Origin of the sequence: Shewanella psychromarinicola (assembly GCF_003855155.1) — a bacterium.
Taxonomy (GTDB): domain Bacteria; phylum Pseudomonadota; class Gammaproteobacteria; order Enterobacterales; family Shewanellaceae; genus Shewanella; species Shewanella psychromarinicola.
The window spans coordinates 922,741-1,384,113 of the sequence record NZ_CP034073.1; the positions used below are offsets into that span (position 1 = coordinate 922,741).

Consider the following 461,373-nt stretch of genomic DNA (forward strand, 5'->3'; position numbering starts at 1 on the left):
GATCGTGGAGAAGGCGGATTTGGTCACTCAGGAACCAAATAATCTTTTCTAGTCGTCACTGAGCCAAGGAACAGATAATGGCTGAAAGCCCTAAAATGAATCGTCGTGAGCATATTTTACAATGCTTAGCAAAAATGCTCGAAAGCAGCCCAGGCCAACGTATTACCACAGCTAAACTTGCTGCCGAAGTCGGTGTATCAGAAGCGGCACTGTATCGTCATTTCCCCAGTAAAGCGCGAATGTTCGAAGGCTTAATCGAGTTTATTGAAGACGCTATTTTGTCACGCCTCAATATCATCATGGACGAAGAAAAAGACACCATGGCCCGCTGCCAATTGGTACTGCAGCTGTTATTGGTGTTTTCTGAACGTAATCCTGGTATTTCACGCGTATTAAATGGCGATGCTCTGCTGGGTGAAAACGAACGTTTACGTAGCCGAATCGATGTGCTATTTGCCAAAATTGAAACCCAAATAAAACAAATTCTGCGCGAAAAAACTTTACGCGAAGGCGTAGGCTTTAACCTCGACGAAGCCGTTCTCGCCAACCTATTACTGGCCTTTGTAGAAGGGCGTATTTCACAGTTTGTTCGCAGCGAATTTAAACAAAAACCAACGCTCCACTTTGATGAGCAATGGACCTTTATTCAGCAGCAATTATTAAGAAGTTAATATCGCATAGATAAAGGATCTAGTTCGGTCCTTTTTCGGCCAATGCTACTGACTCTTCCTTTACCCTTAAACCGTATCAAATCGAATATTTATACCACATAAAAACAAAGTAAGAACGAAGTAAGATCGAATGATTAAACAAGGATGTCTCATGATTTTCACCAAATACCTAACCATTATGTTACTTGTCTGTGGTGGCCTATTCACCCATGCATTTGCTGCAGAAAGTCTTTCCACTGCACAGCTATTTAGCCGAGGGGCTGAATTTAGCAATGTAAAAATATCTCCAACAGGCGAATATATTAGTGCAATAACCAAGCACAATGGCAAAGACAAACTACTGATATTAAATGCTAAAACAAAACAAATACATCACGCGATATTTTTCCCTAGCAATGCCCAAGTGGGTGATTACGCTTGGGTAAATAATGAACGAATCGTCTTGCAAAAAGAATACTTAAAAGGTTGGAGTGACGTACCGCTGTATTATGGTGAGCTAATGGCTGTTAATGCCGATGGATCAAGAGCAACTTACCTTTTTGGTTTTAATAGCGGCGAGCAACAAACTGGCTCACATCTGAAAAAAAATACCCCGATAAGAGCAACTGCTTTTATTTTAGATCCCCTCCCCGATGACGACCGCTATATGCTCGTCAATGCAATCCCATGGAATGAGTCTAATTCTTTAAACTATGAATTATCACAAACTGTATACCGTGTAAATTTATACAAAGGGTTCCGCAGAAAAGTCACCACTTCGCCTATAGGTTACTCTCGATTTTTAACCGATCATGATGGTGAAGTACGCTTTGTTGTAGGCGAAGATGAAAACAACATAACAAAAGTATTTTATCGTCAAGACCGCGAATGGCTTAACACCGATAAGCTCAAACTCAATTTAGATGATTTCTACCCAATATCTTTTGCCGAAAATAAAAACAGTATTTATGCAGCTGCTCGGGTAAAAGGCGAAACCTTAGGGATTTATGAAATCAATCTAGAAACAGGTGAAAAAACACAAATTATTAAAGATGACAAAAGTGATCCCAGTAATTACTGGATAAACCAAACGACCAAAAAACTCTATGCAGTTGAATTTGAAAATGGTTATCCGTCTTACGCTTTCGTCAATCCAGAAGACAGTCATTCAAAATTGCTAAAACAGTTGCTCGCATCATTACCTGGCCATCAAGTTCGTATCGTTAGCGAAACTCGTCATTCAGAAAAACTCATCGTGGTGGCATTTAACGATCGGAATCCTGGTGATTATTATATATTTGATACCGAGGCGCTCACACTCCAACACTTAGCCTCTGCCAAGAAATGGCTCGACCCAGCGCGAATGTCAGAAGTGAAGCCAATTAGTTTTACCAGCCGAGACGGTAAAATAATTAACGGTTATTTAACATTACCTTATGGTAAAGAAGCGACAAACCTCCCTCTTGTGGTCAACCCCCATGGTGGTCCGCATGGAATAAGAGATGAATGGGGATTTAATACTCAAAACCAAATGCTAGCAAATCAAGGGATGGCGGTATTACAAGTCAATTTCCGTGGTTCAGGTGGTTTTGGACAAAATTTTGAACAAGCTGGATTCCAAAAATGGGGTTCAGAAGTACAATATGACATTCTCGACGCCACTCATTACGTCATTGAGCAAGGTTATGTAGATAAAAACCGTATCTGTATTTCTGGTGGTAGTTTTGGGGGTTATAGTGCATTGCAAAGCGCAATACTTGAACCAGATCTGTTCAAATGCGCTATCGGTTTTGCAGGGATTTATAATTTAGAGTTAATGTTCGATGAAGGAGATATTGCAAGTAGTGCTTCGGGAACTAGTTACCTTAAAAATGTTTTAGGTCAAAATAGTGAAGTACTAAGAGCGATGTCTCCCTCAGAGAATGTAGATAAGCTTAAAGCAAACTTGCTTCTAGTACATGGCGGTGACGATGAACGAGCGCCCATTGAACAGCTAGAATCATTAGAAAAAGCCCTTAAAGCACGTGATTATCCCTATGAAAAACTGGTGATGGATGATGAAGGCCATGGTTTCTACAATGATGACAATCGTGCCCAATATTATGAAAAAATGCTTCTATTCCTTAAAAAGAACCTAAACATTAAATCGTAATGAGCTAATAAATATTATTTCAACAAGCCGAGACTCAGTTAACGGGGGGGTCGGCTTTTTTGTGCCTGTTTTATGACTTTCAAGCAAATTCTACTGCGCAAAGAGGCCAATAAAATGGGTATTAACATAAATTAAAAGTCGTAATATACGTTCATATTCTACCTCATTTCAATGAATAAATAGTGAGTACGTATTGCTCTGATCACTTGAATTAAATACAATACCGTTACACTTTTAACATTTATTACACGGATTGTAGTCATGCTGCGTATTTTATATCTCACTTGCTGTTTGCTTATTCTTTTTACCTCTCACACTTTTGCTAGTCCTCAGATCAAAAATTTTAGTGCTGATTCCGAATTCTCTGAAGTCAAAATATCACCCGATGGTAAACACCTTGGCGTTATTTTAATTGAAGCTGAAAAGCGCACCCTATTAATCCTAAACCTTGAAACCATGAAGCCGACTAATGCAGTCAAATTTAGTGGTGATGAAGAAGTTGGTAGTTACTATTGGGTGAATAATGAGCGGATTGTATTACAAAAACTCTATAAGCACGCACAACGTGAGGTTTCTGATTATTACGGGGAGTTACTGGCGGTAAATTATGACGGCAGCAAATCTAAGTACCTGTTCGGTTATAATGGCGGTTCCTCAACTGGCACAAGCATTTCCAGTAATGAAACTATCCGAGCAAGCGCATTTGTCTTAGACACGTTAAAAGATGATGATAAATATATCTATGTTATGGCATATCCTTGGAATGGCCTTAACTATTCTTACACCCTTGTATACCGCGTCAATGTCTATTCCGGTAAACGCAAACGCCTTACCACGTCACCTATCGCCAATGCAGGTTTCCTGGTTGATAATAAAGAAGACGTTCGCTTTAGCTTTGCACGAGATAACAAAAACGATGATCAGCTCTTCTACTATGAAAATGGTGAATGGGTTGATGCTGAAAGAATTAAAGGCGGACTAACGGATTTCTACCCTATTTCGTTCACCGAAGACAACAAATCAATTTATGCTATTGCACATGGTGAAGGCGCTACTCAGGCGATTTATGAAGTAGAACTTGCAACGGCGAAACATAAAAAAATCATCCAACATGATGTTGTTGACCCATTTATAACTTGGATTAGCGAACAAACAAACTCACTCTACGCGGTAGAGTTTGAAAACGGTTACCCAGAATACCAATTTGTCGATACCGAAAGTGCTAAAGCCAAAGCATTGCAGCAGCTTATGGCAGCAATTCCTGATCATCGTATTCGTATCGTAAGCGAAACCATCGACGGTAACACACTCATCGTTGCGGCAATGAATGATAAAAATTCGGGTGACTACTATCTGTTTGATCGTAAAAAACTCAAACTCAAATTCCTGTTTGCTGGAAATGCAGCACTTGACCCAAGCGAGATGTCCGAAGTACGCCCCATCAGTTTCACAAATCGTGACGGTGTAACGATCCATGGTTATTTAACCCTTCCAAGTGGCATTAAAGATCATAAAAATATGCCACTTGTAGTTAACCCTCATGGTGGCCCGCACGGTCCACGCGACTTATGGGTATTTAATCCAGAAAATCAATTACTCGCACAAAATGGAATAGCGGTATTACAAGTTAACTTCCGAGGTTCAGGTGGATACGGTAAAGCGTTTGAGGAGTCAGGCTACCTCGCATGGGGAAGTAAAATTCAATATGACATTATCGACGCAACTCAATATGTTATTGACCAAGGTTATGTAGATAAAGATAGAGTGTGTATTTCTGGTGGTAGTTTTGGCGGATATTCAGCACTAATGAGCCCGATGTTAGCACCCGATATGTTCAAATGCGCCATTGGTGTTGCCGGAGTATACGACTTAGAACAAATGTATAACACAGGCGATATTCCAGACTCTTATGGTGGGGAAGCATTTTTAAAAGAAGTGCTAGGGACAAATACCCAACAACTACAGACAATGTCGCCAACCCACAATGTCAGCAAGCTCAAGGCCAAAGTGTTATTAATTCATGGTGAAGAAGATGAACGTGCACCCATAGAGCAATTTGAAGCAATGGAAAAAGCCTTAAATCAAGCCAATTACCCATTCCAAAAAGAAATCTGGGAAAAAGAAGGTCATGGCTTCTACAATGCCGAAAATCGCGCTAAATATTATGAAATAATGCTTAAATTCATCAAAGAGAATCTAAACGTTAAATAGTCATAGCCAAAGCGTTTACACCTCAAAAAGCCGATACCCGACTATAAGGGTCGGCTTTTTTATCGTCTACAGTGTTAATTTGCAACGAATCACGTTATTCTCCATTCCCCTTATGGCATAAGCGTCCTAAGGCTTTTTAAGATATACTTATCGCAGTATGACAGGGTTGTTGGAGGATATATGGCACTAAGTGAAGCCGCAATAAAAGTACAAGCCGCGCTGAAAGATCGTGGGCTAGAAACACCTATGTTGCCAAAAACCTCGACGCCAGAACAACGTAAGGTAAAAATTGAGCATCATATGAGAGAGATCCTGACATTAATGTCATTGGATTTATCAGATGACAGCTTAGTCGATACCCCTCGGCGTATTGCAAAAATGTATGTCGATGAAATATTCTCAGGCCTAGATTATGAAAACTTCCCCAAGATCACTGTTATCGAAAACAAAATGGGTGTCGATGAAATGGTGCGTGTGCAAGACATCAGTCTGACCAGTACCTGCGAGCATCACCTAGTGACCATTGATGGATTAGCCACAGTAGCCTACTTACCCCGCAGCAAAATTATTGGCTTATCGAAAATTAATCGTATCGTACGATTTTTTTCCCAACGCCCACAAGTGCAAGAGCGCTTAACCCAGCAAGTGTTAGTGGCACTGCAAACCCTACTTGAAACCAAAGACGTGGCGGTAAAAATGGATGCAGTACATTACTGCGTTAAATCACGTGGCGTGATGGATTCAACCAGCTCAACGACCACCACGGCATTGGGAGGCGTGTTTAAATCAAACCCTGCGACACGTGCCGAGTTTTTACATCTGGTAAAATAGGCTATGACTCAGTGTTATTGCCAATAAAAAAACGCAGCCGACTAACGCAGCCATCTAAGGCTGCGTTGTTGTTTAGGATGATTAATAGAAAAGATTAACAGAAAAGATTAAATCCCGTATTGCTCACGATAAGCGCTAACGGATGCTAACTCAGCTTCCATGCCCGGCTTTTCAGACAAGTAACAGATTAAATCAGCCAGCTTAATAATCGACACAATTTGGCAGCCAAAGTCGCGCTCAACTTCTTGGATCGCCGACAACTCACCCTGGCCTTTTTCTTGACGATCTAATGCAATCAATACACCGGCAAGCTGGGCATTATGGGCATTAATAATCTCCATCGACTCACGAATAGCGGTACCTGCAGTGATCACATCATCCACCAGCATCACTTTGCCTTTGAGCTCGCTGCCCACCAAACTGCCACCTTCGCCGTGGGTTTTGGCTTCTTTGCGGTTGAAGCAATAGGGAATGTCCACATCGTGATGATCGCACAAGGCAACGGCGGTGGTGGTCGCAATCGGAATACCTTTGTACGCAGGGCCAAATAACAAATCGAACTCAATACCCGAGTCCATTAACGCCGCGGCATAAAAACGGCCTAAACGTGCCAAGTCTTTACCCGTATTAAACAGTCCAGCATTAAAGAAGTACGGGCTAGTACGGCCAGATTTAAGGGTAAACTCACCAAAACGTAACACTTGGCGGGCTAAAGCAAACTCAATAAATTCGCGTTGATAGGCTTTCACGGTTAGTCCTCTATGATCAATTTTCAGGCTAAAAAAAGGACCGTAATCGGTCCTCATTTTTCAACTGCATATTAACTTAATGCGGCTTTTTGCACATCGACAATTTCGCGAATACTGTTTTTAGCTAACACTAACAACTCAAGCAACTCTTCATGGCTGAATGGCTCGCCTTCTGCAGTACCTTGAATTTCAATAATTTTACCGGTTTCGGTCATCACTACGTTCATATCAGTTTCTGCAGCGCTGTCTTCAATGTATTCTAAATCACTGATCGTTTCGCCTTTATAAATACCCACGCTCACAGCGGCAATTAAAAACTTAAGCGGGTTAGCTTTAATAATACCTTTGCCACGCGCCCAGTTAAGCGCATCAACCAATGCCACACACGCACCCGTAATGGCAGCAGTACGCGTACCACCATCAGCTTGAATAACATCACAATCGATAACGATGGTGTTTTCACCCAATAATTTCATATCAACCGCAGCACGTAATGCGCGGCCGATTAAACGTTGGATCTCTTGAGTACGGCCAGATTGCTTACCACGAGCGGCTTCACGGTCCATACGGCTATGAGTTGAACGCGGTAACATACCGTATTCAGCTGTTACCCAACCTTGACCCTGACCTTTAAGAAAACGCGGCACGCCTTCGGTAAAGCTGGCGGTACATAACACTTTTGTGTCGCCAAATTCGACTAAAACAGAGCCTTCAGCATGTGCAGTAAAAGAACGCGTAATAGTGATCGGGCGAGTTTGAGCAGGTGTACGGTTACTTGGGCGCATGAAAAGTCCTGTAGTCGATTTTAGATCATATTTGAGGGCGTATTATAGAGCTTCATGCCGTTAGATACTATGCCAAGCCAAAATCTATCGACTAATCCTTTAACCTAGTCACCTAAAACGGCTATAATAAACTCACATTCGCGTAATAATATAACAGGACATTTCATGATCCAAAGCATGACAGCCTACGCTCGTATCGAGCACAAAGCACAATGGGGTACCGCCTCATGGGAAATCCGCTCAGTCAACCAGCGCTACTTAGAAACCTACCTGCGCCTACCTGAGCAGTTTCGCAGCTTTGAACCTGTCTTACGCGATCGTCTACGTAAACGCCTCAACCGCGGCAAAGTAGAAGTTAATTTACGTTATGAACTCGTCGACAGCAGCAATAATGAATTGCAACTTAATCAAGACTTAGCCAAGCAATTGCTTAACGCTGCCAATTGGTTAAAACAAGAAGCCGGACAAGGCGAACTTAGCCTAACTGATGTGTTGCGTTGGCCTGGGGTTCTCTCCGCTGCTGAGCAAGATATGGACAGCATGGGTGCCGAGTTAATGACCGCGTTTGACAGCGCTGTCGATCAATTTATCGAAGCCCGCGGCCGCGAAGGCGAAGCCATTAAAGACATGCTACTGACCCGCTTAGACGGCGTAATGAAGCAAGTGACGATTGTGCGTGAACACATGCCAACCGTGATGCAGTACCAACGCGAAAAACTCACTAATCGCTTAGCAGACATCGTCGGCGAATTAGACTCTACCCGTGTAGAACAGGAAATGGTGTTATTGGCGCAAAAACAAGATGTCGCCGAAGAAATGGACCGTCTTGAAGCTCACGTCACCGAAGCCCGCCGTATCCTCAAAAAAGGTGGCAGCGAAGGCCGTCGTTTAGATTTTATGATGCAAGAGTTTAATCGCGAATCAAATACCTTAGCCTCAAAATCAATCAGCGCAGAAATCACTTCTGCCGCAGTAGAGTTAAAAGTATTGATTGAGCAAATGCGCGAGCAGATCCAAAACGTCGAATAAGCTTTCACCCTGCTCCCAAACGCTAAAAAATCCGTAATGACTTCTGTTATTAGGGATTTTTTGCTTTTACCGTTTGGTGTGTGACGGTTTGCTATTGAGTGAAAAAGGGAGACTAAAGTAGTGACTAAATTGATTAGTTACCACTTTTAAAAAACGCTAGTTCCCCATTTGAACTTAAGCTAATAAATATCAATGCCTATTATGTATAAATGTGCTAGAGCCCAAAGCACATCAGGCATTGAGCATTATAGTTAGGCCAATTCGCCCCATTTATTAGACAAGAAGATCGCCATCAACTACCCTCATATATGCCATTAAAGTAAACAGTATCTCGTTAAGCGCTGCTATTAATGGCAATGAAAAGATAACAAAGCAGGGGGCCGGAAAATGAAAAATATTTTTGTTTTTGCTGCGGACGAATTCAACCTTTCCCTAATGCGTTCGCTCGATTCTGCCCATGAATATTGTTTTCATGAGCTTTATCAATATTCAGAGGTAAAAACAGGAAAAGAATTTCCGGTCAAAACCTTGTATGAAGGCGCTCTAGCGCGACTCAAAAGCTATCCTGGCTCCGTAGATGCCATTGTCGGCTATTTGGATTTTCCCGTTAGCACCATGCTCCCTCTATTGTGTCAATCTTTAGGCTTGCCCTCTCCCAGCTTTGAAGCCGTACTCAAATGCGAGCATAAATACTGGAGCCGGTTGGAGCAGCGCCGCGTGATCCCAGAATATATCCCCGATTTTTGCGTAGTGGATCCTTTTAAAGAAGATTATAAGCAGCAAATCACCCTCGATTACCCTTTCTGGCTTAAGCCGGTAAAAGCAGTTTTATCACACCTCGGGTTTATGGTGCGCAATGGAAGTGAACTCGACATGGCGATTACGGAGATCCGCAAAAAAATCTACTGCTTTGCCAAACCCTTCAACTACTTACTCCAATTTGCCGACCTGCCAGATGAAATTGCCGCTATTGATGGCTATCACTGCATCGCCGAAGGCATCATATCCGATGGCCAGCAATGCACCCTTGAAGGCTATGTTTTTGATGGCAAACTGTGTGTCTATGGGGCCGTTGACTCAATACGTGAAGGTGAGCATGATTCCAGCTTTTCTCGCTATCAGTATCCATCATCGATCCCACAGCCTGTTCAAGACAAAATGATCGCCGTCACCGAGCGCTTCCTTACCGCTATCGATTTTGATAATGGCCCATTTAATATCGAGTATTACTGGGACAAGGAGAGTGACCATATCTGGTTGCTGGAGATCAATACTCGTATTTCCAAGTCCCATTCGCCATTATTCCGCAACGTCGATGGCATGTCACATCACCAGGTCATGCTGGCTTTGGCCTTAGGAAAACAGCCTGTCTTTCCCTATCGTAAAGGCTTATATCAATATTCGGCCAAGTTTATGTGGCGCACACATGCAGATGCAATGGTTAACAAGGTACCCACAGAGCAAGAAGTACAGGCAATTACCCAGCGCATTGCGGGTACTGATATCGAGCTGCATGTCTGCAAGGGAATGCGTTTGTCTGAGCTTAATTATCAAGACAGTTACAGCTACGAGTTAGCGACCGTGTTTATCGGCGCTGATAGCGAGCAAGAACTGTTGCACAAATACCGTGATGTGCAACAAGCGTTACCGCTGGAACTTGTGCCACTGCTTTAAATGATCTGCATGATAACCATAAGGAGGAAATATGACGGTTGCCAAGCACTGCGCCTACAAAATCCGCCATATCGAACATTGCTGGATCCCGATGGCCGACGGCATTCGTCTTTCTGCCCGCATCTGGATGCCAGAAGGTGCTGAAACAGAGCCAGTGCCAGCTATTTTCGAGTTTATTCCTTATCGTAAACGTGATGGCGTCAGATTGCGCGACGAAACAATGCATCCATATTTTGCCGGACACGGCTATGCCTGTATCCGTGTGGATATCCGTGGAAGCGGCGACTCAGAAGGTGTGCTGACGGACGAATATCTGCAGCAAGAACTCGACGATGGAGTCACAGTTATTGAGTGGCTAGATAAACAACCATGGTGCGACGGTAATATTGGCATGTATGGGATCTCATGGGGGGGATTCAACGGCCTGCAAATTGCGGCAATGCAACTGCCGCAACTTAAGGCTATCGTTAGCGTGTGCTCTACCGATGATCGCTATGCCGATGATGTGCACTATATGGGAGGTTGCCTGCTCGGTGATAATCTTTCTTGGGCCTCGACGATGTTTGCCTACAACTCCTTACCGCCGGATCCGCAAATTGTCGGTAGCAAGTGGCGCGACATGTGGTTTGAACGCCTTAAAGGCAGTGGCTTATGGCTCAATACCTGGCTTAATCATCAACACCGTGACGAGTACTGGCAGCATGGCTCGATTTGCGAAGATTTTTCTAAAGTGCAGATCCCGGTCATGGCAGTCAGCGGCTGGGCCGATGGCTACAGTAATGCGGTTTTTCGCCTGCTCACCAACTTGCCCGGCCCGAGGCAAGGATTGATTGGCCCCTGGAGTCATAAATATCCGCATATTGGCGTGCCCGGCCCGGCGATCGGTTTTTTGCAGGAGTGCCTACGCTGGTGGGATAAATGGTTGAAGGGGATTGAGACCGGCATTATGGACGAGCCTATGCTGCGGGCATGGATGCTTGACAGTATGCCTCCGTCAACGTCTTACCATCAACGCTACGGCCGCTGGGTTAGTGAACCATCTTGGCCGACACCCAATATTGGCACGCTTGTCTTCAAGCTTGATCGATATCGTCTAGTAGACGAATTCGCAGACGTTGCAGAGGAAGAGCTGTGTTTGCAATCACCCTTGAGTAACGGTCTGTTTGCCGGTAAATGGTGTTCATATAGCACCACGCCGGATCTCCCCCATGATCAGCGTGAAGAAGAAGGTGGCGCGTTAGTTTTCACAAGTCAGCCTTTGGACACTGCACTTGAGATCATGGGGGCTGCGGTGATTGAGTTAGAATTATCGGCCAGCAAGCCAGTGGCAATGATCGCTGTGCGTCTATCGGATGTGCATCCTGATAACAAGAGCTCAAGGGTAACATACGGCCTGCTGAACCTGACCCATAGGGATAGCCATACTAATCCGACACCGCTGCAACCAGACAAGCGCTATCGGGTAAAAGTTCAGCTTAACGGTACCGCGCAGACCTTTCCCAAGGGCCACCGGATTAGGATTGCCATTTCGTCCTCTTATTTCCCGCTGGCCTGGCCTTCACCTGAGTCGACGCGGATCAAAATTTACACTGGTTGTAGCCGAGTGATATTGCCGAGTCGAAATCCTCGTCATCAAGAGACGATCTCTTTCCTTGCGCCTGAGGCTTCCACCAGCGGTGCCAAGCAGCAACTTATTGAGGGACATCATAACTGGCGAGTGATCCGCGAACTGGACAAGGATTTGTCTACTTTGGAAGTCATTAACGACAATGGTACTTATCACCTCGAAGATATCGACCTGATTGTAAATCGCGAGGCCAATGAGTGGTACACCTATCAGAGTGATGACTTCCAGTCTGCACAGGGCAAGACTCTCTGGCGATGGGGATTTAAGCGAGGAGACTGGGCAGTACAGACCGTCACCCGCACCTTACTGCACTGCGATGAGTTTTATTTTTATCTGGATGCTGAGTTAGACGCTTATGAAGGAGACAAGCGAGTTTATTCGCAAAACTGGAATCTTCGTATTAATCGTAACTTGGTTTGATGTTAAGGTTGAGGATAAGGTTGAGGCCGGTATTATGTATCGCCTCAATTGATCCTAGTATTATCCACAATCATGCTGCCACTTCACAGTGTCCATTACCCAGTACCCAGAACGATTTGTTAAGGGCATTAAGGACGAAACTCAAGATGAAACAAACTTAGCCTTTTATGGCTTAATGAATCTGTACACCAATATATGGTCGACTGCGAGGGAATGAATAATGAGAGGGAATACCAGATTAAGCCTGTTTAAAAATGGTAAAACGGACTAAGAAATGATTATCTATCCACGCCAACATCAACCAGCCTTATCATCAACAGCTTGTGTACTCTGCGGTAAATTTCAGTCTACAATGCAATGCATCACTTGCGCATCCATACGCATTAGCACTTACAGCAAAGGCGTTTAATGACAAACCCTTACTCCGCTAAACAGTGGTTACAACTCAATATGCAGCAACAAGGGTTATTACAACCCGCCACCTCGTTAAGCGCATTACTGCAGCAAATAAGCTATGTGCAAATCGACTCGATTAATGTGGTCGAACGCGCACATCATCATGTATTGCACAGTCGTCTGCCCGATTATTCGACCTCCATGCTTGACCGGGCAATGAGCGATAAAACCGTGTTTGAATATTGGTCCCATGCGGCGGCTTATCTGCCTATCGATGATTACCGTTTTAGCTTGTACCGTAAGCAGCATTTACAACAAGGTGGCACACATTGGTTTGAACCCGAACATAAAGTCATGCGCGAAGTTAAAGCCCGCATTAGCAGCGAGGGTCCATTAAAATCCAGTCAGTTTACCCATAGATCAGATACCCCCAATGGCACTTGGTGGGATTGGAAACCGGCAAAAAAAGCCCTTGAGCAATTGTTTATGCAAGGCGAGTTAATGGTTGCTAGGCGCGACAAGTTTCAAAAGGTGTATGACTTAACCGAGCGAGTACTCCCCAAGCATATCGACACCACAGTGCCTAGCGATACTAAATTTGCCCAACATTTGATCCACCGTTATTTATCTGCCCACGGCTTTGGTAATTTGCAGCAAATACAATATTTACGCAAAGGCCTTAAACCGCTACTCAGTAAAACATTGGCGCAACTGTGCGAGCAAGGTGATATCGCCAGCTTTACTGAATCCAGCGCCACCACACAACCAGTTTACTTTTACCAACCCACGCAGGCATTACCAACAACAATGCCCAATAAAGTCTGGTTACTTAATCCGTTTGATAATTTAGTCATCCAACGTCAAAAACTTAAACAATGGTTTGGGTTTAACTATCAAATCGAAGTGTATGTGCCTGAAGCAAAACGCCAATTTGGCTATTATTCACTGCCCATTTTATGGCGCGACCGCTTTGTTGGCCGTGTCGATGTCAAAGCCGACCGTAAAAATCAGTGCTTGTTACTGCAACGAATCAGCTTTGAAGCAGATGCTTTTGATGATCACTCTACAGATATAAGTATGAGTGACACTACCGATAGAGAGGCGTTTATAGCCGCGTTTGTCGATGCCATTGAACACTATGCAACATTCAACAACTGCCAGCGCTGGCAACTGGTGCAATGTAACGACGCAGCCATTCGTTATTTATTGGTTAAAGCCAGTAAGCATAGGCCGTGATTGTTAGATAAAAACGGCTTGTGTGACTTATCAATCGTAATGAATCGTTGTTCAGTATTTAGCTTGTTTAACAAAAAACCTCCACTCTTACTGTAGATTTTAATTCAATCTACACGTTCCACATTGCCGTTAGATAGTGACTGTCGAATAACGATTACCGATTAAATGCACTGCTCAAGACCTACGCGGATCGAGTACAAATAAAAGTACCCTAAGGTTTGTCATATCGTTCACATTTATAACCTTTGCAATAACATACAACTCAATTACTTGAATTAAATCACTAACGGAAAAATACATTGTGATATACCTTCTCAAGGCTAACTAATGCCTAAATCCATTGGGAGAGAACACAATGTTTTATATACACATGCTGCTGTTATTGGCGGTGATATTTGTTGGTATACGCCACGGCGGTATTGCCTTTGGTTTACTCGGTGGATTAGGCGTTTCGGTACTCGCTTTTGTCTTTGGCATTGCGCCAGGCACACCTCCGGTCAGCGTAATGTTAATTATTCTGGCGGTTGTAGCTGCCTCGGCGACATTAGAAGCCACCGGCGGTTTAAAGCTGTTGGTAACGTTTGCGGAAAAGCTGTTACGTAAACATCCTGAACATATCGTTTTTTTAGGCCCACTTTGTACTTATTCTTTAACAGTACTGGTTGGCACAGGCCATTCCGTTTATCCCCTTCTTCCTGTTATTTACGATGTGTCATACAAGAAAGGTATTCGACCTGAACGTCCATTAGCCATGGCAACCGTAGCTTCACAAATGGGCATTACTGCTAGCCCAATTGCAGCTGCAGCGGCTGTGGTGCTTGCCACTGCCGTTGATAATAATCTTGATATTAACTTAATTGATGTACTGATGGTGACCATTCCAGCGACCTTAACGGGTTTGCTATTGGCGTGTACTTGGAGTTTAAAGCGCGGTAAAGATTTAGATAAAGACGAACAGTTTCAGGCGCGCCTGACTGATGAAGAATTTCGTGAAGCATTAACCGATCCAACTACTGACGCAGAACAAACCCCACAAGCTAAGTCGACGGCAAAGAAAGGCTTAATCGTGTTCTTACTCGGTATTCTTGCCGTTATCATGGTGGCGATGTTTAGCAAGCAAGTACTACCAGATGGCGTAAAAATGTCGGTAGCCATTCAGTTTATGATGCTGTCTGTCGGTGGCTTAATATTACTGGCCACTAATATATCACCGAAAAAAATTGTCACCAGTAACGTGTTTACCGCCGGTATGACTGCAGTGATTATTATCTTCGGTATAGCCTGGATGAGTGACACCATCATCGAACACCATAAAACCTTTTTGGTGAGCGCGGTAAGCGACATTGTCAGTGTTTATCCATGGACATTTGCTATCGCGATGTTTGTGTCATCGATATTCTTAAAAAGTCAGGCCGCAGTATTAACCATTATGTTGCCATTAGGGTTTTCACTCGGCATCCCAGCACCGGTATTAATCGGGGTACTGCCAGCTTGTTATGCCTACTTCTTCTTTCCATTCTACCCAAGCGATTTAGCGGCCATTAGTTTTGATAGAACCGGCACCACTCACATTGGTAAATACGTACTCAACCATAGCTTTATTATTCCTGGGTTTATCGGAGTAGGTAGTGCAACGGTTGTTGGTTACTTCCTATCGATGGCAATTAACTAGCCTCTGCTTTGGTTTTGGTTTTGGCGAAAGTGATTCACTAGCATCAATAAAAATGGCAGCCAACATGGCTGCCATTTTTATTTTTAACCATTGCGAACCTAAACCCTCTAAGATCTAAAAAGCTAATATTATATAATGAGTTATCGACAGGTTTATTCGGTAATCCGCCCACCACATAGTCCTCTGCAACACGCCGTAAACCCATCCATGGGGGTTTGACGAAAACATCCTGTTTTCAACAGCTGAAGAGGACGATATGGTTAGCTTATCCTACGGCTAATTTCGCAGTTTCATGCCACATAGCATCTGGCATAGGAGTCATTAATTTCCAGGTTATATTCATTGGCTGTGCCCCAGCGCGTTCCCTGTAAATCACTTCTCCAAAATTGACAAAGCCCATGGTTCGGCCGTTTTCATCTTTCGCTTGCTCTCGCACAAACAGAATCAATTTACGGCCCATCTTTTGATGCTCAATATAGCCCAAACCTCTTCCATATTCTGGTCTTGCACTATTTTGAGATTGCCAATGAAATAGCGACTCGTTAATCGCATAATCATGATACATAGTCGTGGGAGAAAACTGCTTTACTGACTTTTTCAAGGTCACAAACAGCAATTCAACATTAAGCTCCTTAAGAACTAAAACGCCTTCACGGGCGGTGGATTTTCTATCAAAGGAGCTGGCTCCACTGGCTGCGAGTATTTGTTCTCTGGTATATCTTGAATGCACTTTTAAGACATCTAATGTGGGGATATGCATTTCAAGTTCATGATGATGGATACGATCGATAAGTAACGCTATGACATCTAGAAGTTCTGCTTGTAATTGAGTATGCCTCAACGCAGCTAAACTTTGCTTAAGGTTTGTAAAACCTAGCTCGGCTCCTGACTTATCCCAAAAATTATAATGGCACATTAATGCAAACTTGCACTGTGTGGCATCGTTATCATCAAAACTGAAATTATCGATAATTAACTGCTTTAAAAACTGTAAGTATGAGATAGAACTGCACGTGAGCAGATGATAATTTATTGCGCGATAGCAGGCTTTGGCAAGATGAAGAGCTAAATTAGGTTCGTTAATTTGATTTTTATTCGTACTCTCAACGAGTTCTAACCAACTCATTTTTAGCTTATAAATATCTTCTAAATTAACGTGCGGATTAAAATTTAAAAAATTCGTCAATGTTAACGTCAATGTACTCTGGTGCTCGAAATTATTAATGAGCTGTCGCAACCTGCTAGCATTCATAGTTGCACGACTAATATTTCGCAAAATCATTGCCTGAGTCTGCTCTTCTAGCTCAATACGACAGCCTAATGGCAAATGAGGAAAATCATTAGTTATCTCATCTTTAATCGATTGATTCGTTTTGCCAACCAGCGCTCTAAACTTTTGTGAAAAATCATATTCATCACGAGAGTTGCCCACAAAGTCCAATACCGTACAGCACTGTTTATCATCAGTTAACCGCAACCCACGCCCTAGCTGCTGTAAAAAGATGGTTAAGCTTTCGGTTGGACGTAAAAACAATAATGTATCAACTTCTGGAATATCGACACCTTCATTAAAAATATCGACTACACACAAAATTTGTATATTACTGCTGATTAAACTCTGGCGTTTTTGCTGTCGTTCATGACTATTATCACTGGTGAGTACATCTGCACTAATACCGGCTAGGTTAAACTTACTCGCCATGTATTCGGCATGCTGCTTACTGACACAAAATGCTAAGGCTCTTATCTGACGAACATCAGTGACAGTGTCATTAAGGCTTCTAATAATGCGCGTGACTCGTTGTTCATTATGAGTATATAAATGACTTAACTCTGCTATGTCATATCGCCCTTGATGCCATTTTATTTGGCGAAGGTCAGTATCATCATCAATAGCAAAATACTGAAAAGGACATAAATAGCGCTGATTGATTGCTTCGGGCAAACGAATTTCTGCAGCGATTACCCCACAAAAATCATTAAGGATATTTTGTCCATCATGCCGCTCCGGCGTGGCGGTTAACCCTAGCAAGATATGCGGAGAGAAATGTTCTAGCAATCCTCGATAACTACTGGCTGCAATATGGTGCACTTCATCTATCACAATATAATCATAAAAATCAGCTGTGAGCGGTAAGCTTGATAATTGCAAATTTAAGCTTTGTATCGAAGCAAACAAATGCCGGTAGCTATTAGGCTTATGCTCAGCAACCCACAACTCACCAAACTGATTATTCTTCAATACACCACGATACGCAGACAAAGCTTGCTTAATAATTTCTTGTCGATGAGCCACGAATAAGAAATTAGCTTCTGGATGCTGTTTATAAAAACGTGCAAAATCAAAGGCAGAAATAAGCGTTTTACCAGTGCCCGTTGCCGCAACTACTAGATTTTTATACCGCTGATGAATACTACGCTCAACATTTAACTGCTCAAGAATTTCTCGCTGATGTGCAAAGGGTTTTATATCAAAATGAAAGGTGCTGCTTTCGCTATAACTACCTTTAGCCTCTCGCAATGCTTCATGAAGTTTATTTTTAGATTCAATATCACCATCAAATAATTCAAATTCACTCGACTGCCAATATGATTCAAAAGTATTGAGTGACTTATCAATAATGTGAGGAATTTCTTGCGTAGTTATTTTTAAATTCCATTCCAGACCACTCGTGAGCGCTGAATACGATAAATTTGAAGATCCAATATAACCAGTATGAAAGCCGCTGTTACGAATAAATAAGTATGATTTAGCGTGGAGCCGTTCACGCTGAGTGTTATAACTTAGTTTAACTTGAGTATTAGGTAAGCCAGCCAAAAACTCTACTGCCTTAGCATCCGTAGCGCCCATGTAGGAGGTAGTAATAACTCTTAGTTCTTTTCCGCTTCGCGTAAACTCTTCTAGCTCATTTTTAAAAATACGAATGCCGGCCCATTTTATAAATGATACGAGCCAGTAGATTTTATCTGATGAACGGATCTCCCGCTTAAGTTCTGTTTCAAGTGAAATGCCCGCGTTACTGCCACAAAAGAGCTCACTTTGACTTAATCCAGTCAACGGGTAGATTGCTTTCGTAAACTCAGGAAAATCAGTCGATATTGGATTTTGCTTATCAAACAATGCCGTCAAAATACGACCTTTACTATCGAGTAAGTTTTCAGATATCAACTGATCATCACGAACATGCTCTTTTAGCCAAAGAACCAATTTGTTTGCAAGACCAATTTGTTCCGTTAATTGGTCATCGCCTTTTGGAACGGCTTCTATCGCATACTCAATAATGTTTGTTAAAAATCTCGATAACCATACACTGGCTTCAGCACTCTCAAGCGGTCTTTCACCTAAATAGAAAACATCACGATCTATACTTTTATCTATCAGCTGAGTAATGAGCTTTTCATAAATACCAACTTGTTCCATGTCTGATAGGCCTTTAAAAAGTAAAGAGGATAAAAATATACCATAACAACATTGTTGTATGAGCAATTGAAATAATAATATTTATCAATAGAATACAGAAGCTCATACCATTAATCACAACGCCAACACATACCTCGTGCTTCTGCCACCAGCACCAGTTTTGACCAAACATTGCTGTTCAACAAGCAAGGCCAAATAACGGGTGGCGGTGGCTCGGCTGACTTTAGCCACTTTTTGATACTGGCTACTGCTGATCCCATCACTAAAGTCACCCTCTAGCAGCCGGTTTAGCACCTTAACTTGTTCTATTGTTAACGCTGGGGTGAGTAAGCGTCGATTGACACGAAGCCAGAATTGGGTTTTCGCGATGGTTTGTTCAATGTTATCGAGTGTGTGTTGAACAGCATCATTTAAGGTGTCTAAAAACCATAATAGCCAAGGTGTAATATAGAGGGGGCCCTGTTGGGTAGACTCTAGTATCGCGTAATAAGCTTTACGTCGCTCAAGTATGCTGACTGACATAGCGTAAAAATGAATAGAACGATATTTTCCTCAAAAGCTTATCAAACATTAAAGGCTTCTTGCTTCATGGTTTGCTCTGCCCGACTGATCCCTAAACGCTGGGCAACTTGCTGCCACTGCTTCACTGCATTTAAAACCTCATCGTAAATTTGTGTTGCTTCGATTTGAGTTAGCCTAAAAAAATCGATTACATCAAATGCAAGCTGATAGTCCAACGCATTGTCTGATTCTGTAATGTTCAGGTGAAGTCCTTGTTTACCCACTATGGGGTTTAAATCGTAAGCGGGTGATAGCTTCCACCCCTTGCCTGTTAATAGAAAACCATGATTGCGAAGGTGATCGTCTGTATTAGACACTGCAATATTAAACACTATCCGTCGCCATAATTGGGCAAGATCGGCTTTCGTTTGTGATCCCTGGTTAGAAAGAAACTCGGCTATTTCAAGATAACTGGCACCGTGCGAATGCTCACCATCATAATACTGAAGTTGAGTCATTGCTGATGAAAAATGCAGACGTTTACTACCAATCCGATCAAAACGTTTGGTCAAAAAGGTATGGTGCTGCGTCGAAAATTTTCGGATCTCACTAGGACACATTTCAACGCCGGCCGCTAACGCAAGTTCGTAGCACACCATCTCCCATGCGCCTACATCACAGGTATCATTTAAATTTGGAAATTTGGCAATCCACAGGTGATTTCTCTCGTCAGTGACGCAGGCCTTTGGCCTTGCTCCACCCAAAGAAGAGCCCGGAGAAATAAGCATTTTCAGCCAGTGATAATATTCGTCACTTTCTATATTATCGTCTTTTTCGATTTGAATGGCGGCATGCTCTAACTCACGTAATGATGCCATTGGTGGCGCGGTAAAATCGGTGTTGTTATCCAAAAAATTATGGGAGCCTGATTTTTTAAAGCGAATACCACCCATTCGGTAGGAGTCATGCACACCGAGTAAATAATCCAGTTCAGTTAAACGATTGCTCGGTCTAATACGTTTACGACATTCAATAGCCGCTCTCCGCTGCATAAGAATACGACCCCAGCGATCTGGGGCTGAATCTACAAAGGCGCGAAAGTTTTTATCGGCGTCATCATTGTATAACTCACCTGAATGCAGAGTAAGCAAGGGGTCAATTTGCAAACAGTATGGTGATGTTAAAAAGGCTTTATCGTAGGCAAAGCTAAAGACACCGCCTCGGCTTGAATCACTATATGCCAGCTGACCAATTAATATCGGCTTCTCGATTGGATACCAATCAGCATATACTTCTACCAATTCTCGGCTCATGCTGAACCTTCCAGTAGTTTAATGTTTTGCAGCTTAATGCCTAATTCGTCATGCGCAGCCAGTTCAGAAAAATTGTTTTCCATGCCCAGCACAGCCATAATTTTCAAATAGGTTCCTATAGCCACGCCCGGATCACCATCAAACACTTTGTTCACGGTTTTATGGTCAAACCCGGTTCGCTCGCAGAGCGTTTTTTTTGTCAATCCACGTCTCTTCATCGCTAGCAGCAAATCCTCACCAAAAAGAGTGAGAATTTTGCGCTGCTTTGGAAACAGCACACTATGTAAGTCTCGCCTTGCCATACAACCACCTAGAATAGGACTATATTCCCATTTTTAAACATATAGTGGGAATATAGTCCTACATTTAATAATTAGCAAATCGAAGATCGAAAAATAGGACTCTATTCCTATTTTTAATAGAATAATGGGAACATAGTCCAACTCGCTATGTTGAGGTATACGCTAACGGATCATTGTTTGGCTTCAGGTTCTATCGTCACATAAGACTCGATACTATAGAGTCTATTTTCAGCAAAAATAAGAATTTCGGATACTATAATATCAATTAGCTTAAGATTTCCCTTTCACTCAGAGTTAAGCTGTGAACCAGATAACTTGAGCCGATGATTCAAACTCTGCTCAATAATCCCTTTAAAATCGACTATTCCCTCCCCTAACAGCAGCACACTTTTCAGACTTTTTCAGGAAGAACAACACTATTCCCCAATGCCAACAACTAAAATGTAGTCAATGCCAAAGACTAGTGGTGGGCAAACAGATTTTTATAGTTACTTCTTCGTTAACTGAGTAGGTATGGCGATTTAAGCAAATAGCAAGTTATTCGCCTCACCAAATGAGGCGAATAGGATAGCTAATTGCCTCATGATTCTCATTAGCCAGCTCAATAACACCTTGGCTGGCATTTCGGTATAATCGATTACTGTCTCTATAACCTTCAATTTCTATAACCCAATGCGACTGTAATTAATGACATCCAAGCCGACTGAAGTATCAACATCACCACAAGCCGCTATGCCTAAACCGACTTTGGCAAATAAGCTGCCCCATAAAGTGTTTATTATCGGCTTGCCGCGAACGGGTACTACCAGCGTGAGTGTAGCCTTGCTTGAGCAAGGGTTAACCGTTGCCCACCAAGCCTTTACTAAGCAGGCGTTTATGTTGGCCGATGCGGTATCGGATGCGCCGTGCTTTAGTGATTATCAGCAGCTTGATGTGTTATTCCCCAAGGCAAAGTTTGTCTATTTAGATAGGCCGGTAGATAAGTGGCTGCCGTCGATGCAAATGTTACTCAGCAGAATGTTAGTGCATTTAGATAAACACAATGGCCGCTTTCATCCGCTGATGAAGCGCAGTTTTAACCATTGCTTTGATATATGGCAGGTTGAAGATGTGTTTGATGACAAGCATTTAACGGCCTGTTATCAACGCCACCAGCAACAAGTGTTCAGTTATTTTGCTGGTCGCGATGACTTTTTATCCATTGATATTAGTGTTGCAGGCAGCTTTGCCGCGCTATTGCAGTTTATCGGCTTGCCTCAGCCAAATGAGGTTGAATTTCCGCTACTTCAATTTCCACAACTGAATTTTCCGCAGCTAAATATGGGCCGTAATGTGGCCAGCTGGGATGAATATAAACACCCCAACAAGATTAGCGCCAATGCCTCAGGGCCCGATAAACGCAAGTTTTTTGATTACCAACTGTAACGATCTCAATTTGGAATGAGCGAGTGAATGCAGCACTCGTCGCGCGACAACCGCGGCTTGATAACCGTTGATATGTCACATTGAAGTTACTTATCTTTATCGCGCTTTTTCTTAGCGACGGTTAACCAATCTAAACTGACACCCGATATGGCATTAAAACCACGGATCCGGAAAATAAGTGTCAGTAATTGCGGCCTTGGGCGCGCTTTGGGTTCAACTAAGCGCGGAATAAACCACAATGCCACCAGCGATCGCATGGTGGTCGATACCATAAACACCAAAAATATTGGGTTGGATAACCAAGCGTTTAAACCTGTCCAGATTAAAAACGCTGCTGCATACGAGGCAATTATTCCTCCCACCATCGCGCCAACAAACACAAAACTCGCACTCAATGCAGCCTGTAATGCGGCATAAATAGCAAAGTCACTGCGAAAGGGTCGAATATCGTAAAGGTAATTGGCGGTACTTAAGGTAAAGCCGCTCCAACCAAAACCGGCAAAAGCTTGAATGGCGAGAATGTATAAATAATTATCTGAGAATAACCATAATAATGGCAAACTTGGAATTAAACAGCTGGTGATGATCATCACTAACCTATTACCGTATAGATCGCTAAATCGGCCCCAAAATCGCAAAGTAATAAACTGAGTAACAATAGAAGCCACGCTAGAAAGGACAAATTCAAAATAGCTAAAATGCAGATTTTCAAGCATGTATACCGCAAAAAATGGTGCCGAAATGGCGACCATGCACTGCATACTAGCAACAAATAAGCTGTAATGGCGGAAGGTTTTATCTTTCCAAGCTTCGCGGAAATTACCAAATGTTTGTTTAAACACCCCAGGTGCTTTCGCCACTCTCGGTTCAGGGTCGTGCATTTGCAACGTAAGCGGTCAATTAAGCGGTGGAGCCCGATATCATCAAGCTTTTAGATCGGCATGCCAAGGTAATAAATCACTTAAATCAGCAAATTTATCCCGTTGTGGCAGTTCCGTGAAAAGTTTTTGGAAGTAAAAGTACGGGTTAATATCGTTGGCACGGCAAGTCATCACCAAGCTATAAAGTGCAGCACTGGCTTTTGCACCATTTACCGATTGGCAGAACATCCAGTTTTTCCGCCCCGTCGTAAACGGCCTGATATCGCGTTCAGTGACATTATTATCAATGCCTAATTCACCTGATTCAAGGTAACGTCTCAGTTTTTCCCACTGATTCAATGTGTACTTGATTGCTACCCCAATTTTACTTTTGGGTAGGACTGTTTTCTCGCTTTTTTCTAACCATTCATGCAACGATGTTAAGATTGGCTCAGCCTTTTCCTGCCGGAGTGATTTTCGCTTATCGGGCGGTAATGTTTTTGCCCGCTTTTCTATTGCATACAGTTTTTGAATATAATTGATACCGACTGTTGCTTTGCCGGTTTTCTTCGGTTGCACCGCTAAGGCATCGTGGAATTTGCGTCTGGCGTGTGCCCAGCACCCGACTGGCATTATTCCTTCTATATTGTCGTAAACACTGTAACCATCACATTGTAAATATCCGGCATAATCTGCTAGAAATGCTTCTGGGCAACTGCGTGCACGACTCGGTTGATAATCATAAATAACAACAGGGTTATCGCTAAATTCATTGCTGCGATAGACCCACATATAGGATTTAGTTGCTGCTTTTCTATCTGGTTCATCCAATACTTGCACCGTTGTTTCATCTGCGCACAGCGTTGATTGAGCGAGTAGATTAGCTTTCATCGCAGCAATTAACGGCCTAACTAATTCGGCACTGGCTATGCACCAATTGGCCAGTGTAGCGCGGCTAATATTTAAACCGCCACGGGCAAATATGTCGGTTAACCGATAAAGCGGTAGGGCATCACAGTATTTGGCGGTCACCACAGCCGCAAGCGCTTCAGGGCTGGCGATACTCTGGGGGATCGGCTGTGCAGGCTTAGGCGCGGTAATGACAGAGGTACTGGTTGATGTTGTTTCACATTCACGGCAAGCATACTTGGTTTGCCTGTGCTTAATGACGCTGATCTTCTCTGGAATAATGTTGACTTGTTCGCTTTCTTGCACACCGCATTCACGCATCACATGACCACAGCAATCGCACATAGGGCTGTCAAGAGTATAAGATCTTTCTTCACGTTCAAGGTGCTCAGGTAATCGTTTTCGACCCGTTTTACCTTGTTGTTTATTTTCATTTTTATTTGTGGATTGATCCTGCTCAGCTTCATTGAATGTGCCTTTCGGCATTTTCTCACTGCGTTGACCAAACTGCTTATTGCGGTTGAGTTGCAATTGTTCCAAAGCGATATTAAGGCGGTTTTCCAAGTCTTTATTTTTAGCATTGAGCACCTGATTTTCATGCTGCAACATTGCCAGCATTTTTTTTAGTTGTTCAATATTATCAGGCTGTTCAGTTGTCATTAATTAGCGTTCAAGACCAATAGATAGCGCTAGTTTGCCTGCTGTATTTGATCATGCAACCGCTATTTAGCGATCCAGTGATGATCACCTCACTGTCAGGCCATTTAAGGGTTTATGCCCATGGGATACTTCTAACGATAAGCCTGATAGTAACCAATTTAGCTGATGCTGGTTGATTGTCAGCGCGTCTTGTTCGTCGTTAGCGCCAGGCCACTTAAAGCGACCTTTTTCTAGCCGCCGATAGTAAAGCCAAAAACCATTAGTATCCCAAAATAAAATCTTAATTTTGTCCCGGTGGCGATTACAAAAAATAAACCAGGCTTGATTCAACGGATCCATTTCCAATACATCACTGACGATTAAAGATAAGCCATCAATGGCTTTACGCATGTCGGTATGGCCGGTAACAAGATAGATCTGCTTATGTGGTGTCATGCTGATAGCACGCGTAAAAATTGTTGTAATTTGCTTGGCGCTAATGAGGCTGGAAAAGAAAACAGATAGCCGTTGGGCAATGCCAGCGTGAGTGGCTGGTCAGGTTTAATTTCAGGAAAAATCAGCGGCACCACTTTTTGCTTAGTTGATGACGAATGCGGGTTAAGTTTTTTAGTCCACGCATAAAATGTAGATAGGGTTAAGTCATTGGTTTTACAAAATTCAGCTTTGGTTAATTTACTTTCAGTTTGCTGCTGAAAAATGCGTTGCCAGTATTGTATTTTATCGTTTTTTGACATGATTGTTTTCCTAGATTTAGTTAGGAAATAATCATGTCACATTTGAAGGTTATTGGTATGTGCGGTTAATTGAGCGCTTACTTTGCAACAATAACCAAGCCGATACAAACCGGCCCATTGCCGCAATCGAAAACAGTAAACTAAAACCCAACCACGCCATTTGCACTGAGTCGGTTAGCGTTAATATGCCACCGCCGACAAAGAACACACTCAGCGAGGCCATCATGGTTAAACGGGTGCGTGAAGCAAAAAAGGCGCCACGACGACGCTGCGGTACTATCATGCCCATCCATGCACGCCAATGTGGCTGAATGAGATTGATAAACCCTTGATATAGCGCCGCCAAACCAATAAATATCCACACAGCATTATCTGGCCTAAACGCCGCTAGCGCGCCCATTGCCAATACAACAACAGCCTGCAATACCGCACATGCAACAATGAACTGCCGACGGCTAAAATGACTCGCCAACCAAACAGATAACAGTTGTGCCATAGCACCAAACAGCTGAGGTAAGCCTGTTACCCAGCCCATCTGACCAAGGCTTGCTCCTAAAAAGATCGCATAGGCATTAAAAAAATTATCACTGGTGGCGGTCATGGTAGACGACGCCACCGCCTCTTGTTGGCTACGTCGCAGGGTACATCTAAGCCACGACAGTCTATCGCGACTGCGTGAACAAAGATTATTGATGTCTGATGAATGCGCTGCAGCCATAAAATATTTTAATGCATGTTTTTGATAAATTATTGATTAAAATTATGACTGATAAATGTTTAGCTCACAATCTATAACGATTACATAATCACCTATTGTTATTGTAAGATTAAGTAACCACCTTAATGTGGTAATTATTACGATTAACAAGCTATAACCTAATGGCTTAGCCAACAATAAGTGATATCGAAATGAATAATCACCTTGACTAAAATGAAACAAAAAAACTACATTAGTAAAACAAGATGAGTGCTATGGAAAGTGCTTCACCAACTAACATAATATTGTTAAGGCCTATTCACATAGGCAATGTTGGCCCTTCTGCTTTCTGCAACCCATTGGTAAAACTCAATCTAGGTAAATACGTCGCACGCTTTGTCTTTTAGAGTGTGTTTATTCATGTTGTCACCTTAATATAAAAGTAAAAAAATATGAAATTACCCTTAATTATCAGTTGTTTTGTTTTAGTAGGATGCCAGTCGACGCCTTACGCCATGATTGATGGTAGTCAAAGTAAGATATCAGATGCTGACAATTATAATGTTGAGATTATCGCCATTGATGGTGCTTTTCAAAGCGGTAAGCTGACAAAAAATATTAAACCGGGATATCACACTGTACACCTAAGCACCACAGGACCACTACGCAGCAAAAAAGCCTCTTCGACATTAGTTTATCCGCTATTAGCCAAAGAGTGCATGCGTTACGTCGTATCCGCACAGCATGGACCTAGCAATAAAGATGACTGGGAAATAAAAGTATTAGATGAAAGGCTTATTCCGGCGTGCACGCCGTCTCCAGCAGAACCTGAAGTCGCGGTGGTGATCCCTGATTACGCTAAACCACCTAGTGAAGTAAACTGCTTAATGCCTAGCCAATTGAATAATCACACAACACCTGTTGTGCTGTTTCATTCTGTTGCTGCTTGTATACAATCACAAGACTATAACGCGGCAATTAACGGCTATTTTTTAGCCGGCGCATATGTGTATTTTGATACTCTACGGGTCACCCACAAGCCATCACACGCAGTGGTAGAGTTAATTAAAAAAAACTCTATTTGGAAGCTATCAGCTCTTGAACAACAACATTTTGAGCAAAAGCTTGCGGAGTTTCTTGCGTCAGAACAAAAAAAAACAGCTTGTGAATGGGTCGCCACGGTGGCTGAACCAGATTACTCACCTGATTATATGCTACAACATTTACCCAAAGCAGGTGCCACTTCAAATAGCGCAACAGATCTATCGGTAGACATAAAAGCCACCTTATTTAACGCAACACTAAAAGACTATCTTGGGTGCCCGTCACCAAAAGCATAATGCTGTTGTAACGTGGTCAATGGTAAAAAGCTCTGGCGACATTAACCGACAGGGCTTTTTTACTGCAGTGATTTTGGTTAAATCAAAACGACACAATAAAAATAAACTAGGCCGTACGGCCTTCATCCGCATCAAAGCGCCTACCCATAACGATATGATCTACATGATGCAATAACTTAACTGGCGTTTTGTCATTTAACTATTTGTCAGCATTTTTTGTTGTTTGGCTCGCCATTCGCCAGCAGTCAGGCCAACATAACGTTTAAAGGCTTTTTGAAAGGCCGATTCTGAACTATAACCCACGTGCTCAGCAACGCACACAATACTCATGCCATCAGATAATAGCTTTGAAGCCAGTTGCATTCTCCAGCGATTGATATATTGCATCGGTGGTTGTCCAACATAATGATTAAATCGCTCCGCCAGTGATGAGCGGGACATGCCACACTCAATAGCGAGTATTGCTAGGTTCCATTTTTTAAACGGCTCTTGATGGATCAATATCAGCGCCCGGCTTATGTGCTCATCTTTCATGGCCGCGAGCCAACTTTGGCCCTGCGTGTCCGCAAGATTTTCCATGTGTTGCCTTAAGGCCTGAGTAAAAATTAATTCACTTAACTTAGTGACAATATTGCGCGCCCCCTCACTGGACTTGCGCATTTCACTTAAGGTAGAAACGAGTAATTACTTCATCACCCCCTCACTACCCACATGCTCTTTGACCACCAGCATGTCTGGTAAGGTCTTTAACAGCGGATTTAAGGGCTGGGCATTAAAACCGATATAGCCGCAAATAAGTTTTGAGCGCTCACCTTCTTCACCAATTTTTACTAATGTAAACGGTTGTTTTTTTGCAGCAGTTTGTTGATAAAAACGGGCATCCGCTGCTATTCCCTGCCAATTATTGATGTTGGATGTCAAGGAATGGCTTGAACCCTTAGGAAACATAACGACGTCGCCAGATTCAAGTCTTGATGGTGCCATCAGCTTATTGTCAGATTTTACCCAGCCGTTGCCGTCCAACATAATATGAAAAGGAATAACATGTTCTACTTCGGTCAACATAAAAGAACCAATTAAATTCATCGTTGGATTAACTAATACCCATGGCTCTGCCGCTTCCACTTCAAAATAGAGCGCACCTTTTATATGTATGGTATCGAGTACTTTTGACAATATATCCATATCAATCATCCTTTAATTTATGCAAAAGCTAGCTTTGCACAATTCTTGTTTGTTCAATTTGGTTTTATTGAGAGCTTCATTACTCAATTTTTTTACTCGCGTTCAAAGTTTAGGTTAATAAATGGACGATTGGACATTAATTAAAGCGCAATGGCTATTCACTATTCGCGGTATACCACCCAAGATAAACTATGCTTTTTACATGGCGGGCAGATAACCGTGCTCACTGCTGATTATCAAAGCCTTGCCCCGTAAAAATCAGTATTCAAGGTCAATTCAATAAAATTCAATGACCTACTGGATTGGGTGGTTTTGATCTCGGCATCATTATGCAATGACTGGGTAAACACTGATGTTTATAGCTTATTCAAAACCTCGAATATAGAACGATAATCTTGAAGTAGAGCAGTAATGGATAGGAGTAATAAGCATATGAATACAATACGTTTTAAAAAAATGGATGGCACGGCTGTAGCCTTAAAGAAAAGCGACATTAACAGCTCTCTATCGGGAGAGATCATCATGCCTGACTCAGAAAAATATGATGACGCCCGCGCCCTATGGAATGGCATGATAGATAAAAAACCGAGTTTATTTGTTCGCGTTAGCGATGAACAAGCGGTAGTCAAAGCTGTCAATTTCGCCCGTACCCATGGCATTTTGTTAGCGATAAAATCGGGCGGCCATAATATCGCCGGTAAGGCATTAGCGGACGGTGGACTGGTAATTGATTTTCAAGCGATGACAGATGTTATCGTTAACCAACAACAGCAAACCGTCAAAGTCAGTCCCGGCGCAACCTTAGCGGATGTAGACAAGGCGACGCAACAATATGGTCTGCTGGTGCCAACTGGGATCAATTCAACCACGGGGATTGCGGGGTTGACCCTAGGTGGTGGTTTTGGCTGGACAACCCGAAAATTTGGTTTAACCATCGATAGTCTGCGCTCGGCTAAGCTGGTTATCGCAACAGGCGAACTACTCGAGGTTAATGCTAATCAACATGCCGATCTCTTTTGGGCAATACGGGGTGGTAGCAGTAATTTTGGTGTGGTCACTGAATTTGAATTTAATTTGCATCTAGCTGGCCCAGAGGTATTAGCCGGCATGGTAGTGCACCCCTTTAATGATGTGAAAAACGTGCTGCAACAGTATCAAGCCGCCATCGATAAGGCTCCTGAAGAACTCAGTTGTTGGGTGGTGATGCGCAAAGCACCACCTTTACCGTTTTTACCGGAAGAGTGGCATGGTAAAGAAGTGGTAGTATTGGCTATGTGTTATGTGGGCGATATTGCCCAAGGTCAGGCTGCCACAGCAGAAATTAGAAAAATTGGCCAACCCATTGCCGACGTGGTGGGGCCGATGCCGTTTGTTGATTGGCAAGCCGCATTTGATCCCTTGTTAGCCGAAGGCGCCAGAAATTATTGGAAAAGTCTTGATATGGCGCAGCTCAACACTGAAACCGTGACCGAAATAGCACACGCCATCCAAACCTTACCCAGCGATGAGTGTGAAATTTTTATTGCTCACCTTGGCGGGGCGATGACAAAGGTGGCGCCGCACGCAACGCCCTGGCTCAATCGTAATGCACACTTCACCATGAATATTCACACCCGCTGGCAACATGCACAAGACGACGATCTTTGTCGACAATGGGCGCGGCAGTTACATGCAAAGTTAACTCAATATTCAATGGGCAGTATTTACGTGAATTTTATCCCAGAAGGCGATGACAACAGTATTGGCGAAGCCTATGGCTCGAACTTTGCTCGGCTCAAAAGCATAAAACAGCAATTCGACCCCGCCAATCTATTTAGGATTAATCAAAATATTGTCCCCTAAATATAGCCCCCTAAATATTATCCCCAAATATAGTCCCCTAAATTAGCAAGCAATAGCGTCAGCCGAACAAGATTTTCGGCTTACGCTAATTAAGCTTTCAAAGGGGGGCGTTGATGAATAAAAGCAAGGTCAACGGCATTAGCACGACAAAGTGTGTTAACTAACCTGTTGGTAAAATAGATTTTTTATCAGCTTAATCGACAAAGCGTCGCTGGGTCGTTCACATCTAGGCCGAGGCGGATTAAACAATCGTTTCTACGTGCCAGAACGCCTTGTCCAACCTTGTTTAACAAAAAGGTCAGTTTAAGGGGGTGCGACGACACGTTACCACCAATGTAGCGCCTAAATGGTGAATTGAATCCACCATCTTATTTTGTAGGTCATTGATTATCCGAGCAGGATAATCCGCCCAAAAATCAGCTAACAAAAAGACACTAAGCCCTCGATAACAAACTCCTCAGGCAGCTTTTGTAATTGTTTTAACAATAAAGGGTTACCCAGTAAATAGGCCAATTCTTGACGCGTAAAAAGGTTGGCAATGTTGTGTTGGCATTGTGCCTCTTGCACTTTAACGCGAGTAATCGCTTCGAGCGACTCAACCGCAGAACCTGGTAAGCGATGAGGTTTTTTATCAATAATGGCTAAATGAAGCTCCATTAACTCTGGGTCTTGCAGCAGTGTTGATAAGGTCCACGGCTGAGCAATGGCGTTAATATAATCTTCACGGCGAGATAACGAGTCTAGGCTGAGCTTTGGCGCACACATTTCTTCCGGTGTGGCCAAAATTTGCAGACGCTTGACCCACAACCCCAAACGCTCTGATCCTGTCATGCCAGAAAGCGGCACCGCCAGCCACAAACCAATTAATGCCGGGCTCATCCACGCCAGTAAGGTAAGTGAATCCAGCACCGCAGCGTAACCTAATAGCGCACCAACCAACATGTGCCAACGATGGCGGTAAATCAGGGTTAACCAGGGTAAGCTGCCGTCGTCACGTCGTTGTGGCGACCAACCGCTATCGCGTCCTGCTAAAATCGATAGTACTGCACCGCAATGGATTAGCATCATGATTGGCGCAATGAGTGCCGACAAAATCACCTCAACTACCACGCTAATCATGGCTTTGCCTCTGCCACCTAATTGCTTACTCATGGTGCTATTTTTCAGTAATAACACCACCCCAAGAATTTTGGGGCCGAACAATATCCCCATGGTGATATAGAACAACCGCAAGGCACGATCTGAGTCCATCACTGGCCAGGTCGGAAACAATGAGAATTGATCGGTGAAATATTCTGGGCGAATAAAATGTGCCTGTAACGCCAGCATTAATCCAGACAAGATCAGCATTAACCAAAACGGTGATGACAAATAGGCCATAATTCCGGTGAGTAAATGTAAGCGACTAACCCAATGCAACCCTTTAGTAAACAACACTCGAGTGTGCTGTAAATTACCTTGGCACCAACGTCGATCGCGCACGGCTAAATCGACAATGGACGGCGGGCATTCTTCATAAGAGCCTGGCAGGTCTGCGGCAATTACCACACTCCAACCCGCACGGCGGATCAAGGCCGCTTCAACAAAGTCGTGGCTCATAATATGGCCACCAAAAGGCGGTTTACCTGCAAGATTGGGCAAGCCTGCGGCGCTCATAAATGCCTGAGTACGAATGATGGCATTATGACCCCAAAAGTTACCCTCTTTGTGCGCCCACCAAGATAGCCCCGTACCAATAACAGGACCATAAATTCGCGCAGCAAATTGCTGTAACCGCGCCATTAAGGTATTGCCATTGATTAAATACGGAATGGTTTGGATAAGTCCGGCGTCTGGATCGGCCTGCATGCGCTGAGCAAGGCTAACGATAGTATGGGTTTCCATTAAACTATCTGCGTCTAGCACCAAAAGGTGATCGTATCTGGCGCCCCAACGTTTACAAAAGTCGGCCACGTTACCGGCTTTACGGGCATCATTTTTACGACGACGTCGGTAATAAACCCGCGCATCTTTGCTCACTTGATGACGCAAAATCAAAAAAGCCTGCTCTTCAGCCAACGCAATATCGGGATCGGTAGTGTCACTTAATATAAACCAGTCAAAAGCATGTGCTTCGCCCGACGCCGCCAGCGCCATGGCCATCACTTCAACTGCGGCAAAAACACGATCGGGTGATTCGTTATAAGTCGGCATTAATATCGCGGTTCGGGTATGCAGCGCTACGGTTGCCGTAGGTACAGATGAGGTGCTTTTCAATAGAATAACAAAGCCTGCTATGCCACCACTAAATGCCAACGCTATCCAACAAAAGTTAACCGCAAACAAGACTAAAACGATGTATTCAAGCGGCGTAATACCGCCGACATTAAATACCGACACCATTTCATAAATCGCCATCACCGAGATAATAAAAGCACTCCCAACCACCCAAAATCGACGTAAGCCGTCAGACTTTACCTCATTGGCAATGGTGCTTTTACGCGGCATGCCTTCAGACAGCACGCGTAAACTCTGCGGCGCCATTGGGCTTGGTCGCTCTAGTGGCATCACTGCGCCGCCGACCAAGTTGATTTCGGTGTCGCTTATCCTAGTGTCGCTTATCCTAGTGTCGCGGGTAATAGTGTCGCGAGTAATAGATTCAGTCTGCATCATGTTTGCTATGACCGAGTCCAACGGTAAAGCCAGGTTTCGACTTCGCGTGGGCCAGTAAACTTAAGCTCAGCACGCAGCTCAATCAATTCCGCATCTTGTGGGTCCATTTCAAATGCCAAACGATAACCATTGTTTTTTGGCTGACGAGACACGACTACATTGGTGATAACGCCCGCTGAACTTTGGACTTTCACAACGGGCATTTCATCGTTATTGCCGGCTTTAACTTGATAGTCGACAACAAACAAGCGCCTTGGCGTGGCTTTAGCAATATCAGCTCGGCCGCTAGCAGTGCGCGCAACAATAACAGTGCCATCATCTACTTCGGGCTCATCACCCCAAATTAAACGATAGGTAAAATGAAACTCGCTGCCTGCGGCGATAGGTTGTTTGGGTTTCCAATAACTGACGATATTGTCATGAATTTCAGAATCAGTCGGTATTTCGGTCAACACCACCTCACCTGCACCCCAATTTCCGACCGGTTCAACCCATAAACTTGGGCGACGTTCATAGTGAGCTTCGAGGTCTTGATAAGCTTCAAAACTGCGTTCGCGTTGAATTAAGCCAAAACCTTGAGGCGAGTTATCCATAAAGGCACTCACCTGTAATTGCTTTGGGTTAGCCAATGGCCGCCATAAGCGTTCGCCACGACCGTTTAATATTAATAGCGCATCGGAGTCGTGCACTTCAGGCCGAAAATCATCGGTGTTTTGACGACCATTCATCGAGTGTAAAAACATACTCGTGCTAGGAGCCAAGCCCACTTTGACTAACTCTTTGCGCGGAAATAAGGTCGCTTCCACATCGATATGAGTATTATCGCCAGGCCTAACAGAGAATCGATACGCCCCAGCAACGCTAGGACTGTCTAGCAATGCATGCACCACGATTAAATTGCTGTCACTGTTTGGGCGTTCAACCCAAAAGGCGCGAAATATCGGAAATTCTTCGCCTTCAGGCTCTGCGGTATTTAACGCTAAGCCCCTTGAAGACAAGCCGTAATCGCTACCTTTACCCAAGGCACGGAAATAACTCGCCCCTTGGAATACCATTAATTCATCAAAATACGCTGGGTTATTCAGCGGGTAATGAATGCGTAAACCTGAATAGCCAATATCTTGTGTCGGTAACTTTTGGCTAAGCACATCGCCAGCAGTAAAAAATCCCGAATTATAGGCCAAATGGGTGGCTTGATTGCCTTCGACCAAGGCAATTTCAATTAAATCTTGGAAATAGAAACCACGATGAAATAGCTGCATTTGATAAGGCAAGCCTTCGGCTTTCCAAATGGAGGCTTCTGGCTTAAAGCGAATATCGCGATATTCATCATAAGAGATTTTGGCCAAACCAGGCGGTAATGGATCATTAAGAACCCCATACGGTTTTTGGGCTAGTCGGCGGGCTATTTTAACCACGGAATCAGGATCAAAATTGGCCGTTTTCGCAAAACGTACTTTAGTTGGCACTTCTTCGGTATTTTGCGCTTTAAGCGGTAATTTTTCATCTGCGTAAGTCTGCAGCGGTATGGTCACACTCGGTGGGACAGTGATAGGCGTGTTTGATTCTTGTGCAGTAAGGTTAAAACAAAGTCCTGCGGCAATGGCTAACGACAAGCTCGTCAGCCCTTTTTTTAGCGTTTTAGATGAAACAAATATGCGAAAATTCAGTAAGCTAACCATAGATAGGCAACCCAAAATAAACAGCGTTAACGTGCATTTTTTAACGCGGTAATTGCTGCAAAATATCTTTGGATACAACCCCACATTAGATTGCGCGAAAGATATCAGAATGGCAAAAAATTGCACAGGCATTTATAGATAAAGCCGACTAACGGTAATAACATTTTAATCTATTGATATAGCCAAATATCACACTTGCTTGCATGAAAAATTAACATAATAATTTTTATATGGTTAAAGCAATCCTAATGTCATCAATCCCAACTACAATTAAATCTATACGACAGATTAATTATTGTTTCTATTACTCATTTTTATGCTGTTCTAGTGTCTGAGTGACAGTGTCTCTCTAATGATTATTGATATTAATCATTAGAATTTATAGTTTTATAACAACAAGGTAATAGGTTAGGGAGCCAAAATGATTTCAGCGTTATCAGCTAGGTTCAACATCTTATGCTTAAGTGCATTATTGACGTTGATAATATCTTGTAACGCTATGACTGAAACACTGGAACTCTCCACTCTTGAATGGCCACCATTCACAGGATCACAATTAATTGATGCTGGAATTACCAGTCAAATAGTTGAACAAGCATTAAGCTATGAAGGGCATAAGCTTAACGTCACGGTTTTACCCTGGAATCGTGCCATACGAATGGTGAAGATAGGCAAGATTGTTGGTTATTTCCCTGAATATATGATGACTTCAAATGATTTTCTATTTTCTAATTCTTTAGGAATGAGTCCGATAGGCTTACTTGAACGTAAAGCAAAGCCTATCATTTGGAGTAAAGAGAGTGACTTAAACCAATATGTATTAGGGGTTGTTAATGGCTTTGTGAATACGGTAAAAATCGATAAAATGATACTTGATGGAAGTCAGAAATATGAAACAGCCAACAATGAGAGACAAAACATATTGAAATTGGCAGCTGGACGTATTGATACCATAGTGATTGACGTCAATGTCTACCAGTATTTGAAGTCAGATCCACAAGTAGCAAAAATTACCTCCCTTGTGCAAATGAACAAAAAAGTTCTAAAACAGAAGAGTTTACACATTGCATTTGGTAATAATCCGCAGGGGGAAAAGTGGCTAGCGATTATTAATAGAGGCCTATCAAAATTTGATGTCCAAGCCACTCTGGATGCTTCAATACAGAAGACAATTCAGCCGTAATGGGGATAGGGTATTAGGTAAAGGCTCCCTAATATGTTGTCAACGCAAGCTAGTTGATGTGGAACCACTGTGCTATATGGAGTGTCTATGCATGGCCATGTTGCTTCATCTCGGGCCACTGGGCCGAAAACCAAACTGGGCAAACCTATCGGCTAATGTTGAAATTCGCTTAAGCTAGGCGCTATTGAGGCAATTCTTGCCCTTATTATATTACCGCCAAAAAAATAACCTTAATCGTTAATCGTGAGTTAGGTGACCGCAAAGCATCACCATGAGAAATAACACCATTAAGAGGGCGACGCCAATAACTGAAATCGCCCCAATAAATGCTTAAATTAATGCTTAAATAAATGCTTAAACAATCAAATCCTTCATTAAACCTTCCAACACATCCGCCTGACGGCTCAAACGCTCGATTTCTGAAGCCGTGGTAGTCACTAAGTCCATCACTTGAATAGAGCTACTTCTGACAGAGTCGACATCACTGGCAATATTATCGGCCACAGCACCTTGCTCTTCAGCCGCGGCGGCAATTTCTAAACTTCTATCGGAGATATGCTGATTTTGCTCGGCAATCTCACTAATACTTTGGCTGGCATAAGTCATCAACTGTTCGCTTGATCCCGCTTCGGTGACTGTTTTCGCCATCACGCTCATCACACTTTGGCTATTGGTCTGCAGGGTTTCAATGATTTTTTGGATCTCAACTGTCGCCGTTTGAGTTCTACCCGCTAAGGTTTTCACTTCACTGGCAACCACTGAGAATCCGCGGCCATGTTCGCCTGCTCGAGCAGCTTCAATTGCAGCATTAAGGGCCAGCAAGTTAGTTTGGTCAGAGATGGCATTAATCGTTGCAATCACATCACCAATTTTAGTCGCACTGGTATCGAGTTCAGCAACGGCAACAGAGGCACCACGAACTTCGCCAGCCAAATGATTAATCTCTACTAATGTTTTTTGGATCTGAGCTTGTCCTTGCGTGGTTTTTTCTGTTGCACGCGATATTTGCGTCGACGATTCTTGGGCGTGACTGGCAACCTCTCTGATCGAGACCGCCATTTCTTCAGTGGCACTGGCTAGCGAATCAATGCGGTCTTGCTGCACGCTGGCCAACTGGGTATTTTCATCACTACGAACACGTAACTGGGCACTAATTTGTTGAATAAGCGCAACCGCTTCTTGAGTGGTTTTCACCAACAGATGCTCTCGCTCTGAAACCCGATCAACGGTTCTGGCGATCAAATTGAATTCATTTCGTGATGGCGCATAACCAATACGAGCAGCAAGATCGCCCTCGGCTAACTTTCTCAATGCTTCATAAATATGAAATAGGCCGCCGCCAATAAACGTCTTAATATAGTGGGAGCAAACAAGCATCAACAATAAACTAAGGCATATAGCAATGATGTGCCACAGGCCTAATCCAGTCAAAAAGCTGTTGCTACCAACATAACTGAGTGAATAATCCTGACCTGACACCTGAGCTGAAATATCAGTATTACGGTCAATTTTGATCGCGGAATGTTGCAGTACTGGCGCCAATTCGGCTGCGGATAATTGAGTAGCAGATGCCAATTTGGCAATCACATCGACTTGTTTTTGCGCCTCCACAGTACGCTGCGAAGATGCGGCGTCAGTCAAACTCACGCCAATAACCACAATAGCAAACAATGCAGTGAAGAAAAGAACAAGAAAATTTTCCTGTAGTTTTACGTTGATCAGATATTTATCTACCCAACGGAATGCAACCTCTTTCACGATGATATCTCCAACAAAAAAATGAAACAGTGACTACCGAGTGTGGCTTACAAGGTTCCTTCAGCCAGTATTATTGATATACAAAACACTCAACTCGATGAATGTTATAAACAATATATGACTATCGCTATCAGATAATTCTAAATAACTAAAGTGATGCCTAGATCACAAAGAATGTTACTCATGACACTTATGGCAACTGAATAATCACAAACTGATAACCTTAGCCAAAGGGGCGTTGTGGTATAAAGAATCGTAAGTATGTCCCGAAATATTGCCTCAGCAAGCTACGCCCGCAATAAACGAGCCCAACAAGAAATGACTTAGCGGATCCCGTCCTTGCAAGATTAGAGATAACGTTATCATTATCCCGAGCTTAGGTGAGTATCATTAGTAAGCATTTAACCCGTTCATATATTTCATCGGTGATGTTTTCATGACTTTTTTAAACATGGTAATAAACGCACTTACCGACTCATAGCCTAATAACTCAGAAACCTGTTGCACACTTTGGTTGTCTGAGAGCGCTTGCAGCGAAGTAATAATATGCAGCTGCGTTCGCCATTTCCCAAATGTCATCCCGGTTTCTTTTGTAATCAGTCGCGCCAATGTGCGCTCTGTTAATGCAAATTGTTCGGCCCATTGCGGCAGTGTTTTTCTCTCGCCAGGCTGACTTATCAATTGTTGGCTCATCGCCTGAATGACCCTATTTTTAGAGAGTACAAAATCTAAATGCTGAATAGGCATCTCAGTAAGTTGCTCAAATAATACCTGCGCAAGCCGGGCGGTTTTGCTGTGTGAACCGTAATGCTGATTGCTCCCAGCAAGCGCAAACATCAGCTCTTTAACTAAGGGCGTAATCGCCAAGGTGCAGGTATTTTGTGGCATACCGGGCATATTGCCATCAATAAATAAGTGGCATAACTCAGCGTTATCTGACGCGCGGTTACTATGAACTTTATTTGCTGGGATCCAAATAGCACTATGGGTTGGCACCATCCACATTTTTGCCGATACCTCACAGGTGACATAACCATGCAAAGCTAAAATTAGCTGCCCTTTGGGATGAGTGTGTAAAGGAATTTCATGGCTAGCACAAGCCTGCTCTATTTTGGCTATAATGGGTTGGTCCATATATTCAAAATTTTTGATTTCATCCCAGCCAATGGTTTCAAACATAGTTTTGTCAGTTTTTAGTTATTTAATGTCACTATTTCTAAATTATATCGCCCGCAAAATCTTTATACTAGCGGCCATTATTTTGCTACAAAAACAAAAGCACCTTATGACGGCACTTACGTTAACTCAAAAACCGCAATCTCGCTTCTCAGGCATATTGCTGGTGATAGGTATTTTGCTTATTGCGGCTAATTTACGCGCCCCTTTTACCGGTATTGCGCCAGTGCTGGAGCAAATTATTAGTCACTTTGGCCTAACCGATCCTCAAGCAGGTTACTTAACCACATTACCGTTAATTGCCTTTGCTGTTATTTCACCCATGGCGGCTTTTTTTGCTCGAAAACAAGGCTTAGAGCATGCCTTGTTTGCCGCGTTAATCCTGATATTGTTAGGCATTGCGACTCGTTTTATCAATTCATCAACCATGCTATTTATCGGTACCGCCATTATTGGCGTAGGCATTGCGATTGCTAACGTATTATTACCAAGCCTCATTAAACGTGATTTTGCCACTAAAGTGGCACTCATGACCTCGGCCTACGTGCTGACGATGGGGGTAACATCAGGTGGTTTTTCTGCGTTGGTATTCCCGCTTAGTCAACTAAACGGTTTGGGCTGGCAACTGGCACTTGGCTCGGCAGGCATCATCACGGTTGCCAGCTTAATTGTGTGGACAGCACAACTGGGCAAACACACTAAACCGACCTATTGCGCACACCAATCGGCACCATCAAAAAGTGTATGGCGTTATTTATTAGCCTGGCAAATTAGTTTGTTATTAGGCCTAAACTCATTTCTGAATTACATCATCATTACTTGGTTGCCAAGCATATTGACCGATACCGGCCACTCGGCCGTTGAAGCGGGGGCGTATCATGGCGCTTTTCAAATAGCGACAGCATTACCTGGCTTAGTATTAATACCACTGCTGGCGAAGTTAAAAGATCAAAGCGCGCTGAGCTTTATTCTGGCACTACTGAGCGCCGGCAGCGCACTTGGGCTGCTGTATATGCCTCACTTTGCCTTTGTATGGACGCTAATGCTGGGCTTTTGCTCTGGGGCGTGTTTTATTTTGGGGCTGTCGTTTATTAGTTTACGCACCGATGACCCGCATCAAGCTGCGTCACTTTCTGGTATGTCGCAAAGTGTCGGTTATTTACTGGCGGCAGTTGGTCCCATGGTGGCAGGCGCGCTGCACACTTCAACAGGCAATTGGGATGCGCCATTATGGTTATGTGCTATTGCAGCTGTGTTGTGTGCGTTATGCGGTTTCGCTGGCGGCAGAAATACCACCTTACATAAGTCGGCTAGCTAAAAAACCACAAATCGGCTACTTCGAAATCGTGATAGCCGATTTGCTATTGGAAAACATTAAAGACTTCGGTTGAGATATTTAAGCGCTTTTTCATTACCTAATTCAGCACTTTGCTTTATCCATTTATCACCTTCAACTTGATCTTGGTTGCCAATCAATCGCTTTCCCAAAGCATATTGAGCATCGTTCTGTTCAAGCTCAGCGGCTTTAGTTAACCAACTCAAACCGAGCTTTTCGTTAACCGCTACCCCTTCGCCATTCAAATAAATTTCACTAAGATTCACCATGGCAATTATTCCACCCCAGTCTATAGAGGCTTCATAGAGTGAAATTGCTTTGTGTATATCTTGTGGCACACCCGTTCCTAAGCGATACATTTCGCCCAGGTTATTAGCAGCAGTGAGCTGCTTATTGGCGATTGCCCTTTCAAAGTGCAACTTAGCTTTTTGATAATCTTGTTCAACTACATCGCCGAAAAAGTATAGATTACCAATAAGCGCATCTGCATCGGCCTTTTCTATTCGTGCATATTCACGGTAAAGCTCAAACCCCTTATCGAGGTCTTTGGCTACACCCTCACCTTTTAGATATAACTTGGCTAGCCTAATACATGAATAAGAACTTGAAAGACTTTGTTGATACCAGTTAATGGCCTTTTGAATATTATGATGTTCTGGACTTGCAGTTTCATATATCCAACCAAGATTCGAACCAGTCTGTTGACGCCCTAGCTCATATGCTTTTTCAAAGTAAATAATGGCTTTGTCAAAATCATGAGTAACCTCGGAACTTTGCGAATAAATAACCCCATTATAATAAGCTGAGTTAGCACTATGGTTAACTGAATCCAATAGATATGATAGCGCTAACTTATCATTCTTCTCAGTCCCTTTACCTAAATGATAACTAATACCCAGATGCTTATAAGCGGCTTTAAAGCCTAAATCTGCAGCTTTCTTAAGGTAATAAAATGATTGTTTATCATCTTGTTGCACACCATTGCCGAAACGATACATTACACCTAAGTTTGTGAGTGCATTTGGATTACCTAATGAAGCTGCTTTATAAAAAAGCGGTACCGCAGTTGATAAATCTTTCTCTACTTTTTCACCGTTTAAATAGAGTGCTGCAATATTATTTAACGCGAGCGCATTACCTTGATCGGCAGCCATCTTATAGAGTTGTAAAGCTGTTTGAATGTTTTGGGAAACATACTCACCATTTTCATAAAACATACCCAAATTGACTTGCGAGTCTGCGTCACCAAGCTCTGCGGCTTTATGATAAAGCTCTACAGCAGCTAATTTATCCTCACCAACATTCCAGCCAAAATCATATGTTTTAGCAAGATAACCAACAGCAAAAGGATAATTATGCTCTACAGCAATGGCTAAATATTCATGTCCAAGTTGGATGTTTTTGTCAGCTCCAGCCCCATTAATATACATGAGAGCAAGGTTATACTGCGCAATTGCTGAATCACTATCAGCCGCCAATTTGTACCATCTAAAAGCTTGCTGTTGATCATTTTGTTCAAAGTCATAAAGATAAGCTAGCCCCAAATAACAAGGTACTTGTTCTGACTCCGCCCCCATAAGGAAGTTAGCCTCGGCTTTGTGTAAATCTTGATAACTTGGTTCATCTAGATACAGGTACCCTAACTCGCAATTTGCCATGGCAAACTTTTGATTAAGTGCTTTTTGATAATAGAAAATTGCTTTATCAAGATCTTTTTCTACAAATTCACCTTCACGATAAAAAGAAGCCAAATTAACAAAGGATTGAGGGTCATTTTGTTTCGCGGCTTTATTATACCAATGGAATGCAAGAGCATTATCTTCTTTAACCCCTAAAGCACCTAGGTCATAAATCAACCCCAATTCACCCTGAGCTCTAGCATTACCGTCATTTGCTGCTTGCTGATAGAGTGTTAATGCTTTCTCTGGCTGATTGTTCTTATAATACGACTCTGCTAAACGTAATTTATCATCACTGCTATGAAGATTCGTATCCGTTTTGGTTTTGTCATTATTGCTAGATGTCGATGAACAAGCAGCTAAAAGTCCAGCGATCAGAGTGATAAGAAGAAGGTGATACATGTTATTCCTTTAACGATAATTTAGCATTTCAACATCATGACTAGTGAGCCCACAATAATAAATATCACTCAGGTTACTGTTTGGTTTTTATTATAAAAACATTTAATATCATGAAGTTATTAAACTTCCATTTATTCCGCACAACAAAGTTCTACATAAGCGTCATGCTCTATATATGGGTTCAGCGACACAAGTGGCACACTAACTTCTGCCTTCAAAATAGAAGCTATTTCATCGCAGCGCGAACATACACGTCAAAACGATTTTTCTTACTTGCGATGATCATGCTGGGTTTTACCCCATCAAGATCGCCGGCGTAATCTGGACGCTTTACTACGACTCTTTTTGTGGCTAAGGCGATTGCGGGGGCTAATAGTCCATCAGCATCGAGGTCTGCGCCGACTAAGGTTTGGAACACGCGCATCTCTTTTTTAACCAGAGCTGATTTTTCGCGGTGTGGGTACATCGGGTCGAGGTAAACCACATCAATTTCGCTGACGTTAGTGCTAGTGCTAGTTTTCACTACATCGGCTAATGCATTAATACTTGAACCGTGAAATAAGCTCATCCGCTCGCGCATCCACTGACCGATTTCGGCATCTTCATAGGCTCGGCGTAAACCGTCTTCTAACAAGGCTGCGACCACGGGATTACGTTCAACCATAATGACCTTACAACCTAGGCTGGCCAGTACAAATGCATCACGGCCTAAGCCAGCAGTGCCATCGACAACGGTCGGCGTGACGCCTTGCTTTAGTCCGACCGCTTTGGCAATTGATTGGCCTCGACCGCCACCAAACTTGCGGCGATGCGCCACTGCACCAGAGACAAAATCGACACTAATGCCGTCAAGCTTAGGCTCATCACGCTTATGCAAACTTAAGCAATTTTGCTCAAAACGCAATTCAAAAGCAGCGTTGTTGTCCCACACCAAGTGCCAGCGCTGGGCGATATCGACTAATGAAGGATACTGCTGATTAAAGAAGATAGGTGTCTGCAACAAGATGATTACCATGCCAATGTAAGAAACTACGCCATTATGCCAAAAGCCATCACCAGTGAACACCTATACCTCGCGCGCTAGACCACTTATAATGTCACTATTACACAGTTTTACTGTCTCATTTAGTTAATGGAAACGCCCATGCTCAGTTATCGTCACGGTTATCATGCAGGCAATTATGCCGATGTACTTAAGCACGCAATGCTTATTCAAGTATTAAAAGCGATGCAGAAAAAAGATAAACCTTATGTGTATATCGATACTCATGCAGGCGCAGGCGCGTACTCGCTAACCGATGAGTTTGCCCAAAAGACCGGTGAATACTTAGAGGGTGTTGCCAAATTATGGGACCACGCTAATTTACCCAGCGCATTAGCCGATTATGTTGAATCGGTACGACACTTTAACGCTGAATTTGATGGCGAGTTAACGGTTTACCCTGGCTCACCGGCCATTGTCGATGTTGAACTTCGCCCGCAAGACCGTATGGTGTTGCACGAACTGCACATTACTGATCATGAATTACTTGAAAATTATTTTATTAAAGACAAGCAAGTCAAAGTCATTAAAGGCGATGGTTTGCAGGGATTAATTGCCGCGGTACCGCCATTAGAGCGCCGCGGAGTAATATTAATTGACCCTAGCTATGAAATGAAAACTGACTATCAAGATGTTGCAGAAACCCTCATTAAAGCCCATAAGCGTTTTGCGACTGGGACATTTATTTTATGGTATCCGGTAGTGAAACGTGAGCAAACTGAGGCGATGTTAACCCTGCTCAAAAATAGCGGCATTAAGAAACAACTGCGTATTGAGCAAGCGATTAATGCCGACAGTGATGAGTTTGGCATGACGGCTGCTGGTTTATGGGTGATTAATCCTCCTTGGCAAATGGATGTATTGGCTAAAGAAGCACTGGATTATTTAGCGCCTTTATTAGGCCATGCCGACGGAAAAACGACGGTAAAGTGGGAAGTGGGCGAATAATTATTATACCCATTCTATTCATTCTGCTGTACGGTTTTATTAATGAGTACTGATATATAAAAATGCCCAAACAGCAGCAACTGTTTGGGCATTTTTGATGATTATCTTTAATATACATTACGGGTTTTTATTTAAAAAATGCCCCTGCAGCGCCTGGAAATACCACGGGGCTGACATTACCATTGGCAGCGACACTCGCGACGCCAAATAGATAGTTGTCGATAACCATATTATCTAAGGTGAACTGATCCACTTTGCCGACATAGCGACTATGAGTCCATTGTGGCACTGTCGTTAATCGCCAATAAATGCGATAGCCGACAATGGTTTTATCGTCACTCTTTGCCCAGCTTAACGTAGTGCTCGGTGACACTTGCCCTGCAATGGTAACCTTGGTTGGCGGCGCGGGCGCCCACGCCATTGAGGCTAAACTAAGGGCATTTAATGTGGTGAGCTTAGCAGTAAAATCAAAATCTACCCCGTCAATCACATCACCATACGCAATGCCGTTTTCAACACGAATATCTTGATGTTGGCGATTATAGTTCTCGTTGGTTTCCATGATACGAACGGCAGGTAAACCGGCCTGATTAAACGGTAAATGATGACCACCACGGCCAAAGCGGTCGAGGCGATACACTAGCATCACCTCCAAATTAGTCATGTATTGGTCAGCTAATGACTTAATTTTACGGGCTAGATTACGTGACGCGGAATCATTCTCGCCGCCGCTAAAATAACGCTGTTTGGCTTCTTCTGCGGTTTCGGTAAAACGTACCCCTTCAGAAAACACCCGTACACTACTATTATTAATCACCCCATTAATGCCAGAGATATTGCCAATCATGTCGTTGTTTAATACTGCTTGCACTTGCCAATTTTGCGCTTTGGCATAGTCAGCTAAAATATTACCGCCATACAAGCCTTGCTCTTCGCCCGACAACGCCGCATACACAATCGTGCCGTTAAATTGATATTTTGACAATACTCTGGCAGCTTCTAGCGCTCCAGCAACACCCGATGCATTATCGTTTGCTCCAGGAGAAACCGACGTCGCATCCAATACATCACTGACACGCGAATCAATGTCACCGCTCATCATCACTACGCGCTTAGGGTCGGTTTTACCGCGTTGAATGGCGATAACGTTAACCACTTCCGTTGGGTTCGCGATTCGCTTGCCTTGAACTGTGTCACCCACAGTAATAACCTCTAAACAACCGCCGCACTCTGTTGATATCCGCTTAAATTCTGCTTCAATCCAACGCCTTGCCGCGCCAATACCTTGTTTGTCCGATGCAGTATCTGACAAGGTATGGCGGGTACCAAAACTGACTAAAGTGCGAAGATCTTGTTCAATTCGTTTGGCTTGTGGTGCGCTAGCAATGTCGTATAAACGCATATCTTCTTGTGATGGGGCGACTAGCGATGATTTGTCTGCAGCAAATGCGGGTAACGCCGCAGCCCCTAATACCAATAGCCCAGTAATACTGGCCATACAATAACCGTTAGTACGACTCATTTTAACGCGCTTAGGTTGAACGTTTTCAATTAGTTGATTCATCAATAAATACCTTAAATTAACTGGATAATGCTTTTTGGTAACGTTTTAATAAGATTTTTACCCGCATCACATAAGCTTGTGTTTCAGGATAGGGCGGTATACCGCTGTATTGCATCACAGTAGTCGGACCGGCATTGTATGCCGCACAAGCTAAGTCGATGTCGCCGTCAAACTGACTTAATAACTGGGCAAGATAACGGCTACCACCGCGAATATTTTGTTGCGCATTAAAAGGATCATCCACCCCCATGTCCTTGGCAGTCCCTGGCATTAATTGCATCAGGCCTTTGGCGCCAGCTTTTGATAGCGCTCGCATTTTAAATGCCGACTCTGCATGGATAACGGCGCGGATTAATGCCGGGTCTAACTGATATTGGCGCGCAGCCAACGCAACGTCGGTAGTAAAAGGTGAGGTAAATAGTGGGATCTTATACCAGTCGATAACCGAATCGACTCGACACGCAAAGCATTCATACAGTAAAACTTGGAAGTCTTGATGTGATGGTTGCTGATCACTAAATACCATCACGCCGTTGGTTTGCTTGTATTGATATACTTTACGTTTTTCAACGCCAAAATCACTGACAATACCATTTTCGGAGTAAAGGGCCTTCACCCTAGGCTTACTTGGAACCCCGCTCGGTTGCGTTAACGGATAATCATTGGTCAGGGTGCGTTGTTGCGGTGTTTCGCCGACAAAGCCGGCGTCCAATAACCATTGATCATTCGCAGGCTGATCATTCACCGATGTAGTTTTACCTTGATTCATCACATTATTCACTTCGAGAGTCGGCGCGATGAGATTTTCAGTAGTAGTACGTTGAGATGGTTGTAACGATAACTGTTTTTTTACTGTGGTTTGCTCAGGAATAAACGTAGCGTTGATTTGCGGTTTTACAACCTCTTCTACGGCAGGATGAACCACTTGTTTGGCTTGTACATGCACTTGTACACAAGCACAAGACAACAGCATACCGATACCCAATAGCGTCTGCTGATTACGCCATATCATTGGGCTAATCATGCACTTGATCAAATATCGGCATCGGCGCGATACGAGCCAATTTAGCCACAGCAGCACCTGGGAAAATTTTAACACCACTGTTCAACTCATCGACAGCTTTACGATAAAAATCTTCTGCGTGAACAAAATCGAGTTCTAATTGTAAATATTCGGCAAGCTTGTCTTCACTCAACTTGTCTTTATTCACCGTAGCTAATAACGCCTCTAAACCTTGATCAATTTGTTGCCAAGCAGCAATCGATACTGACAAAGAGCCGCCCGTCACGTTTGACGCTTCAATGGGTTGTCCCCAATCATGCTGAGGTTGCAGTTGTTTTAGTTGCTGTAATTGGGCTTGCTGATCATCCGTTAAGGGATGGTAAGACGGTCTGGCCTGACACAGCTCAGTAAACAGCGTCAATCGCATATCAATTCTTGAGTCGATCACTTTCAGTGCTTCAATGGCTGAAGTGCGTTTTTTAAGTAAACTGGCATACCAAAGATAGGCCAAAATAGTGGCTAAAGTAAGGCTAAGTAACAGCGCCTGCATGATGACATCCTTTATTCTTGTTATTAGCTATCATAATCATAATTTAATCAAAAGTTCATCTTTATCGGCGCAACCTTAGCGAAAAAACAACCACTAAAGTCTAAACCCTGTGCCTGTAGATGTTAATAAACTGTTTTGATTAAGATCTTAACTATAACACAAGTATCCGCACTGGCACGGTCAAATATTCTACAGTTGATTTTTTAATGTTTAGCCTTATCAACCACCTAAATCAATGTTGATAAGGGCGTTTTTTAAACACTCTTACAGTTTTCTATCGAATAATAATAAGAATATCGTTAAATAATGCTGACTTAACACCCTTTAAGCAATTTATTAATGACGATACCGACATCTACACAATAGACACAAAAAAGCCCAGCAGAACTGGGCTTTTAAACTTAACGATTTAAAAAATTAAATATCTTTTCTATCGTTATCGACTTTCTCATCTTCTTCTGCAGTGGGCTTTTCACGCTTACTGAAAAGGCGCTCAACCACCACAAAGAATAGCGGCACAAAGAAAATACCTAAGAATGTCGATGATATCATACCGCCTAATACCGCAGTACCAATGGCATTTTGACTACCAGAACCCACTCCAGAACTAATGGCTAATGGCAGTACACCTAGACCAAATGCTAATGAAGTCATCAGAATTGGACGTAAACGCACTCGCACCGCATGCAAGGTGGCCTCGATTAATCCCGACCCTTTTTCGTAGTATTCCTTAGCAAACTCGACAATTAAGATGGCGTTTTTAGTCGCTAGGCCCACCGTAGTTAACAAGCCGACTTGGAAAAACACGTCATTAGGTAAACCGCGAGCACTCATTGCCAATAGCGCACCGATAACCCCAACGGGAACCACTAAAATAACTGACAATGGTACCGACCAGCTTTCATACAGCGCCGCGAGTACCAAGAACACGATTAACACCGACAAAGCATATAAGCTCGGTGCTTGGTTACCCGATAGACGTTCTTCGTACGATAAGCCATTCCACTCTAAGCCATAACCAGGCGGTAGTTTCTTGGCCATCTCTTCTAACGCATCCATTGCAGCACCGGTACTATAGCCTGGTACTGTTGAGCCCTGAATATTAATTGCAGGTACACCGTTAAAGCGTTGTAATTGCGGCGAACCGAACTCCCAAGTACCTGATGCAAATGCCGAAAACGGTACCATTTCGCCAAGGTTGTTACGCACATACCAAGAGTCTAAGTCGCCAGGCTGCATACGGTATTTAGCCTCACCTTGAACATAAACTTTTTTCACTCGGCCACGGTCAATAAAGTCATTTACATATGACCCACCCCATGCCGTTCCTAAGACACTGTTGACGCTGTTGATATCAATGTCTAACGCACGCAATTTAGCGTGATCGACATTAATTTTGTATATCGGCGCATCTTCTTGACCATTTGGACGCACCCCAACAAGGTTAGCGTTTTGTGAGGCCATGCCTAATAATTGATTACGCGCCTCAATTAACTTGCTATGCCCTTGACCGTTTAAGTCTTTCAGATAGACGTCAAAACCATTTGCAGTACCCAGTTCAATCACTGATGGTGGCACAAAGGCAAATACTAACGCCTCTTTGATTTGCGAAAAACGGCCCATGGCTCGACCCGCCAACGATTTCACATCTTCACCCGGCGCCTCACGTGTAGACCAATCTTTTAAGCCCACAAACGCAAGACCCATATTTTGCCCAGAACCGGCAAAACTAAAGCCTGCAACGGTAAACACTGAATTTACAATGTCTTTTTCTTCAGTAAGGTAATAATCAGAGACCTCTTTTAAGACCTTAACCGTGCTTTCTTGAGTTGAATTGGTTGGCAAAATTGCTTGAGTGAACAAGATGCCTTGGTCTTCATCAGGTAAGAATGCGGTTGGCATGCGTAAGAAAATCCAACCCACAGCGATAACCAAACCAACGTAAATCAACATGACTCGAAAAGAGCGTTTAAGAATACTGCCCACACTCGATTCATAACGCGATGTCATTGCATCAAACTTGCTATTAAACCAACCGAAGAAACCTGTATCGGCATAGGTATGGCCTTTTTTAATCGGCTTTAGCATGGTGGCGCATAATGCCGGTGTCAGCACAATCGCCACAAATACCGATAAGGCCATCGCCGATACAATAGTGATCGAGAACTGACGATAAATAACTCCAGTGGAACCAGACATAAAGGCCATTGGGACAAACACCGCCGACAAGGTCAAACCGATCCCGACTAAGGCACTGGTGATTTGGTCCATTGACTTGCGGGTGGCTTCAAGCGGGCTTAAGCCCTCTTCAGACATGATCCGCTCAACGTTCTCAACCACCACAATCGCGTCATCCACCAGCAAACCAATGGCCAAGACCATGGCAAACATGGTTAAGGTATTGATGGTAAAACCTGATGCAGATAACACAGCAAACGTTCCTAACAGCACCACCGGAACAGCAATAGTTGGAATAAGTGTGGCTCTAAAATTTTGCAAGAACAGATACATAATCAAGAACACCAACACAATGGCTTCTATCAGTGTCTCTACAACCCCTTCAATGGATTGCTCTATGAATGGCGTGGTGTCATAGGGATAAACAACTTCAAGCCCTTGAGGGAAAAACTCTTTCATCTCATTGACTTTAGTCTTAATACCTTCCGCCGTATCTAACGCATTCGCACCCGTGGCTAACTTAAACGCTAAACCTGAGGCAGGCTTACCATTATAGTATGAGTCAACCGCGTAGCTTTCTGCGCCTAATTCGACTCTGGCGACATCGCCTAAATAAACATTGGCACCTGATGAGTCAGATTTAACAATAATTTGCTTAAATTGCTCTGGGGTTTGTAATCGACTCTGCGCTGATACGGTCGCGTTAAGTTCTTGACCTGCAACCGAGGGAGCACCACCTAATTGACCTGCTGATATTTGTGCGTTTTGCTCACGTACCGCTGCAATAACATCAATACTGGTTAATTTGTATTGGGTTAACTTAAGCGGGTCTAACCAAATACGCATAGCATATTGCGCACCAAAAAGGGTGATCTCACCAACCCCAGGTACACGACTCATTGGATCTTGAACATTGGCAGCAACATAATCAGAAATATCGCTTTTGCCCATTGAACCATCAGCAGACACAAAACCGAGTACCATTAAAAAGCCCGAACTGGACTTGTTAACTTGTACACCTTGTTGCTGAACTTCAGTAGGTAACAAGGGGGTAGCCGCTTGCAGCTTATTCTGAACTTGCACTTGAGCAATATCAGGATCGGCCTCAGCGTTGAATGTTAACGTAATCTTGGTATTACCAAAACTGTCACTGGTTGAAGAGATATAGCGTAAGTGATCAAGTCCCGTCATGCGCTGCTCAATCACCTGAGTAACTGTGTCTTCCATGGTTTTAGCCGAAGCTCCAGGATAGAAAGCACTGATCACCACAGTTGGTGGTGCAATGCTCGGATACTGTGCAATGGGCAAGCCTCTAATGGCTAGTACACCCGCGAGCATAATCAATAATGCAATCACCCATGCAAAGATAGGGCGATCAATAAAAAAGCGAGCCATAATTATTCCCTATTTCTGTGGTTGGTCAGCCGTTAAAACCTGTGGTGAAACCGGTACACCAGGGCGGATTTTTTGTAATCCTTCAACAATTAATTTATCACCAGCAGATAAGCCATCAACAATACGCCATTGATGGTCAATCACTTCGGCTGTTTTTACTACACGCATTTCGACATTGTTGTCTTGATTGACAATCATTGCGACGGCTTCACCTTTGGAATTACGCGTAATCGCACGTTGCGGCACTAAAATCGCTTGTGGATCTTGGCCAGCATTTAATAGCGCACGAACAAACATTCCAGGTAACAATATGCCGTCAGGGTTAGGGAACTCTGCACGTAAGGTTACCGAACCGGTAGTTTCATTAACATTGACTTCAGCAAATTGAAGTATGCCCTCTTGTTCGTAGGTCCTGCCGTCTTCAAGCACCAAGGTCACTTCGGCATTGTTACTTTTCAGTAACTCACCAGAACGTAAGTTCGCTTTTAAACGCAGTAGTTGTGCGCTCGACTGAACGATATCGACATTAATCGGGTCAAGCTGTTGAATAGTCGCTAGCGTGGCACTTTGATTGGCGGTAACTAACGCGCCAGCGGTCACAGCTGATTTACCAATACGACCTGAAATAGGCGCTTTCACTTCAGTATATTCAAGGTTAATTGTCGCTGTATTAATGGCGGCTTTAGCAACCGTTACTGAAGCTTGCGCTTCTTTATATGCCGCTTCTGCTTCATCAAAGTCTTGCTTACTAATGGCATTGGTTTTCACTAACTCGGCATAACGCGCGGCTTTCGCTTTTGCTGAGACTAACCCTGCATTTGCACTCGCAAGAGCAGCTTCTGCACTGACAAGAGCTGCACTATAAGTGGCTGAATCAATTTGATACAGTGATTGACCTTGCTCAACTTCGGTCCCTTCTGTAAAAGCTCGTTTGGTTATAATACCAGAGACTTGTGGACGCACTTCGGCTTCTAAAAATGCTCGACTGCGCCCGGGTAGTTCAACTTGAATCGATTGCGAAATCGCTTCAACGGTCATCACGCCAACAGGTGTAGGGGGCCGCGGTTGTTGTGATTGGGCATTTTCATCCCCTTGACCACAAGCGGTAATCCATAATGCTGCAGAAATAACTGCGGCGACTTTCAATGCTTTGTGCATGAGTGCTCCTACTCCAATATATTTTCAATATGTCACCCTCAATGTTGAGCAGCCCATTTGAAAGTAGCTAATATTAAACTGTTAAATTTTCTGTGTACTTTATCGCATAGGTGTAAAAACCAAACAACTCAGCTCATGCGAATAAATTGTAAATAAATAATAAGCTTACGTTCTCTATCACTAAATGTTGATTTATTGTAAACGTAGGGCGGGTAATCAAACAAACTCGACCTATTGATTCATGAAATACACCATTAGATAACATCTTGGTAAAATTAATTTGTCGTTTAACAATGCTTATCGATATGCACTGTTAATAGATTAACTTAGTTGTTATTCATGACAAGCTTATTTACTTCATCCGCCTTTTGTGGCTCAAGCATAATAGTACGCCACCACAACTCGTCAGCGTGTGGATTTGCCAACATCACCGCCTGCCCAAACTTAGGGATCAGCAAAGTAACGTCATTGTGTTTAGCCAATTGACTAATGCGTTCAAAAGGTTCAAACCAATCATGCAGGGCTAAATCAAAGGTGCCATTGTGTACTGGCATCATCGCCTTTGCGCGAACATCAAGATGTGCTTGTAAGCTTTGTTCTGGCAACATATGGATCTCACTCCACAATTCATTATAGGCACCGGTTTCAATCATGCTGAGGTCAAACGGTCCATAACGCTCACCAATTTGTTTGAATCCATTAAAATAGCCACTGTCACCGCTGAAAAATACTTTGTGCTGTAGCCCTTGGATCACCCAACTTGCCCATAGGGTTTGATTGCGATCAAGTAGGCCACGGCCAGAAAAATGCTGTGCCGGGGTGGCGGTAATGGTCAGCCCATTTAATTCAACCGACTGCCACCATTCCAGTTCGGTCACTTGAATAGGATCGATTCCCCAAGCCGTTAAGTACTCACCCACGTTAAGTGGGGTAACAAAATGCTGCACTTTAGTCGCCAATTGTTCAATCGCGGCCTTATCAAGATGATCATAATGATCGTGGCTAATAATAACGGTTTTAATCGCCGGTAAATCGGCAATACTAATGGGTGATTGATGGAAACGCTTTGGTCCAGCCCATTGCACTGGAGATGCTCGCTCGCTAAACACCGGGTCAATCAGCAAGTATTCGCCATCGATACGCATTAATAACGTTGAATGGCCTAAACGATATACGGCATCTTCTGTCGATTGCGCCAATATCTCTGGGGTTAATTCGGCTAATGGAATCGCATCTTGGGGAATGGGCGCTTGGCGCGTTGCCGACCAATACGCTTTGGCGATAGGCCATAAACTGCTAAAACCGGCTTGGTAGACTTTTTCGGTATTGCTGAAAATTTGCGTTTTATGTCCACGAGATGTAGACCAACATTTACTGAGCCAAATAATAGCAATCAATACACCAAGCACTAATAAAAGACTGATTAATATTTTCATCTATCGCTTCCAAAAGTAAACTACACGGTGTAGTTTAATAATGAATTGCTAAAAAGTAAACTGCTCAGTGTAAAATATTACAATAAGATGGCTTAGATGAAACCAATGAAACCAGAAAAGCAAACATGCAGCCAAATAAAACGCGCCGCGATTATTGAAGCCGCCAGAACAACCTTTAAAGAATTAGGGGTTGCAGCAACCAGCATGGATAAATTAGCCGAAGTGGCTAGTGTGTCGAAGCGAACAGTGTATAACCACTTTGCCACCAAAGAAGCCTTAGTGATGACCTTGATGACAGACTTATGGCAACAAGCGTTATCGCAGCCATCTGTCGTGTATAACTCACATCAACCTTTGGCTGAACAACTGCAGCAGCTGGTGCGTTTTGATATGGACTACATTCAATCAGAAGAGCACATTGAAGTGTCGCGAATGGTGATTGGCCATCTCTTTTATACCACTGAGATGCAGCAAGAATTGCAAAAAATCATCAAAGAAGAAACGGCTATTTTACGTTGGATAAAAGCGGCAACGCTGGATGGACGCTTAACGGTGACCAATGTTGAACAAGCCCAAACAGAAGTACAAAGCTTGATTAAAGGCCAATGTTTTTGGCCATTAATATTTAGAGTTGAATCGCCATTAAACGATCAGCAAAAAGATGACATTGCGACTGAAATCGCTAAAATGTTTTTATGTCGCTATCAAGTATAACGACATAAAATACCCCATTAAACTCGATTATCGCCCACGCCTAACGAAATAACCCGACTGATATGCGCTAAGCTCAATCCTGACTCTTGTTGCCATTGATTAAACGCCGCTTGAGTTTGGCGCAACGCGGTTTGCGATGTAAAACCTGCATCAACCACGTTATGGCCAGTTAAATACGCCTGTACATCTTGGGTGAGTAAAAAAGTATCTTTGCCCATGGTACGCAGAAAATAAGGCCCAGTATTGCCGCCTAAACGGGTGCCGCGCTTTTTGAGTGTTCGCCATAAACCGGTAATATCATCAGTTGGCCACTGGGCGATAAACGCTGCAAAACTTCCGTATTCAGCACTGATGGCTTGTACCATATAAGCGTTATCAACAATCGCTTGAGTTTTCTTTTGGTGCCTAATCAATGCAGGATCGCTAGCGCGTTGTTGAATTTGATCAGGTGATAGCATTAGCACCTTCATCGGTTCAAAGTCAAAAAAGGCTTTTTCGTAAGCGGGCCATTTATTGACCACCACTCGCCACACAAAGCCACTTTGAAACACTTGTTTGCTGAGAGCAGACAATAGAGTGGCATCTGAATAATCGCCAATATCATCGGCCGTTAAAGTGTGTGGTAATAATGACTTTACCGCTTCTGGGCCGCCTTTTCGTTCGCAAGCGCGCACCCACATATCGTTGAACTTTTCTAATGTCGCCACACTTCATCCTCACTACCGTATTTATTACACGCCAAAATGCATTACACGCCAATATTCATTCACGTCAACACCGGTCACTGATACGTGACTACCTATAATCCAGTTTACTTTGAAGTGTATTTCAATTCTCGGCGATTAAATATTACGTTGTTTTTTAAGCTGTAAAAACTGTTTCCATTTAATCACTTCTGCTGGCATTTCAGGCGCATCATTGGTGTAGCCTGCTGCGGTAATTAAGGTTTCAATGGGGACTTGCTTGCCTCGACACATAAACACTCCACGTACATGGGCAATGCAATGCAGGCCACGGTCGGTGAGTATGCGATGCTCAATATAAAAGTACTTTTCGTCCCAACCGACAATTTTAGTTTCGATGGTAAACTTTTCAAACGGTTTGATATCGCGGATATAAGTAAACTCTGCGGCATTGACGATGGGAAACCATTTATTTTTTATAAACGGCTTCATCAAACCTATTTCGGCAATCAAATAGGTTCGTGCTAAATCAAAAAAAGCAGGATAGCGAGAGTTAGTTAAATGCAAATTGATGTCGCAATCTAACGGCAAAACACGATAATTAATCCGGCTAGAATCTATAAAACCTATTTTTTTACAATGACCTATTCGCCATAAAAACAACCAAATAAAACGAAAATACAGGTTCATGAACAGTTTACTCCTAATGTAAGCGCAACAGGCTAACAAAGGTCATACCAGTGAGCAAGCTTGTCCACCTGATTAGACTAATAATACTCCCATGCAGCACTTAACATGATTGAGCAATAGTATTGTTCTATTCTCATAAAACAGTTATTAGCAACGCTTTATTACATTAATGCGACCGATCCCCCTTTTCATCTTAATCTGAACTGATTACCATAGCGACGCGTACTTTGGTGAGCAACACTTTGAGCTCCCATCCCTTAACGCACACTTATTGTTTTTAATTCTCAGGGCGGGGTGCGATTCCCCACCGGCGGTATACTTGAAAAAGTGAGCCCGCGAGCGCTCGATTCGTCGAGGTCAGCAGATCTGGTTACTTAGGCCATTACTCTTAAATTAGTCATGCCTAACAGTCCAGAGCCGACGGTTATAGTCCGGATGAGAGAGAATAAAGATACATCATAAGCCTCGGCTTTTAGGTGCAATTTGTTTTGGATTTATATCCCTCTTTATAAGCCCTGATTCTGGTCATTTTAGGAGTACAACCATGAATCAGTTATCACTACTTGCCGAATTTGGCGAACCAATCATGCGTGTCGAAAACGCATTAGCTGCACTAAGAGAAGGTCGAGGCGTATTGCTTCTAGACGATGAAGACCGCGAAAATGAAGGCGACGTTATTTATTCAGTCGAACATTTAACCACACCTCAAATGGCGTTAATGATCCGCGAATGCAGCGGCATTGTGTGTTTATGCTTAACTGACGCTCACGCTAACAAGCTTGAATTGCCACCGATGGTTATTAATAACAACAGCGCCAATCAAACCGCATTTACCATCTCCATTGAAGCAAAGCTTGGTGTCACCACGGGTGTATCGGCTCAAGACCGCGTGACCACCATTAAAACCGCGGCAAACCGCAATGCCAAAGCATCTGACTTAGCCCATCCAGGACATGTGTTCCCATTACGCGCTCGCGCTGGCGGCGTAATGACTCGCCGCGGCCATACCGAAGGTACAGTCGACTTAATGCAAATGGCCGGATTAATGCCTGCCGGGGTGTTATGTGAACTGACCAACGAAGATGGCACCATGGCTAAAGCACCTGAAATTGTCGCTTTTGGCCGTAAGCACAATATGCCAGTACTGACCATTGAAGACATGGTGATGTACCGCAACCAGTACGATTTAAAGCTGGCGTAATATGTTACCAAGACGTCATTCATAACCAGACATTTATCTGCTGTGAATGAATATGGAATAACACGATTAAGAGGTGCAAAGCACCTCTTTTTTTATGTTTGAAATCATGGCATTTATAGAAAATAAAGCAATATGGGTTAATTCTTGTGTGATTCGCTATTTGCCATCCATGACCGCGCTGCCGTTTCCCCTTCACTTTCCATAAGTCACCGCCGCACCACCTCAAATTTTAACTCAACGAGTATGCTTAGGGCATGCAACGCTTTACATTGCAGATTTAAAAAAGCAGGATAAATAATCTCAATCGTTTTCCTCACCGATCCCTTTGAGAATTAGCCAATATGAAATAAAGGACGCTAATGAGTAAATGGAATACGACCAGCACACTATCTCTTTACTTAACGCTAATTTGCTCCAGTGCAGTAGCCAGTTTTCTGAAATATTCTTTGGAAGATAGCTTCACTGGTTTATCGGACTTACCGGGTATTGTTGATATCGGTATTTATGCCGCCCTAATGACAGCGCTTTATTATTTTTTTGCTCAACTTTTTAACTGGTTGTACTCTGAAGTACAGAAAAATGACGACGGAAATTCAACTGAGGATAATAAATTGGGCAGGTAACAATGAATAATTTTACCAAAAATATCACCCCTTACGTGCAAGAGCAGTTATCTAAAGCAGATCAATCCGACCGTTTAGGCGATGTTGCAGATTCATTTGTTTACCTTGAGAATGCCCACGTGCTTGGGCAAGAATCAACCTATTGGCATATAAAAGTGCATTATTTAATGCTGCGTTGGGCGATAAAACAGCGTGATATTAACGAAGCCATCGGCCAAATTATTCGGATCATTGGGGCGGCTTTATTAACTGCAATAAAAGGCGTACCAATGGGGAATACTGGCGGTAGTAATGTTAGCCCTGTAAAAGTTATGCCCATTAAGCCAGAGCATGCCGAAATCATAGCGAAAGTAAAAAAAACGATATCTCACTAGCTAGAAAGATTAACAGATGCCCTAGTTTAATCATCCTGTATAACGACCTAAAGAATGATAAATCCATCACTAGGTATACAAAGACAGTTTTCAACTTTAAACATGATATATGGGGGTTCACATGAAACGAGTCACAGGTATCGGCGGCATATTTTTTAAAGCAAAAGATGCACCTGCATTGCAGGCTTGGTACAAGCGTCATCTCGGCATTGACGTTCAAGAATGGGGCGGCACTGCTTTTTCTTGGACCGACTCAAATGACAAGCCCGTAGGTGGAACCACTATCTGGGCCGTGAGTTCAGAGAAAAGCTACCAATTTGCCCCAAGCCAAGCCCCATTTATGATCAACTACCGCGTTGAAGACCTTCACGCTGTCGTCGCAGCCCTCAAAGCAGAAGGCTGTAATGTCCTCGATAAAATAGATGAATCTGAATACGGCAAATTCGCGTGGGTAATCGATCCAGAAGGGAACAAAGTCGAGTTGTGGCAACCACCTTGGGGTCAGTAGCTGCACTTTTAACATCCATGTGAAATTAACTTGGATACAAACTAAATCACAATGCAGTAATAAACGTCTGATACTGACTCATGGTATTGGCATCGTCTAACATGCCTTGATGGCCAACGTTGGGCACCATAATTAACTGCTTATTGGCTGACTGACTAGCTACAAACAGTTTTTCAGACAGTTCAGGCGGGACTTCTTCATCATCTTCTGCCGCAATCACCAATAATGGCCCTTGATAATATTGCGCTACCACTTGCTTATTATCTGTTTTACGAAAATCATCAGGCATTTCCAAACTCATAAACGGTGCCATATACCAAGGTGTTTTTTCATCAACCCAGTCGTCGGCATTAGTTGCTGAACCGTGTAAAACCAGCGCATCTATTTTATTATTTTTTGCTAAATCAGCGGCAATAAAACTGCCTAGTGAGTAACCGTGCAATATCACTTTTTCAGGCTGATATTGCTGATGTAAATAATCCAGTTGTTGCTGTGCATCTGCAATAATATTGTTAATGCTTGGTTGGCCTTCACTTGCCCCTAATCCACGGCGATCCATCACTAAAATGTCGGTATTGAGCGTTGATAATGTGCTAAGTACCGACAGGCCATGTGGTTCGATTTTCATACCGTTGCCTTGATAAAAGACCAAGGTTGTAAGGCTATTGGGGTTATCGATATAAAAACCATTTAACTTAACGTGATCACTTGCCTCTAAGCTGAGTTGGGTAATCAAATGATTAGGCATCGCCTGCTGTAATTGTTGAGTAAACTCAGCGGTAAAGGCTGCGGGGACTTCATCGCTGGCAATAAAGGTGCTTTCACTTAGGCGCATAGTACAGGCTGAAGTCATTAGTATTGTGGTGCCTATCATTGCACCTGTAGTGATTTTTTTTAGCAAACCTTGCATGTCATCTTCCTTAATTTATTCATCGTCCTTGTGGACTAAAATGTCACCTGGCGAGCATTGTAAATGCCGACAAATAGCGTCTAGAGTCGAAAATCGAATGGCTTTTGCGCGGCCACTTCTAAGCACTGACAAATTTTGAGGGGTTATACCTATCAATTCTGCCAATTCAGTGGACTTCATTTTTCGCCTTGCCAACATCACATCCAGCTCAATAATTATGGCCATTAAATTGTCAACTCCACCTCTTCTTGAAGCTCAGTTGCATGCTTCATTACCCATGCCACACAGTAAAAAATCATTCCGAAAAGTGCATACTTTAACTCTTGGCTGCCAAGGCTAAAATAAACAGGTACCGCACTTGATGTACCGCTAAAGTGCAATGTAAATGCGATGATCATCGGGTAAAAAAGGCTGAGTAAAATCCAGACTAAAAATACCAAGGCAATACGGCTCAAGCAGCGGAAGTTACTTGGGGTAAACACATGACCTTGCTGATACAGCCCAAAAAGTTGGTAGAGAAAATAGTAAATAAACAGGTAAGGTAGAATTTCAACACTGCCCAGAATGATCCCCGGATGAAATCCCGCATCATAAAGGCTTTGAGCGAGTGCTTGCCAAGGTGTACCAAAGTCGACCGCTAGATAACTACTAAACCAACCCCACCAGTCAATCGTTAACACATACTCGCCCGCTTGGAATTTTCCGAACACCATAGTGCCGCTATAACTAGTGACTTGTAATAAAGCTAAAAATACAATCAGCAATTTAATCCATTTACTTAACGAGACAATTCTATCCATGATTATTCTAAGCTGGTTAATGTTAAAGCAAAGTTAACACACAAACCCTTTACCAGCAATAAATTATCGATAAACGATACTTTTTGACTATTAATATCTATTGGGCACAGCCAAATCATTTGTTTGAATCACCATTAAAGGCTATCGTATTAAATGACGAAAGTGCCTATATGGTTGATTAAAAATGAGTGACATAATTTCGTTGATAATATTCAAAAGTCTCTATCAGATAGCCTTGTTTCACATCAGCAGCACATAAGAGTAAAGTCAGCAAATCGCTATAATAAAAGCTTTTTAACAGATAGATAATTAGTGACGCAAGGGGCCATTATGAACATGAAAGCGTTCTCGACGTTAGTCGGATTATCAGCTTATACACTGCGTTATTATGAGAAAGTCGGTTTACTCAACAATATTCAGCGCAATAGCAGTGGCCATCGAGCCTATACAAGCAAAGACTTGGAATGGGTTAATTTTGTCAAACGCCTCAAAGATACCGGTATGCCTTTAGCCGAAATCCAACAATACGCCCTATTACGAGAGTTAGGTTCAAGTACAGTGTTAGACCGCCAACAACTACTTGAGCGTCACAAAGACCAGTTGCAAGCTCACATTGAACGACAGAAAAATCATTTACTGGCGCTAGAAAGCAAAATTAGTTTGTATAAAGCCAATAAAGTCAGTTGACTTAGAGTTAACTCTAACTTGTAAGGTGTGACTTCTACTTATCGATAGGAGTACATCAATGCCAAACTCAAGATTCACTTTAGGCTTGGAGCAGTTGTCAAAAATTGACGGCGAAGCGGGTCACAATGTAATCGAAAGCCTGCAAGATATTTGTCCTGACTTAGCCCGCTTTACTATTGAATATCCATTTGGCGATATCTATAGCCGACAAGCATTAGATGTAAAGTCACGAGAAATAGCCACCGTTGCCGCGCTAACCGCCTTGGGTAATTGTAGGCCTCAGCTCAAGGTTCATTTGAATGCGGCTTTGAATGTTGGATGCAGCGAAGATGAAGTAAAAGAAGTACTGTTACAAATGTCAGTTTATGCAGGCTTCCCGGCGGCGTTAAATGGTATGTTTGCGTTTAAAGAAGTCCTTCAAGAGCGACAGGCATAACAAATGACAAATAAGGCTTAACAGGCAACGAATATCGCTCTACATTATTTGAGTATATAAGTCTTAAAAATAAGTAAAAAAAAGCATAAACCGAGGTTTATGCTTTTAACGTTTTAACGATGTTTATTCGCAGGTTTACACCGCAATACCGCTGTGGCGCAATAACGCATCGGTATTGGGTTCACGGCCCATAAAGCGTTTAAACAACTCCATAGGCTCTTCGCTGCCGCCCATTTCAAGAATATTGTTTAAGAAGCTCTTACCCGTTTCGGAGTTGAAAATACCCTCGACTTCAAAACGCGAGAACGCATCGGCCGATAACACTTCTGCCCATTTATAGCTGTAATAACCTGCGGCATAACCACCGGCAAAAATATGCGCAAAACCATGTTGAAAACGATTAAAGCTTGGCGGGGTTAATACCGCAATTTGGCTACGTACTTCATCTAAAATACCTTGAATGTCGACGCCTTTAGCTGGGTCAAATTCATGGTGCATTCTAAAATCGAACAATGAAAGCTCAAGCTGACGCACCATCATCATGCCTGAATGGAAGTTTTTGGCGGCTAACATTTTATCAAGTAGCACTTTAGGTAATGGCTCGCCTGTTTCATAGTGGCCAGATATTTCCGCTAACGCTTCTTCTTGCCAGCACCAGTTTTCCATAAATTGACTTGGTAGCTCTACTGCATCCCAAGGCACACCATTAATACCCGACACGCCGCCCACATCGACTTTGGTTAGCATGTGGTGAATGCCATGGCCAAACTCATGGAACAAGGTGGTGACTTCGTCATGGGTAAAGAGTGCTGGTTTGCCATCAACAGGGCCGTTAAAGTTACAGGTTAAATACGCCACTGGCTTTTGCAGACCAGTGCTCGTCACACGGCGACCACGACAATCGTCCATCCATGCACCGCCACGCTTACCGCTGCGAGCATATAAATCTAAATAAAAGCTACCACGATGTGTTTTTTGATCGTCAAAAATATCAAAGAAACGCACATCTTTATGCCAAGTATCTACGCCTTTTTGTTCACTGATGGATAAGCCAAATAAGCGGTTTACCGTGTAAAATAAGCCTGACAAGACTTTGTCTTCAGGAAAGTACGGACGCAATATCTCTTGCGACACTTCATATTTGTACTGCTGCAGTTTTTCAGCGTAAAAGCTTAAGTCCCATGACGCCATTTCGGTCACCTGGTAATGCTCTTTAGCAAAGGCACGCAGTTCGGCTAATTCAGTTGCCGCTTGGTCTTTAGAACGCTCACCTAACTCGTTTAAAAAGCCTAATACTTGCGCTGGGTTTTCTGCCATTTTGGTGGCTAACGATTTATCTGCGTAGCTGGCAAAACCGAGTAAATTAGCTAACTCGTGACGCAGTGCCACAATTTCATTCATGTTATTGGTGTTATCAAACTCACCGGCATTTGGGCCTTGATCAGACGCGCGAGTGACAAATGCACGATAACACTCTTCGCGTAACTCACGGTTTTCGCTGTAGGTCATTACAGGCAAGTAAGACGGAAAATCGAGGGTAAATAACCAGCCCTTCTGCTCTTTGGCGTCGGCCATTGCTTTGGCGGCGGCGATGGCTGACTCAGGTAAACCCGCTAAGTCCGCTTCGTCGGTGATAAGCTTAGTCCACGCTTCTGTTGCGTCTAGCAGTTGGTTAGAAAAGTTGCTTGTGAGTTCCGATAAGCGTTTAACAATTTCGCCATAGCGTGCTTTTTGGCTGTCATCTAAGCCAATACCTGATAATTCAAAGTCAAGTAAGCTTTGTTCGATCAGCATTTTTTGCGCTTGAGTTAACTGGGCAAAATCTGCCGATTCATGGATCGATTTATACGCCTCGTACAAGCCCTGATGCTGACCCACATAAGTGCCATAATCAGACAAAAGCGGTAAACAAGCATCGTGAGCATCGCGTAATTCATCACTACTGATCACCGAGTTCATGTGTGACACCGGCGACCAAACTTTACTTAATTCATCATCGACTTCTTCAAGAGGCTCAATCAGATTATCCCAAGTGTATTGGCTATTTTTTGCTAATAGTACTTCAATGGTCTCACGACATTTGGCAATGCCTTGCTCAACCGCAGGCTGAATGTGTTCAGGTTTGATTTTTGAAAATTCTGGTAATTCTGCGCTACTTAGCAATGGATTGCTCATAAAGATTCCTCGAGATATTTCGCGTGAGTATTTAGCTCGTAAGTATCCCAATTATATTGGGCTTATTTATTCATTTTTCAAGTTTGATGCTGATTAAATCAAGCCTAATCATATTTTTCACCACAAACATCTCCCAATCAGCGACCACAAACCATCCAAAACCTGCTTGAATTTGCTTATCCCTAGGCCACCTCGACATGCAGGATCCAACATGTCGAGAAGTGACAGAGTTCAAGGTCGTTATACTATTTTCTGTTTTATAACCCACAAACATGTTGCTTCTCGCCTTGTCCTTCGGGATCGCCCAAACGCGCATGTTGAAGTGGCTTGGTATATAAGCATCGAAACACACAGCGCCACTCTCCTAGCTAATTTGCGTTAGCCGTAAAGTGATTCGGGTCCCAAATTAACGAGACACGGCGCTTACAAAACAAATATTGACAGCTAGATCCCAAACGAGACTGATTATCATTTCATTTTTACTTGAATGGGCTACCATTCGCTTTATCGACAAACCTTGCCATTAATTAACATGAACGCAATAAACATGACCTTTACTTTTTGCCTGTTAAACCGCAACCATATTGGGCGCGTCGTTTTACTGCCAATGGCTGCCATGATGTGCTTACTGACATCCACGTCAGCATTCGCAATAGTTCAATATCAACCGACTGTCGGGCTTGATGTTGCTTGGGACAATCACTACATCACTGAAGGTCGTAACAATTTGGACCAAGGCGGTATTGCATGGGCAGTTGTCAATGTTGAACAAAATGACCTTGCCGTTTATGCTATAGTAGGCCGAGCAGACCAAGTCGATTATGTGGAATGGAACCTAGGGCTAGAATATACCTTGCATCTAGCCAATGATATTGATGCAACAGTCGGCTACCAGCACTTAGCATTTTATGGCGATGAGCCTTGTTCTGATAATGAGTTTTTCGGTGCGTTAACCATTAATGGCCTAACCTGGTTGGTGCCAGCCATCAACTATACCTATGCAACCGAAGCCGGCGGTTATTTTGTTGAACTGAGCATACATAGCCCATGGGAAATTAATCAATACCTCACTTTGACACCGTACATAGTGCAAGGATTTGATTTTCAATACAGCAGCGAGCAACACAAGGGGGCTAACCATTTCCAATTTGGCCTAGAAGCCGAACATCAACTCAATGATTCAATGGCACTGTCGGCACACATTAGCCACAGCATTGCCCAAGAAGACATTAAGCAACAAGCCCAGGTCGACGAGATTCAAGGCAGCTTAAATCAAACCTATGCAGGGGTACATTTCAACCTACGTTTTTAGAATATATGAACTGGCATTTTAGCATTCCAAGACTAGACTAAGGAGGCAACTGGAAATCTCTTTTACTCAAGCAAGGAAGCTTATGTTAACTCGACTTACTTATATCCTATGTAGCTTATTCGCTGTTCTGATGATGCTATTATCTAGGCCATTACTTGCCAGCGAGCTCACCAAACTGATTATCAAAGAGCCCGATAAACGCCCCCCATTAACCAATGACAATGCCAACTCGCTCCCGTCGCAATACGCGACCGATCATCAAGGTAATGTGATTATTATCCCCACAGAACAACGCTCAGCATTAGAATATCGAGCCGACGATATTTACCTTAAACCGAGTCAGAAAAAACCAACTAATACACAAACCAACACGCGCTCATCAATAACGGCCAGTTCTGGGGTAAACAGTACAACAATCGCTAATGATCCAAGTTGTCGCTGGCTCAATAACCGCATAAAACACCTACAGAAAAAACAACGTCAAACCCAAAACAGTCAATTTAGTCATTATCAAGATGAAATTGATATTAGGGAAAGCGAATGGACCTGCCTTAAGTGTGCAACCAGCGGCCCTAATAACGTTGACCGTGGTGAATGCCAATATAAACGCTAACAATGCATTGGTTTAACGACTAGATTGCAAACACAATCCCCCCTACAATGGATGCATTAACCGTAGTGGAGATCATCATGGCTCAACATTTTGACTATATCGCGCTTGGCGCAGGCAGTGGCGGCATCGCCTCAGCAAACCGTGCCGGAATGCGTGGCGCAAAAGTACTCATTATTGAAGCAAAACAAGTTGGCGGCACCTGCGTGAATGTGGGTTGTGTTCCCAAAAAAGTCATGTGGTATGGCGCTCATGTCGCAGAAGCGCTGAACCTATACGCCAAAGACTATGGCTTTGATGTCACTATCAATAAATTCGACTGGAGCACTTTAGTTGATAATCGTGAAGCGTACATTAGCCGTATTCATGACGCTTATGGCCGTGGATTTGCGAGCAATAAAGTGACCTTCTTAAATGGCTATGGCCGCTTTATCAATAACAACACCATTGAAGTCGATGGCGAGCACTACACCGCCGACCATATTGTGGTTGCCACTGGCGGAGCACCCACCATTCCTGATATTCCGGGCGCCGAATACGGTATAGACTCCGACGGTTTCTTCGCCTTACGCGAGCAACCTAAACGCGTTGCCGTTATTGGCGCAGGTTATATTGCCGTTGAAGTTGCTGGTGTATTGCATGCGCTAGGCAGCGAAACGCATTTATTAGTGCGTAAGCATGCCCCATTGCGTAATTTCGATCCGATATTAACTGACGCATTAGTTGAAGCAATGGCAACTGATGGCCCAACGCTGCACACTCACAGCGTACCCAAATCGGTCACCAAAAATACCGATGATAGCCTGACCTTAGCGTTAGAAAATGGTCAAAGCTTAACGGTTGATTGCCTCATTTGGGCTATTGGCCGTTCACCGTCAACAGGCCATATCGGCTTAGAAAATACCGATGTACAGTTAGATGCAAAAGGCTACGTGATTACTGATGAGCAACAAAATACCACCGCCAAAGGTATTTATTGTGTTGGCGACATTATGGCGGGCGGCGTTGAATTAACTCCCGTTGCGATTAAAGCGGGTCGTTTATTGTCAGAGCGTTTATTTGGTAACATGCCAGACGCTAAAATGGATTACAGTTTAATTCCAACCGTGGTATTTAGTCATCCTCCAATCGGTACTATGGGCTTAACGGAACCAGAAGCTGCCGAAAAATATGGCCAAGACAAGATTAAGGTGTACGCCTCAACGTTCACCTCTATGTACTCTGCAGTAACCGCGCATCGCCAAGCCTGTAAAATGAAGCTAGTCTGTGCCGGTGATAATGAAGTGGTTGTGGGTATTCACGGTATCGGCTTTGGTATGGATGAAATACTCCAAGGTTTTGGCGTAGCAATGAAAATGGGCGCCACCAAAGCAGATTTTGATGCCGTGGTTGCGATACATCCAACGGGTGCTGAAGAGTTTGTTACACTGAAATGATGGACTAGAAAAGTCACTACCACATGTTTAAAAATCTAGAAATTCGAGGTTCTGGCGTTTAAAACTTAATGAGGTAAGCACTGAATACTGAATATAAAAACTGTGAGTAGCTTGATAAGCCTTCACGGTTTTTTTATGCCTGCTTATCCGCGAGCCATTGCAAGAACACCTTAATTGACGGCATGCGCTTATGTGAATGGCCCATAAGTTGAGTCATGGCATAGCTATATTGATAATACATTTCAGCATCATTGGGATGTTTTTGTGCATCGTCACTGTTGATCATCGCGCCGCGTAAATAGTCACAAAGCAACTCGCCACGATTGAATCCGCCCACTTCACCAATTTCTGTCAGGGTTTGTGTATTCCATTGTGCATACTGATTAAGCACTCTATCGAAACGCTCGCGGTAATAGTCGCTGGCTTGTATTAATATTGACTCATTAGGGATAACTCTGGCAATTACGAATGATTGCTCTGATAAAATGCGGTACAAACGTTGGCAATGATGAAAAATAAACCGTAAATAGGGGTCACTATATTGCAGCGTGTCTTGTTCGGCTTGGTTTACCCAATGACGATAATCTGCACTGGCTACGGCCACAATCAAATCGGCCTCAGAGGTAAAATGATTATAAATGGTGCCTTTGGAGATCTGGCTAGCTTGGACTAAATGCGAGCGACACAAATCAAAGGTTTTACGGCCTTTTAAACAGCGTTGTGACACTTCGATCAGATAGTTGCCGCGTTCTTCCCAGCTACTCATTTTAGACTCCACCATACTTGGGTTAAATAAACCGTCATCATCTCACACTTACAGTATAGCAAGCTTTATCGATACCCCAGATTGAGTAATACTGATACCACTATGAACTTATCCAATAGCCCATGTTAAAAATAGAATTGCTTGAAAGTTTTATCGCTATTGCTGAATGTGGCAACTTGTCAAAAGCAGCAGATAAAATTTGCCGAACCCAATCAACACTGAGCTTACAAGTTAAGAAACTTGAAGAGAGTGTCGGCCAATCTTTGCTGATAAGGGACAACAAAGGTGTCACCTTGACTGAGTCAGGTGAAACCCTACTTAACTACGCCTATAAAATGATGCTACTTAACTCACAAGCACTTGATGAGTTAAAAGATTGTCAAAATCGCGAAGTGATCCGTCTTGGTGTACCCACAGATTTTATAAAGTGTTATTTAAGCAGTTGCTTATTAGAGTTTATTCGCGAGTTTACCAATATAGAATTAGTTATCGATACCGATGTGAGTGGCAATTTATATAAACGACTTCATCAAGGTGAGTTTGACGTGATCGTTGCCACTCACTGGCAACTGCCCATAAACGGCGAACTGCTATTTACACGTCGCTTTCATTGGGCTGCTGCAGCTAACGGTAACGCCCATAAAAGCAAAACAATTCCAGTTGGCTTATACCCAGAAAACTGCCCAATTCGAGCACAGGTATTTGCTAATCATCAATTGTCTATGCGTCCTATTAAGGTGTTATTGTCGACGCCATCACCACAAGCATTATGCATGGCAGTTGAGAATGACATAGTGATTGCGCCAGTAGCCGAATTTAGAATTAACGATCAAATGCAGATTTTAGATCCTGTTGTGCATGGCTTACCACCATTGCCGGTGTTTAACGAGTCGCTTTACCTCAATCCAGAGACCCAAACAGATGCGACGCTGCAACTCATTAATTTAATAAAAGCCAATGTTGAACACAAAGGCTATCAACTCGACTAGCCCCCATCATCTCGCCACAAATCGTTGTCGTTAACCCCATCTCTTAAGTCGAGTTGGGGTTATCTAGCGATTAAAAATAGTAACCAAAGTTGATATTGATGCGGTGATCCCAGCTGTCACCGATTTCAGGTAAGCCAATATGACCATTATCTTGGGTTGAGGCATACATGTTTTTACCCATAATAAAATCGACCATGGTATAAATTGGGCCTGAAGCCAGCGCAACACCAGTGACATTTTGGTAACTGTTATCATAGTCATCATTGTCAACATCTGGAGTCACTACACCAAAGTCATTATAAAGCTTAACACTGCCCCAGCTGGTGGCGATCGTTTTAGCTATGTTTATGCTATACGCTTGCGCTTTAGAAGCAATTTCGTACTGCCAATCATAAGCTGATACGGCAATCTTGTTACTGTCTAACGCATCTGCAGCATCATACTCATACTGCATCGCCTGCAACTGCAGCGCCCAACCATTGTAACTACTGTCAAGATGCAAGGCGACGGCATATCTGTCACCATTATTGCCAGTATTACTATTATAAATTTGTCCAACCTCGACCGAAGCACCGACCACGGTTTTACCGCCTTCATACTCCATCGCGTAGGTTTGACGTAAGTTTAATTGATTGGTTTCTTCGTTATAATATTCAGTGCCACTTACCTGCCCTGAATATAAATCGGTTGAATAACGTTCGTTGCGACTGGCACCGTATTCAGCATTTTTATAAAACGCAAACTCAGTCCCCCAACCGTCATTTGAATAAACTGTTTTAATACCTGTATCATAATCATCTTCAAAGCCTAAATAATACGGTACGCCGAACCAGAAACTATTTGAAATAAACCCAGGGTTACCAAATGGCACTTGATTTATACCAACTTGAACTTGCACTTCTGGTGAGTAATCATAAAAAACATAACCATACCGTAATGCTTCCCAACCATCATAAAATCGATATTCAGATGATAAACCCCAATCATCTAATTTACCGTTAAATTTAACTGATGCCATTTCAAAGGTCAAATCACCTGCTTTATCTTTAGACGTTTCGCTATATTCTTTATATGAATAATTAGCTCTTAATGTACCTGTTACATTAATTCCATCGTCAACATCTTGTGCAGTAGAATAAAAAGACACCATGCACAGTGACACTAATGAAGATAATAAAGACAACTTAAATAATTTCATTTTATGTTATTTCCCAATTTTTATATTTTTTAAGATGGTGATTACCATTTTAATTTGGTTAAGTCACACTGAATAACTTCATCACTATGAGCTGGTGTGCCTGGATTTTTAGCTGACTCACAAAGCAGTGTTGTGCCATAGTCATTACGTTTGTCATTAGCATTACTTCTTGCCCAAACAGACACAATGGCACGCTCTTCTGGTTTAGCTTCACAGCTGCCATCAACTTCAAAGGCATGGATAGTATTTTGATGAAAGTACATAAGAGGATCGTGTTCTGCACTACTGGATAACCACTGACTTTGGGCATTAAATTGACCCGCATCAAATTGTACGGTTCTAACGTTACTGTCTTCACGCACTGTGGTGACAAGCTTAGAGTCTTCACGCACTGCAAAGGTCGTAAATTCATTCGCACAAGCAGGAACTCGCATGTTGTAATAAATTTCAGATATTGCATGGTTATGGTATGGATATAGGGTATCGACCGACTGAACTGTCATACCAACTTCGGCACCCACTTTTTGTTTATTGATCTCATCTATGCGTAACAATCCCCAATGACCAAAGATTTCGGCATAGGCATAGCCACCACGGATATTATTGAAATTTTTATCATTGCGTTTGCTTTCTTGTGCATACATAGGGAACCAACCGGCGGCAGCCCATAAGTTAGGCAATGCATTGGCACTGATATCGGTAGGAAAAGCTGAAGGCATTTTGACTTCGTCGCCCATCACCATTTTGGCAAAGTTTTTGGTAAACTCTTTACCCATTTTACGGACATCTTTGTTGGTCACTTTGTTATCAAAAAAGCTGTTAAATGATTCGCGTTTAAGCCATTTCGCAACCGGAGAGTTTTGCTCTAATTCGCCACCAGGACTGTATATCCAATTGACATCTTCGCGGGCGCCAAAACACTTTTTCGCTTTATTTGGATTATTGATAACTTGATAAATATTTTTAACCATTAACTTCATGTCTCTTCGATCCATGATGCACATGTTCTTACCGCCTTCGGTAGAATCATACATCGCTTCATCGGAGTTTAAGCATGGACCATTTTCACTATTGGTTAATGCTACCGCATAAGACTCTAAATATTGCAGTGTTTCATTCCATAATATATCGACATACTTTTGATCATCTTCATTATACTGTGACTCTTCACCTAAACAGGTAAACTCAGCATTATTGATATCGTTTTGGTCTAAAAAACTAGGTAACTCACTTGCCATAGCAGAACTAGACAACAGCATCATCACTAACAACGTATTATATTTCATAACATCCCTCTTTCATTATTATTAAGCGCGGGAAGATATTACACTTGGAATTAATTCCAAACACTTGCACTCAAGAGGTTTGTAATAAAAAACATTATTACAAACAGATAATAGATAATAGATAACAATATAGAAGCAGTACATTAATTTATAAAAACTAATAACTAAAAATCTAATAACTAAGAAACTAATATCTAAAAATCTAATATCTAATAAGCTAATAACTAGAAATCTAATAAGCCAATTAGTTAATAAGTTAATAAATAAGAAGAGTCCGAATTCAGATAATAACTGCGACACTCATAGACTAGGTTCGAAGAAGCCAACTGCTGAAAGTGGTAGGCTTTATCTCGCCAAAGAAAAAAAGTATCACTATGAGTTATCAGCAGTTGACTGAGGGTAGAAGATATCAGTCCTTTTAGACCGAGGCATTTCAATTGCCTTGATTGCAAAAACCATCAATTGTCATCGCGCTACTGCCTATCGAGAACTAAAGCGTTGTAATGGCCAGTTGGGTTATTGTCCTGACCATGCTCAAGCCAATGCCTGTGATATGCGACATCATTCAGCCAAATATACGATACCCGAGACAAGGGTAAGCACTGTCCGTTTCCTATTAAAACATGACTGGGGTCCAGAGCAGATTTCACAAGTGTGGTCTGGAATGGACCAAGCCGTCAGTCATGAATGGATTTATCGGTTTGTGGCAAGGAATTAGCATCAAGGTGGCAAGCTATACCGTCATCTACGTCAAGGGTATAAACGCTATCGCAGAGGCAAAAAAGAGAAGGCTCCAGCGATTAAAAATGGCATGTCTATCGAATCTGTCGATACCCGCGACCGTTTCGGTGATTGGGAAATCGATACCGTATTAGGCAAGCATGGCACAGGTTCAATAGTGACGATACTGGAGCGGAAAATCCGTTTTTACTTGATAAAGAAAGTGGCCTCAAAATCTGCTGAGGATGTGACTAAAGCCACGATTGAATTATTCGTGCCGTACAAGCAGCATGTGCGCACAATAACAGCCGATAATGGTCGCGAGTTTGCTCATCACCAAGCCATTGCCAAAGCGTTAGCCGCAGAGTTTTATTTCGCTCACCCATACAGCTCTTGGGAGCGTGGCGCCAATGAGAACGCCAATGGCCGGTTAAGAAATATGTAAAAAAAGGGATCGACTTGAGGACAGTAAGCGATGACATCATCTTGTTTGCGCAGAACAGGATTAACCATCGGCCCAAGAAATGTTTGAAGTTTAAGCCGTCAGCGGTTGTTTTTAAACAATTAGCGGCTTAATTTGCCGAGTGTCGCACTTCGGAGTTGAATTCGGGACTAATAAACTAATAAATAAGAAGGGTAATTCTATTAATCATTAAAAATATAAAAGCCACATATTAATTACTTAATATGTGGCTTATTAAACTAATATGAATTTAAATTAGTTTATCCTTTATGCTTGTCAAACTTGAAAGTATGACAGTTGCTGCATAATGGTTCTTTAGGTGTATGTTCACCATGGCACTCTTGGCAAGGTACTTCTTTACCATAGTGAAGATTGTTATGTGGGTTTTGCCACTTGTCTTCTTCACTTCTAGCCGTCTGCTTTGCTAAGTCATCAACATCATGACACTGCAAACAGGATTCATCAGATGGGAACTGCTTTATGCCATTGTCATGACAAGTTTTACAGTCATTACCGATTACGTCTTTGTGGTAGTCACGGATCTCTGCTGACTGTACTGATAAACTGGTTAGCCCAAGTAGTACCAGCCCAAGTATAATATTAAAGTTTTTCATTAATGATTCCTCTTGTTCACGGGTCTAGTTAAACTTTCATAAGACTTCTAGCGGCCGTCATGCCCATCACCATACATTCTGGGATAGAACAACTACCTAAACGGCTAACGCCATGAATACCACCGCAAACTTCACCCGCGGCATAAAGACCCGGAATAGACTTACCAGTAAAGCTATCTGCCACTTCGGCTTTAGTATTTACTTTTACACCACCTTGACAGTAATGTACTTTTGGCCATAAACGCACGACAGTAAAGGGTGCTTCAATATATTTGCCAGCCGCCTTAGTCATGTTTTTACCAAACTGCTTATCTTCGCCAGTTTTAACATAGCCGTTGTATTCAGCAATTTGTGCTTTTAAGCCAGCTAAAGGCACACCAAAGTGTGTTGCTAACTCTTCAACTGAATCAAACTTCCAACCGACATTGTATTTAATAACTTTTTCGGTATTTGGATGTGCTTTAGAATCTTTAAAACTGGTGATCAAAAGCGGTGGTACAGGATTGCCTTTTTCATCACGATTTTCTAATTCAGCATCGGCACGTGTTTTACGATCCGCAATTTCATTCATGAAACGCTTACCGGTTGTACGGCTAACCGCCATTGAATGAGGCAAGTTGAAGATAGAATAGTTAGACACATAACCAAAGCCACCTTCATCAGGTGAAGCCCAAGGGCCTGATTGGATATAAGCCAAATGCGTAGGGATAGCACCCAAACGGAACATTTCATACATGCCCTCGCCTGTTGCACCTGGTGCATTAGTACAACCAACGTCTGCCGTTAAGGTTGGATCTTGCGCCATACGTAAATCTACGTTTTGCGCAAAGCCACCAGTGGCCATAATCACACCACGTTTGGCGCGAATATTGAGAACTTTACCTGGTTGGTCTTCACCAAAGTGGTAATTGGTACGCATCTTAACACCAACAACTTCGCCTTTAGCACCGACGAGGAACCCTTCAAATTTTGAACGGTTGTGGGTATTAACCCCAATGCGTTTACATTCTTTAAACAATGGCTGGGTGATACCTGCTCCACAACTCACCGTAGTTTGGTAAGTACGTGCAACCGAATGACCGCCTAATTGTTGTAAGTACGGGTGGAATTCAGAACCTGCGTCTAACGTCATTTGCAACGCTTCAACCGCATGAGATGCAACATGACGTAATAAACCCTCATCAGCAACACCACGACCCGAGGCTAGTTGGTCATTGACCATTCTATCCACCGAATCTTTAACACCTTCTGTCTTTTGCATCGGTGTTCCAGGCGCGGCAAAAAGCCCACCATTAATAGCTGAGTTTCCGCCAAAATATGACATCTTCTCAAACATATGAATGTCTTTTGCACCTTTTCTAGTGGCTTCGATTGCGGCAGCTAAGCCCGCAAATCCAGAACCAATAATGACAATCTCAACTTCTTTGTCCCATTTTACACCATCAGCTTTCTCAGACACTGCCATTGCTGGTGCTACCATCGCTGCACCAGCAGCAATACCTAGACCTGCAATAAACTTACGGCGCCCTAATAGATCTATATTGCTCATAGGTTATCACCCCTTTTTGTAATTGACGGTTTATCATATCCTTGGAATTGATTCCAAAACGGGAACTATTGTTAATGTTTGGTGAAAAAAACTGCGGATGTGAACTAATCAATTGTAGGTAGGGCTTTTAGTAACATTTGTAACGGCACATAGATTTTGGACTGCAATCCAAACTGTGAAATCATCTTACTATCAGATTTTTAACACATTAACCTATAACATTATCGACTGAGGATAACCTTAACCTAAGTAACACTTTAGGACTATGTCGAGTGCTTATTCTATTGGCTTCAGAGAGGCGCTATCAACATATTGAGTCAAAACATGACGGTTTATCAAACGGTTTCCGCTTTATTAAAAGCCATCACCACAGCCTATCACGTAAGTCAAAATGGCCTTACACGGTATGCTACTGTTTAAGATTAGCCATCGTCGCCAGCGGATCCAATCAATCACCGCGGACTTTGCGTTACGGTGCTGTTTGCTCATTTAGGCCATTAAGATATAAATAACCTCATTCCAACATAATAAACGTTTATCAAATAGGACAAGTATTCTGCTTTGGGTCAATTTATCCCATCCCCAAAACCGAGTTGAGATTAAATAAATAACGCCTTTTTCGCCGCATCAACTTGTGCTGATGCGGCTTTAAAAAGACTATTTACCCCTGATTTCCCTCGCATAAATTACGCCCAGCGGCATAACAACTTGGCTGACGAGGACATACTGCGCCACGCGAGCAAATTAACTGCGCATCTTTTTTTATCCCGCGCTCAATCCAGTTAATATTGAGGATTTTAGCCACACTGTTGAGATCTTTTTGGATGTGTTTGGGGATAATGATTGAACCACCGCCCGCGGCACAAGCTTGTTTAAGATCGTAAGCAATCGACTGCGCATCTTTTCCTTGCGCCTCAATGGCTGGGTTTAAATCTATTCCAGCACATAGAACATGCGGATTACCCGCAGAGTCGTCGACCTTAATCGATTCACAGCAATAAATCCGCGGTTCATTGCCGACATTTAAAATCGATATTTGCGCAGAGGTGCCTTCTACCGGTTCGTTGATCATTCTAAACACAGCCCAATGCTGGCAAGGGTCTTCAACCAAGCGCATGTTACCCCAAGGCAGAGGGATACCATTACCGCGGTAAACCGCTTTTAACTTACCCGGCGCATAGGCATCAAAATAATGCCAATGTGGATAAGGTGACACCACCGTCATACGACGCATGGCGACAGAAGCGGATACCTGCAATTGTTTATGTACGCTAATCTCATAGCCATGACGGTCGAGTAACTGCCGATATGGCACTTTAGGACACAATAAGGCGCCGGCAAAAAAGCTTGATTCAAAATCGCGCCACGCATGCAAAATATCTTGTGCATTCAGAGTATTAGATTGTGGTATAAGCGCATCATCAAAGTCATCACGGCGACCCGACATCATCACACTCTTTAAGCCATCTTTATTGTGTAACACACAATGACCTATGTGCACCGCCAAATCATACTTCAACCTACTGGGTCTATTTTTCAGAATATTACTGATATAAATGGTACCGGGCGGTTCAAAAAATGACGTCACCAACTGCTTAGAACTTATGCCCATTTCGTTGATGACTTCTTTAGGAACACGGTCAATCCATTTAATTTTTAAGCCCATGCCTTTAGCAATATCAATAATATCTTCGGTGGCCAGCGGCATACGCTTTAAGCCGACTTCTTCGGCGGCGCGCTCTAAATCAGGGAAATGATTTTGATGATGTTCTTGGTGGGCGCGAATAAGCAAATGGGCAAATTGACGGCCACTGGTGCCGGTTTGCGACAACATTTCAGGGATAGCAATTTGTAAGATGTCATTAGAAAACAAAAAGCTTGGCTCAAGTGGCATACCACTGACTCCGCCTTTACTACCCTTTTCGGGGGTAATCGCTTCATCTTCTGGTACGTCATCAAGAAACCAGCCCACATCTTTCTGGAAAACAACCGCTATTACCGCCAGCATATCCGCGCTTGGTACCCGCTTCCCGCGCTCGATCATTGACAAATATGACACTGATGGCGAATTACTTGAGTCAACACGCACACAACGAGCAGACAAGTCTTCCATGGTTAAGTTGTTGCGCTTACGCAAGTTTCTTATCTTGGTGCCCAAAAAATGGGTCTTTCGCATTAAGCTTTTATCATTTCTCATTTTGTATAATTCACACTGTAAAATTTTTATTGTGAAATTGTTTGTAAAAATAGCATAGACTAAAAATCAAGCTGCTAACAGAGCTTAATGATAAACAATAATTAGAAAGGTTTTCTGACCTACAACAATACGAAGAGGAATAAGGCGATGAATATGTCTACTCAAGCAAGCAATACAGCCACCCAAAACCTTAACCGCTTCATTGGTGAGCAATTTGTGGCAACGACCAATCAACAGGATCGCAGCACAAACGCAAAAGACTTTTTGGATACACATTGTCCATTAGCCAATGGCTCACACCAAGACGTCAGCAGCTATGTTGTTTATTACAATCACTTATTGGCGTTTTTAAAAGATGGTTCACAGTGTGGTTTACAAAATCCATGTCAATTTGTTGCCTTGACGGGCCACAAAAGTGACCCCACCTCTGTGGTATTAAAAAATAACGATACCCATGTTGAGATTTGTTTCGACCGCCAAGGAAAAATGGGCACCACAGACCAAGCCAATATCGAAGATATTCAGGTTGCCATTCCAATTAAGAATTTGCCAACGCCATACAAGCAATGGATTAGCTTAATCCACACAGGCTGTCAGCCTACTGAAGGTAGCTGTAAGGTATTTACTGCTAAAGATGGTAGCGACTACGCACTACATCAGCGTTAATGGCTTATTGCGATAACACTGCGACCATTTAGCAAAAAAGGCTTGTCCCATTAATAATGCGACAAGCCTTTTTGTTGGGTAACCATTTTGCTGCGTAGCATCCCATAATGTCGGCACGCCTTTATGCCGTCATACTGAGATTATGGCCAAAAGAATCGTGATGCTTGCGAGATCTGGTTAGCAGGTTCCGTTGGCGTTGGATTTTCCAAGCTTTGAATTTGGGTCACCTTAAATTGCAGCGTTTGTTGGGTGCTATCACTCGCTCGGTTACTTAAGCGGCCACTGACGGTCAACGGATAATTTAGTTGTTCTGCCGATTTTATCACAATCAAGCTGTCGGTGATTATTTGCAATGCTTGCCCTTGTGGATCCTTGCTGCTGATACTAATTTGATAGAAAGCCATTTGTTGAGTTTTATTGCGAATTTTAAGTTGATAGCTATTTTCAACCTTATCGACACCCACTTGACGATACAAGGTTTGACGGTCACGGATCACATTGAGCTCAATATCCTTTAAATTGCTTAAATCGCCAATAATCAGTGCAACCATGATCAATAATGCACTGGCGTAACCCAGAGATTTTAGCGATAACAGGCTGGCTTTGGGTTGTCCTTTTAAGGCATTTTCGCTGGTAAAGCTTATTAAATTGGGTGCATAGCCAAACTTTTCCATGGTCTGATTACAGGCATCAACACAGGCACCGCAGTTAATACATTCGTATTGTAAGCCGTTACGAATATCAATCCCAGTTGGGCAGACATCAACACACAAATTACAGTCTACACAGTCACCTAGCTCAGTTTTTTGTGAACGTTTACGGGGTCCACGAGACTCGCCTCGCTGCGCATCATAGCTCACCGTTTTAGTATTGGCGTCAAACATCACCGCTTGAAAACGCGAGTAAGGACAACAATGTAAACACATCATTTCACGCATCCAGCCGGCATTTACATAAGTGCATATGGCAAAAAACCACACCCAGGTGCCAGTCCAAAAACCACTACTCATGCTAAAAATATCAACATACAACTCGCGTGCAGGCATAAAGTATCCGATAAACCCGCAGCCAGTTAGCAAGGCGAACACTATCCACACCCCATGCTTCGTCACTCGTTTACGCACTTTACTTAATGACCATGGGGCTTTATCTAACGCCTCACGATGATGGTGATTGCCCTCTATTTTGGCTTCAACCCACATGTAAATAAAGGTCCACGCGGTTTGCGGGCACAAAAAGCCACACCACACTCGGCCCCAGTAAACCGTGACAAAAAATAATGCAAAAGCAGCGGCCATAAAAAACCACGCTAATACGGTAAAATCTTGTGGCCATAGGGTGATATTGAAGAAAAAGAATTGCTGTTCGGTGACATCAAACAGAATGGCTTGTCGGCCTTGGTAGTTGATAAATGGGATCAGGAAAAAAATCGCAATCAGTAAAGTATTGCTGTGCTGACGCAGCCGTTGAAATACGCCCTTCTGTTCTCGAACCTGAATTTTTGTCGACGGCGTAGCAATTTGCACCACTGGGATCCGCTGTGAAACGGCAGCGTTATCAACTGGCACTGTCGCTGCCGGAGTTTGAGATGATGATTTGGGCATAAATGTATTCCTATAACACAATCTTGCCCTGTTATAGCAAAGATTAAGCCAACTTAAACATTGATATAATCACTTGATTTTAAACAATTAAAATAAAAAATTATAAAATAATGTCACGACATATCACTTTTTACGTGATATATCGTGACCCAGTAAAACCAATGATAAAAATTAGCGCGTAATGGCTAACTTTTTCATCCGAGATCGTAAGGTACTCGCCGGCATATCTAGCATTGCAGCAGCGCCATACGGACCAGAAATACGCCAATGGCTAGCATTTAAAACCGCAATAATATGCGCAGCTTCGGCTTGTGCCATGGTTAACGTGCTGGTAGCTAATGGAGTGGCAACCACTAAAGGTAAAGTATTAAACAGTAAATGGCCGCTTTGCGACAAAATCATTTCTCGCTCAATCAGGTTTTGCAACTCTCGCACGTTACCAGGCCAAGCATATTGTTGTAAATTCTTCAGCCCTTTGGCGCTCACTTTAGTGATTTTTTTACCGAGTTTTTTACTCATTGATTCGACTAAATCACTGACCAATGGTGGAATATCTTCGCGGCGTTCTCGTAAAGGAGGCACGGTAATTGGAAATACGTTCAAGCGGTAATATAAGTCCATGCGAAACAAGCCTTGCTCTACTCGCGCGGCTAAATCGTGATGAGTAGCAGCAACTAAGCGAATATTGACCTTAATGGTTTCACTACTGCCAACGCGCTCGAAGCTTTGCTCTTGGATCACCCGCAACAATTTAGATTGTGCCGATAAACTCAGCTCGGCAATTTCATCTAAAAACAAGGTGCCATTATGGGCTAATTCAAATCGACCTTTGCGACGCGCTGTGGCGCCAGTAAATGCGCCTTTTTCATGACCAAACAACTCACTTTCTAGCAATGCCGTCGAAAATGCGGCGCAGTTTACACTTACCATAGGTTGGTCTTTGCGATGGCTTAATCGGTGTAAGTTACGCGCAACTAGCTCTTTGCCAGTGCCGTTTTCACCACAGATTAAGACCGTACTGTCGGTATTAGCGACCAAGTGGATCTGTTGCATGAGCTGATTGATAGGTTGGCTGTTACCCGATATTCCTGACGCGCCTTGCTGGCCTTGTAGCTCAGTGAGTAAGTATTGATTTTCTGATGCTAACCGTTCTGACAAGGCCTGCACTTGTGCCAAGGCTTGTCTTAACGATTGCTCGGTATGTTTTTGCATACTCACATCACGAAATATCGCAATAACACCGACGAGTTGTTGCTGATCATATACTGGGGTTGAGCTGTAATACACCGGAAAGCTGCTGCCATCTTTACGCCAAAATACATCTTCGTTCACTTGCCGAGGGATGGCATCATGTAAGGTACGATAAATGGGGCAGTCATGTTGAGGATAATGACTACCATCGGCATGACTATGATGATGGCAGTCGTGAATATTTCTGCCAATTAATTCGGCACTTTTCCAGCCCGTCATTTGCTCTGCTGCGGGATTAATAAATACTGCATTACCCGCTAAATCAAAACCATATACGCCCTCTGTCATGGCATTAAGCAACAGAGTATTTTCAGGAAGAAAATGCTCGGAGCCACTATACTCAGTGGTTGTAGAGTCAGTCATAGTCAATCTTAAGGTTACTAATGCATGGACTCATTATAACCATCGTAAAATATAAGTCGCGAAATATCGCGGCTTATATTCCCATAACAATAATCACTTGTTATCGTGATATCCATGACTCATCCAGATAATAACAATCTCATTTTTTAACAAAAATCCTTCACCACCAGTAAAGTAATGAGCTGATTTAAGCACTTTTTACGTTAACGTCGTACTTAATAACATTGTAACTTGACGTCGTATCTCAACGTCGTCAGCTCACAAGCCTAGCAGCCTCTGTCGTTAATACTAATTAGTGATGATCTGTGACTTTTGCGTTTGTGTCATATCGATCATCATCTGGCTGGCGATTGAAAAAATACAGTAACCTAAAAAATAATAGAAACCGATTTCAAACTGGGACTGAGTCTTGAGCGTGTCACCCATGCCGGCTGACGCATTACCTGCCATGTAAGCCACAATAATGGCTACGACAAATACATCGGCCATAGACCACTTGCCGATAACACTTATCATTGTTCGAAGCCGTTGTTTTATTGAAGGTGCCACTGGCAGCAGTAAAATTAGCATGGTGATTAACTTAATGGTAGGGATCACAATACTGAATAACCCGACTAATATGGCAACGACAAAGTTATGTGATTGATATAGTGCCGTAATGATATCGATGATACTGCGGCTATTACGAAAGACCTCTACCTCACCTTGAAGCGTATCCAACCCAAACAGACTCGCAGCGACATCTAAGATCCCGCGGGTATTAGCACGAGAATCTTCTGTTAGATCTTGGGTTAACATATCTTTGCCCGTATCGACTAACTGTGATTTTTCAATAGTGCCCGTCATCGTTAGCATGGGCTCTGTCACTCCTGGGATCAGCAGGATTAACGATATGAGTACTAAACTGATGGATAGATACACTTTCATGGATACCTCGAGTGATAATTTTTGATAGCGATGAGCCAGCATAGTGAAACAAATTGTCGTATTTTGCCGTGAAGATGATAACGTGTTTGCGATCTTTGTAGGTTATGATGCCGTATTGGTCATGTTATTAACCATTACGACACTCTTAATAATGAGACAAATACATGCAAATGATCCAATTTACGACATGTTTGCTCTGGTTAAGTTATGTTTTTTCAGCCCCCCTCACTGCGGCGACCTTAACGGTCAATGTTAACGATACTCAAGGCAATAGGCTCAGCGATAGCGTGATAGAGCTGATCCCCACCACGCCTCCTGAAGCAAGAGTATCGACCTTAGCACATTATGAAATGCGTCAACAAAATAGAATATTCTCCCCTTTTGTCTTGGCTGTGCCACAAGGAGCAAAAGTTGATTTTGCTAATTTAGATCGCACTCGGCACCATGTTTACTCATTTTCTGACGCTAAACAATTTGAACTAAAATTGTCTGCTGGCGCTACCGAGGATCCTATCGTCTTTAATAACGCGGGATTAGTTGCCATCGGCTGTAATATCCATGACGATATGCAGGCATTTATTTACGTCTCAAAAAGTGCTTATTTCTCGGTAAGTAATGAAGCGGGTCAAATGCAGTTAACTGATTTACCTACCGGTGAATATCAAGTCAATATCTGGCATCCTTGGCAAGTTAACATTCAGCAACCGACTTCACTCACCCTTAATGATGGTGACCATAAATTAACAATTCGCATCAATATTGACCACCAAGATAAACCATCGTCGCCACCTAGCGGCTTTGTTACTGACCATTATCCAAGCGATACCACGGGACAACATGCCAACTAGTTTTCGCAACCGACTAATTATTGCCTTCCTGTTTATTTTAACCCTAACGCAGTTAACCACTGCAGTGTTTGTGTTAAGTGCAACTCAACGTGATTATCGTCAGCAACAAACTCAAAATCTTAAGATTGGATCAAATGTTTTTGTTGATATGCTGTCTAACCGGAGCGAGCAGCTTAACCAAAGTTTGTCACTGCTCAGTGCTGATTTTGATTTTAAACGCGCGGTAGCCACTGGTGAGCAAGACACAATATCTTCCGTTTTATCTAACCATGGCAGACGCATTAATGCCGACGCAGCTATTTTGCTATCGCCGCAGGGAAAATTACTGTCATCAAGCTTGCAAGGTCTGACTAAATTTAATGTCGATGAGCTATTTGCATTAACCAAAAACCGCTCAACGACTTTCGACATTGTTAATTATGACCACAGCAGCTACCAATTTGTATTGCAGCCAGTCAAAGCGCCGACATTAATCGCTTGGGTTGGCATGGGTTTTTCGATGGATAAAAACCTCGCTGACCAAGCCAAAGCCATTACTGGAATTGATAGCAGTTTTATCAACCAGTCAGCCGGCAGAATTAACATCGTCTCGACCCTACCTGAAGCTCAGCAACAAGATGTTTTAACGCGTATTAGCCAGCTTGCAAAAACGGTTGATGAGGTCAGTGATGACATATTATCAGGCTACCTATCCACCACCATTGCGTTAGATAACAATAGCGGTCATCAATTAGCGCTGTTACATCTGTCAAATGCTAAGTGGCAGCAAAATTACGATGCCCTGCGTAATAACATGCTAATCGTGTTTGCGATAACCTGTTTATTGGCGTTTATGATTGCAGCTTGGTTTGCTGGAGGGTTAACTAAACCTATTTATGCGTTAGTTAATTTTGCCAGAAAAGTCGGTCAAGGCGAGGATCCCCGGCCCATTGAAGTTGCCCCGGCTGAATTACAAGTGTTAGCCAACACCTTATCGATAATGCGTAAAAATATTGAGTCGCGCGAAAACGATTTAGTTTATCAATCACAGCACGATAATCTCACCGGTTTATATAATCGCGTGGCCGCTAAACAACAACTCAGCCTACTGCTCAGTAAAATGCATGGCAGTTTAGTCATGATAGACATTAAAAACTTTCGTCACTTAAACAACATCATTGGGTTCGCTAATGCCGACGATCTGCTGGTGTTGTTTGCCAGTCGCTTAGAAAGCTTATCCCCTAACGCTCAGTTAATATCGCGCTTAGATGGCGACTCTTTTTTGTTGCTATTCCAACCGAGTATTCCTCTTGAAAAGCTTGATAACTATTTACGTCAATTAACCAACCCGTTTGCGATTCAGGGGTCAAAAATAAGTGTCAATGTGCGGGTAGGGATTGTTGATTTATCCAGTGACTATGACAGTAATGATATTGATACTTTAATTCGCCATGCCGAAATTGCATTAAACCAAGCTCGAGTTGAATCACTAGGCATTGCAACATATCAACAAGGTGAGGATGAACGCTATCTGCGTGAGTTAATGATCATCCGTGATTTACCGATTGCATTAACCCAAGGACAACTGCATTTGGTTTTTCAACCTAAAGTGGATATTCAGACCAATCATTGCCATAGTGCGGAAACCCTGATCCGCTGGCATCACCCTGAATTGGGATTTATCCCGCCTGATGAGTTCATTCGCTTAGCCGAAAATTCAGGTAATATCTCGATGATCAGCGACTGGGTGCTAACGACCACCATTAAACAGCTAGCCCTATGGCAGCAACAAGGTATTTCACTCACGGTGGCGATTAATTTATCAGCCCACGATCTCACTAATCCTCAGCTACCACTAGACATTGAACAGTTACTTATAAGCAATAACTTACCCATTACCGCCCTGTCGATAGAGATAACTGAAGGCGCTGTGATGAAAGATGCACAAACGGTGATTGCCGTTCTACAGCAATTTAGAAATATCGGTTTGGCGATTGCCATCGACGACTTTGGCACTGGACACTCTTCATTAGCCTACTTAAAGTTACTCCCCGTTAATGAAGTAAAAATCGATCGCAGTTTTATCAAAGATATTCATACTGATGCAACGGACTTAATGATTGTCGACACCAGCATTAGACTGATTAAGGGACTTAATTTATCCGTCGTAGCTGAAGGCGTTGAATCTGTAGAAGGGATCAATATTCTGCGCGAACTTAATTGCGATATAATTCAAGGTTATGTGTATTCTAAGCCGCTAAAAGCAGATGATTTTATTGTGTGGTTCCAACAGTTTAATCAATCCAATATTCACCATCCCAGTAAGGATACGCTGCGCTAATGTACCAATTAATATGCATTGTGTTATCGGTGCTATTAAGCCTCATAGCCACTTCTGCTTAAGCTGACACGAGCAAAATAATCGCTACTGGCGGCGCGACAACCATTGAAGGTAGTGCTGGGGTGAATAGTTCCTTGGGCAGTCATTAATGGCTATGCAAGCTCGGAAGAATTTTAATTGAAGCACTCAAACAACAGCATATCCCTTTAGCCACACGTCATGGGTTACTTGCTAAGTTAGCACCAATGTATCAACAGATTATCGATCATTAATCGTGTCTAACACCGTTTGATATAACATAGTTGGAGTATGCTGACTTTTACCTATTTACCCCATCCCTTAAACTGAGTGAGGCTTATATTGATTAGTAAAATGGGCTAGGATCAACATCGAGCATACTTGGCGATACACCTCGCTCAATATGTAATTCCGATTTAAATAGGTCAACCATGGTCACGTCGGTATAGCGCTTATACTTAATTGAATAAAAACACTTCACGATAGGATGCAACGCATCACGTCCCTTTGAGTCCCATACAATTCCAATACGGTGATCCGATAACTGAACTAATGAACCAACAGGATAAATACCCACGCAACGAATAAACTCATATACGAGCTTTTGATCAAGATGAAATGGCGTCAGGCTGATCATAATTTTAAATGCCGCCGCTGGGCTCATGGCCTCTTTGTAACAGCGAGTCGCAGTTAACGCATCAAAAATATCAACAATACAACTCATGCGTCCATGTTGAGGAAGTTGCTCGTCCTTAAGACCATTAGGATAGCCACGACCATCGAGTTTTTCATGGTGCATTAAGCACACATCTTTGCTGACCTGTGATAGTCCTTTTGTTTCATTCATGATTTCAATTGCATAGAATTGATGCAATTTAATGTGCTCAAATTCTTCCGGGGTTAACTTACCAGGCTTGTGCAATATTTCGTTATCGACTTTAATTTTGCCAATATCATGTAAAATACCGCCCACCGCCATTTGCTTGAGCAGTTCACGATCAAGGTTAAGGTGTTTGCCGAAGGTCACCAGTAAAAAGGCCACATTAATAGAATGTTCAAATAAATAAGCATCTTTGGTGCGCAAAGCAGAAATACATTTAAAGGCATCTGCATCCCCCATAACCGACTCAATCATTTTATCGGCGACAGCTTCAAATTCACCCACTTCGATGGCTTTACCACCGAAGGTTTCAGACATCACCTTTTTAATTAATCCTTTTGCTTCAGCAAGTAGCTTTTTAGCCTGCGCTTGCTGACCATCTCGAGTTGCCGTCGCTTTACGCATCAATGGACGAATAGCTGAACTCGATCGATTGGATTTTTTTAACCCGCAGGTATCAGATGATCGCTCAATATCCACCCACACAAACGCAATACTATTTTTTTTCAGTTTTAAAATTGCATCACGATGTTTGATTTGTCCGGGGTTACTAATAGCTACTTTGCTATACTGATGATCTATCGCCGAAACAAACATGCCTAAAGCAAGTTTATCGATAGGGATTTTGATGACATTGCTTGATTCAACAGAATCATTCATTGTGCAAATTACTCCGGGAGGGAAAACTAAAAAGACGGCATCTTGATCACCTGACTACTGTTAGTATTTTGAACTATTTTACTGCATTCGCCTATTCATTTTGTGCCACTATTATCATTTCGTCACATAATTTATTATCAAACCTTTACACATCACTCAATGAATAGATGATTGTTTTATAGACATAATAATAAAAAGGGCACTTATGTCAGCGAGGATATATCTAAAGAGATAAGCGCTACATAAAGTAAAGCCAGAGTATCTTATCAACGGAATAAGCCACTAATATGTCATTATCGGCGGTTATTGATATTATATTAGCAATTAAGATCACACGATTTAACCTTGCTAATTGACACTATTTCATCACTTTATTACCGTATAGTCTGTTGCTGTTATACGTGAGGTATTTCTTTTTGGGCCACTTCTTTTCATCACAATTCAGTGAACTGATCACTAAGCTGAAACAGCTTAGTAAAGTGCCTGCTCGCGAATCCATAATTCAACTTTCGGTAGAAGCCCCTGCATTGCCTTTATTGTCTTGGTTAGCAGCACAAAACCAATACCCCAAAATATATTGGCATGGCAGAGATAGAGACGAAGATATCGCCGCTATTGGATCATGTAAAAGTTTCTTTTTTAAAGACCAAGTTGACGATAATGACCTGGCAAAAATTTATCAACAACAGCGTAATAAAACCAGCCAACAAGACATTCGTTATTATGGCGGCCTGGCTTTTGACCGCACAGTAGAATGCTGGCCAGAATTTGGTCGCGCACACTTTATTTTACCGCGTATTGAGTTGCGCCGAAATAGTCGTACTCTCAAGATCCTCGTTAACCTAAACTTTGATGGCGTTGATCCCGACCAAGAAATTCAAGCGGCTATCGATGCCATTGAACGAGTACAAAAACCACAGCCTTTATCTCCACCCAATAAAATGAGCTTAATGGGTCGCAGTGATTTACCCAATTTTGAACGCTGGAAAGAGTTAGTAGAGCAAGTCACTCAGGCTAATTTTAATCGCTCAACGCCTAAAGTGGTACTCTCTCGTCATACCCAAATTGATGTGAACGACGATATCGATCCTTGGACAGTACTGGCTTGCTGGCAAGGTCGCAATCCCAACAGTTTTCAATTTGGATTCCAATTTAGCCCTGAGCGCGCGTTTATTTCCTGTTCACCAGAACGCTTGTATTTACGTCGCCAACAAGAATTGTTTACCGAAGCGCTTGCGGGTACCACGGTACGGGGACTCAATCCTGAAGAAGATAATTCTCTGGCACAAGCATTATTAGATGACTCTAAAAACAGTCATGAAAATCAGCTTGTTAGAAAGCACATCGTTGATGCGCTCACCCCATTAAGTCAGTATATAGGTGCCGACGAGAAGCCTAAAATTTTTAAACTGGATCATATTCAACATTTACATCGCTCGATCAGGGCACAGCTAAGGCCTGGGGTAAACGATTTTGAATTACTGCGCGCGTTACATCCCACTCCTGCTGTCGGCGGCTTACCACGCAATGCCGCATTGAACTTTATTCGTCAAAGAGAAGGTTATGCTAGAGGCTGGTATGCTGGGGCTTGTGGCTATTTAAATCACCATGAATCAGAATTTTCAGTTGCGATTAGAAGTGCACTCATCGAGCCTAGAAGGATCAATTTATTTGCCGGAGCAGGCATAGTCGCCGGCTCAGATCCTGAGGCGGAATGGCAAGAACTGGAAAATAAATTAGCCACTGTACTGTCTATTTTGATCGACTTTTAATATCCCTCAGCTTACTGATGCTTATCTCATTAACCGCAACTTGGGTTTATAGATGAGATAAGTAAGCTAACATTAAAATATGTCACCTCTTTAAGTCACATTTGACATGTGTTTTGCTAATAAGGCGCCTTCACCAGTTAATAGCGGTGTTAATAGCAGTGTTAATAGCGGTATTAATAGCTGCGTCATTAGCCGGTCTGTTGCAAGTCAATTCCACATCGTTAGCAGAACAAAGAGCTTGTTGGTAAGCGCTTATGATCTCGAGTTGAGGTGACTTAACCTCGACGATATCTTTCGCTTGTGCAAAGCCCATGCTATTATCCTGCCCCCGTGGCTGCTAACACTTATGTATTGCCTTGAAAAGGGTGGACTAACAGGTGAATTTAACGCCAGCACTGCCAATAAACTAAAATAATAATATTCTCTATAACAGACATTAGCTTATCTGTTTAACGGTGGCTAAATAGCCTCGTTAGCACAGGCCAAGACTGTTAACCAAATTAATAGCGGGTTCCCTCACCCCGCGCTAACCCAATTAAAAAGGCCACAATATGTTGACGTTAACCCAGGCGAAATATCGCCGAGCACTGATGTTATTAGTCAGTTTTCACATCTTAATTATTTGCGCAAGTAACTACCTCGTTCAACTGCCATTTCAGCTATTTAGCTACCACACCACTTGGGGTGCGTTTAGCTTTCCATTTGTATACTTAGCAACCGACTTAACCGTTAGAATTTTTGGTCAGCGAGCCGCAAGAGGCATTATCGTCAAAGCCATGATACCGGCACTCGTGGTGTCGTATTTAGTGGGAGTATTGTTTCATCAAGGCCAATTACAATCATTTTCGGCTTTAGCAGAATGGAATAATTTCGTGTTTCGTATCGCTTTTGCCAGCTTTGTGGCTTACTTAATTGGCCAGTTAATGGACATCACAGTATTTGCTAAATTACGTCAAGCCAAAGCGTGGTGGGTCGCACCAGCGGCATCGACGCTAATCGGTAATTTAGTGGATACCTTAGTGTTCTTTAGCATAGCGTTTTATGCCTCGAATGATCCCTTTATGGCAACTCATTGGCCAGAAATTGCCACTGTCGACTACGTCTTTAAGCTTATAGTGAGCCTAGGTTTGTTTTTACCGGCATATGGCGTGTTATTAAAAGTACTGCAAGACAAGATTTTACTTAATGCAGCCACCAATAATGACAATGTTGTTATCCAAGTATCCAAATAATCATCATGACTCTTTAATGATGGCGAGATGAGTACAAGCAACTGTCGGCTTCAATAGCTGGGCCGGCGGTGTGCTTTACTCATTCAACGTTTACCACACTTGCGACAGATGCAATGACGCCGATTGTTATCTGGACTCCCCGTCAAAGAATACCTTAGGTTATCTGAAGCCGATTGACACTCATATTCGCCCTACACCTCAGGAATGAGCTAGTGCTAGTTAGGTTAATGATAAGAGTAAACCACAAAAGTCCACATTCTCTTTGAAGCGAGAACAACCTTTAAGGCCATAATAACCGCGTGAAAGACTCTCATTCTATAGCGCACATCTAAATATCTACCAATATGAAAGTGATATATAAAATAATTACCCTAATAATCATAGGCTAAAGAGAACTTTTTCGTTTATTGAATATAAAGAGTAGATTAATCATGATAAGCACTTGCAAATACAAATGAGAATGATTACTATTAATGCGCGTTCCAAAACTCGGTTAATCATTAAAGACTTCATCACCTTTAATTGGTTTTCAGAGTTCGCAAGCACGACATTGCTCACACACTCTTTGTGGCCGGGTTAATCACCCGGCTTTTTTTTGGCTGATTTTAGGTTAGCTATTGAATCCATCACCAAAATGCAAGCCTTCATATGGCCCAAGCTGTTGATAATCTTTAGCATTATGATAAAGCCCAATGGTAAATATAGTCCCTTTTCCTACCGTCGAATTGACTTCGATCGTACCACCAAGCCGTTTAATAATGCCATAACTCAGAGAAAGACCTAAACCGGTACCATCTTTACGCGTGGTATAAAATGGATCAAAGATACGACTCAAATCTTCTTTAGTAATACCTATCCCTTCATCTTCCACTTCAATTTTTACGCCTATAGGTTTGCCCTCTTCCAACCAGTCGTATGTTCGTAGCCAAATCCGGCCTTTATTTTCAATAGCATGAGCAGCATTAACCATTAAGTTAATGAGAACTTGTAATAGTTGAGGTCGATTGACTTCAACCGATCCCGTCGCGGTGAATTCCTTGATAAGCGTCACTTCTTGTTGCTCAATAGAATGGCGTGCTAATAACAGCATTTCTTCAACTATTTGCGTCACCGGTTGTAACGTAATAGGTGCATTGAACTCACCAGGACGACTGTATTGCAACAGGCTTCGGATAATCGTAGTGATCCGACCCACTTGTTGGATCACCAACTCGATTTCTTCTTCTACCACAGTCGCATTGTCACCAAGCTCAGCTTTTAATAACTCCATGTTGCCCAAGATAACCGCAGTAGGATTGTTGATTTCGTGGGCAATACCGGCAATCAGTTCTCCTAATGCGGTGAGTTTTTCGTTAGTGACGAGTTGTTGTCTGGTCGCATGCAATAATGCGACATTACGTTCAAGTTCCTCGGTTTTATCTTGCAAACTGCGGGTACGCTGTTCCACTTTAATCTCAAGTTGCTCTGCAGCAGCTTGAATTTGGGCATTACGCCGCTGCAACTGATCAAGCATGCTGTCAAATTGCTCCGCTAAATGAGCCAGCTCATTCTCGCCATTTATGTCTAATTTACCAATTCTGACATTTCGCCCTGACTGAACGGCAGTAACAACTTGATGAATATGTTCAATCGGTTGCAATAAGCTATTCGCGCCTCGGTACACTAAAAAACCTGAGATCAATAACACCAGAACTAAAATGGTACCTAATTCAATAATATTGAGTAAATAATTATGTAAAAATGGCGATTCAGAAAATCCAGCATAAACCATCCCAATCCTTTGGCCGCGAACATCTCGTAAAGGTAGGTAACCCGAGATATACCAATCATTAAATACAAAGGCTCGATTTATCCACGTTTGCCCTTCAATCAATACTTGTTGATATACCTCATCAGAAACGAGTGTTCCTAGCGCTCTATTGGGTTTTTGATTTTCTTTCGGAAACAGCTCCATTGGCACATTGGTGCTAATGCGAATATTATCTAAAAAAAGGGTTACGGTACCAATTGAGCGTTCGGGTAAGGTCCCTTTGGCGTAGACTAAATCACGGATATGATCGACGATAATAGTATTATGATTAAACAGCATACCGCCGTCCAAATACCAAAATACATTTCCAGACTGGTCAGCTATGGGTAATAAGGTTCGGCTTAATAAGCCGCGTGTTTCAATACTTTTTTTAGGTTGCTTGGCATGCGAGGTCGGGATCAGCGTAATTTGAGCCTGCGTTGCTAAACTTGAATTAATTCTTTGGAGACGTTTGGCAGGCAAGACCATCAAACCCGACAACACCTTCTGTTCGGTTTGGTGTAACATCAAACGTAAGTCTGGGTCGGCGGCGGCATCTGCAACACTAATTAAGCGTAAGAAATCTAATCCTAATGTTTGCTGTTGCTGTGCTAATAGCATATTTAATGCACTAATTGCATTGGGATTAGGTTGTTGCTCACTGTGTTTTAGTAACCTAAATGCATGTTGAAAATCCCATGATTCACTTATCGAATCTAATTGTTCTTGTTGCCTTTCCTGCATTTGCATTAAGGTACTATTGGCCACAACCAAGTCAGCGTTCACTTTCATGAACAATTGCTTGCCTGTATATATTACATTCCAATAAATCGTAATAAACACCAAACTAACCAAGGTTAATAAAATAGGCAGTGATGTCAAAAACAAGATCCGATAACGTACTTTAGCTTGCATTTGCTGCCAACTAAGACCGAAAACTCGTGTAAAAATACCAGTAGAATGCACCACGTTTATTCTTCCTCAAGACCTTCGTTTTCGTGACTAAACCAATCTTTAAATTTTCGATCTAAGGTTTTTCGAGACACACCTAAATCCCGCGCCGCGGCAGACTTATTACCATTATGGCTATCAACCACTTTGGTGACATGTTGTTTTTCAACTTCTTTTAACGGCCAATTTAGCGGGTAACCCATAGCATCATTAACCACAACGGACACAGGTTTTTTCCAATATTCAGCAGGTGGTTTTCCTAATAAAATACAACGCTCAATCATATTACGCAGTTCACGAATGTTACCAGGCCAATCATGTTGCTGGAGTACTTGTAGATCTTCATGGCTCCATATGACATCTTTAATCCCTAATTCTTGTGATAATTGTAGGGTAAAAAAGTGAGTAAGCTCAACGACATCTTCTGGCCTTGATCGCAAAGAAGGAATAACCATATTTAATACATTCAAGCGATAAAATAGATCACGTCTGAAACGGCCAGCTTCAACTTCATCGATCAATAAGCGGTTAGTGGCGGCAATGACGCGTACATTAATATCGATTTCTTTTTCACTTCCCACAGGACGGATGGCTCGCTGTTCAAGCACCCTCAGTAAGGCAGTTTGCATATTCATCGGCATTTCGCCTATTTCATCCAAGAATATCGTGCCACCTGAGGCATAGCTAAATAACCCTTCACGATTGCCTTTGGCCCCGGTAAACGCTCCCGCAGTATGACCGAACAGTTCACTGGCCAATAATTCAGGGGCTATTGCACCACAGTTTACCGGGACAAATGCACCACTTCGGCCACTAAGTTGATGCAATTGTCTGGCCACCAGCTCTTTGCCTGTGCCAGATTCGCCTTCAATTAATACTACGGCGTTAGTCGGAGCAATACGTTCAATAACTTCTTTGACATCGCGAATGGCTTCACTGTTGCCAATAATGGTGGATGATTGTCCGTGCGACAATTCGCGCCTTAACATAAAATTTTCGCGCTTAAGCAAGCGTTTTTCTATACAACGATCGACGGCGGTTATCATTTGCTCTAAGTGAAAAGGCTTCATAATAAAGTCAGATGCACCAGCACGTAATGCTTTGATTGCCACATCCATATCGGCGTAACCGGTCATAAAAATAATATCTGATTGGCGCTCGGGATCATTGAGAGCTTCATGCCATTCAATACCAGAGCGATCGGGCAATCGAATATCAACAATCAGTAAATCGAAATGGCCGTGACTGCGTAGCTCTTCTGCTTGGGCTATTGTGGAGGCGGTTTCAACCAGCGCAAACTTCTTTGACAAGGCTTTCATCAAAAAACTACGCATACCAGGCTCATCATCAACGATAAGTACTGACATTGTGGTCTTGCTTACTGGGGACATATGCTCATCGGGACTCATAAATGGACTCTTATTTGGACATTTTGACGCGCTTTGCCAATACTGTAGCACTGAATGCAAATGACTTGGTCACTATGAACCATAGAAAAGTGATCATGGGACAATTTGTCTATCATAAATAATTAAAGCTTGGGAGCAAGTTCACAGTTTCAGTTTTATGCGTGAACTCTATTTGCATTAACACTGCTTGGCATCTAACTTGCTTATTGCATTGGTAATTAAGCAAAATGGCTTAATATTTTGTACATTGATTCACGATGGACATCACGACTATTAATATATCAAGGAGCGGCAATGTTAAAACTCAAAGCAAGCGCTAGTATTCTGTTAGCGGCATCAGTACTCAGCGGAGCAATGTTCAGTCCTACGGCACTCGCAAATGACGTGATCAAATTAGCGACCACGACCAGTACTGAAAACTCAGGATTACTCGGCGCCTTGTTACCTAAATTTGAAGCTGAATCGGGCTACAGTGTGCAGGTGATTGCAACGGGTACGGGTAAAGCGTTGAAGCTGGCAACTCAGGGAGATGTTGATGTAGTGATGACTCATGCCCCTGCGGCCGAAGCAAAATTTGTCGCTGACGGTTACGGTATTGAGCCTCGCGGGATCATGGAAAATGATTTCGTTGTATTAGGACCGCTAGATGATCCTGCTGCAATAAAGTCGAGCAAAAACGTGACTGAAGCATTCAGCAAAATCGCTCATAAGCCAAGTACATTTGTATCCCGTGGTGATAACTCTGGCACTAACATGAAAGAATTAATCATTTGGAAAAATGCGGGCGTTAAACCTGAATTTAACGGCTATACTTCTGTTGGCCAAGGTATGGGTAAAACCTTATTAATGGCCAATGAATTACAAGCTTATACGTTAGCAGATCGCGGTACGTATATTGCTTATAAAGCTAAACTCGATCTTAATATTAGCTTTGAAGGCGGCGCAGAATTGGCTAACCCTTACCAAATCATGTTGATCAATCCAGCAAAATACCCAGATTTAAATCATAAAGGTGCAAGAGCATTAAGCGATTGGTTTATCAGTCCTGCTACGCAAACATTGATTAATAATTATAAAGTCCAAGGAGAGCAATTGTTTAAGGCAACTTATAAAAAATGAGTGACGGCTGGTTAGTCCTATTGCAGCAAGCATTTAGCTTGCTGCTCTCTTTTGACCCTCATGTGTGGGCAATTATTAACATCTCATTTTCGGTGTCTTTTGCCGCATTGTTGATCACCATTATTCCGTCGATGATGCTAGGCTTTATCCTTGCATTTAGCCATTTTAGAGGCCGTTGGATCGTGACAAACCTGGTGCAAACATTGCAGTCGATTCCTACTGTGGTCATCGGTTTGCTCGTGTATTTATTGTTGACTCGTAATGGTGTTTTGGGTGATTTAAAGTGGCTATTTACTCAAAAAGGGATGATTTTAGGCCAAATGCTCATTTGTGCTCCGGTATTAATCGCATTGTCCCAGGCCGCTTTTGCAAGTGTGGATCGTAGAGCTTGGGAAACCTCTCGCACATTAGGTGCTTCATGGTTACGTGCGATTTGGACCTTGTGTCGAGAACTGCGAGGACCGCTATTGTTAGCCATTATTGCTGCGTTTAGCCGCATTTTGACCGAAGTGGGTTGCTCGATGATGGTGGGTGGCAATATTATGAATGTTACTCGTAATATTCCCACCGCAATTGCGCTTGAAACAAGCAAAGGTGATTTTGCCCAAGCTATCGCGCTAGGATTGGTGTTATTAATATTAGCCTTAGTGCTAAACTTCATTTTAGGTTCATTGCGAGGCAAGGCCCTCCCAAGGAGTCACTAAGATGACATTATCTCATCATTCAGACACACCATTGGTCAGTATTCATGCGACAAATCTACTGATAACATTTAATCAGCAGTTATTGTTTAGCGCAGACAATTTGCATTTTAGTCAGGGGGATGTCATCTATCTGCAAGGTGATAATGGTTCCGGTAAATCAACCTTAATGAAGCTCCTCGCGGGGTTAATTAAACCAAGTCAAGGCCAGATAACTAGCCAAGGATTTGCTCCTCAAGCATGGTGGAGATCGGCATCAATGCTGGGTAAAGCGGTCTATTTGCATCAACATCCTTATCTCTTTGAAGGCTCAGTAAGATACAACTTAACCTACGCCTTAGATCAGCGGGCTTTAGCACCGGAACAACGAAAAAAGCGCATCCAACAAGCCATTCATATGGCTCAATTAACCGATTTACTCGATCATGATGCGAGTGATCTATCGGGTGGAGAGCGTCAACGTCTTGCTATTGCAAGAGCTTGGATAGCACAACCTAAACTATTAATGCTTGATGAACCTATTTCAAATATGGACAAGCACTCACAGCGTTTGGTCCTCGCAATGATTAATCAATTAAAACAAGACGGTACGGGACTGATAATCAGCAGTCATCAAACCTGTGGCCTGACCGCGTTGTGCCAACAACATTGGCATATAAAACAACGCACTATTCATACCAGTATTCATGTACCCCAATCAGACGATTTACATGATACCCACACTACGGAATTACATTATGGCACCTCAAATTGATGCGGTGATTTTAGCCGGCGGCATGGCTAGACGTATGGGAGGCAATGACAAAGGCTTAGTGGATCTCAATGGCCAAGCCATGATTTGTCATACTATTGATAAGCTAACGACTCAAGTTAACCAAATTCTGATTAACGCAAATAGAAACCAAGCTCAATATGAGCAATGGGGCTACACCGTCTTTAGCGACCAAGACAGTGGTTATTTAGGGCCTCTAGCCGGAATGGTCACCGCCTTAAAAAAGACTCAAGCCGATTATCTTCTTGTTGTCCCTTGTGACTGTCCTATGTTGCCGACTGACTTAGCCGCAAGGTTGTTGACGGCTTTAGAGCAACAGCAGGCTGACCTTGCTGTGGCCAGTGATGGAGAGTATGAACAACCCGTAGTATTACTATTAAAACCTCATCTAGTGACATCAATGCAGGCTTTCTTGGATGCGGGAGAGCGCAAAATTGATTTATGGTACAACCAACATAAAGTGGCAGTAGAAAGTTTTGCCGACCAACCCAATGCATTCGTTAACATCAATACACCAGAACAAAAACACCAGTTAGCAAAGCAAATTGCCAAGTAATTCAGTAGAGGTACTTCATGACAGCACTATTTACCAATCCATTGCCGATCCCCGTTTTAGGCTTCTGTGCATACAGTGGCACCGGCAAAACCACCTTACTGAAACAACTTATTCCGTTATTGAATCAACGCGGTATACGTTTAGCGGTTATCAAGCATGCACACCATAATTTTGATGTCGATATTCCCGGTAAAGACAGTTTCGAGATGCGTAAAGCTGGGGCAAGGCAAGTATTAGTGGCTTCTCATGTGCGCTGGGCGTTAATGACTGAAGATCTTGTCGATGACGATCCACAATTGCAACATTTACTCAGCCAAATTGATGCGGATAAAGTCGATATTGTCTTGGTAGAAGGGTTTAAAAAACTGGCGTTGCCTAAAATAGAATTGCACCGCGCGGCACACCATAAACCTTTGATTCATATTCATGATGACAATATCGTTGCTATCGCGTGCTGTGATGATACGACAGTGGATGATTCTTTAACTCGCTTAGACTTAAACAATGTTGCGCAAATTGCTGACTTTGTACAACATTACCAACAGGCATGGCAACCTACCGCGGTAAAATTACCAATCGATTTCACTGAAACACTGCAAACTGCAGCATCTGATGCGCAAAGTGGCCTTACGGTATCCCAAGGTATTGCTGAAGTATTAGCACAAATCACGCCGCTTGAACGCATCGAGTCGCTTAACCTGATTGATATCGACAATAGAGTATTGGCGCATGACATTATCTCTAGCGTGAATGTGCCGCAACAAACAAATTCAGCAATGGATGGTTATGCGTTCGCATTGAACGATCTAGCAACATCAGCAACGCTTAAGGTTGTCGGTGAAGTGCTCGCGGGTCATCATTACCCTGATATATTGCGCCCCGGTGAAGCGGTGCGCATTATGACTGGCGCGACCGTTCCTCAAGGAGCGGATACGATTCAGGCACGTGAATTGGTCTCGGAACACGATAGTATTATCACCATCCTTGAATCTGAACAGGTGGTAAAAGGTCAACATGTTCGTTTAGCCGGAGAAGATATCGCTAAAGGTGACGTTGCGTTAGCGGCAGGCTCACGTTTAAGTGCGGCAGAACTAGGTTTACTGGCCTCGCTTGGCTTTAACCAATTACCACTGTTTCAACGTCCGGTTGTCGCGGTATTCTCAACCGGTGATGAAGTCAGCCAACCAGGACAAGCACTCAAACCAAACTGTATCTATGACTCAAATCGCTACACGATAATATCGATGGCTAAAAAGCTCGGTTGTCAGGTTATCGATTTAGGTATTATTGAAGATAATGAACAAATACTCACCGCCACGTTGCGCAGTGCAGCGGAACAAGCCGATGTGGTGATTAGCTCTGGAGGCGTGTCAGTGGGCAATGCCGATTACATTAAAACGGCACTCGCCAATGTTGGCAACACCCAATTTTGGCGAATTAATATGCGTCCAGGCCGCCCACTCGCAGTAGGGAACATTGATCGAAGCTTGTTTTTCGGCTTACCGGGTAATCCCGTTGCCGTTATGGTGGCCTTTTTACAGTTTGTGCAACCTGCTATCCGTAAATTGGCAGGTGAGTCTCACTGGCAGCCACAATTTATTCCAGCGATAGCGCAGCATCCATTACGAAGTAAAACTGGCCGCACTGAGTTTTTACGCGGTATTTATACTATTGGGTCAGATGGCAAAATCCATGTCAGTACCACTGGCGCACAAGGCTCAGGAATGCTCAGTTCAATGGTCAGTGCCAATTGCCTTATTGTCATTGACGATGACACCGCCACCATACCTGCGGGTGAATCGGTGTTTATTCAGCCATTTGCTGATTTACTGTAAATGATAACGCTCACCGCGATAGTCGTTGTATTCATCACTACGGCTACCGCGAGGCTGGTAAGGGCAAGCTAAACCAAAAAATATCATCATTTTAAGCTAAAACCTTAACCTCTTTCGTACTATGTCCGAGAGGTTAATGCCTACGCGTAAATCGCCGCTTCAATTCACACCAAGTGACTGATGAGCCGATTGTTTTTTACTTAGCGAGTGATACACTCAAATTATAACTAACCTCAACTCAGGTTAAGAGATGGGATAAGTAAGCCAAAATCATAATATTTGGTCTATTTCATATCAAACTGGTGACTTTTTTTGTTAATAAGGCCCATTGATCCGTCAACAGCTAGCCTGTTGCAAGTCAATGCAACAATGTTAGCGGGACAAATAACTGTTTATATCCCGACCTGAGGTTAACCATCAAACATGCACCATGTCGCTTTGAGACAAACAAAATGAATCGAGTAAGGGTAATGTATGGCGCTATCTCGTAAAAGTTGGAACTACATCATCATGGGGGCCAGCATATTTATGATTGCGGTGTTGTCTTTTATCAATGACAAAACCGCCAATGTTCCCAATGATACAGTGCCTTTATTTGATCCCCAGCTCCACCTAAAACAATTACAACTTGATGGTATTTGGTTAAGCCAACAAGACGGCCTGTGGCAGTGTCATTCGCAGGTGCTCAATTGTCAGCAATGGGCACAGTCGTGGCAAAATATTAGTGTCTCTCCATTAACGGATCCGCCGGAACATAGCCTTAAAGAGCAAAAATTATCTATTGCTATCGATAATATGCAAACGGCACAGCTATGGCGCTACTTTCCAAATGAAGGCTTGTTGCAATCATCCAAACAGAATTGGTATCAAGTGCCACCGAGTTTGCGCGTCGAGTTACAACCTATTCTCGCGATTCCTTCTCAATCAAAATAATGAGTCATTATGCCCGAATTACCAGAAGTTGAAGTGACCCGACAAGGGATCAGTCCATACCTTATCGAACAAACGGTGAGTGAATTGATTGTGCGTAATGCCTCGCTACGTTGGCCTGTACCTGCCGTTGCGCAAAACATTGTTGGCCAACGCATTAATAATGTTCGCCGCCGCGCCAAATACTTATTAATTGATACCGATGCAGGCATGACCATAGTGCATTTAGGCATGTCAGGCAGTTTACGTATTTTGCCACGCAATACCCCAGTCGAAAAACATGACCATATTGATTTAGTACTCGAAAACGGCCGCATGTTGCGCTTTAATGACCCCCGCCGCTTTGGTGCATGGTTATGGTACGAATTGCCCGAAGAAGCTCACCCACTGCTATCAAAACTCGGCCCAGAACCACTGAGTCAGCACTTTACGCCAACACAATTGCAAGCGGCATTAAGCGCTAAGAAAAAAGCGATCAAACTGTGCTTAATGGATAACCACATCGTGGTGGGTGTGGGTAATATTTATGCTAACGAAGCGCTCTTTGCGGCAGGAATACACCCACAGGCAGCCGCTGGCAGTATTGATTTAGAACGGTTAACGATCCTAGTAAATGAAGTAAAGCAAATTTTGGCTCACGCTATTGAGCAAGGTGGGACAACCTTAAAAGATTTTACCAATGCCGATGGCAAGCCAGGTTATTTTGCCCAAAAGCTACATGTTTATGGTCGCGGTAGAGAAACCTGTACCGCCTGTGGCAATTTATTAACTGAGATAAAATTGGGCCAACGTACTACGGTATTTTGCGGTCTGTGCCAGCAACGATAGTCCCATAAGTAATACCATTTTGATTAGCAAATAAAAAAGGGAGCCATTGGCTCCCTTATATCATCAACCTCAACTCGGCTAATCAACAATAACGCTTAAAATTTATATTCGTAAGTCGAAAAAGCTGTGCCTTGAGTATCATCGTCTTGGACGTCAAATTCAGAATTAGCCACACTACCACCTAAGGTCAACATGCCATTAAACATCGGCAAACGATATGATAGCTCCAGCATCATGATATCTTCTTTTAAGGGTTGCGGCGCCCACACACCACCGCGATTAGCACCATCTTTATTCAGTTGAGCATAACGGAGTATCGAGGTAAAACCATGGCTATTATCGAACTGACCAATTAACCCTAATGCATAAACATTGGCATCACTGTCATAGGTACTGCCAAAAGCGCGGCCATAATATCGCGAGCCACTTTGATAAGTGGAGTGTTCATAAAAACAGTTAAACTGGTCTTTATCTTCACCGCAATACACCATGGTATCGGTGTACTCGACAAATAATTTATATTGTTGTTTGGCAATATTAAAGCGCGTGTCCGCACCGACCATTTTGCCGCAGTCAACAATTTGCCATGGATCGCCTTTTGAATCTTCACAGGTGCGTTCTAGATACAAGCCCACAGGCACATTAAACCATGTATCAGCATATCTAACATCGAAGCCCGCCATCTGATTGCCATAGTTTGAACAGCCTACTTCATCAACATTATCTGCTCGACAGTCTCGCTGACCAGTAATTGATTTAATGGCGGTATTAAAGCTACATTCTTGACCTTCACCACAAAACTGTGTGGTCCAAGATAAACCAATTTCTAACTGCTTAAATGGCTTAATGGCACCACGAAGATTCCATAATAGGGTATGCGGAGCATAACGATCTTCTTCGGTCACACTCACGCCACCGGTTAAGCTCCAATCGCCTATCCATGACAGCCAAGGTGTTTCAAATGCTTGTGAATTATTACGACTGACCATTAAAGACGGCATTGGCCGGGCATTGTTTGATTTATGAAGTGAGGAGTCAAATCCAGGTCCCCACCACTGGCCAACACTGCCGGCAGTCACAATCCAATTACCTAGCACCACCGCAATATAAGAATCATCTAAACGGATTTCTTCGTCGTCTGCAGGGTTATAATTAGCAGATGCTGAAATTTTATACGAAAATCGCTCACCAGTGTATTCATGTGAGCCTTGTAACTGGCCCTTTTCACGATAATCAGAGCCAAAATGCTGAAAACGCGCCGCATCTGTTGCCGCGGCCACTTTTATACTGGTGTTACCACGATTGCCAACGGCATTTTGGTAGTAAAAATTAACCCGAGCAAATGCATCCACCAAATCAGGCGTTAATAACGCCGGTTCAGCTTGAGCTAGATCAGCCCCTATACCAGACCACATCAATGGAAACGTATTAATTGGCGCACTAATCACTCCAGCATCCGCTAAAGCTTGAATATCTGCACGTAAATAGATGTCAGAGGTATCGACCCATGGTGCCGCTTGAGCACTGCTATAGGTCATCATAGCGCTTAACCCTATTGCAGCGACCACATTAGTTAACCGACTAAATCCTTGTATCATAATATTACATCGCCCTTATTATCAGCTTGATTTTGCGCTACTTTTTGCTTTAATGCAGCGGCGATCTGTGGATGAACAAATTGACTCACATCGCCGCCGTGTAATGCCACTTCTTTCACTAGCGTAGAAGAAATAAATGAATTTTCTTCCGCGGGTGTCAAAAATACACTTTCAAGATCAGGGCTTAAACGACGATTCATGTTTGCTAACTGAAACTCATATTCAAAATCGGATACTGCACGCAGTCCACGAATTAACACACTCGCTCGCTGTTCTTTGGCAAAATCAACCAACAACCCCGTAAAACCGACAACCTCAACATTGTCTAAATGTGCTGTCACCAAATTAACTTGGGCGACACGCTCTTGAAGAGAGAAACGAGGTTGCTTAGAAGGATTTGATGCTATACCAATAATCACGTGCTTGAATAAGCGTGCTGCACGTTCGATTAAATCGGCATGACCATTGGTTACAGGGTCAAAGGTTCCTGGGTAAACCGCTCTTCTGTGCATAATATCGCCTTTACCTTACCGTTATAATCGCTAGTTTATCTACTTTCATCGCCAGGATAAATCACCATCACGTTCACGTATTGGCAAATGTCACATGACTAAATTACTGTCTTTTTGTTCTGGGAAGTGGTGGCAATTGTTTTTTATGCTTCGATAATTTCAGCTCGTATTTCACTTTTTGCCAAATACGCAGCAAATGGTGACGCTCAGCGTTATTGCGTTTCCCGTGGCGACTGATATCACTTTCGAAATCGGTACCGATCACAGGGAAAGGTCTGACAACAAAGCAACGCAAGTGTTTTTCGTACCAATACTGAATATCGATATCAACTGGGCGAGCAATAGGGTATGTCGTTGCCAATAATTTTTGTGCTCCGGCCAATGACACACACTGACCGCGAGTAGAAGCCGGCAACTTTAAGCACGTAGACAGACTAAAACGATCATCAAGCGCTATCGATTTTACAATGCCTTTCTGTTTACGCCCATGACACAGTTTGATGTAATCCCAGTCAGTAGAAAGATTATCAATATGCTGCATAACCGTCATTAATCCGGGATCTAAGACAGAATCATCCTCAAGAATTAATGCGTAATCTAACTGCTGTTCAACAATCATTTGCCAGCATTGGACATGGCTAAGATAACAGCCAATCTCACCCAAATTAAGCATTTTGTCGTACTTTTGGAGGTTTGTTTGCGGATCGTATACTTTAGCAATATCGACATCGCGTAACTCTTTACCGTATACGGCAGAAATACGCTGGTACTGGATACCTAACTGTTTGAGCTGTTCATCCATGAACGTAAACCGTTCAGTACTGCTATCTAAATTAATTAAAAAAACTTTAAATTTCATAATATTACTAACCCAAAAACAATTTTAATCTTGTTGAACTACTGATATTTAAGCCTAAAATATTCAGTAATAACAACAAACTGCTGAATAAAATGGTAGATGCTACAGTTAGGTTACTTTGCCTAGTGACATTTTATTTAATCCATTGAATAAATTGAAGAAAAACCTTTATCAAGTCAGTAGTTATTTTACGTCCTTTCACTCACGTGCATTTCACCATTATGACAGTGAGAGATTTGAGAGTATATCACTAATAATCGGGCTTTAGCTTGTTGTTAAAAAATTCCTAGCAACAACTTTATTAGCCAAAAATAGCACGCCAAAACGATAATAGTTAACCCTAGGGACAATTACTAATGCAAAACTATCAACAAACCGTCTTGAGTTGATATACTCTGTCAAAACCCTTACTCCAGTCATGATAATGGTTGAGTAAATCGTTAGTATTGACAATATAATGAGCCCCATCATCCGATGGAATTGAGTTAATTTTTACTTTTTAGATATTCTCATGAAAAAAATCTTAGTCATTAAGCACGATAAAATTGGTGATTTTGTACTGACATGGCCAGCACTTTACCTACTCAGGAAAGCGATGCCAGATGCAACAATTGATGTATTTGTCGCGCCGGTTGTTAAGTCTTTTGCACAAGCCTGTCCGTATGTAGATAACACCCTCATCGACTCACAAGATGATGCAAGTATTGCAGAGCACATTGCGCAGCAACATTACGATGCAGTAATAGTCCTTTTATCAGAATTTCGAATTTATAAAATCCTTAACAAAAGCAACATTCCTTATAAATTAGTTCCCAAACATAATTGGTATCAGTATTTATATCAGCATCGGGCAAGCAATGAATACTTAAACAGTGAAGGTTGCTGGCGAGGAGCGTGCATGCTAGTGGAGCACTTCTTAACTCACCACGGTTATGCCATCCCTGCACTGCCCAATAGATTTTGGGATATGAGTGCTCGTAAGCAATATTGGCAAGAATATTACCAAAAATTAGCCAATGAAAAGCTGATTTTTATTCATCCCGGTACTGGCGGGTCTTCTGGTTGCGTCCCGATAGAAAAGCTCGTTAAGTTGATCATAAATATTGATAGAATGACCCCGTCAGCATGCCACTTCGTTTTAACATTCAATGGCAGTGAACGGGAGCTTGCAGAAGAAATTCAAGCTCTACTGGCCAATACTTCAATCAACATATCGTTAGCTAAACCGCTTGATCGGTTGATTGATTTTTCCGAGTCATTGGTCGCAGCAGATATGTTTATTGCTGGCTCAACAGGGCCGCTACATATCGCGGGGTTACATAATGTGCCCACGGTTGGATTTTACGCAGGAAGACGCTCAACACCCCATATTAGATGGGGAACATTATCTGAACCCAGCAAGCGATTTGCTTATACGCCCCCAGTAGGAAAAAGAACCGGTCGTAATATGGCATTAATCAACTTTGATCAGGTATCGAATGACATAGCCGACTTTTTGAACAAACAATCTTAGATTGTCGCAGTGTGTTAAATTAAGCTCATCGCGAGCAACAATAATGGAAATACGAATATGATAGTTGTGACAGGCGCAGCCGGGTTTATTGGTAGTAATTTAGTAAAACAACTTAATGCCATGGGGCGTAATGACATTATTGCGGTAGACGACTTAACTGACGGTACGCAAATGTTTAATTTGGCCGATTGTGAAATCGCCGACTATCTCGATAAAGACGACTTCATCCAGCAAATCAAAGCCGGCGACTTTGATCATAAAATAGAGGTCATTTTCCATCAAGGTGCTTGCTCATCGACCACCGAGTGGGATGGCAAGTTTATGATGGCAAATAACTACGAGTATTCAAAAACGTTGTTGCATTATAGCCAAGCCAATGACTGTCAATTTATCTATGCATCTTCAGCCTCAGTCTATGGCGGCAGCGAGAAATTTATTGAACAGCGTGAATTTGAAAAGCCACTCAATGTTTATGCTTACTCTAAGTTCTTGTTTGATCAGTACGTGAGACAACAAGAACTGACCAGCCAAGTCGCTGGTTTACGTTATTTCAACGTCTATGGTCCCCGTGAACAACATAAAGGCGGTATGGCCAGTGTTGCCTTCCACTTTAACAACCAAATTAACGCCAACGGCATATGTCGCTTGTTTGAGGGTGTTGATGGATATGATAATGGTCAGCAACTGCGCGATTTTGTGTTTGTGGAAGATGTGGTAAAAGTTAATTTGTGGTTATGGCAGAATCCATCTGTGTCAGGGATTTATAATTGCGGTACCGGCCAAGCACAAAGCTTTAATGATGTAGCCAATGCCGTCATTGCGTATCATGGAAAAGGACACATTGAGTACATTCCTTTCCCTGACAAGCTTAAAGGTGCTTACCAAAGTTATACCCAAGCTGACTTAAACCAGTTAAGAGCGGCAGGTTACCAAGGCGAGTTTAAAACGGTTGAACAAGCTGTACCTGAATATTTAAACTGGCTTAAAACCCAGCACTTCATTGGCCAGTAAGTAATGGGTTAACCCTCGTACTGGTCGACAATAAAAAATGCTATGGTATTTTCATATCCATAGCATTTTTTTGTACATAAAAATGATTAACTTATTATCTAACTTCTTTAACCACTTCTATCAGCATGGTTGTTGAAATGGCTGGTGTCCTTGGTAAATAGATCACTTTACACAGATGAGATAGATGGTCAAAACGTCCCGCCCAATCATCACCCATAACTAAGAAATCAGCTTTATGCCGTTGAATATAATCAGCTTTCAACTCTAACGACTCTTCTAAGAAAACATTATCAACACACGCCAACGCAGCAACAATCCTCATTCGGTCTCTTTCATCACAAATTGGATTTCGGTGTTTTTTACTAAAATTGAGCGCATCAGATGACACTCCAACAGTCAATGTGCCACCTAATTCTTTCGCTCTTTCTAAAATATTTAAATGACCAATATGAAACATGTCAAAAGTACCGAATGTAATAACGTTCATCTAGATCCTTAGCTTAATAAATAGTCAGCAATTCGCTGGCTACAAAGGCCATCAACAACCCCCACTAGTTCTGCAGTATATTGCGTCCTTTGGGGGGCAAATAACTCTGGGTCTGCTATCTGCTGGTCAACAACTTGCTTTAATTGTTTATATGTTTTGGCATGGGCAGCAATGTCTGCGTAGCGGTATAAATCTTGATCAACACGATTTTTAAATCTAAATTTAAAAATCCCCCGATAAGACCACCGTAAGTGATAAAAATCACACCAAACAACAGGTTTATTTAATGCTGCAAACTCAAATAAAGCCGAAGAAGCATCACTTATTAATACGTCTGCTGAGACCATAAAAGGCAATAAATTGGCTTCTTCAGCTGGCGCTAAATAGACATTATCAAAACTTGCCCAATGAGTAAGCAGTGCTTTTTGTTTTTTATAATTTAATTTGCTCAACGAAAAATAATGCGGTTTGAGCAAAATATTATATTCAGAAAATTCAGCGGGCCAATTTTTAGCCATTGCCTCAATACTGCTTGGGTAAAATGTCGGCGCGTATAATAAGGTTTTTTTACGGGTATCTAACCCTAAAGAGGCTAAGTCTAAACCCGGTTCATCGCCTTGAATAATGGGATCTAACTTGGCATACCCCGTATCAATGAACACTTTTTCAGGAAACATATTCTGTAACCGCTTCAAACGGTATTGCCCTTCTACAAAGCGAACTTCAATATCGCCTTTTGAAACAGTATAATATACCGACTTTGGCCCGACACCATGCTGCATCAAGGCAGTCTGACTGATCCCTTTTAAGCGTGACGCTGAAGCAAATGCATTACCGAACACAATCCATTTGGGCTTGTTCAATAAATAAAATTCGAGCGCTTCAACTTCATCATTGACCCACACTACGTTTAGTTGGTGCTTGCTCACAAGCGATTCCAATACCGACTGCTGATCAACACTCTTGTAAATTACATAGGTAACTGAAACCGAACGCTTCTTCAGCTCAGCAGCAACAGGGAAATATTGTGGTAAATAATAGGGATGTAACACATCAAAACAAATCATCGCAAGTTAATTCCTATCAATCATTCCGCATCAGAGTTTACAAAGAGCACTAGTATAAATGATAACACACCTCAATCTACCTCTAATCCTCTTAACCAACTAATCAGATATTAAATGAAATCAATACTTCTGGTTCATTTTCTCAAGGTATTGATTCAAAAAGCGCTCTTTTCAAGGTATTATTTCAATTATAACTATCAACTAAGCTGTCTATTCATATGCCAATAGTTTCCACAAAGCAATTACAAACGTGTAAACGCTTACTGTTTATTTCGCCAGTTGCGCTAGGTGACTTTCTTTACTTAAAAACCTTTCTTATTGCTTTAAAAAAGCAATATGGTCATATAGAAATCGACATCTGGTTAGATGATATTCGTTGTAATAGTGATAGTTGGCGCTTATCTCGAAGTAAAATCTTACAACAATGGATGGATACTGAAGGCGTATTTAAGCTAACTTACGGCTGCACTGATTCAAAATCAGCCATGCAAAGCCATATTGAGCAGGCAAAGCTGCGTCAATATGACATCATATTCTGTCATTCAGTCAGTAAAAGTCGACAATATTCACACATCGCTCGCAGCATAAGCGACAGTGCTTTTATTGTGTCTAGTATCCCTAAAAGTGCTTCATTTGGATGGTTAAACAAACTGTTTTTTGGTCACTCAAACCATATTTTTATATTGAACGAAAACAGCCTTCCTAAGTCTCATCATATTACTGATAGATACAATATGATATTTAATCAGGTTTTGGGACTGAGCTTACCACCTGAGCAATTAATGCCTACCTTAAAGGTTCCTGAGGCCATTGAGCCCATTACTCAGTCGTGGTTAAACGGCAAATTTAGTGACCTAAAAAAGCAAGGGAAACTTATCTTTTTAAATCACTTATCGACTAATGATAAAAAAGACTGGAAATTATCGCAGTTATTTTCCCTGATTGAAAAAATATCAGCAATGGATCCGACTCAGCGTTTTATCATCAATGTTACTCAAGAAAACTTTGAATCGGTTAGTGTTGAAACCGAAAAATTTACCACTCTAACAAATACACAAGTGGCTGTTTTCACCGTAAACGAACATTTTTTTGAACTACCATCACTCATTGCACACGCTGATTTTGTGGTAACAGTCGATACGGCAATATTGCACTTTGCTTTTGCTGCTCAACGGCCTTTATTAGCGATGATGCGTGAGAAAAAGCCTTATTGGGCGCCACCGGAAAGTGAGGTGTCGCACGTAATGTATGCAACAGAAGGTAGAGGTTACATCGAAGACATCAGCGTTGATCGAGTATTCCAACAATATAAAGAAATGAACTCTCTCAGTTAAATACTTAACACCAAAATACATAAATCTAAGCAAGGTGAACGGATGAAGAAGGCTATTTTTACACTCGCTATTGGCGATAATCCAATGTATCGCGCTGCCATTTCAAGCTTTAAAGCTTATGGCCAAAGAATTGGGGCTGATGTCATCGTTTCAGATCAACTGCATTATAACATTCATGTAAGTAACCCTAAATTTGACTCTAGTCCGGCATGGTCTGAAAAACTATATATTGCTGAAATACTCAAACAATATGACCGAGTACTGTATCTAGATGCAGATATTATCGTGACGCCATGGGCTCGAGACGTATTTGAACTCTATCCAGATCTTGATACCGTTTATATGTTTAACGAAGGTTGTTATCGGGATCGTGGCGAGCAAGCGGTACAAATCAATACTATCTTAGGCGAAGTCGACTGGCCAAAAGAAGACGATAAGATCGTTTATTACAACTCTGGGATGTTTCTCGTCTCAAAAGAAACAGGCTTATTTGATAAAGCCAATATTGAAGAAATGCAGGCCATTTGCAACAAGGTTAAATTTTACGACCAAACCTATATTAACTATCTCATCAGAAGAGATAATATAAAAAGCATCGGTGTGGAAGCTAACTTTAATCGTATGCAGCTATTAGGTTACGATAATTATCAAAAATCTGATTTTATTCATTATTCTGGCAGAGGTTATCGTCAAGATATCCCGATGAGAGAATTAAAATACATCATAGATTACTGCGATATGTTTAACGATACGTTAACTAAAGCACAAATTATTGAGTATAAAAAACAAGCTTGGCATTGGTATATGCTTAAACAGCATCGAAAAACAAAGCTCCCCATACCACTGCTGAGTGCAATATTTGGTTTATTCCGTGGCAAATATAAATATTAAACCCGAATTCAGATAATGACAGCTCGCTTAAAGGCGAGCTTTTTACTGCTTAATGAATTTATCAAACTGAGTCTTAACCTCATCAACCACTATCAGTGCCATTAAATGCTCACCTTTAGCACGCGTGCCCCATTTCACTGGTGCATCAAATTGAATGGCTATCACTTGCGGGTAAACACTGACGGTGTATTGACGATAAAAATAGGGTCCTGTTCGTCCAGGATTAGAATGAGCATACAAACCAATAACAGGTGTGCCTTGAGTGACCGCCATATGCAATGGCCCGGTATCAGGTGCGAGCACTAGCTTGGCTTGTTTTAACACAGCAAGCAGCTGAGTTAGCGATGTCTTGCCTACTTGGTTATCCAATGGATGCTGGCTATGAGATTGGATAACATCGGCTAAGGTTTTTTCTAGTGCGCTTGGTCCGCCGCACAACATCACTCGATAACCTTGCTCAGCCGCATAATCGGCTACTGCAGCATAACGCTCTGGTAGCCAATTTCGATCGGCTTTACTGGCAGCAGCACAAATCACCAACACCTTATCATCGCCCACCAGCTGTTTAGCAAAATCAGTGTCTGCTTGGGGTACTGGAATGTTCCAACTAGGGGTTAAGTCTTTAACACCAATGGCGTTAGCAAAGCCCATAAACCCTTCTAATACATGGGGTGTGGCCAATGGCTCAACAGCGTGGTTGGTTACCAGCCACTGACCTTCTTTGGCTCTTGCCTTATCAAATCCGACACGCACTCGCGCCTTAATCATTAATGAAGCTATGGTTGCGCGCAGGGCAACTTGCATGTGCAGCAACACATCAAAGCGCTGACCGTGTAAATCACTGCGTAACTGCACATAGCTTCGCCAGCCCTTGGACTTATCAAAAATAACAAACTTAATGCCAGGTAAGTGCTTGAGTAATTGATATTCAACCTTACCAATAATCCAAGTAATGCTAAGGTCTGGATACTGTTTTTGAATCGCCTGCACCATTGCTACAGCGTGGCATACATCACCAATGGCAGATAAACGCAGTAAACATAATGAACGTATCGCACTAAAGTCAGCTTTCATTGATTATCCAATATGCTTAAGTGAAAAATAAGGCTGTTAAGGCAAGTGAGTGATCTTAAGGTATAATGTTATTTCGATCCACAATCTCACCAATGCTATTGATAATTAGATGCACATAAAAACCACTCAACTTGGCCATATTGCCTGGTGTGAAACCACTGCCCAGCACTTAGCACCACAAGACTTTGCCGTCGATGGTTGGCAGAAAAAAAATGCCGTTGTCGGTCAGTCTAAGGGCCGCTACACCACCTGGTTTGTCAAAACCGCTGATCTCGACTCACCGCAAACATGGGTGTTACGTCATTATTGGCGTGGTGGGATGATGGAAAAATTCAGCCGTGATGCCTATCTCTATACTGGCTTACAACGAACCCGCGCGGTGGCTGAATTGGCCATACTCGAAACCTTATATCAACAAGGGTTTGCGGTTCCACGCCCAATAGCAGCGAATGTTGAACGATTTGGATTATGGTATCGAGCCGATATTATTATTGAACATGTTGCTGGGGCAAACGATTTAGTGGCGCAGTTAAGTCATCACCCCATGACAGAGTCACTGTGGTATTTACTTGGTGAAACCATTGCCCAATTTCATCAGCGCGGGGTATATCACGCCGATCTCAATGCTAAAAACATCTTATTGGCTCACGGAAAATTTTATTTAATAGATTTTGATCGCGGTGAGTTACGTACACCGCAAGCTACGTGGCAACAAGCTAATCTGGACCGTTTGTTACGTTCTTTTAAAAAAGAGCTCGCCAAACTGACAACGCTGCATTTTAATCAGCAACATTGGCAGCAATTACTTACCGGTTACCAGAGCATCAACCCGATTTAAACCTAATCAGTGTGTAATCTTGTCATTGAAAATAGACCCTTACCAGGGTCCATTTCCAAATTAATCAACGCTTAAATGCTAAACGATGAGCTTATTGATTAGCGTAAATTGCTTCAATAACGCACCACGATTTTGTTCCACCACAGCGAGAGCCGCCGAGGATGCTGCGTGATACATCTGGCTATCGGTAAATTTATGTTGTAACCCTTGCGCTAATTCATCTGCAGAGGTAATGCAGGTTAATGCTCCGGCGTCAGCAAGCAATTGGGTGATTTGAGCAAAGTCCCAATGATTAGGGCCAACATAAACAGGTAATCCCATGGCCGCTGGTTCAAGCGGATTATGGCCACCGCTATTAATTAATGTGCCGCCAATAAACGCTTGATCTGCCGCACCATATAACATCACCAACTCACCCATGGTATCGCCCAGCAATACTTGAGTCTGGCTATTCACCTCATCATTCATACTGCGTCTGGCTAACGTCAATCCAGACTGGGTTACGGTAATAGCGGCTAAATTAAATTGTTCTGGGTGTCGTGGCGCCATAATCAATAATGCCTCAGGGAAAACAATTAATAGCTGCTTATGGGCAGTCAAAACCGCCTCAAACTCACCAGGATGAACACTCCCAGCAACCCAAATCGGTGAATTCAGCCGATCCCACTGGGCACGAAGCGTATTTGCTTGGTGTTTTTTTGTCGGGTCAATAGTGAGATCAAACTTTAAACTGCCACACACATGTATGCGTTGAATGTCCACGCCCAAATGTATAAACCGATCGGCTTCACGTTGAGTTTGTACGGTAATCAAGTTGAGTTTGTTTAACATAGGCACAGCTAAACGACGCTTATTCGCGTATTTATCGGCTGACTTTTGCGACAGTCGAGCATTGGCCAAAATCAATGTCACTTGTTGCCGGTGCGCAAAATGGACCAAGTTAGGCCACAGCTCGGTCTCCATAATAATGCACACTTTGGGTTGTAATTGGCGTAAAAAACCTTTGATGGCATAGGAAAAATCAAACGGTAAGTAACAATGCTGCACCTTATCACCAAAGGCTTTTTTCACTTCAGCCGATCCGGTAGGACTGGTTGTTGTAACGGTAAACGAATACTGAGAATGCGCAGCCATAAGCTGCTTAATTAACGGAATAGCCGCCAAAGTCTCTCCCATAGAGACACAGTGGATCAGCACATCGGTTTGAGTGACATTGGCAAAACCAAAGCGTTCAGACCAACGACTCCGATAGTCGACACTTTTTATCGCCCGAAATGCTAGATAGACAATCACCAGCGGAAAAAACAAATAGAGAAAGAAAGAATAAACAATACGGTTCATGTAAGATGAGTCATCGATTTTTGCTTGTCAGATAATCACAATGCTAACATACTCAGATCAAGACAGCTTAACGAATTATTTGAGCGACAATAAGCCAATAATGAATGTGGAAACCCCATGAAAACTCGCGATAAAATCATTTTTGCCAGCTTAGAACTGTTCAATGAACACGGTGAGCGCAGTATTACCACCAACCATATTGCCACACACTTAGGCATTAGCCCGGGCAATTTGTACTACCACTTCCGTAATAAGGAAGACATCATTAATTCAATTTTTAGCTTATATGAAAGTCATTTAGAGTCAGGCTTTAAGCTTTATGACGATGAGCCTATTACAATCGAATTATTAATGGGTTACTTTGATGCCATGTTCTATACCTTATGGGAATTTAGGTTTATGCATGCCAACTTGGCCGATATTTTAAGCCGTGATGATGCCCTCAAAAAACGCTATTTACACGCGCAACAACAAGTCCTAACTCGTTCAAGTGATGTGGTCCGCAAACTCAAAAAAGATGGTTTCCTTGATATCGAGGATAGTAAAGTTACCGCGCTTGCCGACACGTTGAAAATGATGGTCAGCTTCTGGATTAGCTACCAATTAACCCAATCCAGCACATCAACCATCACTAAAGCCACCTTATACGATGGCTTATTAAGAGTATTGATGATTTTTAAAGCTTACTCGACCCAAACTTCTGTCGCCACATTCTGCCGCTTAGAACAGCATTATTTAGACATCGCCAGCCAAGAGCGCCACAACGCAGCGCAATAGAATGCCGATATATTGGTTAATCAAGTATCAGTAACCGATCTTCTACTTTGCGAATAACCGACTACAATTGAGATCAGAATAGTTGTTATTGAGGTGTTCGCTACCCCCTATTTCCACCCAAGTCACTCACCATGTTAATGATTAGTTTTTTTAATGTGAATAAGTCGCTAGCCCTAAACTAATTCATCTTGGTCTGACGACTAAAAAAACACTGTAGAGCAGCAAAAATAAAGGTTAGAATGCCAATAACTCCAAAACACCCTGTCATTTATCGCAGTGTTTTACTGCGTGATTTGGATAAGCATAATAACCATATTTAGGAGAACACAGGTGGCATCTACCTCTTTTTACGACCGAATTAATCAGCAAATTGTCGATGTAAAAGCCGATGGCTTATACAAAAGTGAACGCATCATTGCTTCCGCGCAACAAACCGCCATTGAGGTTAACAGTGAAGAAGTGATTAACTTCTGCGCCAATAACTATTTAGGTTTAGCCAACCATCCTGAACTTATCAAAGCAGCAAAAGCTGGTTTAGACAGTCACGGATTTGGTATGGCGTCGGTACGATTCATCTGTGGCACTCAAGACATTCATAAGCAATTAGAAGCCAGCCTAAGTGAATTTTTAGGCATGGAAGACACCATTTTGTATTCGTCTTGCTTCGATGCTAACGCGGGTTTATTTGAAACTCTTTTAGATGCTGAGGATGCGATTATATCCGATGCACTTAACCATGCCTCAATCATTGATGGCGTGCGTTTATGTAAAGCTAAGCGTTTTCGTTATGCCAACAACGACATGAGCGACTTAGAAACCCAGCTTATTGCAGCCCAAGCAGCTGGAGCGCGGAATATTTTAATTGCCACTGACGGTGTATTCTCAATGGATGGCGTGATTGCTAACCTTCAAGGCGTATGTGACTTAGCCGATAAATACGGTGCATTGGTGATGGTCGATGACTCTCATGCCGTAGGCTTTATCGGTCAAGATGGCCGTGGAACCCATGAATATTGCAACGTAATGGATCGTGTCGACATTATTACCGGTACATTAGGCAAAGCATTAGGCGGCGCGTCGGGTGGATTTACGGCGGCGAAAAAAGAAGTGGTTGAATGGTTACGTCAACGCTCGCGCCCTTACTTGTTTTCAAACTCCTTAGCCCCTTCGATTGTTAGCGCCTCAATTCGCGTGCTTGAAATGCTAAAAACAGGTCAAGATCTACGTGAAGCCGTTTGGGAAAACAGTCGTTATTTCCGTGAACAAATGTCTGCAGCAGGTTTTACCTTAGGTGGTGCAGATCATGCCATTATTCCGGTAATGATTGGCGATGCTAAATTGGCTAGTGACTTTTCCAACCGTTTATTGCAAGAACATATTTACGTGGTCGGTTTCTCATTCCCTGTGGTACCCAAGGGCCAAGCGCGTATTCGTACTCAAATGTCAGCGGCGCACACTCGCGTTCAACTTGATCATGCTATTGCTGCCTTTACCCGTATTGGTAAAGAAATGGGCATTATCTAATCTAACCTAGATTCATCGAAGCATAGATTGATAACAGCATCTCGTAACAATAGCCCAGGCTAAAGATAGTTCCGATTAAAAATAGGTCATCAACATGAAAGCATTAAGTAAGTTAAAGCCTGAAGAAGGCATTTGGATGGTCGAAGCACCAAAACCAGAAATGGGTCACAATGACCTGTTAATTAAAATTCGTAAAACGGCTATCTGTGGTACTGACGTCCATATCTACAACTGGGATGAATGGTCACAAAAAACTATCCCTGTACCTATGATTGCCGGCCATGAATATGTCGGCGAAGTCGTCGATGTGGGCCAGGAAGTTCGTGGGTTCAGTATTGGTGACCGCGTATCTGGAGAAGGTCACATCACCTGTGGTCATTGCCGCAACTGTCGTGCTGGCCGTACTCACTTATGCCGTAACACTTCAGGTGTTGGGGTTAACCGTGATGGCGCATTTGCCGAATACTTAGTGCTGCCTGCTTTTAACGCCTTCAAGATCCCTGCTGATATTTCAGATGATTTAGCCGCTATATTCGATCCATTTGGTAACGCCGTCCATACCGCGTTATCGTTTGATTTAGTCGGCGAAGACGTATTGATTACCGGTGCAGGCCCTATTGGTATTATGGCTGCGGCAGTGTGTAAACACGTCGGCGCACGTCATGTGGTGATTACTGATGTGAACGAATACCGACTTGATCTTGCTAGAAAAATGGGTGCAACCCGCGCCGTCAACGTCGCCAACGAAAACCTTAACGATGTCATCAAAGAACTTGGCATGACAGAAGGCTTTGACGTGGGTTTAGAAATGTCAGGTGTGCCATCGGCATTCCACGCAATGTTAGACACCATGAACCACGGCGGTAAAATTGCCATGCTCGGTATTCCTGGCGGCGAGATGGCCATTGATTGGAGTAAAGTCATTTTTAAAGGCTTGCTCATCAAAGGCATTTATGGCCGTGAAATGTTTGAAACTTGGTACAAAATGGCCAGTTTAATCCAATCAGGTTTAGACTTGTCCCCTATCATCACTCATCATTTTAGTGTCGATGATTTCCAGCAAGGCTTTGATGCGATGCGCTCAGGTCAGTCTGGAAAGGTTATCTTGAGCTGGGATTAAACGTTAATATCTGAGTTACCCACACCAACAAGGGGTTGTATTTATACAACCCCTTGTTGCAAACTAAACCAAGTCCAATCGCTATTCGTATACTTTATAGGTTATGTCATGTCAGGTTTTAAACATTTGTCTATTAATGAGCTTATCCATATGTCCACGGAATCTAACGACGTACAAGTTGTTGATATTCGTGATGCGGCCAGTTTTGCCGCCGGTCATATTGAAGGTTCAACCCATTTAACTAATGAAAATTTAGCTCAATTCACTAGCAGTGCTGATATGGATAGACCTTTGGTCGTCGTTTGTTATCACGGCATGAGCAGCCAAAGTGCCGCTAACTACTTAAATGAGCAAGGTTTTGATGATGTTTACAGCCTAGATGGCGGTTTCAGTGCTTGGAGCTTAGCGAACTCATGATAGAAATTGGCCAACTCGCGAATGCACGTGCTGCACAAGCATTTATTGATTACCTCAAGGGGTTAAATATTCAATGTCATGCCGTGGCTCATGCTCAGGGTGTTAGCCTAGAGATTAATAACCCAGCTGATGAAAACCGAGCCCGCGCCGAGTTAATTGAGTTTGCTAAAAACCCATACGACAGTAAGTATTTACAGGCATCTTGGGATAACGGCGCTACCAATACTAAATTTGACTATGGCCCGGGAACAAAAGGCTTAATTCAACAGTTTATGAAAGGTGCTGGCCCGCTGACGTTAATCTGCTTTTTTGTTTGTGTTGCCATTTTCGCTGGCATGAACCTTGGTTTTGCCAATGCTATCTTTACTCAGTTATCTTTTTTCGGCGCCGTTGCGGACAGTGGTTTAAACCAAGTTTGGCGAGTGTTTACGCCAAGCCTAATGCACTTTTCTGCTATGCATATCATCTTTAATATACTGTGGTGGTGGTACTTAGGCGGTAAAATTGAAACCAATTTGGGTACTCGACCACTACTGTTTTTATTAGTTGCAGCGGGCACTTTGCCTAATATTGTGCAGTTTTACATGACAGGACCTAATTTTGGTGGGCTGTCTGGCGTCGTTTATGCTGTGGTGGGTTACACTTGGTTAATGGGTATTCGCAAACCCAGCTGTGGTATTAGCTTACCGCAATCTTATATGATTTTTATGCTCATTTGGTTAGTCTTGGGCTTTACTGATGTGCTTGGAATGCCAATTGCAAATGGTGCCCACATTGCGGGGCTCTGTGTCGGGTTAGCTCAGGCATTATTTGATAGCAGAAAATCACAACAAGCTAAAACCAGCTAATCACCACTAATAGCGCCACCTTAGGTGGCACTTTTTTTGACATTAATGGGCTCATATAAACCGTGCTTTTCAACGCCAATCGTTAAGCCATTTCGAGTACTTTATTGACCAGTTTCTCAATACCAATATGTGCCTCTAATATCGATGTCGCTAACATATACCCTGGCGTACTGACTATTTTATTCACTTCATCAACAACAATATCTTCAACTTGCACGTCTTTATGCTTACCGCCCATTTCATTGAATGCATGAGCCGTCTCTGAATCTGTGCCAATGGTGCCAACAGCTCCTTTGCCGTAAATGTTAGGGATCATCACAGGTGAAATACACACAAAACCAACAGGCTTGTGTGCCAAAGAAAACTCACGAATAAAGTTCTCTACAATAGGCTGAATATGACAATTACTGCCAGTAGTTGCAAAGTTGGATAAATTTTTAGCGGCACCAAAACCACCGGGAATAACCAAACCATCAAATTGACTGATCTCTAAGGTGCTGGCATTGAGTACTTCACCACGAGCAATTCGTGCAGACTCTACTAACACATTACGGGTTTCGTCTGTGTTGACCTCACCCGTTAGATGATTCACCACATGCATTTGAGTCATGTCCGGAGCAAAACATTGATATTGTGCTCCCGCTCGCGTTATCGCCAGCAAGGTTAATACGGCTTCATGAATCTCAGTTCCATCAAACACCCCACAGCCACTCAACAACACAGCAATTTTTTTCATGACATCCTCCTTCAACTTTTAAGTGATAATGTAAATATTACAACAAAAAAACAACAAAATGATTGATCTGATTAAAAATCGTGCTAACTTGGACCGTCGAATTTAGTAGATGAGCTTTTTGTAACCATAAAACATCACTAAATTCTATTGTGACTTAACTGACATCAATAAAAAAGTCCACAAATTAGTAATATTTATGAGAATTAATATTTAGCTCACAAAAATAAAAATAAACGCCTTAATTCAACTAGTTACAGATTTCATTTCAAGTCGTAGGAAAATCTATCCAGTAAGGTTGATTAATTCACTCACAGACTTATCCACAGGCTGTGAATCTTTGTCGCGCCTAATAGTTTGCTTTTCTCTATAAAATTACCCACAAAACCTCACTGGATACGCCACTGGTCAGACGTTACGGTCATTGAGCACTATCTTGGGTAAATAACTGACAATCTCACAAGCATCTTGAGGTGCTGTGGGTATAATGTCATCCTATTAGTCTCGCAAAATACTGAACACGAATATTAATTATGCCAACGATTCCCAATAATCCGCTCATCCTCGTTGATGGATCATCTTATCTTTATCGCGCTTATTATTCGCCGCCTCATTTAACCAATTCCAAAGGTGAAGCGACAGGCGCGGTTTATGGTGTCATTAATATGCTTCGCAGTTTATTAAGCCGCTACAGCCCAAGTCATATCGCGGTGGTGTTTGATGCCAAAGGCAAAACCTTCCGCAACGATATGTACGACGAATATAAAGCCCAGCGTCCACCGATGCCTGATGATCTGCGCACTCAAATAGAACCCTTGCACAAAATCATTCACGCGATGGGTTTACCACTGATCAGCATTTCGGGTGTCGAAGCCGACGATGTGATCGGTACCATTGCGCTTCAAGCGAGTAAAGAAGGCCGAGCGACGTTAATCAGTACCGGCGATAAAGATATGGCGCAACTCGTCAATGAGCATGTGACGTTAATCAATACCATGACAGACACCATTATGGGGCCCGAAGAGGTCAAGACGAAATACGGTGTTAACCCAGATAGAATAATCGACTTCTTAGCACTCATGGGCGACAAATCTGACAATATTCCGGGCTTACCTGGTGTCGGCGAAAAAACCGCTTTAGCCATGCTCATCGGAGCAGGCAGTGTTGCCCAGCTATTAGCCGATCCTCACAGTGTTGTCGACATGGGTTTTCGAGGCTCGAAAACCATGCCGGCTAAAATTATCGACAATGCCGATATGCTAAGGCTGTCTTACGAGCTAGCCACCATCAAAACAGATGTCAAACTCGAACAAGACTGGCATGAGCTCAATGTTAAACCACAAGATCGAGATGAACTGATTAAATGCTTTGGTGAAATGGAGTTCAAGCGTTGGTTAGCTGAAGTATTAGATAACAAGCAACCTCGCGGCACTGTTAGCGACGCTAGCGATGAAGAAATTGCCGTATCGCCAACCATTGAAGCTGAGTATGAAACGATTCTGACTATGGAAGCGCTCGATAAATGGATCGAACAGCTCAACAGCGCCGACCTTATTGCGATTGATACTGAAACCACTAGTCTCAATTACATGGAAGCAGAACTTGTCGGTTTATCATTTGCTACCGAAGCAGGTAAAGCGGCCTATTTACCGTTAGCTCATGATTACCTTGACGCGCCGCAGCAAATCGATAAAGCCAGTGCACTTGAAAAGCTGCGCCCAATTCTTGAAAGTGACACTCTCCAAAAAGTCGGTCAAAACCTAAAATATGATATGAGTATTTTAGCCAATGCAGGCATTACTCTCAAAGGTGTACGCTTTGATACCATGCTCGAATCCTATGTGTTTAATTCAGTCGCATCACGTCACGACATGGACGGTTTAGCATTAAAATATCTTGGTCATAAAAATATTAGTTTTGAAGAAGTCGCAGGTAAAGGCGCAAAAAAACTGACCTTTAACCAAGTTAATTTAGATATAGCAGGCCCTTATGCCGCCGAAGATGCTGATATTACCCTGCGTTTACATCAACATCTATGGCCAAGACTTGAAAAAGAACCTGAACTCGCCAGTGTATTTAATGAGTTAGAACTGCCATTAATTCAAGTATTGTCAGACGTCGAGCGCCAAGGTGTATTAATCGACTCAATGTTACTTAGCCAGCAAAGTGGTGAGTTGGCCAAAAAGCTTGATGAACTGGAAATTAAAGCCTACGAAATAGCAGAAGAGAAGTTTAATTTAGCTTCACCCAAGCAGCTGCAAACGCTCTTTTTTGAAAAACTAGGTTACCCAGTCAAAAAGAAAACGCCTAAGGGTGCACCATCAACAGCTGAAGAAGTGTTAGTTGAACTGGCACTAGACTACCCTTTACCTAAAATCATCCTTGAGCATCGCAGCCTAGCAAAACTAAAGAGCACCTATACCGATAAACTGCCGCTAATGGTTAACGCTATCACGGGTCGTGTTCATACCAGTTACCACCAAGCTAATGCTGCGACTGGCCGTTTGTCATCGAGTGAACCCAACTTACAGAATATTCCCATTCGCACCGAAGAAGGTCGCCGTATTCGTCAAGCCTTTATCGCTCCTGCGGGTCGTAAGATTTTAGCAGCCGATTATTCGCAAATTGAACTGCGGATCATGGCGCATTTATCCCAAGATGCAGGCTTATTAGCGGCTTTTGCTGCAAACAAAGATATCCACAAAGCCACTGCAGCTGAAGTGTTTGGAATACATTTTGAAGAAGTGACCACAGAACAACGTCGCCGCGCCAAAGCGGTTAACTTTGGCTTAATTTATGGTATGTCTGCATTTGGTTTAGGCAAACAACTGGATATTCCACGTAACGAAGCACAAACGTATATCGACACTTATTTTGCTCGCTACCCAGGTGTGCTTAAATACATGGAAGAAACGCGAGCCATCGCTGCTGAATTGGGTTATGTGTCAACATTATTCGGACGTCGTTTATACTTACCAGAAATCCGCGATCGAAACGCATTACGTCGTCAAGCTGCTGAACGCGCAGCGATTAATGCGCCCATGCAAGGTACTGCCGCAGATATCATCAAAAAAGCCATGATATCGATTCACCATTGGATCAATACCAGCACACAAGGTGAAATCACCTTAATCATGCAAGTGCACGATGAATTAGTGTTTGAGGTTGATGAGGCGCAAGCTGAAACGCTCAAAACAAAAGTGTGCGATTTAATGGCTCAAGCGGCGTCATTGGACGTGACCTTATTAGCTGAGGCAGGCATTGGCGACAACTGGGGTGAAGCCCACTAGTTATTGAGGGTCACTAGCTGGCTCGTATCAGCAAAGGCTGCTAGACCATTCAAACAGGTTTAACGATTATGCCACCTCACTGACGGTGGCATTTTTATGCTTCATTTTTTTAGAAAGTAATTTGTTAGAAAGTAATTTGTTAAAAAGTAATCCCTCCTAAAATAGACGATAAAGCCTCGATCATAAAAGACATATCCATCTGTTAGAAAGTGTTACCCCACCTTATTTGCTATCAGTTCAATCAGTGGATGGCGATGAACAAGCAATTGATGGACCTCAAATCAGAGTTCAAATCTGTCTAAAACCGGTGCTAAAATCCGACAAGTATTTGCGGACTACCGAAAAAACTCAATCTGTATAACATTCCAAGCCGTTATGGTTAACAAAACAGCAATGTTTTGGGTCTAAAATCACACTATTATATGTCTTTATGAAAAACAGTTTTTTATTTTCAGGTTAATAGGCTATTATAATTGTCGTAGGGTACAGAGGTTAAGATGTTCAATCTTTCAAACCTTTATTTCACTAGCAATAGTGACTAGCCAAATTCGGCGCCCCAGCAATTTAGGTTGCTGGGGCTTTTTTTGATTTTTTTTCGAGCTAAAAAATATTTAGAGCAAATACTTTAACTGTCGTTAGAGATCGGTTATTATATTGCTATTGAGCGTCATCAAATTGAGTTGATGGCACTTGAGTCTTGTTGAATTTAGCTTCTCCCCAAAAGAGCTAATTTATTTGTACCGATGGCCGTTTGGTTATCGGTTTTTTTTGCCTAAAAATCAAGAACCCTATACCAAAGACGAAAAAAAGCCGACATGTGTGTCGGCTCTTAGTGCTTGCTGGCAATCGATTAACCGCTCAATGGTTACTCGGGTTCTTGCTCAGCCTTCTCCTCAGCTAACCATTCAGGATGACACCAATCATTTAAAATGCTCAGCACCTTAGGTTTACCGGTGCCTTTCAATGACGACAAGGTCTCCACTTGCACCTTATCACCAAAATCCTTTAGGGCTGAACGCACCTCATTGATGGTTTTCATTTTGGTACTCTGGGTTAACTTATCAGACTTAGTTAACAAAGCTAATACCGGAATATTACTCAATACTGCCCATTCAATCATCTGCATATCAAGATCTTTCAATGGATGACGAATATCCATCAATACCACCAAACCACTTAAACAAGCACGTTTTTGTAAATACTCACCAAGCGCCTGTTGCCATTTATTTTTTAATGCTAAAGGGACTTGCGCAAAACCATAGCCCGGTAAATCGACCAAGCGACGATCATCATCCAACTGAAAAACGTTAATCAATTGGGTTCGACCTGGTGTTTTACTGGTTCGAGCTAAACCTTTTTGCTCCGTTAGTGCATTTAACGCACTGGACTTACCGGCATTAGAACGCCCAGCAAACGCAATCTCAACCCCGATATCCCCAGGAAGATACTGATCTAAATGCGCAATATCTGGCGCACTGATTAAAAACTTAGCCCTACGGAAATCGATACGAGATTCAGTCACTCTTCACTCCAATTAAATTACTTCTAGTAACGCGTTACCATAAATTTTTAACAATTGCTTACTTTTGCACATTTTCGTGTAAAATATTAGCTTGATCACATTATATACCCAAGCAATGCTGATGTGTGTGATGTAGTCATAAATGATTTTGCTCTAACCGAACAAAATAAACTGCATAAAAAGCACTTGGAAAATCATTTTACCACGCTTGCGGGTCTTCCTAGTAAGCTCAGGACAATAAATTAACTAGAAGTTGGAACGCCATGAAAAAGTTAGCTCTTGCGCTGTCTGTAGTCGCCGCTATGTCATCACCAGTTATGGCTGAAGGTAATGCTGAAGTAGGCAAAACTAAAGCAATCGTATGTTCTGCCTGTCACGGTGCTGACGGCAATAGCATGATTGATATGTATCCTAAATTAGCAGGCCAACACCCTGCCTATCTTGAAAAACAATTAACAGAGTTTCGATTAGCGGCCAAAACAGGTGGCGCAGAGGGTCGTATGAACCCCATTATGATCGGTTTTGCAATGGGACTCAGCGATGAAGACATTGCTGACATTTCAGCATTCTTTGCTAGCCAAGTACAAGTTGTTGCCGAGGTTGCCGATGTACCTACTGCAGGCGAGAAACTGTATAAAGGTGGTGATGCCGCCCGCGGTATTACCGCCTGTGTTGCTTGTCATGGACCTGAAGGTCAAGGCGCCGCTGCTGCAGGTTTCCCTGTGGTGGGTGGTCAACATGCTAACTATATCAACATTCAGCTAACACAATTCCGTGATGGGATCCGTCATAACGATTTAAATGGCATGATGCAAGATGTCGCGAAAAAGCTGTCTGATGCTGATATCGAAGCATTATCTAAATATATTTCAAGTATTAAGCATTAATACTACTGAATATTAGCTAATAAAAAATGGGCTTTCGAGCTCATTTTTTACCCCCTAAAGTTGACGTTGACGTAAACTTCATCGATTATTACTTGACAGTGTTCACACTTTTAGCGTTAAATACACCCCGTACCGAGATGAACCCATCTGTTTGTAACATAAAACTAATAACATCAAGCAGGTTTCGGACTGATACATTTAAGATATAAGAATAAAGTTAATTTATAATAATAATAATTTAAGACCGCTCACTAATAATAACAACATGAGTCGATATTTCATTTTGAAATACAGGTCGTAAAATTTGTAAGGAATAGACCGATTGGTCGACATGCTATTTAGCACTGCCTTACACAACAGAGTGACTGATAACCCAGAGCATTATTTGAAGGATTCAAATAATGGCATACAAAGCTTATTGCTGAGGATGCATCCACTGGAGGCTTTATCGCTCGAAGGTACAAAGTAACAAGGATGGTTAACTCTTGTCATTGAAGACAATTAGGATAATGATGCGTCATTGAAGACCATCTACGGAAACTGTAGTCAGGACGGCAACAGAATATAAAAAGTGTTATGGATGACCAATAACAACTAGAAACGGCATGGAAAGCAGAAGAAATAAAGATCTGACCGGGATAGTCACATAGCAAGTAAGGATACTTGGAATCAGAATAAAGTGCGTTAGGCACTCTTTTACGAGGTGGCAGTTATACTGCCACCTTTTTTTATGCCCAAAATAACCTCAATATTGACTTGATTTAAAATACTTACTTTTAATTAGCCGCATTCGCTATATAATCGTTTATTAAGTCAATACTTAGGCACTGCTGTATTTGATGAACGTATGTCCGCTTTGTAATCATGGTGCTCATTTTTTTGTTCAAGACAAAAAAAGAGCTTTCTACAGCTGCGAACGGTGTGGTTTAGTTTTTGCTAACCCAAAATCACATCTAATGCCTGATCTTGAACGTCAGCGTTACGGTCGTGCACAAACGTCATCGAAACAGAAACCATTATCGCAATTTATACTGCCACTGCTTGAGCAAATATCTCAGCAACAGACAGGTGTATTAACGGGCCTGAATTTTGGCCGCTTACTTGATGAACAAAGTAAGCAATCCATCGCAGACGCCGGTCATCTTGTTAATCAATACGACCCGTTTTTTGCTGCTGATCAGTCGGTACTGAAACAGCGCTATGATTTTGTATGCTGTTATCGAGTATTTGAGCACTTTCGTCACCCTCACCGAGAATGGATGTTGCTTAGTCAATTAATTAAACCCGGTGGCTGGTTAGCAATAAGTACCCCTTTATTGACCGATAAAGACCACTTTGCTAAATGGCATTACAAAAACAATCCAACTCATGTAAGCTTTTATCAGCACTCGACATTCGAATATTTAGCATTAAATAGTGATTTTGAGCTATTATTTGCATCGAAAGCTCTAGTTTTGATGCAAAAATCATCAAAATCTGATATAAAGCGCATCCTTATTTAGTGTCTTGCAGAAATTGCTCTGCAAGAACGTGTTTAGAAAACCTAACGAGAACATTATGGCTCGCAGCAAAAAAACTCGCAAAGGCGGCGAAAACGGCGCTAAGTTTGCCCCAAGAGAGAAAAAAGTCGATCGCAATGCGGTGGATGGTAAAAAATCTGAAACAGGCCGTAAATCAGGCAGCCGTCATAATGAAACTTTACTTAAACAAGCATCAGATAGCGCAACAGTTAAGAGTAAAGATGCACGCCATGGCAGTAAAAAGCCGGTAGCATTAACATTACCGACATCAATTACCAAGCCGTTAGTGGTTAAGCCTAAACAGCCTAAACTGAACGATGAGCAACAGTTATTGAAACTTGAAGAAGACCCAAGACTAAATCAATTGCTTGACCAACTTGAAGAAGGTCGCGATTTATCTGACACGGATCAAAAGTGGTTGAACAATCAATTAGACAAGATTGAGCAACTGATGTTAAGTTTAGGCCTTACTGAAGGTGATGATACGCCAACGGCCAGCCCTAAAAAGCAACTGAGCGACGATGAATTATTAAATCGTTTTGAATCAGGTGCTGATCTGCTCAAAGATTATCAACACAAAGATTAATCTGCTCGATGACAGTAATACCAAGCTATTTCTTGGTTTGATATAAAAAAACTGGCGCATCTTGCGCCAGTTTTGTATTCAGAAAAGGATAAATTGTGTCAACAACCGCCATCGTTATTGCTTTGCTCATTATTGTTGCCCTTGCAGCCTACGCAACACACTTACTGTTAACGCTTAAACGTCAAACACAAGCTAATCAGCAGGCATCATCAGAGCGTAAGGCTAAAGCTGACGAGCGTAGACAACAAATACTTACTGATATCCGCTACATAGCAGCGGCGATGTTAGAAGATCGCTGTGAACTGTCTGAAGGCGTTGTGCGCATAGGCAAATTATTTGATGTCTTATCACTGTCAGAACAAGTTGCGCCTGACTTCCCTAACCTATTTATCCATTATGACCTCATTAGAAACCATCCCATCATGGAAGCGCGTCAAGCCTTACCTAAACAACAACGAATGAAGTTTGATTTTGAGCGGATGAAATCAGAAGCAGAATTAGAACAAGTCATCCTAGAAGAAGCCAAATCCATTGCTAAGTTTGATAAACCGACCACTCACTAGCACTTTTCAACCGATTAGATCACCTCAACCCGGGATGATAAACCGTTATTGCAGCGCTATTGATCCTCTAACGGCGTCGCACTCACCATCGCCCAAGCTATTGACGTGTACATTTGCCTTGTTAGCAAACCAAACAGCAAGTTTGAAATAAAATACAGAACATATTCATACGCTTATCGATTAATCCTATCTACTATCCTCGGTTGAGCTTAAGCGTCAAATTAGCACGATGATAGGTTATGCTGAGATCACATAAGCTAACGGGGCACATCATGAAGGTATAACAAACCTATATTAGATGTGTTTATTGTCCGATTAATATCAACCCCTTAGATAATGCACAGTAACAACAAGAAGCTTAATAAAGCTCAATAATTGGGATCACATTATGTTTAGTTCACTTTGCTCTGGGTTACTCAAAATACTTGGTTGGAAATTAGATGGTCAACTTGATAAAACCAAACCCTGCGTCATCATTGTTGGCCCGCATACCAGTAATTGGGATTTCATTATTGGCATTATCGCCCGCAGCGCCTTAGGAACTAAAATACACTTTTTGGGTAAGCATCAGCTCTTTATTCCGCCTTGGGGATGGTTATTTCGCGCCATGGGTGGTAGCCCCGTTGATAGACGTAAATATAATAGCTTAGTCGATGGCGTGGTACTGTTATTCCAACAAGATCCACTTTATAAACTGGCCTTAGCACCAGAAGGTACACGCAGCCCAGTAACCCGTTGGAAAAGTGGCTTTTACCATATTGCAGCCAAAGCGGATGTTGATATTGTGCCAATCGGATTAGATTTCGGCCGCAAAGCGATTGTGATCGCCAAGCCCTTAAGACCGACAGGAGATATTGAACGAGAAATAAATCAGTTAATGGATTTCTATCGTTCAATCAAAGGATGTCATCCCAAAAAGATCCCCAATTATCAACAAAGCAGTGACGTTAAAAAATAACTACAATTCAATATAATCATCTGTGAGTGCTAAGAATAAAGAAAAATAACACGCTGCGGTGCGCTACAAGACACTTTCTAAACTCTCAGAAGCTAACACGTAGCTGCCAGTGCGACCTGAGGTCGTATGAAGCGCTGTTCACCGCGATAAGAGTGAACCATCTGTATCACCAGATGCCCCTAAGACTCTGAATAAAGCAGCGAGTCTGACAATGTAACGAAATTCGGTTTTATACCGAATGGGAACAAAATCGTGAGAGGACGTTCCTCCTGATAACCACAATCGGGTAAGTGCTAGGGTGTCAGTACGATGAACATAAGTGAATCCATATAAGGTGCGTTATACGTGAATCAGCGGAAGTGGTTAATACGCTGTGGCCAAAAAGGCACGAGAGTTGGAAAGAGATTGGGCAGTGCTCTTTCGTGATCAAATAACTCTCCGCACTAGAGTGGGCATCTAACCTGACGTTGCGCGACATACGGAACAGGGTAAGCCTGTATCACTCCCTTTGGGGAAAGTGACCTGTGAAGGCTACCGATAGTAATGCAGGTAAAGGAGGCTAGAAAAAGCGAATGCCGCATTGTAATAATGCGGATACTGATTTTATCTGGCGCGAAAGCGAGCTGACTTCTAGCTGGTCTCCCGTTGCAAGATGATTTGAAGAACTTTATTCAAGGATAAACGCAAATGATGGCTTCAAACGAAGTTAGTGCATCTCCTGACAATGCTCAATGGCAATCCATTAACTGGAGAGTGGTTAAGCAACATGTATTAAAGCTTCAAATGCGCATTGCAAAAGCAACCCGAGAAGGTAAACACGGCAAGGCGAAAGCGTTGCAGTGGATACTCACCCACTCTACATCAGCAAAATTGCTTGCTGTTAAAAGAGTTTCTCAAAATAAAGGCAGCAAAACACCAGGAATTGACGGCATCATTTGGAACAGTGATGCTCGTTGTATGACTGCGGTCAATCAACTGAGTCGAAAAGGCTATCATGCCAAACCGCTCAGGCGTATCTACATCCCCAAGAAAAACGGCAAACTCAGACCTTTAGGCATTCCCTGCATGATAGACAGAGCGCAGCAAGCGCTTCATCTTCTCGCTTTGGAGCCTATTTCGGAAACGGTAGCCGACCTTAATAGCTATGGCTTTCGACCTAATCGAAGCGCAGCAGATGCAATTGCACAGTGCTTCAAATGTTTATGTATGAAGCGCTCTAGCCAATGGGTTCTTGAGGGTGACATCAAAGCCTGTTTCGATAAGATTGGTCATCAATGGCTTATCGACAACATTCAATTAGATAAACGAATGCTGAAACAATGGCTTGGATGTGGTTATATTGATAAAGGATTGTTCTATAAAACAGCTGAAGGAACACCACAAGGTGGGATCATATCGCCTACGCTTATGTTGCTCACGCTGGCTGGGTTAGAACAGTTGGTTAAGTCTATTGCCCGTAAAACAGGGAATAGAGTCAACTTTATCGGATACGCAGACGATTTTGTCATCACAGGTTCTTCGCAAGAAGTCCTAGTTAATGAAATCAAGCCGCAACTCATTGGCTTTCTACAGGAAAGGGGCTTAACACTCTCTGATGAGAAAACACACATTACTCATATCAATGATGGTTTTGACTTTCTGGGATTCAATATCAGGAAGTACAACGGCAAACTGCTCATTAAACCGAGCAAGAGCAACGTTCTGTCATTTCTGAGCAACTTACGTGAATTCATCAGAAAACATCCAACAATACCCGTTAACGATTTAATCAAAATACTGAATCCGAAACTGAGGGGGTGGGCGAACTATTATCGCCATTGTGTTGCTAAGCAAGTTTTCGGTTATGTAGGCCATCAACTTTTCTGGTTGTTATGGCGTTGGGCAGTTAGGCGTCATCCGTCTAAAAGTAAAGACTGGGTGAGGCGTAAATATTATTTGGATGGTAAGGGACAGTGGCAATTTCATGGTTGGCAGAAAATAGCGAACATGGATTGTCGGTTTAACCTTGTCCAAATAGCTCAAACGCTAATACAAAGACATGTGAAAATCAGGAGTGCAGCGACACCTTACGACCCCGAATATGCAGCTTACTTAGGTACGCGCAAGCGGGCAAAGGAAGGTAGAAACTCATGGTTCGAACCCGTCTTGGCTGCGATATAGGGTGCTGGGTAACAGAACACGCCTTAGCGGAGGCTTGAGCCGTATGCAGTGAAAGTTGCACGTACGGTTCTTAGGAGGGCGGCACTTGGTAACAGGTGTCGCCTATCCGACCCTAAACGGGTAATATGGGTTGGTGTATGGATCCGCACTAAAGATAGCACCAACCGCGTCGACGCTTGTGATATAAACACAGGAGAACTACCCCAAAATGTTACCCCGGCTAAATCAAACCGACTTTGAGTACTATTAATTCCACCCAAAAAGTGAGTATCTGTGGCGCTAATAGTACTGCGCGTTATCATCATTTTGTTTAACGGTACACCTATGCGGCTAGACTTGATTGTCACAATCGAGTCGCTGATAGTGAGCTCGTTTACATCAGCATCATCTACAAACACCAATTTACAGTCATCAATAATTAGCTGGTCATAGTGCCCCGAAAAATATTGTTGGCTATCTTGATAGCATTTGCCAATACGCTTACTTTGATTTTCAGAGCCTTGTTCGCGAGCTAAAGGCGTAGACGCAAGGCTGGTTAGCAGCATCTGATTAAAAATGCGCTGATGAGACTTCATCGGGACATGTCCGGCACCGTCAATAACCCGTAGTTGTGCCCTAGGTAATATATGCAGTAGTGCTTGAGCGGTTCGCAATGGTGCAACCTGATCATCCGCTCCCCAAATGAGCTGCGTAGCGGGCATCTGTTGGTAATTAAGCACAGAGAAGTTTTGTTCCATTAATGCTAATGCCGCATTGGTATTCGTTTGCTCGCCAATGGTCATATTACGAATAGACTCGTTGCGACTCAGCAACTGAGTGGGATCAAACCCTGTCCCTGTTTTCTCTAGTATTTTGTCAGCAAAATTATCAACCCGCGCCAATAGTCGGCGAAAACCTTGTGGTAATTCGCTATTGGCCATGTTCCTCTTAGAAATTTGCTTTAGATAGGCTGTACGGTCCAAAATTCCGGCAGCATCGACCAACACAAGTTGTTCAACGTTGCCAGGATATTGGCTAGCATAGTATAAACTGATCGCCGCCCCCATCGAGTGGCCCACTAAATGCACCTGAGTATCTGGATGGCGGTAACGACTTACAACCCAATCGATAACCTTGGCATATTCTTTTGGCGAGTAAGTAAATACAGCACCTTGTGATAAGCCAAAACCGGGTAAATCAATAGCAACAACATGGTACTGCTTTGCCAATGCAGGAATAACCGTTAACCAGTCTTTAGAGGCTAAATCGCCTAAACCATGAATAAGTACAACCGTGTCACTATGCTCAAACCCGGTTTGCAGCACAAACAGCGGCGCTTGGTGGCTGGGTACCATCACTCGTTCAAATTGATAGCCCGCAGGGTAATCGGCTAATTCTGCCGCGGTTAACGGTTCAACCATCAATGGTTTTTGGTTACCGATTGCACCAACTTGCTTACTGATGTCATTAAACCAACTGGCTGGCACGGGTATCGCCCACAAGAGCGACACCATTAATAGCAAGAGTAATAAAGGTGATTTAACCACCGCAGAAGTCCGCTCTCTGGCAGCTTATCACTCTTGTTCGGTGCATTGCTTTATGCTGCGAATATCGGTTCCTGTGGGAATTTGAAACGCGCGCAAACCAAACTCTGGTAACACGGCAAAAATGTGGTCAAAAATATCCGCTTGAATGGCTTCATAATAGGTCCAACGAATATCATTGGTAAAAATATACAACTCTATCGGCAAGCCTTCAGTCGTTGGGGCTAGCTGCCTAACCATCAATGTCATGTCTTTATGTACTTTTTCATGACGATGTAAATACTCTTGTAAGTACGCTCTGAATGTTCCGATATTGGTTAAATGACGGCCGTTCACCTTCATCTCGATATCACTCACATTGGCATTAGCGACACTAATTTCACTAAAGATTTGTGGCAAGTATTCTTTTAAGTAATTCACCTTGCCCAAGCGTAAACGCTCTTCATCCGTTAAAAATTGAATACTATTGACATCAATATTGATTGAACGCTTAATCCGTCGACCGCCAGACTCAGACATGCCGCGCCAGTTCTTAAATGCATCAGAGACCAATGCATAGGCTGGGATCATGGTGATCGTATTGTCCCAATTGCGTACTTTGACTGTCGTCAATGTCACGTCTTCAACTGCGCCATCTGCAGCGTATTTATCCATTTGGATCCAATCGCCTTTACTCACCATGCGATTAGCGGCAAGTTGAATCCCAGCAACAAAGCCTAAAATGGTGTCACGAAATACCAGCATAACAAGACCGGTTGCAACCCCTAAACCACTAAAGAAATAAACAGGCGACCGGTCGGCTAGTACCGCAAACACAACAATTAACCCAATGAAAAACAAGAATAACTTAGTCAGTTGAACAAAACTTTTTACCGGTAAACGGCGATTAACATGATTAACATCGGCAATTTCATCGATGGCATTTAATCCGCCATACACAGCTCGAATAATAAAAAACACTAACAAAGCGCTAAGTAAACGGTCAATAAACGCACTGACCAACTCGAGTTCAGTTAACACTATGGGGATCAATAAATCGAGGATTAAAATGGGCACTAAAATAGCGAGACGCTCAAACACCTTAAAACGCATGAAAATATCGTCCCAAGTCACCGAGGAACGACGGATCACAGCATTCACACCGTGAACCACAAATCGGTGAGTAATGAAATAACTTAAACCTGCCACAATCAAACAGGCAAAAATCAATATCAAGGTGGCGACGCCATCCGATGGTTGGCTATTAATACCTAACTGGGTTAACCAAGCCGCGATTTCAACTCGAACATCTATATTCACAAACAAATCCTTAGCAATCTTTTATCTTTACTCAATCAACAGACTTACATTAGCCCGCATAAAAACAATGAAGCTCTCGTAGGCTTATCACTATACTCATTATGCCCTGTGTTGATGTAGAACGTTAATGAAACATCAACACTATCAGCCAACATACCGAATATAAATGCAAGCCACTCTTTTCACTATTATTTTAAATTTTTGACTTATCTGAGTATCCCCATGCATGATTAAACAAAAATGATCTTTTTTCCATGGGAAAAAAAAGACAATAAAAAAGGACCTTGCAGTCCTTTTATCCAATTTATCATCAATATAGCATGCTGATAATATGTTACTTAGCCCAACTAAAAGCTCGGTAACATACCTTGTGGTAACAGCCTGTTGAAGCTCGCGCGACACAACAAGTTAACCGAGTTGTCGATATCGGGTGAAAAATAACGGTCTTTATCATAAAACGTCACGATTTCACGCAGTTCAGCTTTGGCCATTGCGACGGCCGCGCTCGGTTGCAACGGCGCTCTGAAGTCTAAGCCTTGTGCGGCAGCTAACAGCTCAATCGCCAACACGCCACGGGTATTTTCGCTCATGTAACGTAAGCGCCGTGCAGCAAACGTGGCCATCGACACATGATCTTCTTGGTTAGCCGATGTGGGCAAACTGTCTACCGATGCTGGGTGAGCGTAGGTTTTGTTTTCAGAAGCTAACGCCGCTGCGGTTACTTGAGCAATCATAAAACCTGAGTTGACGCCACCGTTATCCACTAAAAATGGCGGTAACTTAGAAAGGCTAGAATCAATCAATAACGCCATTCGGCGCTCCGAAATTGACCCCATTTCAGCAATCGCAATCGCAAGATTATCAGCCGCCATCGCCACGGGTTCAGCATGGAAATTACCACCCGAAAGAATATCGCCCGTATCTTGGAATACTAAGGGGTTGTCGGTAACCCCGTTGGCTTCAGCACCCAACACTTCTGCCGCTTGGCGGATTTGGGTTAAACACGCGCCTAACACCTGCGGCTGACAGCGCAGTGAATAAGGGTCTTGCACTTTTTCGCAATTGCTGTGACTTAGGCTAATTTCCGATTCGTTAGTGAGCAAATGACGGAAAATCGCCGCCGAATCAATTTGACCTTTTTGCCCCCGCGCAGCATGAATGCGCACATCAAACGGGCTGCGACTGCCCATCGCCGCTTCAACGCTCATAGCGCCAATCACCGAGCTGGCGGCAAATAAATCTTCGGCATTAAACAAGCCTTCAAGTGCAAGTGCGGTCGATGCTTGGGTACCGTTGAGTAAGGCTAAACCTTCTTTCGCCGCCAACTCCAATGGCTCAAGCCCAGCGATTTTAAGGCCTTGTGCTGCTGAAATAATCTGCCCTTGATAACTCATTTCGCCTTCACCTAGTAACGGCAAACACATGTGAGCGAGTGGCGCTAAGTCACCCGATGCACCGACTGAACCCTTTTCTGGTACACACGGATACACACCGGCATTCACTAGCTGAATGAGAAACTCAATCACCTCTAAACGAATGCCCGAAAAGCCGCGGCTTAATGAGTTAATTTTTAGCACCATCATTAAGCGCACAGTGGCATCTTGCATGTATTTACCAATACCCGCGGCATGGGATAATACAATAGAGCGTTGCAGTAATTGCAGATCTTCTGGGGCAATTTTAGTATTCGCCAATAAACCAAAACCAGTGTTAATACCGTAAACAGTGCGGCCTTCGCGCAATACTTGTTGGACGATTTCGGCACTTTGATTAATGTCTTTAATGGCTTCCTTAGCAAGGGTCAGCTTGACACTCTTACGGCTGATATCGCGGGTTTGTGCCAAGGTTAACGTCCCTGGTGTAAGTTCAAATGAATAAGTCGACATGGGTTACGCTCCTAACATCGGCAGGTCTAAGCCTTGCTCTTTGGCACAATTTTTTGCAATCTCATAGCCAGCGTCTGCATGACGCATTACCCCAGTAGCGGGGTCGTTCCACAATACTCGGCCTAATCTCACGGCAGCCTCATCAGTGCCATCGGCCACGATCACCACCCCAGAATGTTGACTAAAGCCCATGCCAACGCCGCCACCATGATGCAGCGATACCCAAGTAGCACCACTGGCCGTATTGAGTAAAGCGTTCATTAATGGCCAATCTGACACCGCATCTGAACCATCTAACATGGCTTCAGTTTCACGATTTGGACTGGCAACTGAGCCAGAATCTAAATGATCACGACCAATCACAATCGGTGCCGCTAACTCACCGTTTTTAACCATTTCATTAAAGGCTAACGCCAAACGAGCGCGATCTTTTAAGCCGACCCAGCAAATACGTGCAGGCAAACCTTGAAACGCAATACGCTCACGCGCCATATCTAACCAATTATGTAACTGCGGATTATCAGGGATCAGCTGTTTGACTTTGGCATCTGTTTTGTAGATATCTTCAGGATCGCCCGACAAGGCGACCCAACGGAATGGGCCTATGCCTTCACAAAATAACGGCCGCACATAGGCTGGCACAAATCCGGGGAAATCAAACGCATTCGCCACGCCTTCTTCAAAGGCCATTTGACGAATATTATTGCCATAATCCGTGGTTGCCGCGCCCGCTGCCTGCAATGCCAACATGGCTCTAACTTGAACCGCCATTGACTGTTTAGCGGCTTTCACCACTGCAGCCTCATCCGTTTTACGCATTTTAGCTGCGTATTCTAAGGTCCAGCCTTGGGGTAAATAGCCGTTTAAGGGATCGTGCGCCGAGGTTTGGTCGGTGACCACATCGGGGGTAATACCGCGAGTCACTAACTCAGTAAACACATCTGCGGCATTGCCGAGTAAGCCTACCGAAACAGGCTTGCCGCTTTGATTCGCTTCATCAATCATCGCTAAGGCTTGGTTTAATGAAGTGGCTTTTTTGTCGACATAACCGGTGCGTAAGCGAAAATCGATACGCGTTTCATCCACTTCACAGGTTAAGACTGAATAACCCGCCATGGTGCCAGCCAATGGTTGTGCGCCGCCCATGCCACCTAAGCCACCGGTTAAAATCCACTTACCGGCTGATGAACCATTAAAGTGCTGTTTAGCCATAGCCACAAAGGTTTCGTAAGTGCCTTGAACAATGCCTTGCGAACCAATATAAATCCACGAGCCCGCCGTCATTTGGCCGTACATCGCCAAGCCTTTTTTATCCAGTTCGTTAAAATGCTCCCAATTAGCCCAATGTGGTACTAGGTTTGAGTTAGCAATAATCACTCGCGGCGCATTAGTGTGGGTGGTAAACACCCCAACGGGTTTACCCGATTGCACCAACAAGGTTTCATCATCTTCAAGACGCTTTAGCACCTCAATAATTTTGTCATAACTTTGCCAATCGCGCGCGGCGCGACCAATACCACCGTACACCACTAAGTCTTCTGGGCGCTCGGCAACATCTGGGTGGAGGTTATTCATTAACATCCGCATTGCCGCTTCGGTTAACCAGCTTTTACACTGTAATTGAGTACCGTGCGGCGCAATTATGCGACGGCTTGGGTCATGTCGTTTATCCATATTATCCTCTTCAACCGACTATCTTAGGTTTGGTTTTTTTATTGGTCTTGTTGGTTTATGTCTTATTGTTATGACTGTCAGCTAAGGTTTAAAGTGATACTTATTCGTATCATCTCTTAACCAAAGCTGAGGTTAATTTAAACTTACTGCCCGGATGCACTAAGCGTGCAAAACTGACCACACCTTGGCGTGACCAGGTACGACGTAAAATTTGTAAACAAGGTTCAGTCGCCGCAATAGCCAAACGTTGCTGTAACAGCTCGTTAGCCATAATGGCTTCAACGGTATGCCGAGCTTCTGTCAGTGGCGCCACGGCCGATAAATATTCATGGGGAGTATGTATAATAAAGTCTTGTTGCAGGTAATCAGGCACAAGCTGTGGGTTAACAAAGCGCTCTTCAACTTGCAGTGGCAAGCCTTGTTCGCAATGCACTAACACCGAGTAAAATACTGGACTGCCAACCTCTAGCCCTAGGGCATTAGCCACAGCGGTCGTAGCATCGATTTGTTTCAATTCGAGCTGTTTGACACTGTATCCATGACCGCGGTCTTTTATCTCGTCGGCAATATTACGAATAGTCAGTAATGACGATTGCGATTTAAATCCTGCCACAAAAGTGCCTATGCCTTGGGTGCGCTCTAACACACCCGACTCCACCAGCTCAGTCAAGGCACGTCTTGCGGTCATGCGGCTGCAAAAAAATATCTCGGCCAATTGGTTTTCAGACGGCACGCGATCGTTCTCTTGCCATTCGCCCGTCTCAATACGCGACAAAATAAATTGTTTTATTTGGGCAAACTTTGCTTGGGCCATGTCAGCAGCTCTCGGTTTTGTAGACAATTATGTCATTGCTGTTTAAAAACACATCAGTCATCCTACCTTGTATATACAAGTTAAAACAAGTATTGTTTAGCGATTGGTTAATAACTCATTTTCAGAGGTTTTTATGTCGTGGGATCAGGTGTGGATTGATGTCAATATTGCAACCATGGACCCGAGTGTTCAACGGGCTTACGGTGCGATAACTCAAGCGGCTATCGCAGTAAAAGATAGCAAAATAGCCTGGGTTGGTCCGCGCAGTGAGCTACCTGAATTTGATGTACTGGCAACGCCGGTTTACCGAGGTAAAGGAGGCTGGATAACGCCCGGGCTTATCGATGCACACACCCACTTAGTGTTTGCCGGAAATCGCACCGATGAGTTTGAACAACGTTTACTAGGCGCAACTTATCAAGATATCGCCCGTGCTGGCGGCGGTATTATCTCGACCGTTAACGCATGTCGCGATGCAGACGATGTCGAACTGTTTGAACTGGGTCGACAACGCTTAAACGCCTTAGCCAGAGAAGGCGTCACCACGGTTGAAATTAAATCCGGCTACGGCTTAAACACCGAAACCGAGCTTAAGTTACTCCGCGTAGCACGAGAACTCGGCGAACATCACCACATTGATGTTTGCACCACGTTTTTAGGCGCTCATGCCATTCCACCTGAATATAAAGACCGTGCCAACGAGTATGTCGACTTAGTGATTAATGACATGCTCCCCGCGGTGATTGCTGAAAACCTTGCTGATGCTGTGGATGTATTTTGTGAAAATATCGCCTTTGACCTTGAGCAAACGGAGCGGATATTAATCGCAGCCAAACAAGCAGGATTACAGTTTAAACTGCATGCCGAGCAATTATCCAATATAGGCGGCAGTGCGTTAGCCGCTAAACTAGGGGCTAAGTCGGTTGATCATATTGAGTTTTTAGACGAAGCGGGGGTTAAAGCCATTAGCGAAAGCGGTACCTGCGCAACCTTGCTACCTGGGGCATTTTACTTTTTACGCGAAACCCAATTACCGCCAATTGATTTATTGCGTCAATACAAGGTGCCAATGGTGATTGCCAGCGATTTTAATCCTGGGTCATCGCCTATTTGCTCAACCTTATTAATGCTTAATATGGCCTGCACGCTATTCAAACTTACCCCTGAAGAAGCCTTACAAGGCGTAACCATTAATGCCGCTAAAGCCTTAGGCCTCGAAGCAAAAGTCGGTCACCTTGCCATAGGTATGCAAGCTGATTTTTGTTTATGGGACATTACCACCCCAGCACAACTAGCTTATGCTTATGGAGTTACCCCTTGTAAAACCGTAGTGAAAAAGGGTCAAGTGGTTGCCTTACCCAATTAAGTCATAGTACTCAATTTGTATCATTAAACTCACCCGCCACTAAAGCCAAAACACTTTGTTTATTTTATCGTCACGAGTGCTAATACGTTATCACTCGTGACCTTGTTATTGGCGTCATCTCGAAATACGGAACGAATATTATTAGTAAACGTGACAATAAAACCGTGATTTTAAGGTCAGTTTCATTTAGGCTGACTATATTAATGAACAATCGTTCAACTTGTTAATGTCAGTATCACTGACAACAACAGTGAGATGAAGACTCGATAAATTCTTTTCAACCAACATTACATTGTCAGAGGTTTTATGAAAATCCGTATTTTATTATCGCTTGCCACTGCTTTTTTTATGCTTAATACCAGTAGCGCTTTTGCTAAAGATCCAGCAAATACTGCGGTGCAACCCCCATTAACTAAGCCTAAAGTGATTATTTTTGATGTTAATGAAACCTTGTTAGATCTTGAAAATATGCGCGCCTCTGTGGGTAAAGCACTTAATGGCCGTGAAGATTTACTGCCATTATGGTTCTCAACCATGCTGCACCATTCTTTGGTTGTTTCAGCGACAGGTGATTACCAAACGTTTGGCAGTATTGGCGTTGCGTCACTGCAAATGGTCGCCGAAATCAACGGCATTGCCATCACACCAGAACAAGCTAAAACTGCGATACTAACGCCACTGCGTTCATTACCTGCTCATCCAGATGTTGCCGAAGGCTTAGCTAAATTGAAGGCCCAAGGCTACAAACTAGTGACCTTAACTAACTCCTCATTAGAAGGCGTAACCTTACAGCTTAAAAACGCTCATTTAAGCCAGTATTTTGATGCCAACTTAAGCATAGAATCTGTTGGGGTATTTAAGCCGTATTTAAAAACTTACCAATGGGCCATTAAAGATTTAGGCGTTAATGCAGATGAAGCGTTAATGGTTGCTGCACACGGCTGGGATATTGCCGGTGCAGATAAAGCCGGCTTACAAACCGCCTTTATTCGTCGCCAAGGTAAAGTGTTGTTCCCGCTAGCAGCACAACCAGATTACAAGGTACTGGATGTTATTGAACTCGCCAGCATATTGGCTAAATTTAACTAAATATTTCGGTCTAAATATAAGTCTCAGTCTAAATAAAAGTCGAAAAAAACATCGCCCAGCATTTTGCTGGGCGATTGATAAAACCAGCATCTATCTCCAACAGCATTAACGCTGCGCATCAAAATCAGCTTAAATCCTATTCTTGCTTAGTGACAGCTCTTGCCATTAACTATTATTTAACATTTAATAAGTGCTGAATAAATAGTCGCATGAAAAGGGATAATAAGATGAAAAAAGGGTATTTAGCGCTATCGGTTGCATTAGGTTTTGCAGGGTTAAGCGCCAGCAGCATGGCACAGACAACCTTGGTGCATCACGTTAATGGCTACACACTGGTTAATGGAAAATTACAGACCTTTAATGCGATTCAATTTACCGATGATAAAATTGATCGACTATTTACCTTAAACCAAACCTTACCGACAGCGACAGATATCACCTCAATTGATGGCCAAGGTAAAACCTTACTCCCAGGCTTAATCGATGCCCACGGTCATGTGCTGGGTTACGGATTGAGTTTATTAACCGCCGATTTAACCAATACCAGTAGCGAGCAAGATGCCGTTGCACGCGCACAAGCATTCAACAGCAAAAATCCAACCGATGGCTGGTTAATGGGCCGCGGCTGGAACCAAGAATTATGGGATAGTAAGCAGTTTCCGAATAAAGAAAGCCTAGATAAAGCCTTTAGCGCTAATCCAGTGTCATTTGGCAGAGTCGATGGTCATGCTATTTGGGTTAACAGCAAGGCGTTAGCACTCGCGGGCATTTCGTCAACCACAGTGGCACCAGAAGGCGGTGAAATTGTTAAAGACGACCAAGGTAATCCTACTGGTGTGCTTATCGATAATGCGATGAGCTTAGTGTTTAACGTCATCCCTGAACTTAACCCGCAACAACTTGAATCGACTTTAATCCTAGCGATGGACAGTTTGGCGTCATATGGACTCACCAGCGTTCACGACGCTGGGATCAGCATTAACAACATCAACGCCTATCAGCAATTAGCCGCAAAAAAGGCCATGAGCTTGCGCGTCAATGGCATGTTGTCGGTAGAAGCCCCCCGCTTTGATAGCATATTAAAACAAGGTTTTATCACCACGGCTGACGACATGTTTAAAGTCGATAGCGTAAAAATCTCTGCCGACGGCGCGCTTGGCAGCCGCGGCGCCGCATTGATAAAAGAATACTCAGATCAGCCAGGCCATAACGGTCTACTGCTTTATTCAGACGAGCAATTAGGTAAACTTATTTTACAGTCGATGAAAGCCGGATTTCAGGTCAACACCCACGCCATTGGCGACAACGCCAACCAAGTGGTACTCGATAAATACCAAACCGCCATTGCAGCAACAGACTCAAAAGCATTGCGTCACCGCATTGAACACGCACAAGTTCTCGATTTAGCCGATATACCGCGTTTTTCTAAACTTGGGGTGATTGCCTCTATTCAAGCAACCCATGCCACCAGCGATAAGAACATGGCTGAAAACCGCTTAGGCAAAGCCCGCCTAGCCGGAGCTTATGCGTGGCGCAAACTGTTAAACGCCAACGCCGTCATCGCCAATGGTTCCGACTTCCCCATCGAATCTCCCAATCCATTTTTCGGTTTGCATGCCTCCGTAACTCGCCAAGATCATATAAACAAACCACTGGGCGGCTGGCTCGCCACTGAAAAACTCTCACGCATTGAAGCATTCAAAAGCTTCACCATCGACGCCGCCTACGCAGGCCATCAAGAGAAGCTCTTAGGCACATTAGAACCCGGCAAAAAAGCAGACTTTATTTTGGTCGAAGATGATTACTTTGCAATAAACCCACAAAAAATCTGGCAAAACAAAGTCATCGCCACCTGGGTTGATGGACGCAAAGTGTTTGCAAAAGAGTAAACAATGTTGAGCATGGCTTATTGGTAAGCAAGATAAGTGCAATGAGTCTTGAACACCTTATTAGCCCGTGTGCCAAAGTGACACCCAGATTGATTTTTGAACAATTTAAGTTCACAATACTCATGTGACATTTTGGCACAACTGGAGATTACATTATGACGACGACTTTACCTCGCATCACCGCTAGAGTTGATGTCGACACCCAAGATTTACTGGCTAAGGCAGCAGCGATCGCTGGCATGTCGAGCATTAACTCATTTGTTCTGAGTGCGGCAATCGAAAAAGCCAAACAAGTGATAGAACGTGAACAAACGCTAAAACTTAATCAAACAGATGCAATCTTGCTTATGGAAGCGCTAGACAGTCCTGCAACACCAAACTCAAAACTCAACGAGGCTGCTGAACGTTACGAAAGCAAAACCCAATCATGAATACGGTACTGCTTGATAAAGCTAAACACGATAGAAACCGATTTAACTGTGGTATTGAAGCGCTTAATAACTACCTGAAAGTCATGGCGAGTCAGCAAGCCAAGAAAGACAACAGCAGAACTTTCGTTTTAGAAGATGATAACGATAACTCGCATATCATCGGCTTTTATACATTAACAATGACGACGATTGACTTGAAGGCTTTGCCGAATAAGCTACACAACAAGTATCAATCATCCACCTCTGGCGGCCTTATAGCCCGCTTAGCAATTGATGAGCGCTATAAAGGCCAAGGCTTTGGCGAGTGGTTACTTATTGATGCACTCCGAAAACTGTTAGCAGCGAGTGATAGCGTAGCATTCCCAGTGGTCATTGTTGACGCCAAAGTTGACGCAAAAGATGGCGCAAAACACTTCTATGAACGCTATGGATTTCAGGCCTTTCAAGACGCAGAAAACAAACTGTTCATCATAATTGCAGATGTAAGAGCAAGCTTAAACTAGTTAACCACAAGCCTTTGACATACTCACCGTAATTCGTCGAACTTACTTGGTATTGGTTTAGCTTAATTTGAATCGTCACTTCATTGTCACTAATTGCCTGCCGCAGGCTACGTGCAGATGATTAAGCGAGACGCCGCAAGCACATCCATGTGGGCTTAGCCAAAACATCCATGTTTTGGATACTCGCTGACTCATCTGCACCTGTGATTCTACTCTCTTCGATTTAACTTCATGGTTGTCTAACGGCAAGACGAAGCTCACCTTTTGACTAGCAGGAGGCTCATATATGTTAAATGGCTTGCCTGCGCACCCTTGCAATCTCATCCTTATTGCTTAGTTGTCTAATAAGAAATTCTGCCCATCGACGTGAATATAAGTAACCGTCAAAACCTTCAGAATAAGCTGCATATTCTCCTTTGAAGGTGATTACCATTTCACGAGGTCTCGCATTATAATACTTCCAACATTTAGTATGTAACGTAGGATTAAAGTCTTTTATTTTCTCTTTAACGATAGTAACAACTTTGCCTGGTTTTAACTTAAATGGAGACTCTATACCTTTAATAAAAGCTACGCCTCGCTCATAGTTTTCCATTTCATTATCATTGAGTTTATTAACGTTAATAAACTCAATAGCTAAGTCAGCTGATTTTGCATGATTTCCGAGCTTGGGGACTAAAAAAGCCCTTATTCTATATTTCTGGCTTTCCAATACGTCATCAGATAAATCGTTTTTATATGTTTCCATGTACTCACGCACAACACGGTAATTTTCGGTTTGAAATTGTTTTAAAGCATCGAGTTGAGCTTGTTCTGAAGTTCGGGTTAATTGCATAGCAATCGCTAACCTAGCCATTAATGCATGACTATCACCAAACTCTTCAACTAGAAGATTCTCAAAATTATTAAGTGCAGATTGGCATTCACCGCTAGTTGCGAGATCAACTGCTGGTAAACTTCTATGTTCAATCTTATTTCTGAGTCCAATAAGAAAATTTAAATTTTTGGTTTCAGGGTTATCCTCGCCACGCCAATATTCGTTACAGCAACGATACAACTCCCATGCTTTTTCTTCACCATCAATTATTATTGGATTTCCTTCTTCATCAAGATGAAAATAATTTTGTTCTTTTTTCTCAAAAATAGCATGAAACAAAGCTGTGTAAGCAATGACGATATTAACTATAAAGCCATATGTTTTAAATTCCGTATAAGGATTGTTGTACGTCGATACAGCCAGTAAAGCGAACTCTCTAGCTTTGTGAAGCAAAATACTTTTTGGCGAAAGGTTGTTTGGATCTTGCAAATTTTGTGAATGTATAAGACTAAATTCAGCCTTGCTTAAATAGATGAGCCCCGTAGAAGTATATTGGCTACCGTCTCTTTGAACGAATTGGTGCCATCTTTTAGTTGGATATGTTTGACAACTACTTATTGCCCAGCCTGATGCCTCTGCCAATTCAGTCATTGTGAAAGCTTCTCCAGCTTTCTCCTTAGCGAGCATAAACTCAAATGCTAGCTCTACTCTTTGATTCCGATTCAACGCAATACTCCATGAGTTATTTTAAAGCTGATTAATTAATTTCATCCTACATTTGCTATCTCTTTGGTGTAAAGCAATTAAATCTATTCACGTTGCCTTTACATGTAGACTGCTTAAGACAACCGACAAAATAATGCGTGAGCAGACTTAAACCATCAGGATTCAATCACATTGAGGGCGTTGAAGAAAATGACGTGAGCTGGCCATGGACGGCCAGCTAGCTTTCGAGGGGAAGGGACGCCCCATCGGAAGCGTTAGCATTTTCGAATAAGGCCGAAGCAGGATTCAAATGAAGTTAAAAGCTGGATCAATTTCCGTCGCGACCTTTTCGCTGTTTGAAAATGTTGCCGGAACGGCAGGGGTGATCCAAGAGGGGATTGCTGTTGATCCCCTTTTGGCCAGTGCAGGGTGGAACCTTGCGATCTTAATTCAAACGAAGTTTGAAAAAGCTGGTGTGGGCGAAGCGCCACGACCTTAGTGGCCGCAGGCCATAAAAATAAGAATAAGAATAAGAATATAGCTGAGATAGCAGCAAAAAATTGACCATGTCATCACAACCTAAGTGGTGACATAGCCAGAACAAATGCTGAATAAACGAATTAAGCTTGAGAAATCTGCTGGTAAAGCTTGTCTTTGAGTACTGTTCGGTCAAGCTTAGCTTGATGCATAAAGTCATCGCTTGTTGGAGAGTTTCGTAACTCCAGCTTACGAATTTCAGTATCTAATTTATGATACTGCTTCGCATCTTCTACAAACTCGGTATCACTCGCGGTTAACAATAAAATCTTATTTTGATACTCAGGAAAATCAACTAATAGCGCATGGCTTTCACCTAACATACCTCTCTCCTTTTCATGTCAATGTCTAGTTAAGTTAGACCATATTTAAACGTCATCGTCAAATTTACCCCCACATTTTTCAATAAAATGGACATAAAAACTGCAACAACGTAACCGTTATAACTGTTAGGATGTCGTCATATTCCTACTTGAATGCCGCGATTAACTTAATGAGTAATCAATGAAAAAACTTTTCCATGTCTTAATTATAAGCCTGCTCGCCACCGCTTGCTCCGACTCTACCACCGCGGACAATAACTCAAACGCAGCAAGCTCCCAAACAGATAGCTCAGCCACCAAGCTCAGTCTTAAGCAGCAAGTAAAATCGATCACTAAAGACTATTTCCTACTAAGACCCGAAATTGCCACCTACTATGGCGTGAGTGATGCCAGTATCGATGCCAATGTCATGTCTAAACTCACCGACTACAGCCCTAGAGGTGAAACCCATCGCCGCCAAGGCCTTAAAGCAATACTAGGCCAGCTCAACGATATTGATGCAGCAAGCTTAAGTTCATCCGATAAAATCAGCTTAAACGCGATAACCTCGGAAGTAAAAGGTGCATTATTACCCACTCAAATTGTTAATTATGGCAATGTTCTGGGCGAGTATGGGGTGTGGTTTCTCCCTTATGCGGTTAACCACTTATCGGGTTTGCAAATTGAGTTCCCCGGCTATATGGAAGACAAGTTTGCGGTGACCAATACGGCCGAAGCCAATGCCTATTTAACTCGTTTGAACATTTACCCTGCTGCTATGGGCACTCTGGTTGACAAACTCAACCACGACGTTGCCATGGGCGTCATTCCACCAGACTTTGTTATTGATAATACTCTACGCGGCTTAAGATCACAGATCAGTGGCCCAGCAAAGATGCATCCTTTAGTCACCAGCTTTAACGCTAAACTTAACGCCGCCAAAATGGCAGATAGCGCTGCTTTGGTAAGCTCTGCCGCCGAATTAGTCGATACCAAATACTATGCCGCCACCCGTCAACTTATTATGGCATTAGAAGCCGTGCGCCCAAAAGCGACCCATGACGCCGGAATAGGTCGTTTACCCCAAGGCGCTAAACTGTATAAGGCACTTATTCAGCATTTAGGTAACTCAAACAGAACCGCTGATGATATTCATCAACTAGGGTTAACTGAAGTGGCGCGGATCAGCACCGAAATGGACGGATTACTTAAAGAAGTCGGTTATGTTGACGGCACCGTGGGTGAACGCATGCAAGTGCTACTCAACGACCCGCAGTACCTTTACCCCAACACGCCTGAAGGTAAACAACAGCTGATGGCAGATATTGATGCTGACCTAGCCTTAGTTAACGCAAAATTACCAGACTGGTTTGGCCTATTACCCAATCAAGATGTGGCTATTGCAGCCGTACCAGCCAGCCGCGCAGCCTCTACTAGCGGCGCGTTTTACGATGCACCCTCACAAGACGGTTCGCGCAAAGGCACCTTCTGGATCAGCTTGTATGACACCGCATCACTTCCCTCTTATTCATTGCAAACCTTGACCTACCACGAAACCAATCCAGGTCATCATTTACAAACCATAATTGGCTTATCTGATGAACTCCCCCTGATGAGCACAGTCTTTTACTCTAATGCCGCTGGTGAAGGTTGGGCCTTATACGCCGAGCGTTTAGCTGCCGAAATGGGCATTTACGCTAATGACCCTATCGATAACATTGGTCGCCTCCAATCTGAACTGCATCGTGCAGTTCGGTTAGTGGTTGATACTGGTATGCATGCCAAAGGTTGGAGCCGCGAGCAAGCCATTGATTATGCTATTGCTACCGAAGGCATTCATTTGTCTGAAGCCACTGGCGAGATTGAACGTTACGCCGTCTGGCCAGGCCAAGCACTAGGCTATAAGTTGGGAGAATTAAAGATTCTCGAACTCCGCAAAAAAGCCAAACAAGTGTTAGGAGACAAGTTTGATATTAAAGTGTTCCACGATCGTCTACTTGAAAATGGCGCTTTGCCACTTGATTTAATGGAGCAAAAAATCAATCAGTGGTTAGCCAGCGAAACTGCTGCGTAATCAACCTCAACTCGAAATAATAAGCCTCAGCTCAGAATAATATTGTTTGAGCAGGTTAGACAATAAAGCCACAGGACGAATACTCGTGCTGTGGCTTTATTGTCATTTATCTTTTTTCTAGTTTGGTCTAGTTTGGTTTAGCTTGGTTTTGACACGCTTGGTTTGAAATGCTTAATTTTGAAACGCTGCTAGTTGCTTAGTGTATTTATTTTGATAGAACGGATGGTCGGTACTCGCTAACGCTTGTTGTTCAGCTTCGATAGCCTCACTCATTTTACCTGTAGCAGCATAAACACTGGCTAACTCATGGTAGGCCGAATGCGCTTTAGGGTAGGCTTTCAGCGTATCTTGATAAACCCCGATCGCTTGCTCTGGCGCTGCTTTAACTAAGCTATTACCTAAGGCTAACAGTGAATCAATTGCTGGCACATCAAAGCCATAAACCTCATCAGATAAGCGTTTATAATAGGCTATAATTGCTTGAGACCCCTGTTGCGATATCTCTGAATCAGCCGCTAAAACAGTGTGAACATCATTAAATATCATCTCTATGCCCAACGCCGTCGCCAAGATAGGTTGAGTCATATAATAGCTGCCGTCAAAACGCTTTATTTGATAGTTCAATTTACTGTTGGCATTGGTTTGAATCATATCTTCCAGCTTAGCAAACGAATCAAGCTGCCTTTGCTCAAAGTCGCTATCACTGGTGCTAACAAATAGAAATCTTGGTTTGCCTTGCATGTTTTTGAGCTTTTTAGGCGCATCATTTAGCACATAAGCAAAGTCTGTTGATAACACTGGGCTGGCAGCAATATAGGCATTAAATAAGCTAGGACGATTAATTAAGCTGAATAGCACTAAACCTGCATTACCAGTAAAGCCGTTAAAAATACGAAAGCCATTGGTGCGATAGCGTTTATCAATTGCGGGCAGTAAATCTTGCTCAAAAAAGTCCAGTAGTCCTTGATCGCCTTGTTGCTCAATGGCACGCTGTTTTAACTTCCCCAAGCCTTGGTGGCCGTCGGGCGCGGTAACAATAATGGTTTCTAACCACGGCCAGCCACCATTATGGCTCATCCAGTCGTGCATGCCCGCTAAATACAAATGGCTACGTGGATGTAAGTCAAATAACACCACGTAACGCTTATCGGTTTGCTTGGTATAACTGTTTGGTAAGGTCACCAAAAAATCGGCTTGCTGGCTAAATAATGCGGACTTCACACTTAGTATTTCAGTAGTCTGCAGTGGCAATATTTCTGTGGAAGACACTACACCTATGTGAAAAAAACTTAATAATAACGTGCATATAGACAGGCTTTGAGCCCATAATCTCGACCATTTTAAATAACGTTTTATCCCTATTGTAAGCATGGTTTCTTCCTTGTGAAACGTGACAGTTAAGTTATCCCTGAAGCTACCAGACCACATCACTCAAGGCAATTTAGCATTACCTAAACCCAGCTCACATCTTGTACTAATAGTCAGCTAACAAGAATGTTATATCATCAATAGCACTAGGGGCTGTTGATCTTTCACATTGGCAGCCAAATTATAGAGCAAGCTAGAGCCAGCAGGCTTTCAAAATTAATTTTCAATTTATCATAGCGGGTAGCTATCGCTCTAAAATGCTTGAGCCGAGCAAAAGCATTTTCAACTAAATGCCGATATTTGTATAAACACCAATCGATATCGCCATTTCCTTGCTTCGAATTTTGTCTTCTAGGGATCACTGGCTTTGAACCACATTCACGCACTTTATCTCTAATCGCTTCACTGTCGTAGCCTTTGTCTGCAATAATAAAATGACTTTGTGGCAATAGTTCAATAAGGGCATTAGCTGCTTTGCTATCATGAACTTCTCCACCTGTAACAATGAATTCTATCGGTAAACCATAGCTATCTACCGCGAGATGGATTTTGCTTGTATTACCACCACGACTTAACCCAATTGCTTGATTTTCATCAGATGATGCACCTGAACTGTGTTGATGGGCTTTTACATAACTTCCATCAATAAATTCCCATTCAGTATCACTATTAGTCGATAATGTTTTGAACAGCCTAAGTAAAATACCTTTTCTTGACCACAGTAAAAATCGACGGTAAATGGTATTCCATAAGCCAAAATATTCAGGTAAATCTCGCCAAGGGCAGCCAACACGCAATCGGTAAAGGATACCTTCCATCGTAAATCGATGCTCTTGCTTGTTATAAACTCTATCATCAAGCAGAATAGCTTTTAGCTTCGACCACATCTCATCAGTGAGCATTAATCGGGGCATGGTAATCTCGTTGTATTTGTTTTTGGCGAAGTGAATTATACGAGATTACCTTCTTCGCACAAAATTCAAACAAAGATCAACAGCCCCTAGCCTTAATCGCCAATAAAGCATAGGATCATCATTAAGTTAATTAATTGTTTTGGAGTAACAAATCTTATGAGTATTAGAGCTATCATCGTTGATACCGCCGGTACCACTACCGATCTTAACTTTATTCAGGATGTGTTATTTCCTTACTCAAGAAAGGGTATGGCTGATTTTCTTGAGCAAAATCAACATAACGTATTAGTTGATTATTGCATTAGCGATGTTAAAGATATCGCCCTAGAACCAGATGCATCACTCGAACGAGTTATCGAGATTTTACAACAATGGATTGACGAAGACCGTAAAGTTACGCCACTGAAAACCCTGCAAGGACTCATCTGGAAACAGGGTTATAACCGCGTTGAGTTTACCGGTCATATTTATCCAGACTTTATTGACAGCATTGAACGGATTAAAGATAAAGGCATTCGTATATATAGCTTTTCATCTGCCTCAGCTGAAGCGCAAAAACTGCTTTTTAGCCATACTAACTCAGGTGATTTAACCCATTATTTCAATGGCCATTTTGATACCCGTACAGGTAATAAATTAGACAAACAAGCCTACTGCAATATTTGCAATACGATTAGCTTGAAGCCAAAACAGATCTTATTTGTATCTGATGTAGCAGAAGAACTCAAAGCCGCAGAAGCTGCAGGCATGATCACGTGCCAAATGATCCGTTTTGCCGACCAACGTCAAGCAAAGTGCAAAAAAATCAGTAGCTTTAGTGAATTATCCTTCGATTAATGCTTTTTCATTAGCGATAAAAAAACGACCTTTTTAGGTCGTTTTTTTTATTCACCTCGTCTGCTAAAGAGGAAAAGCAGGAGAAATGCATTTTTTTACTTCAAAATGATAGCCATACTCTGCCTTTATATCAGGTGTTATCTCGAGGATTTCGTAATCATTCAGCTCGACCACATGCGACTGAGGTAACTTTTTACAACGCGATTTAACATTAGCTTCCAACTGAAACGCAAACAACGCAATCGCTTTACGTACGCCGGTAAAGTACTGGCTACGTAAATGATTATAAGGCTGCTTGGCTATCTCATCTATTGCAGCTAATTCTTGTTCGTGAACTATCTCATCAGCCGTCATGACCATTGGAGATTCATCGGCTTCTTTCTCAACGGACGGGGCTTTCACTATGGTAAAGACATCGTCATCGAATTCGGTTTCTGCTTCGACTAACGTCACCATTTGCGGATCGTCTAAGGCCTTTTCAAACTGACCATACAAATCCATCAGCATGGCTAAGTGGTACAACAACACCGCTGCTAGAATAACCCGCACCCAAAAGGTACAGCGATGAAAATGCAGATGGTTAATTAACCGAAAGTTTTTTACCCCCAATGGACGCAGCAAAAAAGAAACGGTGAACATTAATGGGAAAATCAACTGTAACATTAGCAACACAATGCAGCTCATTACCACGCTCCATGCGGGTAAATAGAGCAAAATGGCAAAGTTATGGGTGTAATTAAAATTGCTGGCGGCCACGCCCACCACATCATTGACGACTGAACTTGAGCTAGCCAAGGCAAAGTTGGCCACGATGGCGTAAAACAATAACAACACCGCTTTGCCCGCCAAACTGTGCCACATACGTTCAAACAAATGCCAGAATTCAATCGACATGGCTATCACACTGATCATTGCGACCCACACCACCGAATCGGTGGTAAACAATAATACTATCGCCACAAAATATAGCTTTTGCGGCAAACTCAGTTGATTTTGTAAAACGGCAATGCGTGCCGATAACACCGCTTCACATGACGATAGCCATGAACGTGACTGAGTTAAAAAAGCCAGCTTTTGCAAAGTTAAATCCTCATAAGTGTAATGACCTGTATGTCGGTATTATCTGCTTAAATTGACTCTTGTTGATCACCTGTATGGCTGATAGATTAACGCTGCTCATTTAAACAAGCGTTTAATTTATAATCCATAACAGAGAACCGCCATGAATGACTTTTTAGCACAACACTCTATTAGCACTGATATTCAAGTAGCATGGGGTGACATGGATGCACTGCAACACGTTAATAACTCGGTGTATTTTAAGTACTTTGAAACAGCTCGTCTCGATTTTTTTAATCAAATCAACCTACTTGGCGATCTTAAATCCACTGGTGTTGGCCCAGTACTTAGTGAAACCAATGCCCGCTTTAAGCGCCCAGTGACCTTTCCTGACTCAATCGTTGTCGGAGTCAAGATAAGTGATATTCATAAAGAGCGCTTTGTCATGCATTACACCGTGTTCAGCAAGGCACAACAAGCCGTTACTACCATCGGCTGGGCTAAAGTGGTTATGTTTAACTTTAAAACTGGCAAAAAATCTGAGTTAACCCCAGAATTACTTCAAGCCCTAAAACAACATGAATAGCGATATGAAGATCAATATGAACAACAGCACATACAACTCCTGCCCGAGCAACATCGTTTTGTGGTCGTCACCCAAGGTGTTGAAGCCATGCTTGAATATCACCTAGATGATCAAAATATCGATTTTTACCGTGCCTTGGTACCGCTAACATTACGCCGCCAAGGTATTGCCGAAAAATCAGTTCGCACTGGGCTGGCATGGGCTAAAACAGAAGGTCTTAACATCAGTACCCGCTGTAGTTATGTGGTCAATTTTTTGCGCTGACACCTTAAACTACACCGGTTAATGCTGCCAATTGCTGACGCACATGTTCAGCAAGCGGCTGACTTTTTTCTGTTTGGTAATTGTAGTGCACCATGGTCGTAGTTGCTTCGGCAGTTTTTTTACCCTGCTGCCAGCAGCTTTGCAATACATCAAAGCTGCTATTACCTAAACGGCTAATGTGGGTTTTTATCGTCACTTCCTCGCCGTAATAAGTGGGCGCACTAAAAGCAATGGTAAAGCCGGCAATAATCATATTCCACGTAGTTAAATCTTGGCCTGGATGAACGATTTCAAAAATCGGCTCGCGCGCGGCTTCAAACCACACCGGGATCACTGTGTTGTTAATATGCCCTAATGCGTCGGTTTCACAAAAACGCGGTTTCAAAATCATGCTAAATTGGGTATCTGCCACAAAAATTCCTTTATTATTATGTTGAGTCCATTGACGTTTTGCTCGATGAACAAACGCCATTAACTCATTCTAACGACACATCTCACTCGAGGTCATTAAAAAAGTCTTTATTGCGAAGGAATTATGGGGGGTATGTTAGGGGAGAAAACAGTAATCATCTTAAAAAATTAAATAAAATTATTTTATCGGTTGGGTATCGTGCCCATCTATAATGGCCAAAATCAACTAAACAGGCACAAATGTCATCAAATCTCGGCTTAAAATATTGTCACTCTAAAGCCAAACAATTAGAACTTATTTCCATGTTTAGCTCTTTCTGCAGCGATTTCAGCACGAACCTCCTTAATGTCTTCTAAGGCATCAAACTGATACTCTACAAAACTTTGATAGTATTTACTCTGTAACAAGTAGAGTGACATGAGCAAAAAAACAACGGCTAACAGATATGCATAAATAAATGTTACCTTTTCTACGATTAAAAACACTGTTGGCAAAAATATAATAAATAAAATACAGAAATACCATTGTAAGACTTTTACGGCGAAGAAAGATCCTCTCACAACTGCAAAGTTCACACCGCTGAAAATAATGGTAGTAGTGAATAAATACATCAACACATGCTCTATTTTTATCTCGAAATAAAAATCAAAAATGAGCAGATTTAACAGTGCGATGGAAAGTATCATGGATAGTGTCGCAGCTAAAAAAGCCGCTATGGACTTCATAGGTGGAAATAATCCGACAATATCGTCATCACTTTTCTTTTTAGTTTGTCTTTTCATCAATCAGCTAGCTCTTCATATATCCCAATAGCCATTGTTCCAATTGTTCCATTGAATAGGCTACCAGAAATGCTCATTGAAGCTCCAACGGCATCCATTAAATGTAAACGAAATGCATGGGTAATTTGTTTACCTGTATATTTTTTTATGTTGCCTTTTCGAGCCATAGATTTTATTAATTTACCTGAAGCACCAGGTAAATTAAGACGGGTAATTTCACGATTTAATCTCTTTTTTTCAGCACGGGATAACCCTTTTAAGATTTCATAGGTATTCTTACTTGTACCCAACTGCATCATTTTTATTGCTTTTATTGTACCTAAAGCAGCAGCCCCAGCACCTGCAAGTGATACTAAATCCACAGCTGAAGTGGCATTTTGATACCATTCTTGTGAGTCTAAATTATCATTTTTTTCAGGATTTTCATACGCATTATATGATCGCATCGCACCATTAATACATTGAACAAGACCAGCAGTTGCGCCTGCTCCAGCTAAATACGTTATCGCACTACTTGTCCCGCCGGTTAATGGAATAGCAGCCATACTACCAATTACAACCATCCACCCAAGCGCAGCAGTCCCACAACTCCAAGCAGCATTTCCCAATTCACCAACCAAGTTCGATTCACGGATATTACCCTGGCTACCTTTTAAATGGGAGGCAAACTCGGCCTGACTCATTAATTGAGGAGGCTCCCTTAGCACAATTTTAATAGGATTTAGTTGGCAAACAGGTTCGAATTTTCTTAATTCAATAATGTTATATTTGCTATCAATATAAACGATTCCTGCACCCGCAAGCCCCGGTATAGCATCAATTTTTTTGAACAGCGTTTTTGTATCGATATTAGCTAGCACTTTTTGGCTAAATTGATTGTCATAAAACGACTGAGTGTTAGATCTAAAAACAGGCTTTCCATTTACCGTGATAATTTCCATAGTTCCCTCTACGTTGCCTAATTTTAAAATAGGGTATTGTACCGCTACTGGAAATACAGGCAATTATCACTAAGTATTACTAAAAAGGACGCTAATGCGTCCTTTAGTATAAAGATTGATGGTTAATTACTTCCCATACATGGCATTAATTTCATTATGGTATTTACTGTAGATCATTTTACGGCGCAGCTTTAATGTGGGGGTGATTAAGCCGGCTTCCATTGAAAAGGCTTCATGTAATAGGGTGAATTTTTTAATTTTTTCAAAACCGGCCAATTCATGTTGTAACTCTTTTAAGCGCTGCTCAAAATGAGCGACCACTTGTGAATGACGCAACAAATCAATCGGATTTTCAACATAAATACCTTGGGCATGGGCCCAAGATTCTAGGGCGGAAAAGGCTGGCACAATAAGCGCTGACACGTAATTACGCGCATCGGCAATAATGGCCACCTGCTCAATAAACGGGCAACACCCCACTTTACCTTCAACCCGCTGTGGGGCAATGTATTTGCCGTTAGAAGTTTTCATCAGTTCTTTAATGCGATCGGTCATAAACAGATTACCCTGCTCATCAATGCGGCCAGCATCGCCGGTTTTTAACCAGCCGTCTTCAAAGGCTTCAGCAGTATCTTCGGGGCGATTGTAATAACCGCGCATTACCGTGTCGCCACGCACTAGAATTTCATCGTCTTTGCCTAGCTTTATTTCCATGCCATCTAGTGGTTGACCGTTCGATCCCGGCACGCGATTGTCTAAGGTGTTACAGGTTACCGTGGCACTGGTTTCTGTCATGCCATAACCACATAACACTGGCACACTAATGCTGTGAAAAAAGTCGCCGACATTAACGTCTAACGCCGCGCCGCCCACTGGCATAAACTTCAAACGGCCACCCAACACTTGCTGCAGTTTGCGGTAAACCAGCTTGTTGGCCAGTTTCCACTGGGCACTTAACCATAAACTACCTGACGCTCGACCTTGGCTGACTTCAAATTGGCGTTTGCCTACTTTAATCGCCCAAGCAAATAGCGCTTGTCGAGCTTTAGGGGCTTGGCCCACTTTATCGTGCACTGCACTGTATATTTTTTCTAAAAATCGCGGCACCACACATAAGGTATGTGGTTTAACCGCAACAAGGGCTTCTTTAATGCGGTTAGTATCATTTAAATACACATTGTGACCGCCACGACACAGTACGTACATGGTCCAACCACGTTCAAATACATGGCTTAACGGTAAAAAAGCTAATGACACATCACCAGGGGTAAACGCTAATTTACTGTCATGTTGGTTGATCATTGAAGCAAAATTACGGTAGTCCAGCATCACACCTTTAGGATTACCCGTGGTGCCCGAGGTGTAGATCAGCGTGAATAAGTCATTTAAATCTGCCGCGTCGAGTCTGGCTGCTAACTCTTGTGCAATGCTTGGATTAAATTGGGTTGTAAGCAAGTGATCAAAATAAACATGATTATCGCTATTTAGGCTCACGTTCGCGTCAAACACCACAATATGCTTTACGCAGTCTGCTTGTGCGGCAACGGCACATGCCATGTCATATTGTTGTTGGTTACCGGCAAAAATTAATTTTGCTTGGGCATCATTAACAATGAATGCGGCTTGATCTATGGTGCTGGTTGGATACACAGGCACCACCACATTGCGGGCTTTAAGTGCACCAATATCAGCACACGTCCACTGTGGGCAGTTTTGAGCTAAAATCACCACTTTATCTTGCACTTGTAAACCAAACTTAATTAACAACTGTGCCACTGAGTCTGTGACAGTATTGAATGCATTCCAGGTCACAGTATGCCACGGCGCGGGCATATCAAAGCCTTCAAGCGCAATGTTATTAGTTAATAACTGGCTCTGCTGTTGCATGAGTCGTACGACATGGTATTGATCTAGTGACATATTACAGTGCCCTCTTAGCTTACAAGTGTTCCGCTTTTCTATTCTACCTTAAGCCACTAAAAATCATATGAGTTTTTGCTCTATTTTTGAGCTTGAAGTCACGTTCATACTAAAAATTGACAACTTATTAAGCTGTGGTGATGCCATTTTTCCACAATTTTCGCTTACCTCTGGCTAGGGCTCCAACACCTATGGCGAGCAATGGGATGTCGATAAACAATACCCTAACCGCTCTAGCAACGGGTTCGCCTTGGGTATCCACCAGCACACGTTGACCTTTTTTTGATCAAGGCAACATGGCTAGCAACGCGCGCTAAGTCTGAGGTGATACCCAATAAAAATATCACGGCAGCCCCGAATTAAGCACAAGATCAAATAAGTCGTTTATAAGCTGGCGTCTGGCAGCGGGGTCAAGACTCGGGATGGGCTCATCGAGTAATTATAAGTGGGGCGATACGCCATTGTCATAGTTAATGTCATAGTTAATGCCATAGTTAATGCCATTGATTGACACTGAGCAACAGACAATTTTTGCATCGTTTGAGTGACATCTAAATCAAAATAAAAATCAAAATATTTCAGTCAATCTTGTTCGAGTGTTCTATCCCAGTTAAGGTTGGAGTTTAGGTGTAGTTTTTACGTTTATCTATGATGAAACCTTCATAGCCAAAAGGCTGTTGCGGCAAATAATTAATGTGTTCTTTTGCTTATATTGACAGGGCTGTAGGTGTTTAATCGAGAGTTAAAATATCCTCGGTCTCAATACCAACAAGGCCTAAGACACAGCGCATAAAGGGTCGACTGACCGGCACCATTTTAACCGAATAATCTGACCACAGTGCAAGGGTGAAGTGTCATCGACAGATCAACCAACACAGTGTTACCGCGGTAGATTTGTCTTTGGTGGCAAAGAGTTTGCTCACATGATTAACAGTAAAACGGGCTGTTGTTCAAGTTCCATTGTCGACTTCCTTGAGGGTGTTGTTAACAAAATCGACTTAATTACCGCTGTTTTTATTCCAAAATTGTTCCAATAAAATCTGTAACTGGTCATAATCGACCCCTAATTGTCGCGCTTGCTCAACCAATGCGGTTAATTGCGGTGCCAACAAACTACCGCCAGAGGTATTATTAGCTGGCGTTCTTGCGGCAATCCGCGATGGCTGACCACGACGGCGTTCAATCCAGCCTTGCTCAGCAAGTTGCTGCATTGCTCGCGATACTGTCATTGGGTTTACCGCTAAATGCTCGGCAAGATGGCGCACCGAAGGCAGAATCTCTTCAGGGTGCAACTGCCCGCCGACAATTAAGCGCACGATTTGATCGTGCAACTGTCGATAGATGGGTTCACCACTGTTAGGGTTAACATTTAATAATTCTAGCATTCGCCTTTAACAACCGTATTAACGCATTGATACACTCATACACTAAATGCTAAGGTAGCATAATCGCCATGAAATGCAAAAAGGAAACATTCCGATGATCAACAGGAAGTTTGTCAACACCGCCTTGGCTCAACCGGTTAGCCGCTCAGGGTTATGCCAATCGGCAACACTTACCAGCCGTTGGCTCGCGGTGGCCATTGTTATTTTATTCGCCAACTATAGCTATGCCGACACACAGGAAGCCAATGAGACTGCGCCCGCTAAAACTACAGCTTGTTACTTAGACGGTTTAGACGAGCAATTACAATGCGGTAAAATGAGTGTGCCAGAAAACCCCAAACAACCTGACGGTAAGCAAATCGACATTCATTTTGCGATTTTGCCGGCGATTAAAAACACTTATCCGGATGAAGCTTTACTCGCCATAGCGGGTGGGCCAGGCCAATCGGCTATCGAAAATGCCGCCAGCTTTAATCGTATGTTGTCAAAAGTCCGCCAGCAGCGTGATATTTTACTCATCGACCAACGCGGTACAGGCCAATCGAACATACTATCTTGTGACGATGACACCACAGCAATACTCAGTATGAATGATGATGATATGGATATCATTGCTATGACTGAAAAGTGCCTAGCTCAAATTGATGCCGACGTGACTCAATACGGCAGTAACTCAGCGTTAAAAGACTTCGAAGCGGTACGCCAATTTTTAGGTTATCAAAAACTGCATCTCTATGGCATTTCATATGGTTCACGCATGGCACAGCTTTATATGCGTCATTATCCAGAAGCCTTATTAACAGTGACATTAGATGGTGTGGTGCCAATGCAACAGAGTGTTGTCGCGATTGGTAGTTCAATAGAGCGTGGCTTAAATGTGTTATGGCGTGACTGTAAAAGTACACCGGCTTGCCAGCAACAGTTTCCTGATTTGGCAGATGAATACAATAAAGTCGACCAGCTGTTGGCTAGCGCACCGATTAATCAGCAGGTGCGCGATCCACAAACTAATCAACTTAGCGACTTTCTACTCACCCGCGGTAAGTTTTCTGGTGCTATTCGGATGGCAATGTACATGGCCAATATTCGCGCACTACTCCCCCATGCTATTCATCAAGCGGCACAAGGTAATTATCAATCGATATTAGGCATTTACGCGTTAACCATCGACAGCACAGGTATTGCCATGGGCATGCATGCATCGGTAGTTTGCGGCGAAGACATTCACCGCATTAGCGAACAAATGCGTAAAGATGCCAAAGAGTCGTACATTAGTAGCAGCATGTTAGATGGGTTAGAAAAAACCTGCCAAGCTTGGCCGATGCCAACGGTTGACGATAGCTTTAGCGAGCCCATCCACAGTGACATACCAACCCTACTCTTGTCTGGTGAACTAGATCCCGCCACGCCACCCAATTGGGGCGCCTTAGCGCAAGAGAAACTCACTCAGTCAAAGCACTTGATTGCCCCCTACGCGACTCACGGGGTGGCTGGTCAAAGCTGTGGTAATGATTTAGTCGCCCAATTAGTTGATCAAGGTTCGGTAAAAGACCTCGATGGCGCATGTTTACAAAAAGACGTACGTCGCAGCTTTTACCTCAACGCCAATACTGTAGAAGCACTGCCGGTTACCGACAACCCAGCCGACATCGAAACCAATCTCGACACAACGGCGCCAGCGAATATCGCTACAGATAAGGAATAGTCATGATTACTGTTGCAAACTTAACCAAAAAGATTGGCGATATTCAGGCATTAGATGATTTAAGTTTTAGCGCCGAAAATGGTCAGATCACCGGCTTACTCGGCCCAAATGGCGCCGGTAAAACCACCTGTTTACGCACCTTGTTTGGATTGCTCAAACCCGATTCAGGCACTGCCACGGTAAATGATATTGATGTAGCCGATGATCCGATTGGAGCCAAGAAGCAGTTGGGTTTATTCCCCGACCCTTTTGGTTTGTACGAGCGCCTTACCCCACGGGAATACATTAGCTTTTTTGCCGAACTGAGCGGTATGTCGCGTAAACAAGCTAAACAAGCCACCGCAAATGTCATTGCACAATTGAAGCTTGAAGACATTAGCGACCGTCGCTGCAAGGGCTTTTCCCAAGGTCAACGGATGAAAACCGCCTTAGCACAAGCGATTGTACATAGACCAAGTAACATTATTTTAGATGAGCCGACTCGTGGACTCGATGTGATGAACACCCGCCTATTGCGCGATATCTTGCTACAACTCAAAGCCGAAGGGCATTGTGTACTGTTTTCAAGCCATGTAATGCAAGAAGTCGCCGCCTTGTGTGACCGCGTCATCGTGATGGCTAATGGTAAAGTGATCGCCATGGGCAGCCCTGACGAACTGTGTCAGCAAACCGGCAAAGACTCACTAGAAGATGCATTTATCGAACTTATCGGTACTGACGAAGGAATTGCAGCTTAATGAAAATGATACTCGCAATGGTGCGCAAAGAACTCGTCGATGCCGCACGTGACAAGCGTTCGGTAATGGCTGGGCTGTATTACGCCATTGGCACCCCGCTGCTCATGTGTGGCATGTTTATGGTGTTAATTGGTCAACTGTCTAGCCCAGAAGATTTAAACATCAATATAAACAACGCAGATAATGCACCCGATTTAGTACGCTACTTAAGCAATAACGGCATTAACCATGGTGAAGGCGAAGACGCCAACAAAATCACCTTAACCATTAGCGACGATTACGCCACCAACATGGCCAAAGCCAAACAAGCTGAAGTGTTATTAATCGCCGATAATTCAGATGAGAAGCTGCAAAAGTCTATCCGCCGACTAGAACGTCAGCTGCAAACTTATAGCGCCGAAATGGGTAGCATACGGCTAATTGCACGAGGTATTAATCCACGTATTACCCAACCACTCAAAATCAATGTCGAAGACCAAGCCACCCCAGATTCTAAAGGCGGGATGATTTTAGGCATTGCCATTTTCACCATGATGTATTCGGTGTTCATCTCGGGCATGAACCTTGCTATCGACACCAGTGCCGGCGAGCGTGAGCGTAATTCACTGGCACTATTACTCAGCCACCCAATGAGCACCCGCCAATTAGTGATAAGTAAAATCATTGCCGTAAGCTGCTTTGCGTTACTTGGCTTAATCCTGATTTTATTAGTCTCTAAAGTGGCGTACGCCTTTGTCCCGTGGCAAGAAATAGGCTTTACCGTCAATATTACCCAAGACTTTATGGGCTTAATGTTCATTGTAGGGATCCCGGTTGCCTTGATGGCCGCAACCTTACAACTGTATGTGTCGTTTATGGCTAAAACCTTTAAAGAGGCGCAGTCATATTTAACCATGGTGCTGTTTGTGCCACTGGCACTATCAATTGCAGCCAGTTACAACATCGCCCCAGATGTATTGCAGTGGTTACCCGTATCGGGCCAGCAACAAGCCTTAATGGACTTTATCAAAGGTCGTGAAATTCCGATGCTGCAGCTAATTATTTCATCAATCACCACGCTGATCATTGCCATTGCATTAGCCGCAGGTTTAGAAAAGTCGCTTAAAAGTGAAAAAGTCGTCTTTGGCTTATAAGAGTTGGTTTATATCGATGTGATCCCAGCCTTGACGGCTTGAGATAAGGCTGGCTGATTTACCCGTAATCATTAACAAGGATGGTTTAACAGGGAATATTAACAACCAATAATGACGGACAACGCTATCGCGATTATCTGTTGGCATTCGTTGTTATTGTCGGCACGACAGCATCTGAAATGTCTAAACACTATTTAGAGCATAAACAACAAACTGACACCGGCAGCGTTGCTGAGCTTAAAATCCAAAACCAAGCGCTGACTGAGCGAGTGCCAGAGTGAGTGAAACGCGTTAGCGACAATGGCGTTAAGCTGAAGCAGCCGTTTAAACAGTTGTAGTGTTTGCACTAAAGTCCAGACACCTAACTACACAGGGAGGGTTGTCGGCTATTTCTGTTGGCTAATAGCATTCATTTGAAGTCAATAAATAGCTGATAAATAAACTATTAACCAAATTTTTAATCAATTAATATATTCCAGTAAATGCTGGACAATCGCGATGACCTTAAGAGTTAATCAACGAAAGTTCTGACAACATACTAGCAATAACAGCACATATGCAATTAGACATGAAAACAATGAAAAAGCTTGAATTGCCATTGTACGTTTAGAGGGATTTCATGCCTTAACTCAAATAATTTATAACGTTTAGTATGCCAATAAATATAAATATAATGTTCAAAATCCAACATAAAAACATTCAATGAATAAAAAAGGCCCTTCCTCTAAATTTTTCTATACGCTTTTAAAGTAATACTTATATAATAAAGGAGAAGTCAAAATAATCATCAAAAAACTTGATAATAAAAATTTTATCTGTTAAAAATCCTGGATAACTATCATACTCAGATAATATTAGATCTAAATATTAAATTCCCATCATAAAATTATTTTATAGTTGGATATATGTAATCTAAAATAACCATAGTAACAAAACAGAGTGAATCAATCATAAAAATGATATAATAAACTTTAAAAATACGTGTTATTTTAGTTGGTACACAATCTTTTAAATGAAATAAATTATACCGCTTTGCATACCAATCAAACATAAAAACACTCGCATAATGAAGCGTTCCATGTCCTGTTAAAAAGATGTTTAATGAGAAATATTCACGTCCATTTTCTAATATCCCTTCAACTGACTTAATACGTTTTTTGTATATATATAACAACATAGGCAACAAAACAAATAAACCTAAAAATACAAAGCTGCCACCTAATAAAAGCCCTATAAGATCTGTTATTGACATTATTTTTCTATCACCTCGTACAAAAGTTCTGCTTTATCTCCTATATAATGACCCCCATGCTTCGCCCCAAAATATCCTCCAACACCACCGGCGACTATCCCACACCATAGTAAACTAGTCCCGCCACTAGGAAGACCAAAAACAATTGAACATAAACCATAACTTGCAATAAAACCACCGCCAGCGCCCCCGACAATAGATCCAGCGCCTTTGCCCGTCTCAACATATTTAGCTTTAGTACACTCAAGACCTGTACCTTCAAGACAAGCTCGTTGGATATTTGCTGTTGCCTCAACACCCGTTAATACAACGCCTACATATCCAACACGCTTTAAGTTTTTTGCCATATTCGCTACAGTTTTATAATGTTCAGCAAAAATAGGAATATTTTGAGCATGTCCGCCCATTTTATCCCAACGTCTAATTAAACTTTTGCTACTTAAACCTAATTGAGTTCGAATATCTCCTGGCATTAAATTTTCACCAAACGCGGGCTGACCAAAGCGTCTTAAAGCATTCTTTAAATTAGAAAAGATAACCTTCCTTCGATGTTGAAACTCAGGAGACCTCAAGTTACCTTTTGCGTTATAAGTCTTAACATACGTCTGCTCTAAATTTTTTAAGTTCTCCTTTACAAAGCTAACATGCGAGTTCCAAGTGTTATTAGCTACGCCTAATAATAAGCCGTTATATTTAGCAACATTACTGAGTAAGTCGTACCGCTTGGCCAAAACTTCTTTTTCAATCTCATCAAGCTCTCTCAACTTTTTATCAATAACCAACGCATACTTTTGAAACTCTTGTTCTTCTATTGTGCACTCAAATGTATTTAAAGGAGAAATTAAAACGATTTGACCAGGCTTAGCAAAGCCATCGATTAGATGAGAGTTAACAAATTTAAAATGCTCAAAGGTTTCTTTTGTTGGCATGTTGTATAGCGCAAGGATCAATACATTGACCGCCATACGCTTCTCAACAATATGTATTGCAAGACCACTTGGTATTGCAGAGGTATTACTCATAAAACATCCTTGCTTTCACGATTTAGTCCTTCAATATTTAGATCTATATTTTACACCTATGCCTCTAATTTTCTATTATCAAATAGGATATAAATACCTTTACCTCCACATCATAATGGTTATAAAGCGTATCGTATGGGTCTTTTTATCCTCACGACACACTTTAACATAGCAGAAACTGAATTTTTTTAATTACTTAGCTTTAGGTCTAAATGGCTTGATCACTGCTTCGTCACACACCAAAAACGGTCCATCCATTAAGTCGATACAGTATGGAATGGCTGGGAATACCGCATCTAAACATTCGCGAATAGACTTAGGTTTACCGGGCAAATTGACAATCAGCGAATCGCCGCGTAATCCTGCAGTTTGACGTGATAAAATAGCAGTTTGTACAAACTTTAATGACTCGGCGCGCATGAGTTCACCAAAGCCTGGCATCATTCTATCGCACACAGCTTCGGTAGCTTCTGGGGTAACATCGCGTTTGGAAGGACCCGTTCCACCAGTGGTCACGATTAAACAACAATCTTGGTTGTCGGCTAAATCAATTAATGTGGCTTCAATAACGTCACCCTCATCTGGGATCACCTTGTAAACAGGTTCCCATTCAGAGGTTAAGTATTCAGTTAATACATCAATAATAGCTTTGCCCGACAAATCTTCATATATACCCGCGCTGGCACGATCGCTCACGGTAACGATGCCTATTTTAGCTTTGCTCATGGTTATCTTTCCCTAATGTGGGTAAATCAATCTCAGCTAGAGTTGAGGTTAAATCAATAATGCACTTATAGACCGACAATCTACCAAATAAATGCAAGTTCACAAAATAACAGATCGATAAATAGATCACTGTTTCAGTATAAACAATGACTTCGTCTAATAGAGTATTTATCCTATATTACCTTTTTAGTTCGGCTTAGTTTACATGCTAGGTTGCTGATGACTATAAAAACGAGATCACAATATGCATACTAATCGACAGCGCGGCTTTACCCTTATCGAGCTAGTTGTAGTGATCATTATTTTAGGTATTTTGGCTGTGGTAGCTGCGCCGAAGTTTATTAACCTAAAAAGTGATGCGCTTATCGCCAATTTAAATGGTTTGCAAGGGGCGTTAAAGTCGGCCAATACCTTAGTGTATTCTAAAGCAGTATTAACTGGTCAAGAAAAGCTCGAACCCGGTTCGGTGGCAGTTAATGGCACACCGATTAGCACCACTGTGGGCTACATTACATCTTCACCAGCCAATGTAGCAGCGGCTATTGACGGTTCTTTTGAAGTGATGACTGGTGCACAAGATGAGATTACCGCGGACTGGGGATTATTTAATGATCCAGGAAAAACCATGCATATTTACCCTAAAGGATATGGCAATACGGGTAACAGTAGCTTGCTTTACAATGTTGATTCAACGAATACCACCGAACCGACGTTTTACAGTATTACCAGCAGCGGCTGTTAGGGCTATATGAACAAGGAGTAACAAACAAAAGAGTCAATATTGAGAGAAGATTGAGACGGTAAAAGATACGGTGAAAATTACAGTATCAATTGATTTACTGAATGGCTAGCCTTAGTAACCGAGTTAATAAGCTACTGAATAAGCTACTGAATAAGCTACTGAATAAGCTACTTAGGATTGACGTATAAAATCAAAATACCTGCAATCGCCATGCTAGCGACTTGCTGCAACTCTTCAATGCTTGCCCCTTCTGATGCTTGAATCGACATTCCCTGAAACAAGGTGCTAATGAATCGCGCTAACACTTCAGGCTGACAATCTGCATTTAATTCACCTTGATGCTTGGCTTGCTCAAATCGGGCAATCAACTGGAGCTTATGTTGCGCTTTGCGCTCTAAAACAGCTTGTTTAATAGACTCGCTCGCCTCACTACATGAAAGGGTGCTGTTAATTAATGCGCAACCTTGAGGGTGGCTACAGTCAGTAAACTTGGCTGCAGCGCCAAGCAATAAGCCGCGAACCACATCAGCAACATATTGATGTTTAAAAGCCGTATTAAATAATGAATCTGGGCGGTTTTCGTATAAATCGATGGCTTTTAAAAATAGCTGCTCTTTATTACCAAATGCGGCATACAGGCTAGGCTTCTTGATCCCCATTGCCTCGGTTAGCTCGTTTAAAGAAGTCCCTTCATATCCATGACGCCAGAAAACATTAAGCGCTTGCTCTAATGCTAAGTCGATATCGAACCCACGAGGGCGACCAACGCAAGCTGCTTTTGTGATTGTCATAAATAGTACCTCATATATTAACGCAGCTTTACTTATCAGAAACTTAACTGGCTTTCTAATGACAAATAACCCGCATACTTTAGCATAATATTAAGCCATCTTAGGGTTAATATTGTGCAGATTTGTCGCAATTATAACAATTGAACAAGTATTGATTAACGCTATTTCATCGCAACAAATCACCTTGTAAGTAGTGATGTTACTTTATCTTCCCGCTAATTGAACCTCTTGTCAAAATAATTTAATACCTGTCGGTACAAAAGTCATTGACAGGGTTATTTTAATCTATATATTACCGTTCGGTACAGAACATTTTTTACCTATCGGTATAAAATTAATCCGCACACCAATATAACGACCCTATAGCCTGCTGAAACAAACGTAAATGCTATTGATTAAAGGACCGCACCATGAAGACGTTAACATCAATTAAAACCACTTTATTAGTCAGCCTAACGGCATTGCTATTAGTGGCGTGCGGCGAACAACCTGCACAACAAGCCAATACATCTGCAGCGCCTAAGGTAGATGTTGCTAACGTGCTTTATGAGCGCATTACCGAGTGGGATCAATTTACCGGACGCTTACAAGCCCCTGAAAAGGTCACTTTAGTGCCTCGCGTATCGGGCTATATTGAATCGATTAACTTTAAAGAAGGCGCGCTAGTGCAAAAAGGCGATGTGTTATTTACCATCGACTCGAGTGTTTTTATTGCTGAATATGAACGCCTTAAAGCAGAATTAACCAGTGCTCTATCGGCCAATCAACTCGCTAAAAATGACTACGCACGGGCAAATAAACTTTTTTATCAAAAAGCGGTATCAGAAGAGCTAATTGATACTCGTCGCTCTACTATGCATCAAACTGCGGCAGCGGTTGCGTCAGTTAACGCCGCATTAACCCGCGCACAACTTAACGTTGAATACACCCATGTTACCGCTCCTATCACGGGTCGTGTTTCATATGCCAACGAAACCGCAGGTAACTTCGTTACGGCAGGACAAACACATCTCACCAGTTTAGTATCAACATCGCATATGTACGCTTATTTCGATATCGACGAGCAAAGCTATTTAAAATATGCGGCCTTATCGTTCGAGAATAAACGCCAGAATCCTCGTTTAGGTAACAATGCCGTGGTTATGGCGCTTGCCAATGAAACCAGTTTTAATCACCAAGGCGTGATCGACTTTGTTGATAATGCAGTAAACCAACAAACCGGTACTATTCGTGTTAGAGCCAACTTTGCTAATCAAGACAATCAGTTACTTCCAGGCTTATTTGCTCGCATCAGCATTGCTGGTAGCGAGTCGTATCAACGTATTTTAATTGACGACAAAGCCATTATGACTGACCTAAGCAACAAGTTTGTCTTAGTGGTAAGCGACAAAAATATCCTTGAATATCGTGGTGTTAGCCTCGGAGCGAAACTTCATGGTTTGCGTATTATTACCGCAGGGTTATCGCCTAACGACACCATCGTGGTTAACAGCCTGCAAAAAGTACGTCCTAACGTCACTATTGAGCCAAACCTGACCGAAATGGCAGGTGACGGTCAGCTTGAAGCCTTGCATCAAGCGCAACAAATCCTCGATAACCAGCCTCTCACAGCACAAGTTGCTGATGACGCTAGTCAAGGTTAAGGAAACTACACTATGTTGTCTCAATTTTTTATTAAAAGACCGATTTTTGCCGCTGTTCTGTCGCTACTGTTCTTTATTTCAGGCGCGCTGGCGGTATGGCAATTACCGATCACCGAATACCCTGAGGTAGTACCGCCAACAGTCGTTGTTACGGCAAACTACCCAGGCGCCAACCCAAAAGTAATCGCCGAAACGGTTGCCTCACCACTTGAGCAAGAGATAAACGGCGTAGAAAACATGTTGTACATGTCTTCACAAGCCACATCCGATGGCCGCATGACGCTAACCATCACCTTTGCGATTGGTACTGACGTTGATTTAGCTCAAACCCAAGTGCAAAGCCGTGTAGAGCGTGCAAAACCTCGCTTACCAGAAGAAGTACAACGCTTAGGTATTGTGACCGAAAAGTCATCACCGAGTTTAACCATGGTGGTGCATTTAACCTCGCCCGATAACCGTTATGACATGTTATATCTGTCTAACTATGCGGTATTGAAAGTGAAAGACGAATTAGCCCGAATTACCGGTGTAGGGGCGGTGCGCGTATTTGGCGCAGGTGACTACAGTATGCGTGTATGGCTAGATCCTAATAAAGTGGCAGCAATCAGTTTATCTCCGAGTAATATTGTTGCCGCTATTCGTGAGCAAAACCAACAAGCAGCAGCAGGAAGCCTAGGCGCACAACCTAGTGGCGACAGTGATTTCCAATTATTGATCAACGTTAAAGGTCGTTTATCCAGCGTTGAAGAGTTCGAGAATATTATTATTAAAGTGGGCGATGAAGGTCAGATCACCCGTTTAAAGGATGTTGCTCGGGTTGAATTAGGCGCATCAACTTATGCCCTACGTTCAATGTTAGACAATAAAGACGCTGCTGCACTACCTGTTTTCCAAGCATCGGGTTCAAACGCGATTCAAATATCTGATGATGTCCGTTCTAAAATGGCTGAATTGTCTCAGGCATTTCCAGAAGGATTAACCTACGACATCGTCTACGATCCAACCGTGTTCGTCCGCGGTTCAATAAAAGCGGTAGTGCAAACACTGCTCGAAGCTTTATTGCTGGTAGTACTCGTCGTGGTACTGTTTTTACAAACGTGGCGCGCATCCATTATTCCATTAGTGGCCGTTCCGGTATCGCTTGTGGGTACCTTTGCCTTTATGCACCTATTGGGCTTCTCACTGAATGCCTTATCATTATTTGGTTTGGTATTAGCCATCGGTATTGTCGTTGACGATGCTATCGTGGTGGTTGAAAACGTTGAACGAAATATCTCTGACGGTTTATCTCCTGTTGCTGCCACCCAAAAGGCAATGAAAGAAGTGACCGGCCCGATTGTCGCCACCACACTGGTTCTAGCAGCAGTATTTATTCCAACCGCCTTTATGTCAGGTTTAACCGGCCAGTTTTATAAGCAGTTCGCGCTGACGATCACCATTTCCACCTTTATTTCAGCGATTAACTCGTTAACCCTGAGCCCTGCATTATCGGCATTACTGCTTAAAGGTCATCACGAGAAAAAAGATGTGCTTACTCGTGGCATGGATAAACTGCTGGGAGGCTGGCTATTCAATCCATTTAATCGCCTGTTTGCGCGCATGTCTGAAGGTTACGGTTGGCTGGTTAAAAAGATCATCCGTTTTGGTGCGGTTGTCGGCATTATTTATATCGGTTTAGTCGGCTTAACAGGCTTACAATTTGCCAACACCCCTACTGGTTATGTACCAGGGCAAGATAAACAATATCTTATCGCCTTTGCACAATTGCCTGATGCCGCGTCATTAGATCGCACTGAAGCTGTCGTGAAAGAAATGTCACGAATTGCCTTAGCGCAACCTGGTGTCGCCCATGCGGTAGCCTTTCCAGGCTTAAGCATTAATGGCTTTACTAACAGCACCAATAGCGCCATTTTGTTTACCCCGTTGGATGACTTTGCCGATCGCAAAGATCCATCATTATCAGCAGGCGCAATTGCAGCAGCGTTAAATCAACAGTTTGCCGCCATTGACGGTGCGTATATTGCGATTTTCCCACCACCGCCAGTACAAGGCTTAGGCACCATTGGTGGCTTTAGATTACAAATTCAAGACCGGGCAAACTACGGTTATGAAGAGTTGTATAAAGTGACCATGGAAGTGATGCAAAAAGCATGGGCAACGCCAGAGTTAGCGGGGGTGTTCTCGAGTTATCAAGTGAGTGTGCCACAACTTGACGTGAACATTGATCGTACTAAAGCCAAACAACAATCGGTGTCGTTAGACGAATTGTTTTCCACATTACAGGGTTACATGGGCTCGGTTTACGCCAACGACTTCAACCAATTTGGCCGCACTTATCAAGTTAAGGTGCAAGCCGATGAGCAGTTTAGACAAACGCCAGAACAAATAGCCCAACTTAAAGTACGCAACAACCAAGGCGAAATGGTGCCTATTGGTTCATTTATTAATGTGACCAATACATCCGGGCCTGACCGAGTCATGCATTACAACGGTTTTACCACTGCAGAACTTAACGGTGGTGCTGCGCCAGGATACAGTTCTGGTGAGGCACAAGCTGCGATTGAAAAAATATTGGCAGAAACCTTACCCAATGGCATGACTTACGAGTGGACAGAGATCACTTACCAGCAGATTTTGGCCGGTAATGCGGGTACCTATATTTATCCGTTAATTATCTTATTAGTGTTTATGGTATTAGCGGCGCAATATGAAAGTTTAACCTTGCCATTAGCCATTATTCTTATTATTCCAATGACACTATTGTCAGCATTAACAGGGGTGCTTATCTACGGTGGCGATAACAATATCTTTACCCAGATTGGTTTGATTGTACTGGTGGGGCTGGCAACCAAAAACGCCATTCTGATTGTTGAGTTTGCCAAGGAGTTACAAGACAAAGGCATGCAACCATTAGAGGCGATACTTGAAGCGGGTCGTTTACGTTTACGGCCTATTTTAATGACCTCGATTGCCTTCATTATGGGGGTGGTACCTATGGTATTCTCGAGCGGACCAGGTTCAGAAATGCGCCAAGCAATGGGTGTTGCAGTATTCTCTGGCATGATTGGGGTGACTATTTTTGGCCTTATCCTCACGCCACTGTTTTACTATGCTCTGGCTAAGCGTGGCAAACATAACGCCGAGTTAGCTGAACCAGTCGAGTCGCACGACTAAATACCTAATGGGATCAATCATCACAAAAAAGAGCTAACCCTAGGGTTAGCTCTTTTTTATTGCCCTGCCACTAACTCAAGCATCTGCTGTACATGAACCTTATGCCAAAATATAAATAGTTAAAACAAATTAATAACTTAGATGAAATAGCATTAGGTAATCTAACCCTTTAAAATATAACCGATGTCGACATTCACATTGAAGAGCACCTGCTCATTAGGCTGATGGCGCATTATAAATTGTCTTGCTGTTGAACATGATCAACAAGACTGGCTATCGACATGTTTTGCTCAAGCGTTGGGTTTTTTAAGCGTGTTGCAAACCAAAAACGCGGCTTCCAATAGATATTATTCAAACTCGAAATTTTGACCCCTTTTTTAGTCGAGGCATGTAAAAAACGATTGTTGCCCATGTAAATACCGACATGGCGAACGGTTCGAGTGGTTTTAAAAAACACTAAATCGCCCGTTTGCAACTGAGCTCGCGGCACCTCTTTACCCATAATACGCTGCGCGTTTACAGTACGAGGTAATTTGTCACCGACAATATTAAGGTAAGCCAAATACACAAATCCTGAACAATCAATACCGTTTTTACTCAGCCCACCTAAACGATAAGGGGTACCTTTCCATTCGTTATGAAAACTTAGCAGGTTTGACTCGCTCCATTTTGGCGGCGGTTGCAACATAGGCGGTACCGCCACAGGTATAGGCGCAACCACAGGAGGCTTTGCCGCACACGCAGACAACAACACCACTACACAACCAACTAATAATCCTTTAGTCAATTCGACCCACTCCAAGACCCGAAAAATCACCCAAAATATAAACGTGTCACAATAAGCAATCAAAATCACGCTTGCCGATATAGACGTTTAACGAGTCATCATTTGCATGCACTGCACTAAAGCCCGTTTAGTCGCTATTTTATCCGCTTTAATTTGTGAGCGTAGCATAGTTCCTTGCCAGTTTGACCAAAAAACACTCGCTAATATTGATGCCGATAAGTCGGCACGAATATGCCCTTGTTGTTGACCTTGTTGAATAAGTGCACTCAATAAACCTAACCATTTATCGTAAAGATGAGTCAATGTTTGATGCAATAATGGTGATTGTGGACTCACCTCAACCATCAAGTTACCGATAACACAGCCGCGAGGCTGATGACCACTAAAAAGCTCATCAATGAGTTGATGATAGCCATTCAATAGCGTCGATAAATTGGCTTTAAAATTCGCACTAGGATCAATCGCAATGGGTTGAATGCGTTGTTGGAAATAATGTTCGGCAACGGCAGCTGCAAACGCTTCTTTACTGGCAAAATAATGGTAAAAAGAACCTTTAGGAATGCCGACTTCATCGAGGATCAATTTAATGCCTACGCCACTGTATCCATGCAAAGCAAAAAGCTTTTCGCCTACGGCACAAATCGACTGTTTACTGGTGATATTTTTGTTCATAGGGCCTCCCATTTTAGTGACAGAATAAACAAGAATAGACCAGTCGTCTACATTTTTGCGAAACATCGAGTCTGTTATTGTATTGTCATGGTAAAATAAGCATTATTAGTGAGTATTTGGCTTAATACTCTCGTCCAGCCGTTGATTGTCGGTGCGTTTCAGCGCAACCGTGGTCGATATGCTGATGACCCCTTTTCTGGCACTGTTTGCGCTTGTACAACACGCTTCAGCTGCCACTTAACAACAAGATACAAGTACATATCAACGCAGTAAAATAACCGCTTGCGGTATTAATTATCCCAACCAAAAGCTAGCGACTTAGCAAACATTCGCTAAAGGTGTTTACTGACATTAGGTATAAACACCTTTAGGGACTTGGGCTTGACTTTAATACACAGATCTTCAGATTCAAATAACTCACCGTCAATCACATATTGGCATGACGAATCAGTATTTAAGTAGATTTTCTTGGCTTGTACATGCCGAATACCACTCACTTGATCATCCTCACGCGCTCCGGTTAAGCCAGCAAATAGCAGCTCGGTCATACTCAATAATTGTTGTTGTGATACTTCACTCGACTCAATCCAAGTAATGTCTAACAAGCCATCGGTGATATTGGGTTCACCATTACCTTGTGCTAACAAACTGGTAAAGGGTGCAGCATTGGCAATCACTAGGCTAGTGGTGTTAATCACTTGAATTTCACCACCATCAAGCTGTAACCTCATCGACAATGGTTGGTTTTCTTCTATCGCCTCCCACAAACCATTAAGATATGCCCACTGGCCTAGCTGATCTTTTCGGTCACGATCAGCTTTTTCAATCATTTTTTGCTCAAAGCCTAATCCCACCAGCAACAACATCAACTGATTATTACAAATGGCGGTATCAATTCGCTGACAATGACCTTGAATTAAAATATCAAGCGCTTGCGACACAGGAACCAACTTACTGGTTACGCCAAATAAGGTATGACTTAGTGCGTTGGTGGTTCCCATCGGAATAATACCTAAGAAAATATCAGTATCGACAATAACCGATGCCACCTCGTTAACTGTGCCATCACCACCGCAGGCCACAATAATATCCGCACCCTTGTTTTTGGCATGTTCGGCGAGTTGCCCAGCTGACTTATCTTTGGCGGTATGCAGCACTTCAAGCTGAAAATAGTCCGACAAGGTTTGGATTATATGATCAGCTTCATCATGCCACTTGCCACCACCTGACACTGGGTTAACAATTAACCAAGCGCGTTTGTGGATGTTAATTTGGTTCCGGCTATGCATTTTCTCTACCGCAGCCAACTGCCATTTATTTAACCGTGCCGTTTGACGAATATTATTAATGGATTTAAGCACATCACTAAAATCACTGTGTTGATCACGACACACCAAATAAGCCGCTAACACCAACACAGAACGTCCTCGACCTAAGGCACAATGCACCACCACATTTTTGCCGTTACCGACTTGAGTGTGCAACCAATTGATGGCTTGATTTAACTGCGCGACAGTCGGCACGCTGTGATCCAATACGGGAATATTTAAATAGGCGATATGTTCATCAACCAAGGTCCACTCTAATGCGTCAAATTCGGCAGTAACATCCAAAATCGCATCAATTTTTCTTTCCTTAAGCAGGCTAATATCACTCGGAAACAATCGACAAGCCAAATACAACTGCTTATCAATTTTTTGGATTGCGGGCACTTTATCGTGCTGTCTCGCCCAAGCGTTATACACTTGGCAACCCATTAAAAATGGAATAAAACTCCAACTGATATACCAAGGAATACTGCCATCTTGGCTTTTACGGAATATGCCTGCGCTATTAACCCAATACGCCGAACTCACCAGCCCCAAAGACAATGCAATCCAGCCAAAAATGAGCTTAAGTACCACGTAAGGAAGCGCCACACATAAGCACAAAGCCAATAATACGCCAAGGGTATAATAATATTTAATATGAATTCGGCTGAGCATGGGGGTCCTCCTGCGATAGAAAAGCAGCACATGTGTGCTGCTTGGGCTAATGCTTATTGTAATAACACTCTGGTCTCTTCGCGGCAGTCACTCAAGTATTCCACTTCAGCTTACATTAGCGTAAAGGCAATTACCCCTACATCAATAATCCTAAGCTAAAAAGCTTAATGGCTCTGAACGGATAAAATAGTTAATTAGATAGATTTGGTAGTTAACAGTCTGGATCTTCTGCTTTCATACCTTCTTTTACATCTTCACATGCATCTTCAACAGCATTACCTGCATCTTGCATCATTTCATCCACTTTCTCGCCAGCATTCTCAGCTTTGTTATCTGAACAGGCTGATAAACCTGCGGTTAAAAACACCATTAAGCTTGCCATTGTCAGTAATTTTAATAATTTCATATTCATCTCCAAGATGATGGTTGTAATCGAATAATTTTATATCGCTAACCTTATCTCGAGTTAAGAGATCAGGTTAACTACTATGCTCGGGGACCTTTGCCTCTAATCGCATTGGCTACTAATGAAATCACCAGTAACACAATAAAAATAAAGAAAATAATTTTCGCGATACCTGCTGCGGCACCGGCAATACCCGTAAAACCCAATAGACCCGCTATAACGGCTATAACTAAAACATTAATGTCCAGCCCAACATAAAAACCTCCTTGGTGTACGGTTCACATTGTGATGTGCGTTGAATTTACGCTGACGGTTGACACAAATATCTTATCTCTATCGTCAAAATTAACAATTCACACCACGACTATGTGTTAGTTAAAGCTAACATTGTGCCAACTTCAACAAAAAACTATAAGACCATGATTTGTAGATATTTTAATTTAAGGTAAGAAGATCAATAATGAAGAAGCCATAGTCGAGCAGGCAATTTTTACCGATGATACGGTAAGGATTTCAGGCTATCACGGTTAGGTAGCGAAATATCGATATGTAAACAAAAATGCATCTATTAGCTGTAATGGCTTACCCTTTATGAGGCAACTTAAGTGAAATTAAGGCAGCAAGAGCGACAAAACTACTGGATATCCATAAACAGGCTTCTAAGCCATATTCTTGAAACACCCAACCTGAAAGTACTGTACCCATTAACCGTCCCATGGCATTAGCCATATAGTAAAAACCCACATCCAGTGGCACTCCATCACTGCTGGCGTAGCTAACGATTAAGTAGCTGTGCAGTGATGAATTAATCGCAAACACCGCGCCAAATAACAATAAACCCGCTATTAATGTTACCTGGATATAAAAGTCAAAATGCAGAGTGAGAGCAATAGCCGCCGGGATCAGTAATAAGTAGCTTGCCCATGCAAATGCAGCTCGACCGCTCGGCACTTTGCCCTGCCGTTTACCGGTGAAATAAGGTGCAATAGATTGTACGATCCCATAACCAATTACCCAGCTAGCCATAAAGCCGCCAACCCACCAATGATCCCAGCCAAAGGTTGTGGCTAAAAATACCGGTAATGCCACCACAAACCATACATCTCTGGCGCCAAACAAAAACATCCGCGCCGCCGACAGTAAGTTAATCGCCTGACTTTTCGAAAAAATATCTTTGAATTTGGGTTTGTTTTTAGCTTTGCCTAAATCATCTTTTAAGGTCACTAAACTAAATAACCATACAATGCCTAATAACGTGGCCATTAACATAATAGCCCCTCTAAATCCCAAGCCCGTAAGCAACACACCACCTAAAAAGAACCCCACCCCTTTTAAGGCATTTTTAGAACCGGTTAACAGCGCCACCCACTGATAAAGCTTACCCTCGGCATCTGCTGGCACCAGAGTTTTAATGGCACTTTTGGCGCTCATTTTATTCAAATCTTTGGCGATACCCGACAAGGCCTGCGCTGCCATCACGTAAACCACTGTGAGCATGTCAGCAGGCACGGTTAGCATGGCTAACGCCACGATTTGCAGGCCTAAACCAATATTCATGGTGTTATTAAGGCCAAGCCTTGCCCCTAACCAACCGCCAATAAGATTGGTGATCACCCCAAAGATTTCATAAAACAAAAACAACATCGCAATATTTAACGGGCTGTAACCTAGCTGATGAAAGTACAGCACCACCAGCATACGCAAGGCGCCATCGGTTAAGGTAAATGCCCAATAATTAGCGGTGATCAGCAAATACTGCTTTATCGATGGTGGTAAGCTACGCAATGAAACCAGCCCCATGAACGCTATTCCTTATCAGCTAAGCCGACTTTGCGCGCCAGCTCTGCAGTGCGATTAGCGTATCCCCACTCATTGTCGTACCACACATACAGCTTAACTTGGGTGTCATTGACTACCATGGTCGACAAGGCATCGATAATGCTTGAACGTGGGTCGGTTTTATAATCTACCGACACTAATGGACGTTCTTCATAGCCCATAATGCCTGCAAGTTCTTGTTGTGATGCCTGCTTAAGCAGCTGATTTACTTCTTCAACTGTAGTGCCTCGCGCCACTTCAAACACGCAATCGGTAAGCGAAGCATTAGCTAACGGCACGCGTATCGCATGGCCATTTAACTTGCCTTTTAGCTCAGGAAAAATATGGGTGATGGCAGTCGCTGACCCCGTGGTGGTCGGAATTAAACTGATGCCACAAGCCCTTGCGCGGCGTAAGTCTTGATGCGGTGCATCCAAAATAGTTTGGGTATTAGTAATGTCGTGGATTGTCGTCATCGAGCCATGCTTAATGCCAATTTTCTCATGGATCACTTTCACCACTGGCGCCAAACAGTTGGTGGTACAAGATGCCGCGGTCACTATAGGGTGGATGGCTTTATCGTATAAATGCTCGTTTACACCCATCACAATGTTTAACACGCCGTCTTCTTTTACTGGCGCAGTCACCACAACCCGTTTTACACCTTGATCTAAATAAGCTTGCAGCAAGGCTGTGGTTTTTATCTTACCTGATGCTTCAATCACCACGTCACATTTTGACCAATCGGTATCTTTAGTCGCAATATTACGACTACAAGGAATGGCGTTACCATTAATCACTATCGCCTCCCCATGATGGGTCGCCTCATGATGCCAACGGCCATGCACTGAATCAAAGGTCATTAAATGGGCCAAGGTCGCAGCGTCGCCAGCAGGATCGTTAATGTGCACTATTTCAACATCGTCCCAATCATATGCAGCGCGCATAGATAAACGTCCCATACGGCCAAAACCGTTAATGCCTATTTTTATCGTCATAATGGTGTCCTACTAAATAAAGTTAACTAACCTCAACTCGAGTAAAAGATGAGGTTAACAATTAAAAGCATTGAAATAATCGCGTTGGATCGAATGCGTCAGTGCTTTTGGCCGTAAGCTTTGCACCGCAGTTACTGCTTTATCTTTTGGCCAACCAAGGCTGGCAAGAATTAACCCAATCACTAATCCAGTGCGTCCCGAACCGCCTTTGCAATGCACCGCAATGGTGCCTTGATTATTAATCACCTCAATAATCTGCGCTTTATTAGCTAACCAATTAGCTTCAAATTCGGCACCGGGTGCGGCATCGTCTAAAATGGGCAATTGCACCCAGGCGATCTGTTGTTTGGCGCATTCTGTCGGTAGTTCGGTAGCATTATTGCGCGCCATTTCGTCATCGAACATCAAGGTGATTAACATCTGCGTGCCGGCACGTTTTAATGTGGCAAGCGACTCGATTAACGGTTCATCTTTGGTACCAGGGCACGGGGTAAAAATTAATTTGGCGCCATTCTCACACAATGAGTCTAATGGCGAATCTAACGCTAAGATATCGAAAGGATGTTGCTGCATGATTAATTCCACTGTTAATTTAGAACGTATTATTTCGTCGTCATAAAAAACGTATTCGAAATACTTATCAAAATAATCGTCAACATTAATGCTTAAACCAATGTTGAGTACGATTAATAATCGCCACCAGCGACAACATCACCGGCACTTCTACCAACACCCCAACCACAGTGGCTAAGGCTGCACCCGAGTGCAAACCAAACAGGGATATAGCTACCGCAACGGCAAGCTCAAAAAAGTTAGAGGTACCAATTAAGCAAGCTGGCCCAGCAATATTATGCTTTAATTTCAATAATATAGCAGCAAAATACGCTATCGCAAAAATCCCGTAAGTTTGAATCACCAATGGCACCGCGATTAAGCCAATGGTTTGTGGGTCGGACACGATAACCTTGGCCTGAAACCCAAACAGCAACACCACAGTGGCCAGTAAGCCGACAATCGACCATGGTTTTAATCTTGCCACTAATCGATCCACTCCTGGTGTGCCGCCTTGATGATTAAGCACATAACGCGTGGTCACACCCGCCATTAATGGCAGTAATACATACAGCACCACTGAAATAAGCAAGGTTTCCCATGGCACCTGAATGTCACTCACCCCCAGCAAAAATGCCGAAATAGGCGCAAAGGCAAAAATCATAATCACATCGTTAACCGACACTTGCACTAAGGTGTAATTAGGATCGCCCTTAGTTAATTGCGACCATACAAATACCATTGCCGTACAGGGTGCAACACCTAATAAAATCATCCCTGCGATATATTCTTGTGCCGATGCGGGGTCAACTAAGTCGGCAAACAGCACTTTAAAAAATAACCAACCTAATGCGGCCATGGTAAAAGGTTTAATCAACCAGTTAACGACAATCGTCAGTAATAATCCCTTGGGGTTTTTACCGACATCTTTAATGGCTGAAAAATCAATTTGCACCATCATTGGGTAAATCATTACCCAAATAAACAACGCCACCACAAGGTTAACGTGGGCAACTTCAAGACTCGCAATGGTCTGAAATACTTGTGGTTGCCATAGCCCTAACAGCACTCCGGCAAGCATACTTAAGCCAACCCATACCGATAAAAATCGTTCAAACAAGCCCATTACGATCACTCCTATTTTGCTGAATCAGCGACAAAAACTCACTTTATTAGGCCGGTTTTGCATAATATCTAGTCGTTGTAGATGAGCCATAATCAAGCCAATATTGTTCTCGGTCGTTGCAGCTATTACAGACTTTGCCCATAACGGTAAATTAGGGTTAATTCGATAAAATACCCACTGGCCATTTTTTCGGTCGCTAATAATAGCGGCCTTTTTTAACAACGCTAAATTGCGAGACACCTTAGGTTGGCTGTCCTCATTCAATGCCTCCATCAGCTCGCACACACATAACTCACCATGATAATGAGTCAGCATTAGGCTTTTTAAGCGAATGTCATCGGTTAAGCATTTATAAAATGCGATGGGATCAACATCGGCGAATACCTCGGGAGGTGTTTCATTTGCGCCAATGACGTCTACCTTGGCGGTCACCTCCGCCGTGGTCTTAGCCTTGGCAGTAACGTTGTTTTCCACCAGTAGAAACATCGACAAGCGGTTATTCAGCTCAGCTAAGGTACTTGAAAAGGGTTGATGACCTGCGCGGCTTTTAGGATCGGGAAAATCCCAAGCCAGTTGTTTACCTGCACCAGGAAAACGACGGCATTCTGTATTGGCTTTATCACAAAGGGTAATCACGTAATCAAATGTTTTACCTGCAAACGTTTGTACGTTTTTAGACACTAAACCACCCGTATCAACACCAAAACGCGCTATGGCCTCAATCGCCCTGCTGTCGATATCTTCGGGCTGAGTCCCTGCACTAAACACATCAAATTGATCAGACGCTTTACTTCTTAGCAAAGCTTCTGCCATTTGAGAACGCGCCGAATTGCCGCTACATAGAAACAACACAGTTTTCTTTTTCATTGGTGGCACATCCAATTAAAACACACTGAACATTGTATATATGCTTTTTTACATATACAACCAAGAAAAACAAAAAAGCCTATTCTGTAAATGAATAGGCTTGAATGGTTAACTTAAATGAAGAGGTCGCTTTAGTGCTTATCTAACCAGTTAAGCGCCAGTGGCCATAAGGTTTGCGACTTACTGCTAAAAAACTTCATATGGCCAATGTCTGATAATCCATAATCACTTGGGGTTAAGGTTAAGGTTTGCCCGTTAAGCTTAGGAAACACCGACATCATGTCTGCTACGTTGGCGTTATTGGCAATGTCATCATCAACGGCGTTAACCCACAATGACGGTAAGGTCAGCTCATTGTAATAATGCTGGTGCACGGTTTTACCAAAAGCAGTTTTGACATACCCTTGACCATTGCACCATTGCTGCCATTGTTTGGCGACATCCTTTGGCAATGGCTCTCCCATACCCAGCCACTGAGACTTGGTATGACCAAACATCGCATTACTGAAAGGAATAAAAAAGTTCATAAAAAAATGTGCTTGAATCAGATAAGCCAACTTCATATTTTTTAACTGACCAGAAGAACAGGCAAAATTGAACATTGAACTGATGTCCATCGCATTATGCATTAACCCAATGAGTTGACCACCAGCACTGTGGCCCACCAGATGATAGTTTGTATTCGGAAATACCTCTTTTAAACATTCCAACACCGCAGGCATATCTTTTTCACCCCAACACTGTAACGACGAGGCACTCTTCGCAACTGGCACCGTTGATGATCCACCAATACCCCGGTTATCAAACGTAATAACGCCATAGCCATTGCAGGCAAGGTAGTTAGCAAAATTTCCGTAAAACTGTCTTTTGATCCCAGTAGCAGGCGCCATCAATACCGCACCCTTCACTGTAATAGTTGGCTCATAAATAGTTGCAGCAAGTAACTCACCATCGCTGCACTTAATTGTCATTTGCTTTACATTCTGCTGATTCATCGTTTTTAGTTACGCCAAATGGGTGTTAATGCAAATTATCTATATGCCAAGATATTTTGTACCATGGGGGGTATTAAAACGATAGTTTTAATCTTGTGTTTAAAGTAAATACTCGGCCACACTGGCATGATAGAACATCCATTACCTTTATAAAGAACAAGCCGTTTCCACAGGTGTCTTTCCATCACGGTCGTTTTATGGCTTGTTGTCTAGTGTCGTTACTGTTGAAAAGTCTGAGGTTGAGTCCCTAGCTCCCAAAGGGGCCAATCTTGAAAACTTAACATTGGAAGGCTTAGCGTTAGAAGGATGGCATTCAGAGAATAAGACTGGTTGCCATTTATCTTCTGCAGGGGTTTATTGCTTATGACTATCATCCTTAATATCACTCGACACTCAATATATTCCTTATTGCTGTTTAACAGCGATAAGCCCACCAACATCCCTTGGTGATTTCAGCTCACCGCTTTTACTGATTACTTCACCACTTAAAATCCCCAGACTACTGGTTCTTTTATCATAGTTACAAATCTAAACGGCCAACCCTGCCGCGACACCAGAGCTCCAGGCCCATTGAAAATTAAACCCGCCTAACCAACCACTTACGTCCATTACTTCACCAATAAAATACAATCCTGGGACCTTGTTGGCTTGCATGGTTTTAGATGACAGTTCATTGGAGTCAACACCACCTAAAGTGACTTCTGCGGTGCGGTAACCTTCAGTACCATTCATGATGATTGACCAATGATTTAACTCATTAGCCAGCTTTTCACGCTCACCATGACCGAGTTGGTTTAGGGCTTTATCTAATTGAGACTCTTCAAATAGCGCTTCAACCAAGCGTTTAGGTAACCATTGGCTTACTGTATTACGTAGACTTTGTTTTGGGTGATGTTTTAAGGCAAATTCGATTTTATCTAACGCGCTTTCACCCGGCAACAAGTTGATTGAGATAGCTTCACCTGGCTGCCAATAATTTGAAATTTGTAATACGGCTGGACCTGATAGACCGCGATGAGTAAACAATAAAGCCTCACTAAACTGGGTGCCATCTTGCGCGGTAATGGTTGTTGGCACGGCAATGCCAGATAACGGCTCAAAACGAATTTTTTGATCGCTATGCCAAGTGAACGGTACTAGGCCTGCACTGGTAGGTAACACTTTTAAGCCAAATTGCTCTGCCAACTTATAGCCATAAGGCGTGGCACCCAGCTTTGGCATCGATAAGCCTCCGGTGGCAATAACCAGTGAATCACAGCTTAAATCACCGTTAGAGGTATTTAAATTGAAACCGGCTTCAGTCTTGCTAACCGAGAGTATTTCAGTGCGCAGCTTTACCTTGGCACCTGCCCATTCGCACTCGGTCATCAACATAGTGACGATTTCTTTAGCGGAGTCATTACAAAATAACTGCCCATGGTCACGTTCATGGTATTCAATCCCGTGTCGCTCAACCAGTTCAATAAAGTCGCTTGAGCGATAGCGGGCCAATGCCGATTTCACAAAGTGCGGATTACCACAAATAAACTGCTGCGGCTCAACTTTTTGATTGGTGAAGTTACAACGTCCGCCGCCACTGATCAGAATTTTTTTGCCTGCTTGTTTGGCATTATCCAGCACCAACACATCACGACCTCGATAGCCCGCGGTAGCAGCACACATTAACCCTGCCGCACCGGCGCCGATAATGATTACGTCATGATGTTTCACGTTTTACTCCACACGGTTTAAATGGGTTACTTGGTTCTTAATTGATAACTATTAAATGCAAAAAAGGATGCTATTTTAGCATCCTTTTTACTAGGGTCTGTTAACCTTTATGGCTAACTTAACTACTGTGCCGCACTATTTTTTGAGTGTTTCAGACTTTTTATCTCGGCTGAGTAACACTTTTGACGCTTCAACAGGAGATTTACCTTGGTAAAGCACTTGATAGATTTGCTCAGTAATCGGCATTTCTACCCCTAGGCGTTTGGCTAAGGTAAACACTTCTTTGGTATTACGGTAGCCTTCGACTACTTGACCAATTTCTTGTTGCGCGGTGATCACGTCTTTGCCTTGACCTAAAGCCAAGCCAAAACGACGGTTACGCGACTGATTGTCGGTACAAGTTAACACCAAGTCACCTAGACCCGCCATGCCCATAAAGGTTGATGCATCAGCGCCAAGCGCGACACCTAAACGGCTAAGTTCGACTAAACCACGGGTTATTAATGCCGTACGAGCATTAGCACCAAAGCCAATACCGTCAGACATTCCAGCACCAATCGCAATCACGTTTTTAACCGCGCCGCCTAGTTGTATACCAGTAAAGTCGTCATTGGCGTAAACGCGCAGACGTTCTGGACTGTGGAGTAGCTCAACCAAATCATGAGTAAACTGAGGGCAAGTACCGGCAACCGAAATGGCTGTTGGTAAACCAGCCGCTAATTCTCTCGCAAAGGTTGGACCTGACAATACCGCCAATGGATACTGTTCGCCTAATTGCTCGCGGGCAACATCTTGTAATAAACGACCGGTTTCGGGTTCTAGCCCTTTAGTCGCCCACACAATCCGAGCATCTTCACGCAATAACGGCTTAGCTCGTTTGAGTACATCACCAAATACATGGCTAGGGACTACCACTAAGATATTTTTGCTTGCCGCGAGTGCCTTTCCTAAATCAGCTTCGATGGCTAAACAATCAGGAAACTGAATACCAGACAGAAACTCCTCATTACTGCGCTGCTCAGTTAAGCGCGCCATATGATCGGCTTCATGACCCCAAAGTAATACCTTGTGGCCGTTACTGGCTAAAGAAATAGCAAGGGCGGTGCCATAAGAGCCCGCCCCTAATACCGTGATTTCGGCAGCGTTATTCATAGCTTATGCTGTGACTTCTTCGGCAGAATTTGCTTGTTCTGCTGCAGTTTGACGCTGTTGAACGTACTGAGCAAATAGCGCATCAAAGTTAACTGGAGCAAGGTTTAGTTGTGGGAAAGTACCACGGCCAACTAAATTACCCACTAATTCACGTGCGTATGGGAATAATACGTTAGGGCAGTATGCACCTAAAGAATGAGCAAGTTGTTGCTCAGTTAACCCAACGATGGAGAAAATACCCGCTTGCTGAACTTCACATAAAAATGCGGTGTCTTCGCCGTTTTTAGCCGTAACGGTTAACGATAAAATCACTTCATATGTGTCATCAGACAGCTTGTTGCTGCGAGTATCTAAATCTAATTTTACTTCTGGGTTCCATTCTTTCTGGAAAACAGCTGGGCTGTTTGGCGTTTCAAAAGACAAATCCTTTGTATAAATACGCTGAATGTTGAACTGTGGTGCTTGCGCTTCGTTGTTTGCTACTTCAGCCATAATTTCCTACCTATCGATGTTATTTAGCTTTTCTGTGAAGCTAATTGTGTTGGGCTTGCTCTTAATGTATATAGAATTAATCTAACATTAGTGCTATCCCGTAAAGTTGATCCGGCTCGATAAATGGTAACGAACAAGATCTTGATAATAAACAGTGTTAGCTCATTCCCAAACTTGTTAACACTGAATACCATTAAGCAACAGTATTAACGCTTGCTTTTAACTACGGGTAAATTTGCACCCTTCCATTCGCCCATGCCACCTTTAAGGTTAGACACGTTTTCAAACCCTTGTTTAGTAAGAAGTTGAGCGGCTTGAGAAGATGTAGTACCTGAGTCACATACTAATATAATGGGGTTAGTTTTGAAATTTTCAAGGCTAGTGACTTGATTATTTTTAATTTCTGATAAGGTCACATTAAGCGCATCAACAATATGGCCTTTTTTAAATTCTTCTTTACCTCGCACATCAACGACTCTGGCATCTTGCTTATTCACCATGAGTGTTAGCTCTTGATGACTGACAAGTTTCACTTTTGATATACTTGATTTAATGACACTGAAAACAAGCGTTACAAACAAGCCGACCCAAGCCAAACTTAACATTGGGTTCGCTTTAAAAAATTCCATATATTCTTGCATAATTACTAATTTCTCTGACGATGACTAAGATGAGATGGCCTCGAGTATATCGTTTTGCTCGGCAGTTTTCATTAAAGAAACACCTAAAATAGACGCTTTAAGCCGACTTATTCGTGACTGGTCCCTCGTTATTAGCTGCTTTAGTTATATCTTCAAACCTATATGCCTTTTGCACATTATCAAGAAGTAGTAATATTCATACAATTGAAATTTTATAACACTTCTATTTTCAACTTAAAAGGTACTTGCATGACGACAACAAAACGTCCACTCGCATTACTTATCCTTGATGGCTGGGGTTCCCGTGAAAACACGCAAGATAATGCGATTTTTCATGCCAACACCCCTGTTTTAGATAAGCTCAATGCGCAATATCCTCACAGTCTTATTTCGGGTTCTGGTATTGACGTCGGATTACCCGATGGCCAAATGGGTAACTCTGAAGTAGGCCATATCAATATTGGTTCAGGCCGAATTGTGTATCAAGAACTCACCCGCATCAGTAAAGCGATTGCCGACCATGAGTTTGAGAAAAACCCAGCACTTTGCGATGCGGTAGACAAAGCCATTGCCGCTAACGGTGCCGTTCACATTATGGGGCTTTTGTCTGCCGGTGGCGTTCACAGCCATGAAGAACATATTGAAGCTATGTGCCGTATGGCCGTTGAGCGCGGCGCAACCAAAGTGTACTTACATGCCTTTTTAGATGGCCGAGATACACCTCCGCGCAGCGCTAAAAACAGCTTGCTTCATTTTGACGAGCTATTTGCCTCACTAGGTCATGGCCGCACGGCATCGATTATCGGTCGTTACTTTGCCATGGATCGTGATAACCGTTGGGACCGCGTATCGCAAGCCTACGAATTAATCACCGAAGGCAAAGTCAAGTTCGCTTATGCTTCGGCAGCAGAAGCGCTGGACGCTGCATATGATCGAGATGAAAACGATGAATTTGTTGCTGCATCTGCAATTGTTGATGCTCAAGGCGAAGCAGCTGAGTTAAACGATAACGATTCGCTCATTTTTATGAATTTCCGCGCCGATCGTGCCCGCCAAATTACCCGCTGTTTTGTCAATCCTGATTTTGATGGCTTTGCACGTAATAAAACACCAAAAATCAACTTTGTGATGCTGACTGAATACGCGGCCGATATTAACGCCGCAGTAGCCTATCCATCTGATAATTTGGTGAATACCTTAGGTGAAACCCTGCAAAAGCAGCATAAAACTCAACTGCGCATTTCAGAAACTGAAAAATATGCTCATGTGACCTTCTTTTTCAATGGCGGTAAAGAAGAGCCATTTGAAGGCGAAGATCGCATTTTAATTCAGTCTCCTAAAGTCGCTACCTACGATTTGCAACCTGAGATGAACTCAGCAGAACTGACCGACAAACTGGTCGCGGCTATTGAGTCTGCAAAATATGATGTGATAATTTGTAACTATCCAAATGGTGACATGGTTGGCCATACTGGTAAATTTGATGCTGCCGTTAAAGCCTGTGAAGCGGTTGATGCTTGCATTGGTCGTGTAGTAGAAGCATTAGCCAAAGTGGATGGCGAGTGTTTGATTACCGCCGACCATGGTAACGCAGACCAAATGACCGACCCGATAACAGGTCAACCTCATACGGCCCATACCAGTGAGTTAGTACCGTTTATTTATGTTGGCCGTGACGCCACAATAAAAGACAACGGGCGATTGAGTGATATTGCGCCAACTATGTTAACCTTGATGGGCCAAAGCATCCCAAAAGAAATGAGTGGACGCTGTATTATTGACCTTAAAGAGTAAACATTAACTCGTGATAACTCGTTTATTTGTTAAAGCCAGCATTGTTGCTGGCTTTCTAATCTTTTCATTTGTGGCAACTAGTGCTGATTTGTCTTCACGCCAATCGGCTTTGAAGTCTATTCAAGCACAAATAAACCAACAACAAAATTCGCTCAAAGATACAGCCAAGCAACGCGAAAAGCTTAATTCGTTACTTAAAAGTGATGAACAAGCCATTGCAAAAGCAGCTCAAAAAGTTAATCAATCACAAAACCAATTATCTGCGGTTAACCTAAAAGTTAAAGAATTAGATAAACAACAAGTTAATTTAGCCGAACTGAAACTGAGTCAGCAAGATACCTTATCAAAACAGCTTTCTAGTGCTTATTTGGCTGGTAATCATGATTACACTAAAATGATGCTTAACCAGCAAAATCCGGCTACGGTTGAACGCATGCTGGCGTATTATCAATACCTCAACAATGCCCGTATAAAAGCCATTCAGCAACTAAAGCAAACCAGCATTGATCTTAATAAAATCAAACAACAGCAAGTCACAACGCAACAAAAACTCAATGCTTTAGTGATAGATCAAAAACAACAGGCACAGCAATTAACCAAAGAGCAAAGCCAACGTCAACAAACTCTGACTCAATTGCAACGAACCTTATCCACTAAAGGCGCAAAATTAGAACAACTGCAAATAGAAGAGGCGAGTTTAAAACGCATCGTACAACAAGCTATGATTGCCGCAAAAGCCAATCCAACGATGGATGGATTAGTCAGTCAAAAAGCTAAATTAAAATGGCCAACCAAAGGCCGATTAAGTAAACGCTTTGGTAGCAGCCGCTCAGGACAAATTGTGTGGAAAGGTGCAGTACTTGCTGCACCAGAAGGACAAGATATTCATGCTGTGGCGTCAGGGAAAGTGATTTATGCCGACTGGTTACGTGGTTTTGGTATGGTGCTCGTCATTGATCACGGTAAGGGCTATATGAGCCTCTACGGTCACGCCCAAACACTATTAAGACAACCTGGTGATATGGTAAAAAGCGGCGAGTCTATTGCGCTCGTGGGTCGATCTGGGGGGCAAAGTGAGCCAGGATTATATTTCGAAATCCGTAATAAAGGTAAGGCCGTTGATCCTGCCTATTATTGTCGTTAGCCGCTCAAACACTCGGCATTGATATTCCATGATGTAATGCATTGGTTTAGCGCATTATTGAACACCGGCGAACACTGTCCCCAATATGGCGATAAACAGCCCTTGTAATTAGTACGGTATCAATAGAGATATTCATGACTATAATCAATCTGTTATGCTGATATTCTGCTATACTGATATGAATAATAACTCACAACTAGATAAGCTAAACTTGTGCGCAATCGACTCCTAATCCTATTCTGCCTATGCAGCATCATGCCTGCTACCGCCGCTAAATTAGCCATCATCATTGATGATATTGGTTATCGCCTAACTGACGAAGCCACATTGTCATTACCTAATGCCATCACTTTGTCGGTATTACCCCACACTCCGTTAGGACAAAAACTCGCGCAAGATGGTTTCGATAAAGGTCATGAGATTATGCTGCACCTCCCCATGCAAGCCTTAAATGGTAAAGCACTTGGACCTGGAGGGTTAACAAATGACATGACTGAGGTGCAAATTAAACAGAAATTACAAAGAGCATTCGCTAACATCCCATTTGCTAAAGGGGCGAATAATCATATGGGTAGTTTACTCACTCAGATGGATGAGCCGATGCTATGGGTAATGCAAAGCCTCAAACAGCAACAATTGTTTTTTGTCGATAGTTTTACTACTAAATACACCAAAGCGGTTAGCAAAGCCTTACAACTTGGCGTACCAGTACTAAGAAGGCATGTTTTTTTAGACAACAATATTGATGATCGAGCTCTTGAAAAGCAGTTCCAACAGATAATTAAGCGATCAAAGCAACAGGGTCAGCTCGTCGCTATTGCACATCCTTACCCTGAAACCATTCGATTTTTAAACGCTAATTTGGCTCGTTTAAAAGACAATGGCATCACATTAGTGCCCACATCTCAATTATTTGATGACGTGAATGTCGCGACAACAAGCCAGCCTAATCCATCTGCAACACTGAAATAGATAAGTCCGGTAATGTAGACAAAATCTCTGCTTTGTTCGATATAATATCGGCTAAAGTATATTGATCAAGTACAGCCAAATAGGCGGTAACCGCTTGGCCTAAGACTCCTTTTAATCGACATATTGGCGTAAATCGGCAATATGGTAATTCACAATTGATGGGCGATAATGAATGTTCTAAATCGCGAACCAATTGACCGATTAGTACCTCATCCGCGGTTTTTGCCAATCTAAAGCCACCGCTTTTACCTCTGACAGTTTGTAAATATCCCAGCTTTCCCAATTGATGGATAATCTTAGCTACATGGTTTGAAGAAAGATCAAACACACTGGTCACTTCTGCAATTCGAAATAAACTTTCGCGTTCAGGTTGTACCGCAAGATACATTAAAATGCGAATACCAAAATCTGTATATCGAGTTAGTTGCATGATCTAAAATATCCAAGGTAAATAAAACGGGCAGATTAGCATGTTGAAGACTCTAAATCAGTGATCAACCATAAAGCTTGTTCATTTTTGGTGCCACACACATCAATACTTGCACTAAACTCGGCACATACAACTGGACGATGTGGCTGACCGAAGATCATACACAGATTATCATCATTTAATTGAATACAACGCACCCCAGCAGGTTTACCATTTGGCATACCCGGTATTGCACTAGTAATAGAAGGCGCAATACAGCAAGCACCGCAACCTAGACGACAATTCACACTACTCTCCACGATTTCAAAACAGTTATACCTTCACTTAAACACGTTAAACAGCCATATGGAAAAACAAGCTTAATTTGCAGCAATGCTGCAGATGTTATATCGCCAATAGCAGGCCTTTTCACTCGCTTATTGGCCATTATAACATTTGGATCACTCATCACGCTTCGATAGTCTACAACGAGGTTATCATAACGGTATTCAATAGCGACTAGCAGTGGGTTTAATCTCTATATTAGATCACATTTACATCGTTTAAGCATTAATACAATCAGCCATGATGATACAGTAACCACACATTCAAATAAGGAAATCACCCATGAAACGTCCCGTTATACTTGATTGCGACCCAGGTCATGATGATGCCATTTCACTTATCTTAGCACTCAGTTCTTCTGAGCTTGATGTCTTAGCGGTAACAACCAGTGCAGGTAATCAAACACCAGATAAAACCCTAAATAATGCATTACGAGTATTAACATTGCTCGGGCGTCACGATATTCCGGTAGCCGGTGGCGCACCGAAGCCATTAGCAAGAGAACTGATCATTGCTGATAATGTACATGGAGAAAGCGGCCTTGATGGGCCCAAATTGCCAGATCCAGCCTTTGCGCCTGTAGAACAAACAGCCATTGAACTAATGGCCGATAAAGTTGGCAACAGCAAACAACCCGTCACTCTTGTCCCTACAGGGCCACTGACTAATATTGCTTTATTTTTGGCTGCTCACCCTGAACTGCATCACAACATCGACAGCATAGTGCTAATGGGCGGCGCAGCAGGTGAAGGCAATTGGACTCCAGCGGCTGAATTCAATATTTTTGTCGACCCAGAAGCGGCTGACATGGTGTTCAAATCAAGCATACCTATTGTGATGTGCGGCTTAGATGTGACTCATAAAGCACAAATCATGGATGAAGATATTGAGCGTATTAGAGCAATTAATAACCCTATCGCTCTATGTGTCGCAGAATTACTCGACTTCTTTATGATTTATCATCGAGATCCAAAGTGGGGCTTCACCGGTGCACCACTACACGACCCTTGCACTATCGCATGGTTACTCAATCCATCACTATTTACCGCTGTCGATTGCTGGGTTGGCGTTGAGACGAAAGGGGAGTATACACAGGGTATGACCGTGGTTGATCGTTATCAATTAACCGCTAAACCTCACAATGCTAAAGTATTGTTCGATATTAACCGAACCGGTTTTGTCGACTTCATTGTTGAACGATTAAACGATTACTAGCAAATCAATGCCATGCAGAATCACTTAATTCTGCATGGGTTATAAGGAAATACATGAGCACTTTACTGGTTGTCGGCAGTGCCAACGCCGATCATGTCCTAACATTCAACGAATTACCCCAAGCAGGACAGACCTTAATTAGTCAGCAATATCGACTTGAACTAGGTGGAAAAGGGGCAAACCAAGCTGTTGCGGCTGCCCGATTAAGTAATACTGGCCAGAACGTATGTTTTATCAGTGCTCTGGGTGACGACAGCAACGCAGCAACAATGCGTAAAACCTGGGCCGCCGATGGGATTGACCTAATTGGTTGTTATGAAATAGCCAATGAGAGTACTGGCACAGCGGTGATTTTTGTTAACCAGCAGGGCGAGAACTGTATTGGAGTTGTGCCTGGCGCCAATGCCTATTTGTCTGCACAACATCTTCAGCAACAACAGGCATTATTTACCCAAGCTAATTTCTTGCTGGTTCAACTAGAAACTTCGTTAGACAGTGTTCATCACGCATTAACATTAGCCAAACAACATCACTGCACAACTATCCTTAACCCAGCACCAGCGGCAAAACTGAGTAGCGATTTATTGTGTTTAATAGATATCATTACCCCCAATGAGACTGAGGCTTTCGCATTAACGGGAATTGATGTTATCGATCAACAAAGTGCAGCAAAAGCGGCAGAAAGTCTTCACAGGCAAGGGATTAATATTGTCATTATTACTCTAGGCAGTAAAGGTGCTTATGTCAGTGAAAAAGGCCAAGGGCGAATAATTCCAGCGCCCACAGTCAGCGCAATAGATACCGTAGCAGCCGGAGACACATTTAATGGCGCACTGATGGTAGCATTAGATGAAGGAAAAACCTTAAACGAGGCGGTCAAATTTGCCAATAAAGCATCTTCTCTCGCAGTCACTCGCCACGGAGCGCAAAGCTGCATTCCTTATCGAAACGAATTAGCTTAACCAGTAGTAAAAGTAATCCGGGTACGTTTTACTTCACTAAATCACATGAACGAAAAAGGCCTTTGCAGTAATGCAAAGGCCTTTTTCGTAAGTTTGCGGGCGAATATTACGGCTGCAATAAGATAAAGGACGAGAAGCATGGGAGCCGACGGGACTATTAGCACAAGACTATTAGCACAAGACTATTAACACGAGATTGTTTTGCGCAGATTGAGTTGAGAGTGACCCCATGTAACGTCTACCGCGTTGTGTTTTTAGGGAGTCTACAATCCCCATGTATGGGGTGAATGATCGCTCTATGACTGGTATTTCACCAAATTTCAGATACAAAAAAGCCTCGTCATATGACGAGGCTTAGATGTAATTGGCGGAGTGGACGGGACTCGAACCCGCGACCCCCGGCGTGACAGGCCGGTATTCTAACCAACTGAACTACCACTCCTTTAGCAAATTGCTTACGCACGATGCTAAATGCTTTTTAAGTCGCTAGTGTGTCAGCACAAGGAGACTTGCTTTTTCAAGCTACTCTTTCGAGTAAATTAGGCGCCTGGAAATGACCTACTCTCGCATGGGGAGACCCCAAACTACCATCGGCGCGATTGCGTTTCACTTCTGAGTTCGGAATGGGATCAGGTGGTGCCACAATGCTATGGTTTCCAGACAAATTTGCATATCTACCGCCTTTAAGGCCGTAAATAATAATTCGGAAAGCTGATTTTTTTGAGTCTGCAAAACACTGTTTAAGCGCTCTATTCTAACACTAAGGTCAGTAAAACCCATCTGGGTTGTATGGTTAAGCCTCACGGGTCATTAGTACAAGTTAGCTCAACGCCTCACAACGCTTACACACCTTGCCTATCAACGTAGTAGTCTCCTACGGCCCTTTAGAGAGCTTAAAGCTCTAGGGATGACTCATCTTAGGGCTCGCTTCCCGCTTAGATGCTTTCAGCGGTTATCGATCCCGAACGTAGCTACCGGGCAATGCCATTGGCATGACAACCCGAACACCAGCGGTTCGTCCACTCCGGTCCTCTCGTACTAGGAGCAGCTCCCTTCAATCATCCAACGCCCACGGCAGATAGGGACCGAACTGTCTCACGACGTTCTGAACCCAGCTCGCGTACCACTTTAAATGGCGAACAGCCATACCCTTGGGACCGACTTCAGCCCCAGGATGTGATGAGCCGACATCGAGGTGCCAAACACCGCCGTCGATATGAACTCTTGGGCGGTATCAGCCTGTTATCCCCGGAGTACCTTTTATCCGTTGAGCGATGGCCCTTCCATTCAGAACCACCGGATCACTATGACCTACTTTCGTACCTGCTCGACGTGTATGTCTCGCAGTTAAGCTGGCTTATGCCATTGCACTAACCGTACGATGTCCGACCGTACTTAGCCAACCTTCGTGCTCCTCCGTTACTCTTTGGGAGGAGACCGCCCCAGTCAAACTACCCACCAGGCACTGTCCCGAACCCCGATTAGGGGCCGCGGTTAGAACATCAAAACTACAAGGGTGGTATTTCAAGATTGACTCCACTCAGACTAGCGTCCAAGCTTCAAAGTCTCCCACCTATCCTACACATGTAGGTTCAATGTTCAGTGCCAAGCTATAGTAAAGGTTCACGGGGTCTTTCCGTCTAGCCGCGGGTATACGGCATCTTCACCGCAATTTCAACTTCACTGAGTCTCGGCTGGAGACAGCGTGGCCATCATTACGCCATTCGTGCAGGTCGGAACTTACCCGACAAGGAATTTCGCTACCTTAGGACCGTTATAGTTACGGCCGCCGTTTACCGGGGCTTCGATCATGAGCTTCTCCGAAGATAACCCAATCAATTAACCTTCCGGCACCGGGCAGGCGTCATACCGTATACGTCATCTTGCGATTTTGCACAGTACTGTGTTTTTGATAAACAGTTGCAGCCACCTGGTATCTGCGACTGCCAACAGCTTAAGGAGCAAGTCCTATCACCGTCGGCAGCGTACCTTCTCCCGAAGTTACGGTACCATTTTGCCTAGTTCCTTCAGCCGAGTTCTCTCAAGCGCCTTGGTATTCTCTACCCGACCACCTGTGTCGGTTTGGGGTACGATCCCCACTAACCTGAAGCTTAGAAGATTTTCCTGGAAGTATGGCATCAACTACTTCATCACCTTAGTGACTCGTCATCAGTCCTCAGTCTTGCAATTAAATGCGTATTCCCGGATTTGCCTAAGAATACAACCTACCACCTTAAACGCGGACTACCAACGCCGCGCTAGCCTAGCCTTCTCCGTCTCTCCATCGCAGTTAGTGAAGGTACAGAAATATTAATCTGTTTCCCATCGATTACGCCTTTCGGCCTCACCTTAGGGGTCGACTCACCCTGCCCCGATTAACGTTGGACAGGAACCCTTGGTCTTTCGGCGAGGGAGTTTTTCACTCCCTTTATCGTTACTCATGTCAGCATTCGCACTTCTGATACGTCCAGTGTGGGTTACCCCTTCACCTTCAACCGCTTACAGAACGCTCCTCTACCGCGCACTTCTAATGAAATGCACCCGTAGCTTCGGTGGTATGTTTAGCCCCGTTAAATCTTCCGCGCAGGCCGACTCGACTAGTGAGCTATTACGCTTTCTTTAAATGATGGCTGCTTCTAAGCCAACATCCTAGCTGTCTGAGCCTTCCCACATCGTTTCCCACTTAACATACACTTTGGGACCTTAGCTGACGGTCTGGGTTGTTTCCCTTTTGACAACGGACGTTAGCACCCGCTGTCTGTCTCCCGAGTAGTACTCATTGGTATTCGGAGTTTGCAAAGGGTTGGTAAGTCGGGATGACCCCCTAGCCTTAACAGTGCTCTACCCCCAATGGTATTCGCTCGAGGCGCTACCTAAATAGCTTTCGAGGAGAACCAGATATCTCCGAGTTTGATTGGCCTTTCACCCCCAGCCACAAGTCATCCGCTCATTTTTCAACATAAGTCGGTTCGGTCCTCCAGTTGATGTTACTCAACCTTCAACCTGCCCATGGCTAGATCACTCGGTTTCGGGTCTACACCTTGCAACTAAACGCGCAGTTAACACTCGGTTTCCCTACGGCTCCGCTATTCGCTTAACCTCGCTACAAAATGTAAGTCGCTGACCCATTATACAAAAGGTACGCAGTCACGGTCTCAAGAACCGCTCCCACTGCTTGTACGTACACGGTTTCAGGTTCTATTTCACTCCCCTCACAGGGGTTCTTTTCGCCTTTCCCTCACGGTACTGGTTCACTATCGGTCAGTCAGGAGTATTTAGCCTTGGAGGATGGTCCCCCCATATTCAAACAGGATGTCACGTGTCCCGCCTTACTCGTTTTCATCTACGGTTAGTTTTCATGTACGGGGCTATCACCCTGTGCCGCTGTGCTTTCCAACACATTCCACTAACACCCCATAGACTTAAGGGCTAATCCCCGTTCGCTCGCCGCTACTAGGGGAATCTCGGTTGATTTCTTTTCCTCTGGGTACTTAGATGTTTCAGTTCCCCAGGTTCGCCTCATAACGCTATGTATTCACGTTATGATGACCACTTATGTGGCCGGGTTTCCCCATTCGGATATCGTTAGCTCAAATGCTTATTACTAGCTCGCCAACGCTTTTCGCAAGTTATTACGTCCTTCATCGCCTCTGACTGCCAAGGCATCCACCGTATACGCTTGGTCACTTAACCATACAACCCAAATGAGTTTCACTTGCGTGAACCTCTGAGTCATATCATGACCAGCTGGTTTTTACTTGTCTCACCTCCGGGTAGGAAGTGGACTCGCCTTAGTTTTTTAGAATATTCAAGACACTTAAACAGTGTGTTGAGAACTCAAGATACTAATGCTTTCGCATCAGTATTATTTTTCGCACTAACGTAATCACACAAACGACAACGAATCATCATCTATGCGCCTTTAGTTAGTACTATCAGCTTTCCAAATTGTTAAAGAACAATGCTAACCGGCTGGCGGCGCATTTCACTCTACTTCCGAAGAAGTTAACAAGTAATCTGTGTGAACACTCACATGCATCGCTGCACTTTTAGGTATTGAGTTAGTCGTATAGGTAAGGAGGTGATCCAGCCCCAGGTTCCCCTAGGGCTACCTTGTTACGACTTCACCCCAGTCATGAACCACAAAGTGGTGAGCGTTCTCCCGAAGGTTAAACTACCCACTTCTTTTGCAGCCCACTCCCATGGTGTGACGGGCGGTGTGTACAAGGCCCGGGAACGTATTCACCGTGGCATTCTGATCCACGATTACTAGCGATTCCGACTTCACGGAGTCGAGTTGCAGACTCCGATCCGGACTACGACAAGCTTTGTGAGATTAGCTCCACCTCGCGGCTTTGCAACCCTCTGTACTTGCCATTGTAGCACGTGTGTAGCCCTACTCGTAAGGGCCATGATGACTTGACGTCGTCCCCACCTTCCTCCGGTTTATCACCGGCAGTCTCCCTAGAGTTCCCGCCATTACGCGCTGGCAAATAAGGATAGGGGTTGCGCTCGTTGCGGGACTTAACCCAACATTTCACAACACGAGCTGACGACAGCCATGCAGCACCTGTCTCACAGTTCCCGAAGGCACAAGTCCATCTCTGGTCTCTTCTGTGGATGTCAAGAGTAGGTAAGGTTCTTCGCGTTGCATCGAATTAAACCACATGCTCCACCGCTTGTGCGGGCCCCCGTCAATTCATTTGAGTTTTAACCTTGCGGCCGTACTCCCCAGGCGGTCTACTTAATGCGTTAGCTTGGGAGCCCAGTGACTAAGTCACCAAACTCCGAGTAGACATCGTTTACGGCGTGGACTACCAGGGTATCTAATCCTGTTTGCTCCCCACGCTTTCGTGCATGAGCGTCAGTCTTTGTCCAGGGGGCCGCCTTCGCCACCGGTATTCCTCCAGATATCTACGCATTTCACCGCTACACCTGGAATTCTACCCCCCTCTACAAGACTCTAGTTCGCCAGTTCCAAATGCAATTCCCAGGTTGAGCCCGGGGATTTCACATCTGGCTTAACAAACCGCCTGCGCACGCTTTACGCCCAGTAATTCCGATTAACGCTCGGACCCTCCGTATTACCGCGGCTGCTGGCACGGAGTTAGCCGGTCCTTCTTCTGTAGGTAACGTCACAGTAACGGGCTATTAACACGCTACCTTTCCTCCCTACTGAAAGTGCTTTACAACCCGAAGGCCTTCTTCACACACGCGGCATGGCTGCATCAGGGTTTCCCCCATTGTGCAATATTCCCCACTGCTGCCTCCCGTAGGAGTCTGGGCCGTGTCTCAGTCCCAGTGTGGCTGATCATCCTCTCAGAACAGCTAGGGATCGTCGCCTTGGTGAGCCATTACCTCACCAACTAGCTAATCCCACCTAGGTTCATCCTGTCGCGGAAGGCCCGAAGGTCCCCTCCTTTCCCCCGTAGGGCGTATGCGGTATTAGCAGTCGTTTCCAACTGTTATCCCCCTCGACTGGGCAGATCCCTAGGCATTACTCACCCGTCCGCCGCTCGTCACCTCAGAAGCAAGCTCCCTTGTGTTACCGCTCGACTTGCATGTGTTAGGCCTGCCGCCAGCGTTCAATCTGAGCCATGATCAAACTCTTCAATTAAAGTTTTTTAAAAACCCCATTCTTACAAGTAAGAACGACGCTTTCGGCTCAATGAATTCTGATTTCATTAATTAGACTCGGAAGAATCTAAATAATGTTTGTACATATTACTATGAACATTCATCGTTGCATTGAGTTGAAATTTTTTGATTGCCAACATTCCGAAGAACAGAAGACAATTTCGAATAACTCAATACCTGTGAATGTCCACACAGATTTCTTGTTTAGATTGTTAAAGAACGTTGCTAACATGAACATCTTTCGATTTTTCATTCAGCGGCCGTTGACGCTAGGTCGTTGGCTTGGGGTGCGTATTTTACGCATTTCCCGTTTCGCGTCAAGTGTTTTTTCAAACTTTCTTTTCGCTGTTGTAAGCTTCAATTTGAACCTTACAACCTGTCCGCGACGTTTGCCGTGTCAGTGGTTGCGCATTATAGGGAGCTTAAGATTTTGTGCAAGTATTAAAAGGCTAAATATTGCAAAAACATGACCAAGAGGTGCTTTTTCAATCGAAACGAACAAAAAAGGGACTACCCGTCCCTTTTTTGGCTATTTTACTGGGTTCTAATCCCCGAAAAATCGTGTTTCCTGTTTTATTTCTATTGGATTACCATCTATTTGCGCCGTAATTTTAATATAGATTTTAGTGATCCTTCTCTTCAGCTCAATGGGATCAACAGCAATACTAATTGGTAAGGTTATAACTTCACCAGATCCTATTGATACGTGCTGCGACCCAATCCATTTAGCGTTAGGCAAGCCTTCGACACTTAACTCATATTCTTGCGGTTGCTCTGTCTTATTGAGAATTTTAATCGTAAAGGTATTCTCTGTGTTGCCTCGGTTATTTTCTCGATAAAGTGAGTTTCTATCTCTAATGACATCCATGCGAACTGGAGCAATGGTTGCGCTGGCATAGATGAAGATTAATATCATCGAAGTGAGTACCACTCCGTAGCCAACCAACTTAGGTCGCAATACCTTTTCTTGCACACCATCAAGTTTATTTTCTGTTGTGTAACGAATGAGACCTTTATCGTATCCCATACGCTCCATGGTGTTATCACATGCATCAATACAGGCACCACAGTTAATGCATTCGTATTGCAGACCATTACGAATATCAATCCCTGTTGGGCACACTTGAACACATAAGTCACAATCAATGCAGTCGCCTAAACCCATTTCTTTTGGATCTTGTTTACGAGTACGTGGACCGCGAGTTTCTCCGCGCTTAGTGTCATAACCCACTATATAAGTGTTCTTGTCAAACATAGCGGCTTGGAAGCGGGCATACGGACACATGTGAATACACATGATCTCTCGCATCCATCCTGCATTACCGTAAGTCGCAATAGTAAAGAAGACCACCCAAAAATATATCCCACCACCGGCATTAAGCGTAAAGAAGTCTATATAGAGTTCGCGACTTGGAACAAAGTAGGATACAAATGTCGTGGCCGTTAATAGTGAGACCAATAGCCAGGAGGTATGTTTAGCGGTTTTACGCCATAGTTTATTAATACTCCATGGCATTTGATCAAGCTTGATTCGTTTATTACGCGCACCTTCAAACTTTTCTTCGAACCAAATAAAGATGAAAGTCCACACGGTCTGTGGACAGGTATAGCCACACCACACCCTGCCAAGGTAAGTGGTGACAAAAAATAATCCAAATGCGGCTATCATAAAGAGTGCAGCAAGCAAGGTAAGATCTTGTGGCCATATCGTTAAGCCAAAGACGTGAAATTTTTGCTCGGCAAGATGAAACCACACGGCTTGACGATCTCCCCAGGGTAACCAAGGAAGGAGTAAGAAGAATAATATGGCAATCCACCCCATATAACGTCGTAACGTTGTCCATAAGCCATCGACAGCTCTTACGTAAATACGGTTGCGCGGATTGAAACGGTCTGCTTTACTAGCATCAGGTTGATGAATTTTAATACGCTGCTGTTTAGAAAAGTCCTTGGAGTTAGATTCTGTCGTCATTTTACAGCCTTACTGCTTTAATATTGAACGGTAACTAGCTTATTATATAGGTAATAACACATAATTGGATAAAAAGATGAGAGGCTGGATAGGATTAGCAATAATCGCGGGGGTTATTTATTATTTCGCGACAGAAACAGACAAACTAGATAAGCCAATTAACGATATTAACACTATGTTTACTAAGGCAGATAAAAAGCTTGATTCGATGACTGGCACAAAAATAATTAAAATCGATAAACATCTACCACAACTTAAAACAGAAATTTATGAGCGATTATCAACAATTGAAATCCGTGAATTAGATGGTGTATTTACCAGTAACGAAGCGATAGCCGAGTTTAAAGATCAATACTGCCACAGTAGTGCTCGCCACCCGGTTTTTACTAAAGAAAATCTGCAATTTATTTGCGATAAAATCTGAGTAAGTTAACGGTTTTATCGACACGAATTGACCTAGATATCAAACAAGCCTAGCCTTTATGTAACATTTGCAATAGGGGCTAGGTTTTATATGACGCAACAATCACAAACTAATTCAGTATCTGACATTTTTGACCCTACTTTATGGGATGTTGTTAACGGATTCAATTTTGAAGACATCACATATCATCGCGCTAAATCCCAAGGTACAGTGCGTATCGCCATTAATCGCCCTGATTGTCTTAACTCATTCCGTCCCAAAACAGTAGATGAGCTTTATATAGCGTTAGACCACGCGAGGCAATGGTCTGATGTGGGCTGTGTACTCATAACAGGTAATGGGCCGTCTGCAAAAGGTCAGTATTCATTCTGTGCAGGTGGCGATCAACGTATTCGAGGGAAAGACGGCTATAAATATGAAGGAGCTGAAGAAGGTAAACCTGATGTCGCTCGTATGGGGCGCCTGCATATCTTAGAAGTGCAGCGTTTAATTCGTTTTATGCCAAAAGTGGTGATTGCCGTAGTGCCTGGCTGGGCTGTTGGCGGTGGACATAGTTTGCATGTGGTTTGTGATTTAACTTTAGCATCTAAAGAACATGCCATCTTTAAACAAACCGATCCTGATGTAGGCAGTTTTGACTCAGGATATGGTAGTGCTTATTTAGCCAAGATGATTGGCCAGAAACGTGCTCGTGAAATATTCTTCCTTGGGTTTAATTACTCTGCTGAAGAGGCGTTTAATATGGGCATGGTCAACCGTGCCATTCCACATGCAGAACTCGAAACTGAAGCCTTAGTTTGGGCTAAAGAAATTAACTCTAAATCCCCTACGGCAATGCGCATGCTGAAGTATGGCTTTAATATGGCTGATGATGGTTTAGTGGGCCAACAACTGTTTGCTGGTGAAGCAACACGCTTAGCCTATGCCAGCGAAGAAGCCCAAGAAGGCCGTGATGCCTTTTTAGAAAAGCGCGACCAAGACTTTTCACGTTTTCCTTGGCATTACTAGGGGCTGTTGATCTTTGTTTGAATTTTGTGCGAAGAAGGTAATCTCGTATAATTCACTTCGCCAAAAACAAATACAACGAGATTACCATGCCCCGATTAATGCTCACTGATGAGATGTGGTCGAAGCTAAAAGCTATTCTGCTTGATGATAGAGTTTATAACAAGCAAGAGCATCGATTTACGATGGAAGGTATCCTTTACCGATTGCGTGTTGGCTGCCCTTGGCGAGATTTACCTGAATATTTTGGCTTATGGAATACCATTTACCGTCGATTTTTACTGTGGTCAAGAAAAGGTATTTTACTTAGGCTGTTCAAAACATTATCGACTAATAGTGATACTGAATGGGAATTTATTGATGGAAGTTATGTAAAAGCCCATCAACACAGTTCAGGTGCATCATCTGATGAAAATCAAGCAATTGGGTTAAGTCGTGGTGGTAATACAAGCAAAATCCATCTCGCGGTAGATAGCTATGGTTTACCGATAGAATTCATTGTTACAGGTGGAGAAGTTCATGATAGCAAAGCAGCTAATGCCCTTATTGAACTATTGCCACAAAGTCATTTTATTATTGCAGACAAAGGCTACGACAGTGAAGCGATTAGAGATAAAGTGCGTGAATGTGGTTCAAAGCCAGTGATCCCTAGAAGACAAAATTCGAAGCAAGGAAATGGCGATATCGATTGGTGTTTATACAAATATCGGCATTTAGTTGAAAATGCTTTTGCTCGGCTCAAGCATTTTAGAGCGATAGCTACCCGCTATGATAAATTGAAAATTAATTTTGAAAGCCTGCTGGCTCTAGCTTGCTCTATAATTTGGCTGCCAATGTGAAAGATCAACAGCCCCTAACCTCAATAGATGAGGTTATGATCTGACTTAATGTTATTAGCTAGTATAAAGGCCCTTGTTAAGGGCCTTTATTTTTTTGGTATTAGAAAGTATAAACCTAATCGAAATTTTCATTTGCAACAATCGAATCACCCCTCTTTTATATGATAATGATAACTGTTATCATTTAAATAAATCAAACGGGGGATCCATCATGAAAAAGACCATCAGCTTTGCAATTTTACACTTCTGTGTTGCGTTTACGATTACTTACTTATTAACGGGTAGCATTATTATCGGTGGCACCATTGCCCTGCTTGAGCCTGCAGTCAACACGGTTGTGTTTTACTTTCATGAAAAGGTGTGGAAAAACATTGAGGCAAAGCAGGTGCAACAAGCTGAGATAGTGGCACAACACGCAAGTATTTAGGTAACCCGAATATGGTTAAGACTAACATTACGGCGAGAGGTTTAACGTACTCAAGTAAAAGTTGTCTCAGGTTAATGTCGCGATATCACGAGTATGTTGAAGACAAGCAAGAGCTTGCTTTTCTCACCAGCACTGACTTTCAAACACCCTCTATTAAAGTGCAACACTTCACGGCAATCTGCAGCGTGGTTTCAGTTGATGACACCCCAACAGCCACTCATGTTTCAACCGACCAAGTACTAGCCTAGACATAAATTAAAACTCATCTGTTTTATTAACGGAACTAGACCCAGTAAATAAATGGCGACCCAAATATAACAACGCTCAATCAACCTCAGCCACATTGCTCAACACCGTAACTTGAAAGCGAAACGGTCTGATGAATACATCGTTAAATGAGCAATCTAGCCACCTGAGTTAACGGCTTCATTAATGTATCCCACCTAGAAATAAATGATGTCGACGACGCCATTGCCAGCATTAACCAAACCGTTGCCTAACAGAATAATACCACCGAAAATCATTAGCCTCTGCTAACGAACTTCAAAGCACAATAGTAAATTTAGTGGATGTTATGTCGCAACTTGAGCTGCTAATGGAGCAAATGTAGAGCACTTTTAACGTGCCTCAGACTCAGCCCAACAAAGTACTAGAAGTATGCCCGACGGCTAAAAGGAAGTTGAACAGACTGCCGGCAGCATTTGCATATTGGCCAAGGACATTAAAACCACAGCCAGCATATTACTCACACGGGAAATTTCAGGTAAACAATTGGCTAACCTAGTAAAACTATTGCTCCACAAACCCGTTTCTTGTCATTGAAAACCGCAACTCGAGCAGGCGAAAGAAACCGTCAATCAACAGTAAGCCGTGCTAACGAGCACAAGCCTCACAACAATAAGCTCATATAGTTAAGCTTAGAATGCAAGATTTTAGACCGTTAGGCGAAACTGTTTCTGCTGGTAATTATCAAATTAGTGAAGCAGGTATAGAGCTAAGCTCTGTTGCAGGCAAGCAAACCAATATAGCTGAGTATTTTTGAGGCTTTGTGAGCATTAATGAGTAACAGTTAACACAAATAAAGTTATTACCTGGGCGGTTTTTGTTTATACCAAATCCAAAATCCACTTAATGACACTAACAATAATGCTAGCGCAAACAAATCCCATAACCACACAGTTAACGCCCCAAATAAGCGACCACTATGCAGGTCTAGCATTACGCGTTGCCAATTTAAATGCGCACTACGGGCATGTTGAATAAACTCAGCATCAACTCGTGGATTAGGTATCAACCAAGTGATAGCCTTGATAGGCTCCATGAGTTGCCAATCGATTAACTGCTCATCGGCTTGATAAACACCAGCTTTAGTATTTAACCATACTCGACTGTTCACCACAGCAAGCGCTAATAAGTCAGTCGGTAAACCCATGCTGCTATTTTGCGTTTCTTGTAAATGGCCTGCTGTATCGAATAAATACAACTGTTGCTCATCTATTGCCACCAGCATATTGTCAGTATAACTGGCACTCATTAAGGTTTGTGATCCTTCAAAAATAACCCGTTTACCCTGCCACAATAAATTATCGGTAATATACAGCGCAGGCAAATTGGAGGTATCTAATGCAGAAAACTGAGCAACATGTGCAGGAGCAGGAATACCATAATAATCAAGTAACCACGACTGAGTAACTGGCGTTTGAGCTAAACCAATATCGTCACTGTGATTTATCGCCACACCGGTAAGCACTAACAGCAAGATGAACAGCGCACTTACTAATCCTAAACGGCGATGCCAAGGACGAAGAATGCGCATAAATTTAAGCCTAACACTGTTTTGTCGAGATGCTTTATTCACACTAACCTGCTTGAAATTATCCGGTTGAATTGAAACGTGGTTTATTGCACCACATGGGCATGAAGTAATAATGCAATGCGCGATAACTTAGTTAATGCTCTTACCGATAATGTTGCACCAGTAATCCCGTCTATATGTTTATCCAGCTGATGTTGGTCGTCTAACTTGGCCGACTTAAATTGGTCGGTAAAAAAATCATGACGAACTTCATCACCACGACTTTCGCGATAAATTAACACTTTAGTTCGCGCAATATAATGGGCTTTTATATGCACAGCCACCGTAATAGGCGACTCTTTACCAATCTCATCCATAATCCATACGGTTTCATCATTATGTTGCCAGTAACGCACACGCATTTTATTAAAACGATGGGCTAAAATAACTTCTACCGCTTGTTTGAGATCATCATCTAACCACAATACTTTGGCTTCACCACCACTGCCATTAAATGCTTGGCTAATAAAGGCTTCATTTGACTGATATTGTGAGGCTGCAATCGCATTAAATGCCGAAAAATAAACAGCTAACCCCATCATAATTAACATCAAATATGATCTTAACCTTGTCTGCATATCAGCCCTTAATCTATAATAAAAACACGGGTGCCGACAATATACACTGTTGGCACCCATTGACCGATAATCTGTTATATCGGTTTATCTTATCTCTGAATACTCAACGATTAAAACTGGTAACCAACACCTAGGTTGAAACCATCTGAATCAGCAGCGCCGCCAATTTTTTCGTAGTCAGCTTTAAACACCACGTTTTCGTGTAACCAGTAGTTCACACCCACACTAGTTTGTTTGTTCTTAGTGTCAGCGCTATCACCGGCATTGTTGTCCCACTCGTTGTAACGGGCAAACACACCAAACTGTTCATTGATTCGGTAAGCAGGCTCAATATAGAAACCATTTTGCTTGTCACGACCTAACGCTTCAGCTTCTTTACCATCAATATTCCACTGGGCGTATAGCGCTTTAACCGTGAAGTTTTCAATGCTGTAAATCGCATGCGCAGTAAGCAATGTTGCTGAGGCAGAATCAACATCAGCTGTACCTTGCGTTAAGTCAGACTGATATTGAACCGTCGCCGCTAGCTCTAAACCTGGAACCGCAGTATATTTTACTCGGCCGGTATAGGCTAAATCTTCACCTTTCGCTTTAGATACTTTTTGACGACCATTACGGATTTTATAACCAGAGCTTTGGTCTAAATACAAACCAGACGTCACGGCGGTGTCAAAGGCTACACCAGGAGCGGCTTTAATATTAAGGTTTAAACCACCTTCCCACCATGTCGCAGGAATAATGTCTTTTTCTACCGGGTTACGCTCAACACCGTAGAATACTGTAGGTTCGTGAGTTTCGTTGATAATACCGACAGGCATTAAGAATAGACCGGCTTTACCGGTAAACATTTCATTAAAGTCATGCTCGATATACGCTTGCTCTAACTCAACCTCACCATTTTGACTCTCACCGGCAATTGAATGTTCAACTTCTAGCTCAGAGAAAAAACGGGTTGTGCTATTAAACTCGTGACCTACAAACAATACAAAGCGGTGGAAATCGAATTCTTTCTTGTCGGTGCCAGTTTGGTTATTAGAAATATTGTTATAGTGTAATTCACCATAACCACCAATAGTGGTTGCCGACTTGCTTGATGCGGTCGCTTCTACTACATCAGCCGTGGTCTCTACACGCATTTCTGTTTGCTCAAGACGTTTTTCAAGATCTTGCAGCACTTTTTGCTGCTGCTCAATAATTTGGCGTAATTCGGTTGTTTCGTCAGAAGCGATAGCTTGATTGCTAGCAAAAAGCCCGATTAATGTTGCCGCAATTAACGTTTTTTTCATTTTTTCATCCTGATTTAGTCAATGTGAGTAACTATAATGTTATATAAAGCTCTGTAATTTCCATGGAACTTAACATATCGGATATACTAATGTAAACAATTATCATTAAGATTGTGATGCGTATGTCGCACATTTAACAATGGATAGTGCTTTATTATCAGAGCTGATAATTGATATAAAAGGGGTTATTAAGGTGAAAGTGAGCATGCTAATATCAACCAGTAACGGGTGAAAACCTGTTTTATTCGCAGCGATTAATAGCTATGTAGGCCTTATATACTCAAGTGAATTCAAACTGCAGTTTTTAATTTCTGAAAGTTATCATTAATTGTATCACCGAGTGTATCGGCAATATCGGGGAGGGTGATGCTAAAAAAGTCAGTAATTTTTCGTCGGAATTCTTTTGTCGTTGCGAAGTATTGCCCATTCCTCGCATGCTTATTCATTACCTTCCACAATCGTTCTATTGGGTTTAAATTTGGACTATAAGGTGGCAGGTAATGCAATGTTATATTCAGATGTTCAGCCTCTTTAACCACTAAGGCATTTCGATGGTATCCAGCGCCATCAAGCACCAAATGGATAACACCACTTGTTGAGTAACGCGCTCTAATTTGGTTTAAAAAATCGATGATGGATGCACCGTTAACCGTTTTGCTATATTGCTCAATGACCGCTTCTGTTAAGTGACCAAGTCGGATTGCACCAACCACGTTAATACGGGTTCGGCTTCCCGTCGTTTCTATCGGTTTATCAACGCCTTTTTTTATCCAGCCAGCGGTGATTTTTGTGGCTTGGGTCGGATGAACCGCATCCATAAATAATAACGGTTCATCAGGGGTTAACGAGGATTTTAGTTGCTCATAATATTCAATGAAAGCCGTTTGTTTGTCTTCATCAAATTTGTGAGGAACCCCTTTAGGGTTTTTATAGCTGAACTGATGTTTATGCAGCCATTTATTGAGGCCTGACACTGTGTACTTAATCTGAAATTGTTCTGAGATATAAGCGACTATTTGATGGCTATGCAAGTAGGTCACCTCACACAGGTGTGCAATCAATAGTTCAGTTTGCTCTTGACTCAGATAGCTTAAAGAGCCGCCACTATTACACGTGAGTTTTTGGTCGTGAGCATAGGCATCAATGTATCGAACTACGGTCGTTTCGTGAATACGTAACGCTTGGGCAATCATTGGCGTTGGCCAATTTTCATCGCGTAGTAAAATGGCTTTAATGCGATCACACTCACGCCTATCACTCGAGCTTTTATGTCGAGTTTCCAATGCTACTTTTTGTTCTGGCGAGAGTGTAATTTGTTTCATGGGGCTATGATGATCCCATTTGGGACAAAATCAAGCATTTTCAATGATCACGGGTATATTTGTATTGAGTATTCTCCACATTGAGACCCAAAGCGCACAAAAAACACAATATAATGATGCCTTTGACTAAGGGCTTAACCTAATAGAGCCCAAACCAATTAAATATATTTGCCTTTCTAGCAAAGTGCTATAATCTAACTAACACCTCTTCGTTTTGTCATTTATTTGTCCTCGATATCTGGCTGAACACTCAATTTTTAAGACGGCCCAATGACTGCCCTTCGTTTAAGCTACCAAACTGTTGAGTTTGGTGAAATCGATGTTCACTTGTGTACCTTACGTAATAATCAAGAATTTGATGACCCTACCGGTATTGCTGAAAAACTCGGTATATCCTCGGCGAATTGGCCAATTTTTGGCATTGTTTGGCCATCAAGCTTAGTGCTGGCTAATTATATGTTGGATTACAAAACAGAAGGCAAAAGAATTCTAGAAATAGGCTGTGGAATGGCGCTCTCAAGCTTACTACTTAACGCAAAAAACGCCGATATTACTGCAACCGACTACCACCCAGAAGTTGAACAGTTCCTTAATAGAAATACCCAATTAAATAATGGTAAAAGCATTGCTTTTGAGCGCGTAGACTGGGCTAACGACACCAGTAAATTGGGGCTTTTTGACGTCATCATCGGCAGCGATTTGCTCTATGAAGATCAACATGTGCAGTTATTAGCTTATTTTATTAAAAACCATGCCAGCGCCAAATGTGACGTCATCATTGTCGACCCCGGTCGCGGTCGAAAAAATAAGCTCACTGTAAAATTAGCCGAATTCGGGTTTATCAGCAGCCATTTCAAACCGATACACACCGACTATCTAGCACTGCCATTTAAAGGCTATATTCTGGTTTTTTCTCGTAATAATGTTATCGCGTAACCACGACGTAAAAGCCTACATGTGATTATTGTCGATGTAAAAAAGAGCGCGTTCATCTTAAATTCAATACTCACTAACCGGAGCGAGGCATAACAAGCACACCTAAGTAACTATTTTTTAGCACTTTTGTAGCACGATCTGTATGGTATTACTTGCCATTGACTCGTTTGAACACGTCAATGAACCTTGTTATCAGCAAAAGCGTAAGGACACATTTAACATCATTTTTGGGCTAAAGCCTGTTATTCACAACTTGGTGAAGCCTTACACTTTACGCCGAGGTAGCTATCTGAGATTTATCATATTGTCTCAAGTGACCACGTTCACTACACTTGCTTCATTTTGATGCTTCACTCACATCTGCGCGACCATCACGGGTCAATTTGATGGAACAACAGCCACCAGCAACTGCTGCCACTATTTTACCCATCCACAAAATGCCGTTGATACCTTGTTACGGTAACGATAAACGCCCATTGAACGATCAAAATCTAAGTAACGAATACAACACTCAGCCAGCATTTTATTATTTGTCAGGTTTTTAGGCTCAAAAAAGGCTATGATCTCCCTTCGTCGCCCCCAGAGCCTTTTGACATTGATAATAGTGTGATGTCATCCATGCCTCTAATGAGTCGTTATAGAGGTTTTTACTCAGCCTTTATCAGGTGCGCCGTGAATCTTTTTACCCCTTTTATAATTTAAATTAGGCAGTACCATGGCTATCAGAATTAAACTTAAACCTGGCCGCGAACGTTCATTAGAGCGACGCCACCCGTGGATATTTTCCAACGGTATTCACAACATCAATGGTGGAAAACCTGCAGCAGGTGACACGGTTGAAGTCGTGGCGCACGACGGGCATTGGCTCGGACGCGGAGCCTGGTCGCCAGAATCTCAAATCCAAGTGCGGATATGGACCTTCAACAAAGAAGAAATCATCGATGCCGATTTCTTCGCCAGACGCATAAAAAGAGCACAAGCAGGCCGAGATGATCTGATCCGCGAACAAGGCCTAACAGGCTATCGCTTAATCGCCGCAGAATCGGACGGTTTGCCCGGTATCACCGTAGATCGTTATGCCAATGTATTGGTGTGCCAACTGTTAAATACCGGTGCCGAAAAATGGCGTGACACTATAGTAGAGCAACTCGTTATTCAATATCCAGATTGCACTGTCTATGAGCGTTCAGATGTCGACTCGAGAAAGAAAGAAGGCCTCATTCCGGTGGTAGGGTTACTACACGGTGAATTACCCCCCATGCCTGTCATCATCGAAGAAAATGGTATCAAGATTGCCGTCGATGTGGTTAAAGGCCACAAAACAGGCTTCTATTTGGATCAACGTGACAACCGCGCCATCGCCGCCCGTTTCGTTAAAGGTAAGTCTGTACTTAACTGCTTCTGTTACACCGGCACTTTTGGCTTGTATGCCGCTAAAGCTGGTGCGGCGAGTATTGAAAACGTCGATGTCTCTACCCTAGCACTGCAAACCGCCCGCGATAATATGGCGATTAATAACCTTAATGATGACCATGTAAACTACCTCGAAGCCGACGTATTTAAGTTACTGCGACTGTATCGAGATGAAGGTAAAACCTTCGATGTTATCGTATTAGATCCGCCTAAGTTTGCCGACAATAAGTCACAACTCGATGGCGCGTGTCGCGGTTATAAAGACATCAATATGATTGCCATGCAATTACTTAATCCTGGTGGAATACTACTGACCTTCTCTTGTTCGGGCTTAATGCAGTCAGACTTGTTCCAAAAAGTCGTTGCCGATGCTGCATTAGATGCAAAACGTGAAGTACAGTTTATTGAGCGCATGCATCAAGCCAGCGATCATCCTATTAGTAGCGCATTCCCAGAAGGCTATTACCTTAAAGGGCTTGTTGCCAGAGTTTGGTAAATCAAGTGCCTGGTAAATCAATAAGCTATAGATAGCAAAAAGGGAACAAGATTTGTTCCCTTTTTGTTGGACTGCTTAGCGATGGTGTGATGTAGAAAGTGCCAAAAGCGAAAATTAACTCTTGGCACCATAGTCTCTTGCTCAGTTTTATGCTGGTACACCTGATTTAGGATTAATACCGTAATCATTTGCATCATGGCTATCTTGAGCTAGAAAAACAATTAGCACAATTAAACCAATAATTGGAATTAATAGTATTAATTGCCACCACCCAGAACGACCAGTATCATGCAGCCTTCTTGCTGCAATGCTGAGACTTGGGACTAGCAGTGCAAGACTCACTATCGCTGAAATGGTATCCAAACCAATTACAGCAAAAACAATATTGATAATCATATAAACAAGTATAAACATCCAATATTCTTTTCTTCGTGCTCGACCAGTGAAATCAGCATATTTTTTTAACGCGCCTATAAAATAATCCATTAGGGACTCTCCTTGTTGTTGATAAAGCTTTAAAGCGTATTAGCGAAAATGCCGATAAACATCCTGAGATCCCCTTCAACAACCATCATTAACATAGCTTTATTTATTAATAATTTTAATAACCTACCAGCATATTTAAGTTAAATCAATCACCCTTTTGTGAGAATGTTCTTTATAGAAATAGGTACATTACGCCCCATAAATACGACTGCCGAAGAAGCCGCCTTTTATTCGTGTCACATGCTATGACAATAACGGTAATGGGATAATGTAAATTAACGGCACTATAAACTCGCGCAGAGTGGCAAAGGGATGACTTTTCATGATGAAGTGTGACTCAAACTGGGCAGCAACATAACGTGAAAAAAAATGAATAAGCGGTTTACTTAAGAGCACCCAGCAATATTTGCACCATTAATTGGGCATAAAAAAGCGGCTTATCTGGCAAGAATAAGCCGCAAATCTTTTACAGAGTAATATTACATTGCAGTGAAGTCGTCTAATAAAATAACCCCAAATGGCGCTCCGCCACCGACATTATCAACAGCTGCCACACCATATATACCCGAGGCTCCTAATGTGACTTCTAAAGGCCCAATTGCGACATCTTTAGTATTAGCCACAGTGACACTAATAGTATAAGTTCCAGGTGTTACGCTAATGCTCCCAGAAGAAACCTTAAATGGCACGTCCTCTAATACTGGTGTTGCATCAGAGATATCAGCAGATGAAGTAAGGTAAACGTCTACTTCTGGTGCAGAATAGGCAGCATGTGTCACAGTAAGCTTTGCCTCTGTCGCTACGCGACGAGTTTGTTCAACTAACACTAATGGCTCAATCATATTGCTGGTTAGTGATCCCACAGCCAAGGCGCTATAACTCATACCAATACCTAAGTCGACTGCAGCATTATCTATAACCACAACATCATTATCGGCATCCGCGGCAACGGTTACGGTGTGAGCACCTTGAGCAAGGTTGACATAACCCGTCACATCACCAAAAGACAGCATATCTACAGCTGGTGTAGTGGCGCCGTCAACAAACACATCAACAGCTGGCGCATCAGCAACGGCATGTACCACCCGTAAATCAGCGCCACTGTTTACGTCATTTAACACTAGCTGTGCTCCGGGTAGCGACACTTGCAATGCCACAGGTGAATCTCCAGACCATGTATTAGGAATGGCACTGATAAAGTAATCTTGCATATCGCCTAACGCAACAGAACCTGAGTCATACACAACCTCTTTCATTCCAGATGCAGTAATACGAATTTGATAATCGCTAGCGGGCACTTCAATCTGCGAGCTTACATCTAAATAGCTTGCCGATAACGTGGGAGCTGTAGCGCTTATATCTGCATCAGGAGCCGTAACATAAATATCAACAGTACCCACTAAAGGCGCGCCATGCAGCACTTGTACTCTGGCATAACCCGCAGCAATGTCCATGGTTGGGTTTTCAATTAATTTTAGACTCAAGGTGTTATCTGCAACAGAACCTAACGCAATGGCGGTATATTCCATGTCATCTTGTGCATCAAGTAATGCTTCTAACACAGTTAGCGTGGTGCCATCTGCCAACACAGCATCAACGTTAATGTCGTAGCTTGTTGCTGACACTTCGATTAAATCACTGGCCATCGCATAATCAACATTCGACAGCAATGCATTGCCATTAGCCACAACATTCACCAATGGAGCATCGCTGCCAGCATGAATAACGCGTATATATGACATTTCAGGCTCTACAAGCTCTACAACTGTTGCATCATCGTCGTCTGAGCAAGCTGTTAGACCAATTAAAGAAACACATAGTGCAAAAGGGTATATCCGTTTCATCTTAGAAATCCTCATTAGTAATATGACCGATTTCTATACGTGACAATCTTTTTTATAGTTCAAAAAAAACACAACAAAAATACAACACTTCCTGTTGGCTTTATATAAAAAAACTATAAGCATCTGATAAAAATGGAATAGTAATAAAAAAATAATTTAGTAGAGGGTACTTTATAGGATACGAAACCAGCAGAAAATAACCGAAAGGATAATGAGATTAATATATCTATCTTTGGCTTATTGTCAGATGCGTTAGTACGGGAATGATTAAGCTCCGGCAATGTATCATCGCACAACGAAACTCACCGATGATTAATATCACAAAAATTACAATCCTGTTTTACTTAAAAAAGGCCTAAAACCCCAGCCTTTTGAACGGGTGCATCAGCAAACCAACAATTATCCTATTAATAGCCCATTGCCAAAAGGTGATGTATTTAAAGATCTTGTGGGCAAAATTGAGTAGCGAAAAAGGGTTCTTGTTGAACACCCGGTGATATTTTAGCGTCGTACTGTAAGTAAATTGAAACCAAACTGATCTAGTTGTTTATACCATACGTAACAAATGTTGCACAAAAAACAGCCTCCCCCTCAAAGTGGTATAAATTCGAAAGGAATATAAAAATGTTAAAGAAATTTATTACAACACTCGCCCTTATTGTTGCCAGTTTATCATTCACCTCTGTTGCTTATGCCGAACATCATGGTATGAAAAAAGACATTGTCGATGTAGCAGCTGAAAATGGATCTTTCAATACGCTTGTTGCTGCAATCAAAGCAGCAGGACTTGTTGATACACTAAAAGGTGAAGGTCCATTTACGGTATTCGCACCGACAGATGAAGCTTTTGCTAAGTTAGCAGATGGGACCGTCGAGTCGCTACTGAAACCAGAAAACAAAGATAAACTTGCGACAATTTTAACATATCATGTTGTTGCAGGAAAAGTGATGGCTGCTGATGTCGTTAAACTAGACAGCGCATCAACAGTTCAGGGACAAATGGTTATCATTAAAGCAAAATACGGCAATGTAATGGTAAATAACGCAAAAGTTATCATGACAGACGTAAAGGCGAGCAACGGTGTGATCCACGTGATTGATACTGTACTACTGCCTAAGTAATTGATGTACCGACGGGGGTATTGGTTACCATCGGTGCCCCCTGACCTTCAACAGCATAATATTTTTTATAATACAGAGCCTAGGTAATCGATAGCCAATCTTTAGATAACATGTCGAGCATCGAAACAGTCGTCTGTTTTTTATATTGCCTTATTCAATATTTTCCAACTTATGACCATTGTTTAGATAAACCTCAAAGTATTGAATGAGCTTAATGATTTCTTTTCTAGTTAAACAACCTAGCGTGTTTCAACATGATTGCGATAGCTTTTATGGCCAGCTAAGTGCTCACATTGCGATCGACTTATTTGAAACTAAAAACGTAAACAACCAAAAACACCATTGATTTATTCGACCCCTGCACCCAACAAAAACAGCTTCCTAAGAAGCTGTTTTTCATTGCTATATGCGATTTAAATCAATTTAGAGGTTTATTCTACCGTGACTGATTTGGCTAAATTACGCGGCTGATCTACGTCAGTCCCTTTAATTAATGCCACATGGTATGACAATAACTGTAATGGGATGGTGTAGATTAACGGTGCCATAAATACATCGCAGTGTGGAACAGGGATGACTTTCATGGTGTCGTCTGACTCAAATTCTGCATCGACATCAGCAAACACATACATCAATCCACCACGGGCACGCACTTCTTCAACGTTTGATTTAAGCTTTTCGAGTAATTCATTGTTTGGCGCCACCACAATCACGGGCATATCGGCATCAATCAAGGCTAATGGGCCATGCTTTAGCTCGCCAGAAGCATAGGCTTCTGCGTGAATATACGAAATTTCTTTTAGCTTTAATGCACCTTCCATCGCAATGGGGTATTGATCGCCTCGGCCTAAGAATAAGGCATTCTGTTTATCGGCAAAGTCTTCAGCTAATTCTGCAATAGCATCATTTAAGCCAAGCGCTTGCTCCACTTTAGCAGGCATAGATAACAGGCTTTGCGTAATAGCCGCTTCCATGTCGCTAGACATACCATTATGACGACCAATCGCCGTGGTTAACATTAACAAACCGGCAAGTTGCACGGTAAAGGCTTTCGTTGATGCAACGCCAATTTCAGCGCCCGCTTTCATCATGTAAGCCATATCAGATTCACGTACTAATGATGAACCCGCTGAGTTACAAATGGTTAATGTGGCTTTATAGCCCATTTCTTTTGCCAGGCGCATTGCCGCTAAGGTATCTGCGGTTTCACCAGATTGTGAGATAGTCACTAACAAGCTATTTGGGAATAAGTGCGACTTGCGGTAACGAAATTCTGAGGCGATTTCGACGTTACACGATACTCCGGCCCAGTCTTCTAACCAGTAACGCGCTGCCATACCCGCATGATAACTGGTACCACAGGCAATAATTTGTACGTGCTTAATGTCTTTTAAAAATTCAGCTGCATTTTCGCCAAAAGCTGAATCTAATACCTTACCGCCGGCAATACGACCTTCTAAGGTGTGCGCAATGGCTGTAGGTTGCTCATAAATTTCTTTGAGCATGTAGTGACGATATTCACCTTTGTCACCCGCGTCATGGGTCACTTCAGATTCTTTCACTTCACGCTTAACGGCGTTGCCATTAACATCAAAAATATTCACTTCACGACGCGTTATTTCTGCTACGTCGCCTTCTTCTAAAAAGGCGAACGAGCGAGTGACGGGTAACAGTGCCAGTTGGTCTGAGGCGACAAAGTTTTCACCTAGGCCGTAACCTATCACTAACGGGCTACCGCTTCGAGCCACAACCATGCGATCACTGTCGCGGCGGTCGATAACAACAGTGCCATAGGCGCCTTCAAGTTGCTTAACGGTCGCTTGTACCGCTGCTAATAAATTAGTCGCTGTTTTTAATTCGTGGTGAACAAGATGACAAATCACTTCGGTGTCGGTGTCTGATGAAAATACGTAACCCAAACCTTTTAACATTTCGCGCAGTTTGTTGTGGTTTTCAATAATACCGTTATGTACAACAGCAACATCGCCTTCAGATAAATGTGGGTGTGCATTTCGCTCACTTGGTTCACCGTGGGTTGCCCAGCGAGTGTGGGCAATACCGGTGCCACCCGTTAATGGTGCGGCATCAAGTGCTGATGATAACTCCTGCACTTTACCCACGCGGCGAGTACGGCTTAATTCACCTTGATGAATCACAGCAACGCCCGCTGAGTCATAGCCACGGTATTCAAGACGGCGTAAACCTTCAACTAATATTTCAGCAACATCCCTTTGGGCCACGGCGCCTACGATTCCACACATGATATTTTCCTTTATTATTTCAATTTAATTTAATTAGCGAACGGCGCGAGTATCACCCTAACGCCATGGGCTGAAATGGTATCGACTGCATCTTGGGTGATGTTGTCATCGGTCACTAACACATTAATCACATCCCAAGGCAGCTCTAGATTGGGGATACGCCGACCAATTTTGGTCGATTCCAAAAGTACCACCACTTCACGCGACATTTCTGCCATCACTTTACTTAAGCCTGTTAACTCGTTAAACGTGGTGGTACCGCGATTAAGATCGATGCCGTCGGCACCGATAAACAGTTGGTCAAAGTTATATGATCGCAGCACTTGCTCTGCCACTTGGCCTTGAAAAGACTCAGAATGGGGATCCCACGTACCGCCGGTCATCAATAATGTCGGTTCATTTTCAAGTTCATGAACGGCATTGGCTAACTGTAATGAATTAGTCATCACCACTAAGCCACGTTTGTCATTGAGTTGCTGGACAATACCTGATGTGGTACTGCCGCTATCGATGATTATCCGGTTATGGTCGCGGATCAGCAGTGCGGCTTTGGCGGCTATCGCTTGTTTATTAAGAGACAGTTTTTCGCTGGCTATTTGGGTCATTTCTTGTGGCACTGACACCGCGCCGCCATAACGTCGTAATAATAGTCCATGGGTTTCAAGCATGGCCAAATCTTTACGAATAGTCACTTCTGAAGTGGCAAATAGATTCGCCAGCTCATCGACACTGACTTCGCCTTGCTCATTAACCAATTTAATGATCGAATGGCGACGTTGTTGGGTGTTACGTTTCGTCATTAAAATTAACTATCTTTCACATAAGTTTCGAAGCGAAAGGTATTTTAACAGCAAATGAAACTTTTTCTAGATCATATAGCCTAAATTTGAAATAAAAGTACAAAAAAGCCTCTTGAGTAAGTAGAGGCTTTTGATGATTAAGAAATGAAACTACTTTGAGTGGATAAAATCTTATTTCTGATTAGAACTTAGTTTCGACGGCAACACTGAAATTACGGTCTTGGCCGATTGTGACCATATTATACTGACCACCTTCAATATAATCGGTATCGAATAGATTTCTGACATTGGCACGAACACTGACGTCTTTGCCCATAATATCCATAGTATAAGCGGCACCAATATCAAAGCGGACATAACCGTCTTTGCTAATGCTGTTATCGGTATTAGCAAAACGCTCACCAACGTAGATAGCACCAAAATTAATTGCCAAACCTTCGGTCATTTCATAGCGAGTCCAGATGTTGGCTGACAATTCTGGAGCATCAACGGGTGTTTTACCTTCTCGCTCATCGCCAGTTTGATATTTGGCATTTAAGTACATCATTGAAGAGGTCATAAACCAGTTATCACTTAATTGACCTTGAGCGCCGACTTCAAATCCACGATGTTGCTGCTCACCGCCTTGGGTGGTGATATCAGTAAAGGAAGCTATTGGAGTCGGTAATGTCTCAGAGACAGTTATATTTTCAAGGGTGATATCAAATACCGCCGCCGTGAGTAACAAACTATCGTTAAACAGCTCCCATTTGGTGCCGACTTCATACTGAACACCATATTCAGGCTTTAAATCTAGCTTATCGTTTACATCAAACTGATTACTAACGGCACCTTGTGGGGTAAAGCTCTTTGAATAGTTAACGTAAATGTTGCCATTTTCCATCGGCGAGTAAATAATCCCAAATTTAGGTGATACCGCATAACTGTTCTGACCTAAGCCATCTTTCTTCTGTTCATCGTAACGCACTCCAGCGAGCAACTTCCATTGCTCACTTAATGTCATTAAATCCTGTAAATAGAAGCCGTAGTATTGGTATTCACTTGCAGTGCTTTTTGTACCAAGATGATAATCAATATCTGGCTGTATAAGGGGTTGTCCAGGCATAACCGTTTGAGGGGTACCCCGTACGATTTGTCTCTGATAGAAATAATCTAAATAGTTAGCGCCGATCAACAATTGATGTTGTATTGCCGCGAAATTAAACTCGCCAGTGAAATCGATATAAGCCGTTTTATGTTGCCAGTCGTCATAGCGATCAAATGGTTTAATATTGTAACCATTAGTAAAAGGGTCGGTTGTACGTTGCGGCGCAGAGTCGAAACGTTGACGATTAAATTGTTGATCGTTATATCCCCCTTTAACTTTCCACTTATCACTAATATACCAAGTCAGATCAGCACCTAGGTTAGAAATGGTATTATCGGTAAAAGCCCAAGGTGCATCCCAAACGGTTTTATTACTCCCAATAACATTACCTTGGGCATCTAACCAACCACCGGCATCAATACCGGCTTTATCTTGAGTGTGATCGTATTTAACCGATAACAATACATCATCAGTTAAATCAAATTCCATATTAAGATAACCTAACCAACGATCGCGCTGTTGATTTTCTTCGGTAGTGGAATATTCACGCCAGTATTGGGTGTCTTGCTTAACTAACACACCACGATAACGAATGCTTTGAGCGTCATTTAAACTCCCTCCAGCATCTATCTGTCCACGAGTAGAGCCGTAACCATCCGTGTCTAAACCGATATTAAGCATAGAGTCATAGGTCGGTTTTTTAGTCACCATATTGACTAAACCGCCAGGGCCAGATTGGCCATACAGCATACTAGAAGGGCCTTTCAATACTTCAACTTGTTGCAGCGTTTCAATAGGTTGTATGTAGTGAGACCATTGCTGGTGGCCATTAATAAGATAACCATTGCCCGAACTTAACTCAAAACCTCGAATACTGAAAACTTGGCGGTTCCAGCGTGTCGTCCCGGCTGTTACGCTCGAGTCGTTCACTAACACTTCGGCAAGGTTAGTGGCCAGTTGTTCGTCGGTAACAAAATAGGGGATCACATTGACTGATTGCGGAGTATCCATGAGGTCGATATCAGCACGCATAGCGCCAGATGCTGTACCGACTTTATAATCGTTAAAAGAACGACCGGTAACATTAATGCGCTCTATGTTTGCATCACTCGAGACCTCTGCCATCACAGGCATAGTCATTAATACCGAACCGACGGCCAAACCTATAACTGAATATTTATACACCATTGCCAACACCTCAATTAAACCTTTAACTTTAGAATTAACGGTAATATAAATGAGAAGCGTTTGTGTTTAAGGTTCTTTACACAAACTTACAATCTGTTGCGATATAGATCAAAACTATTTAAAACCAATAGATTGAAAACCACATATAGGTTAACTCAAGCTTAATTTATTTTTAATCAGTTATTTTCTATACAGAATAAATAAACAACAAAAATGTTAAAACAAAAAAACGGCATATAGCCGTTTTTTTGTATTCGTTTAAAACTTACTTTTTAATTTTTAACGGACGTTGCCAACCCGTAATATGGCGCTGCTTAACGCGGGTAATAACCAATTCATCTTCACCGACATCTTTAGTAATAGTAGAACCAGCACCAAGGGTGGCATTTTTACCAATAGTCACGGGGGCAATTAATTGGGTATCACTACCGACAAATACGCCATCTTCAATGGTGGTAATAAACTTATTGGCACCATCGTAATTACAGGTGATGGTACCGGCGCCAATGTTCACCCCAGCGCCTATTTGGGCATCACCTAAATAGGCTAAGTGGCCTGCTTTAGAGCCCTTACCTAACACGCTTTTTTTAATTTCAACGAAGTTACCAATGTGGGCATCTTCTTTAAGCTCTGCCCCAGGGCGTAAACGGGCAAAAGGTCCTGCACTCGCAGCGGGTCCAAGCTTGGCGCCTTCTACAATAGTATAGGGTTTAATTTCAGCATTATCGGCAATCTGGCAATCTATAAGAATCGCTCCTGCGCCAATAGTGACGTTATTACCCAAGGTGACTTTACCTTGGAATATCACATTGATATCAATCATCACATCCATACCTACGCTTACATCACCGCGAATATCGATACGATCAGGATCGCGCAAGTTAGCCCCTTCGAGCATCAGTTTTTCAGCAGCACGCGCTTGATAAGCTCGTTCTAATTGCGCTAGTTGTACGCGATTATTAGCGCCTTCAACTTCGATAGACGATTGCGGCTGTGAGGTAGTAATTTCAACGCCATCAGCTTTAGCCATGCCAATAATGTCGGTTAAGTAATATTCGCCTTGAGCATTGTTATTCGATAAACGCTTTAACCACGCTTTTAGCTGCTTACCGGGTACCGCCATGATGCCGGTGTTCACTTCGTTAATTTTTAGCTGTTCAGCGTTGGCATCTTTTTGTTCAATAATGCCGACTACGCTGCCATGCTCACGCACAATACGACCATAACCGCTAGGGTTAGGTAAATTAACCGTCAAAATAGCTAGGCCATTTACAGGGCGAGCAGCCAATAATGCTTCTAGGGTTGATTGCTGAATAAGCGGCACATCGCCATATAGGATCAAAACGGTATCGTGGTCATTAATGTTTGGGGTTGCTTGCGCGACCGCATGGCCGGTCCCCAGTTGTTCTGCTTGTAATACCCAGTTTAATGCTTGCTCACCTAATGCTATTTGTAACTTATCTGCGCCATAGCCATACACTAATTGAATTGCAGATGAGCCTAATGAATTAGCCGTATCTATCACGTGTTGCACCATACTTTTATGGGCAATAGGATGCAGCACTTTAGGCAGATCTGAGCGCATCCGAGTTCCTTTTCCTGCAGCTAAGATCACAACATTTAACGACATTAAGCATTCCTTTATTGAACCGATAGAGATTGGCTGACATTTTAACGGAATATCGCCAAAAGTAAAAATAGAGCGAGGGAATTTAACCCATAAAAAAGGCGACTCATAAGAGTCGCCTTTTAAGCGTCAAATAATCAGATTATCTGGTGATATTTTTCTTGATGGTTTCAACAACACGTAATTGAGCCAAAGATTTGGCCAATTCGATTACAGCAGCTTCGTAATTGAAGTCAGATCCAGCATTCGCAATTGCTTGCTCAGCATGTTCTTTAGCTTCTAAAGCCGCTTTCTCATCAATATCATCGGCACGTAATGCTACATCAGCAAGTACTGAAATTGCAGTAGGTTGTACTTCCAGTAAACCACCTGAAAGATACAACACTTCTACACTGCCATCTTGCATGATAAAGCGCGCCATACCAGGCTTAATTTTTGTTAGTAACGCAACATGGTTAGGCATAATACCTAACTCACCTTCAGCACCATTAACTTCAAAGAAGCTAACTTGGCCATGGAAGATGCTGCTTTCTGCACTAACAATATCAAGTTGGACTGTTTTGGCTGCCATCAAGTTCTCCTTAAAGAACTAAGCTTTACGGCCTAGTTATTTTTTTTTGTTCGCTTTTTCGACAGCTTCATCGATTGAGCCAACCATGTAGAACGCTTGCTCTGGAATGTGATCGAACTCGCCATCCAAGATACCCTTAAAGCCACGAATGGTGTCTTTTAGAGAAACGTACGTACCAGGAGAACCGGTGAAGACTTCTGCTACGAAGAAAGGTTGAGACAAGAAACGCTCAATCTTACGTGCTCGGAATACCATGGTTTTGTCATCATCTGACAATTCATCCATACCCAAGATAGCAATAATGTCTTTCAGCTCTTTATAACGCTGTAATACAGTTTGTACACCGTTTGCAACATCATAATGCTCTTGGCCAACAACCTGAGGATCTAACTGACGTGAAGTCGAATCCAATGGGTCAACCGCAGGGTAAATACCCAAAGAAGCAATTTGACGAGACAATACAACAGTCGCATCTAAGTGAGCGAAAGTTGTTGCTGGTGACGGATCAGTTAAGTCATCCGCAGGTACATATACTGCTTGTACAGAAGTAATCGAACCCGTCTTAGTTGAAGCGATGCGTTCTTGAAGAACACCCATCTCTTCAGCTAGTGTTGGCTGATAACCTACTGCAGAAGGCATACGACCTAATAGTGCAGATACTTCAGTACCGGCTAGGGTGTAACGATAAATATTGTCAACGAACAACAATACGTCACGACCTTCGTCACGGAACTTTTCAGCGATACTCAGGCCGGTTAACGCTACGCGTAAACGGTTTCCTGGAGGCTCGTTCATCTGACCATAAACCATGGCAACTTTGTCTAATACGCCTGAATCTTCCATCTCGTAGTAGAAGTCGTTACCCTCACGGGTACGCTCACCAACACCAGCGAAAACAGAAAGACCAGAGTGAGCTTTAGCGATGTTGTTAATCAGTTCCATCATGTTAACTGTTTTACCAACACCAGCACCACCGAACAGACCTACTTTACCGCCTTTAGCGAAAGGACAAACAAGGTCGATAACCTTGATACCCGTCTCTAATAGTTCAGTTGAAGTTGACTGATCTTCGTATGAAGGCGCAGCACGGTGAATAACATAACGTTCTTCTTCACCGATAGGACCCGCTTCATCGATAGGCTCGCCCAATACATTCATAATACGGCCAAGGGTCTTAAGCCCAACCGGAACATTAATTGGTGAACCTGAGTTTACTACCTCTAGACCACGACGCAGACCATCAGAAGAACCCATAGCGATGGTACGAACAACGCCACCACCTAGCTGCTGCTGAACTTCCAGCACCAAACCATTACATGGGCCTTCGCCAGTGATCTTCAGAGCGTCATATACTCGAGGTACAGAATCTTGTGGAAATTCTACGTCCACAACCGCGCCAATTACTTGGACAACAGTACCTGTGCTCATGATTAATCCTCTAAACTTGATTTCGTTACCTAAACCTAAACCGCTGCAGCGCCTGAGACAATTTCCGACAGTTCTTGCGTAATAGCAGCCTGACGGGCCTTGTTATAGACGAGTTGCAAATCATCGATCATTTCGCCAGCGTTATCTGTTGCCGCCTTCATTGCTACCATACGGGCAGCCTGTTCAGAGGCAATATTCTCAACAACACCTTGATACACTTGAGACTCTACATAACGAGTTAACAATACATCCAAAACTTCTTTTGGATCTGGCTCGTAAATATAATCCCAAGGATAATTAGCTACTTCTTCATCTGACTTAGGTAAAGGTAGCAGCTGTTCGATCACTGGTGTCTGGCTCATTGTATTAACAAACTTGTTAAACACAATGTACAGACGATCCAATTTACCTTCGTTGTAAGCTTTTAACATGACACGTACTGTGCCAATCAAATCAACAAGTTTGGGCGCATCGCCTAAACCTGATGCATGGGCGGATATTTCACCACCGAAGCTTTTAAAAAACTGAACAGAACGGGCACCAATTGGGCAAAACTCAAAATCTGCGCCCTGTTCCTTCCATTTTTTAACGTCTGACACAACCTGTTTAAATAAGTTGACGTTCAAACCACCACAAAGGCCACGGTCGGTCGCTACAACAATGTAACCAACCCGCTTGGCCTCTCTCACCTCTAAATAGGGGTGTTTATACTCGAGAGTACCTCGCGCTACGTGACCGATCACCTTACGCATATTTTCTGCATATGGACGGCTTGCTCTCATGCGTTCCTGCGCTTTGCGCATTTTGCTGGCAGCTACCATTTCCATAGCGGAAGTGATCTTCTGAGTATTTTTAATACTCGCGATCTTGGTTTTAATCTCTTTAGCGTTGGCCATCTCTACTCTCCAATCTGGGACCTGAGGTGCCTAATGACACCCCTTGTTCATTATTACCAGGTTTGGGTTTCAATGAACTTGTCTAAGCCTGCCTTTAACTCACCTTCGATATCAGCGTTATAATCGCCAGTAGCATTGATGGTATTAAATAGGTCAGCATGTTGACTGTTCATGTATGAAAGCAGAGCGGCCTCGAAGCGACCAATTTCATTTAAAGCAACACCTTTAAGGTAGCCTTTTTCAGCTGCGAAAATAGACACAGACTGTGCTGCAACGCTCATAGGAGCATATTGCTTTTGCTTCATTAATTCGGTTACACGCTCACCATGCTCAAGTTGAGCACGTGTTGCATCATCTAAATCAGATGCAAACTGTGAGAACGCAGCAAGCTCTCGATACTGTGCAAGAGCAGTACGAATACCACCTGACAGTTTCTTGATGATTTTAGTCTGCGCAGCACCACCAACACGAGAAACTGAAATACCTGGGTTAACAGCTGGACGTAAGCCCGAGTTAAACAAATCAGTTTCAAGGAAGATCTGACCATCTGTAATAGAAATTACGTTAGTCGGTACGAACGCTGATACATCACCAGCTTGGGTTTCAATAATAGGCAAAGCGGTTAACGAACCCGTTTGACCTGTTACTGCACCTTTAGTGAACTTTTCTACATAATTTACGTTTACGCGTGAAGCACGCTCTAGTAAACGAGAGTGTAGATAAAATACGTCACCTGGGTAGGCTTCACGTCCTGGTGGACGCTTCAATAGCAATGAAATTTGACGGTAAGCAACTGCTTGCTTAGACAAATCATCATATACGATTAAAGAATCTTCACCGCGGTCACGGAAGTATTCACCCATAGAACAACCAGAATATGGCGCTAAAAATTGCAGTGCTGCAGTTTCAGAAGCAGATGCAACAACTACGATAGTGTTAGCTAATGCGCCATGTTCTTCAAGCTTTCGCACTACGTTAGCAATGGTAGAAGCTTTCTGACCAATGGCAACATAGACACACTTAATGCCTGAATCTTTCTGGTTGATAATTGCATCGATTGCCATCGCTGTTTTACCAGTCTGACGGTCACCAATGATCAATTCACGTTGACCACGACCAATAGGGATCATGGCATCAACGGCTTTATAACCAGTTTGAATTGGTTGTGATACAGACTTACGTTCAATAACACCAGGGGCAATCACTTCAACAGGAGAGAAACCATCGTTTTCGATAGGTCCTTTACCGTCAATAGGCTCACCTAGAGTGTTAACAACGCGGCCAAGTAGACCACGACCCACTGGTACTTCAAGAATACGACCAGTGGTTCTAACTTTATCGCCTTCTGCTAAATTAGCATAAGGCCCCATCACTACGGCGCCGACAGAATCACGTTCTAAGTTCAACGCGATTGCAAAACAGCCACCAGGCAGTTCGATCATTTCACCCTGCATTACATCGGCAAGGCCGTTAATGCGAATGATGCCGTCACTTACTGCAACGATTGTACCTTCGTTGCGAGCTTCACTAACGACGTCGAACTGCTCGATCCGCTGCTTAATCAGATCGCTGATTTCAGTGGAATTCAGTTGCATGCTCAAACTCCCAATTACGACTGCAGCTTATCAGACAATCGCGATAATTTACCGCTTACCGAGCCATCAATGACTAGGTCGCCTGATTTAATAATAACACCGCCAATAAGCGATGCGTCGATGCTGCAATTCAGCTTAACTTTGCGTGCGAGACGTTTCTCTAGAGAAACACTAATTTGTTGCTGTTGCTCAGAGCTTAGCTCAGTAGCAGAAACCACATAGGCCTCAACTTCTTTTGCCCACTCATTACGGTATTCAGCAAAAAGTAGCGATACTGTTGACAGTATCCCTAAACGACCGTTTTCAGCCATTACCTTTATCAGATTTTGACCTTGCTCATTGACTTGTTCACCGCATACTTTAATAAACAGTGAAGCGAGTTCTGTACTCGCTAAAGTACCATTAAGCAGTGGCTTTATTGATTCGTTTTCACTTACCAATGAAGCGAAAGTTAACATTTCTGTCCAACTTTCTACTACTTTATGTTCAACAGCAAAATCAAAAGCTGCCTTTGCGTAAGGGCGAGCGATGGTGCTTAATTCAGCCATAACTCAACTCCCTTAATCAAATTTCAGCAACAAGTTTATTAACAATGTCACTGTGGGCTTCTGGATCAATCGCACGTTCAAGAATCTTCTCTGCACCAATGATGGCTAGAGAAGCAACTTGCTTACGCAAGTCATCTTTCAGGCGATTACGTTCGTTTTCAATTTCTGCTTGACCCTGAGCGATAATTTTCGCTCGCTCAGTTTGAGCTTCAGCTTTAGCTTCGTCAACGATTTGAGCCTTACGCTTATTAGCTTGCTCAATAATGTCGTTGGCAGTTACCTTTGCTTCTTTTAGATGCTCAGTAGCTTTAACTTGTGCTAACTCTAGATCTTTTGCTGCACGGCCGGCATCAGCCAGACCATCAGCAATTTTCTTCTGGCGTTCTTCGATGGCATTCATCAACGGCGGCCATACAAACTTCATGCAAAACCACACGAAGAGAATAAAGGCAACCGTCTGACCGAATAGGGTAGCGTTGAAATTCACAACAGCCTCCTAGTTAGATTAAAGACAGAAGCGTTAATTAAAGCATTGCACCCAATGGGTTAGTAAACAACATAAATAGCGCAATACCGACACCGATCATAGTCACCGCATCTAGTAGACCCGCTACGATGAACATTTTAACTTGTAACATAGGCGCCATTTCTGGCTGACGTGCTGCACCTTCCAAAAACTTTCCACCTAAAAGGCCGAAACCGATAGCTGTTCCTAATGCACCCATACCAATAAGTAGAGCAACAGCAATAGCCGTCATTCCTAATACAGTTTCCATATCTATCTCCAGTATTCTAAATCGTTGTTATTAATGATTTAGGTCAAAAAAATTTTCGGTTATTCTTAATGATCTTCATGAGCCATGCTTAAATAAACAATGGTCAACATCATGAAAATAAATGCTTGTAAGGTAATAATTAAAATATGGAAAATTAACCAACCTAGTTGTAAACCTACACCTAGAGCAGATAACGCCACGTTAGAACCGTACATCAATGCAATAAGAATAAAAATCAACTCACCAGCATACAAGTTACCAAATAGTCGAAGAGCCAATGAAATAGGCTTTGCAACAAGAGTAACTGTTTCTAATAAAAAGTTGACGGGTATCATTGCCCAATGGTTAAAAGGCTGAAGTGTTAATTCTTTTACAAAACCTGAAACACCTTTGACTTTAATGCTGTAATAAATAATCAGCACAAACACACCAATAGCTAAGCTGAAGGTGATGTTAACGTCGGTAGTCGGAACAACTTTTAGGTATGGCACACCCATTAAACTCGCTGCCCAAGGCAACCAATCTACAGGTATCATATCCATGAAGTTCATCATGAAAATCCACACAAAAACTGTCAAGGCTAAAGGTGCAATAACCGGATTGCGGCCGTGAAAAGTTTCTTTCACACTGCTATCAACGAACTCAACAATCATCTCGACAAAACATTGAAATTTGCCAGGAACGCCTGTTGTCGCTTTTTTGCCGGCACTGTAAAACAGCCATAAGAACAACACTCCAAGCCCAACCGAAAAGAACAACGAATCAATGTTCCAAGTCCAAAAGCCAGCCTTTTCACATGCATGGTTCATTGCTAGCCCATTATCGGTAGCACAAACTTGCAGGTTAGTAAGGTGATGTTGGATATAGCTTTGCTGTGTTAGCTCTTCACCAGTTGCAGCCATGATTCATCCCACTTAACTTTGCTTGAAATATAAAGGTGCTATCCAATGTACTACTAACGCTAACGAATAACAGGTAAAAAGTGGCATAAAACCGACTTTTAAATTGATAAACACTAACGAAAACAATGCAATGGTTAACAGCATCTTTACCGCTTCCCCCCAATAAAAGCTTTTAATCACTTTTACTGCTGAGCTTGCTCCACTATGAGAGAAAGCTAGGGTTGCGAATACAAAATTAGGAAGTACAGCAATTACACCACCTGCTAGTGCAGATAAGCCATGCAGTGCTCCCCACATAACGAAAAATAATATTGAAATAATACTCGCCACTGCCGCTTGTACCAGCACTAATTTATAGGCTGCTAACCTGCCACGACGCGCCAAAACATTACTCAACTTTATATCTCCGCATTAATACCTTTTGTGGTCCTAATGTTAAATTTAATATATTAAACTAGCCTTAAGATCCAAAAAGCCTGCAAAGTATACCTTTTCGCGCTTTGTTTGCAACGTTGATGATAGTAAAACAGCTATGTAATGCACTATTACGCACTTAATAATCAAAAACAAAAAACAGAGCTATGTCGCAAACTTACTAATGAAATTGGTTTAATCCACATTTCAACGAATTTTACTTAAAATCCCGTCTAATTCAGTAAGGTTCTGATAGTTTATAACAATTTTCCCTTTACCTTTGCTGCCATGATTAATGGCAACCTTGGCACCGAGTTTTTCAATTAACTCTTGCTCTAAGCGACTAACATCATGATCTTTAGCTGGTGTTTCGGCTTCTTTAGCAGGATTTAAGACTTTATTAACTAATCGTTCAGTTTCTCGAACAGTCATTTCTTTTGACGCGACTAATCGAGCTAAATTTGTCTGTTCATCACCCTCTACAGCCAATAATGCACGGGCATGGCCCATGTCGATGTCACCATTTTCTAACAAACGTTTAACAGGCTCGTTGAGGCTATTTAAGCGTAATAAATTAGACACGCTTGCACGAGACTTACCAACAGCATCGGCTACTTGTTGGTGGGTTAACTCAAACTCTTCAAGTAATCGTTGCAGTGCGATGGCTTCTTCCATTGCATTAAGATCTTCACGCTGAATATTCTCAATAAGGGCGATGGCGACAGCAGCATCATCTGCCACTTGCTTAACAATACAGGGGACTTTATCAAGTTTGGCTAATTGAGCGGCACGCCAGCGACGTTCACCGGCGATGATTTCATAGTTAGTTTCAGATATTTTACGGATAACAATCGGTTGGATTACACCTTGAGCACGAATCGATTCAGCCAACTCTTCTAACGCTTCTGATGACATATCTTTACGAGGTTGATATTTACCCGGCTGTAATAAATCAAGATCTAGGTGAATTAAATCACTTAATCTAGCTGATTGTTGCTGTTCTTCTGCTTGTTCGCTTTTAAGACTTGCGGCATTACTATGATTTAATAAGGCATCCAAGCCTTTACCTAAACCGCGTTTTTTTAAGGTCATTTTTATATCCTACGCTTGTTTGGGTTGAGTTTGCTGTTCTGCACGACGGATGATTTCACCTGCAAGGGCTAAATAGGCTTTGGCTCCAGCACTTGATTTGTCGTAATACATGGCAGGTGCACCAAAACTAGGTGCTTCAGCTAAACGAACATTTCTAGGTATGACGGTACGATACACTTTTTCACCAAAATGCTGCTTGAGTTGATCAGATACATCATTTGATAAACGATTGCGCGGATCATACATGGTGCGCAAAATACCTTCTATGCTCAACGTAGGGTTAACCATAGCACCGAGCTTAGTTATAGTATCAATTAACGCTGTTAAGCCTTCTAGGGCATAATATTCGCATTGCATTGGTACTAGAACCGAATCAGCGGCAGACATGGCGTTTACCGTTAGCATATTGAGCGATGGCGGGCAGTCTATAAAAATATAGTCATAATCATCTTTGATCGACGCTATTGCATTACGTAAACGGATCTCTCGAGCATAAAATTCCATCAATTTAATTTCTGCCGCGGTGACATCACTATTACCTGCGATCAAATCATATTTACCTACGGTATTTTTAATCACGATATCGGCAAACGGTTTTTCTTCGACTAATAATTCATAAGCGGTATTCTCGACTTCATATTTATCAACGCCACTGCCCATAGTCGCATTGCCTTGAGGATCTAAATCGATCAACAACACTTTACGCTTTGTGGCGGCAAGTGATGCGGCTAAATTAACGCAAGTTGTTGTTTTTCCAACGCCACCTTTTTGGTTGGCTACGGCAATTATTTTACCCACAATGTCATCCTGTCTTAAAATTATTGATGTCCGGTTAGCTTAATTAGCGAAAGAAATGCGTGTTATTGCTTGGCTATTTTTAATAAATGTCGCTGTTCATCTAACGTTGGAACATGCAATACAATAGTTTCTACCAACGAAAATCCTGCTGGTATCTGTTGTAATTCTTGCTGATTTAACTGGCCTTTTAACGCATAAAAAATGCCTTTTTCAGTCGGTAAATGGTGACACCAACTTAGCATATCTTGAATAGATGCAAATGCTCTGCTTAATACACCGTCAAATTTAATCTCTGGGTTATAAGCTTCAACACGACTTTCAACTGGAGTAATATTATTGATTTTTAGTTCGAACTGAACCTGTTTTTGAAAACGGAACCGTTTGCCTAAACTATCAAGCAATACAAACTGCTTATCTGGATTCATAATCGCTAATGGGATCCCAGGTAAACCAGGGCCGGTTCCTACATCGATAAAATGCTGTCCTTCAAGGTAAGGAGAAACCGTTAAGCTGTCCATAATATGGCGGATTAGCATTTGCTCAGGATCGCGAACGGAGGTGAGGTTATAAGCCTTATTCCATTTATCAAGCATTTCAACAAAACCTATTAATTGTTTTTGTTGTAATTCGGTGGCCGACATTTTAATTTCAGCTAAATAGGTTTTAAGTTGGGCAGATAACACAGAAAGCCTCGTAGGTTGCATGATAACGACGGCAGTTATTATGAAGCCGTAAAAGCACTAAGGGAAGCCTTATGGCTTCCCTTGTGTTATTGAGTTGAAAAAATTACAACATTTATGCGATTTTGCGCAATAAACCTCGTTTTTTCAAATGCACTAGCAAAATAGAGATTGCTGCAGGTGTAATTCCTGGGATCCTTGATGCTTGTCCAACGGTATCGGGTTTATGGTTATTGAGTTTTGCGATCACTTCATTTGACAGGCCTGGTACTTGTTGATAATCCAAATCAAGTGGCAATAACGAGTTTTCATGACGAATAGCTTTATCAATTTCATCTTGCTGACGCTGAATATAACCCGAGTATTTAACTTGAATTTGTACTTGCTCAGCCGCTTGCGGATCATCAAGACCAGGACCAAAACCCTCTAATGACATTAGCTTCGCATAATCCATTTCTGGACGACGTAGTAAATCTTCAAATGATGCTTCACGAGAAATAGGCGCATTTAATTCTGGATTAAGTACGCCTAATAAAGGTGAATTAGTATGAACCCATTGGCTACGTAAACGCTGAAGTTCCAATTCGATCGATTCTCTTTTTTCTATAAATAATTTCCAGCGATTGTCATCAACTAATCCAAGTTCACGGCCTTTTTCTGTTAAGCGTAAATCGGCATTGTCTTCGCGAAGCAATAAACGGTATTCCGCACGACTGGTAAACATGCGGTAGGGTTCTTTGGTTCCTAAGGTTGATAAATCATCAACAAGTACGCCAAGGTAAGCTTCATCACGACGAGGACACCAAGCCGTTTTGCCTTGAACTTGCAGTGATGCATTCATCCCAGCAAGTAAACCTTGTGCTCCGGCTTCTTCGTAACCTGTAGTGCCGTTAATTTGACCGGCGAAAAAGAGTCCTTCAATGGCTTTGGTTTCTAATGAGTTTTTAAGATCTCGTGGATCAAAATAATCATATTCAATGGCATAACCTGGCCGAATAATTTCAGCGTTTTCCATGCCTTTAATCGAACGTACTAAATTTAGCTGTACATCAAATGGTAAGCTGGTTGAGATACCGTTTGGGTAGATCTCATTGGTGCTTAGCCCTTCTGGCTCAATAAATATTTGATGTGACGATTTGTCTGCAAAACGGTGGATCTTGTCTTCGATAGATGGGCAATAACGTGGCCCAACACCTTCTATCACGCCAGAATACATCGGACTTCTATCAAGTCCTCCACGAATTATCTCGTGGGTATTTTCATTGGTATGAGTAATAAAACATGAAACTTGTCTTGGATGCTGGCTGACATTACCCGTAAATGACATTACAGGTAACGGTGTATCACCTTTTTGTTCGGTCATTTGTGAAAAATCAATGGTGTTTGCATCAATGCGTGGTGGTGTACCGGTTTTCAAGCGGCCAACACGGATATTTAATTCGCGTAAGCGATTAGCCAATGCAATCGCGGGTGGATCACCGGCTCTGCCACCGCTATAATTTTGCAGTCCAATGTGAATTTTACCGCTTAAAAAAGTGCCCGTGGTTAGCACTATTGCAGGTGCTTCGAAAGCTAAGCCCATTTGAGTTACTACACCAACAACTTTATCATTTTCAACAACGAGGTCATCAACAGCCTGTTGGAAAATACGTAAATTAACTTGGTTTTGTAAAATAAGTTGGATTTTTTGACGATACAGCGCTCTGTCTGCTTGGGCTCGTGTTGCACGAACTGCTGGCCCTTTGCTTGAATTTAATGTTCTAAATTGGATACCAGCAAAGTCTGTTGCCGTTGCCATTGCCCCACCCAATGCATCTATTTCTTTCACTAAATGGCCTTTACCAATGCCACCGATAGCTGGATTACAAGACATTTGGCCAAGCGTGTCGATGTTATGAGTTAACAATAATGTTTTTGAGCCCATTCTTGCCGCTGCAAGTGCTGCTTCAGTTCCGGCATGACCACCACCAACAACAATTACATCAAACCGTTCATGAAAATGCATTATCTGACCTTTGATTGCTAAGTAAGTTAAATTTGAATCTACCCTTTTTTCGATTGGATCATTTTAGCACTTGCTTGTCTGAACGTGAACGATCATTTTTCACTGATTGATCAAGATGGCGTTTGCTTAATAGATCTTAAGATCTTTATATAGATCTTTTTATTATACTTATTATTAGGATCGGACTTTTCTGTTGATAACTTTTATTTTTCTTTATAATCATATAGTAATGCAAAACCTAACCTGTTATTTGATCGCGATCAAACTCAAGATAACATGGGGACAGATCGGGGGGTTATCCACAAGGGTGATCATTGAGCGGATCGGACCGTGAATAGTACAGAGTTATGATCGCTAAAAATAATAGCTTATCCACAAAGTTATACTAAAAAAGAGTATATTGTGGATAAGTGTAATCTAATCTGTGAATGGATCATTATTTATTCAGGATATGATCGCGTTTACTGACATTTAGATAAGATGTTGCCATTGCAATAACCACGCTAGAGCGGGTTCTTCCGGTATTGGATCTTGTTGTACATCGATTTGGATCTTATCCACAATAGCTTTAGATCCATTTTGTAAAAGCAGTTCGGTGATCATTTCAGGTCCTTGGCAGAAAGTATCGTAGCTTGAGTCCCCTATTGCACACAAAGCGAACTGGATATGGCTAAGATCGGGCATTTCGATCATTAATTGTTTATAAAAAGGAACGATATTATCAGGTAGATCGCCTGCTCCATGAGTAGAACTGACAATGATCCACAGTGAAAAATCACCTAATTCATCGATATTTGGCTCTATAAATACCTCTGTTTGGTGATTTAACTCAGCAAGTTGAGCTGCCATTTCATCGGCAACATACTCTGAACCCCCTAATGTTGTGCCTACTAATAATGCGATTTTTGCCATTTTAACTCCGAATGATTAATTATATTTGTCCATTATACGCCCATTTTTCATTACCCTGTGTGGCTAACCTCAGTCGTGTATTAGGCTGAATGTAACCATAAAACAACCGGTTTAAATGACTCTTGCTGAAGAAACACGACAGATAGCTGAGTTTGCATGGGGGTCTGAGAGGGTGATGTTATGGGTTGATGACTTATTCTGGCTTATTTACTTTCGATTTGTCCCCTTTAGCTACATAGATCACCCTATTAATGTCGTTAGAGGTCCATATCCTGATGATCGCGCCAAGCATAATATACTCATGCGTGGCGTTTTTCAGGGCCATGAGCGGTACCGTGGGAATGACCTATGTTGCAGTGGCTAATATGTTTGGGGCGGCAAGGGGCTATTTTCGGTTGGGAATTAATCATTAATATATTGATTAATAATAAAAAACGAGCTATCTAGGCTCGTTTTATTATCTGCTTATAGACTTTATAACCGTGCTAGGTGTTTTGCATGAAAACGCAGATGGTCTTCTATAAACGTTGCGATAAAATAATAGCTGTGGTCATAGCCTGGTTGCATTCTTAGCTCAAGCGGATAACCTTTGGCTTTAGCCACTTGTACTAAGGCTTGTGGTTTGAGTTGCTCGTCTAAAAAATTGTCGTTGCTGCCTTGGTCCACTAGCGCGGGGACAAAGTGTTGACTATGGTTCATTAACTCACAACTGTCATATTGAGCCCATTGCTTTTGATCATCCCCCAAATAACCGCGAAAGGCTTTGATCCCCCAAGGGCAGTCTATTGGATGACAAACAGGGCTAAACGCTGACACACTTTGGTATCGCTGTGGATTTTTTAAGGCGATGGTTAATGCACCATGACCCCCCATCGAATGGCCACTGATACTGCGCTGTGTTGTTACCGGAAAGTGGGCTTCAATCAATGCTGGCAGTTCGTTCACTACATAATCATACATTTGATAATGCTGCTTAAATGGTGGTTTTGTGGCATTAAGATAAAATCCTGCCCCTAAGCCAAAGTCATATGCGCCGTCTTTATCATCTGCGACACCTTCCCCTCGCGGGCTGGTATCGGGTGCCACAATTGCTATTCCTAGTTCGGCAGCGATGCGCTGTGCGCCCGCTTTTTGCATAAAGTTTTCATCAGTACAGGTGAGCCCTGACAACCAATATAACACCGGTACTTTTTGGCTTTCTGCTTGTGGCGGTAAGTAAATGGCAAAGCGCATAGTGCAATTAAGTGCGCTTGATTGATGACTATATTGTTTATGCCAACCACCAAATGCTTTGGTACTGCTGATACTTTCAATGGTCATTAAGTGTCCTTATTTGTCAGCAAGCAGTTAAGCAGTCTGAATGCTTAACTGCGCCTGCGATGATGAATTAAGCGTTACTTGGCAAAGTGAATTACACTGCGAATACTTTCGCCTTTGTGCATTAACTCAAACGCATGGTTAATATCTTCAAGACCCATAGTGTGGGTAATAAAGTGGTCTAGTTTGAATTCGCCCGCTAAGTATTGTTCAACAATACCGGGTAACTCGCTGCGTCCTTTTACCCCACCAAATGCACTGCCACGCCATACACGACCCGTGACCAACTGGAATGGGCGGGTTGATATTTCTTGGCCTGCGCCGGCAACTCCAATAATGACCGATTCGCCCCAACCTTTATGACAACATTCTAATGCACTGCGCATCACATTGACGTTACCGATACATTCAAACGAGAAATCCACGCCGCCATCGGTCATTTCTACAATCACTTCTTGAATCGGCTTATCAAAGTTTTTAGGGTTAATGCAATCGGTTGCCCCTAATTTTTTAGCCAATTCAAATTTAGATTCATTAAGATCTATACCAATAATACGGCTGGCACCTGCCATGGTGGCACCAATAATTGCAGATAAACCAATACCGCCTAGACCAAAAATAGCCACAGTATCGCCTTGTTGAACTTTAGCTGTCTTTAGAACAGCGCCCATTCCAGTGGTAACACCACAACCGAGAAGACACACTTCTTCAAGTGGCGCGGTTGGATTCACTTTTGCTAACGATATTTCTGGTAATACTGTGTATTCCGAGAACGTTGAGCAACCCATATAATGGAAAATAGGTTGGCCATCTTTAAAGAAACGTGTAGTGCCGTCTGGCATTAACCCTTTTCCTTGAGTAGCGCGAACCGCGCTGCAAAGATTGGTTTTACCAGAAGTACAAAACTTACAAACACCGCATTCAGCGGTATACAGCGGAATAACATGATCGCCTACTTTTACGCTAGTGACACCGTCACCGACCATATGAACAATGCCGCCGCCTTCATGACCAAGAATCGCTGGGAATACGCCTTCAGGATCATCGCCTGAAAGTGTGAATGCATCTGTGTGACAAACGCCTGATGCCACAATTCGTACCATGACTTCACCTGGTTTTGGGTACATTACATCGACTTCTTCTACCGATAGTGGCTGACCAGGTCCCCAAGCAATTGCGGCTTTTGACTTAATAAATTGTGCTGACATAAATGATTTCCTTAACATTAGCTACCATGGTCGACATGGCTGATCGTAATAACTTCAGTGTAGTGTATTTAGCCATTGTATTTGTTTATCATATAATGATAATTAGCTTGTTTTACAAATGACTTTTACGAGAATGTAATAATGATGAAGTGGGAAGGTATTTTTGAATTTGTTGCCGTGGCCGAAACCAACAGTTTTACGGCTGCAGGTAAGCGTTTGGGTATTTCTACTGCGCAAGTGAGTCGACAAATCAGCCAGTTGGAAAATCGTTTAAACACCAAATTATTTTATCGCACCACCCGTAAGGTATCACTAACTGAAGAAGGCATGGTTTATTATCAGCATTGTCGTCAAGTGTTAAACAGTCTTGATGAAGCAGAGCGAGCTATTTCAAGTTTAAAAGATAAACCGCAAGGCTTGATTAGGATTACCGCGCCAGTGACCTACGGTGAAAAATTTATTATGCCGATAGTAATTGATTTTATGCAGCAATATCCTGACATTGAAGTGGTTTGCGAATTAACAAATCAACAACTTGATTTGGTTGATGGTGGTTATGATTTAGCTATTAGGCTTGGGCGTTTACTCAATTCCAGCATGATGGCAAAACGATTAACCAATAGACGCCAGTACGTGTGCGCCGCACCGAGTTATATTGCTAAATACGGTACACCTTATGCTTTATCTGAACTGACTCAACATAACTGCTTAATTGGCAGTCAGCCTCATTGGCATTTTGTTGAAAAAGGCAAACCTAAGACGGTAAAAGTGCATGGATCTTTGGCATGTAGTAGCGGCTTGAGTTTATTGAATGCGGCAATTTTGGGTTTGGGTATAGTGCAGTTACCGGGATATTACGTCAATGATGCCATTGCTGAGGGGCGATTGGTTGTATTACTTGCACCTTTTCAACAACCAAAAGAAGGCATTTGGGCTTTGTATCCGCACAATCGTCATTTATCACCAAAGGTGAGATTGTTGGTCGATAAGTTATCGCAAGAGTTATCATTAAAGTGATTCAATCACTGATAAATTTAGCTCATAGTCCGTAAAAACCGCGCTATTTGAGCTTTAGGAAGACTGGATATTTTGTTGACCATATCAATGGTAATCGGTTGTTTTGGAAGTTGTTGCTGCAATACTTCTATTTGATGTAACCATAAATGACTTGTCATGGTGGCGTCGGCTAATGCGCGGTGAAATACGCCATCGTTAGGTAACTGATGATGATCCACTAGCGTGCCGAGCTTATGATTGGGGGCATCTTGGCTTATGCGGCGAGATAACAATAAAGAGCAGCAAAAGATCCCTGAATATTTCAGCTTGTGTTGGCTAAATTCAGCATCGAGAAACTTCTTATCAAAGCTGGCATTGTGTGCCACCAAATTAAATCCATCGATAAATTTGGCAAATTGTCCCATTACTTGCTTTGACACTGGGGCATGTTTGAGCATGTCGTTGCTGATACCTGTGTATTGTTCAATAAAGCTATTGACTCGCCGACCAGGATTAATAAGTTCCTGAAAGGTATCGACTATTTGACCATCGACCAATTTTACCGCGCCGATTTCAATGGCACGGTCACCATTATCGGGTGACAAACCTGTGGTTTCAAAATCGAGCACCACAACTTGGTTAGCGAGTGTTGTCATTAATATTGTCTACTTATTTACCGATACAAAATGAACTAAAAATCTTGCCGAGCAAATCATCTGAGGTAAATTTACCGGTGATTTCAGATAAGGCTATTTGTGTCATTCGAAGCTCTTCAGCCAGTAATTCACCGGCTAAATACACTTCAAGCTGTTCTTTACCTAGCTGTAAGTGACTTGCGGCAAGATCGAGTGCTTCTAAATGGCGACGACGGGCAATAAAGCCACCCTCTAAGTTACTTTGGTAACCCATTAATGATTTGAGATGTTGCTTTAACTCATCAACACCTAAACCTGTTTTGGCCGATATCCGATAAACGTTATTGCCCTGTTCTTCGGTTTTGTCTAAGGTTTCACCGGTTAAATCGGCTTTATTACGTACGACTGTAACCCCAAGTTTTGCCGGTAGGCGGTCGATAAAATCTGGCCAAATCTCGTGAGGGTTCACGGCATCGGTTGTGGTGCCATCGACCATAAACAATACTCTATCTGCTGCGGCTATTTCGGCCCATGCGCGTTCAATACCAATTTTTTCAACAGTGTCGAGCGTATCTCGTAATCCTGCTGTATCTATTATGTGAAGTGGCATACCGTCTAAGTGAATGTGTTCGCGTAGCACGTCGCGAGTCGTACCGGCAACTTCCGTTACAATAGCCGATTCTTTACCTGCTAACGCATTCAGTAAGCTAGATTTACCGGCATTTGGGCGACCGGCAATAACAACTTTCATGCCTTCGCGGATAATAGAACCTTGCTTGGCGCTGGCTTGTACCGTGTCTAATTTATTGATGATTTTATATAACGCGTTGGCGATTTTACCATCGGATAAAAAATCGACTTCGTCATCGGGGAAATCAATTGCGGCTTCCACATATAAACGTAGGTTGGTGACTTGGTCGACAAGCTCATAGACTTCTTTTGAGAATTCACCTTGTAGTGACAACAATGCACTTTTCGCAGCCTGTTCACTGGTGGCATCGATTAAGTCTGCAATGGCTTCTGCCTGAGTTAAATCGAGCTTATCGTTCATAAAGGCTTGTTCGCTGAATTCACCTGGTCTAGCAATGCGAATACCATCGATTTCCATGACGCGCTTGATTAGCATGTCGAGCACAATTTGACCACCATGACCTTGTAGTTCAAGTACATCTTCGCCAGTAAAGGAATTGGGTCCTTTAAAAAATAGCGCAATACCTTGGTCAATAACCTTACTGTCAGCACTGTTAAAGTCACAATATTCAGCGTAACGCGTTTTTGGCACATGGCCAATAATGGCGGTTGCAACATTAGTGGCTAAGTTACCAGAAATACGAATGATGCCTACGCCACCTCGTCCGGGGGCGGTCGCTTGTGCCACAATAGTGTCTGTTGTCACGGTAGTACCTATAAAATTGATAAAGGAAAAGGCGGCTAATCAGCCGCCTTTTTAATCAGTTATACAACATTGAGCTTAGGCTTATTTTATGCCATTTTTCTCAAGGCCGGCATAAATAATCTTCTGCTGAGTAATGGCAACTAAGTTACCTACTAACCAGTAAAGTACTAGACCTGCTGGGAACCATAAGAAGAAGACGGTAAAGATAACGGGCATCCACTGCATCATTTTTACTTGCATAGGATCCATCGTTGGCGCAACCGGTTGCATTTTCTGCATTAAAAACATCGACAAGCCCATTAATAATGGCAAGACGTAGTATGGATCTTGTACCGATAAGTCGTTAATCCATAGCATGAATGGCGCATGGCGTAATTCATAGCTTTCTAGCAGCACCCAGTAAAGCGCGATAAAGATTGGCATCTGTAACAAAATAGGTAAGCAACCTCCCATAGGGTTTACTTTCTCTTTCTTGTACAGCTCCATCATCGCTTGACCCATCTTCTGACGGTCATCGCCAAAGCGTTCTTTCATCTCAGTCATTTTTGGCTGCAGATTACGCATTTTGGCCATCGAAGTGTATTGCTTCTTGGTCAGGGGATATAAGCCACCACGTACCGTTAGGGTAATCAAAATAATTGCTACACCCCAGTTACCCACAAATGATTGATAGAACATCAATAACCAATGGATTGGAATGGCTAACCACCATAAGAAACCGTAATCAACAACCAAGTTTAAGGTTTCAGAAATAGCTGAAAGCGCTTTTTGATTTTTAGGGCCGACATAAAACTGTGAGCTAATATCTTGTGTGACGCCTGGTGCAATATCATATACCGCGCCGCGAAAACCTATATTGGCTAGACCACCAGAGACTCTTGAGAAAATGGTGTTTGAATCTATTGCTGGCGGAACCCAAGCTGACACAAAGTAATGTTGTAGCATTGCTGCCCAACCACCTAATGTGACTTTAGCAAGATTCTTATCAGCCATATCGTCAAAATTATATTTCTCATAACGAGTATCTTCAGACGAGAAAGCACCACCACGATAAGTCGGCATAATCATGCTGCTTTCTGATTCTTTAATCGTTTGCTTAATTTGACCATACATTTGCACTTGTAACGGTGCCGTTGAGGTGTTGTTGATAGTGTAATCTACGCCGACATCATACTGACCACGGGTAAACGTAAAGGTTTTTACGTAGGTGACACCGTTGTCTGCTGTAAAAGTAAATGGCACTGTTAATGTGTCTTTGTCTTCAGCTAAAAAATATGAACTGGCTTGAACATTATAAGTTGCACGACCATTAGCACTACTATCAATACCATCACGACCAATAAGGCCACTTTGAGCGATATAAGTGAAATCATTTTGCTGATCTAAAATAACGAAAGGGTCGTTACTGTCTATTTCGCGTTTATGTTCCACTAATGCGGCATAAACAATGTCACCACCAATAGGGCTTATTTTAATAACAAGCTTATCGGTTTTAACGCTAATAAGGTTTTTAGTTGCAGGTAATTCTTCTTGTACCCCAATAACATCTGCTTCTGGAACGTCATCACTGTGTTGTGGGGCGGCGTTAGTTTGGCTAACAGTTTGTGCTGCTGCCGGTTGTGGTGCTTTATCTGTTTGCCATTGTTGCCACATTAAAAAGCTGACAAACAGCAGACCGATTAGCAATATATTGCGTTGAGATTCCATAGCCTATTTATTACACCTGTCATTTTTAGGGGGGACGGGATCACTACCGCCTGCATGTAAAGGGTGACATTTTAATATGCGTTTTATTGCAAACCAACTACCTTTTAGTGTTCCATGTGTTTTTATTGCTTCTATAGCGTAATAAGAACAAGTTGGATTAAACCGACAACGCGGTCCCAATAAAGGGCTGATAATAATTTGGTAACCACGGATAACCGTAGTTGCTAGCCATTGTAACGGCGACTGAGTTTGCGCCATAGCTTTTCTACTAATTTGTGTAGTTCTGCATTTTCCATTTCCATCACGCCATTTCTGACTAATACAACGATATCTATATCTGGGATGTCGTGTTGATGTAAACGAAAACTATCTCTTATCACACGTTTGATACGATTACGTTGGTTTGCACGTTTAACAAAACGTTTTGCAACGGTTAACCCTAAACGAGGATGTTGCTCTGAATTTGGAATTGCGAGCAGAGTTATTTCAGCAGAGGATGCTTTGATTGGATTGGAGAATACAGATTTAAATTGCGCGGGAGTTAACAAACGTAACTCCCGCGAAAAGGTATAGCTAGTCACCTGGTTATCTACTTATGCAGATAAACGAGTGCGACCTTTCGCACGACGACGTGCAAGTACCTTACGGCCACCTACAGTAGCCATACGAGCGCGGAAGCCGTGAGAACGCTTGCGCTTCAGGTTGCTAGGTTGAAAAGTACGTTTACTCATTATGGCAATCCGTCTTTGTTAGTGAATTTTCCTTATCTCCAAAATTAGAGTTAAGGGTAAAAAAGAGGCAGAATTGTAATCACTTTAAGTACTGTCGTCAATAACGAAAGTACTTATATAATAAATTTATGCCAATCTTTATTTGAAGCTACTAACGATTAAGCACCATAAGATGTGGATAAGTCTGTGTACAGACACTATATCTTGTGGATCTTTCATTGTTTCAGTAGATCAAAGAATCGCTATTATAGATCAAGGTGGATCGGTTAATAAAGCTGGATTTGCTTGAAATTCACAATTAATCGATCGTTTTCGATCTTTGATGATCATCGATTTATACATAGAATGATCACGCTGGGGATAAATCTGCTTTTAAGGATAGCGATCATAGTGATCTCACTATAGAATACATCTCCTTTGTTTAAAGATATTTGGGGATAAATAAGTGGCGGTTTCACTTTGGCAACAATGTATCGGCAGACTGCAAGACGAGTTATCAGCGCAGCAGTTCAGTATGTGGATCCGTCCGTTACAGGCTGAAATGGATGGTGATACATTGGTTTTGTATGCGCCAAATCGTTTTGTGCTGGATTGGGTACGCGATAAATACATCAATATCATTAATCAATTTTTTACTGAACAAATGGGCGGTAATGCACCCAAGTTACGTTTTGATATTGGTAGCCGTCCTTCTGCACGCCAAGTTGCGCCAGCGCCTGTAGCTGCTAAGCCTGTGAATCGTCAAACGAAAGCCCAAGTGGGAACGACGTCTTTTAATACCCAGGCCGAACCGATTATCAATCCCAACCACCGCAGTAATATTAACCCAACATATCAGTTTGATAATTTTGTTGAAGGTAAATCGAACCAATTAGGTAAAGCTGCGGCATTGCAAGTATCTGAAAATCCTGGTGGTGCTTATAATCCGTTATTTTTATATGGCGGAACCGGTTTAGGTAAAACCCATTTACTGCATGCTGTGGCCAATGGCATTATTAAAAACAATCCTAATGCTAAAGTGGTATATATGCATTCTGAGCGTTTTGTACAGGACATGGTTAAGGCCTTACAAAATAACGCCATTGAAGAATTTAAACGTTATTACCGCAGCGTAGACGCGTTATTTATTGATGATATTCAATTTTTTGCCAATAAAGATCGTTCACAAGAAGAATTTTTTCATACCTTCAATGCTTTACTAGAAGGTAATCATCAAATTATTTTAACCTCTGATCGTTATCCTAAAGAGATCGACGGGGTAGAAGATCGCTTAAAATCACGTTTTGGTTGGGGGTTAACCGTAGCGATTGAACCGCCGGAGTTAGAAACCCGCGTGGCGATTTTAATGCGTAAAGCACAAGAGAATGGCATTAATTTACCCGATGAAGTGGCTTTCTTTATTGCCAAGCGTTTACGTTCAAATGTACGTGAATTAGAAGGTGCACTAAACCGTGTGATTGCTAATGCTAACTTCACTGGACGTCCTATCACCATCGACTTTGTGCGCGAAGCATTAAGAGATCTCTTGGCACTGCAAGAAAAATTAGTCACTATAGATAATATTCAGAAGACTGTTGCTGAGTACTATAAAATAAAAATGGCAGATATGCTGTCTAAACGCCGTTCTCGCAGTGTGGCAAGGCCTAGACAAGTGGCGATGGCGCTATCTAAAGAACTTACTAACCAAAGTTTACCGGAAATTGGTGATGCTTTTGGTGGTCGTGACCATACGACAGTATTGCATGCTTGTCGTAAAATCGCCCAACTGCGCGAAGAGAGTCATGACATTAAAGAAGATTATGCTAACTTGATTAGAACTTTGTCTTCTTAATTCAGGGATTGTAGACACGATGAAATTTTCAATTGATAGGGACGCCCTGTTAAAACCGTTGCAGCTAGTGTGTGGCGCGGTAGAACGCAGACACAATTTACCTATTTTAGCCAACTTATTAGTTGAAGTTAGTGAGTCCTCACTTAAGCTAACGGGCACTGATTTAGAAGTTGAGTTAGTGGGCCAAGTGGCAATTCATGGTGATATTGATATCGGTCGTACCACCGTTCCAGCCAAAAAATTGCTGGATATTGTTAAGTCATTACCAGAGCAAAGTGAATTAAAAGTCGAACAGCAAGATAATAAATGGTTATTGCGTTCCGGTCGTAGCCGTTTTTCATTGGCAACATTGCCTGCTGAAGATTACCCCAACGTTGAAGAATTCCAAGCAGATATCGAATTTAGCTTAAAGCAAGGCGTGTTGAAGTCGATTATCGATTCAACTCAGTTCTCAATGGCTAACCAAGATGTGCGTTATTACCTTAACGGTTTGTTATTTGAAACCGAAGGTAATGTTTTACGTGCTATAGCCACAGACGGACACCGTTTAGCGCTAAGTCATCGCACGTTAGATATCTCATTACCTGAAAAACAAGTGATTGTGCCTCGCAAAGGGGTGGTTGAAATGGCACGCTTGCTCGACAGTGACGATCAGGACATTACCATTGCGATTGGTGATAATGCCATTCGGGCCGTGACTACCTCCGCTGTGTTTACCAGTAAGCTCGTTGATGGTCGCTTCCCTGATTATCGTAGAGTGTTACCTAAGGGTGGCACTAAAGTGGTCATTGCCAGCCGAAATCAGCTAAAACAAGCATTAACCCGCGCCTCTATTTTGTCGAATGAAAAATTCCGTGGGGTTCGTATTCAGCTTGAACCTGGGTTATTGAAAATTACTGCTAATAACCCAGAGCAAGAAGAAGCTGAAGAAATCATTGATGTTGATTATGACTCTGATAATTTAGAAATTGGTTTTAACGTCAGCTATCTACTTGATGTGTTAAATAACTTAGCCAGCGATGAAGTGCGTATTACCTTAATTGATGGTAATTCGAGTGCTTTGATTGAGAACCACAAAGAAGAAGATTCTATGTATGTGGTGATGCCTATGCGTCTTTAACGGGTTATCGTCTGATTGTTTATTAAGGTGCTGTAAGGCACCTTCTTTGTCTATATAGGATTATTTATTCTGGTTATCACAAATAGGTCTACATGAGTTTATCGCGTCTTACCATTGGTTCATTTCGTAACATTACCTCTGCGTCATTACAGCCTTGTGATGGCTTAAATTTGATTTACGGTCAAAATGGCAGTGGCAAAACCAGTATTCTTGAAGCCATTTACTTTTTGGGTATGGGCCGCTCGTTTCGCAGCCACTTATCGCAACGGGTGATCAACCATGATGACGATAAACTGACCCTATTTGCCCAGTTAATTGACGCCGACAGAGACTATAAAATTGGTTTACGTCGCCATCGAAGTGGTGAGATTGAAGTTAAAATCAATGGCGAGAAAGTGAAGCGTTTATCAACGTTGGCCGATACTTTGCCCATTCAAGTTATTACTCCAGAAAGTTTTTCTTTATTGTTCGAGGGACCTAAAGCTCGCCGTCAATTTATCGATTGGGGGGCATTTCATTCCGACCCGTATTTTTATCAAGCTTGGGTGAATACCAGGAAGGTATTAAAGCAGCGCAATCAATTACTTAGAAATCAATCACCCTATAGCCAAATACAATTTTGGGATAAGGAGTTGGTGCGGTATGCTGAACAGGTTACCGATATACGAAATCAATATGTAGACTCGTTAAATGGGCTACTAAAGGGTATAATCGGAGTGTTTTTACCTCATATTGATATTAAGGTTTCTTTTACCCGAGGATGGGACAGTAAAACGGATTTTTCACAATTACTTGAAAACCAATACTCAAGAGATTTAGCCGCAGGTAATACGGGTAGCGGGCCCCATAAAGCAGACTTACGTTTGCGTGTGGGTACTTTACCCGCGCAGGATGCGTTGTCCCGTGGACAATTAAAATTATTAGTCTGTGCACTACGTATTGCACAGGGAAAGTTGCTCAAACAACAGCTAGATAAAAACAGTATTTATCTGGTTGACGATTTACCGTCAGAGTTGGATGCACAGCATAGGCAGCTATTGCTTCAGCAGTTAACCGAAACCGGTGCACAAATATTTGTCACCGCGATTGATCCGCTAACAATAGTCGATTCGTTATCTAGCCCTCCAAACAGGACGTTTCATGTGGAACAAGGGCTGGTAACAGTTATTGAATAACAACGAGAGATAAATATGTCAGAGAATAGTTACGATTCTTCGAGTATCAAGGTATTAAAAGGCCTTGATGCAGTCCGTAAGAGACCTGGTATGTACATTGGTGATACTGATGATGGCACAGGTCTTCATCACATGGTATTCGAAGTGGTTGATAACTCTATCGATGAAGCTTTAGCAGGCCATTGTAGCGAAATCACCATTACCATTCATTCCGATGGTTCAGTCTCAGTAAAAGACGATGGTCGTGGTATTCCTGTTTCGATACATGAGGAAGAGGGTATCTCTGCTGCTGAAGTGATTATGACCGTACTTCATGCTGGTGGTAAGTTTGATGACAACTCATACAAAGTCTCTGGTGGACTTCACGGTGTGGGTGTTTCGGTCGTTAATGCTTTATCGCGAAAGCTGCAGTTAACTATTCGTCGTGCAGGTAAAATCTATGAGCAGTTTTATACTCATGGTGTACCTGATGCGCCTATCAAAGAAATCGGCGATGCGGTGACAACCGGCACCGAACTCCGTTTTTGGCCAAGCAGTGAGACGTTTACTAATAATCTTGAATTCCATTTTGAAATTTTAGCCAAACGAGTACGTGAACTCTCATTCTTGAACTCTGGTGTGGGCATTCGTTTAGTTGACGAGCTCGAGAATAAAGATGAGTTCTTTAGATATGAAGGTGGTATTAGAGCCTTTGTTGACTACTTAAACCGTAACAAAACGCCGATTAACAAAGATGTATTCCATTTTGCACACGAACGCGAAGACGGTATTACCGTTGAAGTGGCAATGCAGTGGAACGATGGTTATCAAGAAAATATTTATTGTTTTACCAATAATATTCCTCAGCGCGATGGTGGTACTCACTTAGCCGGTTTCCGTGGAGCATTGACGCGTAACTTGAATAACTACATGGAACGTGAAGGTTATAACAAAAAAGGTAAAACCAACGCCACCGGTGATGATGCGCGCGAAGGCTTAACTGCGGTTATTTCTGTTAAAGTACCGGATCCAAAGTTTAGCTCGCAAACGAAAGATAAACTTGTTTCTAGCGAAGTGAAAAGCGCTGTTGAGCAAACGATGGGTGAGCAGTTAAACGATTACCTATTAGAAAACCCAGCAGATGCTAAATTAATTGTTGGCAAGATTGTTGACGCTTCACGGGCGCGCGAAGCGGCTCGTAAAGCGCGTGAAATGACTCGTCGTAAAGGCGCATTAGATTTAGGTGGTTTGCCTGGTAAGTTAGCTGATTGCCAAGAGAAAGACCCTGGTCTTTCTGAAATATATATAGTGGAAGGGGACTCTGCTGGCGGATCTGCCAAGCAGGGGCGTAATCGTAAAAACCAAGCTATTCTTCCACTGAAAGGTAAAATCTTAAACGTAGAAAAAGCGCGTTTTGACAAAATGTTATCGTCTCAAGAAGTGGCAACACTGATCACGGCATTAGGTTGTGGTATTGGCCGTGATGAGTATAACCCTGATAAGACCCGTTATCACAATATCATTATCATGACCGATGCTGATGTCGACGGTTCACACATCCGTACCTTGCTACTGACCTTTTTCTTCCGTCAAATGCCAGAATTGATCGAACGTGGATATATTTATATTGCTCAACCACCGCTCTTTAAAGTAAAAAAAGGTAAGCAAGAACAATATTTAAAAGACGAACCCGCGTTAACGGAATATTTAACTACTCAAGCACTTGATGGTACAAGTATTTACCCAAGCAAAGGTGCTTTTGGTATGTCTGGTGAGCCATTAGAGCGCTTGGTGGCGCAGTATCGTGAAGTTGAACGCATCATTAAGCGTCTAGAAAAACGCTTCCCGTCCAACTTACTTGACCGTATGTTGTATCACCCAGAAGTCACCGCGGATGTGTTGAATGACGAAGCGAAAATGACCACATGGTGCAATGACTTTATTGCGGCATTAGTTGAGCGTGAAAATAGTGGCATTATCTACACTGCGAATGTCATGCTTGATCCTGAACGTAAGGTTTACACTCCTAGTGTGACAATCCGTAAACACGGTATTGATTTCAGCTATCTATTTGGTCATGACTTCTTCACGTCAACGGATTACCAACGTATGGCTAAATTAGGTGCTGCGTTACACGGTATGATTGAAGAAGGCGGTTACGTACAACGTGGCGAACGTGTTAAAGACGTTGAAAGTTTCTTAGAAGCGCTAGATTGGACGATTAGTGAAGCGAAACGCGGTCTTTATATTCAACGCTATAAAGGTTTGGGTGAAATGAACCCTGAACAGTTATGGGAAACCACAATGGATCCGGAATCCCGTCGTATGTTACGTGTGACTATTGAAGATGCAGTTGCTGCAGATCAGCTCTTTACGTGTTTGATGGGCGACCAAGTTGAGCCGCGTCGTGAGTTTATTGAAACCAATGCGCTTAATGTTGCAAACTTAGACGTATAACATAAATTATGTGTGTAAATGGGTGCCTTTGGCACCCATTTTTTTACTATATTGATTGCTATTATAATCAATATAGCAATTAATCAACAGCTTATAAGGTTTGTAATCGTGGTTATTAGTTTTTTTAAAAATTTATTTAATTTTCGTGACCACAATGAACAAGTCAAATTTACTGGCATAACCACAGTAGAGAAACGTCAACAAACTAAACCGAAAGCGCCAGTCCCTGCAATTGAGATCACCGTAAATCAAGCCGCTGAATCACAGTTAGACTTGTCTAGTTTATTTTATAGTTTGTTATTTTCAAACCAACAAACGACAGTAACCGGGATCGCCAATAATTTAGAGCGTAGCGTGATGCGAAATATTGAACAGGCATTAAGCTCACCTCAATCGATTGCAGAAAACGTATTAAAGCTACCCAGTAAAATACTGGAACTCGATAAAAAACTTGCCGATGACAGTATTGAAACCCAAGCGTTAATAAAACTCATTGAGCAAGATCCATTATTGTGTGTTGAAGTCCTTAAACTTTGTAATTCATCCGCTTTCAAACGAGCGAATAGTGATGTTAGTAGTATTCAGCAAGCATTAGTTCAAGTGGGTCGACAGCAATTAAGGCAATTTATTACCGCGTGTTTAGCCCGTCAGTTGATAGATATAAAACCTATTTATTTTAGACGGTTCGGCGCTGAAATTTGGCGCCACTCTATGCAAGTGGCTTTCTTGGCCAGCGAGTTAGCCAAGCCTGATCAGCGTGACAGTGCTTTTCTTTTGGGCTTGCTCCATGATGTCGGTAAAATTGCTATTTTTAAAATGCTGGTAGATGCTTTTTATCAAGCTGAACCTGGAGATCAGCCTAACTCACAGCTATTTAAGCAGGTCATGACCACAAAGTCGTTAACCCTGAGTGCGCTTTTAGCCCGTTATTGGCAACTACCACAACACTTTGAAACGCCATTAACTCTCCTTGCCAATAGTAATATTAAGCCTACAGACGATATGGCACTGCTAGTCTGGAAAGCTAATATTATTAGTGAGTGCTCAATGCTAAAGCAAGTCGATAAATTACCTAAACCGGCATTAACGGTTTTGTTAGCTCAAGTAGAGTGTAACGAAGAAGATTTTATTGCATTACATCAAAAGCTTATGCAATTTTAAATTAACCTCAGTCCGGGAATAGGAGCAGTTTTATAACCATTTATGACCCCAAGTTTAGGCTTAATGAGTATAACGCCCATAAAAAAGCGCCTTTCGGCGCTTTGTCACTTCATTTTAGTGGCAGCTGAAGCAAACTATTGCAGTAATGAAATATCTGCAACGTGTAAGAACTGCTCACGAAGATTGGTTAATAAGGCTAAACGATTATTTTTCAATGCTTCATCATCAGCCATTACCATCACATCTTCAAAAAACAGATCGACACTTTCGCGTAAGTCAGCTAGCAAGGTTAATGCTTGTTGGTAATCGCCATTGGCAAACAAGGGGGCTAACTGCGGTTGCAGTTGTGCTAGTTTGTCGGCTAAGGCTTTTTCTGCTGTTTCGGTTAATAGTGCTTGGTTGATGGTTTCAGGCAGTTTACCTTCAACTTTAGCCAGAATATTCGATACCCGTTTATTCGCTGCTGCAAGCGCGGTAGAAGCGTCTAAACCACGGAAGTGAGAAACAGCATTAATACGGCTGTCAAAGTCTGCTGGACGAGTAGGGCGACGAGCAAGTACGGCCAAAATAACATTGACTTGAATGCCTTTATCTTGGTACCAAGCACGGAAACGTGCGAGCAGGAACTCAAGGACATCTTCGCCGCTATTGGCATTAGTCACGTTAGCTGCGTGCAATGCTTGAGCTTTAGCTATTAATTCAACTAAGTCGAGTGGCAGTTTGTTTTCAACGATAATGCGTAAAATACCAATGGCTGCACGGCGAAGGGCAAATGGGTCAGCCGCCCCTTTTGGAGCTTGGCCAATACTAAAAATACCCACTAAAGTATCGAGCTTTTCAGCTAACGCAACGGCACATGATACGCTTGCTGTTGGTACTGTATCCCCAGAAAACTTAGGTTTGTATTGCTCTTCAAGCGCCACGGCAACGGCTTCTTCTTCGCCGTCTAAACGGGCATAATGCATGCCCATAGTGCCTTGAGTGTCGGTAAACTCCATAACCATATTGGTCATAAGATCGGCTTTAGACAATAAACCGGCGCGGCTGGCATCAGCACTATTAGTGTTTACACCATTGTCGTTCATTTGCGTTGCAATGAAACCAGCTAGCGTTGAAATACGCTCAACTCGGGCCTTTAATGTGCCCAGTTGTTTTTGAAATACCACAGTTTCCAAGCTATCAATACGAGATTCAAGCTTTTGTTTCTTATCAGTATTAAAGAAAAACTCTGCATCAGCAAGACGAGGGCGCACCACTTTTTCGTTACCTGATATAATCTGTTGTGGATCTTTTGATTCGATGTTGGTAACAAAAATAAAGTTAGGCAGTAGCTTGCCTGCTTTATCAAATACGGGGAAGTATTTTTGGTCACCTTTCATGGTGTAAACCAAGGCTTCAGAAGGCACATCTAAAAACTTTTCTTCAAAACTGGCCGTCAATACAATTGGCCATTCAACTAATGAGGCCACTTCTTCTAATAAGCTGTCTTCAATATCGGCAACGCCGCCTAATTTGGCTGCAGCGGCTTCAGCATCGGCTTTAATCAGTGATTTACGCAGGTGATAATCGGCAAGGACTTTTCCTTGCTCTTTAAGCGCGGCGAGGTAGTTGTCTGCATGATCCAATTCAAAGCTCGCTTGGCCCATAAAGCGATGTCCGCGAATTACGCGGTCAGATTTAATCCCAAGTAATTCGCCAGAAACTATTTCGCTACCTAGTAACATGGTCACTGTGTGCACAGGGCGAATAAACTGCGTTTTGTTGTAACCCCAACGCATTCGTTTTGGAATAGGTAACTTGTCTAACGCTCGCTGTGCCATGTCAGTAATTAAGCTTTTTGTTTCAACGCCAACTACTTTAGCTTGATGAACTAACCATTCACCTTTATCGGTCACTAAACGTTCGGCCTGTTCAACAGTAATACCGTTACCACGCGCCCAACCTTGTGCTGCTTTAGTTGGATTACCGTCTGCATCAAATGCTGAACTGACTGCGGGTCCACGTTTTTCAATCACTTTATCGGCTTGAGCTTGTGCTAAACCAATGACATTAATCGCTAAACGTCGAGGGGCTGCGTACCAAGTTGCAGATTCAAAAGGTAAATCTGCTTTGGTTAATTCATCGGTAAAGTTTGCTAGAAATGATTCGGCTAAAGTGCGCAGTGACTTTGGCGGTAACTCTTCGGTACCAATTTCAATGAGTAAGTTTTCAAAATTCATTCGTTACCTCTACTTACACATTGGGAAGCCAAGAGCTTCACGTGCTTGATAATAAGACTCTGCAACACCTTTTGCCATCGTGCGAACGCGAAGAATATAACGCTGGCGTTCGGTAACTGATATAGCATGGCGAGCATCAAGTAAGTTGAAAGCATGTGATGCTTTCATGACTTGCTCGTAAGCAGGTAATGGTAGCGGTTTTTCGAGTGATAAAAGGTGATGGCACATTTTTTCACACTGGTCGAACAGGGTGAACATAAAGTCGACATCGGCATGTTCAAAGTTATAAGTTGATTGCTCAACTTCGTTCTGATGGAAAATATCACCATAAGTGACACGACCTAAAGGTCCGTCGGTCCAAACAAGATCGTATACACTATCAACTTCTTGAATATACATCGCTAGACGCTCAAGTCCGTAAGTGATCTCACCGGTAACGGGGCTGCATTCAATGCCGCCGACTTGCTGGAAATAAGTAAACTGAGTCACTTCCATTCCATTAAGCCAGATTTCCCAGCCCAATCCCCAAGCACCTAATGTTGGTGATTCCCAATTGTCTTCAACAAAGCGAATATCATGTATTTGGGTATCAATGCCGAGGGCTTCAAGTGAGCCAAGATAAAGTTCTTGGATGTTGTCTGGCGATGGCTTGAGGACTACTTGGAATTGATAGTAATGTTGTAGGCGATTAGGGTTTTCACCATAACGTCCATCAGTAGGACGGCGAGACGGTTGCACATATGCACTGCTCATTGGCTCTGGGCCTAATGAACGCAAGAACGTCTGCGGGTGAAAAGTACCAGCGCCAACTTCCATATCCAGAGGTTGAACAATAGCGCAACCTTGTTGCGCCCAATATTCCTGAAGGGTTAGAATAAAACCCTGAAATGTCTTTACGTCGTGTTTCGTCGTCATGTCTACTACTGTCAGGCTATTAATAGAAAATGGTTATGATTATACCTTGTCGAGCAAGGCAGATGTAGGTTATTTTTTAACGTATACATAAAAACGTTAATGGGACTCTAGTATGCAAGTTAACCGATGTGGTTGGGTAAGTGAAGATCCTTTATATCAGCAATACCACGATACGGTTTGGGGACGACCTCAATTTGATCCCAAACAGCTTTTTGCTAAGTTATGTTTAGACGGTCAGCAGGCTGGATTATCGTGGCTTACTATTTTAAAAAAGCAGCAAAACTATGAGCAATTTTTTGCCAATTTTGAGCCCAGTATTATTGCCCAATATGATCAACACAAGGTGGAAGCATTAATGCTTGAACCGGGTATTGTGCGTAATCGACTTAAAATAAACTCGATCATCAAAAATGCCAAAGCCTATATGGCTTTTGTAGAGCAGGGTAATGATTTTGCTACTTTTTTGTGGGATTTTGTCGGCGGTTCGCCTAACGTTAATCAGTTTGAATCATTGAGTCAAGTTCCAGTGCAAACTCCTGAGTCTGAAGCTATGTCTAAGGCATTAAAAAAGCTTGGCTTTAATTTTGTCGGGCCCACAATTTGCTATGCGTTTATGCAGGCGGTGGGGATGGTTAATGACCACACCACAGATTGTCATTGTTATGGGCAGTTTTAATGAGTCTTGATCGATAATAAAAAGGGCTGTTCCACGTGGAACAGCCCTTTTTTGTCTAAGTCACTTTATTGTAAGTTAACATATTAACTGGTTTAGATTTTCTCGAAGAAAAATGGTTTACGTTGGTGTTTATCACCATTTAGTTGATCCATGGTTTCTGAGTTAAACAACTTACCATTGACCATGGTATAAGTGACTTTATCAGTAGTTCTGATATCGGCTAATGGATCGCTATCAACCACTATTAAGTCTGCCAACTTACCGACTTTAATAGAACCTAGTTGATGGTCCATTCCAAAGGTAATAGCAGGATTTATGGTCGCGGTTTTTAACACCTCCATATTACTCATTCCACCTTGAGCAAACATCCACATTTCCCAGTGAGCGGCTAGACCTTCACGTTGACCGTGTGCACCAATATTGGGTTTTACGCCGAGTTCATTGAGTTCATTTGCTACACGCGCCACGTTAAAGTGGTTGTAATGTGCGTCGGGTGCTGTGGTTCTGCGCATTGAACGTGCATCTAAAATATCGTGTGGTACATACATGCTTAGCCGAGGGTGAGCCCAAACATCGGTTTTGTCATACCAGTAGTTTTCGCCGGAAATACCACCATAGGCGACAACCAGTGTCGGGGTGTAATGGACTTCCGTCTGGCTCCAAAATTGTTTGATGTCGTTATAAATCGAGGCAACGGGTAATGAGTGCTCTACCGTTGTGTGGCCATCGGCAATCATTGACAAGTTATGTTGTAATAAACTGCCGCCTTCTGGTACCACCATCATTTCAAGTTCGCGTGCCGCGGCGATAATTTGCTGGCGCTGATCGCGACGTGGTTGGTTATAGCTTTTAACACTAAAGGCACCAACTTTTTTAAGACGCTCTAAATGGAATTTAGCATCATCGAGCGAGTCAACGTGCGAGGTGTAACCGGGTAGATTTGCGCCATACAAAATGGTACCGGTTGAAAAAATTCGTGGCCCAACAATTCTGCCGGATTTTTGCTGCTCAGAAGCGGCAAATATTTCAGTGGTGTCATTTGATGGATCATGGATCGAGGTCACCCCAAGTGATAAACCTGAATACAATGCCCAGTTTTGCTGTGGAATAATTTCATCATCTGCTTGACCTCCATGAGCGTGGGCATCGAATAAGCCTGGCATAATCGTTTTGCCGCTGATGTCGATGACTTGGGCGTCTTTAGGAATAGTGGTATTAGCACCGCCGACGCTAACAATTTTATTGTCTTTAACAATGACAACACCATTGTCGATCACCTTGTCATTTTCCATGGTGATTACTTTGCCGCCAGTAAACACCACGGTTCCACGTGGAACATCAGCGTTGTCTTTAAAACCCAGAGAGGTGATTGTAGGTTCAACTTTGGTTTCAGACTTTCCATATTGAGTGTCAACTTCTGCTTGATATAAGTCTGGGCCTAAGGTCCAATAAAGTTGGTTGTTTTTTCCGTTCCAGCTAATGCTTTCACCTGCTCTGGTACTCAATTGGATGATAGGCAAATTAGTGGCTTTAGGGCCAATCGCAATGGTTTCACCGTGTTTTGCAAAAGGCGTCACATACACTCTAAAGCGTTCTGCAAACGCTAAGTGCTCACCGTTTGGAGATAGACGAAACTCAGTGGCATGCTCACTGGTGTAATGGGTCCGTTTTTCAAAACCATTCATGCCGATGGATGCGAACTCTGGTGTCTCATCTGAATCCATAAAGTAAACCCGTTCTGGGTCCGCGCCAAATTGGGGCTGATGGCCACTGGCAGTTAGTTTGGTATTCTGTTTACCCTTGATATCGACTTTATATAAACCAGGTTCTTGTGACCAAGTCCGTGGTGTTATGTCGCCACCACGCGCTTTACGGTAAACAACATAGTCGCCATTAGGTGAAAAGGTCGGTTCAACATATTTACCAGGCTCACTGGTTAGTACTTTAGCTTTGCCACCACGGGTGCTAACGACCCTAACGGTGCCTTGTAGTTGGTCTGTCCAAGTGGTAAACACAATATCTTTGCCGTCTCGAGACCATTGTGGGAACAGTTCATTTATATCTTCGTCTAAACGCGTTAGACGTGTTTTTTTACCATTATTTATATTACGGATCCAAATTTTACCTAGAGCCTCAAACACCACTTTGTTGCCGTCTGGTGACACTTGTGCCATACGTAGCATTTTTACATTAAACTCATCTTGGTCGAGATTTTGGGTAAAACGGACCGAGGGTTGAATGTCTCGTTGAGCCTTAACACTAAATGGAATGTCACAGACTTGTTTGCTGTCTACGTCGAGTTTGTTTATTTTACCTTTAGCCCAAAATACGATGTGCTTGTTGTCATTGGTCCATGACATTGTCGGGTAAACACCATGGATTGCCCAGGTTTCCTGCATATCACGATCAAGCTTGTCATAAAGCTTGGTTTCTTTACCTGAGGTTAAATCGACAGAATATAACGTCGATTGGAATCCATCGCGTTTGATGTATGCCAGTGTTTTACCATCAGGACTTGGTGTTGGACGAATTGCACCACCGGTACCTTCGATTATGACTTCTATATCACCCGTCTGAGTATCGTAACGCTTTATTTTATAAATGCCTTTAACTGAGTCTTTAGAGTAGTGAAAGGTTTTGCCTGGGGTGGCATCTTGGCTGAAGTAGATGTAACGCCCATCGGGTGAGTAAGCGGGTTCGCCTAAATCTTTTTGTTCATTTGGGCGCTCTGTAAGTTTAACGCCTTCACCCCCTGCGATGTGATACATCCATACTTCACCAGCTCCTAAGCTGCGGGTACCGGTAAAATGTTTTCTGGCCACCAGGTATTGTGAGTCTGGACTCCAGGCAGGGCTATTTAATAGACGGAACGTTTCGGTGGTAATGGGGTGGGGATTAGTGCCATCGGCATTCATAATCCAAATATTATCGCCGCCATCCTCGTCAGAGGTAAAAGCAATATATTTACCATCAGGACTATAAACGGGCTGCATTTGCCAAGCAATACCTTGTGCTAGTGGGGTTGCTTCACCACCAGCAATCGGTATTTGGTAAATGTCGCCTAATAGATCAAACACAAGGTGTTTACCGTCTGGTGACACATTGATATTCATCCAAGTACCTTCAGAAACATTAATGTCTATTTTTGTCAGAGGTGCACTTTCAGGCGCATTGACGAGCCATTTGGTTTTTTCAACTTCAGCAAAGGCTGCTGTATTTAGCCCTAACGTTAATGCCAGCGCGGTATAAAGTGGTGTTAGTTTTTGTGTAAACATAAATTATCCGTTATTTTTTTAGTTTGTTGTTGGCTTTGTTATTCTAGTTTTTTATTTTACGAATAGCGTTAAATCAGTTCATTTATTCTTAATTCTTATATTAAGTATGAGGTTGAAATGAATTTAATGGCCCCCTTTATCGCATAATTAACGCATAAGGGGTACTACAATTCTGTTTCAATTGATGATGTATATTAACAACTTAATCATGTTGACCCATCGCAAGCGAAGTTTGCAATGAGTTTTTCGGGATAACGTCAGTAATAGAAATGGGTAAATGTGCTGCAGATATTAATGTATCAAGCTTAATTTGAGATGAGTTCTATTTAATGAATGTGGCTAAATTTATTATTTACAGCTTAGCTAAGGATGATTAGATCACCAGGCTGAATTAATCCGCCATTGATGACTCTACACGTAACACCACCACGCCAATCTGGCGTTAATGCCTGTTCTAGACCTGCATGCGCGAGTTCCATTTTTTTACAGGGATCGGTTTCGCCGGTGATCTGCAATCGAAGCTCAGTTCCAATGGTGATAATTTTGCCAACATCAGCGGCGCTAAATTGGTAGCCGTTAATTAATAAATTGGCTCGACGAGTTAACCAATCTAAATCTGTTTTGACCTGTTGGCAGGCTATTTGCCATTGCGGTTTCGACAATACGGTAACTTGGCGTTTGCCTGGTCGGCCAAAAACATCATTTTCCACCCCTCGCGCTAAGGTCACATTGGCACATAAAGCGGGTTTCATTGCGCCGCGTTTTGCCGTTTTGTATGCGATAGCTTCCAAGGTGATAGTCATTATTTACAATCCTTTTTTGAGCAAGTAATGGTAAGGGGCTTTACTGATATCGAAGGCAATTAACGTGTGGTCCATAAATTCACAAAAACTGGGGATATCACGAGTCGTAGCCGGATCATCTGCAATGATGAGTAATGTTTCACCTTCGGCCATTTTTCGAACGGTTTTACGGATCATCATTACAGGTTCTGGGCAGCGAAGTCCAAGTGCATCGAGTTGGTATTGTGCTTGGGTGTAAATATCGGTCATTGAGTGTTATCTATTTTAACTAATCTAATTAGCGCTAATATTACTCTTGTGATTTATGCTTGCCAAGTTTGCTATTAATTTATGTTTTTTTAACGTTTTTTATTTTGCCTAAAACATGTTTCACGTGGAACATTAGCCAAAGTAGGAAAAGAAAAAAATAAAAAAACGAGCCAAAATAGCTCGTTTTTTATTACTGATCATTAATCAGCTTGGCATTGGTAACCTTATACGCGTTCGAATACGGTTGCGATACCTTGACCTAAACCGATACACATAGTGGCAAGACCAAGTGTTGCATCTTTTTCTTCCATTAAGTTAATCAGGGTTGTTGAAATTCGTGCGCCTGAACAACCTAGTGGGTGGCCTAATGCAATCGCGCCACCGTTAAGGTTAATCTTCTCATCGACGACATCTTGCAAGCCAAGATCTTTAACACAAGGTAAAGACTGTGCAGCAAAGGCTTCATTCAATTCGATAAGGTCTAAATCTGCAACAGACAAACCGGCACGAGTTAATGCTTTTTTGGTTGCGGGTACTGGGCCGTAACCCATAATGGCTGGATCACAACCCGCAACAGCCATAGAGCGGATACGAGCTCGAATCGTTAACCCAAGGGCACGCGCTTTTGACTCTTCCATGACCAACATAGCAGAAGCACCATCTGATAATGCTGATGATGTACCCGCTGTCACAGTACCGTTAACTGGGTCGAATGCCGGACGTAAACCCGCAAGCGACTCGAGTGTTGTTTCAGGACGGATAACTTCGTCATTCATCACTTTAATCAGTGTGCCGTTTGCGTCGTGGCCTTCAATACCCCAAATTTCTTTGGCAAAACGACCTTCAATCGTTGCTGCATGAGCACGCTGATGAGAGCGCACGGCAAACGCATCTTGTTGTTCGCGAGTAACACCATACATTTTACCCAACATTTCAGCGGTCAAGCCCATCATGCCTGATGCTTTTGCAACACGGTTTGCGAGGCCTGGATGGAAATCAACACCGTGGTTCATTGGTACATGACCCATGTGCTCAACACCACCAATAATGAAGGTGTCACCTTGGCCGGTCATAATGGCACGAGCCGCTTGGTGAAGGGCATCCATTGACGAACCACATAAACGGTTTACGGTAACGGCGCCAGCTGTTTTAGGAATACCAGCTAATAATGATGCGTTACGAGCAATGTTGAAACCTTGTTCAAGGGTTTGCTGCACACACCCCCAAATCACATCTTCAATGTCATTAGGGTCTAGTTGTGGGTTACGCACTAATAGCGCTTTCATTAGTTCTGCAGACAAGGTTTCTGCACGTACATTTCTAAATACCCCAGCCTTAGAACGGCCCATTGGGGTACGAATGCAGTCTACGATAACAGCTTGTTTCATGATTTAATTCCTTTCCCGCTAATTAGGCTTGGTAGTAACTACCGTTGTTGGCTGCAAGTGCACGCATTGCATCGGTAACTTGATACAAGCCACCCAGATGTGCGTATTTGTCTGCTAGGGCAACAAAGTTTGCTACGCCCATGGTGTCTAAGTAACGGAATACACCGCCGCGGAATGGTGGGAAACCAATACCGTAAACCAGACCCATATCGCCTTCAGCAGGTGATGCAATAATATCTTCTTCTAAACAACGGACGGTTTCGATGATCATCGGGATCATACAACGAGCGATAATATCATCAGACTCGAATGCCTTTAATTCACCAAAAGTGGCGTGCAATAATTCATAGCTTGTTGGATCAATGTCTTTCTTCGGTTTACCGCGACGGTCGACAGAATAAGCATAGAAACCTTTGGCATTTTTTTGACCTAGACGCTTGTTTTCAAACATAATATCGATAGCATCTTTGCCATTTTTACCCATGCGGTCAGGGAAGCCTTCTGCCATTACAGCTTGGGCGTGATGACCGGTATCTAAACCTACTACGTCAAGTAAGTATGCTGGGCCCATAGGCCAGCCAAACTGTTTTTCCATCACTTTATCGACAGCAGCAAAATCAGCACCTTCAGCGAGTAGACCACTAAAGCCGGCAAAATATGGAAACAATACTCGGTTAACGAAGAAGCCTGGGCAATCATTTACCACAATTGGGGTTTTGCCCATTTTGCTAGCGTAAGCCACTACGGTTGCGATGGTTTCTTCAGAGCTATGCTCACCACGGATAATTTCAACTAATGGCATTTTATGCACAGGGTTAAAGAAGTGCATACCGCAGAAACGTTCTGGTTTCTTCAGGCTTTTTGCCAATAAATTGATTGAGATGGTCGAAGTATTTGACGCAATAATGGCATCTTCAGATACGTATTGTTCGACTTCTGCAAGCACTGTCGCTTTCACTTTTGGATGTTCAACAACGGCTTCTACAACGATATCGCTATGTTTAATGGCGGCATAATCTAATGAAGGAGTAATGTTGTTTAATACTTTAGCCATTTTCTCTGGCGTAGAGCGGCCTCGAGCAACTTGAGTCGTAAGGATTTTAGCTGCTTCGTTTAAGCCTAACTCTAATGCTGGCTGAGCGATGTCTTTCATGACAATCGGCGTGCCTTTGCTGGCACTTTGGTATGCAATACCACCACCCATGATACCTGCACCCAATACCGCGGCTTGGTTTACATCATGAGCCAGCTTACCGGCTTTCTTTGCTTTACCTTTTACAAATTGGTCATTTAAGAAAATACCAATTAGGGCTTGGGCAACGTCTGTTTTAGCCAATTTAATGAAAGCCTGTGCTTCCACTTTTAATGCGCCATCACGATCTAAACCTGCAGCGTGTTCAATAACATTCACAGCGGCCATTGGCGCGGGATAATGTTTGCCTGCAACTGAGAACACCATGCCTTTCGCTGTGGCAAAAGACATCATGGCTTCAAGCTTTGGTAACTGTAATGGTGATTGCTTTTTGGTACGTCGGGCTTGCCAATCAAGGCTGCCATTAAGTGCATCATGCAACATTTGGATCGCTGCGGCTTGTAAATTCTCTGGTGCAACAACGGCATCAATAGCACCTACTTTTAAGGCATCTTCTGGGCGTTGATCTTTAGCCGTGGTGATCCACTCAAGCGCATTATCTGCACCAATCACTCTAGGCAATCGCACTGTGCCACCAAAACCAGGAATAAGACCTAATTTTGTTTCTGGTAACCCGATACGAGCATTGGTATCTGCAACACGTAAGTCAGTTGCTAAAATGGTTTCACAACCACCACCAAGCGCAAAACCGTTTACGGCAGAGGCCGTTGGGAACGGTAAGTCTTCTAGCTTATTGAATACCGCGCTGGCTTGTTCAACCCAAGCTAACAAGGTTGCATCGTCTTGTTGAAATAGGGTTAAGAATTCAGTGATGTCTGCGCCAACAATAAAAGTGCTTTTTGCTGATGTCAGCAATAAGGCTTTAATGTCAGTGTTTTGTTTGATGCTGTCTAGCGCGGCATCAAGAGAGGCTATGGTTTCTCTGTCAAATTTGTTTACCGAACCTTGTGCGTTAAAGCACAGTTTGGCAATATTATCTTCAAGTAACTCAACCTGAATGGTAGGGCTTTGGTAGATCATTGCTTGCTTCCTTATTGCTTAAAAGCGACTTCCACATCTTATTTTACTGTGCAGTTATCAAGCTTGAATCACAGCGGTTTCGGCCATCTATTGACCAGCTAATTATCAGTGTGCGACTAAATGAGACAAATTACAACAACCAATTTAAACGGCCGTTTAATTTCTTATCATCTAGGGAGGAGTTTTTATGTTTGTGATAGACTGATCAAGTTAACACTTATTAAAAAAGGGATACTCAATGGATCTGTTAGCCCATCTATATCATGCACACATCGGTGAGCTAAATCGTCGAGTCGCTGAAATTTGTCTGCGTGAGAATATTTCAGGATTAGTTATTCATTCTGGTCAGCCGCACCGACAGTTTTTAGATGATTTAAACTATCCCTTTAAAGTGAACCCGCAATTTAAAGCTTGGTTGCCGATTTTAGATAATCCTAATTGTTGGATTATTGCCAACGGCCAAGATAAACCGCGTTTAGTATTTTACCGTCCGGTCGATTTTTGGCACAAGGTGAATGATTTGCCTGATGCCTTTTGGACTGAGCATTTCGAGATTGAATTATTAACCAAAGCGGATCATATTGCCGAATATTTACCCAAAGAGATAACTCAATGGGCGTATGTTGGTGAGCATTTGGATGTTGCAGATGTATTAGGATTTACCTCTCGAAATCCCGATGCTGTGATGAACTACTTACATTTTCATCGTGCGGATAAAACCGAATATGAACTTGAGTGCATGCGCCGAGCGAATCAAATTGCCGTAAAAGGTCATTTAGCGGCCAAAAATGCTTTTTATAATGGCGCTAGCGAGTTTGAAATACAGCAGCGTTATTTGCTCGAAATTGGCCAGGGTGAAAACGAAGTGCCTTATGGCAATATCGTCGCATTAAATCAAAATGCCGCTATTTTGCATTACACTGCTTTAGAACATATAAATCCAGCACAGCGTTTATCATTTCTCATTGATGCTGGGGCCAGTTATCACGGCTATGCTGCTGATATAACAAGAACTTATGCATTTGAAAAAAACCGATTCTGTGAACTAATTGATGCACTCAATAAGGTGCAATTAGCCATCATTGACACCATGAAACCCGGGGTTAAATACACCGATCTCCACATTGCGACTCACGAGCACATTGGTCAGTTATTGATTGATTTTGGCTTGGCTAATGGTACGGTTGAGCAGTTAGTTGCCCAAGGCATTACCCGAGCATTTTTCCCCCATGGCTTAGGTCATATGTTGGGGCTACAAGTCCATGATATGGGCGGTTATGCTCATGATGAACGTGGTACTAATGTCGCCGCGCCAGATGATCACCCATTTTTACGTTGCACCCGAGTGTTAGCAGCAAATCAGGTACTCACCATTGAACCTGGTATTTACATTATCGATACCTTGCTTGAGCAACTATCTGCAACCGCTAAGCTAGCCATTAATTGGCAAACTGTTGCTGAGCTGCGTCCATTTGGTGGTATTCGTATTGAAGATAATGTGATAGTGCATCATAACCGAGTGGAAAACATGACAAGAGAGTTTGGTTTAGTTGATTGAATATTATTCAGTTCCAACAGCTAATGTATTGATTCAAGAAGAGATAAAGCATAGTCGCTTTATCTCTTTGTTATTTCATTGTCCACACCCAAATGATATGAAGTTAGCACTTACTGACATAAAGCGGCAATATCCTGGAGCGAATCATTATTGTTATGCTTTTGTCTCTGGCAGCCCTGAAAACACCATTGATATGGGGTCCAGTGATGATGGTGAACCATCAGGTAGTGCCGGCAAACCCATGTTAGCGTGCTTACAAGGCGCAAACATGGGTGAGCTTGGTGCTATTGTGGTGCGTTATTTTGGTGGCACCAAGTTGGGTGTCGGTGGTTTAGTGCGTGCTTATACTTCGGGTATCAAGCAAGGATTAACGCAAATACACACTCAGGTGAAGCATTTAAGGTATCGGGCAAGCTTAGTGTGCCATTATGCACAACTAACTGATGTTGAGTATTTAGTTGCTCAACATGATGGCGTGGTGACGGATAAAATGTTTAGCGACATTGTTGAAATACACTTTGAGCTGGCTAAATCACACCATCAGGCTTTTAATCAAGCATTAGCGACACTGACTCAGGGCCAACTACAAGTAACGTTTACAGTTTGAGCTATGACTAACTTATGCCAGAATGTCACTCAATAGTTAAATCCGACGCAGCACAACTTAAACAGAATCCTTAATGCAATATAAAACAATTATTAGAATCACAGGTTTGCTGATGGGGTTATTTTCAATCACCATGTTGCCGTCAGCATTAGTGGCTATCTTGTATAAAGATGGTGGCGGTACTGCTTTTATTCAGGCCTTTTTTGTCAGTATTTTTTTAGGCTTTTTATTGTGGTACCCCAACCGTCATCAAAAAGGTGATCTACGAACTCGTGAAGGTTTCTTGATTGTGGTGCTGTTCTGGACAGTGCTGGGATCCATAGGTGCGCTGCCGTTTATTTTTGCTAATAACCCCGATTTAAGTTGGACCGACAGTTTTTTTGAATCATTTTCAGCCTTAACCACCACGGGCGCTACCGTGATTGTTGGGCTAGATAATTTACCTAAGTCAATATTGTTTTATCGCCATTTACTGCAGTGGATGGGTGGTATGGGTATCATCGTTTTAGCCGTAGCCATTTTACCGCTGTTGGGTATTGGTGGTATGCAGCTGTACAAAGCTGAAGTACCAGGCCCGGTTAAAGACACTAAAGTGACCCCTCGCATCGCCGAAACAGCTAAGGCTTTATGGTATATATACTTTTTGCTCACTACCGCTTGTGCTTTAGCATTCTACTTTGCTGGTATGGATGCATTTGATGCGATTTGTCATTCATTTTCGACCATTGCGATTGGCGGTTTTTCTACTCATGATGCGAGTATAGGCTATTTTGAAAGCCCGTTAATTAACGTGATTTGTGCTGTTTTCTTGCTCATTGCGGCAGCCAATTTTAGCTTGCACTTTGCTGCATTTACTCGCCGTGGTATTAACGTTAAGGTCTACCTAAAAGACGCGGAGTTTAGGGTTTTGATTGCCGTGCAACTGGTGTTGACCGCAATCTGTTTTGCGACATTATACCAGTCAGGTATTTACGATACTCCTGAGAAAACCCTTGATTATGCCTTCTTCCAAGTGGTATCGATTTCAACTACCGCAGGTTTTGGTACTGAAGATTTCCATTCTTGGCCGTTGTTTTTACCGATTTTATTAATATTCTCAAGTTTTATTGGTGGGTGTGCTGGTTCTACTGGCGGCGGCATGAAAGTCATCCGCTTCATTCTACTTATTTTGCAAGGTTCACGTGAGCTAAAACGATTAGTTCATCCTAAGGCTTTGTATTCCATTAGGATCGGCTCAAAGGTATTACCCGATAGAATTATTGATGCGGTGTGGGGATTCTTTTCCGCTTACGCATTAGTATTTGTGACGTGTATGGTGATTTTAATGGCCATGGACATGGACGCCATTACCGCATTCAGTGCCACTGCCGCGAGTTTAAATAACTTAGGACCCGGTCTGGGTGATGTGGCATCAAATTATGCCAGTATTTCAGACGGTGCCAAGTGGGTACTGGTGATGGCGATGTTATTTGGTCGATTAGAAGTGTTCACCTTATTGGTGTTATTCACCCCTACGTTTTGGAAAAATTAATGATGAAAACTGCAATTCTGTACTCTACAGTCGATGGGCAGACGCTGGCAATTTGTCAGCAAATCAAGCAAATTTTAATGACAAATGGCGAGCAGGTTAGGGTGGTTAACCTAGCGGAGGCTGACGCGGATGATTTAGTTTGTGTCGATAAAGTCGTTATTGGTGCCAGTATTCGATATGGCAAACATCGACCAGAATTGTTCAAGTTTGTTGAGCAACACAAAGCCATACTCGATACCAAGCGGAACAGTTTTTTTAGCGTAAACGTTGTGGCAAGAAAGCCTGAAAAAAACACTCCAGAAACCAATCCTTATATGGTGAAGTTTTTAGGACTCTCGGCTTGGAAGCCTCAGCTATTAGGCGTCTTTGCGGGTAAGATAGATTACCCTCGTTACGGTTTCTTCGATAAGTTTATGATCCGATTTATCATGTGGATGACCAAAGGACCGACCGATACACAGGGAACGTTCGAGTTTACGGATTGGAGTAAAGTCGATGATTATGCCAAACAAATAACAGGGCAAATGTAACCTCATGACACCAACAGCGTGTCCAATGACATATTATTGGGCACACTATTCACTCTCAACGCTATTTAAGCCTTTATGTTAGTTAAGCGCAGTAGCGTCGATGTAGAATAGAGATAACTTCGGTTACTTGCTCATTTTTAAGCGTGTAATAAACCACTTGTGAGCTCTTACGAGTGTTGACCAAATCTTGGGTACGCAGTACCGCTAAATGCTGTGACAATGCTGATTGGCTCAGCGGCACTGTCTCATTTAACTCCGTGACACTTAATTCTTGTTCTAACAATAAACATAAAATCATTAAGCGGTAAGGATTCGCAATGGCTTTTAACCATTGTGCAGCCGTTTCGGCATTAATAAGCATCGTTGCGACATCGATATCTTGCTTCATGAGTGTCCTTATGTAACCTTTAATTGCGAGTTAGTCTGGGTTCAGTTTTGTTTTCTATATCATAATACTTTTGCTTCATAGAGATCTCAATTTAAACGATTAAATATATGAGCCATTTCTAATTTGTGATCTTTGCAGGGGTTTTAAGAGACTTTTTTTGCCAAACTGATGAAAATCAATCAGCAATGAGAATCAAAAATGGCCAATGTTTTAGTGTTGTATTATTCTCGGGGTGGCCACACCGCACATATTAGCCGTGCAATTTCAGAGCAAATTCAATCCCAAGGCGATAATTGTGATGTGATGAATATTCAAGATAAAACCCCAATCGATTGGTCTAAATACCAAGCTGTTGCGTTAGGGGCTTGTGTCTTATATGGCTCATATCACAAATCGGTGTTTGAATTTGTTCGTGAAAATCAGCGACACTTGTCGCAGTTACCCAATAGTTTTTTTTGCGTCAATGTCGTCGCTCGCAAGCCAGAAAAACGCATCCCCGAGAACAATAAATACTTACAGAAGTTTTTAACCTTATCGGCGTGGAAACCCCAAGATGTCAAAATTATTGCCGGTAAAGTCGATTATCCTTCTTGGCCTTGGTATGACAGCTTAATGATCCGCCTTATTATGAAGATGACCGATGGCCCCACCGATCCTACTGCAATTATTGATTATACTGATTGGGACGATGTGAAGGCCTATGCTGACCATATTACCCATTTAGCGTCTTCTGGAGTCGTCATTGCCTAAGCAATATTAATAACGCCAAAATTTAGGGTGAAACAACACTGCGACAGTCAGTATTTCCAAGCGCCCTAATAACATTCCTAGTGCCAATGCCCATTTTGCTACGTCAGGAAGTGGAGCAAAGTTTCCTGCTGGGCCAATAATAGGACCAAGGCCTGGTCCGACGTTGGTGACCGCAGTAATCGCTCCTGTAAAGCTGGTCATTGGGTCTAACCCTGTCAGTACTAATGTAATTGAAAGCACTAATATCACGATAACCATCAGCATAAAAAACGCCATGATTGAGCGGACAATATCATCACGAATACGATGGCCATTGTATTTGTCTTTAAACACCCCGTTAGGATGAAACTGTTGTTTAATTTGTTGACGCATAATTGAGAATGCGATTTGGAAACGAAATATTTTTATCCCACCAGATGTTGAGCCAGAACAACTGCCAATAAACATTAGAAATAGAAATATCACACTGGCGAAAGCCCCCCAAGATTGATAGTCCGTTAACCCATAACCTGTGGTAGTGATAACCGAAATGACATTGAAGCTGGCTAATCTTAATGCATCTAAAAAGTCTATTTGCTGGTGTTGCCAAAGCCAAAAGGCTAACGAAAATGACACCAGTAACACAAAGCGTAAAAATCCTTTTACCTGTTGATCATTCCATAAGCGTAAGCTGCGTTGCTGTATGGTTTGTACAAACATCAATAACGGCAATCCGCCTGCCAACATAAACACGATACTCACCCAATGAGCCGAATGTGAAAAGATGGCCATTGATTTATCTGAGGTTGAGTATCCTCCGGTCGATAATGTTGTCATTGCATGATTGATTGCCTCAAACCAGTGCATGCCAGCAAGGTGATAAGAATATGCACATAGCATTGTTAATGCCGCATAAATCAAGAATAAGTGTTTAGCCATATGCTGGGTGCGGGGGATCGTTTTGTCACTCCAATCAGAGGATTCGGTCCTAAATAAGCGCATACCCCCCACATTCAAAAACGGTAGGATTGCCACGGCCATGACAATAAAGCCTATGCCGCCAAGCCATTGTAATAATGAACGCCAGACTAAAATACTATGGTCCATATTATCTAAACCAGATAAAACCGTTGAACCTGTGGTGGTAATGCCTGACATAGTTTCAAAAAAAGCGTCGGTATAATTAATACCGTGATAAAGCGTGAAGGGTAAGGCTGCAAATAAGCTGACCACAAACCAAGTTACACTTGTCAGCATAAACATGTCGCGGATGTTGAGGTTGAAATGATGGTGTCGGCCATTTTGAATACACAGAATGGCGATAAAGCCGGTAAACAACCCAGAGATCATAAAGTCTCCAATGGTTTCTTCAGCATAAAACAGTGCAAAAGCCATTGGTACCAGCATAAATCCTGTTAGTATCGCCAGAAAAATACCGATAATGAAAATGATTTGTTTGAAGTTAAGCATAAGAACTTAAAAGAAAAATGCGCTAGGTTGAAATAACTTTTCTACGTCACCGATGAACTTCTTATTGACCAAGAATAAAATGACATGGTCACCCTGTTCGATTACCGTTCTATCGTGGCCCATTAACACCTCATCATTACGAACAATGGCGCCAATGGTGGTTCCTGGCGGCAGCTTGATATCACCAATTTTTTTCCCGACCACTTTTGAGGTACTCGAATCACCATGGGCGATGGCTTCAATGGCTTCTGCTGCACCACGGCGCAATGAATAAACATTACAAATATCACCTTGGCGAATATGCGTCAGCAGCGCTGAAATAGTAGCTTGTTGCGGAGAGATGGCGATATCAATGTTAGCTTCTTGTACTATATCAACATAGGCTTCACGTTGGATCAGCACCATGACTTTTTTAGCACCCATACGTTTGGCGAGTAGAGCGGACATAATATTGGCTTCATCGTCGTTAGTGACGGCGATAAACACATCGGTTTGATCTATGTGCTCTTCAAGCAATAATTCTTGGTCTGAGGCATCACCACAAAACACGGTGGTTTTTTCCAATTTTTCAGACAGTAACTCTGCGCGCTCTTGACGGTGCTCAATCAATTTAACCGAGTGAGTACGTTGTAGTTTTTGGGCAAGGCCAAAACCAATATTACCGCCACCGGCAATCATTATATTTCGGTACGAATTATCCAGTTTTTGCATCTCACTCATTACCGCGCGAATATGGCGGCTATCGGCGACGAAAAACACTTCGTCATCGGCTTCAATAATGGTGGTGCCACGCGGCATAATGGGACGACCTTGTCTAAAAATAGCCGCCACCCGGGTATCAATATTGGGCATGTGCTCACGTAATGTGGCGAGTGCGTTACCCACTAGTGGGCCACCATAATAGGCTTTAACCGCAACAAGGCTGAGTCTACCCTTCGCAAATTCAAGAACTTGAAGTGCACCAGGGTATTCGACCAATCTTTGTATGTAAGCGGTCACTAACTGTTCTGGTGCAATTAACTCGTCAATAATAAAACCGCCACGAGGTTTGGCATCTCCGCTTTTAATTTCACTGCTGATAAATAGTTTATCTTGAAGTTCCAAATAGGCTTCTGAGCGAATACGCGCAATTTTTGTCGGTGTGCCAAAAAGGCTATAAGCGATTTGGCAGGCAGACATGTTACATTCATCGCTGTTTGTTACTGCAATGAGCATGTCCGCGTCTTCTGCTCCCGCTTCTTTTAGTACACTCGGATGGGCGCCATGACCGACAACAACACGCAAATCAAATTTGTCTTGCAACAACCTTAGTCGAGCGCGATCACTGTCGACGAGTGTGATGTCGTTATTTTCACCGACCAAGTTTTCAGCTAATGTGCCGCCAACTTGTCCAGCCCCTAAAATAATAATTTTCATGGCTTGAGGTACATCCTTAAAGTGCTTTAACTAGGCGAGCGTAATAAAAGCCGTCCATATTGTCTTGTCCTGGCAAAATCTGCCAACCGATATCATCGAGATGAGTTTGTTGCTCTATCGGTACTAAACTCGCATCGGGTGTCCGTGTTAGAAATAGCTCAACTTGCTGGCTGTTTTCTTGGGGTAAAATAGAACAGGTTGCATATAATAAGCAGCCACCCGGTTTAAGCCATTGCCAGCAATGATCCAATATTTGTGTCTGTAAGTTGGCTAACTCTTCAATATCGCTATTTTTACGTAACCATTTTATATCAGGGTGACGACGAATAACGCCTGTGGCTGAGCAAGGTGCATCGAGTAATATGCGATCAAATTGCTGTCCTTGCCACCATGATGGGATATCAGCAGCATCGCCGTGAATAAGCTGCGCTTTTAAATGCAACCTGTCCAGATTTTGTTGTACTCGAGCTAGGCGTTTTTGATCAAAGTCGACTGCGACTAAATTAATATCGGGAGCAAGCTCTAGTAAATGGCAACTTTTGCCACCTGGTGCAGCACAGGCATCTAGGATCAATTCATCCGCCATTGGTGCCAGTAAGGTTGCAGCCCATTGCGCGGCGCCATCTTGAACAGAGACTGCTCCTTGCATAAAATCAGGTAAAGCGGTCACATCTTTTGCGCCTTCGAGCAATATAGCATCTTGGCTTGGGCCTGCTTGGGCGGGAATATCGTGTTGGGCTAATGCCGCTAAATAAGCATCACGTGTTTGTGATTGCTGATTATTACGCAGCCACATGGGTGGACGCTGATGGCTTTGCTCAATAATGTTTTGCCAATGGTCTGGATAAGCTTGTTGTAAGCGTTTAATAAACCAAGCTGGAGTATTAAAACGTAGGGTTTCGGAGTCGGTGTTTAAGGCGGCATCTTGGCGCTGTATAGTACGCAATACACCATTGACCACTTTTACCAAACCATCAAAACGTAACTGTCGGCAGGCTTCTGCCGTTTCAGAAATCGCGGCATGTGCCGGAATGCGAGTAAAGTAAAGCTGGTAACAACCGACAATCAACAATTGATGTAATATGCGCTGCTTTCCCTTAAACGGCTTGGCTAAGCAGTCGCTGACGCATTTGTCGAGTTGTGGCAATTGGCGCATAACGCCGTAACATAGTTCTGCTAATAGGGCTTTGTCTTTGCCATTTTGCAGGTGTTGTTGCTGATCGGGTAGCGCTACCGATAACGACATACCCTTTTCAAGTACTTCATAAATCGCTTTAGCTGCCAGTGCGCGCACATTCATGCTAGTTAGCCTCTTGGTTTAAACACACACCAGCGGTAAACCAATCACCACGAGCATTCAAAATATCGGCCACATTAAGTGGCTTTTTGTTGGGCAGTTGCATGGTCTGAATAATTAACTTGCCATCAGCGGTAGCCACTTCAATACCGAGTTTGGTTGCCGCGATAATGGTGCCCGGAGCTTCGTGACATACTTCTGCGGAATAATCAGCTTGCCAAACTTTAATGGTACTTTGATGATGCTCAAAATAGCTGACGGGCCAGGGATTAAATGCGCGGATGTCTTGCCATAATTGCTTGGCTGTTTTACGCCAATCAAGACGCGCTTCTTCTTTAGAGAGTTTTGCCGCGTAATTGGCGAGCGATTCATCTTGCTTTTGAGCCGTTAACGTCCCTTCGCTTAATCCTGCTAAAGCCTCAATTAATGCTTCAGGTCCTTGGGCTGCGAGTTTTTCATATAGACTGGCTGAGGTGTCGCTCGGTTCGATGGGTAAGCGGGTGTTAAACAGCATATCACCAGTGTCTAGGCCGATATCCATTAGCATAATGGTGACACCGGTTTCTGTGTCGCCTGCCCATAATGCTCGTTGGATAGGCGCGGCTCCACGCCAGCGCGGTAAAATTGAACCGTGAACATTAATACAACCTAAACGCGGAGTATCAAGGACTATCTTTGGTAAAATCAACCCGTAAGCAACAACAACCATGATATCGGCATTGAGGTGTGCTAATTCCGCTTGTGCCGCATCATTTCGTAATGATGCTGGTTGAAATACCGGAATGGCATGCGCTAATGCCAGTGCTTTTACTGGGCTTGCTGTAAGTTTTTTACCTCGCCCTGCGGGTCTATCGGGTTGAGTATAAGTCGCAATCACATCATGTTCAGAGTCGATGAGCGCTTGTAAATGTCTGGCAGCGAAATCCGGAGTACCGGCAAAGATAATTTTTAACGGTTTCAAATTTTTTCCTATACTTCTCTAGCATCTAAACGAGCTTCTTTTTCAAGCTTAGTTTTTATACGTTGGCGTTTTAATGGTGATAAGTAATCGACAAACAACTTACCTTTAAGGTGATCCATTTCATGCTGAATACAAACGGCAAATAACTCATCTGCTTCAATAGTGAACTCTTTACCGTGACGATCTAGGGCTTTGAGCGTGACAAATTCAGCACGGTCAACTTTGGCATAAATCCCCGGTACCGATAGGCAGCCTTCTTCATTTGCCAAGTCGCCACTACTGGCAATAATCTCAGGATTAATAAAAACGGTTGGGCGTTCTATCTCATCTTGTAAATCCATCACAATCAATTGTTGATGAAAATCCACTTGAGTAGCAGCGAGACCGATACCTTTCTCTAGGTACATCGTCTCGAGCATGTTATCAATTATAGTCTGTAATTGCGGACCAAAATCCGTCACAGGTAGCGCGATGGTGCGTAAACGTTCATCTGGAAATCGTAAAACATTAAGTAGTGGCATATATAAACTCTTCACAAGTCTGTCAAATTTCAGCCAGATAGCTATACTGGCCATTGCGATTAGGGTAATTTTAATCCTTACCGCTTATCAATAACAGCAAAAAGCTCTAATAAAGAGCTAAACAACATGGATCTCACCATGAAACGCTTACTTTTACTTGTTTTTTTATCATTAAATTTTTTTGGGGCTAACGCTGATACATTAACCCTAAAGGCGGGCCATCCTGACACGTATGTCGTTAAAAAAGGCGATACGTTGTGGGATATCTCTGGATATTTTTTGAATGACCCTTGGCGTTGGCCTAAATTGTGGGGTGTTAACCCGCAAATTGCTAATCCACATCTAATTTACCCTGGCGATAGACTGACATTAGTATTTATTGATGGTCAACCTCGTTTAGTGGTTAAGCAGCACATTCAGAAGAGTCCTGAAGGACGAGTCATATCCAAAGATGGCCCGATTCCTGCTGTTGATCTTGCCTTAATTAGACCCTATTTAGTACAAAATAGAGTTGTGGATCCTGCATGGTTATTGGAATTGCCGATTGTTATGAGCGGCGAGAGCCCATCAATTCATCATGTGGTCGATGACGTTGTCTATGTTAATGCGCAGCTTGAACAAGGCCTTAAAGTGGCAATTTATCAAACTGGACGTGAGTTTTTTGCTCCAAATAGCGGCGAATTATTAGGCCAGGAAATTATTTTAGCTTCGAGTGGGCGGGTTATTGAGTCTGGCGTTGTGTCAAAAGTTGAATTGCTCAGTAGCTTACGTGAAACCAAAGGTGGCTTTCATGTTGCCCCGGTAGAAGATGAAGCGTTAATGTCGGCTTATTTTATCCCAAAAGCGGCAGACTTAGGTGTTTCTACCTCTATTGTTGGTATAACAGGTAACATTCGTGAAGCTGGTAAGTTAGATGTCGTCTATCTTGATCGTGGTGCCAATGATGGTGTTGAGACTGGACATGTTTTTTCAATGTACCGCGATGGCGAAAACATTATTATTGATAATGAGGGTAATCCAGTTCGACCTATAGACCGTTCATCTTACGATAAAGTGCTGGCGAACTTTTCAGATGATACCGTGTATAAAATGCCAGATATTTTTCATGGTAATTTGATGGTTTTTAAAGTGTTTGATAAAACCAGTTTAGGTTTGATTATGTTCAATGAGCACCCCGTTCGAGTCGGTGATAAATTGACTAAACCAGATCCCTTGACCATTAAAGGTGAATAATTTCAGATAAACTGGTCGACTGGTTAGTTGTTTGTGCCGTATCTGGGCTAGGACCTGCTCGGATTCAACAATTATTAACTCAAATGGACGTTGAAGAAATTCGTCAACGTCTAGAGTTTGAACCTCAGGCCTTGCCTTTACCAGCAAGCCTATTGGCTAAATGTAGTATCGACTTTAATAAGGTCGAGCAAGCCCTAGCCTGGCTTGATTCGCAGTCCAATCACTATATTGTGACCCTCTCTGATCCACTTTATCCGCCATTACTTGCACAAATTAGCGATCCACCACAGGTATTATTTGTTAAAGGGTCGATAGAATCTCTTGTGTTACCGAGTATTGCAATGGTGGGAAGCCGTAATGCCTCTCGAGGCGGCTTAGATATAACGGCAGAACTCGCTTATCATTTAGCTCACCAAGGCTTTTCAATTACCAGCGGCATGGCTGCTGGTATTGATGGTGCAGCCCATAAAGCGACTCTGGCTGCTAATGGAACGACCATAGCAGTATTGGGCAGCGGGGTTGAGTGCATTTACCCTAAGCGTCATCAAAACTTGTATCATGACATTATCAATACAGGCTGTGTAATCAGTGAATATTGGCCAAGTATAGGGCCTTTTTCTGGTAACTTCCCTCGGCGTAACCGTATTGTCAGTGGCCTAAGCTTAGGCACTGTCGTGGTTGAGGCAAGTCGTAAAAGTGGTTCGTTAATTAGTGCTCGACTTGCAATGGAGCAAAACCGTGAAGTGTTTGCTGTACCAGGATCGGTGTTAGGGGGCTATAGTCAAGGTTGCCATGATTTAATTAAAAATGGCGCCAAACTTGTCGAGTCGGCTGTCGATATAATCGAAGAATTGGGCAGTTTATCTGATTATCACCTTGAACAATTGCATCTACGGCACCATATACGAGATAATGACATTTGTGATTTGCCATTTCCTCCGCTGTTATCTAGTGTAGGATATGAAACTACTGCGGTAGATGCAGTAGTTGAGGATAGTGGGAAACCAATAGATCTGGTGTTAATACAAATGCTTGAACTTGAGTTACAAGGGTGGGTTGCAGCAGTGCCCGGTGGTTACGTCAGACTAAAGAGGAGTTAGCCATGTTTGATATCCTCATGTATTTATTTGAAAATTATGTTCATAGTGAAATTGAGCTATTAGTTGATGAAGATGAGCTCACTAAAGAGTTAACCCGTGCGGGTTTTCATCAAGTTGATATTATAAAAGCACTTTCTTGGTTAGAGCACCTTGCTGATCTACAAGAAAGCGATAAACCTTACTTGTGTAATCACGCACAACATTCATTCCGTATTTATACCAAAGCGGAAATGGCCAAATTAGATGTTGAGTGCCGTGGTTTTTTATTGTTTTTAGAGCAGATACAAGTACTCAGTGTCGAAACCCGTGAAATGGTCATTGACCGTGTCATGGAATTAGATGAACCTACATTAGTGTTAGAAGATCTCAAATGGGTGGTATTAATGGTACTATTTAACGTGCCAGGAAATGAGTCAGCCTATGAGCAAATGGAAGATTTAATCTTCGAGCAGCCAGAAGGGCGTTTACACTCATAACAAAAAGGAGGCTTAGCCTCCTTTTTTAGGTCTACAGAAAATTATTCATTGAGAGCACCATGTCGAAAATTGATCCGCAGTTGTTTACTGTCCACGAGCATGCACTGGAGAAAGAGTTTGAACTTTGTCCTGTTTGTGGTTCTGAACTGTCGGTTAAACACAGTAAACATGGCAGCTTTGTGGGGTGTAATAACTACCCAACATGCGACTATACTCGTCCACTAGTGCAACATGAGTCGATAGAGACTCAAGTTATCAGCGGTTCAGAATGTCCGCAGTGTGGCCATGAGTTAGCGGTTAAGTCTGGTCGGTTTGGTATTTTTATTGGTTGCACTCACTACCCAGAATGTACTCATATTGAAAAACACGATCACACCAATCAAGCTGAACAGATTGTTTGCCCTCAGTGCGCCAAAGGTCATCTTGAGTCTCGGACCAGTCGTTATGGTAAAACTTTTTTTGCTTGTAGCGCCTACCCAAAATGTAAGTTTATCGTAAACTACCCTCCGTATAATGAAGCTTGCCCTGATTGTGGCTTCGGGATTTTAGTTGAACGTAAAGGTGCGGCGGGTAGCCGAGTTGAGTGTCCGCAAAAATCCTGTAAATATAAACGTGCTCTGTAGTTTTCGTTATTAATATCAATTTGATGTAAGGAAGTTTCATGTTGCAATTGCAGCCATCCGCTGTCGCTGCCGTCATAAGTCAAGGCGGAGTGATTGCTTATCCAACTGAAGCGGTGTTTGGTTTAGGCTGTGATCCTGACAACGACAGTGCTATTGAAAAATTGTTGGCTGTTAAACAGCGTCCTTGGCAAAAGGGGTTGATTTTAGTAGCCAGTTCTTTGGATCAACTTTTGCCTTACCTTGATATCACTCAACTAACTGAACCGCAGTTGCAGTTTGCGCAATCAAAGTGGCCAGGCCCCTTTACCTTTGTTATGCCTATTCAGTCCCATGTATCCAAATTACTCTGCGGTGAATTTGATTCGATTGCAGTGCGCGTATCAGCTCACCCCGTTGTGCGAGAGTTGTGCGACACCCTCAATAAACCCCTTGTATCGACAAGTGCCAATTTAGCCGGAAAGTCACCGGTCGTCGATGCACAACATATCATCACTGATTTTACTGATAAAATTGATGCATTGATTTTAGGTAAGCTGGGCGAACAACGTCAGCCATCAACCATTATTGATGCCCGCAGTGGTCAGATCCTTCGTAATGGAAGCTAATACTATGTCAAACAACCTTTCTCAAGTGCCCGACGCACAACAAGTAAAATCATTCCTGCTAGCATTACAGCAAAATATTTGTCAGCGTTTAGAGCTACTCGACGGCAAAGCCACTTTTAAAGCTGACTCATGGAAGCGTGAAGAAGGCGGCGGTGGCACTAGTCGAGTATTAACTCAAGGCAAAATCTTTGAGCAAGCTGGCGTTAACTTTTCACATGTGATGGGTGCATCTATGCCTGCATCGGCTACTGCGCATCGCCCTGAATTAGCTGGCCGTAGTTTTGAGGCGATGGGGGTGTCTTTAGTGATCCACCCCAATAACCCTTATATCCCGACGACCCATGCCAACGTACGTTTTTTTATTGCCCGTAAAGAAGGTGCGGACCCCGTGTGGTGGTTTGGTGGCGGATTTGATTTAACACCTTATTACCCCTTTAAAGAAGATGTCGTCAGCTGGCATCAAACGGCTAAAGATATTTGCCAGCCATTTGGCGATGACGTTTATCCTAAATACAAAAAATGGTGTGATGAGTATTTCTTTATACCGCATCGTAATGAAACTCGAGGTGTCGGCGGACTATTTTTTGACGATTTAAACGAACCCGGTTTTGAGCGTAGTTTTGAGTTTATGCAAGCGGTAGGAAACGGCTTTATTGAAGCTTATGCGCCAATTGTCGAGCGCAATAAAACCTTAGAATACGGTGACGATGAGCGCCAGTTCCAACTTTATCGTCGTGGCCGCTATGTCGAGTTTAACTTGGTTTATGATCGTGGCACCTTATTTGGTTTACAAACCGGCGGTCGTACAGAATCGATTTTAATGTCAATGCCGCCTCTGGTACGTTGGGAATACGCGTTCACCCCTGAAGAAGATAGTCCAGAAGCTGAGTTGTACGATATCTACTTAAAACCACAAGACTGGTTAGCTGAAGTTTAATTCCAATCGGATTCTACCTTGCCATGCTGCAATAACGAGTCATCGGTTACCCATGTTGTCTGCTAAGGTCGAAATAGCCTGAATCATCGTTTGTTGATGTTCAGGCTTTTTTATTGTGTGGTTAATCGCCGCGCGCATGAAAATGATCCTCTGATCACCATAGACTCAGCGATAACGGAGGGCATGTGTTTAGCACGTAATGCCGGATGAGTATGGGTAACTTGTCAGCAAGTGTTGAATCGCTGCATAATTCACTCGTAAATGCAGGTAAACTAGCCAAAGCAAGAGTAATAATAGCGGTTGCTTTCCCAGGTGGTAGCCATGGTATTTACGCACTCCGTTTTAGTTTGGGAATGGGGTTGCCAATGTCATGAACTATGGTGATATTCTGGCTGCTGTGACGGCAAATGTGGCAGATCTATTCTATTTAGATACTGGGCGGATTGCGGTTGGAAAACCGGCAGGTTTAGTCTTATGCAGAGGCGCCTCTTTGGTGTTCAGCAGTAAAGTACAAAAGATGTGGATAGCAGTAGAAAAGCAAGATACTGACAGCCGTCAAGGTAAGCTAGGTGATCGTTATTTACAAAAAAAGCCAATGCCTGAGGTATATAGCCGCTAACATTTGATGATAGACGTCAGATGTGTCCATCGTAGGCAAATAATGCCGTTAACTAAGAGGTGAAGTAAATGACCGATAAGTATGCTGTATTTGGTAACCCGATAGCGCAAAGTAAGTCGCCATTTATTCATGCTGAGTTTGCCAAACAAACTCAGCAAGACTTAAGCTATGACGCTATTCTCGTCTCTGTCGATCAATTTGATTCTTCGTTAACGGCATTCTTTACCGATGGCGGTAAAGGCGCCAATGTTACCGCACCTTTTAAAGAACAAGCATTTGCCATGTGTGATGAGCTCAGTGAGATGGCTACACTCGCAGGTGCCGTCAACACGCTGTTTAATTTGCCCAATGGCAAAATAGGCGGTGACAATACCGATGGCGTTGGCTTGGTGAATGACCTAGAAATGCTATTTGGTTCGTTAAAAGGTAAGCGAGTCTTATTGGTAGGTGCTGGTGGCGCGGCAAGGGGGTGTATTTTGCCTATTTTGCAGCATAATGTGGCTCAATTGGTTATCTGTAATCGGACTCACGAAAAAGCACAGCAACTCCAAGCCTTATTCAGTGAATATGGTAACTTTTTTGCTAAACCCATTGAGGAATTAGTCTCTCCGTTTGATTTAGTGATTAACTCAACCTCTGCAGGTTTATCTGGGCAGTTAATTACTCTGCCTAATGTTATCGTAGATAAAACCACTGATTGTTACGACATGACCTACAGCCAACAAACCACAGCATTTAACCAATGGGCGCAAGATCAACATGCCCGTAAAACCGCTGATGGGCTAGGCATGTTGGTTGGTCAGGCGGCAAAAAGTTTTAGTTTATGGCGCGGTGTGACTCCTGATACCGCATCTGTCATGGGAAAACTGCGTGAGTCACTGGCGCAAAAGGTAGCAGATTAATGAATCAAAGCGTGATTTTTACCGATCAGCTCTACATCGAAACAAATGAAGTAAGATTTATTGCGCAGCAACAGGGGATAAATATTAATTGTTTTGCTCACTTTTCTGTTATTAGCGAGCTTTGTGATAATCAACTCGTGGATCAACATAATGCCGCCAGTTTGTTTGAACAATGTCGTTTTGACCTAGAAGACAAAGCTGAAGCGCTCATAGCACAAGAAGCCTTTAGCGATAGTGGCGACATTACTGTTATTTCATGATGTGTTTAATCAGCTGGATTGGTCGAGTTAGTTTCTCGCAGACTTGGGTGCCGACCATTTTTTGAGTCGTTTTTGGGTATACATATTGTTATCAGCTTGCTTAAAGGCACTCTCCCAATCTTGATCATATTGTGCAAATCCGTAGCTAAAATGAATGCCATGTACGCAAGCGGCGAGGTCTTGCTGCAATTGGGTGATTTGCTGCTCTAAGGTATCGATAGGGCCGCGGCATAAAGCAACAAACTCATCACCACCATAACGCGCAACCAAAAACTCAGGATGCCATAGCGCCTTTAGTGATTGTGCAATGGCTTTTAATGCATCGTCACCCGCTTGGTGTCCATACTGATCATTTAACGGTTTTAAGTTATCCATATCCAAGATGATAATATAACTGGCTAACTCTGGATTGTGTTGCCATTGTAAAATCGTGGCATCAAACTTCTTACGGTTATACAGCTCGGTTAATCCATCATAATCTGCCATGATTTCGATTTTCTTCGACTTTTGATATAACGAAATCGCATTAGCGGCTTCAGAGGTTAGAATATTAACCAAGTTAATATCGTAATCACCAAAGGCATCCATCTTGATACTGTCTAAGTTCATCATTCCATAAAGTTCACCCTCAATATGGATTGGGCTAGATAAGGTTGAGCAGATTGGTTGTATCGAAGCATGTAATAGTGCGTGTTGGTCTTCATTTGTGAGAGTGCTTTTAGCATTGATGTTCTTCATGTTGTTAATCACAACCGCCTTATCACAACGACCATTCGTCCGTCGGAACTGAAAGGTTTCTTCTAAGGTAAAGTTTATTTTTCGAAGAGCATCTATATCCAACCCCACAACCGACTCAAATTGTAATCTAGTGGTATTCTTATCAACCAGAATGATACTGCCCATTTCGGCATCATCGATAGCACTTACTGCTTTTTGCAATAGAGCGTCTAAAAAGGTTTTTTCAGAATCGTATTGACTGGATAAATTCACTAATTCATAAGTCGTATCGTTAATGTGGACAACTTGCTCTAAATGTTGCCAAAGCCGTAAAATATTTTGTTTGTGGATATAATAAGTGATGCCATAACTCAAAGCGTAAACGCCACAAATAAGCATTAGGTATAAATAGGTATTTGCATTACTAGGTATGGCGAATATGAAAATAATAACGAACAACAAGAAAGGCACAGCAAGCAATAATAGATGACTCTTAAAGTCTACATAGGCAATGTGCTTATTGTTAATGCGTCCTTTAGTTTTCACTTCAATCATCCTAATAATAAGTCGGTAATACTCTTTAGCATTAAACATCGATGCTCGACGTGCCTCAAGCCAAACTAAACTACCATCTGCGAGTCAATATAAGCTAATTATCGTCGTCAGAGTGTGTTTGAGTCCCGATGTGATAAGTAATAAACAAACTGTGATGGCCATTTATTCTGTAAATCATAGTGAGTGTATCAACGAAGATCATAAAGATATGTGTGGAATGACTTGTTTTAACAAGGCTTAAACGAAATAGACCAACATATTATTGGCCCAAATCGTTTGTATGAATAACGCTACTGTTGTAAGTCTACCAAATATTCATTTTTTAAACGGACATAATTATCAGCCGATTGTGGTAAAAATACACGTTCCGCGTCAGTTAACGGTCGAACTTGTTTACATGGGCTGCCTACATATAAGTAACCACTTTGCAAAATTTTATTGGGTGGCACGAGTGAGCCCGCGCCGACAATCACGTCATCTTCTACTATTGCACCATCAAGTAAGATAGCGCCCATACCTATTAGCACGCGATGACCAATCTTGCAGCCATGCAACATCGCCTTATGACCAATAGTCACATCATCACCAATAATTAATGGATTACCATTAGGATTAGAAGGCGATTTACGCGTTACATGCAATATACTGCCATCTTGGACATTACTGCGTTTACCAATACGGATCTTATTCACATCACCACGAGCAGCAACTAATGGCCAAATGCTGGCGTCATGGTCCAATTTTATATCGCCAACAAGTACTGCAGACTCATCAACATAGACGTTATCAGCTAAATTAGGGTGGATCCCTTGGTAAGTTCTTACATTGGTAGACATAACAATCCTTATATATTTATGGTTTCAGACAGTATAATGCTTAAAAACTAGCTGGTCAGGCTAAATTATCCGCAAACAAACCCAAAATGACAAATCACCTCAATAAAGGGCTTGCGCTAAATCTTGTATTGCCTATAATGCGCATCCACTGACACGGCAGACAGCGAAAGCAGTCACCGAGTTGGGTTGGTTTAAGTGGTTCAAATCACTCGAATCAACGCGAAAAGAAAGTTTGAAAAAACACTTGACGCGAAACGGGAAATGCGTAAAATACGCACCCCAAGCCAACGACCTAGCGTCAACGGCCGCTGAATGAAAAATCGAAAGATGTTCATGTTAGCAACGTTCTTTAACAATCTAAACAAGAAATCTGTGTGGACATTCACAGGTATTGAGTTATTCGAAATTGTCTTCTGTTCTTCGGAATGTTGGCAATCAAAAAATTTCAACTCAATGCAACGATGAGTGTTCATAGTAATATGTACAAACATTATTTAGATTCTTCCGAGTCTAATTAATGAAATCAGAATTCATTGAGCCGAAAGCGTCGTTCTTACTTGTAAGAATGGGGTTTTCAAAAAACTTTAATTGAAGAGTTTGATCATGGCTCAGATTGAACGCTGGCGGCAGGCCTAACACATGCAAGTCGAGCGGTAACACAAGGGAGCTTGCTCCTGAGGTGACGAGCGGCGGACGGGTGAGTAATGCCTAGGGATCTGCCCAGTCGAGGGGGATAACAGTTGGAAACGACTGCTAATACCGCATACGCCCTACGGGGGAAAGGAGGGGACCTTCGGGCCTTCCGCGACAGGATGAACCTAGGTGGGATTAGCTAGTTGGTGAGGTAATGGCTCACCAAGGCGACGATCCCTAGCTGTTCTGAGAGGATGATCAGCCACACTGGGACTGAGACACGGCCCAGACTCCTACGGGAGGCAGCAGTGGGGAATATTGCACAATGGGGGAAACCCTGATGCAGCCATGCCGCGTGTGTGAAGAAGGCCTTCGGGTTGTAAAGCACTTTCAGTAGGGAGGAAAGGTAGCGTGTTAATAGCCCGTTACTGTGACGTTACCTACAGAAGAAGGACCGGCTAACTCCGTGCCAGCAGCCGCGGTAATACGGAGGGTCCGAGCGTTAATCGGAATTACTGGGCGTAAAGCGTGCGCAGGCGGTTTGTTAAGCCAGATGTGAAATCCCCGGGCTCAACCTGGGAATTGCATTTGGAACTGGCGAACTAGAGTCTTGTAGAGGGGGGTAGAATTCCAGGTGTAGCGGTGAAATGCGTAGATATCTGGAGGAATACCGGTGGCGAAGGCGGCCCCCTGGACAAAGACTGACGCTCATGCACGAAAGCGTGGGGAGCAAACAGGATTAGATACCCTGGTAGTCCACGCCGTAAACGATGTCTACTCGGAGTTTGGTGACTTAGTCACTGGGCTCCCAAGCTAACGCATTAAGTAGACCGCCTGGGGAGTACGGCCGCAAGGTTAAAACTCAAATGAATTGACGGGGGCCCGCACAAGCGGTGGAGCATGTGGTTTAATTCGATGCAACGCGAAGAACCTTACCTACTCTTGACATCCACAGAAGAGACCAGAGATGGACTTGTGCCTTCGGGAACTGTGAGACAGGTGCTGCATGGCTGTCGTCAGCTCGTGTTGTGAAATGTTGGGTTAAGTCCCGCAACGAGCGCAACCCCTATCCTTATTTGCCAGCGCGTAATGGCGGGAACTCTAGGGAGACTGCCGGTGATAAACCGGAGGAAGGTGGGGACGACGTCAAGTCATCATGGCCCTTACGAGTAGGGCTACACACGTGCTACAATGGCAAGTACAGAGGGTTGCAAAGCCGCGAGGTGGAGCTAATCTCACAAAGCTTGTCGTAGTCCGGATCGGAGTCTGCAACTCGACTCCGTGAAGTCGGAATCGCTAGTAATCGTGGATCAGAATGCCACGGTGAATACGTTCCCGGGCCTTGTACACACCGCCCGTCACACCATGGGAGTGGGCTGCAAAAGAAGTGGGTAGTTTAACCTTCGGGAGAACGCTCACCACTTTGTGGTTCATGACTGGGGTGAAGTCGTAACAAGGTAGCCCTAGGGGAACCTGGGGCTGGATCACCTCCTTACCTATACGACTAACTCAATACCTAAAAGTGCAGCGATGCATGTGAGTGTTCACACAGATTACTTGTTAACTTCTTCGGAAGTAGAGTGAAATGCGCCGCCAGCCGGTTAGCATTGTTCTTTAACAATTTGGAAAGCTGATAGTACTAACTAAAGGCGCATAGATGATGATTCGTTGTCGTTTGTGTGATTACGTTAGTGCGAAAAATAATACTGATGCGAAAGCATTAGTATCTTGAGTTCTCAACACACTGTTTAAGTGTCTTGAATATTCTAAAAAACTAAGGCGAGTCCACTTCCTACCCGGAGGTGAGACAAGTAAAAACCAGCTGGTCATGATATGGCTCAGAGGTTCACGCAAGTGAAACTCATTTGGGTTGTATGGTTAAGTGACCAAGCGTATACGGTGGATGCCTTGGCAGTCAGAGGCGATGAAGGACGTAATAACTTGCGAAAAGCGTTGGCGAGCTAGTAATAAGCATTTGAGCTAACGATATCCGAATGGGGAAACCCGGCCACATAAGTGGTCATCATAACGTGAATACATAGCGTTATGAGGCGAACCTGGGGAACTGAAACATCTAAGTACCCAGAGGAAAAGAAATCAACCGAGATTCCCCTAGTAGCGGCGAGCGAACGGGGATTAGCCCTTAAGTCTATGGGGTGTTAGTGGAATGTGTTGGAAAGCACAGCGGCACAGGGTGATAGCCCCGTACATGAAAACTAACCGTAGATGAAAACGAGTAAGGCGGGACACGTGACATCCTGTTTGAATATGGGGGGACCATCCTCCAAGGCTAAATACTCCTGACTGACCGATAGTGAACCAGTACCGTGAGGGAAAGGCGAAAAGAACCCCTGTGAGGGGAGTGAAATAGAACCTGAAACCGTGTACGTACAAGCAGTGGGAGCGGTTCTTGAGACCGTGACTGCGTACCTTTTGTATAATGGGTCAGCGACTTACATTTTGTAGCGAGGTTAAGCGAATAGCGGAGCCGTAGGGAAACCGAGTGTTAACTGCGCGTTTAGTTGCAAGGTGTAGACCCGAAACCGAGTGATCTAGCCATGGGCAGGTTGAAGGTTGAGTAACATCAACTGGAGGACCGAACCGACTTATGTTGAAAAATGAGCGGATGACTTGTGGCTGGGGGTGAAAGGCCAATCAAACTCGGAGATATCTGGTTCTCCTCGAAAGCTATTTAGGTAGCGCCTCGAGCGAATACCATTGGGGGTAGAGCACTGTTAAGGCTAGGGGGTCATCCCGACTTACCAACCCTTTGCAAACTCCGAATACCAATGAGTACTACTCGGGAGACAGACAGCGGGTGCTAACGTCCGTTGTCAAAAGGGAAACAACCCAGACCGTCAGCTAAGGTCCCAAAGTGTATGTTAAGTGGGAAACGATGTGGGAAGGCTCAGACAGCTAGGATGTTGGCTTAGAAGCAGCCATCATTTAAAGAAAGCGTAATAGCTCACTAGTCGAGTCGGCCTGCGCGGAAGATTTAACGGGGCTAAACATACCACCGAAGCTACGGGTGCATTTCATTAGAAGTGCGCGGTAGAGGAGCGTTCTGTAAGCGGTTGAAGGTGAAGGGGTAACCCACACTGGACGTATCAGAAGTGCGAATGCTGACATGAGTAACGATAAAGGGAGTGAAAAACTCCCTCGCCGAAAGACCAAGGGTTCCTGTCCAACGTTAATCGGGGCAGGGTGAGTCGACCCCTAAGGTGAGGCCGAAAGGCGTAATCGATGGGAAACAGATTAATATTTCTGTACCTTCACTAACTGCGATGGAGAGACGGAGAAGGCTAGGCTAGCGCGGCGTTGGTAGTCCGCGTTTAAGGTGGTAGGTTGTATTCTTAGGCAAATCCGGGGATACGCATTCAATTGCAAGACTGAGGACTGATGACGAGTCACTAAGGTGATGAAGTAGTTGATGCCATACTTCCAGGAAAATCTTCTAAGCTTCAGGTTAGTGGGGATCGTACCCCAAACCGACACAGGTGGTCGGGTAGAGAATACCAAGGCGCTTGAGAGAACTCGGCTGAAGGAACTAGGCAAAATGGTACCGTAACTTCGGGAGAAGGTACGCTGCCGACGGTGATAGGACTTGCTCCTTAAGCTGTTGGCAGTCGCAGATACCAGGTGGCTGCAACTGTTTATCAAAAACACAGTACTGTGCAAAATCGCAAGATGACGTATACGGTATGACGCCTGCCCGGTGCCGGAAGGTTAATTGATTGGGTTATCTTCGGAGAAGCTCATGATCGAAGCCCCGGTAAACGGCGGCCGTAACTATAACGGTCCTAAGGTAGCGAAATTCCTTGTCGGGTAAGTTCCGACCTGCACGAATGGCGTAATGATGGCCACGCTGTCTCCAGCCGAGACTCAGTGAAGTTGAAATTGCGGTGAAGATGCCGTATACCCGCGGCTAGACGGAAAGACCCCGTGAACCTTTACTATAGCTTGGCACTGAACATTGAACCTACATGTGTAGGATAGGTGGGAGACTTTGAAGCTTGGACGCTAGTCTGAGTGGAGTCAATCTTGAAATACCACCCTTGTAGTTTTGATGTTCTAACCGCGGCCCCTAATCGGGGTTCGGGACAGTGCCTGGTGGGTAGTTTGACTGGGGCGGTCTCCTCCCAAAGAGTAACGGAGGAGCACGAAGGTTGGCTAAGTACGGTCGGACATCGTACGGTTAGTGCAATGGCATAAGCCAGCTTAACTGCGAGACATACACGTCGAGCAGGTACGAAAGTAGGTCATAGTGATCCGGTGGTTCTGAATGGAAGGGCCATCGCTCAACGGATAAAAGGTACTCCGGGGATAACAGGCTGATACCGCCCAAGAGTTCATATCGACGGCGGTGTTTGGCACCTCGATGTCGGCTCATCACATCCTGGGGCTGAAGTCGGTCCCAAGGGTATGGCTGTTCGCCATTTAAAGTGGTACGCGAGCTGGGTTCAGAACGTCGTGAGACAGTTCGGTCCCTATCTGCCGTGGGCGTTGGATGATTGAAGGGAGCTGCTCCTAGTACGAGAGGACCGGAGTGGACGAACCGCTGGTGTTCGGGTTGTCATGCCAATGGCATTGCCCGGTAGCTACGTTCGGGATCGATAACCGCTGAAAGCATCTAAGCGGGAAGCGAGCCCTAAGATGAGTCATCCCTAGAGCTTTAAGCTCTCTAAAGGGCCGTAGGAGACTACTACGTTGATAGGCAAGGTGTGTAAGCGTTGTGAGGCGTTGAGCTAACTTGTACTAATGACCCGTGAGGCTTAACCATACAACCCAGATGGGTTTTACTGACCTTAGTGTTAGAATAGAGCGCTTAAACAGTGTTTTGCAGACTCAAAAAAATCAGCTTTCCGAATTATTATTTACGGCCTTAATGGCGGTAGATATACAAATTTGTCTGGAAACCATAGCATTGTGGCACCACCTGATCCCATTCCGAACTCAGAAGTGAAACGCAATCGCGCCGATGGTAGTTTGGGGTCTCCCCATGCGAGAGTAGGTCATTTCCAGGCGCCTAATTTACTCGAAAGAGTAGTGAAACAGCCCGCTATTATATAGCGGGCTTTTTTACGTCTGCAATTTAACAGCTTCGCTGCAATTTATGGTGTAGAGTTTGTTACTAGCCAAAACAGGACAGCAGTTTGTCGAATATGCCCATGCGTGAGTAAATCCTTTCTATATATCAGATATGCTATATATGCGTAAATAAAATTACACTTACCAGTCAAACAGGGTAGAGTGTAGATCGATTTAAAGCTACTAATAAATAATAAGTTTTTATATTGTATGTGCTATTAGGAGACATAACTGTCTTTACTTATTGATAAGATTACCGCTAGCGTATCTTCATATATTTCATTGGGTGGGTTTATTTTGCCTCGTTTGCCGAATCTTTCTCTGACTATACTGGTTCCTGTGTGTATTTTTATCCTTTACCTTGGTTTGGTATGTGGACAGTATTTCTATGAGCATGCGGAGCTAAAAGATCAGCTTGCATCAACACAATCAGAGCAAATTCAGAAAGATTTATTTAGAATGCGTCACGTGGTTGAATCATCTTTATTGATGCAAGATTTTGAACGGTTAGAGCAGGAGGTTGCTTTAGTTTCAACAGATCAAAATATGATGGTGTATGTGATACTTGATTCTGCTAGTGAAATTCAATTCGCTAATCATATTATTTGGCGTGAGAGTAATGCTACTAACGTATTGGAAGGCTATTCTGCTGATTTGCACGGAAGTGTTATCGCCAACAATAAACCTTACTTTAAGGTCAATTTCGATCGATTATCCATACAGGCTTATTATCCTTTAAACGCTAGTTCTCGATATAGTTATTCAAATTCAGTAGATCTAATTTATCTAGAATATGACATTGCCAATACCTTATCAGAATCGGTTGATCGCCTCTTAAAGCGCTTTATTGAGATCTGGGGGATTGGTGCTTTATTTTTGTCACTATTTTGCTTCATGTTGCATTACTTACTGATACGACCGTTAATTCAGTTAAGCCAAGCAGCTAAAAACCTTGATTCTCCGGATTTCAACACTGATATTATGTGTGCATCAACCGAACTGGTTAACTTACGTGATTATCTAAATCAGGTTAATGGTCGATTATCTCGAAGCAAGAAACGGCTTAATGATGCTGAGCAACGTTGGCTTTTTGCGGTTGAGGGCGCGCGAAATGGCATTTGGGATTGGTGTATTTCTACTGGAGATGTGTTTGTTTCTGATCGCTGGAAAGACATCTTAGGCTACCAACCTTACGAGCTTGATAATGACTATTCTGTTTGGGAATCTCGTTTACATCTTAGTGATAAGCTACAGGTATTAAATACTTTACAGAACTACATCAGTAACCAACATGAATATTATGAAAGCGTTCACCGGTTGCGTCATAAAGATGGCCGCTATATTTGGATTCTTGATCGTGGAAAAATAGTTGAGTGGGATGAGTTAGGTCGGCCATCGCGGATTATCGGCACCATTACAGATGTTTCTGGTGATGTTAAAAGCCAACGTGTTGCTAATGATAAGCAAGGTCATAATGGCCTTACCGATTTAATTAATCGTGATGTACTAGCCGATCAACTCTATGATTCACAGGTTTTAAGCCGCAAGACCGGTCAATTCTCTGCGCTATTGATGATTAATTTAGATAACTTTAAATTAATTAATGATGCTTTGGGTCGCCAACTTGGTGACAGATTGTTAATGCAAATAGCAGCGCGCTTATCAGCTACGTTTTCTAGTACTGGTTTAGTTGCACGCCTCGGGGCTGATGAATTCGTTATTCTGGCCAAAAACTTTGGTAATGAAATCGATCAAGCAAACAAGCGTGCACTAGCATTAGCAAGTGAAGTCAGGCAGCTAATTGGTCGTAGTTATACCATTTCAGAGCAAAACTTGTCTATTTCGGCCAGAATTGGTTTAGTGATTTTTGATGGTATTGAGTCATTAGAACCTCAAGTGCTATTGGCTCGTGCTGATAGCGCTTTAGAGCAAGCAAAAGACAGCCGCTCTAATGGTTGCGCCATTTATCGACCTGAGTTTGAGCAGAATCAAGTACAACCTTTTAAATTACAAAATGAACTAAAAGTTGCTATTCACAACCAACAGATGTCATTGGTGTATCAACCTGTTGTCGATCGGGCTGGACAACTTAATAGCGTTGAAGCCTTGATGCGTTGGTATCACCCTCAGTATGGCTATATTAGTCCACGTAAATTTATTGCTGCAGCTGAATTATCCGATTGTATTTTCGAGCTAGAGTTATGGGCATTAGATAAGGTTTGTGAGTTGATACAATTACTTCAACAAACCAATGCAACCATTCCATTAATGTCATTAAATATTTCTTCGCGCCACTTTCATCAAGATCATTTCGTAAATGTCATTATTAGCAGGATTAATGCTGCGCAAATATCACCGAAATTACTTCAATTTGAACTAACGGAAGACATATTTGTGGTCAATGCTAAGGTGGCAAAAAACAAAATTTCCGAGCTACAACGATACGGTATCAATATTGCGATGGACAATTTTGGCGGTGGTTCTTGTGCCGTTCATCAACTGCAAGGTATTGGCTTTTCACAAGTGAAGTTAGCTGCTATTTATCTTGAAGATATAGAATATAACCCCGAAAGCTTTAATATTGTTAGTGCTGTAGTTGAGTTTGCGACCAAATTGAACTTCCCTGTTGTCGCTAAACAGGTTGAAAATAAGCAACAACTCAACTTACTGACACAGGCGAAGTGTACTTGGTTTCAAGGTTATATCATTAGTCGGCCACTAGATCATGACGATATTATTCAGTTAATTAACACTAAGCTATCGTTGAGTGTTGTGCCATAAAATCGATAGTATGAGAAAGTGCAATATTACGCATGCTATCGCTCTCGATAAACACTTCGTGATATGCGCCTTCAATCACCACCTTATGACAATGAGTGCTTAATGTTTGATTTTGCGCCTTATTACAGACAATAGTGTCTTTTTCTGCTTGTAAGATGAGTATTGGGGTTTGGCTATGTTTAGCATAGTTGATACATCTGTGTGCTGCGCTCATTGCTTCAAGCAACCAATGATTGGTCGGTGAGCCTAACTGTACCTCGGTGGTATCCTCGAATACGTTGCGATAGTGCTGGTAGCGAAATGGGCTATGAGTGAGCTTGTTACGCTTAAAACTATCTGGTTGGTAATGCGTTCCACCTAGCACAAAGGTACTGTGTACTTTGCCTGCTTCAATGCGATTATTATCGAGCTTTTGAGCTAACCAACGGACAACCGATTGAGCAAAAGGTAGACGTATAGCAAACATAGGTGCTGAAAATACTGCTGCAGCAAACGTTTGCGGGTATTTATTTAGATAGTCACTCGCGATAGTACAACCCATTGAGTGAGCTATGATAAATAACTCTTCATGCAGCTGTGGGCGCACGACCTGATCAATAAATTGAGCAAAGTCATCCGTATAATCGGTAAATTTCTCAACATAACCCTGATGTGGATTATGGGTGAGTCTGTCTGACAGCCCTTGGCCTCGATGATCTAAAGCGTAAACGCTGAATCCTTGTTGATATAAGTCGTATATCAATTCTTGATACTTCACATAGGATTCGACCCTGCCATTACTGATCACTATTGCGCGTTGATTATTAGGATGTTGGATCATCGCATAAGCAATTTTTATTCCGTTATGGGTGCAGAAACTCGATTGGTGCACTTGTTGCCAAAAGTGTCGCTGATCACTGGTATTGAGCTTTAATTCGGATGAAAATTTCATGTAATGCATTGTTATAAGCCAGCTTGTTATAATCTTAAATAGTGTTTAATTTCGACGCGTTCATCTATATTGTTACACGCTGCTCGCTTCTTTTACCATTGCTTGTTGACGAGCAATAAACTCATCAACCATTTGCTCTAGTACTGACATCGGGATAGAGCCATTCTCTAAAACGGCATCATGAAACTGTCTAATATCAAAATCTTTTCCTAATGATTTTTCTGCTTTAGCGCGTAAGCGTTTTATGGTTAATTCACCAATTTTGTATGACAGTGCTTGGCCTGGCCAAGAAATATAACGATCTATTTCTGTGGTGACGTTGTGCATTGAAAGGGCTGTATTGCTGGCCATAAAATCTATCGCTTGTTGGCGGCTCCAACCTTTAGCATGCATGCCAGTGTCGACGACTAAACGGGCCGCACGCCACATTTCATAGGTTAAGCGGCCAAAGTTACTGTAGGGGTCTTGATAAAACCCGGCTTCTACGCCTAAATATTCTGAATATAAGCCCCAACCTTCACCAAACGCAGAGATATAACTGTACCGCCGAAAGTTGGGTAAATTAGTCAGTTCTTTATTCAATGATATCTGTAAATGATGCCCTGGAACCGCTTCATGTAAGGTTAATGCTTCAAGCTCGTAAAGCGGTCGCTTATCTAAGGCGTAGGTGTTCACCCAATAATAGCCGGGCTCGTCGTCACGGTTTGAACCTGAGTAGCGTCCCGTTGTGTATTTTGGCGCTATTTCTGCAGGTACAGGTTCAATGCCATAAGGCGTCCGTGGTAATTTGCCAAAATATTTAGGTAATATAGCATCGGCTTTTTTGGCAATAAACGCCGCTTCTTTAAGTAATTCATTAGCTGTTTTAGGATAAAATTGTGGATCGGTGCGCAAAAAGGTTAAAAAGTCAGCAAAACTGCCTTTAAAGCCAACGTCTTTAATAACCTGTTCCATTTCTGCTCTTATACGAGCGACTTCTTGTAATCCAAGCTGATGGACTTCTTCAGCGGTCATTGGCAGTGTGGTGTAATACTCAACTCTGTTTTGATAAAAAGCCGAGCCATCAGGCAAGGCGGAAGCGGCAATGTTTATTCGTGCATTAGGAATGTATTCTTGAGTCATAAAATCATAAAACTGCTGATACAGCGGTAGTACGATTTGCGCTACAGTGGCTCGACCTTGTTGGGTCAGCGATTCTTTTTCTGACGCGCTAAAATGATCAGGGTAATGGGTAAACGGCGTAAAGTAACCGCTGGTTTCAACCGGAACAATAAAAGCGCTAATGCTGTCTTCAAAACCCTTTAAGGTGACTTTTGCTGGGGTGATACCAGCGGCTAAGCCTTGTTTGAGCCAATATATTTGCTGGGTAAAATGGCGTGGTAATTGTTTAAGTTTAGCTAAATAGTGCTGATAATCTTCAACGCTACTGAAGCGAGCTTTAGCAATCGATGCGATATATGCATGGAAACCACTTTCAGCCGTTATAGGTAAATAGTGGTCATGAAAACGATACAGGTCGACTTCATTTTGCAGCTGATCCTGCAAAATTTTAGCATTGATGACATCGGATTTTGATAACGGCTTTCGGTCAAGCTGTTTAAGTTTTTTGAGATTTTCGAGGGTCTGTTGGTATTTTTTCGCTAATGTTTGAGCAGATAAATCGTCAAGCATTCCTGCGGCAGAAGCGTCACCTAAACTGGCTGCTAACATCGGTGAATAAGCTAAATTAACTGCCCAACTCTGGTCTATAATCGCTTGTAAATTGGGATCTATCTGCGTTTGTTGGCGAGTGACGCGGCTATCAATCTGAGTCGTGGTAACACTATTACAAGCCGATAAAGTTAATATTATCAGTGCCGGTAGGATCAGCAAGCGCATTAATAGTCCTTTATTATTTAACCTTTTTGTCAGTATTAGAGTATGCCCGATTTAAGCATAAAAAACACATCACAAATTAGCATGAGTTTTTGGTGTGATAGATTCCAGAAAAAACATTGCTCATCAGAATTAGTCTCAATACATGTTAAACTGAAAACGATTCTCTGACCGACAAAATTAAACTAATGGCAGGGTAAGTTTATAGGGGTTAATTATGATAGATAAAACCATTCCGCTAGTTGATTTACATCGACACTTAGACGGTAATGTTAACGTAAAGACTATTTGGGAATTAGGCCATCAACATGGTATTCAATTACCCGCTAATTCACTAGAAGAGCTTGCGCCATTTGTGCAAATCCAAGGTAAAGAAAGCAACCTAATGGATTTTTTGAAGAAACTAGATTGGATGGTTGCTGTATTAGCCGATCTTGACGCGGTGAAACGTGTTGCCTATGAGAATGTTGTCGATGCAGCATCGCAAGGGTTAGATTACGCTGAATTGCGCTTTAGTCCTTATTACATGGCGATGAATCATAATTTAGCCATTGAAGGCGTTGTTGAAGCCGTTATCGATGGTGTGCGTGCCGGTGTCAAAGAGCATGATATTAACATTAACCTAATTGGTATTATGTCGCGTTCTTTTGGACAAGAGAAATGCCGTTTAGAGCTTGAAGGCATACTCGCTCACCGTGACAGTATTGTCGCGATGGACTTAGCTGGAGATGAACTCGGTTTCCCTGGCGATTTGTTTACAGAACACTTTAAGCGTGTTCGAGATGCGGGATTACAGATCACCGCTCATGCTGGTGAAGCGGCAGGGGCTGAAAGTATTTGGCAAGCTCTTAATGTATTAGGCGCGACACGTATTGGTCATGGCGTGAATGCGATTCAGGATCCTAAATTGATGGAATATCTTGCCAAACACAGGATCGGGATAGAATCGTGCCCAACCAGCAACTTACATACCTCTACTGTTAAAGATTATGCTGTTCATCCACTGCATAAGTTTATGGATGCGGGGGTATTGATTGGACTCAATACTGACGACCCAGGGGTGAGTGCGATTGATATTGCTCACGAGTACCGTGTGGTTAAATCTGAAATGGGTCTAAGTGATGGCCAGCTGGCGACATTGCAACGTAATGGTGTTGAAATGGCCTTTATATCTGATAGTGACCGCAAAGCGTTATATGCCAAAAAAGCGTAGTAGCGTCAACGACGATATAAAAGCAGTCTAATAAGATTAGTTTACAAAAACAGCCAGCAAATGCTGGCTGTTTTTATATTATATTGCTTATAAACAGTTGCTTAGATTACTCTTGAAAACTGTTGTTGACGGGCTTTTTGGCGATAATACACATCAAAGCACATGCAAATATTACGAATAAGTAGTCGACCGGTCGGGCTTATTGTTAACTTGCGATCTGTGATATCGACCAGTTTATCATTGATAAAGGTTTGTAATAATTTCAGATCTTCCACAAAATATTCTTCGAAGTTAATCGCAAACTTACGGTCAATTTTGTCCATGTCTAAATCAAAATGACAGATAATTTGTTTAATCACCGCACGGCGAATTTCGTCATCGTGATTTAAGCTACAACCTTTCCATAATGCATGACCATTGGCATCAATCGATTCGTAATATGGACGAATATCTTTTTGATTTTGGGCATAGCAGTCGCCAATTTGGCTGATAGATGACACCCCTAATCCAAGTAAGTCACATTCTTCTTGGGTGGTATAACCTTGGAAATTACGATGTAATTTACCGGTGTTTTGTAATTTTGATAGCTCATCATTGGGTTTGGCAAAGTGGTCCATACCAATAAATTGATAACCGGCACCCGTTAATGATTCTATTGTTTGACGTAGCATATCTAATTTTTGTTGTGGAGCCGGCATATCATGTTCTTTAATTTTACGCTGTGCAGCAAAACGCGATGGTAAATGTGCATAGTTAAAGACAGATAAGCGATCGGGTGAAAGCTCAATAATTCGGGCTATAGTTTTAGCAAACGTTTCTGGTGTTTGCAGCGGTAAGCCGTAAATTAAATCGACGTTAGTAGATACAAAGCCTAGTGCTTTTGCCCTAGCCATTAAGTCGAAAATAAATTGTTCGTCTTGCTCGCGGTTAACGGCAATTTGTACTTCTTTATTAAAGTCCTGCACACCAATAGACACTCGGTTAAACCCAGCTTCTTTTAAGGTATCCAACATACTTAACTCGATTTCTCGAGGGTCGACTTCAATAGAGTATTCACCAACGTCTGCAAAATTAAAGTGTTGTTTAATTAGCTTGCTCAGTTTAAGGATTTGTTCTGGGCTTAAAAACGTAGGTGTACCACCACCCCAATGCATTTGGGTTACCGTGTAATTTTTGAATAGTGGGGCACGTTTAATAATTTCAGTGGCCAGATACTCAATGTATTGGTCGGCTTTGTGTGAGTGACGAGTAATAATTTTATTACAACCACAGTAGTAACAAAGCTTGGCACAAAATGGAATATGTACATAAAGCGACAGTTTGTCTGATTTACTATTTTTAATTGATGTCAGTAAATTTTGCTCAGTAAAGGCATCGTCAAATTCTAGTGCGGTCGGGTAAGAAGTATAACGGGGACCGCTGTAATTGTATTTTTCGATCATCGACTGATCCCAACTAATCTGAGTGGGCTGCTTCAAGGCGTGTCCTCCAATGGGTAAATTAGCAACATACGAAGTATGCAATGTTCGTAATCAAATAACCTTGATCTAGGTTGTAAAAATGAATGTTGCTTATGGCGACGAGTGAAGTTTAGCGATAGCTGATATGGGATAATGACCAGACTGTGCAACAGATCACGGTTTGTATTTCAGACAAAGTAGATTTTTTAGGCAAGATTAATATGTTGAGTCCCTAAATTACGTGCCTTACCATCGTATCTCACTTCAGTAAATTGCACGTTACCACTGCGGTGTTTTAATACAATGCTGGTTGAACGAGTGCCGTATGCTTCATGTTGGATAAAAATAGAGGACAGTCGACGCTCCCATTCAAGGCTAATGCCCGTTTGAGGTAAATCTTGATCCCTTGGTTGCGAGGTATCGCGCATGATCGCCAGTAATTGGTCTATGCAAGGTGATTGCATCTGGTTGATATAGTTTTGAAGCTGCTGTTGACCTTTAGCCATCTTAGGCCATATATCATCTAATGCCCCGTTGCTCACGGCGTGAAAACCTGAAGTAAGCCGAGTCGTGGTTAACATCTTACTGTTAAAGCAAAAGAGTTGTTGGTGTTGTTCGAAAACTAAATTAAACGGATTGTAATTGTCTGCATGTTCAATGAGCCATTGGCTATTGATATGATGTTTTGTGAGTGCATCAACGACTAATTCACCGCGACTGCGAACGCCATCTTGTTGTTCGATTGAACGAATATTAGTTAACCCAGCAAATTGACCTTGTTCATTGACCCCAATCCATGTTCCGCCGGCTTGTTTATCTTGTCCTGCGATAATAGCTGGCATGGTTGCCCAACGATAGGCGGGTTCGGTTGCTCGGTGATGAAATTCATCGCGATTGGCACAGACGATTAAGGGATAATCTGGATGCGCCTCAACGGCAATAAATAAAATACACATAGCTGCCCCTTTAAATATGTCGACACCATCATCATAACCTAGTTCATAGATCCTGATTAATGATGATGTTTATGTGTCGAAGCTGAGTCGTGATGATGTGAGCCCTGGGTGTCTGAGTGATGGTCTTGATCATGGGTATGTGGTGCTGATTTTAAGTTAATCATCAAACGGCTTAAAAAATCTCGAGGTCCAAGTCGAAGTAAGCTGGCGCCAAACAATAAAACGATCGCCACTAAGCCAATAATATTAGCTGAATCAGGCAGTTGTAATGTTAATGACGAGCTCAGGGGTAATTGATCTGCCACCATTAGCCCTACAAGTAAAATACCGCCTAACATGAGTCCTTGTTTCCAATTCATTAACTTCAATTGGCTAATACTGAGTACGGGTGCGGCCAATAAGGTAAAGGCCACTGCAATTTGGCTCCAACCACTGTAAGCCAAAGCAAGGGCTAAAATCACCGTGCCTAAATTACAAAAACGCATCGGTAAAAAGACTAAGAGTAAAATAAACACTTGCAATGCAGGGTTTTGTAACGGAACCGATGGATGACCGATGAGGTTTGCCAATACTAAGCTGAGGATAATCCATGGTGCACTGCGGTCGACTAATTGGCTAAAACCAAAATGCCATGGTGACTCAGATAAGGTTGGATGCGGGTCCGTCAGATCCACTTGCGTCAGGGTCATTAGTGCCCCAATGGTCAATAACCCCAGCGCTTGGTAAAGCGCAAACCAAGGGCCTAACAGTAATAAGGTAATTAATAATGCTTCTGGTCCAGCTAAACGCTGTAACCAACGCAGCCCTAAGGAGGAATGAGATGGTCGTAATCCTGATGCGAACCGAGCTGTAGCAATAAAGTAACTGCCTAATAAAATAGGTGAAATTGTCAGTAACCAACTAACGAATTGTTCTGAACCATGATTTTGATGAGCATGTTCGTGGCCGCCGGTGTCCATGAGGAGTAATAAAGCCAATAGTCCTAGACCAAGTAAGCTGCCGATACCTGCCTGATACTGATATTGGCCCTGTTTATCTTCATCTTGGTGGCCGTGAGGCTGATGTAACACCACATGTAAAATTGAACCCGTAACAAAGGCTTGCAAGTAAACGGTGTTTTCAAGGCTTAATTGAGTCAATAAATGCTCGCCAGCAAAGTAACCGACACTGGTTAATATCATCATGGCAACTAAAACCACACTAGCCCACCGAGTGCCAACTTGAGGCTTGAGTAACCACCAAATAGCGACACCAACAGGTAAGCGATGCATGATCACGCCTAAAGCAAGGAGTGCCGAATTACCTTCTTGTTGTGCCAAGACCATGGCTCCACCGTCAGTCATGGTATGCAGCAGCAGTCCGCCAATACCTAATGTGAGGGTGATGTTGTGAGTGATCTCTGAATATCGATGAAACAGCTTTTCACTGGCCGTAGGGCCCCAAACGCCAAGCATGACAAACAATAGCGTGATAAACCCACCATGCTCCAATAGTTCCGGCAAAATATGAATGAGGACTAGTCCGCCAAGGGAGACGAAAATAAATCCATCTAAGCCCTTTTGAAGTCCACTACCTGATGAGAAGAAGCGGTAAAAAAGAGGCCCAAACAGTAATGCAATACAGCTAGCGATTAGATAGAGCATGTTATCCAGAAATCAATCGAAAAAAACAACGCAGTATAACATTCTAAACCAGTATTGTAGTGTGTGAATATTTCAAGCTGAAAAAATTACACTTGGTTAGTTGTGAATATAGATCGAGTCATTGAAGATAAAGTAGAAAAAAGTTCATAAGATCATTGTGTTGGTAACTGTTGGCTGGTTATTTATCATGTGAAATTGTTTACAATTATTAGCGGCTATAGCCCTAAAGTCATCAATAAATTGGCTATCTGCATCGCTTATGTTACTGCGTTGAGTATACAATGTAGCCCATATTTCGTTAATTAAAAGATTGTCGTCCATGGATGTTTTTTCTGCAGCCGTCATGCTGTTCTTGATTATAGACCCGCTGGGTAATTTACCTGTATTTGCTTCCATATTGCGCCATCTTGATCCCAAAAAGCGCCGTAAAGTATTAATCCGTGAACTGTTGTTTGCGCTGGTCATTATGTTGTCATTTTTGTATACCGGTGAAGCCATCCTTAATTTTCTGGACTTACGTACTGAGTCCGTCAGTATTGCCGGTGGCATTATCCTGTTCCTAATCGCGATCAAAATGATCTTCCCCTCGCCGGGTGGCGTTGCCGGAATGGCAGCAGGTGAAGAGCCTTTTATTGTCCCGATGGCGATCCCTTTGATAGCGGGTCCGTCTATTTTAGCGGCATTGATATTACTGGCGCACACTGACAACAGCCGTATGACGGATTGGACGATTGCGTTAGTTTCTGCCTGGGGCATGAGTGCGTTTATCTTAATGTTTTATAAGTTGTTTACTCGCATACTTGGTGAGAAAGGTTTAATAGCGGTAGAGCGGTTAATGGGAATGGTATTGGTGATGATATCAGTACAAATGTTACTTGATGGGATATCAAAATACATTACCCACAGTGGCTTAAGTTAATTCTTACCGAGAGATATAACACTGAGTTAACTCTAGGGATACTAAACGATTATCAAGCAGCCGTTTTTTCTCGCTCACTGCGTTGATGTCTCTTGTAATAGACTGACTATTGATAGGTCACCTCAACGCTGGATAATCAGCGGCTATCAAACAACCCTTTGTGCCGTGATCGAACGAGTATCGAGTTACAATAGGCCCCTATTGACGCGTTAATACGCCTCGTTAGCAAAAAAATGGCAAGTGTGCTCTGAAATGGATAAAAAGTAAGCCGCTTTTATCAATTTGCCTCAGCACTTATTCCCCGTGAAGGTAAAAAGCCGACTCGACAGAGTCGGCTTTTTGTTTGCTGAAGCTAGCTTAATAGCCTTTTTTATTAATTTTTAATCGAACGGATACATTTACATTAAAGAATGTCTAACTTAATTGTAACCCAGCAGTTGCAGCTGTTAATGTTATGTCATTATTGTTTGGGGTGAATTATGAAATACATTATCGTCACGTTGGGACTGGTTTTTATGACCTTGCAAGGGTGTCAAAATCAGTCGGCAGCATCGGCAGACGAACAAGCGGCCACTGTTGTGGTAGTCAAACCGTTAGTTAAAGATTGTGGCCCTAGCGGGATGCCACCTTTACGTGATCGCACTAAATTAACTGAAAATTTGCGGGCCCAAGGGCTAATCACCGCCGATATGGATCAAGCACAAATAGATAAAATTGTTGCTGATTACATCACTAAACGCCAAAAAGCATTTGAAAAATGCCATAAACCAACACCCAATACAGGTAAGTCGTAATGAGTAAGTTGACTAAATATCAAGGGTTAGCCATTTCAACGTTATTGCTTGCATGCACTAGCATGGCAGTACTTGCGGCTCCGCAAACGGGTACACCTGCTGATGGCGGGTTAATTAATGAACAACAAGTGCTGTATTGGTTGATTAAACGTGGTGAAGTGAGCGCCGACGCCAGTGAGGCCGTTAAACAAGCCGCTGTTGATGCCTTTGTGAGTCGAGGTCGTCATACAAGGTTTAAACCTGCCACTATTGAAGTCAAAGCTGAGCAACTGCGCATTAAACGCTCAGCGCAAAAAAACACTAATAGTGCTCAATATGCCGCGGCCAATAACAAAGTCTTAGCCGATCAAGATATCACCAAAACAGTAAAGGTTTTAGCTGTATTGGTGGACTTTCCAGACTTACCACACGATGCTAACCAACTTGAGGCTGGTGATACCGACATGTATTACAGCAGCTTTCCAGCATCCCATTATCAGCAACTATTATTTTCAGAAAGCGGTTTTGTAGGCCCAAGTAATCAAACTCTGCAATCGGCTTATCAGTATTTTCAGGCCGTGTCGGGTAATAGCTTTTATTTTACCGGCCAAGTGCAAGACTGGGTAACCGCAGACAACAATGCCGCTTATTACGGTGGTAATGATGTTGATGAAAATGACAAGGCAGTACCTGAGCTCGTCAAAGAAGCGGTGACCAAAGCCGTGCAAAACATGACTGACCTTGAATTAGCCCAATACGATATTGAAGACCCTTTTGATATAGATGGCGACGGTAATTATGATGAAGCAGATGGTATTATTGATCACGTGATGCTATTTCATTCTAGCATTGGTGAAGAAGCGGGTGGCGGAGTGTTAGGTACTGATGCCATTTGGTCGCACCGTTTTTATGTCGATTCGAATACCAATGGTTATATCATTCCTGGCCGTGGCGGTCTTAAGGTGTTTGGTTATACCGTGCAGCCTATCGATTCTGCTGCAGGAGTATGTACTCACGAGTTTGGTCATGATTTAGGCTTGCCGGATGAGTATGACACCACTAATAGCGGCGACGGTTCACCCGTAGGTTCTTGGTCGTTGATGTCTGGCGGTAGCTGGACGGGTAGCATTGCGGGTGCTCAACCCAGTGGTTTGAGTCCGTATGCAAAATCCTTCTTACAGCAAAAATACAAGGGTAAATGGGTTAATGAACAATATATATCACTGGCCGATTTAACCAGCAGCGGTACCGCTGTGAAGCTTAATCATGCTGTTAATACTGATGCGGTAAACCAGCTATCAATCGCGCTCCCTGCGGAGGACATTACGTTTAAAGCGCCATTAACCGGTCAATATCAATATTATTCAGGTCAAGGCAACCTGATCAATAATGCCATGTCATTTGATGTGACATTACCATTAGCGACGCCGTTATCCTTATCTTTTCAAGCCCATTGGGATATTGAAGATGATTATGATTATGTGCAGGTATTGGTTGATAGCGTTGCCATAGAAGGTAACCACACGAACAATACAAATTCAGTTTATCCTACGGTAAAACATTCGATTAGCGGTAAGTCGAGCGACATCAGTACCGCGTATGGAAGCGATTCTTGGGTGGACCTAAATTTTGATTTGAGCGCATATGCCGGTCGTGATGTGCAAATCAGTGTGGTGTACAAAACCGATGAAGCCGTTGGCGATTATGGTATGGCGATTGATGATATTCAATTAACCAACCAAGACACGGCATTTTATCGCGATGGAGCCGAAACTAACGCCGTGGCAACCTTATCTGGTTTTAGCCGCATTGAAGATAACCTTCCTGGTAAAGCAAGACGTTACATTGTGCAATTACGCAGCCACCAAGGTGTAGACGCTGGGCTGGTTTATGACAACTATGAAGCGGGTATATTGTTGTGGTTAGAAAACTTTAATCAAACCGATAACAATGTGTCATCGCATCCCGGGAAAGGGCTAATTGGTGTGGTAGATGCAGACCAAAACCTGATTGGCAGTCAGCCTACCGATGTGCAAATTCGCGATGCAACATTTAGCTTATTTGCCCAAAGTAGTTATAGCGGTGACAACCACTTAGCGGCAGAATCACTATTTGATGACAATCGTGACTACAGTGCGCCGTTAAAACCTCAGTCAGGTATTATTTTGCCTGAGTTAGGCTTTACCATACAAATCACCGAGCAAGCCAACGACAGCAGTACAGCAACCATTGAGTTTGCCTTGTCTGATAGCAGCGTATTGCCACCCGTTACGCTTACGGCCGACATTAATGCGCAAGCCATTGGTGCTGATGTGAGCTTTAATGCGGTGGTCAGTGGCGGCAGTGATTACACTTACCTATGGTCGTTTGGGATAAATAGTGCCACCAGTACCGATACTGCGCCAAGTTACACATACTCTGTATCGGGCGACTATATTGTCAGTGTTATTGTCAAAGATGGTGCGGGTAATACTGTGACGGCAACAGAAACAGTACGCGTGGTTATTCAGCCTATAGCGGCATTTTCTTTATCTCAAACTGAATTTACTGTGATGTTGACTAACACGTCTAGCCAAGGTTTTGGTCATTTGACTTATCTATGGGATTTTGGCGATAACAGTACTAGTACGGCGCAAAACCCAAGCCATACTTATACAGCAGCAGGTACTTATACCATTACGTTAGTGGTCACAGACTCTGTTGGTAATGTTGTTACGGTCAACCAAGCCGTAAACGTATTAGCGTCAATAGAGACTGTTGCTACGCCAGTTACAACAGACAGTGATAGCGGTGGTGGTAGTTTGGGTTGGTTAAGTGTGTTGATGCTGAGCTTGTTAGGATACTGGCGTAAGCGGGTTTAATCCTAACAATACAAAAACGCCCATAAGGGCGTTTTTTGTTTTAAATTAATAACATTAGATTATGAGATAGGGTTAACGAGCACACTAAGCGCTTTGATTAATATAATCGACCGCCGCAGGCAGAAATATTTCGCTAACAATAAGTTGTGAGTCATGTAAATTAAAGTAGCGTCTACGGCCCCATAAGCTGCTGTTAACGTGTTGATTTAAGCTGGTGGCTAAGGCTGCTAAACGGCCACAGGTTTTAAACTGGGCGACTTCAATATTGCCTGGCGTAATGTCTGGGCTAGTAAACAATAATTCACCCAAAGACCGAGTGCCAAGGCGAGTAAAATCATTGTATTGATTGTCATTGCGCTGAGTGCTTAAAATGGTTTGTGGGATCAGTGTTCGGGCAAATACCCATGGGATACCGTCAAGACACAATAATACCTCACGGACCCAAACAGGGTCAGTCTGAGCCGGGAACTCATCTGCTAGAGGCTCAAGTAAATGCTCGCCTAACACTTTTACTTCAAAATGATTACAGTGTGTCTTAAGGCGCAGGGTCAAACTCCCCGTTGCTAATAACCATTCTTTAAGCTGGCTATCGGGCAATGAATCGATTTTTTGTGGCGAAAACCAATGAATTGATTCACCATAAGGAAAGCTAATACTGGTCACATTCATCTAAAACTCGTTACAATATATCTCAACGGCATTAGTCTATCATGTCAAAGATGAGCAAACACTCTAAGGGAGTGGCCAATATGGCTTATTTAATTAACGTTCCACATTGACGGAGTTTGTTTCACTATGAAAAAATTGGTTTCAACGTTAGTTATGCTGTGTTGTTTTGCATTTAATGTCCATGCAGCAGATGAGCAAGCCCTCGAAGATTATGCTTATTACGGCTTTGAGCCGGACATTGTGACTAACTATATTTCGAATCGAAAAAAGTTAGGTTTTGTTAAAATCAGTGTTGAATTGATGGTAAAAGATCCAAACGATTTAATGAGCTTAGAGCATCACGATCCTTTGCTACGTTCGGCCATTGTTGAAATTTTAGGTAATCAGTCCGAAGAAAAGGTTAAATCCTTATCTGGAAGAGAAGACATTCGCCGTGAATGCTATGAGACGGTCAATAGCCTAATGGAGCAAGAAGTCGGTCGCTCTATTGTGGTTAATTTATTATTCACTAAGTATTTATACGATTAATGACCCGTTCAACGACACCGCCAGTGCGAGCCAAACATGATACCGCTAAGCGTCCGCCAAGCCGGTCGACTGCCAACATTAACCGCGCCTCGGTAAAGTTCAGCAAGCCTGTCTTATCAAAAGCATTGCATCCGCGTAATGCCCATCAACAGGGTTACGACTTTGCCGCATTAATAAGCGCTATGCCAGCGCTAGCCTCTTTTGTACGTCCAAACCCTTATGGTAATGATTCTATCGATTTTGCCGACCCTAAAGCGGTAAAAAGCCTCAATGCGGCATTGCTGCTGAGCGAGTATCACATTAATGGCTGGAATATTCCTGACGGATATTTGTGCCCACCGGTGCCTGGTCGAGTGGACTATTTACATTACATTGCTGATTTATTAGCGGTCAAAGGCAAGGTGGTTAAAGGGGCGCGTATTCGCGGATTGGATATCGGCACCGGTGCAAATGGTATCTATCCGTTACTTGGGATCCAAACCTATGGTTGGCAATTTGTGGCGTCGGATATTGATCCTGTCTCTATCGCTAATGTCGCCAAGATTGCACAACAAAATTCAAAGATTGCCACGCATTTGCAGTTAAGATTACAGCATCAACCCGAGCATATCTTTAACGGTCTGATTGCTACCGATGAACAGTTTGATGTCACTTTGTGTAACCCGCCGTTTCATCGTTCACTCGCTGAAGCATCTGAGGGATCATTACGTAAAGTTAATAATTTAGCCAAAAATAAGCAACAAAACCAGGGGCAAAAATCGCGTAAGTTAGCGGCAAGCCAAGCTAAGCCTACGCTTAATTTTGGTGGTCAAAAAGCAGAGCTATGGTGTGAGGGCGGTGAGCAACAATTTTTAGCTAATATGATCAAACAAAGCCGAGATTATGCTAACCAAGTGCTATGGTTTACCTCATTAGTCTCAAAGTCAGAAAACCTCAAACCTTGTTATCAATTACTCAAACAAGTGAACGCCGTTGAGGTGAAAACCATCGAGATGACACAAGGTAATAAAGCGACCCGCATATTAGCGTGGAGCTTTTTAAGCCCTGCATTACGTCAACAATGGGTCGCATTGCGTCCTTAATCCTTCGCTGCATCAAATGTTATCGTTTCACTGCCGTGATACACCAAAAAGTGCCGCCCTTTGGCGCGAGCAATTAGGGTAATACCCATTTGCTGGGCTAAGTCTAAGCCCATTTGGGTCACGCCACTGCGCGACAGTAGTACCGGTATGCCCATCTTGGCAACTTTAATGACCATTTCAGATGTCAGTCTACCTGTGGTGTAAAAAATTTTATCATGTCCCGATTGTTGATCTAACCACATATCTCCGGCGAGAGTATCGACGGCATTGTGGCGGCCAACATCTTCAACAAAGGCTAAAATTTTCTCGTCTTTGCATATTCCGCAGCCGTGGACGGCGCCGGCATTTTTGTAGGTTTCATTATAGGCATTAATGTTGCCGAGTAAGGCATAAATAGTCGATTGCTTTAATGCCGGTGTCGGCAATGATATCTTATCTAAACCTTCTAAAAACCCCCCATAAACCGTGCCTTGGCCACAACCGGATGTGACGGTTTTTTCGGCTAACTTCTGCTCAATATCCTCAGAGACCTCTTGGGTGATCACCGCAGCTGAGCTGACATCCCAATCAACAATAACCGATTCAAGTAAACTTAACTCACTAATAAACCCTTGGTTTTTTAAGTATCCAAGCGTTAGGGACTCTGGTTTTGCACCCAATGTCATTAAGGTCACAATGGGACGCCAATTTAAGTACACAGTTAATGGGCGTTCACAGGCGACAAATTTATCGACGACTTGACCTAGCTCGTTTACGGCTTTGACTGCAATGGTCAGCGGTACCTGAGTCTTGGTTTTAACAAATTTTATCGCGTTGCGCTGCAAAGATGTGGCTGAAACAGATTGAATCATAAGCGAGTTAGCCTCTAAGTGGGTGTTTCATTAATGGGAGTAGGCCGTGTTTGCCTGCTTCATCACCTAATAAGCATAGCAATTATTATTCCCTTAACTTAAAACAACTTACCTAAGCGTGATCTGGCGCAAATCTTGACAAATTCAATGTTATTGGCGTGTATTTATGTCCCACCTAAAATTGCATAGTGGACATATTGTCCTATTATTACTAATAATTTCGGGATCTAGTTCAAAGTTATTTTTACTTTCTAGTTGGCATCATTTTTGCTGCTACTTTAATAATAAAGAAATCAATCTAGTGTATTTCAATACACATATTCATGTCAGAGGTAAGCATTCCATGCAACACACCGACACGATTTGGCCAATGTATGTTTCACTCAAAAAAGTGCAAACCCAAGTAGGGCGTTGGACATCAGTCCGTTGGGAGCTTGACCAAATGATTCCTGCCACGCTAGAACAGCCTGACAATGGTGTTTTGGTTAAATTGGCATTACACAAAGATGAACGTGGTAGTTATCGCATCAATCTTGATATGGATAATTCAACACTTTTTATCGTATGCGACGAACTGATTGATGGCACATGGGTTCCTGCGATGATTTCAGCTGACCAATATGTCAGCGCTGGCTGTCTTGAATCAGATACTCCGGTGCTCAATATCCCAATGCCTGGTGCAATAGCTTGTTGGATAGAAGCATTTATCACTCGTCACGGCGAGGTCGAGATCAGTGCCCATAGACGTAAGCATGTTAACCGTCGTAAAAATGAAGGACCCAGCGCTAATCACTCAGGGAAAATGCAATGAATGATAAGGCTGAAGGATTAATTAACCGTTGGGAGCTTAGGCGTCAGCGGGTCGCTGAAGAGGCTGAACAAGAAGCGCTGCTGCAGCACACGCTAGATCATGCTGATGACACAGACACGCTACCAGCGGAAACGCTGCAAGACGTTAGCACAATAGACCATGAGCCCGATGAGGTGACAGAGTCTGAGCCGTTACCTGACCCGAGTACTATTGAAGTTGGCGGCAGTTTTGCGCGTTTTATGGCCAAAAGTGTTGACCCAACGACTAAAGCCGCAGCGCTGCGAGCGTTATGGAAACAACCGCAATACGGTCATATCGATGGGCTACTTGAATATGCGCTGGATTATACAAATCAACCGTTACTCTCTGCGGATGTCTCAGCCGAGTTGGCCAATAAAGTATTTCGTTATGTCATTGAAAAAGAACAGCCTGAGCCAGAATTAGATGCTGACTTAGCACAAACCGATTTAGCACAAACTGACTTAGCGGAAACAGCACTGGCTGAACAAACCGACTCGATAACTGAAGAGGAGCAAATTGTTTTAGCCGATGAAAATGCACCACAGATTGCAGCGTTATCGTCACAAGAACAACCGCTTTGTCACGATGATGACCTGATAAAGCAAGCTGCCGCCAGCGATGAGGCGAAAGCGTAATACCGACAGTCACTAAATAAATGTGACACCGATAAAAGCCGTTATTTAACGATTTAGCACGAGTTAGAGTTAATTAATGATAGTCAATTAATGACCAGCAATAAGCGTCAACAGTGAACTGAGCTACCACTGTTAATGAGGTATAAAAACCGAGAATTGGGAACGCAATGAGTATTAGAAAAAACCAGCCACAGCTGAAACAAGCACGACAACAGGTAATGGCGAATACGCAGATTTTGCAAAATTTAATTCCGCCTACTGTCAGCTATACCACCAAGGGGCATGTGCTCGTTATTGGGCCTGAAGATCTGGCGCGTTTAGCGGCGGACAAATTGTCCACTATGGCAAGCCGGGTTATTTTGGCCAATGAAGCGATCACTAGCCAAGACGAAACCCACCTTGAAGCAGTAATGAATGCGGCCACTGATGTCGAAAGTTATTACAATAAATTGGCAAGCGTTAAAGGTTTTCTAGGACAGTTTCAGGTTAAAGTGGAAGGTGAAAGCGGTATCACAGAGTTAAGTGTGGTCGCCATTCGTCAAGCGCATTTTGATATCGTGCTCGATTTAAGCCACAGTCCCTGCATCAGCCTTGAAATGCTTCCACCGGGTTACTTTTATGTTGGCCAAGACTCCGCGTTACTTGCTGATGCAATTGCCAACATTCCAGACTTAATCGGTGAGTTTGATAAACCGCGCTATGTTCGGGTTAACAGTGATATTTGTGCCCATGACAAACACGGCTTAAACGGTTGTAACCGTTGTTTAAACTTTTGTCCTGCCGATGCCATTAGTAGCGTAGCGCATAAAATTGAAATTGATCCTTATCTTTGTCATGGCGCAGGCAGTTGTACCAATGCATGCCCAACAGGGGCGTTAAGTTACGATTTACCCACCCCAGCATCACTGCATACTTACCTTGAAAAGCTAGTCAGTCGTTATCGCCAAGAAGCACAAACTGCACCGGTTATTTTATTTCATGACAATGAAGCGGGTGCCGAATGGATTACGGAACAGCTCAGTGGTGACGTTTTACCTGTCGCAATGGAAGAAATCACCGTGGCGAGTATTGACCATTGGTTGGCAGCATTAGCTAATGGCGCACGGGAAATTTTAATCTTACAAACGCCGACAACAGCACCAACATTACTGCAAATGCTTAAAGGTGAGTCAGCATTAGCGAATCGTATTCTCGATCAAATGGGCCAGCCACAACGGATCCGGTTAATTACCCCGTCAGAGCTAAGCCAATTAGATGATGTGCTAGCGGTTAGTTTAGCTTGGCCAGTGATAATGCCGATGACCTTAAACGCTATCGAACCTAATACCAATGTGAAACGCAGTATCGTGTTTCAAGCTATTGACCACCTTAATGGCCAAGCCGCAGGTGTTGATGATGTGTTAGCCATGGCGAATATTCCATACGGTATGGTGAGCATAAACAGCGACAAGTGCACATTATGCATGTCGTGTGTGGCCACGTGTCCAACACAAGCGTTAAAGGATGGTGGCGATTCACCGGCACTTAAGTTTGTCGAGCAAGATTGCGTCCAATGTGGGTTATGCGAAGCCGCCTGTCCCGAAAACGTGATTAGCTTAGTGCCACAAATCAACTTCAATCAGTCTGCAAGACAACAAGTTCAAATGTTAAAGCAAGAACCCCCATTTGAATGTATCCGATGCGGTAGCGAATTTGCGACTCAATCAATGATACATAAAGTAATTGAGATGGTGGGTGAACATAGCGCATTTAGCGCTAATATTGAGCGTTTGAAAATGTGTGGCGATTGCCGTGTAAAAGACATGTTTGAAGACATCCTTGACGATCCAGAAAAGCAATTGCAATAAGAGATCTGCTATGACAGAAACAGGAAGAAAAGTAAGTGAGAATGATCAGTTAAGAGCCGATATATATCAGCTACTGGCTGCGTTATTACGCCGCCAACCAAGTGCTGAATTATTGCAGTTTTTAGCTGATTTAGAGGTAGAAGCCGAAGAAGGCAATACCATGAGCCAAGCATGGCATGCGTTAAAACTCGCGGCATCAAACAGTGACACCAACACATTAGAAGATGAATATTTTGCCATTTTCTTAGGCGTTGGCAGTGGCGAGATTATGCCTTATGGCAGTTGGTTTATGACCGGGTCGTTAATGGATAAACCCTTAGCGGCATTGCGTAATGACCTAATGCAACTGGGTTTTGAACGTGAAGATAACGTCAAAGAGCCAGAAGACCATGTCGCCGCGTTATGTGAAGTCATGGGCTGCCTAATTTTAGAGGCGCCAGGTTACCGCCAATTAGCGTTTTATCAACGCCATATTGGCAGTTGGATTATGCATTTTTGTGACAATTTAGCCAAAACACCAAGTGCTATTTTTTACCAAAGCGTAGCACAATTAGCTCAAGCATTTTTCACCGCTGAAGCCAATGAATTTGAACAGCTAAGTTTAGATATTCCGGTGAATTGTCCAGGTAGTGCTGATTTAGATCCGCTTGAACAAGAAGTTGTACAAATTAATTAAACCGGGTGATGGCATATTCTGCCTCATCTTTTTATCAACAAGGAGACAATATGAAGAAGCAAGCTTCCGACATGGGTCGTCGTCAAATGCTAAAAGCATTAGCGCTCGGCAGTGCGGCAGGTGCTGTGGCCAGTGTCAGTGCACCCGCACTTGCGCAAGTCACTAAACCGTCTGCAGAGCCTACGAGCAGTAACTATCGCGAAACTGAGCATATCCTTAACTACTATGCTTCGTTAAGAAAATAACAAAGGAGAGTGTGTGATGCGATTAACCCGCAAAACAGACACGGCCGCCAAAGCTGAAAAGTTAGGCCTAGGTCTCAACCGACGTCAATTCCTCAAGTCTGCCAGTTTGGCAACGGGTGGAATTGCTGCGGCTTCAATGCTTGGCGCTGGAATGATGCGTAAAGCTGAAGCGAAAGATGTACCCCATGATGCACCAACAGAAGTAATACGGACTATTTGTTCACATTGCTCGGTTGGTTGTGGTGTTTATGCCGAAGTTCAAAATGGCGTGTGGACAGGGCAAGAGCCTGCGTTCGATCATCCATTTAACGCTGGTGGACATTGTGCCAAAGGCGCGGCATTGCGCGAGCATGGTCATGGTGAAAAACGTCTTAAATATCCAATGAAACTTGAAGGAGGAAAGTGGAAAAAACTTTCTTGGGAACAAGCGATTGAAGAAGTTGGTCAACGAGCCCTTGATATCCGTCAAGAGTCTGGTCCTGATTCAGTTTACTTTATGGGTAGTGCTAAGTTCTCAAATGAACAAGCTTATATGTACCGCAAATTAGCGGCAATGTGGGGCACGAACAACGTCGACCACTCTGCACGTATTTGTCACTCTACCACGGTAGCCGGTGTTGCAAACACTTGGGGTTACGGTGCGCAAACGAACTCATTTAATGATATTCGTAACTCGAAAGCGATGATGTTCATCGGTTCGAATCCTTGTGAAGCTCATCCAGTTGCTATGCAACACATCCTTGAAGGTAAAGAGCGCGGCGCGAAAATTATCGTTGTCGACCCTCGTTTTACCCGAACTGCAGCTAAGTCTGACGAGTTCGTGCATATTCGTCCTGGTACGGATATTCCTTACATTTACGGATTATTGTGGCATATTTTTGAAAATGGCTGGGAAGATCAAACGTTCATCGACCAACGTGTATACGGTATGGAACGTATCCGTGAGGAAGTGAAGAAGTGGAACCCACAAGAAGTTGAACATGTTGCTGGCGTACCTGAAAAGCAAATGTATCGTGTAGCGAAACTGCTTGCAGAAACTAAGCCAGGTACAGTGGTTTGGTGTATGGGTGGTACTCAACATCACATTGGTAATGCTAACACTCGTGCATACTGTATCCTTCAGTTAGCGCTAGGTAATATGGGTGTTTCTGGTGGCGGTACTAACATTTTCCGTGGTCACGATAACGTTCAAGGTGCAACTGACTTTGGTCTATTGTTCGATACGTTACCAGGTTACTACGGCTTAACCTCCGGCTCATGGGGCCATTGGTGTAACGTTTGGGACTTAGACTTTGATTGGGTTAAAAACCGTTTCGACCAAGAGCAGCATTTAGAGCAAGATCCGATGACGTCTACAGGTATCCCATGTTCTCGTTGGCATGATGGTGTACTGGAAGATAAATCTAAGATTGCACAGAAAGATAACATTCGTATGGCATTCTTCTGGGGTCAATCTGTTAACACCGAAACCCGTGGCCGTGAAGTGCGTGAAGCATTGAATAAAATGGACACAGTCGTTGTTGTGGATCCTTTCCCAACAATGGCCGGTGTTATGCACGAACGCCAAGATGGCGTGTATTTATTACCTGCGTCAACTCAGTTTGAAACTTACGGTTCAGTATCTGCTTCAAACCGTTCACTACAGTGGCGTAGCCAAGTCATTGAACCATTATTCGAGTCTAAGCCTGACCATGTGATCATGTACAAGCTGGCGAAGAAGTGGGGCATTGATGCTGAATTCTGTAAGCATATTAAAGTGAATGGCGATGAGCCGTTGATTGAAGATATGACACGTGAGTTCAACAGAGGTATGTGGACCATTGGTTACACTGGCCAAAGTCCTGAACGTTTGAAAATGCACCAAGAAAACTGGGGCACTTTCGACATTAACTCACTTGAAGCACCTGGCGGCCCAGCTAAAGGCGAAACTTATGGTTTACCTTGGCCATGTTGGGGCACCCCAGAAATGAAACATCCAGGTTCGCAAATCTTGTATCGCACTGACCGCGAAGTTAAATTCGGTGGCGGTAACTTCCGTGCTCGTTATGGTGTTGAGCATAATGGTACTAACATTCTTGCTGAAGGTTCTTTCTCAAAAGGTAGTGAAATCGAAGATGGTTACCCAGAGTTTACTGCAGACATGCTTAAACAGCTTGGCTGGTGGGATGACCTAACTGCTGAAGAAAAAGTTCATGCTGAAGGTAAAAACTGGAAGACTGATATTTCTGGTGGTATTCAGCGCGTGGCAATCAAGCATGGTTGTATGCCTTACGGTAACGCTAAAGCGCGTTGTGTTGTTTGGAACTTCCCGGATGATATCCCGATTCATCGCGAGCCGTTATATACCCCTCGTCGTGACTTAGTGGCTAAGTATCCAACTTATGAAGATCGTATGGTGGCTCGTCTACCAACACTTTATAAGTCTATTCAAGAGAAAGACTTTGCTAAAGACTTCCCTCTTGCAGTAACAACCGGACGTTTGGTTGAGTTCGAAGGTGGTGGTGAAGAAACCCGTTGTAACCCATGGCTTGCTGAACTACAGCAAGAAATGTTTATCGAGATCAACCCAGCAGATGCTGCAGATCGCGGTTTACGTGATGGCGATGATGTGTTTGTCCACAGTCCAGAAGGTGCCAAAATTACCGTTAAGGCAATGGTGACACCGCGTGTTATTGCGGGTGAATGTTTTATGCCATACCACTTCGCGGGTGTGTTTGAAGGCAAGAGTTTAGCCGAAAACTACCCAGAGGGTACTGTGCCTTACGTGATTGGCGAAGCTGCCAATACCGTCATGACTTATGGTTATGACGTCGTCACGCAAATGCAAGAGACCAAAGCTAGCTTGTGTCAGATAAGCAAAGCCTAAACACTTGATGAGGAGATAAGCCATCATGGCAGTCATGAAATTTCTGTGTGACACCAAACGCTGCATCGAGTGTAACGGTTGCGTCACAGCATGTAAAAACGAAAACGACTCTGCTTTAGAGTGGGGTATTCAACGTCGCCGCGTGGTGACACTTAACGACGGCGTTCCTGGAGAAGCGTCAATCTCAGTCGCATGTATGCATTGTACCGATGCACCTTGTATGGCGGTATGTCCGGCCGACTGTTTCTACCGTACCGAAGACGGCATTGTGCTGCATAACAAAGATACGTGTATCGGTTGTGGCTATTGCTTCTATGCTTGCCCATTTGGCGCACCACAGTTCCCTCAAAAGAGTGCATTTGGTAGCCGTGGCAAAATGGATAAGTGTACTTTCTGTGCGGGTGGCCCAGAAGAAGATCATTCAGAAGCCGAGCGCTTAAAATACGGTTCTAACCGTATTGCAGAAGGCAAATTACCCATGTGTGCTGAGCTTTGTTCAACCAAAGCGTTGTTGGCCGGTGATGCAGGCATAGTGTCTGATATTTACCGTCAACGTATGGCCGCTCGTGGTAATCCAAATGTGATTTGGGGCTACAATCCTAAAACAGGCGAAATGATCTAACCCAGAGCAATGGCTGCGATAATTATCGCAGTCATATAAGGAGTGACAATGTTAACTTTAACGTTAAACAAATCACTGCGCAGGATGTTTGCTCTGTTGGTTCTGTGTATGGGATTGGGATTGGTTATGTCGCCGGTGTATGCCGCCGATGAACAATCAAGTCAGCAACAAGCAAAGTCTAAAACCAGTGATGCAGATCTCTGGCGCGCAGTAAAAGCCGGCGAACCAGGATACAGTACAGACAAAGGTCTTGATGCTGATGTGCTGATTAATGTCGCGGGTAATGAAGGTAAGATATTACGAAATACTTACCTAAAACCCGCACTTGGTTTAGCCTTTATAGGGGTTTTTGCGGCCTTTTTAGTGTTTTACTTAGTCAATGGTCCATCAACACTGAGTAAAGGCTTTTCGGGTAAAATGGTACTTCGCTGGAGCAAAAGTGATCTTTGGTTACATTGGACGATGGCGATATCTTGCCTAATCATGATGCTAACTGGATTGGTCATTATGCTTGGGCGGCATGTCTTAGCCCCTTATGTCGGTGACGGCATTTGGGCGGGGGTCATCGCCTTTAGTAAGTTTTCCCATGATTGGTCTAGCCCCATTTTTATGGTGTCTTGGCTGTTGTGCATCATCAAGTGGATGCCACTACAAACCTTCAAAATGTATGACTTGAAATGGTTTTTATTGGTCGGTGGTTACATTAACTTTGGCCCATTTAAAGGCAAGCACCCAGACAGTGGGTTTGCCAATGCGGGTGAAAAAATGTGGTTCTGGACCTTAGCTATTTTCGGTCTTAGCATCAGTGCCACAGGGATAATCTTAGTATTTCCCCTGCTCGATTTACCACGTGAGCTGTCAATGCTCGCACTCCTTGTGCATGGCGTAAGCGCAGTAATTTTAATCGCGTTTACCATCGTGCATATTTGGATGGCGACCGTACTCAGTGAAGGTAGTATGGAGAATATGGTGTCAGGCTATTGCGACGAAAACTGGGCTTCGCAGCACCACAATATGTGGTACGACGAAATCAAAGCAGATGGTTCGTTAAAATACAAAGAGTAAAGCAGTCATACTGGTGTTAACACACTCGTATATTGCCGAAATAAAACACCTTGTTGGGTAACTAACAAGGTGTTTTTTTGTTTAGGTTCTTTCTAAGGGCGGATCAATAGCATTTTGGTGTTGCCCGCAATGTGAAACTGGGCGGTAGCCGTTTATGGGATTAATCTCGCTATTAAAAATAGTCGAGCGTGAAGCTGTTCTGAGGCTGTTGGGTTAAATGCGTAAAATTGAGTGGTGTGCCCTATGAAAAGGCGTGCTTAGTTAATACACAATTAGCTGAGACGACAGCACACATCATTACGCAGGGAAATTATGATGCAGTACAGTAACAGGACAATAGAAAGTGATGAAACAGCTCAAAGCCTAGCTTAAAAGATGTCATCAGAACAAACGATTAGCCGAGTTTTTGTACAAAAACTACCGACAAAAAAGCAAATTTCTATAGCATCTTACGCTAAGTAAGGCGTTACCGATTAATGTGGCTGTGGCATCGGCCAAATCCAATAAACAATGTATGCATCGCAAACAGCGCAACGCATAAATACTAGAACGTTAGGGTTCTAAGGGTGGGATCATTTGAGTGAATTTATTACCGCAATTTGGCCATTACTCTGTCTTTCGATGTTTCCTTTGGCTTTATAGTATTTGGTGGCGGCTAAACGTGTTTTAAATCTCTTGGAGTCTGCCCCTCCGAAGTTTGGCTTGAACGGGGAAACCTTCAACTTATCAAAAATAAACCCATCAGTAACTCTTATAAGTTTATGGTGTTTATACTAGAAGCAGATTACAGTTTGCTCAAGGATGAAAGCTATCGAGGAAAGGTCATTTACTCAGGCCTCTTTTAATTAGCGGGCGTTTGATCCTAGTTTTTGCATTTATAGCACCAATAGTCATTGGCCGACAATAAATATAACACGCTGCTAAATTCATATTCACTAAGGCTGTTATGCCGTTTGCTGAGCAAATCGCCCGCCAGCACTTGGTTCACTTATTAGCAGGGCGTTAGACCCTAAAATGAGAAATAAAATCATGAAGATAATGAGTCTTGATCATGTTGGTATTCGAGTAATGGAGTTTGATAGAGCGATCCGATTTTATGAAAAACTGGGGTTTTCGGTAACTAGGCAAGACTCGAAAGAGCATGTTGTGGTACTGAAACATGACAGTGGAGTAGAAATAAATCTCTTGGATAGCGGTAGCAATGATAATAATCAGAAGAACGTACTAATGGATGTTGAAAACAAATATCCTGGTTATACGCATTATGCATTAGAAGTTAACTCTGCTGTAAACGCGAAACAGTACCTAGAGTCTATTGGATTAGTCGTTACTGAAGGACCCGCTACCTTTGGTGATGGTAAAACATCTATTTTCATTCGCGATCCAGATAAAAATGTTATTGAATTGACACAACTTCCATAGGTACAACGATGGCAACTAAAAATAATGATGATAATCCCGTTGATAATAGCTTTGAGTACGCTATGTCGCAGCGAGGCAATCCGGTTGATGATCCACTTGCGGCCATTAAAACGATGCGTTTAGAGCAACTGGCGGTATGTCGCCTAAAAGCAGTAAAAGAAATGCAAGCTATGGGCGATAAAGCGACAAAGAGTAAAGTAAAAACCGATGACTAAGAAGCTGTAACTCACGTTGTACTATTACTTATAATATTGAGCTGTCAGTAAATAATAAACATTGGTCTAGTCTTTAGTTTACTTTATTTGCAGGAAAATGAGGATAACTATGGCTAGGTTTAGCTTGCTGATGGTGCTTAACACCTAACCATTCTATTTTATGTGCCTATTTAGCTTGATTGATATCAAGCTTATATTGCCGGGTTAAATCCGCTATTTCCTTCATTTTTCATCTTCCTCTCACTTCATAATGCTCAATCTGCTAAACAATATTCCCAATTTATCAACTGGAATAATCGAAGACTATCGTAATGAATGCTGAAAGAGACTATGTTGAATACTATAACAATGAATGGCTTAGTTTAATTTGTCGCTAATGTTACCGATTATAACAATGGATGGCTTAACTTAGCTGCTTGTGAATAGCCAGAAGGTTAAGGAGTAGTATGTGCAGTGGCGTAGGAAAGCTTAAGTGCTGGGTAAATCGACTGCTTGGGGATGTGGGGGTGGTTTTTTATCTATCAATATTTCTGATTGTTGCCTTTTTGACGGTTGCGGCTGTCGAACCTGATGAAACACAAAGGTTGGCACAGAAAGCATTGAATGCGACGACGAGCAATTTTGGTTGGTTGTATCTTCTGACCAGTAGCGGTTTTGTGCTCTTTACTTTGGGCTTGGCTTTTTCTCGGTTCGGCATTATTCGCCTTGGTCTTGATGATGAACCTCCTGAATTTAGTTTTAGCAGCTGGCTGGCGATGATCTTCTCCGGTGGAATGGGGGTTGGTTTGGTCTTTTGGGGGGTAGCAGAGCCGATACTTCATCTTAGTTCACCGCCTTTAGGAATAGGCGCGCCAGGCTCAGTAGAAGCTGCGCAGACGGGTATGCGTTATGCCTTTTTTCATTGGGGCCTGCATCAGTGGGCCAACTTTACGGTGGTGGGGCTGGCCATTGCCTATGTGAGGTTTCGTCACAACAGTCGTGGTTTAATTAGCGAAACTTTTCGGCCCTTGTTGGGAGACCGTGTCGATGGCGGTTGGGGAAATGCGATTGATATTTTGGCGGTGCTTTCTACTATTTTTGGTGTGGCAACGACGCTCGGGCTGGGGGCGTTACAGATTAATAGTGGTCTGTCTCGGCTCTCTGGTATGCCTTACGGAATCACTCCCCAGTTACTGATCATTGCCGGACTCGGCTCGTTGTTCATACTGTCAGCCATGACGCCATTAAATCGCGGCATACGTTACTTGAGTAATGCCAATATGGTGTTGGCTGCAGGTCTATTGCTGTTTGTTTTAATGCTTGGGCCTACGGCTTTTATCTTCAGTGAATTGACCCAAACTATGGGCGAATACGTGGGTAATATTATCCAGATGAGTTTGGTAACGACGCCGTATTCTAGTGCGCATTGGGTGCAAGAATGGACCATTTTTTATTGGGCTTGGGGCCTTAGTTGGGCACCTTTTGTCGGCAGCTTTATTGCCCGTATTTCTCAGGGACGCACTATTCGGGAGTTTGTTTTAGGCGTTATGATTGTGCCAGTGCTATTGAGTATGCTCTGGTTTTCTACCTTTGGCGGCTCCGCTATTTATTTTGAGCTGTTCGAAAACGCGGGTATCGCTGCGGCAGTGGCGCAGGAAGTGCCCGCAGGGCTCTATGCCATGCTAGATCAATTACCCGGTGGCTTTTATGCGGCGATTGTTGCGGTTCTTTTGGTGTCTATGTTTGTGGTGACATCTGCAGATTCGGCTACTTTCGTGTTGGGTATGTTTACGTCGAAAGGTGTTCTTAATCCTACCCGCTTTGTGCGTATTTTATGGGGTGTGTTGCAATTATTGATGGCGGGAGTGCTGCTGCTTAGTGGGGGGCTGCTGGGGTTGCGGACGATCTCTATTGTGACGGCTTTTCCTTTTATGCTGCTGATGGTGTTAATGGCTTATTCGCTTTATCGAGATTTGTCTTTGGAATGGCAGCGAAGGCAAAAAAATGACAACCTTTTGCATGAGCGGATTGAGTCGATGTTGTTACGAGAGTCCGAAAGAGAAGCCGCGCGACAGGCGGAAGAAAATGCTCACCCCTCGGCGCCAGAACCTACAGAAGACGCTGATGTTGGAGAAGCTGTAGAACATAAGGAAGGGGACAAAATTGGTAACTAGCTGCTTTGTTGGTCAATTATTTATTAGCTTTGATTTGCCAGTCTTGAATAAACACGTTAATCAACTGGATTAAACACCGCGGGTTATTTTTGCTACGCTCAAGTTTAGTCCACAATTTTTCGCCAGTTATTAATGCGATAGAACGGAGTGCATACGCAGATGGACGAAACGCAAATCAAAAATTTCAAACAGCAGTTGCTGCAACTGCGGTCTGAACTCATGAGCCTAAGCAGCACGTCTGACGACGCAGCAAAGGCCGTGGAACTGGATCAATCGGCCGTTGGTAGGCTAAGCCGAATGGATGCGATGCGTGCGCAAAGCATGGCGATTGAAGCAAAAGTGCGGCGTGAACATCAGATCTTAAGCATTGAGGGCGCGTTGCGCCGAATTGCCGCTGATGATTTTGGCTTTTGCCTCACCTGTGGGGAAGAGATAAACATCCGCAGACTAGAGGTGGACCCGTCTTACTCGCTATGCATCAAGTGTGCAGATAAATGATTGATAGAGCGACCTTTGATTGATAGATTTATCTTTAATACGTTAATCAACAGGACTTAAAACCGCGGACTATTTTCGTTACGATCACGTTTAGGCGACGACTTTTCGCCAGTTATTAAGCCATTATATAGCTACAAGGATCCCGTAAGTGTCTAAATCTATAGCAATCACAATTAAAGATGCGTTGTCGAAAGTTAAGTTTCTCAAAAATAGAACAGCTGAAACGACTGCCGATGAAGCAAAAGATGCTTTTACTTTGTTATCAGAATATAGAGATGGCGGAATATACGTGGCTCATTACTCAGGTTTTAGTGAGTGGGAAAGGCACCTTAATGGTGACGAATTCGTTCAGGTGTTAGGTGGTGAAACAACCTTGATTTTATTAAACCAACATCAACAACAGCGTAACGAATTATCATCGGGTCAAATGTTAGTCATTCCAAAGGGGATTTGGCATCGCTTTGAATCACCGGACGGAGTTAAGGTGATGACGATAACGCCACAACCAACAGAACATAGCACTGAGTGCCCAGTCGAGACATAACAAAAATTAAACAGGGACACTATATTCGTCAATTACATGTTGCTTCTACATAAAGCATTATGTTTTTTAACTCAATTTAACCCTAGCGATATTAAAGGAAGCTATGAGTATAAAACCCACAACAATGGCTATTTCAGCAGCAATTTCTTTTGCATTACTTTGGGTTATTTGTAGCGCCACTGTACATTTTTTTCCGGAACCTATGATGTTAATCTCGGGGCACATGGTGCATGCTAATTTATCGGATATGAATTGGACTCTAACGTGGTCTGGTTTCTTTATCGGTCTAATTGCTTGGTCGGGTGTTGCTGGCATAAGTGTATGGTTAGTAGCCGTTATCTATAATATGTTAAAATAAACATGATGTTAAAATAACCGTGATTTTCAAATAAACATGGACGCCTATTAGTGTTGGCGGATAGTAAAGCATTAGTCTGTTATTACCTTTCTTCAATGGTAACTGATACAGGTCAGTGCAAGACAAACGATAGTGGGTTTGGATAACTCGCCTTCTCCAGGCAGATGGAAAGTTGCCACAGCTGTTCAGGTGTTGTGGGTAAGCATTGTTGTGTGATATCGATAATATGACAACTGATAATGTGACAACTGACAATATGACAACTGACAATATGACAACTGACAATATGACAACTGACAATATGACAACTGACAATATGACAACGGATAATATGAGCATCGCCGCGATGGGGCTTATCCACGCATTCTTGAACTCGCGATTATCTTTGTGATTGACACCCGTGCGTATGCACTCTTGTTAATGAGCGGGGAGCCATCACTTGCCTGTTTCGCTTAATGTGAATGCTGATGAAAGAGGCTATGTTATTGATGATAACCATGGCTGGCTGTAGCTTTCATTCGGCCAAGAAACAGTGAATACCTAATGGCAGATTTATTGTCTCGTTGATAACATTAAAAAGTTAACACATAGCCTGAATTGACATAACGTCATGGTAATAGTTTGCCAAATTGCTCACCGATAACCCCACCGAAACCCTTTCTAGGATACCAAAATGGTGTTCAGCGTAATGATCAATGAAAATAGCGGTTTCATTTGAATCACTATTCAAAGTCAGTTAGTGTTTATGACATGATTAAATGACAACAAAACGAGTTATTCTTCAGGCTCGTTATGTGAACACACTAAAAGACAAAAAATGGTAGCCATTTCACGAAAAATTCAGTTTTTAACGTTTTCCTGTATTTTAGCAGGTTGTACTTCGATTCAGCCGAGTGCTGGTGACAACTGGATAGGCTTCACTGAGTCTGGACAAGCCTCATTCTATGCAGATAGATATCAAAACAGAAAAACAGCTAGCGGTGATCTATATAAGCACAATCAAAAAACAGCCGCGCATAGAGATTTACCCTTTGGTTCAAATGTAAAAGTTACCAATACCAATAATGGTAAAAGCGTTATCGTTAAAATCAATGATCGTGGTCCATTTGTTAAAGGACGCATCATTGATCTTTCAAAGTCTGCTTTCAGCAGTATTGGCAATATATCTAATGGTGTAATTAACGTTAAAATAGAAATAGCCCGGTAGCACATAGCGATTGCATTATATGGCTTGGTTTAGCCTTTATTAGTGGGGTTTTCATAACAAGCCATTGATATGTAAGGTTATTAATTCCGCGTTTGTAGCGCTTTAACTTAACCCGATTGAACTGATATTGAGAAGTGTTGCTAAAGATATGATAGAGATTGAATATTCTATTGGTGAATTAAAAACGTCGATGCTTGTTGTAGAAGAACATCGTTTTTACCTTATTGCTGAGGCTTGGATAAAGGCTGTAGATCTCAATGTGGGTGACAAAATAGTAGCCTGCAGTGATGCCGTAGCTGATATAGAAAGCATAAACAACGTTGAAGATTCACACTATTGTCGTGATTTAAAAATCAGTCACAATCATAATTATTTTGTAACCACAGCGCGCCCAGCGTTTCACGATACTCTCTGCGATCGCGCCCCAATAGACAAGCTTGAACTCATAGCCTACGAGCAGGCAAATAGGCCCTCTAATTTTCCTGATGGCAAGCCAACGGGTTACCACGGTGGTCCTTGGGTTGCGGCTAGATATTTACACAGCGATCCCAGCAAGGAAACTATAGGTTGGGGGTGTGCAAATGACAACATGTGTGCTGAAGATGTCGCGGTAAGTGATTTGAGGCAAAAATTGGGCGATGCTATTGGACTAGATCGACAGAATGTCGAGATTTCACATGCTTATTTGAGAAAATATACTAAAAAAGGCCGCTTCGTCAACAAAATGAGCCCTTGTGTTCATTGTCGTGATAATTACGGCAGCGCGCTAAATGACGAGACTGTAGGTGTGAGTAATTTAGCTAAAAACGGCCGTGGGTATTTACCCCCATAGGGAAATGACTTATAGCTAGAGGTATCCATTTTTATTGAAATGACTAGGCCTATCTAACCCATATCTCCCAGAGGGAGGTAATGGGTGACAATATCCCCGCGTCACAGTACTAAAATATATAGATCTAAGCGTCAACGCCGAATGTTGTCTGTTAGACGGAATTACTACGTGTTTCCACATCAATGAACCGACTCAATTTTACGATTGAGTGTCGTTTCTAAAACAGATCTCGCCTGGTGTCTATCATTGAGCCATTATGATAGTCGGTAACATCTCGAACAAAACATTAACGCATTGCCACAGCAAAGCATTGCCACCCAAGATGGTTAGCTTCATGTTTAGCGTCAAAGGCTACATTGTGCTGGTAGACGATACGGGCCGAATTATCTGTGAAGATAAAAGCTCAAGCAGCCAACCCATTCTAGATAGGCTCAACATCCCAGTAGAGAACAGGCTTAACATTATCATCGATTTGGGGCGTTTATTTAACGGTGCGGTTAGGGCTTGACGGCATTAACTGAGTACAGTGAGCATTTAGATCGAAAACGGCGCTTCAAATTGCCAACCTTGGCGGTGTGTTTTATCTATAATACCTGAAACCAGTAACCCTATTTCTATTTGATTGATATCAAGTATCTTCTGCTAAGTTGAATCAGCCGTATGACTTATATTTTTCTGTCTACACTCCATTTATTGATAACTCCAGTTCAATTTGTACGTTTAAATAATCGTAAAAGACTGTCGTAAAAAAAACTAGCGTAATAAATGTACAAAGAAGCAATGTTATTTCATTAGAAAAGATGGGCTTATATAAGTCGTTCCGATGGCGCCCTCGCTTGACACTTTACATAATTGGATGGGGCAATAATTTTTCAGAGCGTGTCGATGAACGCCTAGCGTATATCAGGAACAATATATCATCCAAGGTTTAGGATGAGTCTGTTGATGCGGTAGAGGACAAGCTAATTTATAACGATCGGATTGATGAAGCAGAAGGTGATGGCATAGTCTATTCTTTTTACGGGTTTGTCTTCTCGTCGGAATGATACGTTGAGATTACAGCGCCCTCACAGCCGGTGCCGTTGAGCATCGGCGTTAGGCTTACTAGAAAATGGAGATTTCTGTGATGAAAAAAATACCTAGTAGACAATTGTTATTTACTTTTATTGCTTCTATATCTGCATTAGTAGTGGTAGCGGAGATGAGCTTTATTTTTGACGTTGATATTCCTCTTATGACGCGAGATGTTGCCGCGATAGGTAACATCCATCCTCTTTCTGGGTTTCTTTCAAGTCTGGGCATTCTTCTGTGGTGCGCGGTCGTGTCAATATGCTTTTTTATGGCAAGGGTGCTTCGCCATAGCAACCAAAGAGAGATAGTTAATTTTTTATATTATTCAGCCCTATTGACGCTTTATTTGATGCTTGACGATTTATTCCAATTTCATGACTCATTAGTATCTCAGTATCTTGGATTGAATGAAAAGGTGGTCTACCTGATTCTGGGCGTTGCGGTATCGGCTTATCTACTCACTTTTAGATCGCTTATTTTGAAAACAAATTACTATTTTTTATTGTTGGCGTTAGTATTTCTTGGTTTTTCTGTTGTTATTGACGCTATTCTTCCGCCAGAGTTGTGGCGGCTTCTAGGTCATTGGGAATATTTTATCGAAGACGGTGCAAAATGGTTAGGAATTGTAGCTTGGTGTAGTTACTTCGTGAATACATCACATCAATTTCTGGAGAGTGAATTCAGCTCAACCGATCCATTCAAACGGATGCTAGTACCTAGCGCCGCTGATGGCGAACTTGGGGTTAATCAAAGTCTTTTGCAATGATAATTAGCTTAAATCCATCAACAGTAAATGAAGTTGAACACCATCCTACCATTACATGTGGTATCCATTTTGCGAAGCCATAGGGCTATAGTGGTGTTTGGATGACAAATTTATTTGCATATCGTGCTACAGAGCCAAGTGAGATCAACATACAAGGTGATCCCATTGGTGCAGGCAACGATAGCTGTCTCAATTAGCTAAGATGGCGGTGTTGTTGTCTTATGGGGCAATGAAGACGGTTACTTAAATTGTGCTTATGCCGTTAAAGGTATGCCGGCAAACTTCATCTTCTGAAGATGAATTAATCTAGCGGGTCTGCACAGGCATTTTATTTAAAAGCGGATTTAAACGTTGATTTAAAAACTGCACTAATGGACGTTCAACAAGTCAATTAATTGAAGTAAAAACCGCGGGCTATTGTGCTTCACTTCATTTTAGCCCACAATTTTTCGCCAGTTATTAGGTGTTGAGCAATATTAGGCCACAGATATTATGAATACAGATACAGCTTCTGAGAGCGCCAGCGATCTAGAAGGGGCGACAGTTGTCATTACCCATAGAGTGCGTGAGTGCAAGCACGCTGAATACGAAAATTGGTTTAATGAAATTGCGCCCCTTTGCAAAGCCTCGCCAGGCCATCTGGACTGGCACATCGTCCGTCCGATTTCTGGACTAACCGGAACATACACGATCATTATCCGATTCGACACACGATCACATTTGCAGCAATGGATGGAGTCGCCGACTCGCTCTCGTTTGATCGAAAAGGTTAAGCCGCTATTAGCTACTGGCGACGACTTCTTTATAAGTAGTGGACTGGATTTCTGGTTTACCCCAGAAAGGGCCAAAGCTAAAGTACCCGTGCGCTGGAAGCAGTACATAGTGACATGGTCCGCTATCTACCCTTTAGTGCTGGGTGTTCCGATAGTTATTGCACCAGTGTTGCGACTCTTGCACGTTCCCGATAATCATTTTATAACGACGCTTGCCGTAACAGGGACCGTGGTTTTTCTTATGGTCTATTGGGTCATGCCTCGTTACACACGACTTATCCAGCGATGGTTATTCCGTTGAGACACTCTATGGCCCAACCGCGGGCTCATATAGTCTGAAGCGGAGCGGGCACTATTAAGTGTTAGATATGCACCTTGAAAATCGAAAATACATTATCGGTAATGAAGTGAGCATCGCAGATCTCTCTGCCTAGGGGGATTGATAAAGCAAAGGCGGTACTTGGCGATGATGGGTTAGCGCCTTACCCAAATCTTCAGCATTAGTTTGGTGGTGCGAACAGTCGTGTTACGGGAGACAAAAGCGCGCAATATTGGTCAAGACCTTGAGTTTAAATATGATTTTGACTCTGTTGCACAAAGCTCTCTTTATCGGTAACATTTTTCTAAAGCGTCGTTTTAAGGATCAATGCAAAGGCTTTGAGGTAAGGTTAACAACCGCTGTCCGCTTCATTCAGTTAAGCCACCCATGGTTTTTTTGTCAGCCACAGGTTTTCGAATTGCCAGACTTGCTTCATGATGGCAGCCCAATTACCGCCTGTTGCTTATTGCTTAGATGAGATAGCGTTTAGCCCTGCCATACTCAAGTTAAAATTTATTACTTAACATCAGACATTAAAACGATAGCATTTATCTGCCATTTTTATTCAAAAAATTGAGCCGGGGAAATTGATAGGTTTTTCATCACGGTAAACATTTGATTGATCATCGGTTGAGCTAATGGCTCAACGCCAGGCCGGTTAACGTAGCCGCGTAATCCGGTAAAATGAACCTGAAAAAAGCGCGCGTACTCTATTGCCGACAACTTATCGCTTAGCTCATTATGCTCAATGGCTTGCTCAAAAATAGCCGTAAGATAGCCTTCAAATTTAGCGGCTAAATCTACACTCAGTTCATATAAATGGCTGTCTTTATCGGCAAATTCACTGTTTGCTTTTACTAGCATGCAAATGGCACTTGGGCTGCAAGCTTTGGTTTTAATCAGCACATTTTCTACAAATGCGTGCAACCCACCGACTATAGAATCGGAAGTCGATAAAAAGCCTTCTATTTGGTTTTTCATATCTAGGGTGTAGTCTTTAAGCGACTCACAATATAGCCCTTCTTTAGAGCCAAATGCAGAATAAATACTGCCAGGACGCATGTTAATGGCGTCTTGTAAATCGCGCGTAGAAGTAGCATGAAAACCTTTTTCCCAAAACAGTTGGCTAGCTAGGCGAATGACATTCTCGCGCTCAAATTTAACCTTGTTTACCATGTTAATTCCAATCAATTTGAACAATTGCTCAATTTTAACTTGAGCAGTCGCTCAAAATCAAATAGTATTGTTGTCACGTTACTTATATTTATATTTTTATTGGAGCCAAACATGGCAGAATTTACGTTATACACAGCCGAGACCGCACCAGAAGAAGCAAAACCTTTACTCGCCGATTCGGTAGCCGCATTTGGTATGTTACCTAACCTACATGCAATAATGGCTGAAGCACCGACCTTACTTAAAGGTTACCAAGTACTGCATGAGCTGTTTCAAAAAACATCATTCAATGCACAAGAGCTAACCGTGGTATGGCAATCAATTAATGTTGAGCATAACTGCCACTACTGCGTCCCCGCTCATAGTGGCATTGCAGCGGCAATGAAAGTAGATCAAGACATTGTTGATGCATTAGTTAACAAAACCCCACTTGCTAACCCTAAGCTTGAGGTTTTACGTGAAACAACACTGGCAATGACGCGCGAGCGCGGTGTGATAAGCGATGAGCAAATAGAAACATTCTTTGCGGCAGGTTATGGTAAACAACAACTTTTAGAAATTATTGTTGGCTTATCTCAAAAAGTAATGAGCAACTACACTAATCACTTGGCAGATACGCCGGTTGATGAAGCCTTTAAAAAATACGTAAAATAATGAGATTTTTTAAATAACGAAAGGCAGCCTAGGCTGCCTTTTTAGTATTCGCACTATTCCCCAGGATGCCGAAGATAGCTTATTGCCGTGACGAGGCGCCTAGTGAGTTACCGAATTGCCATGGGGGCGCAACAAGGCAAGAACGTATTTACGCGACCAATAAACTGAGCCATATACGGACGCTCTCGGTGAGTCTAGCAACAGTTTTTGGCCTTTATCTTTTATTCAACCGTTCAGTCTTGTCATTGCTTTTGATACGAATCATGTCCCGCTAAAAACGCTTGTACTGTGCTGATGTTTATAATCGATACGGGCTTAACAGTCTAGCGGCCCCTAATGAAATCCGATCCACTACGCCTAAAAATGTGCAACACCCTTGCGATGCAGATCAGCCTCTGCCAACTCACTTCTAGCCTACGCCTCATATGATGTTTATCAGCTCGCACTCTTTAAACATTTATTGTGCTAGCGGCCTCAATCCGTTATCGCGGTCAAGCCCTTCCCATTGGCTAATCGTTAACGCTTAATAACGATAAGTTAGCTTAACGATGATCTTGCTGCAGAGGACTTTTAACTCATCAGTTGATGCCCATGGTGGGCGTACATCAGTCAAAGCACGCATTTTTTATTCCCCAAAAGCCGGCCAGCGTCAGCAAGTTGGTGTTTAAAGTGCGAGAAGGTGATGAAGAGGCGAGCATTTACAGATAGAACTTTCAAGTCTAAGGTTACAAATCTCTACATTCTTGAAGCCATCTCTAAATTGTTGAAGAAATCCAGAATATCGATTGATGTAGACTATGATTCGATATCCAATAACTCGTTATGCAGCACTTGTCAGTGATATGGATGCTTATTACTCGGACATTGACAATGATTAATTACCCAGGAGAATGACGATGTCAGATGTAAAAAACAGCAGTGGAAGTTGCCTTTGTGGCACCGTTAAATTTGCCGCTCAAAGTGGCAATAGCGTGGGTGTTTGCCATTGCAGCATGTGCCGCAAATGGAATGGAGGACCACAAATGGCTGTTTACTGTGGTGATAGTGTCTCGTTCGAAAATGAACAGAGTATTTCAGTCTATAAGTCGTCTGAATGGGCGGAACGTGGGTTTTGCAAAAATTGCGGTAGCCATTTATTTTATCGATTGCAGGGTAATCAGCATATGATCCTAGCGGGTGCTTTCAATAATAATGAATATTTTATTGTTGAGAATCAATATTTTATAGACGATAAGCCTTCGTTTTATCGGTTCGAAAATGAAACGGTAAACCTGACTGGTGCCGAAACTGCAGAAAAAATGGGACTGAGTTAATAGACCGGTCGTCTCGAGAGGTTGTTTCGAAAGTAAGGCAAGCGTATAGGAAGCATAATTGAGTATTGCTTATCAATAATTGATGCGTCAATGTACTTCTAACGATAAGGATAGGCCGCGCGAAGCCGCGTCCTATCCCGAGAGCTGAACATGCCCGAAGTGGGGCGTGACTAAGAGGCTTTATTATGTCACTGACCGATCGAAATTCCGACCGATTTGACGTGACATTTTTGGATACGATTTGCGTGTGGCGGCGCTCCCTTTGCGGGTTGCTAAGGCTGATTTTCTCTCTGGTCATGATGGAAAAATCATGCCCGCGATAGCCAGCATCAGTTGAATACGCAATGCAGAACCGCTTGCTTGTATTGCTTCACCATAAAGGAGTTTATTTGAATATTTCAGAATCACATAAAAAAGAGCTTTTAGTGGCCAAATCATTATTAGAAAACCCTGGGCTCGCGGTAAAAATAACTCATTTTATAGGTACCCCTATTGAAAAAGGTTTAGCCTTATTACCTGATAATTGGCATAAAAATATCGCTAAAGTGACAGAGAAATCGCTGCTCAAAGCGTCTGAAGCGGCAATCTTTACCATGAAAGATATTCCCGGAGAAGAATCGTCTAATCATTGGCATAAATTTGGCGCAGCAGTGAGTGGGGGTGTGGGGGGATTCTTTGGCTTGGCAGCGATAGCTGTTGAACTGCCTATTTCAACATCAATAATGCTGCGTTCTATAGCTGATATTGCCCGTAGTGAAGGAGAGTTGATTACCACACCGGAAACAAAAATGGCTTGTTTAGAAGTGTTCGCATTGGGTGGCGAAAGTGATTTAGATGATAGTAGTGAATCTGGCTATTTTGCCATCAGAGCCGCTCTTGCAAAATCAGTCTCTGAAGCGGCTGAATTTATGGTTAAAAAAGGTATTACCGATGAAGCCGCTCCTGTGTTAATTAAGCTAATTTCTAAAATTGCTGAAAAGTTTGGTGTTCAAGTTACTCAAAAAGCCGCGGCTCAAGCTGTACCTGCTATAGGCGCTGCGGGTGGTGCAATCATCAATACTTTATTTATTGACCACTTTCAAGACATGGCGAGAGGGCATTTTATTATTCGAAAATTAGAGCGTGTATATGGATATGATACAGTAAAGAATGCTTATAATGTTTTACCCAAAAATGGTTAACACATTGTTGAACCGATACTAAATGGTTTATTGTGCTCGCTGCTCACAAATCATAGCTAACTTTTCCCGCCGTTTAACGAGGCATTAAGGCTGTCACATTTCTCTAAAACCTATTTTACCTTGTGCGCGACGTTAAAAAGAGTGAGCTTGAAGAGTGAAACCTATTAAGCATCATTTTCATTTTTGACATTCTATAGTCTCGTTAGGGCGCTACTCGATGTCAGACAGGGCCTCATTTGTTGATAAATTTTTAAAGGTCAAAAAAATATGAAAAAATTGTTTAATACTATATTCGCTGGCGTTCATCTGTTCGCGGCTGTGGTCCTTATCATCCTATCCCTGATAATTATGCTGTGGTCTGTTTATGATGTCATTTCCGCTATAAAGGATGACTCTGGATTTATTCCATTAATGCTTCAGGCTGTAGCCGCTATAATAATCGCGGCAGCCATTATTGATGTTGCACAGTATATGATGGAAGAAGAAGTCTTTAAGGACAAAGAGCTGCGAGACCCTAAAGAAGTAAGAAGAACCATTACAAAAATAATTGTAATCATTACTATTGCCGTCAGCATTGAAGGGTTGGTTTTTATATTTAAAGCAGGTACGAAAGACATTAGCCTTTTACTGTATCCGGCTTTGCTCATCATGGTATCCGCAATTTTAATTGTGGCGCTCGGTATATATCAAAAATTAAGTGCGACTATAGAAAAGACAGAGAAAGAAGATGCATAACACATCATTGAGAATTATATGGCCATATGATTTAGATAAGTCTTTACTTGGGGCATATTGCGGCATTAGTCGCATAAAATGACTGTGTATGCCACTTTGGTAGTTTTATTATTCTAATGCTCCAGAACGACTTAAATAAAGGAAATTTTATGAAGTTAAAATCGATGCTTATGAATATTGCGGTAATATTGCCATCAATTTTTTTGGCTCATAATTTACTCGCCAGTCCATTAGAGCAATCTAGCGAAACGTTTTTCTCACTTGCTGAGATAAAAGAGGGTGATAAAAAGCCGCTACAGCCTGTTGAATACATATCAGCAACTGATAATGTGTCTTTAGCATATCGCGCGTATCTGCCACTAAAACCGCAAGCAGTTTTGATTTTTTATCATGGAGCGGGTGCTCATAGTGGGCTGATCTATAACCACATTGGTGTTGGATTACGTGATGATTTTGATATAGCGGTATATATGCCAGATATTCGAGGACATGGTAGTTCACAAGGTGATCGAGGTGATGCCCCAGATGTTGAACAAGTGTGGGCTGATATTAATACCATCGTCAGAGTTGCGCGTGATAAATATCCAGATATGCCTATTTTTATTGGCGGGCATTCCAGTGGTGCAGGCCTAGCGCTTAATTATTCGAGTTGGGATCAAAGAGCGGAGGTTGAAGGGTATGTGTTTCTTGCTCCGTATTTTGGCTTTCGTTCAGAAACCAACTACGACAAGGGTGAAAATATAGGTATTGAGTTTTCTACTGTGAAAACGTCAAACTTTATTATTAATACTATAAGTGGCGGTTTATTTTTAGGTCATTCCAAGGCGGTTAGATTCAATTTCCCCGATGCTGTGTTAAGCAAAAACCCTGAAATCGTTCCATTTAACACCGTAAATATGTCAAATGCGCTTACCCCACACTCTCCTGATCTTCAGTTATCTGATTTACAGCAATTTGGATTATGGATTGGAAAGCAAGATGAAGCGTTTGACCCCATAAAAGTGACCCTGTTTGCGCAAAATAATAGTGACAACAAAGTGCGCAAGGAAATTAAAATCGTCGATAAAGAAAATCATTTTTCTATCATTTTGAATGCACACAATCTTATTGGGCCGTGGCTTAAAAGAGCGATTAAGTAGTCCTATTGTATGTCTAACCAATAAGGATAGGCCGCGCGACGCCGCGGGCTTATCCCAAGTGTTGAACAAGTCCGATATTGGCTGTGACCAAGACTGTTTTTATCCAGTGGTTAATAACCGTTCGAGAATGTAACCGACTTGCAGTAAGGTTTGTCGATGTCTTTTGTGCCCCACGGCGACTTAGCTCAATAAGCCATTCAAACGGAAAAATACCGTTGGCTGTTTTCACTCAGTCCAATATGTTAACCCTCTATATCTAGACACTTAATGTGGTGTCATACCCCTAAAAGGATCAAATCATGTCTTTGCTGCTAACTGTTTTAGCAACCACACTGCTTGCTGGTTTGGCTATGCCGTTAGGTGCTTTAATTGCCCATTTTGAGAATGTGAGCAGTGAGTGGCTTGAACAGGAATTTAGGCACAGTGTCATGGCTTTTGGGGGCGGGGCATTATTGTCAGCCGTTGCTTTGGTTTTAGTGCCAGAGGGCATAGCGCATCTTGATCCATTATCGGCTTGTATGTGGCTTATGGTGGGCGGACTTAGCTTTATGGCCCTTGATATTTACCTTAACAAAATAGATACCCCAGCCACTCAACTAGCAGCCATGCTAGCGGATTTTATTCCTGAATCAATCGCACTAGGTGCGGCGTTCGCCACGGGAAGTAACAATGCGTTCTTACTGGCAGCGTTAATCGCGTTACAAAACGTGCCTGAAGGGTTTAGTGCCTATCGTGAATTAAATGCCTCTTCTGCTTATAGGCCCCAAAAAATTATCATCATGTTTTGTTTAATGGCTGTGCTTGGGCCTATAGCAGCAATGTCTGGCTATTTATGGTTATCAGAGTCGCCAAAAGTGATTGCCGCAGTCATGCTTTTCGCATCGGGTGGTATCCTCTATTCAATATTTCAAGATTTAGCGCCTCAGGCAAAACTAGAAAATCGTTGGGCCCCGCCAATGGGGGCGGTATTTGGGTTTGGTCTGGGTATGTTGGGGTTAATGTTAACCACATCATGATCACAGTGCTACATAGCATTGCTAATTAATTCTGCAAGCATCAATCTCGCTAACAGGGAGTAAAACAAAATGGATTACATCAACTTATCCTATCTGCATTTAGTTACTGTAGTGCCGGCATTTTTCATTGGCACTTATTTACTTGCTGTTCGAAAAGGTACACCTAAGCACAAAGCATTAGGCAAAGTGTATATGGTGCTGATGTTGTTTACTGCCATAGTGTCACTGTTTATGCCTGCTCAACTCGGAAGTAGCTTTTTGAATCACTTTGGCTATATTCATTTGTTAAGTCTTCTAACGCTTTACGCTGTTCCTGCAGCCTATTTTTATATTAAAAAAGGCAATGTTCGGGGACACAAACGAAGCATGATTATATTGTATTGTGGTGGTCTCATTGTCGCGGGGACCTTTGCTTTTATGCCTGGTAGATTATTGAATAGTTGGATTTTCAGCTAACTTGTTGATTGACTGTAATAGGTTTTTAAACATCATTATCCATGATGAGTTGAGATCTGAAAATGAATGATATGGTTTGCAATAAACGTTAAACACAATGCATAAATGGTGGACTCATGAAATACCAATTTGGTTCAGGGACGGTATCAGATATTTTGGACGTCTTAGCGTTAACCCCAGAGTTTGCAAATGTCATATTTGCAGACAGCATTGGTAACAGATTGGCTGGGAGAAACCATTTAATTCTAGTTGCTCGATTTGAGTTCAAGCCTGTTGGCTTTAAAGTGGGTTACGAGCTGGCTGGTGGTCAGTTTTACAGTTGGTTAGGTGGTGTTATTCCTGAACATCGCCAAATGAAAGTGGCCTCTCAATTGCGCCAACTTCAAGAATCTTGGGCTGTTGAGAATGGCTTTAATTCTATTAACGTTAAATCCATGAACCAATTTCCGGCAATGTTGCAGATGCTGATCGGAAGTGGCTATCAAATCTGTGGTTATGAGAATAACGGTTCAATAACCGACAGTAAGATCGAATTTATTAAATTTTTGCAGCCACAATCAAACAAGTAAGCCGACGAGAAGCCGTGTTTATACAGTAGGCGTGAGTCTACCTTATATGACCTGTTACTCAGACTCGCAATTAGGTAAATGAACATTAAACACCATTATGAGGATCTCTAGGTAAGTTAACGGTTGCCACAATTCACTCAATGGTATGACTTCTGTGCCTAGCAGTAATAATTGCTGCCGTGTTTGACTTGCCTCAGGTAGAATGCCGACACATAGTTTTTTCATTTTTTGGCGTATTCTATATGCAAATCAATCGTGTACTTCTGACCGCTGTTGGTAGTGTTTTGTTGGCGATGGTGACCATTCAGTCTGGCGCTTCGTTAGCAAAACAACTTTTCCCCTTGGTTGGGCCAGAAGGCACCACAGCACTGCGTTTAGGCTTTGCCGCTGCGGTACTTTGGCTAGTATTTCGTCCATGGCGGGCATTACCTCAAGGCAGAGATTGGCAGAGCATTATTATTTATGGTCTGTGTTTAGGCGGAATGAATATCTTGTTTTATTTAGCCATTGAACGTATTCCGTTAGGGATTGCGGTTGCGCTTGAGTTTACCGGCCCCTTGGCAGTAGCCTTGTTTGGCTCAAAGCGCAAAAGCGATCTATTTTGGGTCGGTTGTGCCATTGCGGGGATTTTACTGCTGCTGCCTGACTTATCCAGTGCACAAGGGCTTGATATTACGGGCGCATTAATGGCACTTGGGGCCGGGGCGTGCTGGGCCGGTTACATCTTGTTTGGTACGCGCACCGGCAAGCAAGCATCAGGTGGAATTACTGTGGCATTAGGCATGACGGTAGCAGCCATAGTGCTAGTACCCGTTGGCGCCGTGAGCCAAGGCTTAGCGTTATTGAGCTGGGAAGTACTACCGCTTGGGTTATTGGTGGGGGTGTTATCCAGTGCCTTGCCTTATTCGTTGGAAATGGTGGCGCTTAGAAATATGCCCACCCAGGCCTTTAGCGTGCTGATGAGTTTAGAGCCTGCCATTGCCGCATTGGCAGGTCTTATGATACTAAGTGAGCAATTGACCTTGTTGCAGTGGTCTGCCATCGGTTTGGTGATTATCGCTTCGGTAGGGAGTAGTTTCACCCCTAAAAAAGCGATAGAGATGGGGGTGTGATCTTGGTTGGTAATTCTTGTGTATTAATGTCCACATTGTTTTATAAGTTATTATTTTAAATCTAATTATATGGACAGTGTTTTAAAACGGCGCCGATAATTTTTTAAGCAAATGCCGCAAACATTTATACAGAAATAAGCAGCAAGGCGCTGTAAATGACCAACGCTGGCTATAGGGTTAACTTTCCAACTGATCCGCACGCTTAATTAACATGCTACTTTGTGCTATGAATGAAAAATATCATCAAGGATATTCAATAACCATCGATGCAACGGATTTTTTTCTGAACGTTTGTGCCAAGCGACAATAACATCAAAGCTGGGAGGGCTCTGTTCAATTTCAATGGCAACCAACCTGGGGTCAGGTAATAATCTCGCCGGCAGGAAAGCAATCGTATTTGTGGCCTCTATTATGGTAGATGCTGACGAAAAGCTGGGTACTGACATTAAAATATTCCTTTTCAGGTCTTTTTTTGCAAACCAGGAATCATGAGAGCCTTTCAGATTGGGTCTAGAAGGTGAAATAACGATTTGCGGTAGCTGCGCGATTTCTTTCAGACTGTATTTCTTATCACGATAAATTGAGTTTTTTCCTGTCACACAAACATGGCGATCTTCAAATAAGCGCATATTTGGGTAATCTTGCGGAATAAATTCTGGGAAGGTGAATACGAGATCAAGCTCACCAGTGACCATTAGCTGATGTAAATTGTCCGATTCAAAATCCCTAATGATAACTTTCAGGTTCGGAGCTTGTTTATTCACCTGTTTAAGTAACATCGGCAAAATAGTCACTAAGGCATAATCTGAGGCGCTTATCTGTAAAACCCCCGATAGTTCAGCCGGGGTAAAGTGATCACCAGAGATTAAATTGTCAATATCAGCCAGTATATTATTGACCTTATGCTCCATTTCTTCTGCAACATGGGTGGGCGTCACGCCATTACTGGTTCTTATAAACAGTTCATCATCAAAGGTATTTCTTAGCTTTTTCAGTTGCTCACTAATGGCTTGCTGAGTTAAGCCCAATAAATTTGCCACTTTAGATAAATTTCTTTCCTGAAGTAACAACTGGAGAATACGCAGTTGTTTTATATCAAGTCTATTGATACCACTAATATTTGTATCCCCAACAATTTTATATTGTTTTTTTTTGTATTGAAGAGAGTTTAGCATACATCCCATCTAATTCATTAGCGGCAGTATTTCGCACGGAGGATCCATTATGTTGTTGGATGGGGTAAGTCAAAAACAGTCATCAATTAAAGCAGAAATTAATTATATAAAATCAGATTCTAGTGCCATTTTTGATTTATCAACCACAGCAAAAAGTGCGAATAAGCTAACGGAACATGTTGATACTCGACTCGTTGAAATAGCTAATGCGCGCTTATTGAATACCCCTCCATCACTCAATAATGATGGCTTTGGTTTAGCTAAAAATGATTATGTTATTGCGAACTATTTTGACGATAACCTTGTTCAAACAGAGCTTTATCCACAAATAATAAAGCACCTCTTGGATCTAACCAATGCCAGCCAATGTCTTGTTTTTGACCATACCATTCGCTCGGTTGAAGATCATTTAACGCGCACAGAAAAGCGCGCTCCTATTCATACCGTACATAACGATTACGTGGCGAGTTCAGCAGAAAACCGTCTTAACATAGAACTGAAAAAAAGCGGCCTAAATGCAAGTGATTATAAAAAGTTTCAGTTTATAAATACTTGGATCCCTTTAGTTGATGTAGTACTCGATAGTCCTTTGGCACTTGGAGATGCAAGAACATTTCACCCCGAACAATCTCAAAAGTTACCGGTGGCTTATCCTGATCGTATCGGGGAAATAGAAGCTTTTAGTTATGACGATAATAATCGTTGGTATTTTTATCCTCAAATGACATCGCAAGAACAACTCAATTTTAAAGTCTTTGATAGCGACCTAGATAGCGCTATTTCAAGGACTCCTCATAGCGCGTTTTCATTGCCAATGAGTGATCAAAAATCAGCTGTGCGGATAAGCATTGAAGTCAGATGCATAGTGTTATTCGACTAAGCTCGACCCTTTTGCCGTTGTTTGGTATGACAAATTAGGTATTGGTCGAGAAACGCCTCAACCCATGCTTGACGCATATAGCCAACAGAAAAATAGCTTGATCAACTTACATAGATCACCGATAGGTCTATTTTAATCACATTCTCGGAGTCACATAAAATGAAGTTCTCTCACTTATTTAAACAAACCCAATTAGGTCCATATACCTTAAGAAATCGTATTGTTTTACCACCACTGACACGTTCACGAAGTGATCAGCCTGGGAATATTCCTAATCAACTGATGGCGCAGTACTATGCTCAACGCTCGGGCGCTGGTTTCATGGTGACGGAAGGAACACAAATTGAACCTAGAGGGCAAGGATATGCGTGGACACCGGGCATTCATAGTGCCGAGCAAATTGCGGGCTGGAAACAAGTCACCAAAGCGGTACATGATGCAGGTAGTATTATCTTTTGCCAATTGTGGCATGTTGGACGCGTCTCTCACACCTCATTACAGCCAGATCAGCAAGCACCTGTTGGCCCATCTGACCTTATAGCAGACACCGTTAAGGTGTTTATTGAAACGGCTCCAGATCAAGGCGCCTTGGCCGACCCAAGTGAGCCAAGATCACTGTCTACCGCCGAGGTTGAAGAGCTTGTACAGATGTATAAACAGGCGGCAATTAACGCCAAAGAAGCTGGATTTGATGGCGTTGAATTACACTGCGCTAATGGCTACCTTGTTAATCAGTTTATCTCTGAGCATACCAATAATAGAACCGATAAGTACGGTGGTACTTTAGCGAATCGTTTACGTTTTCTAAAAGAAATAACCGAAGCGGTTGCCAGTGTTATGGGGCCAGATAAAGTCGGAGTAAGGTTTGCGCCATTATTTGAAAGTACCGACGAAGTCAGAGTGTATTTAGGGTTAGTTGAAAGTGACCCTCACCTAACCTATATCGAAGCGATTAAAATTTTAAATAATATTGGCATTGCTTATTTATCGCTTGCTGAAGCTGATTGGGATAATGCTCCAGATTTACCTGAAAAATTTTATCAAGAAGTCAGATCAACCTTTGATGGCTTAATTATGTATGCAGGTAAATATACCCCAGAAAAAGCGCTTCGAATATTGACTGAAGGTCATGGTGATATTTTTGGTTTTGGCCGGCCATTTATTGCTAATCCAGACTTACCTGAACGCATTAAATACGAATGGCCATTAAATGAAGCCGATCCATCGACTATGTACGGCGGAACCAACAAAGGCTACACAGATTACCCCGTATACATAAAGTAGACAGCTTGTTGCTCAATGCTGAGAAAAGTTGTAGCACTAATTCTGCTATACATTTCCTATACATGAAATAATTAGAGGACTTAATATGAAAAGCATGACCCTTTCTACACCGGGCGGTCTTGACCAGCTCAAGCTTAACCATAGCGCGGAACCTGGCGAACCGGGGCCTGGCGAAATACGAGTACGTATTCGAGCCTGTTCTCTCAACTTTCACGATTATGCAGTGGTTGTCGGAGCCATCTCGACCGAAGACAACCGCATCCCCATGGCGGATGGCGCCGGCGTTGTAGAAGCCATCGGTGAAGGTGTCAGCGAATTTAAGATTGGTGACCCTGTCGTGTCGACATTCTTCCCTGATTGGCTAACTGGCCCCGCTCTTATTGGAAACTTCAGTACCACACCCGGTGATGGCCAGGATGGTTACGCACGCGAGCAGGTTGTCCGCCCAACGAACTGGTTCACCCACGCCCCTAAAGGCTACACCCATGCCGAAGCCGCCACATTGACCACCGCAGGCTTAACCGCATGGAGAGCGCTTGTTGTTGATGGCGGCTTAAAAGCAGGTGATACCGTGCTCACGATGGGCACCGGTGGTGTGTCTATCTTTGCACTGCAGTTTGCCAAGATGATGGGCGCTCGGGTTATTTCTACGTCGTCTTCAGACGAAAAGCTGGAACGGCTCACCGCACTGGGTGCCGACCACACCATCAATTACAAAACCACACCGGCCTGGGGCACTAAGGTTCAGGAAATAACTGGCGGCAAGGGCGTTGACCACGTTATAGAAGTGGGTGGCCCTAGCACTCTGCCAGAATCTATTGATGCCGTGCGCATTGGTGGCCATATCGCGCTCATTGGGGTGTTGACTGGCTGGGCTGGGGATATTCCAACCGCAAAACTGATGGCGAAACAGGTCCGCCTGCAAGGACTGATTGTGGGCAGCCGAAACCATCAGCAAGAAATGATCCGCGCGATTGAAGCAAACGACATGCACCCGATCCTTGACCGGTCATTTGCGCTGGAAGAGATCGCTGACGCGTTCCGCTACCAAGAGTCTGGCAAGCACTTCGGTAAGATCTGCCTAGCGTTTTAATCCGAGCAATATATGGCCAGCCACTTGTGAAACCATTTTTTTGCATCTAATGGGGAATGCGCAAGTTGGTTATGGTGGGCTTAGTCAATCCAATCCGCAGCGGCTTATGGGCCACTGCGGCCTTATAAAGTTGGATTGAGTCTGCGCCACAAAGCAACTATTTTTGCCGGGTGTGGCGCTTAAACAACAGCATCGATAATTTTTTACCGAATGCCGCTAACATTTATGCAGATATAAGCGGCAAGACTATGCACATTGCCAGCACAGGCCATGTGCTTAACTCTTTAACTAGATAGCGTCATTCTCGATTAATAGCTATCAAGTCTATGTTACTGTTTTGAATGAGTCATATTGTTTACATTGAATAGATGAAAGCTTAATTCATCGAGAAACGAATTCAATATTTTTTGTGTCAAGAGTCAAAAAAGCTATGGTATTGATTAGAGAGTAGAGCGGTTTCGTAAGGTATTATATGATGACTGAATGTACAGATGATCAGACATAGAGATAACATGCTAGGCTGTTTTTTTTATTATTTAGTCTTTATACTGCGCGGCTGTTTTGTCTGCGTAGAAAGTAAAAATGAAAAGTTGGATATTTTTAAGTGTGGCTATTTTAACTGAAGTTGTGGCAACTTCTGCACTTAAAGCAAGCGATGGATTTTCAAGAATAATGCCTTCAATCGTGGTTATTGTGGGGTACGTATTATCTTTTTATTTTCTATCCTTGGCGCTAAAAACTATTCCTGTTGGTATTGCTTATGCGACTTGGGCTGGATTGGGTATTGTGCTCATTACGGTGATCGCTTGGGTGATGTATGGGCAAAAATTAGATTTAGGTGCGCTAGTGGGAATGACGTTAATTTTAGCGGGTGTTGTGGTAATGAACTTATTCTCAAGCGTTACTCCGCATTAGTATTAGCGTTAGTACGCAACCAATAACATAGACATTGCGTAGCCGAATTTTTGTGTTTTTATTCACTTTTCTCTCCAAATTTCGAGCCGACGGTGCCCATTTCTAACTAATGCGCAGCGTTTTTAGGCACAACAAAAAGGGCTTAACAATGATAGTCATTGTTAAGCCCTTTTTGTTTAGTGTTAGTCATAGTCTTGGATATAGCCGCTCAAGCCTAAGCGATGAATGGGTTGATCGCCTAGGCTGTAAGCGTTATTACCACGCCATGTCTAAAATCTTACGGCTGGTGGCTAAATCGACTTGGCCGCTTTCAGATAATGCGGTCATGCCATGAGCTTCTAATGCATTAATCACTAGGCTGATTTGATCTTGGGTTACACCGTGATCGCGTAAACGGGTTGGTAAACCCACTTGCTGGAAGAAAGCTTCTGTTTTGTCAATGGCTTGATCCACTCGGCTAGCTTCATCACCTTCAGTGATATCCCAAACGCGTGCTGCGTATTGCACTAATTTAGCGTGTTTTTGTTCTTTCAATACACGCCATAGTGATGGCAATACAACGGCTAACGTTTGTGCATGGTCGATATGGAATAGTGCGGTTAACTCATGTCCAATCATGTGAGTAGACCAATCTAATGGCACGCCTGTGCCTATCATACCGTTTAGAGCAGATGTAGCACTCCACATTAAGTTAGCGCGGGCATCGTAGTTTGTTGGCTCTTCAACAGTGATAGGACCAATTTCAATAAGGGTGCGCATAATGCCTTCTGCCATGCGGTCTTGTACGCGGGCATCAACGGGGTAAGTCGCATATTGCTCAAGCACATGCACAAACGCATCGACAACACCGTTTGCCACTTGAATTTTGGGTAAGCTAAAAGTCAATTCAGGGTCAAGCATGGCAAATGTTGGGTAAGCACATGGGTGATTTACTGGGAACTTACCGCCTTGATAGCTCACTACTGCAAAGGCGTTCATCTCAGAACCGGTAGCCGGCAGGGTAGCAATAACGCCAAGTGGGATGACGTTGTCATTAGCCACTGGAACCGGTGTAAAGCCGTGATGTAATAAACTTGCTGTGTCACCGTCAAATTGAGTCGCTAGGGCGATAAATTTGGTGCCGTCCATAACCGAACCACCACCGACAGCCAGTAAGAAGTCGATGTTTTCTTTACGGGCAACATCAACGGCTTTTATTAGGGTCTCGTATGTCGGGTTTGCCTCAATGCCGCCAAACTCAAATACAATGCGGTCACCTAATGCGGCTTTGACTTTATCGAGTGTGCCGAAACGTTGCACGCTGCCGCCACCGTAAGTGATTAATACTCGTGCATTGGCTGGAACAAGTTGGTCTAACTCTGCGATACGGTCTTTGCCGAAAACAACATGAGTAGGGTTACGATAATCAAAATTGAGCATAATGGACGCCTTTTGGTTGAGCGGTGAAACAAAGAGTTGACTGATTGTTGATGCATAAGTCGTTTATGGACAAATTTTATATACACAACAACAAGGTTAAATTATGTGATTATGATAGCTGGTTGAGTCAAAATAAACAGACACAGAGCTATCGAGTTCATGCCTATTCCTATCTATATTGTTTAAATAAGGTGGTTTTTTGGTTAATTTGATACCTTTTACTGCTTTTTTGATAGTATTGGTATGAGGTTTTTTCTAAGGGGAAGGTATGAGTGAAGCAGCAAAATTAATGGCACAACTTGCCCCAACTGAAGGGGTTAATAATACCCATTTATCCGGTGTGCATGTGTTTCGTAGCTCACGGTATGGCGCGCGCGGACCCATGTGCTATTCACAAGGTGTGCTTATTGTCGGCCAAGGTAAAAAGCGGGTTTACTTAGACAACCAAAGCTTCGATTACGACCGCCAGCACTCATTAGTGATGACGGTGCCACTGCCGGTAGAGTGTGAAACGTTTGCCAGTATTGAAGAGCCTGTATTAGTATTGATGGTTGATATCGATTTAGTGCAGCTTAATTACATTATCCGACTGATGGATGAGCATCATCAGATCCCTAAAGATTTAAACGAATCGCGCCAGAGTGGCTTTTTTGTTGCTGATAACACTGAAGACATGGATTGCAGCGTTATTCGGCTATTACAGGCGTTACAGTCGCCATTAGAAGCCAAAGTAATGGGTGAGGCGTTAGTGCTTGAGTTATTGTATCGTTTATTAGACTCGCCCAATGCCGCACCGCTTTATGCGTTGTCGCTTAGCCACACTCGTTTATCGAGGGTCGAAAAAGCCCTTAGCTACATTCATAAACATTATGGTGAGTCGGTTGAAGTAGACACTTTAGCTCGTTTGGTCAATATGAGCCCGTCGGCGTTTCATCGTTGCTTTAAAGAGGTCACCGCCTCATCACCGATACAATACTTAAAGAAGATCCGCCTGAATAAAGCCAAAGCGTTATTACAAGTGCAGAATTTGAAGGTTAAAGAGGTATCAACTCAGGTGGGGTACGAAAGCACGGCCCAATTTAGCCGCGAGTTTAAACGCTACTTTGATCAAAGCCCAGGCGAGTGCGGGAGGTTATAATGGCTATTCCTATTCCGAGTCAGTCATGTGCCCCGAGTGGGTACGTTATGTTTTTAGTTAAGGCCACCTAATGATGACAGTCCCCACGGAAATGACCTTTTTTGAGTTTTTAACGCCGTTAGTTGCATCAGGGCGGAAGACGATTACTATCCGCGATGCCAGCGAAAACCATTACCAGCCGGGCAGTCACGTGCAGGTGTTTACCCTTGAAAGCCATACCAAGGTGTGTGACATCATTATTTTGGCCGTTGAGCCATTAGCATTTGATGACATTAATGAGTTTCATGCTAGTCAAGAAAGCCTGCCATTAGTTGAGTTAAAGCAACTGATCCAAACTGTGTATCCTAATCAGCAAACCTTGTTTATGATTTCATTTAAATTGCTTGCTGATTAATACTCATTATTATCAAAAAGTTATCAACTAAGATTTCTTCTGCTGTTGATATGCGTGTCCGACTTTGGTTGTAGGTTCAGCTTGCTTTGTTCTATTTTCTGGTTTTAGCCGCAGCATTAGCCCCTCATCAGTAACTCAATAAGCAATACCTAAAACATGACCTGCTTAACAAATGTGCACCAATAACCGTGTTAGTTTGCATATCTATTAGCTAGTTCACATTTTAGCTATCTCTAAAGTGATATTTTGGTTTCCTGCTTAGGGTATGCGTATTTTATTTAGCGCTTTTTATCAATGGTTTTGCTCTCAGGGCTCATTCAGTTAGGATTTTTTATGTCTCCAATTATTCAATCAGCCAGCCAGGAGTTGATTAAACCTTATCAATCTAATATTACCGTACCCAATTGGATGATCAGCTCTATGGAGCGGGTCATGCAGTTTTATGTTGATAAAAACCTGCGCCTCGACACCATTTCTACTGACCGCATGCCTAAGCCCATCGAAGGCAAAAAATACATGTTGTATGCGCACATTCCGTTTTGCCATACTTTGTGTTCGTTTTGTACCTTTCACCGGTTTTTATTCCGCGAAGATAAAGCGCGCGAATACTTTGTTGCGCTGCGTAAAGAAATGCAAATGGCCAAAGATTTAGGCTATGAGTTTGAATCTATGTACATTGGCGGTGGCACCACCACAGTGCTTGAAGATGAATTAGCCCGCACCATCGAACATGCAAAAACCCTATTTCCTGGCATTAAAGAAGTGTCTTGTGAGTCTGATCCGCAGCATTTGGCCAACCCTGAATTTAAGCAATTAAAAGGACTGGTCGACAGAATGTCGATTGGGGTACAAAGCTTTGATGATGGCATTTTAAAAATGACCGATCGCTTAGACAAGTTTGGTTCTGGCCAACAAACCTTTGACAATATTATGGCGGCCAAAGAGCTGTTTCCTATTATCAATGTGGATTTAATTTTTGGTTTTCGTGGTCAAACGGATGAAATTATCCAGTCAGATCTTGAAATTGCCTCAAAACTCGACCCACGCCAAATTACTACTTATCCGCTAATGATCACTCACCAAACCCGTAAAAGCGTTAAAAATCAGCTGGCTGCACCCCAAGGTGAAATGGTCAATCAGTACCGACAGATTTTAAACCACTTGACGGGGCAATACACACAGTTATCGGCTTGGGCATTTGGTAAAACTAATAACGAAGGCTTTGATGAGTACGTTATTGATTATGATGAGTATCTCGGTGTAGGTTCTGGTTCATTTAGTTTTTTAAATGACACGCTATACGTGAATACATTTTCGCTGAAAAAATATCAACAACGTATTGCCGAAGGCCGTATGGCGGTTGAGCAACAGAAAAAATACCAGCTAAAAGAAGTCATGCAATATCGCTTTTTGCTGGGTATGTTTTCTGGGCGTTTATCACGTAAATATTTTCGCGATACTTTCAACGTTAATTTAGACACCGCCTTGTTTAAAGAAATGGCCTCAATGAAAGCGATGGGGGCACTTAAAAATGACCCAGTTAACCCAGATGAACTGATTGTGACCGATAATGGCAAAATGTTGGGGCTATTGATGATGAAGGAGTTTTACTCCGGCATGGACAATGTGCGTGCCCAATTGCGTCAACCACTTGCCACTGGTGATATGTAATCTCAGTTCGGGATAATCAACGCTTATCAAAGTACCATTTGCCTTGTTATCTGCGTTGTATTGACTTGCAATAGACCCGCTATTGATGCTGCTATTCACGCGTGAATACGCCTTGTTAGCAAAAAAAATAGCAAGTTTGATATAAAATTAACTTAAATATTTTTATGTTAGTTTAATAATCCCATCTCTTAACCCGTATTGAGATCATCGAGATAACCAAAGGCCGTGTTAATCACGGCCTTTTTGTTATACTCAAGGTTCTTTTTATCGACGCTTTTTTAGGTGAGTTGCATGGCCAATATTCTTTTACTTGCCAATATCAATTGTGATCGCATTCTAGTGCTTGATAAGCCACTAAAAACCGGTGGCCGTTTTCATTATCAAGATGGTGGATTACGTTTAGGCGGTGGTGGTGCGAATACCGGATTGGGCTTAGTGTGGGCTCAACACAAGGTGTCACTGGTGAGTGAAGTCGGTAGTGACGACATAGGTGACTGGATTTTAGCTAAGGCCAGCACCTTAGGGCTCGATTGTCGTTTGGTGCACCGCTTTAGTGGCAATACTTGTGAAATGTTACTGGTGATGACACCCGATGGTGAACGGACCATTATTCGACCACAGCGACCTATTTTTGAACTTCCCGCGCCACCCGACTGGCAACATTGGGATGCTTTTTATATTAACTCCTCAGCAAAAGGTGCCGGCGCTTGGGCGGCAAATGCTATTGCGTCTAATCCTAACTGCAAAGTGATATCTCAACTGGCAAAAGATGAGCGCAACCGTCCTTGTCATGTGCTGATCGCATCGATTACCGATATGCAAGGTCGTTGCAACCAAGATCCATGGTTGTTTGCGCAAGCGATTGGCGGCGATGCATTAGAATATTTTATTGTTACCGATGGCGACCAAGGGGCGATGGTGTATAGCGCGGATGGCAAACAACATGTTCCAGCCGTTACAGCCGATGTGGTCGACACTACTGGTGCTGGCGATGCCTATGCCTCTGGGGTGACCCATGGCTTATGTCAGCAGATGTCGATTACCGATGCAATGCATGAAGGAGCTTTGTGGGCATCGTTTGCTGTTGCAACCAAAAGCTCAATTCCAGGCGAGGCACTAAAACAGTATCTAGCCTAAGGTCAACTTGGGTTAAGTTAAGGTTTGCAGGCGAACGCTGCGCATTGCTAAGTATATGCGGATAACTAAAATAGTATTGGTTTGTCATTTTAGTGTCATTGTTGGCCTTTATGATGAGCCCGTCTAAACAACTTTTATAGCATCCAATGGTTCAGACCATTTTTAGCTATTATTTTTGCTATATTATCTCCCATTTTATTGATGGCCTTACTCTTCTACAGTAAGGCTTTTTTTGTCTGAAAATTGGGTATATTGGCACTGTGTAATCATACTTAAGCAAGGACATGCTGGATGAGTGAGCGATTGGTAAAGTGTATTTCTGGGCTGTATTTAGGTGACCAAGTGCAAATGCATAACGGAGTTGCCAGTTGTATTAATCAAAAACATGCCGTTAAGCTTTTGACCGTGCAGTTTGACCGGGTAGTAGGCAATCGTGAGGCCGACCCTAAACATCACGGTGGTCTCGACAGAGTGCTACATCATTTTCCGCGTGAACATTATGGCCAATACCGGCGCTGGGATTTAATGCCAACCTTTGGTGATGCACCTTCAATGGGCGAAAACATCAGTACAGTTGGCCTTAATGAAGCACAGGTTAATATCGGCGACATTGTCCAAATTGGCGATGTTACCTTACAAGTCACTCAGCCTCGCTCGCCTTGTTTTAAACTCAATTTACAGTTTGGTCAGCCTAAATTTGCCTTAGCCATGCAAGAAAGTCGCATGTGCGGTTGGTTTTATCGGGTGCTGTCTGAAGGCGATATTCGTTCTAGTGATAGTATTGTATTGCTGGAGAGGAAAACGGATATTAGCGTGGCTAAAGCCATGCAGATTTATTTTTTAGCTGAATTTGATGCTGCGCAATATCAGCTGCTGCTTGAATGTGACGGTTTAGCGCAAAGTTGGGTTAATTCATTGCAGCGCAGACTTGATCAGCAAAGCATAGAAGATTGGGCAATGCGCTTATATGGCAAAGCGAGTTAGAGAATAACAATATAATAAAAAAATGATAAGGAATATCAAATGGCCGAACCGATAAGCGAAGTTAGCAAGCAAGCGAGAGATATGGGTTTATTGATCCATGCAGCCAGTTTTGTGGGGTATGTTTTTCCTTTGGGCAGTGTTCTAGGACCTTTAATTGTCTGGTTAATGAAACGTGATGAATTTGAGTTTGCCAACCAATGCGGAAAGAATTGTCTTAATTTTAAATTGAGCTTAATGGTTTATGCCCTGGTATCAGCAATATTGATTTTGATTGGCGTGGGAGTATTACTGTTAGCGGCGTTGGCATTGCTTGATATTATTTGTACCATTATCGCGATGGTGAAAGCTAGCGATGGCATCGCTTACCAATATCCGCTCACGATTCGGTTTCTGAAGTAACCCGTACTATAAACATAAAGTGATGGCCAATAATCATAAGCTTTAAAAACGCCACTCAAATGAGTGGCGTTTTTTTATGGCTATTGATTAACGCATTACACTTTAAAGCGCGCCACTAGGGTATCAAGACGAGTGGCTAACTGATTCAATGATTTGCTTGCATGCGCAGCCGCATGAGCAGTATCTGCTGTACGTTGAGTAATATCGTTGATTTCAGTCACATTGCGATTGATGTCTTCAACTACGGTTGATTGTTCTTCTGTCGCGGCAGCAACTTGAATGTTCATATCGCTAATCAGCGCAATACGTTGACTAATACCACTTAACGAATGACTTGCCTCATCAACAGCTGTAACACCTTCGAGTGAGCGGCTACGAGATTGCTCCATCGCATTAACGGCACGACTGGTTTCTGATTGAAGCTTATCAATCATGGTTTGCACTTCGTTGGTCGATGCAGCCGTTCGAGAAGCCAAGTTACGCACTTCATCTGCAACAACAGCAAAGCCTCGTCCGGCTTCGCCTGCGCGAGCGGCTTCAATCGCCGCGTTAAGTGCAAGTAAGTTAGTTTGCTCTGATATGGCACGAATAACATCTAAAATGCTGCCAATTGACTTAGTGTGCGTTGCTAACGACTCAATCACTTCACCGACTTGTTCAACATCTTTAGATAATTGATTAATAGTTGAACGTGCACGAGTGACCACTTTTTGACCATCAATCGATTCGGTATCAGCATCTCGAGCGGTAACCGCTGCTTGAGCTGCATTGGTCGCAATTTCATTAACCGTAGCACCCATTTCGTTAATTGCGGTGACAACCATGATGGTGCGGTCTTTTTGTAATTGGCTATCATCTAACGTTTGATGGGCTTGGTTTGATACATCAACTGCCGATAAACCTAGCTGCTCGCTGGTTTTGGCTACTTCGACTACCGTATCTTGAATTTTGCTGATAAAACTATTAAAACCACGGGCAAGCTGGGCTATTTCGTCATCTCCAGTAACAGGGAGTCGTTGGCGTAAATCACCTTCACCTTCACCAATGTTACGAAATAGCTCGGCAATATGGGCAATCGGACGACTGACCGAACCGGCAACGACAATCGAAATCGCAATAAACACCGCTGCGATAAGTATTGTCCACAGTAAAATTTGATACGCAGACTCTTGTAGCAAGGCAAAGACTTCCGCTTCAGGCACTTGAGCAACTAAGTACCAGTCCATTGATTCAATGTAGCTGCTGGCGATCAGCATATTCTGGCCATCGACTTCCGCTTTGACCAAATTAAAGTCTCTTTGGTTTAACAGCTGGTTAGTATTGGCGTTAGGGTACAAGCTGCTAAGTTTACTCTTACCCACTTTACGCGTGTCTTGATGCAGTTTTACGTCACCCTTGGCATCCACTAAATAGACAAAACCGCTATCTTCTATTTTAAATGAAGCCAGTAAATTAACCATGTCATCTAATGATTTGGCTAAACTAACAAGCCCACGACCATTGGGTTGTTGGTAACTAATAAATAGTTTTACTTCACCATTGGCTTCGGTAAAGATACTCAGCATTCGCTCTTGTTTGCTATCACGGTAATCAAAAAACCAGCTGTCTTGCTCTGGGGTTAACACGCGTAAAAACCCGTCTTGGGTATAATAGGCTGCACTTTCACGATCGGCATAAGACGCTTGAGCCAAGCCGAATTGATCTTTTACGTCATTAAGTTGTGCAATCACGAGACTTTCTTGGTCTGCTGGACGACCATTTTCAAGCCATCCAAGTAACATTCGGCTATTAGCGAGTTGTTCCGAAGCATTTATTAAACCACTAATTTCGAGGTCGACTTGATTGCGGATTTGCATAAGCAAGCTCGGCATTTCTGAGTTTAACATGCGCTGTTCGACGATTTGTTTTGCACTTCGTTGGCTCAGCAGTCCGACTAACATCGTCGACAGCAGTACAGCGAACGTTACCGTAAGCAAGATTTTTTGCTTAATGGTAAGGGTATTAAATGTATTCATCTACAACAGCCTCTTGGGAGTATCTTTATGATATATGGGAATATTATGGCAATAAATTGATAGTTATTTTGTCAGCAAACGCATTGAGTCATTTCAGCGTTAAATAATAAAGGCATATTAAACTGTCGATGTATCGATAATAGTACTGAGTTCACATGCAACAGGCTCGCAATTAGCTGCGTGAATCAGTCTTGATATCAGCATAACGTTTAAGTTTGAAATAACCGGCTTTACGCCAAGTCGATTTCACTGCGTTAACTTATTTCTCTATTTGAGTACGGAAACAAAATAGTCTTTTTGTGTAGGTTGTTCTGATTTTATGTGGCGCATGATAGTCGATAAAACAAAAAAAACGCACTACTATTTTGTGTGCGTTTTTTTGACGGTGCCAATAATTTAGCTATTGGTTAACTTACATATTGGGATAGTTTGGCCCGCCGCCGCCTTCTGGTGTAACCCAAGTAATATTTTGGCTCGGGTCTTTAATGTCACAGGTTTTACAATGAATACAATTTTGAGCGTTAATGACAAACTTTTTGTCACCGGCTTCTTCAACGACTTCATAAACACCTGCCGGACAATAACGTTGTGCGGGTTCATCAAATTTGGCTAAATTGACCGAAATAGGGATGCTTTTGTCTTTTAGATGTAAATGACACGGCTGATTTTCTTCGTGATAAGTGCTCGACATATACACTGACGATAACTTATCAAAGCTCAATTTCCCGTCAGGTTTAGGGTAATCAATTTTGGTGTAATCGCTGGCCAATCCCATTGTGGCATAGTCTGGCGTCGTGTCTCTAAAGGTCACTGGAAACTTGCCGCCAAACCAATTTTGGTCGATATAGTTAAAAGCGCCACCCAGTAGAGTACCAAACTTGTGTAATGCGGGACCAAAATTACGCGATTGGTATAGTTCTTCGTGAAGCCAGCTCTCTTCAAAACGTTGTTGGAAGCAATCTAGATCTTTACCACCTTCTAAACCTGCAATTAAGCCTTCACCTAAGGTTTTAGCCGCGATAATACCGCTTTTAATTGCAGTATGGGTGCCCTTAATTTTGGCAAAGTTAAGCGTGCCAGCATTACAGCCAATAATTAACCCACCTGGGAAACTCATTTTAGGCAATGAATTTAAACCGCCTTTGGCAATGGCCCTTGCACCATAGGATAAGCGCTCACCACCCGTTAATGCTTTGGCAATAACGGGATGAGTTTTATAGCGTTGAAATTCATCAAATGGACTGAGATGAGGATTTTTATAATTCAAATCGATTATCAACCCGACAGCGACTTGGTTGTCTTCCATGTGATAGAGAAATCCACCTCCTGATGAGCCATTCACCAGTGGCCAACCGCCAGTGTGAACCACTTTACCCGGTTGATGTTGCTCGGCAGGGACCTTCCAAATTTCTTTAAAGCCTAAGCCATAGTGCTGCGGCGTTTTGCCATTGTCTAAATGATATTTTTGGATCAATTGTTTACCCAAATGACCACGACAGCCTTCTGAAAAAACGGTGTATTTGGCATGTAATTCCATACCTGGCATATAGCTGTCTTTAGGTTGACCGTCTTCACCGACGCCCATATCACCGATTAAAATACCTTTAACACTGTTATCTGCATTAAATAGCAATTCACTGGCGGCAAACCCTGGGAAAATCTCTACGCCCATGGTCTCTGCTCTGTTGGCTAACCAACGGGCTAAGTTAGCAACACTAATAATGTAATTACCATCATTGTGCATTGTTTTAGGCACTAAGCTATTTGGTATTAAGCGTGATTGCGTTTCTGAATTAAGCAAATAGATTTCGTCATGTGTGACTTTGGTGTTTAGCGGGATATCTGAGTCACGCCAATCATTAAACAATTCGTCTAGTACATCGGGTTCAAATACTGCACCCGATAAAATATGTGCGCCAACCTCAGAGCCTTTTTCTACCACGCAAACGGTGATTTCTTTATCGGCATCTTTAGATATTTGCATTAAACGACAAGCAGTTGCTAAACCCGCAGGGCCTGCACCGACAATTACTACGTCGAACTCCATTGACTCGCGTTCCATGTTCTCACCTTTCCAAGTTTCCCGTTCATCGCGGGTTTATTGTTTTTATATAATGATAAGTAAACGATCGTTTGTTCTTTACTCACTTTACCGCAAAATTTGCTTTTGTCACAGTAGCAAACACAATCTTGTCAGCGTGAGTCGAGTCACAAAAAAATAACCCTATAGTCTTTTAAATTAAGATATTCACCTAAAGGGGTATTTGTGAAACCGCAATTAGGCCTATAATTGGATCTGACGGTTCTCCGAGCTTTTTGCCCTACGTCAATGATATGGGCAGTTAGCCGTGGTAATTTTGCCACCGGGGTGAGTAAAGAAATGCACTCACCTCCCACACTTGGAAAGGTTAACATGTCCCAATTACAAGACAGCTTTGGTCGAAGATTTCACTATTTGCGGATGTCAGTTACTGATGTTTGTAATTTCAAATGTTCTTATTGTTTGCCCGATGGGTATAAACCCGATGGCAAGCCTAGCTTTTTAACGCTTAATGAGATTGAAAATCTCGTTGCAGGCTTTGGAGAGGTCGGCACTCAAAAAGTTCGAATCACCGGTGGTGAGCCCACTCTGCGCAAAGACTTCACAGATATTGTGCGGATCGTTGCCGCAAATCCTAATATTAATACCGTAGCAATGACCACCAATGGTTATCGTTTACAGCAACATGCTAAAGAATGGTATGACGCTGGTTTACGGCGTATTAATATCTCTGTTGATAGCCTAGATCCTAAAATGTTTTATCAAATTACCGGCGAAAACAAATTCGACCAAGTGATGCGGGGTATTGATGCCGCACTTGAGGCGGGGTTTGAGCGGGTTAAAGTCAATGCCGTGTTACTTAAAGGCTTAAACGATAGAGATTTACCACGTTTTTTGCAGTGGATTAAACATACACCTATCGATTTACGTTTTATTGAGTTAATGGAGACGGGTTTAGGTCACGATTATTTTAACGCGCATCATCTAGCTGGTGTGGACATAAAAAAACAACTTGAGCAACAAGGCTGGTTATATGATCTGCCAAGTGTTGATGATGGTCCTGCGCAAAACTTCAGTCATGCAGATTACCAAGGTCGTATTGGGCTAATTATGCCTTACGCTAAGAATTTCTGTGCCAGCTGTAACCGCTTACGTGTGTCTGCAAAAGGTAAATTACATTTATGTTTGTTTACTGAAAATGGCGTCGATTTGCGTGATTTATTGCAAAATCCTTCGCAGCAAGATGAATTAATAAGTCGTTTACACGGTCAATTAGCCCAGAAAAAAGAAACCCATTATTTACATCAAGGTATTACCGGTGTGACTCAGCACCTTGCTTCTATTGGTGGTTAAGCGGTTATTGAGCTAAACAAACGGATGACACACAATATAGTGGTCCTCAGTCGATAGAGATTGAATTTGATTAAGGCAATTACAGTATGAGCAATCGTTTTACCCATATTAACGCCGATGGCAATGCCCATATGGTCGATGTGACTGAAAAAGCGGTCACTGAGCGTGAAGCCCGCGCTGAAGCCTTTATTGATATGGCTCCTGAGACTTTAGCCATGATCATGAATGGCAGTCATCACAAAGGTGATGTGTTTGCGACCGCACGTATTGCCGGGATTCAAGCGGCTAAAAAAACGGCTGATTTGATCCCATTATGTCATCCCTTGATGCTGACTAAGGTGGAAGTTGAGCTTGAAGCTCAGCCTGAGAATAACCGCGTGCGCATTACCAGTTTGTGTAAATTGTCAGGCAAAACCGGTGTCGAAATGGAAGCGTTAACGGCGGCATGTGTCGCCGCATTAACCATTTACGACATGTGTAAGGCGGTACAAAAAGACATGATTATTTCTCAAGTTAGGTTACTGGAAAAACGCGGCGGTAAATCAGGCCATTTCCAAGCTTAATCGGTCAATGATTACTCGGGTAAACCTCGATAGATGTTATGAATAAAGACAGTGAGAAACCACTATGATCCAAGTGTTATTTTTTGCGCAAATTCGTGAGTTATTAGGCAGCGCTAAAGTTGAGCATACTGCCGAGAATATTGATACCGCTGAAGCGTTACGTGCAGCGCTTGCCGCCACTGATGACAAGTGGGCCAAAGTGTTGGCATCAGACAAATTACTGGTGGCAATTAATCAAACCATGAGTCAGTGGGATTCACCGGTTAAAGACGGCGATGAAGTGGCCTTTTTCCCTCCGGTTACAGGGGGATAATATGGAACAGTGTAATCCTCAAATTAATGTGCGTGTTCACACTGAAGATTTTTGTGTCGCCGATGAGTATGGGTTACTTGCCTGCAATAATCAGGACGGCGCCGTGGTCAATTTTGTCGGTAAAGTACGTGACTTTAATGATGGCAGTGCCGTAACCGATTTAACCCTAGAGCATTATCCTGGGATGACCGAGTCGGTATTAATGCAAATTAGCCAACAAGCTTGCGATCGTTGGCCATTAAGCAAAGTGACAATTATTCATCGAGTTGGTACTCTGGTGCTTGGCGAACAAATCGTGTTTATCGGTGTGACCAGTGCTCATCGTAAAGCGGCATTTGCAGCTTGCGAGTTTTTAATTGATTTTTTAAAGACCAAAGCGCCTTTTTGGAAGCTTGAAGCCGGTGATACTGGTCGTAAGTGGGTTGAGGCGCATGATAGCGATCAGCAAGCCGCTAAAATGTGGCAAAAGTAGTATTTCCATATTACTGGTACATAGCAAGGATAAGCCCTCAATGTCTTTCATTAACACCATTACTCAGATTTTTTATCGGCTTTTGCAGCGGCTTCATACCAGTGGTATCGCGGCGTTGCTCGCGATATTACTGGTGGGATTCAGTTCAGTATGCGTGGCCAATGATGCCCCCGCCATTGCCGCCGCGGCCAATATTCAGTTTGCTGTAGACGAGATCGCGATACGTTTTCAACAGAAAACGGGGTTGGCTGTGCGGGTAAGTTATGGGTCATCGGGTAATTTTGTCACTCAAATTCAGCATGGTGCACCGTTTGAAATGATGCTCAGTGCTGATGAGAGTTATATTGATAAGTTACATCAAGCGGGTTATACCCAAGATAGTGGGGTTATTTATGCTATTGGTCGACTTGCCCTTGCTGCACCGAAGAAATCGCCGTTAATTTTGGACGCTAATTTAGTTGGGCTAAGGCAATTAATCGATGATGGAAAATTGTCTCGTTTTGCGATAGCCAATCCCGATCATGCCCCCTATGGTGAGCGCGCGCGCGAAGTGCTCAAAACAAAAGGCTTATGGGATATGTTGCAGCCCACCCTGATTTTAGGCGAGAATGCTGCACAAGCCACCCAATTTACCATTAGTGGCTCCACTCAAGGCGGAATAGTGCCGTTATCCTTGGTGCTAACGCCTGCGTTTGCTAAGCGCGGAAACTATGTTGTTATCCCTGATTCGTTATATCAACCTCTCAATCAACAGATGGCATTAATGCCTAATGCATCTGAAACTACCGAGCGATTTTATCAATACATGCAATCAGCTGAGGCGCAGGAAGTGTTAACTCAATTTGGGTTTAATTTACCGCAACCTACTGTTAAGAAGGGTGCTTAATGGATTGGCAAGCTCTGTGGCTGTCGGTCAAACTGAGTTGTTTTACCGTAATATTATTAATTCCGTTGGCCATTATGGTTGGACGATGGTTGGCGTACCGGCAGTTTAAGGGTAAGTCATGGCTTGAGGCTTTGATCATGGTGCCGTTAGTGTTGCCGCCGACGGTTATTGGCTATTACTTGCTGGTAGGGTTAGGTAATCAGAGCGTGATTGGCCAATGGGTTGAACAATTAACGGGCCAGCAGCTGGTGTTTCATTTTTCAGGCTTAGTGATCGCTTCTATCATCGTCAATATCCCTTTTGCGGTTCAACCTATTCAACGTGCTTTTGAAACCATTCCCATTGATATTCGTGATGCTGCGGCCTGCTGTGGCATGAGTCGATTACGTATTTTTCTTCGAGTCGAATTACCTATGATATGGCCTGGAGTATTAACCGCAGTGGTGCTGTGTTTTTCTCATGTACTAGGCGAGTTTGGTGTGGTGTTAATGCTGGGCGGTAATATTGCCGGTGAAACCAAAACGATCTCGATAGCAATTTATGACAGTGTGCAGGCATTTGATTTTGATTCCGCAGGAATGATGTCTTTGGTATTACTCTTGTTTGCAGTGAGTGCTTTAGCGCTGACTACGAGTATGTCGAAGCGTTTAGGAGGGCATTATGGTGCCTCGCAGCGCTGACCTTATATGTGATATTTCACAAACCTCTCCTATTCCACTTGAAGCGCATTTTAGTTGCCGCGCCGGTGAGGTATTAGCGGTTGTTGGTCCTTCCGGTGGTGGTAAAACCACCTTGCTAAGAATGATAGCCGGTTTGAGCTTACCTCAACAGGGACAAATCCACTGTGGTGATCTGCTATGGTTTGATGCACAACAGTCGATTTCGTTAACGCCACAGCAACGGCATATTGGTTATATGCCGCAGCATTTTGGTTTGTTTCCGCATTTATCAGCGTTAGATAATGTCATTTCTGGGCTTGACCATGTCCCCAAAGCATTGCGAAAATCGCGTGCTTTAGATTGGTTAGAGCGCGTCAACTTGCAAGGTTTGCCTGATCGCTTACCCGCTCAATTGTCTGGCGGACAACGTCAACGAGTCGCGCTGGCTCGTGCACTGGCTCGCGAGCCGACTATTTTGCTGCTTGATGAACCCTTTTCTGCCGTAGACAAAGAAACTCGCGAGCGCTTATACATTGAGTTAGCTCGCTTAAAACAACAATTATCTATACCTGTCATCATGGTAACCCATGATATGCATGAGGCGTTGTTACTGGCCGATAAGATGATATTGATTAGCCAAGGTAAAATGTTGCAACAAGGCAAGCCATTTGAGGTGTTATCTCACCCCAATGACGAAGCGGTGGCCAGGCAGATGGGCTTGAGGAATATTTTTGATGGTCAAGTTGTAGAGCAAGACATTGAACGCAACATGACCAAGTTTACTTTGGGTGATGAACTCATTGTCAGCGACAGTTCACCACGATTAACTATCGGCCAATCTATCCGCTGGGTGATCCCAAATCAAGGCATTCGCTTTAACGCCATTAGCAGTGGTCGTTTGTGTAAAAGCTTAAATAAATTAGAGGTATTAATTGAATCTGTACTGGTGATGGGTGAATCATCACGGGTGATAGCATCTGTTGTCGGTATTGGGTCGATCATCAATACCGATGTGCCTACTCATTTGGTGCATAAATTAGCCTTGGCGGCAGGCGTGCAAACGACTATTGCTCTCAAGTCAGATCAAATTCACATTTTAAGTGTGCAGTCTTGATTGTGATAATAAAAGCAAATAAAACAATAGTTTGATCGCGTTTTGGCGCTATTTCTGAATAATAACATGACCATTGACGCGTCAATGTGGCTTGTTGGCAACATCAATGGCGGGGTTACGATAAAACGTTGCCATTTGTGCTGTTATTATCGATTTACCTGACCTCTTATTTCGAGAAAATGTTATGTGACGACGGCCCATCGCGCCGAAAAATGATATTTATGATCAATTATTAATCTTAGATTTCTTGGGACTTCGTCTGCTCTTAGGTAGAGTGGTCATGTAATACCATTTTCAATTATATAGAGGCTCGTGATGGTTCGGTTGCTGCTAGCAATATGCTTTCTTCCTTGTGCCGTGATGGCGACACCGTCTATGCACTCTTTATTGATCAATGGCGACTTTTTAAAGCCAATAACGGTCATGGAACAATTAGAGCAACAAGATGAAGGCACCATTTGTGACTTTGATGTTGATGTTGAAGAAGGCTTGCTGGTGTATAAAATTTCTATGGTTAACGTAGAGACACACCGAATACATAAATACCAATACCGAGCCTTAGACGGTACATTATTAGCTGAAAAATCGTCAACTTATGCCTCTGATGATATTGGCCAAGTGAATGCGGCAAAAATGCTCCAAGCCAAGCATATGAAGTTTTCAGAATTAGTGACGCTCGCGATTGAAAATCAGCAAGGATATTTAACACAGGCGGAATTGGACCACGATTTGTCAATTAGTTATCTCGAACTAAAATTACTCAATCAAGATAGTAGAAATACCATTGCTTTCGATATTGAAACCCTACGTCCACTACCTTTGCTCAAATGGGATTAAAGACTCTATGACTATGCGTATTTTATTGGTTGAAGATGATGCTACTACATTAAAGTATGTAGCCGATGGATTTACTGCTCAGAAATATCAAGTCGATAGTGCGACGGATGGTCAAGAAGGGCTAACGTTAGCGAAACATAACCAATATGATTTGTTGATCCTCGATCGTATGCTACCTAAGTTAGACGGCTTAACATTATTATCTGCTCTGCGTACCAGTGGGAATAATACTCCGGTACTCATTTTATCGGCATTAAGCCACGTTGATGAGCGTGTAAAAGGTTTGCGTGCGGGTGGTGATGATTACATGACTAAGCCATTCGCCTTTGCGGAATTATTAGTGCGTGCTGAAAAGCTTATTCAACGCAATGTGGTTGAACCTGCTGCCACAGATATTGAGGTTGGTAGTTTGAAGATGGAATTACTCACCCGTAAAGTTACCCTGGATGATAGCGAGTTAATGCTACAACCAAAAGAATTTCAATTGCTTAAATATTTAATGGAACACCCGAATCAAGTGATTAGTCGGACATTATTATTTGAAGCAGTATGGGACTACCATTTTGATCCTCGTACCAACGTGATTGATGTGCACATCGCCAAATTACGTCGCAAATTTGAAGAACTTGGGCATGGTGAGCTAATTGAAACCGTAAGAGGGGCTGGTTATCGCCTTTGCAAAAGGCATTAAGCCTTACCAAAGTAGTGCGTGGCGGATCACGCTTATCTTCTCGACTTTAGTCACCATACTCATTGTTATGTTGGTGCTCAGTCTCTATCGACAGTTAGTTATTGAGCAACAAAATCAGGTAGACAAACATCTTTCTGCAGAAATGCAGCGCTATCAGCAGTTAGCATTAACGGTTAACCGTCGTAGTTTTGCCGCTCAAATTCGTGCTGCCGATCCAAAAACGGCATTGATTGCCTGGCGCAACAGTGTCGATATGGTTGGCGCACTGACTTTCTTACCCGAAAACATGCCACAACTGCCCGAAACCAAAGATTTCCCTATTTTTACTGGCGGCCCAGATAAGCTGCATATCCTGACTGGCGGTCTAGTCATTACTCGTTATGGCCCAGTACTCATTGCTACGCGAACCGATCAGCTTGCAGCGTTAATTGAGAAATTTATTAATGCGGCGTTTTGGGCGGTGGCGTTTACGTTAGGGCTCACGCTAGCATTAGGTTATATTTTCTCTAAAGCCATTCTTAGGCGACTGGTCGAATACAACCGCTTAAGTGAACAAATTGAAGCTGGACATTATGAAACGCGTTTGCCGGTAAGTGAAAGCCAAGATGAATTTGACATGCTTGCGCGGCAATTTAATTTGGTGCTCGACACTTTAGAGCAAAACTTACGTGCCGTTCGCGGCGTCAGCGATAACATTGCCCATGATTTACGCACCCCGCTATCGCATTTGCGCATAGGCATAGAACAGTTGTCGCAAAAACCTACGTCTGAGCTTGCAGATGCCACTGCTGAGTTGCTAGAAGAGTTAGACCATTGTCTGGGGACATTTGATGCCATGTTATCGTTAACTCGCATTGAAGAAGGCCAGCAAATGCTTGATTTACAGCCGGTGAGATTACAGCAAATCTGCCAAGATTTATTTGAGATGGCTGAGGTTATTGCAGAGAGTCGCGATCAAGTGCTGAAAATCAGTTTAGAAGGTGATATTCACGTTAATGGTGATAAGTATTTATTGTTCCAAGCTTTGTTTAATCTAGTGGATAACGCGATAAAGTATTCACCCGAGGGTGCTACAATCAGTATTATTCAGCACGGTAAACATATTCAAATTAGTGATAATGGACCGGGTATTATTGACGAAGATAAAGAGCGGGTATTTGACCGTTTAGTCCGCTTAGACCCAAGTCGTCATTTCAAAGGCACGGGTTTAGGCTTGTCGATGGTAAAGGCTATTTTGTCGCGTCATAAAGCGACGATTTCATTACATGATAATAACCCTGGTTTATTGGTGAGTATTCACTTTAAATAATCCTGCGGGTATCCCCCCTTTAATCCTTGTTGGATAATCTATGTATCAAGTGATCAGTGACCAAACAGACTTTATTGTCATCAGTAAGTCCGTTAATGTTCATTTTCATAGTCAAGATGGCAGCGCTGGGGTGATTGCTCAGGCAGAGGCTGATTTAGGTTATAAGCTTTACCCTGTTCATCGTCTCGATACTCCGACATCCGGTTTGCTGGTGGTGGCTAAATCACCACAAGCTGCTAGTGTGTTTACCCAAATGTTTACTCAGCATAAAGTTCAAAAATATTATCTGGCAATCGCTTGCGGTAAACCTAAAAAGAAACAAGGTTGGATTATTGGCGACATGGCTAAGTCGCGTCGCAGTATGTATAAATTACTGCGGACCAGCAGCAACCCCGCCGTAACGCAGTTTTTCAGTCAGAGTATTGCCCATGGTATGCGGCTGTATTTACTGAAACCGCTCAGTGGCAAAACCCATCAATTGAGAGTGGCTTTAGCCAGTATTGGAGTGCCTATTTTAGGCGATCAACTCTATGGCAATGAGCTTAGTGACAGGTGCTATTTACATGCTTATAGTTTGCATTTTACTTATCGAGATCAGGCTTATGTTTTTCAACAACCGCCCTCATTAGGTCAACAGTTTTTGTTGTCAGCATGCCAACAGCTTATGGCTAATCAATGGCAATCACCTAATGATTTACCGTGGCCGAGTAAAGACTAGTTGTCTTTTATTAGCCTGTGGCACCGCCGGTTTATTATCCCGAGCAGAGGTTACAGAGAGGGTTAATAGGCTGAAGTCTTGTTAATGGGCTAAAGTTTATGATGTGCAAAGGCAGGTGAAACGCTTGTATCGATTAAGATTGCTCTATTGAGCTAGCGGCAATCGATTCATCTATTGAGTCCATTGAGCAAATCGTATTACGACCTTTGCTTTTAGCAAGGTACATGGCATCGTCAGCGAGCTGTAATAACTGTTCAATAGTGAGGTGAGTTTTACAGGTTGCATAGCCAGTGCTTAGGGTCATATTAATGGTGTTTTTTTGCCAAATAATAGATAAGTCGTTTATTCTATCTTGCACTTTCTCAGCAACTATTTGGGCTTCATCTGTATTAGTGGATGGCAATATAACCAGAAACTCTTCACCACCATAACGGCAGATAAAGTCGACTTTGCGTAATGTCTGCTGTAATACTTCAGCAGTTTGTTTGAGCACTTTGTCGCCGGCTAAATGTCCGTATGAGTCATTGATAAGCTTGAAGTGATCTAAATCGAGCACCATTAGAGTATAAGCGAGTCCATTACGTTGCCACAAGGCATCAACTTGTTCGAGTTTGTCCAATAATGCATGGCGATTCCATAAGCCTGTCAGTTGATCTTTGTTGGCTAACCGAGCGACTTTGAACACTAAACGAGTTAGAGCATTACCAAATAATACTAAATTAGTCAGTAATAACAATATGATGTAGCTCCACATCACCAATGATGAGTTAAGCTTGTCAGCGGCAGAAATGTTGGCAAGTTGGTCGGGGGAAAACAACAGAGCCATGGCGCGGATGATAAATAGCAAACCTATGGTAAAAAAGGGTATGTTTAACAAAGTCGCATAATACAGCGGTAGGTGTTTTTTCACTGCCCGAAAGTTATCAATACCCGTTAGAGTGATAAAGGTCGCTGCGGTAATACTCATGACGATCACTAAGTACACTGCATAGGTCAGGGAGGGGGGCACTAGTAGCATTAATAATGCCGTGGTCGCCAGTAATATAAGATCAAATCGATAAGTTAAAGGTTGTTTAAATAAATGTTGGCAACCCCAGCGTACCAGAGCAAAACCCAGTAGGATTGTCATGTCTGCAACAAACCAGTATAAATAGTTAATTGCTTCAGTACGTTGGGTATAAAGTAAGAGACCAATAAAAGTGCAAACGTTGGTCGCCGCGAAACACCAGCTGGCTTTAGGTGCAATGCGTAATAGATGAGCAAGCAATGTCCAGGCTAGTGCACAGCTTAGCGCGATTAAACTAAAAAATTGAACAAAAACAATACTCTGACTATGTTCCATATGACTCATTAGTATCGTGAAGAAGATGACTCATGATGCAATAACAAAATAAGTGCACAAAAATAGAATAATGATTCCAGTTAACAAGTTGTATCGTATACTATTTTTATAATTTTTGTCGCTAAATTAATCAACTTAAATAAGGTAACTAACATGGATTCTAATAAATTATTACTGGTCATCCTTGCGATTTTGCTCCCACCAGTAGCGGTACTGCTCAAAAATGGTATGGGTAAGGACTTATTAATTAATATCCTATTATGCCTTTTCTTTTTTGTACCTGGGCTTATCCATGCACTGTGGGTGGTACTACAAGAATAATCGTGGTTCTGAGCGATGCAATTTGGTTTTTGATGTGTTGCAATCATTAGAGGTTGGGCAGGTTTGAGGCGATCATTGTCTTGTAGACAGGTTGTTTTGTATAATGATTTTTTTGTATCAAACTCAGATTGTATAAACCGTAGATTATATAAAAAAACACCGTCAACAAATGCTATCAAGAGACCCATATGAACCGTAAAAAGAAAATCAATCAAACCCTGAAAGCCAAAGCAAAAAAAGCCAATGCGAAGCTCCATGCAACCAATAAACCCTCTTATGTTGCTAAAGCTGACCGCGAAAGGCTTACGCAGGTTGAATGAGTTGCAGCGCCATTAACAGATTTTGTTGATAGCGCTGACTGAGAGAATACTCACGTCTGTGCTATTACCAACGTCTGTGCTATTACCAACGTCTGTGCTATTACCAACGTCTGAGTCTAGTATCACTTTAGACGTTCACACCACAGACGTTACAGTGGGGTTGTTTAGGCAAGCGCATCTGCCTAAACTCCATGGTCATCGCATCAATCATTAACAACTTCCCCGTTAAAGGCAGTCCGATACCTGTGATGACTTTAATGGCTTCTGTTGCTTGGATACAACCAATCATACCGACCACAGGTGCAAGAATACCCGCTTCGACACAAGTTAACTGTTGCTCGCCAAATAAGGCACTAAAACATTGATAACAAGGACTGTGTTGTTGATAGTCAAATACCGTTACAGTGCCTTCCATCCGAATCGCTGCGGCCGACACTAAAGGCACCTGGTGCTCAAAACAGCTTTTATTAAGCTGTTCTCGTACTAACATATTGTCGGTGCAATCAAGAATTAAGCTATGCTGACTTACTTGCGCGTTAATCTCATCATCATCTAACAGGGCATTAATCGTATTAATCTTAATTAGCGGATTTAGTTGCATTAACGCCTGTTTAGCCGATTCAACTTTTGGCTGCCCAATATTGGTATCATGGTGTAATACTTGACGCTGTAAATTAGAAAGCTCTACCGTATCAAAATCAACTAAGGTGATTTCACCCACCCCAGCCACGGCAAGATATTGGCTTGCTGCACAGCCTAAACCGCCAGCACCAATAATTAATACCTTAGCAAGTTTCAACTTTTCTTGGCCATCAATATCGATAGCTTTAATGGAGATCTGACGGCTATAACGCAGCATTTCCGTGTCGGTGAGTATCTCTTGATCAAGTGAGTCCATATTTATTCCTAACACAACACATGATTAAATGGTTCTATAGTAACTTGGGTTCCTTGGGCGGTGTCACCTTGGTCTTGATCTAATATCACAAAGCAATTCGCTAAACTCATTGACGTGAGCATGCCAGAGCCTTGGCCGCCGGTAATGGCTACCTCAAGCTCACCCAACTCATTACGACTGAGTATGGCGCGTTGGTATTCGACTCTGCCAGGATGTTTGCGTATGTCAGTCAGTAACCGCGCTTGGCAAAATAAAGGCGTAACCGGTTTTAGTCCCTGCATTTTATGTAAAATAGGCAACACCAATTTATAAAACGTCACCATCGATGAGACTGGATTACCGGGTAAACCGCAAAAAACAGCATTGCCTACTTTACCAAATGCAAACGGCTTTCCTGGCTTAATAGCCAGTTTCCAAAAGGTGATGTGACCTTCTTCTGATAAAATTTGCTTAATAAAATCGGCTTCACCAACCGAGACTCCGCCTGATGTTAACACCATATCAGCTTGGCTTGCTGCTTCTCTAAATGCGCCACGAATAGCTTCTTTATTGTCGGCTATGACGCCTAAATCAATCCATTCAACATGGCTTTTACTTAATAAACCTTGGATTGAATAGCGGTTAGAGTCATAAATTTGTCCTGGTGCCAGTTCACTTCCCACTGGGCGTAATTCATCACCAGTGGAAAAGAAAGCGACTTTCAATTTACGTGTCACTCTAACGTGGCTAATACCGATGGTGGCGAGTACACCCATTTCTGCAGCACGGATAATGACACCACGGTGTAAGACTTTGGTACCGGCAAGCAGTTCTTCACCGCGACAGCGCACATTTGCGCCTAATCGATGCGGATGCTCAATGGTAATTTGGTTTTGGTCTGCTTGGGCTTTTTCTTGCATTTGCACGCTATCAAAACCCACAGGCACAGGTGCACCAGTCATAATACGAATACAGCTATTGGGTGGCACTTGGCCGTTGAAGGGGTGACCCGCAAAAGAACTACCCACTAGGGTGAGGGTTGTTTTATCCTGTGATGGGGTTAAGTCAGCAAACCGAAATGCGTAACCGTCCATTGCTGAGTTATCAAATGGAGGTAAATCAATACTTGAGGCGAGATCTTCGCCAAGTACTCTGTCGATTGCTTGGGTTAATGAAACGAGCTCGGTATCTTGGGTTGCTTCAACTTGAGCTAAAAGTTGCTCAATCGCTTGATCGGGATGAAGCAATGCTGGTTGAGCGCAAGGGTCTTGATTATTGGACATCAGCATTTCCTTAATGAATAGCTAAAATACCATGAGCAGCGTTATGGGCTGAAATAGGTGTTGGCTTTTTAATGGTGTTTAGTATGCCATGATGACACAAGAGTTTTATGATCACACTTAAGGTTTTAAATTTTATGTCGCAAAATAACGCCAATACGGCTTGGTATTTATACATTATTCGCTGTGCCAATTCACATTTGTACACTGGCATTACCACGGATATTGCGCGTCGTCTTGCCGAGCATCAAGCAAGCGGCCCTAAAGCGGCTAAATACCTAAAAGGTAAAGGGCCGTTAACCTTGGTTTACCAAGAGCAATTGACTGACCGAAGTGAGGCTGCGAAACGTGAAATTGTCATCAAGAAATATTCGCGTTCGCAAAAATTATCATTGATTGAACAGTATAAGCTAAGCCGTCACTCTACAAGCACCAACGCACTTGTAGAGTGATAGCGATATTATTTAGAGGCTCGTAATACTGGGTACTTCATGTATTCCTTATCGTAGTAAGGGCTGCGTTCATAAAACCAGCGTAATCTCGCTTTGCTATCTTGAGCAAAATCCGGATCCTTCAATGCTTGATCAAATTCGGCTTTTAGTGCTGGATTGTCGCTAAGCATTTTTGCCGCTAAAGGCTCAACTGCATAGTCTTCAATGTATTCTGTACGGGTAAAAATGGTATTAAAAAATCCCCAGTAAAACAAAGAGTCCTCAGCTTGAGGTTCAAGTAATAGCATGGCTAAATCACCTAAAGGCTGGTCGGTTGGGATACGCACACTCCCAGCAGGAAGATGGGTGGTAATTTTGTGGAGGGTTGTTTGCGCTGACACGGTTTGATGGCCTTCATAATCAGCACTTGAGAATATTGGCTTGCTGAATTGATATTGCTGCGCAGAAATCGATGTTGGTTTATTCAGTCGTGTCATTCTGATGCCATGTAAAGATAAACGATTAATAACCTCAGCCCACTGTGGCGGAATGTAATAAGCCACAGGACGAGTGACAGTGATCACTGGCTGGGTGTTCGCAATAACAGGTAGGTTACGGTATAGCTTAGGTGCTTCAGTCCAACGAACGACCTTATCGCCACTGATCGGGCTTTGCTCGATACGGTAATCCATACCTTTAAAGTCTCTACCTTGTGCCAAGGTTTCTTTTTGCCAACTGATGGTTAGCTTGCTTGGGTTTCGATATTTGTCTTTATTGATGGCAGTTTTTAGTTTAGTGCTATTTTTCGCCACCGTTTTAAGTGTTTGTTCAAGCATGACATAGGTGCCAAGGACTCGTTGCTTATAGGGTTTAAGGCTATGGTTTTCAATTAAAATAGTTGGTAAATGGCGCGCATCACCATAGCCATTAGAAAATCGCGGGCTAGGATTCCACAATGACAGACCTTTGCTCATGTCGGTGTTATCGTTGGCAAACACCAATGACCCCGGAATATGACCTTGTTCGGTTAAGGCTTGTTCAACGGCAGGACGGTAAATGGACTCCAGCCATGCAAAAATGCTTGGGCTATGTCCCTGCTCAACGTTGTAGCCAAAGGTGACATCATATTGGTAGTCAATGCCATCGGTCACATGGATATCAATGTATAAATCTGGCTGCCAAATAGTAATGGCACGGATAAGGTGCTGCATTTCTAGCGCATCTGCTTTGGCATAGTCGCGGTTTAAATTAAGATTCTTAGCCGTGGTGCGCCACCCCATATTCACCGGTCCACGCTGATTAACCCGGCTAAATTGACTGCTGCGCTCGTGAGCATCGACACTAAAAATGGGAATAAATAGTAAATTGACGTTTTTAAGTAATCCGCGTTTATTGCCATGGCTGATATCACGCAGTAGCATCATGCCAGCATCTTTACCGTCAATCTCTCCCGAGTGAATCCCCGCTTGCACTAAGACGGTTGCTTTACCATTATCGATTAATGCTGTTGCCGTTGATCCCCCGTCTTGCGATGCAACAATCATCCATATATCTCGTCCTTGGGGGCTTTTACCAATACTGACTTTTTGCAACATGTCACTGCTGTCGACGAGTTTATCTAACCATTCCATGGTGTCGTGATAGTTTGGGCTAGAAATATAGCCTTGCTGCTCAAAGGGGGTTACCCAAGGCTGATTTGCGCTTAACAGTAACGACTCACTCGCGCCTGACCAAGGACGCATTGGAGGCAGTATGCTGTCGTTTTCTAAATGCGCCATTTTCTCTGTCGGTACTAGGGGCGTCGACTGTGCAGTATCGTTAGCATGAGCGGATGTGGAACTGATGAATAATAAACTGACCAGTAAACTGGTAAGAAAAATACGGTGCATGAATACCCCTGTGAGCAATGATGGTGTTGAAACAATTACGTTAACGACATCATAGCATTGCACATCATCAGTTTCAGAGGCTTTTATGGTGATAAGTGAACTGAATTTATAGCGATAAAAAATCCCAACCGGAGTCGGGATTTTAGGCGTCATATTACATTAAGTGGACGGCGAAGAGTCGATGTATTGCTTATACGTTAGGGCCGGCATTTTTAATGGCATCAGACACGTGATATTTTGCAAAATTATCACTGAACTCTTGCGCGAGTTGCTGAGCATATTTGTTGTACTCAGCTTTGTCTGCCCATGTGTTAACAGGGTTCAACAATGCGGTGGTGACGCCTGAAACACTAACCGGTACATGTAGATTGAGCTTATCAATATAAAGCGTTTCAACATCTTTGAGCTCACCGCTAACAATGGCATCAACAATGGCTCGCGTTGTTGGAATATCAAAACGCTTACCTACACCATGTGGACCACCGGTCCAGCCAGTGTTGACCAGGTAAACTTGGCTGCCAAACGACTCAATGCGTGCCATTAATAACTCGGCATATACGCCTGCAGGGCGTGGGAAGAATGGTGCACCAAAACACGTCGAGAAGGTTGACTGGATTGCAGAAGTAGAACCCATTTCGGTTGAGCCTACTTTCGCGGTATAACCAGACAAGAAGTGATACGCCGCTTGCTCTTTACTTAACACCGATACTGGCGGTAATACGCCCGATACATCACAGGTTAAAAAGACGACCGCATGAGGTTCTGCGCCGCGATTACTTTCTTTACGCTGAGCTATATGTTCTAAAGGGTAGGCCGCGCGACTGTTTTCAGTCAGGCTGGTATCTTTATAGTCAGGCACTCGCTGTTCATCAAGTACGACGTTTTCTAATACAGTACCAAAACGGATAGCGTCCCAAATAACAGGTTCATTTTTTTGGCTTAAGTCGATACATTTTGCATAGCAGCCGCCTTCGATATTAAATACGCCACCGGGTGCCCAGCCGTGCTCGTCATCACCAATTAAAAACCGTTTTGGATCGGCAGAAAGAGTGGTTTTACCGGTACCAGATAAACCGAAAAACAAAGTAGTATCACCATCGTGGCCGACGTTAGCCGAACAATGCATTGGTAACACACCTTTTGCTGGTAATAAGAAGTTCTGTACCGAGAACATCGACTTTTTCATTTCTCCAGCGTACTTCAAGCCCACAAGAAGTACTTTTCGTTCGGCAAAGTTAAGAATAACGGCCGCTTCAGAATGGGTACCATCGCGTTCTGGTTCGCAAACAAATCCAGGCGCATTGATAATTTGCCAGACATCTTTGTTGCCACGATTAAATGTTGTTGGAGTGATAAATAAATTACGCGCAAAGAGTTGATGCCACGCATACTCAGTGGTTACATGTACTGGAATATAATGCTCGTCATCAGCGCCCACTTCGAGTTCAGACATAAATAACTCTTTGTCTGCAAGGTAAGCTTCTACACGACCCCATAATGCATCAAATTTACTGGCATCAAATGGACGGTTTACTTTGCCCCATTCAATATCAGCTTCGGTGTTTGCCTCTTTGACGATAAATCGGTCATTGGGTGAACGACCTGTTCTTTCCCCTGTTTTGGCCACTAAGGCACCATTTGCGGTGAGTTGACCCTCTCCACGAAGAAGCGCGATTTCTACAAGCTGTGCTGTCGTAGGATTGAGGTGAACGCGGTTTGATACATCCGCCATAGTGTTGATCTCCATGTCTTTTAGGTCGTGTTTCGCAATGAATCGCTATTGGGGTTAGGTGTTGAAACTTAGTTTGATATTTTGCTTGCGCAATGGCTATAAACTAATGTAGGAGATTGTAACGCAAGTTAACGCTCTGGTAACGAACAGTTTGGTTATTTTTTTGATGGGTTTTTGGTTGCAGGCATTTTTATCGGTGTTTTAGGGATAAAAAAAGCGCAAAGCGCGCTTTTTTTGTAATTTGTTACGTATCTATTACGTCATTGGTTACTGTTTTGATTGGCTGCTGTGGCTACCGGAATATAATGCCGCTATATCGATGGCATCAAAAGAGTATTTTGCTGTGCAGTACTCACAATCCATATCAATTTTGCCTTCCTCGGCCAAAATCGCTTCAACTTCAGCTTGCGGCAAGGTTTTAATGGCCGCGCCACTGCGTTCATAAGAACAGCTACATTTAAACGTCACATCAACAGGATCAAATAAGCGCACTTCTTCTTGATGATACAAGCGATGTAATACTTCTTCTGCATCAAGAGTGAATAACTCTTCTGCTTTGATGGTAGACGTCAATGTTGATATATGTTCAAAGTCATCATTTTGCTCCGACTTTGTTGGCAACACTTGCAGAAGCATACCTGCGGCTTGTTTACCGTTAGCAAATAACTGAATTTGAGTGGGTAATTGTTCTGATTGGTTAAAATATTCTTCTAAGCATGCAGCTAGGTTGACATGATCTAGCGACACAATCCCTTGATAACGCTCACCGTCATCAGGAGTTAGGGTAATGACCATATAGCCTTTACCAAACATTTGTTGCAAACTTGTATCTGTAGCAATATCGCCGTTCCAACGTGCTACACCACGTAAGACTTGCTTATTATTACCATTAATTACCGCCAAAGAGACTGGGCCATCGCCCTGTAATTGTACGCTAATGTCACCGGTAAACTTGATGGTTGCCGTGAGTAACGATGTCGCGGCCATTAACTCACCGATTAGACACTGTAATGCGACCGGATAGCTATGTGCAGAAAGCACTTCTTGGTAGCAGCGTTCTAATTGGACTATCTCGCCTCGCACATCGGCATTATCAAAAATGTAGCGCTGTAAAATATCATTGTTCATCTGTATTCTCTTACTCTTTGGGCGCTGAGTACTCTTTAAAGCGCATAATCTGTCGTCGTTGTTTTTTATCCGGCTTATGATCTGGGGCCGGATTATTTAAAATGTTGAGCCGTCGAGCTTCTGCATTGATAATACGTTTGCTAATGCTTTCAGGTGTTTCTTCGTATAGCGTTTGCGCCACACTCGCGCTTTGTCTATGTCCAGATAATTGGAGCACAATAATCTCTCGATCATCATGACCTTGACGAAGGCGGATTTTTGCACCGACTTCAGCATTCTTACTGGATTTAGTCCGTTGGCCGTTGTAATGTACTTTACCGCCATTTATCATGTCTTTGGCGATGGCGCGGGTTTTATAAAATCGTGCTGTCCATAGCCATTTATCGAGCCGGATAAAGCTTCTTTCGGGCTGAGCGTTAGTCAAATGACCTCCAAAACTGGGATGATTTCACAGACTGAGTAACCTAATTGCCATACAATGTGTATATTATCGTAATAAGGGCAATATTATGGCCTTTTTATGGGCGCAAAGTTAGCATATTTGATGGTGATCCGCCAATCGATATGCGCTAGGGTTGTTGCTTTATCCTGTGTGAGTTAGCATAACGGCTAAACATCTATTTAACGCATATTATTAACAACTAGAACAAAGACCTGTACCAACATGTATAGAGAGTCCAATAGCATATGGATGTATTAGATAAACTGATCGCTAACGCCGCAAAAATACCACATAAGCCATTGAGTATTGTTGTATTTTGGCTTGGAATGATCACACTGTTGCTTTTAGCCGCACAGATAACATGGAAGTTGATGCCAGCATCATCGCAATCTGCGATGTGGCAACCATCCCCCATTTCAGCAGGCACTGCTAAGCGTATTGAGCTTGCTGGTGTACGTAACCTATTTCTTTTTGGCCGCTTAGATAATAATAGTAATAAACCCAAAGCTGAAGTCGTAGAACAAATCACTGACGCGCCTAAAACAAACTTGTCAATTCAGTTGAGGGGGGTTGTTGCGTCGACTGCGGAAGATCAGGGGTTAGCCGTTATTGAGTCAAGCGGGCAACAAGAAACCTATAGCTTAGGTGATAAAATTAAGGGAACTTCAGCTGCTTTAAAAGAAGTTTATGCTGATCGCATCATTATTAGTAACGGCGGTCGTTATGAAACCTTGATGCTTGATGGCCTTAAATATTCCGCGCAAAGTGACGCAAATACTCATTTACAACAAGCGAAAGTCGATCAACAAGTGACCCGAGTTGATCGTCGCGATAATCAACGTTTTTCTGAAGAACTGTCTAATTCTCGTGAAGAGTTATTAGCCGACCCCAGTAAAATAACTGATTTTTTAGCTATCTCACCTGTACGTAATGGTGATGAATTAGCTGGTTATCGTTTAAATCCTGGTAAAGATGTTGCGTTGTTTAAGCAAGCGGGTTTTCAGGCTAATGATTTAGCCAAATCAATAAATGGATTTGATCTGACCGATATGGGTCAGGCATTAGAAGTGATGGCACAACTGCCTGAGCTCACCGAAATGGCTGTCATGGTTGAGCGTGAAGGGCAGTTGGTCGAAATCATGTTTAGTTTGCCAGAATAATTTGGCGTTAGAGGATTGAATAAAATGAATAAAAAAGGGATCCGACATAAGATTATTGCTGGAATGCTGGTGGGCGCTGCGATGATAGCGGCACCGAGTGCTTGGTCGGAACAATATGCCGCCAATTTTAAAGGCACTGATATTCAAGAGTTTATTAATATTGTTGGTAAAAATCTCAATAAAACGATAATTGTCGATCCAACGGTACGTGGCAAAATTAATGTCCGCAGTTACGACTTGTTGAATGATGATCAATATTACCAATTCTTCCTTAACGTCCTTCAAGTGTATGGCTATGCAGTGGTTGAAATGGATAACCACATCATTAAAGTGATTAAAGATAAAGATGCCAAAATGGCCTCTATCCGTGTCGCCGATGACAATGCGCCTGGCGTTGGTGATGAAATGGTCACCCGTATTGTTCCGTTATACAATTCTGAAGCTAAGCAACTTGCACCGTTACTGCGTCAGTTAAATGATAATGCTGGTGGTGGTAATGTTGTTAATTATGACCAATCGAATGTATTAATGATTTCTGGCCGTGCAGCGGTAGTGAATAAGCTGGTAGAAATCGTCCGTCGAGTGGATAAACAAGGTGATACAGACGTGCAAGTGGTGGCATTAGACTATGCCTCTGCGGGGGAGATTGTCCGCATTATAGACACCCTATATCGCACGACAGCTAACCAATCACAACTGCCTGGTCAAGCACCTAAAGTGGTGGCTGACGAGCGCATGAATGCCGTTATTGTCAGTGGCGATGAAAAAAGCCGTCAACGTGTGATCGAGTTAATTAGACGTCTAGATGCAGATCAAGCGAATACCGGCAATACCAAAGTCCGTTATTTGCATTACGCCAAGGCGGAAGACTTGGTTGAAGTATTAACTGGGTTTGCACAAAATTTACAAGATAATAAAGACGGGGCTGGCAGCCAACAAGGCAATTCAAGTAAACGTCGTAGTGATATTAACATTATGGCTCACAGTGATACCAACGCGCTGGTTATTAGCGCCGAACCTGATCAACTGCGGACGATTGAAAGCGTCATTAATCAGCTCGACATTCGCCGTCCTCAAGTACTCGTTGAAGCCATTATTGTTGAAATCGCTCAAGGCGATAACGTGGGATTTGGGGTGCAATGGGGCAGCGAAGCCGGTGGCTTAACTCAGTTTAACAACATTGGTGCAACCATAGGAGAAGTCGGTGCTGGAGTCTGGGCGGCTCGTGAAACAGACGGTACTACGGTTACCACGACCTCAGGCGTTGATTCTACAACTACTACTAATCCAACCTCAGACGGCGACTACACCTTGATTGCCCAAGCTCTAGGGAAAGTCAATGGTATGGCATGGGGCTTGACCACAGGTAACTTTGCTGCACTTATCCAAGCTGTTTCAAGCGATACCAATTCAAACGTATTAGCAACCCCATCTATCACCACATTAGACAACCAAGAAGCCTCTTTTATTGTCGGTGATGAAGTGCCGATCCTTACTGGCTCAACCTCAAGTTCAAGCAATGACAATCCTTTCCAAACCGTTGAGCGTAAAGAAGTCGGTGTTAAGTTAAAGGTTGTGCCGCAGATTAACGAAGGCTCATCGGTTAAATTAACCATAGAGCAAGAAGTCTCGGGTGTGAATGGTAATACCGGTGTGGATATCAGCTTCTCTACGCGTCGTTTAACGACCACTGTTATGGCTGATTCTGGGCAAATTGTGGTTTTAGGTGGATTAATTAACGAAGAAGTACAAGAAAGTGTTCAAAAAGTACCTTTTCTTGGCGATATTCCTTTTCTAGGTCATTTATTCAGGTCTTCATCGAGTAAAAAGATCAAGAAAAATCTAATGATTTTCATTAAACCCACCATAATCCGTGACGGCATTACAATGGAAGGTATTGCAGGTCGTAAATACAATTACTTCAGAGCATTACAGCTTGAACAACAAGCTCGTGGTATTAATCTAATGCCAAATACTGATGTTCCTGTACTGGAAGAATGGGATCAAGAGGCATACTTACCTGATGACGTTAATGACGTGCTAGAGCGTTATAAAAGCGGCCAAGGTTTAGGAACAAAAATGCGTGAAACCGATCCGGCATTGCGTTCAATTGATGAAAGCATGCAAAAGGACAAGGCTCAAAATAATGACTGATAGCGTGATGACCGAGCCATTAGCTCAAGTATCAAGTGACGTCGCCATGGAAGTTGTCGAAGGTGACGGGGTTTTTCACTCCAATAGCAAAGAGCGTTTGCCGTTCGCCTTTTCACACCGTTTTCAATTGGTGTTAGCGAAAGAGAACGAGCAACTTTGTCTTTTCTATACCGATAACACACCACTCAGTGCCATGTTAGAAGTGCGGCGCTATGCCGATGTCGAGTTACCTTTAGTCAAGCTAGAGGTGACTCATTTTGAGGCTAAACTCACTCAAGCGTATCAATCTAATTCTTCAGAAGCCCAACAGCTAATGGAAGATATTGGTAACGAAATGGACTTGTTTACCCTGGCTGAAGAACTGCCACAAACTGAAGACTTGCTCGAAGGTGATGACGACGCGCCGATTATTAAATTAATTAATGCATTATTGTCGGAAGCGATTAAAGAAGAAGCATCAGATATTCACGTCGAAACTTATGAGAAACAACTAATTGTTCGTTTCCGTATTGATGGCGTATTAAAAGAAGTGTTAAAGCCGAATCGTAAATTATCGTCCTTGTTGGTGTCGCGCATTAAAGTGATGGCACGTTTAGATATCGCCGAAAAACGCCTGCCTCAAGATGGTCGTATTTCGTTACGTATTGCCGGTCGTGCCGTTGATGTTCGGGTATCGACCATGCCATCAAGTCATGGTGAACGCGTGGTAATGCGTTTGCTGGATAAAAATACCGGTAACTTAGACTTAGAACAACTGGGAATGACGCTCGGCATTCGCGAAAAATTCGATGAGTTAATTCGTAAGCCACACGGGATCATTCTAGTGACAGGCCCAACCGGGTCAGGTAAAAGTACCACCTTGTATGCTGGGTTAACGGAAATCAATTCTAAAGACACTAATATTTTAACGGTTGAAGATCCGATTGAATATGAGTTAGAAGGCATTGGTCAAACTCAGGTTAACACTAAGGTTGATATGACCTTTGCTCGTGGGTTGCGCGCGATTTTACGTCAGGACCCCGACGTAGTGATGATTGGTGAGATCCGCGATTTAGAAACTGCGCAGATTTCAGTGCAAGCTTCATTAACCGGCCACTTGGTTATTTCAACCTTACACACGAATACGGCATCAGGGGCGATTACCCGTTTGCAAGACATGGGGGTAGAGCCCTTTTTAGTCTCATCAAGTTTACTTGGCGTGCTCGCTCAGCGACTAATCCGTACATTATGCCCCATTTGTAAAGAAGCACACGAGCCCGATGAGCGTGAACGTGAATTACTGGGTATTACCGCAAACGACACTCGGGTCATTTATCGCGCTAAAGGCTGCAAAGCCTGTAGTCAAAATGGTTATCGCGGTCGAACTGGTATCCATGAATTGCTCATTGTTGATGATAATGTCCGTGAATTAATTCATGGCGGCAGGGGTGAGTTAGCCATTGAAAAACACGTGCGAAAATCGATTCCAAGTATTCGTCATGACGGCATGAGTAAAGTACTCGCCGGTGTGACGACGCTAGAAGAAGTATTACGCGTTACACGCGAGGAGTAATCAATGGCGGCGTTTGAATACAAAGCCCTCGATAGTAAAGGCAAACAGCAAAAAGGTGTGATCGAAGCTGATACCGCACGCCATGCTAGAGGCCAGCTGCGTGAGCAGCACCTTATGCCACTGGAACTCCAGCCGGTCAATGAGAAAGAAGCCCGCTCACAGCGTGGTGGCTTTAACCTAGCGAATTTGTTTAAGAGACGGATTTCAGTTGCCGAACTTGCGTTGATCACTCGCCAAATCGCGACACTGGTGGCAGCGGGTTTACCGATTGAAGAAGCGCTAAAAGCGGTGGGACAACAATCAGAAAAAGATCGTTTAGGCAGCATGATTATGGCTGTGCGTTCTCGGGTGGTTGAAGGTTACAGTTTAGCGGACTCAATGGCCGAGTTTCCGCACGTGTTTGATGATTTATTCCGTGCGATGGTGGCCTCGGGTGAGAAATCAGGCCATTTAGAAGTGGTGCTTAACCGATTAGCTGATTACACCGAGCGTCGTCAACAACTCAAAACAAAGCTAACTCAGGCAATGATTTATCCTATCGTATTAACCGTGGTCGCTATTGGTGTCATCGCCGTGTTACTTGCTGCTGTGGTGCCGAAGGTGGTTGGGCAGTTTGAGCACATGGGGCAAGAATTACCTGGAACGACCCAGTTTTTAATTCTTGCATCTGATTTTGTGCAACATTGGGGGGTGTTGGTTGTACTGCTCATCTTTGGTTGCATGATTGTTTTTCAGCGTATGCTGACCAATCCGCTAATGCGGATGAAATTTGACACTGCACTATTGCAAATGCCAGTGATTGGTAAAGTCAGTAAAGGATTAAATACCGCCAGATTCGCGCGCACATTAAGTATTTTGTCAGCGAGTTCGGTACCGTTACTTGATGGAATGCGTATCGCCAGTGAAGTGTTACAGAATGTCAAAGTGCGTGCCGCTGTCGATGATGCAACGGCCCGAGTCAGAGAAGGAACTAGTTTGGGCAATGCGTTGACTAATACTAAGTTATTCCCTGCAATGATGTTGTATATGATTGCATCTGGAGAAAAAAGCGGTCAATTAGAGAATATGCTTGAACGCGCCGCAGATAACCAAGACCGAGATTTTGAGTCGAACGTGAATATAGCTTTGGGGGTTTTTGAGCCCATGCTAGTCGTCAGTATGGCATCGGTTGTATTATTTATTGTAATGGCAATTTTACAGCCTATTTTAGAGTTAAATAATTTGGTTACCGGCTAGGTTTTAGACTGTGTATATCTTGGTAGACTAAACATGTAACCAAGCGTAAGAGCTGATTTTTACGCTTGAATATAGAGACAATTTTTAGAGGAAGTAAGCAATGCAACATAATAATATGCAACGAGGTTTCACCTTACTCGAAGTAATGGTAGTAATTGTTATTTTAGGTATTTTAGCGTCAATGGTTGTGCCCAATCTCATGGGTAATAAAGACAAAGCCGACCAACAAAAAGCCATATCAGATATTGTTGCGCTAGAAAATGCATTGGACATGTATAAGTTAGACAACAGTATTTATCCAACGACGGAACAAGGTCTTGATGCGTTAGTGCAAAAGCCTAACTCGTCACCAGAGCCGCGTAATTTCCGTGAAGGTGGTTATGTTAAGCGTCTACCTCAAGACCCATGGCGCAGTGACTATTTACTCTTAAGCCCTGGTGAATATGGAAAGATTGATATTTTCAGTGCAGGCCCAGACGGACAACCAGGTTCTGAAGATGATATCGGAAGCTGGAATTTACAAGATTTTCAATAAAATGATTCAACATCGTCAAGCCGGCTTCACCTTACTTGAGGTGTTGATCGTGGCATTGCTCATGGGGTTGGTGGCCTCAGCGGTAACCTTATCTATGAATGTTGCTGGGCCGGAACAGATGCTCAAAAAACCAGCGCGACGTTTTATCGCCGCGACTGAGATGGTGCTTGATGAAAGTGTGTTAAGCGGCCAGTTTATTGGTATTGTGATTGACGAAGATCAATATGAGTTTGTGTTTTATCAAGAAGGTAAATGGATGCCTGTTGAGCAAGATCGGCTATTATCGGCCGAAAAAATGGATGCCGGTATTACCTTAGATATTGTGATCGATGGTATGCCATTAGTTCAAGAAGACGAGCAAAATGAGTCTTGGTTTGATGAGCCTTTTATCGACGAAAAGAGCGAAGAAGAAAAAAAGAAACACCCTGAACCGCAAATATTATTGTTTCCCAGCGGTGAGATGACACCATTTGAGCTGGGTTTTAATATGATAAATGACGACAGTCAGCCGGTCAATGTACTGGTTGTTGGTGACGCGTTAGGCCGCTTAACATTAGGGCGTGTAGATGAATAAAGTAGCCTTCAATCGACACCCTATTCACATGCGCGGTAAAAGCCGTGGCATGACCTTACTTGAGGTGATAGTTGCTTTAGCGGTATTTTCAATTGCTGCGGTATCGGTGACAAAAAGCTTGAGTGAGATCATGGCTAATATGCCCATTTTAGAAGAACGAACTTTAGCGCAATGGGTGGCCAGTAACCAAATGGTCGACGTGCGATTGCCTGGTACCTTTCCTGATATAGGCCAAAAAACAGGTCAGTCAGAACTCGCAGGCCGTGAATGGTATTGGCGCCAAGAAGTGATTAAGACGACAGATGATAAATTTAGGATGATCCGTATTAGCGTCAGTGACGATGATAAATTTAACCGTGTGGCTGCTCAGGTAAATAGTTATGTGCATAACAAAGGTTAAGCATTTAAGCGGTTTTACCTTACTCGAAATGCTTATCGCGATTGCAATTTTTGCCATGTTGGGTATTGCGGCTAACTCAATATTATCGACGGTGATGAAAAATGATGAAGTCACCAAAGAGTTCGCTGATCGGCTTAAGTCATTACAACAGGGTTTTGGTGCGTTAGAACGCGATTTGGGCCAAATGGTCGCGCGTACACCCAGGTTAATTGACGGCCGCGGCAGTCAATTTTTTCAAGTGGGTGGCAATATTCTCGACTCAGAGACCGAAGCATTGATGTTTTACCGTTTAGGTTGGTTAAACCCTGATGGTATGTTACCCAGAGGCAGTTTGCAGTCGGTGGCCTATGTGGTCCAAAATGGCCGATTAGAACGCTGGTATTATCCTTATCCAGAGCCAATATCAGGAGCCGAACCATTAAAAAGTGTCGTGATTGACCATGTCTTATCGATTGAATATTCGTTTTATATGGATGATAAATGGCAGAAGAATGTTGATGGAACTGTGATGCCAAAAGGGATCGCGATGGAAATAGAGTTAGAGGGTTTGGGTAAAATCCAACGTCGATTTTTATTACCTAAAGGTGCTCCAGCGACCAAGTCTACAGCGGACGATGATAAGCAAGGCAATAACAACAACGGCGGGTCAGTATAATGGGCGGCCAAAAGCAACGAGGTGTTGCGTTAATTGTGGTGATGTTGATTGTCGCTATGGTAGTGATTATTGCTACCAACATTAGCAGCCGTAATCAGCTTTCAATGCGCCGAACGCTTAATTTAGCCCAATATGACCAGGCTTACTGGTATGCTCTTTCTGCGGAAGAATTGGCGATGAAAGTACTCAAGCAAGATTTTGAAGACTCAGAAGGGACGGTACATTTACAGCAGTACTGGGCCTTAGCCAATGTCGCTTTTCCGGCCGAATATGGTGAAATTGTTGGTGAAGTACAAGATATGCGGGCTTGCTTTAATGTTAATGCCGTTGGGCAAGCTTCAACCCAGACCGATAATGGTCAGCCCAAAATGACGGTAGCAGCAAGACAGTTCCAAGCGCTACTGATCAGTTTAGGGGTAGGTGATTTTGGTGCAGAGAAACTCACTTATACCCTTAAAGATTATATCGACCAAGACACGTTATCTGCACCATATGGGGCTGAAGATGCTGAATATGAGTCGCGTAATGTGCCATATCGTGCCGCCAATACCTTGATGCAGCATCGCAGTGAGTTACGCGCAGTATTAGGGTTTAGCCAAGATGTTTATCTGAATCTTTCACCTTATGTGTGTGCAATACCCGGTGAAGATAGCCAGTTATTGAATGTGAATACCATTAAGGTTGAGCAGGCCGCTTTACTTGCTGGGATGCTTGAAAATAAAATTTCAGTGAGTGAAGCTGAAAACATTATCAATAATCGTCCCGCGGATGGGTATGAAAAAATTGAAGAGTTTTGGGAAAGTTCGTCACTGAGTGGCATCAATTCCGAAGCGAATGCAAAGTCGAGTTTTGTCGTTGATAGTCAGTACTTTTTATTGAAATCTGGTGCTAAAGTAGATAACGCATTATTTCGAATGGAAAGCGTACTTAAGCGCAATGGTAACAATTTAGATGTGCTCACCCGTCAGTATGGTGGCCAACAATAATAACAAATTCATTGCGTAACAATGCGTATTGAGATCGGTGGAGAATAACAGTGTCTGAACGGCTATTTATCCGGTTAGGAAAAACATCAGAACACCCATGTTCATGGCTGGTATGGTCTGAACAAGCGCAAGAAATTATCGCTTCTGGTGAGTTAGCTGATGCCGCTAGCCTCAGCAGTTTAGCTGAGCGTGCGGGTAATCGTCCTGTTGATGTACTTGTGCCTGCGGCCAATATGACATTGACACAAATTATGTTACCCGAAAAAGGCCAACGCCAAGCATTAAAGGCGTTGCCATACATGCTGGAGGAATCATTAGCGACGAATGTAGACAATATGCATTTTGTGGTTGGTCCTCGCGAAGGTGAGCAACTTAATGTGGCTGCTGTAGCGCATGAGCAAATGCAACTATGGCTTGAATGGCTGCATCACGCAGGCTTGAAAGTGAAACGAATTGTGCCAGATTGTTTGGCATTACCGTTAGATCAATGTCGCTGGGCAGCAATGAGTGTCGGCAGCGAATATTTAATCAGAACCTCGGAAGGGGGCGGTGTCAGTTTACCTAAAGCATGGTCTGCAATTGCATTACCACGGCTATTGTCTCAAGTGGTGCAGACCAATGATGACCCTATTAGCATGGCCAGTTATAGCGACGATATCGATTTTTCTGGGGTACAAGTTGAATCTAAGCCGTTAGATTTACCTATGATGGTATTAGCAAAGGGCATTTTAAATGCGCCGATTAATTTATTAAGCGGTGTATATAAGCCCAAGAGTGAATACAGCAAACAGTTATTCATTTGGAAAAATGCTGCGATAGTGATCATGCTTGCCATAGTATTAGCGTTAGTCAATAAAGGTTTGGCAATACATCAACTCAACAACCGCACTGCAGAATTACAAGCCCAAAGTGAAGTCATTTTTAAGCTGTCGTTGCCCGCGGTTAATCGCATTGTCAATATGCGCTCACAAATGGACAGTCAGTTACGCAGTATGCAAGGTCAAGGTGGTGGTGCAGTATTTTTTGAAATGTTAGACAACCTTAAACCTGCATTTAGCAAGGTGCCAGAGTTAAAACCCAATACATTGCGTTTTGAAGCCAATCGTAATGAATTACGCATGCAAGTGACGGCAAAAACCTATGGCCAAATTGAAGAGTTTAAAGCGTTTGTCGCCAAAGACTACCAACTAGATGGTGGTGCCATGAACAGTAGCGAAGACAGCGTCACCAGTACGCTGACGTTAAGGATTAAATAACATGGAAAATATGCGTATTTGGTGGCAAAGTTTAGCTATTAGAGAGCAACAGCTGGTTGGTTTTTGTGCCGTGGTACTTGTCATTGGTATTGTTTATTGGGGTATTTGGGCACCTATATCTAATGCTCAAGAAGCCGCCGAGCGCGATAACATCGCCGCACAGAAAACGTTAAATTATGTTAAACAAAGCGCGAATAAAATAACGGGTCTAAAACAAGCTGGTGCGCAAGCGAAAGTACCTGGAAGTTTAAGCTCTATCGTCAACCAAACCGCGGGACAATATCAATTAGAAATCACCCGTATGCAGCCGCAAGGCGATAAGATCCAACTCTGGATGGATGATGTGCCATTCGACGCACTCCTGGGTTATTTACATGACTTAGTGACGCAGAAAGGATTAACACTGGACAGTGTTGATTTAACGGAATCAGACGTTGCTGGCTTTGTAAAAGTAAGACGTATTCAGCTTTCACAGTAAGGGTTTTTTGTGAGTTTATTTTCAAAAATAGTCATTGGCGTCATTATCTATATGATGTTTTTATTGGTATATTTACCTGCAAATTGGTTAGTCAGTATTGCCCCATTGCCAAATAATATGGTGATAAGTGGTGCTGAAGGTACACTTTGGCAGGGGAAAGCGGCCTTAATCACGATTGATCAACGACAGATAGAACGGGTTAGTTGGACGTTAAGCCCGTGGGGATTATTTGTTGGTCAAGCCAATATCGATTTTAATGTCGGTAATCGTGCCACGCCAGTCAGCGGTAAAGGCAGTCTTAGCTGGTCATTATCTGGGATGAGCGCGAAAAATATTCGTCTTGATCTACAAGATAGCTTTATACTAGCGGGTGCTCGCTTACCTTTTAAAACCCAAATTGACGGTGATGTGAGCATAATGGTTGAAGTCTTAAAGCAAGGTAAACCATGGTGCGAACAATTACACGGTAAATTATTTGTAAATCACACTAATGTCAAAAATCAATTTGGGGTATACCCTTTGGGCAATATCACATTGGGATTGAGTTGTCTTGACGGGCAATTACAACTGGCCACTGATGAAACGCAAAACGTATTGGGCTTAACGGGGACAGCTATTTTAGGCGAATCAAACTTGGTTAAGGTCAGTGCTAAAATTAAACCGACAGATGCTCAACCTAAGGATTTACGTGAGGCGTTACCATTTTTAGGTCGACAAGATACTCAAGGGTATTATCCAATTAACTATCAAGGTGTTGTGCCTGGTTTGTAATACCTATAAAGAGATTAATAAAAACGCCTTGATACCAATATCAAGGCGTTTTTATATCATTCACATTTGATTCAGCAATGCTAGCTTAACTATAATGGCCACGCTTAAAAATCAATCGCTACTCGGCGGTCATTCAACTTAACTTCAATCCCTTCGTTGTTTCTATGGCGACAATATTGCTAAATGGCTTGAAGTGTCTGTAATAGTAGGTGGTAATCGGTAATCGCTGGGAAATTGGCAAATTCAAGCTGAGGTTTTTGGCTATCTGGATTCTTTATTCCGAGTTGATAACCTACCCCCGCTTTTTTTGATGCCGCTAAAATGACTTCGCTGTCATCAATAAATAAACACCTCGACGGATCTACGTTAAATTTATTAAATGCATATTGCCAAAATTGTGGATGCTCTTTGGGATAGCCGCTTTCATGGCTCGATAGCATGTCGTCTAAACCATCGGCTAAGTTGGTATGGGTTAACTTAAGGGCTAAACTTTGTGGGTGAGCATTAGTAAACAAGATGCGTTGCTTATTTGCCCCAGCTAATGCCTGTAAAAAAGGCATGCTGTCTTGGCGAAGCTTAATCCTGTCCGCCGATGCATGGTGTAATGCCAAAATATCGAGTTTTAAATGGCGTTGCCAGTAATCAAGACAATACCAATCTAAGGTGCCGACCACATCATAGCAAGCTTGTTTAGCTAATTTATTGGCTTCATCCAAGCTTATTTGCCTCTGTATGCTTAATTGTTCAGGCACTATATGCAACCAAAAGTGGTTATCAAAATGAAGATCAAGCAAGGTGCCATCCATGTCGAGTAGGACTGTATCTATTTTATACCAAGGAAACATGTAAATTCCGATTGTAGAATATACCTAGAATAGTAAGATTGTACCTTGTCTATATTAATTCGTCACATGGGGCTTCAATGACACAGCGGCATAAAAAGCCGGAGATCCTGCATACCGAAATTGTTGCTAAAAGCCGACTGTTTCAAATCGAGCAGGTACACCTTAAGTTTTCTAATGGCGTAGAACGTCAATATGAAAGAATGAAAGGCGGTAGCAGGGGGGCTGTGATGATGGTGCCTATTCATCAAGGTAATTTGTTATTAGCCAGTGAATATGCCGCTGGCACCGATAATTACGAACTGGGTTTTCCTAAAGGATTGATTGATCCTGGTGAAACAGCGATTGAAGCAGCCAATAGAGAGCTCCAAGAAGAAATTGGTTTTGGTAGTTATCAATTGACTCATTTAAAAGAGCTATCACTTGCGCCTGGTTACTTTTCCAGCAAAATGCATATTTTTGTGGCCGAAAAACTGTATCCCAGTCGTTTGGAAGGTGATGAGCCAGAGCCGATCGACGTGATCCCTTGGCCATTATCTGATTGGCAGTTATTACTCGATAATGTCGACTTTTCTGAGTCTCGCAGTGTGAGTGCGCTTTTTTTAACTCAGCAATATCTGAGTACATCAACGGATAGTCTTAAACGTGAGCTAAACGATGTAGAATAGATAAATTACTCGGCGTATTGTGTTAGCCATAGAACAGCAACATAGAATAGGCGATAGCCTTGTTTATTGGTGTCCTTGTCAGGTCATCTTTCTCGAATCCAGCAATTGGAGTAGTAATGAAGCCAGAAGATGTAATTGAGCAAGTCATAGACATTGCAACGGAAGCTGGGCAAACAATTCGTGACATTTACCTTAAAGGTAACTTTAAACGCGAAATGAAGGCAGACAATACCCCGGTGACGTCTGCCGATTTAGCTGCGCACGACATTATTTGCCGTCAGTTAGCTGAGCTAACGCCTGATATTCCTATTTTAAGTGAGGAGGCGGCGGATATTCCATTAAGTGTGCGTGAAACATGGAAACGCTATTGGTTAGTCGATCCATTAGATGGTACTGGTGAGTTTATTGCGGGCAGTGGTGATTTTTCAGTCATTATTGCCTTGGTTGAACATAATCGTCCTATCATGGGTGTGGTTTATGTGCCGATGACGAAAGTGTGTTACTACGCGATCGCGGGGTTAGGAGCTTATAAGCGTGATGGTAAGAATGAGCTACGCATTACCAGTAAACAATTAACCGGTGATGAACCAGAGCATTTGCGTTTAGCGGTCAGTCGTCGTCAAGACCCGCAATCGGTATTAAAGCTGCTTAATAAACCCAATCATTGTGAGTTAGTGGTGATGGGAGGCGCTGCATTAAAGAGTTGTTTAGTGGCCGAAGGGCGTGCAGATTGCTATGTCCGCTTAGGGCCAACTGGTGAGTGGGATACGGGCGCGGCGCAGATCATTATTGAAGAAGCGGGTGGGGCACTGATTGATATTAATTTGCAGCCTATGACCTACAATGAGCGTGAAACGCTCGAAAATCCTAATTTCATTGTGGTCGGCAGTACCAATCTCCCGTGGGATATGTTGCTAACAAATTGATTAATAGTTATTTTACTTGTTTTGAATTAATGGTTCTGTTTGTCTGTTTTTTAGTCGACGGCTGATTTTGACTCATTTTATGGGTTGAGATTAGCTAATATGTCTACCTGAAACTAGGATGGCGCTTTACTTGATAGCATTAGCTAACCAATGGCGAGTTGCTTTATTGCCAGCATAGATATTGCTTGGGCTACTATGGCAGGTAAGGGTTAATTTTAATGCCGAAGACCATGAGATCCCAAAAAAAGCCCTCATCTAGAGTAATGCTATTCGGATAAGCACTATTGTTTATATCTAAGTGGATAGCGACTGGGTATGTAGAGCACTGAGCGTGGATACGTTCGGTGCTTTCTTTTATCTGGCAGGATAAAGTGTTTTATATCGGCTCGCATTTGCTTCAGTTTCGCTGGCAGCTTTCCATCTGGTGATAAAGCAAGCCACCTTAATTGTGTATCTATCAAGCTTATTGCAGCGGTAAAACTGATACGGGTTGGCGCGACCTTAGCTTCCTTTGCTATCGCTGTCATTTCTAAACGAACCAGATTATAAGCGATAAGCACCCCCCACAATTCTTGCTTAACACCTTCAACAAATTTGCTCCGTAACGTCACCTTGCTTTGCAGCTGGGTTTGCTTAAGTTCGCCATATCCTTCTTCTATTTCCCAGCGTTGCCAGTAGATATTTAGCAGCTTGTCCAGCGGATACTGAACAGGGTCAATCAATGAGGTGACAAATCCTTTTATTTCACCTTTTGGCTCTTGATAAGCGATAAAACGGGCGCGCCATGTTTCAGGGAGCTCCGGATTTTTCTTTCTCGCCTGTGGGGAGACGGGCATATCAATGAGCAAGTCATTATTCGCAAACTCTTCGACTACCTCGTAGCGCATCTTTGACTTTACGGGTGTCAGCCAATGTCGCTGTACTCCAGAGCTTTGCCAGTTTACTAATAAGTCAGCAGAGAAATAACAACGGTCAAATAGGGTTAAGGAATTATCAGGGGTATCTTGAACTAAACGCTGTGCGAGCGTGACCTCTCCTACGTGGCAGCCATCAAAGGCAGCACCTAATACCATTCTGGTTTCAGTCGATATAAGGCTGACTAATCGAAGTTGAGGATAGGGTTTGTGTGTGTTTGAAATAAAACCAAACTCATTGGCATTTTCTTCAGAATCTTGGCAACGAAACACGGTTCCATCAACGGCAAGGGTGGTAAGCCCTAGCGCGTTATTCTCCCCCAACGCTTGCTCAAGCCAAGCTGAGACAGTGGATTTAAATAAGTACGACATAGGCGCTTCACCTAAGCGTCGTCGGCAATCCGTCAATACACTCGGCGCTACGCGAGACCAAGTTGAGTCTCCAGATTGAAGTGCAATATCCATCGAGCTACAGACTTCTTTGATGGACTGGTTACGAATTAACCCCATCCAGAGTACTAGCCAGACTGCCTGCTGGGCAGGCAGACGGCGATTACGGATACTCGCCTTGTTAGCTGAAAGGAGTGATTGTTCGATCCAATCTGAATCAATCGCCTCCATTACAGAACCGTAAGACCCGCTTTCTTCAACAGACTCATGAACTAACTCAAGCTCTTGCACAAACATAAAAAATCCCCACCAGAATACTGGTAGGGATTATCTTTCATCTGCAGGATCGGTCAAGTGCTCTTAAACGATCGGCATTGCTCATCTAGAGGGCATTTTTTTGAAATGACTTATGACTTGTGAGTATCTAGCCATTGGTGTATCGCTTGCCTACTCCCTTGGAAGACAACCCTGTCATTTTTCTTTTCAAGTTGGTATTGGTACATCGGGTCATAGTAAATATCGAGTAACAGGTTTATCCAGTCTAGATGTTTACTGGTATCATTTTGGCTTTGTTGTACCTCAAGTGCATCGTCAACCAAGTCCTGTAATTGCTGATGTTGTTTACCGCCTAAGCGTTTACGGATCCCCAATAAACTTTGAGTCAAATAAGCTCTAAATGCATCAAAACCATCATGCTCACCAAAGTGAGACACATAATCAGCGAGTTTTTGTTCAACATAATCATTCAATAAACGCGGTAAACGCGCATCTAATGGTTCATCGAGAACGATAATATCCGCTTGTTGCATGGCGTTGTAAAAATGATGAGGCAGGGCTGACCTGCCTATAAGCATACTTTCATCTTCTAACAGTAAATGGCTATGTTGCTGTTGTTGATGCTTCAGTAATGCCACACCTAAGTTATTTTCGAAGTTAATTTGACTGGGTTGTGGATCGATATTTTTGCCAAAGCTTGATCCCCGATGATTGGCAATGCCTTCAAGATCGACGGACTCATCACGTTGGTTGATAACTTCCGTTTTACCACTGCCTGTTATGCCACTTAAAATGAGCACTTTAGATTGATTGGGTGCCTGCTCGATAGTATTGATTAAAAAATTACGCATGGCTTTATAACCCCCTTCAATATATGGGATATTTATGCCAGATTCTTTAATCCATTGCTGTGATAACGTTGAACGTAAACCACCACGAAAACAATATAAATAACTATCAGGATGTTGTGACAACTGAGCGAGCCAAGCATCTATACGTTGTTGCTTAACGGGACCATTTACTAACCTATGACCTAACGCTATGGCAGCATCTTGGCCATTTTGTTTATAACATGTTCCTACTTTTTGGCGTTCACTATCTTGCATTAACGGTAAATTAATCGAGTGACTAAATGCACCTTTGGAAAATTCAATGGGTGCTCTGACATCTATTAACGGACGATTTTCTAATAATAGTCTGCCATATTCTGAGCTGGGAATGACGTCACTCATTAGCTTAATTCCATAAGGATATCGTATCCGTCAGCGCGAGGTTCATATTCATGGAGGGTACCGATACAAGTTGCGGCAATACCATTGGTTTCCAATAATACTTTCAGTTCATTTTCAGCCTCTGCACTCACAGAAACTAACAATCCGCCGCTGGTTTGTGGATCGCAGATAATGGCTTTCTGTTCATCGGTTAATGGCGGTAAATACTCGCTATAACTGTCAAAATTACGATGGGTACCGCCTGGGATACAACCTTGAGCGAGGTAATCACTGACTTTGGGTAACAAAGGAACTTGGGATAATATTAAATTCGCTTTAAGTTTTGCACCTTGGCACACTTCAATTAAGTGGCCAGCCAGTCCAAAACCAGTGACGTCAGTTAAGGCATTAACGCCAACAATTTTAGCGATATCAATACCAATCGTGTTGAGCTGACACATCGCATTAGGTGCAATTTGACTGTCTTCATCACGCAGTTTCTTTTGTTTCTGCGCAGTGGTAAGAATGCCAATTCCAATCGGTTTGGTGATATATAGGCGATCGTTAGCTTTAGCGGTGTTATTTTTCTTTACTTGCTCGAGCGGGATTTGTCCTGTCACGGCTAAACCAAAAATAGGTTCTGGGGCATCAATACTGTGACCGCCAGCCAGCATAATACCAGCATCGGCACAGGCTTGACGTCCACCATCAACCACTTTTTGGGCTATTTCTGCTGCTAATAGATTGATTGGCCAACCTAAAATAGCAATCGCCATAATAGGCGTTCCCCCCATGGCATATATGTCGCTAATGGCATTGGTTGCTGCAATTCGGCCAAAGGTAAATGGGTCATCCACAATGGGCATAAAAAAGTCAGTGGTACTGATAATGCCAGTTTGTTCATTCAGCTTATAGACGGCTGCATCGTCACGTGTTTGATTACCGACTAATAAGTTAGGATCAGTAAACACAGGGAGTTGTGACGCAAGAATGGTACTTAATACTTTTGGGGAAATTTTACAGCCGCAGCCTGCGCCATGGCTATATTCGGTGAGCTTAATTGTTTGATCAGGCATGGTAGTTGATTTATCGCTGGCGTATTGAGCAGCAATTATAATGTTTCTCAGTAAGAATATCTTGTATTTTACTCTGTCATTAACGTGACAGTGTCGAGAGTCGAGAATAAAAGATAATTATGAGCATTATTTTTATTTTGGTTGCGGCTAGTTTTTTAACCAATAGAGACCATATGACGGAGAGCCGACTATCGTGGTAAGGCGCAAAGAGCATACACATGAACACATAAAACAAATGGCGAGCGATGGTGATGACCCATTTAAAGCCGAGAACATCGATAAGCTAAGATTAATAAAATTGGCGAGTCAAATAGGTTAGGTATCAAGTACTTTGATTCATATATTGAGAAGCTACCACGATTTATTATTAGCGGTATCTGAACAGTCATTAGCGCAGTTAGCCACAACATTAACGTTAAAGATGAGTGATAATACACTGTTGAATACTCAGCAGACGGCGATACTATCCTGTTAGCCTCTGGAGTGAGGGGGTTAACTTTAGCCACAAGGGCGGGTACTTACCACTTTCCCTAAGGATTTTTGGTCTAAAGTGGCGCTGAGCATTGCCCCTTTTTCGATGGCAGTCAGACCAACTGCCAAATGTTGTAACAGCAAGTGCGCCCAACAATTTACCAAACCTCAACATGGGTTAAGAGCTGAGATTAATTAACTCTTTACTCGAACTCGTTGAGATTACTTAAAAAAAAGGTCACGCTATACGTAACCTTTTTTTATGCTATTTACGTATTATGACGTATAAGCAGCCGTTAAGCTTTTCCAATTACGTTGTTGTTCAAGAAATTGGTTACGCAATAATTGTACTTGTTGTTTCAGATTGTGATCTGTAAGTTGCTTGCGTTTCGCCTCTAACAAGCTCTTTTTCGCTTGATAATAGTCGACTAAGTGTTGCTTCATCAGCTCATACTCTGCTTGAAATTTTTCGATTATTTCATCGCAGTTAGGTAAGTGCGCAACCTGATTCTGTGCTTGTAAAAGTTGCATCTGCAAACGTGCACTTTCAATGCGCTCTTGTGGCACTTTACGTAAATCACTGGCTAAACCAAACCAGTTCATTAGCTTGATTAACCATTTAGTTGGATCGTAGTCCCACCATTTTATTCCATTGCGGTAATCATTTTCGAAAATATGATGGAAGTTGTGATAACCCTCGCCATATGTCAGCAATGCTAAAAATGCATTATCTTTAGCGGTATTTTTATCTGTGTACGGTTGTTTGCCCCAGAGATGAGCCAATGAGTTTATGAAGAACGTACAGTGATGTACTACCACTAGACGCAATAAACCTGCCATAAGTACCATTGATAAAATATCGCCATTCAACCAGCCTATAAATGCTGGTAAACCTATATTCATTAAAATCACTAAGGCTAAGTAGTGCTTGTGTTGCCACATAACGATACGATCATTTTGTAAATCGCGGACGTTATTATAGTTACTATAGCGGCTTGCTTGATACTCGCGCAGCATCCAACCTATGTGGCTGTACCAAAATCCCATTTTGGCTGAATACGGATCTTTATCATTATTATCAACATGTTTGTGATGAACGCGGTGATCACTACACCAATGTAATGCACTGTTCTGTAGTGCTAACGCTCCGCCTAGTGCGTATAAAAAACGAACCGATGAGTGAGCTTTATAAGCTTTATGTGACCATAATCTGTGGTAACCCGCAGTAATCGATAGACCACTTGCGTAAGCGAAAATAACAAATGCAATCCATTCAATGCCATCAAAGCCATGGGTAAAACCACGCCAAGGGATTAACACCAGAGCACCAATAAAAGTAATGGCAAATAACAGGGTATTAAGCCAAATGATTGGAGGTTTTTTCATTTAGTAGGGTTCCAATAATAGGGATAAATAAGTTGAGCGTACAATTGTACGCTAATTTAACGTACAGAACTAGTCATGGTCAAGCTTAACAGGGCTGTGTTTCTGTTGTAAAAACGGTATTATCTGTGAATTAATATTGACTGAATGGATTAGTAAATGGGCGTAAGAGCACAACAAAAGGAAAAAACCCGCCGTGCATTAGTTGATGCTGCATTTAATCAACTCAGTGCCGAGCGTAGCTTTTCTAGCTTAAGTTTACGTGAAGTTGCACGTGAAGCTGGTATTGCGCCCACATCATTCTATCGCCATTTTAAAGATATGAACGAGCTTGGCTTAACCATGGTCGATGAAGGCGGATTAACCTTACGTCAAATGATGCGTAAAGGTCGTCAACGCGCAGAAGCCGGTGGTAGCGTGATCCGTATTTCTGTTGACACTTTTATGGAAGTGTTGGAATCAAACCCTAACGTATTTCGAATACTGTTACATGAACGTTCAGGTACCTCTGCCGCATTTAGAGCTGCAGTTGAGCGCGAAATTGAACACTTTATCTCTGAACTTGCTCATTACACTGAAGCACAAGCTAACCGCACACCTGTGTTAGCGCGCGCTCAAGCTGAAGCGCTGGTTATTTTGGTATTTAATGCGGGAGCATCGGCGTTGGATTCAAAACGTAGCGAACGTAGAGCGTTGGCCGACCAATTAGTATTGCAACTGCGGATGGTCGCTACTGGTGCTGAAGCGTTACAACATAAAATGGATAATAGAGCCTAATCAACTGCCTTTATAAACAAACAGTACGCTAATCATTAGCGCCCTGTTTGTTAGTTAATCTGCATTACTTACGTTCTAGTAATACGCCTGATTCCATGTGGTCTGTATAGGGGAATTGGTCAAATAGCGCAAAGCGAGTGATTTTATGTGTTTGGCCTAAGGTTAACAAATTGTCATTCAGTGTTTCTGGATTGCATGAAATATACAAAATCCGCTCATAACCTTGTATAAGCTTTAATGTTTCAGGGTCAATGCCTGCACGAGGCGGGTCAACAAAGATAGTATTGCAATCGTAACTGTCTAAGTCGATGCCTTCTAAACGTCTAAATTGACGCTTTTTCGCCATCGCATCACTAAAGTCTTCAGCAGACATACGAATAATTTGGACATTATTGACTTTATTAATATCGATATTGTACTGAGCGGCATCAACTGAAGGCTTGGCCAGTTCGGTTGCTAAAACGCGATTGAAATTTTGTGCCAATACAATAGTAAAATTGCCGTTGCCACAGTACAACTCAAGTAAATCTCCTTGGCTGTTTTTAGTTGCATCAACGGCCCATTCCAACATTTTTACGGATACTTTAGCATTGGGCTGGGTAAAGCTATTTTCTATCTGCTTATAATGTAATCGTTGAGCGTTTACTGTAAGTGTTTCGGTAACATAGTCTTTATCTAAATCGATTTTCTGTTTGCGTGCTCGGCCAATAATACTGACATTAAATTGAGCAGATAATTTTGCCTTTAATTGAGTCGCATGTTCGCGCCATTCTTCATCAAGCTGACGGTGATATAACAAAGAGACCAATATCTCGCCACTTAACGTCGATAAAAAGTCAATTTGAAACAGCCTATAGCGTAACGCAGGATTGGGAGTTAATTCGGTGATTAATGCAGCCATCATTTGATTAATCATCAACCCCGCTGGCAAATATTGATCGCAACGCACTTTAGCATTCAATGCTTTATCAAACATGTAGTAATATAAGTCATCACCTTCATGCCACATTCTAAACTCAGCACGCATGCGATAATGCATAGGCTCAGAAGCAAAGACTTCAAGCTTTGGTGGATTGAAATCGGCAAAGGCCTGTTCTAGCTTGATGCGCTTTTGTTGTAATTGTGCATCGTAGTTTTTAGGATCCATTGCAGCTAAATTCATATCGACCACCTAAGACTGTAAAAAAGGGCGCAAATAGTATACTAAATGACGCTGATGTCTAGTATTACGCGCCTAAGTATAAAATGACATGACGATTAAAACTGAGCATATTCATATTTGGAGCCCCTATTGTCTGGACCTATTTTAGTATTTGATTCTGGTATCGGCGGATTGTCGGTCATGAATGAAATTAGAAAACAGCTGCCACAGCATGATTATTGCTATTTATTTGATAATGCCCGCTTGCCCTATGGCAACTTATCAGAGCAAGAGTTAATAGCTGGATGTGTTGCTCTGATCACCCATCATGCTCGACGTGTTAATGCCAGTATCGTGGTTGTTGCCTGCAATACCGCCAGTACTTTGGTATTGCCGCTATTACGCCAACAATTAACAATTCCTATCGTGGGTGTTGTTCCTGCCATAAAACCTGCTGCGATGTTATCGAAGAAAAAGCACATTGGTTTATTGGCTACGCCGGGCACAGTGAAACGAGATTACACTCAAGCGCTGATCAATCAGTTTGCTGGAAACTGCAAGGTCGAATTATTTGGTACGTCAGATTTAGTGTTACTTGCTGAGCAACATGTGGCGCGTCAGCAAATCGATAGAAATAAACTGAACGATATCTTATTTCCCATAGCGGCATCTAATATTGATGTACTGGTACTGGGCTGTACCCATTTCCCAATGATAGCGTCAGAAATTAGTTATTATCTTGGTGGCGGCGTAACACTATTAGATTCTGGGGAAGCAGTAGCAAAGCGAGTTAGGTTTTTACTGAGCAGAGACAATGATGGAAGTAAACAATTACAAGCGTGTTATACCAAGGATATTAGCGAAGGGCTTAAAGCAACATTAGTCGATTATGGTTTTGGTGATTTTTCGCTGGTAACCATAACCGACTAACAACACTGTTTAAATAGTGCTAAGAATCCTGCTCAATAACGATTAGCTATTTTCTGTATCAGATTCTTGTGATTTAGCTTCTCTTACCTTTAACGTGCGTTCTTGAAAGCTGTAGTCGTTTAATTTCGACATTGCCTTCTGTGCTCCCGCTTCAGACATCTCAACAAACCCAAATCCTTTACGGCGTCCTGTTTTACGGTCTCGTACTAGACGAACGGAGTTAACCGGTCCGTACTCACCGAACAATGCTTTTACTTCTCCCTCATGAACACGATAAGGCAAGTTGCCAACATACAGTGTCATAGTGGGACCTACATACGGTTCCTCTGTAGAATTTGAACCACTAGATGGCATAAAGGTGAAAATTAACGTCGCAACGACTACACCAGCAATAAACGCTACCGAAGATGGTGTGCCGCCAAACTGAGAAAAAACAAAAGCGCCAAGAAGCGCCGCAATCAAAACAATCACGAATGATTTCTGCATAAAATAATCTCTAATGAATAAAAAAATGATAAATAACTGTTAAATACTATTACATACTAATTAAAAATTACCAGATAAACCAGAGTACTGTTGAAAAATTGAGCTTGAAATCAACTTAAATATCAAAAATAAGTGTTTTGTGATTTAGGTGAAGACGGTTCTTTGAACAAAAAAGTTAAAAAAGAATCGATCTGACCAAAAGTTCGACATTCAAAACATTTCATCAATAAAAGCGCTTGCACTAAATCTCAAGCTGCCTATAATGCGCATCCACTGACACGGCATACAGCGAAAGCAGAAACCGGTTAGCGTTATTTACAACTACTTAATAGTGTTGATAACAGGCAAAAAGAAGTTTGAAAAAACACTTGACGCCATAAAGGGAATGCGTAAAATACGCATCCCAAGCCAATGACCTAGCGTCTTACGGCGATGCATGAAAGATAGCATCAACGCTCTTTAACAATTTATCAAGTAATCTGTGTGGACATTCACAGGTATTGAGTTATTCGAAATTGTCTTCTGTTCTTCGGAATGTTGGCAATCAAAAAATTTCAACTCAATGCAACGATGAATGTTCATAGTAATATGTACAAAGACTTAAGCAACTTCGGTTGGTTAAGCAATCAGAATTCATTGAGCCGAAAGCTTCGTTCTTACTTGTAAGAGTGGGGTTTTCAAAAAACTTTAATTGAAGAGTTTGATCATGGCTCAGATTGAACGCTGGCGGCAGGCCTAACACATGCAAGTCGAGCGGTAACACAAGGGAGCTTGCTTCTGAGGTGACGAGCGGCGGACGGGTGAGTAATGCCTAGGGATCTGCCCAGTCGAGGGGGATAACAGTTGGAAACGACTGCTAATACCGCATACGCCCTACGGGGGAAAGGAGGGGACCTTCGGGCCTTCCGCGACAGGATGAACCTAGGTGGGATTAGCTAGTTGGTGAGGTAATGGCTCACCAAGGCGACGATCCCTAGCTGTTCTGAGAGGATGATCAGCCACACTGGGACTGAGACACGGCCCAGACTCCTACGGGAGGCAGCAGTGGGGAATATTGCACAATGGGGGAAACCCTGATGCAGCCATGCCGCGTGTGTGAAGAAGGCCTTCGGGTTGTAAAGCACTTTCAGTAGGGAGGAAAGGTAGCGTGTTAATAGCCCGTTACTGTGACGTTACCTACAGAAGAAGGACCGGCTAACTCCGTGCCAGCAGCCGCGGTAATACGGAGGGTCCGAGCGTTAATCGGAATTACTGGGCGTAAAGCGTGCGCAGGCGGTTTGTTAAGCCAGATGTGAAATCCCCGGGCTCAACCTGGGAATTGCATTTGGAACTGGCGAACTAGAGTCTTGTAGAGGGGGGTAGAATTCCAGGTGTAGCGGTGAAATGCGTAGATATCTGGAGGAATACCGGTGGCGAAGGCGGCCCCCTGGACAAAGACTGACGCTCATGCACGAAAGCGTGGGGAGCAAACAGGATTAGATACCCTGGTAGTCCACGCCGTAAACGATGTCTACTCGGAGTTTGGTGACTTAGTCACTGGGCTCCCAAGCTAACGCATTAAGTAGACCGCCTGGGGAGTACGGCCGCAAGGTTAAAACTCAAATGAATTGACGGGGGCCCGCACAAGCGGTGGAGCATGTGGTTTAATTCGATGCAACGCGAAGAACCTTACCTACTCTTGACATCCACAGAAGAGACCAGAGATGGACTTGTGCCTTCGGGAACTGTGAGACAGGTGCTGCATGGCTGTCGTCAGCTCGTGTTGTGAAATGTTGGGTTAAGTCCCGCAACGAGCGCAACCCCTATCCTTATTTGCCAGCGCGTAATGGCGGGAACTCTAGGGAGACTGCCGGTGATAAACCGGAGGAAGGTGGGGACGACGTCAAGTCATCATGGCCCTTACGAGTAGGGCTACACACGTGCTACAATGGCAAGTACAGAGGGTTGCAAAGCCGCGAGGTGGAGCTAATCTCACAAAGCTTGTCGTAGTCCGGATCGGAGTCTGCAACTCGACTCCGTGAAGTCGGAATCGCTAGTAATCGTGGATCAGAATGCCACGGTGAATACGTTCCCGGGCCTTGTACACACCGCCCGTCACACCATGGGAGTGGGCTGCAAAAGAAGTGGGTAGTTTAACCTTCGGGAGAACGCTCACCACTTTGTGGTTCATGACTGGGGTGAAGTCGTAACAAGGTAGCCCTAGGGGAACCTGGGGCTGGATCACCTCCTTACCTATACGACTAACTCAATACCTAAAAGTGCAGCAATGCATGTGAGTGTTCACACAGATTACTTGATAGAAAGAAAGAGAAAGATATCGAAAGGTATTTTTGAGGATTTTGATTCTTAATCAAGGCACTTGATGAGTTTTGCAGGGAGTGTGCTTTTAGCACATGACTGAGAAACGAAGAAAGTAACGCTGAGTAAGGATTAAAAGACCAAAAAGAATGGGTCTGTAGCTCAGCTGGTTAGAGCGCACCCCTGATAAGGGTGAGGTCGGTGGTTCAAGTCCACTCTGACCCACCAAATCTTCATTTTATCTGCGCTAATTAAATACTCGTTTAGTGAACTAAACGTCGCATTGAATTAACTTGCTAAAATTCGATTTGGCTTCGCCAATCTTATGATTGGATACTTGGTATTTATCTCAACTGCATGTAAATGGGGCTATAGCTCAGCTGGGAGAGCGCCTGCCTTGCACGCAGGAGGTCTGCGGTTCGATCCCGCATAGCTCCACCATTTACACTTATCATGATGATAAACATATGCATAGGTTAGAGATGCCAAAGATAAATGAAACTTTATCTTTGGCTTTTTTAAGCCCGCTCTTTAACAATTTGGAAAGCTGATAGTACTAACTAAAGGCGCATGAATGACGATTCGTTGTCGTTTGTGTGATTACGTTAGTGCGAAAAATAATACTGATGCGAAAGCATTAGTATCTTGAGTTCTCAACACACTGTTTAAGTGTCTTGAATATTCTAAAAAACTAAGGCGAGTCCACTTCCTACCCGGAGGTGAGACAAGTAAAAACCAGCTGGTCATGATATGACTCAGAGGTTCACGCAAGTGAAACTCATTTGGGTTGTATGGTTAAGTGACCAAGCGTATACGGTGGATGCCTTGGCAGTCAGAGGCGATGAAGGACGTAATAACTTGCGAAAAGCGTTGGCGAGCTAGTAATAAGCATTTGAGCTAACGATATCCGAATGGGGAAACCCGGCCACATAAGTGGTCATCATAACGTGAATACATAGCGTTATGAGGCGAACCTGGGGAACTGAAACATCTAAGTACCCAGAGGAAAAGAAATCAACCGAGATTCCCCTAGTAGCGGCGAGCGAACGGGGATTAGCCCTTAAGTCTATGGGGTGTTAGTGGAATGTGTTGGAAAGCACAGCGGCACAGGGTGATAGCCCCGTACATGAAAACTAACCGTAGATGAAAACGAGTAAGGCGGGACACGTGACATCCTGTTTGAATATGGGGGGACCATCCTCCAAGGCTAAATACTCCTGACTGACCGATAGTGAACCAGTACCGTGAGGGAAAGGCGAAAAGAACCCCTGTGAGGGGAGTGAAATAGAACCTGAAACCGTGTACGTACAAGCAGTGGGAGCGGTTCTTGAGACCGTGACTGCGTACCTTTTGTATAATGGGTCAGCGACTTACATTTTGTAGCGAGGTTAAGCGAATAGCGGAGCCGTAGGGAAACCGAGTGTTAACTGCGCGTTTAGTTGCAAGGTGTAGACCCGAAACCGAGTGATCTAGCCATGGGCAGGTTGAAGGTTGAGTAACATCAACTGGAGGACCGAACCGACTTATGTTGAAAAATGAGCGGATGACTTGTGGCTGGGGGTGAAAGGCCAATCAAACTCGGAGATATCTGGTTCTCCTCGAAAGCTATTTAGGTAGCGCCTCGAGCGAATACCATTGGGGGTAGAGCACTGTTAAGGCTAGGGGGTCATCCCGACTTACCAACCCTTTGCAAACTCCGAATACCAATGAGTACTACTCGGGAGACAGACAGCGGGTGCTAACGTCCGTTGTCAAAAGGGAAACAACCCAGACCGTCAGCTAAGGTCCCAAAGTGTATGTTAAGTGGGAAACGATGTGGGAAGGCTCAGACAGCTAGGATGTTGGCTTAGAAGCAGCCATCATTTAAAGAAAGCGTAATAGCTCACTAGTCGAGTCGGCCTGCGCGGAAGATTTAACGGGGCTAAACATACCACCGAAGCTACGGGTGCATTTCATTAGAAGTGCGCGGTAGAGGAGCGTTCTGTAAGCGGTTGAAGGTGAAGGGGTAACCCACACTGGACGTATCAGAAGTGCGAATGCTGACATGAGTAACGATAAAGGGAGTGAAAAACTCCCTCGCCGAAAGACCAAGGGTTCCTGTCCAACGTTAATCGGGGCAGGGTGAGTCGACCCCTAAGGTGAGGCCGAAAGGCGTAATCGATGGGAAACAGATTAATATTTCTGTACCTTCACTAACTGCGATGGAGAGACGGAGAAGGCTAGGCTAGCGCGGCGTTGGTAGTCCGCGTTTAAGGTGGTAGGTTGTATTCTTAGGCAAATCCGGGAATACGCATTTAATTGCAAGACTGAGGACTGATGACGAGTCACTAAGGTGATGAAGTAGTTGATGCCATACTTCCAGGAAAATCTTCTAAGCTTCAGGTTAGTGGGGATCGTACCCCAAACCGACACAGGTGGTCGGGTAGAGAATACCAAGGCGCTTGAGAGAACTCGGCTGAAGGAACTAGGCAAAATGGTACCGTAACTTCGGGAGAAGGTACGCTGCCGACGGTGATAGGACTTGCTCCTTAAGCTGTTGGCAGTCGCAGATACCAGGTGGCTGCAACTGTTTATCAAAAACACAGTACTGTGCAAAATCGCAAGATGACGTATACGGTATGACGCCTGCCCGGTGCCGGAAGGTTAATTGATTGGGTTATCTTCGGAGAAGCTCATGATCGAAGCCCCGGTAAACGGCGGCCGTAACTATAACGGTCCTAAGGTAGCGAAATTCCTTGTCGGGTAAGTTCCGACCTGCACGAATGGCGTAATGATGGCCACGCTGTCTCCAGCCGAGACTCAGTGAAGTTGAAATTGCGGTGAAGATGCCGTATACCCGCGGCTAGACGGAAAGACCCCGTGAACCTTTACTATAGCTTGGCACTGAACATTGAACCTACATGTGTAGGATAGGTGGGAGACTTTGAAGCTTGGACGCTAGTCTGAGTGGAGTCAATCTTGAAATACCACCCTTGTAGTTTTGATGTTCTAACCGCGGCCCCTAATCGGGGTTCGGGACAGTGCCTGGTGGGTAGTTTGACTGGGGCGGTCTCCTCCCAAAGAGTAACGGAGGAGCACGAAGGTTGGCTAAGTACGGTCGGACATCGTACGGTTAGTGCAATGGCATAAGCCAGCTTAACTGCGAGACATACACGTCGAGCAGGTACGAAAGTAGGTCATAGTGATCCGGTGGTTCTGAATGGAAGGGCCATCGCTCAACGGATAAAAGGTACTCCGGGGATAACAGGCTGATACCGCCCAAGAGTTCATATCGACGGCGGTGTTTGGCACCTCGATGTCGGCTCATCACATCCTGGGGCTGAAGTCGGTCCCAAGGGTATGGCTGTTCGCCATTTAAAGTGGTACGCGAGCTGGGTTCAGAACGTCGTGAGACAGTTCGGTCCCTATCTGCCGTGGGCGTTGGATGATTGAAGGGAGCTGCTCCTAGTACGAGAGGACCGGAGTGGACGAACCGCTGGTGTTCGGGTTGTCATGCCAATGGCATTGCCCGGTAGCTACGTTCGGGATCGATAACCGCTGAAAGCATCTAAGCGGGAAGCGAGCCCTAAGATGAGTCATCCCTAGAGCTTTAAGCTCTCTAAAGGGCCGTAGGAGACTACTACGTTGATAGGCAAGGTGTGTAAGCGTTGTGAGGCGTTGAGCTAACTTGTACTAATGACCCGTGAGGCTTAACCATACAACCCAGATGGGTTTTACTGAAAATGTTCCCGACATTTTCTAGCACTTCCTCCTTCCATGGAGGTCGTACTGACCGGGAGCATAACCTTAGTGTTAGAATAGAGCGCTTAAACAGTGTTTTGCAGACTCAAAAAAATCAGCTTTCCGAATTATTATTTACGGCCTTAAAGGCGGTAGATATGCAAATTTGTCTGGAAACCATAGCATTGTGGCACCACCTGATCCCATTCCGAACTCAGAAGTGAAACGCAATCGCGCCGATGGTAGTTTGGGGTCTCCCCATGCGAGAGTAGGTCATTTCCAGGCGCCTAATTTACTCGAAAGAGTAGTGAAACAGCCCGCTATTATATAGCGGGCTTTTTTACGTCTGCATTTTAACAAACCGGATCGCTGCGCTGCTAGGGTCGCTTCGCTGCTAGGGCGGACTGCGTCCTGCTAGAGCTTGCGTTATTCTACTACCGCTATATGGGGCAACATGTCTCGAAATTGGGCGAACAGCGTAGGTTTAATACCAATCCGCATTAGACTTTACCCATATTGGCCCAGTCTCGTGTGCACAAACTTTTTACCCTGTCCTTACACTGAATAAACGTATTCCAAGCGCGGCAACACTGTTCAACGATATCGTCATAACCTTCAAAACACCTATTTGCCAAACAATGCTGTCTTAGCCATTGCCATACCTGTTCAATGGGATTTAATTCCGGAGAATAGGGTGGTAATTTGAGGACCGATAAATTACTGAATTCTTTTGCTATATCATCCGTATGCCAACCTGCACCATCAATGATAACAAGTGCATACCTATCCGAATGAGTTGCTTCTGAAATTTGTTTTAAGTGTTGCCACATAGCCGCCCTATTAACAAATGGAGTGACCAAGGCTTCTGTTGCACCCGTCGCAGGGCAAACTGCACCAAAAAGATAAGCATATTCAAATTGTTGCTGCCTTACCGCTCTTGGCCTCGAGCCTTTTGCTGCCCATAGTCGCGTGGTGGTATTTTGTTGACCAAATCGAGCCTCATCTTGAAACCAAATATCGACGGTGTCTAAAGGAATATAGACAGGGATCGTTGCGATCGTTTTAGAAATGAGTTTTTTTAAAATCTTCTTGGGCTGCTAAGGATTGTTTTGGGTGCTTAGAGCGACTTGTTATCCAGCTTAGGCCAATATTTTTTAGTACCTTATATACATGGTTAATATGATAATGGATGCCAAACTGCTGCTCTATATGTGATTGAACGTCTAACTCCGTTAATCGTCCACCCTGTTCGGAGCGGCTAAACTCATCTATATATTGATAAAGAACCTGCTTTTGGTGTTCGTCGAGTTTATTAGCATTTGTCGAATTCATATTGGCTTTCAAGCCATCAATGCCAGTATTTAAGTAGTTTTTAACCCATTCATTGACACTGCGACGACTAACCTTTAATTGGCGAGCGACTTGAGCGCGATTGTGACATTCCAGAAAGCAAGAAACAGCCAATATGCGGATACGCATACGGGCGTCTTTTTCTGACCTTGATAGCTTAACAAGCTCAACAGATGTGTAGTTTTTCACAGTATAAAATAATTTGAAAGTGGTGAGCATATTAGATCATAATTTAATGCGGATTGGTATAACTCGAAATATGTGTTTGAAATATGTGTTTTTAGTCGCTATTTTCGTAGATTTAACCAACTCATATCTCAATAGATCGACCAGAACTGATTTGTTTTGCAACTTGTGAGAATACTTTTATTTGCTCTATTAAATCAAATTTACCTTAAATAACCTGCTTTTTTAAACAGAAACAAACTAATTTAAAGTTATCTTCCCTGTTACAATAACCGCATTCTTTATAAAGTTGATTTTCTATGTCTATATCTTTGGCAGCGTTTAATACCTTTGCTCTTCAGCAGAATTGCACTTCACTTGTTGAAGTGACGAGCAAAGCTGAACTCATTGATATTTGTAATAAATTGTATAAACAACAGTTGCCTATGTTGGTGCTTGGCGGCGGCAGTAATTTGGTTTTTACTGAAGATTATGATGGCACTGTGGTAAAAGTCTCTACAAAAGGGATACAGTTTACTGCAGATGATGATTATCAATATATCACCATTCAAGCCGGCGAAAATTGGCATAACCTAGTTGAGTCCTGTTTGCAAAAACAGATTGATGGTTTAGAAAATATGGCTCTGATCCCTGGGACTGTAGGTGCGGCACCAATACAAAACATTGGTGCCTATGGTGTTGAATTTAATCGGTTCTGTTACGAGATAGAGTTTTTACAACTCGATACAGGACACTTGGTTCGTTTTAACAACCAACAATGTGATTTTGGATATCGTGAGTCTATTTTTAAAAAACAACTCAATAATGTAGCCGTAATTACCGAGGTCACACTGAAATTGGCTAAGCATTGGGTGCCTGTAATAGATTATGGGCCTTTGCAACACTTTGAGCCATCGACAGTCACAGCCAAGCAGATATTTGATTGCGTCTGCCACATTCGCCAATCAAAATTGCCAGATCCTAAGGTATTAGGCAATGTCGGTAGTTTTTTCAAAAACCCGCTAGTTTCAACTAAGGCTTATAATCAACTTAAACTTCGTTTTACTGACCTGGTCGCTTATCAACAAGTTGATGGTCAATATAAACTTGCTGCAGGTTGGTTAATCGATTACGTCGGTTTAAAAGGGGTTAATATCGGTGATGCTGCCGTTCATCAAGATCAAGCTTTGGTGTTGGTTAACCTCGGTCACGCTACTGGCAAACAAGTCTGTCAATTAGCGAAATACGTCATCCAGATGGTTTTTGACAAGTTTGCGGTCACATTACAACCCGAGCCTAGGATTATGGGTTCAGTTGGGGAGATAGAAATAAAATGAATGAACATTGGTCACGCAAGCGCCAAATATTAGCGTGTTTACACCATGATCGTTTTGTTTCGGGTGAGGTCATTGCGCAGTCTTTATCGCTTTCTCGTGCGGCAATTAATCAGCATATTGATGCATTGAAAGACTATGGTATTGAAATATATAGTGTAAAGGGCCGAGGCTATAAATTAGCAAAGCCACTGTCGTTGGTAAATGAGTCACATCTTGTTAATGGTGTTGATGGGCGCTGTTTTTATTTTGATGAAACAACAAGCACTAATGCTTTTATGCTTGGACATGCTGCTGAACTAAAATCCGGTGATATTTGTATTGCTGAATATCAATCTGCCGGCCGAGGAAGAAGAGGAAGACAGTGGTTATCCCCTTATGGTCACCATATTTATGCCTCTATGTTTTGGCGCTTAAATGGCGATATTAGCCAAGCAAGTGGTTTAAGCCTCGTTATTGGCTGTTCTATTGCTAAAACATTATCAAATTTTGGTGTCCAAGGATTGGGATTAAAGTGGCCAAATGATATTTACCTTGATCATAAGAAATTGGCAGGAATTTTAGTGGAAATCTCTCATTGCACAGACCAACAAACCGAACTAGTGCTTGGTTTTGGTATTAATATGAGTATGTCTGCTGAGCAAGGTGAGCTTATTGACCAGCCATGGAGTGACCTATCCAGTTTGATGAGTATGCCTGATAAAACCGAGCTATTGATTAAACTGCATAAAACCCTTAAGGCTGATCTGCAGTTATTCGAGCAGAAAGGGTTAGAGGTTTTTTTAGACCGCTGGAATGAATTTGATTTATTTGTTAATCGTGATGTTACCCTGTTAATGGCCCCTAATTCAGTTAGTGGTATTTACCGAGGTATTGATGAACAAGGGGCGTTAATACTTGAAACCGAACAAGGTGTTAAGCGCTATCTAGGTGGTGAAATTAGTCTTAGGTCAGCACTGTAGAGGGTAAACATGAGCCTAGTTATAGGCTCATATGTTATTATTTTCTCAATAAAACGCGGTCCATTAAGTGATTTGGTCCCTTTTGTAAAATGAGGTGGGCCCGCTCTCGCGTTGGCCGAATATTTAATGATAAATTCGGCCCATTAATAGTATCCCAAATGTTCGCCGCAATATCATTAGCTTCATCATCGGATAGAGATGAATAGTGATGAAAAAATGAGTTTGGATCACTAAATGCACCTTGCCTGAATTGTAAAAATCGTTGTTTGTACCAGTCTTTCAGTAATGATTCTTCAGCATCGACATAAATAGAAAAATCTACAAAATCTGAAACAAACGGCCTCCTTGTATCAACCGGGCTGTCTAAGCCTGTTTGCAGTACATTTAAGCCTTCTAAGATTAAAATGTCAGGCTGACATATGGATTGATGTTCATCGTAGCGTCTATCGTATGTCACATGCGAGTAAAGTGGGGCAATAACTTCTTCATTACCTGCTTTTACCGCAGAAATAAATTCCACTAACATTTTCATGTCATAGCTTTCAGGAAAGCCTTTACGCTGTAATAATCCTTTGCGTTTAAGGTCTGCTAATGGATATAAAAAACCATCAGTGGTGACTAAATCAACTTTAGGATGCTCAGGCCAACGTTGCAATAACGCTTGTAATATTCGCGCTGTGGTACTCTTACCAACCGCAACGCTTCCTGCGATACTAATAATATACGGACCTGGAGATGCTCTCTGCTCGAGAAAATTATCAAGAACCAGTCCACGCTGTTGCTTAGAGCCGACAAATAAATTCAGTAAACGACTGAGGGGAAGGTAAATGTCAGTGACTTCGTCTAAAGACAGCTTTTCATTCATACCACGCAGGTTTTCTAATTCAGCCTGACTCAATGTGAGCGGCACCGATTTGCGTAATTCAGCCCAATGCTTGCGCTGAAAAGCAAAGTAGAGTGCATCTTGTATTGAGTTAATTGGGTTCATTACCATTCCTCTAGTTTGGTCAGGCACATTACACTATCGAATAAATGGCGACAATAGTTTGGTCTTCATTTGTATTAATCACTAATTACATTTGTCTGCAAATCACACTTTCTATACAAAATGAGTGCAAAAAAGCGTCATTTGAAACTTTTTTTAGGTTTTTTACCATTTAGCTATTGCACTCCGAGGCACATTTACCTAATATCCGAACCCGAAATGATGCGCCGGCATAGCTCAGTTGGTAGAGCAACTGACTTGTAATCAGTAGGTCCCGAGTTCGACTCTTGGTGCCGGCACCATTTTTCTGGAGGGGTTCCCGAGTGGCCAAAGGGATCAGACTGTAAATCTGACGGCTCAGCCTTCGAAGGTTCGAATCCTTCTCCCTCCACCATTTTCTAGGTAGTTAGGTAGCCTAAATAGGTTGCGCGGATGTCGTATAATGGTATTACTCCAGCCTTCCAAGCTGATAACGCGGGTTCGATTCCCGCCATCCGCTCCAAATTTGTTCGCTGATATGGCTCGGTTGGTAGAGCGCACCCTTGTTAAGGGTGAGGTCGGTAGTACGAATATGCCTACCAACACCAGCCTGTTATGAATAAGCTTCCTAACCCTAAATAATCGATTCGATGTCATTTTATGCATCGGATTTTTACTATATGTGTTTTCATCACCAAGATAGTTGGACTGAGGCAATACCATGGCAAAAGCTAAATTTGAACGTAACAAGCCCCATGTAAACGTGGGCACCATCGGTCACGTTGACCATGGTAAAACAACCTTAACAGCAGCAATTTCTGCCGTTTTGTCTAAGACATATGGTGGTGAAGCTCGTAACTTCGCTCAAATTGATAACGCTCCAGAAGAGCGTGAGCGCGGTATTACAATTAATACTTCTCACATCGAATATGACACACCATTACGTCACTACGCACACGTAGATTGTCCAGGTCACGCGGATTATGTTAAGAACATGATTACCGGTGCTGCACAGATGGACGGCGCAATCTTAGTAGTAGCTGCTACTGATGGCCCAATGCCACAAACACGTGAGCACATCTTGCTTTCTCGTCAAGTAGGTGTCCCTTTCATCATCGTATTCATGAACAAATGTGACATGGTAGATGACGAAGAATTACTAGAATTAGTAGAAATGGAAGTGCGTGAGCTTCTTTCAGAATACGACTTCCCAGGTGATGATTTACCAGTAATCCAAGGTTCAGCGCTTAAGGCACTAGAAGGCCAGCCAGAGTGGGAAGCTAAAATTCTTGAGCTTGCAGAAGCTTTAGATACTTATATTCCAGAGCCAGAGCGTGACATCGATAAGCCGTTCCTACTACCAATCGAAGACGTATTCTCGATTTCAGGTCGTGGAACAGTGGTAACCGGTCGTGTTGAACGTGGTATCGTTCGTATATCAGACGAAGTAGAAATTGTTGGTGTTAGACCAACAACTAAAACGACTTGTACTGGTGTAGAAATGTTCCGTAAGTTACTTGACGAAGGTCGTGCTGGCGAAAACTGTGGTGTGTTATTACGTGGAACTAAGCGTGATGATGTTGAACGTGGTCAAGTACTAGCTAAGCCTGGTTCAATTAACCCACACACAACGTTTGAGTCAGAAGTCTACGTGTTGTCCAAAGAAGAAGGCGGACGTCATACTCCATTCTTCAAAGGCTACCGTCCACAGTTCTTCTTCCGTACAACAGACGTAACAGGCACAATTGAGTTACCAGAAGGCGTAGAAATGGTTATGCCTGGTGATAACATCAAGATGGTAGTTACACTGATTTACCCAATCGCGATGGATGACGGTTTACGTTTTGCTATCCGTGAAGGTGGCCGTACAGTTGGTGCAGGTGTTGTAGCTAAAATTATCGCGTAATAGCGACTTTAGTGAACACTGAAAAAGGAAGCCTCGGCTTCCTTTTTTGTTTTTAGGGTGAAGTTGACAACAAAATTTGATTTTTTGATTGATTTTTTAACCATACCCTACCTGCATTGTTGCGAATAAAGCTGAATAAGAATACAATCTATGACCGATTTTGGACCCTGTGCTTATGCATTTTCTGGGAAAGTTCGGAAATGCGGATTTGGTAAATATGTTGTTTATCAAGCTAAGCTCAGGTCGTAGTGAGTAACGGAATTAACCGATGAAAACAAATATTGAAAACCAGAGTGATTCTTTGGATATCGTTAAGTGGGGCGTAGCAGCATTGCTAGTTGCTACTGCTGTTATAGGCAATCAATTTTATGCAGATGCTAATGTAGTGGCCCGTGTTGCTGGGGTCATTATTGCCTTTGCTATTGCAGGTGTCATTGCGCTGCAGACAAGCAAGGGTAAGCAGGCACAATCTTTTGCGCGTGAAGCACATATTGAAGTGCGTAAAGTTGTTTGGCCAACTCGCCAAGAGGCGCTAAACACTACTTTTATTGTACTTGCAGCTACTGCTGTAATGGCATTAATCCTTTGGGGATTAGATGCAATATTGTTACGAGTAGTCAATTTAATTACTGGCGTATAGGCATCTGAAAATGACTGAAGTTACAGAAGCGAAAAAAAGATGGTATGTGATCCAAGCTTTCTCGGGCTACGAAGGCCGTGTGCTTAAAACACTGCTCGAACATATCAGAATGCACAATATGGAAGAGTACTTCGGTGAGATCTTAGTTCCTACTGAAGAAGTTGTTGAAATGCGTGCCGGTCAACGTCGTAAAAGTGAACGTAAATTCTTCCCTGGTTATGTACTAGTCCAGATGGAAATGAATGATGATAGTTGGCACTTAGTCAAAAGTATTCCTCGTGTAATGGGCTTTATTGGTGGCACATCAGATCGCCCGTCACCGATTTCTGACAAAGAAGCTGACGCTATTCTTCAACGTCTTCAAGATACTGTTGAATCTCCAACTCATCGTATTATGTATGAACCTGGTGAAGTTGTTCGTGTGTGCGACGGTCCATTTGCAGACTTTAACGGTACTATTGAAGAAGTCGATTATGAAAAGAACCGTATTAAGGTTTCTGTGATGATTTTCGGTCGTTCAACACCAGTAGAATTAGATTTTCATCAGGTCGAAAAGAGCTGATTAAAATAAATACAAATAAATATTGTTTGCGAGTGTAGTTTTTTATATAATTCGCACCCGTTGTTTTCAGGGGAGCATATTGGCATGTCGCCAAAATGCGTTTGAACCCAAATTGAGGATATGTCGACATGGCAAAGAAAATTGAAGCTTATATTAAGCTACAAGTAGCAGCTGGCGCTGCAAACCCGTCTCCACCAGTTGGTCCTGCTTTAGGTCAAAAAGGTGTGAACATCATGGAATTTTGTAAAGCATTCAACGCTCGTACTGAAAAGTTCGAGAAAGGTATGCCGATCCCTGTTGTTATCACCGTTTATAGTGACCGTTCTTTTACTTTTGTAACTAAGACTCCACCTGCATCTTTCCTACTGCTTAAAGCACTAGGTCTGAAATCAGGTTCTGGCCGTCCTAATACTGATAAAGTAGGAACTATCAAGCGTAGCGCTGTTCAGGAAATTGCTGAATCTAAAGCCGCTGATATGACTGGTGCTGATATTGAAGCGATGACTCGCTCAATTGAAGGTACTGCACGTTCAATGGGTTTGGTAGTAGAGGATTAATATAATGGCAAAGCTAACTAAGCGCGGTCGCGTTATTCGCGAAAAAGTTGATGTAACAAAACAGTATGACATCAGCGAAGCTGTAATACTTTTAAAAGAATTAGCAACTGCTAAATTTGTTGAAAGTGTTGACGTTGCTGTTAACCTAGGTATCGATCCTCGTAAATCAGATCAAAACGTGCGTGGTGCTACTGTACTTCCACACGGTACTGGTCGTGACGTTCGTGTTGCTGTATTCACACAAGGTGCTAACGCTGAAGCGGCTAAAGCTGCTGGTGCAGAACTTGTGGGTATGGAAGATCTAGCTGCACAAGTTAAAGCTGGCGAAATGAACTTTGATGTTGTTATTGCCTCTCCAGATGCAATGCGCGTTGTTGGTATGTTAGGTCAAATTTTAGGCCCTCGTGGTTTAATGCCTAACCCTAAAACGGGTACAGTAACGCCAAATGTTGCTGAAGCCGTTAAGAATGCCAAAGCCGGTCAAGTTCGTTACAGAAACGACAAAAATGGTATTATCCATACAACTATCGGCAAAGTAACTTTTACTACCGAACAGTTGAAAGAAAACTTAGAATCGTTAGTGTCAGCACTGAAAAAGGCTAAGCCTGCAGTTGCTAAAGGCATTTACGTGAAAAAAATAAGCGTCTCTACCACTATGGGTGCAGGCGTTGCTATCGACCAGAGTTCTTTGGAAGAAGCGAAGTAATATACAAGGAGCGCGTATTAGTCTATAATACGCGCACTTTGTGGGTTGAAGCCGCTTTTATTCATTAATTTTCGAATTTTTGGATAATAGAGTCGGTTTCCGTCCAAGACCGCAGGTGTTAATCGTCAGATTGACTTAATTTCCAGCGTAGACGGTGTCAGGCCCCAGCTAAATTTTTTTACTGGAAATCTGCACCGTAAGTAATTAAACACATAGGTGTTTAATTTGGTAAATACTAGGGAATTCCCTAGGTAGAATCCAGGAGTAAAGCCAATGGCATTAAGACTCGAAGACAAAAAGGCAATTGTTGCTGAAGTCAACGAAGCTGCCAAAGGTGCACTTTCTGCAGTTGTTGCCGATTCACGCGGCGTGACTGTAGGTGCTATGACCGGTCTGCGTAAAGCTGCTCGCGAAAATGGTGTGTTTGTACGTGTAGTACGTAACACTCTTGCTCGTCGTGCAGTTGAAGGTACAGCTTTTGAGTGCCTAGCAGATACGTTCACCGGCCCAACTTTGATAGCTTTCTCTAATGTGCACCCAGGTGCAGCAGCGCGTCTTTTAAAAGACTTCGCTAAGGGACAAGCAAAATTTGAAGTTAAAGGTGCAGCTTTCGAAGGGATGTTTATCCCTGCAGCTGATATTGATCGTTTAGCGAAACTACCAACATACGAAGAAGCACTAGCTCAGTTGATGATGACTATGAAAGAAGCATCTGCTGGCAAATTCGTTCGTACATTGGCCGCCCTTCGCGATCAAAAACAAGACGCCGCTTAATTTTAAGCAGGCAGCTTAATAAAATTGAATTCAGAACAATAGGAAATATTTCTAATGTCTATCACTAAAGACCAAATCTTAGAAGCTTTCGCAGCAATGTCTGTAATGGAAGTTGTTGAACTAATCGAAGCTATGGAAGAGAAATTCGGCGTTTCTGCTGCAGCTGCAGTAGTTTCAGGCGGCGGCGAAGCTGCTGTTGTTGAAGAGCAAACAGAATTTGATGTAGTTCTTACATCATTTGGCGAAAACAAAGTATCAGTTATTAAAGCGCTTCGTAGCGCTACAGGTTTAGGCCTGAAAGAAGCTAAGACTATGGCTGAATCTTCTCCAATCGCAGTTAAAGAAGCTGTGTCTAAAGAAGAAGCTGCAACACTTAAAGCTAGTTTAGAAGCTGCTGGTGCATCTGTTGAAGTTAAGTAAGCTATAATTTAGCTTGCATCACCCAAGTAATTGGGTGAAGGCTGGCGGTTTTTTAACCGTCGGCCTTTTTTGCGCTTTATGCGCAGGCGATTTTTTTTCACCGTTTATCGCCAGTTTTAGCAGTCCCTAGCAGAGATTACTGGTTAGGTTCTTGCCATCAACGGTGATGGGCAAACGTGCTGATTTAATTATATTATTTCAGTCTTGGTCACATCTCGTAAGCAGAGGAAACCCATGGTTTACTCCTATTCTGAAAAGAAGCGTATTCGCAAAGACTTTGGTAAGCGTCCAAAAGTTTTGGACATTCCTTATTTATTGTCTATCCAGTTAGACTCTTTTAAGAAATTCACCGATCAGGACCCTACGGGTGAGCGTGGCTTTGAAGCCGCATTCCGTAGCGTTTTTCCTATCAAGAGCTTCTCTGGCTATTCTGAGCTTCAATATGTCAGCTACAAGCTAGGTGCGCCAGTTTTTGATGTGAAAGAATGTCAGATCCGCGGTGTTACTTATTCAGCCCCACTTCGCGTGAAATTACGCATGGTGTTGTTTGACCGTGAAGCTGCTGCTGGTACTGTTAAAGACATTAAAGAGCAAGAAGTCTACATGGGTGATATCCCCATGATGACTGATAACGGTACTTTCGTTATTAACGGTACTGAGCGTGTAATTGTGTCTCAGTTACACCGTTCTCCAGGTGTGTTCTTTGATCATGACCGTGGTAAAACCCACTCTTCTGGTAAGGTGCTGTATAACGCACGTATTATTCCTTACCGTGGTTCATGGCTTGACTTTGAATTTGATCCTAAAGATGCTCTATTCGTTCGTATTGACCGTCGTCGTAAATTACCGGCGACTATTATTTTACGTGCGCTTGAATATTCAACTCAAGATATCCTCGATTTATTCTTCGAGCGTATTGAGTTTAAGATTAAAAAAGACTCATTAGTAATGGCACTTGTGCCTGACCGTCTTCGTGGTGAAACTGCAGGCTATGACATTAAAGATGCTGAAGGCTCTTTACTCGTTGAAGCTGGCCGTCGCATTACTGCGCGTCATATTAAGCAACTTGAAAAAACCAACACTACTGAGCTAGAAGTACCAGTAGATTATATTGTTGGTAAATATGCTGCTCAAGACTACATCGATGAAGATACCGGTGAAGTGTTAGTGACAGCAAACAGCGAGATTAGCTTAGAAAATTTAGCTAACTTATCACTTGCTGGAATCAAGAATATTGATACTTTATTTATCAATGACCTTGATCATGGTGCTTATATTGCCGACACATTACGCATTGATTCAACAACTAACCGTTTAGAAGCGTTAGTTGAAATCTACCGTATGATGCGTCCTGGCGAGCCACCAACCAAAGATGCAGCTGAAGGTTTATTCCAAAATCTATTCTTCAGTGAAGAACGTTATGACTTATCTAAAGTAGGTCGTATGAAGTTCAACCGTCGTCTTGAGATTGCTGAAGACGAAGGTCGTGGCGTGCTGTCTAAAGAAGACATCGTTTGCGTTATGAAGAAAATCATCGAAATCCGTAACGGTAATGATGAAGTCGACGATATTGACCACTTAGGTAACCGTCGTATTCGTAGCGTGGGTGAGATGGCTGAAAACCAGTTCCGTGTTGGTTTAGTCCGTGTTGAGCGTGCTGTTCGTGAACGTCTATCTTTAGGCGATTTAAACGAGCTTATGCCACAAGACTTAATTAATGCGAAGCCAATTTCTGCGGCAGTGAAAGAATTCTTCGGTTCTTCACAGTTGTCACAGTTTATGGATCAAAACAACCCGTTGTCAGAAGTCACGCATAAGCGTCGTATTTCTGCGCTTGGTCCTGGTGGTTTGACTCGTGAACGTGCTGGTTTTGAAGTTCGTGACGTACATCCAACTCACTACGGTCGTTTATGTCCAATTGAGACCCCTGAAGGTCCAAACATTGGTCTAATCAACTCGTTAGCAAGTTTTGCGCGCACTAACTCTTACGGCTTTTTAGAAACACCTTATCGCAAAGTGATTGATGGTGTGATTACTGATGAAGTTGAATACTTATCAGCAATCGAAGAAGGCCGATATGTCATTGCTCAGGCTAACATCGAAATTGATGCTGATAACCGCATGGTTGAAGAGCAAATTGCTTGTCGTCACAAAGGTGAGTCAACCTTTATGCGTGCAGCAGATGTTCAGTATATGGACGTATCTCCACAACAGATTATTTCTGTTGCGGCATCATTAATTCCGTTCTTAGAACACGATGATGCTAACCGCGCATTGATGGGTGCAAACATGCAACGTCAAGCAGTACCTACTTTACGTGCTGATAAGCCGTTAGTCGGAACGGGTATTGAACGTACTCTTGCTGTTGACTCTGGTGTGGTTGTTGCTGCTAAACGTGGCGGTGTGGTTGATTATGTTGATGCTAGCCGTATCGTAGTTAAAGTGAATGAAGATGAGCTACACGCAGGTGAAGCGGGTATCGACATTTACAATCTAACTAAATATACCCGTTCAAACCAAAACACTTGTATCAACCAACGTCCTTGTTGTTCAGTTGGTGAGCCAGTGGTTCGTGGTGATGTATTGGCTGATGGTCCATCTACCGATTTAGGTGATTTGGCGCTTGGTCAGAACATGCGCATCGCATTTATGCCTTGGAACGGTTATAACTTCGAAGATTCGATCTTAATTTCTGAGCGCGTTGCGCAAGAAGATCGTTTCACCACTATCCATATTCAAGAGCTTTCTTGTATTGCTCGTGATACTAAATTGGGTAGCGAAGAAATCACTGCTGATATTCCAAACGTTGGGGAATCTGCTTTATCTAAATTAGATGAATCAGGTATCGTCTATATTGGTGCAGAAGTGAAGGGTGGCGACATTCTTGTGGGTAAAGTGACACCTAAGGGTGAAACACAGTTAACGCCAGAAGAGAAACTACTCCGAGCTATTTTTGGTGAAAAAGCTTCTGACGTTAAGGACAGCTCATTACGTGTTCCTAACTCAGTCAAAGGCACCATCATCGACGTACAGGTATTTACCCGTGACGGCGTTGAGAAAGACAAGCGCGCGCTTGAAATTGAAGATATGCACGTTCGCCAAGCTCGTAAAGACTTAGGTGAAGAGTTCAAGATCCTTGAAGAAGGTGTATTGGGCCGTGCTCGTAACTTGTTACTGTCTGTCGGTTACTCTGAGGCTAAGTTAGCTGAGATCCCACGTAAAGACGTATTAATTCAAGTTATCGACGATGAAACCAAACAAACTGAATTAGAGCAGTTAGCTGAACAGCACGAAGAGCTAAGAGCTGACTTTGATAAGACATTTGAAATCAAGCGTCGTAAGATCACCCAAGGTGATGACTTGGCTCCTGGCGTACTGAAGATTGTTAAGGTTTACCTTGCAGTTAAACGTACTATCCAGCCTGGTGACAAGATGGCGGGTCGTCATGGTAACAAAGGTGTTATCTCGAAGATTTGTCCTGTTGAAGACATGCCATACGATGAAGAAGGTAATCCTGTAGACATCGTACTTAACCCACTGGGCGTACCATCGCGTATGAACATTGGTCAGGTACTGGAAGTCCACATGGGCGCAGCAGCGAAGGGTATCGGTAATAAAATTACCGCTATGCTTGAAGAGCAGCGCGAAATTGCTGAACTTCGTGGTTACATCAAGCAGGTATATGAGTTAGGTGATGACGTGCTTCAGCGCGTTGATATCGATTCGTTCACTGATGATGAAGTGGTGCGCTTGGCGACCAACCTTAAAGGTGGTATTCCAATTGCTACACCAGCATTCGACGGTGCTAAAGAGAAAGAGATCAAGCAAATGCTTGCTCTTGCAGGCTTACCAGAGTCTGGCCAGTTGACATTATGTGACGGCCGTACCGGTAACGAATTTGAGCGTAAAGTAACCGTTGGTTACATGTATATGCTTAAATTGAACCACTTGGTTGATGATAAGATGCACGCTCGTTCTACGGGTTCGTACAGCTTAGTTACACAACAACCATTGGGCGGTAAAGCTCAATTTGGTGGTCAGCGTTTCGGTGAGATGGAAGTGTGGGCACTAGAAGCATACGGTGCTGCCTATACTCTACAAGAAATGCTAACAGTTAAGTCAGATGACGTTAACGGTCGTACTCAGATGTATAAAAACATCGTCGACGGTAACCATCAGATGCAACCGGGCATGCCTGAGTCTTTCAACGTATTGTTGAAGGAAATTCGTTCACTTGGTATTAATATCGAGTTGGACCAAGAGTAAGCATCGCACTTAAGCAATGTTTGGTAACCAAGGGTGCTTTGCATCAGCAAAGCACCTGGTTTAACTCCTTCAGGAGAGAAACGTGAAAGACTTATTAAAGTTTCTTAAGCAGCAAAGTAAGACTGAAGAATTTAACGGTATTAAAATTGGTTTGGCCTCGCCAGATCTAATCCGTTCTTGGTCTTTTGGTGAAGTAAAGAAGCCAGAAACCATTAACTACCGTACATTCAAGCCTGAACGCGAAGGTTTGTTCTGTGCGCGTATCTTTGGTCCAGTTAAAGATTACGAATGTTTGTGTGGTAAATACAAGCGTTTGAAGCATCGTGGTGTGATTTGTGAAAAGTGTGGCGTAGAAGTTACCCAGACTAAAGTGCGTCGTGAGCGCATGGGTCACATAGATCTGGCTAGTCCAGTTGCCCACATTTGGTTCTTAAAATCACTTCCGTCACGTATCGGCTTAATGCTGGACATGACGTTGCGTGATATTGAACGCGTACTGTATTTCGAATCATTTGTGGTGATCGAGCCGGGCATGACCACGCTTGAGCGCGGCCAAATGCTAACCGAAGAAACATATCTTGATGCGTTAGAAGAATACGGTGATGAGTTTGAAGCTAAGATGGGTGCCGAAGCAGTTCTTGAATTGCTACGTGCTATCAACTTAGAAGAACAGATCGAGCAAATGCGTGAAGAGTTGCCTTCAATCAACTCAGAAACCCGTCGCAAGAAGGTCACTAAGCGCCTTAAACTGATGGAAGCATTTTTCACATCTGGTAACAAACCAGAGTGGATGATCTTAAAAGTATTACCGGTTCTTCCACCTGATCTACGTCCATTAGTGCCGTTAGATGGTGGTCGTTTCGCGACATCAGATCTGAACGATCTATATCGTCGTGTTATCAACCGTAACAACCGCTTAAAGCGTCTGTTAGATTTAGCTGCGCCTGACATTATCGTACGTAATGAAAAACGTATGTTACAAGAGTCAGTTGATGCGCTATTAGATAACGGTCGTCGCGGTCGTGCTATTACCGGTTCTAACAAGCGTCCGCTTAAATCTCTTGCTGATATGATCAAGGGTAAGCAAGGTCGTTTCCGTCAGAACTTACTCGGTAAGCGTGTTGACTATTCAGGCCGTTCGGTAATTACCGTAGGTCCTACTTTACGTCTGCATCAGTGTGGTCTTCCTAAGAAGATGGCGCTTGAACTATTCAAGCCATTCATCTACGGCAAGTTAGAAGGTCGTGGTTTAGCGACTACTATTAAAGCTGCTAAGAAAATGGTTGAACGCGAACAGGCTGAAGTATGGGATGTGTTAGACGAAGTGATTCGTGAACATCCAGTCATGCTTAACCGTGCACCTACACTTCACAGACTGGGTATTCAAGCATTTGAACCTGTACTGATTGAAGGTAAAGCAATTCAATTGCATCCGTTAGTTTGTGCGGCATACAACGCCGACTTCGACGGTGACCAAATGGCGGTTCACGTACCATTAACGCTTGAAGCTCAGTTAGAAGCTCGTGCGCTAATGATGTCAACCAACAACATTTTGTCACCTGCTAACGGTGAGCCAGTAATTACTCCGTCTCAGGACGTTGTATTAGGTTTGTACTACACCAGTCGTGAGCGTGTTAACGGTCGCGGTGAAGGCATGGCTTTTTCTGATGTGTCTGAAGTAGAGAAAGCTTACGCTACTGGCGTTGCTGAATTACATGCTCGCGTTAAAGTGCGTATTACCGAAACGCATATTGCAGAAGATGGCGAAAGAACTAAAGCAACTCGTATCATTGATACAACTGTTGGTCGTGCTCTTTTATCATTAATTTTGCCTGAAGGCTTATCGTATGATTTGGTTAACCAAAACATGGGTAAGAAGCAGATCTCTAAGTTGTTGAACACCTGTTATCGTCAATTAGGCCTTAAAGATACCGTTATCTTTGCTGACCAATTGATGTATACCGGTTTCCGTTTTGCGACCATTTCTGGTGCCTCTGTTGGTATCGATGACATGGTTATTCCAGACGAGAAATACACCTTAGTAGCAGACGCTGAAGCTGAAGTGCTTGAAATTCAAGAGCAGTTCCAATCAGGTCTTGTTACCGCCGGTGAGCGTTACAACAAAGTAATTGATATCTGGGCAAGCGCTAACGAAAAAGTCTCGAAAGCGATGATGGAAAACCTGTCAATTGAGACAGTGATTAACCGTGATGGTGTTCCAGAGCAACAAGCATCGTTTAACAGTATCTATATGATGGCTGACTCGGGCGCTCGTGGTAGTGCGGCTCAGATCCGTCAGTTAGCCGGTATGCGTGGTCTGATGGCTAAGCCAGATGGCTCAATCATCGAAACCCCAATTGTGGCTAACTTCCGTGAAGGTCTTAACGTACTACAGTACTTTATTTCTACTCACGGTGCGCGTAAAGGTCTTGCCGATACCGCATTGAAGACGGCGAACTCGGGTTACTTAACCCGTCGTTTAGTAGACGTTGCACAAGACTTAGTCGTTATTGAAGATGACTGTGGTATTGAACGTGGTCTAACAATGAAACCGCTTATTGAAGGTGGTGATGTTGTTGAACCATTACGCGAACGTGTTCTAGGTCGCGTGGTTGCTCTTGACGTAATGAAGCCTGGTACAGAAGAAGTGCTTGCTCCACGCAACACACTCCTTGATGAAGCATGGTGTAATACGTTAGAAGAACACAGTATCGATGAAGTTATTGTACGTTCAGTTATTACCTGTGATACAGACTTCGGTGTGTGTGCAGCGTGTTACGGACGTGACTTGGCTCGTGGTCATATTATTAACCACGGTGAAGCGATTGGTGTTGTAGCTGCGCAGTCAATTGGTGAACCTGGTACTCAGTTAACCATGCGTACGTTCCACATCGGTGGTGCGGCATCTCGAGCTTCTGCAGAAAACAACGTTCAAGTTAAGAACGCGGGTTCTCTGAAGTTACACAATGCTAAGCATGTTTCTAACATCGACGGTAAGCTCGTTATCGTATCTCGTTCTTCTGAATTAGCCATCATCGATGAGCTAGGTCGTGAGAAAGAGCGTTATAAAGTGCCTTACGGTACCGTATTAGAGAAATTGGAAGACAGTGAAGTTGCCGCTGGCGAAATTATCGCTAACTGGGATCCACATACTCACCCAATTATTTCTGAAGTGGCTGGTAGTGTTAAATTCGTTGATATGATTGACGGTGTCACCATGACACGTCAGACAGATGAATTAACCGGTTTATCTTCTGTCGTGGTGCTCGATGTCGGTGCGCGTACTTCAGCAGGTAAAGAATTACGTCCAGCAATTCGCTTAGTTGATGCAAACGGTAATGACTTAACGATCCCTGGTACAGAAGTACCAGCTCAATACTTCTTACCGGGTAACGCGATTGTGTCGAAAGACGATAACGCGAACATCAACGTTGGTGACCCATTAGCACGTATTCCACAAGAATCGTCTAAAACCCGTGATATCACCGGTGGTCTTCCACGTGTTGCTGACTTATTCGAAGCGCGTAAACCAAAAGAGCCTGCCATTCTTGCAGAAATCTCTGGTACGATCTCGTTCGGTAAGGAAACTAAGGGTAAACGTCGTCTAGTGATCACTCCAGCAGATGGTAGTGAACATTATGAAGAAATGATCCCTAAGTGGCGTAACTTAAACGTGTTCGAAGGTGAAAAAGTCGAACGTGGTGAAGTTATTGCAGACGGTCCAGAAGCGGCACATGACATCTTGCGTCTTCGTGGTATTCACAACGTAGCTAACTACATTGTGAACGAAGTACAGGACGTTTACCGTCTACAGGGCGTTAAGATCAACGATAAGCACATCGAAGTGATCATTCGTCAAATGCTGCGTAAGTGTTTAATCTCTTCAGCAGGTGATAGTGATTTCCTAGCGGGCGAACAAGCAGAAGTATCACGCGTGAAGATTGCTAACCGTGAGCTAGTCGCTCAAGGTAAAGCACCTGCAACGTTTGAGCGTGAATTACTCGGTATTACCAAAGCTTCTTTGGCGACTGAATCATTCATCTCTGCAGCCTCGTTCCAGGAAACCACTCGTGTGTTAACTGAAGCGGCCGTTGGTGGCAAGAGCGATCCATTACGTGGTCTGAAAGAAAACGTAATTGTTGGTCGTTTGATCCCAGCCGGTACTGGTTATGCTTATCACAAAACCCGTAACGAAGAACGTGCTAAAGTATTAAGTTCTCGTGGCAAAGTGGAAGCTACAACAGTAACCGCAAGCGAAGCTGAACAGAACCTAGCAGACCTACTAAACTTGGCTGGTAGCCAAGATTAAGTTAATGGTTTGTTAAAAAAGGCGCCATTGGCGCCTTTTTTATCGGAATATGCACGAAAAGTTGGCTATTTCTTGACAGGCAGCCATTACCTTTCTAAAATTCCGCGTCCCACCATTGTGGGATATAGATTTTTCACACCTTATTGTTGAGTTTAAATCAACTGTCGGAGCTATACATGGCAACTGTTAACCAGTTGGTACGTAAGCCACGCGCGCCAAAAGTCGAAAAGACTAATGTGCCTGCGTTGAACGCGTGCCCACAAAAACGTGGTGTTTGTACTCGTGTGTACACTACAACACCTAAAAAACCTAACTCTGCACTACGTAAAGTAGCTCGTGTGCGTCTAACTAACGGTTTCGAAGTCACTTCGTATATCGGTGGTGAAGGCCATAACTTGCAAGAACACAGTGTAATCCTAATCCGTGGTGGTCGTGTTAAAGACTTACCTGGTGTGCGTTACCACACTGTTCGTGGCGCATTAGACTGTGCTGGCGTGACTTCACGTCGCCAAGGCCGTTCTAAGTACGGTGCTAAGCGACCTAAGTCTTAACGTATTCCGTTTAAGTAAGGCCAAGCTAATATTTATTTGACATTCCAGTTTTGGAAATACCTGAAGCATACGGAGAATTAATATGCCAAGACGTCGCGTTGTAGGACAACGTAAAATCCTACCAGATCCAAAGTTTCACAGTGAGTTGTTGGCTAAGTTCATCAACGTCATTATGAAGGACGGCAAAAAGTCGACTTCAGAAAAAATTATTTACAAGGCATTAGATGTTGTCGCTGAAAAGAAAGGCGAAAATCATTTAAGTATCCTTGAAGCAGCTCTTGATAACGTTCGCCCATCAGTCGAAGTTAAATCTCGTCGTGTTGGTGGTTCTACTTATCAAGTACCATGTGAAGTTCGTCCAGTGCGTCGTAACGCACTAGCGATGCGCTGGTTAGTTGAAGCTGCTCGCAAACGTGGTGAAAAATCTATGGCTTTACGTCTAGCAGGTGAAATGCTAGATGCGTCTGACAACAAAGGTACTGCGGTTAAGAAGCGTGAAGACGTGCATCGCATGGCTGAAGCTAACAAAGCATTTGCCCATTACCGTTGGTAATATGATGGAGCGGACTTCGGTCCGCTCCATATTGTTGATATTGCTAAAACCAAAAGTTTTAGCTGAGAGGGTATAATAGTGGCTCGTACAACCCCAATTGAGCGTTATCGTAATATCGGTATTGTTGCTCATGTGGATGCAGGTAAAACTACCACAACAGAACGTGTTCTGTTCTATACCGGTATGTCTCATAAAATCGGTGAGGTGCATGACGGCGCCGCTACGACAGATTGGATGGTACAAGAGCAAGAGCGTGGTATTACTATCACATCTGCTGCAGTAACAACATTTTGGCGTGGCATGGATGCTCAATTCGCTGAACACCGTATTAATATCATCGATACCCCAGGTCACGTAGACTTTACAATTGAAGTCGAGCGTTCATTACGTGTTCTCGATGGTGCTGTAGTAGTATTTTGCGGCTCGTCAGGCGTTGAACCACAATCTGAAACTGTATGGCGTCAAGCAGATAAATACCACGTTCCACGTCTGGTGTTTGTTAACAAGATGGACCGTGCAGGTGCTGATTTTGACCGTGTAATAAATCAAATTCGTAACCGCCTTGGTGCGACTTGTGTACCAATACAATTAAACATTGGTGTAGAAGAGAACTTCAAGGGTGTTATTGATTTAATTAAGATGAAAGCCATTAACTGGTCTGAAACAGATCAGGGGCTGACATTTACTTATGAAGTCATTCCTGCAAATCTAGCGGCAAAAGCTGCAGAAATGCATGAGTATCTCGTGGAAGCAGCAGCTGAAGCCTCTGATGAACTGATGAACAAATACCTTGAAGAGGGTGAGTTATCAGAAGTAGAGATCAAAACAGCGTTGCGTCAGCGCACAATTAACAATGAGATCGTGTTAGCCACTTGCGGTTCTGCATTTAAGAACAAAGGTGTGCAAGCGGTACTCGATGCGGTAGTTGACTTTTTACCTGCACCTATTGATGTTCCTGCAATTACAGGCATTGATGAAAGCGAAAAAGAAGTCAAACGCCTACCAGATGACAATGCCCCTTTTGCGGCTTTAGCATTTAAAATTGCGACTGATCCATTTGTTGGTACACTGACCTTTATCCGCGTGTATTCAGGTGTACTTGAATCAGGTGCTGGTGTTTATAATTCTGTTAAGCAGAAACGTGAGCGAGTAGGTCGAATTGTGCAAATGCACGCTAATGACCGAACAGAACTGAAAGAAGTACGTGCTGGCGATATAGCGGCTGCTATCGGTTTTAAAGATGTAACAACCGGTGATACCCTTTGCGATAACAATCACAGAGTGATTCTTGAGCGCATGGAGTTCCCTGAACCCGTAATTACCATTGCCGTTGAGCCTCGTTCAAAAGCTGACCAAGATAAAATGGGGATTGCGCTGCAAAAACTAGCAGCAGAAGACCCGTCTTTCAAAGTTGAAACTGATGAAGAGTCGGCACAAACACTAATATCTGGTATGGGCGAATTGCATCTAGACATCATCGTTGACCGTATGCGTCGCGAATTTGGTGTAGAGTGTAACGTAGGTAAACCACAGGTTGCCTACCGTGAAACAATTCGTTCTAAAGTAGAAGTGGAAGGTAAATTCGTACGTCAATCAGGCGGACGTGGCCAATATGGCCATGTTTGGTTAAGAATTGAACCACTCGAAGAGGGTGCGGGCTACGAATTTGTTAACGAAGTTGTAGGTGGTGTAGTTCCTCGAGAATTCATTCCTGCCGTTGACAAAGGTATTCAAGAACAGATGAAGAATGGCGTATTAGCCGGCTACCCTGTACTTGATGTGAGAGTCAGTTTGTTTGATGGTTCATATCATGATGTGGACTCGAACGAAATGGCGTTCAAAATTGCAGGCTCTATGGGCTTCAAAAAGGGCGCGCTAGAAGCAACCCCTGTGTTGCTCGAACCTTGTATGAAAGTAGAAGTGACTACACCTGGAGATTATATGGGCGATGTTGTGGGTGATTTAAACCGCCGTCGTGGCATAATTGAAGGTATGGACGATGGCATCGCAGGTGTTAAACTTGTTCATGCAGTAGTGCCTCTATCTGAAATGTTTGGTTATGCGACTGATTTGCGCTCTGCATCTCAGGGTCGCGCTTCATACTCTATGGAGTTCTTGAAGTACGCAGATGCACCGCAAAACATTGCAAAAGCGATTATAGAATCTCGTAACTAATATTGGTTACGGCATCAATGTTATATTGCTCGAATTAATCGAGCACTTCTGAAAAGAAAGGAATATATCGTGGCAAAAGCTAAATTTGAACGTAATAAGCCTCACGTAAACGTGGGCACCATTGGTCACGTTGACCATGGTAAAACAACCTTAACAGCAGCAATTTCTGCCGTTTTGTCTAAGACATATGGTGGTGAAGCTCGTAACTTCGCTCAAATCGATAACGCTCCAGAAGAGCGTGAGCGCGGTATTACAATTAATACTTCTCACATCGAATATGACACACCATTACGTCACTACGCACACGTAGATTGTCCAGGTCACGCGGATTATGTTAAGAACATGATTACCGGTGCTGCACAGATGGACGGCGCAATCTTAGTAGTAGCTGCTACTGATGGCCCAATGCCACAAACACGTGAGCACATCTTGCTTTCTCGTCAAGTAGGTGTCCCTTTCATCATCGTATTCATGAACAAATGTGACATGGTAGATGACGAAGAATTACTAGAATTAGTAGAAATGGAAGTGCGTGAGCTTCTTTCAGAATACGACTTCCCAGGTGATGATTTACCAGTAATCCAAGGTTCAGCGCTTAAGGCACTAGAAGGCCAGCCAGAGTGGGAAGCTAAAATTCTTGAGCTTGCAGAAGCTTTAGATACTTATATTCCAGAGCCAGAGCGTGACATCGATAAGCCGTTCCTACTACCAATCGAAGACGTATTCTCGATTTCAGGTCGTGGAACAGTGGTAACCGGTCGTGTTGAACGTGGTATCGTTCGTATATCAGACGAAGTAGAAATTGTTGGTGTTAGACCAACAACTAAAACGACTTGTACTGGTGTAGAAATGTTCCGTAAGTTACTTGACGAAGGTCGTGCTGGCGAAAACTGTGGTGTGTTATTACGTGGAACTAAGCGTGATGATGTTGAACGTGGTCAAGTACTAGCTAAGCCTGGTTCAATTAACCCACACACAACGTTTGAGTCAGAAGTCTACGTGTTGTCCAAAGAAGAAGGCGGACGTCATACTCCATTCTTCAAAGGCTACCGTCCACAGTTCTTCTTCCGTACAACAGACGTAACAGGCACAATTGAGTTACCAGAAGGCGTAGAAATGGTTATGCCTGGTGATAACATCAAGATGGTAGTTACACTGATTTACCCAATCGCGATGGATGACGGTTTACGTTTTGCTATCCGTGAAGGTGGCCGTACAGTTGGTGCAGGTGTTGTAGCTAAAATTATCGCGTAATAGCGACTTTAGTGAACACTGAAAAAGGAAGCCTCGGCTTCCTTTTTTATTTTTAGAAACTGACAATCATTGGTGGTATTGACCCAGGATGTGTAGTGAATACTCAGCAATTGATTGTAAAACAACTTTCTGAAGACTATTTACACAATGGGCTTGATCTCCGATAAAAGTTCTGTATACTTGCCCCCTCGCTGACTAGTGCAGCGTAAATTATAATGACTAACCAGTATGGTTAATCATTTTCACAGCGACTCCGATTGGGAGTCGAACGGTTAAATCATCTCGCTCTGCTTTTCCATTAGGAAGAAGCTAGAGGGTGATTTTTTATATGTCCATTTTAGGAGCTCTGGTCAATGCAGAACCAAAGAATCCGTATCCGCTTGAAAGGCTTTGATCATCGTTTAATTGATCAGTCTACAGCGGAAATCGTTGAAACTGCTAAGCGTACAGGCGCGCAGGTACGTGGACCTATTCCACTACCTACTCGCAAAGAGCGTTATACCGTTTTGATCTCTCCGCACGTTAATAAAGATGCTCGTGATCAGTACGAAATTCGTACCCACAAGCGTTTAGTTGACATCGTAGAGCCAACAGAAAAGACTGTAGACGCATTAATGCGTTTAGATCTTGCGGCTGGTGTCGACGTTCAGATTAGCTTAGGTTAATTGAGATCCTTAGAAGAGGTTTGAGAGATGGCTATCGGTCTTATTGGTCGTAAAGTGGGTATGACTCGCATCTTCACTGAAGATGGTACGTCAATCCCTGTAACAGTAATTGAAATTGCAGGCAATCGTGTTACTCAAGTGAAAACTTTAGAAACAGACGGTTATCGTGCACTTCAAGTAACTACTGGTACCAAAAAAGCCAATCGCATCACTAAAGCAGAAGCAGGTCACTTTGCCAAGGGCGGCGTCGAAGCCGGTCGTGGTTTATGGGAAATGCGTTTAGCAGATGGTGAAGGCGAAGGCATTGAAGTTGGTGCTGAAATTAATGTTGATATTTTCGCTGAGACAGTGAAAGTAGATGTTACCGGTCAATCAAAGGGTAAAGGCTTCCAAGGCGGTGTTAAGCGTTGGAACTTCCGTACTCAAGATATGACTCACGGTAACTCTTTGGCACACCGTTCGAATGGTTCTATCGGTCAGAACCAAACGCCTGGTCGTGTATTCAAAGGCAAGAAAATGTCAGGCCATATGGGTGCTGAGCAAGTAACGACTCAAAATCTACACGTTGTACGTGTTGATGCAGAACGTAACTTGTTATTAGTACGCGGCGCAGTTCCAGGCGCTACCAATGGTGACTTGATTATCAAGCCAGCAGTTAAAGCTTAAGGTCTGAGGAGATAGTAATGGAATTGGTATTGAAAGACGCCCAGAGCGCTCTTGAAGTTTCCGAAACTACCTTCGGCCGTGACTTTAACGAGGCACTGGTTCATCAGGTAGTTGTAGCGTATGCTGCAAACGCGCGTCAGGGCACTCGTGCCCAAAAGACTCGTGCAGAAGTAACTGGCTCAGGCAAAAAGCCTTGGCGTCAGAAAGGCACTGGCCGCGCTCGTGCCGGTAGTGTTAAAGGCCCAATCTGGCGTGGCGGTGGCGTAACTTTCGCTGCTAAAACACAAGATCATAGCCAAAAAGTTAACAAGAAGATGTACCGTGGTGCTCTTAAGAGCATATTTTCTGAATTGGTACGTCAAGATCGTCTGGTTGTTGTTGAATCATTTGGTGTCGAAGCTCCTAAAACACAAGAGCTGAAAGCTAAATTAAAAGCAATGAACTTAGAAGACGTTCTAATTGTTACTGCTGAAGTTGATGAGAATTTATTCTTAGCAGCTCGCAACTTATACAAAGTTGACGTTCGTGACGTAGCGGGTCTTGACCCAGTGAGTCTAATTGCGTTCAACACTGTTCTTGTTACTGCTGACGCAGTGAAGCAAATCGAGGAGATGCTAGCATGATCCGCGAAGAACGTTTGCTAAAAGTTATTCTTGGTCCACATATCTCTGAAAAGAGTACTGTGCTTGCTGAGAAAAACAACACTGTAGTCTTCCGCGTAGCCATCGATGCAACTAAAGCAGAGATTAAAGCTGCAGTAGCGAAGCTATTTGAAGTTGAAGTTAATTCGGTTCGCACTTTAGTTAATAAAGGCAAAACCAAACGTACTGGTGGCCGAGTTGGTCGTCGCATCGATTGGAAAAAAGCCTATGTTACTTTAGCTGCTGGTGCTGACATTGATTTCGTCGGCGGCGCTGAATAAGCAAAGGAGAATTATCATGGCAGTTATTAAGTGTAAGCCAACCTCTCCAGGTCGTCGCCACGTAGTTAAAGTGGTGAATACGGACCTGCATAAGGGTAAACCTTTTGCTGGCCTGTTGGCGAAAAAAACTAAAAGTGGTGGCCGTAACAATACTGGCCGTATCACTGTTCGCCACATAGGTGGTGGACATAAGCAGCACTATCGTATTGTTGACTTTAAACGCAACAAAGATGGTATTCCTGCGAAAGTTGAACGTCTTGAATACGATCCAAACCGTACAGCGCACATCGCGTTAGTACTGTATGCAGATGGTGAGCGTCGTTATATTCTTGCTGCAAAAGGCATGAAAGCTGGCGACCCAATCCAATCTGGCTTGGATGCAGAAATCAAGACTGGTAACGCTAGACCGTTACGCAACATTCCAGTAGGTAGTGTTGTACACGCTGTTGAAATGAAGCCTGGTAAAGGCGCTCAGATCGCACGTTCAGCTGGTGCTTATGTACAAGTTGTTGCGCGTGATGGTGCTTATGCAACTCTACGTCTTCGCTCTGGCGAAATGCGTAAAGTTCCAGTAGATTGCCGCGCAACATTTGGTGAAGTTGGTAATTCCGAGCACATGCTACGCCAGTTAGGTAAAGCAGGTGCTACGCGCTGGAGAGGCATACGCCCTACAGTTCGAGGTGTTGCAATGAACCCAGTAGACCATCCACATGGTGGTGGTGAAGGCCGTACTTCTGGTGGACGTCATCCAGTGAGTCCATGGGGTGTGCCGACTAAGGGTTATAAAACTCGTAGCAACAAGCGCACTGACAAGTACATCGTACGTCGTCGTAATAAATAGTTAAGAGGATTCGCCATGCCACGTTCTCTCAAGAAAGGTCCCTTCATTGACCTGCACTTGCTGAAGAAGGTAGAGAAAGCGATGGAAGCGGGAGACAAAAAGCCAATTAAGACTTGGTCTCGTCGCTCAATGATCATCCCTAATATGATTGGGTTGACCATCGCTGTCCATAATGGTCGTCAGCACGTACCTGTGTTCGTAACTGACGAAATGATCGGTCACAAGCTTGGTGAATTTTCACCAACTCGCACTTATCGCGGCCATGTCGCAGATAAGAAAGCGAAGAAGCGTTAATACGGGAGGAATAAGATGGAAGTTTTAGCTAAACATCGTTTTGCTCGTACGTCTGCGCAGAAGGCCCGTCTAGTTGCTGATCAAATTCGTGGATTGCCTGTTTCTAAGGCGCTCGAGATTTTGACATTCAGCCCCAAGAAAGCCGCCGTACTAGTTAAAAAAGTACTTGACTCAGCTATCGCAAACGCCGAACACAACGAAGGTGCTGACATTGATGAGCTTAAAGTTGGAGCCGTCTTCGTAGATGAAGGCCCAACAATGAAGCGCATCTTGCCACGTGCTAAAGGCCGCGCTGATCGTATCATGAAGCGTACCAGTCACATTACTGTGGTTGTAGCAGATCGCTAGGAGAAGAGAGCAATGGGACAGAAAGTACATCCTAATGGTATCCGTCTGGGTATCACTAAGCCTTGGATCTCTACCTGGTACGCAGATAAGTCAGACTATGCAAATAATCTGAACAGCGACTGGGAAGTGCGTCAATATTTAACTGAAAAGTTAAAAGCCGCATCAGTATCTAAGATTGTTATTGAACGCCCAGCGAAGAGCATCCGCGTTACTATTCACACTGCCCGTCCAGGTATTGTGATTGGTAAGAAAGGTGAAGACGTTGAAGTATTACGTGCCTATGTGTCTAAAATCACTGGTACTACTGCTCAAATCAACATCGCTGAGATCCGTAAGCCTGAATTAGACGCTAAGCTCGTCGCTGACTCTATAGCTCAGCAGTTAGAGCGTCGTGTTATGTTCCGTCGTGCTATGAAGCGCGCAGTACAAAACGCAATGCGCATTGGTGCTCAAGGTATCAAAGTTCAAGTGAGCGGCCGTTTAGGCGGAGCTGAAATCGCGCGTGCAGAATGGTATCGTGAAGGTCGTGTACCTCTACATACTTTGCGTGCCGATATCGACTATTCAACTGCAGAAAGTCACACGCAATATGGTGTGATTGGTATTAAAGTTTGGATCTTCAAAGGCGAAGTTCTAGACGGTTTAATACCAGCTATTGAAGAGCCTAAGCAGCAACCCAAGCGTAAGCCTCGTGGTAAATAGGAGAAACTTTTATGCTGCAACCTAAACGTATGAAGTTTCGCAAGATGTTCAAGGGCCGCAACCGCGGTCTAGCGAACGGTACTGAAGTTAGCTTTGGTACTTTCGGTTTGAAAGCAGTCGGCCGTGGCCGTTTAACTGCTCGTCAAATTGAATCTGCACGTCGTGCCATGACACGTCACGTTAAGCGTCAAGGACAAATTTGGATTCGAGTTTTCCCTGACAAGCCAATTACCTCTAAGCCTCTAGAAGTGCGTATGGGTAAAGGTAAAGGTAACGTTGAATACTGGGTATGTCAGATTCAACCTGGTAAGGTTCTTTATGAGATGGATGGTGTTCCTGAAGCGTTGGCTCGTGAAGCCTTTGCTTTGGCTTCAGCCAAACTTCCTCTGAAGACTACCTTCGTAACTAAGACGGTGATGTAATGAAAGCGAGCGAACTAAGAGAAAAGAGCGTTGAAGAACTTAACGCTGAATTACTTGGTCTGCTGCGTGAGCAGTTTAACCTGCGTATGCAACACGCTACTGGTCAGTTGAGCCAAACTAATCAATTGAAACTAGTGCGTCGTAACATTGCACGTGTAAAGACCATTATTACTTCTAAGGCAGGTGCGTAATGTCTGATAAAACCCGTACTTTGCAAGGTAAAGTAATTAGCAACAAAATGGACAAGTCTATTACTGTTGCTATTGAGCGCCAAGTGAAACATCCTATTTATGGGAAGTACATTAAGCGTACTACTAAGATCCATGCACATGACGAAACTAATCAGTGTAACGAAGGGGATTACGTGGCGATTAGCCAGTGTCGTCCGCTATCTAAGACTAAGTCTTGGACGCTTGCTGAAGTAGTGACAAAAGCCTAATTTTATTAGGCTAACGTAAACGGCCCCAGTATTTGGGGCCGTTTGTTTTTTTTGCTATGCATCCCGAAAATGTGTGTTATACTTGCGCGCCATTTTTAAGTAAATTATTACTTGAATTTGGTTCAAATGTAGTCCCATAGTGGGATTGTGTAGTAACGATAGCGGAGCACTTGAAATGATCCAAATGCAATCGACTCTAGACGTCGCATGTAACAGCGGCGCACGCAGAGTTCAGTGTATTAAGGTCTTGGGTGGCTCTCATCGTCGTTATGCCGGTATCGGCGACATCATCAAAGTTTCTGTTAAAGAAGCAATTCCTCGCGCTAAAGCGAAGAAAGGTGATGTATATAACGCGGTGGTAGTCCGTACTAAGAAAGGCGTTCGTCGTCCAGACGGTTCTGTCATTCGCTTCGATCGAAATGCAGCGGTTTTGCTTAATGCAAACCTTGCACCGATTGGTACTCGTATCTTTGGCCCAGTGACACGTGAATTGCGTAATGATAAATTCATGAAGATTGTCTCGCTGGCACCAGAAGTACTGTAAGGAGCTTCAAATGGCAGCTAAAATCCGTCGTGAAGACGAAGTAATTGTACTAGCAGGTAAAGACAAGGGTAGCCGCGGTAAGGTTTCTCAAGTTTTACCTACTGGTAAGTTAATTGTTGAAGGCCTCAATCTTGTTAAAAAGCACCAGAAACCAAACCCTCAATTGGGCGTGACTGGCGGCGTTATCGAGAAAGAAGCACCGATTCAAGCATCAAACGTTGCGATCTTTAACCAAGCCACAGGCAAGGCAGATCGTGTTGGTTTCCGATTTGAAGACGGCCAAAAAGTCCGTTTCTTTAAATCGAACAGCGAACTCGTTAAGTAATTTGGAGTAAACGATGGCGAAACTGCATGATAAATATCAAGAGACTGTAATCGCTGAACTAGCTAAAAAGTTCGGTTATAGCAGTGTCATGCAAGTCCCTCGGATTGAAAAAATCACCCTCAACATGGGTGTAGGCGAAGCTGTTGCAGATAAGAAAGTTATGGAGCATGCGCTCCGTGACATGACTGCAATCGCTGGCCAGAAACCAATTGTAACTGTTGCACGTAAATCAGTTGCTGGTTTTAAAATCCGTGAAGGCTACCCTATTGGCTGTAAAGTGACCCTACGCGGTGAGCGTATGTGGGAATTTTTAGAGCGTTTAGTTGACATTGCAATACCACGTATTCGTGATTTCCGAGGCTTAAGCGCTAAAGCGTTTGACGGTCGTGGTAATTACGCAATGGGCGTGCGTGAGCAGATCATCTTCCCAGAAATCGATTATGATAAAATCGATAAAATTCGTGGTATGGATATTGTTTTCACTACTACTGCGAAGAATGATGAAGAAGGTCGTGCTTTGTTAGACGCTTTTAACTTCCCATTCAAGAAATAAGGGTAGCATAATGGCAAAAACATCTATGAAAGCACGTGAAGCAAAACGTGCGCAGCTCGTAGCTAAATATGCTGAAAAGCGTTTAGCACTTAAGGCTATTATCAACAGTCCTGCAACTTCTGACGAAGATCGCTGGGATGCTGTACTTAAGTTACAAGCTCTACCACGTGATTCTAGCGCTGCGCGTCAACGCAACCGCTGTAATCAAACTGGTCGCCCACATGGTTTCCTACGTAAATTCGGCTTAAGCCGTATTAAATTACGTGAAGCAACCATGCGTGGTGAAGTTCCTGGTCTGCGTAAGGCCAGCTGGTAAGCACTTGTCACGGAGTAAGCTAATATGAGCATGCAAGATCCTATTGCGGATATGTTAACCCGTATTCGTAACGGCCAAGCTGCTAACCACGTATCTGTAAAGATGCCTTCAGCTAAGTTAAAAGTAGCAATTGCGAAATTACTTAAAGATGAAGGTTTCATTACTGAATACGCCGTAGCAGATGAAGCTAAGCCTGAATTAGAAATTACCTTAAAGTACTTTCAAGGCAAACCAGTCGTTGAGACTATCCAGCGTGTAAGTCGCCCTGGTCTTCGTATTTACAAAGGTAAAGACGAGCTACCAAAGGTGATGGGCGGTCTGGGTATCGCAATTGTGTCCACTTCTAAAGGCTTGATGACTGATCGCGCCGCCCGCCAAAATGGCTCGGGTGGCGAGGTTATCTGCTACGTAGCGTAAGGAGCTAGAAATGTCTCGTGTTGCAAAAGCACCAGTCACTGTTCCTGCTGGCGTAGAGGTGACTTTAAACGAACAGACCTTAACTGTGAAAGGCAGTAAAGGAAGTCTGACTCGAGTAATCAACAATGCGGTAAATGTTGTTATCGACGATGCACAAGTTAAGTTCCTTCCTGTCGAAGGCGTTGCTAACGCTTGGGCACAGGCTGGTACTGCACGTGCATTGGTAAACAATATGGTTGTTGGTGTATCTCAAGGTTTTGTGAAAAAACTTAAATTAGTTGGTGTAGGTTACCGTGCAAAGATTGCTGGTAGTGACTTAGATTTAACTTTAGGTTTTTCACATCCATTAGTACACAAACTGCCCGCAGGCGTTACTGCAGAGTGTCCTAGCCAAACTGAAATCGTGCTTTCGGGCGTTGATAAACAGTTAATTGGTCAGGTTGCTGCTGAAATTCGCGGATATCGTCCACCAGAGCCTTATAAGGGCAAAGGTGTTCGCTATGACGACGAAGTAGTACGCCGTAAAGAGGCTAAGAAGAAGTAGGTAACGCGATATGGATAAGAAAACATCTCGCTTACGTCGCGCTACTCGTGCACGTAAGAAGATCCAAGAGCTGGGCGTGAATCGTCTGGTTGTACATCGTACACCACGTCACATTTATGCTCAGGTAATCAATCCTGAAGCTCAGGTGTTGGCAGTTGCTTCAACCGTTGAAAAAGCGGTTAAAGAACTACTAAAGAGTACCGGTAACGTGGATGCAGCTAAAGCAGTAGGTAAAATTGTTGCTGAGCGTGCGATCGAGAAGGGCGTAGCAATAGTTGCGTTCGACCGTTCTGGTTTCAAGTATCATGGTCGTGTCGCTGCGTTAGCAGATGCCGCTCGTGAAGCTGGCCTGAAGTTCTAAGGGGTTATAAAAATGGCTAAATTAGAAGCTCAGCAAAAAGACGATCTGCAAGAGAAATTAATTGCAGTTAATCGTGTTTCTAAAGTAGTTAAAGGCGGTCGTATCTTTAGCTTCACTGCACTAACAGTTGTGGGTGATGGTAATGGTAAGATCGGCTATGGCTATGGTAAAGCGCGAGAAGTTCCAGCTGCTATTCAAAAAGCAATGGAAAAAGCCCGTCGAAATATGGTAACCGTGGAGTTGAATGCAGGTACTTTGCATCACCCAGTTAAAGGTCGCCATACTGGTTCTAAAGTTTATATGCAACCAGCATCACAGGGTACCGGTATTATTGCCGGAGGCGCAATGCGTGCCGTATTGGAAGTAGCAGGCGTTCATAACGTTCTGTCAAAAGCATACGGTTCTACTAACCCGATCAACATCGTTCGCGCAACTGTCGATGCGTTGGTGCACATGAAGTCACCAGCTCAAATCGCAGCAAAACGTGGCCTGAATGTTGATGAAATTCGGGGGTAATGCACCATGGCTACTAAAACTTTAAAAGTCACACAGACTAAAAGCAGCATTGGTCGTTTACCAAAACACCGTGCAACCTTAACCGGTTTAGGCCTACGCCGCATTGGTCACACTGTCGAAATTGAAGATACACCTTCAGTTCGCGGTATGATTAACAAGGTGTACTACATGGTTTCGGTGGAGGAATTAAGATAATGCGTCTAAATACTCTATCTCCAGCAGCAGGTTCTAAATCTGCTCCTAAGCGTGTAGGCCGTGGTATCGGTTCAGGTTTAGGTAAAACAGCGGGACGTGGCCATAAAGGTCAGAAGTCTCGTTCAGGCGGCGGCGTTCGCGTCGGTTTCGAAGGTGGTCAAATGCCACTTAAGATCCGCCTACCTAAATTTGGCTTTACCTCGCGTCGCGCTTTGGTAACAGCTGAAGTTCGTTTACTCGAACTAGCAAAAGTTAACGGTGATGTTGTCGATTTGAATGCACTGAAAGATGCGAATGTTATTACTCGCAATATCCAGTTTGCGAAAATCGTTCTTTCAGGTACCATTGACCGCCCTGTGACTGTAAAAGGTCTGAAGGTAACTAAAGGTGCTCGTGCAGCTATTGAAGCTGCCGGTGGCAAGATCGAGGAATAATACATCGATGGCAAAACCAGGACTTGATTCAAAAAGCGCGAAAGGCGGTTTGTCTGAACTGAAAACTCGTCTTCTGTTCGTGATTGGCGCAATTATCGTCTTTAGAGCCGGTTCGTTTGTGCCAATTCCTGGTATTGACGCCGCTGTATTGGCAGAGCTATTTGCTCAGCAAAAAGATACCATCCTTGGCATGTTCAACATGTTCTCGGGTGGTGCTTTAGAGCGTGCTTCTATCTTCGCATTGGGTATCATGCCGTATATTTCGGCATCTATCATAATGCAGTTATTGACTGTTGTGCATCCTGCACTCGCTGAATTAAAAAAAGAAGGCGAATCAGGACGTAAAAAAATCAGTCAATATACTCGATATGGCACACTTATGCTGGGTACGCTGCAATCTGTCGGTATTGCAACGGGTTTACCAAATCTGATGCCTGGCCTTGTGGCCAATCCCGGAATTGGTTTTTACTTTGTTGCAGTTGTGAGTCTAGTGACAGGAACTATGTTCCTTATGTGGCTAGGTGAGCAAATTACCGAACGTGGTATTGGTAATGGTATCTCGATTTTAATTTTCGCAGGTATTGTTGCTGGTCTACCATCGGCCATCGGCTCAACAGCCGAGCAGGCGCGTCAAGGTGACATGAATGTTTTAGTACTACTGTTGCTCGCTGTTATTGTATTTGCTGTAACTTATTTAGTGGTATTTGTGGAACGTGGTCAACGTCGTATCGTCGTTAACTACGCTAAGCGCCAACAAGGCCGTAAGGTTTTTGCAGCGCAAAGCACCCATTTACCTTTAAAAATTAATATGGCAGGTGTGATTCCACCAATCTTTGCTTCCAGCATTATTTTGTTCCCAGGCACACTGGCTCAGTGGTTTGGTCAAAATGAGTCTATGTCATGGTTAAGCGATTTCGCTTTAGCTGTGTCACCAGGACAACCGCTGTATTCATTATTGTACGCGTCAGCAATTATCTTTTTCTGTTTCTTCTATACTGCGTTGGTTTTTAACCCTCGTGAAACAGCAGATAACTTGAAAAAGAGTGGTGCATTCATTCCTGGGATCCGTCCCGGAGAACAGACTTCGCGTTACATTGATAAAGTAATGACACGTTTAACCTTAGCGGGTGCGTTGTATATTACCTTTATCTGCTTAATTCCGGAGTTCATGTTAATTGCGTGGAAAGTACAGTTCTATTTTGGCGGTACTTCACTACTAATTATAGTCGTCGTGACCATGGACTTCATGGCTCAGGTTCAGACCCATATGATGTCTCATCAGTATGAGTCTGTGATGAAGAAAGCTAATCTCGTTAACAAAGCGAAATAAGATCGCTTTGGAAAATAAGATTGCTTTTACGGAGTGATGAAATGAAAGTTCGAGCTTCCGTGAAGAAGATCTGCCGTAATTGCAAGATCGTCAAGCGTAGTGGCGTTGTTCGCGTTATCTGTGTTGAACCAAAACACAAACAGCGTCAAGGCTAAGAAAGAAGTTTGGTCAGCCCAATAATGGGCTGACCAAAATATTGTTTGCAAATCTGTCGTCTGTCGAGTATCCTTTCGGGCTTTTCGCAGATGACCTTTAACTTAAGGAGTGCATAGTGGCCCGTATCGCTGGCATTAACATTCCTGATCAAAAGCATGCAGTCATTGCGTTGACTGCTATCTTTGGTATTGGACGTACACGCGCTAGAGCAATCTGCGCATCTACTTCAATCGCCGAAGATGCTAAGATCAAGGAATTGAGCGAAGCTCAGATAGATATCCTACGCGAAGCAGTCGCCAAATATTCAGTAGAAGGTGACTTGCGTCGTGAGATTTCAATGAACATCAAGCGTCTTATGGATCTTGGTTGTTATCGTGGTCTCCGCCATCGTCGTAGCCTGCCCCTTCGTGGGCAACGTACTAAGACCAATGCGCGTACGCGTAAAGGTCCACGTAAGCCAATCAGAAAGTAACGGGAAGGTAAACCAAAATGGCTAAAGTTCCGTCACGTTCTCCGCGTAAGCGCGTACGTAAACAGGTTGCAGATGGCATGGCTCATATCCATGCGTCTTTCAACAACACAATTGTCACCATTACAGATCGTCAAGGTAATGCGTTGTCATGGGCTACCTCAGGTGGTTCTGGTTTTCGTGGTTCACGTAAATCAACACCATTCGCTGCACAGGTTGCTGCTGAGCGTGCAGGTATTGCTGCTCAAGACTACGGCGTTAAAAACCTTGAAGTTTTCGTGAAGGGTCCAGGTCCAGGTCGTGAATCAGCCATTCGTGCGCTGAACGCTGTTGGTTATAAAATTACCAACATTACCGATGTGACGCCTATCCCTCATAATGGCTGTCGTCCACCTAAAAAACGTCGTGTATAACACTGCGTATATAGGATAGTTGGAGAAAGATCATGGCAAGATACTTGGGTCCCAAGCTCAAGCTCAGCCGCAGAGAAGGTACAGACCTTTTCCTAAAAAGCGGTGTGAGAGCAATCGAATCGAAGTGTAAGCTAGAAACTGCACCTGGACAACATGGCGCACGTAAGCCACGTTTGTCTGAGTATGGTATTCAGCTACGCGAGAAACAAAAAGTTCGTCGTATTTTCGGAGTGCTAGAAAAGCAATTCCGTAACTACTACAAAGAAGCTGCACGTTTAAAAGGCAATACAGGTGAAAACCTATTGCAACTCTTAGAAGTCCGCCTAGATAACGTTGTTTATCGTATGGGTTTCGGTTCTACGCGTGCAGAATCACGTCAGCTAGTAAGCCATAAATCTGTTATGGTTAACGGTCGTGTTGTTAATATTCCGTCATTCAAAGTGTCTGCGAATGATGTTGTAAGCATCCGTGAAAAGTCACGTACTCAAGCTCGTATCAAAGCGGCTTTAGAAGTGGCTTCTCAACGTGAAAAGCCTACATGGGTAGAAGTCGACAATGCGAAAATGGAAGGTGCTTTTAAGCGTATTCCAGAACGTAGCGATTTGTCTGCGGATATTAACGAACAGCTGATCGTCGAGCTTTACTCTAAGTAAGGCTAACAAACAAGAGAGGACACAATGCAGGGTTCTGTTACAGAATTTCTTAAACCGCGTCTCGTTGATATTGAGCAGGTTAATTCAACTCGCGCCAAAGTTACACTAGAGCCACTAGAACGTGGTTTTGGCCATACCTTAGGTAACGCGTTGCGTCGAATCCTATTGTCGTCTATGCCTGGCTGTGCAGTTACTGAAGTCGAAATTGACGGCGTACTGCATGAATACAGCAGTAAGGAAGGCGTGCAAGAAGATATCCTTGAGATATTGCTTAATCTTAAGGGATTAGCAGTGACCATCGAGGGTAAAGACGAGGCTTTGCTTACATTAAGCAAGTCCGGCACAGGCCCTGTTACAGCAGCAGATATCACGCATGATGGTGATGTTACCATCGTGAATCCTGATCATGTTATCTGTCACTTGACTGGTAACAATGATATCAGCATGCGTATCCGCGTTGAGCGTGGTCGTGGTTATGTGCCTGCTTCGGCTCGTGCACAGACTGAAGACGATGATCGCCCAATCGGTCGCTTATTGATTGATGCTTCATTCTCGCCTGTAGCTCGCATTGCATATAATGTTGAAGCTGCTCGTGTAGAACAACGTACTGACTTAGACAAACTTGTGATTGATATGACCACTAACGGTACTATTGATCCTGAGGAAGCCATTCGTCGTTCCGCAACCATCTTAGCTGAACAGCTAGATGCGTTTGTTGAATTACGTGATGTGACTGAGCAGGCTGTTGTAGAAGAGAAACCGGAGTTCGATCCGATTTTGCTGCGTCCTGTCGACGATTTAGAGCTAACTGTACGTTCGGCTAACTGTTTAAAAGCCGAAGCGATTCATTACATCGGAGATCTGGTACAACGCACTGAAGTTGAGTTGCTTAAGACCCCTAACTTAGGTAAGAAATCTCTTACCGAAATTAAGGATGTTTTAGCGTCTCGCGGACTGTCGTTAGGTATGCGTCTAGAAAACTGGCCACCGGCTAGTTTAGCTGACGACCTATAAGTCTCAGGTTAGTACAGATTTAGGTTATAAGGATTAGGTCATGCGCCATCGTAAGAGTGGTCGTCAACTAAACCGCAACAGCAGTCATCGTCAAGCTATGTTTCGTAACATGGCTTGTTCAATAGTTCGTCATGAGATTATCAAGACAACTGTAGCTAAAGCGAAAGAACTGCGTCGCGTTGTTGAACCTCTAATAACACTTGCTAAAATTGACAGCGTTGCAAATCGCCGTTTAGTTTTTGCTCGTACCCGCGACGCTGAAGTTGTAGGTAAGTTATTTACTGAATTGGGTCCACGCTTCCAGGAACGTCCTGGTGGCTACACTCGTATTCTAAAGTGCGGTCTACGTACCGGTGATAAAGCCCCAATGGCTTACATCGAGTTAGTAGGTCGTCCTGAAGCTGCTGAAGCTGTTGAAGTAGAAGCTGCTGAGTAATTAGTTACTCACCGAAAAAACCGAGCTTAGGCTCGGTTTTTTTTATTTTTTTCCTGCATCGGTCATATTATAAGCGTTCGGGCAAGTACCTCTTCAGTACCGCTTATTGCTCCTTTATCTTAACGGCTAACTATTACATCAAGAGTTAATATGGCTAAATTTTCTCATGAAGAATGAGCTGCCTCCCAATAAATGCAGCCAGCGCTTTAACGATTACTGGTTTTTGTCATTAACATAATCTCAGTTCAGCACCTTTTATTTCTGTAAAGCAACTAAGCTTAAAACGTCGCAGCGTTTGATAAATAACAGTGATCATGTCGACAGAGGTGACGCCCCATGCTTTTCAATAGACTATCTGCATGCAGCATCAAACGGGTTTGTGGGCTTCCCCTATTCGTTGTCAGTCAGCCTTTTTTGTGAAAGTATTATAACCCCAAGCTATTAATTCGCTCATCACCAGCACTATTTCTTATATCAGCAGTATCTATTAGCCCTATACAAGCCAGAGGTACAGCTTAAGCGTTAATCGCAGATTGGATGATAAAGTCCGCCGTCCTGTTAACTCCTTAGATGATTTACGGTACCAACCTCTATTAACTAAAAGTGAACCTCACGCTGATGAAGCGACGCTCAAAGTGATTAACGAATCGTATCTGTGGGTGAATTGCTCTGGCGTGGATGAGCCTCGTTATCAAGGTTTAAACAACTTTGTGCTGTACGACTATTAACAAGGTAGCCTCAAGGACACGTGCGAGAGCGCTTTTCTTGCCATGGAGCAAACCCGTTAGGGTTATTTACCGATCGATTGCTACGCGGCCTTCTAACAGGCAAGCAATAGACTTGTGGGGTCTATCCAAGATATAAATTCAAAGAAACATGAAAGTTGCACAGGAAAAACAAAACTTGCAGCGTCAACAAGGCGGATATGGCACTGAGCATGATAGCCAAGCGGAATTGTATTGAAATGCAAATATCTGCACTAAGTCAAAAAGACTGATCATTTTTTTAAGTGGCTCATTCAAGTTCTTCAGGAGGCAATTTAAACACTGGCTCGATACATCAGCGGAGCAAGTGCCAAAAAACGCCCTTGGCCAAGACATACACTACAACCTGCTTTATGGCCAAAGCCTAGCCGGTGACATAGAGAATAGTGGTTTTAATAGCGACAACAATCGTTGACAACGCGTAGCAAAGCAGTTTGTGATTGGCCGTTAATACTGATGGGTTAACCTCAACCATAGTGGTGTAGAGGCGAGTGTTATTTTGTCCAACATAATAGAAATGGCATCAGGAATGGGTTAACACCGTTCGATTACATTGAACACAGCTTAGAGCCGCTATCCTTGCCTCATAGAGGCCTCTACAGTCTATTTATCTGGCTCGTTAATCTAGGTGAGGGTAGTTTTCAAAACGCTTAATAAGTAGCGATCTTGTGTTCGCTGAGCAGTAGGTTCAGTGCCTGCTCATCATGACGTGCCTTTGATTTTCATCGCCGGCTCAATGAGTTATCGTTAAGTTTCTAGTGTGGATTTATATGCCTTTAACTCTAGACCTTATACTGAGTTAATGATTAAAGTAGTCTGAATCCAGATAGCGTCATTGGTTTACCCGAATAGCATCCAATGCCTGCAGACGGTAAATTAGTTTTACTGGGTATAAAAAAAGCCTCCGAAGAGGCTTGATTGAATGTTGTGTTTATTTACTTATTGCCCATAGCCTCTTCACTATAGCTAGGCTTTTCATGCTTTTGTCCCATCGCTTCAGCGACTTCAGGCGGCATATAGTTTTCATCGTGCTTGGCGAGGACTTCAGTCGCTTCTAGTTTTCCAGACGCTACTAGAATACCTTGGGCAACGATCCCTTGGCCTTCTCTAAATAGGTCTGGAAGTAAATCATCATAAGTGACGAACACTGTCCCACCCGCTGAATCATGCACTGCAAATTCAACATGTAAACTTTTTGGATCACGTTTCATCGACCCTATTGTGACCATGCCACCGACTCGGATCCGTTGTCCTACTTCTGGCATTACACCCGTATCGTTTTTCCCGTGGGTGATTTCATACGGTGTATAGAATAAATTCAAATTAGAATTTAGTGCGTATAACAATAACGAAGCAACAGCTGCAACACCGGCTATTAACGCTACTGCAAGGGTTAATCTCTTTTTACGTCTTGGATTCACGATTATTACCTCTTGTTTCTTTCAGGCGTTGTTCACGCGTTATTTTTTTAGCTATTTCAATTAGGACTGTGCGTTTTTTTCGCACGCTGAGGATGATCAAGGTTCCTAAAGAGCCGATTGTTACACCGTAAGACAACCATACATAGAATCCATAGCCACCCATATTAATGAAATCTTTCAATGAATCAAATTGCATTATTTTGCCTCCTCTGCAGTTGCTAAATCTCTTACCCAAGGGCGCATGCCATTTCGAGCGAGGATTTCGGTTCTATAACGGACTAAGGTAATTGCACCTATCATTACTCCAAAACCAACTATATTGATCAATAGTGGGTATAGCATATCTGTCGACATGGTTGATTTTTCAGTTATTTTAATTGTAGACGGTTGATGTAAGCTGCTCCACCAGTCGACAGAGTATTTAATAATCGGAATGTTAATCACACCGACAATGGCCAAAATACCAGAGGCTCTAGCCGCGAGCACCTTATCTTCAAAAGAAGCATACAGCGAAATAATACCTAAGTATAAAAAGAGTAAGACTAATTCAGAGGTCAGACGCGCATCCCATACCCACCAAGCGCCCCACATTGGTTTGCCCCATGCGGCTCCGGTAAGTAATGCTATGAATGTGATAACCGCACCAATAGGTGCTATTGCTGCCGCGGCCCAATCGGCAGATTTAATTTGCCATACTAAACCTATAAAGGAAGCGGTTGCCATTGCCAAATAAGCGCTCATTGACATCGATGCGGCAGGCACATGGATGAAAATAATACGATAACTATCGCCTTGTTGGTAATCTGTTGGTGCAAACAATAATCCCCAAATGCTCCCAGTTCCAATAAGTAAAATCGCGAATGTGGTAAACCACGGCAGTAGTGTGCCTGACAATTTATATGCTCGTTCAGGATCAGCGAAGGTATGAAGCCATTTCCACATTAGTTTGTACTCACACGTAAAGAGGCACCAATTGCAAAAGGAGCCAAGATTAAAGAACCGACCAACATAGCGGCTAGTATCGCCAGTTGGCCATCATAAGTAAGGTTGAGTCCTGCGGCATCAATTGCGCTAGTGGCAAAGATAAGTACAGGAATATATAAAGGTAGAATGAGTAAGCTCAGTAACACGCCTCCTTTTCGAAGCCCAACGGTTAGTGCTACACCTATCGCACCTAGTAAAGATAACACCGGGGTTCCTAGCGCTAACGTCGCCATTAATGCACCGTAACTATTACTCTCTAAATGCAATAGAACGGCTAACAAAGGGGCAACTAAGATTAATGGCACACCTGTTAGTATCCAATGAGCCAGTACTTTTGATAATACTAATAATGGTAATGGCTGTGGACTCAACAACATCTGCTCAAGGCTACCATCGTTGTAATCGGCTTTAAATAATCGCTCTAATGACAACATAGAGGCGAGTAAGGCCGCGACCCATATAATGCCAGGTGCTACTCTTGTTAGGACCTGAGGTTCAGGCCCAATTCCTAGAGGAAAAAGAGTGACCACTAATATAAAAAATAATAGTGGGTTAAAAATATCACCGCGATGTCGGATAGCAATTCTTAAATCTCGTTGCAAAAACGTCATGAATGATGCGGTGTAACTAATTCCTCGTTTCATCCCAATACCTTATATAAAGCGATAGTCGAGCGTGACTTTACGTAACATGTCATCACGAATAATGCTCATATCTTGGTGGGTGGTTAATATGACACATCCTCCCGATTTAGCATGTTGTATGAAAAGTTGTTCCAATTCTTCAACGCCTTTTTTATCAATTGCAGTAAAAGGTTCATCGAGGATCCAGATTTTACAGTTGCTATGCTGTAAACGTGCTAATGCGGTTCGACGGTGTTGTCCTGCAGATAAATGACCTGCCAGAGCTTCTTCAAAACCGGTTAAATTGACCTTCGCCAAAATAACGTTAGTGTCGAAATCATCATAGCCACTGATTCTTAAATTGAAGTTAAGATTTTCTTCTGCAGTGAGCTCACTTTTTACACCCGCCAAATGCCCAAGATATAACAAGTCGAGATTAAACTCGTCTCTACATCGATTAATGTCTTCACCTAAATATTCAACCTCACCAGCATAGGGGCGAGATAAGCCTGCAATAATACGTAGTAGGCTAGTTTTACCAGCACCATTTGGGCCTTCAACTTGGACAATATCACCCGCATTGATGTTAAAACTAAGTTCATCAAATAAAATGCGTTCTTCGCGAATACAGGTCAATTCGTTGGCACTTAATAGTACTTTTGGTTGGTTTGATATAGTCACTTATCCCTCTTGTTTTGCTTGAGGATGAATTCGAAAAGATATTAACACAAACACTTTTACCGGTTTAGCTTTGTCACCGATTAAGTGCTAGCAATTTGATATGGTTCCAAAAAATAATATATAGTTTGAACTTTTTTAATGATTGCTAATATATTACCTTAACTGCACTGATTGTCTTGATTTAGGGACTAAGCTGAGATTGTTATCACAAAAAGATGAGTTTTTTTGCTATTTGTAGTAATCTTATGTTGCCAAAATGAGTCTGCCTTCTAAATCAAAGGGCAGCGTTAAGCTTTATATATTTGCAATTAGGAACGATGAACATGAAAAAATTGTTAGCAATGACTGCAGTAGCTGCATTAACTTTGTCTGCAAATGTATTTGCTCAAGAAGGTGAAGCTATTTATAATAAAGCGTGTCAAGTCTGTCACAGCATGGGCGTGGCTGGTGCGCCTAAAGCTCATGATACTGCGGCATGGGAACCACGCCTAGCGAAAGGTTTAGATGCCTTAGTGGGTTCGGTTAAGTCAGGTTTAAACGCTATGCCACCAGGTGGTATGTGTACTGACTGTACCGATGACGATTACAAAAAAGCAATTGAGTTTATGTCTAAGTAGCTTTCGACTAGATCAAAAAACCGGCTAATAGCCGGTTTTTTTATGGGTCAATCTTAGTCATGTTAGCGTATAACATCACTAAGACTAAACAGGGTTACTGTACTAAGGTATCCAGTGTTAGTGCAGCATTACCACCCACTTTTATTGCTTTAATTGTGCCCTTTAAGTCACCCGACTGTGGCTTAACACTGCCATTCTTTGACAATACCGCAATGATTTCGACTTCTTGTACTGAACTGAGTGTGACATCGCCACCCATAGAAGTACTGTCATCTAGTGTAATTGTTGTGGGTAAACTGCTTGCGCTGATTTTAGTTGCGGCTAGCGGTACTTTAAGGCCTTGGGTTGCTCGTGCGAAAATAAACACAGTATCTGTATCAGCCACTTTATCCGCTAGTTCTGGCGAAATGGATATTTCAATCGCCACCGTTTTGGCGTTGCTAGTGATATCTGATTTGTGATTGGCATCACTAGGCATTGAGTCTGGGTTTTCACCAAGGCGCATGTTAGCAGACTCAATCGCATTCATTAATGCTGTTCTATCAACATCATTACGATCACTGTCTAAGATCATTTGCCACGAATTGATGGCTTTATTGTAGTTTGCGGTAAAGAAAGCATCCATACCAACGAGAAGCAGCGTGGAGGGATCTTGTGGATCTAACGCTAAAGATTGATCAATTATCGCTTGAATTGCCGGTGACATTTGTTGATTAGCTTTGTAGTATAGCGCTGTCGCTTTAGGGCCAAGGAGTTCAGCTTGCGTGCCCACTAACTCCATCACTTTATCAAATGCAGCAACGGCTTTATCATATTGATTGGCAGAGATATAAGCATGCCCAAGGCTAAACCAAGCTTGACTGTCGTCTGGCTGAGCTTGCACTTTTGCTTCCATTATCTGTACCCGTTGCGACATAATTTGCGCCGGATCCATACCCTGATGAGGATTGCTGGCTTGCGAAGGAGGGTTGGCTAATTCGTTGTAAGCACCAAGTTGTTGATAAAAGTAACCTGAAACAGCCAACAAACAAATGGTCATAAAAGCAGGCCACAAAGCAGTTTTTGATTTAATTTCGACATCAAGGGAGTCGTCACCCTTTTGTTTCATATCCTGAAGTAGATTTATCTCTAGTTCTTTCTTTAATGCTTCGAATTCGACTTGATCTAAAAGATCGTCTTTCAATTCTTTTTCAAGAATAGCTAAACGTTCAGCAAAAAGTTCAAGGTTAGTTTGTCTACGAACACCAGATTCTTCAGCTTGTAACAGCTTTTTCTGGCGAAAATGTGGAACCCAAATCATGATTAGGCCGATGAGTACGACAAGCGCAATAAATATCCAAAATGTGGTCATTGTTTCAATATTCACTTTTAGGTTAACAGAGAAAGCGGCAATTACCGCAGTGCTTGGAATCTTGATTATACGTAAAGATTATTAATTGAATAGTAATATAAGGAAGATATGAATCCAAATCCTGATAGTTGCGTACTGGTTCACAGATTGAATTGTTTGGCTAACTCATGGTGAAACTTTGTTAAGGTAATCCTGTCAGACTGGTTGTGGAAACTTTTCGATTTATCTCAATCGATGTTCATAATGAGACTAGTGACCCAATTTTGCACGAAAATGGCAGACAGAAGTCATCGCAAGTTCTAAAATGCGTTAAAATTCGTTTAAGCTAATGTGCGTATATTAGTTCATCGCATTAATTGGTACTGTAGTGATTTGTTTGTTTCAGATCCGCTTATTTTTTTAGACTAAGGAATACCCATGATTCCAGAAATTGGACATTTCTCGCTCATTCTCGGTTTGGCTTTTGCCATACTGTTAGCTAGCGTGCCGTTATATGGTTCCGCATGTAAAGACCAGTATCTCGTTCGTTATGCTTGGCCATTGACATACGGAATGTTTTTTTTCATCACTCTATCGGTCGTTATCCTAGGGTACAGTTTTGCGGTTGATGATTTTTCGGTGGCTTATGTCGCACATCATTCCAACTCACAATTACCTATTTTCTTTAAGATTGCGGCAGTTTGGGGTGGTCATGAAGGATCACTATTATTCTGGGTCTTTGCATTATCTGTATGGTCTACCTCTGTGGCACTATTCAGTAAAGGGTTAGAAGAAGTCTTTACCGCCAGAGTATTGTCAGTCTTAGCGATGATTGTTGTTGGTTTCACCTTATTCATGGTACTGACATCAAGTCCATTTGAACGGTTATTTCCTATTCCTTTAGAAGGGAGAGACTTAAATCCGATGCTGCAAGATGTTGGATTAATCTTCCATCCACCTATGCTGTATTTGGGTTACGTGGGTTTCTCAGTATGTTTTGCTTTTGCCATAGCAGCACTTATGAGTGGCAGACTTGACTCCGCATGGGCTCGTTGGAGTCGTCCTTGGACTTTAGCGGCTTGGATATTTTTAACCGGTGGGATCTCATTAGGTTCTTGGTGGGCTTATTACGAATTAGGTTGGGGCGGCTGGTGGTTTTGGGACCCGGTTGAAAATGCGTCATTTATGCCTTGGTTAGTGGGTACTGCGTTAGTGCACTCATTAATCGTGACAGAAAAACGTGGTGCATTCCGTAACTGGACTGTATTGCTAGCTATCTTTGCGTTCTCATTAAGTTTACTCGGCACCTTTATTGTTCGTTCGGGCGTATTAACGTCAGTACATTCTTTTGCAGCAGATCCAAGTCGTGGTTTGTTCATCTTGCTGCTGTTAGGCCTTGCCATCGGCGGTTCGTTAACTCTGTTTGCTTTCCGAGCCAGTGAAATGAGCAGTCCAGCACGATTTGAGCTTAAATCGAAAGAAACCATGCTGCTAATCTGTAACGTATTACTTACTGTTGCAGCGGGTACTGTTCTACTGGGTACACTATATCCTTTACTGATTGATGCATTAGGTATGGGCAAAATTTCAGTTGGCCCTCCGTATTTCAATGCTGTGTTTGTACCTATCGTACTAGTGCTATTTTGTTTTATGGGTATAGGTCCAATTATTCGTTGGAAGAAATCTAAAGCCGGTGAAATCAAAAGACAGTTACTTGTTCCAGCTATTATCGCGTTAGTTGTGGGTGTTGCAGCTCCATTTGTTGCTGGCGGTGAATTTAATGCTTGGGTAATGTGTGGTGTGGGTGCTACCGCGTGGATCATGCTAGCCACTCTTCGCGCTGCTTATAATATGGTAAGCAATAAAGAAGGCGGTATCAGTCTCAATCAAATAGGTCGTAGCCAGTTAGGGATGCTCTTTGCCCACTTTGGTATTGCGGTTTCAGTAATGGGGGCAACAATTGTCTCTAATTACTCGATTGAAAAAAGTGTTCGCATGGGACCAGGTATTAGCCAAGAGCTGGCAGGTTATACATTCAAGTACTTAGAAACTAAAAATGTCGTCGGCCCTAATTATACTGCCAAACAAGGTCAGATTGAGATTTATAAAGATGATGAATTTGTCTCTTTGTTAAAGCCTGATCGTCGTCAATACACTGTTCGTACTATGGATATGACTGAAGCAGGTATTGATTGGGGATTATTCCGCGACCTATATGTCACTATGGGCGACCCCATTAGTTTAACTGAGTTTGCTGTACGTCTTAATTATAAACCCTTTGTACGTTGGATATGGTTTGGCTCAATCTTTATGATGATTGGTGGCTTCCTTGCTGCATCAGATAAGCGTTATCGTGTGAAGCAAGTTGCTTCAGAAGATGTAGTAAAAGCAAAATTAGCGACAGTGTAATTAACTCGGAGACACTATGAAGAAGTTTGTACTGTTTATACCCTTAGTCATATTCTTGGGTATGGGCGCGTTTTTATACAAAGGATTATTTCTCAATCCTAAAGTGCTCGATTCAGCATTAGAAGGAAAGCCTGTTCCGGCTTTCCAACTTGAGCGCTTAGAAGTGCCTAGTGAAGTCTTAACTGAGAAAGATCTTCCTGCAAAAGTGTCGATGTTAAACTTTTGGGCGACTTGGTGTCCCGCATGTAAATATGAGCATCCTTATTTGTTGATGTTATCTAAACGTAATTTGTTACCTATATATGGTATCAACTATCGTGACGAGCGAGCATTAGCAATTAAAGAGTTAACCACTCTAGGTGACCCTTACACAGCTAACCTCTTTGATAAAGATGGTCGCCTAGGGCTCGACCTTGGGGTTTATGGCGCACCAGAAACATTTATTGTCGATCATAACGGTATTATTCGTTATCGTTATGCAGGACCAATAGATCAAACAGTATGGACACAAACCTTGTATCCGATGATCCAGCAATTACAAGCTGAAGCAAAAGTTGATGGAGCATCGTAATGAAATTCGTATTTAAAATAATGATGGTTTGTACTAGTTTACTTTTTACTTTGACGGTAATGGCTACACCAGTCGATACCTATGAGTTTAAGTCAGCTGAAAATCAACAAAGGGCATTGTCACTCGCGCATCAATTGCGTTGTCCACAATGTCAGAATCAAAATTTAGTCGATTCAAACTCACCTGTTGCACAAGATTTGCGTCTAGAAGTGTATCAGATGGTTGATAGCGGTAAATCTGAAGCTGAAATTATCGACTTTATGACCAGTCGCTACGGTGATTTTGTTTTGTACAATCCTAAGCTAGACTCGAAAACATATATTCTATGGCTTGGTCCATTTGGGTTACTTATTTTGGGTCTCTTTATTGGTTTTATCTTTGTGCGCAAGCAACGGATTCAAGCAACAGAATCAACAACCTTGTCGACAGAGCAACAAGCCGAGTTAGATGCAATATTAAATCCTAATAAGACAACCAAGTAACCAATCGGAGTATTAACCTTGAAACAGTGGTTTGCGTATATCTTCACGAGCTTCTTTATATTGGGTATTGCAAGTATGGCTAATGCATACCCCGGCATGCAAGCTGCGGCTAAGCAAACCACTGAGTCAACACTTGATCGGATTAATATCCTACCGCAACCATTCCCTATTGCTTTAGTCGACTTCACCAACCCCGTTGGTCAGCCAATTAATTTTGAACACTATAAGGGAAAAGTGGTTGTGGTTAACGTTTGGGCTACTTGGTGCCCACCTTGTGTCAGAGAGCTCCCTGCGCTAAATCGATTAGATAAAAGCTTAGATGCAGAACATTTTGCACTAATACCTATTTCTATTGATGCCGAAGCGGTTAATGTCGTACAGCCATTTTTGGAATCTCTTGAATTATCCACATTCAACTCATATTTTGATCCGCAACAACAGTTACGAGATGTATTCCCACTCGATACAATACCGGCGACATTTATCTTAAATGAACAAGGTGAGCTGGTGGCCTATGTTCGCTCGTTTGTCGATTGGGATGATAAGAATGTGATTAGTTTCCTTAACCAATTCCGCAACAGCACAGTAAAAGTACAATAAACAGTCAATAAAGCTCAAAAAATATCTTAAAGGATCGCTTTTGGTGAAAAGATCGCCAAGCGATCCTTTTTTCTTAAAAAAGGGCTTGCGCTAAATCTTGTATTGCCTATAATGCGCATCCACTGACACGGCAGACAGCGAAAGCAGTCACCGAGTTGGGTTGAATTAAGTGGTTCAAAACACTGAGTTCAAGGCGAAAAGAAAGTTTGAAAAAACACTTGACGCGAAACGGGAAATGCGTAAAATACGCACCCCAAGCCAACGACCTAGCGTCAACGGCCGCTGAATGAAAAATCGAAAGATGTTCATGTTAGCAACGTTCTTTAACAATCTAAACAAGAAATCTGTGTGGACATTCACAGGTATTGAGTTATTCGAAATTGTCTTCTGTTCTTCGGAATGTTGGCAATCAAAAAATTTCAACTCAATGCAACGATGAATGTTCATAGTAATATGTACAAACATTATTTAGATTCTTCCGAGTCTAATTAATGAAATCAGAATTCATTGAGCCGAAAGCTTCGTTCTTACTTGTAAGGGTGAAGGTTTCAAAAAACTTTAATTGAAGAGTTTGATCATGGCTCAGATTGAACGCTGGCGGCAGGCCTAACACATGCAAGTCGAGCGGTAACACAAGGGAGCTTGCTTCTGAGGTGACGAGCGGCGGACGGGTGAGTAATGCCTAGGGATCTGCCCAGTCGAGGGGGATAACAGTTGGAAACGACTGCTAATACCGCATACGCCCTACGGGGGAAAGGAGGGGACCTTCGGGCCTTCCGCGACAGGATGAACCTAGGTGGGATTAGCTAGTTGGTGAGGTAATGGCTCACCAAGGCGACGATCCCTAGCTGTTCTGAGAGGATGATCAGCCACACTGGGACTGAGACACGGCCCAGACTCCTACGGGAGGCAGCAGTGGGGAATATTGCACAATGGGGGAAACCCTGATGCAGCCATGCCGCGTGTGTGAAGAAGGCCTTCGGGTTGTAAAGCACTTTCAGTAGGGAGGAAAGGTAGCGTGTTAATAGCCCGTTACTGTGACGTTACCTACAGAAGAAGGACCGGCTAACTCCGTGCCAGCAGCCGCGGTAATACGGAGGGTCCGAGCGTTAATCGGAATTACTGGGCGTAAAGCGTGCGCAGGCGGTTTGTTAAGCCAGATGTGAAATCCCCGGGCTCAACCTGGGAATTGCATTTGGAACTGGCGAACTAGAGTCTTGTAGAGGGGGGTAGAATTCCAGGTGTAGCGGTGAAATGCGTAGATATCTGGAGGAATACCGGTGGCGAAGGCGGCCCCCTGGACAAAGACTGACGCTCATGCACGAAAGCGTGGGGAGCAAACAGGATTAGATACCCTGGTAGTCCACGCCGTAAACGATGTCTACTCGGAGTTTGGTGACTTAGTCACTGGGCTCCCAAGCTAACGCATTAAGTAGACCGCCTGGGGAGTACGGCCGCAAGGTTAAAACTCAAATGAATTGACGGGGGCCCGCACAAGCGGTGGAGCATGTGGTTTAATTCGATGCAACGCGAAGAACCTTACCTACTCTTGACATCCACAGAAGAGACCAGAGATGGACTTGTGCCTTCGGGAACTGTGAGACAGGTGCTGCATGGCTGTCGTCAGCTCGTGTTGTGAAATGTTGGGTTAAGTCCCGCAACGAGCGCAACCCCTATCCTTATTTGCCAGCGCGTAATGGCGGGAACTCTAGGGAGACTGCCGGTGATAAACCGGAGGAAGGTGGGGACGACGTCAAGTCATCATGGCCCTTACGAGTAGGGTTACACACGTGCTACAATGGCAAGTACAGAGGGTTGCAAAGCCGCGAGGTGGAGCTAATCTCACAAAGCTTGTCGTAGTCCGGATCGGAGTCTGCAACTCGACTCCGTGAAGTCGGAATCGCTAGTAATCGTGGATCAGAATGCCACGGTGAATACGTTCCCGGGCCTTGTACACACCGCCCGTCACACCATGGGAGTGGGCTGCAAAAGAAGTGGGTAGTTTAACCTTCGGGAGAACGCTCACCACTTTGTGGTTCATGACTGGGGTGAAGTCGTAACAAGGTAGCCCTAGGGGAACCTGGGGCTGGATCACCTCCTTACCTATACGACTAACTCAATACCTAAAAGTGCAGCGATGCATGTGAGTGTTCACACAGATTACTTGTTAACTTCTTCGGAAGTAGAGTGAAATGCGCCGCCAGCCGGTTAGCATTGTTCTTTAACAATTTGGAAAGCTGATAGTACTAACTAAAGGCGCATAGATGATGATTCGTTGTCGTTTGTGTGATTACGTTAGTGCGAAAAATAATACTGATGCGAAAGCATTAGTATCTTGAGTTCTCAACACACTGTTTAAGTGTCTTGAATATTCTAAAAAACTAAGGCGAGTCCACTTCCTACCCGGAGGTGAGACAAGTAAAAACCAGCTGGTCATGATATGACTCAGAGGTTCACGCAAGTGAAACTCATTTGGGTTGTATGGTTAAGTGACCAAGCGTATACGGTGGATGCCTTGGCAGTCAGAGGCGATGAAGGACGTAATAACTTGCGAAAAGCGTTGGCGAGCTAGTAATAAGCATTTGAGCTAACGATATCCGAATGGGGAAACCCGGCCACATAAGTGGTCATCATAACGTGAATACATAGCGTTATGAGGCGAACCTGGGGAACTGAAACATCTAAGTACCCAGAGGAAAAGAAATCAACCGAGATTCCCCTAGTAGCGGCGAGCGAACGGGGATTAGCCCTTAAGTCTATGGGGTGTTAGTGGAATGTGTTGGAAAGCACAGCGGCACAGGGTGATAGCCCCGTACATGAAAACTAACCGTAGATGAAAACGAGTAAGGCGGGACACGTGACATCCTGTTTGAATATGGGGGGACCATCCTCCAAGGCTAAATACTCCTGACTGACCGATAGTGAACCAGTACCGTGAGGGAAAGGCGAAAAGAACCCCTGTGAGGGGAGTGAAATAGAACCTGAAACCGTGTACGTACAAGCAGTGGGAGCGGTTCTTGAGACCGTGACTGCGTACCTTTTGTATAATGGGTCAGCGACTTACATTTTGTAGCGAGGTTAAGCGAATAGCGGAGCCGTAGGGAAACCGAGTGTTAACTGCGCGTTTAGTTGCAAGGTGTAGACCCGAAACCGAGTGATCTAGCCATGGGCAGGTTGAAGGTTGAGTAACATCAACTGGAGGACCGAACCGACTTATGTTGAAAAATGAGCGGATGACTTGTGGCTGGGGGTGAAAGGCCAATCAAACTCGGAGATATCTGGTTCTCCTCGAAAGCTATTTAGGTAGCGCCTCGAGCGAATACCATTGGGGGTAGAGCACTGTTAAGGCTAGGGGGTCATCCCGACTTACCAACCCTTTGCAAACTCCGAATACCAATGAGTACTACTCGGGAGACAGACAGCGGGTGCTAACGTCCGTTGTCAAAAGGGAAACAACCCAGACCGTCAGCTAAGGTCCCAAAGTGTATGTTAAGTGGGAAACGATGTGGGAAGGCTCAGACAGCTAGGATGTTGGCTTAGAAGCAGCCATCATTTAAAGAAAGCGTAATAGCTCACTAGTCGAGTCGGCCTGCGCGGAAGATTTAACGGGGCTAAACATACCACCGAAGCTACGGGTGCATTTCATTAGAAGTGCGCGGTAGAGGAGCGTTCTGTAAGCGGTTGAAGGTGAAGGGGTAACCCACACTGGACGTATCAGAAGTGCGAATGCTGACATGAGTAACGATAAAGGGAGTGAAAAACTCCCTCGCCGAAAGACCAAGGGTTCCTGTCCAACGTTAATCGGGGCAGGGTGAGCCGACCCCTAAGGTGAGGCCGAAAGGCGTAATCGATGGGAAACAGATTAATATTTCTGTACCTTCACTAACTGCGATGGAGAGACGGAGAAGGCTAGGCTAGCGCGGCGTTGGTAGTCCGCGTTTAAGGTGGTAGGTTGTATTCTTAGGCAAATCCGGGGATACGCATTCAATTGCAAGACTGAGGACTGATGACGAGTCACTAAGGTGATGAAGTAGTTGATGCCATACTTCCAGGAAAATCTTCTAAGCTTCAGGTTAGTGGGGATCGTACCCCAAACCGACACAGGTGGTCGGGTAGAGAATACCAAGGCGCTTGAGAGAACTCGGCTGAAGGAACTAGGCAAAATGGTACCGTAACTTCGGGAGAAGGTACGCTGCCGACGGTGATAGGACTTGCTCCTTAAGCTGTTGGCAGTCGCAGATACCAGGTGGCTGCAACTGTTTATCAAAAACACAGTACTGTGCAAAATCGCAAGATGACGTATACGGTATGACGCCTGCCCGGTGCCGGAAGGTTAATTGATTGGGTTATCTTCGGAGAAGCTCATGATCGAAGCCCCGGTAAACGGCGGCCGTAACTATAACGGTCCTAAGGTAGCGAAATTCCTTGTCGGGTAAGTTCCGACCTGCACGAATGGCGTAATGATGGCCACGCTGTCTCCAGCCGAGACTCAGTGAAGTTGAAATTGCGGTGAAGATGCCGTATACCCGCGGCTAGACGGAAAGACCCCGTGAACCTTTACTATAGCTTGGCACTGAACATTGAACCTACATGTGTAGGATAGGTGGGAGACTTTGAAGCTTGGACGCTAGTCTGAGTGGAGTCAATCTTGAAATACCACCCTTGTAGTTTTGATGTTCTAACCGCGGCCCCTAATCGGGGTTCGGGACAGTGCCTGGTGGGTAGTTTGACTGGGGCGGTCTCCTCCCAAAGAGTAACGGAGGAGCACGAAGGTTGGCTAAGTACGGTCGGACATCGTACGGTTAGTGCAATGGCATAAGCCAGCTTAACTGCGAGACATACACGTCGAGCAGGTACGAAAGTAGGTCATAGTGATCCGGTGGTTCTGAATGGAAGGGCCATCGCTCAACGGATAAAAGGTACTCCGGGGATAACAGGCTGATACCGCCCAAGAGTTCATATCGACGGCGGTGTTTGGCACCTCGATGTCGGCTCATCACATCCTGGGGCTGAAGTCGGTCCCAAGGGTATGGCTGTTCGCCATTTAAAGTGGTACGCGAGCTGGGTTCAGAACGTCGTGAGACAGTTCGGTCCCTATCTGCCGTGGGCGTTGGATGATTGAAGGGAGCTGCTCCTAGTACGAGAGGACCGGAGTGGACGAACCGCTGGTGTTCGGGTTGTCATGCCAATGGCATTGCCCGGTAGCTACGTTCGGGATCGATAACCGCTGAAAGCATCTAAGCGGGAAGCGAGCCCTAAGATGAGTCATCCCTAGAGCTTTAAGCTCTCTAAAGGGCCGTAGGAGACTACTACGTTGATAGGCAAGGTGTGTAAGCGTTGTGAGGCGTTGAGCTAACTTGTACTAATGACCCGTGAGGCTTAACCATACAACCCAGATGGGTTTTACTGAAAATGTTCCCGACATTTTCTAGCACTTCCTCCTTCCATGGAGGTCGTACTGACAGGGAGCATAACCTTAGTGTTAGAATAGAGCGCTTAAGTAGTGTTTTGTAGACTCAAAAAAATCAGCTTTCCGAATTATTATTTACGGCCTTAATGGCGGTAGATATACAAATTTGTCTGGAAACCATAGCATTGTGGCACCACCTGATCCCATTCCGAACTCAGAAGTGAAACGCAATCGCGCCGATGGTAGTTTGGGGTCTCCCCATGCGAGAGTAGGTCATTTCCAGGCGCCTAATTTACTCGAAAGAGTAGTGAAATAGCCCGCTATTACATAGCGGGCTTTTTTACGTCTGCAATTTAACAGCTTCGCTGCTAGGGCGGACTGCGTCCTGCTAGGGTCGCTTCGCTGCTAAGGCGGACTGCGTCCTGCTAGGGTCGCTTCGCTGCTAGGGCGGACTACGTCCTGCTAGGGATAGCTTCAGAAACGATAACAAGCGAACGCTGTGCTCACGGATAGAGACAGCTTCGTTACCAAGATTTTATAGCATCTAGCAGCGCAGCGTCCTAGCATCTAGGTTTTTAGCTCGATTGTTATCTCTCGTCATCGCTTGCTACGGCTCGCTACCAAGATTTTATAGCATCTAGCCGCGTAGCGTCCTAGCGTCCTAGCCTCTAGGCTTTTAGCTCGATTGTTATCTCTCGTCATCGCTTGCTACCGCTCGCTACCAAGATTTTATAGCCTCTAGCAGCGTAGCGTCCTAGCCTCTAGGCTTTTAGCTCGATTGTTATCTCTCGTGATCGCTTGCTACCGCTCGCTACCAAGATTTTATAGCCTCTAGTAGCGCAGCGTCCTAGCATCTAGGCATTTCGCTCTGAAACGAGCATGTTGAAGTGGCTTGAATAGATTAATAATACCAATCCGCATTAGACTTTACCCATATTGGCCCAGTCTCGTGTGCACAAACTTTTTACCCTGTCCTTACACTGAATAAACGTATTCCAAGCGCGGCAACACTGTTCAACGATATCGTCATAACCTTCAAAACACCTATTTGCCAAACAATGCTGTCTTAGCCATTGCCATACCTGTTCAATGGGATTTAATTCCGGAGAATAGGGTGGTAATTTGAGGACCGATAAATTACTGAATTCTTTTGCTATATCATCCGTATGCCAACCTGCACCATCAATGATAACAAGTGCATACCTATCCGAATGAGTTGCTTCTGAAATTTGTTTTAAGTGTTGCCACATAGCCGCCCTATTAACAAATGGAGTGACCAAGGCTTCTGTTGCACCCGTCGCAGGGCAAACTGCACCAAAAAGATAAGCATATTCAAATTGTTGCTGCCTTACCGCTCTTGGCCTCGAGCCTTTTGCTGCCCATAGTCGCGTGGTGGTATTTTGTTGACCAAATCGAGCCTCATCTTGAAACCAAATATCGACGGTGTCTAAAGGAATATAGACAGGGATCGTTGCGATCGTTTTAGAAATGAGTTTTTTTAAAATCTTCTTGGGCTGCTAAGGATTGTTTTGGGTGCTTAGAGCGACTTGTTATCCAGCTTAGGCCAATATTTTTTAGTACCTTATATACATGGTTAATATGATAATGGATGCCAAACTGCTGCTCTATATGTGATTGAACGTCTAACTCCGTTAATCGTCCACCCTGTTCGGAGCGGCTAAACTCATCTATATATTGATAAAGAACCTGCTTTTGGTGTTCGTCGAGTTTATTAGCATTTGTCGAATTCATATTGGCTTTCAAGCCATCAATGCCAGTATTTAAGTAGTTTTTAACCCATTCATTGACACTGCGACGACTAACCTTTAATTGGCGAGCGACTTGAGCGCGATTGTGACATTCCAGAAAGCAAGAAACAGCCAATATGCGGATACGCATACGGGCGTCTTTTTCTGACTTTGATAGCTTAACAAGCTCAACAGATGTGTAGTTTTTCACAGTATAAAATAATTTGAAAGTGGTGAGCATATTAGATCATAATTTAATGCGGATTGGTATAAGCTGTCATTACACAACTTATCAATATGACTTACCAAGGCAGGGTTAACAGCTTATCTAAAATAGGTTTATTGGCTTCAGGGAACTCATATTCAGAGATGGATTGTAATTCAACCCATTGTATTAGTTGTCCTTCAACGCCGGTCGCTTGGCCATTGAAATCAGTCACTAAGTGGATATCAAGTCTTACCTGCTTATCTGGATAGTCATGGCTGATATCCATAAATGCTGTTGTGCTGTTTACATCAAGATCCACTTCTTCTTTCAATTCACGAATTAGAGCGGCAGTTACCGTTTCATTTTGTTCAACTTTACCACCCGGGAATTCCCATTTTCCACCTTGATGTAAATGGTCATGACGCTTGGCTAATAAAATTTGTTTATGTTGGTTTATAATAACGCCGACAGCAACATGTATTCTCTTTTGCATGTTTTGCCCTTACTATTTCTTCTTATTGTTTGAATAGATTGTTTGAATAGATTATCTGAACGGATTATTTAAAGAAGTCACCTTCATCAAAACCAGCATCATCCAACAGATCTAGGTCTATATCGTGCTTAACCGGAATAGCATGTTTTTCACTCGCCCAGTCACCAAGATCGATAAGTTTACAACGTTCACTGCAAAAAGGCTTAAATAGGGAGTCGTCTTTCCATTCAACTTTTGTGCTGCAAATTGGGCAGTTTACTACTGTTAAAGGCATAATCATTCTTGGTTATTAATCTTACTAGTGATGGTAAAGTGTTTAGGTGCAGGTTGCTAGTGAGAACTCAACAGTTTCACTTGTATGACGATGTAAATCGAAATCGACAAAATGAATGGCATAACGATTTCGATTGCCACTGATTGTAGGATAGCAATTTTGGTTGGGGTTTATTTTTACACGGATTAATGACAGAGGCTGCGGTGAGCTGCCTTGATAGAACCCTACTGGTGCTTGGCATAAACTAAAATCTGCTGTCGTTCTAATCAGTTCTAGCAGTAGCATGATTGGGGCTAATAGTGGCTGAAATTGCATCCGCCAATTTTCGATATCTTGCTGTCGATATTGCCAGTCTTTGTCTAGCCAAAAGTGCAGCTGAGGAAAATCAAAATTACAGTATGCCCCGGTCATATTGAAGCGCTGTCGTAATGAACAGATAAACTTATCTTGTTTAAGGCTACAACCAATTCTTTCTTGTGCTTGCAGCGGCGACTTCAATGCAATTAGTCTTTCGGTGAGTTGATCTACTTGCGCGTCATCAACATTTGAGTTTGTACGCCAATGGGAAATTAACTGAATTTGTTTATCAATATCTTTTAATATATCAGTGCGATAATCACAACGTTCTGTTAGCTCTGCAAGAGAAAATAACGGGGCAAAACATTGATGTTGACTATCTTGTTCGGCATGCAGTTTTAGCTGTAAGGCAAGGTTTTCTATACGCAGATAACTGCGTATTTTTTCATTTAATGGTTGTTCATAGATTAAATCAGTCATGGACGTTAGTTTCTAAATCGGCTGCCTGTTGTAAGTATTGTTGGTGCAGACCAAATACTTGACTGCGCAACACCTCATGATCTCCTTGATTATCTATAATATTATCAGCTTGAGCAAGCCGCTGTTCTCGGGTCATTTGACTCGCCAGAATATGCTCAACTTGTTGTTTGCTGACGCCATCACGTTGTATCGTCCTTGAAATTTGTAACTCTGGGGCAATATCTACAACCAAAGTCGTATCCACTAAACTATCTAAATGATTCTCAAATAGCAAGGGCACTATCATTATTACGTATGCTGAGGTCGATGTTTGTACTTGGTCGAGCATCTTCTGGCGGATCATAGGGTGGAGTAAAGTATTAAGCCACAGTCGCTGTTCGGGATTGTCGAAAACTTGTGTACGCAGAGCCGCTCTATCAAGGCTGCCATCGGTTAGCAAAATAGCCTGGCCAAAGTGCTCTGTTATTGCTTTGAGGCCATCAGAGTTGGTTGAGACAACCTCTCTGGCGATAACATCGGCATCAACTAAGTCTATGCCGTATTGCGCGAATAAATTCGCCACAGTCGTTTTACCACTGGCAATGCCGCCCGTTAAGCCCACGATAAACTTTTTTAACATCATAAGGTACTCAGATACCAATTGAGGATGTCATGTCCCCACACTAAGGCTATCCATCCCGCTAAAGCAATATAAGGACCAAAGGGGATTGGGTTACCTTTGCTGAGCCGCTTAGCCATAATCATGGTTATGCCAACTACCGCGCCCACTAGAGATGATAATAGAATAATTAATGGCAGCATTTGCCAACCTAACCATGCACCGAATACGGCTAATAATTTAAAGTCACCGTAACCCATGCCTTCTTTGCCCGTCACCAATTTAAATAACCAAAATACTGACCACAAGCTTAAATAGCCAGCTGCAGCGCCGATAATAGCGTCTTGAGGGCTAGCATAAATACCTTTAAGGTTAATGATTAATCCTAACCAAAGAATTGGCAAGGTGAGCTGATCCGGTAATAGCATTTCATCTAAATCAATACCCGTTAATGCCACTAACACAAAGGTTAAAATACTGGCATAGAAAAATTGCCATGTTGGGCCAAAGTGCCAAGCTAATGTGGCAATCAATACTCCGGTGAGCAGTTCGATAATCGGATAGCGGATTGAAATACGGGTGTTGCAATCGGCACACTTTCCCTTAAGCATCATCCAGCCCAATATAGGTAGATTATGCCAAGGTTTAATGTCGGCTTTGCATTTAGGGCAGGCAGAACCTGGCACGATGAGGTTGTATTTTTTTGGAAACGGATCGATGGCTTTAGTTAAGCGATCATTGCCTACTTGCTCGACAATGTCTGGATGATATTCATTAAGATAAAAATTACATTCGCTTTGCCATTCGCGTTTCATCATCACAGGTAAACGGTGAGCCACTACGTTGAGAAAGCTGCCAATGGTGGCGGCAAAAATAAAGCTAATCGCCACAAATGCCCAAGGATATTGGCTCATTGTGGCAACAAAAGTTGAGATAAATTCAGTCATTATTATCTTTTTATTTAATAGGTTAGAAGATTTTCTAGTTTATTATGTTGCCCATTTGGAAAATAGGTAAATACATACCGACGATTAGACCACCAACGAGAGTACCTATCACCACCATCATAATCGGCTCAATCAAGCTAGATAGCCCATCGACCGCATCATCAACCTGCATTTCATAAATATTAGCCACTTTATTGAGCATGTCGTCCAAGCCGCCGGATTCTTCACCAATCATCACCATTTGAATCAGCATGTCTGGGAATAATTTGGTAGTGCGCATCGCCACATTCATTTGCATGCCGGACATCACTTCTTGGCGCACTTTTAACAGCGCTTTACGGTAAACGTAATTTCCTGATGCCCCCGCGGCAGACTCTAGACCATCGATTAATGGCACGCCAGCAGCAAAAGTGGTTGCTAAAGTACGGGCAAAACGCGCCATTGATGCTTTGTGGAGAATATCACCAATCACGGGGATTTTTAGCAGCAATACATCTATTCGATCACGAAAATTCTGGGATGTTCTATGGGTTTTTTTGAATAGCCAGATACCGACAACAATCGCGATAACAAAGAAATACCAAGAGGCTTGCAACCAACGGGATATGCCAACAATAAATTGGGTAAATGCTGGCAGTTCAGCACCAAAACCGTTAAAGATTTCTTCAAATTGGGGCACCACAAATAGTAATAATAACGAGGTTACTAAGATGGCAACGATAACGACTGCAGCCGGATAGAACATGGCTTTTTTTATTTTTGATTTTAACTGCTCAGCTTTTTCGCGATAGGTTGCTATGCGATCAAATACCGCATCCAGTGAGCCTGAATGTTCGCCGGCAGCGACTAAATCAACATAGAGATCATCAAAGTATAGTCGGTGTGGCCTTAGCGCATCCGAAAGTGGAATACCGGATTGGACATCAGATAAAATAGTGCCCAATAATTCGCGCACTTTAGCTTTTTCATGGCCGCGGCCAAGCAGTTCAAGGGTAGTGACCAAGGGCACGCCCGCAGCAAGCATAGTAGCTATTTGGCGAGTGATCATCGCAATGTCCATTGCGGTGATACTTTTTTCTGTTTTAAATAATGGGGCTGACTTTTTGCGTACCCCTTTTGGGGTGACACCTTGGGCTTTTATTACACTGCGTACTTCAGCAATAGAGGCACCTTTTAGCTCACCGGACGTGCGCTGGCCATCACGATTGGTACCCTTCCATTGGTAAGTAAACACCTTAGGTTGGTGTTTGGTTATTTTTTTCGCCTTTGGCTTTGTTTTTGTTTTTGTTTTTGTTTTCGTTTTTGTTTTTGTTTTTGTTGCAGTTGCTGTGGCCATTTAGCCAATCCTTTTATTATTGAGCGTCATCCAGGTTAAAGCATTATTGTTAATGATAAATAACCCATTAAATGGTCGAATGACTATAGCTGAATAAGTATAACTGTTTGACTATAGCGGAATTAAAAGCTAGTGACACGGTTAATTTCGGCGATACTGGTGACGCCGTGAATGACTTTGAGTAACCCTGATTGGCGCAAATCGCGCATGCCTTGCTGCTTGGCGAGGGTGGCAATTTGCAATGAGTTACCGCCTTCCATAATGGTACGAGCAATTTCCTCGCTCATTTTCATCACTTCGTAAATACCGACGCGGCCTTTATAGCCACCTGAGCAAAGCTCACAACCTACGGGTTTAAATACCGTAAAGCCTTTGGCTATATTGGCTTCAGTAAAGCCTAAGCGTTGCATTTCATCAAGTGGAATTTCTTCTTCATGCTTGCATTCCGGGCATAAGCGTCTGGCAAGGCGTTGGGCAATAATTAAATTGACTGAGCTGGCAATGTTATAACCCTGTACGCCCATATTAATCAAACGAGTCAAGGTTTCTGCTGCCGAGTTAGTGTGCAGCGTTGATAACACTAAATGGCCGGTTTGGGCCGCTTTAATCGCTATTTCGGCAGTTTCTAAGTCGCGGATCTCACCCACCATCACCACATCGGGATCTTGTCGTAAGAATGAGCGCAATGCAGAAGCAAAGGTTAAGCCCGCTTTTAAATTAATGTGAACCTGGTTGACCCCTTCGAGGTTAATTTCGACCGGATCTTCGGCGGTAGAAATATTGCGCTCTTCGGTATTAAGAATATTAAGGCCAGTATATAAGGACACGGTTTTACCGGAACCGGTAGGCCCGGTGACTAAAATCATCCCTTGAGGTTTAGCGAGCATTTCTTCGTATAACAGCCTTTGATCATCTTCATAGCCGAGCTTTTCAATCCCCAGCTGGGCGGAAGATGAATCCAAAATACGCATTACGATTTTCTCGCCCCAAATGGTCGGCAAGCTACTAACACGAAAATCGATAGACTTGGTCCGCGACAGCTTCATTTTTATGCGGCCATCTTGAGGCAAGCGGCGCTCGGCGATATCGAGTTTCGACATGACTTTTAAGCGGGCTGAAATCCGGTTGGACAGATTGACTGGTGGTTCAGATACTTCATGTAATATACCGTCGATACGAAAGCGAATGCGGTAACGCTTCTCATAGGGTTCAAAATGTAAATCTGAGGCGCCTTTACGGATTGCATCGGTTAAAATCTTATTAATATAAATCACAATGGGGGCATCGTCGCTGCTGTCACCGGTCGGCTCATCACGTCTTTCGGTATTAGCGACTTCAATACCTGCAAGAGCTTCTTCGTCGACACCGGCTAAATCTAGTCCTGATATATCATCTTCGATGATCTTTTCTAGTGCTTTAAGCAGTTTGTCGTCTTCAACTAGAATAGCCTCTGCATGCAAACCTAGGCTAAATTGAAAATCTTCCAGTGCGGCAATGTTAGTAGGATCGGAGGTGGCGATATAAAGCCTGTTACCACGTTTAAATAACGGTAAACATTTGTGTTTCTCAATCAGTTTTTTATTCAGTAAATCTTCGGTAATACTGTTTATATCATACTCATTTAAGTCAAGCAGTGGCGTACCGTATTCTTCATAGCAAAGTTCAGCAATTTCTCTTGCTGAAAGCATTTTAGTGGTAATTAACGTGGTGACTAATGACTGCTTTGATTTACGTGATTCTGCAATTGCATTTGCAATCAACTCCTCACTAAGTAAACCTTTGCGAATAAATAAGGTCGAGAGACCTAAGTGCAAAGCTGATGATGTCATAAAGAATTGCCTTATGGGCATAATACTGAAGGTAGATTTACTACCTCCAGTATTACAAAATAAATGACAAGAGTAAAAACTTAGAAATTAGACTGAACAGTTTTTGATAGCTACAGCTTTAGTTCCTGTAAGTACACATGTCCAGCCTAAGTCTCCATTAGCCATAGCTGCACCAGTTAATGTTGCTGTGATGCCGCTTACTGTTGTTTCAATGACACCTGCTGATTTACAATATGCAATGGCTGTTAAAGCAGGGTTATTACCGGCGACAGCGGCTATTGCACCACAATCAAGAGTGTTATATACAGAATAACGCTCGCCTATCTTGATTTTAGAGCCGCTCATAGAGGCCACTGCGTTAGTTGCATTCGCTTTAGCAACATAATCCTGATACGCAGGCAATGCGATTGCTGCGAGGATACCGATGATCGCTACTACGATCATTAATTCGATAAGGGTGAAACCCTTAGCATTTTTGATTTGGTTGATACCTTTCATTTTTCTCTCCGTAAAATAGGCTGGGGTAGTCTCAATCCTCGATAACTATAAACTTCACTTAGACTAGTAACTAATGCTAGTAACTAATGTTAGTAACTAGGTGGAGTAGTTGGCATTCCATTTGCCTAAAACCGTAAAGCACAATTGTGTGGTGCTAGATACTAGATGACCACGATTATTATAGTGCCAGCGTTACTTGTGTTGACCATGGTTATCTCTGTCTATGCTGTTTTTGGCACAATGGCACAATGGCACAATGGCACAATATACAACACATAGGTAATAACCATGTTAACCGCAAACAATGCTAGCCGATTATTTATTTAATAGAGCATTTAGGCTGAGTGGTAAACATAGAGTAAATAGGTCAATGTTAACAAGATACAAAATAACATCTGCTAGTGTGGTTACAAAGTAAAGGTTAATTAATTGTTAGTATTTTGACGTTATTTACAATCTAACGAGTACAGTGCATGGCTGAAAGGCCAACTCGCCGAGGTAAACGTTAATATAAACGGTTACAAAATGGAATAGGGTTAACGGCTAAATAAAAAATAAATGTCTAAAAACGCTCTAATTTCACATTTTCCGTACATTATACGATAAATTATTTTTGACTTCTCTAGGTTAAGAAGTGTTTTTTTGACAAAAAAGCAACAAAGGCGTTTTATTGGCGCTTTTGGGGGGAGAAATCTGACAGGTTTATACCCAAGCTAAAATCTAAAAGCCTAGAGGCTAGAGGCTAGAGGCTATAAAAGCTAAAAGCCTAGAGGCTAGAGCGCTACGCTGCTAGAGGCTATAAAAGCTAAAAGCCTAGATACTAGAGCGCTACGCTGCTAGATTCTATACAAGCAAAAAGCACAAAGCCTAGATCGTTTCGCTGCTAGGACGCTACGCGGCTAGAGGCTATAAAATCTTAGCAGCGAAGCTGTCCTAGCAGGACGCAGTCCGTTCTAGCAGCGCAGCGATCCTAGCAGTGACGTAGTCACGCCCTAGCACCTTAGCTTTTATGGTTAACTTTTCAATCTCAACGACAAATCTAAGGCTTTTACGTGCTTAGTCAGTGCGCCGACAGAGATGTAATCTACTCCCGTTTGCGCGAAAGAGGCTAGAGTGTCTAAGGTGACATTGCCTGAGACTTCTAATTTTGCGCCGTTACCTTGGTCTTTGTAGCGATTATTAAGGCTGACAGCGTCGACCATCATAGTCACGTCGAAATTATCGAGCATAATAATATCGGCGCCGCCATCGAGTGCTTGAGTGAGTTCTTCAAGTGACTCGACTTCGACTTCGACTGGTTTGTGGCTGTCTAAAGTGCGCGCTGCTGTAATGGCTTGGGAGATGCCGCCGCAAGCCATAATGTGGTTTTCTTTAATTAAGAAAGCATCGAATAAGCCTATGCGGTGGTTTCTGCCGCCGCCGCAGGTGACTGCGTATTTTTGGGCGGTGCGCAGGCCTGGGATGGTTTTGCGGGTATCGAGTAATTGGGTATGAGTACCCACGAGCTTATTCACGTACAACTTTGTTAAGCTGGCAACCCCTGACAAGGTTTGAATAAAGTTCATTGCAGTACGTTCGCCCGTTAAAATAGCCCGTGCTGGGCCAGAGAGTTCGCATAGCAATTGATTGGCCACAATTAAATCACCGTCATCAACATGCCAATGCAGCACCACTTCACTGCCCAGTTGATTAAAGACTTGCTCTGCCCACGCTTTACCACAAAAAACCCCATCTTCGCGGGTGATTAACGCGCCTGAAACATGTTTGTCTGCTGGGATAAGCTGGGCAGTAATATCGGCATTAAGCATGTCGTGGATAGTATTATGGGTCGTGTGACCTAAGTCTTCATCAAGCGCTGTTTGCACAGCATGACGGATATCGTTTTCTAACATAAGCTAAGTCCTTGCTAAAGAACGTGATAAGGCTAAATGATAACCTTGTTCAACAGAGTGTTCAATGGGGTGTTTGTTGCGAAAAGCATTTGTTAAAGATTAGCATAACTTGGCTATATACTGACACTTTTATGCATCTAAAAGCTAAAAGCCTAGATCGCTTCGCTGCTAGGACGCTACGCGGCTAGAGGCTATAAAATCTTGGTGACGAGCGGTGGCATGCGATGACATACGATAAAAAGCGAAAGCCTAGAGACTAGAGCGCTGCGCTGCTAGATGCTATAAAATCTTGGTGACGAGCGATAGCAAGCGATGACATACGATAAAAAGCGAAAGCCTAGAGACTAGAGCGCTGCGCTGCTAGATGCTATAAAATCTTAGCAGCGGAGCTGTCCCTAGCAGGACGCAGTCCGCCCTAGCAGCGAAGCTGCCCTCGCAGGACGTAGTCCGCTCTAAAAGCGCAGCGATCCTAGCAGTGACGTAGTCACGCTCTAGTAACTAGCAGGACGCAGTCCGTCCTGCTAGGGCGGCGATCCTAGCAGTGACGTAGTCACGCTCTAGTAACTAGCAGGACGCAGTCCGCCCTAGCAGCGCAGCGATCCTAGCAGTGACGTAGTCACGCTCTAGTAACTAGCAGGACGCAGTCCGCCCTAGCAGCGCAGCGATCCTAGCAGTGACGTAGTCACGCTCTAGATCCTAGCAGGACGCAGTCCGTCCTAGCAGCGCAGCGATCCTAGCAGTGACGTAGTCACGATCTAGTAACTAGCAGGACGCAGTCCGCCCTAGCAGCGCAGCGATCCTAGCAGTGACGTAGTCACGCTCTAGATCCTAGCAGGACGCAGTCCGTCCTAGCAGCGCAGCGACTCTAGCAGTGACGTAGTCACGCTCTAGTAACTAGCAGGACGCAGTCCGCCCTAGAAGCGCAGCGCACTATCCGCGTAGAGGCCTAGTAGCGAAGCGGCCTAGCCCCTAGGGATAATCAGCATTGGTATTGTGG

410 protein-coding genes, 7 tRNA genes, 12 rRNA genes, 7 pseudogenes and 2 riboswitches (1 of these 438 only partly in view) are annotated in these 461,373 nt (G+C 43.0%); of the genes and pseudogenes, 249 read left to right on the forward strand and 187 right to left on the reverse strand.

Going from position 1 to position 461,373, the window contains the following annotated elements; translation table 11 throughout:
* The 5 genes from dut to folE form a co-directional block, all read left to right on the forward strand.
* On the forward strand, nucleotides 1-42 hold the final stretch of the coding sequence (gene dut, locus EGC80_RS03895) for a dUTP diphosphatase (protein WP_124012793.1). Its footprint begins 417 nt before the window's first position; 42 of the gene's 459 nt are visible here — the last part of the coding sequence; its start codon lies beyond the left edge, outside the window; it ends in the stop codon at nucleotides 40-42.
* 35 nt (nucleotides 43-77) lie between these two features.
* Nucleotides 78-671 carry a nucleoid occlusion factor SlmA gene (slmA, locus tag EGC80_RS03900; RefSeq protein WP_124012794.1) on the forward strand — a complete coding sequence of 198 codons (594 nt, stop codon included), beginning with the start codon at nucleotides 78-80 and terminating at the stop codon, nucleotides 669-671.
* A gap of 178 nt (nucleotides 672-849) precedes the next feature.
* The gene (locus EGC80_RS03905) at nucleotides 850-2,802 is read left to right on the forward strand and encodes an alpha/beta hydrolase family protein (protein WP_233768642.1); all 1,953 of its coding nucleotides are present in this window, start codon (nucleotides 850-852) and stop codon (nucleotides 2,800-2,802) included.
* Between the two features lie 261 nt (nucleotides 2,803-3,063).
* On the forward strand, nucleotides 3,064-5,013 hold the full coding sequence (locus tag EGC80_RS03910; RefSeq protein ID WP_124012796.1) for an alpha/beta hydrolase family protein: 1,950 nt from the start codon (nucleotides 3,064-3,066) through the stop codon (nucleotides 5,011-5,013).
* Between the two features lie 180 nt (nucleotides 5,014-5,193).
* Nucleotides 5,194-5,844 carry a GTP cyclohydrolase I FolE gene (gene folE / locus EGC80_RS03915; protein ID WP_101033271.1) on the forward strand — a complete coding sequence of 217 codons (651 nt, stop codon included), beginning with the start codon at nucleotides 5,194-5,196 and terminating at the stop codon, nucleotides 5,842-5,844.
* Between the two features lie 107 nt (nucleotides 5,845-5,951).
* Here the strand turns inward: folE and pyrE are convergent, their stop codons facing one another.
* Nucleotides 5,952-6,593, reverse strand: coding sequence for an orotate phosphoribosyltransferase (gene pyrE / locus EGC80_RS03920; RefSeq protein ID WP_124012797.1), 642 nt, complete (start codon nucleotides 6,591-6,593; stop codon nucleotides 5,952-5,954).
* A gap of 71 nt (nucleotides 6,594-6,664) precedes the next feature.
* Entirely contained in the window at nucleotides 6,665-7,378 is a 714-nt protein-coding gene (rph, locus tag EGC80_RS03925; RefSeq protein WP_101033273.1) for a ribonuclease PH, read from the reverse strand.
* A 165-nt stretch (nucleotides 7,379-7,543) separates the two neighbouring features.
* On the opposite strand from rph, the gene EGC80_RS03930 reads away from it, so the two are divergent.
* The 5 genes from EGC80_RS03930 to EGC80_RS03950 all read left to right on the forward strand — a co-directional run bounded on the left by EGC80_RS03930 (nucleotide 7,544) and on the right by EGC80_RS03950 (nucleotide 15,432).
* On the forward strand, nucleotides 7,544-8,407 hold the full coding sequence (locus EGC80_RS03930; protein WP_124012798.1) for a YicC/YloC family endoribonuclease: 864 nt from the start codon (nucleotides 7,544-7,546) through the stop codon (nucleotides 8,405-8,407).
* A 387-nt stretch (nucleotides 8,408-8,794) separates the two neighbouring features.
* The gene (locus EGC80_RS03935) at nucleotides 8,795-10,081 is read left to right on the forward strand and encodes an ATP-grasp domain-containing protein (RefSeq protein ID WP_124012799.1); all 1,287 of its coding nucleotides are present in this window, start codon (nucleotides 8,795-8,797) and stop codon (nucleotides 10,079-10,081) included.
* Between the two features lie 31 nt (nucleotides 10,082-10,112).
* A complete protein-coding gene (locus EGC80_RS03940) occupies nucleotides 10,113-12,128 on the forward strand; it encodes a CocE/NonD family hydrolase (protein ID WP_124012800.1) in 2,016 nt (671 codons plus the stop codon).
* Nucleotides 12,129-12,536: 408 nt separating this feature from the next.
* The gene (locus tag EGC80_RS03945; RefSeq protein ID WP_124012801.1) at nucleotides 12,537-13,760 is read left to right on the forward strand and encodes a winged helix-turn-helix domain-containing protein; all 1,224 of its coding nucleotides are present in this window, start codon (nucleotides 12,537-12,539) and stop codon (nucleotides 13,758-13,760) included.
* Nucleotides 13,761-14,115: 355 nt separating this feature from the next.
* Nucleotides 14,116-15,432: an anaerobic C4-dicarboxylate transporter gene (locus EGC80_RS03950; RefSeq protein WP_124012802.1), complete on the forward strand. Its 1,317-nt coding sequence runs from the start codon at nucleotides 14,116-14,118 to the stop codon at nucleotides 15,430-15,432.
* A 265-nt stretch (nucleotides 15,433-15,697) separates the two neighbouring features.
* On the opposite strand, the gene EGC80_RS03955 is transcribed toward EGC80_RS03950, so the two are convergent.
* The 4 genes and pseudogenes from EGC80_RS03955 to EGC80_RS03970 all read right to left on the reverse strand — a co-directional run bounded on the left by EGC80_RS03955 (nucleotide 15,698) and on the right by EGC80_RS03970 (nucleotide 20,969).
* Complete coding sequence (locus tag EGC80_RS03955; RefSeq protein ID WP_124012803.1) at nucleotides 15,698-18,853, reverse strand: DUF3427 domain-containing protein; 3,156 nt, start codon at nucleotides 18,851-18,853, stop codon at nucleotides 15,698-15,700.
* A 114-nt stretch (nucleotides 18,854-18,967) separates the two neighbouring features.
* Nucleotides 18,968-19,396: pseudogene (locus tag EGC80_RS03960) on the reverse strand (Fic family protein); the annotation flags it as partial.
* 20 nt (nucleotides 19,397-19,416) lie between these two features.
* Complete coding sequence (locus tag EGC80_RS03965) at nucleotides 19,417-20,667, reverse strand: type II toxin-antitoxin system HipA family toxin (RefSeq protein WP_124012804.1); 1,251 nt, start codon at nucleotides 20,665-20,667, stop codon at nucleotides 19,417-19,419.
* Entirely contained in the window at nucleotides 20,664-20,969 is a 306-nt protein-coding gene (locus EGC80_RS03970; protein WP_124012805.1) for a helix-turn-helix domain-containing protein, read from the reverse strand. Before EGC80_RS03970 ends, EGC80_RS03965 begins: the two co-directional genes overlap by 4 nt.
* A 732-nt stretch (nucleotides 20,970-21,701) precedes the next feature.
* On the opposite strand from EGC80_RS03970, the gene EGC80_RS03975 reads away from it, so the two are divergent.
* Nucleotides 21,702-22,394 carry a sulfotransferase family protein gene (locus EGC80_RS03975; protein ID WP_233768643.1) on the forward strand — a complete coding sequence of 231 codons (693 nt, stop codon included), beginning with the start codon at nucleotides 21,702-21,704 and terminating at the stop codon, nucleotides 22,392-22,394.
* Nucleotides 22,395-22,480: 86 nt separating this feature from the next.
* Here EGC80_RS03975 and EGC80_RS03980 read toward each other — a convergent pair.
* From EGC80_RS03980 to EGC80_RS04000, 5 genes and pseudogenes are all read right to left on the reverse strand, one after another.
* Nucleotides 22,481-23,287: pseudogene (locus EGC80_RS03980) on the reverse strand (MFS transporter); the annotation flags it as partial.
* Nucleotides 23,288-23,317: 30 nt separating this feature from the next.
* Nucleotides 23,318-24,823 carry an IS66 family transposase gene (gene tnpC, locus EGC80_RS03985; protein ID WP_124011563.1) on the reverse strand — a complete coding sequence of 502 codons (1,506 nt, stop codon included), beginning with the start codon at nucleotides 24,821-24,823 and terminating at the stop codon, nucleotides 23,318-23,320.
* A gap of 84 nt (nucleotides 24,824-24,907) precedes the next feature.
* The gene (gene tnpB / locus EGC80_RS03990) at nucleotides 24,908-25,258 is read right to left on the reverse strand and encodes an IS66 family insertion sequence element accessory protein TnpB (RefSeq protein WP_124011564.1); all 351 of its coding nucleotides are present in this window, start codon (nucleotides 25,256-25,258) and stop codon (nucleotides 24,908-24,910) included.
* Entirely contained in the window at nucleotides 25,255-25,557 is a 303-nt protein-coding gene (gene tnpA / locus EGC80_RS03995; RefSeq protein ID WP_124011565.1) for an IS66 family insertion sequence element accessory protein TnpA, read from the reverse strand. The genes tnpB and tnpA overlap by 4 nt, the downstream gene beginning before the upstream one ends.
* Nucleotides 25,558-25,639: 82 nt before the next feature.
* Nucleotides 25,640-26,275 (reverse strand): annotated as a pseudogene (locus EGC80_RS04000) (MFS transporter); the annotation flags it as partial.
* Nucleotides 26,276-26,706: 431 nt separating this feature from the next.
* Between EGC80_RS04000 and EGC80_RS04005 the strand changes: the two are divergent.
* Entirely contained in the window at nucleotides 26,707-27,594 is an 888-nt protein-coding gene (locus EGC80_RS04005; RefSeq protein WP_124012807.1) for a hypothetical protein, read from the forward strand.
* Between the two features lie 195 nt (nucleotides 27,595-27,789).
* Here the strand turns inward: EGC80_RS04005 and EGC80_RS22625 are convergent, their stop codons facing one another.
* Together EGC80_RS22625 and EGC80_RS22630 are read right to left on the reverse strand one after the other, a co-directional pair.
* Nucleotides 27,790-28,173 carry a helix-turn-helix transcriptional regulator gene (locus tag EGC80_RS22625; protein ID WP_233768590.1) on the reverse strand — a complete coding sequence of 128 codons (384 nt, stop codon included), beginning with the start codon at nucleotides 28,171-28,173 and terminating at the stop codon, nucleotides 27,790-27,792.
* A 105-nt stretch (nucleotides 28,174-28,278) separates the two neighbouring features.
* Nucleotides 28,279-28,779, reverse strand: coding sequence for a cupin domain-containing protein (locus tag EGC80_RS22630; RefSeq protein ID WP_233768591.1), 501 nt, complete (start codon nucleotides 28,777-28,779; stop codon nucleotides 28,279-28,281).
* Between the two features lie 432 nt (nucleotides 28,780-29,211).
* On the opposite strand from EGC80_RS22630, the gene EGC80_RS04015 reads away from it, so the two are divergent.
* A complete protein-coding gene (locus EGC80_RS04015; RefSeq protein WP_124012808.1) occupies nucleotides 29,212-30,621 on the forward strand; it encodes an FAD-binding oxidoreductase in 1,410 nt (469 codons plus the stop codon).
* Nucleotides 30,622-31,041: 420 nt separating this feature from the next.
* Here EGC80_RS04015 and mdoH read toward each other — a convergent pair whose 3' ends face one another.
* The gene (gene mdoH, locus EGC80_RS04020) at nucleotides 31,042-33,273 is read right to left on the reverse strand and encodes a glucans biosynthesis glucosyltransferase MdoH (RefSeq protein WP_233768592.1); all 2,232 of its coding nucleotides are present in this window, start codon (nucleotides 33,271-33,273) and stop codon (nucleotides 31,042-31,044) included.
* Between the two features lie 5 nt (nucleotides 33,274-33,278).
* A complete protein-coding gene (locus tag EGC80_RS04025) occupies nucleotides 33,279-34,955 on the reverse strand; it encodes a glucan biosynthesis protein G (RefSeq protein ID WP_124012809.1) in 1,677 nt (558 codons plus the stop codon).
* Nucleotides 34,956-35,376: 421 nt separating this feature from the next.
* Here EGC80_RS04025 and EGC80_RS04030 point away from each other — a divergent pair, with 421 nt between their 5' ends.
* Nucleotides 35,377-36,138, forward strand: coding sequence for a substrate-binding periplasmic protein (locus tag EGC80_RS04030; protein WP_124012810.1), 762 nt, complete (start codon nucleotides 35,377-35,379; stop codon nucleotides 36,136-36,138).
* 354 nt (nucleotides 36,139-36,492) lie between these two features.
* On the opposite strand, the gene EGC80_RS04035 is transcribed toward EGC80_RS04030, so the two are convergent.
* Nucleotides 36,493-37,896 (reverse strand): methyl-accepting chemotaxis protein, encoded by a 1,404-nt coding sequence (locus tag EGC80_RS04035; RefSeq protein ID WP_101033292.1) that lies wholly within the window; start codon nucleotides 37,894-37,896, stop codon nucleotides 36,493-36,495.
* A gap of 390 nt (nucleotides 37,897-38,286) precedes the next feature.
* Entirely contained in the window at nucleotides 38,287-39,075 is a 789-nt protein-coding gene (locus EGC80_RS04040; RefSeq protein ID WP_124012811.1) for an AraC family transcriptional regulator, read from the reverse strand.
* A 106-nt stretch (nucleotides 39,076-39,181) separates the two neighbouring features.
* Between EGC80_RS04040 and EGC80_RS04045 the strand changes: the two genes are divergently transcribed.
* Nucleotides 39,182-40,390 carry an MFS transporter gene (locus EGC80_RS04045; protein ID WP_325049185.1) on the forward strand — a complete coding sequence of 403 codons (1,209 nt, stop codon included), beginning with the start codon at nucleotides 39,182-39,184 and terminating at the stop codon, nucleotides 40,388-40,390.
* 56 nt (nucleotides 40,391-40,446) lie between these two features.
* Here EGC80_RS04045 and EGC80_RS04050 read toward each other — a convergent pair whose 3' ends face one another.
* A complete protein-coding gene (locus EGC80_RS04050; protein ID WP_124012813.1) occupies nucleotides 40,447-42,489 on the reverse strand; it encodes a tetratricopeptide repeat protein in 2,043 nt (680 codons plus the stop codon).
* A gap of 226 nt (nucleotides 42,490-42,715) precedes the next feature.
* Nucleotides 42,716-43,504 (reverse strand): class I SAM-dependent methyltransferase, encoded by a 789-nt coding sequence (locus EGC80_RS04055; RefSeq protein WP_164839531.1) that lies wholly within the window; start codon nucleotides 43,502-43,504, stop codon nucleotides 42,716-42,718.
* Between the two features lie 129 nt (nucleotides 43,505-43,633).
* On the opposite strand from EGC80_RS04055, the gene EGC80_RS04060 reads away from it, so the two are divergent.
* Nucleotides 43,634-44,479 (forward strand): 23S rRNA (adenine(2030)-N(6))-methyltransferase RlmJ, encoded by an 846-nt coding sequence (locus EGC80_RS04060; protein ID WP_124012814.1) that lies wholly within the window; start codon nucleotides 43,634-43,636, stop codon nucleotides 44,477-44,479.
* A 127-nt stretch (nucleotides 44,480-44,606) separates the two neighbouring features.
* Here the strand turns inward: EGC80_RS04060 and EGC80_RS04065 are convergent, their stop codons facing one another.
* The 6 genes and pseudogenes from EGC80_RS04065 to EGC80_RS04090 all read right to left on the reverse strand — a co-directional run bounded on the left by EGC80_RS04065 (nucleotide 44,607) and on the right by EGC80_RS04090 (nucleotide 53,763).
* On the reverse strand, nucleotides 44,607-45,977 hold the full coding sequence (locus EGC80_RS04065; protein WP_372491461.1) for a M28 family peptidase: 1,371 nt from the start codon (nucleotides 45,975-45,977) through the stop codon (nucleotides 44,607-44,609).
* 82 nt (nucleotides 45,978-46,059) lie between these two features.
* Nucleotides 46,060-46,689: pseudogene (locus tag EGC80_RS22815) on the reverse strand (lytic transglycosylase domain-containing protein); the annotation flags it as partial.
* A 370-nt stretch (nucleotides 46,690-47,059) separates the two neighbouring features.
* A complete protein-coding gene (locus EGC80_RS04075) occupies nucleotides 47,060-47,596 on the reverse strand; it encodes a hypothetical protein (RefSeq protein ID WP_101033298.1) in 537 nt (178 codons plus the stop codon).
* Between the two features lie 417 nt (nucleotides 47,597-48,013).
* Nucleotides 48,014-51,169: an efflux RND transporter permease subunit gene (locus EGC80_RS04080; RefSeq protein ID WP_124012815.1), complete on the reverse strand. Its 3,156-nt coding sequence runs from the start codon at nucleotides 51,167-51,169 to the stop codon at nucleotides 48,014-48,016.
* A gap of 9 nt (nucleotides 51,170-51,178) precedes the next feature.
* Nucleotides 51,179-52,327 (reverse strand): efflux RND transporter periplasmic adaptor subunit, encoded by a 1,149-nt coding sequence (locus EGC80_RS04085; RefSeq protein ID WP_124012816.1) that lies wholly within the window; start codon nucleotides 52,325-52,327, stop codon nucleotides 51,179-51,181.
* 326 nt (nucleotides 52,328-52,653) lie between these two features.
* Nucleotides 52,654-53,763, reverse strand: coding sequence for an MBL fold metallo-hydrolase (locus tag EGC80_RS04090; protein WP_124012817.1), 1,110 nt, complete (start codon nucleotides 53,761-53,763; stop codon nucleotides 52,654-52,656).
* A gap of 96 nt (nucleotides 53,764-53,859) precedes the next feature.
* Between EGC80_RS04090 and EGC80_RS04095 the strand changes: the two genes are divergently transcribed.
* Nucleotides 53,860-54,477 carry a TetR/AcrR family transcriptional regulator gene (locus EGC80_RS04095; protein ID WP_101033302.1) on the forward strand — a complete coding sequence of 206 codons (618 nt, stop codon included), beginning with the start codon at nucleotides 53,860-53,862 and terminating at the stop codon, nucleotides 54,475-54,477.
* 17 nt (nucleotides 54,478-54,494) lie between these two features.
* On the opposite strand, the gene EGC80_RS04100 is transcribed toward EGC80_RS04095, so the two are convergent.
* Nucleotides 54,495-55,184 (reverse strand): DNA-3-methyladenine glycosylase I, encoded by a 690-nt coding sequence (locus EGC80_RS04100; protein WP_124012818.1) that lies wholly within the window; start codon nucleotides 55,182-55,184, stop codon nucleotides 54,495-54,497.
* Nucleotides 55,185-55,319: 135 nt separating this feature from the next.
* The gene (locus EGC80_RS04105) at nucleotides 55,320-55,850 is read right to left on the reverse strand and encodes a thioesterase family protein (protein WP_124012819.1); all 531 of its coding nucleotides are present in this window, start codon (nucleotides 55,848-55,850) and stop codon (nucleotides 55,320-55,322) included.
* A gap of 276 nt (nucleotides 55,851-56,126) precedes the next feature.
* Nucleotides 56,127-56,301: riboswitch (FMN riboswitch) on the forward strand.
* Between the two features lie 93 nt (nucleotides 56,302-56,394).
* Between EGC80_RS04105 and ribB the strand changes: the two genes are divergently transcribed.
* The 4 genes from ribB to EGC80_RS04125 all read left to right on the forward strand — a co-directional run bounded on the left by ribB (nucleotide 56,395) and on the right by EGC80_RS04125 (nucleotide 58,556).
* Complete coding sequence (gene ribB / locus EGC80_RS04110; RefSeq protein WP_124012820.1) at nucleotides 56,395-57,051, forward strand: 3,4-dihydroxy-2-butanone-4-phosphate synthase; 657 nt, start codon at nucleotides 56,395-56,397, stop codon at nucleotides 57,049-57,051.
* Between the two features lie 359 nt (nucleotides 57,052-57,410).
* Entirely contained in the window at nucleotides 57,411-57,674 is a 264-nt protein-coding gene (locus EGC80_RS04115; RefSeq protein ID WP_124012821.1) for a hypothetical protein, read from the forward strand.
* Between the two features lie 2 nt (nucleotides 57,675-57,676).
* Entirely contained in the window at nucleotides 57,677-58,048 is a 372-nt protein-coding gene (locus EGC80_RS04120; RefSeq protein WP_124012822.1) for a DUF3703 domain-containing protein, read from the forward strand.
* Nucleotides 58,049-58,169: 121 nt separating this feature from the next.
* Complete coding sequence (locus tag EGC80_RS04125; protein ID WP_124012823.1) at nucleotides 58,170-58,556, forward strand: VOC family protein; 387 nt, start codon at nucleotides 58,170-58,172, stop codon at nucleotides 58,554-58,556.
* 46 nt (nucleotides 58,557-58,602) lie between these two features.
* Here the strand turns inward: EGC80_RS04125 and EGC80_RS04130 are convergent, their stop codons facing one another.
* The 3 genes from EGC80_RS04130 to EGC80_RS04140 are packed head-to-tail and all read right to left on the reverse strand — an operon-like array spanning nucleotide 58,603 to nucleotide 60,266.
* The gene (locus tag EGC80_RS04130; protein WP_124012824.1) at nucleotides 58,603-59,466 is read right to left on the reverse strand and encodes an alpha/beta hydrolase; all 864 of its coding nucleotides are present in this window, start codon (nucleotides 59,464-59,466) and stop codon (nucleotides 58,603-58,605) included.
* Nucleotides 59,467-59,481: 15 nt separating this feature from the next.
* Nucleotides 59,482-59,691: a helix-turn-helix domain-containing protein gene (locus EGC80_RS04135; protein WP_101033307.1), complete on the reverse strand. Its 210-nt coding sequence runs from the start codon at nucleotides 59,689-59,691 to the stop codon at nucleotides 59,482-59,484.
* The gene (locus EGC80_RS04140; protein ID WP_232772104.1) at nucleotides 59,691-60,266 is read right to left on the reverse strand and encodes a DUF2975 domain-containing protein; all 576 of its coding nucleotides are present in this window, start codon (nucleotides 60,264-60,266) and stop codon (nucleotides 59,691-59,693) included. The genes EGC80_RS04135 and EGC80_RS04140 overlap by 1 nt, the downstream gene beginning before the upstream one ends.
* Before the next feature lie 330 nt (nucleotides 60,267-60,596).
* Here EGC80_RS04140 and EGC80_RS04145 point away from each other — a divergent pair, with 330 nt between their 5' ends.
* Nucleotides 60,597-60,953 (forward strand): MerR family transcriptional regulator, encoded by a 357-nt coding sequence (locus EGC80_RS04145; protein WP_101033309.1) that lies wholly within the window; start codon nucleotides 60,597-60,599, stop codon nucleotides 60,951-60,953.
* 58 nt (nucleotides 60,954-61,011) lie between these two features.
* Nucleotides 61,012-61,389 (forward strand): carboxymuconolactone decarboxylase family protein, encoded by a 378-nt coding sequence (locus EGC80_RS04150; RefSeq protein WP_101033310.1) that lies wholly within the window; start codon nucleotides 61,012-61,014, stop codon nucleotides 61,387-61,389.
* Nucleotides 61,390-61,524: 135 nt separating this feature from the next.
* Here the strand turns inward: EGC80_RS04150 and prlC are convergent, their stop codons facing one another.
* Nucleotides 61,525-63,564, reverse strand: coding sequence for an oligopeptidase A (gene prlC / locus EGC80_RS04155; RefSeq protein ID WP_101033311.1), 2,040 nt, complete (start codon nucleotides 63,562-63,564; stop codon nucleotides 61,525-61,527).
* Nucleotides 63,565-64,111: 547 nt separating this feature from the next.
* Here prlC and EGC80_RS04160 point away from each other — a divergent pair.
* From EGC80_RS04160 to gorA, 3 genes are all read left to right on the forward strand, one after another.
* On the forward strand, nucleotides 64,112-64,876 hold the full coding sequence (locus tag EGC80_RS04160; protein ID WP_233768593.1) for a hypothetical protein: 765 nt from the start codon (nucleotides 64,112-64,114) through the stop codon (nucleotides 64,874-64,876).
* An 82-nt stretch (nucleotides 64,877-64,958) separates the two neighbouring features.
* Nucleotides 64,959-65,489, forward strand: coding sequence for a hypothetical protein (locus EGC80_RS04165; RefSeq protein ID WP_124012825.1), 531 nt, complete (start codon nucleotides 64,959-64,961; stop codon nucleotides 65,487-65,489).
* A 77-nt stretch (nucleotides 65,490-65,566) separates the two neighbouring features.
* On the forward strand, nucleotides 65,567-66,922 hold the full coding sequence (gorA, locus tag EGC80_RS04170) for a glutathione-disulfide reductase (protein ID WP_101033313.1): 1,356 nt from the start codon (nucleotides 65,567-65,569) through the stop codon (nucleotides 66,920-66,922).
* Nucleotides 66,923-67,055: 133 nt separating this feature from the next.
* Here the strand turns inward: gorA and EGC80_RS04175 are convergent, their stop codons facing one another.
* Complete coding sequence (locus tag EGC80_RS04175; protein ID WP_124012826.1) at nucleotides 67,056-67,688, reverse strand: TetR/AcrR family transcriptional regulator; 633 nt, start codon at nucleotides 67,686-67,688, stop codon at nucleotides 67,056-67,058.
* 122 nt (nucleotides 67,689-67,810) lie between these two features.
* On the opposite strand from EGC80_RS04175, the gene EGC80_RS04180 reads away from it, so the two are divergent.
* The gene (locus tag EGC80_RS04180; protein WP_124012827.1) at nucleotides 67,811-68,677 is read left to right on the forward strand and encodes a LysR family transcriptional regulator; all 867 of its coding nucleotides are present in this window, start codon (nucleotides 67,811-67,813) and stop codon (nucleotides 68,675-68,677) included.
* Nucleotides 68,678-68,747: 70 nt separating this feature from the next.
* Here EGC80_RS04180 and EGC80_RS04185 read toward each other — a convergent pair whose 3' ends face one another.
* The gene (locus tag EGC80_RS04185; RefSeq protein ID WP_124012828.1) at nucleotides 68,748-69,875 is read right to left on the reverse strand and encodes a hypothetical protein; all 1,128 of its coding nucleotides are present in this window, start codon (nucleotides 69,873-69,875) and stop codon (nucleotides 68,748-68,750) included.
* 41 nt (nucleotides 69,876-69,916) lie between these two features.
* Nucleotides 69,917-71,161 (reverse strand): cupin domain-containing protein, encoded by a 1,245-nt coding sequence (locus tag EGC80_RS04190; protein ID WP_124012829.1) that lies wholly within the window; start codon nucleotides 71,159-71,161, stop codon nucleotides 69,917-69,919.
* 374 nt (nucleotides 71,162-71,535) lie between these two features.
* On the opposite strand from EGC80_RS04190, the pseudogene EGC80_RS04195 reads away from it, so the two are divergent.
* Nucleotides 71,536-72,457, forward strand: a pseudogene (locus tag EGC80_RS04195) (IS30 family transposase).
* Nucleotides 72,458-72,604: 147 nt separating this feature from the next.
* On the opposite strand, the gene EGC80_RS04200 reads toward EGC80_RS04195, so the two are convergent.
* The 3 genes from EGC80_RS04200 to EGC80_RS04210 form a co-directional block, all read right to left on the reverse strand.
* On the reverse strand, nucleotides 72,605-72,958 hold the full coding sequence (locus EGC80_RS04200; RefSeq protein WP_124012830.1) for a cytochrome c3 family protein: 354 nt from the start codon (nucleotides 72,956-72,958) through the stop codon (nucleotides 72,605-72,607).
* Nucleotides 72,959-72,986: 28 nt separating this feature from the next.
* Complete coding sequence (locus EGC80_RS04205; RefSeq protein ID WP_124012831.1) at nucleotides 72,987-74,507, reverse strand: flavocytochrome c; 1,521 nt, start codon at nucleotides 74,505-74,507, stop codon at nucleotides 72,987-72,989.
* A 661-nt stretch (nucleotides 74,508-75,168) separates the two neighbouring features.
* Complete coding sequence (locus EGC80_RS04210; RefSeq protein ID WP_101033320.1) at nucleotides 75,169-76,704, reverse strand: DUF3612 domain-containing protein; 1,536 nt, start codon at nucleotides 76,702-76,704, stop codon at nucleotides 75,169-75,171.
* A 153-nt stretch (nucleotides 76,705-76,857) separates the two neighbouring features.
* Here EGC80_RS04210 and EGC80_RS04215 point away from each other — a divergent pair, with 153 nt between their 5' ends.
* A complete protein-coding gene (locus EGC80_RS04215; protein ID WP_157822232.1) occupies nucleotides 76,858-77,370 on the forward strand; it encodes an aldolase/citrate lyase/malate synthase family protein in 513 nt (170 codons plus the stop codon).
* Between the two features lie 140 nt (nucleotides 77,371-77,510).
* Here EGC80_RS04215 and ccoG (EGC80_RS04220) read toward each other — a convergent pair whose 3' ends face one another.
* The 3 genes from ccoG (EGC80_RS04220) to EGC80_RS04230 form a co-directional block, all read right to left on the reverse strand.
* Entirely contained in the window at nucleotides 77,511-78,974 is a 1,464-nt protein-coding gene (ccoG, locus tag EGC80_RS04220; protein ID WP_124012832.1) for a cytochrome c oxidase accessory protein CcoG, read from the reverse strand.
* 171 nt (nucleotides 78,975-79,145) lie between these two features.
* Nucleotides 79,146-80,588, reverse strand: a complete 1,443-nt coding sequence (locus EGC80_RS04225) for a sigma-54 interaction domain-containing protein (protein ID WP_124012833.1) — start codon at nucleotides 80,586-80,588, stop codon at nucleotides 79,146-79,148.
* Between the two features lie 288 nt (nucleotides 80,589-80,876).
* Nucleotides 80,877-81,515 (reverse strand): paraquat-inducible protein A, encoded by a 639-nt coding sequence (locus tag EGC80_RS04230; protein WP_164839417.1) that lies wholly within the window; start codon nucleotides 81,513-81,515, stop codon nucleotides 80,877-80,879.
* Between the two features lie 164 nt (nucleotides 81,516-81,679).
* Between EGC80_RS04230 and EGC80_RS04235 the strand changes: the two genes are divergently transcribed.
* Together EGC80_RS04235 and EGC80_RS04240 are read left to right on the forward strand one after the other, a co-directional pair.
* Entirely contained in the window at nucleotides 81,680-82,363 is a 684-nt protein-coding gene (locus tag EGC80_RS04235) for a cupredoxin domain-containing protein (protein ID WP_124012834.1), read from the forward strand.
* Nucleotides 82,353-84,683: a putative bifunctional diguanylate cyclase/phosphodiesterase gene (locus EGC80_RS04240; protein ID WP_124012835.1), complete on the forward strand. Its 2,331-nt coding sequence runs from the start codon at nucleotides 82,353-82,355 to the stop codon at nucleotides 84,681-84,683. The genes EGC80_RS04235 and EGC80_RS04240 overlap by 11 nt, the downstream gene beginning before the upstream one ends.
* Before the next feature lie 364 nt (nucleotides 84,684-85,047).
* On the opposite strand, the gene EGC80_RS04255 is transcribed toward EGC80_RS04240, so the two are convergent.
* Nucleotides 85,048-86,241, reverse strand: a complete 1,194-nt coding sequence (locus tag EGC80_RS04255) for an HD-GYP domain-containing protein (protein ID WP_124012836.1) — start codon at nucleotides 86,239-86,241, stop codon at nucleotides 85,048-85,050.
* A 416-nt stretch (nucleotides 86,242-86,657) separates the two neighbouring features.
* On the opposite strand from EGC80_RS04255, the gene EGC80_RS04260 reads away from it, so the two are divergent.
* Complete coding sequence (locus EGC80_RS04260) at nucleotides 86,658-88,013, forward strand: isochorismate synthase (RefSeq protein WP_164839418.1); 1,356 nt, start codon at nucleotides 86,658-86,660, stop codon at nucleotides 88,011-88,013.
* A 551-nt stretch (nucleotides 88,014-88,564) separates the two neighbouring features.
* Complete coding sequence (locus EGC80_RS04265) at nucleotides 88,565-89,245, forward strand: 7-cyano-7-deazaguanine/7-aminomethyl-7-deazaguanine transporter (RefSeq protein WP_101033329.1); 681 nt, start codon at nucleotides 88,565-88,567, stop codon at nucleotides 89,243-89,245.
* A 610-nt stretch (nucleotides 89,246-89,855) separates the two neighbouring features.
* Here the strand turns inward: EGC80_RS04265 and EGC80_RS04270 are convergent.
* Together EGC80_RS04270 and EGC80_RS04275 are read right to left on the reverse strand one after the other, a co-directional pair.
* Complete coding sequence (locus EGC80_RS04270; RefSeq protein WP_124013010.1) at nucleotides 89,856-91,949, reverse strand: sensor histidine kinase; 2,094 nt, start codon at nucleotides 91,947-91,949, stop codon at nucleotides 89,856-89,858.
* 56 nt (nucleotides 91,950-92,005) lie between these two features.
* Complete coding sequence (locus EGC80_RS04275) at nucleotides 92,006-93,394, reverse strand: sigma-54-dependent transcriptional regulator (RefSeq protein ID WP_124012838.1); 1,389 nt, start codon at nucleotides 93,392-93,394, stop codon at nucleotides 92,006-92,008.
* Nucleotides 93,395-93,748: 354 nt separating this feature from the next.
* Here EGC80_RS04275 and EGC80_RS04280 point away from each other — a divergent pair, with 354 nt between their 5' ends.
* The 7 genes from EGC80_RS04280 (at nucleotide 93,749) to mutM (ending at nucleotide 100,135) form a co-directional block, all read left to right on the forward strand.
* Nucleotides 93,749-94,513 (forward strand): substrate-binding domain-containing protein, encoded by a 765-nt coding sequence (locus EGC80_RS04280; RefSeq protein ID WP_233768645.1) that lies wholly within the window; start codon nucleotides 93,749-93,751, stop codon nucleotides 94,511-94,513.
* Complete coding sequence (locus EGC80_RS04285; protein WP_101033332.1) at nucleotides 94,510-95,217, forward strand: ABC transporter permease; 708 nt, start codon at nucleotides 94,510-94,512, stop codon at nucleotides 95,215-95,217. Before EGC80_RS04280 ends, EGC80_RS04285 begins: the two co-directional genes overlap by 4 nt.
* A 1-nt stretch (nucleotide 95,218) precedes the next feature.
* A complete protein-coding gene (locus EGC80_RS04290; protein WP_101033333.1) occupies nucleotides 95,219-95,968 on the forward strand; it encodes an energy-coupling factor ABC transporter ATP-binding protein in 750 nt (249 codons plus the stop codon).
* Complete coding sequence (gene mobA / locus EGC80_RS04295) at nucleotides 95,952-96,542, forward strand: molybdenum cofactor guanylyltransferase MobA (protein ID WP_101033334.1); 591 nt, start codon at nucleotides 95,952-95,954, stop codon at nucleotides 96,540-96,542. Before EGC80_RS04290 ends, mobA begins: the two co-directional genes overlap by 17 nt.
* 17 nt (nucleotides 96,543-96,559) lie before the next feature.
* Nucleotides 96,560-98,377, forward strand: coding sequence for a bifunctional molybdopterin-guanine dinucleotide biosynthesis adaptor protein MobB/molybdopterin molybdotransferase MoeA (locus EGC80_RS04300; protein ID WP_124012840.1), 1,818 nt, complete (start codon nucleotides 96,560-96,562; stop codon nucleotides 98,375-98,377).
* Nucleotides 98,378-98,851: 474 nt separating this feature from the next.
* A complete protein-coding gene (locus tag EGC80_RS04305) occupies nucleotides 98,852-99,310 on the forward strand; it encodes a hypothetical protein (protein WP_124012841.1) in 459 nt (152 codons plus the stop codon).
* Between the two features lie 9 nt (nucleotides 99,311-99,319).
* Nucleotides 99,320-100,135 carry a bifunctional DNA-formamidopyrimidine glycosylase/DNA-(apurinic or apyrimidinic site) lyase gene (gene mutM / locus EGC80_RS04310; RefSeq protein WP_101033338.1) on the forward strand — a complete coding sequence of 272 codons (816 nt, stop codon included), beginning with the start codon at nucleotides 99,320-99,322 and terminating at the stop codon, nucleotides 100,133-100,135.
* Nucleotides 100,136-100,230: 95 nt separating this feature from the next.
* Here mutM and EGC80_RS04315 read toward each other — a convergent pair whose 3' ends face one another.
* The 3 genes from EGC80_RS04315 to EGC80_RS04325 form a co-directional block, all read right to left on the reverse strand.
* On the reverse strand, nucleotides 100,231-101,733 hold the full coding sequence (locus EGC80_RS04315; protein ID WP_101033339.1) for a capsule assembly Wzi family protein: 1,503 nt from the start codon (nucleotides 101,731-101,733) through the stop codon (nucleotides 100,231-100,233).
* Nucleotides 101,730-102,245: a pantetheine-phosphate adenylyltransferase gene (gene coaD, locus EGC80_RS04320; protein ID WP_101033340.1), complete on the reverse strand. Its 516-nt coding sequence runs from the start codon at nucleotides 102,243-102,245 to the stop codon at nucleotides 101,730-101,732. The genes EGC80_RS04315 and coaD overlap by 4 nt, the downstream gene beginning before the upstream one ends.
* A gap of 103 nt (nucleotides 102,246-102,348) precedes the next feature.
* On the reverse strand, nucleotides 102,349-103,104 hold the full coding sequence (locus EGC80_RS04325; protein ID WP_101033341.1) for a glycosyltransferase family 25 protein: 756 nt from the start codon (nucleotides 103,102-103,104) through the stop codon (nucleotides 102,349-102,351).
* 511 nt (nucleotides 103,105-103,615) lie between these two features.
* On the opposite strand from EGC80_RS04325, the gene EGC80_RS04330 reads away from it, so the two are divergent.
* Complete coding sequence (locus EGC80_RS04330; protein WP_124012842.1) at nucleotides 103,616-104,617, forward strand: glycosyltransferase family 9 protein; 1,002 nt, start codon at nucleotides 103,616-103,618, stop codon at nucleotides 104,615-104,617.
* Between the two features lie 57 nt (nucleotides 104,618-104,674).
* Nucleotides 104,675-105,628, forward strand: a complete 954-nt coding sequence (rfaD, locus tag EGC80_RS04335; RefSeq protein ID WP_124012843.1) for an ADP-glyceromanno-heptose 6-epimerase — start codon at nucleotides 104,675-104,677, stop codon at nucleotides 105,626-105,628.
* A gap of 94 nt (nucleotides 105,629-105,722) precedes the next feature.
* Here the strand turns inward: rfaD and EGC80_RS04340 are convergent, their stop codons facing one another.
* Nucleotides 105,723-106,115: an adenylyltransferase/cytidyltransferase family protein gene (locus tag EGC80_RS04340; RefSeq protein WP_124012844.1), complete on the reverse strand. Its 393-nt coding sequence runs from the start codon at nucleotides 106,113-106,115 to the stop codon at nucleotides 105,723-105,725.
* Between the two features lie 8 nt (nucleotides 106,116-106,123).
* The gene (locus EGC80_RS04345) at nucleotides 106,124-107,182 is read right to left on the reverse strand and encodes a CDP-glycerol glycerophosphotransferase family protein (protein ID WP_124012845.1); all 1,059 of its coding nucleotides are present in this window, start codon (nucleotides 107,180-107,182) and stop codon (nucleotides 106,124-106,126) included.
* Between the two features lie 218 nt (nucleotides 107,183-107,400).
* On the opposite strand from EGC80_RS04345, the gene EGC80_RS04350 reads away from it, so the two are divergent.
* Together EGC80_RS04350 and EGC80_RS04355 are read left to right on the forward strand one after the other, a co-directional pair.
* On the forward strand, nucleotides 107,401-108,516 hold the full coding sequence (locus EGC80_RS04350) for a glycosyltransferase family 9 protein (RefSeq protein ID WP_124012846.1): 1,116 nt from the start codon (nucleotides 107,401-107,403) through the stop codon (nucleotides 108,514-108,516).
* A 42-nt stretch (nucleotides 108,517-108,558) separates the two neighbouring features.
* A complete protein-coding gene (locus tag EGC80_RS04355) occupies nucleotides 108,559-109,407 on the forward strand; it encodes a glycosyltransferase (RefSeq protein ID WP_101033347.1) in 849 nt (282 codons plus the stop codon).
* Between the two features lie 42 nt (nucleotides 109,408-109,449).
* On the opposite strand, the gene EGC80_RS04360 is transcribed toward EGC80_RS04355, so the two are convergent.
* On the reverse strand, nucleotides 109,450-110,481 hold the full coding sequence (locus EGC80_RS04360; protein WP_164839419.1) for a glycosyltransferase family 9 protein: 1,032 nt from the start codon (nucleotides 110,479-110,481) through the stop codon (nucleotides 109,450-109,452).
* A 109-nt stretch (nucleotides 110,482-110,590) separates the two neighbouring features.
* Between EGC80_RS04360 and EGC80_RS04365 the strand changes: the two genes are divergently transcribed.
* Nucleotides 110,591-111,319, forward strand: coding sequence for a 3-deoxy-D-manno-octulosonic acid kinase (locus tag EGC80_RS04365; protein ID WP_124012847.1), 729 nt, complete (start codon nucleotides 110,591-110,593; stop codon nucleotides 111,317-111,319).
* 78 nt (nucleotides 111,320-111,397) lie between these two features.
* Here EGC80_RS04365 and waaA read toward each other — a convergent pair whose 3' ends face one another.
* Nucleotides 111,398-112,660: a lipid IV(A) 3-deoxy-D-manno-octulosonic acid transferase gene (gene waaA, locus EGC80_RS04370; RefSeq protein WP_124012848.1), complete on the reverse strand. Its 1,263-nt coding sequence runs from the start codon at nucleotides 112,658-112,660 to the stop codon at nucleotides 111,398-111,400.
* Between the two features lie 117 nt (nucleotides 112,661-112,777).
* On the opposite strand from waaA, the gene EGC80_RS04375 reads away from it, so the two are divergent.
* The 5 genes from EGC80_RS04375 to glpG all read left to right on the forward strand — a co-directional run bounded on the left by EGC80_RS04375 (nucleotide 112,778) and on the right by glpG (nucleotide 117,346).
* Nucleotides 112,778-113,437, forward strand: a complete 660-nt coding sequence (locus EGC80_RS04375; RefSeq protein ID WP_101033350.1) for a TetR/AcrR family transcriptional regulator — start codon at nucleotides 112,778-112,780, stop codon at nucleotides 113,435-113,437.
* A 330-nt stretch (nucleotides 113,438-113,767) separates the two neighbouring features.
* A complete protein-coding gene (locus EGC80_RS04380) occupies nucleotides 113,768-114,961 on the forward strand; it encodes a glycine C-acetyltransferase (RefSeq protein WP_124012849.1) in 1,194 nt (397 codons plus the stop codon).
* A 94-nt stretch (nucleotides 114,962-115,055) separates the two neighbouring features.
* Nucleotides 115,056-116,081 carry an L-threonine 3-dehydrogenase gene (gene tdh / locus EGC80_RS04385; RefSeq protein WP_124012850.1) on the forward strand — a complete coding sequence of 342 codons (1,026 nt, stop codon included), beginning with the start codon at nucleotides 115,056-115,058 and terminating at the stop codon, nucleotides 116,079-116,081.
* A 108-nt stretch (nucleotides 116,082-116,189) separates the two neighbouring features.
* Nucleotides 116,190-116,498: a thiosulfate sulfurtransferase GlpE gene (glpE, locus tag EGC80_RS04390; RefSeq protein WP_101033353.1), complete on the forward strand. Its 309-nt coding sequence runs from the start codon at nucleotides 116,190-116,192 to the stop codon at nucleotides 116,496-116,498.
* On the forward strand, nucleotides 116,495-117,346 hold the full coding sequence (gene glpG / locus EGC80_RS04395; protein WP_124012851.1) for a rhomboid family intramembrane serine protease GlpG: 852 nt from the start codon (nucleotides 116,495-116,497) through the stop codon (nucleotides 117,344-117,346). The genes glpE and glpG overlap by 4 nt, the downstream gene beginning before the upstream one ends.
* Before the next feature lie 82 nt (nucleotides 117,347-117,428).
* On the opposite strand, the gene elbB is transcribed toward glpG, so the two are convergent.
* Nucleotides 117,429-118,082: an isoprenoid biosynthesis glyoxalase ElbB gene (gene elbB / locus EGC80_RS04400; RefSeq protein WP_124012852.1), complete on the reverse strand. Its 654-nt coding sequence runs from the start codon at nucleotides 118,080-118,082 to the stop codon at nucleotides 117,429-117,431.
* A 530-nt stretch (nucleotides 118,083-118,612) separates the two neighbouring features.
* Here elbB and polA point away from each other — a divergent pair.
* Entirely contained in the window at nucleotides 118,613-121,369 is a 2,757-nt protein-coding gene (gene polA / locus EGC80_RS04405) for a DNA polymerase I (RefSeq protein ID WP_124012853.1), read from the forward strand.
* A gap of 865 nt (nucleotides 121,370-122,234) precedes the next feature.
* On the opposite strand, the gene yihA is transcribed toward polA, so the two are convergent.
* Complete coding sequence (gene yihA / locus EGC80_RS04410; protein WP_101033357.1) at nucleotides 122,235-122,891, reverse strand: ribosome biogenesis GTP-binding protein YihA/YsxC; 657 nt, start codon at nucleotides 122,889-122,891, stop codon at nucleotides 122,235-122,237.
* A 263-nt stretch (nucleotides 122,892-123,154) separates the two neighbouring features.
* Here yihA and EGC80_RS04415 point away from each other — a divergent pair, with 263 nt between their 5' ends.
* From EGC80_RS04415 to ltrA, 6 genes are all read left to right on the forward strand, one after another.
* Nucleotides 123,155-123,778 (forward strand): c-type cytochrome, encoded by a 624-nt coding sequence (locus EGC80_RS04415; RefSeq protein WP_124012854.1) that lies wholly within the window; start codon nucleotides 123,155-123,157, stop codon nucleotides 123,776-123,778.
* Between the two features lie 839 nt (nucleotides 123,779-124,617).
* Nucleotides 124,618-125,280, forward strand: coding sequence for a methyltransferase domain-containing protein (locus tag EGC80_RS04420; RefSeq protein WP_124012855.1), 663 nt, complete (start codon nucleotides 124,618-124,620; stop codon nucleotides 125,278-125,280).
* A 55-nt stretch (nucleotides 125,281-125,335) separates the two neighbouring features.
* Entirely contained in the window at nucleotides 125,336-125,884 is a 549-nt protein-coding gene (yihI, locus tag EGC80_RS04425; protein WP_124012856.1) for a Der GTPase-activating protein YihI, read from the forward strand.
* Nucleotides 125,885-125,979: 95 nt separating this feature from the next.
* On the forward strand, nucleotides 125,980-126,447 hold the full coding sequence (locus EGC80_RS04430) for a DUF2489 domain-containing protein (RefSeq protein WP_124012857.1): 468 nt from the start codon (nucleotides 125,980-125,982) through the stop codon (nucleotides 126,445-126,447).
* Between the two features lie 388 nt (nucleotides 126,448-126,835).
* Nucleotides 126,836-127,405, forward strand: a complete 570-nt coding sequence (locus EGC80_RS04435) for a lysophospholipid acyltransferase family protein (protein WP_101033362.1) — start codon at nucleotides 126,836-126,838, stop codon at nucleotides 127,403-127,405.
* A gap of 687 nt (nucleotides 127,406-128,092) precedes the next feature.
* On the forward strand, nucleotides 128,093-129,565 hold the full coding sequence (gene ltrA / locus EGC80_RS04440) for a group II intron reverse transcriptase/maturase (RefSeq protein WP_124012858.1): 1,473 nt from the start codon (nucleotides 128,093-128,095) through the stop codon (nucleotides 129,563-129,565).
* 23 nt (nucleotides 129,566-129,588) lie between these two features.
* Here ltrA and EGC80_RS04445 read toward each other — a convergent pair whose 3' ends face one another.
* The 5 genes from EGC80_RS04445 to hutC form a co-directional block, all read right to left on the reverse strand.
* The gene (locus EGC80_RS04445) at nucleotides 129,589-131,091 is read right to left on the reverse strand and encodes an alpha/beta fold hydrolase (protein ID WP_124012859.1); all 1,503 of its coding nucleotides are present in this window, start codon (nucleotides 131,089-131,091) and stop codon (nucleotides 129,589-129,591) included.
* A gap of 27 nt (nucleotides 131,092-131,118) precedes the next feature.
* Nucleotides 131,119-132,387 (reverse strand): mechanosensitive ion channel family protein, encoded by a 1,269-nt coding sequence (locus EGC80_RS04450; RefSeq protein ID WP_124012860.1) that lies wholly within the window; start codon nucleotides 132,385-132,387, stop codon nucleotides 131,119-131,121.
* Nucleotides 132,388-132,734: 347 nt separating this feature from the next.
* On the reverse strand, nucleotides 132,735-134,273 hold the full coding sequence (gene hutH, locus EGC80_RS04455; RefSeq protein ID WP_124012861.1) for a histidine ammonia-lyase: 1,539 nt from the start codon (nucleotides 134,271-134,273) through the stop codon (nucleotides 132,735-132,737).
* A gap of 3 nt (nucleotides 134,274-134,276) precedes the next feature.
* The gene (gene hutU / locus EGC80_RS04460; RefSeq protein ID WP_124012862.1) at nucleotides 134,277-135,947 is read right to left on the reverse strand and encodes a urocanate hydratase; all 1,671 of its coding nucleotides are present in this window, start codon (nucleotides 135,945-135,947) and stop codon (nucleotides 134,277-134,279) included.
* Between the two features lie 109 nt (nucleotides 135,948-136,056).
* Nucleotides 136,057-136,761 (reverse strand): histidine utilization repressor, encoded by a 705-nt coding sequence (gene hutC, locus EGC80_RS04465; protein WP_101033367.1) that lies wholly within the window; start codon nucleotides 136,759-136,761, stop codon nucleotides 136,057-136,059.
* Nucleotides 136,762-136,894: 133 nt separating this feature from the next.
* On the opposite strand from hutC, the gene hutI reads away from it, so the two are divergent.
* The 5 genes from hutI (at nucleotide 136,895) to EGC80_RS04490 (ending at nucleotide 142,039) form a co-directional block, all read left to right on the forward strand.
* Complete coding sequence (gene hutI / locus EGC80_RS04470; protein ID WP_124012863.1) at nucleotides 136,895-138,127, forward strand: imidazolonepropionase; 1,233 nt, start codon at nucleotides 136,895-136,897, stop codon at nucleotides 138,125-138,127.
* Nucleotides 138,128-138,439: 312 nt separating this feature from the next.
* Nucleotides 138,440-139,216: a haloacid dehalogenase type II gene (locus EGC80_RS04475; protein WP_372491509.1), complete on the forward strand. Its 777-nt coding sequence runs from the start codon at nucleotides 138,440-138,442 to the stop codon at nucleotides 139,214-139,216.
* Between the two features lie 227 nt (nucleotides 139,217-139,443).
* Nucleotides 139,444-141,105, forward strand: a complete 1,662-nt coding sequence (locus tag EGC80_RS04480) for an amidohydrolase (RefSeq protein WP_124012865.1) — start codon at nucleotides 139,444-139,446, stop codon at nucleotides 141,103-141,105.
* 155 nt (nucleotides 141,106-141,260) lie between these two features.
* Nucleotides 141,261-141,536: a type II toxin-antitoxin system TacA family antitoxin gene (locus EGC80_RS04485; protein ID WP_124012866.1), complete on the forward strand. Its 276-nt coding sequence runs from the start codon at nucleotides 141,261-141,263 to the stop codon at nucleotides 141,534-141,536.
* Nucleotides 141,530-142,039 carry a GNAT family N-acetyltransferase gene (locus EGC80_RS04490; RefSeq protein WP_124012867.1) on the forward strand — a complete coding sequence of 170 codons (510 nt, stop codon included), beginning with the start codon at nucleotides 141,530-141,532 and terminating at the stop codon, nucleotides 142,037-142,039. The genes EGC80_RS04485 and EGC80_RS04490 overlap by 7 nt, the downstream gene beginning before the upstream one ends.
* A gap of 289 nt (nucleotides 142,040-142,328) precedes the next feature.
* On the opposite strand, the gene EGC80_RS04495 is transcribed toward EGC80_RS04490, so the two are convergent.
* Nucleotides 142,329-143,582 (reverse strand): DUF3644 domain-containing protein, encoded by a 1,254-nt coding sequence (locus EGC80_RS04495; RefSeq protein WP_124012868.1) that lies wholly within the window; start codon nucleotides 143,580-143,582, stop codon nucleotides 142,329-142,331.
* A 289-nt stretch (nucleotides 143,583-143,871) separates the two neighbouring features.
* Here EGC80_RS04495 and EGC80_RS04500 point away from each other — a divergent pair, with 289 nt between their 5' ends.
* Nucleotides 143,872-144,060 carry a hypothetical protein gene (locus tag EGC80_RS04500; protein ID WP_124012869.1) on the forward strand — a complete coding sequence of 63 codons (189 nt, stop codon included), beginning with the start codon at nucleotides 143,872-143,874 and terminating at the stop codon, nucleotides 144,058-144,060.
* Nucleotides 144,061-144,181: 121 nt separating this feature from the next.
* Here the strand turns inward: EGC80_RS04500 and EGC80_RS04505 are convergent, their stop codons facing one another.
* Nucleotides 144,182-144,421 carry a YdcH family protein gene (locus tag EGC80_RS04505; protein WP_101033374.1) on the reverse strand — a complete coding sequence of 80 codons (240 nt, stop codon included), beginning with the start codon at nucleotides 144,419-144,421 and terminating at the stop codon, nucleotides 144,182-144,184.
* A gap of 181 nt (nucleotides 144,422-144,602) precedes the next feature.
* Here EGC80_RS04505 and EGC80_RS04510 point away from each other — a divergent pair, with 181 nt between their 5' ends.
* A complete protein-coding gene (locus EGC80_RS04510; protein ID WP_124012870.1) occupies nucleotides 144,603-146,474 on the forward strand; it encodes a DUF885 domain-containing protein in 1,872 nt (623 codons plus the stop codon).
* Between the two features lie 171 nt (nucleotides 146,475-146,645).
* Here EGC80_RS04510 and EGC80_RS04515 read toward each other — a convergent pair whose 3' ends face one another.
* Both EGC80_RS04515 and EGC80_RS04520 read right to left on the reverse strand, forming a co-directional pair.
* The gene (locus EGC80_RS04515) at nucleotides 146,646-147,743 is read right to left on the reverse strand and encodes an alpha/beta hydrolase-fold protein (protein ID WP_407695563.1); all 1,098 of its coding nucleotides are present in this window, start codon (nucleotides 147,741-147,743) and stop codon (nucleotides 146,646-146,648) included.
* A gap of 263 nt (nucleotides 147,744-148,006) precedes the next feature.
* Entirely contained in the window at nucleotides 148,007-148,756 is a 750-nt protein-coding gene (locus EGC80_RS04520) for an IS5 family transposase (RefSeq protein ID WP_124011573.1), read from the reverse strand.
* Between the two features lie 156 nt (nucleotides 148,757-148,912).
* On the opposite strand from EGC80_RS04520, the gene mtnC reads away from it, so the two are divergent.
* Nucleotides 148,913-149,593, forward strand: coding sequence for an acireductone synthase (gene mtnC, locus EGC80_RS04525; protein ID WP_124012872.1), 681 nt, complete (start codon nucleotides 148,913-148,915; stop codon nucleotides 149,591-149,593).
* A gap of 63 nt (nucleotides 149,594-149,656) precedes the next feature.
* Here mtnC and EGC80_RS04530 read toward each other — a convergent pair whose 3' ends face one another.
* Nucleotides 149,657-150,673: a hypothetical protein gene (locus tag EGC80_RS04530; protein ID WP_124012873.1), complete on the reverse strand. Its 1,017-nt coding sequence runs from the start codon at nucleotides 150,671-150,673 to the stop codon at nucleotides 149,657-149,659.
* Between the two features lie 142 nt (nucleotides 150,674-150,815).
* Here EGC80_RS04530 and EGC80_RS04535 point away from each other — a divergent pair, with 142 nt between their 5' ends.
* Both EGC80_RS04535 and EGC80_RS04540 read left to right on the forward strand, forming a co-directional pair.
* On the forward strand, nucleotides 150,816-151,238 hold the full coding sequence (locus EGC80_RS04535) for an acyl-CoA thioesterase (RefSeq protein WP_101033379.1): 423 nt from the start codon (nucleotides 150,816-150,818) through the stop codon (nucleotides 151,236-151,238).
* Between the two features lie 60 nt (nucleotides 151,239-151,298).
* A complete protein-coding gene (locus tag EGC80_RS04540) occupies nucleotides 151,299-151,502 on the forward strand; it encodes an N-acetyltransferase (RefSeq protein ID WP_267898632.1) in 204 nt (67 codons plus the stop codon).
* Nucleotides 151,503-151,506: 4 nt separating this feature from the next.
* Here EGC80_RS04540 and EGC80_RS04545 read toward each other — a convergent pair whose 3' ends face one another.
* The 6 genes from EGC80_RS04545 to EGC80_RS04565 form a co-directional block, all read right to left on the reverse strand.
* The gene (locus EGC80_RS04545) at nucleotides 151,507-151,893 is read right to left on the reverse strand and encodes an acyl-CoA thioesterase (RefSeq protein WP_372491486.1); all 387 of its coding nucleotides are present in this window, start codon (nucleotides 151,891-151,893) and stop codon (nucleotides 151,507-151,509) included.
* Nucleotides 151,894-152,201: 308 nt separating this feature from the next.
* Nucleotides 152,202-152,696, reverse strand: a complete 495-nt coding sequence (locus EGC80_RS04550; protein ID WP_124012876.1) for a hypothetical protein — start codon at nucleotides 152,694-152,696, stop codon at nucleotides 152,202-152,204.
* On the reverse strand, nucleotides 152,696-153,637 hold the full coding sequence (locus EGC80_RS04555) for a hypothetical protein (RefSeq protein WP_124012877.1): 942 nt from the start codon (nucleotides 153,635-153,637) through the stop codon (nucleotides 152,696-152,698). The genes EGC80_RS04550 and EGC80_RS04555 overlap by 1 nt, the downstream gene beginning before the upstream one ends.
* A 126-nt stretch (nucleotides 153,638-153,763) precedes the next feature.
* Nucleotides 153,764-155,557, reverse strand: a complete 1,794-nt coding sequence (locus tag EGC80_RS04560) for an AMP-dependent synthetase/ligase (RefSeq protein ID WP_124012878.1) — start codon at nucleotides 155,555-155,557, stop codon at nucleotides 153,764-153,766.
* 127 nt (nucleotides 155,558-155,684) lie between these two features.
* Entirely contained in the window at nucleotides 155,685-155,825 is a 141-nt protein-coding gene (locus EGC80_RS22360) for a hypothetical protein (RefSeq protein WP_157822234.1), read from the reverse strand.
* A gap of 730 nt (nucleotides 155,826-156,555) precedes the next feature.
* Nucleotides 156,556-156,942, reverse strand: coding sequence for a GntR family transcriptional regulator (locus EGC80_RS04565; protein WP_124012879.1), 387 nt, complete (start codon nucleotides 156,940-156,942; stop codon nucleotides 156,556-156,558).
* A 94-nt stretch (nucleotides 156,943-157,036) separates the two neighbouring features.
* On the opposite strand from EGC80_RS04565, the gene EGC80_RS04570 reads away from it, so the two are divergent.
* The 4 genes from EGC80_RS04570 (at nucleotide 157,037) to EGC80_RS22365 (ending at nucleotide 160,798) form a co-directional block, all read left to right on the forward strand.
* Complete coding sequence (locus EGC80_RS04570; RefSeq protein WP_124012880.1) at nucleotides 157,037-158,647, forward strand: alpha/beta hydrolase; 1,611 nt, start codon at nucleotides 157,037-157,039, stop codon at nucleotides 158,645-158,647.
* Nucleotides 158,648-158,649: 2 nt separating this feature from the next.
* Nucleotides 158,650-159,384, forward strand: coding sequence for an ABC transporter ATP-binding protein (locus EGC80_RS04575; protein WP_101033385.1), 735 nt, complete (start codon nucleotides 158,650-158,652; stop codon nucleotides 159,382-159,384).
* Nucleotides 159,384-160,517, forward strand: coding sequence for an ABC transporter permease (locus EGC80_RS04580; protein WP_124012881.1), 1,134 nt, complete (start codon nucleotides 159,384-159,386; stop codon nucleotides 160,515-160,517). The genes EGC80_RS04575 and EGC80_RS04580 overlap by 1 nt, the downstream gene beginning before the upstream one ends.
* A gap of 140 nt (nucleotides 160,518-160,657) precedes the next feature.
* The gene (locus EGC80_RS22365; protein WP_164839420.1) at nucleotides 160,658-160,798 is read left to right on the forward strand and encodes a hypothetical protein; all 141 of its coding nucleotides are present in this window, start codon (nucleotides 160,658-160,660) and stop codon (nucleotides 160,796-160,798) included.
* 605 nt (nucleotides 160,799-161,403) lie between these two features.
* On the opposite strand, the gene EGC80_RS04585 is transcribed toward EGC80_RS22365, so the two are convergent.
* The 3 genes from EGC80_RS04585 to mog all read right to left on the reverse strand — a co-directional run bounded on the left by EGC80_RS04585 (nucleotide 161,404) and on the right by mog (nucleotide 163,517).
* Nucleotides 161,404-161,769: a hypothetical protein gene (locus tag EGC80_RS04585; protein WP_124012882.1), complete on the reverse strand. Its 366-nt coding sequence runs from the start codon at nucleotides 161,767-161,769 to the stop codon at nucleotides 161,404-161,406.
* On the reverse strand, nucleotides 161,769-162,791 hold the full coding sequence (locus EGC80_RS04590; protein ID WP_124693458.1) for a hypothetical protein: 1,023 nt from the start codon (nucleotides 162,789-162,791) through the stop codon (nucleotides 161,769-161,771). The genes EGC80_RS04585 and EGC80_RS04590 overlap by 1 nt, the downstream gene beginning before the upstream one ends.
* Before the next feature lie 192 nt (nucleotides 162,792-162,983).
* A complete protein-coding gene (mog, locus tag EGC80_RS04595) occupies nucleotides 162,984-163,517 on the reverse strand; it encodes a molybdopterin adenylyltransferase (RefSeq protein WP_124012884.1) in 534 nt (177 codons plus the stop codon).
* Between the two features lie 244 nt (nucleotides 163,518-163,761).
* Here mog and EGC80_RS04600 point away from each other — a divergent pair, with 244 nt between their 5' ends.
* Nucleotides 163,762-164,259: a prepilin-type N-terminal cleavage/methylation domain-containing protein gene (locus tag EGC80_RS04600; RefSeq protein WP_124012885.1), complete on the forward strand. Its 498-nt coding sequence runs from the start codon at nucleotides 163,762-163,764 to the stop codon at nucleotides 164,257-164,259.
* Between the two features lie 167 nt (nucleotides 164,260-164,426).
* Here EGC80_RS04600 and EGC80_RS04605 read toward each other — a convergent pair whose 3' ends face one another.
* Nucleotides 164,427-165,050 carry a TetR/AcrR family transcriptional regulator gene (locus EGC80_RS04605; RefSeq protein WP_124012886.1) on the reverse strand — a complete coding sequence of 208 codons (624 nt, stop codon included), beginning with the start codon at nucleotides 165,048-165,050 and terminating at the stop codon, nucleotides 164,427-164,429.
* A 410-nt stretch (nucleotides 165,051-165,460) separates the two neighbouring features.
* On the opposite strand from EGC80_RS04605, the gene EGC80_RS04610 reads away from it, so the two are divergent.
* Nucleotides 165,461-166,693, forward strand: a complete 1,233-nt coding sequence (locus EGC80_RS04610) for an efflux RND transporter periplasmic adaptor subunit (protein WP_124012887.1) — start codon at nucleotides 165,461-165,463, stop codon at nucleotides 166,691-166,693.
* A gap of 12 nt (nucleotides 166,694-166,705) precedes the next feature.
* A complete protein-coding gene (locus EGC80_RS04615; RefSeq protein WP_124012888.1) occupies nucleotides 166,706-169,867 on the forward strand; it encodes an efflux RND transporter permease subunit in 3,162 nt (1,053 codons plus the stop codon).
* 232 nt (nucleotides 169,868-170,099) lie between these two features.
* Here the strand turns inward: EGC80_RS04615 and EGC80_RS04620 are convergent, their stop codons facing one another.
* From EGC80_RS04620 to EGC80_RS04690, 15 genes and pseudogenes are all read right to left on the reverse strand, one after another.
* A complete protein-coding gene (locus EGC80_RS04620) occupies nucleotides 170,100-170,654 on the reverse strand; it encodes a C40 family peptidase (RefSeq protein WP_233768594.1) in 555 nt (184 codons plus the stop codon).
* An 87-nt stretch (nucleotides 170,655-170,741) separates the two neighbouring features.
* Complete coding sequence (locus EGC80_RS04625) at nucleotides 170,742-171,326, reverse strand: TetR/AcrR family transcriptional regulator (protein WP_164839421.1); 585 nt, start codon at nucleotides 171,324-171,326, stop codon at nucleotides 170,742-170,744.
* Nucleotides 171,327-171,658: 332 nt separating this feature from the next.
* A complete protein-coding gene (locus EGC80_RS04630; protein ID WP_124012890.1) occupies nucleotides 171,659-173,311 on the reverse strand; it encodes a diacylglycerol kinase family protein in 1,653 nt (550 codons plus the stop codon).
* Nucleotides 173,312-173,522: 211 nt separating this feature from the next.
* Nucleotides 173,523-173,717, reverse strand: a complete 195-nt coding sequence (locus tag EGC80_RS04635; RefSeq protein WP_011639406.1) for a hypothetical protein — start codon at nucleotides 173,715-173,717, stop codon at nucleotides 173,523-173,525.
* Nucleotides 173,718-173,797: 80 nt separating this feature from the next.
* Nucleotides 173,798-173,973: pseudogene (locus tag EGC80_RS04640) on the reverse strand (DUF1328 family protein).
* Nucleotides 173,974-174,299: 326 nt separating this feature from the next.
* Nucleotides 174,300-175,517: an organoarsenical effux MFS transporter ArsJ gene (arsJ, locus tag EGC80_RS04645; protein WP_124012891.1), complete on the reverse strand. Its 1,218-nt coding sequence runs from the start codon at nucleotides 175,515-175,517 to the stop codon at nucleotides 174,300-174,302.
* A gap of 5 nt (nucleotides 175,518-175,522) precedes the next feature.
* Nucleotides 175,523-176,533, reverse strand: a complete 1,011-nt coding sequence (locus EGC80_RS04650) for an ArsJ-associated glyceraldehyde-3-phosphate dehydrogenase (protein WP_124012892.1) — start codon at nucleotides 176,531-176,533, stop codon at nucleotides 175,523-175,525.
* A 54-nt stretch (nucleotides 176,534-176,587) separates the two neighbouring features.
* Entirely contained in the window at nucleotides 176,588-177,106 is a 519-nt protein-coding gene (locus EGC80_RS04655) for a phosphatase domain-containing putative toxin (RefSeq protein WP_124012893.1), read from the reverse strand.
* Between the two features lie 85 nt (nucleotides 177,107-177,191).
* A complete protein-coding gene (arsB, locus tag EGC80_RS04660) occupies nucleotides 177,192-178,211 on the reverse strand; it encodes an ACR3 family arsenite efflux transporter (RefSeq protein WP_124012894.1) in 1,020 nt (339 codons plus the stop codon).
* A 24-nt stretch (nucleotides 178,212-178,235) separates the two neighbouring features.
* Nucleotides 178,236-179,078: a metalloregulator ArsR/SmtB family transcription factor gene (locus tag EGC80_RS04665; RefSeq protein ID WP_206191844.1), complete on the reverse strand. Its 843-nt coding sequence runs from the start codon at nucleotides 179,076-179,078 to the stop codon at nucleotides 178,236-178,238.
* A gap of 131 nt (nucleotides 179,079-179,209) precedes the next feature.
* Complete coding sequence (locus EGC80_RS04670; protein ID WP_233768595.1) at nucleotides 179,210-180,049, reverse strand: alpha/beta hydrolase family protein; 840 nt, start codon at nucleotides 180,047-180,049, stop codon at nucleotides 179,210-179,212.
* A gap of 552 nt (nucleotides 180,050-180,601) precedes the next feature.
* A complete protein-coding gene (locus EGC80_RS04675) occupies nucleotides 180,602-181,783 on the reverse strand; it encodes a BaiN/RdsA family NAD(P)/FAD-dependent oxidoreductase (protein ID WP_124012896.1) in 1,182 nt (393 codons plus the stop codon).
* A 135-nt stretch (nucleotides 181,784-181,918) separates the two neighbouring features.
* On the reverse strand, nucleotides 181,919-182,935 hold the full coding sequence (gene gpsA, locus EGC80_RS04680; RefSeq protein ID WP_101033401.1) for an NAD(P)H-dependent glycerol-3-phosphate dehydrogenase: 1,017 nt from the start codon (nucleotides 182,933-182,935) through the stop codon (nucleotides 181,919-181,921).
* 3 nt (nucleotides 182,936-182,938) lie between these two features.
* Nucleotides 182,939-183,427, reverse strand: a complete 489-nt coding sequence (gene secB, locus EGC80_RS04685) for a protein-export chaperone SecB (protein ID WP_101033402.1) — start codon at nucleotides 183,425-183,427, stop codon at nucleotides 182,939-182,941.
* Between the two features lie 206 nt (nucleotides 183,428-183,633).
* Nucleotides 183,634-184,068, reverse strand: a complete 435-nt coding sequence (locus EGC80_RS04690) for a rhodanese-like domain-containing protein (protein WP_101033403.1) — start codon at nucleotides 184,066-184,068, stop codon at nucleotides 183,634-183,636.
* 249 nt (nucleotides 184,069-184,317) lie between these two features.
* Here EGC80_RS04690 and gpmM point away from each other — a divergent pair, with 249 nt between their 5' ends.
* The 3 genes from gpmM (at nucleotide 184,318) to EGC80_RS04705 (ending at nucleotide 187,978) form a co-directional block, all read left to right on the forward strand.
* Nucleotides 184,318-185,862, forward strand: coding sequence for a 2,3-bisphosphoglycerate-independent phosphoglycerate mutase (gene gpmM, locus EGC80_RS04695; RefSeq protein WP_124012897.1), 1,545 nt, complete (start codon nucleotides 184,318-184,320; stop codon nucleotides 185,860-185,862).
* Between the two features lie 10 nt (nucleotides 185,863-185,872).
* Nucleotides 185,873-187,006, forward strand: coding sequence for a murein hydrolase activator EnvC family protein (locus EGC80_RS04700; RefSeq protein ID WP_124012898.1), 1,134 nt, complete (start codon nucleotides 185,873-185,875; stop codon nucleotides 187,004-187,006).
* A 255-nt stretch (nucleotides 187,007-187,261) separates the two neighbouring features.
* The gene (locus EGC80_RS04705) at nucleotides 187,262-187,978 is read left to right on the forward strand and encodes a divergent polysaccharide deacetylase family protein (RefSeq protein ID WP_124012899.1); all 717 of its coding nucleotides are present in this window, start codon (nucleotides 187,262-187,264) and stop codon (nucleotides 187,976-187,978) included.
* Here EGC80_RS04705 and EGC80_RS04710 read toward each other — a convergent pair.
* Both EGC80_RS04710 and EGC80_RS04715 read right to left on the reverse strand, forming a co-directional pair.
* Complete coding sequence (locus tag EGC80_RS04710) at nucleotides 187,953-188,408, reverse strand: Rrf2 family transcriptional regulator (RefSeq protein WP_124012900.1); 456 nt, start codon at nucleotides 188,406-188,408, stop codon at nucleotides 187,953-187,955. The genes EGC80_RS04705 and EGC80_RS04710 overlap by 26 nt on opposite strands.
* A 35-nt stretch (nucleotides 188,409-188,443) precedes the next feature.
* Nucleotides 188,444-188,695 (reverse strand): YkgJ family cysteine cluster protein, encoded by a 252-nt coding sequence (locus EGC80_RS04715; RefSeq protein WP_101033408.1) that lies wholly within the window; start codon nucleotides 188,693-188,695, stop codon nucleotides 188,444-188,446.
* Nucleotides 188,696-189,014: 319 nt separating this feature from the next.
* Between EGC80_RS04715 and rihA the strand changes: the two genes are divergently transcribed.
* Nucleotides 189,015-189,947, forward strand: coding sequence for a pyrimidine-specific ribonucleoside hydrolase RihA (gene rihA / locus EGC80_RS04720; protein WP_124012901.1), 933 nt, complete (start codon nucleotides 189,015-189,017; stop codon nucleotides 189,945-189,947).
* 53 nt (nucleotides 189,948-190,000) lie between these two features.
* Complete coding sequence (gene rbsK / locus EGC80_RS04725; protein WP_124012902.1) at nucleotides 190,001-190,909, forward strand: ribokinase; 909 nt, start codon at nucleotides 190,001-190,003, stop codon at nucleotides 190,907-190,909.
* A 365-nt stretch (nucleotides 190,910-191,274) separates the two neighbouring features.
* Here rbsK and EGC80_RS04730 read toward each other — a convergent pair.
* The 5 genes from EGC80_RS04730 to ccoG (EGC80_RS04750) form a co-directional block, all read right to left on the reverse strand.
* A tRNA-Asp gene (locus tag EGC80_RS04730) sits at nucleotides 191,275-191,351 on the reverse strand.
* 103 nt (nucleotides 191,352-191,454) lie between these two features.
* Nucleotides 191,455-191,570: ribosomal RNA gene (gene rrf, locus EGC80_RS04735) — 5S ribosomal RNA — on the reverse strand.
* Nucleotides 191,571-191,698: 128 nt separating this feature from the next.
* Nucleotides 191,699-194,602: ribosomal RNA gene (locus EGC80_RS04740) — 23S ribosomal RNA — on the reverse strand.
* A 381-nt stretch (nucleotides 194,603-194,983) separates the two neighbouring features.
* Nucleotides 194,984-196,526 (reverse strand): 16S ribosomal RNA (locus EGC80_RS04745).
* A 564-nt stretch (nucleotides 196,527-197,090) separates the two neighbouring features.
* The gene (gene ccoG / locus EGC80_RS04750) at nucleotides 197,091-198,518 is read right to left on the reverse strand and encodes a cytochrome c oxidase accessory protein CcoG (RefSeq protein WP_101033411.1); all 1,428 of its coding nucleotides are present in this window, start codon (nucleotides 198,516-198,518) and stop codon (nucleotides 197,091-197,093) included.
* A 76-nt stretch (nucleotides 198,519-198,594) separates the two neighbouring features.
* Here ccoG (EGC80_RS04750) and EGC80_RS04755 point away from each other — a divergent pair, with 76 nt between their 5' ends.
* From EGC80_RS04755 to EGC80_RS22370, 5 genes are all read left to right on the forward strand, one after another.
* Nucleotides 198,595-198,942, forward strand: coding sequence for a hypothetical protein (locus tag EGC80_RS04755; protein ID WP_101033412.1), 348 nt, complete (start codon nucleotides 198,595-198,597; stop codon nucleotides 198,940-198,942).
* 90 nt (nucleotides 198,943-199,032) lie between these two features.
* Nucleotides 199,033-199,950: a 1,4-dihydroxy-2-naphthoyl-CoA synthase gene (locus EGC80_RS04760; RefSeq protein WP_101033413.1), complete on the forward strand. Its 918-nt coding sequence runs from the start codon at nucleotides 199,033-199,035 to the stop codon at nucleotides 199,948-199,950.
* 86 nt (nucleotides 199,951-200,036) lie between these two features.
* Nucleotides 200,037-200,786 carry an IS5 family transposase gene (locus tag EGC80_RS04765; protein WP_124011573.1) on the forward strand — a complete coding sequence of 250 codons (750 nt, stop codon included), beginning with the start codon at nucleotides 200,037-200,039 and terminating at the stop codon, nucleotides 200,784-200,786.
* A 211-nt stretch (nucleotides 200,787-200,997) separates the two neighbouring features.
* Complete coding sequence (locus EGC80_RS04770; RefSeq protein WP_101033414.1) at nucleotides 200,998-201,213, forward strand: DUF2061 domain-containing protein; 216 nt, start codon at nucleotides 200,998-201,000, stop codon at nucleotides 201,211-201,213.
* A 74-nt stretch (nucleotides 201,214-201,287) separates the two neighbouring features.
* Nucleotides 201,288-201,461 (forward strand): hypothetical protein, encoded by a 174-nt coding sequence (locus EGC80_RS22370; RefSeq protein WP_164839422.1) that lies wholly within the window; start codon nucleotides 201,288-201,290, stop codon nucleotides 201,459-201,461.
* A gap of 839 nt (nucleotides 201,462-202,300) precedes the next feature.
* Here EGC80_RS22370 and EGC80_RS04775 read toward each other — a convergent pair.
* The 4 genes from EGC80_RS04775 to EGC80_RS04790 all read right to left on the reverse strand — a co-directional run bounded on the left by EGC80_RS04775 (nucleotide 202,301) and on the right by EGC80_RS04790 (nucleotide 206,254).
* Complete coding sequence (locus tag EGC80_RS04775; RefSeq protein WP_233768596.1) at nucleotides 202,301-203,071, reverse strand: PepSY domain-containing protein; 771 nt, start codon at nucleotides 203,069-203,071, stop codon at nucleotides 202,301-202,303.
* Nucleotides 203,072-203,112: 41 nt separating this feature from the next.
* Nucleotides 203,113-203,619, reverse strand: a complete 507-nt coding sequence (locus tag EGC80_RS04780; protein ID WP_372491522.1) for an FMN-binding protein — start codon at nucleotides 203,617-203,619, stop codon at nucleotides 203,113-203,115.
* A 137-nt stretch (nucleotides 203,620-203,756) separates the two neighbouring features.
* The gene (locus tag EGC80_RS04785) at nucleotides 203,757-204,932 is read right to left on the reverse strand and encodes a porin (RefSeq protein WP_124012904.1); all 1,176 of its coding nucleotides are present in this window, start codon (nucleotides 204,930-204,932) and stop codon (nucleotides 203,757-203,759) included.
* A 290-nt stretch (nucleotides 204,933-205,222) separates the two neighbouring features.
* Nucleotides 205,223-206,254, reverse strand: a complete 1,032-nt coding sequence (locus EGC80_RS04790; protein ID WP_124012034.1) for an IS630 family transposase — start codon at nucleotides 206,252-206,254, stop codon at nucleotides 205,223-205,225.
* Between the two features lie 270 nt (nucleotides 206,255-206,524).
* Between EGC80_RS04790 and EGC80_RS04795 the strand changes: the two genes are divergently transcribed.
* From EGC80_RS04795 to EGC80_RS04800, 3 genes are all read left to right on the forward strand, one after another.
* Complete coding sequence (locus EGC80_RS04795) at nucleotides 206,525-207,190, forward strand: class I SAM-dependent methyltransferase (RefSeq protein WP_101033418.1); 666 nt, start codon at nucleotides 206,525-206,527, stop codon at nucleotides 207,188-207,190.
* A gap of 386 nt (nucleotides 207,191-207,576) precedes the next feature.
* Entirely contained in the window at nucleotides 207,577-207,735 is a 159-nt protein-coding gene (locus tag EGC80_RS22375; protein WP_157822236.1) for a hypothetical protein, read from the forward strand.
* Nucleotides 207,736-207,905: 170 nt separating this feature from the next.
* Entirely contained in the window at nucleotides 207,906-209,099 is a 1,194-nt protein-coding gene (locus EGC80_RS04800) for a class I SAM-dependent rRNA methyltransferase (RefSeq protein WP_124012905.1), read from the forward strand.
* A gap of 147 nt (nucleotides 209,100-209,246) precedes the next feature.
* Here the strand turns inward: EGC80_RS04800 and EGC80_RS04805 are convergent, their stop codons facing one another.
* Together EGC80_RS04805 and EGC80_RS04810 are read right to left on the reverse strand one after the other, a co-directional pair.
* Nucleotides 209,247-209,585 carry a DUF805 domain-containing protein gene (locus EGC80_RS04805; protein ID WP_124012906.1) on the reverse strand — a complete coding sequence of 113 codons (339 nt, stop codon included), beginning with the start codon at nucleotides 209,583-209,585 and terminating at the stop codon, nucleotides 209,247-209,249.
* Nucleotides 209,586-210,064: 479 nt separating this feature from the next.
* Entirely contained in the window at nucleotides 210,065-211,429 is a 1,365-nt protein-coding gene (locus EGC80_RS04810; protein WP_164839423.1) for a DUF4397 domain-containing protein, read from the reverse strand.
* 624 nt (nucleotides 211,430-212,053) lie between these two features.
* Here EGC80_RS04810 and EGC80_RS04815 point away from each other — a divergent pair.
* Nucleotides 212,054-212,551, forward strand: a complete 498-nt coding sequence (locus EGC80_RS04815) for a fasciclin domain-containing protein (RefSeq protein ID WP_124012908.1) — start codon at nucleotides 212,054-212,056, stop codon at nucleotides 212,549-212,551.
* Nucleotides 212,552-212,982: 431 nt separating this feature from the next.
* Here EGC80_RS04815 and glmS read toward each other — a convergent pair whose 3' ends face one another.
* The 20 genes from glmS to EGC80_RS04915 all read right to left on the reverse strand — a co-directional run bounded on the left by glmS (nucleotide 212,983) and on the right by EGC80_RS04915 (nucleotide 234,656).
* Nucleotides 212,983-214,812, reverse strand: a complete 1,830-nt coding sequence (glmS, locus tag EGC80_RS04820; protein WP_101033424.1) for a glutamine--fructose-6-phosphate transaminase (isomerizing) — start codon at nucleotides 214,810-214,812, stop codon at nucleotides 212,983-212,985.
* Nucleotides 214,813-214,841: 29 nt separating this feature from the next.
* Complete coding sequence (locus EGC80_RS04825; protein ID WP_124012909.1) at nucleotides 214,842-215,612, reverse strand: DeoR/GlpR family DNA-binding transcription regulator; 771 nt, start codon at nucleotides 215,610-215,612, stop codon at nucleotides 214,842-214,844.
* Nucleotides 215,613-215,793: 181 nt separating this feature from the next.
* Entirely contained in the window at nucleotides 215,794-217,887 is a 2,094-nt protein-coding gene (locus tag EGC80_RS04830) for a TonB-dependent receptor (protein WP_124012910.1), read from the reverse strand.
* Nucleotides 217,888-218,152: 265 nt separating this feature from the next.
* On the reverse strand, nucleotides 218,153-219,517 hold the full coding sequence (gene glmU / locus EGC80_RS04835) for a bifunctional UDP-N-acetylglucosamine diphosphorylase/glucosamine-1-phosphate N-acetyltransferase GlmU (protein ID WP_124012911.1): 1,365 nt from the start codon (nucleotides 219,515-219,517) through the stop codon (nucleotides 218,153-218,155).
* A 139-nt stretch (nucleotides 219,518-219,656) separates the two neighbouring features.
* The gene (locus EGC80_RS04840) at nucleotides 219,657-220,085 is read right to left on the reverse strand and encodes a F0F1 ATP synthase subunit epsilon (RefSeq protein WP_101033428.1); all 429 of its coding nucleotides are present in this window, start codon (nucleotides 220,083-220,085) and stop codon (nucleotides 219,657-219,659) included.
* A 36-nt stretch (nucleotides 220,086-220,121) separates the two neighbouring features.
* Entirely contained in the window at nucleotides 220,122-221,513 is a 1,392-nt protein-coding gene (gene atpD, locus EGC80_RS04845) for a F0F1 ATP synthase subunit beta (protein WP_101033429.1), read from the reverse strand.
* A 35-nt stretch (nucleotides 221,514-221,548) separates the two neighbouring features.
* Nucleotides 221,549-222,409, reverse strand: coding sequence for a F0F1 ATP synthase subunit gamma (gene atpG / locus EGC80_RS04850; RefSeq protein ID WP_101033430.1), 861 nt, complete (start codon nucleotides 222,407-222,409; stop codon nucleotides 221,549-221,551).
* A 53-nt stretch (nucleotides 222,410-222,462) separates the two neighbouring features.
* A complete protein-coding gene (gene atpA, locus EGC80_RS04855) occupies nucleotides 222,463-224,004 on the reverse strand; it encodes a F0F1 ATP synthase subunit alpha (protein ID WP_101033431.1) in 1,542 nt (513 codons plus the stop codon).
* Between the two features lie 14 nt (nucleotides 224,005-224,018).
* A complete protein-coding gene (atpH, locus tag EGC80_RS04860; protein WP_101033432.1) occupies nucleotides 224,019-224,552 on the reverse strand; it encodes a F0F1 ATP synthase subunit delta in 534 nt (177 codons plus the stop codon).
* Nucleotides 224,553-224,568: 16 nt separating this feature from the next.
* Entirely contained in the window at nucleotides 224,569-225,039 is a 471-nt protein-coding gene (atpF, locus tag EGC80_RS04865; protein WP_124012912.1) for a F0F1 ATP synthase subunit B, read from the reverse strand.
* A gap of 37 nt (nucleotides 225,040-225,076) precedes the next feature.
* On the reverse strand, nucleotides 225,077-225,328 hold the full coding sequence (gene atpE / locus EGC80_RS04870) for a F0F1 ATP synthase subunit C (RefSeq protein ID WP_011639455.1): 252 nt from the start codon (nucleotides 225,326-225,328) through the stop codon (nucleotides 225,077-225,079).
* 65 nt (nucleotides 225,329-225,393) lie between these two features.
* The gene (gene atpB, locus EGC80_RS04875; protein ID WP_101033434.1) at nucleotides 225,394-226,230 is read right to left on the reverse strand and encodes a F0F1 ATP synthase subunit A; all 837 of its coding nucleotides are present in this window, start codon (nucleotides 226,228-226,230) and stop codon (nucleotides 225,394-225,396) included.
* Nucleotides 226,231-226,242: 12 nt separating this feature from the next.
* The gene (locus tag EGC80_RS04880) at nucleotides 226,243-226,626 is read right to left on the reverse strand and encodes an ATP synthase subunit I (protein WP_101033435.1); all 384 of its coding nucleotides are present in this window, start codon (nucleotides 226,624-226,626) and stop codon (nucleotides 226,243-226,245) included.
* Nucleotides 226,627-226,851: 225 nt separating this feature from the next.
* Nucleotides 226,852-227,736: a ParB/RepB/Spo0J family partition protein gene (locus EGC80_RS04885; protein WP_101033436.1), complete on the reverse strand. Its 885-nt coding sequence runs from the start codon at nucleotides 227,734-227,736 to the stop codon at nucleotides 226,852-226,854.
* Nucleotides 227,737-227,745: 9 nt separating this feature from the next.
* Nucleotides 227,746-228,534, reverse strand: coding sequence for a ParA family protein (locus EGC80_RS04890; protein ID WP_124012913.1), 789 nt, complete (start codon nucleotides 228,532-228,534; stop codon nucleotides 227,746-227,748).
* A gap of 62 nt (nucleotides 228,535-228,596) precedes the next feature.
* Nucleotides 228,597-229,217 carry a 16S rRNA (guanine(527)-N(7))-methyltransferase RsmG gene (gene rsmG / locus EGC80_RS04895; RefSeq protein WP_124012914.1) on the reverse strand — a complete coding sequence of 207 codons (621 nt, stop codon included), beginning with the start codon at nucleotides 229,215-229,217 and terminating at the stop codon, nucleotides 228,597-228,599.
* Between the two features lie 112 nt (nucleotides 229,218-229,329).
* Nucleotides 229,330-231,219, reverse strand: coding sequence for a tRNA uridine-5-carboxymethylaminomethyl(34) synthesis enzyme MnmG (gene mnmG / locus EGC80_RS04900; RefSeq protein ID WP_124012915.1), 1,890 nt, complete (start codon nucleotides 231,217-231,219; stop codon nucleotides 229,330-229,332).
* 471 nt (nucleotides 231,220-231,690) lie between these two features.
* A complete protein-coding gene (mioC, locus tag EGC80_RS04905) occupies nucleotides 231,691-232,131 on the reverse strand; it encodes an FMN-binding protein MioC (protein ID WP_101033440.1) in 441 nt (146 codons plus the stop codon).
* Between the two features lie 474 nt (nucleotides 232,132-232,605).
* Complete coding sequence (gene fghA, locus EGC80_RS04910; RefSeq protein WP_124012916.1) at nucleotides 232,606-233,451, reverse strand: S-formylglutathione hydrolase; 846 nt, start codon at nucleotides 233,449-233,451, stop codon at nucleotides 232,606-232,608.
* Between the two features lie 74 nt (nucleotides 233,452-233,525).
* Complete coding sequence (locus EGC80_RS04915) at nucleotides 233,526-234,656, reverse strand: S-(hydroxymethyl)glutathione dehydrogenase/class III alcohol dehydrogenase (RefSeq protein WP_101033442.1); 1,131 nt, start codon at nucleotides 234,654-234,656, stop codon at nucleotides 233,526-233,528.
* A 141-nt stretch (nucleotides 234,657-234,797) separates the two neighbouring features.
* Here EGC80_RS04915 and EGC80_RS04920 point away from each other — a divergent pair, with 141 nt between their 5' ends.
* On the forward strand, nucleotides 234,798-235,673 hold the full coding sequence (locus EGC80_RS04920) for a LysR substrate-binding domain-containing protein (protein WP_124012917.1): 876 nt from the start codon (nucleotides 234,798-234,800) through the stop codon (nucleotides 235,671-235,673).
* Between the two features lie 17 nt (nucleotides 235,674-235,690).
* Here the strand turns inward: EGC80_RS04920 and EGC80_RS04925 are convergent, their stop codons facing one another.
* From EGC80_RS04925 to rpmH, 6 genes are all read right to left on the reverse strand, one after another.
* Nucleotides 235,691-236,308, reverse strand: a complete 618-nt coding sequence (locus EGC80_RS04925) for a 3'-5' exonuclease (RefSeq protein WP_124012918.1) — start codon at nucleotides 236,306-236,308, stop codon at nucleotides 235,691-235,693.
* A gap of 13 nt (nucleotides 236,309-236,321) precedes the next feature.
* Nucleotides 236,322-237,683 (reverse strand): tRNA uridine-5-carboxymethylaminomethyl(34) synthesis GTPase MnmE, encoded by a 1,362-nt coding sequence (gene mnmE, locus EGC80_RS04930; RefSeq protein ID WP_124012919.1) that lies wholly within the window; start codon nucleotides 237,681-237,683, stop codon nucleotides 236,322-236,324.
* A gap of 81 nt (nucleotides 237,684-237,764) precedes the next feature.
* Nucleotides 237,765-239,390: a membrane protein insertase YidC gene (yidC, locus tag EGC80_RS04935; protein WP_101033445.1), complete on the reverse strand. Its 1,626-nt coding sequence runs from the start codon at nucleotides 239,388-239,390 to the stop codon at nucleotides 237,765-237,767.
* A gap of 3 nt (nucleotides 239,391-239,393) precedes the next feature.
* Nucleotides 239,394-239,648: a membrane protein insertion efficiency factor YidD gene (gene yidD / locus EGC80_RS04940; RefSeq protein ID WP_101033446.1), complete on the reverse strand. Its 255-nt coding sequence runs from the start codon at nucleotides 239,646-239,648 to the stop codon at nucleotides 239,394-239,396.
* The gene (gene rnpA, locus EGC80_RS04945) at nucleotides 239,615-239,971 is read right to left on the reverse strand and encodes a ribonuclease P protein component (RefSeq protein WP_101033447.1); all 357 of its coding nucleotides are present in this window, start codon (nucleotides 239,969-239,971) and stop codon (nucleotides 239,615-239,617) included. Before rnpA ends, yidD begins: the two co-directional genes overlap by 34 nt.
* Before the next feature lie 12 nt (nucleotides 239,972-239,983).
* Nucleotides 239,984-240,121, reverse strand: a complete 138-nt coding sequence (gene rpmH / locus EGC80_RS04950) for a 50S ribosomal protein L34 (protein ID WP_101033448.1) — start codon at nucleotides 240,119-240,121, stop codon at nucleotides 239,984-239,986.
* A 445-nt stretch (nucleotides 240,122-240,566) separates the two neighbouring features.
* On the opposite strand from rpmH, the gene dnaA reads away from it, so the two are divergent.
* The 5 genes from dnaA to EGC80_RS04975 all read left to right on the forward strand — a co-directional run bounded on the left by dnaA (nucleotide 240,567) and on the right by EGC80_RS04975 (nucleotide 247,844).
* Nucleotides 240,567-241,952, forward strand: a complete 1,386-nt coding sequence (gene dnaA, locus EGC80_RS04955; protein WP_101033449.1) for a chromosomal replication initiator protein DnaA — start codon at nucleotides 240,567-240,569, stop codon at nucleotides 241,950-241,952.
* A 19-nt stretch (nucleotides 241,953-241,971) separates the two neighbouring features.
* On the forward strand, nucleotides 241,972-243,072 hold the full coding sequence (dnaN, locus tag EGC80_RS04960; RefSeq protein WP_101033450.1) for a DNA polymerase III subunit beta: 1,101 nt from the start codon (nucleotides 241,972-241,974) through the stop codon (nucleotides 243,070-243,072).
* A gap of 92 nt (nucleotides 243,073-243,164) precedes the next feature.
* On the forward strand, nucleotides 243,165-244,247 hold the full coding sequence (recF, locus tag EGC80_RS04965) for a DNA replication/repair protein RecF (protein ID WP_101033451.1): 1,083 nt from the start codon (nucleotides 243,165-243,167) through the stop codon (nucleotides 244,245-244,247).
* 15 nt (nucleotides 244,248-244,262) lie between these two features.
* Nucleotides 244,263-246,683: a DNA topoisomerase (ATP-hydrolyzing) subunit B gene (gene gyrB, locus EGC80_RS04970; RefSeq protein ID WP_124012920.1), complete on the forward strand. Its 2,421-nt coding sequence runs from the start codon at nucleotides 244,263-244,265 to the stop codon at nucleotides 246,681-246,683.
* A gap of 108 nt (nucleotides 246,684-246,791) precedes the next feature.
* Complete coding sequence (locus tag EGC80_RS04975) at nucleotides 246,792-247,844, forward strand: HDOD domain-containing protein (protein WP_124012921.1); 1,053 nt, start codon at nucleotides 246,792-246,794, stop codon at nucleotides 247,842-247,844.
* A gap of 134 nt (nucleotides 247,845-247,978) precedes the next feature.
* Here the strand turns inward: EGC80_RS04975 and glyS are convergent, their stop codons facing one another.
* Both glyS and glyQ read right to left on the reverse strand, forming a co-directional pair.
* Nucleotides 247,979-250,063 carry a glycine--tRNA ligase subunit beta gene (glyS, locus tag EGC80_RS04980; RefSeq protein ID WP_124012922.1) on the reverse strand — a complete coding sequence of 695 codons (2,085 nt, stop codon included), beginning with the start codon at nucleotides 250,061-250,063 and terminating at the stop codon, nucleotides 247,979-247,981.
* Between the two features lie 9 nt (nucleotides 250,064-250,072).
* On the reverse strand, nucleotides 250,073-250,978 hold the full coding sequence (gene glyQ / locus EGC80_RS04985; RefSeq protein ID WP_101033455.1) for a glycine--tRNA ligase subunit alpha: 906 nt from the start codon (nucleotides 250,976-250,978) through the stop codon (nucleotides 250,073-250,075).
* 112 nt (nucleotides 250,979-251,090) lie between these two features.
* Here glyQ and EGC80_RS04990 point away from each other — a divergent pair, with 112 nt between their 5' ends.
* A complete protein-coding gene (locus tag EGC80_RS04990) occupies nucleotides 251,091-251,654 on the forward strand; it encodes a DNA-3-methyladenine glycosylase I (protein WP_101033456.1) in 564 nt (187 codons plus the stop codon).
* A 92-nt stretch (nucleotides 251,655-251,746) separates the two neighbouring features.
* Here EGC80_RS04990 and EGC80_RS04995 read toward each other — a convergent pair whose 3' ends face one another.
* From EGC80_RS04995 to fadB, 5 genes are all read right to left on the reverse strand, one after another.
* Entirely contained in the window at nucleotides 251,747-254,929 is a 3,183-nt protein-coding gene (locus tag EGC80_RS04995; protein WP_124693459.1) for an amidohydrolase family protein, read from the reverse strand.
* A 359-nt stretch (nucleotides 254,930-255,288) separates the two neighbouring features.
* Nucleotides 255,289-255,732 (reverse strand): MOSC domain-containing protein, encoded by a 444-nt coding sequence (locus tag EGC80_RS05000; RefSeq protein WP_124012924.1) that lies wholly within the window; start codon nucleotides 255,730-255,732, stop codon nucleotides 255,289-255,291.
* A 3-nt stretch (nucleotides 255,733-255,735) separates the two neighbouring features.
* A complete protein-coding gene (gene tusA / locus EGC80_RS05005; RefSeq protein WP_101033459.1) occupies nucleotides 255,736-255,981 on the reverse strand; it encodes a sulfurtransferase TusA in 246 nt (81 codons plus the stop codon).
* A gap of 224 nt (nucleotides 255,982-256,205) precedes the next feature.
* Complete coding sequence (fadA, locus tag EGC80_RS05010) at nucleotides 256,206-257,369, reverse strand: acetyl-CoA C-acyltransferase FadA (protein ID WP_101033460.1); 1,164 nt, start codon at nucleotides 257,367-257,369, stop codon at nucleotides 256,206-256,208.
* Nucleotides 257,370-257,391: 22 nt separating this feature from the next.
* On the reverse strand, nucleotides 257,392-259,542 hold the full coding sequence (fadB, locus tag EGC80_RS05015; RefSeq protein WP_124012925.1) for a fatty acid oxidation complex subunit alpha FadB: 2,151 nt from the start codon (nucleotides 259,540-259,542) through the stop codon (nucleotides 257,392-257,394).
* Between the two features lie 238 nt (nucleotides 259,543-259,780).
* Here fadB and pepQ point away from each other — a divergent pair, with 238 nt between their 5' ends.
* The 4 genes from pepQ to hemG (EGC80_RS05035) all read left to right on the forward strand — a co-directional run bounded on the left by pepQ (nucleotide 259,781) and on the right by hemG (EGC80_RS05035) (nucleotide 263,768).
* Nucleotides 259,781-261,100, forward strand: a complete 1,320-nt coding sequence (pepQ, locus tag EGC80_RS05020) for a Xaa-Pro dipeptidase (protein WP_124012926.1) — start codon at nucleotides 259,781-259,783, stop codon at nucleotides 261,098-261,100.
* Complete coding sequence (locus tag EGC80_RS05025) at nucleotides 261,093-261,707, forward strand: YigZ family protein (RefSeq protein WP_124012927.1); 615 nt, start codon at nucleotides 261,093-261,095, stop codon at nucleotides 261,705-261,707. The genes pepQ and EGC80_RS05025 overlap by 8 nt, the downstream gene beginning before the upstream one ends.
* A gap of 73 nt (nucleotides 261,708-261,780) precedes the next feature.
* Nucleotides 261,781-263,238: a TrkH family potassium uptake protein gene (locus EGC80_RS05030; protein WP_124012928.1), complete on the forward strand. Its 1,458-nt coding sequence runs from the start codon at nucleotides 261,781-261,783 to the stop codon at nucleotides 263,236-263,238.
* Nucleotides 263,239-263,240: 2 nt separating this feature from the next.
* Nucleotides 263,241-263,768 carry a menaquinone-dependent protoporphyrinogen IX dehydrogenase gene (hemG, locus tag EGC80_RS05035; protein ID WP_124013015.1) on the forward strand — a complete coding sequence of 176 codons (528 nt, stop codon included), beginning with the start codon at nucleotides 263,241-263,243 and terminating at the stop codon, nucleotides 263,766-263,768.
* Nucleotides 263,769-263,850: 82 nt separating this feature from the next.
* On the opposite strand, the gene EGC80_RS05040 is transcribed toward hemG (EGC80_RS05035), so the two are convergent.
* The gene (locus tag EGC80_RS05040) at nucleotides 263,851-264,156 is read right to left on the reverse strand and encodes an ArsR/SmtB family transcription factor (RefSeq protein ID WP_101033465.1); all 306 of its coding nucleotides are present in this window, start codon (nucleotides 264,154-264,156) and stop codon (nucleotides 263,851-263,853) included.
* 198 nt (nucleotides 264,157-264,354) lie between these two features.
* Here EGC80_RS05040 and hemG (EGC80_RS05045) point away from each other — a divergent pair, with 198 nt between their 5' ends.
* Nucleotides 264,355-264,906, forward strand: a complete 552-nt coding sequence (hemG, locus tag EGC80_RS05045) for a menaquinone-dependent protoporphyrinogen IX dehydrogenase (RefSeq protein ID WP_124012929.1) — start codon at nucleotides 264,355-264,357, stop codon at nucleotides 264,904-264,906.
* 6 nt (nucleotides 264,907-264,912) lie between these two features.
* Here hemG (EGC80_RS05045) and EGC80_RS05050 read toward each other — a convergent pair whose 3' ends face one another.
* Genes EGC80_RS05050 through def form a run of 5 tightly spaced genes read right to left on the reverse strand, consistent with a single transcriptional unit; the run spans nucleotide 264,913 to nucleotide 270,550 of the window.
* Complete coding sequence (locus tag EGC80_RS05050) at nucleotides 264,913-266,355, reverse strand: TrkH family potassium uptake protein (protein WP_124012930.1); 1,443 nt, start codon at nucleotides 266,353-266,355, stop codon at nucleotides 264,913-264,915.
* 6 nt (nucleotides 266,356-266,361) lie between these two features.
* Nucleotides 266,362-267,771 (reverse strand): Trk system potassium transporter TrkA, encoded by a 1,410-nt coding sequence (gene trkA, locus EGC80_RS05055; RefSeq protein WP_101033468.1) that lies wholly within the window; start codon nucleotides 267,769-267,771, stop codon nucleotides 266,362-266,364.
* Nucleotides 267,772-267,787: 16 nt separating this feature from the next.
* Nucleotides 267,788-269,071 carry a 16S rRNA (cytosine(967)-C(5))-methyltransferase RsmB gene (gene rsmB, locus EGC80_RS05060; RefSeq protein ID WP_124012931.1) on the reverse strand — a complete coding sequence of 428 codons (1,284 nt, stop codon included), beginning with the start codon at nucleotides 269,069-269,071 and terminating at the stop codon, nucleotides 267,788-267,790.
* A 1-nt stretch (nucleotide 269,072) separates the two neighbouring features.
* Nucleotides 269,073-270,029, reverse strand: coding sequence for a methionyl-tRNA formyltransferase (gene fmt / locus EGC80_RS05065; protein WP_124012932.1), 957 nt, complete (start codon nucleotides 270,027-270,029; stop codon nucleotides 269,073-269,075).
* An 8-nt stretch (nucleotides 270,030-270,037) separates the two neighbouring features.
* On the reverse strand, nucleotides 270,038-270,550 hold the full coding sequence (gene def, locus EGC80_RS05070; protein ID WP_233768597.1) for a peptide deformylase: 513 nt from the start codon (nucleotides 270,548-270,550) through the stop codon (nucleotides 270,038-270,040).
* A gap of 126 nt (nucleotides 270,551-270,676) precedes the next feature.
* Between def and EGC80_RS05075 the strand changes: the two genes are divergently transcribed.
* From EGC80_RS05075 to EGC80_RS05120, 9 genes are all read left to right on the forward strand, one after another.
* The gene (locus EGC80_RS05075; RefSeq protein ID WP_124012934.1) at nucleotides 270,677-271,783 is read left to right on the forward strand and encodes a LysM peptidoglycan-binding domain-containing protein; all 1,107 of its coding nucleotides are present in this window, start codon (nucleotides 270,677-270,679) and stop codon (nucleotides 271,781-271,783) included.
* A gap of 83 nt (nucleotides 271,784-271,866) precedes the next feature.
* On the forward strand, nucleotides 271,867-272,883 hold the full coding sequence (dprA, locus tag EGC80_RS05080) for a DNA-processing protein DprA (RefSeq protein ID WP_124012935.1): 1,017 nt from the start codon (nucleotides 271,867-271,869) through the stop codon (nucleotides 272,881-272,883).
* A gap of 2 nt (nucleotides 272,884-272,885) precedes the next feature.
* Entirely contained in the window at nucleotides 272,886-273,359 is a 474-nt protein-coding gene (locus tag EGC80_RS05085) for a DUF494 family protein (RefSeq protein ID WP_101033474.1), read from the forward strand.
* A 59-nt stretch (nucleotides 273,360-273,418) separates the two neighbouring features.
* Nucleotides 273,419-273,982 (forward strand): DNA topoisomerase family protein, encoded by a 564-nt coding sequence (locus tag EGC80_RS05090; RefSeq protein WP_124012936.1) that lies wholly within the window; start codon nucleotides 273,419-273,421, stop codon nucleotides 273,980-273,982.
* A 38-nt stretch (nucleotides 273,983-274,020) separates the two neighbouring features.
* Entirely contained in the window at nucleotides 274,021-274,587 is a 567-nt protein-coding gene (locus tag EGC80_RS05095) for an L-threonylcarbamoyladenylate synthase (protein ID WP_124012937.1), read from the forward strand.
* 4 nt (nucleotides 274,588-274,591) lie between these two features.
* Nucleotides 274,592-275,524 (forward strand): oxygen-dependent coproporphyrinogen oxidase, encoded by a 933-nt coding sequence (hemF, locus tag EGC80_RS05100; protein WP_124012938.1) that lies wholly within the window; start codon nucleotides 274,592-274,594, stop codon nucleotides 275,522-275,524.
* Between the two features lie 370 nt (nucleotides 275,525-275,894).
* Complete coding sequence (locus tag EGC80_RS05110; protein ID WP_124012939.1) at nucleotides 275,895-276,143, forward strand: hypothetical protein; 249 nt, start codon at nucleotides 275,895-275,897, stop codon at nucleotides 276,141-276,143.
* Between the two features lie 68 nt (nucleotides 276,144-276,211).
* Entirely contained in the window at nucleotides 276,212-277,045 is an 834-nt protein-coding gene (gene aroE / locus EGC80_RS05115; protein WP_124012940.1) for a shikimate dehydrogenase, read from the forward strand.
* The gene (locus tag EGC80_RS05120; protein ID WP_124012941.1) at nucleotides 277,045-277,305 is read left to right on the forward strand and encodes a DUF1488 family protein; all 261 of its coding nucleotides are present in this window, start codon (nucleotides 277,045-277,047) and stop codon (nucleotides 277,303-277,305) included. The genes aroE and EGC80_RS05120 overlap by 1 nt, the downstream gene beginning before the upstream one ends.
* Before the next feature lie 27 nt (nucleotides 277,306-277,332).
* Here EGC80_RS05120 and EGC80_RS05125 read toward each other — a convergent pair whose 3' ends face one another.
* Both EGC80_RS05125 and EGC80_RS05130 read right to left on the reverse strand, forming a co-directional pair.
* On the reverse strand, nucleotides 277,333-278,568 hold the full coding sequence (locus EGC80_RS05125) for a sensor domain-containing diguanylate cyclase (protein ID WP_124012942.1): 1,236 nt from the start codon (nucleotides 278,566-278,568) through the stop codon (nucleotides 277,333-277,335).
* Between the two features lie 299 nt (nucleotides 278,569-278,867).
* On the reverse strand, nucleotides 278,868-279,413 hold the full coding sequence (locus EGC80_RS05130) for a gamma carbonic anhydrase family protein (RefSeq protein ID WP_101033487.1): 546 nt from the start codon (nucleotides 279,411-279,413) through the stop codon (nucleotides 278,868-278,870).
* Between the two features lie 585 nt (nucleotides 279,414-279,998).
* On the opposite strand from EGC80_RS05130, the gene EGC80_RS05135 reads away from it, so the two are divergent.
* From EGC80_RS05135 to EGC80_RS05150, 4 genes are all read left to right on the forward strand, one after another.
* Nucleotides 279,999-281,541: ribosomal RNA gene (locus tag EGC80_RS05135) — 16S ribosomal RNA — on the forward strand.
* 381 nt (nucleotides 281,542-281,922) lie between these two features.
* Nucleotides 281,923-284,826: ribosomal RNA gene (locus tag EGC80_RS05140) — 23S ribosomal RNA — on the forward strand.
* Nucleotides 284,827-284,954: 128 nt separating this feature from the next.
* Nucleotides 284,955-285,070, forward strand: a 5S ribosomal RNA gene (rrf, locus tag EGC80_RS05145).
* Nucleotides 285,071-285,431: 361 nt separating this feature from the next.
* Complete coding sequence (locus EGC80_RS05150; RefSeq protein ID WP_124012943.1) at nucleotides 285,432-287,915, forward strand: putative bifunctional diguanylate cyclase/phosphodiesterase; 2,484 nt, start codon at nucleotides 285,432-285,434, stop codon at nucleotides 287,913-287,915.
* Here the strand turns inward: EGC80_RS05150 and EGC80_RS05155 are convergent.
* Both EGC80_RS05155 and EGC80_RS05160 read right to left on the reverse strand, forming a co-directional pair.
* Nucleotides 287,887-288,855 carry an alpha/beta fold hydrolase gene (locus EGC80_RS05155; RefSeq protein ID WP_124012944.1) on the reverse strand — a complete coding sequence of 323 codons (969 nt, stop codon included), beginning with the start codon at nucleotides 288,853-288,855 and terminating at the stop codon, nucleotides 287,887-287,889. The genes EGC80_RS05150 and EGC80_RS05155 overlap by 29 nt on opposite strands.
* A gap of 63 nt (nucleotides 288,856-288,918) precedes the next feature.
* A complete protein-coding gene (locus tag EGC80_RS05160; protein WP_124012945.1) occupies nucleotides 288,919-290,724 on the reverse strand; it encodes a DUF885 domain-containing protein in 1,806 nt (601 codons plus the stop codon).
* Between the two features lie 214 nt (nucleotides 290,725-290,938).
* Between EGC80_RS05160 and add the strand changes: the two genes are divergently transcribed.
* Nucleotides 290,939-291,934 carry an adenosine deaminase gene (gene add / locus EGC80_RS05165; RefSeq protein ID WP_124012946.1) on the forward strand — a complete coding sequence of 332 codons (996 nt, stop codon included), beginning with the start codon at nucleotides 290,939-290,941 and terminating at the stop codon, nucleotides 291,932-291,934.
* A 101-nt stretch (nucleotides 291,935-292,035) separates the two neighbouring features.
* Here add and hemN read toward each other — a convergent pair whose 3' ends face one another.
* The 3 genes from hemN to EGC80_RS05180 all read right to left on the reverse strand — a co-directional run bounded on the left by hemN (nucleotide 292,036) and on the right by EGC80_RS05180 (nucleotide 295,993).
* Nucleotides 292,036-293,412: an oxygen-independent coproporphyrinogen III oxidase gene (gene hemN / locus EGC80_RS05170; protein WP_101033495.1), complete on the reverse strand. Its 1,377-nt coding sequence runs from the start codon at nucleotides 293,410-293,412 to the stop codon at nucleotides 292,036-292,038.
* A 188-nt stretch (nucleotides 293,413-293,600) separates the two neighbouring features.
* Complete coding sequence (locus tag EGC80_RS05175; protein WP_101033497.1) at nucleotides 293,601-294,350, reverse strand: NRDE family protein; 750 nt, start codon at nucleotides 294,348-294,350, stop codon at nucleotides 293,601-293,603.
* A gap of 56 nt (nucleotides 294,351-294,406) precedes the next feature.
* Nucleotides 294,407-295,993: a metal transporter gene (locus EGC80_RS05180; protein WP_124012947.1), complete on the reverse strand. Its 1,587-nt coding sequence runs from the start codon at nucleotides 295,991-295,993 to the stop codon at nucleotides 294,407-294,409.
* A gap of 319 nt (nucleotides 295,994-296,312) precedes the next feature.
* On the opposite strand from EGC80_RS05180, the gene EGC80_RS05185 reads away from it, so the two are divergent.
* The 3 genes from EGC80_RS05185 (at nucleotide 296,313) to EGC80_RS05195 (ending at nucleotide 300,546) form a co-directional block, all read left to right on the forward strand.
* Nucleotides 296,313-296,912, forward strand: coding sequence for a YhgN family NAAT transporter (locus tag EGC80_RS05185; RefSeq protein WP_101033501.1), 600 nt, complete (start codon nucleotides 296,313-296,315; stop codon nucleotides 296,910-296,912).
* A 479-nt stretch (nucleotides 296,913-297,391) separates the two neighbouring features.
* The gene (locus EGC80_RS05190) at nucleotides 297,392-297,706 is read left to right on the forward strand and encodes a hypothetical protein (protein WP_124012948.1); all 315 of its coding nucleotides are present in this window, start codon (nucleotides 297,392-297,394) and stop codon (nucleotides 297,704-297,706) included.
* On the forward strand, nucleotides 297,706-300,546 hold the full coding sequence (locus EGC80_RS05195) for an immune inhibitor A domain-containing protein (RefSeq protein WP_124012949.1): 2,841 nt from the start codon (nucleotides 297,706-297,708) through the stop codon (nucleotides 300,544-300,546). Before EGC80_RS05190 ends, EGC80_RS05195 begins: the two co-directional genes overlap by 1 nt.
* Nucleotides 300,547-300,630: 84 nt before the next feature.
* Here the strand turns inward: EGC80_RS05195 and EGC80_RS05200 are convergent, their stop codons facing one another.
* Nucleotides 300,631-301,215, reverse strand: coding sequence for a chorismate--pyruvate lyase family protein (locus tag EGC80_RS05200; protein WP_124012950.1), 585 nt, complete (start codon nucleotides 301,213-301,215; stop codon nucleotides 300,631-300,633).
* A gap of 126 nt (nucleotides 301,216-301,341) precedes the next feature.
* Between EGC80_RS05200 and EGC80_RS05205 the strand changes: the two genes are divergently transcribed.
* Nucleotides 301,342-301,743, forward strand: a complete 402-nt coding sequence (locus EGC80_RS05205; protein WP_124012951.1) for a flagellar basal body-associated protein FliL — start codon at nucleotides 301,342-301,344, stop codon at nucleotides 301,741-301,743.
* Nucleotides 301,743-302,825, forward strand: coding sequence for a 23S rRNA (adenine(1618)-N(6))-methyltransferase RlmF (gene rlmF / locus EGC80_RS05210; RefSeq protein WP_124012952.1), 1,083 nt, complete (start codon nucleotides 301,743-301,745; stop codon nucleotides 302,823-302,825). Before EGC80_RS05205 ends, rlmF begins: the two co-directional genes overlap by 1 nt.
* Here rlmF and EGC80_RS05215 read toward each other — a convergent pair.
* The gene (locus tag EGC80_RS05215; protein ID WP_124012953.1) at nucleotides 302,822-303,676 is read right to left on the reverse strand and encodes a formate dehydrogenase accessory sulfurtransferase FdhD; all 855 of its coding nucleotides are present in this window, start codon (nucleotides 303,674-303,676) and stop codon (nucleotides 302,822-302,824) included. The genes rlmF and EGC80_RS05215 overlap by 4 nt on opposite strands.
* 343 nt (nucleotides 303,677-304,019) lie before the next feature.
* On the opposite strand from EGC80_RS05215, the gene EGC80_RS05220 reads away from it, so the two are divergent.
* The 14 genes from EGC80_RS05220 (at nucleotide 304,020) to EGC80_RS05285 (ending at nucleotide 317,654) form a co-directional block, all read left to right on the forward strand.
* Nucleotides 304,020-304,487: a DUF3305 domain-containing protein gene (locus EGC80_RS05220; protein WP_101033515.1), complete on the forward strand. Its 468-nt coding sequence runs from the start codon at nucleotides 304,020-304,022 to the stop codon at nucleotides 304,485-304,487.
* Nucleotides 304,484-305,143: a DUF3306 domain-containing protein gene (locus EGC80_RS05225; RefSeq protein ID WP_124012954.1), complete on the forward strand. Its 660-nt coding sequence runs from the start codon at nucleotides 304,484-304,486 to the stop codon at nucleotides 305,141-305,143. The genes EGC80_RS05220 and EGC80_RS05225 overlap by 4 nt, the downstream gene beginning before the upstream one ends.
* Before the next feature lie 167 nt (nucleotides 305,144-305,310).
* Nucleotides 305,311-306,990 (forward strand): 4Fe-4S binding protein, encoded by a 1,680-nt coding sequence (locus EGC80_RS05230; protein ID WP_124012955.1) that lies wholly within the window; start codon nucleotides 305,311-305,313, stop codon nucleotides 306,988-306,990.
* 10 nt (nucleotides 306,991-307,000) lie between these two features.
* Complete coding sequence (locus EGC80_RS05235; protein ID WP_101033521.1) at nucleotides 307,001-307,666, forward strand: TorD/DmsD family molecular chaperone; 666 nt, start codon at nucleotides 307,001-307,003, stop codon at nucleotides 307,664-307,666.
* A gap of 50 nt (nucleotides 307,667-307,716) precedes the next feature.
* Nucleotides 307,717-307,911, forward strand: a complete 195-nt coding sequence (locus tag EGC80_RS05240) for a formate dehydrogenase (RefSeq protein WP_101033523.1) — start codon at nucleotides 307,717-307,719, stop codon at nucleotides 307,909-307,911.
* A gap of 16 nt (nucleotides 307,912-307,927) precedes the next feature.
* Nucleotides 307,928-310,777, forward strand: coding sequence for a formate dehydrogenase subunit alpha (locus tag EGC80_RS05245; protein ID WP_124013016.1), 2,850 nt, complete (start codon nucleotides 307,928-307,930; stop codon nucleotides 310,775-310,777).
* Nucleotides 310,778-310,802: 25 nt separating this feature from the next.
* Nucleotides 310,803-311,399, forward strand: coding sequence for a formate dehydrogenase FDH3 subunit beta (fdh3B, locus tag EGC80_RS05250; protein ID WP_101033528.1), 597 nt, complete (start codon nucleotides 310,803-310,805; stop codon nucleotides 311,397-311,399).
* 48 nt (nucleotides 311,400-311,447) lie between these two features.
* Nucleotides 311,448-312,464 carry a formate dehydrogenase subunit gamma gene (locus EGC80_RS05255; RefSeq protein WP_124012956.1) on the forward strand — a complete coding sequence of 339 codons (1,017 nt, stop codon included), beginning with the start codon at nucleotides 311,448-311,450 and terminating at the stop codon, nucleotides 312,462-312,464.
* Nucleotides 312,465-313,478: 1,014 nt separating this feature from the next.
* Nucleotides 313,479-313,886: a VOC family protein gene (locus EGC80_RS05260; RefSeq protein ID WP_124012957.1), complete on the forward strand. Its 408-nt coding sequence runs from the start codon at nucleotides 313,479-313,481 to the stop codon at nucleotides 313,884-313,886.
* Nucleotides 313,887-313,894: 8 nt separating this feature from the next.
* Nucleotides 313,895-314,101: a hypothetical protein gene (locus EGC80_RS05265; RefSeq protein ID WP_101033534.1), complete on the forward strand. Its 207-nt coding sequence runs from the start codon at nucleotides 313,895-313,897 to the stop codon at nucleotides 314,099-314,101.
* A gap of 446 nt (nucleotides 314,102-314,547) precedes the next feature.
* Nucleotides 314,548-316,254 carry a BCCT family transporter gene (locus EGC80_RS05270; protein ID WP_124012958.1) on the forward strand — a complete coding sequence of 569 codons (1,707 nt, stop codon included), beginning with the start codon at nucleotides 314,548-314,550 and terminating at the stop codon, nucleotides 316,252-316,254.
* A gap of 159 nt (nucleotides 316,255-316,413) precedes the next feature.
* On the forward strand, nucleotides 316,414-316,752 hold the full coding sequence (locus EGC80_RS05275) for a TraR/DksA family transcriptional regulator (protein WP_124012959.1): 339 nt from the start codon (nucleotides 316,414-316,416) through the stop codon (nucleotides 316,750-316,752).
* Between the two features lie 148 nt (nucleotides 316,753-316,900).
* Nucleotides 316,901-317,296, forward strand: coding sequence for a cupin domain-containing protein (locus EGC80_RS05280; RefSeq protein WP_124012960.1), 396 nt, complete (start codon nucleotides 316,901-316,903; stop codon nucleotides 317,294-317,296).
* Nucleotides 317,297-317,399: 103 nt separating this feature from the next.
* A complete protein-coding gene (locus EGC80_RS05285; RefSeq protein ID WP_101033544.1) occupies nucleotides 317,400-317,654 on the forward strand; it encodes a DUF5676 family membrane protein in 255 nt (84 codons plus the stop codon).
* Between the two features lie 112 nt (nucleotides 317,655-317,766).
* On the opposite strand, the gene EGC80_RS22525 is transcribed toward EGC80_RS05285, so the two are convergent.
* A complete protein-coding gene (locus EGC80_RS22525) occupies nucleotides 317,767-318,015 on the reverse strand; it encodes a hypothetical protein (protein WP_206191845.1) in 249 nt (82 codons plus the stop codon).
* Between the two features lie 456 nt (nucleotides 318,016-318,471).
* Here EGC80_RS22525 and EGC80_RS05295 point away from each other — a divergent pair, with 456 nt between their 5' ends.
* From EGC80_RS05295 to EGC80_RS05320, 6 genes and pseudogenes are all read left to right on the forward strand, one after another.
* Nucleotides 318,472-318,861 (forward strand): septal ring lytic transglycosylase RlpA family protein, encoded by a 390-nt coding sequence (locus EGC80_RS05295; RefSeq protein WP_124012961.1) that lies wholly within the window; start codon nucleotides 318,472-318,474, stop codon nucleotides 318,859-318,861.
* Nucleotides 318,862-319,009: 148 nt separating this feature from the next.
* Entirely contained in the window at nucleotides 319,010-319,693 is a 684-nt protein-coding gene (locus EGC80_RS05300; protein ID WP_124012962.1) for a hypothetical protein, read from the forward strand.
* A 334-nt stretch (nucleotides 319,694-320,027) separates the two neighbouring features.
* Entirely contained in the window at nucleotides 320,028-320,201 is a 174-nt protein-coding gene (locus EGC80_RS22640; protein ID WP_232772110.1) for a hypothetical protein, read from the forward strand.
* Between the two features lie 618 nt (nucleotides 320,202-320,819).
* Nucleotides 320,820-321,530: a hypothetical protein gene (locus EGC80_RS05310; RefSeq protein ID WP_101033551.1), complete on the forward strand. Its 711-nt coding sequence runs from the start codon at nucleotides 320,820-320,822 to the stop codon at nucleotides 321,528-321,530.
* Nucleotides 321,531-321,625: 95 nt separating this feature from the next.
* A pseudogene (locus EGC80_RS22960) lies at nucleotides 321,626-321,727 on the forward strand (DUF1643 domain-containing protein); the annotation flags it as partial.
* Nucleotides 321,728-322,022: 295 nt separating this feature from the next.
* Nucleotides 322,023-322,604, forward strand: coding sequence for an antibiotic biosynthesis monooxygenase (locus EGC80_RS05320; protein ID WP_101033553.1), 582 nt, complete (start codon nucleotides 322,023-322,025; stop codon nucleotides 322,602-322,604).
* A gap of 579 nt (nucleotides 322,605-323,183) precedes the next feature.
* Here the strand turns inward: EGC80_RS05320 and EGC80_RS05325 are convergent.
* Complete coding sequence (locus EGC80_RS05325) at nucleotides 323,184-323,798, reverse strand: TetR/AcrR family transcriptional regulator (protein ID WP_124012964.1); 615 nt, start codon at nucleotides 323,796-323,798, stop codon at nucleotides 323,184-323,186.
* Nucleotides 323,799-323,909: 111 nt separating this feature from the next.
* On the opposite strand from EGC80_RS05325, the gene EGC80_RS05330 reads away from it, so the two are divergent.
* The 8 genes from EGC80_RS05330 (at nucleotide 323,910) to EGC80_RS05365 (ending at nucleotide 330,861) form a co-directional block, all read left to right on the forward strand.
* Nucleotides 323,910-324,452 (forward strand): carboxymuconolactone decarboxylase family protein, encoded by a 543-nt coding sequence (locus tag EGC80_RS05330; protein WP_101033557.1) that lies wholly within the window; start codon nucleotides 323,910-323,912, stop codon nucleotides 324,450-324,452.
* Between the two features lie 896 nt (nucleotides 324,453-325,348).
* Nucleotides 325,349-325,765, forward strand: coding sequence for a GFA family protein (locus EGC80_RS05335; protein WP_124012965.1), 417 nt, complete (start codon nucleotides 325,349-325,351; stop codon nucleotides 325,763-325,765).
* A 389-nt stretch (nucleotides 325,766-326,154) separates the two neighbouring features.
* The gene (locus EGC80_RS05340; RefSeq protein WP_124013017.1) at nucleotides 326,155-326,946 is read left to right on the forward strand and encodes an EcsC family protein; all 792 of its coding nucleotides are present in this window, start codon (nucleotides 326,155-326,157) and stop codon (nucleotides 326,944-326,946) included.
* A 267-nt stretch (nucleotides 326,947-327,213) separates the two neighbouring features.
* Nucleotides 327,214-327,681 (forward strand): hypothetical protein, encoded by a 468-nt coding sequence (locus EGC80_RS05345; RefSeq protein WP_124012966.1) that lies wholly within the window; start codon nucleotides 327,214-327,216, stop codon nucleotides 327,679-327,681.
* A 203-nt stretch (nucleotides 327,682-327,884) separates the two neighbouring features.
* Nucleotides 327,885-328,820 carry an alpha/beta hydrolase gene (locus EGC80_RS05350; protein ID WP_233768598.1) on the forward strand — a complete coding sequence of 312 codons (936 nt, stop codon included), beginning with the start codon at nucleotides 327,885-327,887 and terminating at the stop codon, nucleotides 328,818-328,820.
* Between the two features lie 299 nt (nucleotides 328,821-329,119).
* Nucleotides 329,120-329,836, forward strand: coding sequence for a ZIP family metal transporter (locus EGC80_RS05355; RefSeq protein ID WP_124012968.1), 717 nt, complete (start codon nucleotides 329,120-329,122; stop codon nucleotides 329,834-329,836).
* Between the two features lie 69 nt (nucleotides 329,837-329,905).
* Entirely contained in the window at nucleotides 329,906-330,292 is a 387-nt protein-coding gene (locus tag EGC80_RS05360; RefSeq protein ID WP_124012969.1) for a DUF2306 domain-containing protein, read from the forward strand.
* Nucleotides 330,293-330,408: 116 nt separating this feature from the next.
* Nucleotides 330,409-330,861 carry a GNAT family N-acetyltransferase gene (locus EGC80_RS05365; RefSeq protein ID WP_124012970.1) on the forward strand — a complete coding sequence of 151 codons (453 nt, stop codon included), beginning with the start codon at nucleotides 330,409-330,411 and terminating at the stop codon, nucleotides 330,859-330,861.
* A gap of 54 nt (nucleotides 330,862-330,915) precedes the next feature.
* On the opposite strand, the gene EGC80_RS22380 is transcribed toward EGC80_RS05365, so the two are convergent.
* Nucleotides 330,916-331,086 (reverse strand): hypothetical protein, encoded by a 171-nt coding sequence (locus tag EGC80_RS22380; RefSeq protein ID WP_164839424.1) that lies wholly within the window; start codon nucleotides 331,084-331,086, stop codon nucleotides 330,916-330,918.
* Nucleotides 331,087-331,103: 17 nt separating this feature from the next.
* Between EGC80_RS22380 and EGC80_RS05370 the strand changes: the two genes are divergently transcribed.
* A complete protein-coding gene (locus tag EGC80_RS05370) occupies nucleotides 331,104-331,973 on the forward strand; it encodes an EamA family transporter (protein WP_101033569.1) in 870 nt (289 codons plus the stop codon).
* A 224-nt stretch (nucleotides 331,974-332,197) separates the two neighbouring features.
* Here the strand turns inward: EGC80_RS05370 and EGC80_RS05375 are convergent, their stop codons facing one another.
* Nucleotides 332,198-333,148, reverse strand: a complete 951-nt coding sequence (locus tag EGC80_RS05375) for a LysR family transcriptional regulator (protein ID WP_283107419.1) — start codon at nucleotides 333,146-333,148, stop codon at nucleotides 332,198-332,200.
* Nucleotides 333,149-333,197: 49 nt separating this feature from the next.
* Between EGC80_RS05375 and EGC80_RS05380 the strand changes: the two genes are divergently transcribed.
* From EGC80_RS05380 to EGC80_RS05395, 4 genes are all read left to right on the forward strand, one after another.
* Nucleotides 333,198-334,028, forward strand: coding sequence for a CmcJ/NvfI family oxidoreductase (locus tag EGC80_RS05380; protein WP_124012971.1), 831 nt, complete (start codon nucleotides 333,198-333,200; stop codon nucleotides 334,026-334,028).
* Between the two features lie 159 nt (nucleotides 334,029-334,187).
* The gene (locus tag EGC80_RS05385; protein WP_124012972.1) at nucleotides 334,188-335,312 is read left to right on the forward strand and encodes an alkene reductase; all 1,125 of its coding nucleotides are present in this window, start codon (nucleotides 334,188-334,190) and stop codon (nucleotides 335,310-335,312) included.
* An 85-nt stretch (nucleotides 335,313-335,397) separates the two neighbouring features.
* Nucleotides 335,398-336,405, forward strand: a complete 1,008-nt coding sequence (locus EGC80_RS05390) for a zinc-dependent alcohol dehydrogenase family protein (RefSeq protein ID WP_101033575.1) — start codon at nucleotides 335,398-335,400, stop codon at nucleotides 336,403-336,405.
* A gap of 582 nt (nucleotides 336,406-336,987) precedes the next feature.
* Nucleotides 336,988-337,320: a DMT family transporter gene (locus tag EGC80_RS05395; RefSeq protein WP_101033577.1), complete on the forward strand. Its 333-nt coding sequence runs from the start codon at nucleotides 336,988-336,990 to the stop codon at nucleotides 337,318-337,320.
* 255 nt (nucleotides 337,321-337,575) lie between these two features.
* Here the strand turns inward: EGC80_RS05395 and EGC80_RS05400 are convergent, their stop codons facing one another.
* Nucleotides 337,576-338,739, reverse strand: a complete 1,164-nt coding sequence (locus EGC80_RS05400) for an iron-containing alcohol dehydrogenase (protein ID WP_124012973.1) — start codon at nucleotides 338,737-338,739, stop codon at nucleotides 337,576-337,578.
* 268 nt (nucleotides 338,740-339,007) lie between these two features.
* Here EGC80_RS05400 and EGC80_RS05405 point away from each other — a divergent pair, with 268 nt between their 5' ends.
* From EGC80_RS05405 to EGC80_RS05430, 6 genes are all read left to right on the forward strand, one after another.
* Nucleotides 339,008-339,877, forward strand: a complete 870-nt coding sequence (locus EGC80_RS05405; protein WP_124012974.1) for an AraC family transcriptional regulator — start codon at nucleotides 339,008-339,010, stop codon at nucleotides 339,875-339,877.
* 70 nt (nucleotides 339,878-339,947) lie between these two features.
* The gene (gene yqfB / locus EGC80_RS05410; protein WP_124012975.1) at nucleotides 339,948-340,271 is read left to right on the forward strand and encodes a N(4)-acetylcytidine aminohydrolase; all 324 of its coding nucleotides are present in this window, start codon (nucleotides 339,948-339,950) and stop codon (nucleotides 340,269-340,271) included.
* 333 nt (nucleotides 340,272-340,604) lie between these two features.
* Complete coding sequence (locus EGC80_RS05415; protein WP_124012976.1) at nucleotides 340,605-341,942, forward strand: coproporphyrinogen III oxidase family protein; 1,338 nt, start codon at nucleotides 340,605-340,607, stop codon at nucleotides 341,940-341,942.
* A 291-nt stretch (nucleotides 341,943-342,233) separates the two neighbouring features.
* A complete protein-coding gene (locus EGC80_RS05420; RefSeq protein ID WP_124012977.1) occupies nucleotides 342,234-343,079 on the forward strand; it encodes a PfkB family carbohydrate kinase in 846 nt (281 codons plus the stop codon).
* Between the two features lie 291 nt (nucleotides 343,080-343,370).
* The gene (locus EGC80_RS05425) at nucleotides 343,371-344,063 is read left to right on the forward strand and encodes an MOSC domain-containing protein (protein WP_101033590.1); all 693 of its coding nucleotides are present in this window, start codon (nucleotides 343,371-343,373) and stop codon (nucleotides 344,061-344,063) included.
* 39 nt (nucleotides 344,064-344,102) lie between these two features.
* Nucleotides 344,103-344,462, forward strand: a complete 360-nt coding sequence (locus EGC80_RS05430) for a DUF4870 domain-containing protein (protein ID WP_124012978.1) — start codon at nucleotides 344,103-344,105, stop codon at nucleotides 344,460-344,462.
* 95 nt (nucleotides 344,463-344,557) lie between these two features.
* On the opposite strand, the gene EGC80_RS05435 is transcribed toward EGC80_RS05430, so the two are convergent.
* On the reverse strand, nucleotides 344,558-346,477 hold the full coding sequence (locus EGC80_RS05435) for a methyl-accepting chemotaxis protein (RefSeq protein ID WP_124012979.1): 1,920 nt from the start codon (nucleotides 346,475-346,477) through the stop codon (nucleotides 344,558-344,560).
* Between the two features lie 412 nt (nucleotides 346,478-346,889).
* Complete coding sequence (locus tag EGC80_RS05440) at nucleotides 346,890-348,539, reverse strand: electron transfer flavoprotein-ubiquinone oxidoreductase (RefSeq protein WP_124012980.1); 1,650 nt, start codon at nucleotides 348,537-348,539, stop codon at nucleotides 346,890-346,892.
* 231 nt (nucleotides 348,540-348,770) lie between these two features.
* A riboswitch (molybdenum cofactor riboswitch) is annotated at nucleotides 348,771-348,903 on the forward strand.
* Here EGC80_RS05440 and moaA point away from each other — a divergent pair.
* From moaA to EGC80_RS05495, 11 genes are all read left to right on the forward strand, one after another.
* On the forward strand, nucleotides 348,891-349,871 hold the full coding sequence (gene moaA / locus EGC80_RS05445; protein WP_101033598.1) for a GTP 3',8-cyclase MoaA: 981 nt from the start codon (nucleotides 348,891-348,893) through the stop codon (nucleotides 349,869-349,871). It overlaps the preceding riboswitch by 13 nt.
* Nucleotides 349,872-349,957: 86 nt before the next feature.
* A complete protein-coding gene (gene moaC, locus EGC80_RS05450) occupies nucleotides 349,958-350,434 on the forward strand; it encodes a cyclic pyranopterin monophosphate synthase MoaC (protein ID WP_124012981.1) in 477 nt (158 codons plus the stop codon).
* Between the two features lie 64 nt (nucleotides 350,435-350,498).
* Complete coding sequence (moaD, locus tag EGC80_RS05455) at nucleotides 350,499-350,747, forward strand: molybdopterin synthase sulfur carrier subunit (RefSeq protein ID WP_101033602.1); 249 nt, start codon at nucleotides 350,499-350,501, stop codon at nucleotides 350,745-350,747.
* 1 nt (nucleotide 350,748) lies between these two features.
* Nucleotides 350,749-351,219: a molybdopterin synthase catalytic subunit MoaE gene (moaE, locus tag EGC80_RS05460; protein WP_124012982.1), complete on the forward strand. Its 471-nt coding sequence runs from the start codon at nucleotides 350,749-350,751 to the stop codon at nucleotides 351,217-351,219.
* A gap of 40 nt (nucleotides 351,220-351,259) precedes the next feature.
* Entirely contained in the window at nucleotides 351,260-352,105 is an 846-nt protein-coding gene (gene modA / locus EGC80_RS05465; protein ID WP_124012983.1) for a molybdate ABC transporter substrate-binding protein, read from the forward strand.
* Nucleotides 352,105-352,785, forward strand: coding sequence for a molybdate ABC transporter permease subunit (gene modB, locus EGC80_RS05470; protein WP_101033608.1), 681 nt, complete (start codon nucleotides 352,105-352,107; stop codon nucleotides 352,783-352,785). The genes modA and modB overlap by 1 nt, the downstream gene beginning before the upstream one ends.
* Nucleotides 352,766-353,878, forward strand: a complete 1,113-nt coding sequence (locus EGC80_RS05475) for an ABC transporter ATP-binding protein (RefSeq protein ID WP_124012984.1) — start codon at nucleotides 352,766-352,768, stop codon at nucleotides 353,876-353,878. The genes modB and EGC80_RS05475 overlap by 20 nt, the downstream gene beginning before the upstream one ends.
* Before the next feature lie 375 nt (nucleotides 353,879-354,253).
* Nucleotides 354,254-354,715: a hypothetical protein gene (locus tag EGC80_RS05480; RefSeq protein ID WP_232772112.1), complete on the forward strand. Its 462-nt coding sequence runs from the start codon at nucleotides 354,254-354,256 to the stop codon at nucleotides 354,713-354,715.
* Nucleotides 354,716-354,728: 13 nt separating this feature from the next.
* Nucleotides 354,729-355,406: a response regulator transcription factor gene (locus EGC80_RS05485; RefSeq protein ID WP_101034784.1), complete on the forward strand. Its 678-nt coding sequence runs from the start codon at nucleotides 354,729-354,731 to the stop codon at nucleotides 355,404-355,406.
* A gap of 67 nt (nucleotides 355,407-355,473) precedes the next feature.
* A complete protein-coding gene (locus EGC80_RS05490; RefSeq protein WP_101033613.1) occupies nucleotides 355,474-356,715 on the forward strand; it encodes a sensor histidine kinase in 1,242 nt (413 codons plus the stop codon).
* A 40-nt stretch (nucleotides 356,716-356,755) separates the two neighbouring features.
* Nucleotides 356,756-357,433 carry a TIGR01621 family pseudouridine synthase gene (locus EGC80_RS05495; RefSeq protein ID WP_101033615.1) on the forward strand — a complete coding sequence of 226 codons (678 nt, stop codon included), beginning with the start codon at nucleotides 356,756-356,758 and terminating at the stop codon, nucleotides 357,431-357,433.
* Between the two features lie 133 nt (nucleotides 357,434-357,566).
* Here EGC80_RS05495 and EGC80_RS05500 read toward each other — a convergent pair whose 3' ends face one another.
* Complete coding sequence (locus EGC80_RS05500) at nucleotides 357,567-358,775, reverse strand: GGDEF domain-containing protein (protein WP_164839425.1); 1,209 nt, start codon at nucleotides 358,773-358,775, stop codon at nucleotides 357,567-357,569.
* Nucleotides 358,776-358,928: 153 nt separating this feature from the next.
* Between EGC80_RS05500 and EGC80_RS05505 the strand changes: the two genes are divergently transcribed.
* Both EGC80_RS05505 and EGC80_RS05510 read left to right on the forward strand, forming a co-directional pair.
* The gene (locus EGC80_RS05505; protein WP_101033619.1) at nucleotides 358,929-359,096 is read left to right on the forward strand and encodes a YqaE/Pmp3 family membrane protein; all 168 of its coding nucleotides are present in this window, start codon (nucleotides 358,929-358,931) and stop codon (nucleotides 359,094-359,096) included.
* Nucleotides 359,097-359,284: 188 nt separating this feature from the next.
* On the forward strand, nucleotides 359,285-359,416 hold the full coding sequence (locus tag EGC80_RS05510) for a DUF2986 domain-containing protein (RefSeq protein ID WP_101033621.1): 132 nt from the start codon (nucleotides 359,285-359,287) through the stop codon (nucleotides 359,414-359,416).
* 127 nt (nucleotides 359,417-359,543) lie between these two features.
* Here EGC80_RS05510 and moeB read toward each other — a convergent pair whose 3' ends face one another.
* Nucleotides 359,544-360,314, reverse strand: coding sequence for a molybdopterin-synthase adenylyltransferase MoeB (gene moeB / locus EGC80_RS05515; RefSeq protein WP_101033623.1), 771 nt, complete (start codon nucleotides 360,312-360,314; stop codon nucleotides 359,544-359,546).
* Between the two features lie 8 nt (nucleotides 360,315-360,322).
* Nucleotides 360,323-361,576: a molybdopterin molybdotransferase MoeA gene (gene moeA / locus EGC80_RS05520; RefSeq protein ID WP_124012986.1), complete on the reverse strand. Its 1,254-nt coding sequence runs from the start codon at nucleotides 361,574-361,576 to the stop codon at nucleotides 360,323-360,325.
* A 134-nt stretch (nucleotides 361,577-361,710) separates the two neighbouring features.
* On the opposite strand from moeA, the gene EGC80_RS05525 reads away from it, so the two are divergent.
* Complete coding sequence (locus EGC80_RS05525) at nucleotides 361,711-362,025, forward strand: GIY-YIG nuclease family protein (protein ID WP_308199794.1); 315 nt, start codon at nucleotides 361,711-361,713, stop codon at nucleotides 362,023-362,025.
* An 8-nt stretch (nucleotides 362,026-362,033) separates the two neighbouring features.
* On the opposite strand, the gene EGC80_RS05530 is transcribed toward EGC80_RS05525, so the two are convergent.
* The 4 genes from EGC80_RS05530 to hslR all read right to left on the reverse strand — a co-directional run bounded on the left by EGC80_RS05530 (nucleotide 362,034) and on the right by hslR (nucleotide 367,177).
* Nucleotides 362,034-363,893, reverse strand: coding sequence for a M14 family metallopeptidase (locus EGC80_RS05530; protein WP_124013018.1), 1,860 nt, complete (start codon nucleotides 363,891-363,893; stop codon nucleotides 362,034-362,036).
* 190 nt (nucleotides 363,894-364,083) lie between these two features.
* A complete protein-coding gene (locus EGC80_RS05535) occupies nucleotides 364,084-365,640 on the reverse strand; it encodes a phosphoenolpyruvate carboxykinase (protein WP_124012988.1) in 1,557 nt (518 codons plus the stop codon).
* A 252-nt stretch (nucleotides 365,641-365,892) separates the two neighbouring features.
* Nucleotides 365,893-366,753, reverse strand: coding sequence for an Hsp33 family molecular chaperone HslO (gene hslO / locus EGC80_RS05540; protein ID WP_124012989.1), 861 nt, complete (start codon nucleotides 366,751-366,753; stop codon nucleotides 365,893-365,895).
* Nucleotides 366,754-366,763: 10 nt separating this feature from the next.
* Entirely contained in the window at nucleotides 366,764-367,177 is a 414-nt protein-coding gene (gene hslR, locus EGC80_RS05545; protein WP_124012990.1) for a ribosome-associated heat shock protein Hsp15, read from the reverse strand.
* A gap of 263 nt (nucleotides 367,178-367,440) precedes the next feature.
* Here hslR and gspC point away from each other — a divergent pair, with 263 nt between their 5' ends.
* The 12 genes from gspC to EGC80_RS05605 all read left to right on the forward strand — a co-directional run bounded on the left by gspC (nucleotide 367,441) and on the right by EGC80_RS05605 (nucleotide 378,952).
* Complete coding sequence (gene gspC, locus EGC80_RS05550; RefSeq protein ID WP_124012991.1) at nucleotides 367,441-368,355, forward strand: type II secretion system protein GspC; 915 nt, start codon at nucleotides 367,441-367,443, stop codon at nucleotides 368,353-368,355.
* A 24-nt stretch (nucleotides 368,356-368,379) separates the two neighbouring features.
* Nucleotides 368,380-370,509, forward strand: coding sequence for a type II secretion system secretin GspD (gene gspD / locus EGC80_RS05555; protein ID WP_124012992.1), 2,130 nt, complete (start codon nucleotides 368,380-368,382; stop codon nucleotides 370,507-370,509).
* Between the two features lie 7 nt (nucleotides 370,510-370,516).
* Nucleotides 370,517-372,061 (forward strand): type II secretion system ATPase GspE, encoded by a 1,545-nt coding sequence (gene gspE, locus EGC80_RS05560; protein ID WP_372491462.1) that lies wholly within the window; start codon nucleotides 370,517-370,519, stop codon nucleotides 372,059-372,061.
* 3 nt (nucleotides 372,062-372,064) lie between these two features.
* Nucleotides 372,065-373,297, forward strand: a complete 1,233-nt coding sequence (gene gspF, locus EGC80_RS05565; protein WP_124012993.1) for a type II secretion system inner membrane protein GspF — start codon at nucleotides 372,065-372,067, stop codon at nucleotides 373,295-373,297.
* Between the two features lie 100 nt (nucleotides 373,298-373,397).
* Nucleotides 373,398-373,832, forward strand: coding sequence for a type II secretion system major pseudopilin GspG (gspG, locus tag EGC80_RS05570; protein WP_101033643.1), 435 nt, complete (start codon nucleotides 373,398-373,400; stop codon nucleotides 373,830-373,832).
* Between the two features lies 1 nt (nucleotide 373,833).
* Nucleotides 373,834-374,406, forward strand: a complete 573-nt coding sequence (gene gspH, locus EGC80_RS05575) for a type II secretion system minor pseudopilin GspH (RefSeq protein WP_101033644.1) — start codon at nucleotides 373,834-373,836, stop codon at nucleotides 374,404-374,406.
* On the forward strand, nucleotides 374,399-374,806 hold the full coding sequence (gene gspI / locus EGC80_RS05580) for a type II secretion system minor pseudopilin GspI (RefSeq protein ID WP_232772114.1): 408 nt from the start codon (nucleotides 374,399-374,401) through the stop codon (nucleotides 374,804-374,806). Before gspH ends, gspI begins: the two co-directional genes overlap by 8 nt.
* Nucleotides 374,787-375,461 carry a type II secretion system minor pseudopilin GspJ gene (gene gspJ / locus EGC80_RS05585; RefSeq protein WP_101033646.1) on the forward strand — a complete coding sequence of 225 codons (675 nt, stop codon included), beginning with the start codon at nucleotides 374,787-374,789 and terminating at the stop codon, nucleotides 375,459-375,461. The genes gspI and gspJ overlap by 20 nt, the downstream gene beginning before the upstream one ends.
* The gene (gspK, locus tag EGC80_RS05590) at nucleotides 375,461-376,447 is read left to right on the forward strand and encodes a type II secretion system minor pseudopilin GspK (RefSeq protein ID WP_101033648.1); all 987 of its coding nucleotides are present in this window, start codon (nucleotides 375,461-375,463) and stop codon (nucleotides 376,445-376,447) included. The genes gspJ and gspK overlap by 1 nt, the downstream gene beginning before the upstream one ends.
* A gap of 50 nt (nucleotides 376,448-376,497) precedes the next feature.
* Nucleotides 376,498-377,703 (forward strand): type II secretion system protein GspL, encoded by a 1,206-nt coding sequence (gene gspL / locus EGC80_RS05595; protein ID WP_101033650.1) that lies wholly within the window; start codon nucleotides 376,498-376,500, stop codon nucleotides 377,701-377,703.
* Between the two features lies 1 nt (nucleotide 377,704).
* Nucleotides 377,705-378,181, forward strand: a complete 477-nt coding sequence (locus EGC80_RS05600) for a type II secretion system protein M (protein WP_101033652.1) — start codon at nucleotides 377,705-377,707, stop codon at nucleotides 378,179-378,181.
* A gap of 9 nt (nucleotides 378,182-378,190) precedes the next feature.
* Nucleotides 378,191-378,952, forward strand: coding sequence for a type II secretion system protein N (locus EGC80_RS05605; RefSeq protein WP_124012994.1), 762 nt, complete (start codon nucleotides 378,191-378,193; stop codon nucleotides 378,950-378,952).
* Nucleotides 378,953-379,131: 179 nt separating this feature from the next.
* On the opposite strand, the gene yrfG is transcribed toward EGC80_RS05605, so the two are convergent.
* A complete protein-coding gene (yrfG, locus tag EGC80_RS05610) occupies nucleotides 379,132-379,797 on the reverse strand; it encodes a GMP/IMP nucleotidase (RefSeq protein ID WP_124012995.1) in 666 nt (221 codons plus the stop codon).
* A gap of 77 nt (nucleotides 379,798-379,874) precedes the next feature.
* On the opposite strand from yrfG, the gene nudE reads away from it, so the two are divergent.
* Complete coding sequence (gene nudE / locus EGC80_RS05615; RefSeq protein WP_101033658.1) at nucleotides 379,875-380,462, forward strand: ADP compounds hydrolase NudE; 588 nt, start codon at nucleotides 379,875-379,877, stop codon at nucleotides 380,460-380,462.
* A gap of 116 nt (nucleotides 380,463-380,578) precedes the next feature.
* Nucleotides 380,579-381,388, forward strand: coding sequence for a 3'(2'),5'-bisphosphate nucleotidase CysQ (gene cysQ, locus EGC80_RS05620; protein WP_101033660.1), 810 nt, complete (start codon nucleotides 380,579-380,581; stop codon nucleotides 381,386-381,388).
* A gap of 281 nt (nucleotides 381,389-381,669) precedes the next feature.
* Here the strand turns inward: cysQ and EGC80_RS05625 are convergent, their stop codons facing one another.
* From EGC80_RS05625 to EGC80_RS05640, 4 genes are all read right to left on the reverse strand, one after another.
* Nucleotides 381,670-382,989, reverse strand: coding sequence for an IS4 family transposase (locus EGC80_RS05625; protein WP_124012472.1), 1,320 nt, complete (start codon nucleotides 382,987-382,989; stop codon nucleotides 381,670-381,672).
* Between the two features lie 110 nt (nucleotides 382,990-383,099).
* On the reverse strand, nucleotides 383,100-384,200 hold the full coding sequence (mnmH, locus tag EGC80_RS05630; protein WP_124012996.1) for a tRNA 2-selenouridine(34) synthase MnmH: 1,101 nt from the start codon (nucleotides 384,198-384,200) through the stop codon (nucleotides 383,100-383,102).
* Nucleotides 384,200-385,255, reverse strand: a complete 1,056-nt coding sequence (gene selD / locus EGC80_RS05635) for a selenide, water dikinase SelD (protein WP_124012997.1) — start codon at nucleotides 385,253-385,255, stop codon at nucleotides 384,200-384,202. The genes mnmH and selD overlap by 1 nt, the downstream gene beginning before the upstream one ends.
* Before the next feature lie 747 nt (nucleotides 385,256-386,002).
* Nucleotides 386,003-387,112, reverse strand: a complete 1,110-nt coding sequence (locus EGC80_RS05640; protein WP_101033666.1) for an acyl-CoA desaturase — start codon at nucleotides 387,110-387,112, stop codon at nucleotides 386,003-386,005.
* A 156-nt stretch (nucleotides 387,113-387,268) separates the two neighbouring features.
* On the opposite strand from EGC80_RS05640, the gene fabR reads away from it, so the two are divergent.
* On the forward strand, nucleotides 387,269-387,886 hold the full coding sequence (gene fabR, locus EGC80_RS05645; protein ID WP_101033668.1) for an HTH-type transcriptional repressor FabR: 618 nt from the start codon (nucleotides 387,269-387,271) through the stop codon (nucleotides 387,884-387,886).
* Between the two features lie 64 nt (nucleotides 387,887-387,950).
* Here the strand turns inward: fabR and trmA are convergent, their stop codons facing one another.
* Nucleotides 387,951-389,048: a tRNA (uridine(54)-C5)-methyltransferase TrmA gene (gene trmA, locus EGC80_RS05650; RefSeq protein WP_124012998.1), complete on the reverse strand. Its 1,098-nt coding sequence runs from the start codon at nucleotides 389,046-389,048 to the stop codon at nucleotides 387,951-387,953.
* A 129-nt stretch (nucleotides 389,049-389,177) separates the two neighbouring features.
* Between trmA and murI the strand changes: the two genes are divergently transcribed.
* Nucleotides 389,178-389,957, forward strand: coding sequence for a glutamate racemase (gene murI, locus EGC80_RS05655; protein WP_101033673.1), 780 nt, complete (start codon nucleotides 389,178-389,180; stop codon nucleotides 389,955-389,957).
* A gap of 42 nt (nucleotides 389,958-389,999) precedes the next feature.
* Here the strand turns inward: murI and EGC80_RS05660 are convergent, their stop codons facing one another.
* Nucleotides 390,000-390,443 carry an RNA recognition motif domain-containing protein gene (locus tag EGC80_RS05660; RefSeq protein WP_101033675.1) on the reverse strand — a complete coding sequence of 148 codons (444 nt, stop codon included), beginning with the start codon at nucleotides 390,441-390,443 and terminating at the stop codon, nucleotides 390,000-390,002.
* Between the two features lie 688 nt (nucleotides 390,444-391,131).
* Between EGC80_RS05660 and EGC80_RS05665 the strand changes: the two genes are divergently transcribed.
* The 5 genes from EGC80_RS05665 (at nucleotide 391,132) to rrf (EGC80_RS05685) (ending at nucleotide 396,746) form a co-directional block, all read left to right on the forward strand.
* Nucleotides 391,132-392,674, forward strand: a 16S ribosomal RNA gene (locus EGC80_RS05665).
* A gap of 218 nt (nucleotides 392,675-392,892) precedes the next feature.
* Nucleotides 392,893-392,969 (forward strand) — tRNA-Ile (locus EGC80_RS05670).
* 137 nt (nucleotides 392,970-393,106) lie between these two features.
* Nucleotides 393,107-393,182, forward strand: a tRNA-Ala gene (locus EGC80_RS05675).
* Between the two features lie 352 nt (nucleotides 393,183-393,534).
* Nucleotides 393,535-396,438, forward strand: a 23S ribosomal RNA gene (locus EGC80_RS05680).
* A 192-nt stretch (nucleotides 396,439-396,630) separates the two neighbouring features.
* A 5S ribosomal RNA gene (gene rrf / locus EGC80_RS05685) occupies nucleotides 396,631-396,746 on the forward strand.
* 215 nt (nucleotides 396,747-396,961) lie between these two features.
* On the opposite strand, the gene EGC80_RS05690 is transcribed toward rrf (EGC80_RS05685), so the two are convergent.
* Nucleotides 396,962-398,030, reverse strand: a protein-coding gene (locus EGC80_RS05690; RefSeq protein WP_407695564.1) for an IS630 family transposase whose coding sequence is annotated in 2 segments (ribosomal slippage) — nucleotides 396,962-397,525 and nucleotides 397,527-398,030 — 1,068 coding nt in all. Because the reading frame shifts where the segments join, the coding sequence is not laid out codon by codon here.
* Between the two features lie 266 nt (nucleotides 398,031-398,296).
* Here EGC80_RS05690 and murB point away from each other — a divergent pair.
* Together murB and birA are read left to right on the forward strand one after the other, a co-directional pair.
* Nucleotides 398,297-399,313: a UDP-N-acetylmuramate dehydrogenase gene (murB, locus tag EGC80_RS05695; protein WP_124013986.1), complete on the forward strand. Its 1,017-nt coding sequence runs from the start codon at nucleotides 398,297-398,299 to the stop codon at nucleotides 399,311-399,313.
* Entirely contained in the window at nucleotides 399,310-400,272 is a 963-nt protein-coding gene (gene birA, locus EGC80_RS05700; RefSeq protein WP_124013987.1) for a bifunctional biotin--[acetyl-CoA-carboxylase] ligase/biotin operon repressor BirA, read from the forward strand. The genes murB and birA overlap by 4 nt, the downstream gene beginning before the upstream one ends.
* Before the next feature lie 37 nt (nucleotides 400,273-400,309).
* Here the strand turns inward: birA and coaA are convergent, their stop codons facing one another.
* Nucleotides 400,310-401,260 carry a type I pantothenate kinase gene (coaA, locus tag EGC80_RS05705; protein WP_124013988.1) on the reverse strand — a complete coding sequence of 317 codons (951 nt, stop codon included), beginning with the start codon at nucleotides 401,258-401,260 and terminating at the stop codon, nucleotides 400,310-400,312.
* A 223-nt stretch (nucleotides 401,261-401,483) separates the two neighbouring features.
* On the opposite strand from coaA, the gene EGC80_RS05710 reads away from it, so the two are divergent.
* From EGC80_RS05710 to EGC80_RS22385, 46 genes are all read left to right on the forward strand, one after another.
* Nucleotides 401,484-401,559, forward strand: a tRNA-Thr gene (locus tag EGC80_RS05710).
* 7 nt (nucleotides 401,560-401,566) lie between these two features.
* A tRNA-Tyr gene (locus tag EGC80_RS05715) sits at nucleotides 401,567-401,651 on the forward strand.
* Between the two features lie 34 nt (nucleotides 401,652-401,685).
* Nucleotides 401,686-401,759: transfer RNA gene (locus EGC80_RS05720), tRNA-Gly, on the forward strand.
* A 9-nt stretch (nucleotides 401,760-401,768) separates the two neighbouring features.
* Nucleotides 401,769-401,844, forward strand: a tRNA-Asn gene (locus tag EGC80_RS05725).
* A gap of 113 nt (nucleotides 401,845-401,957) precedes the next feature.
* A complete protein-coding gene (tuf, locus tag EGC80_RS05730) occupies nucleotides 401,958-403,142 on the forward strand; it encodes an elongation factor Tu (protein ID WP_101033683.1) in 1,185 nt (394 codons plus the stop codon).
* 268 nt (nucleotides 403,143-403,410) lie between these two features.
* The gene (gene secE, locus EGC80_RS05735; protein ID WP_101033685.1) at nucleotides 403,411-403,782 is read left to right on the forward strand and encodes a preprotein translocase subunit SecE; all 372 of its coding nucleotides are present in this window, start codon (nucleotides 403,411-403,413) and stop codon (nucleotides 403,780-403,782) included.
* Between the two features lie 10 nt (nucleotides 403,783-403,792).
* The gene (gene nusG, locus EGC80_RS05740) at nucleotides 403,793-404,344 is read left to right on the forward strand and encodes a transcription termination/antitermination protein NusG (protein WP_101033687.1); all 552 of its coding nucleotides are present in this window, start codon (nucleotides 403,793-403,795) and stop codon (nucleotides 404,342-404,344) included.
* A 128-nt stretch (nucleotides 404,345-404,472) separates the two neighbouring features.
* Nucleotides 404,473-404,901: a 50S ribosomal protein L11 gene (gene rplK / locus EGC80_RS05745; protein WP_124013989.1), complete on the forward strand. Its 429-nt coding sequence runs from the start codon at nucleotides 404,473-404,475 to the stop codon at nucleotides 404,899-404,901.
* A 4-nt stretch (nucleotides 404,902-404,905) separates the two neighbouring features.
* Nucleotides 404,906-405,607 (forward strand): 50S ribosomal protein L1, encoded by a 702-nt coding sequence (rplA, locus tag EGC80_RS05750; protein WP_101033691.1) that lies wholly within the window; start codon nucleotides 404,906-404,908, stop codon nucleotides 405,605-405,607.
* Nucleotides 405,608-405,880: 273 nt separating this feature from the next.
* Nucleotides 405,881-406,381: a 50S ribosomal protein L10 gene (gene rplJ, locus EGC80_RS05755; protein WP_101033693.1), complete on the forward strand. Its 501-nt coding sequence runs from the start codon at nucleotides 405,881-405,883 to the stop codon at nucleotides 406,379-406,381.
* 54 nt (nucleotides 406,382-406,435) lie between these two features.
* On the forward strand, nucleotides 406,436-406,801 hold the full coding sequence (gene rplL, locus EGC80_RS05760) for a 50S ribosomal protein L7/L12 (protein WP_101033695.1): 366 nt from the start codon (nucleotides 406,436-406,438) through the stop codon (nucleotides 406,799-406,801).
* 234 nt (nucleotides 406,802-407,035) lie between these two features.
* Nucleotides 407,036-411,067: a DNA-directed RNA polymerase subunit beta gene (gene rpoB / locus EGC80_RS05765; protein ID WP_101033697.1), complete on the forward strand. Its 4,032-nt coding sequence runs from the start codon at nucleotides 407,036-407,038 to the stop codon at nucleotides 411,065-411,067.
* Between the two features lie 82 nt (nucleotides 411,068-411,149).
* Complete coding sequence (rpoC, locus tag EGC80_RS05770) at nucleotides 411,150-415,376, forward strand: DNA-directed RNA polymerase subunit beta' (protein ID WP_124013990.1); 4,227 nt, start codon at nucleotides 411,150-411,152, stop codon at nucleotides 415,374-415,376.
* Nucleotides 415,377-415,552: 176 nt separating this feature from the next.
* Complete coding sequence (gene rpsL / locus EGC80_RS05775; RefSeq protein WP_101033703.1) at nucleotides 415,553-415,927, forward strand: 30S ribosomal protein S12; 375 nt, start codon at nucleotides 415,553-415,555, stop codon at nucleotides 415,925-415,927.
* Nucleotides 415,928-416,009: 82 nt separating this feature from the next.
* Nucleotides 416,010-416,480, forward strand: a complete 471-nt coding sequence (gene rpsG / locus EGC80_RS05780; protein ID WP_101033705.1) for a 30S ribosomal protein S7 — start codon at nucleotides 416,010-416,012, stop codon at nucleotides 416,478-416,480.
* Nucleotides 416,481-416,558: 78 nt separating this feature from the next.
* Complete coding sequence (fusA, locus tag EGC80_RS05785) at nucleotides 416,559-418,655, forward strand: elongation factor G (RefSeq protein ID WP_101033707.1); 2,097 nt, start codon at nucleotides 416,559-416,561, stop codon at nucleotides 418,653-418,655.
* Nucleotides 418,656-418,724: 69 nt separating this feature from the next.
* Nucleotides 418,725-419,909, forward strand: a complete 1,185-nt coding sequence (gene tuf / locus EGC80_RS05790; RefSeq protein WP_101033683.1) for an elongation factor Tu — start codon at nucleotides 418,725-418,727, stop codon at nucleotides 419,907-419,909.
* Nucleotides 419,910-420,262: 353 nt separating this feature from the next.
* Entirely contained in the window at nucleotides 420,263-420,574 is a 312-nt protein-coding gene (gene rpsJ / locus EGC80_RS05795; protein ID WP_011635639.1) for a 30S ribosomal protein S10, read from the forward strand.
* A 27-nt stretch (nucleotides 420,575-420,601) separates the two neighbouring features.
* Complete coding sequence (gene rplC, locus EGC80_RS05800; RefSeq protein ID WP_101033710.1) at nucleotides 420,602-421,240, forward strand: 50S ribosomal protein L3; 639 nt, start codon at nucleotides 420,602-420,604, stop codon at nucleotides 421,238-421,240.
* A 17-nt stretch (nucleotides 421,241-421,257) separates the two neighbouring features.
* Entirely contained in the window at nucleotides 421,258-421,863 is a 606-nt protein-coding gene (rplD, locus tag EGC80_RS05805; RefSeq protein WP_101033712.1) for a 50S ribosomal protein L4, read from the forward strand.
* Nucleotides 421,860-422,162, forward strand: coding sequence for a 50S ribosomal protein L23 (gene rplW, locus EGC80_RS05810; protein WP_101033714.1), 303 nt, complete (start codon nucleotides 421,860-421,862; stop codon nucleotides 422,160-422,162). Before rplD ends, rplW begins: the two co-directional genes overlap by 4 nt.
* Nucleotides 422,163-422,178: 16 nt before the next feature.
* On the forward strand, nucleotides 422,179-423,003 hold the full coding sequence (gene rplB / locus EGC80_RS05815) for a 50S ribosomal protein L2 (protein ID WP_101033716.1): 825 nt from the start codon (nucleotides 422,179-422,181) through the stop codon (nucleotides 423,001-423,003).
* A 15-nt stretch (nucleotides 423,004-423,018) separates the two neighbouring features.
* Nucleotides 423,019-423,297 (forward strand): 30S ribosomal protein S19, encoded by a 279-nt coding sequence (gene rpsS / locus EGC80_RS05820; RefSeq protein ID WP_101033718.1) that lies wholly within the window; start codon nucleotides 423,019-423,021, stop codon nucleotides 423,295-423,297.
* Nucleotides 423,298-423,312: 15 nt separating this feature from the next.
* Nucleotides 423,313-423,645, forward strand: coding sequence for a 50S ribosomal protein L22 (gene rplV, locus EGC80_RS05825; protein ID WP_101033720.1), 333 nt, complete (start codon nucleotides 423,313-423,315; stop codon nucleotides 423,643-423,645).
* Nucleotides 423,646-423,657: 12 nt separating this feature from the next.
* Nucleotides 423,658-424,347 carry a 30S ribosomal protein S3 gene (gene rpsC / locus EGC80_RS05830; protein ID WP_124013991.1) on the forward strand — a complete coding sequence of 230 codons (690 nt, stop codon included), beginning with the start codon at nucleotides 423,658-423,660 and terminating at the stop codon, nucleotides 424,345-424,347.
* Between the two features lie 11 nt (nucleotides 424,348-424,358).
* A complete protein-coding gene (gene rplP / locus EGC80_RS05835) occupies nucleotides 424,359-424,769 on the forward strand; it encodes a 50S ribosomal protein L16 (protein WP_101033724.1) in 411 nt (136 codons plus the stop codon).
* Nucleotides 424,769-424,960, forward strand: a complete 192-nt coding sequence (gene rpmC, locus EGC80_RS05840) for a 50S ribosomal protein L29 (RefSeq protein WP_101033726.1) — start codon at nucleotides 424,769-424,771, stop codon at nucleotides 424,958-424,960. The genes rplP and rpmC overlap by 1 nt, the downstream gene beginning before the upstream one ends.
* On the forward strand, nucleotides 424,960-425,208 hold the full coding sequence (gene rpsQ / locus EGC80_RS05845; protein ID WP_101033728.1) for a 30S ribosomal protein S17: 249 nt from the start codon (nucleotides 424,960-424,962) through the stop codon (nucleotides 425,206-425,208). The genes rpmC and rpsQ overlap by 1 nt, the downstream gene beginning before the upstream one ends.
* Nucleotides 425,209-425,383: 175 nt before the next feature.
* Complete coding sequence (rplN, locus tag EGC80_RS05850; protein ID WP_011635649.1) at nucleotides 425,384-425,752, forward strand: 50S ribosomal protein L14; 369 nt, start codon at nucleotides 425,384-425,386, stop codon at nucleotides 425,750-425,752.
* 10 nt (nucleotides 425,753-425,762) lie between these two features.
* On the forward strand, nucleotides 425,763-426,077 hold the full coding sequence (gene rplX, locus EGC80_RS05855) for a 50S ribosomal protein L24 (RefSeq protein ID WP_101033730.1): 315 nt from the start codon (nucleotides 425,763-425,765) through the stop codon (nucleotides 426,075-426,077).
* A 13-nt stretch (nucleotides 426,078-426,090) separates the two neighbouring features.
* Nucleotides 426,091-426,630 carry a 50S ribosomal protein L5 gene (gene rplE, locus EGC80_RS05860; RefSeq protein WP_101033732.1) on the forward strand — a complete coding sequence of 180 codons (540 nt, stop codon included), beginning with the start codon at nucleotides 426,091-426,093 and terminating at the stop codon, nucleotides 426,628-426,630.
* Between the two features lie 10 nt (nucleotides 426,631-426,640).
* Nucleotides 426,641-426,946, forward strand: coding sequence for a 30S ribosomal protein S14 (gene rpsN / locus EGC80_RS05865; RefSeq protein WP_124013992.1), 306 nt, complete (start codon nucleotides 426,641-426,643; stop codon nucleotides 426,944-426,946).
* A 24-nt stretch (nucleotides 426,947-426,970) separates the two neighbouring features.
* Nucleotides 426,971-427,363, forward strand: coding sequence for a 30S ribosomal protein S8 (gene rpsH, locus EGC80_RS05870; RefSeq protein WP_101033736.1), 393 nt, complete (start codon nucleotides 426,971-426,973; stop codon nucleotides 427,361-427,363).
* Nucleotides 427,364-427,373: 10 nt separating this feature from the next.
* Entirely contained in the window at nucleotides 427,374-427,907 is a 534-nt protein-coding gene (rplF, locus tag EGC80_RS05875) for a 50S ribosomal protein L6 (RefSeq protein WP_124013993.1), read from the forward strand.
* A gap of 10 nt (nucleotides 427,908-427,917) precedes the next feature.
* Complete coding sequence (gene rplR / locus EGC80_RS05880) at nucleotides 427,918-428,268, forward strand: 50S ribosomal protein L18 (protein WP_101033740.1); 351 nt, start codon at nucleotides 427,918-427,920, stop codon at nucleotides 428,266-428,268.
* 12 nt (nucleotides 428,269-428,280) lie between these two features.
* Nucleotides 428,281-428,784, forward strand: coding sequence for a 30S ribosomal protein S5 (rpsE, locus tag EGC80_RS05885; protein WP_011494651.1), 504 nt, complete (start codon nucleotides 428,281-428,283; stop codon nucleotides 428,782-428,784).
* 6 nt (nucleotides 428,785-428,790) lie between these two features.
* A complete protein-coding gene (gene rpmD / locus EGC80_RS05890; protein WP_101033742.1) occupies nucleotides 428,791-428,979 on the forward strand; it encodes a 50S ribosomal protein L30 in 189 nt (62 codons plus the stop codon).
* Entirely contained in the window at nucleotides 428,979-429,413 is a 435-nt protein-coding gene (gene rplO, locus EGC80_RS05895; protein ID WP_011635657.1) for a 50S ribosomal protein L15, read from the forward strand. Before rpmD ends, rplO begins: the two co-directional genes overlap by 1 nt.
* 7 nt (nucleotides 429,414-429,420) lie before the next feature.
* Complete coding sequence (secY, locus tag EGC80_RS05900) at nucleotides 429,421-430,743, forward strand: preprotein translocase subunit SecY (protein WP_101033744.1); 1,323 nt, start codon at nucleotides 429,421-429,423, stop codon at nucleotides 430,741-430,743.
* Nucleotides 430,744-430,784: 41 nt separating this feature from the next.
* A complete protein-coding gene (gene rpmJ, locus EGC80_RS05905; protein WP_006083579.1) occupies nucleotides 430,785-430,898 on the forward strand; it encodes a 50S ribosomal protein L36 in 114 nt (37 codons plus the stop codon).
* A 116-nt stretch (nucleotides 430,899-431,014) separates the two neighbouring features.
* Nucleotides 431,015-431,371, forward strand: coding sequence for a 30S ribosomal protein S13 (gene rpsM / locus EGC80_RS05910; protein ID WP_101033746.1), 357 nt, complete (start codon nucleotides 431,015-431,017; stop codon nucleotides 431,369-431,371).
* 17 nt (nucleotides 431,372-431,388) lie between these two features.
* A complete protein-coding gene (rpsK, locus tag EGC80_RS05915) occupies nucleotides 431,389-431,781 on the forward strand; it encodes a 30S ribosomal protein S11 (protein WP_011635661.1) in 393 nt (130 codons plus the stop codon).
* Nucleotides 431,782-431,813: 32 nt separating this feature from the next.
* Nucleotides 431,814-432,434, forward strand: a complete 621-nt coding sequence (gene rpsD, locus EGC80_RS05920) for a 30S ribosomal protein S4 (protein ID WP_101033748.1) — start codon at nucleotides 431,814-431,816, stop codon at nucleotides 432,432-432,434.
* A 24-nt stretch (nucleotides 432,435-432,458) separates the two neighbouring features.
* A complete protein-coding gene (locus tag EGC80_RS05925; protein WP_101033750.1) occupies nucleotides 432,459-433,448 on the forward strand; it encodes a DNA-directed RNA polymerase subunit alpha in 990 nt (329 codons plus the stop codon).
* A gap of 40 nt (nucleotides 433,449-433,488) precedes the next feature.
* Nucleotides 433,489-433,884, forward strand: coding sequence for a 50S ribosomal protein L17 (rplQ, locus tag EGC80_RS05930; protein WP_101033752.1), 396 nt, complete (start codon nucleotides 433,489-433,491; stop codon nucleotides 433,882-433,884).
* Nucleotides 433,885-434,417: 533 nt separating this feature from the next.
* Nucleotides 434,418-434,612: a hypothetical protein gene (locus EGC80_RS22385; protein WP_164839426.1), complete on the forward strand. Its 195-nt coding sequence runs from the start codon at nucleotides 434,418-434,420 to the stop codon at nucleotides 434,610-434,612.
* Nucleotides 434,613-435,583: 971 nt separating this feature from the next.
* Here the strand turns inward: EGC80_RS22385 and ccmE are convergent.
* Genes ccmE through ccmA form a run of 5 tightly spaced genes read right to left on the reverse strand, consistent with a single transcriptional unit; the run spans nucleotide 435,584 to nucleotide 438,357 of the window.
* Nucleotides 435,584-436,069 (reverse strand): cytochrome c maturation protein CcmE, encoded by a 486-nt coding sequence (gene ccmE, locus EGC80_RS05935; RefSeq protein ID WP_124013994.1) that lies wholly within the window; start codon nucleotides 436,067-436,069, stop codon nucleotides 435,584-435,586.
* Entirely contained in the window at nucleotides 436,053-436,265 is a 213-nt protein-coding gene (ccmD, locus tag EGC80_RS05940; RefSeq protein ID WP_101033757.1) for a heme exporter protein CcmD, read from the reverse strand. The genes ccmE and ccmD overlap by 17 nt, the downstream gene beginning before the upstream one ends.
* The gene (locus EGC80_RS05945; protein WP_101033759.1) at nucleotides 436,265-437,011 is read right to left on the reverse strand and encodes a heme ABC transporter permease; all 747 of its coding nucleotides are present in this window, start codon (nucleotides 437,009-437,011) and stop codon (nucleotides 436,265-436,267) included. Before EGC80_RS05945 ends, ccmD begins: the two co-directional genes overlap by 1 nt.
* Nucleotides 437,011-437,697 (reverse strand): heme exporter protein CcmB, encoded by a 687-nt coding sequence (gene ccmB / locus EGC80_RS05950; RefSeq protein ID WP_101033760.1) that lies wholly within the window; start codon nucleotides 437,695-437,697, stop codon nucleotides 437,011-437,013. Before ccmB ends, EGC80_RS05945 begins: the two co-directional genes overlap by 1 nt.
* 9 nt (nucleotides 437,698-437,706) lie before the next feature.
* Nucleotides 437,707-438,357 (reverse strand): cytochrome c biogenesis heme-transporting ATPase CcmA, encoded by a 651-nt coding sequence (ccmA, locus tag EGC80_RS05955; RefSeq protein ID WP_101033761.1) that lies wholly within the window; start codon nucleotides 438,355-438,357, stop codon nucleotides 437,707-437,709.
* A gap of 323 nt (nucleotides 438,358-438,680) precedes the next feature.
* On the opposite strand from ccmA, the gene EGC80_RS05960 reads away from it, so the two are divergent.
* A complete protein-coding gene (locus EGC80_RS05960; protein ID WP_101033762.1) occupies nucleotides 438,681-438,974 on the forward strand; it encodes a c-type cytochrome in 294 nt (97 codons plus the stop codon).
* A 94-nt stretch (nucleotides 438,975-439,068) separates the two neighbouring features.
* Here EGC80_RS05960 and ccmI read toward each other — a convergent pair whose 3' ends face one another.
* Nucleotides 439,069-440,325 carry a c-type cytochrome biogenesis protein CcmI gene (gene ccmI, locus EGC80_RS05965; RefSeq protein ID WP_101033763.1) on the reverse strand — a complete coding sequence of 419 codons (1,257 nt, stop codon included), beginning with the start codon at nucleotides 440,323-440,325 and terminating at the stop codon, nucleotides 439,069-439,071.
* A gap of 417 nt (nucleotides 440,326-440,742) precedes the next feature.
* Between ccmI and EGC80_RS05970 the strand changes: the two genes are divergently transcribed.
* The 7 genes from EGC80_RS05970 (at nucleotide 440,743) to rrf (EGC80_RS06000) (ending at nucleotide 450,061) form a co-directional block, all read left to right on the forward strand.
* Nucleotides 440,743-442,713 carry a heme lyase CcmF/NrfE family subunit gene (locus tag EGC80_RS05970; RefSeq protein WP_124013995.1) on the forward strand — a complete coding sequence of 657 codons (1,971 nt, stop codon included), beginning with the start codon at nucleotides 440,743-440,745 and terminating at the stop codon, nucleotides 442,711-442,713.
* Between the two features lie 16 nt (nucleotides 442,714-442,729).
* Nucleotides 442,730-443,284 (forward strand): DsbE family thiol:disulfide interchange protein, encoded by a 555-nt coding sequence (locus tag EGC80_RS05975; protein ID WP_124013996.1) that lies wholly within the window; start codon nucleotides 442,730-442,732, stop codon nucleotides 443,282-443,284.
* The gene (nrfF, locus tag EGC80_RS05980) at nucleotides 443,284-443,766 is read left to right on the forward strand and encodes a heme lyase NrfEFG subunit NrfF (protein ID WP_124013997.1); all 483 of its coding nucleotides are present in this window, start codon (nucleotides 443,284-443,286) and stop codon (nucleotides 443,764-443,766) included. Before EGC80_RS05975 ends, nrfF begins: the two co-directional genes overlap by 1 nt.
* 75 nt (nucleotides 443,767-443,841) lie before the next feature.
* Complete coding sequence (locus EGC80_RS05985; protein WP_101033767.1) at nucleotides 443,842-444,366, forward strand: TlpA family protein disulfide reductase; 525 nt, start codon at nucleotides 443,842-443,844, stop codon at nucleotides 444,364-444,366.
* A gap of 559 nt (nucleotides 444,367-444,925) precedes the next feature.
* A 16S ribosomal RNA gene (locus EGC80_RS05990) occupies nucleotides 444,926-446,468 on the forward strand.
* Between the two features lie 381 nt (nucleotides 446,469-446,849).
* Nucleotides 446,850-449,753, forward strand: a 23S ribosomal RNA gene (locus EGC80_RS05995).
* Between the two features lie 192 nt (nucleotides 449,754-449,945).
* Nucleotides 449,946-450,061: ribosomal RNA gene (rrf, locus tag EGC80_RS06000) — 5S ribosomal RNA — on the forward strand.
* Nucleotides 450,062-450,696: 635 nt separating this feature from the next.
* Here rrf (EGC80_RS06000) and EGC80_RS06005 read toward each other — a convergent pair.
* The 10 genes from EGC80_RS06005 to nadC all read right to left on the reverse strand — a co-directional run bounded on the left by EGC80_RS06005 (nucleotide 450,697) and on the right by nadC (nucleotide 460,376).
* Nucleotides 450,697-451,765 (reverse strand): IS630 family transposase gene (locus tag EGC80_RS06005; protein ID WP_407695565.1). Its coding sequence is split into 2 segments (ribosomal slippage): nucleotides 450,697-451,260 and nucleotides 451,262-451,765, totalling 1,068 coding nucleotides; the frame shifts between segments, so codons are not numbered across the junction.
* A gap of 61 nt (nucleotides 451,766-451,826) precedes the next feature.
* Nucleotides 451,827-452,225 (reverse strand): 8-oxo-dGTP diphosphatase MutT, encoded by a 399-nt coding sequence (gene mutT, locus EGC80_RS06010; protein WP_124013422.1) that lies wholly within the window; start codon nucleotides 452,223-452,225, stop codon nucleotides 451,827-451,829.
* A gap of 64 nt (nucleotides 452,226-452,289) precedes the next feature.
* Nucleotides 452,290-452,499: a DNA gyrase inhibitor YacG gene (gene yacG / locus EGC80_RS06015; protein WP_101033769.1), complete on the reverse strand. Its 210-nt coding sequence runs from the start codon at nucleotides 452,497-452,499 to the stop codon at nucleotides 452,290-452,292.
* 42 nt (nucleotides 452,500-452,541) lie between these two features.
* The gene (zapD, locus tag EGC80_RS06020; RefSeq protein WP_124013423.1) at nucleotides 452,542-453,276 is read right to left on the reverse strand and encodes a cell division protein ZapD; all 735 of its coding nucleotides are present in this window, start codon (nucleotides 453,274-453,276) and stop codon (nucleotides 452,542-452,544) included.
* Nucleotides 453,269-453,898, reverse strand: a complete 630-nt coding sequence (gene coaE / locus EGC80_RS06025; RefSeq protein WP_124013424.1) for a dephospho-CoA kinase — start codon at nucleotides 453,896-453,898, stop codon at nucleotides 453,269-453,271. Before coaE ends, zapD begins: the two co-directional genes overlap by 8 nt.
* Nucleotides 453,895-454,821: a prepilin peptidase gene (locus tag EGC80_RS06030; protein ID WP_124013425.1), complete on the reverse strand. Its 927-nt coding sequence runs from the start codon at nucleotides 454,819-454,821 to the stop codon at nucleotides 453,895-453,897. Before EGC80_RS06030 ends, coaE begins: the two co-directional genes overlap by 4 nt.
* A gap of 34 nt (nucleotides 454,822-454,855) precedes the next feature.
* Nucleotides 454,856-456,157 carry a type II secretion system F family protein gene (locus EGC80_RS06035; RefSeq protein WP_164839427.1) on the reverse strand — a complete coding sequence of 434 codons (1,302 nt, stop codon included), beginning with the start codon at nucleotides 456,155-456,157 and terminating at the stop codon, nucleotides 454,856-454,858.
* A 122-nt stretch (nucleotides 456,158-456,279) separates the two neighbouring features.
* Complete coding sequence (gene pilB, locus EGC80_RS06040) at nucleotides 456,280-457,986, reverse strand: type IV-A pilus assembly ATPase PilB (RefSeq protein ID WP_124013426.1); 1,707 nt, start codon at nucleotides 457,984-457,986, stop codon at nucleotides 456,280-456,282.
* Between the two features lie 87 nt (nucleotides 457,987-458,073).
* Entirely contained in the window at nucleotides 458,074-458,484 is a 411-nt protein-coding gene (locus EGC80_RS22875) for a pilin (protein ID WP_206191865.1), read from the reverse strand.
* Nucleotides 458,485-459,497: 1,013 nt separating this feature from the next.
* The gene (nadC, locus tag EGC80_RS06050; protein ID WP_124013427.1) at nucleotides 459,498-460,376 is read right to left on the reverse strand and encodes a carboxylating nicotinate-nucleotide diphosphorylase; all 879 of its coding nucleotides are present in this window, start codon (nucleotides 460,374-460,376) and stop codon (nucleotides 459,498-459,500) included.
* Nucleotides 460,377-461,373 lie beyond the last annotated feature (997 nt).

Excerpts from the sequence above, each read along its gene's own strand:
- slmA (WP_124012794.1), top strand. The coding sequence starts at position 78 with ATGGCTGAAAGCCCTAAAATGAATCGTCGTGAGCATATTTTACAATGC.
- EGC80_RS03905 (WP_233768642.1), top strand. The coding sequence starts at position 850 with ATGTTACTTGTCTGTGGTGGCCTATTCACCCATGCATTTGCTGCAGAA.
- EGC80_RS03910 (WP_124012796.1), top strand. The coding sequence starts at position 3,064 with ATGCTGCGTATTTTATATCTCACTTGCTGTTTGCTTATTCTTTTTACC.
- folE (WP_101033271.1), top strand. The coding sequence starts at position 5,194 with ATGGCACTAAGTGAAGCCGCAATAAAAGTACAAGCCGCGCTGAAAGAT.
- rph (WP_101033273.1), bottom strand. The coding sequence starts at position 7,378 with ATGCGCCCAAGTAACCGTACACCTGCTCAAACTCGCCCGATCACTATT.
- EGC80_RS03930 (WP_124012798.1), top strand. The coding sequence starts at position 7,544 with ATGATCCAAAGCATGACAGCCTACGCTCGTATCGAGCACAAAGCACAA.
- EGC80_RS03935 (WP_124012799.1), top strand. The coding sequence starts at position 8,795 with ATGAAAAATATTTTTGTTTTTGCTGCGGACGAATTCAACCTTTCCCTA.
- EGC80_RS03940 (WP_124012800.1), top strand. The coding sequence starts at position 10,113 with ATGACGGTTGCCAAGCACTGCGCCTACAAAATCCGCCATATCGAACAT.
- EGC80_RS03945 (WP_124012801.1), top strand. The coding sequence starts at position 12,537 with ATGACAAACCCTTACTCCGCTAAACAGTGGTTACAACTCAATATGCAG.
- EGC80_RS03950 (WP_124012802.1), top strand. The coding sequence starts at position 14,116 with ATGTTTTATATACACATGCTGCTGTTATTGGCGGTGATATTTGTTGGT.
- EGC80_RS03955 (WP_124012803.1), bottom strand. The coding sequence starts at position 18,853 with ATGGAACAAGTTGGTATTTATGAAAAGCTCATTACTCAGCTGATAGAT.
- EGC80_RS03965 (WP_124012804.1), bottom strand. The coding sequence starts at position 20,667 with ATGAGCCGAGAATTGGTAGAAGTATATGCTGATTGGTATCCAATCGAG.
- EGC80_RS03970 (WP_124012805.1), bottom strand. The coding sequence starts at position 20,969 with ATGGCAAGGCGAGACTTACATAGTGTGCTGTTTCCAAAGCAGCGCAAA.
- EGC80_RS03975 (WP_233768643.1), top strand. The coding sequence starts at position 21,702 with ATGCCTAAACCGACTTTGGCAAATAAGCTGCCCCATAAAGTGTTTATT.
- tnpC (WP_124011563.1), bottom strand. The coding sequence starts at position 24,823 with ATGACAACTGAACAGCCTGATAATATTGAACAACTAAAAAAAATGCTG.
- tnpB (WP_124011564.1), bottom strand. The coding sequence starts at position 25,258 with ATGACACCACATAAGCAGATCTATCTTGTTACCGGCCATACCGACATG.
- tnpA (WP_124011565.1), bottom strand. The coding sequence starts at position 25,557 with ATGTCAAAAAACGATAAAATACAATACTGGCAACGCATTTTTCAGCAG.
- EGC80_RS04005 (WP_124012807.1), top strand. The coding sequence starts at position 26,707 with ATGAAATTACCCTTAATTATCAGTTGTTTTGTTTTAGTAGGATGCCAG.
- EGC80_RS22625 (WP_233768590.1), bottom strand. The coding sequence starts at position 28,173 with ATGGAAAATCTTGCGGACACGCAGGGCCAAAGTTGGCTCGCGGCCATG.
- EGC80_RS22630 (WP_233768591.1), bottom strand. The coding sequence starts at position 28,779 with ATGGATATATTGTCAAAAGTACTCGATACCATACATATAAAAGGTGCG.
- EGC80_RS04015 (WP_124012808.1), top strand. The coding sequence starts at position 29,212 with ATGAATACAATACGTTTTAAAAAAATGGATGGCACGGCTGTAGCCTTA.
- mdoH (WP_233768592.1), bottom strand. The coding sequence starts at position 33,273 with ATGATGCAGACTGAATCTATTACTCGCGACACTATTACCCGCGACACT.
- EGC80_RS04025 (WP_124012809.1), bottom strand. The coding sequence starts at position 34,955 with ATGGTTAGCTTACTGAATTTTCGCATATTTGTTTCATCTAAAACGCTA.
- EGC80_RS04030 (WP_124012810.1), top strand. The coding sequence starts at position 35,377 with ATGATTTCAGCGTTATCAGCTAGGTTCAACATCTTATGCTTAAGTGCA.
- EGC80_RS04040 (WP_124012811.1), bottom strand. The coding sequence starts at position 39,075 with ATGTTTGAAACCATTGGCTGGGATGAAATCAAAAATTTTGAATATATG.
- EGC80_RS04045 (WP_325049185.1), top strand. The coding sequence starts at position 39,182 with ATGACGGCACTTACGTTAACTCAAAAACCGCAATCTCGCTTCTCAGGC.
- EGC80_RS04050 (WP_124012813.1), bottom strand. The coding sequence starts at position 42,489 with ATGTATCACCTTCTTCTTATCACTCTGATCGCTGGACTTTTAGCTGCT.
- EGC80_RS04055 (WP_164839531.1), bottom strand. The coding sequence starts at position 43,504 with ATGGTAATCATCTTGTTGCAGACACCTATCTTCTTTAATCAGCAGTAT.
- EGC80_RS04060 (WP_124012814.1), top strand. The coding sequence starts at position 43,634 with ATGCTCAGTTATCGTCACGGTTATCATGCAGGCAATTATGCCGATGTA.
- EGC80_RS04065 (WP_372491461.1), bottom strand. The coding sequence starts at position 45,977 with ATGGCCAGTATTACTGGGCTATTGGTATTAGGGGCTGCGGCGTTACCC.
- EGC80_RS04075 (WP_101033298.1), bottom strand. The coding sequence starts at position 47,596 with ATGCAGGCGCTGTTACTTAGCCTTACTTTAGCCACTATTTTGGCCTAT.
- EGC80_RS04080 (WP_124012815.1), bottom strand. The coding sequence starts at position 51,169 with ATGGCTCGCTTTTTTATTGATCGCCCTATCTTTGCATGGGTGATTGCA.
- EGC80_RS04085 (WP_124012816.1), bottom strand. The coding sequence starts at position 52,327 with ATGCACAAAGCATTGAAAGTCGCCGCAGTTATTTCTGCAGCATTATGG.
- EGC80_RS04090 (WP_124012817.1), bottom strand. The coding sequence starts at position 53,763 with ATGAAAATATTAATCAGTCTTTTATTAGTGCTTGGTGTATTGATTGCT.
- EGC80_RS04095 (WP_101033302.1), top strand. The coding sequence starts at position 53,860 with ATGAAACCAATGAAACCAGAAAAGCAAACATGCAGCCAAATAAAACGC.
- EGC80_RS04105 (WP_124012819.1), bottom strand. The coding sequence starts at position 55,850 with ATGAACCTGTATTTTCGTTTTATTTGGTTGTTTTTATGGCGAATAGGT.
- ribB (WP_124012820.1), top strand. The coding sequence starts at position 56,395 with ATGAATCAGTTATCACTACTTGCCGAATTTGGCGAACCAATCATGCGT.
- EGC80_RS04115 (WP_124012821.1), top strand. The coding sequence starts at position 57,411 with ATGAGTAAATGGAATACGACCAGCACACTATCTCTTTACTTAACGCTA.
- EGC80_RS04120 (WP_124012822.1), top strand. The coding sequence starts at position 57,677 with ATGAATAATTTTACCAAAAATATCACCCCTTACGTGCAAGAGCAGTTA.
- EGC80_RS04125 (WP_124012823.1), top strand. The coding sequence starts at position 58,170 with ATGAAACGAGTCACAGGTATCGGCGGCATATTTTTTAAAGCAAAAGAT.
- EGC80_RS04130 (WP_124012824.1), bottom strand. The coding sequence starts at position 59,466 with ATGCAAGGTTTGCTAAAAAAAATCACTACAGGTGCAATGATAGGCACC.
- EGC80_RS04135 (WP_101033307.1), bottom strand. The coding sequence starts at position 59,691 with ATGGCCATAATTATTGAGCTGGATGTGATGTTGGCAAGGCGAAAAATG.
- EGC80_RS04140 (WP_232772104.1), bottom strand. The coding sequence starts at position 60,266 with ATGGATAGAATTGTCTCGTTAAGTAAATGGATTAAATTGCTGATTGTA.
- EGC80_RS04145 (WP_101033309.1), top strand. The coding sequence starts at position 60,597 with ATGAACATGAAAGCGTTCTCGACGTTAGTCGGATTATCAGCTTATACA.
- EGC80_RS04150 (WP_101033310.1), top strand. The coding sequence starts at position 61,012 with ATGCCAAACTCAAGATTCACTTTAGGCTTGGAGCAGTTGTCAAAAATT.
- prlC (WP_101033311.1), bottom strand. The coding sequence starts at position 63,564 with ATGAGCAATCCATTGCTAAGTAGCGCAGAATTACCAGAATTTTCAAAA.
- EGC80_RS04160 (WP_233768593.1), top strand. The coding sequence starts at position 64,112 with ATGACCTTTACTTTTTGCCTGTTAAACCGCAACCATATTGGGCGCGTC.
- EGC80_RS04165 (WP_124012825.1), top strand. The coding sequence starts at position 64,959 with ATGTTAACTCGACTTACTTATATCCTATGTAGCTTATTCGCTGTTCTG.
- gorA (WP_101033313.1), top strand. The coding sequence starts at position 65,567 with ATGGCTCAACATTTTGACTATATCGCGCTTGGCGCAGGCAGTGGCGGC.
- EGC80_RS04175 (WP_124012826.1), bottom strand. The coding sequence starts at position 67,688 with ATGAGTAGCTGGGAAGAACGCGGCAACTATCTGATCGAAGTGTCACAA.
- EGC80_RS04180 (WP_124012827.1), top strand. The coding sequence starts at position 67,811 with ATGTTAAAAATAGAATTGCTTGAAAGTTTTATCGCTATTGCTGAATGT.
- EGC80_RS04185 (WP_124012828.1), bottom strand. The coding sequence starts at position 69,875 with ATGAAATTATTTAAGTTGTCTTTATTATCTTCATTAGTGTCACTGTGC.
- EGC80_RS04190 (WP_124012829.1), bottom strand. The coding sequence starts at position 71,161 with ATGAAATATAATACGTTGTTAGTGATGATGCTGTTGTCTAGTTCTGCT.
- EGC80_RS04200 (WP_124012830.1), bottom strand. The coding sequence starts at position 72,958 with ATGAAAAACTTTAATATTATACTTGGGCTGGTACTACTTGGGCTAACC.
- EGC80_RS04205 (WP_124012831.1), bottom strand. The coding sequence starts at position 74,507 with ATGAGCAATATAGATCTATTAGGGCGCCGTAAGTTTATTGCAGGTCTA.
- EGC80_RS04210 (WP_101033320.1), bottom strand. The coding sequence starts at position 76,704 with ATGAGAAATGATAAAAGCTTAATGCGAAAGACCCATTTTTTGGGCACC.
- EGC80_RS04215 (WP_157822232.1), top strand. The coding sequence starts at position 76,858 with ATGTCTACTCAAGCAAGCAATACAGCCACCCAAAACCTTAACCGCTTC.
- ccoG (WP_124012832.1), bottom strand. The coding sequence starts at position 78,974 with ATGCCCAAATCATCATCTCAAACTCCGGCAGCGACAGTGCCAGTTGAT.
- EGC80_RS04225 (WP_124012833.1), bottom strand. The coding sequence starts at position 80,588 with ATGACTGACTCTACAACCACTGAGTATAGTGGCTCCGAGCATTTTCTT.
- EGC80_RS04230 (WP_164839417.1), bottom strand. The coding sequence starts at position 81,515 with ATGAAAGTGTATCTATCCATCAGTTTAGTACTCATATCGTTAATCCTG.
- EGC80_RS04235 (WP_124012834.1), top strand. The coding sequence starts at position 81,680 with ATGCAAATGATCCAATTTACGACATGTTTGCTCTGGTTAAGTTATGTT.
- EGC80_RS04240 (WP_124012835.1), top strand. The coding sequence starts at position 82,353 with ATGCCAACTAGTTTTCGCAACCGACTAATTATTGCCTTCCTGTTTATT.
- EGC80_RS04255 (WP_124012836.1), bottom strand. The coding sequence starts at position 86,241 with ATGAATGATTCTGTTGAATCAAGCAATGTCATCAAAATCCCTATCGAT.
- EGC80_RS04265 (WP_101033329.1), top strand. The coding sequence starts at position 88,565 with ATGTTGACGTTAACCCAGGCGAAATATCGCCGAGCACTGATGTTATTA.
- EGC80_RS04270 (WP_124013010.1), bottom strand. The coding sequence starts at position 91,949 with ATGCAAGCTAAAGTACGTTATCGGATCTTGTTTTTGACATCACTGCCT.
- EGC80_RS04275 (WP_124012838.1), bottom strand. The coding sequence starts at position 93,394 with ATGAGTCCCGATGAGCATATGTCCCCAGTAAGCAAGACCACAATGTCA.
- EGC80_RS04280 (WP_233768645.1), top strand. The coding sequence starts at position 93,749 with ATGTTCAGTCCTACGGCACTCGCAAATGACGTGATCAAATTAGCGACC.
- EGC80_RS04285 (WP_101033332.1), top strand. The coding sequence starts at position 94,510 with ATGAGTGACGGCTGGTTAGTCCTATTGCAGCAAGCATTTAGCTTGCTG.
- EGC80_RS04290 (WP_101033333.1), top strand. The coding sequence starts at position 95,219 with ATGACATTATCTCATCATTCAGACACACCATTGGTCAGTATTCATGCG.
- mobA (WP_101033334.1), top strand. The coding sequence starts at position 95,952 with ATGGCACCTCAAATTGATGCGGTGATTTTAGCCGGCGGCATGGCTAGA.
- EGC80_RS04300 (WP_124012840.1), top strand. The coding sequence starts at position 96,560 with ATGACAGCACTATTTACCAATCCATTGCCGATCCCCGTTTTAGGCTTC.
- EGC80_RS04305 (WP_124012841.1), top strand. The coding sequence starts at position 98,852 with ATGGCGCTATCTCGTAAAAGTTGGAACTACATCATCATGGGGGCCAGC.
- mutM (WP_101033338.1), top strand. The coding sequence starts at position 99,320 with ATGCCCGAATTACCAGAAGTTGAAGTGACCCGACAAGGGATCAGTCCA.
- EGC80_RS04315 (WP_101033339.1), bottom strand. The coding sequence starts at position 101,733 with ATGATACAAGGATTTAGTCGGTTAACTAATGTGGTCGCTGCAATAGGG.
- coaD (WP_101033340.1), bottom strand. The coding sequence starts at position 102,245 with ATGCACAGAAGAGCGGTTTACCCAGGAACCTTTGACCCTGTAACCAAT.
- EGC80_RS04325 (WP_101033341.1), bottom strand. The coding sequence starts at position 103,104 with ATGAAATTTAAAGTTTTTTTAATTAATTTAGATAGCAGTACTGAACGG.
- EGC80_RS04330 (WP_124012842.1), top strand. The coding sequence starts at position 103,616 with ATGAAAAAAATCTTAGTCATTAAGCACGATAAAATTGGTGATTTTGTA.
- rfaD (WP_124012843.1), top strand. The coding sequence starts at position 104,675 with ATGATAGTTGTGACAGGCGCAGCCGGGTTTATTGGTAGTAATTTAGTA.
- EGC80_RS04340 (WP_124012844.1), bottom strand. The coding sequence starts at position 106,115 with ATGAACGTTATTACATTCGGTACTTTTGACATGTTTCATATTGGTCAT.
- EGC80_RS04345 (WP_124012845.1), bottom strand. The coding sequence starts at position 107,182 with ATGATTTGTTTTGATGTGTTACATCCCTATTATTTACCACAATATTTC.
- EGC80_RS04350 (WP_124012846.1), top strand. The coding sequence starts at position 107,401 with ATGCCAATAGTTTCCACAAAGCAATTACAAACGTGTAAACGCTTACTG.
- EGC80_RS04355 (WP_101033347.1), top strand. The coding sequence starts at position 108,559 with ATGAAGAAGGCTATTTTTACACTCGCTATTGGCGATAATCCAATGTAT.
- EGC80_RS04360 (WP_164839419.1), bottom strand. The coding sequence starts at position 110,481 with ATGAAAGCTGACTTTAGTGCGATACGTTCATTATGTTTACTGCGTTTA.
- EGC80_RS04365 (WP_124012847.1), top strand. The coding sequence starts at position 110,591 with ATGCACATAAAAACCACTCAACTTGGCCATATTGCCTGGTGTGAAACC.
- waaA (WP_124012848.1), bottom strand. The coding sequence starts at position 112,660 with ATGAACCGTATTGTTTATTCTTTCTTTCTCTATTTGTTTTTTCCGCTG.
- EGC80_RS04375 (WP_101033350.1), top strand. The coding sequence starts at position 112,778 with ATGAAAACTCGCGATAAAATCATTTTTGCCAGCTTAGAACTGTTCAAT.
- tdh (WP_124012850.1), top strand. The coding sequence starts at position 115,056 with ATGAAAGCATTAAGTAAGTTAAAGCCTGAAGAAGGCATTTGGATGGTC.
- glpE (WP_101033353.1), top strand. The coding sequence starts at position 116,190 with ATGTCAGGTTTTAAACATTTGTCTATTAATGAGCTTATCCATATGTCC.
- glpG (WP_124012851.1), top strand. The coding sequence starts at position 116,495 with ATGATAGAAATTGGCCAACTCGCGAATGCACGTGCTGCACAAGCATTT.
- elbB (WP_124012852.1), bottom strand. The coding sequence starts at position 118,082 with ATGAAAAAAATTGCTGTGTTGTTGAGTGGCTGTGGGGTGTTTGATGGA.
- polA (WP_124012853.1), top strand. The coding sequence starts at position 118,613 with ATGCCAACGATTCCCAATAATCCGCTCATCCTCGTTGATGGATCATCT.
- EGC80_RS04415 (WP_124012854.1), top strand. The coding sequence starts at position 123,155 with ATGAAAAAGTTAGCTCTTGCGCTGTCTGTAGTCGCCGCTATGTCATCA.
- EGC80_RS04420 (WP_124012855.1), top strand. The coding sequence starts at position 124,618 with ATGAACGTATGTCCGCTTTGTAATCATGGTGCTCATTTTTTTGTTCAA.
- yihI (WP_124012856.1), top strand. The coding sequence starts at position 125,336 with ATGGCTCGCAGCAAAAAAACTCGCAAAGGCGGCGAAAACGGCGCTAAG.
- EGC80_RS04435 (WP_101033362.1), top strand. The coding sequence starts at position 126,836 with ATGTTTAGTTCACTTTGCTCTGGGTTACTCAAAATACTTGGTTGGAAA.
- ltrA (WP_124012858.1), top strand. The coding sequence starts at position 128,093 with ATGATGGCTTCAAACGAAGTTAGTGCATCTCCTGACAATGCTCAATGG.
- hutH (WP_124012861.1), bottom strand. The coding sequence starts at position 134,273 with ATGTCGACTTATTCATTTGAACTTACACCAGGGACGTTAACCTTGGCA.
- hutU (WP_124012862.1), bottom strand. The coding sequence starts at position 135,947 with ATGGATAAACGACATGACCCAAGCCGTCGCATAATTGCGCCGCACGGT.
- hutC (WP_101033367.1), bottom strand. The coding sequence starts at position 136,761 with ATGGCCCAAGCAAAGTTTGCCCAAATAAAACAATTTATTTTGTCGCGT.
- hutI (WP_124012863.1), top strand. The coding sequence starts at position 136,895 with ATGTCGTGGGATCAGGTGTGGATTGATGTCAATATTGCAACCATGGAC.
- EGC80_RS04480 (WP_124012865.1), top strand. The coding sequence starts at position 139,444 with ATGAAAAAAGGGTATTTAGCGCTATCGGTTGCATTAGGTTTTGCAGGG.
- EGC80_RS04485 (WP_124012866.1), top strand. The coding sequence starts at position 141,261 with ATGACGACGACTTTACCTCGCATCACCGCTAGAGTTGATGTCGACACC.
- EGC80_RS04500 (WP_124012869.1), top strand. The coding sequence starts at position 143,872 with ATGAAGTTAAAAGCTGGATCAATTTCCGTCGCGACCTTTTCGCTGTTT.
- EGC80_RS04505 (WP_101033374.1), bottom strand. The coding sequence starts at position 144,421 with ATGTTAGGTGAAAGCCATGCGCTATTAGTTGATTTTCCTGAGTATCAA.
- EGC80_RS04510 (WP_124012870.1), top strand. The coding sequence starts at position 144,603 with ATGAAAAAACTTTTCCATGTCTTAATTATAAGCCTGCTCGCCACCGCT.
- EGC80_RS04520 (WP_124011573.1), bottom strand. The coding sequence starts at position 148,756 with ATGCCCCGATTAATGCTCACTGATGAGATGTGGTCGAAGCTAAAAGCT.
- mtnC (WP_124012872.1), top strand. The coding sequence starts at position 148,913 with ATGAGTATTAGAGCTATCATCGTTGATACCGCCGGTACCACTACCGAT.
- EGC80_RS04535 (WP_101033379.1), top strand. The coding sequence starts at position 150,816 with ATGAATGACTTTTTAGCACAACACTCTATTAGCACTGATATTCAAGTA.
- EGC80_RS04545 (WP_372491486.1), bottom strand. The coding sequence starts at position 151,893 with ATGATTTTGAAACCGCGTTTTTGTGAAACCGACGCATTAGGGCATATT.
- EGC80_RS04550 (WP_124012876.1), bottom strand. The coding sequence starts at position 152,696 with ATGAAAAGACAAACTAAAAAGAAAAGTGATGACGATATTGTCGGATTA.
- EGC80_RS04555 (WP_124012877.1), bottom strand. The coding sequence starts at position 153,637 with ATGGAAATTATCACGGTAAATGGAAAGCCTGTTTTTAGATCTAACACT.
- EGC80_RS04560 (WP_124012878.1), bottom strand. The coding sequence starts at position 155,557 with ATGTCACTAGATCAATACCATGTCGTACGACTCATGCAACAGCAGAGC.
- EGC80_RS04565 (WP_124012879.1), bottom strand. The coding sequence starts at position 156,942 with ATGCTAGAATTATTAAATGTTAACCCTAACAGTGGTGAACCCATCTAT.
- EGC80_RS04570 (WP_124012880.1), top strand. The coding sequence starts at position 157,037 with ATGATCAACAGGAAGTTTGTCAACACCGCCTTGGCTCAACCGGTTAGC.
- EGC80_RS04575 (WP_101033385.1), top strand. The coding sequence starts at position 158,650 with ATGATTACTGTTGCAAACTTAACCAAAAAGATTGGCGATATTCAGGCA.
- EGC80_RS04580 (WP_124012881.1), top strand. The coding sequence starts at position 159,384 with ATGAAAATGATACTCGCAATGGTGCGCAAAGAACTCGTCGATGCCGCA.
- EGC80_RS04585 (WP_124012882.1), bottom strand. The coding sequence starts at position 161,769 with ATGTCAATAACAGATCTTATAGGGCTTTTATTAGGTGGCAGCTTTGTA.
- EGC80_RS04590 (WP_124693458.1), bottom strand. The coding sequence starts at position 162,791 with ATGAGTAATACCTCTGCAATACCAAGTGGTCTTGCAATACATATTGTT.
- mog (WP_124012884.1), bottom strand. The coding sequence starts at position 163,517 with ATGAGCAAAGCTAAAATAGGCATCGTTACCGTGAGCGATCGTGCCAGC.
- EGC80_RS04600 (WP_124012885.1), top strand. The coding sequence starts at position 163,762 with ATGCATACTAATCGACAGCGCGGCTTTACCCTTATCGAGCTAGTTGTA.
- EGC80_RS04605 (WP_124012886.1), bottom strand. The coding sequence starts at position 165,050 with ATGACAATCACAAAAGCAGCTTGCGTTGGTCGCCCTCGTGGGTTCGAT.
- EGC80_RS04610 (WP_124012887.1), top strand. The coding sequence starts at position 165,461 with ATGAAGACGTTAACATCAATTAAAACCACTTTATTAGTCAGCCTAACG.
- EGC80_RS04615 (WP_124012888.1), top strand. The coding sequence starts at position 166,706 with ATGTTGTCTCAATTTTTTATTAAAAGACCGATTTTTGCCGCTGTTCTG.
- EGC80_RS04625 (WP_164839421.1), bottom strand. The coding sequence starts at position 171,326 with ATGAACAAAAATATCACCAGTAAACAGTCGATTTGTGCCGTAGGCGAA.
- EGC80_RS04630 (WP_124012890.1), bottom strand. The coding sequence starts at position 173,311 with ATGCTCAGCCGAATTCATATTAAATATTATTATACCCTTGGCGTATTA.
- EGC80_RS04635 (WP_011639406.1), bottom strand. The coding sequence starts at position 173,717 with ATGAAATTATTAAAATTACTGACAATGGCAAGCTTAATGGTGTTTTTA.
- arsJ (WP_124012891.1), bottom strand. The coding sequence starts at position 175,517 with ATGGGGCTGGTTTCATTGCGTAGCTTACCACCATCGATAAAGCAGTAT.
- EGC80_RS04650 (WP_124012892.1), bottom strand. The coding sequence starts at position 176,533 with ATGACGATAAAAATAGGCATTAACGGTTTTGGCCGTATGGGACGTTTA.
- EGC80_RS04655 (WP_124012893.1), bottom strand. The coding sequence starts at position 177,106 with ATGCAGCAACATCCTTTCGATATCTTAGCGTTAGATTCGCCATTAGAC.
- arsB (WP_124012894.1), bottom strand. The coding sequence starts at position 178,211 with ATGGGCTTGTTTGAACGATTTTTATCGGTATGGGTTGGCTTAAGTATG.
- EGC80_RS04665 (WP_206191844.1), bottom strand. The coding sequence starts at position 179,078 with ATGAAAAAGAAAACTGTGTTGTTTCTATGTAGCGGCAATTCGGCGCGT.
- EGC80_RS04670 (WP_233768595.1), bottom strand. The coding sequence starts at position 180,049 with ATGACAATTAAGTGCAGCGATGGTGAGTTACTTGCTGCAACTATTTAT.
- gpsA (WP_101033401.1), bottom strand. The coding sequence starts at position 182,935 with ATGAATAACGCTGCCGAAATCACGGTATTAGGGGCGGGCTCTTATGGC.
- secB (WP_101033402.1), bottom strand. The coding sequence starts at position 183,427 with ATGGCTGAAGTAGCAAACAACGAAGCGCAAGCACCACAGTTCAACATT.
- EGC80_RS04690 (WP_101033403.1), bottom strand. The coding sequence starts at position 184,068 with ATGCAAGAATATATGGAATTTTTTAAAGCGAACCCAATGTTAAGTTTG.
- gpmM (WP_124012897.1), top strand. The coding sequence starts at position 184,318 with ATGACGACAACAAAACGTCCACTCGCATTACTTATCCTTGATGGCTGG.
- EGC80_RS04705 (WP_124012899.1), top strand. The coding sequence starts at position 187,262 with ATGCCTGCTACCGCCGCTAAATTAGCCATCATCATTGATGATATTGGT.
- EGC80_RS04710 (WP_124012900.1), bottom strand. The coding sequence starts at position 188,408 with ATGCAACTAACTCGATATACAGATTTTGGTATTCGCATTTTAATGTAT.
- rihA (WP_124012901.1), top strand. The coding sequence starts at position 189,015 with ATGAAACGTCCCGTTATACTTGATTGCGACCCAGGTCATGATGATGCC.
- rbsK (WP_124012902.1), top strand. The coding sequence starts at position 190,001 with ATGAGCACTTTACTGGTTGTCGGCAGTGCCAACGCCGATCATGTCCTA.
- ccoG (WP_101033411.1), bottom strand. The coding sequence starts at position 198,518 with ATGACGACAGAATCTAACTCCAAGGACTTTTCTAAACAGCAGCGTATT.
- EGC80_RS04755 (WP_101033412.1), top strand. The coding sequence starts at position 198,595 with ATGAGAGGCTGGATAGGATTAGCAATAATCGCGGGGGTTATTTATTAT.
- EGC80_RS04760 (WP_101033413.1), top strand. The coding sequence starts at position 199,033 with ATGACGCAACAATCACAAACTAATTCAGTATCTGACATTTTTGACCCT.
- EGC80_RS04765 (WP_124011573.1), top strand. The coding sequence starts at position 200,037 with ATGCCCCGATTAATGCTCACTGATGAGATGTGGTCGAAGCTAAAAGCT.
- EGC80_RS04770 (WP_101033414.1), top strand. The coding sequence starts at position 200,998 with ATGAAAAAGACCATCAGCTTTGCAATTTTACACTTCTGTGTTGCGTTT.
- EGC80_RS22370 (WP_164839422.1), top strand. The coding sequence starts at position 201,288 with ATGTCGCGATATCACGAGTATGTTGAAGACAAGCAAGAGCTTGCTTTT.
- EGC80_RS04780 (WP_372491522.1), bottom strand. The coding sequence starts at position 203,619 with ATGTTAATTATGATGGGGTTAGCTGTTTATTTTTCGGCATTTAATGCG.
- EGC80_RS04785 (WP_124012904.1), bottom strand. The coding sequence starts at position 204,932 with ATGAAAAAAACGTTAATTGCGGCAACATTAATCGGGCTTTTTGCTAGC.
- EGC80_RS04790 (WP_124012034.1), bottom strand. The coding sequence starts at position 206,254 with ATGAAACAAATTACACTCTCGCCAGAACAAAAAGTAGCATTGGAAACT.
- EGC80_RS04795 (WP_101033418.1), top strand. The coding sequence starts at position 206,525 with ATGACTGCCCTTCGTTTAAGCTACCAAACTGTTGAGTTTGGTGAAATC.
- EGC80_RS22375 (WP_157822236.1), top strand. The coding sequence starts at position 207,577 with ATGGAACAACAGCCACCAGCAACTGCTGCCACTATTTTACCCATCCAC.
- EGC80_RS04800 (WP_124012905.1), top strand. The coding sequence starts at position 207,906 with ATGGCTATCAGAATTAAACTTAAACCTGGCCGCGAACGTTCATTAGAG.
- EGC80_RS04805 (WP_124012906.1), bottom strand. The coding sequence starts at position 209,585 with ATGGATTATTTTATAGGCGCGTTAAAAAAATATGCTGATTTCACTGGT.
- EGC80_RS04810 (WP_164839423.1), bottom strand. The coding sequence starts at position 211,429 with ATGAAACGGATATACCCTTTTGCACTATGTGTTTCTTTAATTGGTCTA.
- EGC80_RS04815 (WP_124012908.1), top strand. The coding sequence starts at position 212,054 with ATGTTAAAGAAATTTATTACAACACTCGCCCTTATTGTTGCCAGTTTA.
- glmS (WP_101033424.1), bottom strand. The coding sequence starts at position 214,812 with ATGTGTGGAATCGTAGGCGCCGTGGCCCAAAGGGATGTTGCTGAAATA.
- EGC80_RS04825 (WP_124012909.1), bottom strand. The coding sequence starts at position 215,612 with ATGACGAAACGTAACACCCAACAACGTCGCCATTCGATCATTAAATTG.
- EGC80_RS04830 (WP_124012910.1), bottom strand. The coding sequence starts at position 217,887 with ATGGTGTATAAATATTCAGTTATAGGTTTGGCCGTCGGTTCGGTATTA.
- glmU (WP_124012911.1), bottom strand. The coding sequence starts at position 219,517 with ATGTCGTTAAATGTTGTGATCTTAGCTGCAGGAAAAGGAACTCGGATG.
- EGC80_RS04840 (WP_101033428.1), bottom strand. The coding sequence starts at position 220,085 with ATGGCAGCCAAAACAGTCCAACTTGATATTGTTAGTGCAGAAAGCAGC.
- atpD (WP_101033429.1), bottom strand. The coding sequence starts at position 221,513 with ATGAGCACAGGTACTGTTGTCCAAGTAATTGGCGCGGTTGTGGACGTA.
- atpG (WP_101033430.1), bottom strand. The coding sequence starts at position 222,409 with ATGGCCAACGCTAAAGAGATTAAAACCAAGATCGCGAGTATTAAAAAT.
- atpA (WP_101033431.1), bottom strand. The coding sequence starts at position 224,004 with ATGCAACTGAATTCCACTGAAATCAGCGATCTGATTAAGCAGCGGATC.
- atpH (WP_101033432.1), bottom strand. The coding sequence starts at position 224,552 with ATGGCTGAATTAAGCACCATCGCTCGCCCTTACGCAAAGGCAGCTTTT.
- atpE (WP_011639455.1), bottom strand. The coding sequence starts at position 225,328 with ATGGAAACTGTATTAGGAATGACGGCTATTGCTGTTGCTCTACTTATT.
- atpB (WP_101033434.1), bottom strand. The coding sequence starts at position 226,230 with ATGGCTGCAACTGGTGAAGAGCTAACACAGCAAAGCTATATCCAACAT.
- EGC80_RS04885 (WP_101033436.1), bottom strand. The coding sequence starts at position 227,736 with ATGACCTTAAAAAAACGCGGTTTAGGTAAAGGCTTGGATGCCTTATTA.
- mnmG (WP_124012915.1), bottom strand. The coding sequence starts at position 231,219 with ATGCATTTTCATGAACGGTTTGATGTAATTGTTGTTGGTGGTGGTCAT.
- mioC (WP_101033440.1), bottom strand. The coding sequence starts at position 232,131 with ATGGCAAAAATCGCATTATTAGTAGGCACAACATTAGGGGGTTCAGAG.
- fghA (WP_124012916.1), bottom strand. The coding sequence starts at position 233,451 with ATGACCATTGAAAGTATCAGCAGTACCAAAGCATTTGGTGGTTGGCAT.
- EGC80_RS04915 (WP_101033442.1), bottom strand. The coding sequence starts at position 234,656 with ATGTCAGCACAATTTATTAAGTCAAAAGCCGCAATTGCTTGGGGACCT.
- EGC80_RS04920 (WP_124012917.1), top strand. The coding sequence starts at position 234,798 with ATGATGAAGTGGGAAGGTATTTTTGAATTTGTTGCCGTGGCCGAAACC.
- EGC80_RS04925 (WP_124012918.1), bottom strand. The coding sequence starts at position 236,308 with ATGACAACACTCGCTAACCAAGTTGTGGTGCTCGATTTTGAAACCACA.
- yidC (WP_101033445.1), bottom strand. The coding sequence starts at position 239,390 with ATGGAATCTCAACGCAATATATTGCTAATCGGTCTGCTGTTTGTCAGC.
- yidD (WP_101033446.1), bottom strand. The coding sequence starts at position 239,648 with ATGGCGCAAACTCAGTCGCCGTTACAATGGCTAGCAACTACGGTTATC.
- rpmH (WP_101033448.1), bottom strand. The coding sequence starts at position 240,121 with ATGAGTAAACGTACTTTTCAACCTAGCAACCTGAAGCGCAAGCGTTCT.
- dnaN (WP_101033450.1), top strand. The coding sequence starts at position 241,972 with ATGAAATTTTCAATTGATAGGGACGCCCTGTTAAAACCGTTGCAGCTA.
- recF (WP_101033451.1), top strand. The coding sequence starts at position 243,165 with ATGAGTTTATCGCGTCTTACCATTGGTTCATTTCGTAACATTACCTCT.
- gyrB (WP_124012920.1), top strand. The coding sequence starts at position 244,263 with ATGTCAGAGAATAGTTACGATTCTTCGAGTATCAAGGTATTAAAAGGC.
- glyS (WP_124012922.1), bottom strand. The coding sequence starts at position 250,063 with ATGAATTTTGAAAACTTACTCATTGAAATTGGTACCGAAGAGTTACCG.
- glyQ (WP_101033455.1), bottom strand. The coding sequence starts at position 250,978 with ATGACGACGAAACACGACGTAAAGACATTTCAGGGTTTTATTCTAACC.
- EGC80_RS04990 (WP_101033456.1), top strand. The coding sequence starts at position 251,091 with ATGCAAGTTAACCGATGTGGTTGGGTAAGTGAAGATCCTTTATATCAG.
- EGC80_RS04995 (WP_124693459.1), bottom strand. The coding sequence starts at position 254,929 with ATGTTTACACAAAAACTAACACCACTTTATACCGCGCTGGCATTAACG.
- EGC80_RS05000 (WP_124012924.1), bottom strand. The coding sequence starts at position 255,732 with ATGACTATCACCTTGGAAGCTATCGCATACAAAACGGCAAAACGCGGC.
- tusA (WP_101033459.1), bottom strand. The coding sequence starts at position 255,981 with ATGACCGATATTTACACCCAAGCACAATACCAACTCGATGCACTTGGA.
- fadA (WP_101033460.1), bottom strand. The coding sequence starts at position 257,369 with ATGAAACAAGCTGTTATCGTAGACTGCATTCGTACCCCAATGGGCCGT.
- fadB (WP_124012925.1), bottom strand. The coding sequence starts at position 259,542 with ATGATCTACCAAAGCCCTACCATTCAGGTTGAGTTACTTGAAGATAAT.
- pepQ (WP_124012926.1), top strand. The coding sequence starts at position 259,781 with ATGGATCTGTTAGCCCATCTATATCATGCACACATCGGTGAGCTAAAT.
- EGC80_RS05030 (WP_124012928.1), top strand. The coding sequence starts at position 261,781 with ATGCAATATAAAACAATTATTAGAATCACAGGTTTGCTGATGGGGTTA.
- hemG (WP_124013015.1), top strand. The coding sequence starts at position 263,241 with ATGAAAACTGCAATTCTGTACTCTACAGTCGATGGGCAGACGCTGGCA.
- EGC80_RS05040 (WP_101033465.1), bottom strand. The coding sequence starts at position 264,156 with ATGAAGCAAGATATCGATGTCGCAACGATGCTTATTAATGCCGAAACG.
- hemG (WP_124012929.1), top strand. The coding sequence starts at position 264,355 with ATGGCCAATGTTTTAGTGTTGTATTATTCTCGGGGTGGCCACACCGCA.
- EGC80_RS05050 (WP_124012930.1), bottom strand. The coding sequence starts at position 266,355 with ATGCTTAACTTCAAACAAATCATTTTCATTATCGGTATTTTTCTGGCG.
- trkA (WP_101033468.1), bottom strand. The coding sequence starts at position 267,771 with ATGAAAATTATTATTTTAGGGGCTGGACAAGTTGGCGGCACATTAGCT.
- rsmB (WP_124012931.1), bottom strand. The coding sequence starts at position 269,071 with ATGAATGTGCGCGCACTGGCAGCTAAAGCGATTTATGAAGTACTTGAA.
- def (WP_233768597.1), bottom strand. The coding sequence starts at position 270,550 with ATGCCACTACTTAATGTTTTACGATTTCCAGATGAACGTTTACGCACC.
- EGC80_RS05075 (WP_124012934.1), top strand. The coding sequence starts at position 270,677 with ATGGATCTCACCATGAAACGCTTACTTTTACTTGTTTTTTTATCATTA.
- dprA (WP_124012935.1), top strand. The coding sequence starts at position 271,867 with ATGGACGTTGAAGAAATTCGTCAACGTCTAGAGTTTGAACCTCAGGCC.
- EGC80_RS05085 (WP_101033474.1), top strand. The coding sequence starts at position 272,886 with ATGTTTGATATCCTCATGTATTTATTTGAAAATTATGTTCATAGTGAA.
- EGC80_RS05090 (WP_124012936.1), top strand. The coding sequence starts at position 273,419 with ATGTCGAAAATTGATCCGCAGTTGTTTACTGTCCACGAGCATGCACTG.
- EGC80_RS05095 (WP_124012937.1), top strand. The coding sequence starts at position 274,021 with ATGTTGCAATTGCAGCCATCCGCTGTCGCTGCCGTCATAAGTCAAGGC.
- hemF (WP_124012938.1), top strand. The coding sequence starts at position 274,592 with ATGTCAAACAACCTTTCTCAAGTGCCCGACGCACAACAAGTAAAATCA.
- EGC80_RS05110 (WP_124012939.1), top strand. The coding sequence starts at position 275,895 with ATGAACTATGGTGATATTCTGGCTGCTGTGACGGCAAATGTGGCAGAT.
- aroE (WP_124012940.1), top strand. The coding sequence starts at position 276,212 with ATGACCGATAAGTATGCTGTATTTGGTAACCCGATAGCGCAAAGTAAG.
- EGC80_RS05120 (WP_124012941.1), top strand. The coding sequence starts at position 277,045 with ATGAATCAAAGCGTGATTTTTACCGATCAGCTCTACATCGAAACAAAT.
- EGC80_RS05130 (WP_101033487.1), bottom strand. The coding sequence starts at position 279,413 with ATGTCTACCAATGTAAGAACTTACCAAGGGATCCACCCTAATTTAGCT.
- EGC80_RS05155 (WP_124012944.1), bottom strand. The coding sequence starts at position 288,855 with ATGCATTACATGAAATTTTCATCCGAATTAAAGCTCAATACCAGTGAT.
- EGC80_RS05160 (WP_124012945.1), bottom strand. The coding sequence starts at position 290,724 with ATGCGCTTGCTGATCCTACCGGCACTGATAATATTAACTTTATCGGCT.
- add (WP_124012946.1), top strand. The coding sequence starts at position 290,939 with ATGATAGATAAAACCATTCCGCTAGTTGATTTACATCGACACTTAGAC.
- EGC80_RS05175 (WP_101033497.1), bottom strand. The coding sequence starts at position 294,350 with ATGTGTATTTTATTTATTGCCGTTGAGGCGCATCCAGATTATCCCTTA.
- EGC80_RS05180 (WP_124012947.1), bottom strand. The coding sequence starts at position 295,993 with ATGCTCTATCTAATCGCTAGCTGTATTGCATTACTGTTTGGGCCTCTT.
- EGC80_RS05185 (WP_101033501.1), top strand. The coding sequence starts at position 296,313 with ATGGATGTTTTTTCTGCAGCCGTCATGCTGTTCTTGATTATAGACCCG.
- EGC80_RS05190 (WP_124012948.1), top strand. The coding sequence starts at position 297,392 with ATGAAATACATTATCGTCACGTTGGGACTGGTTTTTATGACCTTGCAA.
- EGC80_RS05195 (WP_124012949.1), top strand. The coding sequence starts at position 297,706 with ATGAGTAAGTTGACTAAATATCAAGGGTTAGCCATTTCAACGTTATTG.
- EGC80_RS05200 (WP_124012950.1), bottom strand. The coding sequence starts at position 301,215 with ATGAATGTGACCAGTATTAGCTTTCCTTATGGTGAATCAATTCATTGG.
- EGC80_RS05205 (WP_124012951.1), top strand. The coding sequence starts at position 301,342 with ATGAAAAAATTGGTTTCAACGTTAGTTATGCTGTGTTGTTTTGCATTT.
- rlmF (WP_124012952.1), top strand. The coding sequence starts at position 301,743 with ATGACCCGTTCAACGACACCGCCAGTGCGAGCCAAACATGATACCGCT.
- EGC80_RS05215 (WP_124012953.1), bottom strand. The coding sequence starts at position 303,676 with ATGATTCAATCTGTTTCAGCCACATCTTTGCAGCGCAACGCGATAAAA.
- EGC80_RS05220 (WP_101033515.1), top strand. The coding sequence starts at position 304,020 with ATGCAACACACCGACACGATTTGGCCAATGTATGTTTCACTCAAAAAA.
- EGC80_RS05225 (WP_124012954.1), top strand. The coding sequence starts at position 304,484 with ATGAATGATAAGGCTGAAGGATTAATTAACCGTTGGGAGCTTAGGCGT.
- EGC80_RS05230 (WP_124012955.1), top strand. The coding sequence starts at position 305,311 with ATGAGTATTAGAAAAAACCAGCCACAGCTGAAACAAGCACGACAACAG.
- EGC80_RS05235 (WP_101033521.1), top strand. The coding sequence starts at position 307,001 with ATGACAGAAACAGGAAGAAAAGTAAGTGAGAATGATCAGTTAAGAGCC.
- EGC80_RS05240 (WP_101033523.1), top strand. The coding sequence starts at position 307,717 with ATGAAGAAGCAAGCTTCCGACATGGGTCGTCGTCAAATGCTAAAAGCA.
- EGC80_RS05245 (WP_124013016.1), top strand. The coding sequence starts at position 307,928 with ATGCGATTAACCCGCAAAACAGACACGGCCGCCAAAGCTGAAAAGTTA.
- fdh3B (WP_101033528.1), top strand. The coding sequence starts at position 310,803 with ATGGCAGTCATGAAATTTCTGTGTGACACCAAACGCTGCATCGAGTGT.
- EGC80_RS05255 (WP_124012956.1), top strand. The coding sequence starts at position 311,448 with ATGTTAACTTTAACGTTAAACAAATCACTGCGCAGGATGTTTGCTCTG.
- EGC80_RS05260 (WP_124012957.1), top strand. The coding sequence starts at position 313,479 with ATGAGAAATAAAATCATGAAGATAATGAGTCTTGATCATGTTGGTATT.
- EGC80_RS05265 (WP_101033534.1), top strand. The coding sequence starts at position 313,895 with ATGGCAACTAAAAATAATGATGATAATCCCGTTGATAATAGCTTTGAG.
- EGC80_RS05270 (WP_124012958.1), top strand. The coding sequence starts at position 314,548 with ATGTGCAGTGGCGTAGGAAAGCTTAAGTGCTGGGTAAATCGACTGCTT.
- EGC80_RS05275 (WP_124012959.1), top strand. The coding sequence starts at position 316,414 with ATGGACGAAACGCAAATCAAAAATTTCAAACAGCAGTTGCTGCAACTG.
- EGC80_RS05285 (WP_101033544.1), top strand. The coding sequence starts at position 317,400 with ATGAGTATAAAACCCACAACAATGGCTATTTCAGCAGCAATTTCTTTT.
- EGC80_RS05295 (WP_124012961.1), top strand. The coding sequence starts at position 318,472 with ATGGTAGCCATTTCACGAAAAATTCAGTTTTTAACGTTTTCCTGTATT.
- EGC80_RS05300 (WP_124012962.1), top strand. The coding sequence starts at position 319,010 with ATGATAGAGATTGAATATTCTATTGGTGAATTAAAAACGTCGATGCTT.
- EGC80_RS22640 (WP_232772110.1), top strand. The coding sequence starts at position 320,028 with ATGTTTAGCGTCAAAGGCTACATTGTGCTGGTAGACGATACGGGCCGA.
- EGC80_RS05310 (WP_101033551.1), top strand. The coding sequence starts at position 320,820 with ATGAAAAAAATACCTAGTAGACAATTGTTATTTACTTTTATTGCTTCT.
- EGC80_RS05320 (WP_101033553.1), top strand. The coding sequence starts at position 322,023 with ATGAATACAGATACAGCTTCTGAGAGCGCCAGCGATCTAGAAGGGGCG.
- EGC80_RS05325 (WP_124012964.1), bottom strand. The coding sequence starts at position 323,798 with ATGGTAAACAAGGTTAAATTTGAGCGCGAGAATGTCATTCGCCTAGCT.
- EGC80_RS05330 (WP_101033557.1), top strand. The coding sequence starts at position 323,910 with ATGGCAGAATTTACGTTATACACAGCCGAGACCGCACCAGAAGAAGCA.
- EGC80_RS05335 (WP_124012965.1), top strand. The coding sequence starts at position 325,349 with ATGTCAGATGTAAAAAACAGCAGTGGAAGTTGCCTTTGTGGCACCGTT.
- EGC80_RS05345 (WP_124012966.1), top strand. The coding sequence starts at position 327,214 with ATGAAAAAATTGTTTAATACTATATTCGCTGGCGTTCATCTGTTCGCG.
- EGC80_RS05355 (WP_124012968.1), top strand. The coding sequence starts at position 329,120 with ATGTCTTTGCTGCTAACTGTTTTAGCAACCACACTGCTTGCTGGTTTG.
- EGC80_RS05360 (WP_124012969.1), top strand. The coding sequence starts at position 329,906 with ATGGATTACATCAACTTATCCTATCTGCATTTAGTTACTGTAGTGCCG.
- EGC80_RS05365 (WP_124012970.1), top strand. The coding sequence starts at position 330,409 with ATGAAATACCAATTTGGTTCAGGGACGGTATCAGATATTTTGGACGTC.
- EGC80_RS22380 (WP_164839424.1), bottom strand. The coding sequence starts at position 331,086 with ATGAAAAAACTATGTGTCGGCATTCTACCTGAGGCAAGTCAAACACGG.
- EGC80_RS05370 (WP_101033569.1), top strand. The coding sequence starts at position 331,104 with ATGCAAATCAATCGTGTACTTCTGACCGCTGTTGGTAGTGTTTTGTTG.
- EGC80_RS05375 (WP_283107419.1), bottom strand. The coding sequence starts at position 333,148 with ATGCTAAACTCTCTTCAATACAAAAAAAAACAATATAAAATTGTTGGG.
- EGC80_RS05380 (WP_124012971.1), top strand. The coding sequence starts at position 333,198 with ATGTTGTTGGATGGGGTAAGTCAAAAACAGTCATCAATTAAAGCAGAA.
- EGC80_RS05385 (WP_124012972.1), top strand. The coding sequence starts at position 334,188 with ATGAAGTTCTCTCACTTATTTAAACAAACCCAATTAGGTCCATATACC.
- EGC80_RS05390 (WP_101033575.1), top strand. The coding sequence starts at position 335,398 with ATGAAAAGCATGACCCTTTCTACACCGGGCGGTCTTGACCAGCTCAAG.
- EGC80_RS05395 (WP_101033577.1), top strand. The coding sequence starts at position 336,988 with ATGAAAAGTTGGATATTTTTAAGTGTGGCTATTTTAACTGAAGTTGTG.
- EGC80_RS05400 (WP_124012973.1), bottom strand. The coding sequence starts at position 338,739 with ATGCTCAATTTTGATTATCGTAACCCTACTCATGTTGTTTTCGGCAAA.
- EGC80_RS05405 (WP_124012974.1), top strand. The coding sequence starts at position 339,008 with ATGAGTGAAGCAGCAAAATTAATGGCACAACTTGCCCCAACTGAAGGG.
- yqfB (WP_124012975.1), top strand. The coding sequence starts at position 339,948 with ATGATGACAGTCCCCACGGAAATGACCTTTTTTGAGTTTTTAACGCCG.
- EGC80_RS05415 (WP_124012976.1), top strand. The coding sequence starts at position 340,605 with ATGTCTCCAATTATTCAATCAGCCAGCCAGGAGTTGATTAAACCTTAT.
- EGC80_RS05420 (WP_124012977.1), top strand. The coding sequence starts at position 342,234 with ATGGCCAATATTCTTTTACTTGCCAATATCAATTGTGATCGCATTCTA.
- EGC80_RS05425 (WP_101033590.1), top strand. The coding sequence starts at position 343,371 with ATGAGTGAGCGATTGGTAAAGTGTATTTCTGGGCTGTATTTAGGTGAC.
- EGC80_RS05430 (WP_124012978.1), top strand. The coding sequence starts at position 344,103 with ATGGCCGAACCGATAAGCGAAGTTAGCAAGCAAGCGAGAGATATGGGT.
- EGC80_RS05435 (WP_124012979.1), bottom strand. The coding sequence starts at position 346,477 with ATGAATACATTTAATACCCTTACCATTAAGCAAAAAATCTTGCTTACG.
- EGC80_RS05440 (WP_124012980.1), bottom strand. The coding sequence starts at position 348,539 with ATGGAACGCGAGTCAATGGAGTTCGACGTAGTAATTGTCGGTGCAGGC.
- moaA (WP_101033598.1), top strand. The coding sequence starts at position 348,891 with ATGTCCCAATTACAAGACAGCTTTGGTCGAAGATTTCACTATTTGCGG.
- moaC (WP_124012981.1), top strand. The coding sequence starts at position 349,958 with ATGAGCAATCGTTTTACCCATATTAACGCCGATGGCAATGCCCATATG.
- moaD (WP_101033602.1), top strand. The coding sequence starts at position 350,499 with ATGATCCAAGTGTTATTTTTTGCGCAAATTCGTGAGTTATTAGGCAGC.
- moaE (WP_124012982.1), top strand. The coding sequence starts at position 350,749 with ATGGAACAGTGTAATCCTCAAATTAATGTGCGTGTTCACACTGAAGAT.
- modA (WP_124012983.1), top strand. The coding sequence starts at position 351,260 with ATGTCTTTCATTAACACCATTACTCAGATTTTTTATCGGCTTTTGCAG.
- modB (WP_101033608.1), top strand. The coding sequence starts at position 352,105 with ATGGATTGGCAAGCTCTGTGGCTGTCGGTCAAACTGAGTTGTTTTACC.
- EGC80_RS05475 (WP_124012984.1), top strand. The coding sequence starts at position 352,766 with ATGGTGCCTCGCAGCGCTGACCTTATATGTGATATTTCACAAACCTCT.
- EGC80_RS05480 (WP_232772112.1), top strand. The coding sequence starts at position 354,254 with ATGCACTCTTTATTGATCAATGGCGACTTTTTAAAGCCAATAACGGTC.
- EGC80_RS05485 (WP_101034784.1), top strand. The coding sequence starts at position 354,729 with ATGCGTATTTTATTGGTTGAAGATGATGCTACTACATTAAAGTATGTA.
- EGC80_RS05490 (WP_101033613.1), top strand. The coding sequence starts at position 355,474 with ATGTTGGTGCTCAGTCTCTATCGACAGTTAGTTATTGAGCAACAAAAT.
- EGC80_RS05495 (WP_101033615.1), top strand. The coding sequence starts at position 356,756 with ATGTATCAAGTGATCAGTGACCAAACAGACTTTATTGTCATCAGTAAG.
- EGC80_RS05500 (WP_164839425.1), bottom strand. The coding sequence starts at position 358,775 with ATGGAACATAGTCAGAGTATTGTTTTTGTTCAATTTTTTAGTTTAATC.
- EGC80_RS05505 (WP_101033619.1), top strand. The coding sequence starts at position 358,929 with ATGGATTCTAATAAATTATTACTGGTCATCCTTGCGATTTTGCTCCCA.
- EGC80_RS05510 (WP_101033621.1), top strand. The coding sequence starts at position 359,285 with ATGAACCGTAAAAAGAAAATCAATCAAACCCTGAAAGCCAAAGCAAAA.
- moeB (WP_101033623.1), bottom strand. The coding sequence starts at position 360,314 with ATGGACTCACTTGATCAAGAGATACTCACCGACACGGAAATGCTGCGT.
- moeA (WP_124012986.1), bottom strand. The coding sequence starts at position 361,576 with ATGTCCAATAATCAAGACCCTTGCGCTCAACCAGCATTGCTTCATCCC.
- EGC80_RS05525 (WP_308199794.1), top strand. The coding sequence starts at position 361,711 with ATGTCGCAAAATAACGCCAATACGGCTTGGTATTTATACATTATTCGC.
- EGC80_RS05530 (WP_124013018.1), bottom strand. The coding sequence starts at position 363,893 with ATGCACCGTATTTTTCTTACCAGTTTACTGGTCAGTTTATTATTCATC.
- EGC80_RS05535 (WP_124012988.1), bottom strand. The coding sequence starts at position 365,640 with ATGGAGATCAACACTATGGCGGATGTATCAAACCGCGTTCACCTCAAT.
- hslO (WP_124012989.1), bottom strand. The coding sequence starts at position 366,753 with ATGAACAATGATATTTTACAGCGCTACATTTTTGATAATGCCGATGTG.
- gspC (WP_124012991.1), top strand. The coding sequence starts at position 367,441 with ATGGATGTATTAGATAAACTGATCGCTAACGCCGCAAAAATACCACAT.
- gspD (WP_124012992.1), top strand. The coding sequence starts at position 368,380 with ATGAATAAAAAAGGGATCCGACATAAGATTATTGCTGGAATGCTGGTG.
- gspE (WP_372491462.1), top strand. The coding sequence starts at position 370,517 with ATGACCGAGCCATTAGCTCAAGTATCAAGTGACGTCGCCATGGAAGTT.
- gspF (WP_124012993.1), top strand. The coding sequence starts at position 372,065 with ATGGCGGCGTTTGAATACAAAGCCCTCGATAGTAAAGGCAAACAGCAA.
- gspG (WP_101033643.1), top strand. The coding sequence starts at position 373,398 with ATGCAACATAATAATATGCAACGAGGTTTCACCTTACTCGAAGTAATG.
- gspH (WP_101033644.1), top strand. The coding sequence starts at position 373,834 with ATGATTCAACATCGTCAAGCCGGCTTCACCTTACTTGAGGTGTTGATC.
- gspI (WP_232772114.1), top strand. The coding sequence starts at position 374,399 with ATGAATAAAGTAGCCTTCAATCGACACCCTATTCACATGCGCGGTAAA.
- gspJ (WP_101033646.1), top strand. The coding sequence starts at position 374,787 with ATGTGCATAACAAAGGTTAAGCATTTAAGCGGTTTTACCTTACTCGAA.
- gspK (WP_101033648.1), top strand. The coding sequence starts at position 375,461 with ATGGGCGGCCAAAAGCAACGAGGTGTTGCGTTAATTGTGGTGATGTTG.
- EGC80_RS05600 (WP_101033652.1), top strand. The coding sequence starts at position 377,705 with ATGGAAAATATGCGTATTTGGTGGCAAAGTTTAGCTATTAGAGAGCAA.
- yrfG (WP_124012995.1), bottom strand. The coding sequence starts at position 379,797 with ATGTTTCCTTGGTATAAAATAGATACAGTCCTACTCGACATGGATGGC.
- nudE (WP_101033658.1), top strand. The coding sequence starts at position 379,875 with ATGACACAGCGGCATAAAAAGCCGGAGATCCTGCATACCGAAATTGTT.
- cysQ (WP_101033660.1), top strand. The coding sequence starts at position 380,579 with ATGAAGCCAGAAGATGTAATTGAGCAAGTCATAGACATTGCAACGGAA.
- EGC80_RS05625 (WP_124012472.1), bottom strand. The coding sequence starts at position 382,989 with ATGTTTGTGCAAGAGCTTGAGTTAGTTCATGAGTCTGTTGAAGAAAGC.
- mnmH (WP_124012996.1), bottom strand. The coding sequence starts at position 384,200 with ATGAGTGACGTCATTCCCAGCTCAGAATATGGCAGACTATTATTAGAA.
- selD (WP_124012997.1), bottom strand. The coding sequence starts at position 385,255 with ATGCCTGATCAAACAATTAAGCTCACCGAATATAGCCATGGCGCAGGC.
- EGC80_RS05640 (WP_101033666.1), bottom strand. The coding sequence starts at position 387,112 with ATGAAAAAACCTCCAATCATTTGGCTTAATACCCTGTTATTTGCCATT.
- fabR (WP_101033668.1), top strand. The coding sequence starts at position 387,269 with ATGGGCGTAAGAGCACAACAAAAGGAAAAAACCCGCCGTGCATTAGTT.
- trmA (WP_124012998.1), bottom strand. The coding sequence starts at position 389,048 with ATGAATTTAGCTGCAATGGATCCTAAAAACTACGATGCACAATTACAA.
- EGC80_RS05660 (WP_101033675.1), bottom strand. The coding sequence starts at position 390,443 with ATGCAGAAATCATTCGTGATTGTTTTGATTGCGGCGCTTCTTGGCGCT.
- murB (WP_124013986.1), top strand. The coding sequence starts at position 398,297 with ATGTCTATATCTTTGGCAGCGTTTAATACCTTTGCTCTTCAGCAGAAT.
- birA (WP_124013987.1), top strand. The coding sequence starts at position 399,310 with ATGAATGAACATTGGTCACGCAAGCGCCAAATATTAGCGTGTTTACAC.
- coaA (WP_124013988.1), bottom strand. The coding sequence starts at position 401,260 with ATGAACCCAATTAACTCAATACAAGATGCACTCTACTTTGCTTTTCAG.
- tuf (WP_101033683.1), top strand. The coding sequence starts at position 401,958 with ATGGCAAAAGCTAAATTTGAACGTAACAAGCCCCATGTAAACGTGGGC.
- secE (WP_101033685.1), top strand. The coding sequence starts at position 403,411 with ATGAAAACAAATATTGAAAACCAGAGTGATTCTTTGGATATCGTTAAG.
- nusG (WP_101033687.1), top strand. The coding sequence starts at position 403,793 with ATGACTGAAGTTACAGAAGCGAAAAAAAGATGGTATGTGATCCAAGCT.
- rplK (WP_124013989.1), top strand. The coding sequence starts at position 404,473 with ATGGCAAAGAAAATTGAAGCTTATATTAAGCTACAAGTAGCAGCTGGC.
- rplA (WP_101033691.1), top strand. The coding sequence starts at position 404,906 with ATGGCAAAGCTAACTAAGCGCGGTCGCGTTATTCGCGAAAAAGTTGAT.
- rplJ (WP_101033693.1), top strand. The coding sequence starts at position 405,881 with ATGGCATTAAGACTCGAAGACAAAAAGGCAATTGTTGCTGAAGTCAAC.
- rplL (WP_101033695.1), top strand. The coding sequence starts at position 406,436 with ATGTCTATCACTAAAGACCAAATCTTAGAAGCTTTCGCAGCAATGTCT.
- rpoB (WP_101033697.1), top strand. The coding sequence starts at position 407,036 with ATGGTTTACTCCTATTCTGAAAAGAAGCGTATTCGCAAAGACTTTGGT.
- rpsL (WP_101033703.1), top strand. The coding sequence starts at position 415,553 with ATGGCAACTGTTAACCAGTTGGTACGTAAGCCACGCGCGCCAAAAGTC.
- rpsG (WP_101033705.1), top strand. The coding sequence starts at position 416,010 with ATGCCAAGACGTCGCGTTGTAGGACAACGTAAAATCCTACCAGATCCA.
- rpsJ (WP_011635639.1), top strand. The coding sequence starts at position 420,263 with ATGCAGAACCAAAGAATCCGTATCCGCTTGAAAGGCTTTGATCATCGT.
- rplC (WP_101033710.1), top strand. The coding sequence starts at position 420,602 with ATGGCTATCGGTCTTATTGGTCGTAAAGTGGGTATGACTCGCATCTTC.
- rplD (WP_101033712.1), top strand. The coding sequence starts at position 421,258 with ATGGAATTGGTATTGAAAGACGCCCAGAGCGCTCTTGAAGTTTCCGAA.
- rplW (WP_101033714.1), top strand. The coding sequence starts at position 421,860 with ATGATCCGCGAAGAACGTTTGCTAAAAGTTATTCTTGGTCCACATATC.
- rplB (WP_101033716.1), top strand. The coding sequence starts at position 422,179 with ATGGCAGTTATTAAGTGTAAGCCAACCTCTCCAGGTCGTCGCCACGTA.
- rpsS (WP_101033718.1), top strand. The coding sequence starts at position 423,019 with ATGCCACGTTCTCTCAAGAAAGGTCCCTTCATTGACCTGCACTTGCTG.
- rplV (WP_101033720.1), top strand. The coding sequence starts at position 423,313 with ATGGAAGTTTTAGCTAAACATCGTTTTGCTCGTACGTCTGCGCAGAAG.
- rpsC (WP_124013991.1), top strand. The coding sequence starts at position 423,658 with ATGGGACAGAAAGTACATCCTAATGGTATCCGTCTGGGTATCACTAAG.
- rplP (WP_101033724.1), top strand. The coding sequence starts at position 424,359 with ATGCTGCAACCTAAACGTATGAAGTTTCGCAAGATGTTCAAGGGCCGC.
- rpmC (WP_101033726.1), top strand. The coding sequence starts at position 424,769 with ATGAAAGCGAGCGAACTAAGAGAAAAGAGCGTTGAAGAACTTAACGCT.
- rpsQ (WP_101033728.1), top strand. The coding sequence starts at position 424,960 with ATGTCTGATAAAACCCGTACTTTGCAAGGTAAAGTAATTAGCAACAAA.
- rplN (WP_011635649.1), top strand. The coding sequence starts at position 425,384 with ATGATCCAAATGCAATCGACTCTAGACGTCGCATGTAACAGCGGCGCA.
- rplX (WP_101033730.1), top strand. The coding sequence starts at position 425,763 with ATGGCAGCTAAAATCCGTCGTGAAGACGAAGTAATTGTACTAGCAGGT.
- rplE (WP_101033732.1), top strand. The coding sequence starts at position 426,091 with ATGGCGAAACTGCATGATAAATATCAAGAGACTGTAATCGCTGAACTA.
- rpsN (WP_124013992.1), top strand. The coding sequence starts at position 426,641 with ATGGCAAAAACATCTATGAAAGCACGTGAAGCAAAACGTGCGCAGCTC.
- rpsH (WP_101033736.1), top strand. The coding sequence starts at position 426,971 with ATGAGCATGCAAGATCCTATTGCGGATATGTTAACCCGTATTCGTAAC.
- rplF (WP_124013993.1), top strand. The coding sequence starts at position 427,374 with ATGTCTCGTGTTGCAAAAGCACCAGTCACTGTTCCTGCTGGCGTAGAG.
- rplR (WP_101033740.1), top strand. The coding sequence starts at position 427,918 with ATGGATAAGAAAACATCTCGCTTACGTCGCGCTACTCGTGCACGTAAG.
- rpsE (WP_011494651.1), top strand. The coding sequence starts at position 428,281 with ATGGCTAAATTAGAAGCTCAGCAAAAAGACGATCTGCAAGAGAAATTA.
- rpmD (WP_101033742.1), top strand. The coding sequence starts at position 428,791 with ATGGCTACTAAAACTTTAAAAGTCACACAGACTAAAAGCAGCATTGGT.
- rplO (WP_011635657.1), top strand. The coding sequence starts at position 428,979 with ATGCGTCTAAATACTCTATCTCCAGCAGCAGGTTCTAAATCTGCTCCT.
- secY (WP_101033744.1), top strand. The coding sequence starts at position 429,421 with ATGGCAAAACCAGGACTTGATTCAAAAAGCGCGAAAGGCGGTTTGTCT.
- rpmJ (WP_006083579.1), top strand. The coding sequence starts at position 430,785 with ATGAAAGTTCGAGCTTCCGTGAAGAAGATCTGCCGTAATTGCAAGATC.
- rpsK (WP_011635661.1), top strand. The coding sequence starts at position 431,389 with ATGGCTAAAGTTCCGTCACGTTCTCCGCGTAAGCGCGTACGTAAACAG.
- rpsD (WP_101033748.1), top strand. The coding sequence starts at position 431,814 with ATGGCAAGATACTTGGGTCCCAAGCTCAAGCTCAGCCGCAGAGAAGGT.
- EGC80_RS05925 (WP_101033750.1), top strand. The coding sequence starts at position 432,459 with ATGCAGGGTTCTGTTACAGAATTTCTTAAACCGCGTCTCGTTGATATT.
- rplQ (WP_101033752.1), top strand. The coding sequence starts at position 433,489 with ATGCGCCATCGTAAGAGTGGTCGTCAACTAAACCGCAACAGCAGTCAT.
- ccmD (WP_101033757.1), bottom strand. The coding sequence starts at position 436,265 with ATGCAATTTGATTCATTGAAAGATTTCATTAATATGGGTGGCTATGGA.
- EGC80_RS05945 (WP_101033759.1), bottom strand. The coding sequence starts at position 437,011 with ATGTGGAAATGGCTTCATACCTTCGCTGATCCTGAACGAGCATATAAA.
- ccmB (WP_101033760.1), bottom strand. The coding sequence starts at position 437,697 with ATGAAACGAGGAATTAGTTACACCGCATCATTCATGACGTTTTTGCAA.
- EGC80_RS05960 (WP_101033762.1), top strand. The coding sequence starts at position 438,681 with ATGAAAAAATTGTTAGCAATGACTGCAGTAGCTGCATTAACTTTGTCT.
- ccmI (WP_101033763.1), bottom strand. The coding sequence starts at position 440,325 with ATGACCACATTTTGGATATTTATTGCGCTTGTCGTACTCATCGGCCTA.
- EGC80_RS05970 (WP_124013995.1), top strand. The coding sequence starts at position 440,743 with ATGATTCCAGAAATTGGACATTTCTCGCTCATTCTCGGTTTGGCTTTT.
- EGC80_RS05975 (WP_124013996.1), top strand. The coding sequence starts at position 442,730 with ATGAAGAAGTTTGTACTGTTTATACCCTTAGTCATATTCTTGGGTATG.
- nrfF (WP_124013997.1), top strand. The coding sequence starts at position 443,284 with ATGAAATTCGTATTTAAAATAATGATGGTTTGTACTAGTTTACTTTTT.
- EGC80_RS05985 (WP_101033767.1), top strand. The coding sequence starts at position 443,842 with ATGGCTAATGCATACCCCGGCATGCAAGCTGCGGCTAAGCAAACCACT.
- mutT (WP_124013422.1), bottom strand. The coding sequence starts at position 452,225 with ATGCAAAAGAGAATACATGTTGCTGTCGGCGTTATTATAAACCAACAT.
- yacG (WP_101033769.1), bottom strand. The coding sequence starts at position 452,499 with ATGCCTTTAACAGTAGTAAACTGCCCAATTTGCAGCACAAAAGTTGAA.
- zapD (WP_124013423.1), bottom strand. The coding sequence starts at position 453,276 with ATGACTGATTTAATCTATGAACAACCATTAAATGAAAAAATACGCAGT.
- coaE (WP_124013424.1), bottom strand. The coding sequence starts at position 453,898 with ATGATGTTAAAAAAGTTTATCGTGGGCTTAACGGGCGGCATTGCCAGT.
- EGC80_RS06030 (WP_124013425.1), bottom strand. The coding sequence starts at position 454,821 with ATGACTGAATTTATCTCAACTTTTGTTGCCACAATGAGCCAATATCCT.
- EGC80_RS06035 (WP_164839427.1), bottom strand. The coding sequence starts at position 456,157 with ATGGCCACAGCAACTGCAACAAAAACAAAAACAAAAACGAAAACAAAA.
- pilB (WP_124013426.1), bottom strand. The coding sequence starts at position 457,986 with ATGACATCATCAGCTTTGCACTTAGGTCTCTCGACCTTATTTATTCGC.
- EGC80_RS22875 (WP_206191865.1), bottom strand. The coding sequence starts at position 458,484 with ATGAAAGGTATCAACCAAATCAAAAATGCTAAGGGTTTCACCCTTATC.
- nadC (WP_124013427.1), bottom strand. The coding sequence starts at position 460,376 with ATGTTAGAAAACGATATCCGTCATGCTGTGCAAACAGCGCTTGATGAA.